Genomic DNA, 461,373 nt, shown 5'->3' on the forward strand with positions numbered 1-461,373 from the left:
CTCGACTTCGAGTCTGGTCAAGCTTGTTGTCGTGGTGCCGGATTGATGCTCCTTGATCGCAGCGTTCGCGCTCGCGATGGCATCCAGATACGGACTGAGCTCGACTACACTTGCTTTCCAGGCCGTGAGTGCGGCTTGCTCCGTAGCAGTAAGGGTCACGGCATGGTTCGGGTCTTGCCGCTTCCGACCGATCGCAGCCAATGCACAAGCCTCGACATCGCTCATCTGGTTGATCAAAGCTTCGGGGTTCGGCGGAGACGTGAGGTCGAACGTCAAGCCACCGGATTCCTTCCACCATGATCGATCAAGGTCGTGTTTCTCGATGCACTGCTTCAGCGTCATACGGGCCACCTCACCAAACCCTTTGCGAATAGTGCCTTCAAGATCAGTCAACTGTTGCTGCTGGTTGCGCAATGCGTCGTTGAACACGCCCGAATAGAGCTTTACCACGTCCGACGCCGACACTGCTTGGGCACAGTAAGGACATTCGGCGTTCTGACCATCATTATAGCCGCGCTTCAGCCAATCCATGTCCACGTTCGGATGGCGCTCAAGGTGTCGCTTCACTTGCTCCAAGGCCTCGGTCGCGGTCCCTTCAAGGGTTGTTGCGAGTGTCGTTTCCAAGGCGGCTGGCACATCAGGAAGGTTAAGAACAGCCAGGGATGCTCGTGACTTGATGGCGCTCTGGTTGAGTGCTGTTGTCTTCGCCCGCTGGTAGCTCTCTTCCTTTTGTCGGATGAGGTCATCGATACCCTCGATAGCGGGCAGCTTCCGCCACGCCTCGAGTGCCCAACCATCTGGGGCCAAATCAGACGCCGTCCGTTCGGCAATCGACTTATTGTTCGTCGCCCGGGTCTGTTCCTCGCCAGCCGCTCTCACCTGTTCTTCTAAAGCAAGTGCATGTGCACCTATAACCAGTCCAAATAGACTTCGTCGTTGACTTGTGTCGACTTGATGGCCGACCAGAACATTGTCCAGCACGAAACGCTCGTCGTAGATCAGAATCCTTGGCCTTTCAACTTCGGGCTGCACACTCCACCCGTGGGGGCTGAATTCGGCTTTGGCATTTGACCCCCTGTTGAACAGGATCTCCACCTTGCTGGTCAATCCCACACCGAATCGCTTTCTCCCAATGACGTAGGACGGATCATTCAGGGTCAACGAGCGAAGCACATCGCAAAGCGTGCTTTTCCCTTCGGCGTTCCTCGCGTAGATGACATTCAGCTTAGAGAACTCTCCTTGGTTTCCGGACTCGGCGCCCAGGCTTGTAAAACGCCCGACATTCTGAATGGAAATGATGCGCTTGATCATGACGTTTCAATGGATTGTCATTCAAAGTCCAACTCGTTGGTTTCAGCTCGCGGCAGCTCCAAGCTCTGCACCGTCGCTATCGCCGCCCCAGCAATGCCCTTGATGGAGCCTTACATCTGCGCCGTGTTGGAGATCACCAGGTCCAAGTTCTTCTCGCGTTCGTTCCAGATGCGTTCGTAGGCGCGGCGCTCCGAGGCGATGTCGCCCTTAAGCTTCCGGAAGCTGCCCACGATGGCTTCGATGTGCATGGCGAACTCCGAGCCGGTGAGGTAGTTGTAGAGCATGGCCATCTTATCGCCCTTGTTCTCCTGCGCGGCCACGGCGGTACCCACCTGCAGGATCATTTCGCGCAGCACGTAGCACAGGCTCTTGAACTCATCGTACGTGCAGATCCAAAGGCCTTCCCGCTGTCCCATGCGGTCCATGCCATCGGGCATGGCCTCGGTAACGATCACGCCGATGTGCGTCTTCGCGGCCTGCATGTCCTGCTTCAGCTTGGCGATCCACGGCGCTTGGAAGTGCTTGGTGCGCTTGCTCTCGTAGTAGATGGCCCCGAGTTCATGCCCTGACCGGTCGCGCACGCGGTGGATGCAGTCGCCGCCACGCACACCCTTGCTGATCTCTTCCACCTCGTCCAAGGGGAAGGCGTTGCGCAGCCACTCCTCGATCGCCAGTTCCTGCACTTCACCTTGCGACTGCATGGAGCCCTGCTCCGCGCGGCGCTTCATCTCTTCCATCTGCGCGCTGAGCGACTTGATCAGTTCGTCCTTCTCCTTGACCACAAGCTCCTGCTTGTCCGCTTCGGCCTTGGCGATCTTGGCCTTCTCCTGCTTCAGCGTTTCGTTCAGCTTCGCCTGCGCTTCCGCGTTGATCTTGTCTGCGAGCTCATCCTTCTCGCGTTGCGCCTGAGCCAGCAGTGCCTTGGTCTGGTTCAGTTCCCGAACCTGAACGCTCTTCTGCTCAAGCTCCTTCTGTAAGGCCTTCACGCCTTCCTCGTGCTCGCTGGCGATGGACTTCCGGATGCTCTCTTCCTGTTCCTTCTTCGCCTTCGCCAGTTGCTGCTCGACGGTGGTCTTCACTTGGTCATCCAACTGGCGCATCTGATCCGCCAGCTTCTTCTGCTCCGTGGCGAGCTTCTCGCGCTCCTGCTCCATGGTGCGTTCGTACTGCTGACCGATCTCAGCCTGTACCTTGTCATACAGCACCTTGTTCACGTCCACGGGGGTGCCGCACTTGGGGCAGTTGATCTGGGCTTGGGCTTGTGTTGGCATGGGCAAGGGGGTCGCAGGTGGCGAAGATATGCAACTATAAAGTGGCACAGATAGGATTCTGGCATATATTTGCTCCATCTTGAAGTGCGATGCCCACACCGGACGAGGTCGAAGCCTTCCTGCGAGAGTTCCACGCCCGGATGAAGGTCTGGGACGTGGTGTTCCGCGACGACCGGGCGAAGAACGTGGAGGCGCTGGTGGTGCTGGGGATCGTACCGAAGGCACGAGAACGAATGCTGGCAGAACTGTCCGTTTCGGACTTCAGTGAAGGACCCATGAAGGACTCGCTGAATAGTGGACCCGACCTGTGGGTCTTCGGCAAGGAGCTGAAGGAACATGAGGTGTACATCAAAGTGACCCTGGGCATGCAGAAGCAAGGCCCGGTGTTCTGCATCTCCTTCCATCCGAGCGAGCACACTATGACGTTCCCTTTCAAAAGCGCCAACCCATGAAAAGCCCGATGACCGGCAAGGAGTTGATCCCGATGCGGGAGCCGCGCAAGCTCACCTTCCGCAAGGAGGAGTTCGAGATCATTTACCACTTCCTGCGGGAGCCTGACGGAAGTGACCAGTACACGACCACTGAGCTGGACGAGATCAACATCAGCCAGATCTACAACCAATATCGCGAGAAGTACAAGCTGCCATTCCCGGACGAGATCAAGGCGATCCGCACCAAGTACGACCTGAGCGCGGCCAAGATGAGCGATGTGCTGGGCTTCGGCGCGAACGTGTGGCGCAACTACGAGGCGGGCGAGGTGCCCAGCGAGAGCAATGCGCGCCTGATCCAGGTGGCCGATGACGAGGTGGAGTTCGCCAAGCTGGTGAAGCTGAGCGCGCACCTGGACGACAAGGCGAAGGCGAAGATCCTGGACCGCATCGAAGTGCTCCGGAAAGCGAACGACGGCTGGCGCACGGTCTTCGGCCGGGAGGATTTCCTGATGGGCAACAAGGCGGGGGCGGACCTGCCGGACAAGTACACCGGCTACCGCAAGCCCAGTTTGGAGCGCACCCTTGAGCTGATCAAGTTCTTCACCGCCCAGCTTGCACCGCACCTGTACAAGACGCGCTTGAACAAGCTGCTCTTCTATGCGGACTTCAGGCACTTCCAGTTGCACGGCGTGTCCATCACCGGCGGCCGCTACCGTGCGATCCAGATGGGACCGGTGCCGGTGCAGTACGCGTCGCTCTACGAGTATGCCCAGCGCGAAGGAAAGATCAAACTGAACGAACAGGAACTGAACGAGGGCGGTATCATGGGTCAATTCCTACCCATGACCACTGCGCCGTTCAATGCCGAACTGTTCGAGGAGTCGGAGCTGGCGGTATTGAACGAGGTGTGCGAGCAGTTCAGGAACACCAAGGCCAAGGAGATCGAGCACATCAGCCACGAGGAGGAGGCCTGGAAGCAGCACGAGAAGGAACACACGGTGATCGACTATACCCTGGCCTTCGGGTTGAAGGCGTTCGATAAGGACTGACCATGTTCAGCCAAGTCATCGATCTGCTCGTGCGGAAGCGACAGCAGCGCACACGTGTCCTGCTGTTGGCTCTTCGTCTTCTGTTCACGCTCGTTCTGACCAGTATGCTGGCCACCCGACTGGGCCATGATGTTGAGAGGTGGGTGTGGGCCGACCCTCAACTAGCGATGGCAAGGCTTTTCGACGGCTCCTATGTCATGGCCTTCGCCCTGTACATCTTGGTGTGGAAGTTGAGCTTTGGACTAGTCCATTACTTTCTGACGTTGTACGGGATCTTCCTATCCGGAAGTATCTACCGGCTCCTGGCCAGAGCAATACAGAAGGAGCCTCGACTGGTCGGCAAGGCTTGGTATGAACCGGCGATGGTGGTCATTGCCTGGATGTTCAACATGGTGGATATTGTCGTCATCGAACCGAGTGGTGTGCGGCCAGGAAGTCAGTTCTACCGTTTCTGTGACTATCTGAAGGCTGTTGACAGCGGGAAGCGCGGTACGAGCGAGTATCAGGCAAGCCTGGTGATCTCGCTGACGATACAATTCTTGGTGATCTACAGCTTGGTCGGTATCCAAGTGCTGCTCCCGTGGTATCTCAAGATGGCCGCAATTTTGGTCCTTGGATCTCTGATCATGTCCAACCTCATCAGCTTCGCGCTCGATACGTTGATCTCCCTGAAGCACCGCCGTTTATTGGAGCTCTTGACACGAATGGATTCGAGGGTTACAACACAGAATGGCACGTCGATGCAAGAAGTGGATAAACATCTTCCATTGGGAGAGGGATAACCGCAGCTACCACGAGTCTGTTTCTTGTTGCCTCGCCCCATGCCCTTCACCAAACAAGACCTCGCCAACACCCCCATCTCGTTCTGCAGGAAGGATGAGGTGAGCGTGATCGTGGGGCCCTGCTCCGCCAAGGCCTGGAAGGAGCGCACCATCCCGCTGGATGGCCGCAAGTACCACACGGGCGGTGTGGTCACCTTCAAGAACGGGCTCTCCTTCCGCGCGAGCTTTTCTGTGGACACCACCACCTTCACCTTCGTCAGCAGCGACAGCATTTACCTAAACATTGGTGAGGATTGGTACCACCTCAACGAGCCCGAGCTGCTGACCAAGCTCGGCATCACCCGGCAGGACATCTTCCCCATCACCTGGCGCACCGACCGGCCGTTGGACCATTCGGAGCGGCTGCCATACACGCTGGAGGACGAGGGCCGGACTGCCTGAGGCGTTTGCCCCACTGCCGGGAGTCATGGGCGAACGGGAATGCCGCGTTCCGCTCAATGCACGAACTGGCGGCTGGTCCATGGGCTTGGCTGCAGATGTCCCACCCCCAGCGATCATGTTACTTTAGCTCCATGGAACGCAAGATCATCCTGCACATCGAGAAGCTACCCGAGGGCTACTACCTGGCCACATCGGATTCCTTGCAGGGTCTTGTCGCGCAGGGGCGCACCATTGCCGAGACCTTGGAGATCGCTCGCGACGTGGCCAAGAAACTGCTGGAGTCGGCCGAACCCAACGCCGGGATCAAGGCCATCGAGTTCGGCGACAGCTTCGACTATCCGTTGGTCGTAGGGTTCTGATGGGCAGGCTCGGCGGTTTCCGCTATCGCGAGATCGTTGCGCGACTGAAGCGGTTCGGATTCGAGTTCCACCGGCAAGCCGCCGGGAGCCACGAGATCTGGTTCTGTGCGCGCACCAACCGCTACACCACCATCCCCAACCATTCCGGCGACATGCCCGAAGGCACCTTGCGCGCGATCCTCAAGCAGGCGGGTGTGGACGTGGAGGAATTCCTGAAGGCGGGGTAGCACATCGGCCGGGAATTGGAGGTCACAGTTTGTGACCTCATGTTCGGATGGCGCACTAAGCGATGAGTGGAGGTTGCAGAATGCGACACCCAATTGAATGGTGCATTCACCGGCCATCCTACTGTCCGCCGTACTTGCCCGGTAGCGCTTGTCATCGCAGGCCACCGGCCGTGGGACCTCATGAGGTAGCGCCTGCCCGTTCATCCACCCTTCGCCGGATGCCCAAGCCCACGAACGTGATACCGGCCACCAGCAGCCCGATGTCCTCGCGCACGCCGAGTTTGAAAGCGGCCATGGTGCCGATCAGGCTCCACAGCAGGGGGATCAGCAGCAACCACCAGCGCGGCGCGGACGTGGTCCACAGCAAGAGGCCGAGCGTGAAGATGGTGGTGGGGCACGGCAGGCCGAAGGTGGGCGCCTGTGGATAGGTGTGACCCAGTGCATTGGGAAGATCGATGCCGCATGACTGCCGCAGATCCGTGACCCATGGTTTCGTCGCGCGCCCAATTCGGCATCTCATCGACCATCGTCACCACCGCCAAGTGTTCAACTTGATGGGCGCCATTGATCCACGGTCCTTCGCAACTTATCCGGAAAGCAGCAACGAGTGGAACACAGGTCATTTGAAATGTCGCTGCGCCACCAGCGCACCATCCGCATCGATGAGCCGATAGCCCACGAAGTCCGCGCTGTCACCAAAAAAGCCTTTCGCCGCAAGCCGTCCGTGAACAAGCATGCCGCCCGGGTACACGGTGCGCATCATCTTGGAGCCATCCTCCAGGATCATGAGGTGAAGGCCTTCGCCATCCTTGTCATCCAGGCCGAGCCCATTGCGGTATTCACCTCCCTTCAGCAAGCGGTTGGCACCAAGGCCCCCCAATTCGAAGCCTTCGTGGTCGTTCCAGACCAGGCCGGTGGGCGAACTGATCCGTTTGCCGGTGTTGGGGTCGGGCAGGTCGTCGCCTACAAGTACCCGGTCGTAGCCTTCGGCATTGAGCACCACCATGCCCACACCATCGTGCCGATAGACCTTATACCACTGCATGTACTGATCGCCTCCGAAACGTCGGGCCCAACGCGTCCGTACTTGCGCCGTGTCGGTCCGAACCCGGTGGGGCGAGGATGGAAAGGGTGCACCGATCAGGATCCGATCGCGGCCCAGGCTGTCCTCCACGATGATACCGCGTGTGCGGATCACCGACATGTGTCGAGCGGAGGGAGATAGGACATGCCACCACAACACCACCATCGACAGCATGCACAGCAGTGTGATAGTCTTCCACACGCGCAATTGCTGTCGGACGTGTTGTAATTCGGAATGAGTTGCCATACCAAGGGGACGGCAGCAGCGACCGATATGTTACAGCCCTTCAAAACCCATCATCCACGTTACGCATTCTCCCGCCCAAACCTTAAAAACGGCTATCAGCACCCACGCCCACCCATGCATACGAACTCCCAAAGGAGATGCCTCGCTTCATGAAGTGCACACGATATGGCCATTCGGGAATAGGTGGTATGTTATCCGTGCCGTGTGAACGGCACTATTTGTGCACGCTCCCAGGCGTGCTCCCCGTCCAGCATCACCTTCTGCCCACGGATCACATGTATCCGGCTCATGACGAACTCATCGGAGTATGCCTTCAGCGCCTTGGACATAAAGCGAACCTAACAACCGGAACTTGAGGTCACAAAATGTGACCTCCAATTGGGAACATAAACCTGTGAGGAATGGAAGTGGCACAATGCGATACCCAATTGAACGGAACATTCACAGCCCGACCTTCTGCCCGCCGCACTTGCCCGGTAGCGCTTGTGATCGTAAGCCACCTGCCGCGATGGACCTCATGAGGTAGCACCAACCCGCTCATCCACCCTTCGCCGGAAGCCCAACCCCACGAATGCGATACCGGCCACCAGCAGCCCGATGTCCTCGCGCACGCCCAGTTTGAAGGCGGCCATGGTGCCGATGAGGCTCCATAGCAGGGGGATCAGCAGCAACCACCAGCGCGGCGCGGACGTGGTCCACAGCAAGAGGCCGAGCGTGAAGATGGTGGTGGGGCACGGCAGGCCGAAGGTGGGCGCCTGCGGATAGGTGTGACCCAGTGAATGACCGAGCAATGGATAGACCAGCAGTCCATAGGTCATCAGCAGGCCACCTGCGATCCCGCGCACGCCGTTGGGCCGCGCGAAGCTGAGCCTGCGCCGCCTGGCCCCATGCACCAGGAACAACAGACCCTGGACCACGAAGAGCGCGCCGAAGCCATAGGCCACTTTGTTGATGCCCGCGAAGAACGCCCAGTGGTAAGCGATGCCCATCCACAGCCAGAGCGCGGCGAGGATCGTGGCGATCACCGGTCCCGTGCCCCTGCGGAACACCAGCGCGATGGCCACCAATGCCAGAAGGTTCCACAGGACCTGCGCGGGCCACACGGCCGTGTTGTACCGGGCGAACACATCGAAGAATTGCTCGGGCGTGAAGGGCAGGTCCATGGCGCTACTTGTGCGTTGGGGTGGAAAAGGGCTGTGCTGATCCGGACCGATATACATCCAGTCTTCGCAGCAATTGGAGAACGAACACCACCACCCACACCATGAATATGGCGATGTTGATGCGCTCCCAGAGACCGATCGTCGGCGTTGGGCCATCGATCGGGATGTTCGGTGCCTGCGAACTGGTGAGCAGACCGAAGACCACGTGCGCGACGATGGCTGCGATGGTGACGATGCGGAAACCGCGCCCTAGTGATAGCGCCCCGAGGATCATCAATGTCCACATGAAGAACATGGTGATCGCCGCCCAGACGATGTGCAGCGTGTCGGTGAGCGAAGGCTCGATCCCGCGCATGTGCATGGGAGGCCAGTAGAAGTTGAATATACCGTAGGCGATGGTCAGGATGCCGACGATGCGCAGGCGGCGATCGCCGACGGTCTGGCGGACCAGGCCCCAACCGAGGGCCGACATCAACAGCGGGTAGGGCAGCACCAGCAGCACCCAAAGCAGGCGCGTGGGTGCGCCGATCGCAGAGAGTTCGCTCGGCGTGACGCTGATGACGCTATAGCCCGGGTAGAACATCGGCACGATGGCGTTGATCACCACGTACCACAAAGAGGAGATCGCGCCGCAGAGGAGCAGGCCGCGTTGCATGGCCGCCGTGTTGTTGCGCGATGCGATCAAGGGGATGGCCACCACCCAGCCCAAGAGCACCGGCAAGCCCCACATGGCATGCAGCCAATGCAACTCGCGAAGGATGATGATCTCCACCACGAACCAGATGCTCAGTCCACCCAGTCCCAGGACCGCCATGGACCAGTCGTTGCGCCTGCGGCGCAGCACGGCCGTGAAGGAGAAGGCGTTCAGGATCCCGAGCCCAAGGAGGATCGCTCCTGGGATGAGGAAGTCCCTGAAGGTACCATGCATGATCCCCACCGGCATGTCCATATGCCGGCCATCGGGTGCAACCACCAGGAGGATCCCGCCGACGATGGCACCCGCCGCTTCATAACCCAGCACGATCAGGAGCACCAGCCGGGTCCAAACCGGCGGTGGAACGCAGAACTCCATCGCCCCAGGCTCGGATTTCCTTGCGCTGCTGATCATGGTCGGATCCATATCACACCCATCCTCCTGCGATGGTCCACCCCAAAGGATCGACAGGATCCATCGGAAGAATCAAGTCCCTGTTCCACAAAGCTTCCCGCCATGCGATCGCGACGCTATGATGGCGGTCATGGACGCTCGATAGTGAAGCCCGCAAATTCACGTTCCCATGCGCCTGATCCAGCACCACCTGCCCCGCCCGCGCCATGTGGAGATCCATCGGATCGCGGTGAACGCGCCACCAGCGGAGGCGTGGGAGGTCGCGCGGCATTTCGACGGCGCGACGATCCCCTGGGTGCGCTTCCTCTTCGACCTGCGCACGCTGCCGGACCGCCTGCGCGGCGTTGACGTGCCCTTGTCCAAGGACAGTGGCCTCGGCGTGGACGACATCGCATCGCACGGACACGGCTTCATGCTGCTGGACGAGCACTCGGGAGAAGAGGTCGTGGTGGGTGCCGTGGGACAATTCTGGCACCTGAACATCCCCTTCAGGGATGTGCCGCCGCATGAGTTCGCACGTTTTGCTGAACCCGGCTGGGGCAAGGTGGCCTGGTGCATCCGCGTGGAGCCGCGCGGGACGGGCAGCTGGGTAACGCTCGAGCTCCGCGTGACCGCCACCGACGACACGAGCTGGCGCAAGCAGACCGCCTACTTCCGCTTGATCGGCCCCTTCTCGCACCTGATCCGTTCATCGGCGATGGCGCACCTGGAAGCACAGCTGGGCAAGGCCATCCAACCAGCGGATGATGACCGGCCGCTGCCCGGTGATGGGATCCTGCCCGATGCGCCCTACGTGCTCACCCACGGCATCGACATCGAGGCTCCGCCATCAATGGTGTGGCCATGGCTGATGCAACTGGGATGCGACCGTGGCGGCTGGTACAGCATCGATGCGCTGGACCATGGCGGTGTACCAAGCGTGCAAGAACTGCGTGCGGAATGGACGGAACGCCGCGTGGGCGATACGGTACATGCGACACCGGCACTCAATGGCGGCTATACCGTGCTTGATGTGGATCGCGAGAGGTGCCTGGTGCTCGGCGCCGAAACGGACCGCATGGGCGGACACATCCGCACCAGCTGGTCCTTCGTGCTGGAGCCGATCGGCGGGGATGCCACCCGGCTTATCACCCGTGTGCGCGGCATGGGCACCCCACCCTGGTCGGCCTGGTTGCAAGGCGCGGTGCTGTTCCCACCCGTGCATGCGCTGATGCAGCGGGCGCAATTGAAGAATCTGAAGGCGCTGGCGGAAGAGGGAGCCCGTGAGCGCGTGATGCAGCATGATGATGTCGCCCATAGGTGATCCGGACCCAGCCTCCATGCACATGAGCACCACACTCCGTCCGCGCTGCGTTCCGCCGCAGTCCCTCAGATCGCACGTCTCCTGCATTCCCTTCCTGATGGTTGTTCGCCGCTCGTGGTCGAATGCCATCACACAGGGAGACTCTCTCAGCCTTTTCAAACCTTCAAACCCCCAATACCATGTTCGACAACATCCTTAGTTCCCTCACGCAGCAAGCGCTGCCCAAGCTCACGCAAGAGCACGGCCTCAGCCCCGATCAAGCGAAGTCGAGCATCAGCGCCGCGGCGAGCGGCCTGCAAGGCGTGCTTTCCGGCGACCATGGCTTTGACATGGGCACCATCACCAACCTGTTCAGCAAGGAGACGAATACCCCCGCCGCCAACGGCCTGATGGAGAAGATCGGACAGTCGGTGCTGAGCAACCTCACCGGCAAGACGGGCCTCAGCGCCGACAAGGCGGGCGCCGTGAAGAACACCCTGATGCCCATGATCATGGACCTGGTGACCAAGCAGGTGGGCGGCAACGCCGATTCGCTCAAAGGCCTGCTCGGCGGCCTCTCCGGCGGCGGCGTGGCCGACAAGGCCAAAGGTCTGCTGGGCAAACTCTTCAAGTAGGACCGGATCCCCTCACACCACAAACACCAGTACCATGGCCATCATCAAAGTGATCGAGATCCTCGCCAGCAGCAAGAACAGCTGGGAGGACGCCGCCGCGAACGCGGTGAAGGAAGCGAGCAAGACCGTGCGGGGCATCCGATCGGTGAACGTGAAGAACCAGAGCGCGATGGTGGAGAAGGGCAGGATCACGGAGTACAGGGTGAACTGCAAGATCTCCTTCGGCATCGAGAAGTGAATGCTGGGAGCCGCACGACCGCGCCAGGGTATTCGCGACGAGCCTTCAGTCGAAGGGCGATCGTGAGCGGCATGACCGTTCTCAGGGCTTGGCCATTTCTTCCACGCTTGGCCACAACGCTACCATCGGTGGCCCTGCAAGCAGTGGCATGGCCGTGCCTTTGAACGCTTCCAGGGGCGGTGTGCTGCCGTGCGGTCCAGGGTGGTGGCCCATGTCCGCCCACTGCTCCACCAGCAGGATACACTCAGGTTGCTGTGCGCTGCACATCAACTGACTGCCCGGGAAGTGCGGCCCCTGCCACACCTCGGCCAGCAGCGGTTCCAAGGCGGTGTGGTCAGCGTTGCCTTGGCCGTGTATCGCCATGTGGTCGACCGTGACCACCACTGCCGGCTTGGGAGTGCGGTGCGGCAAGGTCGGCACAACCCATCAGGAGACAACTGAGACAAGCCAGCTAACAGGCGGTTCTCATCATCGATCGGGTTGGTCGCTCAAAGAGGGCATACAAGGCATAGGCAGGACCATACGGTTACCAATGGACCTGTTCCCGCCAGCTCGGTGTGCTCGGGATCCCGCAACATGGATCCGAGATTCGCGCGATCCATACATTGGCATTTCTCAATGTCGCCACCATGCCAGGTACAACCACCAGGCACAGGACCAAACTGAGGACCAATTCGGGAGACTGGCGCCACGCGACCCTGGAGCGCATGCGCCAGATCATCCACGCCGCAGCGCCCGGCATCACCGAGGAGCGCAAATGGAAGAAGCCCACGAACCCGGATGGCGTACTGGCATGGTCGCTCAACGGCTTGATCTGCACCGGCGAGCTTTACAAGGACAAGGTGAAGCTCACCTTCGCTCATGGTGCCAGCCTGCCCGACCCCAAGGGACTGTTCAGCGCGCCCTTCACGGGCAACACGCGCCGCGCGATCGACATCCACGAGGGTGGGACGGTGAACGCCACGGCCTTCAAGGCGCTGGTGAAGGCGGCCGTGTCGCGCAACAACGGATCCACCACGAAGAAGGCTGGATCTTCGGCCACGAAAGCGACGCCCGTGAAGCTGCTCTCCGGCGGCAACCCGCAGATCGCGAAGGGTGATGGCGATGGTCCGGTGCAAGCCTACATCGCAGCCGCACCCGGTTGGCAACGCGAAGCCTGCCAGCGGATCGATGCGCTGATCGAGCGCGCCGTGCCCAAGGTGAAGAAGGCCGTGAAGTGGAACACGCCGTTCTATGGCGTGGAGGGCCAGGGCTGGTTCGTGGCGTACCACATCTTCACCAAGTACGTCAAGATCACCTTCTTCTACGGCCGCAAGCTGAAGCCCATGCCGCCCGTGGAGAGCAAGGACCCCCATGCGCGCTACGTGCACCTGCACGAGGATGGTGTGCTGGATGAGGCGCAGTTCACGAGCTGGCTGAAGCAGGCGGCGTCCATGCCGGGGTGGAGCGGGCACTGAACGTGAACGATCGCCGCGACAACGTAAGCGACCTTCGCCACCCATGCCCCTTTCCAAGGCCTCTCTCATCGCAACGCTCGCTGACCAGCTCCGCGAGAAACTCAGCACCTGCGAAGCGGCGATCACCTCCACCCGCACCGCCTTCGCCAGCGACACCAAGAGCAGTGCGGGCGACAAGCACGAGGTGGGCCGCGCCATGGTGCAGCAGGAACTGGACAAGCTGGAGGAGCATCGCGCGAAGCTCATCGCCCTGCAACAGGAACTGGCGCGGGTGCCGCTGGATCGGGTGTACGAGCAGGTGGGCTTCGGCAGCCTGGTGATCACCGACCAGGGGCGATACTTCATCGCCATCGGGCTGGGTGCGGTGGAAGTGGAAGGCGAACCGTGCTACGCGATCTCACTGGCCTCACCGATCGGACAGGCGCTGAAGGACAAGCGCGTGGGTGATGCGGTCGACTTCAACGGGAAGCGGATCACGGTGCAGGCGATCGTGTGAGGAGGCGTGGTAGCGCTGTGCGTTCAAGCCGGCACCTGCGGCAAGGCGTGCTTCTTCATCAAGGCCGCATAGCGCGGATCGTCGCGCAGCACATCGTAGCGCACATCGCCCTTCATCCGCTCCACCGTGAAGAAGCCGGGATTGGAGAGGTTGAAGTCCAGTTGCTCGAAGGCTTTGTCAAAGTCGCCAACGAGCGTGTAGGTCACGGCGAGGTCGTAGATGGGGTTGATGCCAAAGGCCATATCCTTGGAATAGGGCAACAGTTCGGTGGCTTTCAAGGCCATGGCGATGGCGCGCTCCTTCTGCCCCGCACCGGCCAGGGACATGCCCAGCGCGCTGTGGTACCGGGCGTCCGCAGGATGTTCCTGCACTTCCTTCTCCAGGACCTTCACCGCTTCCTTGTACTTCTTCCGGGCAAGCTCCGTCCCGCCTTGATGCTGGTGAAGGAAGGCTTCGTACAGGGAGGCGGGCAATACTTCGGTCTTGATCACGAGCATGCCATCAGGGAAGCCGGCCACCACCCGGAAGGCCTCGTCGATCCGCCCTTCGGCCACTTCAAGGATGTACATGGCCCACTTGTACCAACCATACTCCTTGTCCACCGACGCAAAGGCCGTGCGTGCTTCCGGGCAGGGCCCCTTCCAGGTGTAAAAACTGATCCCTCGATAGAGGTAAGGCCAGTTCTGTTCGGGTGCCAGCGCGATGGCCTTGTCGGCCGCTGCGATGGATTCGGGAAAGCGGTGCGCCCACATGTAACCCCAGGCGAGATCCGAAAAGGCATTGACATCCTTGGGGCTGAGCAGTGTTGCCTTCTCCAGCGTCCGGATGTACTCATCCAAATGCCCCTCGATCAGCAGCACACCCGATCGGGCGATGAGGACCTCCGCGTTGTTGGGCAAGCCTTTCTCGGCGATGGCCCAATGTTCCATGGCCTTGGTGCGATCACGGAAGGCCCAGTTGAAATGGTCGCCGATCGCCAGGTGTACCTCCGGGTTCTCCGGCGCGAGCGCGAGCGCACGATCCGCCGCCTGGCTGGCCATTGCTCGACGTGCTTCGCTTTGGTCCATGCGCACATAGTACACCCTTGCATGGGCCCGTGCGAGTTCCGCATAGGCCAGCGCGAAGGTGCTGTCCATTGCCACCGCCCGCTCCAATTCAACGATGGCCTTCATGGTGGTCTCGCCATCCACATGCGCCTGGTGGGTGAGGTGCCTGCCTTTCAGGTAGGCCTGATAGGCCTCCACGTTCTCCGTGGGTACCGAGGCCAGGCTGTTGAAGTCGTCAGGCGTCAGGGTCTGCTTCAGCATGCCGGCGATGGCCGTGGCGATCTCGCGCTGGATGCTGAACAGGTCGGCTACCGGCCGGTCGTAGCTCTCCGCCCACAGGTGCGCATCGGTGGCCACGTCGATCAGCTGCGCGGTGATGCGCAACTGGTCGCCCGCGCGTTGCACGCTGCCCTCGAGGATGGTGCCCACGTTCAGCTGCGCACCGATGGTCTTGATCGACAGCGTGTCGCCCTTGTACTTCATGCACGAGGTGCGCGAGATCACGTGCAGGTCCTTGATCTTGGCCAGCTGGGTGATGATGTCCTCGGTGAGCCCGTCGCTGAAGTACTCCTGCTCGGGGTCGCTGCTCATGTTCACGAAGGGCAGCACCGCCACGGCCAGGGAGCGTGTGTTCTCCGCCATGGCGGCCATCGGGGCCTGCTCCGCCTTCCAGTGCTTGAAGTAGAAGTACTGGCCCACCAACAGCACGGCCAGTGCACCGATGGTGATGGTGCCACCCCAGGAGCGTTTGGGAGCAGGTCTGCTCGCTACTTCTTCATCCGTGACGTCCTCGGTGCGCACCACGCCTTCCGGCCCCCATTCGTAGACCCAGCTGATGATGAGCGCGATTGGGAAGCCGACCAACGTGAGGACGATCACCGCAGTGACCAGCCAGGTGGGCAGGCCCAGGTATGGGAACACCGCCACGGCCACCTGGATGACGATCCATGCCGCCATGGCGTAGACCGTGGCCACGCGCAGGACGTTGCGTCTTTTGAGTTCGGCCCAGAGTTTTTCCATGGTGCTTGTGATACGGCTATCCCGCGTGACTTCGTAAACGTACGCGTTCGGCCCTGATCCGAGCGGCAGTTTCCTGGAGCGACCGAGCATCTTGGGCGGCAGCAACGGCCAAGGCGGGACACCCTGCAAGCGGTGCGTCCAACCCCAGGCAGGACGTACCACACGTATTTCTTTTCGGGAGCTGTAATGATCGAAGGGGGCCGTGCGACCAATGGGGAAAGAACGAACCCATGGAACGGTCCGACACCCCTGCCAAACCCATTCCCGCCAACTGGAACAGGGTCGGGTACATCGTCTTCACCCTCGCCGGCATCCTGTTCACCTTCTGGGGCAGCGACCCCACCCAGGGGCCGATGTTCATGGCCCTGGCGCTGGTCTTCGACCCCTACGACCAGTCCGTGCCGTGGAAGGAACGGCCGCGCTGGGTAAGGCTGCTGCTGATCGGTCACCTGGGCCTGGCGGCCGCGCTGCTCGGCTATGTGATGGCAAGCTGAGCACGACCTTCGGGGGATCATGGCCGATGAACAGCGCTTCCTGGACCTGATGCGCACGTACCAACGCATCGTGCTGCGGCTCGCGGGCCTCTACGCCAACGATGCCGAGGAGCGCAAGGACCTGGAACAGGAGGTGCTGCTGCAGGCCTGGAAGGGCTTCGACAGCTTCCGCGGCGAGGCCAAGTTCAGCACCTGGCTGCACCGTGTGGCGCTGAACACCATCCTCACCCAGAAGCGCCGGCCCCGCGTGGTGGAGCGACGCGACCGGCTGGACCACCTGCCCGACGCCGTCCATGATCCCGGCACGGCAAACGATGACAGCGAACGGTTGCATCGGGCCATGTTCCAGCTGCCCGAGACAGACCGGGCACTGATCGCCCTTCACCTGGAAGGCTTCGACAATGGCGAGGTGGCCGGTATCATGGGTATCACGCCGAACAACGTAGGCGTGAAGCTGCACCGCATCAAACAACGTCTTTCCGAACTACTCACACCCCATTGACCATGGACCTCCAACACGCCTTCGCCAACTGGCAGCCCCAGGACCCCGCCTACGACCAGCGCTTGCAGGCCGCCACCCGGCAGCGCACCCATAGCCACCATCCCATGGAGCGGCTACGTCGTGCCATCCGGATCAATCTCTATTTCGCGGCCATGATCACCGTGGGCTATCTGGCGCTCTTCCCCTTCATGCCCCATCCGATGGTGATGGTCTTCCTGGGGATCTTGCTCCTGTACAACGTGTGGGCGATGGTGAACGCCTGGCAGCACTACATGCGCATCCCGGCATCCGTATCGGCCATGAACGATGTGCTGGCGGAAATGAAAGCCCAGGTGGCCTCCACCACCGCATGGATGCACTTGCATGTGCGCACGGGCCTGCTCGTGTACCCCCTGGCCATCACCGGTGGCTTCCTGTTGGGCGCACTGGTGGGCACGGGCGCCACACCGGCCGAATTGATGTCCAAGGCTCCGCTCTGGTGGATCCTGGGCGTCACCCTGGTGGTGCTGATGCCCATCTGCCACTACACGGTGAAGTGGATGATGCACCTGGTGTTCGGCGTACACGTGGAGGCGCTGCGCAGGTCCATCGCGGAACTGGAGGATTGAGCTACGGCAGCTTCGTCCCCACCGCTCCCCACCACGGGTGGATCTCGTACTTCAGCCGCCCGATCTTCACGAAGGGGTCCTGGAGCAGCCAGCCTTCCACTTCCTCCTTCGTGTCGCAGTCGTAAAGCAGCATGCCGCGCCATCCGGCATCGTTCTTCCCGTAGGGGCCTGCCATGACGATGAGGCCACGCTTGCCCTGCATGTCCTGGTGGGCCAGGTGTTCCTGTTGAAGCGTCGCGGCCGTGAGGCTGTCCAAGGCGGGACCATCACCGGCCGTGTACAGCACGAACCAGTACTGCTTCATGTGGTAGGTGCTGTCGGCGATGGTGATGTCGAAGGTGCGCTGGGCCTTCAAGCCGGTCGCGGCCAACAAGAGGCAGGTCGCGAGGATGGTGATGCGACAGGTCTTCATGGAGTGGTCGCGCGTCAACGCCACTTGCCCCGGTGGGCCTTGGCCAGCACGTCGTTCACGTAGACGGCCTTGTGGGTGGTGTAGGCTTCGCGGTCCTTGGGGAAGCGTTTGGCCAGCTCCTGCTTGAGGGCCTCGTAGCGGGCGGCTTCCTCAGGGAAGGCGCGCAGGTAGTCCCGGAAGACGATACGTTCCATGCTGGCCTTGCCGGAGCCGACCATGTGCACATGTGCCACGCGCTTTCCATCCGCGTCGCGCAGGATGAACCAGGCGTAGTAAGGCGCGTCATCGCCCATGGAAGGCCGCCAGACGAACTCGAAGCCCGCCTCCTGCATCAGGGGCGCCACCTCCTCCCGCACACGCTCCACGTCGCCCACCTCCACCTGGACGTCGATGATGGGTTTGGCGCTCATGCCCGGGATGGCCGTGCTGCCGATGTGCGCGATGCGTTGGATGTGCTGCCGCGGTACGATGCGCTTCACCTCCTTCTCCAGTTCGGCGTAGCGCTCGGGCCAGCTTTCATCGTAGGGCACCAGGGTGATGGTCTCCTTCGAAAGCGCCTTGATGCGCGCCTGCGTCCGTGCGTCCATGGCACGATCCTAAGCATTTCCGGTGGGAGCGTACACATTGGATCGCTCCCCGCGCAGAAATCCCACCAGCGTGAGACCCCTTTGCCGGGCCAGGTCCACCGCCAGGGACGAGGGTGCTCCCACGGCGGCCATCAAGGGGATGCCGGCCACCACGCATTTCTGCACCAGTTCGAAACCGGCGCGACCGCTTACAAGAAGTTGGCAAGAGGCGAGGGGTGAGTTGGCAGCTAGTGCCGCGCCGATGAGCTTGTCCACGGCGTTGTGGCGGCCGATGTCCTCGCGCAGCAGCAACAGTTTCCCAGCACGGTCGAACAACGCCGCCGCGTGGATGCCCCCGGTGTGGCGGAACACGGTCTGGGCCTCACGCATGCGATCGGGCAGGGCGGTGATCACGGCGGGATCCACCTCGCCCCAGGGTGTGATGGGCCTGCGGCATTGCGCGCGAACGGCCTCCAAACTGCTCTTGCCGCACACGCCGCAGCTGCTGGTGGTGTAGAAGTTCCGTTGCCAGCGCGCCGGGTCCACCTCCACATCAGGGTGCAACTCGGCGCGCACCACGTTGCCGCGTTCCTCGGGCTTCACGTCCTCGCAGTACACGGTGCGCAACACTTCCGCGGGGTCGGTGATCAGGCCCTCGGTGAAGAGGAAGCCCAGGGCGAGTTCCTCATCGTGACCCGGTGTGCGCATGGTGACACTGAGGCGCAACTCCCGGCGATCGTCCAGTGGCCCATGGCCCAGGCGGACCTCCAGCGGCTCCTCGGTAACGAGGATATCATCGGCCGGGGTGATGCTGCCTGCATCGTAGCGGATGATGTGGGTGGAGGTGACGGGGAAGGCCATTTTCATCGCTTGGTTGACTGGTCATCACTGCGTAGAAAACGCAAGACCCGCTCTTTGTCGGCGATCGCCTTCCTGTCCACCAAAGCCATTGCACGCGCCAATGCCTTGTCCTCTTGCAAGGTGGACAAGCGTCGAGGTGCTTCCCGTTTCATTATCCAAAGCTACCCCGTCCGCCGCCAACACGTCACCAGGTGATCATCCACCATGCCCACCGCCTGCATGAAGGCGTACACGATGGTACTGCCCACGAAGCTGAAACCGGCCTGCTTCAGGTCCTTGCTCAACGCGTCGGACACCGGTGTGCTTGCAGGCAACTGCTTCATTCCGGTCCAGTGGTTCACGATGGGCTTGTGGCCCACATGCTTCCACAGAAAGCGATCGAAGGAACCCCTGCCACCTTCCATGATACGCAGGTAGGCTTGTGCGTTCTTGATCGTGCTGGTCACTTTGGCGCGGTTGCGGATGATGCCGGGATCGATCATCAAGCGTTCGATGTCCTTCGTGCCATAGCGCGCGATCATCTCGGCGTTCCAATCGTCGAAAGCTTTCGCATAACTCTCCGTGCGGATGAGGATGGTGTACCAGCTCAAGCCGGCCTGCGCACCATCTAGGACGAGCTTCGCGAAGAGGCGCCGATCGTCATGCTCGGGCACGCCCCACACCGTGTCGTGGTAGTGCTTGTAGATGTCGTCCTTCAGGCACCAGGGGCAGCGGACCAGGTCGGGCATGAGCGCATGTGGGCGTGAGCGCTGGTGCGCATGGCCGACCTGAAAGGTAGGCGCTCTACGGATGACGGCTTGATGGACGGCACCACCATCAAGTCGAATCCGCTGGCGATAGTTCGCACGGTCGCGCTATCGGCCCATCACCATCAGCGTCGACGAAGAAAGGCTCCCGCTCGTCATGATCGCACGCACCGAATAGGTGCCAGGTGCCAAGCCGTCCAATGCCAGGGAGAGGCTCATTGAACCGGCTACGCGTTCCAGGATCACACATCGGCCGACGGCATCGAAGAGCGCGACCTCATCAAGGAGTTCGGACCCTCCTGCACCTACCGTCACCTGGTCCCTGGCGGGATTGGGATGCACTGTCAATGCACCTGATGTTCCGTTATCCGGTTGACCGGTGCTACACACGGCCATGAACCAGGGGCAGGCTGTAGGGTCGGTGGAAAAGAAGTCCAGCAGAAGATCCGCGACCTTCTGCCTCCCCGCAGGTGATGGGTGAAGGCCATCGGGCTGGAAGTCTTCCGGGCATTCCCATGTGAGACCATCACTTCTCGGTGTGGTGCCATCGGCCCAGAGGTACACGCCCCAAGCCAACCAAGGCGAGACCGCCTCGGGGCCGGTGTAGGCGAGTTCCGGATCGCCTTCGATCTGGGCTTCGATCAGATGCTTCATCACCCAGCCCTGCCAATGCGCGTACGGCTCGGGATTGGTGCCCGAGGCATAGCCACCATAGATCCTGCTCGCCACATAACAGATCCGCACATGGGGAAATCGACCTTTCAGTTCATGCGTGATCCGCTTGGTCTGGGTCAGCAGGCTGTCATAGTACTCCGGTAGCGGCGTGGTCACGGCCTGGTTGGCCACCTTCAGCCAGATCACCTGCACCTGCGCTGCTGTCACACCAGCGTTGGTCAAACGATCGTCCACCGTGTTCCAATACGAGGCGTAATTCGGGTTCGTCGGCGTGGATTGGATCACCGCGGTCTGGCCGCCAACGCCGCCATTCACCAAGACCAAGGCTGGGTGCTTGCCGGGATACGCGTTCGCCGTTTGAATGAAAGCGCCAGACTCCTGCGATGTGTTGGACATGCCGATGGAAAGCCAGACGGCCTTTCCATTCACCGGATCCGGATCGCCAATTGCGTCCAACGGTTGCACCATGGCGGCCAAGGCCAACCCAGCGTCCAGATGTGCCGCCGGCATCGCATTGGCACCATCGGGGTACAGGCCACCCGCCCAGCCATTGTATGTGCCCGCACCAAGGTCCATGATGGGCACGAGGCCCACGGATGCTTGCGAACAATCGGCTTGTCCCAACAGCATGTGCGGGAGGAGCAGGGCAAGCCATGAAGCGTTTCTGTGGGACATAGGCGAAAGGTAGTCGGGTTGGGTTCGGGTCGTCGATGGCCGGATCATCCCGCGAACTCCTCACCTCTCGATGGCGGTCCGACCGGATCGACTTCCCGCTCCATGAAGACCAATGCGGCAGCGAGTACCGGTTCCGCCGCATGGTAGGCTTGGATCCGCCGAAACCCGAAACGCTCATAGAGCCCAAGGGCTTCGGTCATGAAAAACCCGGTATCGAGCCGCATGATCCGAAAACTTCGTTCACGCGCCGCATTGATGAAGGCGGTCACCAGGGCTTTCCCGATGCCCTTTCCACGCTGGGATCCCGGTACGTAGAGCCGCTTCATTTCGCACGCCTCACCATCCAGCTTGCGCAGACAGACCACCCCGACGGTTTCCTTGTCTTCCAACGCGAGCAACACACATCCTTGCGGTGGGCCATAGTGCGCATGCAGGTCGGCCAATTCGTGCGCATAGGCGGCCTCATCGAAGTAGCGTTCCACGATGTGCAGGTGATCGGCATAGCGGCGGCGTTGATGCGGTGGAAAATCACGCAACAAGTCCGATGCAAGGGAAAGCAGCTCCGGCGTGTCGGCTTCCACGATGCGCAGCATAAGGCAAAGGTCGTTCACACGCCGATGTGGACCTGGGTAGCTTTGCGCCATGTCGCTCACCGACCGTCACGGACGTCAGCACCGCAGCCTGCGCATCAGCATCGTGGACAAGTGCGACCTGCGCTGCACGTACTGCATGCCGGAGGACCAGCACTTCCTGAAGCGGGAGGAACTGATGACCCGCGAGGAGATCGCCACCATCGCCCGGCTATTCGTGGAGCGATACGGGGTGGACAAGATCCGCATCACCGGCGGTGAGCCGCTCGTAAGGCCCGATGCGGTGGACATCGTGCGCGACATGGCCGCACTGCCGGTGAAGCTCGGCCTCACCACCAACGCGCTCAGCCTGCACAAGCACCTCGAAGGATTGGCCGATGCCGGCTTGAAGAGCGTGAACATCAGCCTGGACACCTTCGATGCGGAACGCTTCCGGAAGATCGCACGGCGCGATGGCTTCCAAACCGTGCATGCCAACATCCTGCTCGCTCTCCAGCGCGGTCTGCGTGTGAAAGTGAACATGGTGGTGATGCGCGGCGTGAACGACGATGAACTGTTGCGCTTCGTGGAACTCACCCGGGATCATCCGGTGCATGTACGCTTCATCGAGTTCATGCCTTTCGCTGGCAATCACTGGGGAAGGGAGCGCGTTCACACCTATGCCGAAATGCTCGCACACATCGGCAGCGTGCATTCGTTCGAGAAGCTCAGGGACGATCCGCACAGCACGGCCAAGGCATTCCGCATACCCGGGTGGCCCGGCACCTTCGCGGTGATCAGCACGGTCACCGAACCCTTCTGTGGCAACTGCGATCGCCTGCGCATCACGGCAGAAGGGAAGATGCGCAACTGCCTGTTCTCGCGGGAAGAGACGGACCTGCTTTCAGCGCTGCGGCGGGGGGAGGAGATCGCACCGCTGATCGAAGCGAACGTGCTGGCGAAGCATGCGATGCTCGGTGGGCTGCCACTCTTCAAGCCGGAGAAGCAGGAGGAGGTATTACACGACCTCAGCGCGCGGCCGATGGTGGCGATCGGGGGGTGAGGTGGGTGGAAGGAGACCACAGGGGAACCGGGTTCCACACCGCGATGCTTCTTCGCGCTTCTCAACGGCTCTGTGGTCTTCAGAGTTCCTGCTCGTAGTAGATCTTGTAGTACTTCCGCCCGCGCTCGTCCACCCCGCGCTCGATCTTGTCGCGGTCGCCGTGGATGTAGATGTGGAAGTTCTTGTCCAGCTTCAGCACGCTCTTGAACACGCGGGCCTGCTTCTTCACCGCGTCCGCACTGATGGCGAAACGCTCCTCCAGGTCCACCGCGCGCTCCTCCTGGAAGCGCTCGCCGAAGCGCTGGAAGGAATCGATCACCTCGGCACTGTCGAAGACCTCCTGTGCGAAACGGTCGCAGTCGAACTCGGTGTTCTCCTTGAAGTAGCGTACCGAGCGGTTCAGCAGGTCGATCTGGTCGGCTTTGGGGATCTCGTAGTCCTGCGGCAGTTGCTCGGTGATGAAGTGCCGGGTCATGTCCAGTACGTTGCGGGTGCTGTTCACCTGGTCCTTCCTGGTCTGGAGCCCGATGAAGGCCTGTTGCCAGAAGCCACTTTCGGGCTTGTCGTCGATCACCAGCAGCGTGCTCGAGCCGGGAGTGAAGAGTACGAGCAGCGCCTGGTCGGGCTTGCGGCCGCCGAGCCCGCGCTTGAGCTTCATGCCGATGGTCTCGCCTTTCACCGTGCTCTCCAGGAACACCTCCTTGTCGTCGAACTTGAGGATGCCCACGCCATCGTGGTGCGCACCGCCCAACTCCACCCCGGAGAAGCGCGCCACGAACAGCTCCCCCGTCCGCACCTCATGACCACCGGCCGCCTTCATCAGGTGCTTGGCGATCGCGCGCGACACCGGCATCAATTCCTTGCCTTGCTCCACTTTCCTGCAGAACTCCTGCAGCGGATTCTCCTTCTCCCCTTCAATCCCACTGAACTCATGGGTCACCAACACATTGGAAAAGGGCCGCAGGAACAGCTTGCGCAGGAATTCCTGCTCCTCGGGTCCCTGCAGCACAGCGCTGAAGTCACTGAGGACGCTGGGTGCGCCATCCATGCCGATGCGGTGGAGTACGAACTCGTCCACCTGGGCTTCCTTGCCGTTGATCATGGTCTACGTTGTCGCCCCTGCGCGTGCGGTCGCGGCGGGGGATCGCGAATGTACCGGATGGGGATCGTCGCCGCCCAGGTGGCCTCAGCCCTCCAGCGTGGCCTTGATCCCCTCCCGGTACTCCGTGGGCATCACATCGAAGGCCTTCTCGATCTTGCTGCTGTCAAAGCGGTAGTCGTGCTCGAACTGGTAGAGCATCTCCAGGCTGGCGCGGATCACCGGAACGAACAGGCCGACCAAGGCCACCATGGGCCGGGATATCGACTGCAACTTGTAGGGCTGGCCGGCCAGTTCGCACGCGAGGCGCACGAATCCCTCCGAGGTGAGGGGATCCTTGCTGGTGAGCGCATGCCACACCTGACCGTAGGCCGCCGGTGTATTGCCCAGCAGCGCCACGCTGCGGCCCGCATCGGGCGTGTAGGTGAAGGTGTGCACGGCCTTCACGTTGCCCATCCACTGCGGGGTCTTGCCGGCTTTCAGCCGCTCCATCACGGTCACGTGCGTGAAGCTCAGCACCGCACCGGGGCCGTAGAAATCCGCCGCACGAACGATCTGCGCCTGCAGCTCGCCACGCTTCACCTCGTCCATCAATGTGGTGGCGATCCTGGCGCGCACCTCGCCCTTCCTGCTGCAGGGGTTGTAGGGCGTGTCCTCGGTCATCACGCCGTCCACCTTCCCGTAGGCATAGACGTTGTCGAAGAACACCAGCCTGCTGCCGTGGCGCTTGCAGGCATCGATGGTGTTGCGCATGATCCGCGGCCACTGATCGGCCCACACCTTGGCATCGTATTTCAGCCCGGCCAGCAGGTAGGTCACCTCGCTGCCCTTGACGGCATCGCTCACGGCCTGGGGGTCGAGCAGGTCGGCGCGGAAGGTCTCGTCCGTGGGATTGACCACCTTGGGGTTGCGGCTCACCTGACGGATCTTGTCCGTATACCGGGTCAGGAGCTTGGATAGTTCCTTGCCGATGACGCCATTGGCGCCGAGGATGGTCTGCATGGTGGTGGTATTCTGGCTGGCTAGCTACATCTCCAAGATGTCCTCCACGTTACGGTTAGCGGAACGGGGGCCTTGGGTGAAGAACACCTTCGATCGCAAGTCGTTCACTGCCCGTGCCTGAACGCGTGCTCCTGCACCTTCACCACGTGCAGCACGAAGGGGAAGAGCGCGTCCATCGTTTCCTGCGCACCGCGTGTGGAGCCCGGCAGGGTGATCACCAGCGTGCGGCCGATCATGCCGGCGATGCCCCGGCTCATCATGGCCCAGGGCATGCGCTCCTGGCCGTAGCTGCGTGCGGCCTCCATGATGCCGGGCACCTCCCGGTCGAGCAGTGGAGCGATGGCTTCCGGAGTGCGGTCACGTGGTGAAAGGCCCGTTCCTCCGGTGGTGAGGACAAGATCGATGCCTTCGATCGCCCAGGCCTTCACCTGCTTCACGATCGCATCCGGTTCATCGGGAACCACGGTCGTGCCATGGCATTCAACCTCCAACCTCCTCAACCGATCGACCACCTCAACGCCTCCCCGGTCCTCCTTCTTTCCTGCACTCACCGCATCGCTGATCACCAGCACGGCGGCCTTCACAGGCACCTCGAACCGGTCCTTCCAATCGCTCTTGCCGCCCTTCTTCTCCAGCAGCCGGATGCCGCCGATCACCACGCCCTTATCGATGGGCTTGAGCATGTCGTAGATGGTGAGGGCGGCGACGCTGGCGCCGTGCATGGCCTCCACCTCCACGCCGGTGCGGTAGATGGTGCGCACCCGCATCGTCACGATGATCTCCATCTCACCGATCGCGAAGCTCACCTCGGCATGCTCGATGGGCAGCGGGTGGCAATCGGGGATCAGCTCGTGGGTCTTCTTCACCCCGAACAGTGCCGCCACACGGGCGCTCTCCAGTACATCTCCCTTGGGTACGCGCTTCTCCCGCAAGGCGGCGATCGTGGCCGGGTCGCTCACCGTTACGAGCGCGGTGGCGGTGGCCTCGCGGAGGGTGGTGGGCTTGTGGGTGATGTCGATCATATGTTCGGCGAAAGGTGAATGGACATGGGTGAATTGTATCCGCGCCGGGCCCATGCGCTATTCACCCATGTCCATTCACCTCAGAAGTTGGCCTTCCAAACATAGCCACCACCCTCCATGATCTCCTTCCCGAAGATCGGCAGTTCGGACTTGATGCGGTCCACGGTCCAGGCCACGGCCTGGCGTGCGGCCTGGCGGTGCGGCGCGCTGGCGAAGACCATGAAGCAGAGTTCGCCGGCTTTGATCACACCCAGGCTGTGGTGCACATGCAGGCAGGTCATCTCCGGCCATTTCGCGAAGGCCTCCTCGCGGATGGCGGTCATACGTTCGAGGGCCATGTCGCGGTAGGCGGTGTATTCGATCGCTGCAACAGGCGCAGGCAGACCGTTGTCGGTTGTCAGTTGTCCGTCGCGCAAGTCCGCGCGCACCTGGCCCAGGAAGATCTCGTGTGCACCGATGTCCGGGCGCGTGGCGTGCTTGGCGATGCTGGCGGCGATGAAGGCCGGATCGATCGGCCCCTCCAAGAAGATGTCCTTCACCTTATGCGGCTTCACTTCACTCATCCGCCTGCGAATGGAGGCAAAACGGCGATCTCCTCTCTGCCGGTGAGGGGCATGTCGCCCGGTACGATGCGATGGTCGACGGCGATGGCGTACGTGCCGAGATCGATGCCAGCGATGCTTTCCGCCAAGCGCTCACGCAGTTGCGAAACCGATGCGGCCTCCACATCGATGCGCGCCGCACCGGCCTTCTCCGCGATCGATCCGAACAACAAGACCTCCATGGCTCAAAGATCGCCAGGTGAATTGATGTTGCGGAAGAGGTCCGCAGGCCAGCCACCGCGACCCGGCGACACCTCCACGAAACTGGTGCGCACCTGGCTGAGCGCGTCGCTCATCTTCAGCACATCCAGTTCCACACAGCGCCGAAAAACAGGCTGTGCGTTGCGGTGGTAAACGGCGGCGAGCGGTTCGATCAGCCCTTCGTGCCGCGGCACCACGGCCTCCGTGCTATGCCCAAGCTGCGCTTTCAGCAGGTCGAAAAGCCGGTCGTTGAGGCCCGGCAGGTCGCAGGCGATCACCAGCAGGCGGTCGTTGCTGGCATAGCGCATGGCGGTGGCCAACCCGCCCAATGGCCCCTTGCCCGGCCATTCATCGGCCACGACGAAGGGACCCACATGGCCGTACTTTTCCGGCTCGCCGATCACGAGCAACTCGGCCACGTGCGGGTCCAACTTGTCCAACGCACGATCGAGCAACGAACGGCCGTCCACCTCGATCAAGGCCTTGTCGCGGCCCATGCGCGAACTTCTGCCGCCCGCGAGCACCACACCGGTCCACCCCACCTTGCTCATCGGCGCGGAAGGTGATGCACCAGGATGTCGTTTCCTGGCGCGCGTTCTCCCAGATCCTTCGGCAGCTCCACCAGCACTTCCGCCATGGTCATGCTGTTGAGCATGTGCGACCCTTCATCGGACAGAAGATGGACCTGCCCATCGCGCAGGAAGCCTGCACGGAACTCCGTCCGCCCACCCTTCCACCGCAGCGCCTGCGCGATGGGAAGCCTTTCCGATCGCGGCCATGGATCCGAAGCGCCCTCCATGGCACGCAGGAAGGGCAGCACATACAGGTACCAACCCACCAGCACCGCGCGGGGATTGCCCGGCAGGGCGAACACGGGCTTGCCGCGCAGCGTGGCGAAGAGCATGGGCTTGCCCGGCTTCTGCGATACGCCATGGAAATGGATCGCGGCGCCCATGCCTTCCAGCACAGGGCGAACGAGGTCATGGTCGCCCACCGACACGCCGCCCGTGGTGATCAGCACATCGCCTTCATCCAAAGCCACGGTCAAGGCGTCGCGCAGTTCGAGGCGATCGTCACCGGCGATCAAGGGACCGCTGTCGTTGGCGAAGCCTCCGTCGCGCAAGGCGGCGATGAGCATCACATCGTTGCTGGAATGGATGCGCCCCGCCGGCTCGGCGCCTTCCTCGATGAACTCCTCGCCCGTGCGCACGATGCTCACGGTGGGCACCATGGACACCATGGCATGCGCGAGGCCGGCGGAGGCGAGCAGCCCCACCGATGCCGGATCCAGTCTGGCCCCCTTCGTCAGCAGCATGTCATCCATCCGGAAGGCTTCGGCACGTCGCCTGATGTTCGCCCCTTCAGGGATCACGGTCATGTCCACCGTCAGCAGTTCATCGCGCCACGTGCAGCGCTCCTGCATTACCACCGCATGACAACCCGCGGGCACCTGGGCGCCGGTGAATATCCTTGCGCATTCACCGGCCAGGAGCGGTGAGGACATCACCTGCCCGGCGGCGATGGTGTCCACCTGCTTCCATGGACCCATGGGACCCCCCAGCGCGTAACCATCCACCGCGCTCATGTCGAACTGCGGATGATCGGCGGCGGCCTGCGCATCGGCGGCGAGCACACAGCCCACGGCGTCCTCCAGCTTGCGGAACTCGGCGGGCATCAAGGGCACATGGGCCATCACCATGGTCCGGGCCTCGTCCACCGTGATGAGGTCCCGTGCCTGCTCAGCGGCCATGACGGGTCGGTTCGTCAACTGATGCGTGCGGTTCAATCCACGTAGAATACGTCGAATGAACCGATGATGGTCTTCGGTGGGCCGCCAAAGGCGCCCTGCAGACTGGCGCTGAAGGTGCCTTTGATCCTTTTCAGCACCAGGTCATGCGACTCGATGGTGAGTGTGCCCGGCAGGGCGTCCATGGCCGTGTAGGACATGGCCAGGGTGGTGGTGTGCAGCATGGCGTTGGTGTTCTCCGTGATGGCATGCGTGCCCACGGACATAGAATCGATCTCCAAGGTGAGCGTGGAGCCTTGCGTGCTCATGCCACTTATCGTGATCGTACCGGCCGCATCACTGGCGAAGAGGCTCACGTTGGCGCAGAACGCGGCACCATCGAAGGTGGCCTGCAGACGCGCCCCATCGATACCGCAGCTCGCGGGCGCGGGCCCTGGTGCGATGGGCGGCGTGGGCTCGTCCTTCTGGCAGCCGGCCAAGGCCAGTCCGAAACCGACGACCATGGTGGCCAGCAGCTTGTTCGATGCGGTCATGGGCGGCAAGCTCGGAATACGGCGGAAGATAGACACAGCTCCTCCTCGGGATCTTCGGATCCCCTCTCGAAGTATCACTATCGACGGAAGGCTCAGTGAAGCATAACGCGATGCACGCTCGAACCGACGCCGTCGCGCACACGCAGCAGATACTCGCCGTGCGACAGGCCGCCCACCCCAAGGGTGAGGATGCCCTGCTCCAGCGCCGCACCATCCTGCTCGCGTACCACCACCAGGCGGCCCGTGATGTCCATCAACTCGAGCACGACGCGCCCGGAGACCTGACCGAAGCCGATGTTGAGGATGTCCGAGGCCGGATTGGGCCACACGTGGACCATGCCACTGCCTGCCGCATCGGCGATGCCCACGTTGCCCACCCACACGATCGCTTCAGTGCGCTGGCTTTCGCACGCCAGGCCCGTGGCCTCCACCTCCCAATCGTAGAAGAAGTAGTAGAAGGCCGTGGCGTTGGCGCCGGCCACACTGCTGCTGGTGACGGCACCGAGGGTGCCCAGCGGGTAGGGATAATTCTGTGTGCTGCCAAGGCCATCGCGCCACAGTTGCGGGTTGCCACCGATGGTGCGGAGGCCGTAGTCGCCAGCGGCGGGCACCTGGAAATTCAGAGTGATGCGGCTTTCGCCATCGGGGATGTTGATCACCTGCGAGACCACGATGCTGCCGTCCGTGCGGTCGATCAACGCCACGTTGCGGTTGCCGGCGCCGTTGGCGTAGACCTTCACGCTCACGATGGTGAAGGGTTCGTAGGCGGTGAAGAACTGGTAGTTGTCGGAGTTCGTGTGATACTGGCCCTGGTTGGCCCAATTGGTCTTGGAGCCATAGGCATGCTCGCCCTCATGTTCGATGCTGGCCGTGGCCCAGAAGGAGGTGGTGTTGGCGATGAAGGGGGTCTGGAAGCTGTTGCCTGATCCGATCGCGTTTCCACCAGTGGGCACATCGTACCAGAGGATGTTGTCGCCGACCGCCTGCAGCGTGGCCATGCCCGGCACGGGGATCACCACATCGTCGGCGATGGGCGCGTCAGGCGCATCGAGCACGTCCACCACAACGGCCGCACTGGTGAACTGCCCGCATACGCCATCGATGGTCACGGTGTAGCTGCCGCTCTGTGTCACCACCAGGGATTGACCATTGCCGCCGCCGGTCCAGCTATAGCCCGCGGCCGGGGTGGAGGTCAACTCCAGTGAGCCGCCTTCGCAGAAGCGTGTTTCGCCCGTGTAGCTCACCGTGGGGGTCTCATCGGGGCTCTGCACCACGAAGATGCTGGCGGTGCCGGTGCAGCCCTGTCCATCGTTGATGGTCACCGTGTAGCTGCCGGGCTGGCTCACGGTGATGCTCTGCGTCTGGGCGCCGGTGTTCCACAGGTAATTGAAGCCGGGGTTGGCGGTGAGTGTCACCGTGCTGCCGTTGCCACAAACGATCGGGGCGGTGGGCGTGGTGATCTCCGCCTGCGGGCTGATGCACAGGCCTTCGATGATGGTGATCGTCTGGTTCGCCTCGATGTTGTTGAAGGTCTCCACCAGACCGCTGGGCCAGGTGACGGTCACGGTGGGCACCTCCTCCTGCTGTCCCAGGCCGAAGTGGCAGGCGAAGGTGCATACGATGCCGTAGCTCTCCCCGGCGCGCACCTCGCGGATCTGCGTGCCCCAAGGACCAGTGATGGTGACACGCGCACCGATGGCGTCGCGGTTGCTCTCGGTTCCCTGCAAACGCACCACCAGCCAGTTGTTGTCGTTGCCGTCGTTCAGCCAGATGCGGTCGGGGTTGTTGTTGTCCGGCGTCACATAGCCGCTGCCGTAGTTGGCGAAGACGTCCTGGAAACCGTCGTTGTTCAGGTCGCCTATGGCGAAGCTGTGCATGGCCTTGTTCGCCGGGAACATGTTGGGCACGTTGGTGAAGGTCTTGTTCCCGTTGTTGCGGAACAGGCGCTGGAGTCCACCGGCGATGAGCAGGTCGATGTATCCGTCGTTGTCGAAATCGACGAACTTGCTCTGCAGGAAGAAGCCGGTGATCTCCAGACCACTGCCCGCGGTGATCTCCGTGAAGTGGCCCGTACCGTCGTTCTCGAAGAGCTGGATGGTGGCGTCGTGGTTGGTGAGCATCATGTCCAGGTCGCCGTCGTTGTCGATATCGCCGAAATCGGCCGTCCAGGACTGGTTCTTGATCTGCAGGCCGTGGCTCTCCGCCATGTCGGTGAAGTTGCCGTTGCCGTCATTCACGAAGAGGCGGTTCCAGCGGCGCGGATCATTGGGGTTGTTCACGCCCTGGCGGCACTTGGCGATGTAGAGGTCCAGGTCGCCGTCGTTGTCGAAGTCGGTCCACACACTGCCGTAGTTCCCGCTCATGTCCGTGGCGGGGTTGGTGGTGTAGTCGATGATGTTGGCGTAGGTCAGGTTGCCGCTCCCGTTGTTGAGCCACTGCCGCGGAGCAGCGTCATCGTGACAGGCCCAGAAATCGTTGTGCCCATCGTTGTTGATGTCCACCGCGTTGTTGCACTGCATGAACATGTTGCCATTGTTCAGGTTCGCCAGGGTGGACTGTCCCACGGTGGGGATCCTCATGTAGTGCACGCCGTCGTAGCTGCCGCCACAGACCAGGTCCTTGTGCCCGGTGTTCTGCATGTCCGCGATGGTCATGCCCCATTGCGCGTCGTTGGACACGCTTCCGTAGTCCACCAGGGTGAAGGAGCCGTCGGCGTTCTGGTAGTCCACCATGAAGATCCGGCTGTTGTGCAGGATGCACAGGTCGTCGAGACCGTCGCCATTGATGTCCACCACGCCCATGCATCCACCGCTGTTGGTGGTGTTGCTCTTCAGGGCGGTGGCGTTGGTGAAGGTGAACTGCGCTTGGGCGGCAAGCAGGGGCAGGGATGCGGCGAAGAGGGCGAGGGTACGCGTCACGGACATGGGGTGTGGATTATGGTTCCAGGCAGGTTTCCGAATGCAGGTGCCGAAAGGTACCGGGATCGGCCTTCACCCTGTACGGTGATCCCCGTTCAAGGTTGGAAGGCTTGCTGGGTGAATGGGAGCCCCTTCCAATTGGGCGGCCGTCTGACGGCGTATGCTCTCGCGGTGCACCGCGTCCATGAATTCACGGACAAAGCCCTCGCTCAGGCCCAGGTGGCGGGCCAGCCGCAACTGGCGCAGCATGATAGCCTCCCAGCGCTCGGGTTGCAGGATGGCGACCCTGTGCTCGTGCTTGTACTCCCCGATGCGGGCGGCGATATCCATGCGAGTGCCCAGCTTTTGGGCGATCTCCTCGTCCAGGCCGTCGATCACATCGCGCAGCTCCTGCAACCTGTCTCGCAGCACTTCGGGAGGCGCCGCACGGCGGAAGCGCAGTCCACCGATCAGGTGGGCATGGTCTTCCGGGGCGATCTGCTGGCGGGCATCGCTAAGGGCATTGGCCGGATCGGCATGCACCTCCACCATCAGGCCGCTCATGCCCAGGTCGAGCGCCTCCTGGGCCACCTGGGCCAGTCGGGCGGGCTCCCCGGCGATGTGGCTTGGATCGCACAGCACCTCCAGACCCGGGTGGGCCGCCATCAGGCGAATGGGGAATTCCCACATGGGGCTGTTCCGGTAGGGGGTGTCGTGGAACCAGCTGAAGCCCCGGTGCACGGCCGCATAGCGCCTAAGTCCGGCGCGCTCCAAGCGCTCGAAGGCCCCGATCCATAACTGCAGGTCGGGGTTGATCGGGTTCTTCACGAAGACCGGGATGTCCACCCCGCGCAAGGCATCGGCGATGGCCTGCACACTGAAGGGGTTGGGCGTGGTGCGCGCCCCGATCCACAGCATGTCGATACCGGCTTCCAGGCAGGCTTCCACGTGCTCCGCCGTGGCCACCTCAGTCATCACCAGCAGGCCGGTGCGGGACCTCACCTCCTTCAACCAATCCAGCGCCTTATGCCCGGCACCCTCGAAGCCCCCGGGACGGGTGCGCGGTTTCCACACACCGGCGCGGAACACCTTTGCTTGTCCGGCCGACGCGATGGCTCCGGCAGTGGCCATCACCTGCTCGCGGCTTTCCGCGCTGCATGGACCCGCCACCAACAAGGGCCGGTCCAACTCCAGGCCCCAATCGTGGAAAGCCCTGGGGGACAATGCTGTTGTACCGGGGTCCATTGACGCCAAAGGTAGACCCTTGGTGAACGCCGGTGCCGGTGGGCCGGTTCGCATCAACACTGGTGTACAAGCCTGGCCGGTCGGCTCCAGTCCCGGGCCTTGCCGCTTCAAGCCGGTCAGGCTAGGGCCGGCGCATGGGCGATCAGGTGCAATAGGTCCATGAATTGGTTGCCCACGCACCCTGCTTCAGCATCTCCTTGATGGCCAGGATGTTACATAAAGCTGCTCATGATCCAGGTGGATGGGACCCTTTCACGGTCCCTCCAGCGCCGCTTCGAAGTCCACCACACACTGGCGCGTGTTGTCCAGATCGTCCACCGCGCCGATGCATTGGAAGAGCGGTTCGAACTGACGGTGAGCCTGCCTGAATCGCGCGGCCGCGCCACGGGCATCCCCTTCCGGGAAAATGGCCGGCACCAGTTCCCCTTCGAGGTGCCGGCTGATGTAGGAGCGGTGCCCCAGATCGAAGGTCTCCAGTTCGGTGCCGTCGCGCTGCATGCGCAGATGAGCGAGGCCATTCTCGTAGTAGCACAGCGCGCCATGCGCCATCAGGCGCACAGGCAGATGGCCCTGGGGCTCTATGCGGAACAGGATGCCTTTGTAAGAGAAGCCCCACAGGTCGCGGCACGGGATCCGGCGCCGGCTTCCCTCTTGTTCCACCAGCAACACCGGACGGCCCAGGTGGGGTATCACGTCAAGCAGGTCGCCCACCTGCTCACCGCGCTTGGCATGCATCTCCGCCGGCGAACGATATACGGTGACGGCATGCTGCGCTCCGGTATCGGCCCATGCGAAGAGCGCACACATCCAGATCACCGACCGGCCCATGGGCATGGACGCAAGGTATCGGGCACCCCGGGGCACGCTCGGGGCGTCGGTCACGACTTATCAACGGCGCCGCCCACCACGATCACGAATTCCCCACGCGGCGCATGCTTGGTGAAGTGCGCATACAGCATGGCCAGGTCACCACGCACGGTCTCCTCGAAGAGCTTGCTCAATTCCCGGCTCACGCTCGCCGGGCGGTCGTTGCCAAAGGCTTCGGCCATGTCGCCGAGGGTACGCCCGATCCGATGTGGACTTTCATAGAAGACCATGGTGCGCCGCTCGCGTGAGAGTTCCGTCAAGCGCGTGCGTCGTCCCTTTTTCACAGGCAGGAATCCCTCGAACGTGAAACGGTCGCAGGGCAGACCGCTCACCACCAAGGCGGGCACGAAAGCCGCGGCACCGGGCAGACATTCCACCTCGATACCGGCCAGCAAAGCCGCCCGCACCAGCAGAAAACCGGGGTCGCTGATGCCCGGTGTGCCCGCATCGCTCACCAGCGCAAGACGCTCGCCCTTCAGCAGGCGCTCCACCAGCTGGCCCACCCCGCGATGCTCGTTGTGCGCATGGAAGCTCACCAGCGGTTTGCGCAGGCCCAGATGCTTGAGCAGCTCACCGGCCACGCGCGTATCCTCGGCCACCACGGCATCCACCTCCCCGAGCACTTTCACCGCACGCATGGTGATGTCGTCCAGGTTGCCGATGGGCGTGGGCACCAGTGTCAATGGGGCCTTGGAAGCGGTGCGCGGCGCGTCCATGGATCTCAGCGCTGCGTGGCGATGAACTCCCCGAGCAGCGTGTAGAGCTCGTGGAAGCGTGTGAGCGGCAAGGTCTCCGCGCGATCATGCACGTCGTGGTAGTGGGCCACGCCACCCAGCGTGTAGATGAAAATGGCGGGAACGCCGCGCTTCACGAATGGGCAATGGTCGCTGTTGCAGGCCGGTCCGCGTGACCTTACCTGCGGCAAAAGCGACGCACGCGCATTGATGCCGGACAGCCGGTCGTAGGCGGCCTGCTCGGCGGTGGCGTTCACCACGGTGATCCCATCATCGCCGGTGCCGAGGATGTCGAGGTTCACCATCATGCGGATCCGGCCCAGTGGGATGGGCTTGTCCTGCACGAACCATTCACTGCCCAGCAGGCCCGCCTCCTCACCGGCGAAGGCCACGAAGAGCAGGTTGTGCTTCGGGGGGCGCTTGGCGAAGCGTTCGGCCAGCGCGAGCAGCATGGCCACACCGCTCGCATTGTCGTTGGCGCCAGGGAACAGGGCCGAGGGCCCCATGCGCCCCAGGTGGTCGTAGTGCGCGCCGATCACCACCCAGTCCTTGCTCCTGCCCTTCACCATGCCCAGCACGTTGCGCGCCTGGTGAAGCGAGACCAGATTGTTGCGCACTTGCACGGCGAGGGTCCCCGCACTGTCCGTGACAAGCTCATCGCGTACCTCGATCAAGGGGTGGGGAAGTGCTTCGCGCGCCACGCCCCAGGTGAGTTTGCCCTTCACCGGCCTCACCACCGGCACATGCAGCATCAGTTCACGCTCCATGGCGGCATACATCGCCAGGGTGTCGGCATCCTTGGTCGCCGGGGTCCGGAATACAGCGGCATTCCCCGTCACCACACCCATGGTCATGGCGCGCCGCTCCGGGGTTAGCAGATCGGCCGGCGAAAGATGGACCAGCCGGTGGACGCCCTGGGCGGTGCCGCTGTGCGGTGCCACGAGATAGTCGGTACCAGGCACCAGCACCGCATCATCGATCACCACGCCGATGCTGTCCGGAAAGCTGTTCACCTTGAAGTGGAAGCGCTGGAAATGGTCCTCCTTCAAGGGCCTGAGACCGATGCGCTTGAACTCGCGCGCGATCCATTCGGCGGCGATGGAATCCCCGCCGGAGAAATAACCACGACCGTGCATGGCGGGATCGGTGAGCGCGGCCACATCGCGACGCGCCTTGGAGAGAACGGCATCGCGGTCCTGCGCGCTGACCGCGGGAAGAGCGGCCAACAACAGACCGATGATGAAGGGACGCCTCATCCGAAACGGCGTTCCACCAGGTCGAGGAAGGTGGCGATGGCCTCCGGGTCGGGTTCCTTGGCGAGTTTGGAGAGCACCTCGTTCTGGAGGAATCCCAGTGCGCTCTCCTTGTCGGTCATGGCATTGATGGTGGTGATTGAACGCTCGAATCCGGCGCGGTCGCCGTTGAAGAGCTCGGCAACGAACCAGAATTTGTGCTGCAGGGTGATGGCCTTGCCCAGATCACCGATGGCCGCCCGCTCCAACTTTTCCGCCAATGTGGCGGGGGCTTGTGGCTTGTCCTTGGCGGCTGCGGGAGCCTTCTTGCGCGGGGTATGCCGCTCCTCCTGCGCGGGCGGTGCTTCGGTCGCTTCGATGGCTTCTATCAACGAGGTCTGGCGCGGCGATGCGCCCGGTGGCCGGGTGTCCAGCCGGATGGGTTCGGCCTCCGGACCTTCCTTCTCGGGTGCGGACGCGGTCTCCGTGCGCCGTGCTTCGCGCGCCTTATGGCGCAACACCACCAGGCGTTCGTAAAGCTCACGCGCATCCGCAGTGGCGGCTTCCAGGTCTTCCAGGCCCAGGGTGCCCGCCGCGAGGCCCACCTCGGCGGCCTGCAATGCGGCCACCAGGTCGCCCATTCTCCGGTATCCTTTCGCTTCGGCCATGTATGCCATGCGGGGCCCTGAAGGCCCCCCGCGAAGATCCCTATTTTCGCCGCACCCTGCAAACCGCGCCAACCCTGTCGTCGCGGACAAGGTCCCCTGATGTTCCTGGAGCACACCGGCAACCGATCGCCCCGCAAGGGTTGGATCGAGGTGATCTGCGGCAGCATGTTCTCCGGCAAGACCGAGGAGTTGATCCGCCGCCTGCGCCGCGCCGAGTTCGCCAGGCAAAGCGTGGAGATCTTCAAGCCCAGCGTGGACACGCGCTATGCCGTGACCGAAGTGGTGAGCCACGACGCCAACACCATCCGCAGCACGCCCGTACCCAACAGCAGCAACCTGCCCTTGTTGGCCGCGGGCATCGAAGTGGTGGGGATCGACGAGGCGCAGTTCTTCGACGCGGGACTGCCTGAGGTGTGCGCCGAATTGGCCCGAAGCGGCACGCGCGTGATCGTGGCCGGGCTGGACATGGATTTCCAGGGCCGGCCCTTCGGCCCCATGCCGGCGCTGATGTCGATCGCGGAGTATGTCACCAAGGTCCATGCGATCTGCATGCGCTGCGGCGACCTGGCCAATTTCAGCCATCGCACCACCAAGGGCGACGCGCTGATCATGCTGGGCGAGACCGACCGTTACCAGCCGCTGTGCCGCCGCTGTTTCGAGAACGCACGCGCGCAGCATGCCGGTGCCGAACAGGGCGGAGAAAGCGACCGATGATGGCGCAGCAGGGACACCCATTGCACGTGCTGGCCGGGGTGGTGGGTGCAACGCTCCACGGTGGCGACGGTGCCGCCCGCATCACCCACCTGGCCATCGATTCGCGCAAGCCGATGCCCGTGGAAGGCACGCTGTTCATCTGCCTGCGTGGTGAGCGGCACGACGGCCACCGCTACATCCCGGAATTGATCGCGCGCGGCGTGCGCCATTTTCTGGTGCAGAACGACAGCCCTCTGCCCGCACCAGAGATCCCTTGGAGCGGTCCCTCGGCGGAATTCGTGACCGTGGCGGATACACGCGACGCCCTGCAACGCCTCGCCGCCTGGCACCGGGCGCACTTCCAATTTCCCGTGGTGGGCATCACCGGCAGCAACGGCAAGACGGTGGTGAAGGAATGGCTCTTCCAACTGTTGCGCGGCAGCGAGCACATCGTGCGCAGCCCGGGCAGCTGGAATTCGCAGGTGGGCGTGCCGTTGAGCGTGTGGGAGATGCACGAGGGACACACGCTGGGGCTGATCGAGGCGGGGATCAGTGAACCGGGCGAGATGGAACGCCTGCGCGCGGTGGTCAAACCTTCCATCGGGCTGTTCACCAACATCGGCCCGGCACATGGTGAGAACTTCCACAGTGACCTGGACAAGGCCCTGGAGAAGGTCAAATTGTTCCGCGACGCGGGAACGTTGGTCTACTGCGCGGACCACGGCACCGTGCATGAAGCGGTGACGAAAGCCGGCCTGGGACAACGCGCCACGCTGCGCACCTGGAGCCGCGAGCGCAACGGCTGGCTCCATGTACCGCATGAACGAAGGACCGCGAACGGCACGGCGATCCACGTGATCAACGATGAGGCCGACTTCACTTTCGAGATCCCCTTCACCGATCCGGCCTCCGTGGAGAACGCGATGCATTGTGTGACACTGCTGTTGCATCTGGGCCATCGGCCAGCATGGATCGCGGAGCGCACACCTTTGCTCGCGCCCGTGGCCATGCGCATGGAGGTGCTCGATGGCATGCACGGCATCACGTTGATCAACGACACGTACAGCAACGACGCGGCCTCGCTCGCCATCGCCTTGGAACACCTGGAGGCGATCGCGGCGGGCCGCCCCAAGGCGGTGGTGCTGAGCGACATCCTCGAAAGCGGCGATGCGGCCGAAGTGCTGTATGCCCGTGTGGCCGCGCTGCTGCAACGGGCCGGCGTGGAGAAACTCCTGACGGTGGGGCCTCGCATCGCGGCGGAGAAGCACCGCTTCACCTGTTCCGTGGAAGACCACCCGGACACCGACCATCTCCTCACCTCCACCGATCCCGCCACATTGGCCGGATATGCGGTACTGGTGAAGGGCGCTCGGGCGTTCGCGCTGGAACGCGTGACCCAACGCTGGCAGCGCCAAGTGCATGGCACCGTGCTGGAGATCGATCTGGAGGCCGTGCGCCACAACCTGAACCACTACCGCGCCCTCTTGGGACCACAGGTGCGCATCATGGCCATGGTGAAGGCCTTCGGCTATGGCGGTGGCGCGGTCGAACTCGCCCGCTTGCTGGCGCACGAGCGCGTGCACTACCTCGGCGTGGCCTATGCCGACGAAGGCATCGATCTGCGACAGCATGGCATCGGCACGCCCATCCTGGTGATGAACCCCGAGCCGGTGCCCTTCGAGGTGATGCGCCGATTCCAGCTCGAAGCGGAGGTCTACGACCTGCACGGCCTGCGAGAAGCCGATCAGCATGCTGGCAGCGACCCTGCCATGCCGCCTATCCATCTCAAGCTTGACACGGGCATGCGGCGTTTGGGCTTCGCGCCGGAGGATCTGCCGGCCCTGCTGGAAGCCCTGCGCGATGCCCGGCACCTGCGCGTGGCGTCGATCCTCTCCCACTTTTCCGCGGCCGACGACCCGGCCCAGGACGATCACACCCGCCAGCAGCTGTCCACTTTCCTGCGCATGGCCGACGCGATCGCCGAAACGCTCGGCTACCGGCCGCTGCGGCATATCGCCCACAGCGCCGGCACCACACGCTTCCCAGCTGCGCGGCTGGACATGGTGCGCCTCGGCATCGGCCTGCACGGCATCGGTTTCGACGTGAACGAACAAGACCTTTTGCGGCCCGTGGCCACCTTGCGCACCCCCGTGGCCCAGATCAAACACCTGCGCGCCGGCGACACGGTGGGCTATGGCCGAAGTTGGCGTGCCGAAGGAGCCCGCGTGATCGCCACCCTGCCCATCGGCTATGCGGATGGCATTTCAAGACGGCTCAGCAATGGGGTGGGACGCGTTTGGATCCATGGGAAGGCGGCACCCATCGTGGGCCGGGTATGCATGGACATGTGCATGGTGGACGTGACCGGTATCCCCTGCGATGTGGGCGATGAGGCGATCGTGTTCGGGCCGGAGCACCCTGTGGGCGAGTTGGCCGCGGCATTGGGCACCATTCCCTATGAGGTGCTCACCTCCATTCCGCCCCGTGTGAAGCGCGTGTACCTGCGGGGCTGAGGTCAGCCTTCCAAGCGGCGCCGGGCATCCGCACGGTGCGCACCCCGAACGCCCGGGCGGGTTTCCCTAAGTTTGGGCAAACCTGCGAAGAGACCCTGACCATGAGATATCCAATGTTTGCGGTGGTGCTCGGCACCGCCCTTATGCTGCCGTTCCAGGCGGCCTCACAAGACCCAGGCATCATCCCCGGTGACATTCTGGTGATGATCACCCCCGACGGTGACCCGCACACCATCGCCAACGATCTGCGCCATGTGGACAACTTGTTCACCAACATGCGGGTGGACCACCTGGCCAGCGAACCCATGCGCATCTGGCTGCTGAAGTTCGATCCCGGCACGGTGCCCCAGGAGCGCATGCTCGAAGAAGTGAAACGCCACCCGGACGTGATGATCGCCCAGAACGACCACCCGGTGAGCTTCCGCATCGTGCCCAACGACCCGCAATACAACCAGCAGTGGCACCACCCGAACATCCAGTCGCCCCAAGCCTGGGACTACACCACCGGCGGTCTCACCGCCACGGGCGATACGATCGTGCTGTGCGTGATCGAAGGTGCCAACCTGCTGCACACGGACCTGGTGGGCAATCGCTGGCTCAACTACGGTGAGATCCCCAACAACGGGATCGACGATGATGGCAATGGCTACGTGGACGACCACCGCGGCTGGAACCCCGGCGGCAACAACGACAATGTATACAGCGGCGCTCACGGCACGCAGGTGGCCGGCATGCTCGGCGCCAAAGGCAACAACGGTGTGGGTGTCTCTGGCGCCAATTGGGACGTGAAGATCATGGTGGTGACCGTGGGCAACCTGTCGCAGGCGAACGTGATCGCCAGCTACACCTACCCGCTGGTGATGCGCCGCCGTTACAACAACAGCAACGGTGCGCAAGGCTCCTTCGTGGTGGCCACCAACGCCAGCTGGGGCATCGATGGCGGCAACCCCAACAACTACCCGCTCTGGTGTGCCGTGTATGACACCCTGGGCACCGCGGGCATCCTCAGCTGCGGGGCCACGGCCAACAACAACGTGAACGTGGACGTGGTGGGCGATATGCCCACGGCCTGCCCCAGCCCATTCATGGTGAGCGTGACAGCCACCAACAACCAGAACAACCGCACCTTCAGCGCTTATGGTCTCACCACCATCGATGTGGGCGCGCCGGGCAACAACGTGTACACCACCAGCGGCAGCAACACGTATGGCAGTACGAGTGGAACCTCCTTCGCCAGTCCGCTTACCGCAGGGGTGATCGGTCTGTTGTACAGTGCGCCCTGTCCTTCACTGATGTCGCTCGTGCATGGCGACCCACAAGCCGGAGCCATGTACATACGGCAAATGCTCTTCGATGGCGTGGACGTGGTGGGCAACCTGCCCGGCACCATCGTCACCGGAGGAAGGATCAACGCCTTCAAGAGCATGCAGCTGATCATGAACGCCTGCTCGGCCTGCGCGCCCGCCACCAGCCCGGCAGTTACAGCGCCCACGCCCGGCACGGCCAACTTCACGTGGAACGCCCCCGGTGGCGGTCCCTTCACCGTGCGCTACCGCGTGGTGGGTGCTCCCAACTGGATCGTGGTGAACGGTGTGGATGGCAACATCTATCAGGCCACCGGTCTGGCCCCTTGCAGCCCCTATGAGTTCCAAGTGGATGTGGATTGCGGAGGTGGTGAAAGCAGTGGCTTCACCAACAGCGTGGTGCTCCAACCGCCTGCGGAAGCCGCTCCGCAGATCGGCCAGAGCGGACCCCTCATTTTCTGCCTGGGCGGCAGTGTCACGCTCACCTCCTCCGTGGCCCAAGGCATCCAGTGGAGCACGGGCGCGAACACGCCCTCCATCGTGGTGCAGCAGAGCGGCACATACACCGCCACGCTGAATGGTGTTTGTGGCACCTACGTTTCCGCACCCGTGACGGTGACCGTAGTGGGCGACCAGCCGCCAGAGGCACCGAGCGTCACCATACCAGGACCCGGCGTGGCCTCGCTCAATGCCAGCGGCGACAGCGTGGTGTGGTACGCCACTTCCTCAGGCGGTGCGCCCATCGGCTACGGCAGTCCGTGGAACACACCCTTCGTGAATGAACCCACCAGCTTCTGGGTGGGCAACGTGGTCACCTTCCAACCGGCGCCTGACTTTGGCGGGCGGACCAACTTCTCGCAGCCTGGCATCTACCACACCAACGCCAACAACTGGCTGACCTTCACGGCGAACGAGTCGTTCACGATCAAGAGCGTGAAGGTCTATGCCAACGGCGCGGGCAACCGGCCCATCGGCCTGGTGAACATGCCATCGGGCACGGTGGTGCAACAGGCCACGTTCAATGTTCCCAACGGTGAAAGCCGCGTGGACCTGAACTTCAACGTACCGGGACCCGGCACTTACGGCCTGCGTGTGATGAGCGGCAATCCACAATTGTGGCGTGATGGGATCGGAAGCGGCACATCCTTCCCCTATCCGCTGGGCGGCCTGGGCGCGGTGACCGGTAGCACGGTGACCGGTGCCGATGCGGGAGCCTATTACTACTTCTTCTACGACTGGGAGGTGCAGCGTGCGGCGGTCACCTGCAACACCGGGCTGACCCAGGTGAACGTGGACTTCAGCGTAGGTCTGGAAGAAACGTTGACGACCACCGGTGTGAGCATGTTCCCCAACCCGGCGGACCGGGACATCTTCTTCGACGTCACCGGTGCGCTGGCCAACGAAAGGCTGCAGATCATCCTGCTGGACAACACCGGCCGTGAGGTGGCACGCAAGAGCACCGACAATGGCCGGGCCACCATCACCACGGCATTCCTCGCCAATGGCCTGTACCATTACCGAGTGTTGCACGGTACGGAGGAAGTGGCCTACGGCAAATTCGTGGTGAACCACCTGTGACCCACCGTCACGCCCGAAACGCGAACAGGGGGCTTCGGCCCCCTGTTCCTTTTGCCGCCTGCCACATGGCGGGAATAACTTTGATGTTCCCCGCCCGCATGTTCCGCACCAGCCCATTTCTCGTCCTGGCTTTCCTGATGAACGCCTTGCCCGCCTCCGCCCAGGAAGCGGCCCATATACCCGGACAGTTGCTGGTGATGATGGCCCAGGGCCGCACGCCGGAGCATGTGGTGCGCGATCTGGCCACTGTTGAGGGCGCCCCGACAGGGCTGCATGTGGTGGAGGCATTGAGCGCACCGATGCGTTGTTGGCTGCTTCGGTTCGATCACGCTTCGGTCCCACAGCCGGTGATGTTGCGCGCCATACTGTCGCATCCCGATGTGCTGCTGGCGCAGAACGACCACCTGATCGAGGACCGCAGCGTACCGGACGATCCGCAGTACCCGGACCAATGGCACCATGAGAAGGTCGCCAGCGAAGGCGCCTGGGCTTTCAGCACGGGCGGCCTCACCGCCACGGGCGACACCATCGTGGTGTGCATCATCGAACGCGTGGACCTGCCCCATCCGGACCTTGCCGGCAACGCCTGGATGAACCATGCGGAGATCCCCGGCAATGGGATCGACGATGATGGGAACGGCTATGTGGACGACCACCGCGGCTGGAACCCCGGCGCGAACAACGACGACGTGTATGGTGGATCGCACGGTACGCAGGTGGCCGGCATGGCGGGTGCGAAAGGCGACAACGGGATCGGGGTAACGGGGGCCAACTGGAATGTGAAGCTGATGGTGGTGAACCACGGCGGCGTGAGCGAGTCGCAGGTGGTGGCGGCCTACACCTATCCGCTGGTGATGCGGCGCAGGTACAACGCGTCGGGTGGCACGGAGGGCGGGTTCGTGGTGGCCACCAACGCCAGCTGGGGCATCAACGGCGGGCAGCCGTCCAACTCACCCATCTGGTGCGCCATGTACGACACGCTCGGCACCGCGGGCATCCTCAACTGCGGCGCCACGGCCAACAGCAATGTGGACGTGGACGTGGTGGGCGATCTGCCCACGGCCTGCCCCAGCGACTACATGGTGGGCGTGACGGCCACCAACAGCAACGACATGCGCACCAACAGTGCATACGGCCTGAACAGCATCGATGTGGCGGCACCGGGCAACAGCGTGCTCACCACCAGCATCGGCGGCGGCTATGGCCTGGCCAATGGCACCTCCTTCGCCAGCCCGCTCACCGCAGGGGTCATCGGCTTGTTGTACGGTGCGCCCTGCCCTGCGCTCATGGAACTGGTGCATGCCGACCCACAAGCCGGCGCGCTCTACATCCGGCAGATGTTGTTCGACGGCGTGGATCCGGTGGGCAACCTGCCGGGCACGATCGCCACCGGGGGCCGCATCAACGCGGCCAACAGCATGCAGCTGATCATGGCCGCCTGCGGCAGTTGCGTACCGCCCTTCAATCTGCAGGCGTACAACACGGCCATCGGCACCGCCATCCTCGCCTGGAACGCCATTCCCGCCGATACCTACACCTTGCGCTACCGGCCAGTGGGTTCAGGAACATGGACCGAGGTGGAAGCGATCACCAGCACCAGCCAAACGGTCACCGACCTGCTGGCCTGCACGGTCCACGAATTCCAAGTGGCCTCCATCTGCGGCGGTGAGGAAAGCGCGCCGAGCAGCACCTACGTATGGACCTCCGAGGGCTGCTGCCACCACCCCGGCGCGCCACAACTGCTGGCCCACGATGAGGGCAGTCTGGAGGTGGCCTGGGGCGATGTTCTCGCGGCCACCGCATTCGATCTGCGCTGGCGTGCAAGTGGAACGGAGGATTGGAATGAAGTGTCCGGGATCATGAGCGGCTCCCACACACTCTATGGCCTCGCTGCCTGCACAGGCCATGAGCTTCAGGCGCGCAGCATATGCGGCGGCGAAGTGTCCCCCTGGTCGCCCACGGCCCTGTTCTTCACCACCGACTGTGGCGCTTGCGTGGACCTGATTTATTGCCCTTCAGCATCGGCCAACTCCTTCACCGAGTGGATCGACCGCGTTCGCATCGGCACCATCGACCACACCTCGGGCAATGATGGCGGCTATGGCGATCATACCGGCCTCTCCACCGAGCTCCCCATCGGGGCGCCCATTCCCTTCATACTAACGCCTGGCTATGCCTTCTTCCCCTTCGCACAATGGTTCCGCATCTGGATGGACCTGGACCGTGACGGATCGTTCACCGGTGCTGACGAATTGGTCTTCGATGCGAGCGGAACCGTCAACACGGACCTCGCTGCCGACCTCACCGTTCCCATCGGCACTGAACCCGGACCGGTACGCATCCGCATCGCCATGAAGTACCAGAGCGCGGTGCCCACGGGCTGCACCAACGGTTACGACTTCGGGGAGACCGAGGACTATTGCGCGAACCTATCCCCCTTCGACGCCATCGGCGAACAAGGTGGCGTGACGGGTGGCGGCGCATGGGTGTTTGTGGACCAGGCCGGGCAACTGGCGCACTTCCATTCCCGCCATGCCCATCCCGGAGCCGTGGCGGAAGTGCTCGTCATGGACCATGGCGGGCGCTTGTTGCTGCGTGGGATGATGCGCGATGGCCGGGCCGTGATCCCCGTGCATGACCTTGCCGCCGGTGCCTATGTGTTCCGCATCCGGTCCGCACCAGGGCAATTGGCGCACGGACGTTTCGTCCTCACCCGCTGACCCCGCCCGCGACCCGGATATCTTTGGCCGCGCATGGCAGGTATCTCGGCGGTCATCATCACGCGCGATGAAGCGCATGACATCGGCCGCTGCATCGCATCGGTGCAAGGCGTGGCCGATGAAGTGGTGGTGGTGGATTCCGGCAGCACGGACGACACCTGTGCGATCGCCAGGGCCGCCGGTGCCCGCGTGGTGGAGCATGCTTGGGAAGGTTATGCGGCGCAGAAGAATTTCGCCAATGGCCTCGCGGTGCACGATCACATCCTTTCCCTGGACGCCGATGAAGCCCTTTCACCGGAACTGGCAAGGGTGATCCTGGAAGTGAAGCGTACCGGCCCGCATGGCGCCTATCGCTTCGCACGGCTCACCAACTATTGCGGCACCTGGGTGCGTCATGGCGGCTGGTATCCCGATGTGAAGCTCCGGCTCTTCCCCAAGGGTGCCGCGCGCTGGGAGGGCGAACATGTGCATGAGGAACTCCGTCTGGATGCCGGGACCGAAGTACACGATCTGAAAGGCGACCTGTTGCATTGGTCCTACCGCAGCGTCAAGGAGCATCTGGAGCGCATCGAGCGATACAGTGATCTGCACGCCCTGAAAATGAACGCCGAGGGCAGGCGCGCCACTTGGACCAAACGCCTCTTCGCGCCACCGTTCAAGTTCTTCCAGGGCTATGTGTTGCTGCTCGGCTTCCTCGACGGCCTCGCCGGACTTCGCATCGCCTGGTACTCCGCATACGCCGTGGCGATGAAATACACCAAACTCCAGCGGTTGGGCCTTGCGCGAACCTGAACACATCATCCTGTCACGCCCGGACGGCATCGGCGACGTGATGCTCACCCTGCCGATGGCCGGCGTGCTGCGCGCACGGTGGCCGCAGGTCCGCATCACCTTCCTGGGCCGCATCTACACGGCGCCCGTGCTGCGGCATTGCGCGCATCTGGAACAGGTCGTGACGCTGGAGGAATTGCGGGACGCCGATCCCGTGGCCACTTTCGAACATCTGGGCGCGGACGCGATCGTCCATGTGTTCCCGCAACGGGAGGTGGCGCGTTGGGCGTCGCGCGCGCGGATCCCCATGCGCATCGGCACCTCGCATCGCTGGTGGCATTGGACCACCTGCACGCACCGGGTGGACTTCAGCCGCCGACGCAGCGAGCTGCACGAAGCACGCCTGAACTTGGAACTGTTGCGTCCGCTCGGCTTCACCGATCCGCCCGATGTGGGCGCGTTGTCCGCGCTCAGCGGATTCATGCCCCCGGCGCCTGGCGCCGCGGTGAGGGCCATGCTCAAGCCAGGGCGCTCCACCCTGGTACTCCATCCACGATCGAAGGGCAGCGCGGTGGAATGGGGCCTGGACCGTTTCTCGGAACTGATCCATCGCCTTGACCCGGAGACGTGGCACGTGGTGGTCACCGGCACCAAGGCCGAATCGGAGAGCTATCGCGAAGCCCTTCCACTGCATCTGTCGCATGTGACCGACGCGGGTGGCCGTCTTGACCTGGACCAACTCATCGGCCTGATCGCCGCCAGCGATGCCTTGGTGGCGGCCAGCACGGGTCCGTTGCACATCGCAGCGGCCTGTGGCATCCGCGCCATCGGGCTCTACGCGCCGCAGCATCCCATACACCCCGGCAGATGGGCGCCATTGGGGAAGCATGCGCGTGCATTGGTCGCTGAGGAAGCGCCGAACGGCGACGACCCAGCGGCTTGGATACGCGCGATCGGTGTGGATCAGGTCCTGTCCGCGCTGGAAACGCCATCATCCGAAGCCGGATCACGGACCGGGGAAAAGACCAGCAGCGCATAGTAAAGCGCGAAGAAGGTGGCGCCCGCTTGCGTCTCGATGGTGTCATCCGTGAGGCAGCCCACGGCGAAGATGATGGCCCAGGCGATGAAGCGCGGATCGCGCCAGGCGCCCAGACAACGGGCCGGCCACCACCAGCTGTACAATGACCAGAGCAGGCCGAAGATGCCGAAGCTGATGGCCAGTGTGAGGTACTGGTTGTGCGCACGGTGCCGCCACTGCGGTGCCAGGGAAGTGCCCATGCGCGCGTACTGTTCATCAAAGGCCCTTTGCGTGTCGCCGGTGCCAACGCCCATGGCCCAGTGCCGCTTCACGATGGCGATCCCGGCGCGCCAGTACTCCAGGCGCATGCTGAGTGAATGCCCGTCGGCACGGCCATAGGCGGCATACTCGCCCATTTCGAGCAGCACGGCATCCATGCGTCGTCGCATGCCACGGGATCCCTGCGCATGCGCGTTGGTCACACCGCGCTCGATGGCCCGTACATCCGCTTCGCTCAAGGCCATCACCCCCAAGCTGTCCTTGCGCAGTCCCAGGGAGGTCATGTATCGCACCAGGGTTCCGCGCATGGGGTCGCCCCTGTCACTCGATCCTTCCAGGGACCTGTCACTGCGCAACGGCCAGGTGCGCTCCACCTCGCCCCAGGCGATCCAGGCCCAGACATGCTCGCCGTTCTCGCGCTGTGGATTGGTGGCGTCGAAGGTGTACGCCTCGCCTCCCGCGGTGAACGCGTTGAGACCACTCTGCTCGGGGACCGGTGTGGCGCGCAACCCGGGCATCCGTGCCGCCACCCAGGCGATGGCCATGGCCGGCACCAGCACCATCAGCGATCGCGCCACAAGCCTTGCCGCACGGGGCCACCCGGCCATGTTGCGCCACAGGAACACCATGGTGATGAGCACGAGCAGGAAGATCCCCTGCACACTCTGCAAACGATCCAGCGCATACACCGCGAAGAGTGTCGCAAGCACATGCGCGAGTCGCTGCCACCAGGTGCGCCCCAGGTAGCGCATGAAGATCACCACGGCGAAGCACAACAGCAGCGCGAGCCGGATGTGGCTGATGAACATGGACAGGTCCCGATGATCGGCGGCGGTCGGTGCACGCAGGCCGAAGGACACCGCCACACTGACCACCGCGCTCCAGGCGCCGAGCAGCAGAATGGTGCGCAACTCGCCCTCGCGCGAACCCGGAGAGGAGGACAACACGACAGTGAAGACCAGCACCGGCAGCAGGATGCGGCAAAGGGCCAGGCCCCAAGCCAGGTCGGAGGTCCACAGCAGGCCCAGGGCATGCAGCCCGAAGAAGGAGACGGCCACCAACGCGGGAGGCCAGGTGAAGCCCTTGCGGAAGCGATGCTTGAGATCACCCGCAACCACGCCCCAGGCGATCCAATTGGCCACGAGCACCATCTGCGCGATGCTCAGGTAGGCCGTGCTCCACGGCAGGAAGATGGCACACGCCGCCAAGGCGCCCAGATGCACCCGGCGCATGTGGTCCTGTGCGGTCATGCCCCTTGCGGCGCGTGTGGTCTACTTCCCGGTCCTGCCCGTGCCGGCCAGCACTTCCTGGTAGGCCGGGCCGTTGAGCACTTCCACGGCCTTGCGTACATAGGGGTCGTTCGCCATGGCGGCGATGGCCCTGCCGGTCTGGAAGTGGTAGCGGGATACGATCTCGTTCAACAGCACCTCCTCGATGTCCTTGCGGAAACGCAGGATATCCTCGCCACGGTCGGGCGCCAATTCCTTGCGCAGCGCCTCCACGCGGTCCTTCACATGCTCGTAGTAGCGTTCCTTCCTCGCTTTCTCCACCAGCTCCTCAAGCGCCTCCATGCTCTCGGTCTCGTAATCGAACTCGCGTCCGTTCACGAAATCCAGGAACTCCTGGAAGATGCGGTCGTCCACACGGAAGGATCCGGCCGGACCGATGTCCGCATGCTTCATTCGGTAGCGCGTGGCGAAGTCGAAGAAGACGTCCTCCACGTGGAGGCCACCCACCACCTTGGCCATCTCGTGCTCCTCCACCGGCACGTCGGGCAACACACCGCGGCCATCGAACACCGGCCGGCCATTGCGTGTGCGGAACTCGGCGATGGTCTCCTCCTTCACCTCGCTGGCCTTGCCCGTGCTGTCGCGTTGCGCGTAGTCCAGTTTCTGGATGCAGCGCCCGCTGGGGATGTAGTATTTGGCCACGGTCACCTTCAGCTTGCTGTTGTAATACAGATCGCGCGTCTGCTGCACCAGTCCCTTGCCGAAGGTGCGTTCACCTACGACCACTGCGCGGTCCAGGTCCTGCAGGGCCCCGCTCACGATCTCGCTGGCACTGGCGCTCTGGGCATCCACCAGCACCACCAGGGGTATGGAGGCGTCCAGCGGCTCGCTGAGGGTCTTGTAGCTCTTGTCCCATTCGGCGATGCGCCCCTTGGTCTCCACCACCAACTGGTTCTTCGGCACGAAGAGGTTGACGATGTTCACCGCTTCGCGCAACAGGCCGCCGCCGTTGCCACGCAGGTCGAGCACGAGTTTGGTGGCGCCCTTCTCCTTCAACTCCTTGACGGCGTTGCGCACCTCCTGCCCGGCGGTCTGCGTGAAGCTGTTGAGCTTGATGTAGCCCACGCCGCCCGGTTCATCGATGATGTCCTTGTAGGGCACGTCGGGGATCTTGATCTCCTCACGGTTCAGCACATGGGTCGTTGTTTCCCCGCCGTCGCGCCGCGTGAGCACCCGCACGCTGGATCCCGCCTGGCCCTTGAGCAGCTTGCTCACCTCATCGGTGTTCATGCCCGCCACCTTGCGGCCATCCACTTCCACGATCTCGTCACCGGCCCATATGCCGGCCTTCTGCGCAGGATACCCCTCGTACGGCTCGCTCACGATCACCTTCTCGTCCCGCCTGCGGATGAGCGCGCCGATACCGCCATACTGGCCGGTGGTCATGAAGCGGTAGTCCTCCATGTCGCTCTCCGGGATGTACTGCGTGTAGGGGTCGAGCGAGGAGAGCATCGCGTCGATGCCGGTCTTCATCAGCTTGCCCGGCTCGGTATCATCCACGTAGTAGATGTTGAGCTCCTTGTAGAGCTCGTTGAAGATCTCCAGGTTCTTGCTGATCTCGAAGTAGCTGTCGCCCGCCGCGATGGTGATGGCTCCAACGGCGGCGATGGCCGCTGCTACGATCCATTTCCTCCAGGACGGGCGGCGGCCTTGGTCACGATTCTCCATGACGATGGGGGTGTTCGGGGACGGGGTCATGGCCATGACCGCCCCATGGGTGGCAAGATAGGAAGCGCTTCAGGGTGAGCCAGCCGCCGTGGAAGGCCCCATGTCTTCGCAAGGCGATGACACCATACTCCGAACAGGATGGGGCATAGCGGCAGGCGCCCGGCAGCAATGGCGAGATGGTGTACTGGTACAGCCGCACCAGCGCGATGAGGGGGTATGCCAGCAGCTTAGCCATGCCTCTCCAACCAACGGTCCATGGCCCGGGATATTTTCATCCGCACCTCGGCCAGCGTGAGCTTCACCGCACCCTGGCACACGATCAAACAAGCCACCTGGACACCGCGTTCGCGCAATGGGACATACCACCGTTCCTTGTCCAGCCGCCAGGCTTCGCGCATCAGGCGTTTCACCCTGTTCCTGTGTACGGCCAGTTTGAGGTGTCGGCGTGGCACGGCGAAGGCCACCTGCATGGGGGCGACGGTGGGCAGTGACATGGCCTTGCCGATCAGCTTGAAGGGGGGTTCATGCACGGAGCGTCCGGTGGTGACCAGTTCCTGGATGCGCACACGGCCCCGGAGCCGTTCGTGCTTGCGGAAGGTAGGTCGTGCCACGGCCAGGTTGCGCTGTTGGCCGCCACCGGCCGTTGCCATGGTGACGGTCCGTGACTATTTCTTCTTCGCCAGGCGCTTGATGAAAAGCTCGATGGCGCCGGTCATCGAAGGGGCCTCGGGCAGGGGGGCCTGCAGGTCCAGCCGGTAGCCGTTCTCTTCCACGGCCTTGGCGGTGGCAGGGCCGAAAGCGGCGATGAAGGTGCCGTCCTGCTTGAAATCCGGGAAGTTCTTGCGCAGACTCTCGATGCCGCCGGGGCTGAAGAACACGAGCATGTCGTACTTCTTCAGGTCCTTCACATCGCTCATGTCATTGGCCACCGTGCGGTAGAAAACTGCACTGGAGAACTTCACCCCTGCCTTCTGCAGCTTGTCCGGGATGTCGCCCGTCTGGATGTCCGAGCTCGGCACCAGGTACACCTCGTCCTTGTGCTTCTTGATCACGTCCATCAGGTCCCCGATGGTCTGCTTGCCGATGAAGACCTTGCGCTTGCGGTAGACGATGTACTTCTGGACGTAATAGGCCACGTTCTCCGTGATGCAGAAATACTTCATCGATTCCGGCACGGTGAGGCGCAATTCCTTGCACATCCGGAAGAAGTGGTCCACCGCGTTCTTGCTGGTGAGCACGATGGCGGTGTGGTCCAGGATGTTGATGCGTTCCTGGCGGAATTCCTGCCCATCCACGGCTTTCACCTGGATGAACGGCTTGAAATCGATCTTCAAACTGTACTTCCGGGCGAGGTCGAAGTAAGGCGACTTCTCGTCCGTCGGTGGGGGCTGCGAAACGAGGATGGTCTTGATCTTCAAGGCCGCGCGGCTTAAGGGTGATCGATCGGTGCCCTAAAGCCGTGGATCAAGAGCAGCAGGGGCACCGCTTCGGCGGCGCAAAGGTAGAGAATTATGTACCCCGGGGAGACCCCCTCGCCACGCCCGATCCAGACGCCACGCACCCAGCGGTACAGGAGCAACGCGGCCGCCAGCGCCGAGCCGGCCAACAGGGCCCAGGTGCGCAGGTCGGGACGGAAGGCGATGAACACGGCCAGCGGCAACAGCGCCATGCCCAGCAGGATCAACAGGAGAAGTCCTGTGGTGAGGTACTCGTCCAGGCCGCCATCGCCTTGGAACAGCCAAGCGACCAGCCGCACCTGCACCACCTGCACCACGAGGACCAGTGCCACCAGGCCCAGCAGCAGCGGATAGGAAGGCGGGGGTGCGGGCATGCGCAAGGCCCAGGTCTGCCAGCCGAACAAGGTGAGCACCGCGACCGAGGTGCCCAGCAGGGCGATGAAGGTGCGGTCCTGAAGGTCCACTTCTTCACGCAGGGCCTGCCGCCCCAGCCGCATGCGAAACACGGCCTGGGCCAGCAGCCGCCATTGCTTGGGGGCGCTGATGTTGACCCAGGCCAGCACGGCGACCGCGGCCAGCAGCAACAAGGTCACCCACTCGGCACCCAGCGGATCCACCACGCGCAGGCCTTGCTCGTCAACCATCTGATACTTGGCCAAAGGTAGCCGGGGCCGGGGCTGCGCTAACTTCGCGGCCCCGCCGAACGATCCAGCGAAACCCACATGGACAGCACCACCTCCGCACGCCCGCGCACCTCCACGGACCTCTTTCAAAGCCATGACCATTACCTGGTGGATGAACTCCTTACCGAGGAGCACAAGCTGATCCGCGACACGGCGCGCAAGCACGTGAGCAGGCACCTGAAGCCGATCATCGAGGACGCCTTCGAACGGGCCGAATTCCACCCGGAGATCATTCCCGGCCTGGCGGAGATCGGCGCCTTCGGGCCCATGGTGCCGCAGGAATATGGTGGCATGGGGCTGGACCAGATCGCCTACGGCCTCATCATGCAGGAGATCGAGCGCTGCGACAGCGGCCTGCGCAGCCTTTGCAGTGTGCAGGGTTCATTGGTGATGTATCCGATCTGGAAGTACGGCAGCGAAGAGCAGAAGAAGAAGTGGCTGCCTCTGCTGGCCCAGGGTAAGAACATCGGCTGCTTCGGCCTCACCGAACCGGACCATGGCAGCAACCCCAGCGGCATGGTCACCGTGTTCCAGGACAAAGGCGACCATTACGTGCTGAATGGCGCCAAGATGTGGATCAGCAACAGTCCCATCGCGGACATCGCCGTGGTGTGGGCCAAGGCGGAGAACACGGAGGGGCGGATCCATGGACTGATCGTGGAACGCGGCATGGAGGGCTTCTCCACACCCACCACGCATGGCAAGCTCTCCTTGCGCGCCAGCCCCACAGGGGAGTTGGTGTTCGACAATGTGAAGGTGCCCAAGGCGAACCTGCTGCCCAACAAGAGCGGGCTGGGCGCCCCACTGGGCTGCCTGGACAGCGCGCGCTATGGCATCGCCTGGGGCACATTGGGTGTGGCCATGGAGTGCTACGACACCGCCCTGCGCTATGCCAGGCAACGCATCCAGTTCGGCAAGCCGATCGGCGCTTTCCAGCTGACGCAGAAGAAGCTCGCCGAAATGATCACCGAGATCACCAAGGCGCAGCTGCTCACCTGGCGGCTGGGTGTGCTGCGCAACGAGGGCCGCGCCACCACCGCGCAGATCAGCATGGCCAAGCGCAACAACGTGCATCTCGCACTGACCGTGGCCCGGGAGGCACGCCAGATCCTGGGTGGCATGGGCATCACCAATGAGTACCCCATCATGCGGCACATGATGAACCTGGAAAGCGTGGTGACCTACGAAGGCACGCACGACATCCATCTGCTGATCACCGGCGCGGAAGTGACGGGGATCCCCGCGTTCAAGTAGGCCTGGTCCGTTGTGCCCGGGGAATTACCGGGTGCCGGCGCTCAGCGCAGCAGGTAGGTCCTCGTTTCACGCGAAACGATGCCCCGCGCCCGGCTTTCACGCGTGAATTCAAGCTGCCGTGTCCAGGCACCCTGCAGGTCCATCTCGATGTCCATGGTCTCGTCCACGCGGACACCCTCAATATCGCGTCGCAGCTTTTCGCGCACTTCACCTGCAAGGCCGACGCCGCCGCAGCTGGCGATCAGGTTCTCGATATCCTCGTCCACGGCCTTCGGGTCGATGGACTGCCGCATGCGCATGTGCGCGGTCCTCTTCTCCTTGTCAAATCTGTCCATCACGAAAACCTGCCGCGTGCGGAAAGGGATGCCTCCGAGCGGGTTGGGCACTTCGGCCTCCACGTGTTCCTCCCGCCCGTTGATGTACGCCACGCCGAAGGGGAACAGCAGGTTGCCGATGTCCTCCAAGGCGTCCTGCGCCAGGTTGGCCGCACCGATCACCGGTTCCAGTGCGGCCTCCATGCGCAGGCGCTCGCCGTGGTCCAACGCCATGTCCAGGATCCCGTGCATCACCTGCCGCGCATGTTCATCCACCTCCTGCGGACGCGCCAGCGCAAGTGGAATGCCCGTTTCGTCGGTGGTGACGGTGAAGCGCAGACCGTCCAACGCATACAGCAGTTTGCGGAACACGGCCTGGTCCCGCGGGTCCTCGGGCAGGGCGGCTTCCACGCGCAGCTCGCTGTAGTGGCATTCCAGCAGGTAGGTGCTGTCGGTGGCGTCCACCACCTTCAACGCGATGCGGTAGGACGACCGCGCTGGCTTGGGCCCCTCCACCGAGCGCGTCACATCGTACACGCGGTGGTCGCCGGGTTCCCAATAGGCGATCACCGAGGCGGTGCTGTCGTTCACCACGTTCTGCGCCGTGGCGAATGAGGCCGCTTGGGCAAGTGCGAACAGCGACAACGCGATGGACCGCATCTTGAGCGCCGGCTCAGGGACGCTTCAGCTCGAAATCCTCGAGGAACTTGGTGGTGAAATTCCCCTTGCGGAAACGCTCGTCCTGCAGCAGTTGCAGGTGGAAGGGGATGGTGGTGTGGATGCCCTCGATGACGTACTCGCTGAGGGCGCGCTCCATCTTCGCCAAGGCCTCCTCGCGTGTCTGTGCGCTCACGATGAGCTTGCCGATCATGCTGTCGTAGTTCGGCGGGATGGTGTAGCCGGCGTAGGCATGGGTATCCACCCGCACGCCGTGGCCGCCCGGGCTGTGGTAGCTGGTGATCTTCCCCGGGTTGGGGCGGAATCCGTTGAAGGGGTCCTCCGCGTTGATGCGGCACTGGATGCTGTGGCGCGTGGGTTCGTAATCCAATCCGCTGATGGGGATGCCGGCGGCGATCTTGATCTGTTCGCGGATCAGATCGTAGTCGATCACCTCCTCGGTGATGGTGTGCTCCACCTGGATCCGCGTGTTCATCTCCATGAAGTAGAAGTTGCGGTCCTTGTCCACCAGGAATTCCACGGTGCCCACACCCTCGTAATTCACGGCGGCGGCGGCCTTCTTGGCGGCCTCGCCCATCTTCTTGCGCAGGGCCTTGGTCATGAAAGGGCTTGGGGTCTCCTCCACGAGCTTCTGGTGGCGGCGCTGGATGGAGCAGTCGCGTTCGCTCATGTGGCAAAAGGTGCCGTACTGGTCGCCCGCGATCTGGATCTCGATGTGGCGCGGCTCCAGGATGTACTTCTCCATGTACATGCCGGGGTTGCCGAAGGCGGCGCCGGCTTCCTGGCTGGCCTTTTCAAAGGCCTCGTCGAACTCCTTCTCGTCCCAAACCAGTCGCATGCCCTTGCCGCCACCACCGGCCGTGGCTTTCAGGATCACCGGATAACCGATGCGTTTGGCCTCCTTCTTGGCCACGGCCAGGTCGGTGATCAGCCCCTCGGTGCCGGGCACCACCGGAACACCGGCGGCGATCATGGTGGCTTTGGCCGTGGACTTGTCGCCCATGCCTTCGATCTGCTCGGGCAGCGCGCCTATGAACTTGATGCCGTGCTGCTGGCAGAGCTTGCTGAACTTGGCGTTCTCGCTCAAGAAGCCGTAGCCGGGGTGGATGGCGTCGGCGTTGGTGATCTCCGCCGCGGCGATGATGCGCGACATGTTCAGGTAGCTCTCCTTGCTGGGGGGCGGGCCGATGCACACGGCCTCATCGGCGAAGCGCACAGGCAGACTGTCCTTGTCAGCGGTGGAATAGACGGCCACCGTGCTGATGCCCATTTCACGGCAGGTGCGGATCACACGCAGGGCGATCTCACCACGGTTGGCTATGAGGATCTTCTTGAACATGGGAGGCTTCTGTTCTGGTTCACCACAGAGGCACGGCGGACGCGGAGAAGGACGCGGATCCTACCACTGAGCCATTCGAGTCGAAGAAGCCGCCCGCGTGCCTTTCGGGCTTTCCTCTGTGCTCTCTGTGTCTCTGTGGTGAATGAGCTTATGCGGGATCGACCAGGAACAGCGGCTGGTCGTACTCCACCGGCTTGGCGTCGTCCACCAGCACCTTCACGATCTTGCCGCTCACCTCGCTCTCGATCTCGTTGAAGAGTTTCATGGCTTCGATGATGCACAGGGTCTTGCCCGGCTTGATCTCGTCACCGACGTTCGCGAACACCGGCTTGCCGGGTCCAGAGGAGCGGTAGAAAGTGCCGATCATGGGCGCCTTGATGGTGATGTACTTGCTGTCCTCGGACACCGGGGCGGAGGCTGGTGCCGCGGCGGGTGCGGCAGGTGCCGGCGCGGCGGCCACGGGAGCCGGTGCGGGTGGCGGTGCATAGGACGGCGCTGGTGCCGCGATCATCTGCACTTCCTTCTCCTTGCGGGCCGTCTTGATGGTGATCTTGAAATCCTTCTGCTCGATCTCCACCTCGCTCACGCCGCTCTTGGCCACGAACTTGATCAGGTCCTGGATCTGGTTGATGTTCATCGTTCAGGGTTGTCGTTTGCCGGTGGTACCGGGTGAAAGGTAGTCGCTGTCAGGTTGCGGATCGGAGATGGAAGGTGGATGTAGGTTGGTGTGTCTTCCTTGTGTTTCGATGCTCGGCCAGGTGCTTTCCAGCCTTCAACTTCCATAGGCCCACTTCACCCACACGGCGCCCCAGGTGAAGCCGCCCCCGAAGGCCGAGAGGATGACGTTGTCGCCCTTCTTCAATCTGTTCTCCCACTCCCACAGGCACAGGGGTATGGTGCCGCTGGTGGTGTTGCCGTACTTCTCGATGTTCACCATCACCTTGCTGTCGTCCAGCCCCATGCGCTGGGCGGTGGCGTCGATGATGCGTTTGTTGGCCTGGTGGGGAACGAGCCAGGCGACATCATCCGCTCCGAGACCATTTCTCTCCATGATCTCCGCACTCACATCCGCCATGTTGGTCACGGCGAATTTGAACACGGCCTTGCCTTCCTGGTACACGTAGTGATCCCGCCGCTCCACGGTGCGTTCGGAGGGTGGGCGCATGCTGCCCCCGGCCTTCTGGTGCAGGTACTGGCATCCGCTGCCGTCACTGCGCAGGATGCTGTCCAGGATGCCCACACCCTCGGTGTTCGGCTCCAACAGCACGGCCCCGCATCCATCGCCGAAGATGATGCAGGTGGCGCGGTCCTCATAGTCCACGATGGCGCTCATTTTGTCGCCACCCACCACCACCACTTTCCTGTGCTTGCCACTCTCGATGAATTGCGCGCCGGTGACAAGCCCGAAGAGGAACCCGCTGCATGCGGCGCCCAGATCGAAGCCCCAGGCGTTCTTGGCGCCGATGGCGTCGCAAACGATGTTGGCGGTCGCAGGGAACACGCGGTCGGGCGTCACCGAACAGACGATCATGAGGTCGATCTCCTCCGGACCGATGCCGCGTTTCTTCAGCAGCCCGTTCACGGCCTCGATGGCCATCACGCTCAGGCCCTGGTCCTTGCCCTTCAGGATGCGCCGCTCCTTGATGCCGGTGCGCTCGGTGATCCAGGCGTCACTGGTCTCCACCATGGTCTCCAGCACCGTATTGCTGAGCACCATGTCCGGCACATGTCCGTGCACGGCGGTGATGGCTGCGGTGGTCCTCATCAGGTGAGCGCTTCGCGGATGCGTTCGTTCAGTTTGCTGTCCACCACCTGCCGGGTGAACAGCAGCATGTTCTTGATGGTGATGTCATTGCTGATGCCGTGGCCGATGATCACGTTGCCATTGACACCCAGTACCGGCAGGCCGCCATAACTCTCATAGTTGAAGCGGTCGAAAAAGGGCTCGTGCACACCGCGCTGCTCCAGCAGGTCGTGGAAAGCTTCCACGGCCTTGAGCACCACGTTGCCGGTGAACCCATCGGTGACGTACACGTCGGCCTTGTCGTTGAATAGATCCCGACCCTCCACGTTGCCCACGAAGCGGTACTGCTGCTGATCGCGCATGAGCTCATAGGTGGCCTGGCGCAACAGGTCGCCTTTCTTCTCCTCCTCCCCGATGTTGAGCAACCCCACCTTGGGCTCGGCGATCTGGTAGACGTGCTTGGCCAGCATGGCGCCCAGCAGACCGAACTGCACCAGCACATCGGCCTTGCAGTCGGCATTGGCCCCCACGTCCACCAGTATGCCATAGTGCCCGTTCTCCTTGGGCACCACGCTGGGGATGCAGGGCCGGATCACGCCCGGGATGGGCTTGACGCTGAAGATGCTGCCCACCAGCATGGCGCCGGTGTTGCCCGTGCTGGCGAAGGCATCGATGGCGCCGGTCTTGAGCATGCCGAAACCCTTGGCGATGCTGCTTTCGGGCTTGGTGGTGAGCGCCTTGGTGGGATTGTCGCGCATGGAGATATCGTCCCGGCTGGGTACGACATCGAAGCCGGCGGGATCCGCCCCTTCGGCGGTGAGCGCCTCGAGAATGGCGGCCTCGTCACCGATGAGCACCAGACGCACGTCCGGCGGCAACTCGCGACCGGCCATCACCGCGGCCCTGGTGGGCACGGCGGGGCCATGGTCACTTCCCATGATGTCCAGTCCGATCCTCATGCGGTGAGGTGGCGGTGCGGCTGGGATGAGCGGCGATGTGCTTACTCGGCGGAATCGTTGGCGGAAACCACCAGACGTCCGTTGTAGAACAGGTCGTCACCCACTTGATAGGCACGGTGGCGCAGGTGGGTCTCGCCGGAGTTACGGTCCACGGTGAGGGCCGGCACGGCGGCCTTCTGGTGGGTACGGCGCTTGGCGGTGCGGGTCTTGGAATGACGGCGCTTCGGATTTGGCATGGTCGCGGGGATTACGGCTCAGGGCCGCTGGTTCTTCAATTCTTGGAGGGCGGCCCAACGGGGGTCGGGCACAGGTTCTTTTTCCACGGCCAGCCGGTTCAAGGCGGCCTCCGCCTCGGGGTCGCATTGGCCAGGGGCGTGCACATGCCGGGCGGGAAGGGCCAGGCGCACGCATTCATAGATGTAATGGCCGAGATCGATCGTGTGCGCCTGCGGGGGCAACGCCACCAGTTCATCATCATCCAGGTCCTCGGTGGCGTTGAGCTGGAAGATCTGCCGCTGGTTACCGGAGAGCCTGCACTCCATGGCCCCGTCGCAACGATCGCAATGCACGGTCACCGGGCCTTCCACATGGATCTCCGCCACGATCATCGTGGTGCTCTTGTCCAAGGTGACATCCACGGTCACCTGCCCATCGGTGATCTCGTCTTCCCCAACGCTCATGAGGAATTCCCGGCCGATCTCAAAGCGATAGGCATGGGTGCCGTCCTTGAGACCGGTGAAGGGGATGCTATGTTCCGGATGATGAGCCACGGGTGCCCTGCGAAAAAGCGGACGGCAAATGTAGGGTTTCGCCCGTTCCTGCCGGTGTTCGCGGGGCGGGCGGTCAGCGGCTGGCACTGATGGCCAGATTGGGTCCCAGGCGCAGGTCCCAAGACCGCGCCCTGCCATCGGGCTGGCGACCCACCTGTAGACCGGCCCCTTCACCCCGCACAGCGCGCAGCCCTTTGTCCACGGCGGCCACGGCATCCTGGGTGTCCAGCGGGCGCTGGTCCGCCTCCTCTTCCTTCAGCACACGCTTTCTGAGCTTCCCAGCCAGGAAGCCTCCCAGGGAGATCCCCTCGGTCCCCGCGTCCGCCAGGCCCTCTTCAGGTTGGTCTTCCCAAGGGCTGATGACCACTTCAGGCACCTCCGCCGAACGCGGCCCAACACGGCCAGGCTCATTGCTGCGGATCAGTGGCTCAACCCGGGCCAGAAGTCCCCCCTCCTCACGCTCGACCGGCGGCTGGCGGAACTTTGAAGAAGGGTCCTTGTCGCCGGAAGCTCGTGGCGCATCCTGTGCGGCCCCCGGAGCTTGGTCCACTTGGACCTGGGTGGCCGCAGCATTCCCATTCTGTTGAGGGTCAGGCGTATTCGCGGTGCCCTTGGGGTCCTTTTCAACCACTTCGGCCACTTGGGATGTTTGTTCGGGTCCGCGGTCAAGCAACCAAAGCCCCAAACCGAGCAACACGGCCACCACCGCAGCGGCACGCAGGCGCGGTGCCCAAACGGACCAGGGGGAGGCGCCTCCTCCGGACCCTATGGCGATGACCTTCCCGCTCTTCTTGAGGTCGTACTTGCTCGGGAATGTGACCGCTTCGGCAGCGATACGGGTGTGGCCCATAAGCGCCCAATGCCGGGCTGCTGAAGGCTCCAAGGCCAGATAGGTGAAAAGGGCTTCCTCCTGCTCCGCCGTGAGGTCACCCTCCAAGCGGGCCACCAGAAAGTCATCCAAGGTGTATCGGTCCGGAAGACCTGGAGGTGGCAGCTGCCTTTCCAGACCATGTTTGGCCGTGTAGGCCAGGGCCTCGGGCACCAGCTTGGTGAGCGCATAGAGCCTTTCGGCACGTCGGTGCTCGGGGTGGTCGATCAAAAAGATCCGCAGTGCTTCTGCTTGATCCGGTGAAAGGTCGCCTTCCAAGCGGGCGATGAGAAAGTCATCGATGGCCGTTTCGCCGGGCATGCCCATCGGCGGGAGGCTGCGCTTCAGGGCATCCTTCTCCACCTGGGGCAGCCGGGCCTCCAAGTCGCCCAAGGTGGGCAGTTCATCCAAGCCAAGGTCCAATTCCGGATGGGCCAGTAAAAAGGCATCCAGTTCGCGTTCCCGCTCGGGGTCCAAGTTGCCCTCCAGCCGGTCCAGCAGCCAGGCTTCGTAGTTGCTATGGTCGATGCGGCTCTTCATACCAGCACATCCAATTGGCCGATGTACTCCTTCAATGCGGTGCGCCCGCGGTAGATGTACACTTTCACCTGGGGCAGGTTCAGCCCGGTGAGTTCGGCGATCTCCTCGTAGGTATATCCCTCCAGATCGCGCAGGAGCACCACACTGCGCTGGATCGGTGGCAGGGTGGCCAAGGCGGCATCCAGCACTTCCTTCAGATCGGGTTGCGACTGGCTCACGGTGCGCAGGTTGTCGTGGTGTTCCTCCATCCTTGTACTCCGGCCATCCTTGCGCACCTCGTCCACCATCACATGGTGGGCCGTGGTGAACAGGTAGCTTTTCACCTTGGCGGCCTCCACCTGGTCCACCTTCACCCAAAGGCGGGCGAAGCTCTCCTGCACCACATCCTTCGCCCGGTCCTCGTCGCGCAAGTGTTTCAGCGCGAAGCGATAGATCCCGTCCGCGTGGGCATCCACCGCATGGTTGTATTCCGCGAGGGTCATCGGGTGAGGGGGAGGCCGGTGTCCGAAGATGGGACGGCGCGCCGAAGGGAAAGTTACATCCGCTTTCCCGCTGTTGATAGATCGCCGTGGGGCCGGTGCGGCCCCACCTCGCGATGCAGCGAAATTCGCCCCGCATGGCGGATGGTCCGATCAGCGGTGGGCGGCGCGCACATGGGCATGTGGCACAGGGGGGGGCGGACCGGCCGCTGGTGAGCATCGTCACGGTGGTGTTCAACGGCGCCGCCACCTTGGAGCGGACCATCCAAAGCGTGCTGGAGCAGACGTACCCGCATATCGAGTACATCGTGGTGGATGGCGGCAGCACCGATGGCACCCTGGACCTGTTGCGGAAGTATGAGGGCCGCATCGACCTGTGGACCAGTGCGCGCGACAAGGGCATCTACGACGCCATGAACAAGGGCGTGGCATTGTGCACGGGCGAATGGGTGGCACTGATCAATGCCGACGACTGGTATGAGCCCGACGCGGTGGAACGTGCCATGATGGCCGTTAAGGACCGTCCGGACATCAACATCGCGCATGGCGACATATGGATCCACTACCCCAACGGCCACCGCAAGGTCAAGCAGGCAAGGCGGAGCGGCTTTCTGCTGAAATACTGGGAGATGGTGTTGAACCACCCCTCCTTCTTCGTGCGGCGCAGCTATTACCAAGGACGCCCCTTCGACCCGGAGCTGCGCGTGAGTGGCGACCACAAGTGGACGCTCGCGGCCTGGCTGGAGAACCCGGCCCAATTCCACTATCTGCCGGTAGTGCTGGCCAATTTCACGGCCGGAGGCGCCAGCATGAGCATTCCGCTGAAGCGCGTGCTGCAGGAAGGCCGACGGGTGAGCCAGGACCTGGGACTTGGGCCGGTGGGCATCTGCATCGGGCAGGCCACCCGCACCGTGCTCTACGTGCCACAATACCTCAAACTGCTGTTCAACCAATACATGTCACCTTTGACCGGCAGGCGAAGCTGATGGTTAGCGCAGCGAACATATTCCAGGACTGGCGGGCCAACCGCGGCAACCCGAAGGGGCGGCTGGTGATGGTGCACTTCCGCCTGGCGCACCTGCTGCGGCGCAACATCATCACAGCCATCCTCTTCTTCTGGTACTTCATTCTCTATCGCGTGGGCGTGGAATGGGTCCTGGGGATCGAACTGCCTTGGAAGACGCGCATCGGGCCCGGCTTCCGGGTGGACCATGGGCAGGCGCTGGTGGTGAACGATGGCACCGTTTTCGGGGCCGGTTGCATCGTGCGCAACGGCTGCGTCATCGGCAACAAGCGGTTGAAGGACGGCACCTACAGCAAGGCGCCCATTTTCGGTGACCGGGTGGACATCGGCGCCAATGCGGTGGTCATCGGACCCATCAGTATCGGCAGCGATGTGGTCATCGGCGCGGGTGCCGTGGTGGTGAAGAACGTGCCACCGAACAGTGTGGTGGTGGGGAACCCCGGCCGGGTGATCACCGGGCATTGAGCGTTGCGCTCAGCCACATGGGAAGTGCAACCTGAATGTGGTGCCGGCGCCCTCCTCACTTTCCACAGTGAGCCGCACATCATGCGCGTTGAGGATCGTGCGCGCTGTGGTGAGTCCAAGACCCAGGCCACCACGCCGGGCGGAGAAGAAGGGTTCGAAGAGCCGTTCGCGCACCTCGGCCGTCATGCCCCGGCCATTGTCCAGGACCTCCAGCAGTACCTGCCCATCGGCATGGCCTGTCCTGAGCACGAGTTCGCCACGCTTCGGCTCCATGGCCTCCACCGCGTTCACCAGCAGGTTGGTCACCGCCAGCACCAGCAGATCGGCATCACCATTCACCACACACGGAGCACCATTGGCCTCCAGGTGTCCTTTCATCTCCAAGAGCGCGAGCCGGTCCTCCACCTTTTCCATGGCCTTGCGCATCACCTCCGTCAGATCGCAGGGGCGCAGGTCCACTTCGCGCTTGCGGGTGGATTCGAGCATGTCCTTCACCAGGGTGCCGATGCGCTTCAGGTTGCGGTCGATCACCTCGGTCAGCTCCGCGTGCTGCCCGGCCGCCTCGCCCATATCCTCCTGAAGCTGTTCCAAGGCGAGCTGGATGTTGGTGAGCGGATTCCGCACCTCATGTGCCACCGTGCGTGTGATCTGGCCGATCAACTGGAAACGTTCGCTCTCGAACCGGACGAACTCCGCCTGCTTCTGGTCGCTGATGTCGGCGAACACCACCAGGAAGCCATCATCGAGCTTCACGCTGTGGTTGGAGAACCAATGGTCGAGGCCTTCGCCGCGGTAGTGGAAGACCCGGCGCGCATCCCGGCCCGACTCGACCACCTCCACATAAGTGTCGAAGAGGCCATGTTCGCGATTCTCGGGCATCTCCTCCAGCAGTCTTTTCCCCAACAGGTCCGACCGGCCCACCATGTTGTTGGCGGCCTGATTGGATGAGGTCCAGGTGAAATCCACGATCCGGCCTTGGGCGCCCCGCACGGAGGAGAAGGTCATGATGCCTGCCGGCGAGGTATCGAGCACCTGCTGGAGCAGCTCCTGCACGCTGCGCCGATCGCGCACCTCGCGGTCCAGGGCCTCCACCTTCTCGCGCAACTGGTCCTTGACCTTTTCGGTGTGGAGCAGGGCGCGCGTGAGGCGCCAGAAAAGCAGCGAGGTGGCGAGGATGGCCAGCACCGAGTAACCACCCACCAGCAATGGCGAACCGACACCATCCTCCTGGATCCCATCGAGCATGCGCCTGCGTTCCCGTCTCACCCTGTCGGCGAGTCTTTCATGCAGCACGCGCGTGTGGTCCATGGTGCTCTTGCCCAGCAGCAGGCGTTCGGTATCCGCAGGGCGCATGGCGCGGTTGCGGCGGCCGTTGACCACCAGCAGCTTGTGCATGTCGGTGGCGCGTGCCACCTGGCGCAACAGCGAATCCACCTCCGCTTGGAACGCTGTCCCTTCGGCGTGCTTGCGCAGGGAGTCCTCCAGGGCCGGGCGACGCACCAACGCGGCATGGTAGGGTTCCAGAAAGGTGGAGTCCCCCGAAAGCAGGAATCCCCGAGCGCCGGTCTCCTGGTCACCCAAGGTCACCATCACCGCTTCGATCTCGATGAGCAGCAAATTGGTGAAGCGCACTTCCTTGGTGGTGCGCACATAGCGCTCCATGTTGGAGTACGTGATGTAGGTGAGCATCAGCATCAGCATCATCGTGCCCACATAGAGCAGCTTGATGAGCCTGCGCTCCTCGAACTCCTGGGTGCGTATCCTGTGCGGCATGGGGCGACGGGGTGCGGCGGGGCCGCCTGGCCATCAGGCTTCGATTCCGAAGCTCTTCAGCTTGTTGTAGAGCGTCTTGCGGTCGATGTTGAGTTGCTCGGCCGTGCGCGACTTGTTGTAGCCGTTGCGCTCCAGCGCGGTCAGGATCGCTTCACGCTCGGCCTGCTGGGCCACGCCGCGCAAGCCATCATCGGTGGCAACGGCGGCATGGCCATGCGAGGCGGGAGGGCCGCCGGCCAGCACCACGGCGGGCAGGCAGTCAGATGTGACCGTGTCGCCCGTGCTAAGCAGCACCGCCCGCTTCACCACGTTGCCCAACTCGCGCAGGTTGCCCGTCCAGGCATGGCGCTTCAGGGCCTCACGGGCGGCCTCATCGAAGTGTTCCACGTTGCGGCCCAACCGCGCATTGGCGAGCACCACGAAGTGCATGGCGAAGCGCTCGATGTCCTCTCGCCGTTCGCGCAGCGGTGGCAGGTGGATGGTGAACTCGTTGATGCGGTGGAGCAGGTCCTCACGGAAACGGCCCTCTGACACGGCCTTGTGCAGGTCCTCGTTGGTGGCGGCCAGGATGCGCACGTCCACGGCGATGTCCTTGGTGCCGCCGATGCGGCGTATGGTGCGCTCCTGCAGCACGCGCAACAACTTCACCTGGTTCTCGTAGCTGAGGTTGCCGATCTCGTCCAGGAAGAGCGTGCCGCCATGGGCCATTTCAAAGCTGCCCGCGCGATCGGCGACGGCCCCGGTGAAGGCGCCCTTGGTATGGCCGAAGAGTTCGCTGCCGGCGATCTCCTTGGGCAATGCGCCACAGTCCACGGCCACGAAGGGGGCCTTGGCGCGATCGCTGCCGCGATGCAGACGCCGCGCGACGAATTCCTTGCCAGTGCCGGTCTCGCCGGTGATCAGTACGGTCATGTCCGTGGGCGCCACCAAGGCGATGTGCTTGGCTATGAGCGCGGCCCCGGGGCCACTGCCCTCCACGTAGCCGTCGTCGTTCATGTCCGCCGCGCCACGCGTCTTTTCCGGCCGCTTCGCACCGGCACCGTTGGCGGGCGCATCCCCGGCCGCCAGCACATCCTGCACGCGCATCAACAACTCATCGGGCACCAGCGGCTTGGTGATGTAGTCCAGTGCGCCGCGCCGCATCAGTTCCACGGCGAGCCGCACTTCGGAGAAGCCTGTGATGATGATCACGCGGGTATCCGGCGCCTGTGCGCGAATGTGCTTGAGCATCTCCAGCCCATCGGTGTCCGGCAGGCGGTGGTCGCAAAGCACCAGATGGAACTTCGATGCCGCCAGGAGCGCCTTCGCATCGCTGCCACGTCCGGCGGTCTCCACGTGGTAGCCGGCCTTCTTCAGGTAGCGCGCCAGCAGCATGCGCAGATCGGGGTCGTCATCGAGGATGAGGATGCGGTGGTGTGCCATGGTGTTCAGGCTTTGGCTTGAGGGAATGACGTGGGATCGACACCCAGGCTGCGCCAGATGTCGGACCGGGAGAATGGTTTGGCCACGAAACCGTCCGCGCCATGGGCCATGGCCCTGTCGCGCTCGGCGTCCACGGCGCTGATGGTGACGCAGCGGGCCCGGGGCATGTGGCGCTTGATCTCCGGGATAAGTTCGTAGCCGAGGCCATCGGGCAGGTGGATGTCCACGAAAACGGCGTCGAAATCACCTGTCTTCAAAGCACTGCGGCCCTCGGCCAGCGAATGCGCCATGCGGCAGGACATGCCCGCGCGTGCGAGAAGCCCGCTGAGCAGGGTGCAGATCTCCTGTTCGTCGTCCACGAGTAGAATTCTCTTCATCATCTCCGTTTCCGCCCGGGGATCCGAATTGTCCACAGGCCAGGGCCGCTGGTACCAAATATCCGGCCTGCCGTCGCCGTGTCAAAGCCATTCGGCGAAGCCTTGCCGGGCGCGGGCGATGGCTGCACGAACGCCTGCGCCGCGAACCGCATGCGTGTCCCGCCTTCCCCATCTCCGGGGAGGACCTTCCCCGATCCGGACACCATCGTTGCCGAATGGTCCATTACGCACCGGACCCCGCAGGTAACGATCCGCATCGCGTCCCCTGTGGAAGTGTATCCCGGTCCGAGCAAGGGTCGCCCCAGTTCCCGCCACCCCACCACCGTGATCCTCACTCCTGCGGCTCACCCGGGAAAGCAGGGACCACAACGGTTTCCCCATCACATGCGCACAACCGGCATGACCGCACGGCACACGGGTGGCAACAGGGTGGTCGTCATCGCACCGATCCCAAGGGCATGACGGCAACGAGATCATCAACCCTCTAAAACCCCAAAGTCATGTTACGCTGGTCCGCTACCTTCCTCGTGATCGCGATCATCGCAGCGATCTTCGGCTTCGGCGGCATCGCGGCAGGTGCCGCTTCCATCGCCAAGGTCCTCTTCTTCCTCTTCCTGGTGCTCTTCGTGCTCAGCCTCATTTTCGGCGGGCGGCTCATGAAGCGCATGTGATGGAGGTCCGTCCCACCCATCAAAACCCCTATCGCCATGAGAACGACAAGCATCCCATCCCTTGCCACGGCCATCTTGATCTGCTGTGCCCTGCAGGCGATCGGCCAGGAGGTCCGCCTCGGAGGCGGCTGGTCCGGCAGCAACGTGCGCGAAGCCGGTGACCAAATGTGGACAGGCCAGGCCGGTTACCTGTTGGGCGCGGATGTTCTGCTCGGCGGCCAATGGTTCCTGCGCAGCGGCGCTCATCTCCACGTACGCAACTTGAACTACACGATGGCGGGCACCACACCCGACGGCGAAGTGGTCGGCACCGATGTGGAATACCGCTACACCAGCCGGTCGCTTCGGGTGCCCGCACATGTCGGCCTGCGACTCATTGATCCCGTGTCGGACCCGGCTCTGAACATCTACGTCTTCGGAGGCCCCACCGCGTTGATGGCCTTGAGCGCCGACCTGCGCAATGACGCACTGGAGGTGGAGACCCGGCCCGCCCAATGGCAGCTGGGCTTCGGCGGCGGTGTGGAGTTGGGCTTCCTTTTCGCCGAGGCGGGCTATGATGTGGCCATGACCAACGTGTTCAAGGGTGAAGTATTCAGCACCAACCCGCGCGTGAACAACGCGTACCTTACCGGTGGCATGCGCCTGCGCCTGGCACGCTGACCTGCTGCGAAAAATACCTGACGACCAAACAACCATACCACCATGAAGACCCCACACATACTCGCCGGCGCATTGCTGGCACTGGCCATGCCGAGCATGGCCGCCCATTCCTTCCCGGCGAAGGAGCGGACCGTGACGATCGATGAAGCGCGCTTCCACGCCCTGCCCGTTGAACAGCAAGCCGAGGTGCTGCGCATCGCCGATCGGTTGGAAACGATCATCGCCACCGATGCCTCCAGCCTGACACGTGAGGAACGCGCCGCCATGCGCGGTGAGTGGCGCGAACTGAAGCAGGAAATGAAGGCGCTGAACCGCGGCGGCACGGTGATCTACCTCTCCACCGGCGGCCTGATCCTGCTCATCATCCTGCTCATCATCCTGCTCTGATCCTCCCGGTTCGACCCGCTGGAGTACCCCCGGTCGCGATGTGGTCATCGTGTCCGGGGGTTCTTCTTGGACCTGCGCCTGGCACGAGGCAAGAAGCACTCCAACCAGTGCCGCTCGGTCATGGTGCCCTCATCATGCCGAGCGTGATCGGGCAGACCGGTCCCCGGCACTGTGCCATACCGATCAAAGGCTGTAGCACGAAGTGGATCGCTGGAGCCTTCACCCAAGAACATGGGCATTTCGACCAGCACGTACTGTTGGCGTGATCGACACGCATGTGTCGCACCCCGATGGAATGGGATCGAGCAGTGTCCATGAAAAAGGGCGGGCCACACGCTCCCGCGTATGGCCCGCCGATCCTTGGCCCCCGCGCAAACCGGATCAGGGGGGCCTACAGCACCGCGTTACTTGCCGTCGTGATCATGGTCGGCATCGGTGGCTTCATCCACCTTCTCCGCCTGACGCTCCAGCCATTCCTTGATGTCCCGCGTCACCTCGTTGGTGGTGCGTTTCACATCGCTCCACGTTTCCTGCAGGGCGCTTTCCACCTCGTTGGTCACCGCGTCCACGCGGTCCACCTGGTGCTCCAGCGCATCCTGCTCATCGGCGAGTTCCGCACGCTGCTCATCAGTGAGCGCGGGATCCTCCAGTTCGTTGCCGATCTCATTCAGGCGCGTTTCCATGCGCACGCGCAGATCGCGCAGTTCCTCCAGGGCGGCCTCCTTGTCGCGCGCCATCTCGGCCATGGCCTCGTCCACCTTGCGCTCCATGGTGTCGCCTTCGGTGTTGGCGCCGCCGCAGGCCACCAGGCCGAATGCGGCGATGGCCAAACTGGTCATCAGGATGCTTCGCTTGTTCATCGTATAGTGATTTGGGGGGTTGCTTGTCGTGACGATCGCGTTGCCGCTACACGCCTTGGATAAGATCCGGACCAAGCATGGCCGAACCGGCGCCATGCCACCTGAAAGCCAAGCCCGGCAAGTACTTGCGACACTTTCGCCGGCCATGGCCAGGAGCCCCGATCTCCTTGTTGTGGGGAGCTCAGTGCCCGATCCTGTGCAAACTCCACCACGGTGGCCCTGAGCTTCCTTTCCCATACCACTTCATGAATATGGGAACGCCCGGGTAGCCCCGGGCGCTCCTCGTCCGAACGGACCGGCATACGATCACCTGACAGCTACCACCATGTACCTGCTTGTACGCCAGAACCGATCGGGGTCCTTGATCTCCAGGTAGGCGAGTTCGTCGCCTTCCTCCACCAGCAGATAGCTGTCGTCCGGATGCTCGGTGACCAGCGTGGCCTTCTTCGCGCCGATGGGAATGCGCTCGGTCTCGCGCATATCGGCCACCTGGAATTCGCCATCGTTGACCTGCGCGGCAAGCACCGCCGTACGGCCCAGGCCGATGAAGCCCCCGCTGCGCTTCACCACGCCACGCTCCTCCAGCTCCCTGGTGGTGGCCACGGTGAAGTACACCTTGTTGATCGCGCGCTCCTGCTGGTCGATCACGGCCTCGCGCTTGGCCACTTCCATTTCGCTGTCGCCCAACTGAGCGGTGAGTTGCTCGATGCGGAAATCGCGCGTGAGCAGTTCCTCCTGCAGGTTCGCCAGCGTGGCGTCGCGTTCGGCCAGTTGGTCCTCATACTCCTTCAACCGCTTGCGCAGGCCGGAAGCTTCCACCTTGCGGCCATCGAGCTGCTTGTTCAATTCGGCGATGCGATCGCGGCTTTCCTGTACCAGTCCGTTCATCAGCTGGATGTCGCGCAGTATGCGCTGGCGCTGATCGAGGTTTTTCTCATCCTCACCGCTGGCGATCAGCCGCTCGCGCTCATCGAGCAACTCCAGGTTGCGTTCGATCTCGCCGAAGCCCTGGGTCATGTCATCGATCAGCGCATCGCGGGTCTGGAGTTCGTTGCGCAAGGCTTCCACCTCGGCCTGTGCGGCGAGTTCAGCCTCGGAGGGTCCGCTTTGGCAGGCGGCGAGCAGGCTCACCGCCACCAAAGGGAGGGCCGTGCGGCGCATGAGCCGGACGACCGATCGGGATGTGTGTTTCATGGCTTGTTCGGGGTTTGTCGCCACCGGGGCGTCCGGTGGTCCAGCCTGATGAAGCCGAGATCCTGCCGAACCGTGGGCAGGTCGCATGGTCCTTACGCGGACGCGGAAAAGGAACCAACCATGATCCCGCCATGCCAGGGTGCTGCCGAGGCGTGGTCGCCACGCAGCGTGGCGCAAGCGCCCCGGAAGCGTACAGAGAAGCCGCTCAATCGAGCTTCAGCACCGCCAGGAAAGCCTGCTGGGGCACTTCCACCGAGCCTACCTGCCGCATCCGCTTCTTTCCTTCCTTCTGCTTCTCCAGCAGTTTGCGCTTACGGCTGATGTCGCCACCGTAGCACTTGGCGGTCACGTCCTTGCGCAGGGCCTTCACCGTTTCGCGCGCCACGATCTTGGCGCCGATGGCCGCCTGGATGGGGATGTCGAACATCTGGCGGGGCAGCAATTCCTTCAGCTTGCTGCACATCTTCTTGCCCAGCTCGTGCGCATGGTCGCGGTGGATGAGCGCACTGAGAGCGTCCACCTTTTCGCCGTTGAGCAGGATGTCCAGCTTGATGAGGTCGCTCTCCTTGTGGCCGATGGGGTGGTAGTCGAAGCTGGCATAGCCGCGGGAGATCGACTTCAGCTTGTCGTAGAAATCGAAGACCACTTCGCCCAGCGGCAGTTCGAAGGTGAGTTCCACGCGGTCGGTGGTGAGGTAGTTCTGCCCGGTGAGCATGCCGCGCTTGTCGATGCACAGGGTCATGATCGCGCCGGTGTACTCCGCCTTGGTGATCACCTGGGCCTTGATGTAGGGCTCCTCGATCTTGTCGATGTGCATCACCTCGGGCAGTTCGCTGGGGTTGTGCACCTCCAGCACGTCGCCGTTGGTCTTGGTGACGATGTAGCCCACGTTGGGCACGGTGGTGATCACCGTCATGTTGAACTCGCGCTCCAGCCGCTCCTGGATGATCTCCATGTGCAGCAGGCCCAGGAAGCCGCAGCGGAAGCCGAAGCCGAGGGCGGCGCTGCTCTCGGGCGTCCAGGTGAGGCTGGCGTCGTTGAGTTGGAGCTTTTCCATGGCATCGCGCAACTCCTCATACTCGTCGGTGTCCACCGGGAAGATGCCCGCCCACACCATGGGTTTCACGTCCTCGAAGCCTTTGATGCCTTCGGAACAGGGCCTGTCCTTGTGGGTTATGGTGTCGCCCACCTTCACCTCGCTGGCGGTCTTGATGCCGCTGATGATGTAGCCCACATCGCCGGCGCGCACCTCGGGCCGCGGGCTGATCTCCATTTTGAGGATGCCCACCTCATCCGCGTCGTACACCACGCCGGTGTTGAAGAACTTCACCTTGTCGCCCTTGCGGATGGTGCCGTTCAGCACGCGGAAGTAGGCGATGATGCCCCGGAAGGAGTTGAAGACGCTGTCGAAGATGAGCGCCTGCAACGGTGCATCGGGGTCGCCTTTGGGTGCGGGGATGCGCTCCACCACGGCTTCCAGCACCTTGTCCACGCCCAGGCCGGTCTTGCCACTGGCGCTGAGGATCTCCTCCCGACGGCAGCCCAGCAGGTCCACGATCTGGTCCTTCACCTCCTCGGGGTTGGCCGAAGGGAGGTCCATCTTGTTGAGGATGGGGATGATCTCCAGGTCGTGCTCCAAGGCCAGGTACAGGTTGCTGATGGTCTGCGCCTGGATCCCCTGGGTGGCGTCCACGATCAGCAGGGCGCCCTCACAGGCGGCGATGCTGCGGCTCACCTCGTAGCTGAAGTCCACATGGCCGGGTGTATCGATCAGGTTCAGGATGTACTTCTGCCCATTGAGGGAGTAGTCCATCTGGATCGCCTTGCTCTTGATGGTGATGCCCCGCTCCCGCTCCAGGTCCATGTCGTCCAGGTTCTGGGCCTGCATGTCGCGGTCGGCGATGGTGCCGGTCATCTGCAACAGCCTGTCCGCCAGGGTGCTTTTGCCGTGGTCGATGTGGGCGATGATGCAGAAGTTGCGGATGTGTTCCATGTACGTGGCGCCGGAAAATGGCCCCGGCCGCGCGAAAGCGCGCAAAGGTAGGGGCTGGCGGCAGGCGGGAACATGGAGGCCATGGAACCTGCAGGGTGCTTTGGACAACGCTGATGACGCGGCCACGGGCAACCTTTGGCCATTCCTGCGCATCTTAGGGGTCGATGGCCATGACGACCCGGCCGCTTGCGACCTTTGTGACCAGACCCGCACCGGCACCCCCGACCCCTTCCGCGATGACCATGTTTCCGCGTTCCATTCCTGTCCTGCTCGCACTTGGCCTTTCCCTGCCCATGCTGGCCCAGGTGGACCCCAATGAACCGGGCTACGATACCTGGAAGATCGAACAGGCCCCGCCCGGCCAGCCGATCGTGATCACCCCGGAGATGCTGGAAGAGGCCATGCAGGAGGGTGCGCGCAGCGGATGCGATTGCTGGATACAACCGGATGGCACCTACACGCTGGCCATGGGCCCCAACGATGACGGCTCCTCGGCGCTGCTTCCCCTGCCCTTCACCTTCCAGCTCTACGGCAACAACTACACGAGCTGCCACATCAACAACAACGGCAACCTCACCTTCAACGGCGCTTTCGGAGGCTTCACCGCAGCGGGCTTCCCCAATGGTACCAACGTGATGGTGGCACCTTTCTGGGCCGATGTGGACACGCGTTTCGGGCAGGGACAGGTTTGGCGCAAGGTGACGCCCACCGCCCTGTATGTGAACTGGGTGAACGTGGGCTATTACACGGCCGCAGGCATGCCCGCCAACAACTACCTGGTGAACTCCTTCCAAGTGATCATCACCAATGGCAACGACCCTGTGGTGCCCAACGGCGGCAATGTGTCCTTCTGCTACGGCAATATGGGCTGGAGCACTGGCAATGCCAGCGGTGGCGTCAATGGATTCGGGGGCACCCCCGCCACAGTGGGGGCCAACCGGGGCGATGGGGTGAACTACATGCAGTTCGGTCGTTTCGACCAGCCGGGCATGGCCTACGATGGGCCATTCGGTGCCAATGATGGCGTGGATTGGCTGGAGGACAAGCACTTCATCTTCTCCACCGACATCACCACGTCCAATGTACCGCCCATCGCGGTAAGCCAGTCGGTCTGCGACAGCCTGGTGCTCTGTGTGGGCGAAACGGCCACCCTGGAGGTCACCTTTCTGGCGCCCGAGCCCAACCAGACCACGGTGGCCAACTCCACGGCACCCTCCCTGAGCAACTACCAGATCGTGTCCAATACTTCGGGCGTCTCAGCGGTGATCGTCACGGAGTTCACCCCGCTGCCTGGTGACGTGGGCTTCCATGTGGTCACCTTCACGGCCACCGACAATGGCAACCCGGTGATGACCAGCACCCTGTCGGTGGTGGTTGAGGTCCAGCAGGGCGATGTGCTGCCCCCGGGTGAAGTGACCTTGTGCACCACCTCCGCGCCGGTGGATCTGCTGCCCCTGCTGGTGGGTGCGCCAGCGGGTGGTACTTGGACCGGCCCCAACGGCAACAACCACTCCGGCACCTTCAACCCGGCCACCGACACGCCTGGCGAATACCTCTACGCCTATATCGTGGGCACGGAATGCGCCTCCTATGGCACGGTGACCACCGCCGTGGTGACCCCGGCCAACGCGGGGAACAACGGCAACCACATCTCCTGCACCACGGGTCCGCCAGTGGCGCTCTTCCCCCTGCTTGGCGGCAACCCGGATGGCGGCGGGATCTGGCTGGCGCCCAATGGCCAACCCTTCACCAGCAATTTCTTCGACCCCGCAGTGCATCCGGCGGGCAACTATTCCTACGTGGCCATCGGCGCCTTCCCCTGCCCCAACGACACTTCCACGGTGAGCGTGGTGCTGCAACAGGCCGTGAACGCCGGTGAGGACGCCACCCTTACCGTATGTGTGGACGCGGCGCCGGTGGACATGCTCGCCGCCTTGGCTGGCACTCCCCAGGCAGGCGGTGAATGGACCGGCCCCAACAACACCCCCAGCACGGGCATCTTCAACGCCGCCGCCGACCCGGTGGGTGCCTATACCTACATGGTCAGCGCGGTGGCCCCCTGCCCGGACCAGAGTTCCGTCCTCACCATCGCCACCGACCCGTTGCCTTGGGCCGGCAACGATGGCACCGTGCGGCGCTGTGCCGACGCCGCGCCGGTGAACCTCTTCACGCAATTGGCCGGCGCTCCCAACGACTGGGGCTTCTGGCTGGATCCCGATGGGAACGTCTACGACGGCTGGATGGACCCTGCCACAGAACCCACCGGAACGCACCTCTACATTGTGGTGGGTATCGGCAGCTGCGCGCACCTGATCGACACGGCGGCCGTTGAGGTGGTGATCGATCCCCTGCCGGAGGTGTCCTTTATCGTGGAACCCCTGGCAGGCTGCGACCCCCTGGAAGTGACCATCACCAACACCACACCGGTGGAATATCTCGGCGTGTGCCAGTGGGTCCTGGGCGATGGCAGCGCCACCGGCGGATGCGACGGGACGGTGCATTGGTACCAGGACCCCGGCAGCTACGCGATCAACCTGACGGTGACCACGCCGGAAGGCTGCACCGACAACCTGTTGGTACCCGGCGCCGTGCTGGTGGAGCCCGCTCCGGAAGCGACCTACTTGTTCAGCCCCGACCCCGGCACGGAATTCAACAACACGGTCTACTTCACCGCGGATGACCCCCAGGCGATCCTCTTTGAGTGGACGGTGGATGGTGTGCCCTTCGGTACAGGACCTTCGGTCCAATACAGCTTCCCCAATGTGATGGGGGGTGAATATGAGGTCTGCCTGTTCGTGGAGGACCGCTACGGCTGCACGGACCGCCAGTGCAAGACGATCCCCATCCTGGTGCCCCTGGTGGCCATCCCCAACGCCTTCACCCCCGATGGGGACGGCCTCAATGATGTGTTCCTGCCGGTGACCATCGATGTGGATCCCAAGGAGCACCTCTTCGAGGTGTACGACCGTTGGGGCCAGCTCGTCTTCAGCTCCACCAAGGTGGGCGAGGGCTGGGACGGCCGCCATTCCAGCGGCGGCGAGATCCTGCCCCAGGGCGTGTACGTCTGGCGGCTCACCTACCTGCCGGTGTTCACCTCGGACAAGATCGAGCGCCGGGGCACGGTGACCCTCATCAAATAGGCCCAGCGCCCACCACCAAGGGCCATGGTGCCAGGCAACTTTCCAACCTCGGATCGCATCATCCACCGGATAGAAGATGACCGACGATGAACTGGTGCAAGGATGCCTGAAGGCCGACCCAGCCGCCCAGGAGGCCCTGTACCAGCGATATGCCCGCAAGATGATGAGCATCTGCATGCGATACGCCCACAACCGGGACCAGGCCCAGGACATGCTCCAGGACGGCTTCGTGAAGGTGTTCCACAAGATGGCCCACTACCGCGCCGATGGGCCCTTGGGCGGTTGGATCGCACGCACCATGGTGAACACGGCGTTGGACCACATCCGCCGCAACAAGCCCTACGACCAGAGCCTGGACCTGACGGAAGCCGAGTACCTGCACCAAGAGGACGCCACCGTACTGGGCACCATGACCACCGACGAGCTCATGGCGTTGATACAAGCTCTGCCCACAGGGTATCGCACGGTGTTCAACCTGTTCGCCATCGAAGGTTATCCGCACAAGGAGATCGCCGATATGCTGGGCATCTCGGAGAACACCTCCAAATCGCAATTCATGAAGGCGCGGGCCTACCTGCGCAAGCTGCTGCCCAAGGAGGCGGTGGCCCAATACGGCCACGGACATGAGGACTGACGGCCTGAACGAGCTGATGCGCGCGCGCTTCCATGGGCATGAGTCGCCCGTGGACCCCGGCGTTTGGCAGGCCATCCGATCCAACCTGGCGCCCCAGGGCGTGCCTTTGGAGGATCTGATGCGCGAGCGCTTCGATGGCCACGAGATGGAGGCGCCGCCGAACGCCTGGCAGAATATCCAAGGACAGTTGGGGCAGGGCGCGCCAGCGCCTCCTGCGGCGGGCACCGGCACCTGGGGCGCATGGGGCTGGGCCGCATCCGGTTTGGCCTTGGTGGCCGTGGCCGTGGGCGTATACCTGGCCGTTGACCAGAATGACGCACCACCCGCTGTCGCTGAATTGGTGCAGGAAGGTGGTCAGGGCATCCCCGGGGTGAGTTCGGAAGCGCCGACGGGGGAAGTGCTGGACATGGCCGATCCGGAGCATGAAGTGACCACAGCAGGCGCGGGATCCGAGGCGCGAACAAGGCCTCAGGGAACCGCTCCCACGAACGCGCCCGTTGAGCGTGGCGATGCCGGTGAAGCACTTGGAACACACGCGGAGCCAGCCGCTCCCCGCGATCCAACGATCCAGGCCGGAACCTCCCAAGTGCCTGAAGGCAAGCGCTTGGTGGAGGAAGTGCTGAGCGAAATGACGCGGTCAGCCGAACCGGAAAGTACCGAACGTGCAGAACCGGCCAAAGCCGACAAGATCCCCTCGACCACGCCGCAGGAGCAGACCGCTCAACCGGAGTTGGAGCTCATCGCACCTGCACCCCCGCCGCCCCTGTTCATGCCCAACACCTTCACCCCCAATGGCGACGGCGTGAACGACACCTATGAAGTGGTGGCCGACGGTTTCGCCCAGGTGCGCATCCGGGTGTTCTCCGTGCACAACAACCAGTTGGTCTTCAGCAGTGACCACGGTGCGCCTTGGGATGGCGCGAATTGTTCCACCGGCCATTACGTGGTGGCCGTGGAGGCCATTACCGAGGATGGCCGCTTGGTGACCCAAGGGAAGGTGGTGTATTTGAACGCCGACCCTTGATCCAGGCTGCCGAAGCGATCGATCCGGTCGCTATTTTTCGGGGCTCCGGCGAGGCCACCATCCGATTTACCCAGACCCCACCCCATTCCCCCTCCCTTTACCGATGTTCCGCACCCTCCTGCCTGCCCTGTTCTGCATCGCCTTCATCGGCCTGAACGACACGCTCCACGCCCAGACCATAGCGCTGCCCGAAGCCGAATATGACCGCTTGAAGCTGGCGGGCATGCTCCCCGAGGGCGCCTTCCCCCTGCTGACGACCCCCACACCTGATCAGGTGAAGGGCATGCCCATGGGTGGTGGATCGCCCAAAGGCGGTGGTGGCAGCAACTGCGATTGCTGGATCCCGCCGGACGGGACCTATACGCTGGCCATGGCCCCGAACGACGATGGCTCCTCGGCGCCCATCTTCCTGCCATTCCAGTTCAACCTCTATGGTGATCTGTTCAACTTGGTCTACATCAACAACAACGGCAACCTCTCCTTCAACACCCCCTGGGCCACCTTCACCGCCTCGGGCTTCCCCAGCGCGAACTTCCGCATGGTGGCGCCATTCTGGGGTGATGTGGATACCCGCGGCAATGCCGGCGCCGGCAACAACCAGGTGCGCTACAAGCTGACACCCACCGCGCTGTACGTGAACTGGATCAATGTGGGGTACTACAACTCCAAGGTGGACAAGCTCAACTCCTTCCAGGTGATCATCACCAACGGCCAGGATCCGGTGATCGGCATCGGCAACAACGTGTCGTTCTGCTACAAGGACATGCAGTGGACCACCGGGGAAGCCAGCTGCACAACCAATACGCTCTGCAACTACCAAGGACAGAATTACTCCTGCAACAACACCGGTGGCAATGGCTTTGGTTTCTGCGGATCGCCCGCCACGGTGGGCGCCAACCGCGGCAACGGTGTGGACTACATCCAGTTCGGCCGCTTCAACCTGCCGGGTACCGCCTACGATGGCCCCTTCGGTGCCAACGACGGTGTGGACTGGCTGGACGACAAGAACTTCGTCTTCACCACGGCGGTGAGCACGCAGAACATCCCGCCGATCGCCAGCAGCGCCTTCCTGTGCGACACCATTGAAGTGTGCGTGGGCGAGGTGGTGACGATCCAGATGGACTTCCTGAGTCCGGAGAACAACCAGGTGACCGTGGCCACTTCGTCGGCTCCGGGTCTCGCCAACTACACCGAGACCAGCAACACCTCCGGCATCACGGCCACCATCGTGGCGCAGTTCTCTCCACAACCCGGAGAAGAGGGCTACCAGACGATCACCTTCTCCGGAACGGACAATGGCGTTCCACCGCTGACCAGCACCGTGGAGATCGTTGTTTACGTGATACCGGGCCCACCGCCGCCCACCATCACCGGTCCCACTTTCGTGTGCCAGGGGCAGACGGTGCAACTCACCGCATCGCCGGCCGGGTCGAATTACACCTGGAGCAATGGTGCCAGCGGCCAGACCGTGAACGTGGGCGCCGGCACCTATACCGTGACGGCCACCGACGGCAGTTGCCCGGTCACCTCGGCGCCCTTCATGGTGCAGACCGTGGACTTCCCACCGCTGGAGATCACCGGGCCGGCCATCTATTGCGGCGAGCCGCTGCCCACGCTTGTGGCATCCGCCGGATATGACGGCTACACATGGAGCACCGGAGCCTCGGGTTCTTCGCTGCAGACCGGCGCAGGCACCTACACGGTGACCGGCACGATCCAAGGCTGCACCAACACTTCAGCGCCCTTCACGCTCACCTTGGTGGATCCCGGACCGCCGACGATCACCGGTCCTGCGGAGTACTGCGCAGGCAGCAGCGTGACCCTGAACGTGAACGCCACGCCCTACGATGGCATCCTGTGGAGCACCGGCGAGAGTACTGCCAGCATCTCCGCTACGGCAGGCACCTACACCGTTACGGCCACCTTCCTGAATTGCACCTACCAGTCGGCGCCCTTCACCGTCACGGAGATCGTACTGCCCACGGTGACGATCACCGGTGATGCGCAATACTGCGCGGGGTCGGCCTCCACCCTTACGGCCAGCGGCGGCTTCGACAGCTGGAGCTGGAGCAACGGCGCCAGCGGCCCCAGCACCAGCGTGCAGGCGGGCACCTACACCGTTACGGTGAGCATCGGTGATTGCAGCGCCACCTCGGCGCCCTTCACCGTGACCGAGGCGCCCACGCCGGTGCCGGTGATCACCGGACCGAACTTCACGTGCGGTGGCGGCACGGTTTCGCTCTCCACTACGCAGCCCTTCGACTCCTACCTGTGGAGCACGGGCGCCTCCTCTTCGTCCGTGAATGTGGGCACCGGCAGCTACACGGTGACGGTGACCAACCAGTTCGGTTGCAGCGGCACCTCTGCGGCATTCGGGGTCACCGTGGCCAACGACCCCACGGCTTTCTTCACGCCCGACCCCCTGTCGCCCCAGTTGCCCGGTACCACGGTCTTCTTCCAGGATGGCTCCCAAGGCAACGGTGGCACCATCAACAACTGGTGGTGGGAGTTCGGTACCGGAGGTTCCACCAGCACCATCCCCTCCCCCACGGTGACCTTCGATGAGCCCGGCGCCTACACCATCACCCTGGTGGTGACCACCACGCAGGGATGCACCGATACCATCACCTACGTGTATGTGATCCGGCCGGAGGAGATCTTCATCCCCAACGTGTTCAGCCCGAACAACGACGGCATGAACGATGCCTTCAACATCACCAACATCCAGTACTACCCCAACAACCTCACGATCTTCAACCGATGGGGCAGCGTGGTGTACGAAGCGCGCAACTACACCAACCAGTGGCGTGGCACCGACCTGGCTGATGGCACCTACTTCTACATCCTCAAACTGGATGAAGGCCGGGAGTTCACCGGGCATGTGACCCTGCTGCGGTAGGTACCCGGCGGTGCACCCTACTTTTGGCCGCCCCGTCGCGGGCATCCCATGAAGGTCATCGATCACCTGCGTGCGGCCCAGGGCACGCTGCTTTCTTTCGAGATCCTGCCCCCGCTCAAGGGCAAGGACATACGCTCGATCTACGCGGGCATCGACCCGTTGCTGGAGTTCAAACCCAGCTTCATCAACGTCACCTACCACCGCGAGGAGGTGATCTACAAGGAGCGCGGCCACGGCCTGCTGCAGAAGGTGCGTTTGCGCAAGCGGCCCGGCACCATCGGCATCTGCGCCACCATCAAGACCAAGTACGACATCGACACGGTGCCGCACCTGATCTGCGGGGGCTTCAGCCGGGAGGAGACCGAGGACGCGCTGATCGAGCTGAACTTCCTGGGCATCGACAATGTGCTGGCGCTGCGTGGCGACGCGGTGAAGAACGAGCCGCACTTCATCCCCGAGCGCGACGGCCATGCCCATGCCGTGGAACTCATCCGCCAGATCGCCGGGCTGAACAAGGGGAAGTACCTGCATGATGAGGAACAGGATGCCGCTCCCACCGACCTGTGCATCGGCGCGGCCTGCTACCCGGAGAAGCACCCCGAGGCGTTGAACCTCAACGTGGACATCGCCTACCTGAAGGAGAAGGTGGAGGCCGGCGCGGAATACCTGGTGACCCAGATGTTCTTCGACAACGCCGCCTTCTTCCGCTTCGTGGACCAATGCCGGGCGCAAGGCATCGGCGTGCCGATCATCCCCGGCATCAAGCCCATCACCACACTGCGGCACATCGCCTTCCTGCCCAAGACCTTCCGGGTGGACCTGCCCGACGAGCTGGCGCGCGAGCTGGTGCGCTGCCGAGCGGACGCCGATGTGAAGCAGGTGGGCATCGCATGGACCACCGCCCAATGCCGGGAGTTGATGGCCCGGGGAGCGCCCTGCCTGCACTTTTACACCATGGGGCGCAGCGAGGCCGTGCGCACCGTGGCGGCGGCACTGTTCTGAGCCGGAGGGTGGTCACTTCCCATCACCTCCCCATACCGATCCGCCTCCGGGGCCGTTCTCACCGATCGGAGGCCGCCCGATCGTGGAAAAACCGACCACCCCGGAACGGCACCACCGCCACCGGATCTGTTAACTTCAACCCTGCCTGTGCCGCTCCACAGGCCGTGCAAACCCGGATGTGATGATGGACCAGCGCAGAAAGATGATCGAGTTCAGCAAGGAGGTGCTCCAAAAGGTCAGCTTCGACCGCCTCCTCTTCAAGAAGGAATTGATCAAGGCCCGCAAGTGGGTAGGCCAACAGGACCAGCTCATGCTCAAGGCTTGGGCACTGGCCACCTTCGGACACATGTACAAGGATGTGATCCTGGAGGTGTTCCAGACGACGGTGCGGGCCTGAGGTTGAAGATCTCCGAGTTGAGCGATCGGAAGTTGATGGCGTGGTCAATGGGCCAGCCAACCTCCAACGATCATCAACCTTCCCGCAGGAACTTCAGGTTCCTCATCAGCCCGCCGTACTTGGTGCGTTTCACCGCACTGCCTTCGAACAGCCGATCGAAGACCACTTCGGTCATGCCGTGCCATTCATCGGCCGCCAGGGACATGAGTTCGGGCTTCGGGTCGAACGCCGGCTCTTGATGTGGCGTGGCGAAGCGGTTCCACGGACACACCTGCTGGCAGATGTCGCAGCCGAAGGCCCAGCCCTCCATCCTGCCGGCGAATTCCTGGGGAATGGCCTCCTTCAGCTCGATGGTGAGGTAGCTGATGCACCGGCTGCCGTCCACGCTGTACGGCGTGATGGCCTCCGTGGGGCAGGCATCGATGCAGCGGCGGCACGTGCCGCAATGGTCGGTGGCGGGCGGATCGGGTTCCAACTCGAGGTCGGTGATGAGCTCGCAGAGGAAGAACCAGGAGCCGCCTGTTGAGAGGTTGGAAGTTGAGGGGTTGAGCGCTTGGGGGGCCTGCCTGCCGACAGGCAGGTTGGAGGTCGGCTTGAGGATGACGTTGGTGTGCTTGCCGATCCAGCCCACACCCGCGCGCTGCGCCCAAGCCTTCTCCATCACCGGCGCACTGTCCACGAAAGCACGCAGGGCCACGTCGCCGAATTGCGCCGCGATGAACTCCATCAATGGCTTCAGGCGCTTCTTCAACACCTTGTGGTAGTCGCGCCCATAGGCGTAGGTGCTGAGCTTGGGCGCATCCGGATCATGCTGCCGGGGTGGCGTGTGGTAGTTGTAGGCCAGGCTGATCACGCTCTTCGCGCCGGGCACCAGCTTGGTGGGATCGAGCCGCAGATCGAAGTGGCGCTCCATGTAGCCCATGCCGCCATGCTTCCCTTGCCGCAGCCACTGTTCCAGCCGTGGCGCTTCTTCTTCCAGAAAGCCCGCCCGCGCCACACCACAGGCCAGGAAGCCCAGTTCATGGGCCATCGCTTTGATGCGTTCCGCGGATCCCCGCACACCGGGCATGGCGGCAAGGTAGCTGCGCCGCGCCGGTACCGTCGCCCGCCGCATCCCGCCTACTTTCGGCGTCCATGTCCACGCGCACCTTTCCCATGACCGCCCAGACCATGTTCGGGTTCGAGGACCTCCTCGTGGCCGAATTGCGGGCCCTTGGGGCACAGGACATCGAGAAGCACAACCGGGCCGTCGCCTTCCGCGGGGATGAAGCCTGCATGTACCGGGCGAACCTCCAGTTGCGCACCGCCCTGCGCGTGCTGGTGCCCATCGGCTCCTTCCGCGTGGGCAATGAGGAGGACCTCTACCGGGGCATCAAGGACCTGGCGTGGGAGCGCTTCATGGGCGTGGATGACACACTCGCCGTGCACTGCACCCTGCACTCGGATCGCTTCAACCATTCGCAATTCCTGGCCCTGAAAGCGAAGGATGCCATCGTGGACCGCTTCCGCGACCGTTTCGGACGCCGTCCCTCCGTGGATCTGGAGGAAGCCACCCTGCGCATCCACCTGCATGTGCATGGCGATGAATGCCTCGTGTCGCTGGACAGCAGCGGCGGCTCCCTGCACAAACGCGGCTACCGCGACCACACCAACCTGGCCCCGATGAACGAAGTGCTCGCCGCCGGGCTGGTGCTCCTCACCGGCTGGGATGGGCGCAGCGCCTTCGTGGACCCCATGTGCGGCAGCGGCACCCTCCTCATCGAGGCCGCCTTGATCGCCAGCAGGACCCCCCCCGGCAGCTACCGGAAGCGGTTCGGGTTCGAAGGCTGGAAGGACTTCGATGCGGCCTTGTGGAAAGAGGTGCGCGAGGAGGCCCAGGCGGGGATCGATCGGACCGCACGCCCGCTGATCCTGGGTGGCGAGATCAGCCCGCATGTGGCGCGCAAGGCGGAAAGCAACATCGCCAGCGCGGGCCTGAAGGATCGCATCCGCATCGTGAACAAGCCCTTCCAAGCATTGGAGCCGCCCGAAGGAACCGGTGTGATGGTCCTGAACCCCCCCTACGGCGAGCGCATGGACAAGGAGGAGGACATCAACGCCCTGTACAAGATGATCGGCGACACGCTGAAACAGCGCTGGGCGGGCTGGACGGCCTGGATGATCACCAGCAACCTGGAAGCCGCCAAACAGGTGCGCCTCACCCCCAAGCCGCGCATCAAGGTGTTCAACGGGTCACTCGATTGCCGCTTCATGCGGTACGAGTTGTACAGCGGAACACGGAGGGTCTTCGACCGGACCTGACGCTGCCCAACTCACTCGAAAAGGTCGCCCGGCTTCACGCTGGGCACCCGGCCCAGATGGCGGTAGGCCCGTTCCGTGGCCTGTCGCCCGCGTGGGGTGCGTTGCAGGTAGCCTTCCATGATCAGAAAGGGCTCATACACCTCCTCGATGGTGCCTGCCTCCTCGCCCACGGCCGTGGCCACGGTGTTCAGTCCCACCGGTCCGCCGCCGAACTTGTCGATGATGGCGCCCAGGATGCGGTTGTCCATTTCATCCAGGCCGTGCGCATCCACGTTCAGGGCCTTGAGGGCATGCTGGGCGATGGGCAGCTCGATGGTGCCGTCGCTTTGGATCTGCGCGAAATCACGCACGCGGCGAAGCAGGGCGTTGGCGATGCGCGGTGTGCCACGGCTGCGGCGCGAGATCTCTTCCGCCGCCGTATCGATGATGGGCACGTTCAACAGACCGGCGCTGCGCTTGATGATGCCCTTGAGCGTGGCCGCGTCGTAGTAGTCCAGCCGGCTGTTGATGCCGAAGCGCGCGCGCAGCGGCGCCGTGAGCAGGCCGCTGCGCGTGGTGGCGCCCACCAGCGTGAAGGGGTTCAGCGCGATCTGCACCGTGCGCGCATTGGGGCCCGCATCGATCACCAGATCGATGCGGTAGTCCTCCATGGCGCTGTAGAGGTACTCCTCGATCACCGGCGTCAGGCGGTGGATCTCGTCGATGAAGAGCACATCGTGCGGCTCCAGGTTGGTGAGCAGGCCGGCCAGGTCGGCGGGCTTGTCCAGCACGGGTCCGCTGGTGATGCGGATGCCCACGCCCATTTCCTGGGCGATGATGTTGGCCAGGGTGGTCTTGCCCAGGCCGGGCGGGCCGTGCAGCAGCACGTGGTCCAACGCCTCGCCGCGTTGTTTGGCGGCCTGCACGAATACCTTCAGGTTGTCGGTGACGGCCTTCTGCCCGGCGAATTCATCGAAGCGCCGTGGACGCAGCACCTGTTCCATCTCCTTGTCGGAGGCGGCGCGCTGTTCCACACGCGGATCGAAGTGCTCGGGCATGATGGCCAAAGGTAGCGCCGGGCATGGACCACGGGCAGAGGCACGTGGCTTCGCCCCTTCGCGGCCATTTCACTCCACCACCACCTTCGCCCCCGCGATCCAGCGCGTGTTGTCGTGCAGGTGGAGGTGGTAGGTACCGGTGGAGTGTTGCATGTTGAGAAAGTTGAGGGTTGTGGTCCTCTGACCAACGGGCTGCTCATGCACCAAACGCCCTGCTCCATCGGTCACCGTCATGCGCAAGCCGCCCTGCACCTGAAAACCTTCCGGCAGGCGCACCTCCACTTGCAGGGGCATGCCGCGCGGCACCGGGTTGGGCCATACGTGCAGCGCATCGCGCAGGTTGGTGATCTGCACCTCCATGCCGGTGATGATGTGGCAGCCCGGCTCCAGGCGGCTAGATCCACCCATCGATGAGGCCACGGTGCGACAGCTGTAACATGGCCGCTGCCACGCCTCCTCCGGGCTCGTGGGGTGGCAGTGTCACTGCGGCCTCCGCAGATCGCGCCACAGATCGCCGAAGAAGATGCGCAGGCCGAAGGTGTAGATGGGCGCGTTGAGGCGCTCGCCGAGCTGGTCGCCGGTCTGCCACACCAGCCGGAAGCCCCAGCCTCCGGTGAGGGCGGCGTAGCGGAAAAAGCGGTACTGCACCACCATCACGGGTTCGTAGATCAGCAGGCCGGTGCGTTGCAGACGGCGCTTGCGGCCGCTGGCGTCGCGGTAGATGGTGCTGCCCGCGCCGATGCCCAATTGCACCGGCAGGCGCACCTCCCAGGGACCGCGCTGGTAGAAGGCGTAGTCCACGTAGGGGGTCACATAGCCGATGCGCAGGCGGGTGTTGGTGAGGCCCAGCTCGGGAATGAACCGTTCCCGTTCCACGGGCGTGAAGAGGAAGGCGTAGCCGATGCCGTACTGGAATCGGCCGGCGTGCTCCAGCCCCGCCTTGGCGCCCATCACCCGCACGTTGCGGTTGCTGATGAAGCCTCCGCGCACATCGAGTTTGGCCACGAAGCGCGGCTCCTGTTCCGCGAACAGCGAGATGCTGTCCAGCAGCTGCGCACGGGCGGGCAGGACGACCAGCAGCAGGAGCAGGACCGGCGGAAGGCGCATGCCCCAAAGAACGCAAAGCCCGCGCTGTTCGCGCGGGCTTTGTCCTCCCGAGGGTCGTCGACCCTTGGGACAAGGGATCAGTGCTCCTCCTCGCCCTCTTCAATGGGCACGGTCTGCGGCACGAAGTCCTCCGCCTTGCCGGGCTTGCTGTAGTCGTAGGGCCAGCGGTACACGGTGGGGATGGGTCCGGGCCAGTTGCCGTGGATGTGCTCCACCGGCGTGGTCCACTCCAGCGTGTTGCTGCGCCAGGGGTTCTGCACCGCCTTGGGTCCGCGCCACACGCTGTAGAAGAAGTTGTAGGTGAAGATCACCTGGGCCAGCGCACCGGTGATGGCGAAGAAGGTCACCAGCACGTTCAGGTCGGTGACCCCGTCGAACATGGGGAACTCCGTGTAGCTGTAATAGCGGCGCGGGGCACCGGCCAGGCCGATGAAGTGCATGGGGAAGAAGACCCCGAAGGCGCAGATGAAGGTGATCCAGAAATGGGCATAGCCCAGCTTCGTGTTCATCATCCTCCCGTACATCTTGGGGAACCAGTGGTACACCCCGGCGAACATGCCGAAGATGGCGCTCATGCCCATCACGATGTGGAAGTGGGCCACCACGAAGTAGGTGTCATGCACGTTGATGTCCAGCGCGCTGTCGGCCAGGATGATGCCCGTGAGACCGCCCGCGATGAAGGTGGCCACCAGGCCGATGCTGAACAGCATGGCCGGCGTGAGCACGATGTTGCCCTTCCACAGCGTGGTGATGTAGTTGAACACCTTCACCGCCGATGGTATGGCGATGAGCAATGTGGTGAAGACGAAAACGCTGCCCAGGAAGGGGTTCATGCCGGTGATGAACATGTGGTGGCCCCACACGATGAAGCTGAGGAAGCCGATCGCGAGGATGGAGCCGATCATGGCGCGGTAGCCGAAGATGGGTTTGCGCGCGTTGGTGGAGATGATCTCCGAGGTGATGCCCAGTGCGGGCAGCAGCACGATGTACACCTCCGGGTGGCCGAGGAACCAGAAGAGGTGCTGGAAGAGGATGGGGCTGCCGCCCACCTGGTCCAGCGCTTCGCCGGCCACGTGGATGTCGCTCAGGTAGAAGCTGGTGCCCATGCTGCGGTCCATCAGCAGCAGCAGCGCGGCGCTGAGCAGCACGGGGAAGCTGAGGATGCCCAGCACGGCGGTGATGAAGATGGCCCAGATCGTCAGCGGCAGGCGGGTCATCTTCATGCCCTTGGTGCGCAGGTTCAGGATGGTGACCACGTAGTTGAGGCCGCCCATCAGCGAACTGGCGATGAAGAGCGTCATGCTCACCAGCCACAGCGTCATGCCCGCGCCGGAACCGGGTATCGTCTGGGGCAGCGCGCTCAGCGGCGGGTACACGGTCCATCCGCTGGAGGCCGGTCCGCCTTCCACGAAGAGCGAGGCGAGCATCACCATGCTGCTCATGAAGAAGAACCAGTAGCTGAGCATGTTGATGAAACCGCTGGCCATGTCGCGCGCGCCCACCTGCAAGGGGATGAGCAGGTTGGCGAAGGTGCCGGAGAGGCCGCCTGTGAGCACGAAGAACACCATGATGGTGCCGTGGATCGTGACCAGCGCCAGGTACATGTTGGGATCAAGCACACCGCCCGGTGCCCACTTGTCGCCCAGGAAGAAGTTGGCGAAGGCGAAGCCCTCGCCGGGCCAGGCCAGCTGCAGGCGGAAGAGGATGGACATGATCACCGCCACCCAGGCCATGAAGATGGCCGTGACCAGGAATTGCTTCCCGATCATCTTGTGGTCCTGCGAGAAGATCCACTTCGAGATGAAGCTCTCCTCGTGGTGGTGTGCGTGGTGCGCGTCGTGCGCGGTGGTGCTGGCGCCCATGGCTCGATTATGCTTGCGTTCAGTTCATGCGCAGGGCGGCCTGTGCGCCGTTGCCCGCGTCCCCGCCTTCCCCGGCCTTCGCCTCCTCAGCGGCCTGGAAAGGCTTCTTCATGGCCTCGGTGTACCAGGCCTCGTACTCGGCGGCGGTGGTCACCGTCAATGGCATCTGCATGTTGTAATGGCTGGCCCCGCAGATCTTGTTGCACAGCAAAATGAAGTCGAAGTTCTGGTCCTTCATGATGTGCGTGCGCATGCTGTCCGTGGTGATCGTGGGCACCATCTTCATGCGGGTGGTCATGCCCGGCACGGCGTTCATCTGCGAGCGCAGGTGGGGGATGTAGGCGCTGTGGATCACATCGCGGCTGCGGATCAGCAGCAGGGCCTCCTGGCCCTTGGGCAGGTAGAAGTCCTTGGTCACCACATCATCGCGGCCGGCGAAATAGGGACTGGCCTGACCCTTCTCCTCGATGTCCAGCTCCATGGTGGTGCGCAGGTTCAATAAGCGTGCACGATGGCGGCGGAGTCTTTCGGCCTGATCGTTCATCTCGGCGATGCGCGAGGCGGGCAGCACCTCCTTCATCGCCAGTTCCAATCCGGCGATCTCCTCCTCCATCTCCGCCAGGCGGCCGGCCACGCTCTCTGGCGTGGCGATGCCCAGCGGGTTGGTGCCATTGATCAGGCGGAAATCCGTGGCGCCGAGGATGCCGTCCCCACCGGGGTAGCGCGCGGTCCAGTCGAACTGCTTGGCATAGAGCTCCACCTCCAGGGCATCAGGGCCGGGCGCATCGGTGATGCGGTTCCAGGTGGTGAGGCCGTAGATGATGATCACGGCCAGCACGGCGGCGGGGATCACCGTCCAGATCAGCTCCAGCTTGTTGTTGTGCGGGTACCAGAACGCGCGGCGGTCCTTGCTGTGGATGTACTTGGCGGCGAAGACGAAGAGCAGCACGTTGGTGATGACGAAGGCGATGATCAGGATGATCCAGTTGAAGTTCAGGAGCCAGTCGGTGTCCACCCCGTGCTCGCTGGCGGCCACCGGCAGCATCCGGTCCTTGTAGCGCAGCCACAGCCACAGGAAGAAGCCGAAGTAGGCGATCATGAAGACCCACATCAGACGGGCATTCATGCGGTTGTCCGCCGCGGAGATCTCCTCCTCGCGTTTGCCGCGCAGGCGCGAGGTGAGTTCATAGACCCGCACCAACTGGGCGATCGCCAGGATGCCCAGGAGAATGACGAGCAGTATCAGCAACTTGGTCATCGTTCGTGTACCATTTCAACCCTCGAAGGCGGGCGGTTGTTCTTGCGTTCGTTGGCCTGCGGCACGGGCACCGGCACCGCGCGAGGCTCCCGCTTGGTGAGCAGGGCCGCGAGGTTGCGGAGCAGGTCCTTGGCGCGCATGGCGATCATATCTGGTGGTGCACGCTTTCCTCCAGGAAGGGGTGGTCCACCGGGGTGAGTGGCGCTTCGGCCAGGGTCTTGAGGACGCGCATGATGAAGGCGCCGAGGAAGAGGGTGAACATGCCCACTTCGAGCAGGCCCACGCCGTGGAACTCCTTGCCCAGCGCGCCGGGCATCACCACCAGGATGATGTCCAGCCAATGGCCGATGAAGACCACCGCGCCCACACCGATGAGGAAGCGGGCGTTGCGCTTGGCGTCGCGGCTCATCAGCAACACCATGGGCACGGCGAAATTGATGAAGAACACCGTCCACATCAGACCGGGATGCTCGCCGATGCGCTGCTGGAAGTAGGTGATCTCCTCGGGGATGTTGCTGTACCAGATCAGCATGAACTGGCTGAAGTAGAGATAGGTCCACAGGAAGCTGATGGCGAAGACCCACTTGCCCATGTCGTGGATGTGGCTGCTGTTCACCTGGGGCAGATGGCCCTTGCGCTTCAGGTAGAGCACGATGACCACGGCGGTGATCATGGCGCTGACCCACATGCCGCTGAAAACATACCAGCCGAAGAGGGTGCTGAACCAGTGCGCGTCGATGCTCATGAGCCAATCCCAGGCGAGGGTGCTGCTGAACACGGCGAAGAACACCAGGAAGAGGGCGCCGCGGCGGTACATCAGCTTGTGGGTCTTCACGAGCTGTTCACCGCTCTGCTTGTCCATCTCCAGACTGCGCTGGCGGAACCAACGGGCGAAGAAGACGAATACGCCGAGATAAAGCAGCGTGCGAAGCCAGAAGAAGGGCAGGTTCAGGAAGGCGCTTTTTCCGGCGATGAGGGCATCATAATTCGGGTTGGCCACCGCGCCGGGGTCGCTGGCCTGGGCGGGTTTCGCGTCGGCGCCTTCGCCGATCACGTATTCGTGGTAAAGTGAGCCGTCCATCCAGTGGTAGAGATGGTTCAGGTGCGCGCTGCTGGCGATGAACACGAGCAGCAACACGAAGGCCCCTACCGGGATCCACCCCAGGATGGCCTCATGCACGCGGCGTACCAGCACGTACCAGGCGGTCTCCGTGGCGTTCTGCAACGCGTAGAAGAAGAGTGCGCCCAGGCCGATGCCGAGGAAGAAGAAACCGTTGACGAGCAGATTGGCCCAGGTGCGCTGATGGTGGTCGCTATGGTCGCCGAGCATGCCGACCAGCGTGGCCACCGCGCCCAGGACGATCAGCGCCAAGGCGATGCCGCGGGCCCGTTTGCTGAAGGTGAAGTTCATCGCTGCTGTTGCGTTATCGCGTTCAGTTCGCCGCCATGGCCCCGGGCATCTGGCCACCGGCCTGCAGATATTTCACGTACTGCACCACCAGCCAGCGCTCCTCCTTGTCGAGTTGTGAGGCGTGGCTGCCCATGGCGCCCTTGCCGTGGGTGAGGGTGTGGTACATCTTGCCCTCGGGCAATTCCTTCAACTGCGCACCATCGTAAGCGGGCGGTTGAGGATACTTGTCGTTGGAGCGCTGGACGGCGGGTCCGTCGCCCTGGCCCTTTTCGCCGTGGCAGTGCTGGCAGAACTTGCCGTAGATCACCTTGCCCTTCTCCACGGTGGCCTCGGTCATGGCGACGGGGCTCTTCAACTCGCGGCCGGCCTGCTCATAACCGTCGGGCGTGTTCGGGTAGGGATAGGGCATCATGAACTCCGCCTTGGCGGGATCCGCCGCGAAGGGGATGGTGCCGTCGGCCGGTCTGCGCGCGCTGGGGCGCTCGCGCTGCTCACGCGCCAGGTCCTCGCCGTAGTGGTAGGGGTCCTGGCCGAAGTCCACATAGGCCTCGATGGCGGGGCTGCGGTACATGTCGGGCATGTACTCCACGCCGGGGCTGTTGGGGTCGCGGCCGCAGGAACTCAGCAGCAGCAGCACCGTGGCCGTGGCCAGGGCGCCGAGGGTGATCGTGTGCATGTGCCTGGTCATCGCGCGCTCAGTACTGGCGTTCGTTGATCTCCAACACGGCGGTCTCGCGCAGCAGGCCGGTGATGGCCGTGGCGTCATGGCCGTGGTTGTCGGCCGTGCGGATCTCCATGATGAACTTGTCGTCGGTGCTGCGCGGGTCGGGGTTGCGGGCCGGCATGCCGGGCAGCGTCTTGTTGCGGATCAGGTAGGTGATGGCCATGCCGTGCGCGGCGCAGAGCACCGTGAACTCGAAGGTCACCGGGATGAAGGCCGGCAGGTTCTTGTACATCGCCTGGCTGGGTTTGCCACCGATGTTCATCGGCCAGTCGAAGATGTTGAAGTACCAGATGCCGAGCAGCGCCAGACAGGTGCCGCCGATGCCGAACATGAAGGCCACGATGCCCAGGCGGGTACGCTTGATGCCGATGATCGGGTCGATGCCATGCACCGGGAAAGGTGAGAACACGTCCTTCACCCGGATGCCGTTGGACACCAGTTTCCGGGCCCCGTCCTTCAAAAGCTCGGGATCCTCGTAAACGGCGTAGATGACCTTGTTCGCCATGGGGGATCAGTGATGGTGTTGGTTCTTGGCGGCGTCCAGTTTGTAGCTCTCGCCGCTCACCTTCAGGATGGACTTCACCTCATTGAGCGCCAGCACCGGGAAGAAGCGCGCGAAGAGCAGGTACAGGGTGAAGAAGATGCCGATGGTGCCGATGAACACGCCCACATCCACCCAGGTGGGGTGGAACATGGTCCAGCTGCTGGGCAGGTAGTCGCGGTGCAGGCTGGTGACGATGATCACGAAGCGCTCGAACCACATGCCCACGTTCACCACGATGCTCATGAAGAAGGTGAAGGCCAGGTTGGTGCGCAGCTTCTTGAACCAGAAGAGCTGCGGGCTGATGACGTTGCAGGTCATCATGATCCAGTAGGCCCAGAGATAGGGGCCGGTGGCGCGGTTGATGAAGGCGTAGCTCTCGTACTCCACGCCGCTGTACCAGCTGATGAACAACTCGGTGATGTACGCCACGCCCACGATGGAGCCGGTGACGATGATCACGATGTTCATGTACTCCACGTGCTTCACCGTGATGTAGTTCTCCAGATGCATCACCTTGCGCATCACCAGCAGCAGGGTGAGCACCATGGCGAAGCCGCTGAACACGGCACCACTGACGAAGTAGGGCGGGAAGATGGTGGTGTGCCAGCCGGGGATCACCGAAGTGGCGAAGTCGAAGCTCACCACCGAGTGCACCGAGAACACCAGCGGGGTGGCGATGCCGGCCAGCACCAGGCTCACCTCCTCGAAGCGCGTCCAGGCCTTGGCATTGCCCGTCCAGCCGAAGCTGAGGATGCCATAGACCTTCTTCATGCCGGGCTTCACCACCTTGTCGCGGATGGTGGCGAAGTCGGGGATCAGGCCGATGTACCAGAACACGAGCGATACGCTGAAGTAGGTGCTGATGGCGAACACGTCCCACAGCAGCGGGCTGTTGAAGTTCACCCAGAGGCTGCCGAACTGGTTGGGCAGTGGCAGCACCCAATAGCTCATCCAGATGCGGCCCATGTGGATGCCGGGGAAGGTGGCCGCCATGATCACGGCGAAGATGGTCATGGCCTCCGCGGAGCGGTTGATGGCCATGCGCCATTTCTGGCGGAAGAGCAGCAGCACCGCGCTGATGAGCGTGCCGGCGTGGCCGATGCCCACCCACCACACGAAGTTGGTGATGTCCCAGGCCCAGTCCACCGTCTTGTTCAGGCCCCACACGCCCACGCCCTTGCTGATCAGGTAGAGGATGCAGCCGGTGCCGTAGGCGGCGATCAGGCCGGCGATGGCCGTGAGGATGTACCAGCCGCGCGGCGCCTTGTTCTCGATGGGCCGCACGATGTCCTCCGTGATGTCATGGTAGGTCTTGTGGCCCAGGATGAGCGGTTCTCGGATCGCTGCTTCTGCGTGCATGGGTCTGCTCTTGTTCCTTGTCCGTTCAGGCCGTGGCCTCTTCGTTCACGTTGCGCACCTTCACCAGGTAGTTCACGTTGGGCCGCACCCCGATCTCCTCCAGCATGTGGTAGCTGCGGTCGCTCGTGGCCAGGCCGCGCACCTTGCTCTTCTTGTCGTTGAGGTCGCCGAAGACGATGGCGCCCGTGCCGCAGGCGGCGCTGCACGCGGTCTCAATGTCGCCATCCTTCACCGGCCGGCCCTCCTTCTTCGCCTTCAGCTTGCCGGCCTGGATGCTCTGCACACACATGCTGCACTTCTCGATCACCCCACGGCCGCGCACGGTCACATCGGGGTTGAGCACCATGCGGCCCAGGTCGTCCCAGGCGGGATTCACCTCGCTGAAGTCCTTGGAGACATAGTTGAACCAGTTGAAGCGCCGCACCTTGTAGGGGCAGTTGTTGCTGCAATAGCGCGTGCCGATGCAGCGGTTGTAGGTCATCTGGTTCAGACCCTCATTGCTGTGCGTGGTGGCGGCCACCGGGCACACCGTTTCGCAGGGGGCGTGGTTGCAGTGCTGGCACATCACCGGCATGAACACCACGCTGGGGTTCTCCGCGGGGCGCTCCATGGCCAGGTACATGGGGATCTTGCTCAGCCCATCCTCCTTGGCGCGCTCCTTCGTCATGTCGGAGCTGAAGTAGCGGTCGATGCGCAGCCAATGCATCTCGCGGCTGCGGCGGATCTCGTCCTTGCCCACCACCGGGATGTTGTTCTCGCTGTTGCAGGCGGTGATGCAGACCCCGCAGCCGATGCAGCTGTTCAGGTCGATGCTCAGGCCCCAGCGGTGGCCCACACCCTCCACAGGGTGCTCCTCCCACAGGGTGAACTCCGAGACGGGCTTCTTGTCGCGCGCGTCGATCTTGCCGTCACCGTTCACGTCCTCGTTCACCCACAGTTCGTGCGGCGGATTGAAGGCTTTCTTGTCGCCGGCTTGATACACGCCCAGGCTGGTCTCGCGCACGATGCTGTGGCGGTCCATGTGCGTGAGGTGCGTCTGCGTGATGCCGATGGGCCAGGTGCCACCGGTGGCGGCGATGGAACAGCCGGTCACATAGCGCATGGTGCCATCGGCCATGGCCGCCATGGGGTAGGCGTTGCGGCCTACGGGCTGTCCGTCCACCACGGCCGCCAGGCCCACGGCCTCGCCGTTGGCGCCGCGTCCATAACCCAGGGCGATGGCGACGCTGCCGCGCTTCTGGCCGGGCGTGGCCACGGCGGGCAGTTCGATCGTACGGTCGCCCACGGTCACCTTCACCAGGCTGGCGGGGGCCTTTTCGCCGAGGTAGATGTTCAGGCCCATGGCTTCGGCATCGGCCGGTGCCATGCACACGTAGTTGTCCCAGGTGATCTTGGTCAGCGGGTCGGGCAGTTCCTGCAGCCAGGGGTTGTTGGCATGGCGCCCATCGCCGATGGCTTCGGAAGTGTAGAGCACCAACTCGAACTCCCCTTGGACACTGGCGGCTTTCCGTGCGGCGGTGGCGGCGCCGGCCAGATCGGCGGCGAAGCTTTCGGCAGAAACCGGCTGCGGTGCCACGGCATACACACCATCATGCACGGCCCGGTTCCAAGTGTCGTCGAAAGCCTCGGCCACACCACCCCGGCTGGCCAGATTGTCACGCCAAACACCGCGCACGTAGCTGTGCCAGCTGGCGTAGGAGCCGGTCCAGCGCAGCAGGCTCTCGGGCCATTGGCGCGTGGCGAAGAGTGGCCGGATGGCGGGTTGCGCCAGTGCGTATTGGCCCACCTTCGGCATGAAGTCGTTCCAGCTCTCCAGGTAGTGGTGGTCGGGGCACACCCACTGGCAGAGGCTGGCGGTCTCATCGGCATAGCCGCTGAAACTCACCGTGAGGCCCACCTTCGCGAGACCGGCTTTGAAGGCTTCCGCATCGGGCAGGCTGTAAGCGGGGTTCACACCGGCGATGAGCAGCGCGCCCACCGAGCCGGCGTTCATGTCCTTCACCAGCTGAGCCACACCGGCGTCATCACCCTGGAAGAACCACGAATGGTTCGTCAGGTCGATGGTGCTGCCGTAGTTGCCCAGCATATGGTTGATGGCGCACACGAGTGTCTGCACCCCGGTGTCGTTGCTGTCGCACAGCACAACGCTGCGGCCCCGAGCGCCCAGCAGGGCGTTGGCGGCATCAGCTGTCGCGGCGTCCACATCGGCGTTCGATCCGCCCACGGGGGCTCCACCGGCACGCTTGGCGATGTGGTCATGCAGGGAGATCACCGCCAGCGCGAGTTCGCTCGGTTTCAATGGCACGCGCACATCGGCGTTGGCGCCGGAGAGGCTCATGCGCGCCTCGATCTGGTAGTGGCGGCCCATGCCACCCTCGGCCTCCGGTGAGCGACGGCGTGCGTACTGCCAAACGTTCTCGGTGACGCTGCCCCAGGAGCTGAGGAAGTCGGCGCCCACGGCTACGACCACATCGGCCCGGCCCAGGTCGTAGCTGGGGAATATGCGCTTGCCGAAGGCCGCTGCGTGGGCGTTGACCACGCCGGCATGGCTCACCGTGTCATACTGCACATGCTCCACGGTGGCGTACTTGGCTTTCAGATCGGTCACCGCCGAGCGGATGCTGGGGCTGATGACCGTATCCGTGAGCAGCACGATGCGCTTGCCCGCTGCCGCGGTCGCGCCCAAGCCCTTCATGATCGCATCATCGGCCTGGCCCTGATCGGCCTCTTCCAGACCATCGGCGCCCAGTTTCATGGGACCCTTCAGGCGGGCACCATCATAGAGGGTGAGCACCGAGCTGTTGATGCGCGAATTGATCGTGCCCTTGTCCAGCGCGGGATCGCGGTTGATGCCGAAGCGTGGGTTGCCCTTGATGTGGATGGGGCGGCCTTCGCGGGTCTTCACCAGGATGCTCGCGAAATCGCGACCGTCGTAGTAGGTGCTCGCGTACCAGTTGGCCACGCCGGGGGTGATGTCCTCCGGCTTGTTCACGTAGGGGATGGACTTCACCACCGGGGTCTCGCAGGCGGCCAGGGTGGCTGCGCCCAGGGAGAAGCCCAGGAACTTCAGGAAATCACGGCGTCCCGTGGCGGCGCCCTGGAATGAAGCGTCGCCGAGCACCTGATCGATCGCCAGCTGCTGAGGGAACTCATGCTCCTGGCCTTCGGTGCTCGCGGGATCGCGGTGGAGCTCCCCGAGGTCTTTCCAATATCGCTTCGTGCTCGACATGCGGCGCGTTGTTCGGTCTTAGTAATGGCACTTGGCGCATTCCCAGCCACCAAGTTCCTTCACGGTGATCTTGCCGTCCTCCAGGTACTTCTTCAACTCGTTGTGGCCCATGTCTGTCTCGTGCAGGCGGGCCATCACTTCATCGTAGTAGCCGTTGCCGGCCATGTTCACTTCGCGGTCGCCGTGGCACTGGATGCACCAGCCCATGGTGAGGGGCGCCCAATGCTCGGCCACCTCCATCTCCGTGTCGATGGGGCCGTGGCACTCCTGGCAATCCAGCTTGGCCACGCCCACGTGCTGGGCATGGCTGAAGTAGGCGTGGTCGGGCAGCACATGCACCTTCACCCAACGGATGGGTTCCTCCTCGCCGGTGTAGGTGCGCGACTCGGGGTCCCAGCCCACGGCCTTGTAGATCTTGTGTATATCGGCGGTGCCGGCCGGTGTTCGGCCCTCCTCCACCGACGAGTGGCAGTTCATGCAGATGTTGGCGCTGGGGATGCCGGCATGCTTGCTCTTCTCCGCGCTGCTGTGGCAGTACTGGCAGTTGATGGCCAGGTTGTCCTGCCCGGCGTGCAGGGTATGGTTGAAATGGATCGGTTGCTCGGGACGGTAGTTCTCCACACCATCGCCGCCATAGACACCGATGACCCACAAGGCGTTCCACCCTTGGATCAGCAGCCACACCACCACGAAAAGACCTATGAGGCTGGCGAAGACCTTGTTGTTCCAGGCCCACTGCCCAAGGCGCTTGCCGAAGGACAGCTCGGGAGCGGGTTCGCGACCCTCGGCTTCGCGCACGGCGTTGTCCAAGCTCTTCCTGACCCCACTGAGGGAGATGGCCACGATGAGGAAGAGCAGACCCAATACGATCAGCCAGGGCCAGGCGGACCCGGCATCTGAAGCGGGCTGTGGCGCGCCACCTCCACCACCGCCATCCACCACCGCCACCGGGGGCGCATAGTTGTCCACGTAGTAAAGGATGGCGTCGATCTCCTCGTCGGTCACGGCCGCCGGGGTCATCACGCTCTTGTTCCAGTCGTTGTATATCTTATTGGCGTACGCGTTGCCGGTCTTCAGGTAGGCCTGGCTGTTCTTGATCCACGCGTAGATATCGCCCTGGCCTTCCCAGCGGGCACGAGCGCCCTTCAGGGCCGGACCGGTGAGGTCCTTATCAACCTTGTGGCAGCTGGCGCAATTGCCCTTGAAGAGCTTCTCGCCCTGCGCGTAAAGCGCGGCATCGGCCGGCTGGGCCTGCGTCACAGCGACGCTCAGGAGGAACAGGAATGCGAGTGGGAGATGAAGTGGCCCGGTGAAACGTTCTGGGATCCTTGCTGCAAGCGACATTCCGGACGATTTAGAAGGGACCAGGCACCTTTGATCCGGGCGCAAAAATATAAGGCCATGCGAACCGGGGACGACGCCCGATGGGGTGTGTCATGGCTCCGTCGCTATTTAGAGCGCTTCTAAACAAGTGCGCGGCCTCAAGCACCTCCAAGGCCAGGGCCCCGGCATACTTTTGGCCCGCCGCCGCCCGCCCCCATCCGGATCGTCCAATGCCCCACATCGCACGAACCCTGGTCTTCCTTCTCCCGATCGCGGGCTGCTTTCCAGCGCACGGCCAGGAAGGATCTCCACCGGTGCGCCTGTTCGAGCCCTATGGCAGGGGAACCATGACGGCGGTGGTGGATACCCCTGTGACGGATACCGTGGCCACCAGACCCTTGGGGGCGACAGGCCGGGTCCAGGTTGAAGCCGATCCGCGGATCGCGCGCCTGATGCAGGACTACCGCGACATGCCCGGTCCACAGCAGGGCTATCGCGTGCAGATCTTCCTGGGCGATCGGCGCACTGCCGAGGAGACCAAACGGGCCTTCCTCCAGAAATATCCTGACGTGCCCGCGTACCTCAGCTGGTTGGCACCCAATTTCAGGCTGCGCGTGGGCGACCTGCGCACCCGCTTGGAAGCCGAACGGTTCCTACAGGAATTGAAAGTGTCGCACCCCGGCAGCTATATCGTGCCGGACGAGATCGAACCGCCGCGCGTGCCTTGACTGGGCCGCGAGCGATCAGCCTTCCAGCGTCCGCTTCACCTCCTCCACCACGAAGGCCTCGACCACGTCGCCGACCTTGATGTCGTTGAAATTCTTGATGGAGAGGCCACACTCGTATCCGTGGGTCACCTCCTTCACCTCGTCCTTGAACCGCTTCAACGCATCAAGGTCGCCGGTATAGACCACGATGCCATCGCGGATCAGGCGCACCTTGTTCTTGCGCTCGATCTTGCCGTCGGTGACGAAGCAGCCGGCCACGGTGCCCACCTTGCTGATGCGGAAGGTCTCGCGTACTTCGGCCGAGCCGACGATCCTCTCCTCCTCGCGCGGTGCCAGCATGCCTTCCATGGCCTGCTTGACCTCTTCGATGGCCTTGTAGATGATGGAGTAGAGCCGGATGTCGATCTCCTCGGTCTCGGCCAGCTTGCGTGCACCCACCGTGGGGCGCACCTGGAAGCCGACGATGATGGCATTGGAGGCGCTGGCGAGCAGCACATCGCTTTCGGCGATCGGCCCCACCGCACGGTGGATCACGTTCACCTTGATCTGCTCGGTGCTGAGCTTCAGCAGTGAATCGGTGAGCGCTTCCACGGAGCCGTCCACATCGCCCTTGACGATGATGTTGAGTTCCTTGAAGTCGCCGATCGCCAGGCGCCGGCCGATCTCGTCCAGGGTGATGTGCTTGCGTGTGCGCATGCCCTGTTCGCGCTGCAACTGCTGGCGGCGCGTGGCGATGGCGCGCGCGTCGCGCTCGTCCTCGAAGACCAGGAACTGATCACCCGCGTTGGGCGCGCCATCCAGGCCCAGGATGCTGGCGGGCGTGCTGGGGCCGGCCTCGGCGATGCCCTGGCCCCGCTCATTGAACATGTTGCGAACCCGGCCACTGTACTGGCCCGCCAGGATCACATCCCCGCGCCGGAGCGTGCCCGCGTCCACCAGCAGGGTGGTCACATAGCCGCGGCCCTGTTCCAGGGTGCTTTCGATCACCACCCCATGGGCGCGCTTGCCCGCATCGGCCTTCAGGTCGAGCATCTCGGCTTCCAGCAGCACCTTTTCCAGGAGCTGGTCCACGTTCTTGCCCTGCTTGGCGCTGATCTCCTGGCTTTGGAATTTGCCCCCCCAATCCTCCACCAGGATGTTCATCTGGCTGAGTTCCTCGCGGATCTTGTCCGCGTTGGCGCCTTCCTTGTCGATCTTGTTGAAGGCGAAGACCATGGGCACACCGGCCGCCTGCGCGTGGTTGATGGCCTCGCGGGTCTGCGGCATCACGCTGTCATCGGCGGCGATGACGATGATGGCGATATCGGTGACCTGCGCGCCACGTGCACGCATGGCAGTGAAGGCCTCGTGGCCCGGGGTATCCAGGAAGGTGATCCGCTTGCCGTTCTCCAAGGTGACGCTGTAGGCCCCGATGTGCTGGGTGATGCCACCGGCCTCGCCGGCGATCACGTTGGCTTTGCGGATGTGGTCGAGCAGGGAGGTCTTGCCGTGGTCCACATGGCCCATGACCGTGACGATGGGCGGGCGTGGGGCCACGCGTGCGGGATCGTCGGGTTCCTGCTGGATGTTCTCCTGCACGTCGGCGCCGACGAATTCCACCTTGAAGCCGTATTCCTCGGCGATCACGGAGAGGGTCTCAGCATCCAGACGCTGGTTGATGCTCACCATCATGCCCAGGCTGAAACAGGCCTTGATGATGTCGGTGACCGGCACACCGATCATGGAAGCCAGTTCACTGGCCGTAACGAACTCGGTGACCTGGATGGTGCGGCCGGCGAGTTCGCGTGCGGCTTGTTCCTCCTCCAGGCGCAGGTAGCGCTGGTCGCGTTTGTCGCGACGCATGCGTGAGGACTTGCTCTTGCCACTGCCGGTGAGGCGTGCGAGGGTCTCGCTCACCTTCTTCTTCACGGCGTTCTCGTCCAATTCCCCCGGGCGGCCCGGACCGCCGGTGGTGCGCTGCTCCTGCTGCACGGCACGGTCGATGTTCACCGGACCAGGCTTCACGATGCGCTTGCGGCGGCCCTTGCGATCGTCAATGTCGCCGCGTTCGGCGGGCTTGCGCTCCTTCTCCACCGGCAGCTCGATCTTGCCAAGCTGCTTCACACCGGCGAGCTTCTGCACATTCACGCGGATGGTCTCCGGCTCCGGCGGGGGTTCGGGCGCCGGGGCGGGCGGTGGCACCACCTTGGGCGGCTCGGGCGGTGGCTCGGCGGCGGCTTTCTTCTTCGGTGCGTCGAGATCGATCTTCTTCACCACTTTCACCGAAGCCTTCCCCGCCTTGGCCCGGATCACCTCGGGTTCCGGCGCGCTGGGCGGCGGTGGTTCCTGTGGCATGTTGTGGATGAGCACCTCGGCCTCCTCGGCCGGCTTGGGCTCCTCCTTGGGTTCGGCGCCCGCCAGGGTGATGGTCTCGCGTTCCTGGCGTTGCTGCACCACCGTGCGGCTCTTCTGCTTGATCTCCTTGTCGGATCCGAATTCCTCGAGCAGCAGGTCGTGGAGTTCACCCGGTATCTTGGTGTTCGGGTTGCTCTCCACCCGGTGGCCTTTCGACTCCAGGAACTCCACCACGGTGCTCAGGGCCAGGTTGAATTCCCGGGCCACCTTGCTCAGTCGTGTGCTCTTGTCCTTCGCTTCGCTCATGCGGTGATGTTCGTTCGGTCGTTCGTCACGGACGCGCCATGGCGCGTGGCCGTCATGCCTCCAGTTCGGTGCGCAGGATGCGCAGCACCTCGTTCACGGTCTCCTCCTCCAGGTCGGTGCGTTTCACCAGGTCCTCCGCGGGGATGTCCAGCACGCTGCGGGCGGTGTCACAACCGATCTTCTTCAGTTCCTCGATGATCCACTGCTCGATCTCGTCGCCGAACTCGTCGAGGCTCACGTCGTCGGTCACCTCATCGGTCTCGCGGTACACGTCGATGTCGAAGCCCGTGAGACGGCCGGCCAGCTTGATGTTGTGGCCGCCCTTGCCGATGGCGAGCGCCACCTGGTCGGGCTTCATGTACACCTCGGCGCGCTTGTGCTCGTGGTCCAGCTTGATCTCGCCCACCTTGGCGGGGCTGAGTGCGCGCTGGATGAGGAGCTGGTCATTGGCCGTGTAGTTGATCACATCGATGTTCTCGTTGCGCAACTCGCGCACGATGCCGTGGATGCGGCTGCCCTTCATGCCCACACAGGCGCCCACCGGATCGATGCGGTCGTCGTAGCTCTCCACCGCCACCTTGGCCCGTTCACCGGGTTCGCGCACGATGCGTTTGATGGTGATGAGTCCATCGGCCACTTCGGGCACCTCCTGTTCGAAGAGCTTCTCGAGGAATTCCGGCGCGGTGCGGCTCAGGATCACCACGGGGGTGTTGTTGCGCATCTCCACTTTCCACACCACGGCACGTACGGAATCGCCCTTCTTGAAGAAGTCGCTCTTGATCTGCTGGTCCTTGGGCATGATAAGCTCGTTGCCCTCGTCATCCAGGATCAGCGTCTCGCGCTTCCAGATCTGGTACACCTCGCCGGTGATGATCTCGCCCACCCGCTCCTTGTACTTGTTGTACAGGTGGTCCTTCTCCAGTTCCATGATGCGGCTCTGGAGGTTCTGCTTCAGGCTGAGGATGTTGCGGCGGCCGAAGTCCTCGATCTTCACTTCCTGGCTCACCTCCTCGCCCACCTCGAAGTCGGGCTCGATCTTGCGCGCCTCGCTCAGGGCGATCTGCTTGTTGTCGTCCTCCAGTTCATCATCGTCCACGATCTCGCGGTTGAGCCAGATCTCCAGGTCGCCCTTGTCGGGGTTGATGATGATGTCCACATTGGCCTCCTCGCCGAAGCGGCGTCTTACCACGCCCCGGAAGACATCCTCCAGGATGCCCATCATGGTCACGCGGTCGATGTTCTTGAGGTCCTTGAACTCGCTGAAGGACTCGATGAGATTCACGGTGCTCATGGCACGTTCAATTGAACTTGATGATCGTTTGTGTGGCTCTGATCTCGGTACGGGGGATCAAGGTGATCTCCTCGTCCATCTTGGGCGGCCGGCCCTTCACCTTGCTGGGGTGCAGGATGCGGATGCCGGTATGTTGTTCATCATGGAGGGCCAGCTGGCCCTGCAGGGTACGGCCATCCTGGCGAAGCACCTCCACCATGCGGCCGATGTGCTTGCGGTACTGCCGTTCCACCTTGAAGGGGCGGCCCATGCCGGGGCTGCTGAAGCTCATCTCACAGTCGTCGGCGGCCTCGCCCAGCTCTTCGCGCACAGCGCGGTTCAGCCGGGCCAGTTCCTCAATGGTGATGGCCTTGTCGTTGTCCACCTCCACCAGCACCTTGCCGCCGGGGCGCACGGCCACGTCCACCAGGAAATGCGGGGTGCCCTCCAGGTGTTTCTCCACGATGTCGCGTACCTGCTCCACGGTGACCATGCTGTTCTTCTCCGAAAAGGCGGGGAACAAAAAAGAGGGGCGGTCCCCTCTTCCTCATCTTCCGCCGACTTTCGGGTGCAAATGTAGCGATCCGCAGGGAACTGGGACCATCGACTGGTGGGGTTGACCCGGATGGGCCCGGGCGGTATGCCCACATATACTACAGCCCCAACAGCACCTCCCCGGGATCCTTGCCGCCGAAGACCATCTTGTCCGGGCTCTCGATCATCTGCTTCACGGCCATCAGGAAGCTCACGCTCTCCTTGCCGTCGATGATGCGGTGGTCGTAGCTGAGCGCCACGTACATGATGGGGCGGATGACCACCTGCCCGTTCACGGCCACGGGGCGCTCCACGATGTTGTGCATGCCCAGGATAGCGCTCTGCGGCGGGTTGAGGATGGGGGTGCTGAGCATGCTGCCGAACACGCCGCCGTTGGTGATGGTGAAGGTGCCGCCGCTCATCTCGTCGATGCTCAGCTTGCCGTCGCGCGCCTTCACGGCGAGCTCCTTGATCTTCGCCTCGATCTCCGCGAGCGACATGCGTTCGGCGTTGCGCAGCACAGGCACCATCAGGCCCTTCGGTGAGCTCACGGCGATGCCGATGTCGGCGTAGTCGTGCAGCACCATCTCGTCGCCGTCGATCATGGCGTTCACGGCGGGGAACTGGCGCAGGGCCTCGGTCACCGCCTTGGTGAAGAAGCTCATGAAGCCCAGGTTCACGCCGTGGGCCTCCTTGAACTTGTCCTTGAACCGGTTGCGCAACTCCATCACCGGGCTCATGTCCACCTCATTGAAGGTGGTGAGCATGGCGGTCTGGTTCTTCACGCTCACCAGACGCTCGGCCACCTTCTTGCGCAGGGTGCTCATCTTGTTGCGGCTCTGCTCACGTGAACCGCCCCAGCCGTTCATCATCGTTGGCGCCTCCACACCGCCGGCGATGTAGGCCTCCACGTCGCTCTTGGTGATGCGCCCGTTGGGGCCGCTGCCTTTCACCTTGCCGGCGTCCAGGCCGCGGTCGGTGATCATCGCCTTGGCCACCGGCGTCGCACTGGCGGCCACGGTCACCTTCTCCTCCTTCTTCACCTCCACGGCCTCCTTCACCTTCTCACCGCTCTTCCCGTTCTCACCGCTCTTGGCGGCCTCCTTCTTCACCTCCGTCACCTTCTTCTCCGCCTTCACACTCGTATCGATCCGCGCCACCACGTCGCCCACGTTCACTGTGGCATCGGCCTCCACCAGCAGCTCCACGCGACCTTCCGCTTCGGCGCTCAGCTCCAGGGTGGCCTTGTCGCTGTCGATCTCGGCGATCGCCTGGTCCTTTTCCACGGTGTCGCCGCTCTTCACGAGCCATTGCGCGATGCGGACCTCGCTGATGCTTTCGCCGGGGCTGGGGACTTTGATGTCTACGGTGGACATTGGAGGTTGAGGCGGTTGGAGTTGGTGGTTGCAGGTCGCGATCACGCGCGGGCCTTGGCGGACTTCGTTTTGGCACCATTGGCGGCACGCCCTGAGAAGGCCTGCTCAATGATCGCCTTCTGCTGCAGGGCATGGCGCACACTGCTGCCGGTGGCAGGCGCACCGCTGGCGTCACGGCTCACACGAGTGAGCTTGAAGGCACCCAGCACGGGACGCTCGGTGAAGTGCATCTGCATGTACATCCAGGCGCCCATGTTGGCGGGCTCCTCCTGCACCCACAGCCAGCGCGTGGCGTTGCTGTAACGCTTCAGGATCGAGGCCAGCTGCTTGTCCGGCAGCGGGTGCAACTGTTCCACCCGCACGATGGCGGTGTCCTCCGCGCCGAGTTCCTCCTGTTTCTCCAGCAGCTCATAGTAGATCTTGCCCTGGCAGAGGATCACGCTGGTCACCTTCTTCGGGTCGGCCTGGGCATCGTCGATGGTCTCGCGGAAGCGGCCCTTGGCGAGCTCGTCCAGCGTGCTGGTGCAGCGCGGGTGGCGCAGCAGGCTCTTGGGCGTGAAGACCACCAGCGGCCGCCGGAAGTTGCGTTGCGGGTGCACCTGTCGGCGCAGCACATGGAAGAAGTTGGCCGGCGTGGTGCAGTTCACCAGCTGCATGTTGCCGTCGGCGGCGGTGGCGAGGAAACGTTCCATGCGCGCGCTACTGTGTTCGGCGCCCTGGCCCTCGTAGCCGTGCGGCAGCAGCAGCACCAGGCCGTTCATGGCGTTCCACTTCTCCTCGGCGGCGCACAGGTACTGGTCCAGGATGATCTGCGCCCCGTTGACGAAGTCGCCGAACTGGGCCTCCCACAGTTGCAGCGCGTGCGGCTCGTAGAAGGCGTAGCCGTACTCGAAGCCCATCACGGCGTATTCGCTGAGCAGGCTGTTGTAGATCTCCACCAGCCCCTGGTCCTTGCTCAGGTGCTGCAGGTGCATGTACTCCTCCTCGCTGTCCTCCACCTTCACCACGGCGTGGCGGTGGCTGAAGGTGCCGCGCTCCACGTCCTGCCCGGTGAGGCGCATGGGGTGGCCCTCCATGGCGAGACTTCCGTAGGCGAGCAATTCGCCCATCGCCCAGTCCAGCTTCTCCTCCTCCATCATGCGGGCGCGGTCCTTCAGGATGCGCTCCAGCTTGCCGAAGAACTTCTTGTCCGCCGGGACCTCGCTGAGCTTGGCGCCGATGTGCTTCAGGGTCTTCTTGGCCACGCCGGTCTCGGGGCTCTCGTCGAAGGCGCTGATGTCCGGCCGCTCGAAGCCCTGCCAGCGGTGCGCGAGGAAGGGTGTGATCCGGCTCTTCGCTATCTGCCTGGCATCGTCGAGCCGCGCCTGAAGCATGTCCTGGAACTGCTGCTCCATCTCCTGGGCCAGTTCGCGCGCCTGTGCCACGCCGCTCTCCAGCAGCTTGGTCATGTAGATCTCGCGCGGATCGGGGTGCTTGGCGATGGCCTTGTACAGCACAGGCTGCGTGAACTTGGGCTCATCGCCCTCGTTGTGGCCGTGGCGGCGGTAGCCCAGCAGGTCGATGAACACGTCCTGACCGAACTCCTGCCGGTAGTCCAGCGCCAGTTCGATCGCGAAGGCCACGGCCTCCACGTCGTCGGCGTTCACGTGGAAGATGGGGCACTGGGTCACCTTGGCCACATCGGTGCAGTAGATGCTGGTGCGGCCGTCGATGTAGTTGGTGGTGAAACCCACCTGGTTGTTGGTGACGATGTGCACGGTGCCACCGGTGGTGTAGGCCTTCAACCCGGCCATCTGCACCACTTCGTACACCACGCCCTGTCCCGCGATGGCCGCATCGCCGTGGATGATCACCGGCACGGTCTTCCGCCAGTCGAAGCCATGTTCGCGCTCGATGATGGCGCGCGAAAGACCCTGCACCACCGGGCCCACGCTTTCCAGGTGGCTGGGGTTGGGGCTCAGGGTGAGGGTCACCTGCTTGCCGCTGTCGGTCTTCACACGGCTGTTGTAGCCCATGTGGTACTTCACGTCGCCCTCCACCAGTGCGTCCTCGTAGTCGCGTCCTTCGAATTCGGCGAAGATCTGGTCGTAGGTCTTGTTCAGCGTGTTGGCCAGCACGTTGAGGCGGCCGCGGTGGGCCATGCCGATCACCACGTCCTTCACGTCGTGCGCCTTGGCGCCGTGCTCGATGATCCAGTCCAGCGCGGGGATCAGTGTTTCCACACCTTCAATGCTGAAGCGCTTCTGGCCGATGAACTTCTTGCCGAGAAATTTCTCGAAGACCACGGCCTGGTTGAGCTTGAAGAGGAATTCCTTCTTCTCCTCGATGGTGAAGGACGGGGTGTTGCGCACCTTCTCCATCCGCTCCTGCAGCCACTTCACCTTCTCGGGCTGGCGGATGTACCGGTACTCCACACCAATGCTCACGCAGTAGGTCCGCTTGAGCATCGCCACGATGTCGCGCAGCTTGGCGGGGCCCATGCCCACCTCGTTGCCGGCCTCGAACACGATGTCCAGGTCGGCCTCGCTGAGCCCGAAATTCTCCAGGGCGAGGGTGGGCTCGTACTTGCGCCGGTCGCGCACCGGGTTGGTGGGTGTGAAGAAGTGACCCCGGGTGCGGTAGCCACTGATCAGGTCCAGCACCTTGAACTCCTTGCGCAGGTGCTCGCTGCCCGCGCCTCCGGACGCGCCCTGTGCCCCTGGCAGCAGGTCGTACTCTGTACGGGCCAGTTCGAAACCCTCGAAGAAGCGGGCCCAGCCGGCTTCCACCGAGGAGGGGTCATTGAGGTACTGCTGGTAGAGGGCGTCGAGCGAAGCGCCGTCAGCGTTGCTCAGGTAGGCGTGCTTGTCCATGGGAGCCGTGGCAAAGGTATCCTACGGGTTCGCAGGTTGAAGGTTGAGGAGGTCGGGGATTGTACACGACCGGTCCACAGATCGGTGGCGGCCCCGCCCCACCTCAGAAGCGCCCCGCGAAGCGTTCCCGGGTGAGCACCTTCTGCAGGGCCCGCAGCACGCATTCCCCGGCCAGCGCGTGCAGCCCGCCGGCGGCCATGGTGCGGCGCAGGTGGGCTTCCGGGATGTCCACCCGGTACATGGCCGTTTGGAGGGTGTGTGTCCCGGCGCGGTGCAGTTCCTCCAGGCGCGGCAGCACCGAAGCCCGAAGCCGCTCGAAGGTCTCCTCACCCACCTCCGGCAGGGGAAATTCCTCCGCATCCATGGACAGGTCCTTGCGCAATTGTTCCACGGTGGCACGAAGCACCTCGGCCCTGTCCAGCCATCTGCTGGGCGGCCCATTGCCCGTCCCTCGCAACTCCTGTGTCATGCTGTGGATAAGTCCACCAAAGGTGGCGCGAAGAGGCGGCACTATTTTCGCCCGGCACCAGGAAACCCGCACCCCAGAACCATGCGCACGCTTCACACGCTCCTCGCCACGGCGACCATCCTCACCAGCATCCACGGCCAGTACGGCACCTTCGAACCGGCGGCGGTGAAGAACGCCAAGAACACCACCACGGTGGTGGTGCTCGACGGCGGCGGCACACCTTACGACCGCGCCTTGATGGAAGCGGTGAAAAGCCACTGGACCTTCACGGGCAACACCGAATTCGTCACCACGGCGGAAATGGCCGCACGCCCCATCGTGCCGGAACAGACCTACTTGATGAAGGTCTCACGCACCGATCCCGTGAAGTTCGAGGGCACCTTCCTGATGCTGGTGCAGGGATGGAAGGCGAAGAAGGGCGAGTCGCTCACGTGGACGGCCATGGGCTATACCAATGTGCCTTCGAGCCAGGAACTGGCATCCCTGCTGATCGATGCCAAAGCGCTGAACGAAGGTCCCGCAGGACCGATGACCGGCCTTTATGTGAAGCACCTGCAGGACTACCTGAAGCTGGTGGAAGGCGGCAAGGTCCGGGACAAGGCCACGGCCGACCGAACTTACGCGGGCCGCACCCGGCTGATACGCGAGCACGACCTGCTCCTGGCCAAGGAACATCTGGACAAGAGCCTGCCCGGCACCGACCAGGTGAAGGAGCACTACACCGCCAGAATGAGCGTGAAGACCCTGGCCGATGTGGTGGCCGCTGTGGAACGCCAGGACGCGGCGCTTTGTGTGAGTGATGTGGTGATCACCATGGGCGACCACCGGAACAAGCATTGCTTCAAGCGGGTGTGGAACGCGGGCACCGGCGAGCTGATGTACCAGAACGACGACCAAGCCATCTTCGGAAAGAAGGAGGGCTTCATCGACACCGACCTGAAGAACCTGGAGCGGGCGCGCTGATCCCACATGGAACGCTCCCTGGATCGAGCATTCACCCGGATGGAGCATGAACGGAAGGCGTTCCTGGACAGCGTATCGCACCTTCCGGAAGGCCTGCTGGAGCAGGCTCCTGCAACGGGGAAATGGAGCATCGCCCAGATCGTGGTGCATCTGGTGCAGGCCGAGACCAGCGCTTTGAGCTACCTGCGGAAAAAGCTGCATCATGGCGGCCATGGACCGGTGCGCCTGGCGGGCACCTTTCGCCTGGTCGCGCTCCGTGTGGCGCTTGCCACGCCGGTGCGGTGGAAGGCCCCGCGCATCATCTCCGATGTTCCGCACACCAGTTGGCAGAATGCCATGATACAGTGGCGGTCGGTGCGTGACGACTGGCACAGGAGCCTGGAAGACCTTCCCGCAGGCACAGCGGCCCATGGACTCTTCAAACATCCCGTGGCGGGCAAACTCACACTCGCACAGGGCCTTCGCTTCATGGCCGTGCATGTGCGCCACCATCATGGGCAGGCCATGCGCCATGCGGGCCTGCTGTCAGGTGGCGGTCGGCGGAAGGTCGGATCCGGTCCATCGTAATTTGGACCTCCGTTCCCCCTTGCCCATGCGCCTTCGCTCCTCCCTGCTGGTGGCTTGTCTCGTCGCGGCCATCCAGGTCTCCGCCGACCACCTCGCCGGTGGTTCGGTCACTTACGAATGCCTCGGTGGCAATTTCTACCGCATCACGCTCACCATGTACCGCGATTGCCTAGGTACGGAGGTGGTCCCCCAGAACCTGAGCTTCTCCAACGACTGCGGTGTGAATTTCACCGTGTCCAACATCGTCCACGACGAGGAGGTGTTCGTTGCGCCCGTGTGCGCGGACCAGTCCGGCGATTCCACCTGTGACGACGGCCCGTTGTTCGGCATGAAGAAGTATGTGTTCCACAGGGAGCTGTTCCTGAGCCCCTGCTCCGGCTGGCGCATTTTCTGGTCCGTCTGCTGCCGCCCCACGGTGATCAACGCCAACGGCAATGCCGGCCTGTACATCGTGGCGGGGTTGGACAATACGGAAGGCGCCTGCAACAACTCGCCGTATTTCACGGACCACATGCCACCTCTGGTGTGCGCCGGGCAGGCCATGCACTATGACCCCATGGTGGTGGAGGCCGATGGTGACAGCCTGGTGTTCAGCCTGGTGGATGCCCGCTACGCGGCGCCCGTACCCCAGCCGATCTTCTACCAAATTCCCTGGTTCGGCGCCATTCCTTTCACCGACCTGACCATCGATCCCATCACCGGACGCATCTCCTACCTCCCATCGGTCCAAGGTTCGGTGGTGGTGGTGGTGCAAGTGGATGAATACCAGCCCGGCGGTGCGTGGAAGGGAAGCGTACTGCGGGACTACATCTTCACCACCACGCCCTGCGACAACAACGTGCCTGCGATCAATGCGGGCACGATCACCTCCGTGGTGGGCGACGGTGTGCTTACCGGCAGTCGTTCGGCGGCCCTGTGCTCAGGCGGGACAGGATGCATGCAAATGGTCTTCACCGATGTGAACTCCACCCAGGCCTTGGAAGTCTCCTCGAACGTGGAGATGGTGCTGCCCGGTGCAGGATTCACCCTCAACGGCACCAATCCCGTGGTGGCCACCATCTGCTGGGATGCGCTCGCCGCGCAACCAGGCACCCGGCATTTCGGCATCAAGGTGTTGGACAACGCGTGCCCCTATCGCGGCCTGCAGACCTATACCTACACCATGACCATCCACCCCACCCCGGAGCCGTTCGCGGGTGGGTCGGCGCTGGCTTGTTCCCAGCTGCCTGAATTCTTTCTGGCCGACAGCATGGCCTCCGCGCCGCCACCCGGCGGGGTGTGGACGGACCCCACAGGCACGCCCCATTCCGGGTGGTTCAACCCCGCCACGGATCCTGCCGGCGCGTATTCGTACACCATCACCTCCTTCCCCAACTGCAAGTCTTTCGCGGAGGTTCAGGTGACCATGCTGCCGGATGATGATCCATTGTGCGACCTGCTCGGGTTGGAAACGATCGCGGCCGTAGAACTCCGGGTACGCCCCAACCCCATGGCGGATGGCGCTTGGGTTTCCGGATTGCAGGTTCCCGCCGGATCCGTGGTCCCTTATCTCCTGCTCGACATGCAAGGGGCCGAGCGTTCCCAAGGGACGCTATTGGCCGGCGGAGCCGGTTCCTGGTTCGCACTGCCTCGGGATCTGGCCAATGGCACCTACCTGCTCGTCTTTCCGACTTCGGCCGTCATTCGTCCCCAACGGGTGGTGTTGATCCGTTGATCCTTTGAACCCGGGCGGCCGCCAGATGTTCAACTTTCATGGCACGCACCCTCATCACCGGCGGCACTGGCTTATTGGGCCGCGCCTTGGGCAAGGCCTTGGTGGCCCAGGGACATGACGTGCGCATGCTTGGCCGCCGGGCGGGCGGCGTGGATGGCATCCCCGTGCTGGTTTGGGACCCTTCACGTCGCACGATGGATCCGGGCGCATTGGAAGGTGTGGAGCGCATCGTCCATCTCGCTGGCGCCGGCATCGCGGACAAACGCTGGAGTGGAAGCCGTGTGCGGGAGTTGATCGCGAGCCGGGCGGACAGTGCCGAATTCCTGCTGGAACTAACGCGGACCATGGACGTGCGGCCCGAGGTGATCGTCAGCTCCGCAGGCATCGATCGCTATGGAGCCAGCACATCGGATGCGATACTCACGGAGGACGACCCTCCCGGTAACGACACCATCGGGCGCATCTGCCAGGCTTGGGAGAGCGCCGTGGACCGCTGGGAAGGCACTTGCCGCACCGTAAAGCTGCGCCTGCCCATCGTATTGGCCCGCGAGGGCGGCGCCTTGCCGCGCATGGCCACACCGGTGCGCTGGGGCTTGGGGGCACCTTTGGGCACTGGTCGCCAATGGATGAACTGGGTGCATATCGATGATGCGGTGCGGGCCTTCGTGCATGCCTTGGATGATGGGGGCATGTCGGGTGCGTACCATGTCACCTCATCCGATCCCAAGCGCAACAGGGACTTCATGCGAGAATTGGCCAGGGCGCTGCATAAGCCCTTCATCCTGCCTGCGGTCCCCGGTTTCGCGCTTCGCCTGGTGCTGGGGGGCATGGCCACCGTGCTGCTGAACGGGACGCGCGCCAGCCATGGCAAGCTGCTCGCCACAGGCTTCCAGTTGAAGCACCCCACGCTACGCGAAGCGCTGGGCGACCTGCTCGGCTCCCACGTCCGGAACGCCTGAAAAGCGAAAGGCCGCCACGCTTGCGCGCGGCGGCCTTCCACACAGGAACTGTCGGCCTACTTCTGCACCACGAATCGCTTCTCGTGCGTGCCGAAGCCACCATTGATGCGCATGACGTAGGTGCCCGGGGCAAGCACACCCGAGAGGCTCAGGAGCGCCGGGGCGCCTGGGACCATCACATGCTGGCCTGTGTGCATCAGACGGCCGGTCATGTCATAGACCTCCACCTGCACCCTGCCGGCATCAGCCGTATAGAGCAGGGAGATGTCGCCATTGCCGGGGTTCGGGAACAGCGTCCAGACACCCTCGCCCGCAACATCCGCCACACCCACGCCTTGCTCGATCTTCACCGAGTAGTCCTCCACCTGTCCGTAAGTGGACAGGCCGCAGGGCGTGTTGTTGGGGACGTTGGGATAGCTGCTGCCATCGTGCATGTCCACCAGGCGCACACGCATCTTGGTGACACCCAGGACCGCGTTACCCGGGATGGTGATGTCGCCCGTGTAGGGACCCACACCCATGGCGGATACGAAGGCCAGTTCGGTATCCTCGAAGGTCCCGTTCTGGTTCCAATCGATCCACACATACACCTGGTCCTCGGAGAAGGTGTTGCTGCCGGTGACACTGATCGGATAGGTCACATTCAGCTCCACGTTGGCCTGGAGCTCCGTGAAGTCCTCGTAGCCCGCGTTGGAGTCCGAATCGTTGTTCAGGTCGGAGAAGGTCACGTTGCTGATCTTTTCGAAAAGTTCGGACTCGGCACCCACCGGTTCGCAATCGGTGCTGCCCGGGCAATCGGTCACACCGGCGCAGACGCCACCCGCGTTGGCGTTGTCAATGGCCGCACCGGCGCAGATGCCATCCCATGCGGTATCGCAGCAGAAGGGATCGGCGGCACAGATAACCGCCTGGCAACCGGCATCATCACAGCCTGGGGTTCCATTGGCGGAGCAGCAAGGACCAGTGGGCGTTGAACCGCAAGGCACCGTGCTCACGTTCAATACATAGGGACCACCCGGCTGCGAGATGACCGGCACCCAGTAGGTACCGGGCTGCAGGTTCAGGTACAGGAGGATGATGTTGCCATCCGAGCAGGTGAACGACCAGGACGTGGAGAAGATGAAGTTGCCGGGGAATTCAGCCGGGCAACCCGATGAGATACCGATGAACATCGGATCGAACACGATGGGCGAACCGCACAGATCGATCGTCACATCGGCGCACTCGGTGATGGTGAAGGCCTCCCACACTTGGGGGGCACCGTAGGTCTGGCCAACGGAACTATCCGTACCTCCAAGCGAGTTGCCGGTGAAGGTGTCAGCACCCGGTACCGGGATCAGCACGGGCACCACGTCGTCGCAATCGTTGTTGGCAGGTGGTTCGGTGAACCCTGGGCAGTCGCTCACATCGGCGCAGACCCCGCCTTGGACGGCGTTGTTCAATGCGGCACCAGCGCAGAGGCCATCCCACTGCGTGTTGCAGCAGAAGGGATCGGCAGCGCAGATGAGGGCCTGGCAGGCCGGGTCTTCGCAGCCCGGGGTGCCATTGGCCGTGCAGCAGGGGCCGTCACCCGGAGGAGGCGGGCCGCTGGGGCAATCGCTTGCTCCATTGCATACGCCTCCAACATTGGCGTTGTTGACCGCCGCACCAGCGCAGATGCCATCCCACTGCGTGTTGCAGCAGAAGGGATCATTGGCGCAGATCACGGCTTGGCAGGCGGGATCTTCGCAACCCGGGGTGCCATTGGCCGTGCAGCACGGGCCGTCACCCGGAGGCGGCGGGCCGCTAGGGCAATCGCTTACTCCGTTGCACACGCCACCGATGTTGGCGTTGTTGACCGCCGCACCAGCGCAGATGCCATCCCACTGCGTGCTGCAGCAGAAGGCATCATTGGCACAGATCGCGGCCTGGCAGGCGGCATCCTCACAGCCGATACCCGGGTGTGCCGAGCAGCATGGGCCGCCAGGAGGCGGTTCGCCGCAGACCGCAGTGCTGATATTGAGCACATAGGGACCACCGGGCTGGGAAATGATCGGCACCCAGTACGTACCGGGTTGCAGATTCAGGTAGGTGGCCACGATGTTGGCATTGGGGCAGCTGAAGGCCCAGGAATTGGCGAAGATGAAGTTGCCCGGGAACTCAGCGGGGCATCCCGAGGAGATGCCGATGAACATCGGGTCGAACACGATCGATGAACCGCACAGGTCGAGGGTCACATCAGCACACTCGGTGATGGTGAACGCCTCCCACACTTGGGCGGCGCCATAGGACTGTCCCACGGAAGTGTCGGTACCACCCAGCGAATTGCCCGTAAAGCCCTGCGAACCCGGCACCGGGATCGCCACAGGCGTCACATCCGAGCAGTCGTTGTTGGCAGGTGGTTCGGTGAAGCCGGGGCAATCGCTCACATCGGCACAGACCCCGCCAGCAAGCGCATTGTCCACTGCGGCTCCGGCGCAGATGCCGTCCCATTGCGTGTTGCAGCAGAAGGGGTCGGCCGCGCAGATGAGCGCCTGACAGGCCGCATCACTGCAGCCGGTGCCCGGATGCGCGGTGCAGCAGGTGCCACCCGGGGGGGGCGGGCCGCCTGGGCAGTCGCTCACGCCGTTGCAGACTCCTCCACTGTTGGCATTGGCCACCGCATCACCGGCGCATAGGCCATCCCACTGCGTGTCGCAGCAGAAAGGATCGGCGGCACAAATGGCGGCTTGGCAAGCGGCGTTCTCACAGCCGGTGCCGGTATGGGCAGTGCAGCACGGACCACCCGGAGGGGGTGGGCCACTGGAGCAGCTCAGGGTTAGTGTTCCATCACCAACGGCGCCGTTGTAGCCGGCCACGCGGATCCAGTAGGAGGTGCCGGCTGTGACCGCGAAGGTGACCGTGCTTTGCAGGCCGCAGGCGTCATCGTTGCATGCCAATTCGGCACCATCGCAGGCGCTGAAGGCCCCCAGGGTGGTGTCGAAAGTGGCGCCAGCGCAGGTCGTGGCCGTGGCCGTTCCGTCGCAGGTGGCCACATAGCGGAACCACACGTCCGTGTTGTCATTGAAGGCACAGCTGGTGATGTCCGTGCCGGTGGAGCCCAGGTTGGAGAAGGGCGTGGCACCGTCGCCGATGAGGATGGCGTTGTTGCAATCGTCGTTGCTCGGTGCACCTGCGCAAGCCACCGTGCTGATGTTCAAGGTGTATGGGCCGCCGGGCTGGGCGATCACCGGCACCCAATAGGATCCGGGCTGCAGGTTGTAGAAGAACATGCTGATGTTGCCATCGGCACAGCTGAAGGCCCAGGAGGTGGAGAAGACATAGTTGTCCGGGAAACCGGCCGGGCAACCCGAGGAGATGCCGATGAACATCGGATCGAAGATCTGCGGCGACCCGCAGAGGTCGATGGTCACATCAGCGCACTCGGTGATGGTGAAGGCTTCCCACACCTGGGGGGCGCCGTAGGATGCCCCGATGGAGCTGTCGGTGGCGCCGAAGGAGTCACCACTGAAAGAATCGCTTCCAGGTACAGCGATGGCCGTGGGGGTGACGTTGCTACAGTCGTTGTTGGCGGGGAAGGAACTCTCGTCCTGGCAAAGCATGGTCAGGGTGCCGCTACCAGAGGCGCCATTGTAGCCAGAGACGCGCACCCAATAGGAAGTACCAGCCGTGACATTGAAGGTGATCGTGCTCTGCAGGCCGCAAGCATCATCGTTGCAGGCCAGTTCGGCACCGCCACAGGCGGAAAAGGCAGCCAGGGCCGTGTCATAAGTGGCGGCTCCACAGGTGGTAGCCGTGGCCACGCCCGTGCAGCTGGCCACATAGCGGAACCACACGTCCACGTTGTCACTGAAAGTGCATGAGGTGATGTCCGCGCCGGTGGCGCCCGAGGTGACGAAAGGTGTGGGGCCGTCACCGATCAGGGTGGCGTTGTTGCAGTCATCGTTCGCCGGTGGTTGCGCCATGGCGCTGGAAGCCACAAACAGGAAGAACCCGAGCATGGCGGCCCAGCGACAACATCCGGCCAAGCCGGAGAGGGGCTTAGCGTAAGCGTTTCTCATGTGTATTGGGTTTGTTGGTTTCAAAGTCGGTCGAAGGCTTGTGGCCATTCCTTCACTTCACCGGGCCGCCCACAACAGGGACCGCCCAAGCGGAGGTGTTCCACATGGGCGGTAAAGATGCGCTGGTGCAGGTAGATATGCAAGGCGATCGACGAAGATGCCCGTTCAGGAGGACCCGAACGACTTTCAAGGTCGGCTCAAGAAAGACGAGCCATCAGCGACCTCGCCAGGCCAGCCAAGGCATCCAGCTTTTGCCCCGGGGCACCACAGCGTTCCAAGGCCCCGATGGCCATCTGCTCGTGTCCGGCAACTACTTCCTCGGCGGCCTGGGGTACGCCCAACTCGGACAAGGCATGCCGCATGGCGGGCACATCCCGTTCCGCCGCAGGAAGCGCCAACTGGCTGGCCAACAAGCTCTTTCCCACACGACTTTCCCGGGCCAAGCCCTCGATCAGCAACCAGGTCTTCTTGCCGGCCCGCAGGTCGCCCCCGCTTTGCTTGCCCACCCGGTCCGGGTCTCCGAAGGCATCCAACAGATCATCGCGCAATTGGAAGGCGATGCCCAACTGCTCCCCGAAGTGGCCGATGTGGTCGACGTCCTCCTTGGAAGCCCCGGCCCTGATCGCCCCGATGCGCAGGGCACCGGCCAGCAGAACGGCGGTCTTCAAGCGGATCATCTCCATGTACTCCTCCAGCCCCACATGGGTCCGTGTCTCGAAGGCCATGTCCTGCTGCTGACCCTCGCACACCCAGAGGGCATGGCGGCTGAACTCCTCCGCGATCGCGGGGTCGCGGGCCATCAACTGGTAGGCCTTCACCAGCATCGCATCACCACTGAGAATGGCCGTGTTCACATCCCACTTCATGTGCACGGTGGGCCGGCCGCGCCGCAAGGGGGCCTGGTCCATGATGTCGTCGTGCATCAAAGTGAAGTTGTGGAAGAGTTCGATGCCCAGAGCTTCCTGAAGCGCTTCGGCCGGGGCGCCACCGAAGGCTTCGCAAGCCATCAGGGTGGCCACCGGGCGAACCCGCTTGGCGGGCAGGCGCATGAGGTAGGCCATGGGGCCATAGAGTCCGTCATCCGGCAGAACATCCGCCCAGGCCGCGATCTCGCGGTCCACCAAGGTGCGCAGGTCCTGGAAGGAGGTCATGCCGTTCGGCGGGACAGCATCTTCATCAGGTACTCGCCATAGCCGCTCTTGAGGAGTGGACGTGCCAGGGCCTCCAACTGTTCATCGGTGATGAAACCCCGCTTCCAGGCGATCTCCTCGATGCAGCCGATCCGCAGCCCCTGCCGCTCCTCGATCACCTGCACGAACTGCGCGGCCTGCATCAGGGAGCGGAAGGTGCCCGTGTCCAGCCAGGCCGTGCCACGATCGAGGATCTCCACCTTCAACCGGCCCTGCCGCAGGTATTCCCGGTTCACATCGGTGATCTCGTACTCGCCGCGCGCGCTCGGCTTCAGCCCCGCAGCGATGTCCAGCACGGTGTTGTCATAGAAGTAGAGGCCGGGCACGGCATAGTTGCTCTTGGGCACGGCGGGTTTCTCCTCGATGCTCAACGCCCGGTTCTCCGCATCGAACTCCACCACGCCGTAGCGTTCGGGATCGCTCACGTGGTAGGCGAAGACGAGACCACCCTGCGGATCGGTGTGCTCCGCCAGCATGCGGCCCAGGCCTCGGCCGTAGAAGATGTTGTCGCCCAGGATCAGCGCCACGCTGTCGCTGCCCACGAACTCGCGGCCGATGACGAAGGCCTGCGCCAGCCCGTTCGGCACCGGCTGCTCGGCGTAGCTGAATGAACAACCCAGCTGAGCGCCATCGCCCAACAGCTTGCGGAAGCTGGGCAGATCGTGCGGGGTGCTGATGATGAGGATCTCCCGGATGCCCGATGCCAGCAGGGTGCTGAGCGGGTAATAGATCATGGGCTTGTCGTACACGGGCATCAACTGCTTGCTCACCGCCAGGGTGAGGGGATGCAGCCGCGTGCCCGATCCGCCGGCCAGGATGATGCCTTTCATGTGCCTTGGGGTCGTTGGTCCGATCGTTCGTTGTCCTTGTCTTCCTCCTGCGCTTCGTCCAGCACGGCCGGGTCGGGCGCGCTTTCCTCGTCCATCATGTCCAGCACCGGCTCCTCGAAGGACCGCGTGGTCATCACGCGCTCGAAGCTCAGCAGCATCGAAGGCAGGATCAGCAGGTTGGTGAACATGGCCACCAGCAGGGTGAAACTCACCAGCAGCCCCAAGGCCTGCGTACCGCCGAAATCCGAGAAGACGAAGAGGCTGAAGCCGCAGAAGAGCACGATGCTGGTGTACATCATGCTCACGCCCGCCTCGCGGATGGCCTGGAAGACCGAGGCGCGGATGTCGTGCCCGGTGAGCTTGAGCTCCTGCCGGTACTTGGCCAGGTAGTGGATCGCGTCATCCACCGAGATGCCGAAGGCGATGCTGAAGACCAGGATGGTGCTGGGCTTGATGGGAATACCGAGGTAGCCCATCATGCCGGCCGTCATGATCAGCGGCACCAGATTGGGGATCAGCGAGATCAGCACCATGCGGAAGCTGTTGAAGAGCAGCGCCATGATGCCGGAGATGAGGACCACGGCCAGAATGAGCGAGATCAACAGGTTCTTCACCATGTACTTGCTGCCTTCCAGAAAGACCACGCTGGTGCCGGTGAGCACCACGCGGAATTTCTCCGGATCGAAGAGGCTGTCCACCTGCGCACGGAGATCGGCGAGGAGAACGTCCATGCGCGCGGTGCCCACATCGGCCACCTGCATGGTGAGCCGTGTGGCCTGGCGCTCCTCATCCAGGAAGCCCCGGGCCACGCCGCCCTGCTCCCGGGCGCCTTCCAGATAGGGGGCGATGAACTGGTCCGGCCCGCTGGAGCGGAGCAACTGGTAGCGCTCGGGGTCGCCGCCATAGAAGGCCTGTTTGGTGAACTTCACCGCATCGGCGATGGAGAGCGATCGCGAAAGCTCCGGGTAGAGGGCCAGGGTATCCTGCAGGCGCGAGATCAAACGCAGGTTGGCCTCCTTGAGCGCCTGCCCCTTCTTGCGCGTGTCGATCATCACCTCCAGGGGCATCACGCCGTTGAACTCGCGCTCGAAGAAGCGCAGGTCCTGCATCACGGGGTCGTCCATGGGCAGATCGTCCACCACGCGGCTTTCGTTCTTCAACCGCGTCACACCCAGCAGGCCGATCACCACGAACAGGCCGGTGAAGGCGTAGACCAGCGGACGCCGGTGCTGCACGATGTGGATGAGCTGCGCCGTGCTGCGGTCCACCCACTTGCGCTCCAGGTGCGCCAGGTGGCGGTCCTTCGGTTCGCCCTGCATGCTGAAGAGGATGGGCACCAGCAGGATGCTGAGCGCGAAGACGGCCATGATGTTCAGCGCGGCGATCACACCGAACTGCTTGAGCACATCGCTGTACGTGAGAATGAAGGTGGCGAAGCCCGTGGCCGTGGTGGCGTTGGTGATGAAGCTGGCCTTGCCCACGCGGTAGATCACCCGCGTGAGGGCCTTGATGCGGTTGCGGTGCCGCGCGTACTCGTAGTGGTACTTGTTGATGAGGAAGATGCAATTGGGGATGCCGATGACGATGACCAGCGGGGGGATGATGGCCATGACCGAGGTGAGCTTGTAGCCCAGCAGGCCGATGGATCCCACGGCCCACACCACGCCCACCACCACCACCAGCAGGCACACCAGCATCACGCGCCAGCTCTTGAAGAATAACAGCAGCAGCACCGCCACGGTGAGGATCATCAAGCCCACGAACATGCGCAGCTCGGTCCTGGTCCTTTCGGTGACCACGGTGCGGATGAAGGGCAGGCCGCTGCGGTAGACCTTGAAACGCCCTTGGGCGAACTCGTCCACGCGCCGGGCGATCTGGTCCACCATGTCGCCGCGCCGTTCGCTGTTGAAGCGCTCGGCGTTGACGAAGACCATCATCAAGCTGGTGTTGCTGCTGTCGTTGTAAAGCACCCCCTTGTAGAAGGGCAGATCGCGCACCCGCGCGCGCACCGCATCCACCTCTTCCTGGGTCACCGGCATCGCAGGCACCACGGGCGCGAGTTGGAAACGCATCAGGCTGTCATCGCGCACCAGCTCGAAGAGATGCGCTTCGGAGAAGACCGAGTCCACGCCCTCCTGTGCCTTCAGATCACGGCCCAGCTTCCACCAGCCCTGGAAGTTGTCCAACTCATTGAGCCGCCTGTCCTGCACGGCCAGCACGATCACGTTGCCGTCCTCGGAGAACTTGCTGTGCAGCTCCTCGTACTGGACAAAGGCGCTGTCGGTCTTGGGCAGCAGGCCGCCGAATTTGTAGCTCACCTCCACGTTCTTCATCTCGTAGCCGAGGAAGAGCGTGATCAGCCCGAGCACCACCAGGATGCCCGTTCGGTTGCGTATGATCCTGCTGGAAAGCCAGGCCCACATGGGTCGGGAGGGGCCGCCCGGGATCGGCCGGACAGCGCGGGCAAAGGAACGAGATCCGGGGCGGGCCTGCGGGCTGTTCACCGCCCCAACCCCAGGGTGAGTTTCAGCGCCAGGTTGTCCGCCACATCGGGCAGGGCGTTGGGGCCGAAGCGGTAGAAGGCACCCACGCCGAAGGCGGTGAAGCCGCTGCGCAGCAGGTTGTCCAGTTGCAGGCCACCTTCCAGGTAGCCCTCGCGGGCATCCTTGAAGATGTAACCACGGTGGCGCTCCGGCCTATCCAGTGCGCCCACGCCGCCATTCAGCACCAGCACCGGCACAGGCTTGAACTTCTTCCCCTTGAAGAGGAGGTTGCCGAAGCTGTGGCGCAGGTGCAAGGCGAGGTAGCGGTCCGCGAGGAACTCGTTGGGGCGCATGGTCTCGAAGGTGTTCATGGTGGCCACGGGCAGGCCGCTGGTCCAGGTGCCGCGCAGGTTGAAGAGGAAGGGATAGGGCGCCTGCGGGTCGGCCAGGCCGCCCACGAGGCGGAGCGCGAGATCGCCGGCCATGCGCAGGCGGAAGGTCTTCTCCACCATGGCGTCCACGCGCCAGAGGTCCAACTCCCCCTCCCACAGGCCATCCGCGGCACGCATGGCGTTGAGGTAGAGCACGGGCCACTTGGTGCCCAGGCCGAACTGCCCGGCGGGCACACGCGCCACCTGCTCGCGGTGTGCGTAGCGCAGCGCCACGGTGAGTTCGCCGGTGCGGAAGCGGTCGCTGAGCAGGGTCACGCCCTCGGCCACCTCCTCCGCGTAGTTGTAGCCGATCAGATTGAGGCGTTCCACACGCTGGGCGCCCAGCCACACGCGCAGTGGGCCACCCACCCGGAAGGACAGTTCGCCCCCGATCCGCTCTGTGCGGTCCATGCGATCCACGTAGAACCAGCGGTAGCTCTCGGTGGTGAGGGTGCGCGGCAGCCCCTGATAGGCCACCCCACCGCTCTCCTCCACATCGTAGGCATACAGCGCCCGCAGTACCGGACCCCGGCCCTGCCAGGGCCGGATCGCCAGGTCGCCGCCGTACTTCCACGCTTCATCCTGGAAGCCATAGGCGAACCAGCCGCCCAGCCGCACATGGCGGCTCACCTTGCTGTTGGTCTGCGCGCCCAGCCCCAGCCGGATGCCCTCATAGCCGTTGTACCGCAGCAGCCGTTCCAGCGGCAGGTCGAATGGGCCCGCACGCAGGCGGCCGCTGGCCAGCACCGCCGCCCAGCGCAACTTCCGCTCGATGTTCTCCGCCTCGCTGATGCTGTCGATGGCGACGTAGGTGCGCAGCTCCCTGCCCTCCAACGGCTCCGTGCGCAGGCTGTCCCAGAAGGTCTCGTCCCTGCGTGCGGCAATGCGCTCCATCACGAAGCCCGGTCCGCGCACCTCGCGGCGCTCCACCGGTGCGTCCAGTTGGATGTCCTTCAGATAGGTGCGCCCCACGCCGATCGCTTTCCACTTGTTCACCTGCACCATGTCCAGGTAGAGGAAGGTGTTGAGCTGCGCGGGGAACCAGGCGCGGCCACCGACCTTCTCGAACTTCTGTTGCAGCTTGATGCTGAAGTTGCCCGTGCGCTCCACCGGCTCGGCGATCACGTTCTGTAGCGCGTAGCCGTCGGTGTTCACGTAGAGCACTCCTTGCAGCGCATCGAATTTGCGGCCGCTGCGCGGGCGGTAGCTGATGATATAGACCGTGTCCACGCCTTGGTACAAGGTGTCCTCCAGAATGAAGAGGTAGCGCGCGGTGCTGTTGGGCCCGATGGGGCTCAGGTAGGTCTTCTCGCCAAGTGGTATCTGTGGCTCGTAGATGGAGAAGGTCTTGGTGGAGGCGGCCAGGGCGATGAGCGAGGGATCCTTCAAGCCGCTCACGCGCATGGCGATCACTTCCTCCTTCTCCGAAGCGGGCGGGATGAAGCTGCGCTTGGTGGCGCTCTCGATCAGCAGCAGGTGTTGCTTGTCCAGCCAGTCGATCGCCTGCAGGTCGCTGCTGTCCAACTGCGCCATGCGCTCGGGATCGTTCAACACGGCGCTGTCCAGGGCGGCGGTGAAGATGGTCTTGCTGTAGCTGGTGTAGCGGTGCGCGCGGTTGCGCAAGCCATCGTTCTCCTTGCGGTTCGCATGCACCCGGTCGATGATGCGGTGCGCGGGGTTCTCGCCAGGGAGGATCTCCACCGGCCGCAACTCGTAGGTGGCACGCTCCAGGCGCACGAGCATCGGTGCGCCCGCCTGTCCGACCAGCTCGGTGGGTCTGTAGCCCACGTAACTGAAGCGCAGCAACGTGCTCGCACTTGCGACCTCCACGGAGAAGCGGCCGTCGATGTCGGAGGTGGCGCCTTCCCGTCTGCCTTCCGGCACCACATGCACAAAGGCCAATGCTTCGTTGGTCCGATCATCCACCACACGGCCGGTGATGACATGCTGCGCAGTCATCACCAGCGGATACATGGCGCAGGACAACGAAAGGACTCGGCAGGTGGTGCGCAGCGGGAACATTCGCGGAAAAGGGTCGCGGGCCGAAAGTAGCCGGGGTGCGCACCAGGGCGTCGCCGTCCGTCACAGCAAGTGGGCCGGTCCTACCTTTCCGCCATGCTCGCCCGTGGCCGTGATGCGTTGGAATGGACCCGCAGGTCCACGCCGCGCCGCGTGCGCAACGCGCTCGGTCTGTGGGGCAGCTATCAATGCGCCAAGCGCGGCGGCGATCCGCGCATCGGCGGCATGCCTTTCAGCATCAGCTTCGAGCCCACCACGGCCTGCAACCTGCGCTGCCCGGAATGCCCCAGTGGCTTGCGGTCCTTCACGCGCCCCACCGGCAACCTCAAGCAGGACCTGTTCCGCCGCGTGATCGACGAGCTGGCACCCGACCTCTGGGCCCTCACCTTCTACTTCCAAGGAGAGCCCTACATCAACCCGGGCTTTCTTGACATGGCACGCTACGCCGCCGACCAGGGTATCTACACGGCCACCAGCACCAATGGGCACTTTCTGGATGAGGCCCGCGCCGAGGCCACCGTGCGCAGCGGCTTGTCGCGGCTGATCATCTCGCTCGACGGCACCACGCAGGAGACCTACGCGCAGTATCGCCGCGAAGGCGAACTGGCCAAAGTGATCGAAGGAGCGCGCAACATCATCGCCTGGAAACGGAAATTGAAGAGCCGCACCCCGCATGTGGTGTTCCAGTTCCTGGTGGTGAAGCCCAACGAGCACCAGATACCCGATGCGCGAAAGCTTGCCAAGGAACTCGGTGTTGATGAACTGTGGCTGAAGACCGCGCAGATCTACGACCCGAAGGACGACCATCCCTTGATCCCGGACCAGGACCGCTATGCGCGCTACCGGCGCAACGCGAACGGTGTGTGGGAGGTGAAGAACAGACTCGACGACGACTGCTGGAAGATGTGGCACAGCTGCGTGGTGACCTGGGATGGTCGCGTGGTGCCCTGCTGTTTCGACAAGGACGCGCACCATGTGCTGGGCGATCTGCGCACGCACAGCTTCCGCGAGCTATGGCATGGTGAAGCCTATGCGGCTTTCAGACGATCGCTGTTGCGATCCCGGAGCAGCATCGAGATGTGCAGGAACTGCAGCGAGGGGAGCCCGGTGTGGGCATGACGCTCAGACTCCCATGGTCACTCGGGCTTGACCCGGAGTGACAAAGCGATGTTGGCACGAAGTCGAAGCCGAGGCCTACACCTTCATGATGTCCTTCTCCTTGGCCTCCACCAGGGCGTCCACCTTTTTGTTATAGGTGCCGGTGAGTTTCTCCACCTGCCCTTCCAGGTCCTTGGCGTGGTCCTCCGGCAGGCCGTCCTTCTTGGCGGCCTTGATGGCCTCCATGGCTTTCTGCCTGCTGCTGCGGATGCCCACGCGCGCGTGCTCTCCCTCCTTGTGCGCGGTCTTCACCAGGTCCTTGCGGCGCTCCTCGGTGAGCATGGGCACGTGGATGATGACACTCTCCCCGTTGTTGCTCGGATTGAAGCCGAGATTGGCCCCGATGATCGCCTTCTCGATGGCGTCGATCATCTTCTTCTCCCAGGGCTTGACGAAGATGGTGCGGGCATCACCGGTGTTCACCGCCGCCACCTGTGAGAGGGGCACCATGCTGCCGTAGTAGTCCACCCGCACCGTATCGAGCATGCCGGGGTTGGCCGCCCCCGCGCGGATCTTGGTCAGTTCATGTTCCAAGTGGTCCACGGCCTTGTGCATGTGTTCCTCACATTGCTGGATGGCGGCGTTCGTGTCGGTCATGGCGGTCGGTGGAATGATGGGACGGCAAAAATAGCCGCACCTCGGGCGGGTTCAAAGGAAACGGAAGGACACACCCACGAGCACCTGACCGCTGCGCCAGAAGCGGTCCGCACCATTGCCGGAGACGGTGTTGCCCGCGCCTCCTTCTTCGCTGGACCGTATGCGCTCCAGGCCGGTGGCGCCGTAAGGGATGGCGCCGTCATGCGCGAGGTCGGCGAGCACGCGGTCCTGCCCGTCCGCGCCGGCCAGCAGCGGATAGGCCAGGATGTTGCCGCGCACGCGATCGTACGATCGGCCCGCCTCCGTGAACTTGGAAGCAAGCAGGAAGCGTCCCAGCCCGAAGAAATTCAGGCGGCCCACCTCCAGCCCGCCACCGAAAGTGAACAGCGTGGTCCAGATGTCAGCGCCGCTCTTGGGAAGGTCCGGTCTGCTCAGGGTGAAATGCTGTTGCTCCAAGCTGTAACTGTGGTCGCTGCGGTCCAGTTCGATCCGCGTGGTGGTCACTTCATATCGTGCCCGCACCAGGGTCAGGTCCATGCCGAAACCGAACTCCATGTACAGCTTGGGCACGTTGTCGTAGATGTGGTTCTCGCCCATGTACCAGCGGATGGGGATGTAGAACCCGATGGCGTCCATGCGCACTTCGTGCATCCGGTAGCGGTCATAAACGACGCGTTCCATGCCTTGCGCGTTGGGACCTGTCACCGCCTCGAAGGCCACCGACTCTTCCGCCCTGGGCATGAGGAACAACCGTCCTTGCGGCATGTACACCGAACCGATGCCCACGGTAGGCGTGCCGATATAGCCGTTGGTGGCACGCAGGTCCGTCAGGTGGCCCACGTCAAAGGGCGATCGGTTCCAATACCCGATCCGCGGGAATGCGGTAAGTTGAAGACCGATGCCGGCCCTGCCGGGCACCACGCGGTCGCCACTCATTTCGCGTGAGCGGACACCGATCTCGATCGCCGCGCCGGGCAGCATGCGGTCCCACTGGCGCGCGCCCAAGGCCATGGCGCGCAGCTCCACGATGGAATTGCGCTCGCCGGGTTCATCGCGCCGCATGCGCACGGATCCATTCGAGGGGGCCGGTTTCTCCGCGACAGCACGTCCCGGCTCCTTGCCGCGCGGGAATGTGGTGAAGGTCTCGGCGGTGCCCACCAGCGATCCTGTGCCGGTATCCAGCGCGCGGAGCATCACATGCATGCGTTTGTCCACGGTGAACAAACGCCCGGTGATGATGGCGTCGGCGGCCACGAGCTTGCCGAGCTCGATCGCCTGCCGCTCATCGAAGGGTCCGCTGGCGGTGCGCCGCTGCTCCTCCAGGACCCGCTCCAGGTGGCGTCTTTCCACCACCATGACGCCCTGTGCCTCGCTCAGGCGCATGATCAACACCTCCTCCACGTAGGTGATGGTGGAGGCGGGCAGGGTGCCGGCCGGTTCGGAGATGTCGGTGACCGCCACGCGCGATCTGCCGGCGTCCAGCAGTTGCGTCACCAGCCTGTTGGTGGCGCGGGCCATGCTGTCCTGGAAAGCGTTCTGGGCCCACACCGGGCACGCCAGCACCAAGGCGATGGTGGCGATCGTGCATCCTGGTATCAGCGTGCGAAGGGCCATGGGCGCGTTTCCAGCGATCGGCGTGCCGGTCCCGCTGGCGGATGGTCGGATCAGAACTCCACGAGGGTGCCCACCGGCTCTCCCGCCACGATGCGGCCCAGGTTGCCGGGCTTGTTCATGTCGAAGACGATGATGGGGAGCTTGTTCTCGTTGCACAGGGTGAAGGCCGTCAGGTCCATCACATTCAAGCCCTTCGCATAGACCTCGTTGAAGGTGATGCGGTCGTACTTGACGGCGGTGCTGTCCTTCTCCGGATCGGCGGTGTAGATGCCGTCCACCCGGGTACCTTTCAGGATCACATCGGCCTCGATCTCGATGGCGCGCAGGCTGGCTGCCGTGTCGGTGGTGAAATAGGGGTTGCCGGTGCCGGCGCCGAAGATCACGATGCGGCCCTTTTCCAGGTGGCGCACGGCGCGGCGGCGGATGAAGGGTTCGGCGATCTGCTCCATTTTGATGGCGCTGAGCAGGCGGGTCTTGTGGCCCTTGGCCTCCAGCGCGCTTTGCAGGGCAAGGCTGTTGATCAACGTGGCCAGCATGCCCATGTGGTCGCCCTGCACGCGGTCGATGGTGCCATTGGCCTGCATGCCGCGGTAGATGTTGCCGCCACCGATGACGATGGCCACCTCCACCCCCTGCCCGGCGATGCCGATGATCTCGCTGGCGTACTGGTCCAACCTGCCGCTGTCGATCCCATAGGCTTGGTCGCCCATGAGGCTTTCGCCGGAGAGCTTCAGGAGGATGCGCTTGTACTTCAGGCTCATGCGGCTGGGGGGCTGTTGGAAGGCGGCGAAAAATACGCCCCTCGGAGCGATGTCCATGGAAAAGCGAAGGCCCCTCGCGGGAGGGGCCTTCGATACGTCCGATCAAATGACGCTCAAACGGTGAGCGAGTGCCGTGCGAATCCGGTGGCGGTAAGCTCCTTGTCCTGGGCCTTCAGGTATTGCTCCACGCTCAGCTTGTTGTCCTTGATGAACTCCTGGGCGAGCAGGGTGCTTTCCTTGAAGAACTTGTTCAGGCGGCCGTGGGCGATCTTCTCGGCCATCTCGGCGGGCTTGCCCTCCTGGATCGCGAGCTCCTTGCCGATCTCGATCTCCTTGTCCACCACGCTCTGCGGCACGCTCTCCTTGTCCAGGGCGATGGGCGCCATGGCGGCGATCTGCATGGCCACGTCCTTGGCGGCGTTCTCGTGGCCCGCCTTGTTCAGGCCCACGATGCTGGCCACCTTGTTGCCGGGGTGGTTGTAGGCGTAAACGTAGGGCGCGTGCACACGGGCACAGGCGCTCACGTCGATCTTCTCGCCGATCACGCCGGTCTGCTCGATGAGCTTCTCAGCGATGCTCAGGCCATTGCTGTCGTAGGCGGCGGCTTTGATCGCTTCCACGCCATCGAGGTCCTTCTCCAAGGCGATCTCCGCGATGCGCTGCGCCATGGCGGCGAAGTCGGCGTTCTTGGCCACGAAGTCGGTCTCGCAGTTCACGCACACCAGCGCACCCCTGGTGTTGTCGGCGGTGGTGATGGCGATCACGAGGCCCTCGGTGGCATCGCGGTCCGCGCGCTTGGCGGCCACTTTCTGGCCCTGCTTGCGCAGGATGTCGATGGCGAGGTCGAAATCGCCATTGGCCTCGGTAAGGGCCTTCTTGCAATCCATCATACCCGCGCCGGTGATCTGGCGCAGCTTGTTCACATCGGCAGCGGTAATGGCCATGGTGCTCATGCTTGTTGGTCTATTGGGGCGCGCAGCTGCACGCCGGGGTCAACGGTCCTCCTCCTCGGCATTGTCGCCGGCCACTTCCTCGGCCACATCGGCCGGTGCGGCATCATCCGCAGCGCCCTCCTCGGGCACGGTTTCCTCGGCTACAACCTCCTCTCCTTCGGCTTCGGGCGCATCGCCCGCCACGGACTTGTCGTTCACCCTTTCCTCCAGTCCGTCCTGGATGGCCTTGATCATCACGTCCAGCACCAGCTCGATGCTCTTGGTGGCGTCGTCGTTGGCCGGGATCGGAAAGTCCACCAGGGTGGGGTCACTGTTGGTGTCCACCATGGCGAAAGTGGGGATGTTCAGTTTGCGGGCCTCGGCCACGGCGATGTGCTCCTTGGTGATGTCCACGATGAAGAGCGCGCTCGGCAGGCGGGTGAGTTCGGCGATGGAGCCCAGGTTCTTCTCCATCTTCTCGCGCTGGCGGCTCACCTGCAGGCGCTCACGCTTGCTCATGTTCTCGAAGGTGCCGTCGACCTTCATGCGGTCGATGGTGGACATCTTCTTGATGGTGCGGCGTATGGTGCCGAAGTTGGTGAGCATGCCACCGCTCCAACGCTCGGTGACGTACGGCATGCCGGTGGGTTTCACCTTCTCGGTGACGATGTCCTTGGCCTGCTTCTTCGTGGCCACGAAAAGGACCTTCTTGCCACTGCGCGCCATGTTCTTCATGGCGGCGGCGGCGTCCTCCAGCTTGGCGGCCGTCTTGTTCAGGTCGATGATGTGGATCCCCTTCTTCTCGGCGAAGATGTAGGGGGCCATATTGGGGTTCCACTTCCGCTTGAGGTGGCCGAAGTGTACGCCCGCCTCCAACAGTTTCTCGAATTCGATGCGTGCCATGTCCTAAGGTGTTCTTTCGTTGATCAGTGGTCCACTTTCCTTGTTCCCGTTGTAGCAGGCATCCCGCTGGTAGCGCCGTTTCCGGTCGGTCCTTCGGGATTGGATGCTGGACCCGCCTACCTGGAGCATGGCGGGGCCGCAAGCGCGGGTCTTAACGCTTGCTGAACTGGAAGCGCTTGCGCGCCTTCTTGCGTCCGAATTTCTTACGCTCCACGGCCCTGGGGTCGCGGGTCATGAGGTCCTCGGCCTTGAGCTTGGGTTTGTTCTCGGCGTCCACCTTCACCAGCGCACGGGCGATGCCCAGACGCACGGCTTCCACCTGGCCGGTGATGCCACCGCCGTCCACGCGGACCACGACGTCATACTTGCCCACCGAATCGGTGAGTTTGAAGGGCTGGTGCAGCTTGGCCTGCTGCACGGTGATGGGGAAGTATTCCTTCCCATCGATGCCATTGACGATGATCTCACCGTTGCCCGGCGTGAGGGTCACGCGGGCCACGGAGGTCTTGCGGCGGCCAAGGCTGAGGGTACGCTCCATGGGCATTACTTGATCGTGTTGAGGTCGATCTTGCGGGGTTTCTGTGCTTCGTGCTTGTGCTCGGCCCCCACGACCACATGCAGGTTGTTGAACTGGCTGCGGCCCAGGCGGGTCTTGGGGAGCATACCGCGCACGGCGATCTCCACCATGGCCTCGGGCTTGCGCACCTTCAGGTCCTTGGCGCGTTCCACGCTGCGGCCACCGGGGTAGCCGCTGTAGCGCTGGTACTCCTTGTCCGCCATCTTCGTGCCGGTCAGGCGCACCTTGTCGGCGTTGATCACGACCACATGGTCGCCGCAATCGACATGGGGGGTGAAGGTGGGCTTGTGCTTGCCGCGAACGAGCATCGCCACTTTGCTGGCGAGGCGGCCAAGTACTTCATTCTCAGCGTCCACGATCAGCCATTCGGGCTGAACGGTGGCCGCGTTGGCCATGCTGGTGGTGTGGGTGGTGGATGCCACGGGTCGGTCGGTATTGATGGGGTAGCCCCCGAAAATGGGCTGCGAAGATAGATGCTTTCCGGCGAAACCAACAACGGGGCTCCCATCCCGAGTTTCGGACCTGCCGGGGTTCAGACCACCCCCAGTTCCTTCCCCACCTTGGCGAAGGCGGCCAGCGCCCGATCGATGTGCGCATCGGTATGCGCGGCGCTGAGCTGCACCCGGATGCGTGCCGTGTCCTTGGGCACCACGGGAAAGAAGAAGCCGATCACGTAGATGCCCTCATCCAGCAGCTGGTCGGCCATCACCTGGCTGAGCTTGGCATCGCCGAGCATCACCGGCACAATGGCCGCTCCGGCACCACGCGTCTTGAAGCCGAGCGCTTCGATGCCGCTGCGGAAACGGTCCACGTTCTTTTCCAGGCGGTCACGCAACTCGGTGCTGCTGCTGAGCAGGTCGATGACCCGGATGGAGGCGCCGACAATGGACGGCGCGAGCGAATTGCTGAAGAGGTAGGGTCGCGAACGCTGACGCAGCATCTCGATGATCTCCTTGCGGGCGCAGGTGTAGCCACCCATGGCCCCGCCCAGCGCCTTGCCCAGGGTGCCGGTGATGATGTCCACACGGCCCATCACCCCGCAGTGCTCCACACTGCCGCGCCCGGTCTTGCCGATGAAGCCGGCGGCGTGGCATTCATCCACCATCACCAGGGCCTCATATTTGTCGGCCAGGTCGCAGATGCCCTTCAGGTCGGCCACGATACCGTCCATGCTGAAGACGCCATCGGTGACGATGATGATGTGGCGGGCGCCATCGGCACGGGCCGACCTCAACTGGGTCTCCAGGTCGGCCATGTCGTTGTTGGCGTAGCGGTAGCGCATGGCCTTGCACAGGCGCACCCCGTCGATAATGCTCGCGTGGTTCAGCGCATCGCTGATGATGGCGTCCTCCTGGCCCAGCAGCGGCTCGAAGACCCCGCCGTTGGCATCGAAGCATGCGGCATAGAGGATGGTGTCCTCCAGACCATGGAAATCCGCCAGTTTCGCCTCCAGCTCCTTGTGGATGTCCTGCGTGCCGCAGATGAAGCGCACGCTGCTCATGCCGAATCCGCGGCTGTCCAACGCGGCATGCGCCGCCTTCACCACTTCGGGATGCGAGGAGAGCCCCAGGTAGTTGTTGGCGCAGAAATTCAATACGGTGCGGCCATTCACCGTGATCTCGGCACCCTGCTCGCTGGTGATGATGCGTTCGCGCTTGAAGAGCCCGGCCTCCTCAATGGCCGCGAGTTCTTTCTGGAGGTGTTGTTGAAGCTTGCCGTACATGGGAATTTCTTCAGGAGTGCAAAGGTGCGATGAAGTCCCGCACCACCCCGCCGTGCTTCATGGTCCCGGCTCGGCAAACCCGCCCCAAAGCTCTTCGGTCGCAGGCTGATAGCCACCATGCGAGGGGCCTTCCATGAGGGTGTTCATCGGACCACCACAGGGCACCGATACCGGCCGATCACTGGATCACCACGATGGAACTGTAGCGCTCACCAAGGGAATTCATCACGGAGACCACATAGCTGCCTTTGGCGAGATGGCCCACGTCGAGGTGCAAGGCACCATCCTGGCCGGTCGTCACCCACTGTTGCCGGTGGACCGATCGTCCGTCGATGCCGTGGATCCACAGATCGACCGATCCGAAGATGGACCGATCGCGCAAGGTGAATCGCCCATCGTTCGGATTCGGAAAAATGGTGAACGCCCCATCCGATGGTTCATCGATACCCGTGACCGAACCGACCTGGACGTCATCCAGATACAGGTTGTTCCCGAAGTTGCTTTCCGCCAGGAACATGAGCAACACCTCGGGTTGGCCGATCACGGATGCCAGACCCACCTGTTCCGCCCGCCACTGTGTCGGGTTGGGTGTGAAGGCGCCCGTGCCGGCGGGTGCGGTGGACAACACGGCCCCGGCCTTGTCATAGAGGGTGCTCCAAGAGGCGCCACAGTCGGTCGACGCCTGGACCATCAGCCTGTCATTGGTGCTGCTGTTGTACTGCCGGTATGCGACGGCGAAATCCAGCGTGGTACCCACCGTGGCATTGGAGAGATCAAGTGCGGGCATCATCAAATGGTCACGCTGACCCGTGATGTTCATCGGACCAGCATGATTATCCATCTTCACGCAACCCTGGCTATTGCCAAAACCTCCGACCGTCGGATTCCTGGTCATCCTGTTGTTCGGGTTGAAATGGACATAGTTCCATCCTGCCGGCGGAAAAGTCGATGCTGTGAATCCTTCGAAGAAGGGTAGCGACTGCACGGGGTCGACCACGCGGAAACTGCCTGCGATCCGGTCGTTCATCACGACCGGATCGGTCGCTCCATTGGGCTGGCTGGTCCACACATCGAGCTGATGGGGGCCATTGACCACCGGCATGGACGGAAGCGTGACCTGTGCCATGGCGCCTGGCGCAAGCGACCCGGTCCATGCAAGAACGGTGGGTGGCCCACCATCCAGGCTTGCATGGATATTCACCGAGGTCAATGCATTGCTGCCGCGGTTGGCCAGATCGACGACAGGTGCGACCGAGGGCGCGCAGATGCCGTGGTCGGTGGAGAAAAAATTCGGCGTGGTGGCGATGGTGGAGGGCGACACGATCGCCGCGATGGACGCATCGTTGGCAAGTGGCTGCGGGTCGATGCGCACCACCTTGTTCCCGTTGTAATGGGTGAACCAGATCCGGCCATCGGGACCCACCTTCAAGCCCATGATACTGGGCATTCCTGTCGTGATCGTTCCAAGCAGCGTGGGGGTCGCACTGACGTCATATAGCCTGATGGCACCGGTGGTATGGTCGCTGACGACCAGTCTTCCCGGAATGTGGTCGATCCCGCTCGGCTGTGTTGCCCATGTATCCACCACCTCCACGGTGGCGCCCTGCACCTGATAGTATCCGGCGAGCGGTTCGTTGCTCGTCGGCGGAACCGAAAGGTTCCCGGTGACCGAGCCACTGTTGACATTCATTCGTTTGATCTGCTTGGCGCCGCCATCGATGAAATACAACCAACCGTTCTCCCGGTCGAGCACCATGTGGCTTGGGATATTGGGCACCCTGCTCACGGGCACGTCGGTGTAGCGCCAGATCTTCCCCGCGCCATGATAGTCGTATCCGGGACCATGGTCCTGCACGAAATCGTAGCGGCAGATATTCCCGAAGTGCCCGTCCATGACCCAATACACCTTGGCCGAATCGCTGGCGATGCCCATGGCGAAAGGGCTTTGGTGCAGCATGTCCAGGTGGCTTCCCAGGGGCAGGCCATTCACCCAGTTGTTCTGGAACACCGTGGCGAAGATGTTCGGATCACCGCTCCACAATGCGGGGCCCATGAATGTTGAGGAGGGTGATGAGGTGTTCTGCACCTCACTCACTGCGGCCCATTCCCCATTGGGGGAAAAGGCCATGGCGCTGGCTTGCACCATGAAATGGCCACTATGACTGTCCTTCCGATACTCGCTCGTCTGGCCGGGCAGCCCCGCGTTCCGAACGATCACCATGCTCCCGCCCGTCGCATTGCCCCTGTTCATCACCCACAACTCGTTGGAGTGGGGTTTGAAATCCAGGTCCCGGGGCAGGCTCACCTGGGCGGCGGCGGTGACGATATCGGTGTAGACCAGGGGGTCCGTGAGGTAGCGGTCCAAGACCGGCACCTGCGCTTCGACCTGCACGACGAGCAGGGTGAGCAGAGATAGACAGATCGTTCGTTCCATGTGATGTTCCGTTTTCGTGGGTGACTCAATGGCCCTGTTCCATGGCTTCGGCCAATTGGTCCATGAGCTGCACATTGATCGGTTGGTTTCCTGTTGCGGAAGCGGTGGCAAGAAAGTCGATGCCTTCCAGAAGGATCGCCATGTCCACCACGGCCCAAGCGGTCAAGGGTCCGCTTTCGGGCAGGTCCGCATGCGCCGGTGCCATACCGTTGCGGAGCAAACCGGAACCCATGCTCTTGAAAGTGAATGCGGGGTCTCCGTCATCCAACTCTCCATCCCCGTTGCCATCCACCCGCCCCGATACCACCAGGAAACAATGCCCGTCCGTGGTGTTCCCGCTGTACATCGGTGCCAACCCGCCCAGGGCCGCGGTCGTCGCAGGGTCCGAATGATTCAGTGCGGGGCTCAAGCCGATATTGAACCGAAGTTCATGCAGGTGATGACCATGCAGCTCCCCGAGCAGAAAGAAGTTCTCCGCGGAGGCATCGACCAGCAAGCAGGATTGGGGGAAGTTGGCCACGGTCGCCCCGAAGTCATCCACCCCGTAAGGTGCCGAGAGCACGATCAGCAGCGTATCCAGCCGGAAATCGTGGCCCGCCGCATCGGTGTAGATACTGCCCAATTCATACACATGGGCGTTGTGGATGAACGCCACGCCAAGGGCCAGAGTACCATGATCGCTGGGCGCCACGGGCCCATCGTACCCATCATTGCGACACGCAGGGAGCATGAAAATGCTCGACACAATGAGGATCGCCAAACGCCACGACCACGAAGAGGGCCCAGGAATGATGCTCAGCATAGCCGTTAAGGACCACTTCGCCGGTCCATGTGGAAAGGTAGGTACCGAACGAAGGCTGGAACCGTGCTGTTCGATCCCAAGCGGTCCATTTTGCGTGGATCGGAGGAATTCCAAGGAAGTGCTGGTGATGAAGCATATACCCTTGCAGGGGCCGGTCCGCTCGCTGGCGGAGTGTTCCCTCCGGTCAAGCCTTTGAGGCCTGCCGTACATGGCGCTGGTATGGCATGGCCTTCACGAAGACGGGTGCCAGAGGAGGGGGCAACCCGTTCCGGGAACGCCCGTTGAAGCCGCTAATTTTCGCCCACCATCGGAACCATGCGCGCCTTCATCAAGCGTTTCCCCGTCCTTGCCTTCGTACTGCTCACCCTTGCCTACCAGTTCCTGGTGGTGGGGATCGTGTGGTGGCGACTGCCCGAAGGCGGCCACATGCACGACGACGAGACGGCCCATATGGTGTTCCGTTTCCGGGTCTTCGGTCCACTCGCCTTCGTGGTGCTGCTCACCGCCTACCTGGAGGGCATGGCCGGACTGCGGACACTCTTCGGCGGCTTCGTCAAGTGGCGCGTGCCGGCCAGGTGGTACGCCATAGCCATCTCGTGGAAGTTCCTGTTCACCTGGGTGGGCATCGGTGTGCTGGCGCTGTTGGGCGTCCGCGCCTGGCCCGGCTTCTTCGTGGACAACATCCTGGGGGGCGACCACAGCAACCTGATCAACCTGACGAAGAACCTGCCCTTCATCGTGGGCATCGCTTTCGTGGAGGAGACCGCCTGGATGAAGTTCTCGGTCACCCGCCTGCAGGACCGTTACAGGGCGCTCCCCGCCTGCCTGATCGTGGGGGTGGCCTGGGGCCTGTGGTACCTGCCCATGCTGCTGGTGGGCGAGGGCGTACCCGATGGCTACCCCTGGCCGGTGTTCCTGCTGAGCATGATCTGCCTCACCGTGCTGCTTGGCTGGACCTACAACATGACACGGAGCGGCACCATTCTGCTGATCATGCAGGTGGTGAGCAACTGCGCCTTCTTCCTGATCCCCGTGCTGCCCGGTCTGCATGCCATGGATGCCACCTATGTGAACGCCTTCGTGGGAGCCAATCTGACCAGCGCCATCCTCATTGTGCTGGTCTTCGGCTGGCGTGAAATGGGCCGCCGTGAACGCGCGACCTGGAGCGAGGCGCACGCGGAAACACTGGCGGCCTTGTCCGGCGACGAAGCACGCCCCGTGACCGCCTGAGGGGAGGATCCGCTTCCGCAGTTCAGGTGATATGCGCGGCCTTGGTCGCCAGACCCACACCCACCCCCTCCACACCGGACCGCGCACAAGAGCTGTCCCACGGCCAGCGCTCAATTGGCGCAGGTCATGCCAACCAAGGGGAAGGTGGGCTTGGCAGCCATGCCCCGATCGCCACTCGTACCGGCAGCCTCGACGGACCCATGGTCAAAACTTGATGAACCGACCCCTGGCGACCATGCCCACCTCATCGCGCAGCAGCACGAAACAAGGCCCTGCGGGGAATGCGGTCACATCCAGCAGCCCTCCGCGCGCATCACCCTGGTGCAGCAGGCGCCCCTGCCCGTCGAACACCTCGATCGTGCGCCATTGCTCCGCGGACCATTGGATGCGATCGGTGGCCGGGTCGGGCCAGAAGACCACCGGTCGTTGCTCCTGTTCCGCAATGCCCGTGAAAGGCATGACCCTCGCCATGCGGTAGCGTACCTGGTTGGTGGACATCTCGCTCCAGATGAGGTGGAAGGCGCCATCGGCAAAGGCGATATCCGGTGTCCGCTGGTTGCCGGCGAGCACAACGTTCACCGTATCGGGCACGCTGAGGCCCGCGGGACCCGTAACACTCCAGCTGAAGAGGATCTCACGTGCTCCCAGGGTATTCTGCTCCCACACTACGCCGATGGTGTCGCCATGGCCGGCGATGCGCGGAAAGTTCTGCGCGTATCCGGAGGGCTGCCCGGGATGAACGAGCCTTTGTGCGCCCGCTTCGAGGTCCGTGGCATGTGCGCTGCGCAGGTAGACCTTGAAGCCGTTCTCCGCGCCGGACATCCAGACGTACCGGATGCTATCCCCCACGAAATGGCCTGCCGGTCCGCTCGCCGGACAGGAGTTGATGAACCAGGCGGTGGCATCCACCTCCTTGCCCACGGGAAAGGTGACGCCTCCGTCCGTGGACGCAGCGGCCCAGATGTTCCGCTGGTGGCCCACATCGTTGCGATACAGGGCCACCGCCCGCGCACCATCGGCCACCACCTGCCCGGGGCAACAGTCGCAGGCTTCACCCTCGCTGAAGGGTGTGCCCACTTGCACGGGCTCGAGGAACGCATCACCGGACAGCCGTGTGACCACATGCCGTGGTTCGTTCCAGCCACTGGTGAATTGCATGTACTGCACGATGGGCGTATCCGGGTGGGGCAAAGCGATGGAAGGGAAGCGCGACACCAGGCCGTCGTAGGGGTCCACGCGCAGGGTGTCGCCCCAGGTGAGGCCGCCATCGTCACTGCGGCGCACATACTGTGGCCGGCTCTCCTCGGGCAGGGCGCTCATGGCCACCCACACCGTATTGCCGTGCGCGGCGATGCCACTGCCCATCCAATCGGCCACCGAAGGCGCCCAACCGGGTCCGCTCAGCTGCGTGGCCGGGCCGAATGCGTCCCCCTCCCCCACGGCCACGAGGTTCGCGTTGGGGCCGCTGCGGCCCCAGAGCACCACCGGTCGTCCCTCGCCATTGATGACGATGCGTGGCCGCAAGGCGCCGGTGCCTGTTGCGTTCACATCGATCGGATCGCCCCAGTCGAGCAAGGCTTGCTGGCCCATTGTCCATTGCACAAGGGCCAAGGCAAATAGCAGATGGATGCTTCGAGAAATGTGGGCGGGCATGGTCATCGTTGTTCGTCCGTGATGGTGAAGGTATACTGGACCGATGCGGCCAGCCCATGCACCATCACTGGCACGGCTCGCTCAGGGCTTTCGGCCGAACAGTGCATAGCCCTCATTCCGATACACTTCATGGGGAAACCATCGCCCCAGCGAAGGCGATGCGCCGATATCCTCCGTACGCACCAGGAGATGGGTGACCGCATACGCATCCAACGCTGCGCCGATGTCCGCCGAGGTGTCGCGCAGGCCCTGCAGCATGGCTTCCCTTGCGGCCATGCGTGGCTCCGGCACCACATAAGGGTTGGCCATGGAACTGTTGGTGGCCACTGTCTTGCGGGCCGACGCCATGAGCACGCGCATGCTCAGTTCCTCATCGCATAACACCACGGACGTCCAAGGCAGGGCGACCAGGCGATCACGCATCTCCGCCTCGTGCACCGAAGAGGAGCGATCCAGTCCGCGTTCGCGCACCAGCACCAGGTCGGGGCGATGGGCATAGGCGGGAAACACGGCGATGAAGACCAGAGCGAGCAAGAGAGTTCCCCACCCAGTTGCGGCTTGACCCTTTGGGTCCGGTTTCGAGCGCCACCGCATGGCCAATTCCACCGACCACCAGAAGCCCACGCCAAACCCGATCGCCAACAGCGCCTTCAGGTAGAAGTAGAAGTGGAAGGACGGAACGGCCATGGGCAGACCGATGTCCCATTGCTGGCCCATGACCACGGCGGCATAGGCATAGGCCATGAGCAACAGGCAAAGCGGCACGCACCAGCGTAGCAGGCGAACAGGTGTGGTGGCCTCCATGCGCCAGAGCCTGAAGATGCCCACCAAGGCGACGAGGTTGGCCCAATGCACATTGTGGAAGAGTATCAAGTTGGCGTGGCGGATCGACAACGGACGGTACGTGTAGGCGCTTGGAACGCGATTCTTCTGGTCGAGCAGGTAGTCCCCGATCACGTACCAGGTGAGCGGCAGACTGACGATGATGAACATGCCTCCTGCGACCAGCCCCTTGGCGATCTGGCGCATGGCGGCGCTCCTGTGGCCAGCGCGCAGTTCGCGCCAGGCCGGGCCCAACAACAGCAACATGGTCAGGAGCACCAACAGGATGGCCGGCGCGGCGTGGGACAGGAAGACCAGTCCGGCCATGGCCCCCACCAAAGCCCAGATCCTCGCATCATCCTTGTCGGCCGCCCAGGCCAGCAACATCAAGCCGAAGAAGAACAGGGACTGGCTGAAGATCATGGGCAGCAGCCAGGGCGAATAGGTGGCTACCGCCCAGCCGGGCTCCTGGCCCTGCATCAGGCACAGGTACGCGAGCAACGACGCCACGCCGGCGTAGGCCCCGAAAAAGCGCCGCGCCATGAGCCAGAATGCCAGGGGTGCGAAGATGTTGAGCCAGGCCCCCGCACGTGCCTGGAACACATGGACATCGAGGCCAAGCAGTTTCGCGCCAGCCGCCTCGATGGCGAATAGCAGGGGCGTGAACCACATCTTTTCACCCAGGTACAGGGGGTCCTCGCCATAATGTCCTTCCATGACACTGCGCACGAAGGAGATGTCGCGGTCGCTGTCCACATAATGGCTCCATGTAAGACCGCTGGTGGCCCGCACACCCGTGTAGAGTGCCAGTGCCAACATGAGTGTCGCCAGCAGGTCCGCGGCCCATGCGCCATGGGGGCGGGCTTCAGCAGCGGGATCGGTGCGTATCGCGGCCATGTGCGCTCATTGTTCGCGGCGCATGCGCACCTCTTCCGGATCGCCCATGCGCAACGCACAGCGATACCGGATCCGCGGCCCTGTCCAACCGCGGTAGCCGCGGATCCTCCGGTCCATGTCCGTGATGTCCGATCGCACCCAGCCACCGGCGCCATCCCACCACCAGCGTCCTTCAAGCCGGCCACCGGTCCCTTCATGGACGATCATGCGGCCATCGGTATCCAGTTCCACGCGTTGCGGCGCATCACATCGCCCGCCGATCGCCCAAGGCATCTCCAAGACATACACGCCGGCCACCTCCTTATCGCGGAGTTCCGTTCGGGACATGATGACAAGTGCGCACCCCACGGCCAACGCCAACAGGCCCCAGGCCATGCGGACCAACCACCACCTTGGCAAGTGTCCGGCCGTAGTACCTGTTGGGGTCATGCGTCTTCCCTGCTGGCCAGTGGCCGGAACAGAAGTGCGGGAAATTAGTGGGACCATTCCCACCGGGGCAAGCACGATCAGCCCTTGTCCACCACGCGCGGCACCTTGAAGTAGTCGCTGTCCTTGACCGGACTGTTCTTCAGCGCATCCTGCTTGGTGATGGTGGTCTCCGCCACATCCTCGCGCAACACGTCCGCCTCATCGGTCATGAAGATGAGCGGCTCCACGCCGGAGGTGTCCACCTCGTTGAGTTTCTCCACGAAGGTGATCACCCGCTCCATGTCGGCCAGGATGGCCTGACGTGCCGCGGGGTCGCTGTAGTCCAGTTTGGCGAGCTCCGCGATGCGGTCCAGGGTGGCGTCGTCGATCTTCATTTCCTTTTGCAGGTCGTTGGAGTTCGAAGGCTGGCAAAACGGATCGGGCCAAAGGCAACATCCAACCGTTCAACCTCCACTATCCTTGATCAATGGTCCTTCAATGACATCATAGACCCGCCGACGCAAACTTACCAGATCGGCATCCGTAAGGCCCTTGGTGGGAATGGGTGGATGGAGGACGGCGCGCGCGATGCCGGGCCGTGCGCGGCTGGTGAGGTACTCGGGTTCGCCAAAGAGCCGCCAGTGGTCAATGAACGTGATCGGAACAATGGGTACCTGCTTCTCGATGGCCAGGCGGAAGGCGCCGTCCTTGAAATGCTTCATGCGCGGCGCATGGTCGGGAATGGTGCCTTCCGGGAAGATGGCGATGCTGGTGCCTCGGTCCAGGGCCTGGGCCGCGCGGCGGAACGCCTTGGCGGCCTCGATGTGGCTGCCCCGGTTCACCGCGATATTCATGTCTTGGAAGAAGATGTTGAAGAGCGGCCACTTCAACAGCTCGTACTTGCCCATGAAGAGGAAGTAGCGCGGGATGACGTTGTACATCTGGATGATGTCCAGGTAGCTGCCGTGGTTGCAGCAGACCACATAGGGCGGCTCGGGCAGTGGGGCCAGGCGCTTCACCCGGAGCGGCACCAGGCTGGCCCATTGCAGGTAGTTGGCCCAGGCCCGCTTCAAGCGGAACGCCCTTCGGTAGCGCGCCGGTTTGTGCAGCAGCACGCGGAACGGGATGTAGAGCACCACCAGCGAGGTGAAGAAGACCAGCCCGAAGTAGAGCTTGTATATCCAGCGGAAAGGCAGGAACAGCCAGATGGCCACCGGACTCCGGCGGCTTTCACCATCCCGGACACGCGGGAGGTCCGATATCCGCGCAGCGCTCGACACGGCGGGCGAAGGTAGCGGGGCCCACGGGGAGGAGCCGGGGACGACTGGCCCGCTGCCGACAAGGGGGTCATGCGGTGCGCGGCGATCACACCGGTCAACTTGCTTTCGGGCCACCGGCCACGCGGTACATTCGCCGCCATGCCACGCATCCTCACCGGCATCCAGAGCACCGGCACACCCCACCTGGGCAATGTGCTGGGCGCGATACGCCCGGCCATCCAAGCCGCCAATAGCCCGGGGAACGAGTCGTTCCTCTTCATCGCGGACCTGCATGCCCTCACCCAGATCAAGGACCCCGCCGTACTGCGTGAGAACACCAGTGCCGTGGCGGCGGCTTGGCTCGCCTGCGGACTGGATACGGACCGCACCGTGTTCTACCGCCAGAGCGATGTGCCCGAAGCGACCGAGCTCACCTGGTACCTCAACTGCTTCTTCCCCTACTCTCGCCTTACCCTGGCACACAGCTTCAAGGACAAGGCCGACCGCCTGGAGGACGTCAACGCCGGACTCTTCACCTACCCCATGCTCATGGCGGCCGACATCCTGCTTTACGACGCGGACATCGTTCCGGTGGGAAAGGACCAGAAGCAGCACCTGGAATTCACCCGCGACGTGGCCGACCGCTTCAACCACCAGATGGGCGGGACCTTCGTGCTGCCCGATGCGCGCATCGACGAACAGGTGATGGTGGTACCCGGCACCGACGGTGAGAAGATGAGCAAGAGCCGGGGCAACCTGCTGCGGATCTTCGCCCCGGAGAAGGAGTTGAAGAAGGAGGTGATGGGCATCGTCACCGACAGCGCGCCCATGGAGGACGCCAAGGATCCCGAGGGCAACACGGTGTACAAGCTTTTCAAACTGGTGGCACCGCCCGATGCGGTGGCCGACATGGCCGCTAAGTTCCGCGCGGGAGGCTACGGCTATGGCCACGCCAAGAAGGAGTTGCTTGAAGCCTTGCTCGATGGGTTCCGCGAGGAGCGCGACCTCTTCCATCGCCTGATGACCGACCGCACCACCATTGATGCGGAGTTGGAGAAAGGTGCCGGAAAGGCCCGTGCCGTGGCGCGCGGTGTGCTGGCCCGGGTGCGCAGGACGCTGGGCTACGCCACGCCCTGAGGGCCCGCTGCTTGGTCGCCGAAGGTGATCCGCACCCCTGCCCGCGCCTTGTCCAACAGGCCGGCCAGCACGTTGATGCACAGGATGAGGCCCAGCATCTCCAACGCCTCCTCCAGTGCGGTGACCAGCACGAAGCGCGCATCGCCGTACAGGAAACAGTTGCCGGGCTGATATACGTCGCAGGGCAGCCAGTGGGGCGTGTTACCGGCCGCGCCACCGACCAACAACGCTTCAGCCAGCTTGCCGCTGTAGGCCTCGGCCACCACCGCCCCGGCGATATAGACCGCACCCGCCAGCAACAATCCGAGGCGCGTGCGTCCATCCTGGCGCAGGAACCAGGGCAGCAAGACCGCCACCAATACCATGGCCGCCACCGCGTATGGAATGATCCAGGCGTAGAACAGCCAGCCCATGCTGCCGATCCCCAGGCCGCCATCGTTCATCAGGTGCAAGGTGAAGACCATGAAACGCTCGTGGATCTGCGAGCCCTCATCGACCGCGAGGAAGCCCATCACAGCGGCCATCAGATACCAGCCCCAGCGCCCGCCCGTGGGGGCCACACGGCCCACCACATAGAACAGAAGCGCCGCGATGACGAAGAGCGAGATGTTGAACAGGGTGGGGATGTTCGCTTCGATGTCCACATCGAACAAGGTGGTGAGCGCGCCCAATGGGACCTTGAAGACCAGGTGCCCGGCGATCACCACGCCATGCATGAGAAAGAGCACGATGAGAACCGCCAACAAGACCCCCGTGATGCGCTTGCGGTACAAGGCGAAAGTCATGGCCGATCGACGGAAAACACGGGAATGCCCAAGGATGGTTGCGGCCGGGCAGGGCCACCAGCCATGCAATGTAGCGGAAAGGCGCGGCCAGCGACAACCTCAGTGGCCCGGATGCTGGCGATCCCGATGCTGGCGGTACAGCTGCTTCTGGGCGTCGTCCAGTTCGATCTTTCGGCCTTGGATGAAGGCGTGCGTGATATCGTTGCCGCGGATGTCCAGCGCGTCACCGCGTGAGACGATCAGCGTGGCGTCCTTGCCCACGGCCAGGCTCCCGAGCCGGTGATCGATGCCGAGGGTGGCGGCGGCGTCCAGCGTGATGGCGCGCAATGCATCTTCGGGGGAAAGCCCATAAGCGGCGGCCGTACCGGCGGTGAAGGGCAGGTTGCGCAAGCCCATGGCTTCCATGCTGCCGGCGTAGTCGAAGCAGAAGCGCACGCCCTTCTCCTTGAGCAGCGCCGGCAGCCGGTAGGGCAGGTCGATGTCGTCCTCGGGGCGCAACGGCAGACTGTGCAGGCGACGCAGGACCACGTCCACCTTGTTGTCGCGCAGCAGATCGGCCACCCGCCAGGCATCGTAGCCGCCCACGATCACGGTGCGCTTCACCCCTTCGGCCTTGGCGAACTGCACCGCCTCGGTGATCTCGCGGGCGGCATTCGCGCTCACGTAGAGTGTCTTCGATCCATTGAACACGCCGCGCATGGCCTCCAGGCGCAGGTCCACTTTCTCAGGTGCGGTGGTGGTGGCATAGGCCTTTGCCCGGCGGAAGAAGTCGCGCAACTCCTGGATCTTGCCGGCGCGTTCATCCTTCCTGCCTTGGTCGGTCTCATCGGGTTCCGCCCACCAGCCACGGCGATCATAGGCGGCGGGCCAACTCAGATGCACGCCGTCATCGGCACGCACGGTGGCCTCCTCCCAGTCCCAGGCATCCAGTTGCACCACGCTGCTAGTGCCGCTGATGGTCATGCCGCGCGGCACCACTTGCACCACGAGCACGCCGTTGGCGCGGATGGTGGGCACCACGCGCGAGTCGGCGTTGTAGGCGATGAGTGTGCGCAACTCGGGTTCCAGCCTGCCGATATCCACACGGTCCACGCTGGCACGCACGGCCTCGATCTCGGCCAGGCCCAAAGTGGTGTTGGCGCCGATGAAACCCGGATACACGTGCTGCCCACGCACATCGATCACGGTGTCGTACACCGCCTTCGCGCCGTAGTGGAAGCCCACGTAGTCGATGCGGCCATCGCGGAAGCCCACGGCGCCTTCATCGATCACCCGGCCATCCCCGGTGTGTACCGTGCCATTGGTGACGAGGATGGAGCGTGATTGCGGCGGAGCGGGTGTGGGTCGCTGTGCGTGGGTGGAGATGGCGGTGGCCATGAGCAGCATGGCCACCGCCATGCGGCTGGCGTGCGATGGTCGACGCAGTGTGTCGACGGTACAAGTGCCGAGCTCAAGATCCCGCATAGGCTCACCGGTCATCATCCATATCGTGTTCGTGTCCTTCTTCGCCGATGTCCTCGCAGCACCACAAGTGCTGGTGCTCACGACCCGCCCTGCGCACAGGTGCGCCTTCACCCTTGGCGGCGATCATGGCGCGCACCAGCCGGTCGCGCTCGGCGGCTATCCAGCGTCGCTGCTCGGCATCCCGTTCGGCATCGTAGTAGCGCACGCCATCCACCCAGGTCTGTTCGGCCTTCGCGCGGATGCTCAGCGGATGCTCGCTCCACAGCACCAGATCGGCGTCCTTGCCGGGCTCCACGCTGCCGATGCGGTGATCGAGCTTAAGCATTCGGGCGGGATTCAGCGTGACCATCTTCCACGCCTCCTCTTCGGGCACACCGCCATACTTCACCGCCTTTGCGGCCTCCTGGTTCAGGCGGCGGCTCATCTCGGCATCATCGCTGTTGATGCCCGTGTTCACACCGTGCATGTGCATCAGCGCCGCGTTGTATGGGATCGCGTCGTTCACCTCGAACTTGTAGGCCCACCAGTCGCTGAAGGTGCTGCCGCTCACGCCGTGGCGCTTCATCTTGGCCGCCACCTTGTAACCTTCGAGGATGTGCGTGAAGGTGTTCACCTTGAAGCCCATGCTGTCGGCCACATGCATCAGCATGTCGATCTCGCTCTGTACGTAGCTGTGGCAGCTGATGTGCCGTTGGCCCTGGAGGATCTCCAACAGCGCGTCGAGTTCCAGGTCCCTGCGGGGTGCGGTGGCCCGCTCACGGTCCCTTGGGCGCATCGCGTTCCAGGCGCGCTGTTCGCTGTCATAGTCCCTGGCGCGGTGGAAGGCCTCGTAGTACACCTGCTCCACGCCCATGCGCGTTTGGGGGAAGCGCGCCACCGGTGCGTTCCAATTGCTCTGCTTCACATTCTCGCCCAGCGCGAACTTGATGTGGCCCGGCGCGCCCCGCACCTGCATGCTGTCGGCCGCCTGACCCCAACGCAACTTGGTGATGGCACTCTGCCCGCCGATGGGATTGGCGCTGCCATGCAACTGCTGGATGGTGGTGACACCGCCCGCGAGGTTGCGGTAGATGTTGATGTCGTCCGGATTCACCACGTCACCGATGCGCACCTCCGAGGTGACGGCCTGCGTGCCCTCGTTCACGCCGCGCGAGATGGCGATGTGCGAATGCTCGTCCACGATGCCTGCCGTGAGGTGCTTGCCCGTGGCATGGATCTCCGTCACAGCGGGCTTGGTACGACCGGGGAACAACTGGCCCAATTCCAACCCATGGCCCACCGCCACGATCCTTCCCTGGTGCACCCACACATCGGTGTTGCGCAATATGCCCTGCGGCCCATTGGTCCACACCGTGACATCCCGGAACACAACGGTCTCCTGCTTGGGCATCTCGGTCCATCCGTAGCCCATCAATGGATAGGTGATCGCCCCGGGTGGATCGGGCTTCTTCACCGCTGCACTGTCTCCCGCCGGCCTGCCGCCCGCCAGCTCACCGCTTGCCGCTTTCTTCTCCTTCTCCGAGTTCGCCTTCCGGATGGCGCTCCATGCGAACCATTGTCCGCCGGGCTTCTGGCCTTGACCATCCCACAGTCCACCAGTGGCGTGGATGGTGCCATTCAACCGGATCAGGTCCTGCGGCTTGTCGCGCGGCGCCCAGCTGAGGCCGATCACCGGCCCCTGCCGCTCGAAGCGGGCCTTCACCGCCAGGCTGTCCGCCTCATCAGGGCGCCGCACCCTGGCTTCCAACTTGTCGCCCGCACCACTCATCTCCAGGAGCCAGATCTCGGCGGCGAGGTTCAGTTCGTAGATGCCTTTCAGATCGGGCACATCGGGATCGCTCACCACGAAGCGCTTGCCGCTCACCCAGGTCTCGTGCAGCGTGTTCCTCGCGTCTAGCAGATGCTTGGAAGTGATCAGGAAGTTCGCGTGCATGCCCGGCCGCAGGGCACCGATGCGGTCGTCCACTCCGAAGAGGCGAGCGGGGTCCGTGGTGAGCAGCTCGATGGCCCGCGCGCTGTCCAGCCCGCAGGCCACCAGCTTGCGCAGGTCCTTCCAAAGGTCCTTCAGGTCCTTCCGGCCATGGGCGGTGAGCGCGAATGACACTCCCGCCGTGTCGAGCATCATGGCGTTGAAGGCCGCCAGCTCCCAGTGCTTGAGCCTGGCGAAACTCACTTCCTGCGCATCGTAGGGGTCCTCCACATCGAAGGCCTCTGGCTGTGCGAAGGGCACGATCAACGGCATGCCGGTGGCCTTGATCGCCGCGAGCCGCGCATACTCGTCCCCGGTGCCCTTGATGATCCCCGGCAGTTGGAACTCGTCCAGGATCCGCGCCCATCGAAGTGATTCGTTGCGATCGGCCGCTTCGAGTACCAATCTTCCTTTCAGTTGATCGGCCAGGGCGGCCAGAACGGCGTCTGTCTCCCGGGGTTGTGCTTGGGCGGCATACCAGCGTGCATCCAGGATGGTCTGGCGGATGAGGGCGATCGTCCCCATCTGGGAGCTGGGGTAACTGTCCGGTGAACTGCCTTTGCGCAAACTGAGATGCGCGGCGAGATCGGCCTGTATCACGGACCTGGGCACGGCCTCATCGCTGAGCAGAACGGCGCAGGAAGTGCCGCGCGCGATGCCATCCATGCGGTGTGTGAAAACGGTGCCGAAGCCGGCCTTGCGCCATTCGGCGGCCTGCTTCGGATCGATGCGCAGGTGATCGTGCGCGCGGACGTCAGCGTTGAGCGCGCGGTTCCAATGGCGGGCGGCACGGTCCTCCTTGTCGCGGTCCTCACGCTTCAGCGCAGGAAGGCCCAGGTCGCTGTACGGATCGATCAGCGCCGGCCAGATGTGCAGGCCCTTGAGGTCGCGCACCACGGCGCCGGCCGGTATCGGGGCGCCGGCGCCCGCGGCCAACACCTTGCCGTCCTTCACCACCAAGGTGGCCCTGGCGATGGCCGTGCGCGCATCGGTGTGCAGCGTGCAATTCGTGAAGGCGATCAGTGCGGGGGCTGCGTCCTGCACATGGGCCGCAGGTGCGGTGGTTTGCGCACGCGACAGTAGCGCAAGAGATGCAAGGAGGAGCAGGAGGGTCGGGCGCAGCATGGGGTGGACGAAAGTAGGTGAAGGGGTGTACAATGAAGGATCGGATGTTCGCCGTGGTTCGCAGGGTGGCGAATGGTGCATGCTCCTACCTTTCCCGCATGGCCCTTACCAAGATCCGCACACCCGATGCCCTGATCATCATCTCCGTGATCCTTCTGCTGGCCGTGTTGCTCACGCATGTGGTGCCCGCAGGGGAGTTCGCACGTCAAACGGTGGGCGAGCGCACCGTGGTGGTGCCCGGCACCTATGCCGAGGTGGGCGCATCGCCGGTGCCTTGGTACGGCTTCTTCACCGCCCCGGTGAAGGGCTTCACGGACCACCAGGCGGCGATGATCATCGCCTTCGTATTGCTCATCGGCGGTGCCTTCTCCGTGCTGAACGCCACGTGCGCCGTGGACGCGTTGCTCTTCCGCGTACTGCGCGCGGCGCGGGAGAACCGCACCTACAAGCGTCTGGTGATCCCTGTGTTGATGACCGCCTTCTCGCTCGGTGGCAACACCTTCGGCATGGCCGAGGAGGTGCTCGTGTTCCTGATGATCACCATCCCGCTGGCGCGCAGCATGGGATGGGACCCCATCGTAGGCGTCGCCATTCCCTTCATCGGCTCCGGTGTGGGCTTCGCGGGCGCCGCCTTCAATCCCTTCACCGTGGGCATCGCGCAGGGCATCGGCGAGCTGCCCATCTTCAGCGGCTGGGAGTACCGCCTGCTGGTGTGGGCCGCGCTCACCGCCATCAGCATCTTCTTCGTGATGCGCTATGCGGCACGCGTGGAACGCGATCCCCGCAACAGCCTGATGCACGGCCTGGCGGATACGGGCACCACCTCCGGCGAGCTGCGCGAAACGACGCTCACCGGGCGCCGCATCGCGGTGCTGGTCCTCTTCGCCGCGAGCATCGTGTTGCTCATCGTGGGCGTGAACCGCTGGGACTGGTACATCGAGGAGATCGCCGGACTGTTCCTGGCCATGGGCATCGGGGCCGCGCTGCTGGGCCGGGTGGGCGGCAATGATGCGGCGAAGGCCTTCACCAAGGGCGCATCGGAAATGGTGGGCGCCGCGCTGTTGATCGGCCTCAGCCGCAGTGTGCTGCTGGTGATGCAGGAAGGCCGCATCGTGGACACCGTGCTCTTCCATCTGAGCGAAGGGGTGAGCGGCTTGCCCGCGGCGGCCAGTGTGCAGGTGATGCTCGGCACACAATTCCTCATCAACTTCTTCGTGCCCAGCGGCAGCGGGCAGGCCGCCCTCACCATGCCGCTGATGACCCCCCTGGCCGACCTGCTCCACATCCCCAGGCAAAGCGCCGTGCTGGCCTATCAACTGGGCGATGGACTGTGCAACTTCATCATCCCCACCAGCGGGGTCACCATGGGCATCCTCAGCATCGCGGGCATCCCATTCGGCACCTGGCTGCGCTGGATCGCGCGCATGCTGGCCACACTGGTCCTGGCGGGCATGCTGTTCCTGGGCCTGAGCGTGGCCTTGGAGGTCTGGTAGCGCCGGTGCCGGGACGCCTTGTCCGGCCCCGTTCCCCGTATGCCGTCTTCGGCCTCGCACCACGTGGCCCCACCGTAAATTCGCCCCCCTCCGGCACATCCCTCATGGACAGCTCCTTTCTGGTTTTCGCGCACAGTGTGCTCCGCTACGCCGTGTTGTTCGCCGTGGCCTACGCGGGCATCACCCATCTGCTGGGCCGACTGCTCCAACGCCCCATTCTCACCATCCACCGCACCATGGCCATCGTGGCGGTGGTGGTCTGCCATGTGCAACTGGCGCTGGGTCTGATCCTCTATCTCATGAACAGCACGTACGCGCTTGACAGTTCAAGCCCGGTGGGTCGATTCTGGCGTTTCGAGCACATCGGCACCATGGTCGTCGCCGTCGTGCTCGTCACCCTGGGGCGCTCGCTCTCCAAGCGTGTGAAAGATGAGCGCGCGAAGCAGATGCGGGTCGCGGTCTTCTACCTCATCGCCCTGGTCTTGATGCTGTGGGCCATTCCCTGGCCGGTCACGGAATTCGGTCACCTCACGGGCCGCGGTTGGCTATGAACCGGATCCTTCCCTTGGTCGGGGCCATCATCGCCTTGATGGTGGCCTGTGGCAACGGTGCGTTGGCGACGTCCGAGCCTGAGGGCGCCGCTTCGGCGTCGCCGGGGGAAAAGGTCTATGCCCTGCATTGTGTGCTGTGCCACGGCAAGGACGGCACCCTGGGCATCAGCGGCGCGAAGGACCTCACCACATCCGTTCTTTCCAGGGAAGAGATGGTGGCGTTGGTGACCAAGGGCAGGGGTGCCATGATGGCCTACGAAAAAGTGCTCACCAAGGCGGAGATCGAAGCCGTGGTGGAGCACGTGCGCGCACTGCGAACCGACGAATGATCGACCCGCTGGACAGGAAGACACGCGCCGAAACGGCCGTGCTCATCGGACTGATCACCGACCAGCCGTCGGCCGAGCAGGTCGTGGAGTACCTCGACGAATTGGAGTTCCTGGCGGAAACGGCGGGCATCGCCACCCTGAAGCGCTTCACCCAACGGCTGCACAAACCCGAAGGCCGCACCTACATCGGCAGCGGCAAGCTCGCGGAAGTGAAGGCCTGGATGGAGGAACACGGCGCCGACAGCGTGATCTTCGACGATGAACTCACCCCCGCCCAGCAGCGCAACATCGAGAAGGAACTGGACAAGCCCGTGCTGGACCGGCCGCGACTCATCCTGGACATCTTCGCCCAGCGCGCCCGCACGGCGCACGCCAAGACGCAGGTGGAATTGGCGCAATACGAATACATGCTGCCGCGCCTCACCAAATTGTGGACCCACCTGGAACGGCAGCGCGGTGGGACCGGCACACGCGGTGGCGCCGGCGAAAAGGAGATCGAGACCGACCGCCGGATCGTGCGCGACCGCATTGCCTTGCTCAAGCAGCAGCTCAAGCAGGTGGACAAGCAGATGGCCACCCAGCGTGGCAACCGTGGCAAACTGATCCGCGTGGCGCTCGTGGGCTACACCAACGTGGGCAAAAGCACGCTGATGAACCTGCTCAGCAAGAGCGAGGTCTTCGCCGAGAACAAGCTCTTCGCCACGCTGGACACCACCGTGCGCAAGATCGTGCTGGGCAACCTGCCCTTCCTGCTCAGCGACACGGTGGGATTCATCCGCAAGCTGCCCACACAGCTCATCGAAAGCTTCAAGAGCACGCTGGACGAGACCCGCGAAGCCGACCTGTTGCTGCACGTGGTGGACATCAGCCACCACAACTTCGAGGAGCAGTACCAGACGGTGAAGCAGACCCTGAACGAGATCGGTGCGGGCGACAAACCGGTGATCGTGGTCTTCAACAAGATCGACGCTTACCGCCCCGCTGCGCACGACCCCGACGACCTGGCGCCCAAACGCGAGGACCAGTACACGCTGGAGGAACTGAAGGAGACCTGGATGGCGCGCATGGCCGGGGAGGAGTGCATCTTCATCAGCGCCGTGGAGCGCAGCAACATACCAGTCCTGCGGAAGCTGCTCTATGAAAGGGTGAAGGCGCTTCACGTGGCGCGCTATCCTTACGAGAGCGACCTGTTGTACAAGGACAGTTATGAGGAGGGTTGAAGGTCGTGCCTTCGCTTCGCCCTGGATGACAGGTTCGTGGTCGGAGGCCTGCGTGCCGCAGGCGGGTTGGTACCACGCGCTTGCTGTCCGGCGTTCATCATCCATCATGGTCCATCCTGGCGTGCGACTGAAGCCCTGAGCATTCCATAAGCATGGTGAAGAGCAGCAGAAAACGTCGGTCGGCGCAAGGAGGTCCGGGACGTGGTGCGGTGAAATATGGCCTCATCACCTTGGGGCTTCTCTTCGTCACCTTTCTGCTCCTGCTCCAACTGGTGCGCATGGGCTTCTTCGGTGCGTTGCCCACGGCGGAGGACCTGGCCAACATCCGCCACGAGCAGGCCACGCTTGTGCTGGCAAGCGACGGCGGCGTCATCGGGAAACTCTTCGCCGAGGACCGTACCAACGTGGCCTATGACGACCTGCCCAAGCACCTCATCGACGCCCTGGTGAGCACCGAGGACGCGCGCTTCTTCGAGCATGCCGGCATCGATGGCAAGAGCTACTTCCGGGTCTTCTTCCGCACCCTGCTGGGGCGCGACAAGGGCGGCGGCGGTGGCAGCACCATCGCCCAGCAGATCGTCAAGAACCTCTATGGCCGCAAGCGCCATGGGCCGCTCACCGTGCCAGTGAACAAGATGAAGGAGGCGTTGGTGGCGCAGCGGCTGGAGCGTGTGCTCAGCAAGAACGACGTGCTGGTGCTCTACTTCAACAGCGTGCCTTTCGGCGAGAACACCTACGGCATTGAAAGTGCTACGCAGCGCTTCTTCGGCAAGTCGGCGAAAAAACTGAATGTGCAGGAGGCCGCCGTGCTGGTGGGCATGCTGAAGGCCAACACCTCCTACAACCCGCGCCTGAACCCGGAACGGTCCAAGGGCCGCCGCGATGTGGTGCTGGGACTGATGGCCGAACGCGGGCACCTCACCACCGCGCAGGCCGACAGCCTGAAGTCCCTCCCCTTGGAGCTGAACTACAGTGGAGGTGATGCGCTGGATGTGTACGGCCACTTCAATGCGCAGGTGGCCAGGGAAGCACGCATGATCCTGGGGGACCTGGAAAAGCGGGAGGGCCGGCGCTACGAATTGGAGAAGGATGGCCTGCGCATCCACACCACGCTCGATCCTGTACTGCAACGCATGGCGCACGGGGCCGTGCGGAAGCATCTGGCCACCATGCAGCCCAAACTGGACAAGGAGCTGCAGCAGCGCAAGTCGCGCGCCGCCTGGGAGAAGCAGCGCGGGGCGAAAGCCGATGCCCGATGGAAGGCGGATGAGAAGCAACGCCGCGAGGTGTATGACCATGGCGGCCGCCGTGTGGAGGAAATGAGCTACCGCGACAGTCTTTGGAACTACCACAAACTGCTGAACGGCGCTGTGCTGGTGATGGATCCTTCCAGCGGCGCGGTGCGCGCATGGGTGGGCGGCAACGACCACCGCTACCTGCCCTACGACCTGGTGACCGCGCGGCGGCAGGTTGCGAGTACCATCAAACCGGTGGTCCATGCCGCGGCCGTGGAACAGGGACTGCTGCCTTGCGATTATCTGGACAACGCGAAGAAGACCTACGCGGAGTACGACGATTGGGCGCCCGACAACTTCGACCGCGACACCATCGAAGGCGAAGTGGCACTGTGGTACGCACTGGCCAAGAGTCTGAACCGTCCCACGGTGGACCTCTACTTCCGCACCGGTGCCGAGCCTGTGCGCAAGACCTTTGAAGCCATGGGGCTGCCCACGAAGGACACGGACAAGCCCGCCGTTTCGCTCGGCGCGTCCAGCATCAGCCTGCGTGAATTGGTGGCGGCCTATGGGGCCTTCGCGTTCGGCGGCAAGCGCGTGGTGCCGCAACTCATCGCCAAGATCACCGATGCGGAGGGCACGGTGCTCTTTCAGGCGAAGCCTCCTCCTGCACATCAGGCGATCACTGAGGAGACCGCCGCCACGATCACCGCCATGCTCCGCCGCGCGGTGGACCAGGGCACGGGCGCCGCACTGCGGTCCCGCTTCGGCATCGTCAGCCCCATGGCCGGGAAAACGGGCACTTCGCAGGACCACAGCGATGCCTGGTTCGTGGCCTACACGCCGGCCCTGGTCATCGGCACCTGGGTGGGCGCCTTCGACCCCACGGTACACTTCCAAAGCGCCAATGGGACCGGATCACAGCTCGCCCTGCCCATCGCGGGCACGGTGCTCAAGGAGATCGAACGCAACGGCGACCTGCGCAAGCGGTACCTCAAGGATTTCACCCTTTACAATGCGTATGTGGTGGACCTGGACTGTCCTCCACACCGCGATCCCGAGGACCGCAGCGGATTCCAGAAACTTATCGACGACATCTTCGGGCCGAAGAAGGACCGCAACATGGACGATCCCGATACCGTGAAGAAGGACAAGAACTTCTTCGACCGGCTATTCCGCAAGAAGCGATGAGGCCGATCATCCGAAGGCCTGCATGTCGCACAACCTCCGGTACTGCCCACCGGCGGCGTACAGTTCACTGTGCGTTCCGCGCTCGATGATGCGCCCTTGCTGCATCACGCAGATCTCGTCGCAGTGCTGGATGGTGCTGAGGCGGTGCGCGATCACCAGGCTGGTCCGCCCCTCGAGCATCTTGAAGAGCGCCTCCTGCACCAGACGTTCGCTTTCCGTATCGAGCGCGCTGGTGGCTTCGTCCAGGATCAGGATCGGCGGATTCTTCAGCACCGCGCGCGCGATGCTGAGCCGCTGCTTCTGCCCGCCGCTGAGGCGGTTGCCTCCATCGCCGATGTTGGTCTGGTAGCCCTGGGGCAGTTCGGTGATGAAGCCGTGCGCATTGGCGATCCGTGCGGCACGCTCGATGTCGGCCTGTGAAACACCCGGTGTGCCGAAGGCGATGTTGTTGGCCACCGTGTCGTTGAACAGGATGCTGTCCTGGGTGACGATGCCCATCAACGCGCGCAGGTCCTTGATGCGCAGGCCGCGGATGTCGTGCCCATCGATTTTTACCGCACCGCTGGAGACGTCGAAGAAGCGCGGCAGCAGATTGGCCAGGGTGGTCTTGCCACTGCCACTGGTGCCCACGAGCGCCACACTCCTTCCCTTGGGGATGGTGATGTGGATGCCCTCCAGCACCGGCTTGTCATCGTAGCTGAAGATCACATCATCATACACCACGCTTTGGGCGAAGCCCTGTATGGCTGCGGCGTCCGCCTTCTCCTGCACAGCGTTCTCCACGGCCAGCAGATCGAAGATGCGCTGCCCACTGGCCGAGCCGCGCACGATGGCGCTCCAGCCCTGCGAGAAGCCCTTGATCGGCGCCAGCAGTTGGGAGAAGATGATGATGAAGCCCAGGAAGCTGTCGCCGGTGAGTGTGGGTTCCAGGCCCAGCACGAAGCTGCCGCCGATGTAGGCGATGGCCGCCATCACCGCGGCGCCCATGGTCTCGCTGAGCGGCGAGGCCAGGTCCTGGCGCCGCATCATGGCGATGTGCGCGCGCATCAGCAGTTCGTTCTCCCGGGCGAAGCGCCGTTCCATGTCGGCCTCGCCGTTGAAGGCCTTCACCACGCGGATGCCGCCGAGGGTCTCCTCCACGCGCGCCAGCAGGTCCGCCTCCTTCTCCTGCACCCTGGTGCTGCGCTTCTTCAGGCTGCGGCTCACACGCGCGATCAACAGGCCACTGACCGGCAGCAACAGCAAGGCGATCAGGGTGAGCTGCGGCGAAAGGGTGATCATGGTGGCCAGAAAGAGCAGCACCGCCACGGGCTCGCGGAAGACCATCTCGATGTAGAGCATCACCGAGAACTCCACCACGTGCATGTCGTTGGTGATCAGCGCCAGCAGATCGCCCTTGCGCTCGCCGCTGTGGTAGCGCAGGGGCAGTTCCAGCAGCTTGGTGTAGATGCGCCGCCGGATGTCGCGCACGATGCGGTTGCGGAAGTTGGTGATCGCCAGCAGCGCCAGGTAGCGGAAGAGGTTCTTGAAGAGGAAGAGCACCACCACCGCCACGCAGATGGCCAGCAGGGCGCCCATGTGGCCTTGCGTTTCGATCAGCCGCGTCAGCACCCAGTTGATCGTGCCCTCGAGGCCCTCGCGCGTCCAGGCTTCCACCGGCCGCACTTCCACGGGCTTCACCTGGCCCAGCAACAAGCGCAGGAAGGGGATGAAGAGCAGCAGTGACAACAGGTGGAACACCGTGCCCAGCAGATTGAACGTGGCGTTCAACACCGCATAGTGCCTGTAGGGCGCGCCGAAACGCAGGATGCGGAGGAAGGTGCGCATGGGCCGCGGCGAAGGTAGGGGGCGGGATATCGCACGCCCCTACCTTTGGGATCATGGACATCCGCTTGGAAGGCCGCCACGCCCTGGTCTGCGGCAGCACGCAAGGCATCGGCCGCGCCATCGCTTTGGAACTCGCCCGTTTGGGCGCACGCGTCACCCTCCTGGCCCGCAATGCCGCGGTGGCGAAGACGGTGCTGAAGGAACTTCCCGCCGAGCAGGGCCAGCAGCACGATGCCATCATCGCCGATATGGCGGACACCGATGCGCTCGCCCAAGTGGTGGCCGAGAAACTGAAGAACGAGAAGGTGCACATCCTGGTGAACAACACCGGCGGTCCGCCGCCCGGCCAGGCGCACGAAGCCGATGCGCAGGCCTACCTGGATGCTTTCCGCCAGCACCTGATCGCGTTCCAGACGCTGGTGCGCGCCGTGACCCCCGGCATGAAGAAGGCCCGCCACGGCCGCATCATCAACATCATCAGCACCAGTGTGAAGCAGCCGCTGCCGAACCTGGGTGTGAGCAACACCATCCGTGGCGCGGTGGCCAACTGGTCCAAGACCCTGGCCAACGAACTGGGGCCGCACGGCATCACGGTGAACAACGTGCTGCCCGGCGCCACCGAGACCGACCGCCTGGCCGCGATCGTGCGGGGCAAGGCCGCGCGCGACGCCACCAGTGAGAGCGAGGCCGCCGAGGAGATGATGAGCGAGATCCCCCTGCGGCGCTTCGCCCGCCCCGAAGAGGTGGCCTATGCGGTGGCTTTCCTGGCCGGACCGTCCGGCGCGTACATCAACGGCATCAACCTGCCGGTGGATGGCGGCCGCACTGGCAACCTGTGATCAGCGGCGTTCCACGCGCAGCGGGATGTGGTAGCGCACCTTCACCGGGATGCCGCCCTGCGTGCCCGGAACGAAACGCGGCAAGGCCGCCAATACGCGCGCCACTTCATGCTCGATGGCGGCATCCACACGTGGGCTGCACACCGGCCGTCCGACGCGGCCTTCCGTATCGATCTCGAAGAAGACCATGGTCCGCACAACGCCACGCGGGCCTTCGGGCACCCGGAACTGACGCGTGAAATGCGCCTCGATGCGCGCTTCGGTGCATTCGTCCAGCGCATCCGGCCGACGCTTCAAACAGTCCATGAAGTAGGGCCGTTTGCCCACCAGGTCCCAGGGCAGCGTGGCATTGGCGACACCCTCATCCCCGCGCAACTGGTCGGGCGGCACGATCGTGTCCGCGCCTTCATCGCCTGCCGGTCCGTCAACCGGTGCCGGGTCCGGATCGTTGTCGCGAGCGTCGTCGGGGTCGCCCGGCTGAACATTGCTGCCACGTGGCTTGGGCTTCGGCCGTGCGCGTTCGGGTTCCGCCTTCCGCTCGATGATCACCACGGCCGGCAACTCCAGCAGGTCCTCGTCGGGCAGCTCGGATGGCGGAAAGGCCATCAGGCGCCGCGTAACGCCCCATTCAAAGGCCACCAGGGTGATGGACAGGGCCCCGAGAAGTCCCAGGAAGAATCGGCCGCTGGCGCCCTTGCGACGGCGCTGCCAGGTATGCATCATACGTTCCATGGTCTTGTGCTTTACCATGGAATGCGCCGTGGCGGCCGATCATTGCGGCCCTTCGTCGATCAGGCGGAAGCCTTTGCCATGTACATTGATGATCTGCAAAGCGGGGTCGTCGCGGAGGTACTTCCGCAGCTTGGCGATGTACACGTCCATGCTGCGGCCACTGAAATAGCTGTCGTTCCCCCAGATCTCCTTCAGGGCTTCCGCGCGCTCCATCACATCGTTGCGGTGCAGGCACAGAAGGCGCAATAATTCCGACTCTTTGGTCGTGAGGCGGCGCTCACCCGCAGGGGTCCGCAGCAGCTGTTTGCGCGGCTCGAACCGGCTGGCACCGATATCGTAATGGTCGGGTTCCTCGGTCTGTGGAACGACGCCACGCGCCCGGCGGAGCACGGCGCCAACGCGCAGCAGCAGCTCCTCCATGCTGAAGGGTTTGGTGATGTAGTCGTCCGCGCCGAACTCGAAGCCGCGGATGGTGTCCTGCTTCATGCTCTTGGCGGTGAGGAAGACGATCGGGGTGCGGTCGTCCTCCTTGCGGATCTGGGCGGCCAGTGTGAAGCCGTCCTTGATGGGCATCATCACGTCCAGCACCAGCAGGTCGAATCCGCCCTTCCGATAGGCCAGCCAGCCCTGTTCCCCATCGGTGCGCAGGTCCACGTCGTATCCTTTGGCGCGCAGGTAGTCCGCCAGCAGACCGCCCAGGTTGGGGTCATCTTCCACCAGCAACAGGCGTATCGGCTTTGACATGTTCGAAAGGAAGTGTGATGTGGAATGTACTGCCTTTGCCCGGCGTGCTCTCCACGCGGATGCTTCCGCCATGGCGGCGCACCACGCTGCGCACGTAGCTCAGCCCCAGACCGAAGCCCTTCGCGTTGTGGATGTTGCCCGTGGGCACGCGGTAGAGCCGGTCGAAGATCTTCTCATGCTCGGAGGCCGGTATGCCTATGCCGTTATCGACCACACTGATGGTGATGCCCACATCATCACTGCGCGTGGCGATGCGGATGCGCGGCACCTGTTCGGTGTACTTCACCGCGTTGTCGATGAGGTTGTACAGCAGGTTGGTGAGGTGGATGCGGTCGCCGTGCAGGTGGTGGATCTCCGCGCGCAGGTCAAGGTCGATGGTGCCGCTGCGGCGCTCCACCTGCATGCCGCTGCTGCGTGTCACGTCACGGATCAGGCTGTGCAGGTCCAACTCCACGCGTTTGATCACCATGCTGCCGCTGTCCAGCACGGCGCTCTGCAGCACGTTCTCCACCAGCGCGCCCAGCCGCTTGATCTCGTTGCGTATCATGCCCGTGTAGTTGCGCACCTGTTCCTCGCTCTTGGGCATTGAGGGGTCGGCGAGCGCCTCGCAAGCCAGGCCGATGGTGCTGATGGGCGTCTTCAGCTCGTGGGTGAGGTTGTTCACCAGGTCGTTGCGGATGTCGCCCATGCGTTTCTGGTGCAGGATGGTGCGGATCGTCCAGGCGAATGCGAGCAGGATGGCGGCTATGAGCACCACCGAGACCAACACCATGGGCAGCACCCCGCGCAGGATGGCCCCCGACCGGTCGGCGATGAGCACATGAAGGTCGTGGGGCGCACCGGCGATGTCATGCCGAAAGAGCCGCACGCGGTGGGGCGAGGTGGCCAGCGCCGCACTGTCGACCTCTACCTCGGGCGGCAGGTAGGCCGGGCGGCCCTCCGCGTCGAAAACACCGTACCGCACGCCCTCCGAAACGCCCACCGCATCAAGCTCCTCGCGCAACAGCGAATCGAGCAGCAGCGGATCGATGCGTTCGCGGATGTCGCGGATCATTTCCGCGGCGAGTATGCCGCGCACCATATCGGTGACGAGCGCTTCATGCTCGGCGCGATCCAAAGGGGCCAAAGTCGCGGCGCGATCGTGGAGGGGATGCGGCCGCATTACCATGCCGCCGCCTTGCGCACCCTGCTCATTGCGCCGGAGCGTGTCCAGCCGCAGCAGCAGACGGCGGCCGCTGCCATGGCGGCGCAGGTCCTCCATCTTCTCGATCCGCTCCAGTCTTTCGCTCACGTTCAGGAGCGCGCCTTCCACGCCCTGGGCGAATTGCGCTTCACGCAGCGCGATGGTGCTGCGCAGCCACGCCACCTGGATGGCGATGAGGCCGCCGAGCGCCAACGAAATGGCCGCGAACAGCGCGATCATCCGCCGCTTCTCCATGGTGAGCGAAGCTATCCCCGGCCCATGCCGCGCAGGACCGGTTAACAAAGATCAACGTTCGTTCGCGTGGCCTTAACAGCGCCTGGTGAAGGCTGGCGATAGGTTCGCGGCTGTAACCTCCGCGCCTGCTTCGGCGTCACAGGTACAGGGTTTGGTAAAGAGGCTGGTATACCGGAGAGGTTTCGTCCGGGTACCGCGCAACAAGGGTGACGAAGGGTTCCGCAAGGGGCCCTTCGGCATGTTCAGGCCCCTCGTCTTCCACGTACGATCAGGAATACCAGCGCCAGCACGGCCACGAGCAGGCCGAGGAATTCACGCACCAGCTCGATGTGTGGCTCCTCCGCCTTCATGCTGCCGGTGATGGTGGGGGTGCCCATCCGGACCCATTCGATGAAGCCCGGTACCATGGTGAGCATCCATACGCCCAGCAGCACGGCCCAGGCGATGGGCGGCCAGCGTGGCAGGCGGCCGCGTGCGGCCAGCACGAAGAACAGCGCCACCACACCATAGGCCGGGATCCATATCAGCGGATCGGGGTCGTTGTATTGCAGCGCGGCGAATGCGGCGAAGAGCAATGCGAGAAAGATGTACAGGTTTCTCATGGCCGGGTCGATTCAGAATTCGATGCGGTAGCTCAAGTTCGGTATCAAGCCCAACTGGTACTTGGTGACGATCTCTCCCTTCCTCTGGTCGAAATAAAGGAAAGCCTCGTTGCGCGCGTTGGTGGCGTTCTGCAGGTCCAACGCCCACTGCCCCGTACGACCCGCCCGATCCTTCTTCAAGTACACGCGCAGGTCGGTGCGGAAGAAAGATGCCAGCCCCGCTGAATACGACGGGCCATCCAGCACCGGGAAGGGCGTTTCCGGGTCTTGCACGACAATGGGTGTGTAACGCAGCCCGCCCATGGCATAGAGGCGCGCGCCCAGGCCCCAGGTGCGCACGCGGTCCTCCTTTGGCTTGCGCCATTCGCGGCCACCCAGCAGGTTGGCCGTCCAACTCGCGTTCCAGCGCGTGTCGCGCTCCACACCCCGGTCCTGCCAGGTGCTCTGGAACACGCTGCCATTGGCCTGTGCGTACCAACCCTCCATGAAGGTCCGCTGCGCGGAAAGTTCCACCCCGGTGTTGCGCGCTTCGCCCACGGAAGCCAGTGGCAGCAGCACCGGCTCGTCCCACACATTCACCGTGCTGGAGAACGGGGGCGGTATGCCGAAAAGCCCTGCCGTGACGGGCAGGCGTGTAAGCCGCTGATCATAGATCTCCAGGCGCACGCTCCAACGCTCTCCGAAGTGGTGGTCGTAGCCGATCGTCAGGTCCTCCGAACGCTGCAGGTCCAGATCGCGGGTGCTGGCGTAACTGGCGCCCGATCCGGTGTACAACAGATGGTAAGGTGGCATTTGCCCGCGCACTCCCCAGGAGATCCCCAACGCCCGGCCCTTGGCCATACGCCAACGCAGCCCCGCACGTGGCTCCAGCAGCGCGCTACCGTTGTAGGTGAAATGGCTGAAAGCCACGCCGGCGGTCACCTGCAGATGCTCGGTGGCGTCGAAGCGCGCTTGTGCGAATGGCCGCAACAGCCAGCCGCTCACTTCCTGCCGCCACAGGTTGTACACCTCGCGCAGCATGGTGCTGCCACCCACGGTGTAGCGAACGCGTCCACCAGCCGCGCCTTCCAGGCGCACCACCGTGGAGAGTTTCCGGTCCTCGAGTTCACTGTACTGCGTGGGCCAGGGTTCCAGGTCGTTTCGAAGTGCCGTCTCCTCGCGCTCCTGGGCCAATGCGCTCCAGACCACGGTGGCATGCAGGGCGGCATGCGCACCGGCGGGCAGCATGATCGCCGTGCCCAAGGCGCCCATGCGCGAGCGGTAGGTGATGTCGCGGTTGTCCTTGTTGAACTCCCATTCGGCCGTGTCGCGTACCGCCTCGAACACGTTGCTGCTGAGCCCACCCAGTCCGAACAAGCGCAACTCGCCGTGCTCGCCGATGCCCGTGCCCGCGTGGAAGGCCAGGTCCTGGAAAGCGATCGTCTCATCGCCCAGGTCCACGCCCATGGCGCTGAGCAGGCCGATGGTGGAGTAGCGGTAGTTCACCAGGTGGAAGGAGCGCTCGTCCTTGCCGATCGGTCCTTCGGTGCTCAGGTCGATCCCCAGCAGACCGGCCTGCATGGTCCATTCCCGCTCGCGTACGTTGCCGCGCCGCAGTTCCATGTCCATCAGGCCACCCAGCGCGTTGCCGTACAGCGTGGGAGAGACCCCTGTGCGCAGCCGGGATGGACCGAGCATCTGCGCGCTGAGGATGTTCACACCGCCGCCGCTCAATGTGGGTAGATCGCTGGGCGTTCCCGCGTTGCCGGTGTGGTTGGGGCTGACGATCTCAGCGCCCTCCAGCAGCCAGGCGTTGGTGTTGGGGTTGTTGCCTCGAATGCTCAGGTGGTTGGCCTGGTCGTTGGGCGCCGCCACGCCGGGGGTGCCGGCCACCAGCCGCGCGGGGTCCTGGAACATGGCCGGGTGGCGCAGCCCCTGCTCCACGGTGAAGCTTCGCACGCCCAGCGGCTCTGGCTCCTCGCGCGCGAGGGCGCTCACCGTGAAGGTGGCCAACTCGAAGGCGGCCGGACGCAAGGCCACGCGCAGCACCGTCTCCTTGCCGGCCCGCAACCAGGTCTCGGGCACCAGCAGGGTCTCATGGCCCAACAACCGCACCTCCACCGTGTACAGGCCCACAGGCACTTCCTTCAGCGTGAATCGGCCCAGGCTGTCGGTGACGGCGCCCAAGGGCGGGTCGCTGGGCAAGAGCAGCACGGCCGCATCGCGCAGGGGGCGGCCACCGACGGCTTCCACCACCTGCCCGCTCAAAGTGGCACGGGGCTCCTGCGCGGTGGCGATGGAGAGCAGCAGGCAGGCCGGAAGGAGCCCAAGGAAGCGCGATGCGATCACAGCGCGATGTTACGGAGCATGACCATGGGAACACGTGACGTGCGATGCGGCTCTACCTTCGCCACCATGGACAGCGTGCGACAGAACAAGGTGAACAGCCTGCTGCAACAAGAGCTGGCGGAGATCTTCCGGCAGGAGGCCCGCACTTTCCTGCCCGGCGGTCTCATCACCGTTTCCGGCGTGAAGGTCAGCCCCGACCTTGGGATCGCCAAGGTCTATCTCAGCCTCTTCCCCGCCCAGGACAAGCAAGGCACCATGGACGCCATCCGCGACCAGGGCCATCGGCTTCGCGGCCGGCTCGGCGGGCAGGTGGGCAAACATCTGCGCGTGGTACCCGACCTCATCTTCATCCTCGACGATTCGCTCGACAAGGCCGAGGAGATCGATCAGTTGTTGAAGGGTTGAGTGGTTGGAAGTTGAGGGTTGTCCGCCTGACGCATGCAGTACGATCCGGTCAAACGCCAACTGGGGGTGGTCTTCAACCGATCGCCATGGTTGCGCAAGTCGTTCTACCACCTGCTGGACCTGCTGCTGCTGCGTGCCTGGCACATCCAGCGGGAACTGCGTTCGTGGGCCGCTGGACGCGACGGATCGGGCATGCACCTCTACGATGCCGGCGCGGGCTTCGGGCAGTACAGCTTCTGGCTCAGCGGCCTGTTGCCCGGGGCGCGCATCACGGCGATCGATGTGAAGGAGGAGCAGGTGGCCGATTGCAACGCCTTCTTCCAGCGCATCGGCCGGCCACAGGTGCGGTTCGAGGTCGGTGATGTGACCAGGTTCCAGCAAGCTGACACCTTTGACCTCGTTGTGTGCGTGGATGTGATGGAGCACATCGTGGAGGACGAGGCGGCCCTGCGCCGCTACAGCACATCGCTGAAACCGGGCGGCATGCTCATCATCAGCACCCCCAGCGACCAAGGTGGTAGCGATGTGCATGGCGAGGACGAGCATTCCTTCATCGAAGAGCACGTGCGCGACGGCTACAACATCGACGACCTCCGGGTGAAGTGCCTGCGGAACGGCTTCAGCAAGGTGGAGGCACGCTACAGCTATGGCACACCGGGCAAGATCAGCTGGCGCCTGAGCATGAAGTGGCCCCTGCTGATGCTGAACACAAGCCGCCTCTTCTACCTCATCCTCCCTTTCTACTATCTCATCGCCTACCCCATCGCCTTCGTGCTGAACATGGCGGATGTGCGGATGGCGCACCGGACGGGCACAGGGCTGGTCGTCAAGGCGTGGCGGTGAATAGCTCGCGTGAACGGCGTGGCGGCGCGGCGCATTCGCGGTACGACCTTCGCCCAGCACCCTGTCCATGAAGCGCCCCCTGCGCATCCTCGCCAAGATCGCCCTCGGCCTGCTGGTCCTGGCGGCCATCGTTTTCGGTGCCCTCTGTTACATCCTCTACGCGCACGAGGATGAGATCGCCGACGAGCTGATCGCCGCATTCAACGCAGGGCAGGAAGGCCAGCTCACCTACGAACGTGTGGAGCTCTCGCCCTTCCGGGCGTTCCCTTACATCAGCATCGACATCCAGGGCGTGCGTTTCGATGCCGACAAGCATACCGCCGACGACCACGCCATCTATGCCTTCCGCGACGTGTATGTGGGCTTCGATGTCTTCGACCTGTTGCGCGGCGAGTACACCATCCGCAAGATGGTGCTGAGCAACGGCCATCTCTACCTGGAGAAATACGCCGATGGCAGCTACAACCTCACGCGCGCGAAGACCCGCCTGGCCGACGAGGACGATGGGACCACTTCGCACATGGACCTGAAGAGCATCGTGCTGCAGGATGTGACCCTGCATGAGGTGAACCACGGTGGTGGCGGCAATGAGATGCTCCTCGACATCCTGAAGGCCGAAGCCTATCTCAGCTCCATTGGCGACACCATGCGCATGGGCCTGAAGAGCGAACTCTTCCTGCACCACTACCGCTCGGGCAGCACCACCTGGTTCCGGGAAATGCCCTTCGGCCTGGATTGCGACATGGCCATCCACGGCGGCCTGGTGACGATCCTGCCCAGCAAGTTCGTGGTGGAGGCCGGCACACTGAACCTGGACGGTACCCTGGACCTGGACAATGACCTGATGCTGGACCTGAAGGTGGGCGGCCGCAAGAAGAACTTCGATGTGTTCATCTCCTTCGCGCCGCCCGAGGTCCTGGAAAAATTGAAGGAGTTCCGGAACGAGGGCGACATCATGTTCCGCGGCACCATCCAGGGCCCGATCGATGTCCAGAGCCCGCTGATCGACCTGCGGCTGGGTTGCCAGAACACCATGTTCCACCATGTGCGCCACGAAAAGGCCCTGCGCGATGTGGCCTTCACCGGCCATTTCCGCACCGGCGACGACGGCGGACTGGAGGGCGCGTTCCTGGAACTGGTGAATCTCTATGGCGAACCGGAAAAGGGCCTCCTGCGCGGCACCCTCCGCGTGGACAACTTCCTTGATCCGCGCGTCACCATGGACTTCCACGCGCACTTCCAACTGGAGCACCTGAAGGTCTTCTATGAGCTCGACGCCATCGAGGACGGATCGGGCCTGGTGACGATCGACATCACCCTGGACGAGTACATCGGCCCGGACAGCGTGCTGCACTTCGCCACCAAGATGACCGATGGCGTCACGAGCAACATCCGATTCGAGGACGTGAACATCAAACTCGCCAAGCTGGCCCGGCCCATCGAGGGCCTCAACGGCCGCATCCTGCTGGACGGCGATGATCTGCGCAGCGAGGGCCTGCGGGCGCGCATCGGCCGGAGCGACCTGGCGCTGGACTTCGCCATCAGCAACGTGAGCGCGCTGTTGCACCACCACGACGCCCCCGTGGACCTGAGCCTGCATGGTGAAAGCGGGCGCCTGCACATGGCCGATCTCCTGGCGCTTAACGGCAGACCGGGGGACGGTGCCTGGGCCAGCGACACCATCCACGATCTGAAGTTCGACCTGGACCTGCGCACCACCACGAACGCGCTGGACCAAAGCCGCTACGTGCCAGCCACCAAGCTGGAGCTCCGGCATGTGGAGTTCCGCACCACGAAGTATCCGCACCCCGTGCGAGATGTGAGCGGCCGCATCGCGGTGAACGACAGCGTGCTGCGCATCGACGAGCTCGGCATCACCATCGGCGCCAACAAACTGCACATGAGCGCCGAAGTGTCGGACATCGGTGCACTGCTGGACAGCACCCGCCAGGAGACCGTGCGCCACCGGGTGGCCGTGAAGAGTCCATACTTCAACGCGAAGGAATTGCTGGTCTACGACGGCAAGGCCTACTTGCACGACAGCATCGAGGAGGAAGTGGTGCGCGACCTCGTCTTCCGCGGTTCAGGCACCCTGCGCAGCAACACCTTCACGCAGGACGGCTTCATCAGCGACACGCACATCGACCACCTCACCGTGCGGCTGAACGACCTGCCGCCCTTGCGCGATGTGGACGGCCACATCCGCACCGACACCAGCGGCTGCGTCACTTTGAAGGACCTGAAGCTCGCGATCGGACGAAGCGACCTGCACGCGGACCTATATCTGCGACACTTCCTGGACGATGATCTGGAGCACAAGATCATCGAGGGCGAAGTGCGCATGCGGAACCTGGACCTGGACGAGATCGCCGGTTGGACGCCCAAGCAGGACGCCGACGCCAAGGACCATGCGGCGGCCTTCAACCTCTTCGCACTGTCCTTCCCTGACATGAAGTTGAAGGCGGACATCGGCCGGCTGAAATACCACCGCAGCCTGTTGGAGGACCTGCATGGCGAAGTGCGCACCACCAAGGACCATATGGTGCATGTGGACACCCTGCGATTCCGGGCGGCCGGTGGTGGCGTGGCCATGCGAGGCACCTTCGATGGTTCGCGACAGGACAGCATCACCTTGAAAGCCGACCTGCAAGTGGACGGCGTGGACCTGGACCAGGTGATGTACAAGCTGGACAATTTTGGGCAGGACTTCGTGGTGCATGAGAATCTGCACGGCCGGGTGAGCGGCACCCTGCGCATCGACGCGCACCTCTATCCGGACCTGGTGCCCGACCTGTCCCACAGCACCTTCGTGGCCGATGTCACCATCCACGAGGGCCGGCTCGCCCGCTTCGGGCCGCTGCGCGCCATGGCCGACTTCATGGGCGACAAGGACCTGGACAATGTGCGCTTCGGCGAACTGAGCAACACCTTCACATTCCGCGACGGTGCGCTGCACATCCCCGAAATGAAGATCACCAGTACGCTCGGCTACCTGCACCTGAGCGGCCGCCAGGGCTTGGACCTGGACATGGACTACACGATGCGCGTACCGCTGAGCCTGGTAAAGCAGGCCAGCTGGAACGTGATCAAGGGCAAGCTGCGTGGAACCGGCCGCAACAAGGACGACGAGCAGGAACTGGAGCGCGCCGAGGCCGAGATCATCAGCGGCCAGAAGGGACCCTTCAAAGGCTACCTCACCATGAACGTGACAGGCAACCCGGACGACTACAGGGTGAGGCTGGGCAAGTCGCGCAAGGAGCGATGATCCGCATCACCTGAAAGCGGAACTTCGCCCTGCGCCATGGGCACATGGGCACATGCCCCTATGAACCTCCCGCTCCTCTTCGCCCGCCGCTATTTCCTGGCGCCGCGATCGCGGAACGCGGTGAACGTGATCACCGGCATCAGCATCGGGGTATTCGCCGTGGTGACCGCCGCGATGGTGATCGTGCTCAGCACCTTCAACGGCATCGCGGGCCTGGTGGACAGCATGTACAGCGCGCTGGACCAGGATGTGACCATCACGCCCGCGGAAGGCAAGAGTTTCCCCCGGGAAGCCCTCGATGTGGATGCCATCGCAGCGCTGCCCGGCGTGGAGCGCACCAGTTTCATCATCGAGGAGAACATCCTGCTGCGCCATGGCGACCAGCAGGCCGTGGCCAAACTGAAGGGCGTGGAGCCCGGCTACCTGGCCATGGCGCGCATGGACGAGCACATGGTCTTCGGATCACCACGTTTGACGGGGCGTTCAGGTCCGGCGGCCTTGTTGGGCATCGGCCTGCAGGTGGACCTTGATGTGCCCTTGGACGACGGCGTGATGGAGCCGTTGATCATCAGCGCGCCCATCCGCGGACGGAGGCTGAGCACCTGGCAGCAGCGCGCCTTCGAGCACGTGGAGCTGGCCATGTCCGGCGCCTGGTCCATGAACACCGAATACGACCAGCGCTACGTGCTGCTGGACCTGGATCTCGCGGCGGACCTGTTGCACTACGACAGCCTGGTGGGCGCGCTGGAGATCCAGCTGGCGGATCGCGGCGGCATGGACCGCACGGCGAAGGCGCTGCGCGCGATGCTGGGGCCTGGCTGGGTGGTGAAGACACGGCCGGAGAAGAACGCGCTGATGTACCGCACCAATCGGCTGGAGAAGCTCTTCACTTTCATGGTCCTCGTCTTCATCGCGCTCATCGGCGCCTTCAACGTCATCGCCTCGCTCACCATGATGATGCTGGAGAAACGGCGCGACATGCGCACGCTCACCGCGTTGGGCGCCACACCGCGCATGGTGCGTCATGTGTTCCTGCATGAGGGGCTGCTCATCGTCGGCATAGGCATGGTGATGGGCCTGGTGCTGGGGCTCGGCGTATGCTGGACCCAGCAAAGCTTCGGGCTGGTCACACTGGAAGGCTCCGTGGTGGACCACTATCCTGTGACGGTGTTGCCGCTGGACCTGCTGGCGATCGCGGCCACCATGCTGGGGATCGGCCTGCTGGCGGTGCGCGTGCCGCTGCGCGCGTTGCAGCGCCGCTTCCTTCAGGCCACGGCGGCCAGGCCGTAGGTGGCCACCACCTCATCCAGGATCGCCTCCAGCACCTGTGGATCACGCTCCGTGCAGAGGCGCAGTCGCACCTCCTTCACGTTGGGCAGTCCCTTGAGGTAATTGCCGTAGTGCCGCCGCATCTCCACCACGCCTTCCCAGGCGCCCTTCCAGGCGAGTGACGCCCGCAGGTGCTGGCGGGCGGCTTCCACCTTCTCCACGATGGTGGGCGGCGCCAGGCGCATGCCTGTGGCCATGTAGTGCTTGATCTCGCGGAAGATGAAGGGATGCCCGATGCTGGCCCGGCCGATCATCACACCATCCACACCGTAGCGCGCGCGGTATTCCAGGGCCTTCTCAGGCGAGTCGATGTCGCCGTTGCCGAAGATGGGGATCCCCATTCGCGGGTTGTTCTTCACCTCACCGATGAGTGTCCAATCCGCCGGACCCTTGTAAAGTTGCGCACGGGTGCGGCCGTGGATGCTGAGGGCCGCGATGCCCACATCCTGGAGCCGCTCGGCCACCTCCACGATGTTCCTGCTCCTGTCGTCCCAGCCCAAGCGTGTCTTCACGGTGACAGGCAGCTTCACGGCCTTCACCACCTTTTCGGTGAGGCGCACCATCTTGTCCACGTCCAGCAGCAGGCAGGCGCCCGCGCCCTTGTTCACCACCTTGTGCACGGGGCAGCCGTAGTTGATGTCGATCAGATCGGGGCGCACGGCCTCGGCGATGCGCGCGGCCTCTTCCATGGCGTCCTCGCTGCCACCGAAGAGCTGGATGCCGATGGGCCGCTCGGCCTCGAAGATGTCCAGCTTCTTCATGCCCTTGGCCGCCTTGCGGATGAGCCCCTCACTGCTGATGAACTCGGTGTACATCAGATCGGCGCCGTGCAGCTTGCACAGGGCCCGGAAAGGCGGGTCGCTCACGTCCTCCATAGGAGCGAGGAGGAGCGGGAATTCCGGCAGGGTGACCGGGCCGATGCGGACCATGGTGTCAAAAATACGGAAGCCCCGTGGGACGGGGCTTCCAGCAGGTCATGGGACCGTCATCAGCGGCCGCGCGCGGTGCTGTAGTTGATCTTCAGGGCGTTGCTCTTGCGCAGCTCCTGCTTCACGTCGGTGACGATCTTCATGTTGGTCTCCTTGTCCACCTTCAGCGAGCGGGTGATCTTCGGTTGAAGCACCTCGTCCCGGCGGCCGTTGCCATCCTGCACCCAGCCGTCGATCTCGTCCAGCCGGGCGAACTGGTCGTTGAGCTGGATGAGCGGCTCGGTGCCGAGGGCGGCGCTCACCGGCGGGCCGATGTAGATGTAATCCACCAGCGCCTTGTCCTCCAGTTTGGTGGTCTCGGAGGCCTCGGGCAGGGTGACCTTCACCTTCAGGTCCACCTCACGCATCACGGTGGTGACCATGAAGAAGAACAGCAGCATGAAGATGATATCGGGCAGCGAGGCGGTGCTGATCGCCGGTATGCCCTTGCCTCCTTTGTCCTTGAATCGCGACATGGCTGTTGCGGTTATTGGCGTTTGCCCACTTCCACGGGCTCGGCCTCGGAGATGCGTTGCGGATACACCAGACGAACGGCCTTGATCAGCGCCTGGTCATCCTCCTTCTTGTCGTCCAGCTCAGTGAACTTGCGGCCGAACTTCTCCTTGGAGAATTCATCGCGCAGTTCGCGGATGCCGGCCTCCAGTTCGTTCTGCACCTGCACGTACATGTCGTAGCTGGTCTTCGATCCGGTCTGGAGGGAGATCACCGCCGAACCCGGCAACTCCATGTATTCGGCCGGATGCCCATAGCGCTCGAAGAGTTCCACCGCCGCCTGCTTCTCCTCCCAGCGTTCGAGGGTCTTCTCATAGCTGGCTTTGGCATCCGGGTCGGTGGCGCCGGCCACGTAGCTCTTGTAGTTGCCGATCTCCTGCTGGATGACACCCTTCGTCACGCGCGTCTTTTCCGGCAGGTCCTCCCGGTTCTCGGGGTTGGTCATGAACTCCTTGGCCCCGGCACGCAGGTCCTTGATGTCCATCATCTCACCTTCCACCAGCAGCATGTCCGCATCGTTGATGAGCACCACGTAAACGTTGCGCTCCTTCACCTTGTCGGCCTCCTCGATGTCGTCCACGATGGGCGGCAGCAGGCGCAGGATGCCCACGTCGGTGTCCATGGTGGTGGTCACCAGGAAGAAGATCAGCAGCAGGAAGGCGATGTCCGCCATGCTGCCGGCGTTGATCTCGCCCGGTCCTGACTTCTTGCGTCGCTTGAGCATGGCTTACTTGAACAAACGGGTGATCTCGCCATAAGCGATGGCACCCACCGCACCGGCCATGGCGATGACGAGCATGATGATGCCCGCGCCGATCCACTTGGAGGTGCTGGCGGTGATGTCCCACTCGGGTTTCACGCTGCCGTCGGCCATGGCGTAGGAGATGCCCAGCAGCACGGCGAAGAGGCCGAAACCGATGAGCGATTTCCTGGTGAGGCCGCGCAGGGAGAAGATCAGCGCCACGCCGGCGCTGACGAAGAAGGCCACGTATGTGATGTACAGGCCACCATCGATCCCCGCCTGGCTGTCGGAGAGGATCATGATGAAGAAGATGATGCCCAGGATCGCCACCGCGTACTGGGCGATGCGGCCGATGAGGCCGGAGCCTTGGTGGTTCATGGGCTCAGTGTTTGGCTTGGTTCTCCTTCACGAGCATGTCCACCAGGGCGATGGAGGCCTCCTCCATCTGGCCGGTGATGCTGTCCACCTTGCTCACCAGGTAGTTGTAGAAGATCTGCAGGATGATGGCCACGATGAGACCGAAAACCGTGGTGAGCAGCGCGATCTTGATACCGCCCGCCACGATGGCCGGGCTGATGTTGTTGGCGGCCGCGATCTTGTCGAAGGCGTCGATCATCCCGATCACGGTGCCCATGAAGCCGAGCATGGGGGCCAGGGCGATGAACAGACCGATCCAGGAGAGGCCGCGCTCCAGGCGGCTCACTTCCACGCCACCGTAGGCCACCACGCTCTTCTCCACGATGTCCACGCCCTCGTGCGCGCGGTCCAGGCCCTGGTAGAAGATGCCGGCGATAGGCCCCTTGGTGTTGCGGCACACTTCCTTGGCGGCGTCGGTGCCACCGCTCTTGATGGCGTTCTCCACGCTGTCCAGCAACTTCGTGGTGTTGGTGGTGGCCATGTTCAGGTAGATGATGCGCTCGATGACGATGGCCAGGCCGAGGATGAGACAGATGAGCACCGGTGCCATGAAGGTGGGGTCACCCTCGATGAAGCGCTGTTTGAGCATCTGGTGGCCACCGGAGGAGGCGACCTCGGCGGCGGCTTCGCCGGCCTGGGCCAGTACCGGGGAAACGAGACCGGCGATCATGAGGCCGGCCAGGCAAAGGGTCAATGACTTGCGTACCATGTGCGGGGGTGTCGTTTGCGGGTGGTGTTGGGTTCTGGTTGTCCTTGAGGTCCTTGGCAAGGATGATGGCTATCCGCGGGCGAATGGGATCGCGTGGGCGGAGAAGTGGTTCTGGTGCAGATCGATGGCGAAAGCTGTCCGCGCGCCCAGGCAAGCTTGGCTCGCCGCCATCATCAGAGAGGGATTGGCCTCCCTGCGGTCGGCCCTTCCCAAGGGGGAGGGCTTCATCTCACGGTGGTGGCCGTGCCGGCCACGGAACGCTTGTGCTGTCCGCGCGCCCAAGCAAGCTTGGCTCGCCGCCATCACAAGCGTTGCGGCTGCGCCGCCGACCGTGCGATGGCGGAGAGAGAGGGATTCGAACCCCCGATACCCTTTGAGAGGTATACGCACTTTCCAGGCGCGCGCCTTCGACCACTCGGCCATCTCTCCTGTTCTGAACATGTTGTTCGGGGCGAGGCCCCGCTCCAAGGGCGGCCAAATTACAAAAAGGTCTTCCCCGCCCACGGTATTCCGGCCAGCGGTGGGCCCTGCGGAACGAGCGGCGGGGGCGGTCATGTTAAGCCAACGTCAACTCCCCGGCGATCGGTGCCACCATTCGCCGTGCCACAGCGTCCGGTCCCTGCTCGGCGGCCAGCAGGAACATGAGCTTGGCCAGGGCCGCTTCCACCGTGAGGTCGGCCCCCGGCACCACCCCCATGTCGGCGAAGGCCCGGCTGGTGACGTAGCGGCCCTGTTCCACCCGGCCACCCACACATTGGGTCACGTTCAGCAACAGCAGGCCACGATCGCGCGCCGCACGCAGGGCACCAATGAAGCCTGGGTCGGTGGGGCCGTTGCCGCTGCCGAAGGTGGCCAGCACCACGGCCCGCAGGTCCGCTTGTTCCAGGGCGCGTTCCACCCACGAGGCCCGGATGCCCGGGTACAGCCACAGCAGCGCCACCCGGTCGTCCATGCGGTCATGCACCCTCAAGGGACCGGCGCGCAAGGGCAGGATGGCCTGTTGGTCATAACGCAGGTGTACACCAGCCTCGGCCAGGGGTGGCCAGTTGGGCGAACGGAAGGCCTCGAAGCGTTCAGCATGCACCTTCACCGTGCGGTTGCCGCGCAGCAGGCGGTACTCGAAGTACACGGCCACCTCGGGCACCCTGGGGTTGCCCTGTGCGTCCCGCGCTGCGGCGATCTCGATGGCCGTGATCAGGTTCTCCTTCGCGTCGGTGCGGATGGTGCCGATGGGCAACTGTGACCCGGTGAGGACCACGGGCTTGGCGAGTCCTTCCAACAGGAAGCTGAGCGCACTGGCGGTGTAGGCCATGGTGTCGCTGCCATGCAGCACCACGAAACCGTCGTGCTCGGCGTAGCGTTCGCCAATGATCCCGGCGATGCGGATCCAGTGGTCCGGGCCGATATCGCTGCTGTCCAAGGGCCGCTCAAAGGCCACCGCCCGGAGGTCCACCTGGATGCGTGCCAGCTCGGGCACCTGCGCCTCCAAGTGCGCCAGGTCCATGGGTTGGAGCGCGCCGGTGCGGGGGTCGGCCCACATGCCGATGGTGCCCCCCGTGTAGATCAACAGCACGCGGGGCCTGCTCATGCGCGCTGGGGGGCGGTCTGGCCGAAGAGCCTGTCCGCGTTGGCGGTGGTGATGCGGGCGATCTCCGCCACGCTGAGGCCCGTGGCTTCGGCCAGCGATGCCGCGATCAGCGGGATGTAGGCGCTTTCGTTGCGCCGGCCACGATGGGGCACCGGCGCCAGGTAGGGCGCGTCGGTCTCCAGCACGCAATGTTCGGCGCCCACTTCGGCCATGGTCTCGCGAAGACCCGCCTTGGGATAGGTGATGACCCCGCCGATGCCCAGCATGAAGCCGCCCAAGGCGATGATGCGCCGCGCCTGTTCCGGCGTGCCGGTGAAGCAGTGGAACACACCGCGCAACTCGGGCGCGTTCTCGGCTTCCACGATGGCGATGGTCTCCTCGAAGCTGTCGCGGCAATGGATCACCACGGGCAGATCCAATTCCCTGGCCCATAGCACCTGCAATCGGAAAGCTTCGCGTTGCTGCGGCAGCCAGGTCTTGTCCCAGTACAGGTCGATGCCCGTCTCACCCACCGCATAGTAGCGGCCTGAGTGCAACAGGCGCTCCACCTCGCTCAGGTCCTTGGCGGGGTACTCGCCCACATGGCAGGGATGCAGGCCCATCATGGGAAAGCACTCCGCCGGGAAGGCATCGCACAGGGCGTGCATGGTCTCCACACTGTCCAGGTCGATGTTGGGCAGATAGAGGCGCGTGACGCCCGCGTCGATGGCGCGGCGCACCATGTCCGCGCGGTCGCCATCGAACTGCGCGTGGTACAGGTGGGCATGGGTGTCTACGAATTCCATGAGCGCGATCCCGGTACGTCCCTTTCTGCGGTCGCGCAAGGTAAAGGGGCCGATCGCGCGGTGGGCGGGCGCCGTACCTTTTCCACCATGAAGGCTTGGAGCGCCATCGCGCTGCTGTGCATCGCGGCCGATCTGTTCGCGCAATCCGGCCCATACTTCACGCCCTTCGATGCGCCACCGCCTTGTGCGCATCGCACCCATGTGGTGCCCAAGGGCGGCCCCGTGGCGCATGGCTACGACGTTCGTTACCACCGGATGGCCTGGACGCTCGACCCGGCGGTGAACGCCATCGCGGGCGAGGTCACCACCTGGTTCACGGCCACCAGCGCGATCGATCGCCTGCGTCTGGATGCCGCCGATGAACTGACGATCACCGCCGTCACGCGCAACGGATCACCACTGACCTTCACCCACGGCATGGGCGATTCCTTGGAAGTGCAATGGCCCTTCACCCTGCAGCCCGGCGATCTGGATTCGCTCACCATCGTGTACCACGGCAGTCCGGCGGCCAGCGGCTTCGGCAGTTTTTCCATTGGCGACTTCGAGGGCAGCCCCACGCTGTGGACGCTGAGCCAGCCCTATGGCGCCAAGGATTGGTGGCCCTGCAAGCAGGACCTCCACGACAAGATCGACAGCATCGACATGTTCGTGACCACGCCCCTGCCCTGCCGCGCCGTGGGCAACGGTCTGTTGGTGGGCGCGGAAGAAGCGAACGGTTGGACCACCTGGCACTGGCGGCACCGCTATCCCATCGCGCATTACCTCATCGCCACGGCGGTGGCCGACTACACGGTGTTCGAAACGGAGATCGTGCTGCCGGAGCGCACTTTGCCCATGGTGACCTACTTCTATGGCAGCCCGGCCGATGCGATGATGGCGGAGTTCAACGCCAACGACGTGAAGCAGCAGATGCCGCTGTTCAACACGCTCTTCGGCACCTACCCCTTCATCAACGAGCAATACGGCCACGCGCGCTTCGGCTGGGGCGGCGGCATGGAGCACCAGACCATGAGCTTCATGGGCGGCTGGAACTACGAACTGGCCGCGCACGAACTGGCGCACCAATGGTTCGGCAACAAGGTCACCTGCGGCACCTGGCAGGACATCTGGCTCAACGAGGGCTTCGCCACCTACCTCACCGGCCTGTGCTACGACTTTCTGGTGCCGGATCTCTTCGTGGGTTGGACCAAGGCGCAGATCGCGCATGTGACCGCGCAACCCGATGGCAGTTTGCTGCGGCCGGACACGCTGGACATCCCCAGCCTCTTCGATGTGCGCATCACCTACCGCAAGGGCGCCATGGTGCTGCACATGCTGCGCTGGGTGCTGGGCGATGCGGCCTTCTTCCAGGGCTGCCGCGACTACCTGGATGATCCCGCGCTGGCATACGGCAGTGCGCGCACCACCGACCTGAAGGCCCACCTCGAAGCCGCGAGCGGCATGGACCTCACCTGGTTCTTCCACGATTGGTACACCGGCGAGGGCCACCCCAGCTACACCGTGGAATGGACCCAGGATGCGGGCGGCACCGTGTCGCTGGCCTTGCACCAAAGCACCTCGCACAGCAGTGTGCCCTTCTTCGCCCTGCCCGTGCCCATCCGCTTCAAGAACGCTGCGCAGGACAGCACCGTGGTGCTCGATCACACCTTCAGCGGCCAGGTATTCACTTTCACGCTGCCCTTCCAGGCGGACAGCGCGCTCTTCGATCCGGACGCCAAACTGATCAGCGCGAACAACCTGGTGTTGCGTGTGCCCGTGTCGGCCTTCGGGCGGGAACAGTTGCTGGTCTATCCCAACCCCGCTGCGGATCAAGCGTGGATCCATGTGGGCGACGCCTTGCATGGTACGATCCAGCTCGCGCTCTTCGATGCCACCGGACGGCTGGTGCGCGAGCGGCGGACCACCGTGCAAGGCCAGCGCATCGCGTTGGATCTGCTGGGGCTGCGCGCCGGGGCCTATACGGCGGAGTTGCGCACGCCGCAGGACGTGGTGCGCCTGTGGGTGGTGAAGGAGTGAGGGGTCAACGCCCCGCCATCATCCGCTGCACGTACTTGCCCAGCACATCATACTCCACGTTCACGCGCCGGCCGGGCCGCAGTTGGCGAAAGGTGGTGTGCGCGAAGGTGTAGGGAATGACCGCCACGGAAAAGGTCTGCGCATCCAGCGTGGCGATCGTGAGGCTGACACCATCGAGGCAGATGCTGCCCTTGGGTACCAGCAACCGATCCTGCTCCGGCAGCGCGAAGACGAAGCGCCAGCTGCCATCCTCCTCGCGCACGTTGAGGCAGGGTGTCACCGTATCCACATGGCCTTGTACCATGTGGCCATCCAGCCGATCGCCCATACGGAGGCTCCGTTCCAGGTTCACGCCATCGCCCACTTGCAGATCACCGAGGTTGCAACGCTGAAGCGTTTCCTGAACAGCGGTGACCGTGTACGTGTCGCCTTCCACCGCCACCACGGTGAGGCAGGCGCCGTTGTGCGCCACGCTCTGGTCCACCTTCAGTTCCAGTGCCATGCGCGCGCGCAGCGTGAAATGCCGGTTGCCACCCTCCTCGCGCAGGGCGACCACCTCGCCCACTTCCTCCACGATGCCGGTGAACATCAGTTGAAGCGCTGTTGTCCGCCGCTGCCCAGGATGTGGACGTAGCCTTTCAGCACCATGGGTTCATCGCCCGCGAGCCGCTTGAAGATCACCGTGCAGACGTAGTAGTACACGCCGTCCGGCAAGGGTTCTCCGCTGTCCTTGTGGGTGCCGCGCCAGGTGATGTCCGGGTCCGTGGTGGTGAAGACCAACTGGCCCCACCGGTTGAAGACCTGCAGGTCGATCTCCTTCACGCCGCGGTAGGGGAAGGGCACGAAGAAGTCATTCTGCCCGTCGTTGTTCGGGGTGAAGACGTTGGGCAGTGTGTACTCCGGGCAATTGTCTCCGCAAGCCAAGGGGCTCAACGCGCTTTCGTTGCCCACGGAATCCACGGCGGAGATGGCGTAGCAGCCCGCCACGGAGAAGCCATCGGTGTGGGTGAAGAAGGTGTTCGCCGCGCCCACCACCACGCCGATCAGTTCCGGGGTGCCTTGGAGCGTCGGCGTGAACCACACGTTGTAGTACCAGGTGTCGTCATCGCCACAGACCTCGTTGGGGTTTGTCCAGGTGAGCGTGTTCAGCGGCTCCTCGCAATCGTTGTCCAGCGAAAGCTCCGGCACGCAGGGCGGTGTCAGGTCCACCGGCACCCCGCAAACCTCCTGGCTCCAATTGATCAGCGGTGCTACGATGTCAGGATCGCTGTACGCGCCGGTGCTCACCACATGGTAGCAGTACTCCTCGCCGTTCACCAGGCCGGTGTCCACGTAACTGCCGGTGCTGCTGTTGCCGATCAGCACCCATTCACCGGCGTCCAATCGGAAGACATCGTAGCTGCTGTTCACCCAAGGCGTGTTCAACGACCACACGATCTCCAATTGCTCATCGTTGGGCACGGTGCCGATGAAGACCGAACTCGCCACGTTGCTCGATCCGATCACATCATCGCCTCCATCACCCAGGATCTCCACGCGGTACACATTCGGCTGGTCGCGTGTGTTCAAGCCGTTGTCGATGAAGACCGTGTCCGGGTGGATCAGGAAAGGATGCAAGGGGCTGGTCCAGATGAGTTGCTCCGCCACGTTGAGCCCCGTGCCGCGATACAGGCGGAACTGATAAGGGCCTGGCCGCGCGATGGTGTCCAGGTCATAGGCATTGGTCCAGCGCACCGTGTCGATGCCCGCCAGGCCATCGGTCACGCCCACGCTCACGTGGGTCAGCAGTGGCACCTGCCCGTCGGGGATGGCGCAGAATTCCTCGCTGGCGATGCTCTCCCCGCCATCGGCGAAGGTGGCCGTGACCATGTAGCAGTACTGGTTGCCGAAGATCAGCGGACCCTGATCGGTGAAGTTGCTGTTGGCCACGCCCTGCACGGTGCCGATGAGGCTGTAGCCCGTGTAGGCCGGCACGCCCGTTTCGCAATGGCCGGGCACAAAGCCGAAGAAGCCCGAGCGCCGGTAGATGCGGTAGCCTGTGGCGTTGCCGCACACGCTGGGCGACCAGGTGAGTTGCATGGACGATCCGCTGGGTGTGGCCAGGGGGTCGAGTGGCGGCGGCGCCACGATGCGGATCGTCATGGTCTTCACATCCTGCAGTTGCACGGGCTGGCCATTGTCGATGGCGGTGAAGACCACCTGGTAGGGCTGCACGCGCACATGGCTGCAGTTGGTGTTCCAGGTGAAGAGGCCCGTGACGTTCTGCCCGCCGGTGGGTGGCGGAAAGGTGGCCGGCGAGCTGGGCACCACGAAGGGCTGCCCCAGCGCGGTGAGCGTCACCGTTTGGCCCGCGTTGGGGTCGCTGGCCTGCACGGGGAAGGTGAGCAGCGTTCCCGCCACCACGCAGGTGTCCTGCAGGGGTGTGATCTGCGGCGGTTGGTTGTCGCAGGGGCGCACGGTGATCTGCATGTCGCGCGTCACATAGCCCACCTCCACCCACACGTTGCCCACTTTCCGCCATTCCCGCACGATGAAGGCGATGTTGTACTCGCCCATCTGGGTGGGCGCGATCCAGGTGATGGTGCCCGTAGTGGGGTCGATGTTGTAGTTCGGCCCCGGGAAGGTGTACCCCGCGATCGGCAGGCAATCGTTGCCCAGGCACACCGCAGGCTCGTAGGAAAGGCTGTCGCCGTCCAGGTCGTAGGCCGCCGGGTTGTGGATCCAAGGCTGGTTCACGCAGGCGTCCTGGATCGGCGATTGCTCGAAGCGCACCGAGCAGTTGTGCCCCGTGGCCGGCGAGATCACCAGTTTGGTGCGCACACAGAAGGACACCTGGATGGAGTTGGGCACGTTGATCACACCGCCGTTCCGATTCTGATCATCGAACTGGAGAAAGAAGGTGCCCGGGCCGGCGTAGGTGTGCAGGGACATGTATTCGTTGCGGCGCAGATCGCGCGAGGGGTCGTCCGCGATCAGCGTGCGTGCGATGGTGTCCAGCGGTGTGCCATCGCCCCAGTCGAGCACCAGTTCCGGGCGGTCGGCCGGGGCGCTCAGTTTGGTGTGGGTGATGATGGTGACCTGGTAGGTGAGCCCGTTCACGTGGCACACGATGATCTCGCCCGCGCGGTTGTGCGTGGCCCAAGCGGCCTGACCAAGGGCCAGGGCCAGCAACAGGACGATCGGGCGGAAAGCGCGCATGGGCGAGGATACAAAGTACGGGGATCCCGCGCGGCGAACGGGGCGGGGGCCAGGTGAATTGCGTGGCGGTGGCGATCGCCGGGGGATGGTGCTGGCCCGTGCCGGGAACGGCCGTGGCGCTCCGGCCACCCGGCTATCTTTGGCCGCCGTCGCCCATGGCGGCACCGCCAGCATGGTCACCCTCGTCAAAAGCACACGCACCGCTGCCGCGCGCGACCTGATGGTGGTGCTGGAAGACCCCGCCCAACTGCGCAACCTGGACCTGGAGCGCAACGACCGGCAATACCTCGCCGAGCAGCTCAAGAGCAATCCGGACCTGGCCGTGTGCGACATCAGCGGCCGTCTGGTGATGGTGCACCACAGCAACACCGTGGACCGCGACAAGCAGTTGGAGACCGCCCGCCGCGTCGGCAACGAGATGGCCACGCGCCTCAACAACGCCAAGCGCACCGAGGTCCGTCTGTTGAGTCTGCAGGAAGATGGGGACATCACCCTCGCCCTGGCCGAAGGCGCCGTGCTGGGCAGCTACGCCTTCCGCAAGTACAAGAGCGACAGCAAGGGTGCGCCCACACTGGCCAAGATCGTGGTGCAGGCCAAGGAGGTGGATGTCTCCGACCTGGACGAACTCACCGACATCTGTGAGGCCACCTGGCTGGCCCGCGACCTGGTGAACGAACCCCTGGCCGCGCTCAACGCCACGCAGTTGGCGGCGGAGATCGGTGTCATGGGCAGGAACGCCGGCTTCAAGACGCGCGTGTTCAACAAGGAACAGATCGAGGCCATGGGCATGGGTGGCCTCATGGCGGTGAACCGTGGCAGTCCCGATCCGCCCACCTTCAGCATCCTGGAATGGAAGCCGAAGAACGCGGTGAACAAGAAGCCCGTGCTGCTCGTGGGCAAGGGCGTGGTGTACGACACGGGCGGCCTCAGCCTGAAGCCCACGCCCAACAGCATGGACCAGATGAAATGCGACATGGGCGGTTCGGCCGCAGTGGCCGGCGCCATGTACATCGTGGCCAAACGACAGGTGCCCCTGCACGTGATCGCCCTGGTGCCCGCCACGGACAACCGGCCCGGCGGCAACGCCTACGTGCCGGGCGATGTGATCCGCATGCACAACGGCCTCACCGTGGAGGTGCTGAACACCGACGCCGAAGGCCGCTTGATCCTGGCCGACGCGCTCAGCTACGGCGAGCAATATGAGGCCGAGTTGGCGATCACCGTGGCCACCCTCACCGGGGCGGCCATGCGCGCCATCGGCACCTACGGCAGCGCCGTGATGGGCACCGCGCCAGATGCGGAATTCCAGCGCCTGGATGAGGCCGGACGCGCGTGCTGGGAGCGCGTGGCGCGCCTGCCCTTCTGGGACGATTACGGCGAGGAGATCATCAGTGACGTGGCCGACATCAAGAACCTGGGCAGCGATCTGGGCGGCGCGCAGACCGCCGGCAAATTCCTGGCGCGCTTCACCACACGGCCCTTCATCCATATCGACATCGCCGGAACGGCCTTCAGCACCAAGCGCGACAGCTACCGGCCCAAGGGAGGTACGGGCGTGGGGGTGAGGTTGTTGTATCGGTTCTTGAAAGCGAGGGTTGGAAGTTGAGAAGTCGGAAGTTGGAGGCCTGCCTGCCGCAAGCAGGTTGAAGGTTGAGAGCGACAACAAAATGGAAACACGCCAGCCCATACGTGCCGGGATCTCCTGCGGCGACCTCAATGGCATCGGCATCGAAGTAGTGCTGCGAACCTTCGAGGACACGCGGATGCTGGGGGACATCATCCCCGTGCTCTACTGCTCGGCCAAGGTGGTGAGCCAGCACCGCAAGCTCCTCGGTCTGGAGGAGGTCCAGTTCCACCGTGTGGCCGATGCGCGCGATGCCCTGCCGAAGAAGTTGAACCTGGTGCATCTCTGGGACGACGAGTTGACCGTGGAGCCCGGCAAGCCGGACCCCGCGTTGGCCACCTACGCCATCAAGAGCCTGGAAGCGGCCGCACAAGACCTGGCCAGCGGCAAGGTGGATGTGCTGGTGACGGCGCCCATCGACAAGAACAACATGCGGCAGGCGGGGTTCCAGTTCCCGGGCCACACCGAATTCCTGAGCCACATGGCGGGTGGCGAAGGCGAAGTGTTGATGCTGCTCGTAGGGGAAGGCCTGCGCGTGGGCACCGTCACCGGCCACATCCCCCTGAAGGACGTCTCCGCCGCCATCACCACCGACCTCATCCTGTCCAAGGCGCGCCTGTTGCACCAGAGCCTGCAACGCGACTTCGGCATCCCCAACCCGCGCATCGCCATTCTGGGCCTCAACCCCCATGCGGGCGATGGCGGCACCCTGGGCAGCGAGGACCGCGAACGCATCCTGCCCGCCGTGCGCCGGCTCAATGAGGAGGGTATCCCCGCCATGGGGCCTTACGCCGCCGATGGCTTCTTCGGCAGCGGTGCCTGCAAGCATTTCGATGGCGTGCTGGCCATGTACCACGACCAGGGCCTGGCGCCCTTCAAGGCCTTGAGCTTCGGCCACGGGGTGAATTTCACCGCCGGACTGCCCATTGTGCGCACCAGCCCCGACCATGGCACCGGCTTCGACATCGCCGGCAAGGGTGTGGCCGCACCCGACAGTTTCCGCGCCGCCCTCTGGCTGGCGGCCGACATCACCCGCCACCGTGCCGCGTGGAAGATCATCAACGCCAACCCGCTGCAACCCCAGAAGCGGGAGAAGGAGCGGAAGGAAGGTTGAGGGTCAGTTGGCCAGCCAAGTTCAAGTGGCAATAGCGCGTGGCGTTCCGTGGTGATCGCGGATCATCTGCGGATCCAACCGGCCAACTGGACGATATGCAGCTCGCCACTTCGCCCAATTCCGGCCGTCCATCCCCGTCCTGGAGCCGTTCATCCCGATCCGCCCTGGATCCTGTAACTGCGCGGCGGATGGAGCCGTCCCATGGCCGAACACACCAACAACACGACCGCCATGAAGACCACCCTCATCACCCGTACGGCCCTGACGCTGGCCACCGTGCTCACGCTGGGCTTCACCCAGGCCGCCGAGCCCGTCCGCCTGGACACCGGATCCAAGCGCACCACCCTGGAGCGCAACCTGGACCGCGCCCTGAACCGCTACATGACCTTCCCCGTGGACAAACAAGCCGACCTGACCGGCGAGGTCTTCGTCAGCTTCGTCATCGACAAGGAAGGCCGCGTGGAAGTGATCGACTGCAACAGCACCAACGAGCGCCTGAAGGAGCATGTGCTGAACAAGCTCGCCCGCATCGACATCGGCGAGAACCCCGACGGCATCTGGCGCACCACCCACATGCGCATCAGCTTCCGCCCCGAGCGCAGCGAAGCCTGAAACGCCCGGCATACCTGACGAAAAGCCCCGGCCACCGGGGCTTTTCACATTTCTTCACCTTTCCTGTAACTCGTGGCGAGGTGCTCCGTCCCATGGATACAGACGACGACAGATCATGAAGAAGCTCCTCACCATCGCACTGGCCTGTGGCACCCTGGGCCTTGCCGCCCAACAGGACAGCCTGCCGCCGCCACCACCCGTGCCGGCCGTGCCCCAGGTGCCCGCCATACCCGAGGTACCACAAACGCCCCAGGTCCCTGGGACAAAGGTCATCACCACCCACTCCGCCGTGATCGAGCGCAGCAACGGCACCAAGCGCATCGTGGTGGTGCAGGGCGATACCACCATCATCGTCACCAAGGATGCCGATGGCCGCTCCACCGTGGTGATGAAGATGGGCGACGAGGCGAGCGACCTGGACAGCGCCGTGGTGATCGCCCGCCGTGCTTATGTGACCATGGGCGTGGATAAAAAGGGTGGTCATGTGCGCATCGGCGCCGATGGCGATGACAAGGACCCGGTGACCATCGAGACCAAGCGCAAGGTGTACCGCATCTACACCGACGTGCGCAAGGAGAAGACCGACAGCGCGCGCTACGCCGCCCGCATCAAGGAACTGCGCACCGAGCGCCGCAACCTCTTCACCTACTGGAGCGGCCTGGACCTGGGCGTGAACACCCTGCTGGGCCCCGATGGCGACACCGACCTGGACAAGAACGCCGAGTTCATGGAGATCGACCACGGCCGCTCGCGCTTCTTCAGCATCAACTTCATGGAGCAAAAGCTGGAGTTGTGCGGCCACCACCTGGGCCTGTACACCGGCCTGGGCTGGGAGTTCGCCAACTACCACCTGAAGAACAACGTGCTGCTGGCCTACAACGCCGATTCCATCTACGGCATCCCCGTGGAGACGCCCGACTTCCGCAAGAACAAGCTGCGCCAGATGGGCCTGCGTGTACCCCTGATGCTGGAGTTCAACACCAAGCGCGCGCCGCTGCCCACCCGTGAGGAGATGGCCGCGGGCAAGAAGACCGGTTTCGACCGCAAGGGCAATTTCCACCTCGCCATAGGCGTGGTGGGCAGCTGGTACTTCGACACCATGTACAAGCAGAAATACCGCATGGAGGGCGAGGACCGCAAGGACCGCGACAAGGGCGACTACCTGCTGCTGCCTTACCGCGCCGCCGCCAGCGTGCGTATGGGCTACGGCGGCCTCAACCTCTTCGCCGAATACGCCCTCACCTCCATGTTCCGCGATGGCAAGGGGCCGGAGTTGACGCCCTTCAACGTGGGCCTCACGATCGTCGGGTTCAACTAAGCGATCCAGCCGCCGGACGCGCGTGCTGCGGTCCGGGCGGGCTTTCGGTGAGCGACGAGGGAGTTGGACCTGGCAGGGCCGCCGGCGCGCAAGCGACCGGCGGCTCTTCGCTTGATGGGCCCCCCGGCCGCGCCCCGCCCTATTTTAGCGCCCCTTTCCGCAACACCCCGCTCCCATGGGCCGCATATTCGAGAAGCGCAAGCACAAGATCTTCAAGCGCAACGCCCAGCTCAGCAAGCTCTTCACGCGCATCGGCAAGGAGATCGCCATGGCCGTGAAGGCCGGTGGCCCCAGCCCCGAAGCCAACAGCCGCCTGAAGGTGGCCATCGCCAACGCGCGCGGCATGAACATGCCCAAGGACAACATCGACCGCGCGATCAAGAAGGCGGCCGGTGGCGATGAGGCCGACTACCAGGAGATGACCTACGAGGGCTACGCGCCCGGCGGGGTGGCCATCTTCGTGGAGGCCGCCACCAACAACCCCAACCGCACGGTGGGCAATGTGCGCAGCTTCTTCACCAAGGTGGGCGGTACCCTGGGCACCAGCGGATCACTCAGCCACATGTTCGAGCGCAAGGCCGAATTCACCGTGACCCACGAAGCGGTGGGCCAGCGCGATACCGATGAGTTCGAGATGGAACTGATCGATGGTGGCGCCGACGATGTGCTGCGCGAAGAGGAGGGTTTCATCATCTACGCTTCGTACCAGTCCTTCGGGCAGATGCACAAGAAATTGGAGGAACTCGGCGTGGAGGTGAAGAGCGCCGAACTGAAGCGCTTCCCCCTGGTGACCACCCCGGCCGACATCGTCACGGCCCGCGCCGTGATGAAGCTGGTGGACCTGTTGGAGGACGACGACGACGTGAACGCCGTGTACCACAACATGGACCTCACCGAGGAGGTGGCGGAGGAGCTGGAGAAAGGGTAGTAGGTGGGTCATGCTGGCGCGCAGGGTCAACGCTTGACGCAGGTAGCAGGTCGGGCTGGAGCCGGAGCATACGCCCTCATGTGCATTTGAGCACATGGCCGCATGCGCACATGCTTCCTCACTGGGTCCTGAACCGGATGTGGTAGCGCGTGCCCTGCGGTCCGCCCTCCACGGTCATGCGGCCGTTGAGTTGGTCCACCAGGCTTTCGATCAGTGACATGCCCAGGGTGGTGGAACCGTTCTGCAACTTCTCGAGGGGCAGGCCCACGCCATCGTCACTGTAGAACAGGTCGAAGCCATCATCCTCCACACGGTGCAGGCCCAGATGCACGCGGCCCTCGCTGCGCCCCTGGAAGGCATGCTTGAAGGAGTTGGTGATGAGCTCGTTGAACAGCAGGCCCAAGGGCACCATGGTATTCAGTTCGAAGGCGAGGTCGGGATCGATGTCGGTGTGGTACACGATGCGGTCGCCCACATCATTGAGGCGCACCAGCTCGGCGAACAGTTCCTTGATGTAGAGGGCCACATCCACCGTGGCGAGCTCATCGCCCTTGTACAATTTCTCGTGGATCAGCGCCATGGAGGTCACGCGGCTCTGGCTCTGGTCGAAGGCGGTCTGTAGGCGCTCATCGGTGATGTTGCCGGCCTGCAGGCGCAGCAGGCTGGCGATCACCTGCAGGTTGTTCTTCACCCGGTGGTGCATCTCCTTGATCAGGAGTTGGATCCGCTCGTGCGCATCCTCCAATTTGCGTTTCTCCTCCTGCAGGGCCAGGGCCTGTTCCTGGTCGCGCAGGCGGGCGGCCTTGAGGTTCTCCTTCATCCGCGCCAGGGCGTTGCCCAGCACATCCCGGGGTCCGCGCACCGGCACATTGGTGTCGTAGTTGCCCTTGCCGATCGCGTCCGCGCTGCTGGCCAACGCGCGGATATTGTGGATCATCTCGTTGAAGGAGGAGGCCATCTGGCCCACCTCATCGCGGCTGCCCACGGGCACCTCGGCGCTCACGTCGCCCACGGCCAGGGATCGCGTGGCGTGGGTCACCTCGTTCACCGTGTTGCGCACACCGCGCATGATGAGTATCCCCATCACGGCCACCGCGCCGATGACGCCGAAGAGGGCGGCCAGCGTGATGAGCAGGCGGCGGCGCGCGTCGTGCGCATTGGCCGCCGTGGCCGCCAATATCGCCGCCAGCGAGGTGTCCTCCACCGATTTGAGGCGGTCGATGGCCGTGAGCGAGAGGTCCCACCAAGCTTCCGGGGCCATGGCATCCTGTCCGATGCCGCGCCGCTCCTTCACCGTGCCGATCACCGAGCGCATGAGGTTGATGTCCGGACCTTGGAACACGCTGCGGTAGGAGCTCATCACCTCGGGGGGCGCGTCACGTTCGAACAGGAGCATGTTGGTCTCGTACTGCGCGATGCGCTCACCGAGCGCCGCCATGTCGGCCACGGGCAGTGCATTCTGCGCCAGGGCCATGCTCAGCCGGTCGTGCACGGCGCTGAGCGCCTCCTTGGCGTGGAGCAGCCGCAGATGCGCGTAAAGGCGGTCCTTCGTTTCGGGGTCCAGCGCCAGGCGGCCCACACGCCCCAGTTCATCCAGCACGGCATGCGCCATCACATGGTAGCCGCGTGAGGCGGAGAGGGCATCAATGCGCCTTTCCAGTGTCTGCATCCGAAGTACGCCCAGGCCAGAAAGCGCCTCGGCACCCTCCACACGGCCATCGGTGGCCGCCACTTGCAGGGAGTGCGCGGCGGCGTCCGTCCTGCCTTGTTGCTCCAAGAGCCGTGTCCGCTGTATGGGCAGCCGTTCCAGGTAGGCCACGGCATGGGCGCTCTCCTTCTGCAGTTCATGCGTCACATCACTCAGCAGCCCGATGCGCACGGACTGCTCCCTGATGTAGGTGTACACCTGGCTCCGCTTGGTGCTCGAATCCACCTGCTTGCCGATGAGCAGCACCATGCCCATCACGGGGATGCCCAGCGTCACCAGGAACTTGGTGCGTACGGGAAGGTCGGCGAAGCGCCACGGCATGGCCCTCGAAAGTAAGCCAATGCCCGGCTCCCCGTCCACGCCGACGCATCGCCCGGCCTTACTTTGGCCCCGCACCGCAGCAAGGCCATGAAGGAACATTTCGACGACCTGGAAGCGCGCACCGCCCAAGCGCTGGAAGGAGGCGGCCCCGAGCGCATCGCCGCGCAACACAAGAAAGGCAAGCTCACCGCACGCGAACGCATCGGTCTGTTGCTGGACGAAGGCAGCTTCGAGGAGATCGGCCAGCTGGTGACGCACCGCAGCACGGCCTTCGGGCTGGACAAGCAGACCTTCCTGGGCGATGGCGTGGTGACCGGTTACGGCCGCATCGACGGACGGCTGGTGTACGTCTTTTCGCAGGATTTCACCGTCCTGGGCGGATCGCTCGCCGAAGCGCACGCCCAGAAGATCTGCCGCATCATGGACCTGGCGCTCCAGAACGGCGCCCCGGTGATCGGGCTCAACGACAGTGGTGGCGCCCGCATCCAGGAAGGCGTGGTGAGCCTGGCCGGTTACGCGGACATCTTCTACCGCAACGTGCGGGCGAGTGGCGTGGTGCCACAGATCAGTGCCATCCTCGGGCCCTGTGCGGGCGGCGCCGTGTATAGCCCGGCCCTCACCGACTTCGTCCTCATGACCGAGGGCACCAGCTACATGTTCGTCACCGGCCCCAACGTGGTGAAGACCGTGACGCACGAGGAGGTGAGCAGCGAGGACCTCGGTGGCGCCTCCACGCACGCCAGCAAGAGCGGCGTGGCACATTTCACCGCGCCGAACGAACTGGAGGCCATCCGCGAACTGCGCCGGCTCGCTGGCTACCTGCCCGCCAACTGCGAGGAGGACCCACCCGCATGGCCCTGGACGCCTGGTGATGAGCGGCGCCCGGAACTGGACACCATCATCCCCGACAACCCCAACCAGCCCTATGACATCCGGCAGGTGCTCAACGCGGTGATCGACCCCGACAGCAGCATGGAGGTGCACGCCGACTATGCCCGCAACATGGTCATCGGCTTCGCGCGGGTGGCCGGCCGCACCGTGGGCTGCGTGGCCAACCAGCCCGCCGTGCTCGCTGGGGTGCTGGACATCGACGCCTCCATCAAGGCCGCCCGTTTCGTACGCTTCTGCGACGCCTTCAACATCCCGCTGCTGGTCTTCGTGGACGTGCCCGGCTTCCTGCCCGGCACCGACCAGGAGTGGCGTGGCATCATCAACCACGGCGCCAAGCTGCTGCACGCCTTTTGCGAAGCCACCGTGCCGCGCATCACCGTCATCACCCGCAAGGCCTACGGCGGCGCCTATGACGTGATGAATTCCAAACACATCGGCGCCGACATGAACTACGCCTGGCCCAGCGCGGAGATCGCCGTGATGGGCGCCAAGGGCGCGGCCGAGATCATTTTCAAGAGCGAGATCGCCAAGGCGGAGGACCCCCAGGCCAAGTGGAAGGAGAGGGAATTGGAATACCAGCAGCGCTTCGCCAATCCCTATGAGGCCGCCGCGCGCGGTTTCGTGGACGAGGTGATCCGCCCCAGCGAGACGCGCGTGAAGATCATCGCCGCACTCGACATGCTGCGCGACAAGGTGGACCACCTGCCGAAGAAGAAGCACGGCAACATCCCGCTCTGAGGGGGCCGGCCGTGATCTACGGGGATCCCCGTAGCGGATCACGGCGATCCACCCAGGCCGCAGGCACGTAGGAAGGGGCAAATTCGCCGAAACATGAAAACCATGATGCGTACCCACATCCCCCTCCGCAACATCGCCCTCGTGGCCTTGACCCTGGGCCTGGCCATGTCAGGCTGCAAGAAGGACGACGACCCACCCGCACCCGCACCCCCGGCTGGCGGTGGCGGCGGTGGATCGCAGACCCCCGGCACCACGCCCAACTTCGTCGGCGCCGACGGACTCCTGGCCGCCACGCGCGTGATCACCTCGCAGGACGGCCCCTTCGGCCCGATCGAATTCACCATGGGCGTGGCCAGCGGCGCCTTCTCCAACGACGACTGGAGCACCTTCGTGAGCGTGGGCGCCGTGACCTGCAACAGCGAAACCCTTACCGCACAGAGCAACAACAGCTACGTGTTCATGCCCGGTGCCGCCAACCCCTCGGGCATCGACCTCACCGCCTCCAACAACGTCACCTGGACGGTGGCCGGCGGCAACGGCTTCCCGGACTTCGATCGTACCATCACGGGTCCATTCCCGGGCGCGGGCCCCATCACCAGCAGCGCCACCATCGTGCGCTCGCAGGGTTACACGCTCACCAGCTCCTCGGTGCTCAACGCCGATTCGGTGGTGTTCACCCTGGGCAGTTTGGTGAAGACCCTGCCGGGCAACGCCGCTTCCTGCTCCTTCTCCGTCGCCGAACTTGAAACGCTCGCCGCCGGCGCGTCGCTGGTGCAGATCGCCCCGTACAACAGCACCACGGAGGATATCGGTGGCAAGACCATCTACTTCGTGAAGCAGGCCTCACGCTCACGCTCTGTGACCCTGCAATAGAACAAGTTCCCCCTGCCTGGCGGGCCGCACTTCCGGACACTTCGGAGGTGCGGCCCGCCGCTTTCCACATGCCGCAGGACATCGCACCTTTGCGATGCCCTCATGCGATCCCTTTACAGGTCCTTCATCGGCGCTGCCACGTGGCTGTTCGCCGCGCAGTGCGCGTTCGCGCAGCCCGCCGACCCAGTGGATTCCATGCTGGCCGTACCCTACAACGACCTGGTGCGCGACCTGCGCGCCTCCGAGATCGGTCTGCGCGCGGCCATCCAGCAAGCCAAAGCCAGCGGCCGCCGGGAGGCACAAGGCGACCTGCATCGCCTGATGGGAACCGTCATTGGTTTGACCGGCCAGAGCGACAGTGCCGCTTTCCATGGCTTGGCCGCCGCGGACATTTTCCGCCAATTGGGCCACCGCCGCAAACTGGGCGTGATGCTGTGCGACATGGGCCATGGCACCAAGCGCCGCGACCTGGACAAGGCTTTCGACTACTACCGTGAGGGGATCGCCATACTGGAGGAATTGGATGCGCGCAGCGAGCTCACCCGCGGCTACAACAACTTCTCCATGCTCTTCGAGATGCGCGGCGACGTGGACAGCGCACTGATCATCGCGCGTAAAGGACTGGCATTGAAAGAGGAGTTGAATGACAGCACCGGTCTGCCCTACGGTTTGAACCGCGTGGCGCTCTACCTTTTACACAAGGAACGCTTCGAGGAGTCGCTGGCCTTGATGCGGCGTGCCGAGGAGATCCGCCGGCTGACCAACGATGTGCATGGCCTGGCAGAACAACAGGTGTTCTTCGGTGACCTGCACCAGGCCTGGGGCCGCATACCGGAGGCCATCCACCATTTCCGCGAGGGAGTGCGCCATGCGCAAGCAATGGGCATCCCCTACATGGAGCAATACTGCCAGGAGCGCCTGGCCGAGATCCATGAACGGCGCGGCGAACCTGACCTGGCGCTGATCGCCACCCGCCGCGCCTTCGCCATCAAGGACAGCCTGCTCAACGAGCGCAACAGCCGTGTGATCCTGGAACTGGAACAGCGCTATGAAGTGGCCGAGAAGGACCGCGCCATCGCCGAATTGGGCGCTGCCGCCATGCGACGTCAATTGATGGTCTGGCTGGCGCTGGCCACCTTGGTGGTGGTGGTGGTGAGTGGCCTGCTTTTCTATCAGGTGAAGCGTCGCAGGCAGCGTGCTGAACGCGATGCGGCCATCATCCGCGAGCGCGAATCCGGCTTGAAGGCCGTGTTCGAGGCCACCGAGAACGAACGCCGCAGGCTCGCGGCCGAATTGCACGATGGCGTGGGCCAGCAGCTCGGCGGATTGAAGCACCGCCTGGAGAGCATGCGCGAAAAAATGCCGCCCGGCGATAGCACGGCACCCCTGGCCGATGTGATCCACATCGTGGACGACACCAGCCGCGAAGTGCGCGACCTGGCCCACCAGATGATGCCCAAGGCGCTTGGTCGTCTCGGCCTGGTACCCGCGCTGGAGGAGATGCTGCGCCGCGCCTTCCAAGACACCGGTACCAACTTCTCCTTCGACCACTTCGGCGTGGACGGCGAACTCCGTTCCGAGGTCGCCACCGGTCTTTACCGCATCGCCCAGGAACTGGTGGGCAACATCATCAAGCACGCCCAGGCCAACCAGGTGGATGTACAATTGCTGCGCAACAAGGACCACCTGGTGCTGATGGTACAGGACGATGGCCGGGGCTTCACCGGCAGCAACGGCCAGGGCATCGGCATGAGGAATGTCAGCGATCGTGCACGGGCCATGGGCGGAGCTTTCGAGATCGAAGGACGGCCCGGGCAGGGCACGGAAGCCACCGTGCGCGTACCGTTGCAAGTGGAACAGGAGGCATGAGCGGAGGAACGAACGACATCCGGGTGTTGCTGGTTGACGACCACCGCATCATACTCGACGGTCTCAAGGGACTGCTGGAGGCGGCCGTGGACATCAACTGCGTAGGCACCGCATCGGACGGTGCCGATGCCATCTACCAGTGCGGCCACCTCGGCGCCAATGTGGTGCTCATGGACATCGACATGCCGGTGCTCGATGGCATCGCCGCCACCGAACGCCTCAAGCGCGACCACCCGCAGGTGAAGGTGATCATCCTCAGCATGCACGACGAGGCCGCCTTGGTCCGGCGCGTGATGGAGTTGGGTGCCGATGGCTACCTGGTGAAGAATTGCGGACGCGAAGAACTGCTGCTGGCCATCCGCGATGTGCATGCCGGCCGCAAGCACTTCAGCAGCGCGCTGATGGAAAGTCTGTTGCACCAGAAGATCGAGAGCGATCAACAGCACGATCTGTTGAAAGACCTCAGCGAACGCGAGGTGGAAGTGCTCGCCGCGCTGGCCGAGGGGCTCACCAACAAGGAGATCGGCGAGCGGCTCTTCATCAGCCCCCGCACCGTGGACACCCACCGCACCAACCTGATGAAGAAGCTAGGCACCCACAACGTGGCGGGACTGGTGCGTATCGCGATCAAGGCGGGGCTGGTGAAATAACAAGCACTTCACATCACCCCCAGCAGCAACGCCAGGGCGAAACCCAGCACCAGCAGGCCCACGATCACCTGCACGCTGCGCAGGGTCACCCTGGGGATGAGGCGCCTGCCCCACCAGGACCCGAGAAATGCGGCCAGCACAGAGGCGATGAGCAGCGGCCATTGGGCCTGCAACTGACCCGCCGGCAGATGGGTGGCATAGACCGGCAGCCGGACAAGGTCCACCAATACGGCGATGACCGTGCCCGTAGCGATGAAGGCCTCCTTGCCCATTCCGGTGCGCAACAGGAAGATGCTGCGCAACGCGCCCTGGTGACCGCTGAGGCCGCCGAAAAAGCCGCTGAGCGCACCACCCGGCACCAGCCAGCGCGGCGAGAGCGCCCAAAGTTTCGCCCCGGGCCACAACTCCAGCAGTGCGAACACGGCCATCAGCAGCGCGATCACCAATTGCGGGGCGCTTACCGGCACATGTAAGCCAGGATAGAGATAAGGCACCCCTTCCAACCGCACCAGACAGCTTGCGCCCAGCCATGCTCCTGCGATGCCCGCCAGGCCGAAACGCAGCACCACACCGCGATCGGCCGAGCGCCACAGCAGGCCGGTCTTGAACAGGTTGTTCAGCAGGTGAACCGCCGCCGTCAACGCCACAGCCAGGTCCACCGGAAAGAAGAGCACGAAAGCCGGCAGTAACAGGGTGCCCAGCCCGAAACCGGCGAAAAGCGTGAGCAGCGAAGCGGCCAATGCGGCCAGGGGGATCCAGAGTTCCGCCATCAGGCTTCCAAGGTCGGAACGGAAGTCCTTCAGGCAACGCGGGCGGCTCCGGCGCGGTCATTGTTGCTACCTTCGGGTCCCTTCCTTCAACGCAACCTTCCAACACACCGACATGATGATCAAGATGCTTTCCGTAGCCGCGCTTGGCGTGCTGGCCACCGCCGCGCACGACCCCCTGCCCACCTTGGAACTGGGCGCCAAACTGCCCGCCGCCGGTCAGAAGATGATGGACGTCTCCGGCAAGGAGGTCTCCCTGCAGGAGATCGCCGGCGGCAATGGCCTGCTGGTGGTCTTCACCTGCAACACCTGTCCCTTCGTCATCGGCCGGGGTGCCGAGAACGTGGGCTGGGAGGGCCGCATGCCCGAGCTGGCCGCCATCGCCAAGCGCTTCAGCATCGGTGTGGCGCAGATCAACAGCAACGAGACGAAGCGCGGCGAGGGCGACGGCTTCGAGGACATGAAGACGCGCTACGCGGAGAAGAACCTCGGCGGACATTACCTGCTGGACAAGGGCCATGTGGTGGCCGATGCCTTCGGCGCGCGCACCACGCCGCACGTGTTCCTCTTCAACAAGAACATGGAACTGGTGTACAAGGGCGCCATTGACGACAACCACGCGGACCCCGCGCAGGTGAAGGAGCCCTGGCTGAAGAACGCCATGGTCAACCTGAACAACGGCCAGCCGATCGACCCGGCTACGACGCGCAACATCGGTTGCAGCGTGAAGCGCGCCGAACACAAGCACTGATCCCCTCCACTCCTTTCGAGCGACGCCGTGTCCCGCAGGGGGCGCGGCGTTGTTCATTGGTGGATAAAATGCCCGCCGCCCGCCGGGGCGCGCACCGTTCCTTTGTGGGAAAGCATCCTCAGCGGCATGAACGTATTGCTCATCGGTGGCGGCGGCAGGGAACACGCGCTGGCCTGGAAAATGGCCCAGAGTTCCCTGCTGGACGAATTGTGGGTCTCGCCCGGCAACCCGGGCACCCTGCGCCATGGGCGCAATGTGGACCTGGACCTGAAGGACCAGAAGAAGTTGCGTGCCTTCCTGCTGGAGAAGCGCATCCGGATCGTGGTGGTGGGTCCTGAGGCGCCCCTGGTGGATGGTCTGCACGACCGCATCGCCGACGATCCCGAATTGGCGGGTATCGTCACCGTGGTCGGCCCACGTGCCGAAGCGGCAAGGCTGGAGGGTTCGAAGGATTTCGCCAAGGAGTTCATGTTCCGCCACAACATCCCCACGGCCGCGTACCGCACTTTTCTCAAGGGGCAGCACCAGCAGGCCGTCGACCATCTCGCAAGCATGTCGCCGCCCTATGTGATCAAGGCCGATGGCCTGGCCGCCGGCAAGGGCGTGGTGATCACCGACGACCTGCGCGCTGCCACCACCACCGTTAAGGACATGCTCTCGGGCAAGAGCTTCGGCAGCGCCGGTGAGCGTGTGGTGATCGAGCAATTCCTCAAGGGCGTCGAGCTCAGCGCCTTCCTCATCACCGATGGGGAGTCCTTCAAGATGCTCCCGGCCGCCAAGGACTACAAGCGCATCGGCGTGGGCGATACCGGCCCCAACACCGGCGGCATGGGCGCTGTATCGCCGGTGCCCTTCGCCGACAAGGACTTCATGCAGAAGGTGCACGATCGCGTCGCGGCGCCCACCATCCGCGGCCTGCGCATGGACGGCATCCCTTACAGCGGCTTCCTGTTCATGGGGTTGATGAACGTGGGCGGCGACCCCTACGTGATCGAATACAACGTGCGCATGGGCGATCCCGAGGCCCAGGCCGTGCTGGCCCGCCTGCGCAGCGACCTGCTGGACGTGTTCGAGGGTATCGCCACCGGCACCCTGAGCGAAAGCCACGTGGATGTGGACGACCGCACGGCGGTGAGCGTGGTGCTGGCCTCAGAGGGCTATCCCGGCAGAACGGAGAACGGCCGCCCCATCACCGGACTGGAACTCGTACGCAACGCCTACGTGTTCCAAGGTGGCACAGCCGAAAAGAACGAACGGCTGGTGACGAACGGCGGCCGCGTGATGACGGTGACGGCCCTGGGCAAGGATCTGGAACAGGCCATGCTGAACGCCTACGCGAACGCGGCCTTGATCAGCTATGAGGGGAAAACGATGCGGCCCGATATCGGCAGCGACCTGGTGCGCAACAAGCAGGGTTCTGCGCAGCCCAGTGCCAAAGCCGGGGTGTAGGAAGGCTTCAGGCGATGGTGCCCTGCTCCTTGGCCTTGCGGTTGTACTTGCCCTGCAGGCCCAGCCAGTACACCATGCCCAGAACACCGATGATGGTGAAGAGGATGTTGGGCAACCAGCCCAAGGCGGGCAGGACGGTGAAGGTGGCCTCGAGGAACTTGGCGACGGCGAACGCGATATCCTGCATCGGTGTGGGGCTTGCGTGGGCCAAATATAGCGCTGGCCCGGAGCCCGGCACCCCGCATCCATGATCGCCACGACCTTCCGCAGCAACCGTCCCGCGGTGCTTCTGTTGGCGCCCCCCCTGTGTCTGCTGCTCTTTGGTGGCATGCCCTTCCGGACCTATCACCCCTATGGTGAAGCCATGCCTCTTTATGCGTTGCTGCAGTCGGTGGCGGGGCTGACGCCCTGGTTGCCCGGCATCGTCGGCGTGCTGCTCATCATGGCCATCACCGTGCAGCTGGCCCGGCTCGCCAACGACACCGAACAACTGGACCGGCGCAACCACCTGCCGGCGATGCTCTTCCCCTTGTTCCTGGCCACCTTCGGTCAGGGCCTGGTACTGGACCCCGCGCTGGCGGGCATGCCCCTGGTGCTGTGGGCCATGCGCCGCACGTGGGCCGTGGGCAAGGCAGGCCATGCCTTGCGGCAGGTCTTCGATGCGGGACTGCTGCTCGGGGCCGCATCGCTCTTCTACCTGCCCTATGCCTTTCTGCTGGTGGTGGTATGGTCCTCCGTGGCGGTTATCCGGCCTTTCCAATGGCGCGAGTACCTGCTGCCCGTCATCGGTGTTGGAGTCGTCTTCTTTTTCGCCTGGGCCTGGCTCCATGTCAGTGGCATGGGGCCGTGGCGGCCACTGACCACCATACCGGAATGGGGACGGCCCGTGGTGCCCGCGCCCGCGGGACAACGTGTGCTGGCCTACCTCGTGGCCGGCGGGCTTGCGCTGGTGTCGATCATCAACTACAGCTCCAGCTACCAACGCGCCGTGGTCCGGTTGAAGAACCTGCGGGCTTCGTTCATGGGGTTGGTGGCGGCCCTGGGCGTGGTCGTCCTCGCGCTGCGCCTGTTGAACGGCGCCTTCCCGCCGGTGCTCTTCGCCGCGCCCATGGCCGTCTTCCTCGCGCATCCCTTCCTCGGTGAGCGGCGCGCCTGGCTCCAAGAGACCACTTGTCTGGCGCTGCTCATTCTGGCGCTGTGGGCGCAGTGGGGCGCCTAAGCGGGCACGGGCATGTACCTTCGCCGCGCCGATCGAAAACCGGCGGTATACCATGCGCACAGGCGTCGTCATCTTCCCGGGATCGAATTGCGACGAGGACATGATCCAGGTGTTGTCCAGCGTGACGGGCCGTGAGGTGGAGCGCCTCTGGCACAAGGAGCACGACCTGAAAAAGGTGGACCTGGTGGTGTTGCCCGGTGGTTTCTCCTACGGCGATTATCTGCGCAGCGGGGCCATCGCGCGCTTCTCGCCGATCATGACGGAGGTGGCCTCGCATGCCGCGAAAGGCGGTTTGGTGCTGGGCGTCTGCAACGGATTCCAAGTGCTGTGCGAAGCGGGCCTGCTGCCAGGCGCGCTACTGCACAATGAAGGGCAGCGCTTCATCGCGAAGAACGTGTTCATCCGCCCGGCCACCCGCAAAACAGTGCTCACCGCCGCCGTCCCCGACCGTGCCCTGAAGATCCCCATCGCGCATGGCGAAGGGCGCTACCATGCCGACGGTGCCACGCTGAGGTCTTTGCATGAGGGCGACCAGGTGATCTTCCGGTATTGCGACGCCGAGGGGCGCATCACCGAGACGGCCAACCCGAACGGCAGCAAGGAGAACATCGCGGGCATCTGCAACGCCGCACGCAACGTGTTCGGCATGATGCCCCACCCGGAGCGCGCAGCCGATGAACGCCTGGGCAACACCGACGGCCGCTCGCTCTTCGAGTCGCTGCTGCAGGCCGTGGCCGCCTGATCGGACATCAACGCACCACGTGCCACACCTGGCCAATAGGCCGGAACAGCGGGCGCAGTCTCCTCGTCTTCGCGGGATCGAGGGTGATGCTGGGTGACGTGTCATCCACACCCTTCCATCCGGCGAATTCGTGGCCTGCGGCGGGTATCGCTTCAAAACGCAGCGGCACACCGGTTAGGCAGTGCAACTGCCGGGCCCCGGGCGACAGGGCGAGTCCTTCGATGCGCAACTCGCCCATGGCGACGGGCGGCGCTTCCACCTCCATGCCGCGCTGCTTGTGGCCGGTGTGGTTGGCGAGGTGTCGCATCAAGTGCGCAGGACGCTGATCGATGAAGCCGCGCATGGCCGTGCGTGAAGCATCGGGCGACGGGTGCTCCAACTCCAGGTCCCAGCGGCGGTGGTCGGTCCAGAGTTCGTTGGCGTGCGCGCTGTGGATGCTGTCCACCATCGGGATGGCATGGTCCGGATGGAAGGCCGTGGCTTGCAGCGCAACAAGGCGCGCGAGGAGCTTCGGCGCCACTTGCGGATGCGTCAAAAGCCAGGGCACATAAGGTGTTTCCGGCAGATGAGCACCGGCCATGCGCGCCACGCTGTTCTCTTCCGGTGCGGCCCAAAGGTCCATGTCGAAGAGCACCCAGCGCCATCGGCCTCCGCTCACTGCCGGTCGATGCGCACGCACGTTGAGGTCGTGGTCTCCCCGTCCGGTCCACAGGTCGATACAGGCCAGATCGATCAAGCTGGCCAGATCGATCAACGCCTCCAAGGTGTCGATCGGTGCGCGTGAAACGATGGCCTGCTGCGCGCGGCGGAAATGCTTGGCGCTGCCGGCCACCTTGCGTGCGGCGGGGCCGGCCACCACCTCCACCGCTTCGGCGCCAAGCACCTGCCGGGACCATGCGGGATCCTTGGCGGGCATCCAGCGGTACAGGCCCCAGTAGCGGCCGTTGAGGTAGAGCGGCAAAGGTTCGGAGCATTGCACGTCCACGTCCAATCCGTAGCGCGTCACCATCGTCTCCATCAGGCGGTTCCGCAAAAAAGCGTGCGGGCTGGCGTCCGCGCGCAGGATGCCTTCGCGCAGCTTGATGCCACCGGGCAAGGGCAACGCATCAGGGCCGCCATATCGATCGCGCGCGAAGAGCTTGAACGACCGCTTCGCCAGCCCGCGCGAGCCGCTGCCATGCAGCCGTGCACCAACAGGAGCAGGTGGCTTGCCGGGAATTTCCAGCATGGCCGCTCGCTCCCACGCCCGGCCCTGCCGCGTGTGGTTCGCCGACGTCCCCGGTCCGTAGATGCCCGAGTCGCCGTGCAGGTCCTCCGGCGGCATGCTCAGTGCGATGCAGGGACGACCACCGTTGCCGATGATGTAGGTGGCGTGCAGCTCCTCTCCGGGCAGGCGGTCATTCGCATAGGCCCTGGTGCGCAACACCGCGTTGCGCTCGATCGTGATCGGCGCGGTGTACAACATCGCATGCGGACCATCGGGACCACTGCCATCCAGCGTGTAGCGCGCTTCGCATCCCGGACAAGCATGCAGGACCACTTCCACCGGCGCCGGATGCTGACCGCCTGCCACGGAGGCCACAGGCGCTGGCGTCAAGCCCTTGCGCATATGATCGGTGGCATTGGCCGACCCCGGGGTCGGGGGATCGAAGAGACTCCATCCTCGCGCACCATCGGGCTGGCGGCCCATGGAAACATCGGCCGGCAATGCGGGCCAGGTGAATACATCCAGGATGGCAGTGCCATCGGCGGCCACCAGCAACAGCGTTCCGCCCGAGCGTGGCAGGCGGAAGGCCAGGTGATCCGGCCCCGGCTTCACCTGACCCGAAGCGAAGAGCAATGCGTGGTCCTTCGGCGGCACGATCCGCGATGCCTCGAAGACATGCACCCGGTCGCCCAGCGCCAGCCGCATGCCCCGCAGGTCCACCGGCCGGGCGCCGGCATTGTAGAGTTCCAGCAGGTCGGGACTGCGGCCCTGGCCATCGGTCCAACTGCCGCCGTTGGCGGGCAGCACCTCGTTGATGAGCAACTGCCCCGCGGCCGGAACCAGCCCGGCGCACAGCCATACCAGCAGGGTTGAAGCCGCTCTCACCGGCCGAAATTAGGGCGGACGCGCACCTTGCACCATCTTCGTGGATGACAACTCCCTATTGGAACAGGTGGTCATCAGACTCCCGCATGTGATCGTCGTCTCCGTCCTTTCCTGCGCGGCGTTCGCCCAGGAAGTGGATGTTCTTTGGAGCGCGACCTACGGTGGTACGCATGGCGACTGGCTGGATGACGTGAAGTGGTGTCCGGATGGCGGAGTCATTGCCGTTGGCAGAACGCTGTCCAACAACGGCGATGTGACCGGCAACCACGACCCTACCGAGCACCACATGGACATCTGGCTGGTGAAGCTTGACAGTACCGGAGCATTGGAGTGGCAGGGCTGCTATGGCAGCCCCATGGTGGACTACCCCAGGCGCGTGGCTGTAGCCGCCGACGGCGGCTATTTCGTCGTGGGGACGGCCACGGTGAATGGCGGTGATGTGAGCGGATGCCACGGTGGCAAGGACGGCTGGATCTTCAAGACCGATCAAGCCGGGACGCTGGTCTGGCAGAACTGCATCGGCGGCTCCGCGGATGACGAATTCTGGGATGTGGAAGCGCTGCCGGATGGTGGTGCGTTGATCCTGGGCTACACGTACTCCAACAATGGCGACGTCTCCGGCCATACTGGTACGTCCACGGACGCCTTGCTGGTCCGTGTGGATGTGCACGGCACCATCATCTGGCAGCACTGTTTCGGCAACGACCAGGAATATGGCCGCACCATGACCCGCACGCCGGATGGACACGTCACCATTCTGGGGGAGCGTTTGGGAAATGCCGGTTGTCCGTGGGGCGGTTATGAGCTCTGGGCGGCCAGTTTGAACGCGGCCGGGGTCCCGGTATGGACCACTTGCGCGGGTGGCAGTGGGCATGAATCCGCAAGGGGGATCGCCCGCACTGCGGATCATGGATATGTGTTCGTAGGCGCATCCACTTCCACCGACCACCATGCCACGGGGAACCACGATCCCAGTGGATCCACTTGGGACATGTTCGTCGTACGAACGAACAGCACAGGGGCCATTCTATGGTCCAAAATGCTCGGCGGAACAGGGAATGATGGCGCTGAGGATGTAGCGGTGCTCCCCGATGGGACCATCAGGGTCGTAGGCTGGACCAACTCGAACGATCACGACGTGTCGGGCAACCATGGGTCCAGGGATGTGTGGATCGTGGACCTGGACGATGGAGGTCAGATGCTGTGGTCGCAGAGTTTTGGTGGCTCCCTTTTCGATGAAGGCTGGGCGATGGATGTATCACCCACCGGAGCCACCGTCATTGGAGCACGATCCACCTCAAGCGATGGCGACGTTCCAGGAACTCCCATGAACTGGATCGACTACTGGGTGTTCGCGATAGCGCCGAAGGACTTTACCACACATGGAGGACAACCCCTATCGGCAGGGCCTGATATACAAGTGGCGTACGACCCTACCGCCGGGATACGGATCACCTGCGCCACACCGCTTCGCGGGAGAGTGTCGATCCTGGATGCCACCGGCCGGATGATCCAGGAGACCGGCATGGACGGCACGGACCTGCACATGCCGGTTCCCGGCGTCGCTCCAGGGCTCTACTATCTGAGCATCACACACAGTGTTGGCAGGCGGGTGAAGAAGATGATGCTCTCGCCCTGAATGGATCGCGCGACGCTGTGGCTCCGGCCATGCCCCGCCAGCCATCGGCGATCCGGAATATGCGGCCCTGCGCGATAGTTCGGAACTTCGTCCCCGCGTTCCCATCATCATGACCGAGCAACTCACCCGCAGCCAGGAACTCATCGCCCGCCGCAAGGCCGCCATACCCAATGGCGTGGGCATGTTCAACTACGCCACCGCAGCCAGTGCCAGCGGCGCCGTCATCACCGACCTGGACGGCCGCGAACTGATCGACTTCGCCGGGGGCATCGGCGTGGTGAACGCCGGCCACTGCCCGCCACCCGTGGTAAAGGCCATCCAGGAGCAGGCGGAGAAATTCCTGCACGTCAGCTTCAACGTGGCCAGCTACGAGCCCTACATCGCCCTCTGCGAGAAGCTCAACGCGCTGCTGCCCCACGGCGGGCCCACCAAGACGATGCTGGTGAACACCGGTGCCGAAGCCGTGGAGAACGCCATCAAGATCGCCCGGCAAGCCACCAAGCGCCCCGGGGTGCTCTGCTTCACCGACGCCTTCCATGGCCGCAGCATGATGGCCATGACGCTCACCAGCAAGGTGGGCTACAAGCCGGATTGCGGCCCCTTCGCACCGGAGGTCTACCGTACGCAGTACCCCAATTTCTACCGCTACGGCGCAGGACGCAGCGAGGCGGAATTCGTCAAGGCCGAGCTGCATCGCTTGGAGGAACTCTCCCACAACACGGTGGACCCCAAGCAGCTGGCCTGCGTGATCATCGAACTGGTGCAGGGCGAAGGCGGTTTCAACGTGGCGCCCAAGGGTTATGTGGAGGGTATGCGGAAGTGGTGCGATCAGCACGGCATCCTGCTGATCTTCGACGAGGTGCAGGCGGGCTTCGGCCGCACTGGTGCGTGGAGCGCCTTTGAGCATTTCGGCGTGGTGCCCGACCTGAGCACTTGGGCGAAGAGCTTGGGCAGCGGCATGCCCATTGGCTGTGTGATGGGCAAGGCGGAGATCATGGACAAGGCCGGCCCCAGCAGCATAGGCGGCACCTACATCGGCAACCCGGTGAGCTGTGCAGCGGCGCTGGCCACGATCCAGTACATGGAGGAGATCGACATCAATGCCAAGGGTAGGCACGTGGGCGACGTGATCCGCAAGCGTTTCGAGAAGATGAAGGCCAAACACGCCTGCATCGGCGAGGTGCGCGGCCTGGGCGCCATGATCGCCATGGAGTTCGTGAAGGACCATGACCCCCTGCAGCCCGACGCCGAGACCTGCACCGCGCTGATGAACGCCTGTGCCAAACGCGACCTTATCGTGATCACGGCCGGCACCGACAAGAACGTGATCCGTGTGCTCAGTCCGCTGGTGATCGGCGATGAGCTGCTCAACAAGGGGCTGGACATCATGGAGGAGGAATTGGACAGGATCGCGGGGTAGTAACCGGTCGTTAGTTGTCGGTTGCCAGGCCTCCGTCGCGATCGCGTCACGCTGGCACCACTGACAACGGACAACCGAGGCCTGACAACTGAACGAGCATGAAGCCCTTCTCAATAGCCGGCATCCAGATGCGCGTGAGCGCCTCCTACAGCAACGTGGAGGCCATGAAGCTGAAGCTGGACATCGTGATGAACATCTACCCCTGGGTGGACATGGTGTTGTTCAGCGAGCTGGCACCTTACGGGCCGCTCACGCATCACGCGCTCACACGGATCGAGGACTTCGAGGAGCAGATGCAGGCCATGGCGCGCAAGCACAAGATCTGGCTGTTGCCGGGCAGCGTGTTCGAGAAGGACGCCGAGGGCCGGATCTACAACACCGCCAGCGTGATCGACCCCGAAGGCAACGTGGTGGCGCGCTACCGCAAGATGTTCCCCTTCTACCCTTATGAAGTGGGCGTGACGCCGGGCAGTGGATTCTGCGTGTTCGACATCCCGGACGTGGGGCGCTTCGGGGTGAGCATCTGCTACGACATGTGGTTCCCCGAGACCACACGCACCCTGGCCGTGATGGGCGCCGAGGTGATCCTGCACCCCACGCTCACCGGCACCATCGACCGCGAGATCGAGCTGAGCATCGCACGCGCCAGTGCGGCGATCAACCAGTGCTACTTCTTCGACATCAACGGCCTGGACGCCGGTGGAAGCGGACGCAGCATCGTGTGCGGTCCGGAGGGGCGTGTGTTGTACCAGGCCGACAACAACGAGGAGATCATCCCCATCGAGATCAACATGGAGAAGGTGCGCCGCAGCCGCGAACTGGGCGTGCTGCGCCTGGGCCAGCCGTTGAAGAGCTTCCGCGACAACATCAGCGACTTCGAGATCTACCAGAAAGGCGCGCAACTGCCTTACCTCGACAGCCTCGGTCCGCTGATCAAGCCCAAGCGCGTGAAGGAGTTGGGCGATCTGCAGATCCAGGAGGAGACCGGCACGCCGGGCAAGCCCACCTTCGTACCGAGCATCAGGCCCCACCAGCCGGGACACCCACCGGCAACCACCACCACCGATATCACCGACTAGCAAGACCTACCATGGGATCCACCGCCAAACCCGCATCGCGCAAGGCCGCCGCACCGAAGGAATACGTCAGCTGGTTCGAGATACCCGCCTACGACCTCGGGCGCGCCAAGATCTTCTTCGACCATGTCTTCGGCATCAACATGGACACGCACCATGCGGGCGAATATGCCATGGCCTACTTCCCTCCGAACGGCTCATCGGGCGGTGCGGTGGTGCAGGGTCCGGGTTGCATACCCAGCGACTGCGGCGCGCTGATCTATTTGAACGCAGGTGAAGACCTGGACGGGATGCTTTCCCGGGCGGAAGAGGCCGGAGGCCGCGTGGTGATGGGCCGCACGCTTATCAGCGAGAATGCCGGGTCCTTCGCCCTGATCGTGGACAGCGAAGGCAACCGGCTGGCGCTGCATGAGAAACCGAACGCGGCCACCAGGCCCGTGGCCAGCAAGGCTGGTGCGAAGGCCGGCGCGCCCAGGACGAAGAAAGCCACGGTGAAGAGGAAAGCGGCACCGAAGAAAGTGGCCGGCAAGAAGCGGTAGGCCGGCCTGCTGTGCTGGCGGCCGCGATACGGCGCTTCCTACCTTTCCGCCTCTGCGCATCCGCATGGCCGACCACGCCCAAGCCCATTTCAACGCCTCGCGCCTGCGCACCTACACGTGGGACCGCCTGAAGCTGGCCACCGAGCAGCTCGCCAACGCCTCGGCGAAACCGGCACGCAAGGAAGCCGAACAGCAAGTGGAGCTGCTCCTCCAGGACCTGGAGGTCATCGAGCGCTACTGGGCCTACCCCGGCTGCGAGGCCGTGCGCGAGTTGCGCGGGCTTTTGACCGAAGCGAAGTACAACACGCTGGAACAATCCGTGGCCCAGCGCGTGCGCACCCTGGTCAGCGGCGCCTTCCGCAGCGAACCCGGCCTGCACGCCGATCACGCCGGCGACGAGGAGGAAGGCCGTCCGCGGCCCAAATACTTCGAGGTGCTCTTCGTGGACGAACTGGACGATGCCGAAACGCAGGACCTGAAACGCCGCCTGGCCGAGGCCCGCGACCCGCACGATCCCTTCGTGTACGACGCGATCGTGGTGCCGACGGTGCAGGACGCCTTGATCGCCCTGCTCTTCAACCCCAACATCCAGGCCTGTGTGGCGCGCTATGGCATCCCCTTCCCGTCGCCGAACATCAAGGGTCTGCTCAGCGAATACACCCGCGCCATCCAGGACATGGACCTCAGCGGTGTGCCCAAGGCCGACATGGGCCCCATGCTGGGCCGCATCATGCGCTGGTTCCGACCCGAGGTGGACCGCTACTACGTCACGGACACCCCGGTGATCGACCTGAAGGACAAGACCGTGCAGACCTTCCGCCGGATCTTCTACCGGCAGGAGGACCTCAAGGAACTGCACCTGCACATCCTGCGCGGTATCCAGGAGAAGTACGACACGCCCTTCTTCACCGCGCTCACCGAATACAGCCGCCGGCCCATGGGCGTGTTCCACGCCATGCCGGTGAGCCGCGGCAACAGCGTGTTCAAGAGCCGCTGGATCCAGGACTTCGGCGAGTTCTACGGCCGCAACCTCTTCCTTGCCGAGACCAGCAGCACCACCGGCGGCCTCGACTCGCTGCTGCAGCCCACGGGTCCATTGAAGAAGGCGCAGGAACTGGCCGCACGTGCCTTCGGGGCGCGGCAGACCTTCTTCGCCACCAACGGCACCAGCACCAGCAACAAGGTGGTGCTGCAGGCGCTGATCGAACCCGGCGACCTGGTGCTCATCGACCGCGATTGCCACAAGAGCCACCACTACGGCATGGCCCTCTGCGGCGCCTACCCCGTGTACCTGGACAGCTATCCCCTGCCGGATTTCAGCATGTACGGCGCCGTACCGCTGGAGCACATCCGAGAGAAGCTGTTGGAGCTGAAACGCGCCGGCCGCCTGGACAAGGTGAAGATGCTGCTGCTCACCAACAGCACCTTCGATGGTGTGGTGTACAACGTGCAGCGCGTGATGGAGGAGGTGCTGGCCATCAAGCCGGACATGGTCTTCCTGTGGGACGAGGCCTGGTACGCCTTCGCGGGCTTCAGCTACCTCTTCAAGCAGCGCACCGCCATGTACAGCGCCGCGCGCCTGCACCGCCGCTACCACAGCCCGGAGTACCGCGAGGAGTACGCCGCGCACATCGCCACCCTCAAGCCGGGTGGAACACCTCGCATGCCCGATCCGGACAAGGTGCGCATCCGCACCTACGCCACGCAGAGCACGCACAAGACGCTCACCTCGCTTCGGCAGGGCAGCATGATCCACATCTGGGACGAGGACTACAAGCGCCTGGTGGAGGACGCCTTCCACGAGGCGTACATGACGCACACCAGCACCTCGCCCAACTACCAGATCCTCGCCAGCCTGGACATCGGCAGGCGGCAGGTGGAGTTCGAGGGCTACGAGCTGGTGGAGAAGGCCGCCGAGCTGGGCATGCTGCTGCGCCGCAAGATCAACGACCACCCCAAGCTGCGGAAGTACTTCGACATCGTCACCATCGAGGACCTCATTCCGGAGCAATACCGCCCCAGCGGCTTGAAGGAATACTACACCGCCGGCAAGGGCTGGAACCGGATCGAGGAGGCCTGGGCGAAGGACGAGTTCGTGGTGGACCCCACCAAGATCAACCTCTATGTGGGCAAGACCGGCGTGGACGGCGACACGTTCAAGAACCGGTACCTGATGGACAAGCACGGGATCCAGATCAACAAGACCTCGCGCAACTCGGTGCTGTTCATGACCAACATCGGCACCACGCGCGGCAGCGTGGCCTACCTGATCCGCGTGCTGCTCAGCATCGCCGACGAACTGGAGGAGCGCGTGCAGGCCATGAGCTTCGCGGAGAAGAAGGTGCATCTGGCACGCATCCGCAGCCTTACCCAGGAGGTGCCGCCGTTGCCCGACTTCAGTCGCTTCCACGACAGTTTCCGCGCCGTGCCCAACGTGCCCGGCGGCAACCTGCGCGAGGCCTTCTTCCTGGCCTACAAAGAGGAGCACTGCGAATATGTGAAGCTGCACGACTGTCCTGCCGTATTGCGCGGCGGGCGCCAACTCGTCTCGGCCAACTTCGTCATCCCCTACCCCCCCGGCTTCCCCGTGCTGGTGCCCGGCCAGATCATCAGCGAGGGGATCCTGGACTTCCTCATCGCCCTGGACGTGAAGGAGATCCACGGCTACCGCGCCGAGCTGGGCCTGCGCGTCTTCGCCGATGCGGCGCTGAAGCGCAAGATGACGGGGACGGCACTCGGCGGCGCACGGGCGACAGCGATGGGCAATGGAGGAGGTGCGGCGCGAAGGGGGAAGGTGTAGGGGCCAGGTATCCTTACGCCATCGCCTGCTACCTTGGCCCTGTAGTACCAAGCATTCCCATGGCCAAGAAGAAGTCCTCCTCCCGCCGCCGCGGGAAACCAGCCCCCAAAGCCTCAGCGAAGGCTCCGACGAACAAGCGGAGAACGAAGAGCGCCAGGAAGCCCGCCGCCAGGAAGAAGGCGCCCGGCAAGGATCCGGCCGCACGGAAGAAGGCCTCCACCCGGAAGCCGCGGACCACCCCCAAGATGCTCCGTGGCGTCAGCGATATCCGCCGCTTCTTCTACCGCAACGAGGTGCCCATCTACTTCATCAGCGCCACCAGCTTCAACGTACTGGGCGCCGACGAGTGGATCAAGGGCTTCCGCTTCATCACCTACATCGACTGTTTCGACGGGCTTCACCCCAACAGCTTCACCCCGCAGGAGGAGCTTCCCCACGAGGAGTTCCAGAGCATCGAGGACATCAACAACTACCTGCTGGAGCACAAGGAGGTGCACGACTTCATCGAGAGCAGGATGCAGAAGGGACGCGCGGGCAAGGCCATGTTCCTGATGTTCGATGAGAAGACCGAGAAGCTGGCGCGCAAGCTGGGGCTGGAGGTGATCTTCCCTCCGGCCAAGCTGCGCACCTTCATGGACAACAAGGTGAACACCAACCGCATCGCCGAGAAAGCCGGTGTGGCCTGTGTGCCCTACGTGCTGCACCATGTGAAGAACTATGAGCACCTGCTGAGCTTGGCGCAGAAAGGCAGGCTGGGCACCGACCTGGTGGTGCAGACGCCCTTTGGCGACAGCGGCCACACCACCTTCTTCATCAACAGTGAGACGGACTATGACAAGTACAGCAAGGAGATCGAGGCGGAGAAGGAGTGCAAGATCATGAAGCGGATCAACTGCCGGGGCGCGGCCATGGAGGCCTGCGTCACGCAGCACGGCACCATCGTGGCGCCGCTGATGACCGAGCTGGTGGGCTTCAAGGAGCTGACCCCCTACAAGGGTGGCTGGTGCGGCAACGAGATCTACGCCGATGCCTTCACACCAAGCATCCGCCGCAAGGCGCGCATGTACACCCAGCGCTTCGGCGACCAGCTGCGCAAGGAGGGTTACAAGGGCTACTTCGAGCTGGACTTCCTGATCGACCAGGACAACGGCGAGATCTACCTCGGCGAGCTCAACCCCCGCATCACCGGCGCCAGCAGCATCACCAACCACGCGGTGTTCGCCCTGGCCGATGCACCGCTGCATCTCTTCCACATCCTGGAATGGATGGACCAGCCCTACGCGCTGAACGTGAAGGCGCTGAACAGCCGTTGGGGCCGTGCGGAGAACATCGACGGATGGGGGCAGCTGGTGATCAAGTTCACCGACGACCGCGTTGAGCGCGTGACCGAAGCGCCCCGCAGCGGCATCTGGCGCATGGGCAGGGACGGCCGTATCAACTTCAACCGCATGGACAGCCATCGCCGCGCCGTGGAGGGGGAGAACGAGGCCTTCTTCATGCGCATCACACGCACCGGCGACTGGCTTTACGAGGGCGCCGACATGGGCATTCTGGTGATGCGCGGCCGGATGATGACCGACGACTTCAAGCTGACCGAGCGCGCGAAGAAGTGGATCGCCGCGATCAAAGGGCAGTACAAGAGCGTGGTGCCCGGCGGCATGGGCGCGAATGGCGATCAGGGGGTGTTGGAGATCGGGGGCTTCAAGATGATGTGATGGAAGAGTGGCGAGTGGTGAGTGGCGGCCCACAGGGCCAACCCGCCGAGTGGCGAGTGAATGCCCTGGGCGAACACGTTCCGTGCAGGGCATGCACTCGCCACTCACCACTCGCCACTCACCTCTCTTCCTCCCCCCAACACGACCTTAGGGCTTAGCATGTTCGTCCAACTAAAGCTCATCCACGAACCAAAGCCCAGCGAACGCTGGCAGCGCTTCTGGCACCGGGTGTGGCCCTTGTACAAGCACTGGTTCCTGGGCGAGGGCATCGAGGCACGCGCGGGCTACACCACCAGCCTCAGCATGCTGCAGGAGCACATGCCCGAACTGCTTCCCACCTATGAGCGCCTCTGCGAACTGGCCGGCGGCGGCGATCTGGAAGCACGTTTCCTGAGCATGTGGAACCCGCCGCCATACATGGCCGGTTGCTCGCAGGCCGCCTGGGTGCGCGGCAACCCCACGCTGGTGCGCAACTACGACTACGACCCGCGCTTCTTCGACGGCCGCATGCGCCACACCGAATGGCTGAGGCCCGTGATCGGCATCCAGGACAGCGCCTGGGGCATCCTCGATGGCATGAACGCCGACGGATTGGGCGCCGCGCTGGCCTTCGGGGGCCGCAAGGTGAGCGGCGAGGGCTTCGGCATCCCGCTGGTGGTGCGCTATGTGTTGGAGACCTGCGGCACCGTGGCCGAAGCGGTGGCGGCGATCACACGCATCCCCGTGCACATGAGCTACAACGTGCTGCTGCTGGACAAGAGCGGCCGCTACGCCGTGGTGTATGTGAATCCTGACCGACCCGCACGCGTAGTGGAGCGCCCCGTATGCACCAACCACCAGGACCAGGTGGAGTGGGACGAGTACGCCGCCTTCACACAGACCGTGTACCGCCGCGACTATCTGGAGGAGTGTCTGCTGGACGAGAACATCGACCGGGCACAACTGCTGAAGCGCTTCCTGCGTCCGCCCCTCTACCACCAGCAGTACCTGCGCGGCTTCGGCACACTCTATTCGGTGAGCTACGACCTGGCCCAGGGCCGATTCAAGGTCTTCTGGCCCGGCAAGCAGGTGGAGGGCGGCTTCAAGAAGTTCGAAGAGCAGTTGGTGCAGGTGACGCTGCTGCGGCCCGTGGGGCGGTACATGGCGAAGTGAGGACAGGCACACACGAAACAAGGGGCCTCCAAGGCCCCTTGCTTCATGCGGATGATATGCGGGAAGATCTACCGGATCCGTGCGATCTCGCGTTTGCTCGCGACCATATAGCTCCGGTACTCGTCGCGGACCTCCTTGAACTTCTCCACGGTGCCGAAGTGCGCAATTGCAGCCTGGCGCCCTTTTACATTATCGGGGCGCACCTCCCAGTTCATGTCCTCGATGCCGCCTTCCATCTTCCAAACGATCATCACATCCCATTCGCCGGTGCTCATGCGCAGCCTCAGCACAGGCTGCGGCGTGCCCGCCTTTTCGTTGATCTTGTCCATATCGTCCCAGATCTGCTGGATCCGTGCCATTTTTCCAGCTTGGAATTTGATGTGAACGACACTGTGCCATTGGGGGTTGTCCAGGCGTTTGGCTTCAAGAACATCCTGGGCCAGGACGTTGGTGGACATTGACAGCCCGATGAACAGGGCTACTGCGAGGTAGAGGATCGTGTATTTCATGGTATGGTGTGGTTGGATGTTTCCTGTCGCGGTCCAAACCAACGCACATCACGGGCGCCCATCAAGTACTACAATTAATACCGGCTCTGCTGAAAGCGTGGTATCGTATGCTTGTGGGGCCTTTTGCTGAACAAGCTCTTCCATGCGTCATCTGCTCCTGACCAGCCTGCTCATCCCAACGCACTGGTGCGGTGCACAAGGCATGGTGAAAGACCGCGAACTGGTGGTGTCGGTGCGCGCGTTCGGTGTTCCGGATGGCCTGCTTCATCGTCATGTTTGGCAGGTGGTGGAAGACCGGGATGGGTTCATCTGGATGGCCACATCGGGAGGCGCGCAACGTTTCGATGGGAACGTCTTCACCAGCTGGACCACCGCCGAAGGGCTTACCACCAATGCCATCGCGGCCATCTGGCCCGATGCCAAGGGCAACTTCTGGTTGATCTCCCAGGGGCTCTCGGAGATGGGCACGGTGAACTCGATCGACATTCTGCACCCCCGCACCGGCGCGGTCCGCACTTTCGCGCAGCACTTCGGGGCCGATGTCCAGCTCCAGGCCAATGAGATCTGCGGAAAGGCCATCGTCCTTGATGACAGCACCTTGGTGATGGGCGCAGCGGGGCGCTTGATCTTCTACGACAAGTCCGGTTTCCGCGAGCTGCCCGTCGCGGTGGATGGCATCCTCAGGCCGCTGATGATGGATCGGCAGGGGGCGGTCTGGTGCATGCGCTTCTTGCCCGGTGGACCCTACCTGGACCTGGTGAAGGTGGATCCCACGGGCAGGGTGGAGCGGGATCCGTCATCACCGTTCCGCACGGGCATCATTGGCGATGTGCAGGGCTGCGACATGCGCACCAAGGACCACGGCTTCTACTTCGTGGCCGAGCAAGAGAACAAGAGCATCCATGAGTTCTGGATACCCCCCCAGGGACAGGTACGGCGCATGACCACGCGTCTGCCTGATGAGGCCATCGACCGGTTGTGGAAGCCATTGTTGATGCCACTTGGCAACGACCGCTGGCTGGTGGGTAACAGTGTTCGACAGATGCGGCCCGGTGACGACCCGTTGGCGGCACCGTTGCTACAGGGACTGGGCCCGCAATTGCCACTGGACCATGATGGCCCCATGCGGGCTTGGATGGACCAGCGCGGCAACATCTGGATCTGCGGTCAACTTGGCCTCTGGCAGTTACGCATCCGGGAAACGCGCTTCCAACGATGGCTTCAGAACCATGCCGGCAGGATCTCCGAGAGGAACAGCATCCGGGGAATGGCACTGATCGGCGACAGCTTGTTCGTGAATACGGAGAAGAACGGGCTCTGGCGCTTGGATAGCCGCAGTGGCGATGCCGTATGTCTCGAGGACGGCAGTGGGTCGCTGCGCTATGGGTTGGCTTCCGATGGGCGTGGCGGCCTGTACGGCAGTTCGGGAAATGGACTGTACCACTGGAAGGACGGCAGGCTGCGCGGCACAGTGAGCACACCTTACAACATGGTGTGGAACATCCTGCCTCTGGAGGATGGCCGCCTGCTGTTGGGCACCCTCTTGGGTCTGGCTTGGAGCGATACAACACTCGGGCATTACTCCCCCATCCCTCCTGCGGTACACGGCATGCCCGAAAGTTCACCAGTGAACCATTTGTGCAGGGATCCTCAAGGAAAAATCTGGGCGAGCACCACCACGGGGCTGTTTGAACTCGATGCCGAAGGAGCACCCCTGGCCCGCTGGTGGATCGGCAGCACCACCAACCCGCTTCCAGCCGATATGTTCCACCATGTGTTCACCGACGATGACGGGATCATGTGGCTGGCCACCGCTTCCCACGGTCTGCTCCGATGGGATCGTGTTAGCGGGTCGGTGCGTGCCATCACCATGCGCGATGGCCTGCCCAGCAACGGCATTTATGCCACCTACGCCGACACACGCGGGAACCTCTGGCTGCCCACGGACAACGGCATTGCGCGCTATGTCCCCAACTCCGGACAGGTCGCGATCTTCAATGAGGAAGACGGCATCGCACACCACGAATTCAACAGGCTTGCCCACCTGCAGGGTCCCGATGGCATGCTGTATTTCGGTGGCCTTGATGGGATCACGGTCTTTCATCCGGACAGTCTGTTGGAACGTACGGGCCGTGGCCATGCGCCCTTCGTCATCGCCAGCGTGCAGCAGTTCATCGGCGCACGGGACAAGCTGGAGGACCGCAGTTCCGAAGTGATCGGCAATGGTACCATCACCCTGCTGCCGAACGACCGCTTCTTCACCCTGCGCATGGCACTGCTGAGCTACGAAGAACCCGGGAACATCCTCTACGGTTGGCGCGTCGATGGCATCGATCAGGATTGGAATCTGCAGCGGGAACCCACGATCCGCTTCGCATCGCTGCCCTATGGAGAACATGTGCTCCGCCTGCGAGCCAAGGGTGCCGATGGGGTTTGGAACCCGAAGGAACTGTCACTGCTGGTCCGGATGGTTCGTCCATGGTATTTGCGCTGGTGGGCTTTTGCGTTGATGGCAGTGCTCATTTTTGCTTCGGTCTACGGCCTTTTCCGCTATCGGCTGGCACGCGTGCGGGCCATGGTGCGCATGCGCGACCGCATCGCGCTGGACCTCCACGACGAGGTGGGCAGCACCCTCAGCAGTGTGGCGCTCTTCAGCACCGTGGTGAACCGCAGGGCAGCGGACCGCAGCCCGGAGGAGGGCGCCATGCTCCGCCGCATCGCGGAGAACAGCGCACAGGCCATGGAGAGCATGAACGACATCGTGTGGAGCGTGAACTCGCGCTACGACGACCTGGGCGATGTGCTGGACCGCATGCAGCAATATGCAGGGCCGCTGGCCGAAGCACAGGACTGGGACCTGCACATCACCATGAGCGACGAACTGCGCAGCATGAAGCTGGGCATGAACGAGCGGAAGAACCTCTACCTGGTGTTCAAGGAGGCGGTGAACAACGCCGCCAAATACGCACGCTGCGATCGCATGAACATCTCGGTGGCCCGCAAGGGGGATCTCATCGAGCTTTCGGTGGCGGACAATGGCGTGGGACTGGAGGTGGGGTCCAACGGCGGCAGCGGGTTGGGCGGCAATGGCCTGCGCAGCATGGAACAACGGGCTGCGGACATCCGGGGCATATTGGAGGTACTTAGCGCGCCGGGCCAGGGCACCACCATCACCTTGCGTTTCAGGCCCCAGCGGGGGTAGTAATTGTAGTCATTGGCAAAGGCGCTTCCGGGTGTGTTCCTTTGAAGGGATGATACGCGTGGCCCTTTTTGATGACAACCGCGAGCAGCGTGATGCCCTGTGCGCACTGCTGGACGATGTGGACGCCACCACCTGTGCTGGTGCCTTCGCCGATGCGCGCAACGCCGTGGCCGATGTGGAGGCCTGCCTCCCCGATGTGGTGTTGATGGACATCGACATGCCCGGTATCAACGGCATACAAGCCACCGCCGAGCTACGCCAGAAGTTCACCGACCTGCGCGTCATCATGCTCACGGTGATCGAGGACGACGACCGCATCTTCGCCGCCATCCGCGCCGGTGCCGATGGCTACTTCCTTAAACAGACCGCACCACTGAAGTTGATCGACGGCATCGCCGAGGCCATGGAGGGTGGCGCACCCATGAGCCCCGGTGTGGCGCGTCGCGTACTGGGCATGGTACACGGCCCCGATCGCGAAAAGGAAGCGGAGAAATTCCAACTCACCGAACGCGAACACGAGATACTGGGCTTGCTTGTGAAAGGCTGGACCTACAAGCGCATCGCCGCCGAACTGGGCATCGCTTTCCCTACGGTGAACAAGCATGTGGGCCATGTGTACGTGAAGCTGCGCGTGAAGAGCGTGGGCGAGGCCGTGGCACTGGCCGTGCGTAGGGGGTTGGCCTAAGGGCACATTAGCAGAGATCCCGAACAGCCTCTAAGGGCGCATTCAAGAGGCTTTCGACGATGCCAATACCCGCGCGATGGCGACCCACTCGAACACGTCCGTGGGGTGCCCCGTGGCATGTACCTCCTCACGCTTCATGCCCATGCGCACCAGCACCAATCGCTCATGCGGTACCACCACCACATACTGGCCGTGGAAGCCGCGTGCGTACCAGATGGGTTCGCCGTCCAGTTCGGCCAACCACCAGTAATAGCCATAGCGTCGGTTGGGGCCGTCCTTGTCCATGATCGCTGCCGGGGTGATCGAAGCCTGCCAGTATTCGAGCGGCACGATCTGGCGTCCGTTCCAGCGGCCGCTGTCGAGGTACAACTGGCCCAGCCGGGCGAAGTCGCGCGCCGTGGCATAGAGGCAGCAGAAGTGCTTGAGGTCGCCATCCGGGCGGTCCTTGCCCCAGTAGGCGGTGTGCTCGGCCTGCAGCGGGGCCCAGATCTTCTCGCGAACCAGTCGGTCCAGGTCGCGTCCATAGGCGGCTTCGAGCACTTCGCCCATGATCTGCGTGCTGCCGCTGATGTACTCGAAGCGCTTGCCGGGCGCTTCCGTGCAGGGGAGCGACATGCTCAGCTCGCGCACGTTGCGACCGTAGTAGCCTTTGGCGTTCTCACCGAAAGGGTTGGGCTTCTCGTTCCAGTCCAATCCAGTGCTCATGGTCAGCAGGTGCCACAGGTTGATCTTCGCCCTGCAGCCCTCCTTGAACTCCGGCAGAAAATCACCCACCGGCTGGAATACGCTTTGGATCACCCCTTCGTCCATGGCCATGCCCACCAGGATGCTCACATAGCTTTTCGCGATGCTGAAGGCGTTCATGGTGCTGTCCTCCGCCCAGCCGTCGAAGTAACGCTCAAAGAGCAGGCTGTCGTGATGCACCACCACGAAAGCCGCGCTGTACAACGCTTTCAAGCGATCCTCCTGTGCGGCGTCCAGATCGACCCCCCCATACCGTACGCTCTTCGGCCAGGGCCGTGGCGCATCCGCGGGGATCGTCGCATACGGGAAGAAGCTGCGGTCGTCGATCTCCGGTGCGTCACGGCCGATCAGATAGGTGTACCGCAACCCGCGGAACAGGTGCGCGTTGCCGGTGAGGTGGACCAGCGCGAAGAAGGCCAGCACGATGGCGGCGAGCCAGAGAAATATCCTGCGCATGCGGTGGCGAAGCTATTCGTGCGTCACACCATCTCCACATCGAACAGATCCGCCAGCTCCAGCTTCAACCGCTCCTTCACCGTTTCGATGTCCACCAACCCACCAAGCTCTTTCGCCATGCACGTAACGCCCTTGTCGGCGATGCCGCAGGGTACGATGTGCTCGAAGTAGCGCAGGTCGGTGTTCACGTTGAAGGCGAAGCCGTGCATGGTGACCCAGCGGCTGGCCCGGATGCCGAAGGCGCAGATCTTCCGGGCCTTGAAGGGGTCGGTCCAGTCCAGCCACACGCCGGTGAGGCCCTCGATGCGTCCGGCCTTGATGCCGTAGGCTTCCAGCGTACCGATCACCGCTTCTTCCAAGGTGCGCAGGAAGCGGTGGATGTCCGTGAAGTGGTGGTCCAGGTCGAAGATGGGGTAGCCCACGATCTGCCCAGGCCCATGGTAGGTGATGTCGCCGCCGCGATCGATCGGGAAGAACTGAACGCCCTGTTCGCGCAGGCCCTCTTCGTTCAGCAGCAGGTGGCTCTGCTTGCCGCTCTTGCCCAGGGTGTACACGTGCGGGTGCTCGCAGAAGAGGAGATGGTCGTCAGTGGTCAGTTGTTCGTTGTCAGGCCGCGAGCGGTTGGCGATCTTCCGGTCGATGGTCTCCTTGAAGAGGCGCGTCTGCAGGTCCCACGCGGTGGCGTAGTCGATGAGGCCGAGGTCGTGGAAGTGGACTTGTCTCATTTTCACCGCAGAGACGCGGGGGCGCAAAGTTCGCGGAGGAGCGCAACAGACCTGCGGATCATTCGCTCAAGCCGTTGACCACACGTCGCAGGCCACTCCTCAGCAGAGCCTCATTGAAGTTGATGAGCAACCCCGGCTTGCATCCGGTGAGCTTCAGGTAGGTGAGCAGTTGTGCCATGTGGTTGTCGTGCAGCGCATCGACGGCCTTGACCTCGATGATCACCAAGCCTTCCACGATGATGTCCAAACGCAACGTGACCCCGAGGTCCTTTCCGCGAAAGGAGACCGGCACGGGGACCTGCTGCTCCACGCGCAGGCCCATGTCGAGAAGTACCTGGACGAGACAGAGCTCATAAACACCTTCGAGCAGTCCGGGCCCAAGCTCCCGATGTACCTCGATCGCTGCTTGGATGATAATGGAGCTGAGTTCGTTGTGCGTCATCTCCCTGCGCCCTCAGCGTCTCCGCGACTCTGCGGTGAACACCCCCTCACTTCACCTCCGCCAACTTCCCCTTCAGCATGTTGATCACCGCGATCTCGCTGGGGTCCACGCCCTTTTTCTGTGCCCAATAGAGGCTCACCCAGTCGCCCAGGTTGATCAGGTACAACTGCCGCGCGAAGGCCGTGTCGCCCTTGCTCCACACCTCGTGGATGTGCGGCGTGTACCGCGCGAAGACCTCCTTGTTGATCTCCACGCGCATCTGCGTGCGTTCGTGGTCGGTCTTGTGGCGGAAGATCAGCACGGCGATGTCGTCCCTGCCACCGGCCCAGCCCACCAGTTCGTTGTGGTTCATCTCGGGGATGGCGTGGTGCCAGCAGAGCTCCTTGCTGTTCTCATTCACCTGCTGGCGGAAACGGATGCTCACGGCCTCGGTGTTGGCCTCGCTGTAGATCACCAGCCGCTTGCCCACGAGATTTTCGGTGAGTTCCTGTGCGGCCTTCTTGATGTCCTCCTTGTCGTCGGCCAGCATGCCCGCGGCGGTCTTGATCGCGCCCTCGAAGCCATCGCCTATGATGCCGAAGTGGTGCAGCAGGTAGAACTGTTGCACCAGCGAGTAGGCCAGCATGGTGCGGGGCGGGTTGCCGCCGGGGATCACGATGTGGTCCAGCCCTTTCGCCTTGGCCATCTCCAGCATGGTGCCACCGCTGGTCACCACGCACACCCGGGCGCCTTTGCCGATGGCCTGTTCCATGGCGGCGATGGTCTCTTCCGTATTGCCGCTGTAGCTGCAGGCGATCACCAGGCTCTTGTGGTTCACATAGCCCGGCAGGTAGTAGTTGTTGTACACCTCGATGGGGCACTTGGCCTCCTTGTGCACCAGCTGTGCGGCGATGCGCCCGCCGATGCCGCTTCCGCCCAGGCCGGTGACCACCACGTTGCTGTATGGCCCGCCGGGGGCTTTCAAGGTGGCCTTGCGGCCGATCTCCAGGGCTTCCTTGAGTTGTTTGGGGAAGGCGTCGATGAGGTTGTACATGCGGGCGTTGTGATATGCGGGGACGAAATTAGGGGCCTTCCTACGCGCCCTGTCCTGGCGGTGTTGCCGGTATCTTCGCGGGCCATTTTCTTCATCCCCTATGTCCCACGCCCTTTCCGACCAGGAGATCGTCCGCCGCGAAGCCCTCCAGAAGCTCCGCGACCTCGGTATCGAACCCTTTCCCGCCGCTGAATTCAAGGTGACCGCCACCGCGCAGGAGGTGAAGGGCCTGTTCAAGGAGGAGGGTGAGCCCGCCCGGGTGACCCTCGCCGGCCGCCTGATGAGCGTGCGCCTGATGGGCAAGGCCAGCTTCGCCGTGCTGCGCGACCACGCCGGCGACCAGCAGATCTACATCGCCCGCGACAGCATCTGCCCCGGCGAGGACAAGACCCTGTACGACGAGGTGTGGAAGCACCTGCTGCACCTGGGGGACTTCATCGGCGTGGAGGGCTTCGTGTTCAAGACCCGCACCGGCGAGATCACCGTGCATGTGGAGCAGTTCACTGTGCTGAGCAAGGCCCTGCGCCCGCTGCCCGTGGTGAAGACCGACGATGAGGGCAACGTGCACGATGCCTTCACCGACCCCGAGCAGCGCTACCGCATGCGCTACGTGGACCTGGTGGTGAACCAGCAGGTGAAGGAGACCTTCCTGAAGCGCACCCGGATCTTCGATTCCATGCGCGGCGCCTTCCAAGAGGCTGGCTACTTGGAAGTGGACACGCCCGTGCTGCAGGCCATACCCGGTGGTGCGGCGGCGCGGCCCTTCGTTACGCACCACAACGCGCTGGACGTGCCCTTCTACCTGCGCATCGCCAACGAGCTCTACCTGAAGCGCCTGATCGTGGGCGGCTTCGATGGCGTGTTCGAGTTCAGCCGCAACTTCCGCAACGAGGGCATGGACCGCACCCACAACCCGGAGTTCACCGTGATGGAGCTGTACGTGGCCTACAAGGACTACCGCTGGATGATGGACTTCATCGAAGGCGTGTTCCGGCGGGTGGCCAAGCTGACCAATGGAGACACCAAAGCGACCTTTCAAGGCAAGGAGATCGATTTTGGACAACCTTTCCGGCGTATCACTATGGTGGGCAGCATCGAGGAGAAGATCGGCCTCAACGTGCTGGACATGGAGGAGGAAGACATCCGGGCCTTGTGCCTGAAGCACGGCATTGAAGTGGCGCCCAGCATGGGCAAGGGCAAGCTGATCGACGAGCTGTTCAGTGAACTGGTGCAGCCGGAGTTGATCCAGCCCACCTTCGTCACCGACTTCCCGCTGGAGATGAGCCCGCTGTGCAAGAAGCACCGCGAGGATCCGCGCCTCACCGAGCGCTTCGAGCTCTTCGTGGCCGGCTTCGAGGTGGCCAACGCCTACAGCGAACTGAACGACCCCATCGATCAACGCGAACGTTTCGAGGAGCAACTGAAGCTGATGGAGCGCGGCGACGACGAGGCCATGTTCATCGACCAGGATTTCCTACGCGCGTTGGAGTACGGCATGCCACCGACCAGCGGCATCGGCATTGGCATGGATCGTTTGGTGATGCTGCTGACCGACAACCCTGCCATACAGGAGGTGCTGTTGTTCCCGCAAATGAGGCCGGAGAAATTCGAATAAGGAGACCACAGAGGCACAGGGACACGGAGAACACTGGGATCAGGTATGGCCAGGGCTGAACTGAATATGCTCACCTCCAATGTATTGGCGGCGGCCATAGAGGTGCACAAGGAATTGGGGTCTGGGCTCTTGGAGTCCATTTACGAACACTGCCTTGCACAAGATCTCCAGGACCGTGGGCTGGACATCCAGGGGCAGGTCATTGTACCTGTGCGCTATAAAGGCAAGCCAGTGGGACCATCCATGAAGTTGGACTTGCTCGTGGAGCAAAGGGTCATCATCGAAGTGAAGGCCGTCGAATGCCTCCATGAAGCACATCGCGCCCAACTGCTGACGTATTTGAAGCTCACCGGATGCAAGCCGGGGTTGCTCTTGAACTTCAATGAGGCATTGATGAAAGAGGGCGTCATTCGCGTGGTGAACGGAGATCTTGATGCCCCTTAATGGTCCTTTCCCTCCGTGCCCCTGTGCCTCCGTGGTGTAGCCCTCATTCACTCCACCCGCTCCACCTTCTCCATCACATCTCCCACCTGCAGCCGCCACACCACATCCATGCCCTCCACCACCTCAGCGAAGCGTGTGTAGCGGCCATCGAGGTGCGGAGTGGCGCTGTGGGTGATGAAGAACTGGCAGCTTTCAGTATCCCTTCCTGCTGAGGCAAGACCAACGGAACCAGCGGTGAATGGCTTGCGGCCGATCTCCGTGCGCAGCGTCCAGGGCATGCCGCCGTAGCCATCACCGCGCGGACAGCCACCCTGCACCACGAAGTTGGGCACCATGCGGTGGAAGGCCTTGCCGTCATAGTAGCCAGCGCTGACCAGCGAGTCGAAAGCCAGGCTGCTGCCGGGGCAATCGTTGACATCGGTGGCGAGGATGATGGTGCCCTTTGATGTGGTGATCCGGTAGCGTTGGCCTTGGGGGAGGGCGCGCAGCTTGGCGGGGTCGATGGGGTGGTTGAAGGTTGGTGCCGCATGCTTCGGCGGCGGAAGCCCATCGCGCTTGGCGGCTACTTGATCGAGCAGCAGACGTGCCTCCAGATCGCGGATGGGCAGCAGTGGGGCGCGCGCTTGTTGCTCCGCGGCCGCATCGAGCATCTGGCGGATGGCTTCCGCATCGAATTCCAGCAGCAACTCCGCAGCGGCACTTATCAGGCCCGCATCGCCCGTGGTCATGGCCGTGCGCACCACTTCGCCCAACTGGGCATATTGCGCCTCCACGCTAGCGAATCGGGCGGTGGCCATGAAGTCGCGCACTTCCTGCACCAGGGCTTGGAACACGGCCTGGCGAACAGCGGCATGCTCGTCCGCTTTCAACATCACCCATAGGTCGGGCCGCTCATCCGGCGTACGGTCGTTCACCACCACACGGATCCATTCCGCGTAGGCATAGGGCGCGTTCCGTGCATCGGGAATGGCACCCTTGTATGGATGTTCCGAGCGCAGCCCGTGACGGTTCAGCAACCCATACCACGGAATGAAGAGCATGGCATCCTCCGGATCGACCGCAGTGTTCATGAGCAGTTCGGCAGCGAGCGGCCCATCCAACCTGCCCAATTCTTCCAAGGCCGCATGGCGCACCACAGGATCGGCATCGACCAGGGCCGCCAAAAGCGGTGCCTCCTCACGCGGCCGCCACATGGATGTGAAGGCCCGCATCGCGTTGATCCGCAAGGGCTGCGGCATTTTCACATCCATACAGCGCAGGACAAGACCCTTCGCCTGCTCGCTGCGCATGACCCCCATCCCGCGTACCAGCATCGCCTTCACCTCCACCTCCTGTTCGGCCTCCACCAAGGCGATGTGGTCCGCCTCCATGGCCAGGCGCGCGCTGTCCGGCAAGCGCCGCAACGCATCCGCCGCGCGTACCCGGTCCTGCGCACTGCTGCTTTGCAGAAAGTAGATGATCGCCGCCGGGTCCTTCAGCATCCCGCTGCGCTGCATGGCCAGGAAGGAAGCACTGAGGTAGGCGCGCTGCACGGCGCTGTCCCTTTCGGTCATCGCCTCTTTCGCCATGCGCTCAATGGTGAGACTGTCGGCCACGAAGCCCAACGCATACAAGGCGGTGGAGCGCACGTTCGCGAACTCATCGCGCAGCACCTCCAGCAGGCATGGGATGGCCAGGGTGTCCTGCACACTTGCGAAGGCCAGGGCCGCCGCCTCGCGCACCTCGGCGGCTTCGTGCTTCAGAAGCGCGCACAACGCCCCGGTGTCGCGGTGTTCCTGGGCCTCCAGCACGGGCCACAAGCGTTCATCGGCCCAGCGGTTGGAAGCGGCTTCGGGTGTTCCGTTGGTACAGGACCCGAGGGTGAACAGCAGCGCGATCGGCAGGGTCCTGCGCATGGCGAGGTAGGTGGGGGTGGTAAAGATGGTGAGGGTGGAGGTTGCCTCCCTTACCATCTTCCCCCTTCACCCCGCCTTCCCGAAATCCACCGCCCGGTATCGCGTGAACATGCGCGTGAAGTCCCAACCATGATAGCGCAACGCTCCCAGCAATACCATGGTGGCCGTGGCCTCGTCCAAGTTGCCCAGCAACGGAATGTTGTCCGGCAGGAACTCGAACACGCCGAAGCCAGGGTTGAGCAGGTAGAATAAGGACAGCAGGCCGGCGAAGGTGACGAGCAGGGGCTTCATGGAGCAATGGTCTATGGTCGCTGATGCGGGATGGATGGATAACGGAGGCCAGATGATGAAAGTGCGAGGGTGCCAATGCGGGTTGACCGGTCCCCGCGCATGCTGGCACCATCCACCGAGGGTAACTTCGCCGTCCCATGAAAAATCGCCTCACCATCTTGCTGCTTCCTTTGCTGCCACTGCTGCCGCTGCTGGCACCGGCGCAGTTGATGCCCGACCCGGCGGCCATCGCGCGCATGACCGCCGATGTGCGCTACCTGGCCAGCGAGGAGCTCGAAGGCCGCGAAGCGGGGACCCCCGGCGAACGCCTTGCCGCCGAATACATCGCCGCCGAGTTCGAACGCCTGGGCCTGAAACCCAAGGGCAACATGGGCTCCTACCTGCAGGCCTTCAACTTTCAGGCACCGCCCGTGGCGGGTCCCGCCAGCCGTCTGCAGATCGGCCGCAGCCACCTGGAAGTGGGCGCCGATTTCATCACACCGCTCTACTCGGCCAGCGGCACGGCACGCGGCAAGATCACGAAGGTGGAATTCGGCATCCACGCACCGGAGCTGGGGCATGACGACTACAAGGACGTGGACCTGAAGGACCGCATCGCCGCCATGCTCATCGGTTCGCCGGACGGCATCCACCCCCACAGCAAGTACATCGCGCATCACGACCTGCGGGGCCGCATCGAACAGGCCGTATCTCGCGGGGCGCTCGGCGTGGTGCTCTACAACGAGGACGCCAACGCGGAAACACCGGACGCTGAAAGCCGCCGCCGCACCCAGCCCGTAGCCGTGCCGGTGGTCTTCCTCAATAAGGACGAACACCACGGCCTGCTGATCGACAACAACCCCTGCGTGATCCACGCCGACGTGCAGCGCGAGGAGCGCACGGCGTACAACGTGGTAGGCCTGCTGGACAACAATATCGGCCGCGCCACGGTGACAGGCGCGCATTATGACCACCTGGGCTGGGGCGATGAGGGCAGCCGCCACCGCGGGGAGAAGGCGATCCACTACGGCGCCGACGACAACGCCAGCGGCACCGCCGTGCTGATGCAACTGGCCCGCGACATGAAGGAACTGGAAAGCACGCGCGCCAGCGATCATCTGTTCATCGCCTTCAGTGGCGAGGAGAAGGGCCTCTACGGCTCCAACTTCTGGACAAAGAACCCCACCTACCCGCTGGATGGCATCAACTACATGCTCAACCTGGACATGGTGGGGCGCTTGGACAGCCTGGGCAGCATCGGCATCAACGGTGTGGGCACCTCTCCCGCATGGAGCGCGGTGGACAGTCTGAAGGCCGGTGAGCTCACCATCAAAAGCACCCTCGGCGGCATCGGCAGCAGCGACCACACCAGCTTCTACCTGCAAGGCATCCCCGCCATACACTTCTTCACCGGCACGCATCCTGACTATCACAAACCCAGCGACACCTGGGAGAAGGTCAACTATCCGGGCATGCTGCGCGTCACGCGTTTCATCCAGGAACTGATGGCAAGGCTGGATGGACGTGGCCGGCTGCCGTTCACAAAGACCGAGGAGGAGAACGCCGCCGCCACACCGCGCTTCAAGGTGACCATGGGCGTGGTGCCCGACTACATGTTCAACGGCACCGGCATGCGCATCGATGGCGTCACCGAAGGGAAGCCCGCCGCCAACGCGGGGCTGAAGCAGGGCGATATCGTGCTGCGCATCGGACTGGTGGAAGTGCCTGATATGATGGGTTACATGAAGGCCCTGGGCCAGTTCAACAAAGGCGATACCGCGACGGTCAAGATCCTCCGGGATGGAAAGGAGGTGATGGTGGAGGTTGTTTTCTGAAGTGGCAAGTGGCGAGGTTGGCAGCTGGCAAGTCAAACCCCGCTAATCGCCAACTTGCCAACGTGTAAACTCGCCACTGTTCCATGGAAAGAAAGATCGCGGTAATAGGCGCCGGCAGCTGGGGCACCGCCCTGGTGAAGCTGCTCTCTGCGAACGCCGACAAGGTGGGCTGGTGGGTAAGGCGCGAGAGCACCATTGAGCACATCCGCAAGTACGGCCACAACCCGGACTACATCAGCGCCGCGCAGTTCGAGGTGGATCGCCTGGCCATGAGCAACGATATCCATGCCGTCGTGTCCGCCGCCGACGTGCTGGTGATCGCCGTGCCCAGCGCATTCCTGCAGGCCACCATGGACCTGCTGGACCCCTCCGAGTTGAAGGGGAAGACCGTCTTCAGCGCGGTAAAGGGGATCGTGCCGGCGACCAACCAGATCGTGGGCAGTTATCTCTTCGAGCACAAGGCTGTGGCCGAGAACGACTTCGGGGTGATCTGCGGTCCCTGCCATGCCGAGGAGGTGGCCCTGGAGCGCCTCAGCTACCTCACCATCGCCTGCCAGGACACGGCCAAGGCACAGGCCATGGGCAAAGCCTTGAACGGCCGCTTCATGAAGACCACGCTCAGCGACGACATCTACGGCACCGAGTACGCCGCCATCCTGAAGAACGTGATCGCCGTTTGCGCCGGCATCAGCGTGGGGCTGGGCTACGGCGACAACTTCCGCGCGGTACTGGTGAGCCGCGCCATCCAGGAGATCGCCCGCTTCGTGGAGGCGGTGCATCCCATCCGGCGCGACATCAACGAACCGGCCTACCTGGGCGATCTGTTGGTGACGGCCTACTCCACCTTCAGCCGCAACCGCGAGTTCGGCACCATGGTGGGCAAGGGCTACAGCGTGCGCGCAGCCCAGATGGAGATGAACATGGTGGCCGAGGGTTACCATGCCGTGAAGTGCGTGCATGAGATCAACCAGCAGCTCAAGGTGGACATGCCCATCACAGAGACCACCTACCGCATCCTCTACGAGAAGATGGCGCCCATGATGGAGATGCGTTTGCTGAGCGATCGGCTGGCGTAGGAAGACCACAGAGCCTATGGGAACCACAGAGGTCACAGAGAGATCAGGACCAATGGCCATGGCCCAACCCGTTCTGGCGGGCGGCTTTCCGCGGCAATAACTCCGTGCCCTCCGTGCCTCTGTGGTGAACGAATACACGAGCATGCCCCGCATACGCCTCCACTGGGATTTCTTCGGGCCCGATGCGCCCGTGACCGCAGAGCACTTCCTCAGGCACCTGGACGAGTTCTGCGCACGTGAAGACGTGAGCGGATACGAACACTGGACACGCCATGATGCGGTGCGCACCACGGCCATCATGGAATGCGACGAACGATACTTGAAGATGCTGCGCGAAGCCCTGCGCCCGGTGCGGGGGGAGCGTGTGCTCGGGGAATGACCCCTGGTCAGCGTATGAAGCGCACCACCTTGCGCAACTCGCCTGCCTGCAGTCGCACCAGGTAGGCGCCTGCCGCCAGGTCCTGCACATCCACACGCATGCGCTGGCCACCTGCCGGAATGCGGGCCGACAACAACTGCCGCACCTGCCTGCCACTGCTGTCGAGGAGATCCAGCGCCACCATGCCGCCAACTTCCAGGTCGATGGTGATGTACACCTCGCCACTGCCCGGCACGGCGCTCACGGTCATGATCTCCCGGCTGGTGGCCTCGGCATCATCGAGGCTTGTGGTCACATCCTGCACGAGGAGCACGCGGAACACCCGCGCGGTGGCGTCGCTCTGTGTGCCCGTGTTGACGAAGAAGATGTTGCGCGCACTGCTTTCGATACCGCCCACGATGTGGCCCGCGAGCACCGTATCGCCCACGAGCGCGTCCAGGTCCACGATGGCATCGGAGATCAGGGGGATGTCCGGGTTGTGGATGAACTCCGCACCCGCCCCCATCAATGCGGGCATTTCGCCGATCGCGAATTCCTCCATACTGCCATCCCCCTCGCGCACCACCATGCTGATCGTGTTCACGAAGGGCACGTTCACATCGTCCACCAACTGGCCGTTGGCGTTGAAGTAGTAGCGGCCGATGCCACCGAAGAACACCGTGCCCATGCGGTTCTCGTTCGTGCTGTACACCGGCATGTGGCCACCGTGGTACTGATTGAGCAACTGCTCGAAATCCGGCACGGCCGTGTAGGCGTCCGCGGTGATGTCCACGGTGTTCAGCCAGGGGATGTCGGCCTCATACTGGAACACACCACTGAAGGCCGTGTAGCCGGGCGTGCCATCGGGGAAGATCTGCGCCACCAGGTTGTAGTCCCGGCGGTGCAACTCCAAGGTGTCCACCACTTCGGTGAAGTCCGTGATAGCCAGGTTGGCCCCGTCGTCCGCGATGCGGAAGCGGCGGATCGCGTTGGTGTATTCCTGGATGAAGCCCGGACCGAAGTCGGGGCCCTGCGGGTTGTAACGGCCGATGAAGCGCTGACCGCCCACCAAGTGGAAGAGGTCGCCCACAGTACCCAGATATCCGCCGGTCACCGCCATGCGCTGGTCCGTGATGGAGCGGAAATGCGGAGCGATCTCCTGTCCGTTCTTGATGGCGTTGATGGCTTCGGACACATCCACCGCGGTGAGGCGCGGGTGGGTGATGTGGTCGTTGGCCAGGGCGGCGAACCCATATCCCCCGATGATGTACAGTGTGTTGCCCACCTGCTCGTACTCCATGTTGGTGCTCTGCAACTGCTGGTACACCGCAGCGGGCAGGCTGCTCATGGGCGTGCTCCAAACTTGTTGTAACACGGGATCCACCACGTAGGCCACGGTGTTGTTGTCCTCGGCCAAAAAGGCCGCGAAGGGCTGCCGACGGTGCAATCCATCGGTGCGGCCGCCGATCAGCAGCCACTCGCCATTGTGCTGCCCCCATGCGAAGGATTGCAGGCCCGGCATGTTGGGGATCGTGATCTCCTGCAGCACCACATGGCGATCGCCGAGGTCCTGGGCGAAGAGGCTGGTGGCACAGAGGCCGAAGGTGAGGAGCAGGGGCCGCGAGACAGGGTTCATGGCACAAAGGTCCCGGACGTGAGCACCTACGCTCCGTGACCTGGGTCACGCCGCCAGCACGAAGTCCTCCCCCTCCACCAGACCCCGTCCGGCCAGATACCCTGCGATCCGGTCCCCCGTGCCGCGCTGGCTGATGAAGCTCACGATGAAAGCCTCACCAGCGGGTGGCAGCCGGTCGTGCGGGATCCAGCGATAGCCCGGCACCTTGCGCGTGCGCACATCGGTGTAGGCGTCCACGCGCATGCCTTGTTCGCGCAGCAGCCGCGCACGCTCGCGGCACATGGGGCTGGTGCCCGCGATGACCACCGGTCGCGCGTTGGCATACTTGCGCTGGTACCACCTCGCCAGCCATTTCGCCTTGGTGGTGAAGAAGGCCGCCTTGCCATAGTTGGCGTGCGTGCGGCTCAGGCGGGTGGGATGATCGTGCCACGTGAGCAGTTCTTCGGGCAGCTTCGCGAAGCGCACCCCGGCATGCATCCAGCGCATCCACAGCTCGTGGTCCTCGGGCAGGGGACCGGTGTCGTAGCCGCCATGCCGTTCCATCAACTCGCGCCGGAACATCACGGTGGGGTGTGCGAGTGGCGCATCCACGAAACGCTTCACGTAATGCTCATGCGGAGAAAGGATGGCGTTCTGCCAGCCCACGAACCACTTCATGCCGCTGTTCCTCTCCACGGTGGTGGCGAAGACCGTGCACGTGCCCAGCACACCGATATCCGGGTGCGTGTCGAGGTAGGCCACCTGCTTCGCCAAGCGCTCCGGGTGGCACACGTCGTCGGCATCCATGCGGGCGATGTACGTGCCTCTTGCGTGCTTCAGCCCGGTGTTCAGCGCGTGGGCGATGCCAATGACGGGTTCGTGCAACAGACCGACACGCGGATCCCGATCCGCCCATTCCCGGGCGATCGAAGGACCTGCGCCTGTGGAGGCATTGTCGACGAGCAGCAATTCCCAGTCCTGGAAGGTCTGCGCCACGACGCTGGCGATGGCGGCATCCAACGTGTCGGCCGCATCGCGGTATGGAAGCAGAACCGACACGAGGGGGCGATCGCGCGTCACCATGCCAATTGTGCGAAAGAACGCACATAGGTGATCGACGCGCCCGACCAGGGCCTGTCGTTCAGGCCATGGAACAGGCCCACACGCCACATGCTCCGCGAATCGCCACGCCATTCCAAGGCCCCGCGCAATTCCATCGGGCGGTCCTGCTCATTCAAATAGCCCGCGTACCCGGCCAGCGAAAGCTCGCTCCACCAGCGGCCATGGTCCGCCACGATACCAAGACCGTAGAGCAGGCAGTCGTTCTGGAAATAGTCCACACGGTTGGTCTGGTACACCAGGAAACCGAGCGTGGCATGCGGACGCAGACGTTCCAGCCACGGCTTGTCGATCGTGTACCAGCGCCCGGTGGAGAGGTCGAAGGAATAGCCCGGCGCATCGGTGTGGCGCGCGCCCTCCAGGTTGTTGCCGCTGGCGGTGCGCAGGCGCATGCGCAGCAAAAGGCCCATGCGCCCTTCGCGCTCGGGGACCAGTTGCAGCAGTGTGTTGAGGTTCACGTCGCCGGTGCTGAAGCCCCGGCCATCACGATCGCGCGCGCGGCGCAGGTCGCGGGTCACCGTGTCCATCACGTAGTGCTCCAGCGCCATCCAGTCCAGCCCCACGGCCACACGCCCGCCGGCGAAGGGCAGATGCAGCTTCACCGTGGCGTCCAGCGTCGTTTCTCCAGTGGCGAAATGACCGCGACCGCCCAGCTCGAAACGGCCCAACGTATCGATGCGACCCTGTTCCAGCGGCGGTATCGGCAGGGCGTTCGGTCCGAGCAGCGCGGGGCTGTACACGAGGTAGCGCGTCCAGTGCGTCACATTGTCCCAGTCGTGGGTCTCATTCCACCACGTGAAGTCCTGCGCGGCGGCGGCACGCACCAGCAGTAACAGGGTAATGAACAGAAGCCGCCGCATGGGCACGAAGTTGAGCATCGCGCACGATGGATGACCTAACGCGTTGCCTGGAACACCGCGTCGAGCGGTTCGCCCAAGAGCAGGCTCACGAACAACATGCTCAGGACCACATAGAGTACGAAGGTCACCGGCACCATCACCAGGCCTTCATCACCGTCCATACCCCACGCCGGTGCAGATGCACACAAGCCCATGCGACGATGCCCAGGATGATCACGAAGCTCAACAGGTGGGCCGGTGGCCAGAATTTCACCACAATGAGCAGCGTGCTGGAGATGAACAGATAGGTGCCCGCTGTGAAGGTGTAGTGCACCAGACGCTCCACCCAACGCAGCCCGGTGCGTGGGAAAAGCACGCGATCGAAGGTGGCGAGCAACGCGATCAGGATCGGTTGCAGCAGGTTCACATGGCGACTCATCCAATGGTTCACACGCATGGCGGGCGTATCGGGCGGTGCCATTCCTCCTGCGCTGGCCACTGCGGCGTCCACGGGATCCCATTGCAGCACCCAGCGCACCAGGTAGTAGAAGGCCATGCCGAAGAGAAAGTAGCGCACCGGCGGCGTGAAGGACTTGCGGCGCCCTGCGATGAAGGCCCGCGTGAGCTTCGCCGGACCGGAGAGGAAGGTGCGCAGCGTGTTCAGAAAGGGCCCTTCGATATTGAAGACCGAGGCGAGAGCATCCTCCAGCACCTCCTTCAGCCGGATGCCCGGAACCACGCGCTTCTGGCCGCAGGCGGGACAGAAGGCGCCGTCATGCGCATGGCCGCAGTTGGCGCAGGGTGCCATCGGGAGCAAGGTAGGTGCAGGGTGGCATCGGCGCTTCCTGAACAAGGGTCCGCGGGCAGCTATTGCGAGGAGGCCAATCCCCGCATCACCACTTCCGCCTTCTTGGCCCCCACCGTGGCCACCACATCCTCGGGCAGCGCCTCGCGGATGCCCTTGATGCTGCCAAAGCGGTTGAGGAGCTTCTGCGCGGTGCCGGGCCCGATGCCGGGGATCTCCTCCAGGCCGGTGCGCACGATGCGCTTGCTGCGCTTGCCGCGGTGGTGCGTGATGCCGAAGCGGTGCGCCTCGTTGCGCATGTGCTGGATGACCTTCAGGCTGCTGCTGCGTTTGTCGATGTGCAGCGGGTAGGGGTCGCCGGGGAAGTAGATCTCCTCCAGCTTCTTGGCGATGCCGATGATGGCGATCTTGCCGCGCAGCCCCAGGCGGTCCAGTGCTTCGAGGGCGGCGCTGAGCTGGCCTTTGCCACCGTCGATGACGATGAGCTGCGGCAGCGGTTCGCCTTCGGTGACGAGCCTGCTGTAGCGGCGCTCCACGGCCTCGGTCATGCTGGCGAAATCGTCCGGCCCCTCCACCGTGCGGATGTTGAAGTGGCGGTAGTCCTTCTTGCTGGGCTTGGCGTCCTTGAACACCACGCAGGCGCTCACGGGATCGGTGCCCTGGGTGTTGCTGTTGTCGAAGCACTCGATGTGGCGCGGCAGCTCGTTGAGGCGCAGGTCCTGCTTGAGCTGCTCCAGGGTGCGGGTGGTGGCGCCCTCGGGGTCGGTGAGCTTCTCCTGCTTCTGCTTGTCCAGCATGAAGTAGCGCACGTTGCGTTCGCAGAGCTCCAGCAGCTTCAGCTTGTCGCCGCGCTGGGGCACGGTGAAGGTGAGGCCGGGCACCTCGATCTCGGGGTCGAAGGGCACGATGGCCTCGGGTGAGAGGCTGTGGTAGCGGCTGCGCAGTTCGGCGATGGCGAGCTGGAGCATCTCCACGTCGGTCTCGTCCAGGCGGCGTTTCAGCTCGATGGTGATGCCGTGCACCACGGCGCCATCGATGACGCGCATGTAGTTGACGTAGGTGCTGGCCGTGTCGCTCACCAGGCCGTAGATGTCCACATCGCCGATGTCGGGGTTCACCACGATGCTCTTGGCGCGGTAGCTCTCCAGCCGTTCGATCTTCTGGCGGTACTCCTCGGCGGCCTCGAACTCAAGCTTCTCGGCATGCTCGTGCATCAACGGCTTCATCACCTTCAGCAGCCCGGCCACGCGCCCCTTGACGATCTCGCGCACCTGGCCCATGTGCTCGTTGTACTCGGCCTCGCTCTGCAGGCCTTCGCAGGGGGCCTTGCAGTTGCCGATGTGGTACTCCAGGCAGCGCTTGAACTTCTTCTGCTCGATGTTCTTCGGCGAGAGGTCGTAGTTGCAGGTGCGCAGCTTGTACAGCTTGTGCACCAGGCCGAGCACGGTCTTCATGGTGCGCACGCTGGCGTAGGGGCCGAAGTAGTCGCTGCCGTCGCTCTCCGGGTTGCGCATGCCCTCCACGCGGGGGAAGCGTTCGTTGCGGATGCGGATGAAGGGGAAGCTCTTGTCGTCGCGCAGCAGGATGTTGTAGCGCGGCTGGTGTTCCTTGATCAGGCTGTTCTCCAGCAGCAGCGCCTCGAACTCGGTGGGCACGTGGATCACGCGCAGGTCGGCGATCTTGCGGACGAGCAGGCGGGTCTTGCCGTCGGTGTGCTCCTTGGCGAAGTAGCTGCCCACGCGGTTGCGCAGGTCCTTGGCCTTGCCCACGTAGAGGATGACCCCTTCGGCATCGAAGAACTGGTACACGCCGGGGGTGTGCGGCAGCAGGCGGACCTTCTCGCGGACGTCGAGGGGGTTCATCTGTTGCCAAAGTTCGTTGTTGGGCTTCGCCCGTAGCGATCCGTCGTTGATACAACATGGGTTGAGTAGCCAGTGGCGAGTAGGCGAGTGGCGAGTAAATGCCCCATACCGGCGCTTATCGCCGAGGGCATTTACTCGCCACTCGAAGGTCGCAGGCCGAACTCGCCACTCGCCACTCTCCCCCCTACCTTGGCGGTCCACACTGAACAGCCTCATGCAATTCACCGCCGCGCAGATCGCCCAACTCCTCCAAGGCACCGTGGAAGGCGACCCCAACGCCACCGTCAGCAAGCTCTCCAAGATCGAGGAAGGCGGTCCGGGGTCGCTGAGCTTTCTGGCCAACCCCGCCTACACACAATACGTGTACGACACCACCGCCAGCGTGGTGATCATCGGTGAGACTTTCATGTTGACCGGTCCGGTGAAGACCACCCTGGTGCGCGTGGCCGATGCACAGGGCGCCTTCGCGAAGGTGCTGGCGATGTACAACACCATCAAGCTGGACAAGAAGGGCATCGCACCCCAGGCGGTGATCGAGGAGGGTGCCACCTACGGCAATGACTGCTACATCGGCGCGCTGGCCTACATCGGCGCCAACGCGAAGCTGGGCAACAACGTGAAGGTCTACCCGCATGCGTACATCGGCGACAACGTGACCATCGGTGACAACACCACCGTTTTCGCCAACGTGACGATCTATTCCGACTGTGTGGTTGGCGCCAATTGCATCATCCACAGCGGCACGGTGATCGGCAGCGACGGCTTCCGTTTCGCGACCGGCCCGGATGGTGGCGCCAAGATCCCGCAGATCGGCAACGTGGTGCTGGAGGACGATGTGGAGATCGGCGCCAACTGCGCCATCGACCGCGCCACGCTGGGCAGTACGATCCTGCGCAAGGGCGTCAAATTCGACAACCTCATCCACATCGCGCACAACGTGGAGGTGGGCGAGAACACCTATTACGCCGCAGGCGGTGTGGTGGCGGGCAGCACCAAGATCGGCAGGAACTGCATGTTCAGCGGGCAGGTGGGGATCATCGGCCATTTGAAGATCGCGGACGGCACCATCATCGCGGCACAGAGCGGCATCAGCAAAGACACCAAGGCGGGCGAGACCTACATGGGTTCACCGGCCTTCGAGGTGGGCCGGTACCGCAAGAGCTACATCCACTTCCGCAACCTGGACAGCCTGGTGGAGCGGGTGAAGAAGCTGGAAATGGCCCAGGGTGGCTGATCGCGTCACCACCACGGTGGCCCCCGAAAAGAAAAGCGCCCCCTTGCGGGGGCGCCTTCCTTGTGGGTCTGTCAGAAGTTCCGATCAGCGCGCGATGACGATGCGCTGCACACTGCGCTGGCCGTCGAGTTCCAGGCTCAGCACGTAGGTGCCGTTGGCCAGGCCGCTCACGTCCAGGGTGATGGTGCGCTGCTCGCCGCTGTTCAGCACCACCGTGCTGGTGGGCAGGGCCAGACGGCCTGTGGCGTCCATCAGCAGCACGGCAACTTGACCGGAGATGTTCGCGGTGATGTTCACATTCAGGCGGTCGGAGGCCGGGTTGGGGAAGGCCAGCAGGTCGGCGATGTTCGCCAGCTCCAGCGCCTTGTTGTCTCCCGGCGTTCCCTTGCCAGCGCAATCCACCTTGCCCTTGTTGGTATTGCCGTCCACAAAATTCTCGTTCACAAGGGTCAGGGCCTCGTTCAGCTGACTGGCGGTGTATGGGGAGGCGCAGCCACCGATGAAGTGGTTGGCGGCATCCAGCAGTTCCTGCACGGTCCAACCGGCGAAGCTGCCATGGTTGATCACCGCGTTGGCGAGCAGACCGCCGGTGCCGAAGTTGGGGTCGTAGTTGTCGAAGCCCACGCTGAGGGTGAGGGCCACCAGCTGGCCGGCCAGCACGTTCTTGTAGCTGTTGCCGGGGTTCACCAGGTTGGTGGTGAGCTTCTTGGGCGTGCTGCCGCTGGGCAGGAAGTTCTGCACCGCCTGCGCGCTGTTCAGGGTCAGCGTGTAATTGCAGCCGATGGTGAGGCCGCCGGGGAAGGCCGCCGCGAAGTGGGCGTTGCGGTAAGCGCCGGGGTTGTTGCCATTGGCGGGTGCGCCCCAACCGCCCTGGGTCTGCGTGCGCAACGCGCAGGGTTCCTCCTTGTCGTCCTCATCGTCGTGCTTCTTCTCGCAGTCGATGGTGAAATACTTGATGGTCTGGCAGTCGGCCGCGTCGATCACCGACACGCTGTAGTCGCCATTGGTCAGGCCGGCCACGAAGGCCACCTGGGCACCATTGCTCCACAGGATGTGGTAGGGGGTGATGGCGCTCACGATGTCGGTCACCAGGGCGTAGCCGGTGCCATCGGGGGCACAGCCGGTCTCCACCACGAAGTCCAGGTTGCAGTCGCCGGTGGGCTCATCGCCGGTGCGCATCTCACCGTGGTGCATCATGTTCTTGTCGTCGCCGGGGTGGTCCTTCTTGTCGTCGCAATCCACCTTGCCATTGTTGGTGGTGCCGTCCACGAAGTTGTTGTTCACCATGTCCAGCGCGTCGTTCAGCTGTCCGGCGGTGTAGGGCGAGGCGCAGCCGCCGATGAAGTTGTTGGCGGCGTCCAGCAGTTCCTGCACGGTCTTGCCGGCGAAGGTGCCGTGGTTGATCACCGCATCGGCCAGCAGGCCACCGGTGCCGAAGTCGGGATCGTAGTTGTCAAAGCCCACGCTGAGGGTGAGGGCCACGAGCTGGCCGGCCAGCACGTTCTTGTAGCTGCTGCCGGGGTTCACCAGGTTCTGGGTGAGCTTCTTGGGCGAAGTGCCACTGGGCAGGAAGTTCTTTACCGCCAACGCCGTGGTCAGCGTAAGTGTCTTGTTGCAGCCGATGGAAAGACCTCCGGGGAAGGCAGCGGCGAAGTGGGCGTCGCGGTAAGCCCCCGGGTTGTTGCCGTTGGCCGGGGCACCCCAGCCACCCTGGGTCTGCGTGCGCAGCTGGCAGGGCTCCTCCTTGCCGTCATCACCACCATCGTCCTTCTTGATGCAATCGATCGTGAAGTACTTGATGGCGGTGCAGTTCGCCGCGTCGGTCAGCGTCACACTGTAGTCGTTGTTCACCAGGCCCGCAACGAATTGGTTGCTGCCGCCGAACGACCAGCTGATGCCGTACGATCCGATGTTGTTGACGATGTCCGTCACCAGCGCGTACCCCGTTCCGTCGGGCGCGCATCCCACCTCCACAGTGAAGTCCAAGTTGCAATCCGTGTCCCGGGCATCCACTGTGGTCCCAAGGCCAAAGACCATGATCAGGATGGCCAGGCGGCCGATGATGGTGTTGAAAACTGCCATGTCGAGTTGTGTTGGTTTTTTGAATTTGCGGGGCCAAGGTTTTCGCAAGTCGAAACTATTGTCAAGTTGGTCGATGATAATTACGCGTTCGTCGATAGAATTGAGGTTGGCATTGATCTCATTTTCCCCTGATGGTCAACGACTTGTGTAACATCAACCCCTCCGCAAGAAAAATTCGTCGATATGATCAGGGTGTTTGTCGAAGGGCCTGGGGGTGTCTCCCAAGCGGCCCGGAACGGTCCTCCGCCCACCCGCCGATCACCCCTGGGCAGCCCGAAAAAGCCGATCGGCCGACCCGTGTCCCTATCAGGACCACCGACCGGCCGACCAGCCAACTATGAATCGCATACTGCCAACTGGCAACTTCCCCTACGGCACCTGCCCCTGCCGGATGTTGGTGGGTACGGAACCGCCCACGTTCACCAGAATGGGGTCGCGGTCGTTCTCCGGGCCGGTGTATTTCACCAAGCCGTCCAGGTTGATGTCCTCGGGCCAGTAACCTGGCACTACCGCACTGGGCACTATCCCGCCGATTCGGGCCAGGATCGGGTCGCGATCGTTGCCCGGACCAGTGTACTGGATGTTGCCGTTGCCGGTGACGTCACCCGCCCACAAGGCACGCACCCCGCTGGGCAGGGTCTTCCGCGCATCGGTACCCCAGGTGGCCAGGCCCGCGCTGCCGAAGTCCACAATGGTGATGCCCGTGCCGAAGGTCTGCGGCGCAGCCGTCATGGCCGGCAGGTGGTTGCGGTGGCTTACAAGCACGTGGTAGTTGCCGCGCGCCACGGTGGGGAAACGCAGCGGGTTGGAGCCGTCGGCCATCACCACCTTGCCGTTGGCTTGCACCAGTCCGGCCAGTTCGGCCACCACGGTGGTGGGGCTGTTGGGATCACGCAGCTGCACCAGCACCCAGTCCACCACGGCCTGCGGACCCACCCGCTCCAGCACACTGGGTTTCAGGGAAGTGGTCAGCCCATAGGGGTCGCTGGTGGGGATCAGGCCGTTCAGGCGCAGGTCCGTACGCATCACCGGGCCGATCACCGGGCCTTCCAACCAGGTGGTCAGTTCCATCTCCACGTCGCCGTCGATGAAGTCGTAGACGCCGTCCATGTCGCGGTCGATACCCAGGCGCATGGCGGCGTGCTTGTGGACCACCGTCCAGGTCAGGGTGCTGTTATTCGCCGCGTTCGTGGCATAAGCCACCAGTGCATCATGGGTGATCGTGGGTGCGCCGTTCTCATCCGGTTGGTATACACTGCTTCCTCCGGTGCCCGTTCCCACATAGAGGAACCCGCGCCGTTGTCCGTTCCAAGTGCCCTTCACGATCACCCCCAACTCCGTGGGGAAGTTGTTGGCCAAGCTTCTCAAGAAGTTCACGTTGTTCGGCTGTTGTCCAGTGCCGTTGCCAATGGTGCCACTGAGCGTATGCTGAAGGCCAACGGCAGGCAGGGAGTGGTTGTCATCGTGCCACAAGCCGGGGCCTACGTCGTCGCTCCCGGGGCTGTTCACCAGATCAACGCCCCCGTTCCACCCAAGCAGTTCCGCTTGGTAGTCACCGAAATAGTGCTGAGTACCCGTCTGGTTCAACCACGTTTCGAATGCTCCATCGGACATGTAGCCAAAACCTGCTGTGCTGTTCGCGTTGAAGTAGAAACCCATCTTCTTATGCGCCGTGCGCAGATCGGCCCCGATGTTCTCATTGCCCGCCTGCACATGGTTGCTGCGGCCGGTCTGCATCTGGTGGCAATGGTTGCAGTTCACCTCCATCACCGCGAACAGCTTCACGCCCGCGTTCTGGATCGTTTGGAAGGTCGTACCAGGACCCCGTACGCGGTCATAGGGGATCTGGGTGCTTGAGTTCATCCGCCGAAGCTGATAGCCGCCACCATCGCTGTTCGCGCCGGAGGTATACCAGTTCCGATATGGGCTTGGATGGTAGTAGGTGTTGGCCAGGAAGTCGCTGAACTCCTGCATGCTCTGGGGGTCCATGGGGGCTTCGAGGCCCTGCAAGTGGTGGAAGGCGCCGGCGAAATCGTGGAAGGTCTCCTTGTCGCCGCGCCAGTGCAGGAAGCCGGTGCCCTTGTCGATGATGTCGATGAGCCACTGGGTGGTCTTCAGGCCCTTCATGGGGTGGAAGAGCTTGTTGCCCACGGTGACCTGCTCGCCACTGGGGTCGCCCAGGTCCCAGGCCAGGCGGTCCCAACGGGCATCCACGTGGCAGCTGCCACAGCTGATGTGGCCGGTGCCGCTGCCGGTGTGCGTGTCATACAAGTGGCGGCGGCCGATCTTGATCACTTCGGGCGTGGGGTCGAAGAACTTGGTGCGCGCCACTTCCTTGCCGCTGGCCATGTTCACCGTGCTGATGCTGCCGTCGAACTTGTTCAGCACGAAGAAGCGCTCGTTGGCCTCGTCCAGCTTGATGCCCGTGGGACCTTCGCCCACCACGATCGGCTCGGAGCCGATGCGCGCGCCGTTCTGGTCCACCATGATCACGTTGTTGCTGCCCATGCCGGTGATGTAGGCGGCGGTGCCATCGGCCTTCCACGCGATGCCGCGCGGATCGCCGATGCTCTGCTTGCGCAAGGCCGGCGCCACCGAGGGGGTGCTGTAGTTCAGGTGCGGGTTCAGGTCGGTGATGGCGGTGCTGGCCTGGCTGCCTTGGTTGAATTGGCTGATGTTCACCCGCAGGAATTTGCCGTTGAGGTTGGGCTCGAAACGGATCTCGTTGGTGGCGTCGGTGCCTACCACGCTGATCTTGCCCGTGGCGGGGTTCACGGCCATGGCCATGAGGATGTTGCCCAGATGCTTCTGGTAACTGACGGTGTTGGTCTGCGGGTTGGCCACATCGATCACCGCCACGTCATGGTCCAGCAGGTCCCAGCCATTCACGCGCACACCCTGCCCGCCGCTCACCAGATTGGTCCAGTTGCGGTTGTTGTCGTCCATCCACTGCCCGGCGGCGTTCTTGCGCACCACCATGCTGGCCATGTCGGTCTTGACGGGGTTGGCCGGATTCATCGGCGGGTTGAAACCTGAGGGGCCGCTGTTGGGCACGGGGCGTATGCCCCCATATGGGCCAACGGGCTTGGCCACGTCGTTGGCCACGATGGTCCCGGGGCCATTGCCGTTCTGCGGCGACTTGAAACCCTGGGCCATGAACTCGTTGCCGGGGATCACCGTGGTCTGGTTGCCGCTCTCGAAGAAGGCCGCGTAGACCTTTTGGCCGTTCTGGCTCACGGCCAGTGCGCGCGGTTGTTCGCCCACCAACAGCACCTCGGTGGGCGCGGCGGCCAGGTTGGCGGTGTTGAATACCCACACGGCCTTGCGCTCGCTGCAGCTCACGAAGGCCTTGCCGCTGGCGAAGACCACATCGGCGGGCTCATCCTCCACCTGCAGCGTGCGGAACACGCGGTTGGTGGTGAGGCTCGCCACGCTCACGTTGTCGCTCACACGATTCACCACCCAGAACTCCGTGTTGGTGCGTGCCCTCACCGTCACCGGTTCCACGCCCACGGTGATGGACACGCTGTGGCGGATGCCGTCGGGCAGGATGTCGTAGACCTCCACGCTGTTGTTGCCCGTGTTCACCGCCAGCAACTTGTTGCCGTCGGGGGTGATGTCCATGGGGTGCACGTGGGCGCTCTCGAAATTGGCGAAGGTGCTGGCGGGGACGCCCTTGGGGGTGCCTTCGCTCTCGGCAGGGGGCGGTGCGCCGCTGCGGTCAAAGGCCTCGAAGGCCGAGAAGCCCAGCACGGCCGTGGTGGCCAGCAGGGACAACGCAAGCTTGGGGCGGGTACTCCATATCCTCATGACGGGGCAGGTTTGGTGCGGGTTCCGGAAGCAGGTGCCGGCATTCGCACACCAAGCGGGGCGTCACCACACCCAGCGCAGGAAGTACCGGAGCGCCAGCAAGCTAAAGCAGAGGCCGACAGGATGCAAACAGGTGGTGGGCGGTTCTTGTAGACTTGACGGAAGCTTAACGCGGGGAGGGGAGGTGAAGGCTTGGCCGCGACAGGCGCACGCGGAGGCGCGGAGGAGGCAGGGGCAACTCAGTGCCTCCGCGTCTCTGTGTGGGATGCTCGGCCCACCAGCCTGGACCTTTAGAATACCAAAAGCCGCGGCTCGCTCATCTCCTCGATGGCGTACTTCAGCCCTTCGCGCCCCAGGCCGCTGTCCTTGATGCCGCCGTAAGGCATGTTGTCCACCCGGAAGCCCGGGATGCCGTTGATGATGACGCCACCCACCTCGAGTTCCTCGTGGGCGCGCTTCACGTGCGGGAAGTGGTCGGTGAAGACGCCTGCCTGCAGACCGTAGGCGCTGTCGTTCACCCGCGCGATGGCCTCGCCGAAGTCCTTCACCCGTTCCAGCGTGGCCACCGGACCAAAGGCCTCGGCGCAACCCACCTTCATGTTGTTGTTCGTGCCAGTGAGCAGGGTGGCCGCATGGATGTGGTGCGCGGCATCGGCCACGGTGCCACCGGCCAGCACTTGGGCACCGCCCTGCTTCGCCTCCTCGATCCAGTCGTCGATGCGCTTGAGGTGGCCGCGATCGATGATCGGCCCCACGATGGTCTTCGGGTCGGCGGGGTCGCCGCAGGGGATCTTCTCCACTTCCGCCACCAGCAGCTCGCGGAACGGTTCGAAGATGCTGTCCACCGCGAAGATGCGCTGGGTGCTGATGCAGATCTGCCCGGCGTAGAGGTAGGCACCGGTGGCCACGGCCTTCGCCACGGCGGGCAGGTCGGCGCTTTCATCCACGATCACCGCCGCGTTGCCGCCGAGCTCCAGGGCCACCTTCTTCTTGCCGCAGATGGCCTTCAGGTGCCAGCCCACGGTGTCGCTGCCGGTGAAGCTGAGCATGGCCACGCGGTCGTCCTTCACCAGTTTCTCCGCCACCGGAATGCCGCAGAGCAGGGTGCTGAAGCTGCCCTCGGGATAGCCGAGCCGTTCGATGAGGCCGGCCAGCGCCAGCGCGCTGAGGGGGGCCTGGGGCGCGGGTTTCAGCACCACCGGGCAACCGATCGCCAACGCGGGCGCCACCTTGTGCAGCACCAGGTTCAGGGGGAAGTTGAAGGGCGTGATCGCCGCGATGACGCCGATGGGGAAGCGCTTGGTGAAGGCGGTCTTGCCAGCGCCCGCGCCATGGTCGATGGGCACCACCTCGCCGCCGAAGCGCAGGGCCTCGGCCGCGGCGGTGCGCACGGTGACGATGCAGCGGGCGATCTCCGTGCGCGCATAGGAAATGGGCTTGCCGGCCTCGTGCATGATCAGCTGCGCCAGGGCCTCCTCATGCTCCTTCAGCAGGGCCGCCAGGCGTTCGAGCTTTTCGCTTCGCTCGCCGGCGCTCAACTTCCACAGCGGTCCGCGTGCCGCATGCGCCGCCGCGATCGCCGCCTCCATCCGCTCCGCCGTGGCGTGTGGTATCCGCGCCAGCTCGTAGCCGTGGTACTTCTCCACCACCGTGTTGAAGGTGCCATCGCCCGCATCGCTCCAGCGGCCGGCGATGAAATTGCGGTCGTGAACAAGGGCTTGTATGCTCTTCGGCAGGGTGGCGGTGGCGGTGGACATGGGGCGCGGGAAAAGGTCGAGCACAAAGGTATCCCGGTGGGCAGGGTGCGCGCTCGCAGCCAGGATCCGCCGTGTTGATGCGGCCATTCCCATTCATCCAAGTCCATTCGCGGTTCCTGAACGTCTCGATGCGACATGCCGAAGTTCCTCACGCCCACGGTGCCTCCACGCCTTCGTGGTCCTGCGCGCCATACAACTCCCCTTCCGACCTTTGCCCCATGCGCAAGGACATCCACGAACCCGCTGTGGAAGGCGTTTCCATGGCGGTGGTGCGCGAGACGGACGACGACGGTGGGACGGCCTGGTACGTGTACCTGATCAACCGGCAGGAGGTGAGGCTGGACAATGTGCTGGTGAGTTCACGCGGCTACGGCGAACTGGAAGGTGAACAGCGCCGCACCAGCGAGATGCGCCACTTTCTCGAACACCTCGGTCCGCGCAGTTGGGCACGCCTCGAACGCATCATGGAGGACGTCTTCGGCCTCAGCAACCAATACTGGCTCAGCTACTACATCGGGGGCGTGTTGCACGACAAGAAGTTCATCTTCCTGCCGGACAGCATCCTGGAGGAACACTTCACGGAGTTGCCGTTGATGGGGAAGCGCGGGGTGTTGATCGGGTGAAGGGTGAGGGGTTGGTGCGCGTTACATTCGCTCACACATCTTCTTCGCCGTGCGGCACGACCAGATCCGCGATCTTTCCAAGGTCCTTTTTCTCGACATCGAGACGGTGCCGCAGACCGCGCGTTGGGAGGATGTGGACGAGCGCACCGCGGAACTCTTCGCGCAGAAGACCCGCTACGAACAGGAACGCGGCGACAAGAGCGCCGCGGATCTCTGGCCCGAGCGCGCGGGCATCCTCGCCGAGTTCGGCAGGATCGTCTGCATCGGGGTGGGCGCGCTGATCAAGCGACCGGACGGCCGCCACGGATTGCGCGTGTCCAGCTTCCACGGCGACGACGAGCGCGATCTGCTCCTGCGTTTCAAACAGATGCTGGACGAACACTACGACAGCGACGAGCACTGGCTCTGCGGCCACAACGGCAAGGAGTTCGACTTCCCGTGGATCGCGCGCCGCTGCGTGGTGCACCGCATCCAGTTGCCGCGCCTGCTGGATATCGCAGGCCTGAAGCCCTGGGAGGTGGGCCACCTGGACACCATGCAACTCTGGGGCTTCGGCGACCGCAAGGCCTTCACCTCGCTGAAACTGCTCACGCACATCCTGGGCATCCCCACGCCGAAGGACGACATCAGCGGCGCCGACGTGGCACGCGTGTACTGGGAGGAACGCGACGTGGAACGCATCGCCACCTACTGCAAGAAGGACGTGGTGGCCACTGCGCAACTCTACCTGCGCCTCACCGGCCGCGAACTGGTGCCCGAGGCCAACATCACCCTGGCGTGAATACGGACAAGGCGCTCCTTGATGTGCGCGACCTGAACGTGCGCTTCGGCGACAGCGTCGTGGTGGACGATGTGTCCTTCACGCTGAAGGCCGGGGAGTGCCTGGGCCTGGTGGGCGCCAGCGGCAGCGGAAAAAGTGTCACGGCCCTCGCATTGATGGGTCTGCTGGACCAGCGTCACGCCGCGGTGCGCGGACAAGCGTCGCTCACCACACCCGAAGGCGAAGTGGACCTGCTGGCCCTGCCGCAGGAAGCCCTGCGCCGCTTGTGCGGCCGCCACATCGCCATGGTCTTCCAGGAGCCGATGACCGCACTGGACCCGGTGTACAGCGTGGGCGAGCAGGTGGCCGAGTCGCTGCGCTGGCACCTGCGCATGGACCGCACCGCCGCGCGGCGTCGCGTGGTGGAACTCTTCCGCGAAGTGCTGCTGCCGGATCCCGAAGCGCTCTACGACCGCTATCCGCATCAACTCAGCGGCGGCCAGAAACAGCGCGTGGTCATCGCGCTGGCGCTGGCCTGCGAACCCGCTGTGCTCATCTGCGACGAACCCACCACCGCACTCGATGTGCTGGTGCAACGCGAGATCATCGACCTGCTGAAGCTGCTGCAACGCGACCGCCGGATGGGCATGCTCTTCATCACGCACGACCTCGGCGTGGTGCGCGAACTGGCGCAACGCGCGCTGGTGATGCGGCACGGCCGTGTGGTGGAAAGCGCGGAGGTCGGCACGCTCTTCAGCGCGCCGCGACATCCATACACGCGCGGCCTCATCGCCTGCAGGCCCGACCCCACGCGTCATCCCGAGCGGCTGCCCACCGTGGAGGAATTCCTCGCTCACGAAGGCGCCGCGCCCGCGCATGGCCAGCGCTCCGCGGCCGATCGCGCGGAGCGCTTGGGATCGCTGCGCGCACAGCCACCGCTGTTGGAGGTGGAGGCGCTGAACAAGAGCTATCCCGGTGAGCGCGGCCTCTTCCGCCGACCCAGGCCCGATGCGCACATCCTGCACGACATCTCCTTCCGTGTGCATCCTGGCGAAACGCTCGGCATCGTCGGTGGCAGCGGCAGCGGCAAGACCACCCTGGGCCGCAGCATCCTGCGCCTGATCGAGCCGGGCAGCGGACGTGTGCGTTACGACGGCCGGGAACTGACCACGCTCGCCGCGGACGACATGCGCCGCCTCCGCCGCGAGCTGCAGATCATCTTCCAGGACCCTTACTCCTCGCTCAACCCGCGCATCACCGTGGGGGGCGCCATCGCCGAGGCCATGCGTGTGCACGGCATCGGCCGCGATGACGGGGATCGGCGCGGTCGCATCACCGCGTTGTTGGAACGCGTCGGTCTGGAGGCCGCGCACTACGACCGTTTCCCACACCAGTTCAGCGGCGGGCAACGGCAGCGCATCGTCATCGCGCGCGCCATCGCGCTGGAGCCCCGCTTGATCGTGTGCGACGAAAGCGTGGCGGCACTGGACGTGAGTGTGCAGGCGCAGGTGCTCAACCTGCTGAACGACCTGAAGGAGGAGAAGGGCCTCACCTACCTCTTCATCAGTCACGACCTCAACGTGGTGAAGTATTTCTGCGACCGCATCCTGGTGCTGGAGCAGGGCCGGCTGGTGGAATGGGGCCCGGCGGACGAGGTGTATGGAAACCCGCAGGCGGCGTACACGAAGAAGTTGATCGCCGCGATCCCGGGAGCTTCCCCCGGGCCTTGAAGCGCCCCTGCCCTACTCCTCCTGGAAGGTGCGGACCACCTCGATGGTAAGACCGCGCAACAAGAAGGGCTTCTTGCCGATGTTCCAGATATAAAGTTTGTTGAAGGTACCGGCCGAGCGGGGTGGGATACGGTATCGGTGCTCAAATGCGCCATCGCCAATGGCACTCGACCGGTAGCCCACTGAACCAGCCGGATGGTCCTCTGAAAAGACCAATTGTGCCCCCCCCGCACCATCGGGCCAGGACACTTCGCCACGGATCACCAGGTCGGCGAAGCTCATGCCCACCTCCTCCAGGTCAAGCCCCGTGATCTCGAGGGGATACTCCACCCCGGGAAAACACAACTCCTCTGGCGCACAAGACATCGTATCCGCCCGCACTCCTTCCACACCGCGCTGGACGAGCCCCATCAACAAGGTGTCCAACGTTTTCCAGCGTCTTCCACGTCCATGCTCGAAGATGTTGACCTCCATGGCCCGGCCGTTGAGCCGCACCATATGCTCCTTGGGCACCAGCGTGGCCATAAGCCGCAGGGTACTATCGGACAGCATGTCCTCCAAGGAACGATCGACCTCACTGGGTCCGAAGTGCGCATCCCAAACAAGCCGATCTCCAGGGCCGAACCTTTGGAATCCCGGCCAACACTGCGATACGCGCTCCATGTCGAAGGGGTCGAGACCGCTGCGATAGGCGACGTATGGGTGGAAGACGATGGTCCTGCCCTTGGGCAAAGGCATGGTGGCCAAATGATCGCCGCAGCGGTCCAGAAACTCCAATTCGGCATGCGTCGCCACGGGGATCGCCTGCTCGGCTTGAAAGGCGCGGACGCCATAGAAGGTGTATGGCAGGATGAATGCCCATGAAGCCAGGTGGATCCGCCATCCCGGCCCTGTCCACAAAGCCACTGCGCGAGACACGGTCCACACCGCGAAGAGCGCGAACAATGGCACCGCGGTGGCCAGCACGCGCACCAGGCCCAAGGAACCCTTCAGGCCCTTCCACCAAAGAATGGAATGCAGCAAGGCGATGCACAGCGCAGGCAACAGGGCCACCACGATGAGCAAGCGCAACATCGGCCGCTCTTCCGCCTTGCGCCACCACAACAGGGCTGAGACAGGCATTGCGAGCGCAAGGACCCACAACAGCGGGCCGCCGAGGATCTGTTCGCGGCGTTGCCAGAAGTGGTCCAGATCGCCACTGCCATAGATGTCCGCCGCGCCGACGTATGGGTCCCGGTGGAAATACCACAGCGCATCATTGAAGTGGAACGCGCCCAGGGCGCCATAGACCAAGTGGCCGAGAAGCAGCCAGGGCAGGGCGCGCCATTGGCGGTGCCAGGCCAGCCAAAGCAGCACCGCAGGCACGAAGGCGACATACTCAGGACGCGTAAAGGGCATTAAGGAGGCGATAGCTGAGGCGAGCACAGGGCGCCGATCGGCCAGTGCGCGCACCACCAGCACGGCGAGCAGGCCGAAGAGGATCTCGGTCATGCCCGCGAGTACCATGGTGCCGTAGACCGGCGCCAGCAACAAGGCGGGCGGATAGAGCCAGCTCGCCAGTGCACCCGCGCGACGGAGGATCCCGTCGGCTGCCCAGCAGGTGGCAGCGAAACACAGCGCATTGAAAAGCGCCATGCCCCAATGGCCCAGCTGCGCGAAGGGGGAGGCGAGCAGGGTGAAGAGCGGCTTGCCCCAGTGGTCGAGGTACAACTCCGGATGCTTCCACGAGAAGCGCGCGATCTGGTAGTGCTGGATCCCGTCGCCGGCTTCCAGGATGCCCTCTGAAAGCAGCCGGACGACCACGGCCGCAGCGGCCCACAGCACCCACCAGACGGGGGGTCCAACAGCGTGGCGGCTTTCCATGCTCGGCCAAAGATGGCGTTCTTTGGGCGGCCTGCCAGGCCCTCTCCCATGGTCACATTCCTGCGATCCCTCCAGCGACAGGGCATGCCGAATGCCGAATGGGTGCTGGCCATCCTGCTCTTCGTGGTAACGGCGCGCACCGGCTACCTGGTGAACACGCATCACCTAAGTACCATGCTCACACACGGCAGCGACCCCTGGGGCTACTACCAGTTCCTGCCCGCGCTCTTCGGCACTCACGACTGGTCCATGCTGCCATGGACGCATCATCTGGAGAATGGCAAAGGTCTGAGCATGTTCACCATCGGTGTGGCGTTGATGCAACTGCCCTTCTTTCTGATCGGCGCCTCGTGGGCCGCTCTATCCGGGCAGACCGCGGACGGTTATTCGCATCCCTTCGCCATCATGCACTTCATCGGCGCGGCCTATTACCTGGCAGCCGGATGCCACCTGCTCTTCCATGCCCTGCGCCGCCTGGTGGGCAGGCCGCTCGCGCTGCTCACCCCCATGCTGCTCTACGGTGCAACCAATCTCTTCTTCTACAGCACCTGGCAGCCGGGCATGTCGCATGTGTATGCCTTCTTCCTCTTCGCTGGCCTGCTGTATCTCACCCTGCGCATGCTGGCAAGACCCACGCCGGGTGCGCTGTTCCTGCTGATCGTCTGCGGCGGCATGGTGGTGCTGATCCGGCAGTTGAACATCATCGCCCTGCTGCTGCCCCTGTTCCTGGGCAGCGCACGGCCTTGGGAAGCACTGCGTATCCGGCTCGGCTGGCTGCGCGCCCACCCCATCGCGGCCGGTGCCGGCGTGTTGGTGGTGGCGCTGCTGTTCGTGCCACAGTTCCTCTATTGGAAGCACATCACGGGTGAATGGTTCGTCTTCACCTACGGCAAGAAGGGCGAGGGATTCAACTGGACCGAACCGCACCTGCTCGATGTGCTCCTAAGCCACCAGAATGGTTGGTTCATCTACACCCCGCTCATGGCGATCACCATGGTGGCACTGTTGATCGGCGCCTTGCGCGGCCTGCCCCACATGCGGCTGGTTCTGCTGACCTGGGTCCTGGCTTGGTACATCTACGCCAGTTGGTGGAGTTGGTGGCTTGGGGGCTCTTTCGGCCACCGTGGCTTCATCGAATACTATGCCTTCCTGGCCATTCCCCTGGCCGTGGGCCTGAAGTGGTTATGGTCGCACGGCCCACGGTGGCGCTGGCTTTCGTACCTGCCACTTTACCTGCTGGTGTTCATCAACATCCGGCTCAGCAAGCTCTACATCTGGCCGTGGGAAGGACCTGACTGGAACTGGGACCGGCTCATCGAGGTATGGCTAGAGATCCCCAGTTTCTGAAGAACCATGTTGAACTTCCTCCGAAGCGTCCACCGCCGTGATGTGCTGCTCCTCATGCTGGCCGCGCTGATCGTGCGGCTGGCCATGTTGCCTTGGGCGCGTACCGTGCAGGCCGATGCCGTGAGCCGGATCCATATCGCCTACGAGTGGCTCCTTGACCCCCACTACATCAAGGAGGGCTACTGGGGACCTCTGCACCACTACTTGAACGCACTCTTCATGTTGGTGCTGCCGGGCAAAACGGCCGGACCGTTGGCGCTCAACCTGCTCTGCGTCACCCTCACGGTGATCCCGCTCTACGGCTTCACGCGCAACGTCTTCGGTTCGCGGCGTGGTGCAGTGCTCGCCTCGCTGCTCTACGTCTTCAGCCCCATCGTGCTTTGGACCAGCATGCAGGCCCTCTCTGAAGTGTCCTATGGGTTCTTCCTGGCCATGGCGATCTATGCTTTGTCCTCGCCACCGCAGCATGGCCAGAACTACCGGGGCATGATCCTCGGCGGCCTGCTGATCACCTGTGCCGCCGCGCTGCGCTACGAGGCTTGGGTGATCATCGCCACGTTGACCTTGGTGGTGTTCCTGCTGCGCGGCTGGCGCCATACGGTGGTGTTCTGGCTCTGCGCCATGATCTTCCCGGCCACCTGGATGATCGGCAACTGGGCGGCCTTCGGCGATCCGCTGTACAGCGTGAACCAGAACGATGTGTGGAACATGGTGAAGGAGGGCATCAACGACGATGTGCTGCCGGTGGATCGGTTGAAGCGGACACTCTTCTTCCCGTGGTCCTTCATGCTGAATTTATCCCCCATCGTGGTGGTGATGATGCTGGCCTCCTTGGTGTACGCCATCATACGGCGAAGGCTCGCCCGCGATCAATGGGCATGGCTGATCCCGATCGTGGTGATGGTCGCAGTGTTTCTGATCAAGGCCCGGGATGGGTCGTTGATGATGCAGCACCGGTTCATTATCACCTGGCTGGTGCTGGCCCTGCCCTTCGTGGCGCTCGTGTTCCAGGGCGCGCGATGGCTGCACCTGCGCACCGCAATGGTCATCGCTGGTCTTGTTTCGGTGATCCCCATGACATTGGTATGGGACAAGGTCGATCACACCAGGCATTTCGGCGAGGGGCGCTTCGGTCCTGCGATGGACGACCTGGTGCTGGCCTATTATCGTGAGATGGAAGTAGTGCCACGTCTGCCCGATCCGGAGACCGACGAACTGCTGGCTTTGATCAATGCCGCTGGCAAAGCCAGGCCTGGAAGTGGCTTGATCGTGGATTTCCATGGCTGGGACAAGACCTATTATCTGTTGCTGCACGCGCAGGCCAACACGATCGTTGTCGGCGGCGCCAAGCATGAAGCCTACCCCTTGCAGGAGGTGCAGAACATCACGCGCGTCCACGCCCATGGCATGATCGTTTGCAGCCGCACTGGCATGCTCAACGGTCATCTGCGACTGCGTGGGAACACGATGGAAATGGAGGGCGCGCAAGCCCCTTTGGTGATCGAGGACATGCATACGCTACGCGGTCTTCGGCTATACAGTTACCGCGTGGCCAAGGAAGATGATCCCGAAGTGGTGGCCGCTGCCGATGAAGAACCGCACGCGGTTTTCCCTCCGGGAAAGGACGCTGAATATTTCGACCAGCAGATCCGCAGCGATGAGCGCTGGTTCAACATGGTGAAGCGACAGGCCCACTGGGAGCGCAGACCTTTGGAAGAGGTGCTGCGCGGGCATGTGGACTATCTGGTGGCCATGGAGACCCAGCAGAGGGAAGATTGACCCGGGTCCCCTTCCGGACTACCCGCAATATGGTCCGCTCACTCTCATGCAACCCTCTGGGGGCCGATGAGAATGGCTGACGTTTCGCCATCTCCATCAACGCGACCGCTCGGGCTCGAAAACACGCAGACGGGGACCCTCCACCAATATGGGTAGGGTGTCCCGGGCCCAATAGAACGCGAGAAAAAGGTCCTTGTCGCTGCGGACCACAGGTGGACGATAGTAGGTGACGACCTGGTTCCACACGCCTGGCCGCATGCTATCGACCTCCAAGGGCTTGTCAAAGTATCCATAGCATCCGCCTTTGTGCTCCATCTGGGCCACCGCCGATCCGCGGACCGATCGGCCCAAAGGCATGATGTTCCATGTGAGTTCAATCCAGATGTGGTCCGTTGTGGTCATCGCACCAAAGGGTATCCGCACGGCCGGGGAGAACTCCCATGGGCCGCCGAGCAAATAGGCCTTCCTCAAGCCTGCTCCGTTGGGGTCCAACAGCAGTGTGTCCATTCCGGAAGGCTCGGTCCGCAACAAATCCCAGGACAGGGACTTGGGCAGATAGCCGGCCATTCCCTTAGGCGGCGCATCGGCAGGGCCGGAACGATCCACAAGCAGCAGATCCTTCATCCCTTGCACCGGCTGGAGCTTGCCGAAGCCAGCCCAATATGCCCTGGCCGTCATCCGCGAGCCATGGATGACCCCCCGCATGTACTGCGCATGCTGAAGAAAATTGAAAGCGACGAGCGCGGCCAATAGCACAATGAACCCGGTACCGGGCAGCTTGCGCCACCCGCGAGCGCGGTGCAGCAGACCAGCAAGAGGCAGGACCATGACCGCATAAGACCCCACCATGGCGCGCGATCCAAAACTCTCGGCATACCACCAATTGGTCCAACTCGACACCAGGTAGAGGTTGAGGAGAAAGAACGAAAGGACGGGGATGAAGGCCTCATTCCAAGCATTCCGCAGATACGCGATGCCCAAGACCGCGAATAGCATCAAAGGGGTGTACAACAACCATCCCTTGCGGAAACTGAACAGGAATGACCAAGTATGTGGTGCAAGAAGGTCCAGACCCTCTCCAGGATTGTTGTAAGGGTCGATCAGCGGTTTCCCGGTGGCGGCATACCAATAGATCGGTTGCGGCAGCACCACCAGGAATATGACCACGGCCATGATGGACCATTGTCCCCGAAGCCGCCATATCCGCCGCAGGAAGGATCCCCTTTCATTCTCACCCCGCCAGAACAGGGGGAGCAACAGGCACACCGCCTCGGTAGGCCGGACCAGTATGGCCAGCCCCAGAAGTATTGCCAACTTGACCGCGTTGACCAGGCGGCGGTCGTTGGTCCATACCACCGTGAAATACAGGATGCCTCCGTACAAGGAGAAGAGCAGCACATGTGGCATGCTGATCCCGTTGAGGGTCTGGTCCAACAGGTTCGTGCCCACCATCAGCAGAAACAAGGCGCAGGCTGTCGTACGGTCACAGAAGCGCCTCAGCAACACGCTGCGTAGCGCCAGAATGCCCAGTAGCAGATGGATCAGGATGCCCGCATGTATGGCCCGTTGATAGGGCATGGAATAACCGTCCGCAGGCTGGCCACCGAGCATGGCCATTCCATGCCCCAACAAGAACCACGGGGACCAGATCACCGCCTGCCCCATGGGATAGCGGATCACCCTGCTACCATCCGGGTAATGCGACAACTGATACAGATCCGGCGATGCGGACCACTTCTCCCGGGCCTCCTCGACCCACTGCAGGTCCTTCAGTAAAGGATCGTTCTCGATGAACGCGGCGGGCAGATACAGGTGGTAGCCGAAAACATCCCAAGCGAACAGTTCTCCGTGCTGCCGCCACAAGCTGCCTGCCACTAGGACCAGCCATAGGGATACCACCAAAAGAAAAGAAGGAGAGCGGAGGGGGATCCGCATGGCGATCGCTAAAGCCCGTACTTCATGATGCACCAGATCGCGCGGAAGCCGTCCTTCCAGCCGATCTTCTTGCCCTCGGCGTAGGTGCGCCCGTAGTAGCTGATGCCCACCTCGTAGATCCGTATGCCCGGCACGCGCGCCAGCTTGGCCGTGACCTCGGGCTCGAAACCGAAGCGCTTCTCTTGCAGCTTCAAACCTTTGGCGACGTCGCTCCGGATCAGCTTGTAGCAGGTCTCCATGTCCGTCAGGTTCAAGTTGTTGAACGCGTTGGACAGGAAGGTGAGGAACTTGTTGCCGATGCTGTGCCAGAAGAAGAGGATGCGGTGCGGGTGGTGGCCCATGAAGCGCGATCCGTAGACCACATCGGCGAAACCTTCCAGCACGGGGCGCAGCAGGTCGTTGTATTCGCGCGGGTCGTACTCCAGGTCGGCGTCCTGGACAAGCAGGTATTCGCCAGTGGCCTCCAGAATGCCGCGATGTATGGCCGCGCCCTTGCCCATGTTCCTCGGCTGCTGGAAGAATTTGATCCCCATCTCCGGATGCGCCGCCATGTAGCGCTCCACGGCCTGCACGGTGCCGTCCTTCGATCCGTCGTTGACGATCACCACCTCCTTGGCGATGCCGTTGACCAGTTCCACCGCCCGGACCTTGTCCAGGATCAGGTGGATGGTGCGCTCCTCGTTGTAGGCGGGAATGATGATCGATAGGGTGCGGACGTCCATGGGCGATGGCGACGAAGATATCCGGTGGCGGCAAGCGGCGCATGGTCGTGCGGCGTTGCGCAACTTCGCATCCCCGCCCATGCTCTTCTCCCACATCGTAGGCCATGGCGCCCTGAAGGCCCGCCTCATCGGCAACATCCGCGAGGGCCGTGTACCGCACGCGCAGCTTTTCCTCGGCCCGCGCGGCAGCGGCAACCTGCCCCTGGCGCTGGCCTATGCGCGCTATCTCCTCTGCGAAAAGCCCGATCTGGCCGACGCCTGCGACGTGTGCCCCGCCTGCAAACAGATGAACCGCCTGGAGCACCCGGACCTGCACCTGATGTTCCCCATCGCCCTCAGCGACAAGCAGCGCACCTGCGACAAGCTGCTGCCCGATTGGCGGGCCATGGTGCTGCGTGAGCCCTACGCCGACCTGGACCTCTGGCGCACCGGCATGGAGGAGGAGAACAAACAGCTCATCATCGGCAAGGACATAGCCCTGGAGATACAACGGCTGCTTTCCATGAAGTCCTTCCGGGGCGGTTGGAAGGTGATGCTCCTCTGGCTGCCGGAGACGATGAACATCGAAGCGGCCAACAAGCTGCTGAAGACCCTGGAGGAGCCCGAACCCATGACGGCCATCATGCTTGTGGGCCACGACCCCCAGCGCCTGCTGCCCACCATCCTGAGCCGGACCCAACAGGTGCAGGTGCCTGCCCTGCGACCCTCCGAGGTGGCCGAGGTGCTCCGCGAACGCCACCCGGACCTGGCCGACGATGAGGCCATGGCCATCGCCCTGCGCAGCGAGGGCGACCTGTTGGAGGCGCAGGCCATCGCCGCCAAGGGCGAGGAGGAGCTTTTCGTCTTCTTCCGCGACTGGCTCCGCATGTGCTACGAGGCGCGCATCGCCGTGGTGACCGAATTCGCCGAGGGCTTCCAGAAAATGGGCCGCGAGAAGCAGAAGGCCCTGATGCGCTACGGCCTCTACCTCATCCGCCAGTGCGTGTTCCAATGGCAGCGCGCCGAGGAACTGGTGCGCACCATGGGCCAGGAAAAGGAGTTCGTCACGGGCTTCAGCAAGCTGCTCAACGCGTCCAACGCCGCCGGCATCCGCGCCGAGCTGGAGACCGCCCACCAGCATGTGGAGCGCAACGCCAACCCCAAGGTCCTCTTCATGGACCTGAGCTACGCCATGATGCGCATGCTGCGGAAAGGGCGGTAGGACCCGGCGCTCCCTCACCCTTCGCGCCCCGCCTATCTTCGCACGCGCCGCCCACCAGGGTGGCCACAAGGAAGAACGCATGGCCTGTGCAGGATGCAGCAGTGGGGCGGACGGCAAGCCCGCAGGGTGCAAGAGCAACGGATATTGCAGCACCAGCGGCTGCAACAAGCTGGATGTCTTCGACTGGCTGGCTGGGGTGCCCCTTCCCGCCGGGCAGCAACCCTTCGATGGCGTGGAGGTGCGCTTCAAGAACACGCGCAAGGGCTTCTTCCGCAACACCGCGGGGCTTCAGCTGATGCCCGGCGACCTGGTGACCGTGGACATGGCACCGGGCTTCGATGTGGGCATGGTGAGCCTGGCCGGTGAACTGGTGCGCGCCCAGATGGAGCGCCGCAAGCTGACGGGCGACACCTTCGAGTTGAAGAAGATCCTGCGCAAAAGCCTCCAGGATGACATCGACAAGTGGCACGCCAGCCGCAAGCGCGAGGACGAAACGCTCTTCGAGGCACGCCGCATGGTGCGCGAGACGCGGCTGGACATGAAGGTGACCGACGTGGAATTCCAGGCCGACGGGCGGAAGGCCACCATCTACTACAACGCCGAGGAACGCGTCGATTTCCGGGGCATCGTGCCGAAGATGGCCGAGCGCTTCGGGGTGCGGGTGGAGATGAAGCAGATCGGCGCGCGCCAGGAGGCCGGCCGCATCGGCGGCATCGGCAGCTGCGGCCGCGAGTTGTGCTGCAGCACCTGGCTCACGGACTTCCGCAGCGTCACCACCAGCGCCGCGCGCTACCAGCAGCTCGCCCTCAATCCCCAGAAGCTCGCCGGGCAGTGCGGCAAACTGAAGTGCTGCCTGAACTATGAGCTGGACATGTACATCGAGACGATCAAGGGCTACCCCAGCCAGAACGCCAAGTTGAAGACCCTGCAGGGAACCGGCACCCACATCAAGACGGACATCTTCACCGGCAGGATGTGGTACGGTTTCAAGAAGCCGGGCGAACCCTTCGTGATGGCCGGCTTCCCCGTGGACGTGGTGCGCGACATTCTGACGAAGAACAAGGAAGGGTTGCTGCCCGAGGTGGACCTGGCCATGGCGGACGAACCGGTGGCCGCTGAAAAGACACCCGATTATGAGAACGTGGTGGGGCAGGATGAATTGACGCGCTTCGACGACAAGCTGAAAGGCGGCAAGCGGCGCAAAAAGCGCAAGGCCGGGCCATCGGGCGGCCCGCGTGAGGGCCAGGCCCAGCGCCGCGCGGCTGGACCGGCGGCCCGGCAGCCCGGCGCTCCGGAGCGCAAGCGCGATCGGGGTCGGGGACGCGGACGGGGACGGGGTGGGCGCAGTGGCGAAGGCCCCGCCAAAAACCCTGCGGCGTGAACACTCGTGGTCTTGCGGCCGGCCTCCTCGTACTGCTTCTGGCAAGCTGCGGCGACCGCATCCTCTACCAGGCCGACGTGCCCATCCCCGGCGGGGCCTGGCACCGCGACCTGAAGCCCGAATTCGCGTTCGAGGCGAACGACACGATCGCCAGGCACGACCTGTACATCGATGTGCGCCACACCGGCGAATACCCCTTCAGCAGCCTCTTCCTCTTCGTGGACCTGGACGGCCCCGGCGATCGCCACCTGCGCGACACGGTGGAGTGCCTGCTGGCCGACCACACCGGCCGCTGGTACGGCAAGGGCACGGGCTTCGTCTTCGCGGACCGCTACCGGGCACATGTGCTCTACAAGCTGGGCAACAGATTCCCGGCCGCAGGCCGTTATACCATCAGGTTGGAACAGGCCATGCGCACCGAAAACCTGGACGGCGTGCTCGATGTGGGCATCACCGTGGAGCGGTCGCGCCCATGATCCCGCCCACGACAGCCCCGCTACCGGGCCGGCGGGTGTTGATAGCTCCATGATCCCGGCGCACGAAGGCCCTATCCGCCACCGATAATTTCACCGCCCGATGTCCGGGACCACACCGCCGAAGAAGAAGCGCCGCCGCCTGCTGGTGTGGCTGTGGTGGGCCGTGGTATTGGGCCCGGCGCTGGCGTTGATGACCCTGCTGGCCATGGCCGCCAACAGCGACCTGCCGGGCACCGAGGACCTGGAGAATCCGCGCAGCGACCTGGCCACGGCCATCCTCTTCAGCGACGGCACGCAGATGGGGCAGTATTACCGGGAGAACCGCATCCCGGTGGGCTACGACCGCATCAGCCCGCATGTGGTGGATGCCCTGATCGCCACGGAGGACGAACGCTTCCGCCAGCACAGTGGCATAGACCTGCGGGGCACGGCGCGCGCGGCGGTCTTCCTGGGCAAGCGCGGGGGCGCCAGCACCATCACCCAGCAACTGGCCAAGATGCTCTTCACCGAGCGTTCGCCGAATTTCATCAAGCGCACGTTCCAGAAATTCCAGGAATGGATCATCGCGGCGAAGCTCGAGCGCCAGTACACCAAGGACGAGCTCATCGCCATGTACCTGAACCGCTTCGATTGGATCAACCAGGCGGTAGGGATCAACAGCGCGGCGCGCGTCTACTTCGACACCACGCCCGATTCGCTGCGCATCGAGGAGGCCGCCATGCTCGTGGGCATGTGCAAGAACCCCGCGCTCTTCAATCCGATGCGCCGGCCGGACACCACCCTGCACCGGCGCATGGTGGTGCTGGGGCAGATGATGAAGAACGACATGCTCTCCCAGGCCGAATACGACAGCCTGAAACAACTCCCGCTCGGCCTGCGCTTCCAGCGCATCGACCACACCGAAGGCCCCGCGCCCTATTTCCGTGAAGTGCTGCGCGCCAAGTTGCAGAAGCTGCTTTCAGAGAAGGACGACGAAGGCCGCTACCGCATCGCCAACGCCGAGGGCAGGCCCTACGACATCTACACCGATGGCCTGCGCGTGTACACCACCATCGACCGGCGCATGCAGCAGTATGGCGAGATCGGCATGCGCGAGCATCTGGCCACGGAATTGCAGCCCGACTTCTTCAAGGACCTGGCGCGGAAGAAGAACAAACCCTTCGACCACCGCGTGAGCCAGGACGAGATCCAGGGCATCCTCACCTCGGCGATGAAGCGCAGCGTGCGCTACCGCGTGCTCTCCGGCAAACAGTGCGGCAACTGCGAACGGCCTGCGCGCTACATCGAAAAGGAGACCATCGAGGGGCGACCGCATTACCATTGCCGCCCCGACCTCGGTGGTTGCGACCACCATTGGCCCGTGGTGCCCGAGACCGAGATCCCCGCGGAGTTCGAGAAGCCCGTGGCCATGCGCGTGTTCACCTGGCACGGCGAGGTGGACACGATGATGAGCCCGATGGACTCGATCCGCTACTACAAGAGTTTCCTGCAAAGCGGCCTGCTGAGCCTGGATCCGCGCACGGGCTTCGTCCGGGCCTGGGTGGGCGGCATCGACTTCAAGCACTTCCAGTACGACCACGTGGAGCAGGCGCGCCGCCAGGTGGGTTCCACCTTCAAGCCCTTCGTGTACGCCACCGCCATCCGCGAAGGCATGGACCCCTGCCGCGAACTGCCCAACCAGCGCGTGTGCTTCGACATGCCGCCGCCGCAGCCCGAGTGGTGTCCGCAGAACAGCGACAACGTCTACGGCGGCATGGTGACGCTGGAGTACGCGCTGGCCAATTCCATGAACACGATCACCGCGTGGATCATGAAACAGTACGGGCCGCAGGCGGTGACGGTGCTGGCGCGGCACATGGGCGTGAAGAGTCCGTTGGACCCCGTGCCCTCATTGTGCCTGGGCGTGGCCGACCTGAGCCTGATGGAGATCACCGGCGCCTTCGCCTCCTTCGCCAACCAGGGCGTCTACATCGAACCGATCGTCTTCACGCGCATCGAGGACAAGAACGGCAACGCCATCTATGACATGTCGCCCAAGACCTACGAGGCGCTGGATGAAGTGACGGCCTACACCATGCTGAAGATGCTGAAGGGCGTGACCGACGGCGCATACAACCCCAGCACCGGCAAGGCCGTGGGCACGGGCATGCGGCTGCGCAGCAGCTACGGCACCCGCGCCAAGTACGCCAACATCAAGTTCCCCACGGCGGGCAAGACCGGCACCACACAGAACAACAGCGATGGCTGGTTCATCGGCATCACGCCCGACCTGGTGACCGGTGTGTGGACCGGCGCCGAGGATCGCAGCGTGCGCTTCAGCACCACCGACAAGGGCCAGGGCGCCAACATGGCCCTGCCGATCTACGGCTACTACATGAACAAGGTGTACGCCGACAGCACCATCACCATCAGCAGCGGCGATTTCGAGAAGCCCGCCGGATTCGACCCCTCGGCGATCGACTGCCGTCAACGTGCCAAGGGCGGCGGCACGGGCACCAAGCCGCGCTGGGACTGAGGCGGCCGGGGCGGGCGTCTATCTTCGCCACCCTACATACCGGACCGAGATGAACAAAGTGGTGGCGGGCGCCGATGTGGCCCTGAAGGGGATCGCCGACGGCATGACGCTGATGGTGGGCGGCTTCGGCCTCTGCGGCATTCCCGAGAACCTCATCGCCGCGCTGGTGCGCACGGGCGTGAAGGACCTCACCTGCATCAGCAACAACGCCGGGGTGGACGACTTCGGGCTGGGCCTGTTGCTCCAGACCCGCCAGATCCGCAAGATGATCAGCAGCTACGTGGGCGAGAACGACGAGTTCGAACGCCAGATGTTGAGCGGTGAGCTGGAGGTGGAGCTGATCCCGCAGGGCACCCTGGCCGAACGCTGCCGCGCGGGCGGTGCGGGCATCCCGGCCTTCTTCACGCCTGCGGGCTACGGCACCGAGGTGGCCGAAGGCAAGGAGACGCGTGAGTTCCACGGCAAGATGTACGTGATGGAACAATGGCTCCGCGCCGACTTCGCGCTGGTGAAGGCCTGGAAGGGCGACCGCTTCGGCAACCTGGTCTACAAGGCCACGGCGCGCAATTTCAATCCCATGATGGCCATGGCCGGCAGGGTCACCGTGGCCGAGGTGGAGCACCTGGTGGAGCCTGGCGAACTGCATCCGGACGAGATCCACACCCCGGGCATCTTCGTGCAGCGCATCTTCCAAGGCGACCATTACGAGAAGCGCATCGAGCAGCGCACCGTGCGCCCACGCACCTGATCGGCCATGGAACAACGTGCCGCATGGACCCCATTCCTCCTTGTGGCCGCCGCGGTGTGGGCCTATGTGCTGGCGCGCGCCGCCTTCGTACCCTGGATCAACGATGAGGGCTTCTGGCTGAACGAATACGCTCATCGCCATGTGCTGCCAGGCTGGCCTTCATCATCCGGTGGATGGCTTCCGGCGGCCATCGGTGTCGCATCGCACAAGCTCCTCGGACTCTCACTCTTCTGGTCGCGCATCGGGTCGGTGCTTGCCTTTCCGCTGTTCGCCTGGGCCGCGTTCCATCTGGGTGCGCGGCTGCAGCACAAGACCTTGCGCTGGGCCACCTGGCTCGCGCTGCTCACCTGTCCTTTCCTGCTGGACTTCTTCTCCCTGTTCGGGGGCCACGGACCTGCGACAGCCTTCTGGGCCCTGGCGCTACTGGGTGCATTGAGGTACCGTGACCGTGGCGATACACGCGCGTTGGGCATGTCGCTCGGCGGCTTGCTCCTGGCATCGCTGAGCCTCGGCGCATACGTGATCCCGCATGCCATCGCGCTGTTGGCCCTGGCCGCGATCCTGATCGAACGCTGGCGCGCACAGGACACATCTCTCCCAGCGCGGCAAGCCTTCCTCTGGCTGTCGATCGGACTTGTGCCGCTGGTGCTCTTCGTTTGGAACGCGGCGCAAATGCACAACCCGCCGTTCGGGGACGAGGACACCGGGCTGGTGCGCACCACGCTCGCCTCGCTCAGCGCCGTGGTGCTGGGCAACGACCGACCCTTTGTGCTGTTGCTCGTGGTCGCCATCCTGCTCGGCGCCACGCTGGTGGTGCCGCTGCGCGCGGGCGCTCGTTCACCCCTGGCGCTGCTCGCCGCGCTGCTCTGGGCCGATCTGCTCGTGCGGTCCGCGATGCGATCGCTCTTTGGGATCGATCATCCCGAGGACCATCAAGTTCCGCATCTCGTGCCTTTGGCCATCCTGCTGACGGCCTTCGCTGCGGACGATACGCCGGAAAAGTGGGGCATCGCGCGGCGCATCGCCATCGCCTTCTTGTTCTTCCTGCCGCTGCGTACGCTCTACGTGGCCAACCTGGACCACACCCTGCGCTGGCCGGAGCAGTCGGTGCCCACACGTTTCGTTGAACGCCTCTACACCATGCAGCGCGGCGGCGACCGCCCACTGAGCATCGGCGCCGGGCCGGGACTCGCGCTATCGATCCCCCATGCCGCGAAGCTGCTCGGACTCCCCGTGAATCCGCCCGACACGTATGGCTTTCCCGAGGGTCCCCACGATGTGCGCATCGCGGCGAGAACCGAATTGCGCGAGGCCGCCAAAGGCTTCGTGATCGCGGACAGCGCCGCAGGACCGGGACTCTACCTGTTGCTGCCGAAGCCCTCATTGCGGACCGGGATCTTCGCCCGGCATGTCGCGGAGCAGGGAGCGCCGGCTGCCGAACGCTTCGAGATCCTGCGCGCCGACACCTTGCGACGCTCGGGCGATGTGCTCGTGGAATTGAAGTGCGGCGTGGACCTTTCAATGGGGTCACCGGAGGTGTCCTTGGTGGTGGAGGTGGAACGCGATGGCGAGATGCTTCACCGGCACACCATCGGCCTAAGCATGTTGCGCGACCACTGGCAGGGCGAGGAACTCCACCTGTTGGTGCGCCTCCCCCACTTCCCCCAGGCGACCAGCCGGGTGGTGTACTTCGAGAACAACACACGTGAAGCCGCGACATTCGGCCCCGTGGAGGTGAAGCTGCACCGCATACTCACCCATTTGCCGCACTGATCCTCCAGGAGGCCCGGCTACATTTGACCCACCGCATTGCGCACCGAACATGCCGCTCAACAAGGACCAGATGGCGAAACGCATCGCCCGCGAACTGCAGGATGGCTATTACGTGAACCTCGGCATCGGCATCCCCACGCTGGTGGCCAACCACATACCGGCCGGCATGAACGTGGTGCTGCAAAGCGAGAACGGCATCCTGGGCATGGGGCCCTTCCCTTATGAGGGTGAGGAGGACGCCGACCTGATCAATGCCGGCAAGCAGACCGTGACGCTGTTGCCCGGCAGCAGCATCTTCGACAGCGCCACGAGTTTCGCCATGATCCGCGGGCAGCATGTGCAGCTCACGGTGCTCGGTGCCATGGAAGTGTCGGACAACGGCGATATCGCCAACTGGAAGATCCCGGGCAAGATGGTGAAGGGCATGGGCGGCGCCATGGACCTGGTGGCCAGCGCGGACAACATCATCGTGGTGATGATGCACGCCAACAAGGCCGGGGAAAGCAAGTTGTTGAAGAAGTGCACACTTCCCCTCACCGGCGTGGGCTGTGTGAAGAAGATCGTCACCGATCTCGGCGTGTTCGATGTGACGCCTGATGGCTTCAAGTTGCTGGAGCGCGCACCAGGGGTGGCCGTGGAGGAGATCCGCGCCAGGACCGAAGGGCGGCTCACGGCCACCGGCGACGAGCCTGAAATGACCTTGTGACCCGCATGGCGCAGGGCTCCGCGATACGCGCCGCATTTTCCGGGATCGGCTTCCACCTGCTCGCCGGACTGATCCTGGTGGTGCCCGCGCTGATGAACCATGCGCCGCTGGTGTACAGCGATTCCGGCACCTACATCACCACCTCACGCTCGCTGCTGCCGCCCATCGACCGCCCCATCGGCTATGCGCTGATCATGCGTGCGGTCACCTGGCAGAGCACGTTGTGGACCGTGGTCTTCTTCCAGGGGATGGTGGCGAGCTGGCTCATCCAGCGCACCATCGTCACACTCTTTCCCGGACTTCAGGGCAATTGGCGCGCGCATGTCTCCACGCTCGCCGTGCTGCTCGCCATCAGTTCGCTGCCCTGGTACGCCAGCCAGTTGATGCCGGATGTGTTCAGCGGACTGCTCGCTTTGTGCGTCTTCCTCCTGCTCTTCGGACGAAGACTCGGCCGCGTGGAGTTGGCGCTGTTGTGGACCATGCTCTTCTTCTTCGCCATCACCCACTACAGCCACTTGGTGATGCTGTTGTTGGTGGGCGCGGGATCGCTTGTCGCATTCGGGGGTCGCCTGGCGAAGCGCTGGAAGATGCCAGGGCGCCGTGCCGTATTGACCGGACTCATCCTCGCGCCGGTCCTGGGCATCCTCTTCGCCATGGGCTACAACGCGCGGCATGGTCACGGCTTCAAGTTGTCACCCACCTCCAGCCTCTTCCTGGCGGGCAAGCTCATCGAATCGGGTGTGATGCACACCTACCTGTCGAAGCGTTGCGATGAACGACCCTACTTCCTGTGCACGCATCTGGATGAGTTGAACACCACCGGCATGCGCTACGTGTGGGACGAGAAGGCGCCCACGCGGCAAGGCCTTGGCATGGTGGAGGCCAGCGCCAGGCTCGATCCGCTGGTGCGCGACATCCTCACCGATCCCGCGATGTGGCCCATGCTCGCGTGGACCAGCGCGCTGGCCACCGCGATCCAGTTCACACAGATCGACATCGGTTCGGGCATCCATGCGTACGGGGCGCACAGCGCGCCCTGGTGGCCCATCAGCCATGAGTACAAGCACGAACTGCCCATGTACATGGACAGCATCCAGCAGCGCGATTCCTGGGGGTTCGCTTTCCTGAACGTGGTGCACATGTGGTTGATGCTCGCGGCCTGCCTGATCGTGGTGGTGCTCTGGCCGTCGCGCCGATCGGCGCGCTGGTGGGGCTTCGTGGCGCTGATGACAGCCTTCGCCCTGGCCAATGCCGCGGCCACCGGTGCGCTCGCCAATGTGTACGACCGCCTGCAGAGCCGCGTCACCTGGCTGTTGATCCTCGCCGCGTTGATGCTGTTGGCCCATGCGCACGCACCGGTGCGGCGCATGCTTTCCTTCGCGCCACGCGGCCGTTGATCGACCACCGGACCGGGCCGCACACCACATGGTGAACGATACCTCCACCGCCATGCGCGCCACCTGGTGGTCGCTGCTCGTGCTGCTCGTGGCCGACCGTGCGCTGCTGCTTTTCCACTTCGGTGCGGCATACACGGGCACGGACGATGTGGTGCAGTGGCTCGCCGCGTCGGACCGTCTGCAGGGGGTCTTTCGCGAGCCATACTTCTACGGCCAGAACTACAACTTCATGCTGGAGGCCTTGCTGGCGGCTCCGCTGCTCGTCGCACTGCCGCATCATGTGGCGCTGCCGCTGGCCACTTCCGCGCTGGCGCTGCTGCCCTGGGTCGTCTTCTCCGCGGTCTTCAGCAGGCAGGGGAACCACCTGGGCGCCCTGGTCTTTCTGTTGATGCCACTTTTGTTGCCGGTGGAGCACGGCATGCTCACCAGCATGTCGCGCGGCTTCATCACCGGCATGGCGCCGATGGCGCTTCTGGCGGTGGTGATGTTCCATCCCCTTCGCGCGTCGAACCATCTGTTGCTGGGCATCGCCACCGGGCTGGGTGTGACGCTGAACCCCAACTGCATACCCTTCCTCATTCCAGTGGGGCTGCACCTCTGGCTGTCGCATCGCCCACCGTGGCGATACGCGCTGCCGGTGGCCGCACCAGTGGCGTTGATGCTGTCGCTGGAGCATCTGGCAAAGCGCTTCTACGTGGACCATCCCGACCAACTTACGCATTGGATGGAGCCACTGAGCTATTGGCCGGCGGATGTGGTCGGTGCCTTCTCGCGGCTGGACATGCACTTCGCGCACATCACGCCCCTGTTCTGGTCTTGGGGCTGGGGCGCCCCGGTATTGTTGGCCTTGCTCGCCTGGTGGTCGGCGCGGCACGATCGGCAGTGGTCGCGTGTGTTGTGGATCACCTTGGCGGCGACCGTGCTCATGCTGGGGATCAACAAGGTCTCAGACGGTAGCGCATCACTCTTCCATCATCCGGCCCGGATGTTCCTCGCCCTGCCGCTGGTCCTCGCCCTGGGCCTGGCCTGGTCGCTGCGCGGTGTGGTGATGGATGCCGGACGCTGGCGGCTGGTGATGATCGTGATGGGCATCACGGTGTTCACCGCAAAGGCCGGTGTGCTGGATGTGCTGGTGGAGAAGCATGTGCGGCAGGAGGACCAGGGCCCCGTGGCGGTGCTCCATGTGGAGGCGCTGCGGTGGGAATGCGGAGAACTGGCGCGCCTCGCCGAAGCGTTCGATGCGGAACTGGTGCTGCTGGTGCCTGACTGGAAGCGTACATCGGCGATGATGTCGATCCGTGCCTACGGCTGTCCCGAGATGGAACCGGGACTACCCCCGACGCTGCTGCAGGTGGGGGAGCGTCGCACGTGGCGGTGGCACGAGGCGCAACACATGGTGCCAAGCTCCGTGATCATCCACGGACATGGGTTGGAGGTCCATTGGGCGCGCCGCCTGCTTGGCCAAGACCTGTTGCTGCCCGGCGAGGACCTGGTGGTCGTGCGCAACAACACGCGATCGGTGGCGGAGTTGCTCGCGCTGTTCGGACTTCGCCTCAAGCGGCATCCATACGGCAGGGTGTAGTCACAGGCCTTCCCGGTACTTTCGCGCCGCGAACGAAACTCCCGGCCCGAGAACGACATGCACACGCTTTCATCTTTCGACTTCAGCGGCAAGAAAGCCCTGGTCCGTGTGGACCTGAACGTACCCCAGGACGCCACCGGCCAGATCACCGACGACACCCGCGCAAGGGCCATCCTGCCCACGGTCCGCAAGATCCTCGGCGACGGCGGCAGCGCCATACTGATGAGCCATTGGGGGCGGCCCAAAGGCAAAGTGGACCCCGCCATGAGCCTGAAGCCCGTGGCCGAACATCTCGGTGTACTTCTGGGGAGGCCTGTGGTCTTCGCCATCGACTGCGTGGGCGATGACGCCCGGGCCAAGGCGGCGTCATTGAAGCCTGGCGAAGTGCTGGTGCTGGAGAATCTGCGCTTCCACCCGGAAGAGGAGGCGGGCGAAGAAGGCTTCGCGAAGAAGCTCAGCGAGCTTGGTGAGGTGTACGTGAATGACGCCTTCGGCACGGCGCACCGGGCGCACGCCAGCACCACCATCGTGGCGAAGTTCTTCCCGCAGGCCAAGCTCTTCGGCCACCTGATGCAGGCGGAGATCGACAGTGTGGGCAGGGTGCTCGGTGCGCCGCAGCGCCCCATGACCGCCATCGTGGGCGGCAGCAAGGTGAGCAGCAAGATCGCCGTGCTGGAGAACCTGCTGGGCAAGTGCGACGAGCTGATCATCGGTGGTGGCATGGCCAACACCTTCGTGCGGGCCATGGGCGGGCAGACCGGGGCATCCTTGGTGGAAGAGGATCTGCTGGACACCGCGCGTGGCATCGTGGAGCAGGCCCGGACGAAGGGTGTGAAGTTGCATCTGCCCACGGACGCCGTGGTGGCCGATGCCTTCTTGGCCAACGCCAACACCGACCAATGCCCCGCCGACGCCGTGCCCGATGGCTGGATGGCGCTGGACATCGGCCCCAGAAGCATCGAAGCCTTCCGCCATGCCATCATGGGCAGCAGGACGATCCTCTGGAACGGCCCCATGGGCGTGTTCGAGATGGAGCCGTTCCGCCAGGGTACCGTGGCCATCGCCCAAGCCGTGGCCGAAGCCACCGAAAAGGGAGCCTTCTCCCTGGTGGGTGGCGGCGACAGCGTGGCGGCCGTGAACCAGTTCGGCCTGGCAGACAGGATCAGCTACGTGAGCACCGGCGGCGGCGCCATGCTGGAGTACTTGGAAGGCAGGGTACTTCCGGGGATCGCGGCGATCCAAGGCTGAAGGGCCGGGGAGGGCGCGTGCGTTCCGGGCGCGCGCTTATCTTGCCCATCGCTGAACCCACGACCCATGACCGGAACACTACGCCTCCTCGCACTCCCCCTCACTTTCCTGCTCGCCCAACAAGTGCTCCAGGCGCAATGCCCGGGCTGTGTCATCGACCCGACCTGCACGGTGGATCCCGCCTTCCCGGCGCTTTGTCCGCAGCAACCACCCGACGCCACGGCCGGCGAGCCCTACGAGACCGATGTGACCTTCTGGTTGCCGGCCACCTTTTCCGATCCCGGCTCCGGCACCACCGTCACCTTCGAGCAGATGACGATCACCGGTGTCTCCGGCCTGCCCTTCGGTCTTTCCATCGAGACCAACGCGCCCACCGGCGTCTATTTCCCACAGCAGAACGAGTTCGGTTGCGCACGCATCTGCGGTACCCCGTTCGGCGAGGGTGTCTACAACGTGAACATCAACATCCTCGCCCAGGTGAGCGTGGCGGGCTTCTCGCTCGAAGTGCCCCAGTCATTCGCGCTGCCCTTGACCGTGCTGCCGGGAACGGGCAGCAATACGGGCTTCACCTTCACCCCCACCACGGGCTGCGGCAGTGCGGAGGTCACCTTCCAGGCGCTGATCAACGCGGCCCCGCAACCCACCAGTTGGGACTGGGACTTCGGCAACGGCAACACCAGCACCCTGCAGAACCCGCCCGTGCAGAACTATGATGCGCCGGGCAGCTACGACGTGACACTCACCACCACCATCAGCAACTACGTGCTCAACACCGTGGTGCTCTCCTCGGTCAATGGCAACTGGTGCGGCGACGTGGAAGAGCCGCTCTGCAATTGCGGCACGCCCTTCATCGGCACCTGCCCCGACCTGTACTTCGTGCTCACCGATGCTGGGGGCAACACCTGGACCAGCAGCACGGTGGGCGGCGTCACCAGTGCCACATGGAACAACCTGGGCCTGCTCCTTTCCAACCCGCCCTACAACATCAGCTTCTGGGACGAGGACGTGGTCTCGCAGAACGACCACCTCGGTACCTACAACATCCCATTGACCGGCACGGGCAATTACCCCTTCAACGTGGCCGGTGGCACCAGCGGCAGCCTCAACATCGGCCTGCAACAAGTGCAGCAGTTCGAGGACAGCGACCAGATCGTGGTCTTCCCGGTGCCCGAGGTGGTGGTGGTCGAGAATGGGGTCACGGGCGAACTCTGCGCGGAGGACGATCAACTCGCCGGTTACCAATGGCTGTTGGACGGCGCCCCGGTGGCGGGCGCCAACGGACCTTGCCACACACCCGCCAGCCCGGGCCTGTGGCAGGTGATCGGCACCAATGGCTTCGGCTGCTCGGCCACCAGCGACCCGGTGGTTGTCTGTCCGGCCATCAGCATCACCCTCACCAACAACGTGCTTTCAGTACCCAGCGGCTTCAACAGCTACGCCTGGACCTATAACGGTGTGCCGATCCCTGGTGCCGACCAGGCCTTCATCTTCCTGCAGGGTGATGGCATCTACACCGTGACGGTTGATGCCGCCAACGGCTGTACGGTGACGGCCGATATCGTGGTGAACACCGCCAGCATCGGCGAACTCACGGCCGGCGCCGCACGGATGGCGGCCTACCCCGTGCCCAGCGATGGCCGGTTCACCGTGGTGGCCGAGGGCCTCGCAGGAGCCATGGTGCAACTGGAATTGGTGGATGCGGCAGGCCGGACCGTTTGGTCCCGGCAGGAAAGCCTGGCGCAAGGAAAGCTGATGACCGCCGTGCTCGTGGACCTGGCCGCAGGAGCCTACACCGTGCGCCTGCTGCATCAAGGTGGCACTTTGGTGGCCCGTGTCATCATCGAATGAGGCGGTAGCCCTTGCCTTAGCTTTGTTCCACAACTTGGCCCGATGGCGGCCCTTTGTGTTCCAAGGACATGTCGCACCAGGACTACGACCACCTGATCGCGAAGCTCGACGCGTTCATCCGGAAGTTCTATAAGGACCGGGTGATCCGCGGCGCGCTCTACGCCACCGGCGCGTTGGTGCTCATTTTCCTGGCCGTGGCGCTCCTGGAGCATCTGGGCCGATTCGGCACCGGTGCGCGCACCCTGCTGTTCTGGGGAGCCCTCGCGCTCATGGGCCTGATCGTGGCGCGCCACATCGCCATCCCGCTGCTCAAACTCTTCCGCCTCGGGGAGACCATCTCGCACGAGAAAGCCGCCAGCATCATCGGCGATCATTTCGGCGAGGTGAAGGACAAGCTGCTCAACACCCTGCAGTTGCGCGGCATGGGCGGGGACGATCCGCAGCAGCGCGCCCTCGTTGAAGCGGCCATCGCGCAACGCGGACGCGAGCTCGGTCCCATCCCCTTCACCAACGCCATAGACCTGCGGCGGAACCGGCGCTACCTGCGCTACGCCCTGCCGCCACTCGCCATCCTGTTCATCCTGCTGGTGGCGGCCCCTACCATCATCACCGGCCCCACGCAACGCCTCATCCGCCACGGCAGCGAGTTCGTGCCCGAAGCACCCTTCCGCTTCGTGATCCTGAACGACGAACTGCAAGTGCCCGAGCAACAGGATTTCGAACTGCTGGTGGAATTGCGCGGCGATGTTGTGCCCCAGCAGGTGGACATCGACATCGCCGGCCGGCGCATCCCCCTGGTGAAGAAGGACGCCACACGCTTCATGCACCGCTTCCGCAACGTGCAGCAGGCCATCGATTTCCAACTCGCCGCCGAGGGCTTCCACAGCGCCACGCACACCCTGGGAACCATCCCCCACCCCATGCTGCTCGACCTGCGCATGGAACTGGACTACCCCGCCTACCTGGGCCGCGCCAATGAAACGATCGCCAACACCGGCGACGTGGTGGTGCCCGCCGGCACGCGCATCACCTGGCAAGTGCAGGCCCGCAGCGCGGACAGACTGGAGTTCCAATTCGACGACAGCACGCTCACCCTGCTGCCCGTGGCCAAGGCGCCTGGTGCCGACGTGTTCAGCACCACACGCCGCTTTCTCCAAGGCCACACCTACCGCATGGCGCCGCGCCACGGCGACCGGCCCGGCGATGAACCCATGCGCCACCGTGTGGAAGTGGTACCGGACCTGCATCCTTCCATCCGGGTGGAAACGCGCACGGACAGCACCGCCCTGAAGCGCCTCTTCTACCGCGGCGAGATCGGCGATGACCATGGCTTGAAACGCCTCGTGTTCCACTACCGCTTCGTGGAGGGCGGCGACAGCCTGCCACCCGAAATGCGCCAGTCCAGCAACGAACTGCGGATCGACCCGCGCAGCACGCGGCAGGAGTTCTTCCACAGTTGGGACCTTTACGGGCTCCCGCTGTCGCCCGGCGATCGCATCGAACATTGGTTCGAGGTGTGGGACAACGACGGCGTGAACGGCAGCAAGAGCGCGCGCAGCAGCACGCAGGTCTTCGCCGCGCCCAGCCTCAAGGAGTTGGAAAAGCAATTGGACCAGGACAGCGAGGCTGTCAAGAGCGGCCTGAAGGAGAGCATCCAGGAGGCCCAGACGCTCCAACGCGACCTGGACCGGCTCCGCCGCGAAATGCTCGACAAGAAGGAACTCAACTGGCAGGACCGGCAGAAGCTGGAGAACATCCTGCAACGCCAGGACGACCTGCGCCAAAGCATCGAGCGGAGCAACGAGCAATTGCGCCAAAGCCATCAGCGGCAGCAGGAGTTCCGCCCCATGGATGAGCGCCTGATGGAGAAGCAGCAGCAGTTGCAGGAACTCTTCGAGAACATCCTCACCGAGGAGATGAAGGAGCTCTACCGCCAGGTGCAGGAGCTGATGGAAAAACTGGACAAGGACCAGCTGCAGGAGCAGATGAAGGACCTGAAGCTGAGCCAGGAGGACGTGGAGAAGGAGTTGGACCGCGCGCTGGAGATCTTCAAGCGCATGGAAGTGGAGCAGAAGGCGGAGGACATCGCCCAACAGCTCCGTGATCTTTCCAAGAAGCAGGAGGATTTGAGCGACGAGACCCGCAAAGGCGACACCTCCGCCGAGGAGTTGAAAGAGAAGCAGGAGGCCCTCAACGAAGCTTTCCAGGAATTGCGCGAGAGCATCCAGGACCTGCAAGAGAAGAACCAGGCGCTGGAGAAGCCCATGGACCTGCCCGACACCGGCGCCATGGAGGAGGAGATCGGCAAGGACCAGAAGCAAAGCAGCGACCAGCTGGACAAGAAGCAGAACCAGAAGGCCAGTGGGGCACAGAAGGACGCCGCCGACAAAATGGACCAACTGGCCCACAGCCTGGAGAGCGCGGTGAGCGACAGCGCGCAGGAACAACAGGAGGAGGACATGGACGCGTTGCGCCAGCTGCTGGAGAACATCCTGCACCTGAGCTTCGAGCAGGAGTCCCTCATGGGCCAGGTGGCCACCACCACCGTGCGCGATCCGAGGCTGGTGGAGCAGGGCCGCAAGCAGCGCAAACTGCGCGACGATGCCAAGGTGGTGGAGGACTCCCTCTTCGCGCTCAGCAAGCGCGTGCCGCAGTTGCAGAGCATCGTGAACCGCGAGATGAACGCGGTGAACGACAACATGGACGAGGCCACGCAATTCCTCGGCGAGGCGCGCGCCAACGACCGCTACAAGCCCATGGCCGCGGACCGGCAGCAGCATGCCATGACCAGCCTGAACAACCTGGCGCTGCTGCTGGACGAGGCCCTGCAACAGATGATGCAGGACAACCAGCAGAGCGGCAAGGCCGGCGAGTGCGACAAACCCGGCAACAAGCCCGGCAAGCCGGGCGCTAAACCCGGCATGGGCAAGATGAAGAGCCAGCAGGAGGCGTTGCAGAAGCAATTGGAGGAGATGCGCAAGGCCATGGAGAAGGGACCGAAGCCGGGGCAGCAGAAGCCCGGTGGCATGGGCATGGGGCAGCAGTTGGCGCAACTCGCCGCGCAGCAGGCCGCCATCCGCCAGGAGATGCAGCGCCTGGCGCAGGAAATGAACAAGGACGGCAGCGGCGCGGGCAACGAACTGAACAAGCTCGCCGAAAAGATGGAGCAACAGGAGCGCGACATTGTGAACCGCAACATCACTCCCGAGACCATGCGCCGACAGCAGGACATCATGACACGACTGTTGGAGCACGAGAAGGCCGAACGCGAGCGTGAACTGGACCAGAAGCGCACCAGCAACGAGGGCATCGACCAGCCTCCCGCCGACCCGGCCAGGTACTTCGAGCACATGCGGCGGAAGGCCCGCGAAGCCGAGTTGCTGCGCACCGTGCCCCCGGGGTTGAAGCCCTATTACCGCGACCGCGTCAATGCCTATTTCGGTACATTTGACCGGCCCTGAAGCACATGGCGAACCTCACCGAAGAACTCGAGTTCACCCGCCGCATCGACTTCCCCGCGAAGGCCGAGAACATCGCGCTGGCGGAGAAGCTCATCGATGAAGCCTGCGCGGCCGTGCAGGTGCACGAAAGCCGGTATGGCAACATCCTCATCGCGCTCACCGAGGCGGTGAACAACGCCATCCACCACGGCAACCGGTTGGACCCGAACAGGTCCGTGGGCCTTGGTTACCGCGTGCATGACGGCCAGCTCGTCTTCGTGGTACAGGACCAGGGACCGGGCTTCGACCACGAGCACCTCCCCGACCCCACCGACCCGGAGAACCTGGAGAAGCCGCATGGCCGCGGGGTCTTTCTCATGCGCGCCCTGGCCGATCGGGTGGAGTTCAGCGACAACGGCGCCACGGTGGCCATGTCCTTCCAGTTGACCCCCGCGCAGGAATGATGTCCCGGCCATGGACGTGATCACGTTCAAGGCGATCGATGTACAAGACCCTGTCCGGGACAAGCGGAAGCTGCGCCACTGGTTGCATGCCGTGGCACGCGACCATGGTCATCGCATCCAGGAACTCAACTATGTGCTCATGGACGATGAGGCCCTGCTGGGCTACAATCGCCTCTACCTCGGCCATGATGAGTACACGGATGTGATCACCTTCGACGGCAACGTCGGCGGCGGCATCACCGGCGACGTGCTCATGAGCGTGGACCGCATCCGCGAGAACGCGAAGGGTTTCGGCGTGTCATTGCAGGATGAATTGCGGCGCGTGATGGTGCATGGCCTGTTGCACCTCCTGGGCCATGGTGACCGCACCAGGGCCGACAAGGCGGCGATGCGCGCCACCGAGGATCGCTACCTGGCGCGCCTGCGTTGATCGACGCCATCCATTCGGCCGCCAGGACTTACTTTCATCCTGACGACGGACCCCATGCCATGATCGAAGCCAAGAAGGCCCTGGACCTCATTCGTGACAAGCTCATCGCCTGGATGGAGAGCTTGATCGTGATGCTGCCCAACATCGTGTCAGCGGTGCTGATCGTGCTGATCTCCTGGCTTGCCGCCAGACTGCTTCTGAAGGCCGCTGCACCGCTGGCTTCCCGGGTGGTTACGAGCACCACGCTCCGCCGGCTCATGGGCTATGTCCTCTTCCTCGCCGTGATGTTCGTGGGCGTGTTCGCGGCCCTCAGTGTGTTGCACCTGGACAAGACCGTGACCTCCCTGCTCGCGGGCGCTGGCATCCTGGGTCTCGCCTTCAGCCTGGCCTTCCAGGACCTGGCCAGCAATTTCATCGCCGGCGTGGTGATCGCCACACAGCATCCCATCCGTTTGGGCGATCTGGTGGAGACCGCCGGGCAGTACGGCACGATCGAGCGCATCAATCTGCGCACCACCGAGGTCCGCAGTCTGCAGGGGGTGCAGACCATCGTGCCCAACAAGGAGATCTTCCAGAACGTGCTGATCAACTACACGCGCAACGGCACACGCCGGGTGGATCTGGTGACGCGTGTGCGGCTTGACGCCGACCTGCAACTTGTGGAACGCGTCGTCACTGAAGCCGTGCGGAACCTGGACGGGGTACTGTCCGACCAGGAGGTGGTGGTGTTCTTCCAGGAATTCGCCGAAAGTTCGGTCGTCTTTGAGGTGCGCTTCTGGATCACCTCCACGAGCAACCGGCATTTCCACACTGTTCGAAGCGCCGCGATCAAGGCCATCCAGGCCGCTCTCAACAAGGCTGGCATCGTCATTCCCGCCCCCATTCGAACGCTGGACCTCGGCGGCCGGGGCGGCGAGAAGGCCGACACCGTGTTGGGGGAGCGCACGGTGGGCGGCGCATCCTGACCCCCGCCATGCCCTCCATCCGCACAACGGTGGCCACCCGGCACTTGGCGGTCATCCTGGTCATCGCGTGCCTCGTCACCTGGTGCCGGGCGCAGGACGGTCTGGAAAGGTTGCGCGCACTGGGTGATGTGGGCGACCACCGTGGCGTGATCGTGCTGGCCGATTCCTTGCTTGGCACCCTTCCCCAGGGCGACCACGAACAGCGGCTGGCGATCCAACTGCTACGGTCCATGGGCCATTACCGCACCCAGGACGAGACCGGAGCCATGGCCGCGGCGCAACTCGCGCATGGTCATGCGCGCGCCATCGCCGACACCATGGGCATGGTACGCGCCCTGCGCATCATCTCCGAATTGATGTTCGACGGCAACCGGTTCGAGGATGCGCTGCGTGTGGAGCGCGAGATCTTCGTGTATGCGCGATCGCTGCCCGACGAGTCCTTCCTGATCAAGAGCTACAACAACCTGGCGAACCGTTTCCTCATGCTGGAGCAACGCGACTCGGCGGAATACTATTACCGCGAGGGTCTTCGTCGCGTGAAGGAGGACGACGTCTACGGCAGGGCCATGCTCAGGACGAACATCGCGAAGCTGCTGTCCGAGCGGGGCGACCATGACGCCGCCATCAGCATGATGCGCGAAGCGGCGGAGGCCATGGGGTCGCTCGGCCACGAGAAACTCTACAAGGCGCTCAATCATCTGGCCTATGTGTACCACAACGCCGGCCGGCACCGCGAAGCGATCGCCTCCTTCGAGGAAAGCGAGCGGCTCAACGCGCTGGGTGAGCGCGACATCTTCGTCACCATGGAGAACCTGGGCTTCACGGCGGAGAGCCATGCGGCACTGGGCGAATACAAGGACGCGTACGCCGCGATGATCGAATTGGAGGAGCTGCTCCATGAGTTCTACACGCGTACGGCCAACGAGGAGTTGCTCGAGCTGGAGAAACGGTATGAGGCCAAACTGAAGGAGGAGGAGATCGAGCGGCTGGATGCCGAGAACAGCGAACAGGCCGCGCGTCTGCGTGCCCGCAGCCAGATGCTTTACGGCAGTCTCGGCCTGGTCCTCCTTGTGCTGGTGGCGGCATTCCTGCTCTGGCGCAACCTGCGGCAGAAGCGGCGCCATGCCTCTGTGCTTGAGGGACTCAACACCGAACTGAGGGACCAGAAGGAGCGCATCGAGGAGATCAACCGATTGCTCCAACTGAAGGTGTTGCGCACCCAGATGAACCCGCACTTCATCTACAACTGTCTCAACGCCATCAACAACCTGGTGCGCAAGGGCGACCATGCGGGCGCCTCCAGCTACCTGGATGGTTTCGCGCGCCTGTTGCGCATGGTGCTGGACCACAGCGTGAAGGACCGCGTGCCCATCAGCCAGGAGCTCGACTTCCTGCGCCAGTACCTGAAGCTGGAATCGCTGCGTTTCGAGGAGGGGCTGCGCTATGATGTGGACGCCGACCGCGATCTGCTCGACGATGACGTGGACGTGCCCGCCCTGCTGGTGCAGCCTTTTGTGGAGAACGCGGTATGGCACGGGCTGGCCGCCAAGGAGGGCGAAAAGCGGCTGAGCGTGCGCTTCCAAGAGAATGGCGATGGGCTGCGTTGCATTGTGGAGGACAACGGCGTGGGCCGCCGGGCCGCACCGAAACGAAGCCACAGCGATGGCAGTCCAAGCATGGGCCTGCAACTCACCAACGAAAGACTGCAACTGCTCGCCTACAAGCTGGAGGCCAGCGGACGGCACATCCTGTTCGAGGACCTGCAAGCGCCGGACGGCACCGCCGCCGGCACGCGGGTGGAGTTGTTGCTGGTGTGACCCGGCCAACGGCTTCCGTGTAACTTCCGGCCATGATCGGTGCGCTGGTGGTGGATGACGAGGCCGTGGCCCGGGAGAATCTGATCGCCCGCCTGGCCGAAGTGGCGCCCGAGGTGACGGTGCTGGCCGAAGCGCACAACGCGCCGTCGGCCATGCCGTTGATCGAGGCGTTGCGGCCCGCGCTGGTGTTCCTGGACGTGGAGATGCCCGGCGGAGATGGATTCTCGCTGCTGAAGAACCTGGGGCATTGGGATTTCGACGTGGTTTTCACCACCGGCTTCCAGCGCTACGCCATCCAGGCCATCCGCTTCAGTGCGCTGGACTACCTGCTGAAGCCCGTGCAAGCGGACGAGTTGCGCGCCGCGATCAGCAGGCACAAGGCCCGGCATCCGGACCCCGATCTGGATGGGCGGCACCGGGCGGCCGTTCTGGCCAACCTCAACGAGGACCACGAGAGCCGCATGAAGCTCACGCTTCGCCATGGCAACGGTCTACACTTCATCAGCCCCCAGGATATCGGTTTCTGCCGCGCGGAGGACAACTACACCGAGCTGCACCTCGCCGATGGCCGCCGCTTCTTGGTGGCCCGCACGCTGAAGGAGTACGAGGACATGCTCGGCGACCTGGGCTTCATCCGCGTGCATCGCAGCTACCTGGTGAACCGGCAGGCCATCGACCGCATCACCACCGATGGTTTCCTCGAGGTGCGAGGCGGCCACCGCGTGGAGATCAGCCGCCGCCGCAAGGAGGAGGTGTTGAAGCTGCTGCGGGCCTGACCGCTTGCTCGGTCTCCACTCCGTTCGCTCGATGTTCTCAACACTCCTGGGTCGTGGTGCGGTACTTCGTCCGAACCAAGCCCTTGGCCATGCGAACCCTGCTGCTTCCGACGCTCCTTTTCGCCTCGTTTACGTTACACGCGCAATGGACCGGCGACCCAGCGGCACCATATGCTGTTTGCGACGCGCCCTTCTCCCAGAACATCGTTCAGGCCAGGGCCGATGGTGCTGGCGGCACATACGTCTTCTGGACCGACCAGCGCAATGGCCGCCGCGAGATCTGGGCGCAACGCGTGAACGCTGACGGCATCGCGCTTTGGGAGCCCAATGGGCAGCAACTGCTGGCCCTGCCCGGTGGGCGCCACGTGAGCAACTACTACGCGGCGAGTTCAGCGAACGGTGACATCTTCATCGCATATGTGCAATCGCCCGGGCTGGCCGCAGGTGATACGGTGCGCTTCGCGCGCTTCGATGTGAATGGCGCGAGTCTGATCGAACCTCATCCCTTGGTCGGCGGAAGAACGAACCAGCCCGTCAACTCCGGCTACGCCTGCAACACCACCGCGGTTCTCGTGCGCCCGGACGGTTCGGCATTCGTCTCCTGGGTCGGCGAAGGCCGCAGACTGGGTGTGGTGGCAGCGGATGGTTCGGTACCACAGGCGTACGATGGGGTGCTCGCGTTGCCCACGAATGGCCTGGCGCCGCACAAATTGGTGCCTGACGGATCCGGCGGGGTGATCCTGGCCACGATGTACATGAATGCCAACACCCCGGCAAGCCTGCAGCGCTTCAACTTCCAGCTTGAGGCGCAATGGCCGAACACGCTGGTCCTTCCGCCGCAGCCGGGACACAATGTGAATTCGTTCGGCCTGGAGTCGATGGGCGCCGATGGGTTCTTCGTTTCGTGGATGGCCGCAGCGGGGGAACCGGGCGACCTGTATGTGGCGCGCTTCGGCGTGGATGGCACCCCGGCATGGCCAGAGGTACAGAAACACGTTTGCTCCGGAGCACTGGCGTTGCACGACCATCAAATGACCCTGCGGGGCGATCACCTCTTCGTGGTCTGGAAGAAACAAGCCGTGACCTCACGCCTGTACGCGCAGAAGCTCACCCCGAATGGCGACCTGCTCTGGCCCGCTGAGGGAGCGTTGGTGGAGCCGATCACCACCGGCGTGGGGACCCTGCGCATCGTGGGTATGTCCGATGGTGGCGCCATGGTCACCACCAACGGCAACACCTATGTGGCCCATCGGCTGTCCGCATCGGGCCAGGTGCAATGGGCCCAGGCGGTACACGTGGCACAAGGCTCCTTCAAACCGGAAACGAACTGGTACGACCTGCTGCCCATGGATGACAACGGCGCCGTATCGTTCTGGCACAACTGGGGCAATGATGTATTCGGCGCGCGTGTGTTGCCTTCGGGAGCGTTGGCGGGTCCCGTGGGCGTTGAAGAGCACGGGCGATCGAGGCCCTTGACGGCCTGGCCGGTTCCCGCCGAGGGCGTGTTGTATCTGCGACTTCCGGATGCGCAAAAGCCGACGTCGGTCACCATTCACGGCTCGGATGGAAGGCTGGTCCCGGTGCCTTTCGCCCATGCACAGGATGATCTGCTGCATTTGGACCTGCGGGAGCTTGCTCCCGGCGTCTACCTCGCACAAGTGCTCGTGCATGCGCAGCGCTTCCATGCCCGCTTCGTGAAGGAGTGACGCTTTGCCGGCCGCGAGGCCCATCCTGCTCGCACAAATTCCGATCGCCCATCGCCGCTGTTGTTGCCGCTGGATCGACCGTTCACTCGGAGAACCCGCCGCTTGCTCGGCTTCCCGCTCTCCCCTTTCCGCAGGTCCGAGATTCGTATGGCCATGCGCCACATACACCTCATTCCCCTTCTTCCCGCACTGTTCGCCACTGTTGGCGCCCTGGCGCAGAACGTGGGCATCAGTGTGGATGGTGCCGCGCCACACCCCAGCGCACTGCTGGATGTGGACGCCGCGGCGCTACCCGCCAACGGCAAGCGCGGCCTGTTGATCCCGCGCGTCAGCAATGCCGAAATGAACGCCATCATGTTGCCCGCCACCGGACTGCTCGTGTTCAACACCACGGCCAACGGCTTCTGGTGGTACGACGGTACCGCATGGGTGCCGCTTGCCGCACCCTTGACCGGTTGGAGCATCCTGGGCAATGCCGGCACCGTGGACGGCACCCACTTCCTGGGCACCACCGACAATGTGCCCCTGACCATCCGGACCAATAATGTGGCGCGCACACGCATCACCACACGCGGGCAGATCGAGGTGCTCAACACGGGGCGTTCCGTGTATGTGGGCCAGCATGCGGGTGCCAATGATGATCCGGCCAATGGACGCAACACCTTCGTGGGCGACAGTGCCGGACATGCCAATACCACGGGCTACCGGAATGTGTTCGTGGGCGAGAACGCTGGTCGTGCGACCACCACGGGATGGGTGAATACGGCGTTGGGTGCGGAAGCCGGGCGGAACAACACCACGGGCGCGGGCAACGTGTTCGTGGGCAGAAGCGCCGGGCGCAGCAACACTTCCGGACAGACCAACACGTATGTGGGCTACAACGCGGGCCACAACAGCACGACCCCCTGGTACAACACGTTCCTCGGTTCCTACGCCGGCGAACTCAACACCACGGGCGGGGAGAACACCTACATGGGTACCAGTGCGGGCCGATCGAATATCACAGGCGTGCAGAACACCATGGTCGGTCTCAATGCGGGCTTCAACGCCACCGCCAACTCCAACAGCTTCATGGGCGCCTATGCCGGGGAGAACACCACTTCGGGGGCCGCGAACACCTTCGTGGGCCGCATGGCGGGGCGGGCGAACATCACGGGCCAGGAGAACACCTTGGTGGGCATGAACGCAGGGTTGGTGCTCAACTCCAATTGGAACGTCATGGTGGGTGCCCATGCCGGGGAGAACACCACCACCGGCTCGCAGAACACCTTCGTGGGTACAAGCGCGGGTACCAGCAACACCACTGGTGAGCATAATACGTTCATTGGCATCAGCGCTGGCCGGGACAATACCGCCGGAGCGTGGAACGTCTTCCTCGGTTCCGCATCAGGTCTGAGCAATACCACCGGCGAGGGTAACGTGTTCATTGGCCGCAGGGCTGGCCAGCTGAATTCCACAGGAGGAGTGAACACCTACATCGGATTCGCGGCCGGCACCAACGCCACCACCCCGTTCTACAACACCTTCGTGGGTTCCTATGCCGGAGAGAATACCACCACGGGCGGAAGCAACACCTTCGTGGGCACCAGCGCCGGCCGTGGCAACACCACCGGCTTCGAGAACACCATCGTGGGCTTGAATGCGGGCTTCAACGCCACCACCGCTCAGAATAACACGATCGTGGGCGCATATGCCGGGGAAAACACCACGACCGGGGGCAACAACACATTTTTGGGCCGTATGGCGGGTAGAATGAACACCACGGGCGCGTTCAACACCATGCTGGGCGTCCAGGCCGGCTTCAGCAACACCACCGGGCCCGGCAACGTCTTCGTCGGTCACTTAGCTGGTCTCAGCAATACCACCGGGGCCTTCAACATCTTGATCGGCGCGAACACCGGGCGGAGCAACACCACCGGTTCCTACAACACCATGTTGGGAACTCAGGCGGGATACAACGCCACCACTGCCGGATCGAACACCTTCATCGGTACCAGCAGCGGAGAGAACACCACCACCGGCGGGGAGAACACCTTCGTGGGCAGCAATGCGGGCCGGGCCAACACCACAGGGACGAACAGCACCATGTTGGGGATGAATGCCGGACTCAGCGCCACCACGGCAACCGGCAATGCGTTCTTAGGGCACTCGGCCGGGCAGAACACCACCACCGGTTCGGGCAACACTTACCTGGGGCTGAACGCCGGACGGGCCAACACCACGGGGGGCTCCAACACCATGGTGGGCATCAACACCGGCCTCAATGCCACCACCGCCATCTACAACACCTTCGTGGGCGCCTTCAGCGGGGAGAGTGTCACCTCCGGTGCGGAGAACACCTTCGTCGGCACCAGCGCGGGGCGCAGCAACACCACCGGCGCGATCAACACGATGGTGGGGATCAACGCCGGATTCAACGCCACCACGGCGCTGTACAATGTGATCGTGGGCGGCTATGCCGGCATGGCCACCACCACGGGCTCGGAGAACACCTTTGTGGGCACCAGTGCCGGCCGAACGAACACCACGGGTGTCCGAAACACCTATGTGGGCATGAACGCGGGCTTCTTCAGCACCAACGCGGCCGACAATACCCACTTGGGCGCCTATGCCGGGGAGAACAGCACCACGGGTGCGCAGAACACCTATGTGGGCTCCAGCGCCGGCCGCAACACCACTACGGGTACACGCAACGTGGCCCTGGGTCGTGAGGCCTTGACCACCTGCACCAATGCGGCGGACAACACCGCGATAGGCTACCGTGCGCTGTGGTCCAGTACCACGGCCACGCGCAATACGGCCGTGGGGTCCAACGCATTGGCGGCCGCCACCGCAGGCGAGAATGCCGCAGTGGGCTGGCTGGCGCTTACCGCCAATACCACGGGCGGCTGGAACACCGCTTCCGGGCCGGAAGCCATGGCGCTGAACACGGATGGCTTCGCCAACACGGCCGTGGGGCGACGTGCGCTTTACAACAATGTCACCGGCAGCAGCAATACGGCCGTTGGCAGAGGAGCGGGCACCAACGCGCCGGACCTCATCGGCACCATTGCCCTGGGCAACAACGCCACGGCCACGATCAACAACCGCGCAGTGATCGGCACCGTGGCCAACAACAACCTCACCGGGGGCTTCGGCGCCTGGCAGAACCTGAGCGACGCCAGGTTCAAGCGCGACATCCGGGAGAACGTGCCTGGGCTTGATCTCATCATGCGTCTTCGGCCCGTGACCTATCACCTCGACGCACATGGCATCGACCGTTTCCTGGGTGTTTCGGAGCAGATGACGGAGGTCGATGGTGAAGCTGCCGCGGTGCAATACCGTCGTCGGCTGGAAGAGGTGGCCGCTGAACCGCAGACCGGGTTCATCGCCCAAGAGGTGGAAGCCGCCCTTCAGGCCATTGGCTTTGAATTCGATGGTGTGCATCGGCCGGTGAATGAGCGCGACCACTACACCCTGGGCTACGCCGCATTCGTGGTGCCCCTGGTCAAGGCCGTGCAGGAACAACAGGCCATGATCGAGGAGTTGCGCGCCCGCAACACGGTGCTGGAAGGCGCCCTGGAGGAGCAGCGCACTTCCATCGACCTGCTGTTGCGGCAGCTGGGTGTGCAGGCCGCACGCTGACGGCTTGGCCCGAGGCCCCCTCGCATTGCCCGCTTGCGGCCACTTCATCCCGCTGGATCGCGTCATATCGATAGCCCAGGTGCTATCTTCCATGACGCATGGCTCGTGCGATCACATCCATCCTTCTCGCATTCATCCCCTGGCTGCTCCATGGTCAACTGGTGATCTGGGCCGAGGAATTCGAGAATGGATGCACCCAGGGATGCTACGCCAACACCTACAGCGGTTTGAATGGCGCCTGGACCGTGACCACCCCGACCGCGAACGGCCCCTGCCCCAATCGCTGGTTCATCAGCTGTGCGGAGAATGGCAACCCTGCCGGCACCTGCGGATCGGGTTGTGGCAACAATGAGACGCTGCACATCGCCAACAGCCTGCCAGCTACTTGTGGGTCGCCGAATGCCTGCGCCTTTTGCCCCACCGGCGATTGCGGCGCGGCCTACGATGCCGGCTGCCCGCCCATTATTTGCTCCTTCTGCACGGCCATCTGCGGCAACTGCAACAGCACCCTCACGGACCAACGCGCCGAGAGCCCCGTCATCGATCTGAGCGCACATATGAACGTCACACTCTCCTTCAAGTACATGGAAGGTGGCCAGACCACGCTGGACAACGCCACAGTGTGGTATTATGACGGCGCCATATGGTCCCTCCTGGCGGACATGCCCAAGACCCCGGTGGTGGCCGCTTGCGCTGGCCAGGGACAATGGACCAACTACAGCGTGGCGCTGCCCGCCTCCGCCAATGGCAACCCCGGCGTGCGCGTCGGCTTCCGCTGGGTGAACAACAACGACGGCAGCGGATCGGACCCGAGCGTGGCGATCGATGACGTGCAACTCACCATACCCTATGTGCCCACGGGTACGGGGCTCATCGTGAATGAGCTCAGCAATGGCCCGAGCGGCACAAGGGAATACATCGAACTACTCGTGGTGGGCGACCCCTGCACCACGGTGGATATCCGTGGCGTGATCGTGGATGACAACAACGGCTCCACCCACAATGGATTCGGCACCACCATGGTGAACAGCGGCGTGACCCAGGGACACCTGCGTTTCAGCAACGCCGCGCAATGGGCCGCGGTGCCCACCGGGTCGTTGATCGTGATCTACAACAACGCCGACCCCAACGTACTGTTGCCACCGGACGACCCCGCCGACGCGGCGCCCCAGGACAGCGTTTACATCCTGCCGGCCAATCACGCGTTGCTGCAAGGTTGCTCCTCGCTTCCGAACGCGACCATCACAGGCGGCTATACGCCTTGCGCCTACGGAGCGGGCAACTGGAACCTGATGATGGGATTCAGGAACACCGGGGATGCCGGCCAAACGCGCGATGCCCTGGGCCGCTATTTCCATGGCAGCAGCTATGGCAGCAACGCCAACAACATGAACCCGGGTGGCTTGGACGCCTTGCGCATCAGCACACTGGACCACACCGGCCGGGTGCTCTATTTCAACGCGGGCGATTTCCGCACAGCGGGCAATTTCACCAGTGCCCTGGTGGCGGGGAATGAAACACCCGGCGCCCCGAACAACTTGGCCAACGCCGCCTATCGGCTGGGACTGCTCTGTCCCTTGTTGCCCATGGAGTTGATCTCCTTCGAAGTGCGCAACGATGGTCCTGCGGTGCTATTGGACTGGGCCACGGCCAGCGAGACGAATACCGCCTCATTCGTGGTTGAGCGAAGCGCGGACCTGGAACTATGGACGCCCATACTGCAGCGCCCGGCGGCCGGTACCAGCTTCTCCACCATCCAATACCTCGCCCATGACCCGGCACCCTTAAAGGGTCTCTCCTACTACCGATTGAGGCAGATCGACCTGGATGGTGCCTGGTCCTTCGGACCCGTGCGGAGCATCTGGCGGGAAGGGGAACCGAACCTGATGGTGCTGGCGCAGGAGGGTGGGGTCTGGCTCGTGGAGCATGGTTGTCACAAGGAGGGCGTCTGGTCGTTGCGCGATGTGCTTGGCCGACTGTTGGCGCAAGGTCGCGTGGGGTCGACCCCCTCCCGGGTAGAAGCGCCGGGGAATGGGCACTATCTGCTCTCTGTGCAATGCGGCGGACGGTTGGAGACGATCAGGCTATTCGCCGGGTTCCACTGAACCGATGTACCTGCCGGAAGCGTGCGCCATCCCCTCCCGATCAAAGGGGCGGTCCCCTCCTACCTTTGCCCGACCATGCGGGTATCCATTATATTCAACTCGCTGATGGTCATAATGTTAAAGGATGTCCGGGCTTGGTCGATATGATGTGATCGTGGTGGGTGCGGGCCATGCGGGCTGTGAGGCCGCCATGGCAGCCGGCCAACTCGGCTCCAAGGTGCTCCTGATCACCATGAACATGGGGGTCATCGGCCAGATGAGCTGCAACCCTGCGATGGGTGGTGTAGGCAAGGGTCAGATCGTTCGGGAGATCGATGCGCTGGGCGGCCTGTCAGGCATCGTCAGCGACCGAAGCGCGGTGCAATTCCGCATGTTGAATCGAAGCAAGGGTCCCGCGATGTGGAGTCCTCGCACCCAGAACGACCGCAACCTCTTCGCCTCCACCTGGCGCCACTTCCTGGAGCAGAACCCGAATGTCCATTTCTGGCAGGATGCGGTCACGGGCCTTGTGGTGGAGGCGGGCCGGGCAACAGGGGTGCGCACCGCATCGGGCAAGACCATTGTAGCGCACGCCGTGGTACTGACCAACGGCACCTTCATGAATGGTGTGATGCACATCGGCGAGCGTCAGATCGGCGGTGGGCGGGCCGGTGAAAAAGCCAGTCATGGCATCACGGAACAATTGGTGGACCTGGGATTCGCTGCTGGTCGCATGAAAACGGGCACACCACCGCGCGTGGACGGCCGCAGCATTGACTACGGCCTGCTCGAACAGCAACCTGGCGATGAGGTCCCCGGCACCTTCAGCTATCTGCCCGGTCATTCGCTCATCGCCCAGAAAAAGCGCGAGCAACTACCCTGCTGGATCACTTATACCAGCCCGGAGGTGCATGACATCCTGCGCACGGGCTTCGATCGCAGCCCCATGTTCACGGGCCGCATCCAAGGGGTCGGTCCGCGCTATTGTCCCAGCATCGAAGACAAGATCGACCGCTTCGCCGACAAGGAGCGTCACCAGATCTTCGTGGAGCCCGAGGGCTGGGACACCGTGGAGACCTACATCAATGGTTTCAGCACCAGCCTGCCCGAGGATGTGCAAGTGGCGGCTCTGCAGAGGATCCCCGGCTTTGCCCATGCCCGGATGTTCAGGCCCGGCTATGCCGTGGAGTACGATTATTTCCCGCCGACCCAACTCGAACACACGCTGGAAACCAAACTCGTGGAGAGCCTCTATTTCGCCGGACAGATCAATGGAACCACCGGCTATGAGGAGGCCGCCTGCCAGGGACTCGTGGCCGGCATCAACGCCCACTTGAGCATCCGCGGATCCGCGCCCTTTGTGCTGCGCAGAGATGAGGCCTACATCGGCGTGCTGATCGACGACCTGATCACCAAGGGCACCGAGGAGCCCTACCGCATGTTCACCAGCAGAGCCGAATACCGGATCCTTCTTCGCCAGGACAATGCGGATCTGCGCTTGACCGCGAGAGGGCATACCGTTGGGCTGGCCAGTGACCAACGTCTGCGCCGCATGGAAAAGAAAGCCAATCACACCCAGGAGTTGTCTGCGCTGATCCGTTCCGAAAGCGTGGAGCCTGAGGATGCCGATCGGGTACTCGTTCCACGTGGAACACCCCCCCTCAAACAGAAGGCGAAGCTGTATGATCTGCTACTCCGACCCCAAATGACCTACGCCGATATCGCGGTCCTGAGCCCGGCCGTTAAGGAGCGATCCACAGCTTGTGGCGACCTGCGCGAAGAGGTGGAGGAGCAGGTGGGGATCAACGCCAAATATGAGGGCTACCTGGACAAGGAACGCGAGCTGGCCGAGAAGCTTGGCAGGTTGGAGGGAGTGCCGCTTGATGCCGACATGGACTACAACAAACTGACCTCCCTTTCCTTCGAGGCGCGTCAGAAACTCACCTCCATCCGCCCCCGATCCCTGGGACAAGCCTCACGTATCAGCGGCGTCTCACCGGCCGACCTGGGGGTGCTATTGGTCTATCTCGGACGATGATCGTTCCACGTGGAACCCTGCCTTGGAAACGCTGACCCACTGCCCTCTTTGCAACTCTGCCGGCCTTGCGGAAGCCATGCTCGTGCGTGATCACTTCCTCACCGGTCAGGTCTTTTCCCTGGTCGATTGCTCCAACTGTGGGTTCAGGACCACATCCCCCAGGCCCTCCCAGGATCGAATTGGCGCCTACTACAAGAGCGACGGATACATTTCCCACACCGGACGGAGGTCCAGCTTTCAAGACCGTATCTACCATCAACTACGCCGATGGGCCATCAGCCGCAAGTCGGGTCTTGTCAGGAGATACCAGCCGAACGGACACGTGCTGGACATCGGCTGCGGCACGGGCGAATTTCTCGCTCACTTGCGGGGTAGGGGCTACAACGTCCAAGGCGTGGAACCCGACCCCGGTGCCCGGGCAAAAGCCATGTCCGACCATGCCCTTCCGGTCGTTCCCTCATGGGGTCAACTCACGCACAAAGAGCACTATCAGGTCATCACGCTCTGGCATGTTCTGGAGCACCTGCCCGATCCGCGCGCGACCTTCAAGCAACTTTACGCCCTTATGGCCGACCGTGGTCTGCTTGTGATCGCAGTACCCGACCGTGAGAGCTGGGATGCGAGTCATTATGGCCCTTGGTGGGCCGCTTGGGATGTGCCGAGGCACCTTTCGCATTTTCGACGCCAGGATATCCACAAGCTGATCCGCGAGCACGGGTTCGAGCTGGTCGCCACCAAGCCCATGTGGTTGGATGCATGCTACATCGCACTATTGAGTGAGGGGTACAAGGGGAAGAGGGGACCATGGGCCTGGAGCCTTGCCATGCTCATGGGCGCTTGGTCCAACATCATGTCCGTCGTCACCAATAGGCCCACCTCGAGCATTTTATACATCGCCAGAAAGGCCGAACCCTGAAAAGCCCGCTTTTTCGGCCTCCTTTGCATCCTCCATGGTCTTCTGGTACAATAACCCTCGCGCAGAATTTTGATCGCGTAAACTCGGAGTTCATTCATTTGGCCGGTAATCCGCTCATTATCAAGGGCATACGCTCATCGCCGGGGTCCCGGTGCACCAGGATGGCCCCGACCAACTCCCGATCCGACCCTTCTACATTTGCCCGCCCAACTTCGGACCATTGACCGATCGCCCGACCCCATCCGAAGCCCGAACCAAGTACAACCCATCAAATGAGTACGACCACCGCCACCAGAAACCGCCTCGCAGAAACCTTGCGCGTACTGGGTATCGCCGACAAGAACAGTGGTGTGCTCGTGGGGTCGAATGTGCTACAAGGGGCCGGCGGCGACTTGACCTCTTCGTCACCGGTAGATGGCGCGCAGATCGCCCGGGTGGGCACTGCGACACGCGCCGAATACGACTCCGCCGTGTCGTCCGCAGAGAAGGCCTTCCACGAATGGCGCAGGTGGCCGGCCCCAAAACGTGGTGAGGTCGTGCGTCAAGTGGGCGAGGCGTTGCGCACTTACAAGGCCGAGCTCGGCCGCCTGGTGAGCTACGAGATGGGCAAGAGCTATCAGGAAGGATTGGGCGAAGTGCAGGAAATGATCGACATCTGCGACTTCGCCGTGGGTCTTTCCCGGCAACTTCACGGGCTTACCATGCATAGTGAGCGACCGGACCACCGCATGTATGAACAATGGCATCCACTCGGCGTGGTGGGCGTGATCTCCGCGTTCAATTTTCCGGTGGCCGTATGGAGCTGGAACGCTTCGCTGGCCTGGGTTTGTGGTGATGCGGTCATCTGGAAGCCAAGCGAGAAAACACCGTTGTGTTCCATCGCCTGCCAGCACATCGTGAATGAGGTGTTCACGCGCAACGGGGTTCCGGAAGGTGTGAGTTGTGTGGTGAACGGCGCGCGCGAGGTGGGCGAGTGGATGGCCGGCGATCCCCGCATACCCCTGGTGAGCGCCACGGGCAGCACACGCATGGGCAAGTCGGTGGGTGCCGCGGTGGGTGCGCGGCTAGGGCGTGCCCTGCTCGAACTCGGCGGCAACAACGCGATCATCATCAGCGACAAGGCCGACCTGGACATGTCATTGATCGGCTGTGTATTCGGCGCGGTGGGCACCGCCGGCCAGCGATGCACCAGCACGCGCAGATTGATCATACACGACAAGGTGTACGACACGTTCCGCGACAAGCTTGTGAAGGCCTATGCCCAGCTCCGTATCGGCGATCCGCTGGATGAGAAGAACCACGTGGGACCGTTGATCGACCGCGATGCGGTGGGCCAGTATCTGAAGGCGCTGGAAGCGGCGAATGCGCAGGGAGGAAGCATCCTGGTAGAGGGCGGTGTGCTGGAGGGCGCCGGGTATGAGAGCGGGTGCTACGTGCGACCCGCCATTGTTGAGGCGAACGCTGACATGCCCATTGTGCAGGAAGAGACCTTCGCACCCATCCTGTACTTGTTGCGGTACAGCGGCGACGTCCAACAGGCGATCGACATCCAGAACGGTGTGAAGCAGGGGCTCAGCAGCGCCATCATGACATTGGACCTGCGCGAAGCGGAACGATTCCTGGGCGCCGCGGGCAGTGATTGCGGCATCGCCAATGTGAACATCGGCACCAGTGGCGCAGAGATCGGCGGTGCATTCGGCGGTGAGAAGGAAACCGGGGGTGGGCGCGAAAGTGGCAGTGATGCCTGGAAGATCTACATGCGCCGTCAGACCAACACGATCAACCACGGCACCAAGCTCCCGCTGGCACAAGGCATCAAGTTCGATCTCTGAGGGGTCCGTTGCGATCGCCATTTGCGGGGATCTCTGTCCTGACCACACCTGTCGAGGCGCCTATATTCGCCGCGCCCATGAGGGACCTCTCATTCCCATTCGCCATCCTGTTGTTGTTCTCCAGCGCCTGCGGCGGGGGGGGCTCCCAGGAGGATGAGCGGGTCCCGAAACAAGGACCCTGGCGGCTGGAGCTCGATCTCAATGGCCCCAGATTGCCCTTCCTGCTGGACATCCGGCGCGATGAGGGGACCTGGTCCATGCATGTACTCAACGGCGATGAGTCCATCCCTGTGGATGATGTGGAACTGGATGGGGATTCGATCACCATCCGCATGCCCCTCTTCGATTCCGAGTTCCGCGGAAAAATGCTTTCCGACGACCGGATGGAGGGGTATTGGCACAACCACTTGAAGGGTCCCGACTACCGCATCCCCTTTACCGCCGTGGCCGGGCATCGCGAACGTTTCGAGGGCGGCGGAAGTTCGGGCCCGTCCGTTTCGGGCCAGTGGGAGGTGCGCTTCAATCCCAACGCCCCGGAAGGTTATCCGGCCATCGGTCTTTTCCAGGATGGTCCGGATGGACGCATCACGGGCACCTTCCTGACCGAAACAGGGGACTACCGGTTCCTGGAGGGCGTGGTGTTGGGGGACAGCCTGATGCTTTCCTGCTTCGATGGCACCCATGCCTTCCTGTTCAAGGCCGCCATCCTGGGCGACAGTCTCTCCGGCCGATTCTGGAGCGGCACACATTGGCAGGAGCCGTGGCAGGCGCGCAGGAATCCGGACTTCCGCTTGCGAGACCCGGACTCGCTCACCTTCCTGCGCGAAGGCTACGACATGGTGGATTTCCGCTTTCCCGACCTGGAGGGGAGGCCTGTTTCACCGAACGATGCGAACTACAAGGGGAAGGTCCTGCTGATCCAGATCATGGGCAGTTGGTGTCCGAACTGCGTGGACGAGACCCGCCTGCTGAACGAGTTCTGGGAGCGCTATCACGAAAAGGGCCTGGAGGTCATCTCCGTGGCGTTCGAGAAATATGAGGACACGGAACGCGCCCTGGATGGATTGCGTCGCTTCCGCGAAGTGCTGGATGTGAGGTATCCCATCCTCTATGCGGGCCGATCCTCGAAAGCGATGGCGAGCGAAAAGCTGCCCTTCCTCAACCATGTGATGAGCTATCCCACCTGCATCATGGTGGACCGCCAGGGCAAAGTGCGCCGTATCAGGACCGGCTACTACGGCCCGGGCACCGGACAGCACTTCGTCAACTACAAGCGCAGCCTTTCCGTGTTCGTGGAACGCCTGCTCGAAGAACCCGCCTGAGAGCGACGCCCTCAGGGTCTGTCCACCGCGATGCGCTCCTCGCGATTGGCCAGTTCCCAGGCCGTATGGAAGACCAGCAGTGCGCGCTGCTGAAGCAGGTCGAACTTGATCTTGTCCAACGTATCGCCGGGGCCGTGGTAGTCCTCGTGCACCCCGCTGAAATAGAAGATGGCCGGCACGCCCTTGCGTGCGAAATTGTAATGGTCGCTGCGGTAATAGAAGCGATTCGGGTCGTCTTCCGCATTGAAGGTGTAGTCCAGCACAAGGCCCACATGTGCTTCGTTCGCCGCTTCATTGACGGCATGCAAAGCCGTGCTCAACCGGTCGCTTCCGATGATGTACACGTAGGGCGGTGATGCCGCGTGTGCGCTGTCCACACGCCCGATCATGTCGATGTTGAGGTTGGCCACCGTGTTCGCCAATGGGAACACCGGACGCTCGCTGTAGTACTGGCTGCCCAGCAGGCCCTTCTCTTCGGCGCTTACGGGCATCACCAGTACACTGCGGCGCGGTCCATGTCCTGCGGCTTTGGCGGCCGCGAAGGCCTTGGCGATGGCCATGATGGCCACGGTGCCGCTGCCGTCATCGTCGGCGCCATTGTACACCTCGCCATCCTCCACGCCGATGTGATCATAATGCGCGGTGAGCACGATCAGCTCGTCCTTCTTGTCACTTCCCTCGATATAGCCCAGCACGTTCTCACTCACCACCGTTTCGCGCTGGGAACGATGCTTCAAATCCAGCTCGACCGCCAGACGCTTGCCGGGCTTCCTCGCGAAAGCCTTGTTCACATCGCTGGCACCGATCAGGCTTCCCAGGGCTTGTCGCTCCACCAGTATGGTCTGTGTCCCACCACGCGCGGGCTCTCCACCCGCATCGATGGCCAGTCGCATCCGCTCACCGCCCACATAGTGGCCCATGCGCTCCACCAGCATGTCCATTCTGGATGTGGCGATCAGCAGAACGTCGGCGCCCAAATTGTTCGCCGCTTCCGATCGTCCGCGCATCCATCCCAGAAAAGCCATCAGGTTCTCGGGCCCCTTGTCTTCAATGAGCAGCACGGATCCCTTTGCGACCTTGGCCTTGGCCAATTGCGACCCATCACCATGCACCTGCAGTTCACGCACACGTCGGTCACTTGCCAACGTGGCATTGAAATAGAACAACTCCTTCAAGAACGTGAGTTCATGACCGCGACCTGCCAAGCTGATGGGGCCGGGTCTTTCCACCACCAGATCGAAAGGCTGATAGTAACCTTCCACAATGGATCCCGCATCAGCCGATGGCACCGGTGGGATGCCGACGGCAATGAAATGGTCGCGGATATAGGCCGCCGCCATCTTCTGGCCACGCTTGCCGGTGTCGCGGCCTTCATACTCGTCACTGGCCAACACGCCCAGGTCACGCTCCAGGTCCTCCAGGGTGATCAGCTTGGCGAAGCGCGCCGCTGGGCTCTCCACTTGGGCCTGCACGGTTCCAAGCAGGACCACATGCACCAGTACCGACCGGCGCAGTACGCGTAGCAACTCGGCCATCATGTCCATCATGCTCCCTTGGTTTCGATCTTCTCCACGCGCCGCTGATGGCGGCCTCCTTCAAAGCTGGCCGCAAGAAACGCTTCCACAATGGCTTGGCCTTCCTGCGGGGTGATGAATCGTGCCGGGAGCGCCAGTACGTTGGCATTGTTGTGCTGTCGGGCCAAGGCCGCCACATCAGGCCGCCAAGCCAAGGCCGAACGCACACCGGGCGTCTTGTTCGCCGTGATGTTCACCCCGTTGCCACTGCCACAGACCACGATCCCCAGGTCGGCCCCTCCCGCACTCACCTCCTGCGCCACCAATCGGGCGAAATCCGGATAATCCACACTGTCCTCCGACATGGTCCCCCTGTCGTCCACGGTATGCCCACACCGCCCCAAGTGGTCGATGATGGCCTGTTTCAAGCCGAATCCGGCATGGTCCCCTCCGATGGCGATGCGCATGGTCCTGGTCCTTCGTTGTCCGCGAAGATACCGGTGCCGCTGCAAGGGGGTCGTTTGTGCACGATCGCATGGTCAACAACCCAAAACCATGGTGGACAACTGCTGGTATCATCCCGGCTATCAACAACGGTCATCCTCTGGCGGCTCTTCCTTTCTCCGCCCTGTTCACAACAAGGCCGTTCATCAACAGGCCGTCCATGATCCAGCACCGCTCGTATGGCATCGGATCATTCACCATCCCCTCCATCCCGACTTTTCCATGATCGTTGATCGATCCATTCCACCCATTGACCTTCAACCCCTTGCCATTGCCTGCTGGTCCACCCGATCGTTCATGGCATGCGCGCTACTTTTGATAACCCGTTCCCGCAAGTCTTTATGGCCATAATGGTCCACATGATCAACAGCCCTTATTATATCAGATACATTTTCTTCAAGAGTATCATGATAAGGGTATTGTCCGTGATGGTGATGCCGTGGTGTTCGTTGGTGACAGTCAACGGACAGCCGGGTGATGATGGACTCACACGATTCTATCATCCCAATGGCACAGTGAGCAGTGAAGGGCGAATGGTGGACGGCAAGCCGGATGGTTGGTGGCGCAACTACCATGAAAATGGCCTGCTTCGTTCCCAAGGCAACCGCCGGGAGGGTCTGCTGGACAGTGTGTGGACCTTCTTCAACCCGGAGGGTGTATTGGAAAGTGAGATCAGCTATGCGGCGGGCAAACGTGAAGGGGACACCAGGCGTTATGATGCGGAAGGGGTTCTGCTGAGCAGGGAGACCTATGTGGCCGACCAACGGGATGGCATGGCCTATTACTACCACGCCAATGCGCAGGTGCACAAGGAGATACCTTTTGTGGCGGGGCGTGAAGAGGGGAGGGGCCAGGAGTACGACCAGGATGGGCGCCTCATCGCCTTGTTGTACTACGGCGCGGGCATGCTACGTCGCCGGGAGGACATCAACAGGACCGATCGCATGGGCATGCGCCAGGGACCTTGGAAGGAACTGCACCCCAATGGCAAGGTGAAGTGGGAAGTGAGTTACGTGGACGACAAGCGCCAGGGGGTCTACAAGGAGTTCGACGCGCAAGGCAACCTGAAGGAGATGCTCAAGTTCGATCAAGGACAGCTGGACACGGCGGGCCAGGAGCAACTCACGGTGGAGATCAAGCGCACCTTCCATGCGGGCGGCAAGGTGGCCAGCATCGGCAGCTACTCACGCAGTGGAAAGCGGGAAGGATTGTTCAAGGAGTTCGCCCCTGATGGAGCCCTGGTCGGGGCCAAGATCTACGCGGGGGACCAACTCGTGAGCCAGGGCATGGTGAATGATCTGGGAGCCATGGAAGGGCCATGGGTGGAGTATTTCCCCACAGGGGAGAAGCGTGCGGAAGGCAGCTATACGGCCGGCAGGCGCGAGGGCGACTGGACCTTCTACCACCGCAGCGGCAAAGTGGAGCAGAAGGGCAAGTACGTGAACAGCCTGCCCCATGGTCTTTGGCAGTGGTACTATGAGAACGGCCGTATGCACCGCGAGGAGACCTACCGCCGCGGCAAGGAGGATGGCGCATCCGTAGAGTACGATGAGCAGGGTGCGGTGATCACCAAGGGGGAATACATCGATGGGCGACGCGAAGGCGTATGGACCTATGAACTGGGCGACCACCGCGAGGAAGGGGCCTTCAAGGATGGGCTCCGCGATGGTGTGTGGAACTACACCTACCCCGATGGCAAGCGCAATTTCACGGGAACTTTTGTCAACGGCGAGCGCCATGGCAAGCACCGCTGGTGGTGGCCCGACGGACAGATCAAGCAGGAGGGACGATATGTGATGGGGGTGGAACAAGGGGACCACATCCACTACAACGAATTGGGCCAGCCGTTCCTCACCATCCGCTACCGGGACGGTGTGGCCACCAGGCTGGATGGCGAGCGCGTGCCACCACAGGTGCGCGGATCATCCGATGACAGTCCCTGAGCGGGGCTTTACAGACGTGCTGGATATGACGACCCAGGGCAGCGGAACGGTGGTGGTGGACATGGGCGGGCAGGAGCTCGCCGAGGCCTATCTGCGATTGAAGCACCAGTACGAGGAACTGGTGCTGCGCAGTGTGGCGGGCATCTACCGCAGCACCCTGGATGGCCGGATCCTGGAATGCAATGACGCCATTGCGCGCATGCTGGGCTACAGCGATCGCGACGAGTTCATGCGGCAGCCGGCCGACGCCTTCTACACCGACCCGGCCGACCGCGAAGCACTCATCAACGCATTGCGTGAACATGGCCGCCTGGTGAATCATCCCTTGCGCCTGAAGGACCGCAATGGCAGGCAGGTGGAGGCGCTGCTCAACGTGTATCTGGTGGAATGGAAGGACCGGCCGGCCACCATGCAGGGCACACTCATCGATGTGACCGCCTGGCGGCAAAGCGAGATGGAACAGCGCATGCTGCTGGCCAGTTACCGCGGCCTGGTGGAACACGTCCGCGATGGGCTGCTGGTGATCGCTGGTGGGCGGATCGTCTATGCGAACCCGGCCGCCGAAGCACTCGTCGGCCGACCGCTGACAGGCGAGGCGGTGATGGATGTTTTCCACATGGACGCTCGGAACCAGTTGGAACACCTGATGCATGATGCCACACAGGCAGGACCCATCACCACGCGCCTTGCCAGTGGAAGGGAAGTGGTACTCTTCGCCTCCGCCGTGCAGGATGAGGGTGGGTCCGCCATCCGCGTCACCCTGCAGGACCACAGCGAGCAACAGGTGTTGATGAAGGAACGCATGCGGGTGCAGCTCGCCGAGGAGGTGAACCAGGTCCTTCGGCAGGAGATCTCCGAACACCGCCGCACACAGGAAGCGCTGCGCCGATCTCGCCGGTTCGCGCGCAACCTGATCGACAGCTCGCTGGACATGATCATGGCCGCCGACCCCGAAGGCCGCATCACCGAATACAACCCGGCCGCCAGTCTGCGTTTCGGCTACGAGGCCGAGGAGGTCATGGGCCGCGATACCCGCATGCTCTACGCCGACCTTCAAGAGTATGAGGCCGTGCAACGCGAATTGGATGAGCATGGCGCCTTCACCGGCGAGATCCGCAACCTCTCCAAGGATGGCCAGGTCTTCACCACATTCCTGGCCTCTTCCAGACTGCATGATGAGGATGGACGCATCATCGGCGTCATGGGCGTGTCGCGTGACATCACGCGGCAGAAACAAGACCAGGAAGCCCTGCGCGCCAGTGAAGAGCGATACCGCGACCTGTTCGAGAACGCCACAGACCTCATCCTGAGCGTGGACGCCGATGGCCGGCTGCTTTACGTGAACCAGGCCTGGCACAAGGCCATGGGATGCGCAGGCGGAGACCCCCGAGGCAGGCACATCAGCGAAATGCTCCACCCGGACCATGCCGCGGACCATGCTCCGCTCTTCACCGGCGAGGGTATCACAGGTGGTGATGCCCAGGTGAGCGCGGTTTTCAAGGGTGCCGAAGGCAGGAAGGTGATCGCCGAGGGGTCGATCACCGTACGCCGGGAGAATGGCCGGGTGGTGGCCACGCGTGCCATTCTGCGCGACATCACCCACGTGCTCGCCGCCAAAGAGGAATTGCAACGCAACGAAGCGAAACTCCGCGCCCTGTTCGAGAGCAGTGAGCACATGTTCTGGACCGTGGACCCCGGGATCCGCATCACCAGCTACAACCACGGCTACGCGGGCATGATAGAACGGCTTCACGGGGTGCGGCCGCAGGCGAACGCAGGACCGGTCCAACCGCGCGAGGGTTTCTCCAAGCCGAACTACCGGGCCTTCTGGGACGCCAAGTACGCCAAGGCCTTCAGCGGCCAGCCCGTGCGCTTCGAGACCGATGTGGTGGACATGGCAGGCCAACGTGTCTGCAACGAGATCTTCCTCAGCCCGGTCTTTGGCACTGACGGCCGCGTGAAGGAGGTCTTTGGCATTGGACACGAGATCACCGAACAAAAGGAGGCCGAGGAACTCATCCGCGAACAAGCCGCCCGCCTGCGTGCCATTTTCGAGAGCTCGGCCAACATGATGATCTGGACCCTCGACGAGGGTATGCGCATCACCTCCTGCAACCGTTGGTTCCTGGGTTCGGCCAAAGAGGCCTACGACATCGATTTCTCCATCGGCGACCATTTCGTGGAGCGCCTCGCCCCGCGGGCATCCGGCGATCCGGGGCCTTTCATGCAACGCTTCAAAGCGGCGCTCAAGGGCAAGCCCCAGCAGTTCGAGGTGGAGTTGCTGGATACCAAAGGGGAGCCGCGCTGGGTGGAATGCTTCATCAGCCCCATCGTGGTGGATGGACATGTGCGTGAACTCTCCTGCCTGGCCTATGGGATCACCGACCGTAAGCGCGAACAAATGGAACTGGAGCGCAGCCTGCATGAGAAGGAGGTGCTGCTGAAGGAGGTCCACCACCGGGTGAAGAACAACCTGCAGATCGTCAGCAGCATCTTCAACCTGCAGACCGGCCACGTGGGCGACGACCCCCGCATCCGCGACCTGCTGCGCGAGAGCCGCGACCGCATCCGCAGCATGGCCTTCATCCACGAGAGTCTTTACCAGAACAAGGATTTCAGCTCCATCGACCTGGCGGGCTACATCGAAGGCCTGAGCCGGAACCTGATGCACAGCTATAGCCTGGATGGCCGTGTGGCCCTGGAGACCGCCCTGCGGCCCGTGGAACTGGTGCTGGACCAGGCCATTCCCTGCGGATTGATCCTCAACGAGATCATCAGCAATGCGCTGAAACACGCCTTTCCCGGTGGTCGTGCCGGCAAGGTCCGCATCGAACTCGACCGGGAGGGTGAGTTGGTGATGGTGCGCATCGCCGATGATGGACAGGGCCTGCCCCAGGGCTTCGACCCCAGGCGAGATGGCAACCTCGGCCTGGAGTTGGTCCATACCCTGGTGGAACAGCTGGAGGGCGACATCCGTATGAGCGGCGGCCCGGGGGTGGCCTATTTGCTTACTTTTGAACGTATCAAGCACTGACATGGCAGCGACCAACGTGCTCGTGGTGGAAGACGAGAGCATCGTCAGCAAGGACATCCAGCACAGCCTCAAGAAGCTCGGTTACAACGTGGTGGGCGCGGCGAGCACTGGCGAACAGGCCGTGGGTCTCGCCTTGGAGCACCGGCCCGACATCATCCTCATGGACATCATGCTCAAGGGGGAGATGAACGGCATTGAAGCGGCCGACACCATCCGCAAGGAGACCAACATCCCGGTGATCTTCCTCACGGCCTACGCCGATGAGAGCACCCTGTCAAAAGCCAAGGTCACCCAGCCCTACGGCTACATCATCAAGCCCTTCAAGGAGATCGACATCCACACGTCGATCGAGATGGCCCTTTACAAGCACAAGAAGGAGACCGAGGTGCTGAAGGAACGCGACCTGCTCTATTCCCTGGTGGAGAACAAGGACAGCGGGCGCGACATCATGTTCGTGAAGAGCAACAGCCGTTTGGTGAAGCTCAAGACGAGCGACATCTACTTCATCGAGGCGCTGAAGGACTACGTAGTGATCAATACGCTGAACACGCGCTACACCATCCACAGCACCATGAAGGACATCGAGGCAAAGCTGCCCGAGAACGACTTCATCCGCGTGCACCGCAGCTACATCGTGCGGCTGGACAAGATCACCGCCATCGAGCAGGCCAACCTGATCCTGGAGAACGACAAGAAGGTGATCCCGGTGGGTGGCAGCTACAAGGATGAACTGGCCCGCCGGCTGAACCTGGTGTGACCACTACGGCCTGCCCGATCAGCGCCTTCCCCCCTTCCTGTTGGCAGCCTTCTTCTGTTGCCTGAAGCCCTTTTTCGCAGGCGCCGACCGCGCGCCTTGGGGTGAACGGCGCTCGAATTTTCCGCTGGTGGTGCGCATCGTTTCCCCGGCCAATCCGAAGGCCACGGTGCGGCGGTCCATGTCCACGGCCTTCACCACCACACGCAAATCATCGCCGAGCCGGAATTTGCGCCCCGTGCGGTGGCCCGCCACCACGTAACGCTCCTGGTCGAAGGCGAACACATCGCCCGGCAGCTCGCGCAGGCCGATCATGCCCTCGCACTTGTTGTCCACCAGTTCCACATAGATGCCCCAATTGGTGAGCCCGCTGATGGTGCCGTCGAATTCCTCTCCGATGCGGTCGCGCAGATATTCGGCCTGCTTGTATTTGATGCTCGCGCGCTCGGCATCGGCGGCCTGCTTTTCCATGCGCGAACTGTGCTTGCAACTGAGCTCCAAGGACTCTCGGTCAAGCGCCAGGCCATTGGCCAGATAGTGCGCCAGCGCACGGTGCACCAAGAGGTCCGGGTAGCGGCGGATGGGGCTGGTGAAGTGCGTGTAGTGTTCAAAGGCCAGCCCATAGTGGCCGATGTTCTCCGTGGTGTAGATGGCCTTGGACATGCTGCGGATGGCCACTTGTTTGATGAGGTTCTCTTCCTCGGTGCCCCGCACATCGCGCAGCAATTGGTTGATGGCTTGTGGAAGATCCTCGGCATGTGTCGTATCCAGCTCATGGCCAAAACTCTTCGCCAGAGCGCGCAACTGGGCCACCTTTTCCGGGTCGGGCAGGTCGTGCACACGGTAGACGAAAGGCTTGGGCTTGCCATTTCGCGGTCGGCCCACGTATGCCGCCACGCGCTTGTTGGCCAGGAGCATGAACTCCTCGATCAGCCAATTGGCGGGTCCCATCACCTTCTCATACACGCCCAGCGGCCGGCCTTTCTCATCCAGCCTGAACTTCACTTCGTTGCCGCCGATCTCCAATGCTCCGTTGTCGATCCGCTCTTTGCGCATGATCTCCGACAGCCGATGCAGGGTGAGCACCTCCTCCTTGAAGGGGCCATTCGCGCCATCGATGATGGCCTGTGCCTCGGCATACGCGAAGCGATGGTGCGAGCGCATCACGGTGCGGCCGAACCACTCACCGCGCAGGCTTGCCCGATCATCGAGTTCGAAAATGGCGCTGAAGCTCAGCTTGTCCGTGTGTGGGTTCAGGGAGCACAGGTCGTTGCTGAGCTTCTCGGGCAGCATGGGCACCACGCGGTCCACCAGGTATACGCTGGTGGCGCGGCTGGCGGCCTCCATGTCGATCACGCTGCCGGGCTTCACATAGTGGCTTACGTCCGCGATGTGGATGCCGATCTCCCAGTTGCCGTTGTCCAATTTGCGCACGCTCAGCGCATCGTCCAGGTCCTTCGCATCGTCCGGGTCGATGGTGAGGGTGGGGATGGCGCGCACATCGCGGCGCCTGGCGGTCTCGGCCGGTATGACGCCATCGGGGATCTCCTCGCTCGCCTTCAGTACGCTTTCCGGGAACTCCAGCGGAAGCCCGAATTCGGCCAGGATGGCGTGCATTTCCACCTGGTGCTCCCCGGCCCTGCCCAGTACTCGGGTCACCCTGCCCCGGGGCAGGTCCCGAGCGTCCTTCCATTCGCCCAGTTCGATGATGGCCTTGTCGCCCTCCTTCGCCCCGTTCACATCGGCTGGTCCAATGAAGAAGGGTTGTTGCACCCGCTGGTCGTCGGCCACCAGGATGGTACGCCCATCGTGCCGGTGGATGGTGCCAACGAACTCGGTACGCCGCCGCTTGAGCACCTCCAGCACCTTGCCTTCCGGCCGGGAGCCACGCCCACCGCGCGCCTTGATCAGCACGGTATCACCATGCAGCGCCGTGCCGATGTCGCGTTGCGGGATGTACACATCGTCCGCGCCCGCCTCCAGCGATCGCACGTACCCGGCCCCGCTGGCGATGATGTCGATGGTCCCCTCCGAAGTGTCCTTGCCGCCGGTCGCCGTGTAGCGGCCCTTCTTGCCGCTGTGGATGCGGCCTTCATCCAGCAGCAGGTCGATCGCGTCGAAAAGCTCGTAACGATGCCCCTTGTCCTTCAAGCCCAGCTTCAGGGCCAGTTGTTGGCTGGTGATCCCGGCGCTGCCGGCCCGTCTGATCGCCGCCAGGACATCGTCCTTGATGCGGCCTGGGCGGTGCTGGGGTCGTTCTCGGGGCATGGGTGGAAGGGTGGGGGGCTGACGGGGGCGCAATTTAGCCGGGCGGACGCGGCAGGACCTTTGCGGCGCAGGGCCCTCCTACACGATCCGGCGTCCGTTCCCGCCCCCCATCCACGATCGTGGAAAACCCGGCCGGATCGCTACATTTGCAGCCCTTTTCCGATGCCCCCGACCCCGGAAAGCGCCTTGCCGATACCATGCAACAGGAAAGCTCCAAGATCTTCAGCGGTACCGCCACGCGCTACCTGGCCGAGAAGATCGCCGCGGCCAGCGGCGAGCGCTTGGGGGAGGTCACCGTGGCGCGCTTCAGCGATGGGGAGTTCCAGCCCAGCTATGAGGAGACCGTGCGGGGAGAATTGGTGTTCATCATCCAAAGCACCTTCCCGCCCGCCGACAACCTGTTCGAGCTTTTGATGTTGGTGGACGCGGCCAAACGCGCCAGTGCCAAGCGCATCGTGGCGGTGATCCCTTACTTCGGCTTCGCCAGGCAGGACCGCAAGGACAAGCCGCGGGTGAGCATCGGCGCCAAGCTTGTGGCCAATATGCTCACGGCGGCCGGGGTGGATCGGATCATGACCATGGACCTGCACGCCGACCAGATCCAGGGCTTCTTCGAGGTGCCGGTGGACCACCTCTTCGCCAGCACCATCTTCCTGCCCTACATCAAGGAATTGGGCCTGAAGGAACTGGTGATGGCCGCACCCGACACCGGAGGCACCAAGCGCGCCAACGCCTACGCCAAGCACCTGGGCGTGGACATGGCCATCTGCTACAAGCAGCGCAAGGTGGCCAACCAGGTGGACAGCATGACCGTGATCGGCGACGTGAAGGACAAGAACGTGGTGCTGGTGGACGACATGATCGATACCGCCGGCACCCTCACCAAGGCCGCTGACATGATGATGGATCTGGGCGCCACCAGCGTGCGCGCCGTATGCACCCATGCGGTCCTGAGCGGAGAAGCCTATGAGCGGATCGAACGAAGCGCCCTGGCCGAACTGATCGTCACGGACACCATTCCATTGCGCCCTGCCAAGGATGCGCCCACCACCAAGATCAAGCAGCTTTCCGTGGACCACCTCTTCGCCGATGTGATCCGGCGGGTGCGCAGCCACGAGAGCATCAGCAGCCATTTCATCATCGCATAACTCCGATACCCCACGGCCATGAACAAAGTAGCCCTCAGCGGCGAGGTCCGCAACGAAACCGGCACCAAGGGTGCCGCACAACTGCGTCGCGCCAAGCGCGTGCCCTGCGTGCTCTATGGCGGCGGCACCACCCACCACTTCAGTGTGGAGGAAGCCGCCCTGAACAAGATCGTGTTCACCGCCGAGGTGAACAGTGTGGAACTGGACCTGGGTGGCACCAAGACCCTGGCCCTGGTGAAGGACAAACAGTTCCACCCGGTGACCGACCAAGTGATCCACGTGGATTTCGTGGAGTTGAATGAGAACGCCCCCGCCCGTGCCACGCTGGCCGTGAATCTGCATGGGCAGCCCGTGGGTGTGCGCAAGGGAGGCAAGTTGAAGCAGAGCATGCGCAAACTGCGTGTGAAGGGCCTTCCCGTGCACATCCCGCAGCATTTGGATGTGGACGTATCCGGCTTGGATGTGAACCAGCAGATACGGGTGGCCGATCTGAAGTTCGATGGATTGACCCTGATGGAGCGTCCGGAGGATGTGGTGGTGGCCGTGCGCCTGGTGAAGAAAGTGGAAGCCGCCCCCGTGGCCACCGCTGCGCCAACCGCAGCTGCCGCCCCCGCCAAGGCCGAGGCCAAGCCCGCTGCCAAGAAGTGATCGCGGCGGTCGCCGCCCATTTCCATGCACCTACGCGGACCCGGCGATCGCCGGGTCCGCTTCTTTTGTACCGGACATGAAGTCGCTCATTGTGGGGCTCGGCAACCCCGGACCCGAATACGCGGATACCCGACACAACATCGGCTATCAAGTGCTGGACCTCCTGGCGGCACACAAGGGCGTGCGGTTCCAGCCGGCGCGCTATGGCGACCACGCGGAAGTGCGCCACAAAGGCCGGGTCCTCGTCCTGATGAAGCCCACCACCTTCATGAATCTCAGTGGGAAAGCGGTGCGCTACTGGGTGGAGCAGGAGAAAGTCCCACTTGAGCGCCTGCTGGTGATCACGGACGATCTGGCGCTGCCATTCGGCACGATCCGCATTCGCGCCAAGGGCGGTGCGGGTGGGCACAATGGCCTCACAAGCATCATCGAATTGCTCGGTACGGAAGAATTCGCCCGGCTTCGATTCGGGATCGGGAGCGACTTTCCCCAGGGCCGGCAAAGTGAATATGTCCTCGGACCTTGGGGCGCAACAGAACGCGAGACCCTTCAGGCGCGCACTGAGCTGGCGGCCCAGGCGGTGTTGCATTTCGGACTCATGGGCGTGACAGCGGCCATGAACGAGTTCAACAAACGCTGAGGTCCCGCCCCCTGTGCGGGTGACTAACTTCGCACGCAGAAACACGTCCCATGCTATCCAAGAAGATCGAAGCTGCCCTGAACGTACAAGTGGCCGTGGAGGCCAGCAGCAGCCAGGCCTACCTCGCCATGGCCAGTTGGGCCGAGAACCAGGGCCTCAGCGGCACCGCGGCTTTCCTGTACCGCCACAGCGACGAGGAGCGCCTGCACATGCTCAAGCTCGTGAAGTTCATCAATGAGCGTGGCGGTCGTGCCGTCGTTCCCGCATTGAAGCAGCCGGGTACGAACTACAAGACCATCACCGATGTGTTCCAGGCCCTGTTGGACCATGAGACCAAGGTGACCAACGAGATCAACGGGGTGGTGGACCTGTGCCTGAAGGAGAAGGATTACACCACGCACAACTTCATGCAGTGGTACGTGGGTGAGCAGATCGAAGAAGAGGCGCTTGCCCGCACGCTCATCGACAAGTTGAACCTGATCGGCAACGACAAGGGTGGGTTGTACCTCTTCGATCGTGATCTGGAGACCATGAAGGGCGCCGACGGCGGCAATGCGGCCAGATAGGCCCGCTCAATCCCAAGGCCAGTCCCCGCCAATGCGCAGGGGTTGTTCCAGGCCCTGCTCCACCAACATCGCGCGGAGTTCCTGCTCCGTGTATCTGGCCGGCAGCTTGTCGGCCGCGGCGAGGCCATAGAGCAGCATGCCCACATGGCGTACGTTGTTCACCATGGCCTGCGGGTCCACCAAGTGGATATCGTCGCAGCTGCTGTGGTAGCAGCCATAGACATGTTTGCCCAGGTCGCTGAGGGGATAGATGACAGGAACGCCGGACATGAGGAAGGGCTGGTGGTCGCTGTGCAACCAGACCTGTTCGGAAAGCTCACCACGGAAATGCCCGTCAGTGGCAGCGCGGATGTCCTCGTTCAGGCGCCCCATGAGTTCCGCCCATCCCTGGGGGCCGCCTACGCCGAACCCGTAAGGGTTGCCGCTCATGTCCAGGTTGATCATGCAGCGAATGTTGGCGAGCTCGCCAGCGGCCTCGTAGTGCCGCACCAAAGCGCGTGAGCCCAACAGGCCTTGCTCCTCGCCCATGAAAAGCACGAAACGCACCGTGCGCTCCGGGCGGAATGGCATGGCCTGCATGGCGCGGGCCAGGTCCAGGATGGAATAGGCGCCCAGGCCATTATCGGTGGCGCCGGTGGCCAGGTCCCAGCTGTCCAGGTGGCCACCCACCATGATCACCTCCTGCGGCCATCGGCTGCCGGGTATCTCCGCGATCACGTTGTGCGCCTCCACGACCCGGCTGTCGTTGTTCATGCCCAGCCGTGCGGAGAGAGCTGCGCCTTGGGCCAGCCGCTGGCGCAGGTTTGCGCCATCCTCGGTGGCCACACAGGCCGCGGGCACCGGGATCAATTGGCCATCGATGGAGGCTGTTCCGGTGAGCAGCACGCCACCCTCCACCTGGTTCACGAACACGATGCCGGCCACGCCACGACCCAATGCCAGCGCGGCCTTCTCGCTGCGGTGCAGGTTCCTTGTTCCCTCCGGGGCATCCACCAGGCCGATGTTCACAAGGGCAAGTTTGCCGCGCAAAGCATCGCCCAGGCGATCCAGATCGGCAGGCAGACCGTTCCCGGCATCGATCAGCGGCGCCTCCACATCGGCCTCCAAGGGCGTATTGGCCAGTGCCACGGCGCCCAGGTGCAGAAAACCGTGCCCATCGCCAATGGTGAGTTGCACCCGGCCGCGGGACCAGGCCTGGGCGCTGAATGGGAAACGCTCCACATGCGGCAGTCCGGCGAGGCGGAAGAGACTGTCGGACGAAGCCTCGGCACGGGCACCCTCCGGGCTTCCCGTAAGCCGGTGGCCGATCGCTTCCACACTCCAGCGCAACCAGCGATAACCTTGGGCGTCCTGCTGCGCCGCGCGGTCGAAAGACCTGAGTCGGTCCAGCGGCGCCTGGGCGTCCACAGTTCCCTGTTGACAGATGCCCATGAGCAAAAGCCACAGCGCGCGGGCGATGCGGGTACTTTGCCCGGTGTGGCGACGTTTCGGCATGCGATCGGCTCAGGGCCGCGCCAAAACTAAGCTGGCCCATTCCATGATCGGCCGGGGATACAGGACCCTGTTGGTGCTCCCATTTCTGCTTTGCTCGGCATTGCCCGTGCAGCGCGACGCGGACAAGGACACCACGGCCATCCTGCAGGCCAACTACCTGTACAACATCGCCAAGCTGGTGGAGTGGAAGGACCCGGCCATGCGCAATGGCAACTTCATCATCGGGGTCATCGGCAATGCCAACCTGTATCAGGAATTGATCAAACAATACTCCACACGCACCATCGGCAGGCAGCCCATTGAGGTGCGCAAGCTGCCGCGTACGGCCGAGGTGGAGCAGTGCCACATCCTCTATGTGGGCCGCGATGATCTGGCCCTGTTGCCGGACATCTACAAGCGCAACCAGGGCCAGCCCACCATGGTGGTCACCGAGTACCAGGGCGCGCTGGAGGATGGCGCCGTGGTGAACTTCGTGAAGGTGGACAATCTGCTGAAGTACGAGCTCAGTCTGGCGAACGCCCAGAAGCACGGCTTGGTCGTGGGGGCCACATTGAAGAATCTTGCACACCGGGTGGAAGAATGATCCGCGCACGCCACATCATCATCACCACCGTGCTGTCGTTGATGGCCGGAACGTGGGTGCGCGCGCAGGGCGACCCCTTGGTCGAAGCGCTTCGCAAGTTCCAGGCTGGCGATCTGGTGCGCGCCAAGGAACTGATCGACCAGGCCGTGAAGGACCCCGCCCATGCCCAGGACCCCGAGGCCTGGCTCCTGCGTGGCTTTGTGTACAAGGACGGATTCAAGGACGCCAAACCCGGCCCCGAAGCCGACCTGGTGCGCAACGAAGCCCTCGCGAGCCTGTACACCTGCATGGGCCTTGACGACGAGGGCACGTATCGGGAGAATGCCATGCAGGCCTATGACTTCCTTGCGCGCACTTACTACAACGACGCCGCCAAGGCCATGCAGGAGCTCGACGACAAACGCGCCCTGCAGCTCTACGACAACTACAAGGAAGCCATGTTGCGGGTGGACCCCAGGGCCAACCTGCGCGCCCGTGACATCGAATTCCACAACGCGCTGGGCACCGTGTACACCAAACGTTTCGACCGGGACCGCACCGTGGTGGACTGGTTCAACAAGGCGGTGGACACCTTCCGCAAGGTGCTGACCATAGACCCGGAGAACTATGGGGCGAATTACAACCTGGCCACGCTCTACTACAACAGGGGGGTCTACAACATCCAGCGCATCTCGGCCGACGACGACATTCCCGGCATCCAACGCATCCAGGAGGTGAGCCGGGAGTACTTCATGGACGCCCTCCCCTACATGCTCAAGGCCCATGACATGAACCCGGGCCGGCGCGAAACCTTGCTTGGCCTGGAGATCATCTACTACAGCCTCCAGGACCAGGAACGGTCCGACCTCTACCGCAGGCTGTTCGAGGAACTGCCTCCTGTGGAGCAGGACCGATAGACGGATCCGCCATGGCGATGCGTATGACCATCGGGCGGAAGATCGGGATGGGCTTCGGCCTGTTCATCTTCTTCGCGCTCATCGTGGTGGTGCTCACCAACCGCACCCTGGAACGCAGCCGCGCGATCAACGAACAGATCAACCAGGTCTATTCCCCTTCGGTGGACGCCCTGGTGCGATTGCGCAACCTCACGGTCAGCGCGCACATGCTCATCAAGCACTGGGCGCTGCTGGAAAGCCGGGCCGACGCGCCGGAGAAGACCACCCTGGTGGAACTCACCACGCAGGAATTGCCCCGCCTGCTGGACCGTATCGATACGCTCATGTCCCACTGGGACCGCGAGGAGGTGGCCCTGATGGAGAGCGCCATCGCCGAGATGCATACGCTCTTCGCCCTGCACGACCGCATCAAGGAAATGCTGCCCTCGCTGGAAAGCTACAGCGACCCCTTCATCCACATGGCCCGCAATGACATGGCCGAGGAGGGCGGCGTGCTGGACCAGCAGCACGAGGTGGTGCTCGCGGGCCTGGACCGGCTGCTGGACATGCAGGAGGACAAGCGTCGCCACCTCGGTGGCAGCATGATCCGCAGTTTCGACTCGCTCAAATTCTTCGTGCTATATATGGGCATCGTGCTGGTGCTCATCGGTGCGGTCATCGCCGTGCTCATCGTGCGGGGTATCGTGCGGCCCCTGCGACGCCTGCGCAGCGTGCTGCTCAGCCTGGGGCGTGGCGTGTTTCCCCGCACCCGTATCCGCACCACCAACGATGAGGTCGGCGACATGAGCAAAGCGCTCACCGTGCTGGTGGACGGGCTGCGCCGGACCACCGAGTTCTCCCATGCGGTGGCCGCAGGCGACTTCACCGCGGACTACCACCCCCTGAGCGGGGAGGATGTACTGGGGCACGCCCTGCTGAAGATGCGTGACGAATTGGGCGAACGCGAACGCGTGCTGGAGATGAAGGTGATCGAACGCACAGAGGAGGTCGTACGACAAAAGGAGGAGGTGGAACGCCAGAGCCGCAGGATCGAGGAGCTCTACAACAACGTTACCGACAGCATACGTTACGCCAAGCGCATCCAGGAATCCATTCTGCCACCAGAGCGCCGCATACGGGAACTCCTGCCCGCGTCGTTCGTCCTGTATCGCCCCAAGGACATCGTGAGCGGTGACTTCTATTGGTTCGACCAGGTGGATGACAAGGTGCTGTTCGCGGCGGTGGACTGCACGGGCCACGGCGTGCCGGGCGCCTTCATGAGCCTGGTGGGCCACAACGGCCTCAACATGGCGGTGAAGGAACACGGCCGATCGCGCCCCAGCGAGGTGTTGCGGGAACTGAACCGCATCGCCTATGAGGCCCTGCACAAGGACCGTGAGGAGAGCCTGGTGCGCGACGGCATGGACATGGCCCTGTGCAGCTACGACCCCGCAGGTCGTGTGCTTGAGTACGCCGGCGCCAACTGTCCGCTTTATGTGGTGCGCGGATCGGAACTCCGACAATTCGCACCCGACAAGAACGCCATAGGCAGCCAGCACCTCAATGGCCAGGCTTTCACGGACCACCGGGTGAAGCTCGAACCCGGCGACATGGTCTACATGTTCTCCGACGGCTACGCCGACCAGTTCGGCGGACCACGTGGAAAGAAGTTCCTCTACCGCCGATTCCGCGATCTGCTCCGGGAGATCAGTGTACTGGACCCCGCGCAGCAGAAGGAGCGCTTGGATGAGGCCTTCCGCGAGTGGCGAGCGGGACACGAACAGGTCGATGACATCCTTGTGATCGGGATGCGCGCCTGATAGGTCGGGTGCTATTGGAAGGACCAGCCGCTCGCGGAGGTGCTCGTCTCGCGCGGATTCATCAACATCACGGGGATCTGGGCCTCGTTGGTGATGATCTCCTGCTCGTAGGGCACGCCCAGCACGCCGAAGATGTTGCCCTGCGCCAGATTCATGATGGTGATCAGATCGGCGTCCACGCGCACGGCGTGTTTCACCACGGCCTTCACAAAATCACCACTGTCCTCCTCGGCGATGGTGGCGTCGTGCACGATGCCGCGCTCGTCCAGATATTGATTGGCGAAACGAATATGGTTCTCCAGCTGCTTGTGCAGGAATTCATCCTCCTCTTTGGGCACCAGCAGATGCACCTTGCTGTTGAAGGTCTTGGCCATGGCGGCCACCAACGTGAGCTTTTGCCGGGTCTCCTTGTGCAGGTCCAGGGGCACCACGATGGAGTCGTAGCCACCCTCCTTGATGCCTCGCTCCTGTACCACGATGAAGGGCACCTCCGAATGGGTGATCACCCGGAGCGCACGGCTGCCGGTAATGAATTGCATGCCTTGCATGCCGTGGGTTCCCATCACGATCAGCGAAGCGTCGATCTCCGCGGCGGCATGGCCGATGTCCTCGTATATGGAACCCACGCGCACCAGCTTGTACAGGGGCACGGCCGGGGTCTTGGTACGGGCCTGATCGAGCACCTCGTCCAGCTTGTTGCGCGCCTCATCCACCTCGCCCTGTTTGGCCACCACATGCAGCAGATAGACCTCGGCACCGGTATGGCCGGCGAGGTTCGCAGCGTGTTCCAGGGCGCATTCGGCCACCCGCGAGAAGTCCGTGGGGACCAGGATCCGGTTCTTGTGTTCGCTCATGATGCCTTGCTGGTTTTCAACGCCCCGCAGCCAGGGCGAGGCGGCCAAAAGTAGGCAAGATGCGTGCAAAGGGTAGGGCTTGGCGAAGAGCAGACAGGCGTTTGTCAACGCCTGTTAACGACTACAAACGGATACTGCCCGGATCGGATCCGCATGGTGGGCCTGTTTCGCATCGCCGATGAACGAATGTCGGCCCCAAAACCAACCCGCCATGAGTACCTCGATGAACAACAAAGTGCAACTGATCGGCCACCTGGGCAAGGACCCCGAGTTGAAGGAGACCGGCAATGGCAAGCGCATGCTGCGTTTGAACCTGGCCACCAACGACTATTACAAGGGTGCGGATGGCGAGATGAAGGAGAACACCGAATGGCACACGGTCGTGGCATGGGGCCAGGCGGCTGAGAAGCTCGCCGGTGCCGTACGCAAGGGCAGCGGCCTCATTGTGGAAGGACGTCTCACGCACCGGGCCTACGAGACCAAGGAGGGTGAGAAGCGATACAGCTCCGAGGTGGTGCTGGGTGCCTACCGCCTGCTGGGTGCCCGTACCACAGCGTGATGCGACGGGAAGATCGGGCCAAAGGGCCGGTGCGAGCTCGCATCGGCCCTTTTCTTCTCAAGGGTTCCTCAGCACCCGGACCTGTTGCTCGCCACCCTTCTGCAAGCAGCGGATCACGTAGGCGCCTGGCCGCAAATGACCCAGGTCCAGGGGCATGGGCCCATCGGCATGGCCGCGCACCTCATGCACCACCCGGCCAGTGGCATCCAAGACGCGAAGCGTGGCCGCGCCATGCGCCAAACCAGTGAGCCAGAGCCTGTCCGCAAAGGGCACCGGATGGGCGCCCAGGGCCATCTGGCCGGCCAGCTCCTCCGGTGTGGAGGTGACCGCCACGGTAATGGGCACGCAATGCGTCTTGTAACAGGTGTCGGCCACGAGAGGGCCCCAGAAGCGCACCGTGCTGCAGAGATCATACTGCCCGCCTTGCGCATAAGCGTGAAGGGCGAAACGGCCCGATCCCAGCGGGCTGCCATCGCCGAAATCCCACTCCACCTCATGGTGCATGCCGGAGGTGGAGGAGGTGTCCAGCGCGCCCACCATGTCCAACGCCTGCACCACCAGGAAACCGGGGGAGAAGAGTTGGTCGCAAGCCACGGGCACAGGACCGAGATAGAGCCACTTGCAGATTTTCGCCGTGCAATAAGCGGATCCGGCGCCTGTCACAGAGAGGCAGATCTTGTGTGGGCCGGGACCCTGGAACACATGTGTTGGCGAGGATCCCGACGCGAGGTTGGCATCCCCGAAATCCCACTGCCAGGTGATGATGCCTCCCGGGTAGGAGCTCAGGTCCTGAAAGGTGATCTGCTGCCCGGCCATGGAGCTGATGGTGAAATCCACGACGAGATCAGCGCAGCTCGCGTCCTGCAGAATGGGCACCACCCTGCAGGTGGTGGTGCTGCAAGGCTGCAAGCTCAAGTCCATCGCATTCGCCGTCAGACATACCAGATGTTCGCCGGGAACGGGAAAGGTGTGCTCCAGGGTGTCTTCGAACCACTGGTTGAAGTCGCCGTCGAAAACGCTCCAAACGGTATTGAAGACCGTATGGAAGGGAGTGTCCAGTTCCGGCTCGAAGCGGTAGTGCAGCGGGCCGGTGATCTCGTCGGAGAACTGCACGGTCATGTATGGTCCACAGCCCTCCCAGGTACCCTCGTCCGAGCCATCCTTGGTGTGTCCCCATAGTTTTTGACCCCATGCGGTGGAAGACACCAGCAACAGGGGGATGAAGAGGAACAGTGCGCGTTGGTGATGCATGCTCAAGGTTGGCGCTTGGGAGAGAAGTGATGGGTGATGCCGAAACGGACCCCGAAACGGTCGTTGAGGCTCCGTGCTTCGTTGGAACCTCCGAACGCGCCGAGGGCCACCATGCAGCGGGGTCCGGCGTGGACGCTCCAATGTTCATTGATCTGGCGGCCCAGGCTGATGCTGGCGGACCCCAGCATCGCGGCCGGCTGACGCGCGCGCCATTCCGCCGTGCCCACTTCCCGGGCGATGAGACCGCCATCACCGGCGCTTCGGTCCAGCATGGCGCCTTGCTGGCCGATCGGCAACTCAAGCGCCAGACCGGCACCGACTCCGATGATGGTTCGTCCAAGCGCCTTCTGCCAGGCGGCCTCCGCGGGCAACAGCAGGGTGGCCTGGCTTCCCCTTCCGGCGGCCACGCGTTCATGCCAAGTGGTATGTGTCACCGTATCCACATCACTCCAGATCACCTGGTCGTTCAGGGTCACCATGAAATGGTGGATCTCGTGGGAGACCTCCATGCGGCGGTCTACATGGTGGAAGGACCTTTCGCTGCGCTCCTGCAGCAGACCCAGGCTCAGGCTGAAGCCATTGTGCCAGCGAAGGCCGAAAGCGATGCCCGGTGCGATGGTGCTGGTGCGCGCCTCGCTTTGCTCCAGCGCCTCCACCAGTTGGCCATCATCACCGCGCCACCGTGTGCCCACATCAAAAAGCGCCAACTCGGCGGCGATCCACCATTCTTTGGATGGCAGCACATAGGGGGCTGGTCGCGGTGCGGACCAAGGCACACCTGCGGTCATGCTGCGATCAACGCTTGGCCGAAGCGCGGCCATCCAAGCGATGGCCCCCTGTGGCGGACCCTCTTGGTCGGGCGTGATGGAAGAGCCGCGAGCCGATGGACGCCCAAGGGATGCGACACCTCCCCCCGACCCCGGTCCAGCCAATTCCAGTGTGGGGGTCGGCCAAGTGGCCACAGTGGGTTTGCTGGATGCGGGGATCCCAAGGGGTTCGGACACCTCTTCGTCCGGTCCCATCGCGCCTTCGGCTCCAGGGCCATTGGACGCCCGTTCGGTGTCGGACCCTTCTGGGCCATGGTACGATCGGACCCCGCCCGCCTTGGTCTTCTCCACGGAACCAAGCGTTGCGCCATCCGGCACTTGGTCGGCCTTGACGGGCGATACTGCGGCAGTGTTCCAACCATGGATCCACTCCGCCGGTGCGGCCATGGGGTCGTTAAGGCTGTCGGCCATCCGCAAGATGGCGGCCTCTTCCGAAAGGGCGACACGCCAGGCGCGCAAAGCGAGTACGCCCGAAGTGCCTGCCAGCAGGCACAACAGGCCGGGCAACAACCGGCCGAACCACCATGCGCGGCCCCCCCCATGCGCGGCCCGCGCGGCGTTCACCCCGGCCCATACTGTAGGCGGCGGCGTGGCTTCGGCCCTTTCCAGCCTTTGCCGGAAGAGTTCGTCAATGGGATGTCTTTCCTGCGCTGACATGGATCCTTTGTGATTCTTCGATGCGTTGTTGTAGCATGCGCCGGGCCTTGGCCAGCTGGCTGCGTGAGGTGCTTTCGCCGCAACCCAACATGGCCGCGATCTCCCCGTGGTCGTAACCCTCGATGGCGTGCAGGTTGAACACCAACCTGTAGCCATCGGGCAGCGCCGCCACCATCTCCAGCAGTTCGGCCTCGCCCAAGGACTCCACGGCCAGGCCGCTCACGGGCATTTCCGGCACATGCTCCAATCCGAAACGCTCCTGCTGGAACGCTTTGCGGCGGTAATGGTTGATGGCCGTGTTGACCATGATGCGGCGTATCCAGCCCTCCAGTGAACCCTCCATCCGGAACTCGCCCAACTTCTCGAACACCCGGATGAAGCCTTCTTGAAGCAGGTCCTGGGCCTCCAATTCGTGGCGGGCATAGCGCAGGCAAAGCGCGTACATGCGCCGCGCATGCCGCCTGTACAGCAGTTCCTGGCTGCGGGGGTCGTCCCGCAGGCAGCCCCGCACCAGCAGTTCATCGGTGGGTTCCCTCACCCGGAAAGGCCTTTTCCCACCACAAGACGAGGCGGCCGCGGCAGACGCTGCCCAAGACCTCCATGTGGCGGGCACAACCAAGATACCACCACCAGTCCCCGACCCATACAGCAAACACTTATGAACGATCACAAATGCCGATCGGCCGGATCTCGGAGATCAGCCCCTGGACTTTTGCCCTCGTCATCGGCTTCAGCACCGGTGGCGGAGAACGAAAAGTCGAACCATAAACATTTACGACGATGAGCAAGCTGAACAACACCGTGCGACTGATGGGCAACCTGGGCTTCGATCCCGAAGTGCGCGAGATCGCCAAGGGGCGCAAGGTGGCCCGCATTTCCGTGGCCACCCACGAGAGCTATCGCAATGGCAACGGCGATCTGGTGACCGATACGCAATGGCACACCGTGGTGGCCTGGGGCCAGACGGCGGAGCAGGTGGAACGTGTGCTGCGCAAGGGTTCGGCCGTCTCGTTGGAAGGGCGGCTGGTGCACCGCAGCTACGAGGCCAAGGACGGCACCAAGCGCTACGTGACCGAGGTGGTCATGAGTGGATTCCAACTGCTGCCCGGAAGCAAGCGCGCCGAAAGCGCCGCTGCGGCCTGAACTTCAGGTGACCAATTGCCGAAGCGGCCCCGGGAAACCGGGGCCGCTTCCGTTCTGGTTCCCGGTATCTTCACGCGCCCACTGTCCATGCGCTGGAAACGCATCGCACTTGTCGCCCTGGTCCTTTTGGTCATCGCCCTGGCGGTGGCCACTTGGTTCTTCCCGTTTCTCTTGAAGCGCTACATCGAGCGCAACAGTGAAGCATGGATCGACCGGAAGGTGACCATCGGCAGCATCGTGCTCAACCCATTCTCGGGCGTTTACGCAGTGCATGGTTTCACCTCCTACGAGCCGCGCAGCGAGCAGGTCTTCGTGTCCTTCAGCAAGCTGGGCGTGAAGGGCGATGTGGTCCACGGCCTGCGCACTGGTGAATGGCGCTTCCGGGAAGCGGAACTGCGCGATCCCTACTTCCACGTCGTGCAACAAGGCGATCGCTTCAACTTCAGCGACCTGCTGGAACTTGGTGGCCCGGCGGCGGAAAAGGAGGAGCCGGCCAGCAGCTCCGAAGTCAAGTTCTTCGTGGAAGGCATCGAGATCAGCGGCGGACGCATCGACTATGTGAGCGACCTGCTGCGCGAACCCGTGCGCGTGTTGGACCTCAGCGTCGGATGTACGCGCATCACCAGCGCCAATGCCCGCATGGAGTTCCGCGTCGGTCTGGGTCTGGAGGATGGCACCCGCCTCGACGGCGGCTTCATGATCGACACCGACGTCGAGCGTTACGCCGTGGAGGCCCACCTGCGTCAGTTCGATCTGGCGCGATCACTGCCCTATCTGCAGGACTTCTTTGAAGCCGGCTCCCTTGGCGGCCTGCTGGATGTGGACCTGAACGTGGAGCAGAGCTACACCGACAGCAGTGACCTGGCCCTGAGCGCCAGGATGGACATGCGTGGCCTTGCGTTGCGCGACCGCGATGGGGAGCACCTCCTTGATCTGCGGCAGCTTCGCGCGGAGCTGGACACCTTGGTGGGTTCCAGGATGGAAGTGGGCGTGGTGGACATCGTGGGGCTGGACGCGCGGTTCGCCCTGTTGGCCGATGGCACCGACAACTGGACACGCCTGCTGAAGCTCGTGCCCGACAGCACCGCTGGCGAGGCGGGTGCCATGGTGCTGGACGCCAGCGCCAGCAACTACTACCTGCTCCTGGCCGAATACGTCAGCTACCTGGGCAGCGCGGTCTCCGCCAGTGCGTACAGCGCGGACAGTCTCGTCTTACGCGAGGGTCGTCTGCGCTTCGAGGACCTCACTTTGCCACGGCCATTCCGCTATGACATCACGGACATCGATCTGCGCGCGCAGCGCTTCAGCGACCGAAGTGAGGCTGCGCCCATCTCCGCGCGCGCTGTGCTGGACCAGGCCGGGACGTTGCGCGCCAGTGCGCTCTTCGACCCGAAAGACCCCCGCAATGTGGAGTTGGTGGTGGACGTGGACAGCCTGATGCTGCCCAAGTTGGACCCCTACGTGCGCTGGTATGCCGCGCACCCCATGGCCGATGGGATACTCGCATTCGCCAGCCGTACCACCATTCGCGATGGGATGATCGATTCGCGCAACAACCTCCGGGTGGACCGTCTGCGTTTTGGCAAGAAGATCGACGAGCACGACCCCGGCATCATCGTGCTGCCCCTGCGCCTGGCGGCCGGCCTGTTGAAGGATGTGCGTGGCGTGGTGGAGTTGGACGTTCCGGTGAAGGGCGATCTGCGCGACCCGCAGTTCAGGGTGTGGCCCATCGTATGGCTGGTGCTGAAGAACCTGGTGGTAAAGGCAGCCGCAGCACCGGTGAAGCTTCTCGCACGTGCTTTCGAGGGTGCGGATGAAAAGGACCTGGAGCAGGTGCGATTCGTGGCGTTGCAGGTGTCTCCACAAAGTGCTCAGCGCCGCGCCCTGCACCAGTTGGCCAAGGCCCTGGAGGCCAAACCCGGACTGTCCGTCGATCTGGTCCCGGTGGCGGACAGCCTGGCCGAGGCTGGTGAGCTGGCCGTGTTCAAGGCCAAGGCGCGCCACCTCTTTCCCGGGGTCGAGGCACTGTCGGCCGCCGACACTGTTGCGGTGCGCTCTCTGGCCACGCTGGACAGTGCATTCGTGCGCTGGATGGACGCACAACTTCCAGGTACCGGCGAATTGCCCATGACCGAACGTGGAATTCGTCTGTTGGGCAAGGATGTGGTGACACGAGAGTGGCAGGAACTCGAGCGCGCACGCAGAGCACAGGTGATGGCCGCGCTGCTAGAAGCGGGCGCCGATGCCCAACGGGTGCGTTTCAGGCAGGGCTCCTCATCGGAGGTGGCCGCTTTCCGTGGCGCGCCCGGCTACCGCTTCATCTACGATGTGGCCGATCCGCCTTAACGGACCACCATCAGACGGGACGAGAAGGCCGAAGACCCATCGCCGACACGCAGCAGATAGGCACCCGGGGCAAGGCTTCCGACCGGCATGCGATAGGGCCATTGGGTCACCGTGGTCGCATGTACCAGGCGCCCATCGCTGGCGAGCAATTCCAACACCGTGGACCCCGTGATCGGACCACCCTCCACGACCACCATGTCCGTGGCGGGGTTTGGGTACACGGACATGACAGGCGCATCCGGCGACCCCGGCAGGCCCGCCACGAAGCCCCATTCGCCGATGGCCCCGCAGACCGAGGCCCAACAAGTGTCGCTGCCACTCCAGTACCACGCGCTTACGCACACCTCCAGGCCCAGGTCGGACAGCAGGGACACTTCGATGCTCGGCCCGGTGAGCACAAGTCCGTTGGAGAAGGTCCAGATGAAACCGTCCGCCGGTGGTTGCGCAGTGGCGATCAGCATGAAGCCGGCATTGGTCGGCGCGGAGGTCACCTCGATGGTGAAGTTCGGGTCGCAATCGGTGTTCGTTCCACCCACGGAAATGGTCGTGCAGATGGTCATCGTGCAGACGATCTCGGTGTTCGCCACGATCCAGGTGGCCGTGAGACAAACGGTGTAGTTGCCCGGGGTGTCGTACACATGCGTCACCTCCGCTCCATTGCCCGTATGTCCGTCTCCGAAGTTCCAATGGTAGTTCTGTGCGCCGGGAGACCCGCCCGCCCAGAAGGTCACGCCCCCTGCGGCCGAGGTGGGCTGGTTGTTGATGACCAAGGTGTATCCGGCGCAGGGATCGCCGCTCGGCCAGGAGACCGGCTGGCATGAAGTGGCCACACAGATCGGGATGTTGGCATTGGGCGCATAGACCATCACCGTGAGGCACACCTCGTAGTTGCCTGCGGTGGTGTACACATGGGTGGGGTTCTGCAGGTTGCTGGTGCTGCCATCGCCGAAGTTCCACAGGTAGGTGTAGACCGCTCCGGGCAAGGAGGGTTGGTAGAAGAAGTGGAACACCCCGGCGTCGGAGACCTCATGGAAGAAATTCGCGTTGAGCCCGGCGCAGGCGCTGTCATTGCCCACGACCACCACGGCGCAATGCTGGTCCGTGCAGGTGATGGACGTTCCGTTGTCGTTGGAGTAGACGGAGGTGACCAGCAGACATACCTCGTAGGTGCCCGGACCGGGGAACAGGTGGAAGGGCTGCGCTTCGTTGGAGGTGGAGCCATCGCCGAAGTTCCAGTGCCAGAAGGTGTTCATACCCGTCCCGGAGGTGGTGTTGGCGAAGAGGATCCCGCCCTCGACCCCGCTCCAGGTGAACCCAGCCTGAAGCTGAGCGCAGATATCGCCGCCGCCACCGCCACCCCAGCTCACCGGTTGGCAGGAGGTGATGGTGCAGACCGGCACGTTGGTGTTCGGCGCATAGACCATCACCGTGAGGCACACCTCGTAGTTGCCTGCGGTGGTGTACACATGGGTGGGGTTCTGCAGGTTGCTGGTGCTGCCATCGCCGAAGTTCCACAGGTAGGTGTAGACCGCTCCGGGCAAGGAGGGTTGGTAGAAGAAGTGGAACACCCCGGCGTCGGAGACCTCATGGAAAAAATTCGCGTTGAGCCCGGCGCAGGCGCTGTCATTGCCCACGACCACCACGGCGCAATGCTGGTCCGTGCAGGTGATGGACGTTCCGTTGTCGTTGGAGTAGACGGAGGTGACCAGCAGACATACCTCGTAGGTGCCCGGACCGGGGAACAGGTGGAAGGGCTGCGCTTCGTTGGAGGTGGAGCCATCGCCGAAGTTCCAGTGCCAGAAGGTGTTCATACCCGTCCCGGAGGTGGTGTTGGCGAAGAGGATCCCGCCCTCGACCCCGCTCCAGGTGAACCCAGCCTGAAGCTGAGCGCAGATATCGCCGCCACCACCGCCACCCCAGCTCACCGGTTGGCAGGCCACCGATAGGCAGATGTCCTGGTTGGAGTTCGGGTTGGGGGCGTAGTACGCCGTAAGGCAAACCTCATAAACACCTGCCGCGGCGTATGTGTGGAAGGGGTTCTGCTGGGTGGAGGAATGGCCGTCGCCAAAGTCCCATTCCCAGGCGAAGGGCTGGTTGCCAATGGTGGCGTCCGTGAACTGGATGCCATTCGCCGTGGAAGCGTAGGTGAAATCCGCCTGCATGGCGTTGCACAGCGGCTGTGCCAGGATGCGGGTGGCGATCGACAGGACGAGGAGTAGGGTGGTGGTCCTCATGGTCTTGGTGTGGTGCGGGAATGACGATCGGCAAAGGCCAGCCGGCGCCCGTGATCGAAGATAGTTCGCGCCTGGCCGCATGGGGCCGCCTTGCTTATCGCATGCGGCTTTCTACTTTTGCCGTCCCTTCGCAAGGGGGGAGCCTTCCCTGGTAGCTCAGCTGGTTAGAGCACCTGACTGTTAATCAGGGGGTCGCTGGTTCAAGTCCAGCCCGGGGAGCAGAATGAAGAAAGCCGCGACCAAGCGGCTTTCTTTGTTTGGTCGAACACCCTCCAGCACACCCCCATGCAACTCGTAACCGTTGGCACCGTCGCTTTCGACCGCATCGAAACCCCCTTCGGCACGGCCGAAAAGACCGTGGGCGGCGCCGCCACCTACATCAGCCTGGCCGCTTCCGTGTTCCTGGACAAGATGGGCCTGGTGAGTGTGGTGGGGGATGATTTTCCGGAAGGCACCATGGCCGAGTTGCGCAAGCGTGGCGTGGACCTGCAAGGACTGGAGATCCTCAAGGGCAAGGAGAGTTTCTTCTGGGCCGGGCGCTACCACTACGACATGAACACCCGCGACACACTGGAGACCCGCCTCAACGTGTTGCTTGAGTTGGACCCCAGGCTGCCCGAAGCGTACCGAAGCGCGCCCTACGTGATGCTCGGCAACCTGGACCCCAACGTGCAGGCCAAGGTGCTGGACCAGATGAACGAACGCCCGGCGCTGGTGGTGATGGACACCATGAATTTCTGGATGGACAGCGCCATGCCCAAGCTGCGCGAAACGATCGCTCGTGTGGACATCCTCACCATCAACGATGCGGAAGCGCGGCAACTCAGCGGCCAGCACAGCCTGGTGAAGGCCGCCGGGAAGATCCTGGCCATGGGACCCAAGTACCTGGTGATCAAGAAGGGCGAACACGGCGCGCTGCTTTTCAGCAAGGACCGTGTGTTCTTCGCCCCCGCACTTCCTTTGGAGGATGTGGTGGACCCCACCGGCGCTGGTGACACTTTCGCAGGGGGCTTCATTGGCTTCCTGGCGCGCACCCAGGACCACAGCTTCGACAACATGAAGCGCGCCATTATCGTGGGCAGCGCCCTGGCCAGCTTCTGCTGCGAGAAGTTCGGCATCGAGCGCATGCTGGAGATCACCCGCGAGGACATCGACCGCCGCATCCAGGAGTTCGTGGAGCTGGTGGACTTCGATATAGAGCTGGTGGAGGGCTGATCACCCCATCCGCTTCGCCACTTCCTCCCAGTTCACCACGTTCCACCAGGCCGCCACATACTCGTTGCGCTTGTTCTGGTACTTCAAGTAGTAGGCGTGCTCCCACACGTCCAGGCCCAGCAGGGGCTTGCCTCGCAGGTCGCTGACGTCCATCACGGGGTTGTCCTGGTTGGGCGTGCTGCCGATCTCCAGTTTGCCGTCCTTTTCCACCAGCCACGCCCAGCCGCTGCCGAAGCGCTTCATGGCGGCATCGGTGAAGACCTCTTGGAGCTTCTGGAACGAGCCGAAGGAGGCGTTGATCGCGTCGAGCACCTTCCCCTCAGGAGCACCGCCCTTGCCCGGTCCCATCACCCGCCAGAAAAAGGTGTGGTTCCAGGCGCCGCCGCCATTGTTGCGGGCCTTGGTGCTGAAGGCGGAGATGCGGGCGAGAAAGTCCTCCTCGTTGGCGGCGGTGATGCCCTCTTCGGCCACGGCCTCCATCACATTCTTCACGTATGCCGCGTGGTGCTTGCCATAGTGGATCTCCATGGTGCGGGCATCGATGTGCGGCTCCAAGGCATCATAGGCGTAGGGCAGTGGCTGCTGCGCCATCACCAGGGGCGGATGCGTGGGTGCCCCCTCGCCGAGGTCATCCGGGCTTTCCTTCGGTGCGCCATCCGGCGTGCCGCATCCCCCCGCTTGCAGGATGACTGGTCCGGCCACCAGGGTGCCCAAGGTGGCTTTCAGCGAGCGGGAAAGGAATTGCTTGCGGTCCATGGCCCCGAAGGTAATCCGCACGGGGCGGGGAAGTTGAGGTCCGGACATGTGGTCGTGAACCTCCGACCACTCAAGTTGTCAACCCCCAACAGACATCGTCTCAACCAAAACTCACCAACAACTGTCCCTTCTCCACGGCCTTGCCTTTCTCTGCCGCGATCGCGCTCACGGTCGCTTCACCAGGCGCACGTATCACGTTCTCCATCTTCATCGCTTCCAGCACCAGCAGCGGGGTATCCTTCTGCACGGTGTCGCCGGGCCTTACCAGCACATCCAGCACCAGGCCCGGCATGGGCGCTTTGATCTCGCGCACTTTCACGGCGGCCTTCTCCAAGCCGAGGGTCTTCATCAGCCGGCTCTGTTCGTCCTCCAACTTCACCGTGTAGGTGCGCCCGCCGATGCGCATGCGCACAAGGCCCTGCTCCTTGTCTTCCTTCACCACTTGCACCCGGTGGCTGCGGCCATCCAGCAGCACACTGAATTCGGCCGGACCGGTGCGCACAAGGTCCGCCGCGCCGCCCTTGAGTGTCCATGGGGCATGGGGCGTGGCGCGCTCCAGCACGATCTCCTCCCGGTCGTTGACCTTGGCGTAGAGTTGTTTGGCCATGGCCGGCGAAGTTATTCGAACATGCCGCCTTCGCCCTGCGCCTCGTAGCCCTCGTCCCCATTATTGGGGGCTGATGGGCCACTTGAGCAGCTAAATTTGAGCTATGCGCGGGTTGTACACTTCGCTCGGGTTAGCGTTCGGTGTTTCCGCGGCGGCCCAATGGGTTCCGGTGCCAGTATTTCTTCCACCTTGGTTCACATTCGGCAACTATAACAATGGCCCCGTAGTGTTCACCTCGCCGGGGATCGGCTTCACGGCGCAGAGCACATACGTTTCGCCAAGCATCGGGTACATCTACAGGATCCTTGGCACTGCGGACGAATGGGGTACCCACCCGACCCTGAGCGATGGCGGTGGCGGGCCGGGTAGTCAGGGCATAACCGGTATGTGGCGCTCCAATGACCACGGTTGTTTCTTCAGACGGCTCAGTGGTGGGTCCTTCGAGCTGCGATCCTTCACATGGGTTGATGGGATCTATGAGCAGAAGGGCTATCCTTCATTCGGGTATCCGGGTGATACACTACGTGTTAGTCCCGTGAATGGGACCCGGGCCTATATCCACCTCCACAAGATGGATGGGTCCTTCAGGATGCGTTGGGTGTGGCCTGTGGGATACAGGGAGGTGTACGGGCTTCCCGACACCGTGAACAGGGTGGTGGCGGTCGAGTTCCATGACGAACAGACCGGCGCCGTGGTCTTGGTGTCCGAGGAGGGTGTTGGGGAAGTATGGGTGACAACTGACGCAGGAGAACAATGGTCGCGATCACATTCGGATGAGCAGCCCTGGTACAGGGCCATGGTCTGGTTGAGCGACCAAGTGGCGTGGATAGCAGGTGATGGCGGACGAATCATCATCACCCAAGACGCTGGACAAACCTGGATCGAGCAGGCGTCACCAGCCTCCAACGATTGGTTGTGCGTGAGCGGCTATTCGCCGGAGCATCTCTGGATAGGTGGTCGGCAGGGAATGGTCTTCGCGACCAGGGACGGAGGGGAGAGTTGGTCGGACCTATCCTTGGATGCGGAGGAGGTCATTGAACTGATGACCTACCATAAGTTGGCCTATGCGAGGGCGCGCGTATGGCATTCGAGTGGTCAGTTGACGACTCGCTTTTTCAAAAGAGTGGTCTCCAGCGGTGGGGATTCCGCAGGGAGTGAGCCGTGGTGGAGTATTGCTCCGAATGGCATTTTCCTGGAACTCGTGGAAGAAGACGAGGTGGTCCAGGACTTGAGCATGTACGATGCCGCTGGACGGCAGGTCCGTGTGGTCCGTTACGGGCGATCGGTCCCCTTGGAGCATTTGCCCGCAGGGGTTTATATCGCCCACCTGCGATCCAATTTGCGGAACAGTGCGGCCAAGATCCCTTGGCAGGGCAGGAACTGGTAGCGGCGTGTTATTCGAACATGCCGCCCTCACCCTGCGCCTCGTAGCCCTCATCCACCTCCAGGTCCTGTTGTTGGCTGGCGGCCACGGCCAGTCGGTCGCAGAGTTCGTTCAGCGGGTGGCCGTTGTGCCCGCGGATCCATTGGAAACGCACCTGGTGTTGTCTGTAGACCTTCAGGAAGCGCTTCCACAGGTCGGGGTTCTTCTTCTTGGCGAAGCCCTTCTTCTCCCAATCGAACACCCAGCCCTTGTCCACGGCATCCACCACGTATTTGCTGTCGCTCACCACGGTCGCCTGCATGCCGGGCCGCTTCAATGCTTCCAGCGCCACGATCACCGCCAGCAGTTCCATGCGGTTGTTGGTGGTGCGCCGGAATCCGCCCCACAATTCCTTGCGGTGCCTGCCGCTCTCCAGCACTGCGCCATAACCCCCCGGACCCGGGTTGCCGCTGGCGGCGCCGTCGGTGTGGATGGTCACATGCATGGGGGTGAAATGTATGCAGGGTGCGAGGGTGCAAGAGTGCGAAAGCCGACCCCTCTCGCACCCTTCAACCCGCGCCGATCATCCGGGGGGGAACAGGTACGTGATGTTCCCCGCGAACAGCTTCACCGCGATGGCCAGCAGGATGATGCCGAAAGCCTTGCGCAGCACAATGAGGCCCACACGCCCCAGCAGCCGTTCGATCTGGTTGGTGAGCAGCAGCACCAGGACGACGACCACCATGTTCAGCAGGATGGCGACCAGGATGTTCATCCGCTCGACCTCCGCGCGCAAGGAGAGGATGGTGGTGATGGTACCGGCTCCGGCGATCACCGGGAAGGCCAGCGGTACGATGCTGTAGATCTTGTTGTCGTCCTCGCCGCTCTTCAAACCCGGCGCCGAGGTGTCCTCGCGGAACAGCCGCACGCCCAGGATCATTTCCAGTGCCAGGAAAAAAAGCACGAAGGAGCCCGCCACGGCGAAGGAATTCACATCCAGGCCGAGGAACTTCAGGATGGTCTCGCCCACGAAGAGGAAGGAGACCATGATGGCCAGGCTCACCAGCGTGGCCCGCGCCGGATAGATCTTGCCCGCCCTGCGGCGCACATCAAGTATGATGGGGATGCCTCCCACGATGTCGATCACCGCGAAGAGCACCAGGAATGCTTTGCCGATCTCGGCCAGGTCGAACATGGCGTTGGCGTGGTTGAGGGTTGAATGTTGCTGGTGGCTGGAGCCTGCTTGACGGCGGGCGGGGTTGTGCCATCACCAAGAGGTATTTCGGATGACATGTTCCACGACCTGCGCATAGTGCTCGTGCTCCAGTGCATGGATGCGCTCGGCAAGCCGCTCAGGCGTGTCTTCGGGCAGCACGGTGCATTTCGCCTGGAAGAGGTGCTCGCCTTCGTCGTAGCGCTCGTTCACGAAATGGATGGTGATGCCGCTCTCCCGCTCTCCGGCGTCGATCACCGCGCGGTGCACGTGCGCGCCGTACATGCCCTTGCCGCCAAACTTCGGCAGCAGTGCCGGGTGGATGTTGACGATCCGCTTGGGGTAGGCCTTCACCATTTCCGCGGGGATGAGTCGCATAAAGCCGGCCAGCACCACCAGGCCGATGCCCAGACCCTGGAACTCATGCTGCACGGTGCCGTCCTTCAGCTGTGCGCCATTGAAAAGGAAGACCGGCACACCGTGGTCCCAGGCGCGTTGCAGCACGCCCGCGCCCGGTTGGTCGCAGCCCACCAGCGCCACCTCGGCCGCCGGGTGGTCGGCGAAGTGCTCCATCAGGCGCTGGGCATTGGTGCCCGAGCCGCTGGCGAGGATGGCGATGCGCACCATGGCACGAAGGTGCGATCTTCCGGGCATGGACACCGAGCCCCCCTTTATTCCGCTGGAGTTCGACCGCCTTTCGGCAGGTGAAATGCTAGCTCGCGCGCGGCATTTCCATGCTTTGATGGCCCGCCGCCGTACCGTGCGCCATTTCAGCGAGGACCCCGTTCCATCGGAAGTGATGGAAGCGGTGGTCGCCACGGCCGCCACGGCGCCCAGCGGCGCGCACAAACAGCCTTGGACCTTCTGTCTGGTGGGCGATCCGGGGTTGAAGCGCCGCATTCGGAAAGCCGCCGAAGAGGAGGAGCGGATCAACTATGGTGGGCGCATGAGCGCCGAGTGGCTGGCGGACCTCAAGCCCTTCGCCACCCATTGGGAGAAACCCTTTCTGGAGATCGCCCCCTGGCTGGTGGTGGTGTTCCGACGCACCTACGAGCTGGACCCCGATGGCCACAAGCACCAGAACTACTACGTGAACGAGAGCGTGGGCATCGCCACGGGTATGCTGTTGGCGGCGGCCCACCAGGCCGGGCTGGCCACACTCACCCACACGCCCAGCCCCATGGACTTCCTGGCCAGGGTGCTGGGGCGCCCAGCCAATGAGCGTGCTTACCTCCTGATCCCCATGGGTTTCCCCGCGCCTGACTGCCAAGTGCCGGACCTTGATCGGAAGCCCTTGGAGCAGGTGCTCGTGCGGCACTTTTGAGCCAGCTTGCCCGATGGGAAAATGTCTTTCCTTTGCAGCCTGTTCAACCAACAACGCACGGACATGTCGGACATCAAGTCAAGGGTCATCGCGATCATCGTGGACAAGCTTGGCGTGGACCAGAACGAGGTCACCTTGGAAGCGAGCTTCACGAACGACCTTGGCGCTGACAGCCTCGATACCGTCGAGCTCATCATGGAGTTCGAGAAGGAATTCAACATCGCCATTCCCGACGACCAGGCCGAGAAGATCCAGACTGTGGGCCAGGCGGTGGAGTACGTGGAGAAGACCGTGGCGAAGTGACGCCCCTGTAGGGGCACCCAACCGATGACGCTCAAGCGCGTGGTCGTGACCGGTCTGGGTGCGTTGACTCCGATCGGCAATACCCTACAGGCGTATTGGGACGGTCTGGTCAACGGCCGTAGCGGAGCTGCGCCCATCACCCGCTTCGACGCCAGCAAGTTCAAGACCCGCTTCGCCTGCGAGGTCAAGGGCTTCAACCCGGAAGACTTCATCGACCGCAAGGAGGCGCGGAAGATGGACCCCTACACGCAGTTCGCCGTGGTCTGCGCCGAGGAAGCCATCAAGGATTCCGGCCTGGACCTGGACAAGGTGGACCGCGAGCGCATCGGGGTGATCTGGGGCAGCGGCATCGGCGGCCTGAAGACCTTCCAGGACGAATGCATCGGCTACGGCAGGGGCGATGGCACCCCGCGCTTCAACCCCTTCTTCATCCCGAAGATGATCGCCGACAGCGCGGCGGGTCTCATCAGCATGCGCCATGTGCTGCGCGGCCCCAGTTATGTCACGGCCAGCGCCTGCGCCAGCAGCAACAACGCCATGATAGACGCCTTCAACTGCATCCGCCTGGGCACCTGCGTGGCCGTGGTGACCGGTGGCAGCGAGGCGGCGATCTACGAGGCCGGGGTGGGGGGCTTCAACGCCCTGCATGCCATGAGCACGCGCAACGACGACCCCGCCACCGCCAGTCGGCCCTATGACAAGGACCGCGACGGCTTCGTGCTGGGCGAGGGTGGCGCGGCCCTGATCCTGGAGGATCTGGAACACGCCCTGGCGCGCGGTGCCCGCATCTATGCCGAGGTGATCGCCGGTGGCATGAGCAGCGATGCCTACCACATCACCGCACCGCACCCCGATGGCCTCGGCGCCGAACTCTGCATGAAGTTCGCCCTCCGGGACGCCGGCATCGGCCCCGAGGAGATCGACTACATCAACACCCATGGCACCAGCACCCCCATCGGCGACCCGCAGGAGGTGAAGGCCATCCAGCGCCTCTTCGGGGAGCACGCCTACAAGCTCAACATCAGCGCCACCAAGAGCATGACCGGCCACCTGCTGGGCGGCGCCGGCGCCGTGGAAGGCGTGGCCACCATCATGGCCGTGTACACCGATACGGTGCCCCCCACCATCAACCACTTCACGGACGATCCCGAGATCGACCCCGCGTTGAACTTCACCTTCAACCAGGCGCAGAAGCGCACGGTGCGCGCCGCGCTGAGCAACACCTTCGGCTTCGGCGGGCACAACACCTCGGTGATCTTCCGCAAGCACAGCTGAACGACCCTTGTTCCGCCGCCTTCTCAGCAGAGCCCGAGATCCCGAGGAAAGGAAGGTGCGCGCCTGGTGCCGCCAGACCCTGCGGCTCACCCCGGGCGACCTTGCCCTTTACCGCCAGGCACTGCGCCACAGCAGCGCCGTGACCGAAGACCGGCCCGACCTGCCGGACAACGAAAGGCTGGAATTCCTGGGCGACGCCATACTCGACGCCATCATCGGCGACCTGCTCTTCAGCACCTACCCGGACAGGGGCGAAGGCTTTCTCACGCGCATGCGCAGCAAACTGGTGAGCCGTGCCCAACTGAACAACCTCGCCCAGCGGATCGCCATCGAGCGGGTGATGGAGAGCAACGTGGCGCGCGGGCACGAAAGCAGCGTGCCGGGCAATGCGCTGGAGGCCCTCATCGGCGCGCTTTTCCTGGACAAGGGTTTCGACCGCACACGCAAAGTGGTGGTGAAACTGCTGCTGACCCATGTGGATCTGGAGGAGGTGGCCAAGGAGGACAAGGACGGCAAGAGCAGACTGTTGGAATGGGGCCAGAAGCGCCGCCGCAAAGTGGAGTTCGTCACCGGCGAGGAGGGTGGCGGTCGTGGACGCACCTTCGTGGCCGAGGTTCGGATCGATGGCAAGGTGCGGGGCACCGGGCGCGGCGCCAGCAAGAAGGTGGCCGAGCAGGAAGCCGCCCAGAGCGCCTTTCGCGGCATGCGTTCGCGCCGGCCGCAGGCCGAAACACGCAGCGCGTCGCCCGCAGGGGCTGCCGCCCAGGACAGACCGCACAGGGAGCGATCGTCGCGCAGGCGGGGTCCGCGCAATGCGCACCGCTCCGAAGACTGATCCACCGGCGCTACAGGCGGTGGCTACCTTTGGCCGGACACCATGGCCAAGGTCAAGCTCGATCTGGATCCCGACCCCGAGGTCACCGTCATCGGCATCAGCAGCCACGTGAACGACTACCGGCTGTGCTGGTCATTGAACCGGACCATGGGCCTTTCCCTTACCCGCCGCCGCGAGGACATCAGCGAGGACCTGGGCGGGCGGCTGGCATCCTTCGCCACCTTCGACCACGAGGACCCCGACAACAAGGACCGCCTGACGCTGGTGCACAACCATTGTGAGAACGGCGTGTTGTTGCCGGAGCAGCGCGCGGCCGATTATTTCCTGGTGATGGACAATGCCGCCGCCGGTTCAAGGCCCGACCTGCTGGACCGTTTGCGCCGTGCGGAATTCGTGCTCGCCGCCTTCCCCCTGCCCTTCGAGCGTTTGCGTGCCGGATACAAACTCCTGCGCTAGGAACATGACCGAACCCAAGACCAAGATCGTCGCCACCATCGGCCCCGCCAGCGCCAAGCCCGAAGTGCTGCGCGCCATGCTGCAGGAAGGGGTGGACGTGTGCCGCCTCAACTTCAGCCATGGCGACCATGCCTTCTACGCCGCGCTGATCGCCAACATCCGCAAGCTCAATGATGAACTCGGCCTGCACACGGCGATCCTGGCCGACCTGCAGGGACCCAAGCTCCGGATCGGCGAATTGGAGAACGGCGGCATCCGGTTGAAGGCGGGTGAGAAGCTCACCATCACCACCGAGGCGGTGAAGGGCCGCGAAGGCCTTGTGAGCACCACCTACCAGCAATTCCCGCAGGATGTGAAGCCCGGCGAGCTGGTGCTGCTCGATGACGGCAAGCTGCGCCTGGAAGTGACAGCCACCGATGGGAACAGGACAGTAGATACCCGCGTGCTGCACGGCGGTCAGCTCACCGCGAACAAGGGGATCAACCTGCCCAACACGCGCATCAGCCTGCCCTGCCTCACCCCCAAGGACCTGGCGGACCTGGCCTTCGCACTGGAGCATGGCGTGGATTGGATCGGGCTGAGTTTCGTACGCAGCGCGCGCGACATCATCGAACTCAAGGGCATCATCCGTTCGGCGAAAAGTCCGGCACGCGTCATCGCCAAGATCGAGAAGCCCGAGGCGCTGGAGGAGATCGACGAGATCATCCGGGAGAGCGATGCGCTGATGGTGGCGCGTGGCGACCTGGGCGTGGAGATCCCCATGGAGCGTGTGCCGCTGGTGCAGAAGGACATCATCCGCCGCTGTCTGGAGCGCCACCGCCCGGTGATCGTCGCCACTCAGATGATGGAGAGCATGATCGTGAACATCACGCCAACGCGCGCGGAGGTGAACGACGTGGCCAACGCCGTGCTGGACCATGCCGATGCCGTGATGCTCAGCGCGGAGACCAGCGTGGGCGAACATCCCGTGGAAGTGGTGAAGGCCATGAACCGCATCCTGCTGGAGATGGAGAAGAGCGAGCTGATGTACAACGTGCCCCAGCCCGAACTGCAACCCAGTGCGCGCATGGTGAGTGACGCCATCTGCATGGCCAGCGTGCGCATGGCCGCCGCCATCGACATCAAGGCCATCGTCACCATGACGCACAGCGGCTACACGGCCTTCAAGATCAGCAGCATGCGGCCCAAGGCCTTCATCTTCGCCTTCACCAGCAACCACGCCATCCTCAACATGCTGAACCTGGTGTGGGGCGTGCGTGCCGAATACTATGACAAGACGGTGAGCACCGACCATACCGTCGCGGACATCAAGCACATCCTGCGCAGCAAAGGCTACGTGCGCGAAGGCGACCTGGTGGTGAACATCGCCAGCATGCCCATCAACGAGCAGGGCATGGCCAACATGCTGAAGCTGAGTCCGGCCTGAGCCGCCGTCTTGAACGTGCGATCGTGGAAACACCGCGGAACGCCCATCCGGGCCGTTCCGATGGCGCGGCTACCTTGTTCCCACAGACACGCCGCGCCGCATCCGTTCCAACATCGGGTCCCATCGGACCGCCTTCCCAGATGCGCCGCGGCATGAACGCCAGCGCATGAACGAGCACGATTGGGACCAGGTGGCCGAGACCTTCGAGGAGGAGATCTTCAACGTACCGGCCCATGACAGCAGGGGCTTGATCAACGAACATGTGAAGCGCCTGGCACGCCCCGGCGCGGTGGTCACGGACCTCGGCTGTGGCGTAGGGCGCACCCTGCCGCATTTGGCGTCGCTCTACCACATGGTGCATGCCGTGGATGTGAGCAGCCGTTGTCTCGTTGTGGCCGAGCGTGCGTGCGCCGCGCATGGCAACATCCGCTACGTCCAGTGCGATCTGTCTCGTGGACGGCAGGGTTACCCCGTGGCCGATGTGGTGCTCTGCATCAACACCTGGCTCAACGCCGCACCGGCGATCCGAGCGGGCATCATCGACACCACCTGCCGCAGCATCAAGCGCGGCGGACACCTCATCCTGGTGGTACCCTCGGTAGAATCCGCGCTGCTCACCACCTGCCGCCATGTGCAATGGAACCGCCGCGATGGCATGGATCCGGGCAAGGCACAGCGCGCCGCCGCCATGGACACGCCGGGCGTGGAGCACGGCATCATCCACATCGAAGGTGCGCCGACCAAGCACTACCTGGCCGAGGAACTCACCGCCCTGCTGGAGGAAAGGGGCCTGGCGGCGGAGGTGATGGAGAAGCTGGAGTACCCTTGGCGCACGGAGTTCAAAACGCCGCCGAAATGGATGAAGGCGCCCTATCCCTGGGATTGGTTCGTGGTAGCCAGGAGGCTGCGATGAGCATTCAGGCGCGTGCCGCCCGGCCCAGCACCAGGTCCATGTAGAAGCCCGGCCTTTTCAACTTGGCGCGCAGATCCAGGTCGGTGAACATGGCACTGATCGTATCCGCTAGCGCCGGGCTGGCGTTCGCGCGGTCCACCACGAAGTCGAACAACCATGCGCGGTCGGCCAGGCCTTGCAGCCGCGCGCTGATGGCGAGCTCCTGGCCGAGCCGTTTCCATACGCGGGCGTCATAGCGTTTCGCCGCGCTCGCACTGACCGACCCCTCGGCGATCATTTCGGCCGCCACCTCCGCCGCGTGGATACCGCTGATCAAGGCATGGCTGATGCCCTCCCCGGTGAAGGGGTCGATCAGGTGGGCCGCATCGCCGACCAACAGATAACCCTTGCCGCTGATGGGGTAGCGCTTGCTTGCCATCGGCAGGCCCATGCCTTCGATCGCACCTTCCTGCCGCGCCTCCGCGAAGCGTTCCTTCAGCGCCGGGTGTTCGGCCAGCAAGCGTGGCAGCAACTTCTTCAGATCGGTCTTCCGCTTGCGCACCACATCGCTACGCAACCCCAGTCCCACGTTCGCACGCCCGCCCGGCAGGGGGAACACCCACAAATAGCCGGGCAAGAGATCCTTCAGAAAATGCAATTCGATGAAGCCGTCAGCATCCAGGCCCTGAACACCTGAATAGTAGGCGCGCACACCGGCCGCGTGGTGACGGGGCTCCATCCGCAGGCCGGCCACGCTGCGCGCGAAGGAGGAATTGGCTCCGCTGGCGTCGAGGATGAGCGGTGTGGTGATGGTGGTGTCATGCACCTTCACGGACCAGCCTTCCGGGATCCGTTCAAAGGACCTCGCCACGGATCCTTCGTGCACCTGGATACCCGGCGTGGCCTTCACCCGCTGGAAGAGGATGTCGTCGAACACCACGCGGGGCAGGATGGCGCCTGGCGCTTCATCATCCTGTGCCTTGCGGTCGAAGGGCACCCGCAGCGCGCGTCCGCCGGGAGCCACGAAGACCACACCGCGGCTGGCCATGCGCCGCGGTTCGGCCACCACCTTCGCCGCGAGGTCCGCATCCAGCCGTTCCAGACTGCGCATCACCTTGCCGCTGAGGGCATCGCCGCAGACCTTGTCGCGGGGAAAGTGGCTTTTCTCGATCAGCGTCGCCTGCACGCCGAGTTGTGCCAGCCGCAGCGCGGCAGCACAGCCCCCGGGGCCACCCCCGAGGATCAACACGGGCGTATGGATCCTGCTCGCGCTCATTTCAGGCCATGGTGCAACCCTTGTGGCAATGGCATCGTTGCCTCTGGAGGGCAGGATGGAACGCTACCTGCGCAAGGTGCCAGCCGCGAATTGGTCCAGGAAACGCACATCATTCTCCCAATAGAGACGCAGGTCGGGCACGCGGTAGAGCAGCTGGGCGATGCGCTCGATGCCCATGCCCAAGGCGAACCCGCTGAAGACACTGGCATCGATGCCACAGTTGACCAGGACGGCCGGATCGACCATGCCGCAACCCATGATCTCCACCCAGCCGCTGTGTTTGCACACGGCGCAACCGGCACCAGCGCAGATGGTGCAACTCATATCCACCTCTGCGCTGGGCTCGGTGAAGGGGAAGTAGCTCGGTCGCAGGCGTATGGAGACCTCGGGCCCGAAGAGGCTCTTGGTGAAAAGGTCCAGGGTGCCCTTCAACTCCGCGAAGCTCACCCCGCGGTCCACGTAGAGCGCCTCCACCTGGTGGAACATGCAGTGCGCGCGCGCGCTGATGGCCTCGTTGCGGTAAACACGGCCGGGGCTGATGGTGCGGAAGGGCGGCTTGCCGGACTCCATCACACGCACCTGCACACTGCTGGTGTGGGTGCGCAGTGCAAGATCGCCACCCTGCACGAAGAACGTGTCCTGCATGTCGCGCGCCGGGTGGTCGGGGGGGAAGTTCAGCGCGCTGAAGTTGTGGTGGTCGTCCTCCACCTCCGGACCCTGGCTCACGGTGTAGCCCATGCGCGTGAACACGTCCACGATTCGCTGGCGAACGATGGTGATGGGGTGGAGACCGCCCCCATGCGCGGTCATCGCCGGGGCGCTCAGGTCCGCCGAAGGACCAAGTGCCGCGGCCCCATTCGCGGCTTGGGCCTTCATCTCCTCCACACGTGCCTGGGCGCCCTGCTTCAACTTGTTCAGGCGTTGGCCCAGGGCGCGTTTCTCTTCGGGCGGCAAGCTCTTGAAATCGTCGAACAAGGCGGTGATGCTGCCATTGCGGCCCAGCCAGGCGATCCGGGCCTGTTCGGCGGCATCCGGGCCGGTGGCCTGGACCGCGGCCACCTCCGTCTCCAACAGCGAAATGCGGTCCTGCAGGCTCATTCCAGCACGCGCATGAACATCCGTACGTCGCGTTCGGGCCGGTCCCGGGTGTCGCAGGGCAGCTTGGCGATGGCATCGACAACGTCCATACCGCGGGTCACCTGGCCGAACACGGTGTAACCACCATCCAGGTGGGGTGCGCCGCCTTGTGTGGCGTAGATGGCCTTTTCGGCCTCGCCATAATTCACCGCTTGCTCCATGCGGGCATGTCTGCGTGAGACCAGGTCGAGTTCCACGGGGTTGAAGGCCTTGCCCTGCACGATGTAGAATTGGCTGCCGCTGGACCGGCGCTCGGGGTTCACATCATCGCCCATGCGCGCTGCGGCCAATGCGCCCCGGCGGTGGATGAGACCGGGCACGATCTCGGCCGGGAGGTCGTAGCCGGGGCCGCCTTCGCCGAGCTGGGCTCCTGTACCGGCGTTCCGGCTTGCGGGATCGCCGCCCTGCACCATGAAGGTGGGGATCACCCGGTGGAAGAGCAAGCTGTCGTAAAAGCCTTCGCGCACGAGCTTGAGGAAATTGTCGCGATGCGCAGGGGTCTCGTGGTAGAGTTCCACCTCAATGGTGCCGAGCGCGGTTCGGATCTCCACCACGGGGCGTGGGCCAGGACCCTGCGCCATGGCCACCGAAAGCAACAAGAACGAACCGAGGACCATGGAAAGCGGACGCCGCCAGCTTTGCGGGGTCTGCAGGTGCTGCCTTACATTTGACATCCGCCGGGTGCTTGCTCCGCCTGCCCCATGCGGCGGGGCGAGGCCCCCAAAAGTAACCCAATGACCCTTCGCACCTTCCGCAGCATCCTTGTCATGGCCCTGGCCTTCTTTGTGCTGGTTCCGGCGCTCACCTCGTGCACCAAGGAGAAGCCCACGCGCGTGGTCGTCACCGTGAAGGACGCCGATGGCGCTCCGGTTCCCGGCGCCGTGGTGAAGCTCTACGCCAATCCGGCCTTCCCCTTGGGTGACCCCACCCGTCTGAATAAGGAGAACAGCACCAACGCCTCGGGCAGGGCCGAGTTCGACTACTCGGAATTCTACCAGCAAGGTCAGTCGGGCTTCGCGGTCCTCGACATCTTGTGCACCTTCGAGAACCTCACCGGCCAGGGCATCATCAAGGTGCGCGAGGAGGAGCTCAACGAGGAGACCGTGGTGATCGAATGATCGGTCACGCCTCTTCAAAATAGGCGAGCACGGCCTCCTTCATCAGCCTTTCCTGTTCCGGCGCCCCCAAGGGCGGCAGATCGCGCATCCGCTCGAAATGGGGCCAGCCGTCCGCATCGCGTCCCAACTCGCGGTAATAACCGAAGGGCAGCAGCACCACGCAGATGGCGATGTGCATCAGGTTCACCTTCTCATCCTTTTTGAATTCGCGTGCGCCCTGCCCCAGTTCCTGCACGCCGATGAGGAACAGGATGGCGTTGAGGTCCAGCGCATCCGCGCCGAATCTTTCGGATAGGCGCTTCACCAGGTCGCGCCAGCGTTTTTCGAATGCGAGGTCCAAGGGGATGTGGGCGGCAAAGGTCGTTCGCCGGGAAGGATGATCTTCGCATGGCATGTGTCGCGACCTCCTGTTCCCATGAATTGGCTTGACCTGGTCATCATCGTGCTGCTCGGCTGGGCCGTGGTGCAAGGCTTTCGGCGTGGCTTCATCATTGAGGCCGCCTCGCTGGTGGCGCTGTTGATGGGGATCTGGGCCGGGGCGCATCTGAGCGATCGCGTTGCGGCGGCCATCGGCTTGGGGGCCGACCAAGCGGCCATCGCCTTCCTGATCACCTTTCTCGCCGTGCTGCTGCTGGTGCATCTGCTGGCTCGTGCCCTGACCAAGGCCATCGATCTGGCCATGTTGGGTTTCCCGAACAAGCTCGCGGGCACGGTCTTCGGTGCGCTGCGCTCGGCCTTCGTGCTCAGCATCATGCTGAACCTGCTCATGGGTTGGAGCGATGGCCGGATGCCTTCCCAGGAAACGCGCGATGGGTCCGCTTGGCATGCGCCATTGAGGGCTTTGGCACCGGCCGTGGTGCCGGCGCTTGGCGAAACCAAATGGGTGAAGGAGGCCGTGGAGCGGCTCAGGCGGGAGACCCAGGAGCTGCTCGATCGCTGATCGGTTCTCCCCCATGGGGCTTTCCCGTCACCAGCCGCTGCGCCACCCAGGCCACGCCTACCAGCAGCAGCGGCATCGCGGGGTTCTTGAAGCGCGCGTCGGTGGTGGTGAGCGATCCGGAGACCAGCATGGCCAACGCCAGTAGGAGCGACCACCGCACCGCGCCGAGCCGCCTCGCCCATCGGATCCAGAACGGCAGTGCCAGCACGAGCAGGCCAACGAACAGCGCCGACCAGGCCAGCAATAAACCGGGCACCGGACCACCTGCACGGAAGATCAGCCGCACGTGGCCGCGCCCAGGTGCCAGGTAGATGCGGAGTGCTTTCATGGCCTGCACGCGCAGCCAGGTGATCGGATGTTGCCGGAAGGTGCTCCAGGCCTCGGCGCGCAGGTCATCAAAGAAGGCGTGGAAACCCGGGCGGTCTTCCCAATCGGTGGCGGCGGCCTTGCGGTGCAGCCTTGCCGATCGCCCGCTGGCAGCAGGATCACCAGCGGCACGCAGCACATCGGGCACTTGGTAATAGGCGGCCGCCACCACACCGCCATCGCCGAGGTAGAAGCGGTCCAGTGCGCGCTGGTTGCGCAATGCCCAAGGCAACACCAGCAAGAGCCCGGCTGCGAGGAAGACCAAGGCCCTGCTCCATGACCGATGGATGGCGGACCAGCCCAGGATAGCCGCCGCCGGAATAAGCCAGGCGCCGTTGGGCCTGATCCAGGCCGCCGCGGCGAAGAAGCACGCGGATGCCAGCAACGTCGTCCACCGCGCTCCCCGGGTCAGGAGCAGCACCGCACCGAGCAGAACGGTGGTGAACCAGGTCTCAGTCATCACTTGGGCGCAAAGCAGGATGTCCATCGGTTCCAAGGCCATGAGACTCCCGGCCCCAAGGGCGAAGCGCGATGTGATGCCCACGCGCATGGCCAGCAGCGCCACCATCGGCGCTTTGGCCGCGGATACCAAGGCCTGCAGCAGGAGGACCGGCGTAACGTTCCCGCCGAGCCACCGGATCAACAACGGGTACCCCGGCATTTTGATCGTGTCCGGGATGTCCAGCGGGTGGAACATGGAGAACACGCCGTGGCGCAGGTTCTCAGCCAGGGTCAGGTACATGGTGGGGTCGTTCCGCAGGTCCACGCCCGCATGCAGATGCTGGAACACCGCAAGTAGGCGGGGTGCCAAGGCCAGCAGGAAGACCGCGAGCAGGGCCTTGGGCCCATGACCGGACGACGACCGCACAGGGACATCCATGCTTCACGAAGGTACCCGTGAACAGGGCCCCGTACTTTCGCGCTTCGTCGCAAGGCCCATCACCATGTCCGTCCGCGTCCGTTTCGCACCCAGCCCCACGGGCCCCCTGCACATGGGCGGGGTGCGCACCGCCCTCTACAACTACCTCTTCGCCCGCAAGCACGGCGGAGAATTCCTGCTGCGCATCGAGGACACCGATCAGGCGCGCTTTGTGCCCGGTGCGGAGGACTACATCCGCGAGGCGCTGGACTGGTGCGGGCTCACGCCCGATGCCAGCCCCTGGAACCCCGGCCCCGATGGCCCCTACCGCCAAAGCGAGCGCAAGGAGCTCTACCGCCAGTATGCCGACCAGCTGATCGCGGACGACAAGGCCTACTATGCCTTCGATACGCCCGAGGAACTGGAGGCCATGCGCGAACGACTGAAGGCCGCAGGGTCAGCCGCGCCGGCCTACAATGCGGTGACGCGCGAGCACATGAAGAACAGCCTCTCGCTCAGCGCGGATGACGTGAAGGAGCGACTGGCGCGTGGTGATGACCATGTCATTCGGCTGAAGTTGCCGCGCCACCAGGAGGTGCGCTTCGAGGATGCCATACGCGGGTGGGTGACGGTGCAGAGCAGCAACCTGGATGATAAGGTGCTGTTCAAGAGCGACGGCATGCCCACCTACCACCTGGCCAACATCGTGGACGACCACTTGATGCGCATCACCCATGTGATCCGTGGCGAGGAGTGGTTGCCGAGTGCTCCGCTGCATGTGCTCATCTACGAGGCCTTCGGCTGGGAGCGTCCCGTCTTCGCCCACCTGCCATTGATCCTCAAGCCCGATGGCAACGGCAAGCTCAGCAAGCGCGATGGTGACCGGCTCGGCTTCCCGGTGTTCCCGCTGGACTGGCTGGACCCCACAAGCGGGGAGAGGAGCAGTGGTTACCGGGAGCGCGGCTACTACGCAGAGGCCTTTATCAACATGCTGGCGCTCCTGGGCTGGAACCCCGGCGGCGACATCGAGTTGATGTCCATGGCCGACATGGTGAAATACTTCGACCTGGACCGCGTGCACAAGGGCGGCGCCCGGTTCGATCCGGAGAAGACCAAGTGGTTCAACCAGCAATACCTGCGCATGCGGCCGGATGCCGAGCTGGGCGAACAGTTGCGCGGGAAACTGGCGGAACGCGGGATCACGGCCAGCGCGGATCGCGCCACTGCGGCGGCCGCCCTGCTGAAGGAGCGCGCGACGTTCGTGGACGATATGCTGGAGGGCGTCTACCTGTTCACCAGCGGCTCGCCATTGAAGAACAACGCCGAGGCCGAAGCTGAGCTGCGCAAGCGCTGGAAGCCGGAGGCCGGCGCCGTCATCGAAGCATACATCGCCGAGCTATCCAAGCACCCCGCGAGTCCCGCGAGCTCCGACTTCGAGGCGACCTTCAACCGAGCCCTGGCCACCAGTGGTATGAAGGTGGGCCAGGTGATGCCACTCTACCGCCTCTTCGTGGCCGGTCGCATGCAGGGGCCGGGCATGTTCGATGTGAGCGGACTGCTGGGCCGCGACGAGGTGGTGGATCGCCTTCGGGCAGGGCTGGAACAATGCCGCGCATGGGCCTGATCGAGGTCAACGGCATCCGGGTCTTCGCCTACCATGGCTGCCTGGAGGAGGAAGCGCGCATCGGAGGGCATTTCCAAGTGGACGTGCATGTGGAGGGGGACTTCGCTTCCGCCGAGCGGTCCGACAAGCTGGCCGACACCGTGGACTATGGCCGTGTGACGGCGATCGTGCGGGAGCAAATGGCCCTCCGCGCCGACCTGATCGAGCATGTGGCCCGGCGGATACTCGACGCCTTGAAGGAGGAATGGCCTGCGCCGCATCGATGGCTTGTGCGGGTGGTGAAGGAGCACCCTCCGGTGGCCGGTGCGGTGGAGCAGGTGGCCTATACGGTGGAGGGCTGAAGCCCTTGGACCACTGGCCCGGCGTGGCGGCACAGTCCTATATTCGCGGTCCCTTGAAGAACGCATGCAAGGTCGCGTGGCCGAGGGGTTAGGCACAGCTCTGCAAAAGCTGCTACTGCGGTTCGAATCCGCACGCGACCTCGATCTTCCGACGCCCCGGCCACGGGGCGTCGGCCGTTCAGGGGTTTGTCATACCCAAGAGAATTGCCGGGCGCCTCACAAGGCCCGGCTTATCTTGCCCCATACCGATCCGGCCCCGATCACGTTGTGAGCAGTGCCGTCCGAAGACCCATGCGTGCCCGATCACTTGTTCCGCTCATCACCGCCCTGCACCTTGCCCCGAACCTTCTGGCCCAGGACATGGGTCCCATAGGCACCTGGCGCGACCACTTCCCCTACTTGGAGGCCATCTCCGTGGCGCAGGGCGGCGGCAAGGTGTACAGCGCCACCACCACGGCCCTGTTCAGCTACCATCCGCCAACCGGCGAGATCGAGCGGATCTCCAAGGTGAACCTGCTGAGCGATGTGGGCATCAGCGGGTTGGCTTGGAACGAGACGCTGGGGATGCTGGTGGTGCACTACAGCAACGGCAACCTGGACCTGCTGCGCAGTGGCGGCTCCTTCAACATGGGTGACATCAAGCGCAGCAGCATCCTGGGCGACAAGAGCGTGAACTGCGCCTACATGGAAGGCGTCATCGCCTACCTCGGCTGCGGCTTCGGCATCGTGGTGGTGGATCTGGCCCAGCGCGAAGTCCGCGAGACCTGGTTCATAGGCCCGGAGGGTGGTCAGGTGCGCGTGAATGATATCGTCTTCCACAACGACTCCATCTACGCCGCTACCCAGACCGGCCTGTTCGTGGCCTGGCGCGGTGCGAACAATCTGGCCTCCTTCACCAATTGGAAGAAGCGCACGGACCTGCCGGAGACCATGGCCAACGGTCCCTTCAACACGCTGGCCTCCTTCGGCGGGCGCCTGCTGGTGAACTACCGCTCCAACCTGCCCGAGGGGGACACCCTGCTCCTGGTGCTTAACGAAAGCGTGGAGCGCTTCAGCCCACTCTATGGCCGGCGGAACCTGCGCATGCACGTCTCCGCCGACGGGCAGCGCCTGATCGTGCCGCACAAGAGCGACATCCACACCTACGATCCCGACCTCACAGAGATCGCTTTCCAGTACGGCTATGCGAACACCTTCTGCAACCCCACGCGGGCCCTGGCGGACGGCAATGAACTCTGGGTGTCCGACACGAAACTCGGCCTGGTGCGGGCGCAGGGCTTCAACGTCGGCTACAACGTGGCGCCCAACGGACCTCGGGCACCCAGCGCCTACCGCATGGCTGCGTCGGGTGGGGCCATGTACGTGGCCACCGGTTCGGTGGAGAGCAACTGGACGAACAGCTTCCACAAGGAAGGGGTGCACCACTATCAGATTGGCGTGTGGCGCACCCATGATTGGGAGAACAGCCCCTTCATGCTGGGTGTGAACGACTTCGCCGGCGCGGTGAACGACATCATGGCCGTGGCCGTGGATCCGCGGGACCCCTCCATCGCGTTCGCGGGGAGTTGGGAGGAGGGTCTGCTGGAGTTCCGGGGCCGGGAGCCATACACCATCTACAACGCCACCAACAGCAGCCTTCAAAATGAATCGGGTGGTCCCGCGGGCAAGGTGAACATCGGCGGTCTTTCGTTCGACCGCAACGGCGACCTGTGGATCACCAACCCATACAACCCGGCGTGCGTGGCGGTGAAGACCCGGTCGGGAACCTGGAAGAACTTCTCGCCCGGTGGCGTGCTCAACAGCAACTTCCTTCTGGGCGACATCCTGGCGGCGACCAATGGCTACAAGTGGATCATCCGGCCGCGTGGCAACGGGATCCTGGTCTTCGATGACGGCGGCACGATCGAGAGCACCAGCGATGACCGCTACCGCGTACTCAACAACCAGACCGGCTCGGGCGGCCTGCCCACCAACGACGTGTTCGCCATCGCGGAAGATCTCGAAGGCCAGATCTGGGTGGGCACCAACAAGGGCGTGGCCGTTTTCTACAATCCCGGCAACGTGTTCAACGAGAGCGGCTTCGATGCGCAGCAGATCCTCATCGAGCAGGACGGCAACATCCAGATCCTGCTGGAGACCGAAGAGGTGACGGCCATAGCGGTGGACGGCGCCAACCGCAAGTGGATCGGCACGCAAAGCAGCGGGGTCTTCCTCATCAGCGCCGACGGGCGCCAGCAGGAGGCCCGCTTCAACGAGGTGAACAGTCCGCTGCCCAGCAACAGCATCACCAGCATCGTCATCGATGGCGACAACGGCGAGGTCTTCTTCGGCACGGCGCGCGGCATCATCAGCTACCGCAGCGACGCCATCGCCGGGGGGTTCGAGAACCGCTGCGCCAAGGTCTTCCCCAATCCGGTGCACGAGAATTACACCGGCCCCATCGCCATCACGGACCTGGTGCGCGACAGTGAAGTGAAGATCACCGATGTGGCCGGCAACCTGGTGTACCGCACCACCTCACTGGGCGGCCAGGCCATCTGGAACGGCACCGACATGTCGGGCATGCGCGTGGCCACGGGGGTCTACCTCGTGTTCGTGGCCGACCGTTTCGGCAACACCAAGTGCAACACCAAGTTGCTGGTGGTGCGGTGATGGCGTCGCACCGATGAACGCACAACGGCCAAGGCCTGTCGCCACGCGTGCCGTGGTGCTGCGCACCATCCGGCATGGCGACCGCACCCTGGTGTTGAAGGCGTGGACCACCGGACACGGCGCGCGTTCCTACCTCGTGCGCTCTGGCGGCAAGCGCGGCGTGCCGGAGGCGGCGTTGCAGCCCCTCACACGCATCGAACTGGTGGCCGAAGAGCGTCCCGATCGCGACATCCATCCACTGCTTGAACTGCGCGTGGACCGCCCCTACCTGCACCTTGCGCGCGACCCCCTGCGCGGGGCCATCGCGCTCTTCGTGCAGGAGGTGCTGTACAGGGTGCTCCGCGTGGAATCGCCGGACGCACCGCTGGACACCTTCGTGCATGAGGCCCTGGAAGCCTTGGACTCAGCACCCGAGGTACGCCACTTTCCACTGGTGTTCCTGGTCGGGCTTTCGGGTCATCTGGGCTTCCATCCGGAAGCTCCACAGGCGGGAGAGGACCACTTCGATCTGCGCGAAGGGCACTTCACCCAAGGACCACCGCCGAGCGGCCATGCCCTTGGACCTCCACTGAGCAAAGCCCTGGCCTCCTTGTTGGACGCGGATCTCCAACGGTCGCCCGATCCGCCGCTGCCATCGGCCATGCGCCGTGAACTTCTGGACCACCTGCTGCTCTATTTCCGCCTGCATGTGGAAGGCATGGGTGAACTGCGGTCCCCGGACATGTTGCGGCGCATGCTCCACTGAGGGCCACCGCTTCCAGCTACTTTCGCCCATCCCATTCCGCATGCGCCATTCGCCCATCATCGCAGGCATCGCCTTCGGGGCCATCGCCTGCCATTCCGGAACGAACATGGAAGAGACCATCCTGGCCACACCACCCGTGGCCGTCAAGAAGGATCATGCGATCACCGCGCATGGTCACACGCGTATCGATGAGTACCATTGGATGCGCCTGAGCGAGGAGCAACGGAACGCCGCCGAGCCCGATGCGCATACCCGCGAGGTGGTCGCCCATCTGGAGGCTGAGAACGCCTACACCGAAGCGGTGCTCCATCCTGTGAAGCAGCTGCGCGAGGACCTCTTCCTGGAGATGAAGGGACGCATCAAGGAGACCGACATGAGCGTGCCCTACCGGGAGAACGGGTATTGGTACCACCATCGCTTCGAGGAAGGGAAGGAGTATGCGATCCATGTGCGCCGCAAGGATGAAGTGGGATCGCCGGAGGTGGACATCCTGGACGAGAACAAGCTGGCCGAGGGGTCGAGCTTCTTCGATCTGGGCGACTATGATGTGGCGCCCGGCAACGGCATTGTGGCCTACAGCGTGGACCGGGTGGGCCGGCGCCAGTATGAGGTGCGCTTCCGCGACCTGGCCACCGGCAGGGACCTGCCCGATGTGATCACGAACACCGGGGGTGGTTGCGCGTGGGCCGACGACCGCCATGTGTTCTATCCGCGCAAGGACCACACACTGCGCAGCTACCGGATCTACCGGCATGTGATGGGCACCGACCCCGCCACCGACGAAGTGGTCTACGAGGAGAAGGACCCGGCATTCAGTTGCGATGTGTACCGCAGCCGGACCGACCGCATGGTGATCATCGTGACGGAGAGCACCATGAGCAGCGAGTACCACTATCTGCCCGTGGAGGAGCCGCTGGGCGGATTCCGTGTGTTCCTGCCGCGCGAACCGGAGCATGAGCACACCGCCATGCATGTGCCCGCGCACGATGGGAAGCCGGGCAAGTGGTACATCGTCACCAATTGGAAGGCGCGGAACTTCCGGTTGATGGAATGCGCCGAAAGCGACACACGCGACAAGCGCAAATGGCGGGAGGTACTGCCGCACCGCGAGGATGTGCTGTTGGAGGATGTGGATGTGTTCCGTCATCACCTGGTCTTCAGCGAGCGGAAGGAGGGTTTGACCCATCTGCGCATCCAGGACCTGCGCAATGGCCGAGAACATGAGATCGCCTTCCACGATCCCGCGTACATGGCCTACACGGGCACCAACCCGGAATGGGACACGCACCTGCTGCGCTACGGCTACACCAGCATGACCACGCCCAGCAGCGTGTATGAGCATGACATGGACGCTTCCACGGACATCCTCTTGAAGCAGCAGGAAGTGCTCGGCACCTTCTCGCCGGAGGATTATGTGAGCGAGCGCATCTGGGCACCGGCGCGTGATGGCGCGCGTGTGCCGGTGAGCATCGTGTACCGCAAGGGCACCCGGATCGACGGGTCCTCACCGCTGTTGCTCTATGGATACGGCAGCTATGGCTACAGCATCGATCCCGGATTCAGCAGTGCGCGCCTGAGCCTGATGGACCGCGGCTTCGTGTTCGCCATCGCGCACATCCGCGGTGGCGAAGAGTTGGGGCGCGCCTGGTACGAGAACGGCCGCATGGAACACAAGATGAACACCTTCACGGATCTCATCGATTGTGCCGATCATCTGGTGAAGGAGCGTTATGCGGACCCGAAGCGACTCTTTTGCATGGGTGGCAGCGCGGGCGGGTTGCTCGTGGGCGCCGTGGTGAACATGCGCCCCGAGTTGTGGAAAGGAGCCGTGGCCGAGGTGCCTTTCGTGGACGTGGTCAACACCATGCTCGATGACAGCATACCCCTCACCACCGGCGAGTTCGATGAATGGGGCGACCCGAAGGACAAGGATGCGTACGAGCGCATGTTGTCCTATTCGCCCTACGACAATGTGCGCGACGCCACCTACCCCGCGATGCTCGTCACCACGGGCTTCCACGACAGCCAGGTGCAGTACTGGGAACCCGCCAAATGGGTGCAGCGCCTGCGCCGCCACCAGCAGGGCGATGCGCCGATCCTGTTGCACACCAACATGGACGCGGGCCACGGTGGGGCCTCAGGGCGATTCGAGCGGTTGAAGGAGGTGGCCCTGAATTACGCGTTCCTGCTGTGGCAGGCGGGACTTGCAGGATAGCGGGGTCAGCTCGCGAGGCTCTCGGCCCAGACGATCTCCTCGGGCCGCATGGGGATCACATGCACAGGGGTGCCTTCGCGCTGCAAGCGCTCGTAGTCGCGCACGCTGGCGAAGAACAAGTGCTTGGTGTCCTGGCCCTGGCCATGACGGTCGGTGCTCTCCACCTCCCACACCACGCCGTACACCTCCTTGCCCGAGCGGAGCTTGAAGCGGCAGTGCTTGTGCGCGAACTGGCGGAGGTGGGAGAATTCCATGTTGCCGATCGGATGCACGTGAAAAGTACAGCCATGCATCAAGGCATGTGCGGGGTAAATTTCAACAGATGTGGCGCCGCTGTTGATAACGGAATGCGCCACCCGATCCTTGTCGTTGGCCGTCAAGGAGATGCGTCGCCAGCGAAGCGCAGCGAGAAAACGAGCGCTTCCAGTTCGCGCATGTACTCGCGCTTGTCGAATTGCGGCGCGTAGGCGAACCCCTCCACGACAAGCAGCGTGTTGTCGCGTTCGTCGATCGTGGAGAGGCTCACGAAAGGCCCGCCCATCTTGGCGCCGTGCATGCCGTAGAGGCCGTGCATCACGTAGGCGAAGCGCCCGTCCAGTCTGGTGGCGTGGCCCCCCGGCATCAGGTCGAGACCTTCGAAACCGCGCTGTACGATCATGTAGGACCCCTCTTTCGGGCCCTCGACGAAGGCGCGTGTGGTGGCGTCGCGCAGTTCCACCAGGTACGGAACAGTGAACGTACTGTCACTGGTGTAGGGGTGTCTGTGGATGAGCACGCCTTCTATCACGTTGTGTTCCAGTCCGCCGCCGCTCATCAAGCGATCGCGTTGCAGCCATGCGAAGTCCTTTTCCTGTCTGACGACGCGGTATCCGCCGGGGATGTCGAGGTCGATCCCAAAGGCCGTTTGGATGCTGCTCGCGATCGCGGCATCGCGCTCCTTGCGCAGGCGTGCGGCCACACGCCCGCGCTGGTGCTCGTCGAATTGTTCCGCGGCATCGGGTCCTTCACGTTGCATCAAGGCGATCCAGGTGTCGGGGTCACGCGCGGCGATGCGCACCAGCAATTGTCCGCGCGCATGTCGATCGCGGTACATGCCGGCGCCCGTGCTGTCGGCCTCACCACCAATGGCGGCATACAGCACCGAATGATGCACGCTCAACAGGCCGCTGAAATTCTCGGATGTCGTCTGCGCCACCTTGAAGCGCGCCTCGCGTTGCGGCAGGCCCATGATGGGTTGTTCCAGGATGCTGCGCACCGCGGCGCCCGGTGCGCCCTCCCAGTGTCCTTTGGACATCACCACCAGCACTTCGCCTTGGCCACCCGCGGCTTCCGGCAGGTGGGTGCCGCCACCGCCGCACGCCATCGCCAGCAAGAGGCAGGGCATGACCAACACGACGGATCGCGGCATCATGCTTTGGGACCTTGCTGCACCACGAGCTTCTGTCCTGCGCGGATCATGTCGCTGCGCAGCCCGTTCCATCGCTTCAGGTCGGTCACGCTCACGCCGTACTTCCTGGCGATCACGCCCAGCGATTCGCCACTGCGCACCGTATGTGTGCGGTCCTGGTTCGCGCCCGCTGCCGGCCGGGCCTGTACCGCTGGACCGGCTGGGGCGTGCGTGGACAAGGCAGGGGCCTTGTTGTTGCTCAGGTACTGGTAGCGCAAGCTGTCCTCATGCCCCACGAATTGACCGGCGATTTCGCGTGGCAGGTAGAGTGTCACAGGGTGCTCCACATCGGGCACGATGCCGCGCTTGAAGGTGGGGTTCATCAGCAACATCTCCTCTTCCGATGCGCCCATGAAGCGTGCAGCGTTGGCGAGATCGAGCGGAAAGCACACCTGCACGGTGTCCATCTCGTAACTGCAGTAGGTGGGGCTCACGGGATAGATGTTGTGGTCGGCGTGGTGCGTGAAGAGGTAGTTCACCGCGATGAAGGCGGGCACGTAGCCGCGGGTCTCGCGGGGCAGGTGTTCGTAGATGGTCCAGTAGTTCTTCTGGCCACCGCTGCGCCGGATGGCCTTGTTGACGTTGCCCGGCCCGCAGTTGTATGCGGCCATGGCCATCTCCCAATCGTCATAGAGTTTGTACAGGTACTTCAGGTATCGGCAGGCGGCCTCGGTGCTCTTGTACACATCGTGCCGCTCATCGATGTAGCTGTCCGCATGCAGGCCGAAGAGCTTGCCTGTGGGCAGCATGAACTGCCACAAGCCCACTGCTCCGGCGCGACTGCGCGCGGCGGGGTTGAGCGCGCTCTCCACCACGGCGAGGTATTTCATCTCCAGCGGAATGCCGTGCCGGTCCAGCGCCTCCTCGAATACGGGGAAGTAGAGTTCGGCAAGGCCCAGCATGCGGCCGCTCATTTCGCGCTTGCGCACCACGTACAGGTCGATGTAGCTCTGTACCACCCGGTTGTAGGTGAGGTCGAAGGGCGTGGCGGCATCGAGCACGGCCAGCCGGTGGCGCATGGTCTCCTCCGGCCAGGAGGGCACCTCGTCCGCAGCGAAGCCATGCCGGTTGTGGTGTGCCGTATCGGTGGTGAAGCGCGCGTATTTGATCCAGGGCAGCATGGCCAGTTCATCCAGGCGGGCCACCACGGGGTCGTCGGGCGGCAGGCGCACGGGGCGCGCATCGGGATCGCCATCATCCTGCGCCCGGAGCAGGGCGCAGGGAAGGACCGCGAGCAGGGCGAAGTATCGAAGAGAGGGCATGTTCCGCATCGGTTGTATCGGCAGAGCCGAAGGTACCCTTAGTACGCGCGGCGGCCTGGCTTGTTGTGGCCGTTCCTCGTCCACGATCGCGTGTGGAAGCACGCCTCAAGCGAACAGGTGGTGCGCGGCGGCGAGCAGCTTCGCCTCCTCAAAGGGCGCCGCCATCAACTGGATGCCGAAGGGCAGCCCGTTGCTGTGCGTTCCGGTGGGCATGCTGACCGCGGGCGTGCCGGTGAGGTTGGCCTGCACGGTGAAGATGTCCTGCAGGTACATGGCCACGGGATCCTTTACCGCGCCTTGGGCGAAAGCGGTGCCAGGGCAGGTGGGGCCCATCAGCAGGTCGTAGGTCTTGCAAGCGGCCAGTGTGCGATCGCGCAGGATGCGGCGAACGCGTTGGGCCTGGGCATAGTAGGCATCGTAGTAGCCGGCGCTGAGCACGAAGGTGCCCAGGAGGATCCGGCGCTTTACCTCGGCTCCGAAGCCTTCGGTGCGGCTGAGCCGGTAGGTCTCGTCCACGCCTTGGGCCCTGGTGCTGCGGTGGCCGTAGTGGATGCCATCGAAGCGGGCCAGGTTGCTGCTCGCTTCGGCCGTGGCCAGGATGTAGTAGGTGGGCACCTGGTGGTCCAGCAGTGGCACTTCCACCGGCTCCACGGTGTGGCCTTCCGCCTTCAGCCGGTCGATCCTGTCCTGCAAGTGCGCCACGACCTCGGGGTCCATGCCGGCCCGCTGGAGCCCTTCGCGGAAGTAGCCGATGCGCAGCTTGCCCGGATGTTCCAAAGTCACCCGCTCCACGGGCCTGCGGCTGGTGGTGCTGTCCTTCGGGTCCCGCCCCGCCATGGTCACGTACAAGGCGGCGGCGGTGGGCACATCACGCGTAAAGGGACCGATCTGGTCGAAGCTGCTGGCGAAGGCGATGAGGCCATGGCGGCTGATCCGGCCATAGGTGGGCTTGAAACCCACGGTGCCGGTGAAGGAGGCGGGCTGTCGGATGGAGCCCCCGGTATCGCTGCCGAGGGCGGCATGAGCGATGCCTGCCGCCACGGCCACGGCCGAACCGCCGCTGCTGCCGCCGGGCACCATGCTCTTATCGAGCGGGTTCAACACCGGGCCGTAGGCGCTGTTCTCGTTGCTGCTGCCCATGGCGAACTCGTCGCAATTGGTTCGGCCGATGATCACCGCGTCGGCGGCGAGCAGGCGTTCCACGGCGGTGGCGCTGTACAGGCTGGTGAAGCCTTCCAGGATGCGCGAGGCTGCGCCGACCCGGTGGCCCTTGTAACAGATGTTGTCTTTCAGCGCGATGACAAGACCCGCCAAGGGCCCTGCGGAACCCGCCCGAACCCGAGCGTCAACCTGGGAGGCCTGTTCCATGGCGCTGCCAGCGAAGAGTTCCAGGAATGCGTTCAATTCTCCGGCCTCGCGGGCTTTGGCAAGCGCCTGTTCCGTGGCGGCCACCACGGTGGCGCCCTGCGCCAGCTTGGCGCGGGCATCGCTCAGGGTGTCGGCCATGGGCTTACTTCCCGTCCTCCTTCTTGGGCTCCCCCTTGGCGTCCTTGCTGGCGTCCTTGAACTCCTTCATGCCCTGGCCCAGCCCGCGCATGAGTTCGGGGATCTTCTTGCCGCCGAAAAGGAGCAGCACCACCAGCACGATGAGGATGATCTGCCAGGGGCCCACCCAGCCGAGCAGGATGGAAAGTGGAAGTGAGGTCATGGCCATGGGGCTTGGGGGTACGGAGGCCAAAGGTAGCGCGGGCTTCCGGTCCCGCGCGCCGAATATCGGCAGGGTTCCCGCTCAGCGGAAGAGCCAATGGGCCGGATCCACCTTCACCAGACCATCCGGGGTCACCTTCCAGATCTCCAGGTGGGCCTTGCTTCCATCGTCATCGGTGAGCACCGTGCCGATCACCTGCTTGGTGTCCACCTTCTGGCCCTTGGTCACGCTCACCTCGCGCAGGTTGCTGTACACACTGCGGTACACACCATGGCCGATGATGACCGCCTTGCCGGCGCCGGGCATCACGATCACGCTGGTGACCTCGCCGCGGAACACGGCCCGCACATTCGCGCCCTTCTCGGTGGTGATGTCCACGCCATTGTTCTCGATGATGATGCCGGGGAGCACCGGGTGGTTCTGTTTGCCGAAGCCACTGGTGATCACGCCCTTTTCCACCGGCCAGGGCAACTTGCCCTTGTTCTTCTCGAAATCGGCATTGAGCTCCTTGGCCTCGGGCGTGAGGCTGATATCCAGTTTGCCGCCGGCTGCGGCACCACTGCCCGGCTTGGGTTTCAGTTCGGCCTCTATGGCCTTGCGGATGGCGTCGTTCAGTTCTTTGCGTTGCTGCTCCTGTCGCCGCTGGGTCTCGCGCAGCCGGCCCTCCTCCTTCTGCAACCCGGTCAGCGCGCTCTGCCGCACGTTGCGGTCGCCTGCGAGCCGTTGTTTCTCGCTTTGCTGCTGCCCCAGCAGACGGTCCTTTTCGGCGCGCTGTTCCTTCAACGAGGCCAGCCGTGCTTCGATGGCCTCGCGGGTCTCATCGATCAGGGCGGCCTGGCGCTTCCGCCCTTCGGCGATCTGGTTCAGATAGCGGCTGCGCCGGAAGGCCTGTTGGAAATCCGCGGCGGCGAAGACGTAGCTGAGGCGGTCGTATGCGCTTCGGTTGCGGTAGGCGAAGAGCAGCATGCGCGCATACTCCTCCTTCAGGGCTTCCAGATCGGCGTTGAGTGAGGCGACCATCTGCTCGTCCTCGGCGATGCGCCCATCGATCCGGCGGAGTTCGCCGTTCATGGTGGAGATGAGTTGTTCACGCGCGCGGATCTGGCTTTCCAGCAGGGCCAGTTGTTCCTGTGTCACGCGTTGTTCCTTGCGTGCCTGTTCGATCAGCGCCGTGGTGGTGCGGATCTGCTTGTCGAGCGCTTCGCGCTTCTTCTCCAGTTCCTTGCGGTTCTGCGGGAACGCCAGCGCTGAGAGCACGCAGAACACAAGCACCAATGCGGGGCGCATCAATGGTTGGAGCGTTCGTCGCACGGTGCGCATGGCTCAGGGCATGGGGGTGAATTTCTCGGGGATCCGGAAGTTCATCTGCAGGGGGCCTGTGGCGCTGATACGCGATAGTTCGAAGGTGCCGCTGGCCTGCCTGCCCGGTTCGCTCAGTGTGATGCGTATGCGTGAGGGCAGAAGGCCCTCCTCCGGACCGCCACGCTCTTCATAACGCACATCGGCGGTCTGGTCGCGCACCAGGTCGGCGATCTGCACGCGGGTCACGCGGAAATCCTCCGGCTCGAACCAGTAGCGCATGACGATCGCCTCCTTCTCCTCGGCCTTGCGCAGGGTGCGCTCCAGGCGGCGTTCGGGCATGCCGGGTTCGCGGACCAGCGTATCCACAGGGGTCACCTCTTCCGCGGCGCGGATGAAGCGGCGCTTTTCACGACTGGTGAGCAGGTATTGCCCGTCCTCGCGATCGCTGCGGTATTTCTCCTCGGGATCGAGTCCGATGGCCTTGCCGAGCAGCGCCTGCTGGAGCAGGGCGAGGCTGGGGCGCACACCGAATTTGGTGGCCGCCGCCGCCGTGTCGCCCACGAAGTACTGGTCGGCCAGCTTGTCCATGATGAAAAGGCTGTCCGCGGTAAGCAGTATGCGGGCCACCTCGATGCCCAGCGCCGGCACCACGCTGATCCAGGCCGCGCTGTCCTCCACAGAGCGGATGTGGGCCTTGAAAGAGCGGCCGGAATCGGACAGCTTCACACTCACCGACGCACGTGCGCTGTAGTAGCGGATGGTGTCCCGCTCATGGGTGAGGGCGCGTTCCAGGATGCGTTCCGCCGAGCGGGCGGGGATCTCGCCGCCGATGATGGGCAGGGGCTTGCCACTCTTGCATGCCGCGGTGGCGACCAGCGCCACCAGCAGCACAGACCGGCCGCCCATGTTCATTCCAGCCACCGGCCTTCCTTGATCTTGCGACCCAGGGCATCGCTGGCACCTCCCAGCTCCGCCGCCCGCCGCCACTGTTCCATCGCGCCCTTGGTATCGCCCAATTGGTAGAGAATATCGCCGTAGTGCTCCACGATCACACCTTCGTCATCGCCGCCGGAAGCCATGGCCTTTTCGATCCAGGTGCGGGCCTCGTCGAACTTGCCCTGGCGGAAGAGCACCCAGGCGTAGGTGTCCTGGAAGGAGGTCTGCCCCGGCGCCAGATCGTTGCTGCGCCCGCTCATGCGGGCCGCCTTCTCCAGTTGCTCATTGCGCACGCTCAGGTAGTAGGCGTGGTTGTTCAGTGTGGTGGGGTCGTCCGGGACCAACGCGAGCGCCTTGTCGAAGGCGGCATCACTCTTCGCGAACTGACGCGACTCGTTGTAGGCGTCGCCCAAACTGCTCCAGAACTGGGCCTCCAGCGGCCGGTTGTCCACCACCAGGTCGCGCCCGGCGATCAGGGCTTCGATGGCCTCTTCGTGGCGTCCCAGCCGCGACAGCGCGATGCCGTTGAAGAGATGGGCCTCGGGAAGCAGGGGAAAGAGTTCGGCGGCCTCGCTGGCGTGCTGGTGCAGGGATGCGTGGTCCCCCAGTTGCAGGTCCAGTTGCATCACCTGCATCCAGATGGGGAAACGGTCACGCTCGTGCCGCAGCGCGATGATGAATTGTTCGCGCGCCTCTTCCAGCTTGCCGTCGCGCAGCAAGAAATCGCCGTGGATGGTGTGCGGCTTGCCGCTCTCGGGGTGTGCCAATTCCAGCGCTTCGATCAGCGCGTAGCTGCGGCGGATGAGCGTGGGCCGGTCGGCCGGGTCCTGGCCCTCGAAATTGCTCATCTCGAAGAAGCCGATGAGCACCTGCATCTTGGCGTCGATGTCCATTTCGGGGTCCAGGAAGGCCTGTTCCAGTTGGTCGAAGGCCTCCTGGTGCTTGCCCGTGGCGTAGTAGTGCTCGGCCAGCCCGATGCGCATCATGCTGTTGCCGGGGTCCAGGTCCAGGGCTTTCAGGTATTGTGCCAGGGCCTTGTCGTGTTCGCCGCGCCGGTCGTACAGTTCGCCAAGCAAGCCTTGGTAGCTGGCCTCCTTGGGATGCGCTTCCGCGGCACGCTTCACCAGCTTTTCCGCCTCGTCCAACCTGCCGGCGGCGGCCAGCATGCCGAATTGCCGCATGATGATCTCCTCGGATAGGCCGAATCGCTTCTCCATTTCGGCGTAGACCTTCACGGCCTCGCCCACCTGGCCGGTGTAGGCCAAGGTGTTGGCCAGGTCGAAGTACACCTCGTGGCGTTCGGGCCACTTGTTGATGATGCCGCGGTAGACCGCGATCGCCTCATTATACTGCAGGTTCTGCTGGTGCATATCGGCCAGCAGGAAGCGGTACCAGATAACGTCCTTGCCCTTCAGGGCGGCTTGCTTGGCATGCTCCAGGGCCTCTGTGGGGTTCTGCTTCTGGTGGTAGATCTTGGCCAGTTCGAAGTGCGCGGCGGCGTTGTTCGGATCGGTGCGCAGGCATTGCAGGTAGAGCGGAATGGCCTTGTCCGGTTGACCGGCCAGCCGGGCCTGTGTGGCCTCCATGAATTGCCGCATGGCCTGCGCGCGCTTGTCCTGGCCCATGGCCATGGCGCGCGCATCCCCCTCGGCAGCCGGCTCCTTCACAGTGGCCTGCCGCGCACCGCCGCAGGCCGCTGTGATCAGCATCAAGGGCAGCAGGCAGATGTGCAGGTGGCGTTCGGGGCGCATGTTGGTCGTTGGGGCCGGGATCAACCCAGGGTGCTGTCGTCGCCGAGGCTCAGGTCCAGTGCGCTGCCGTTGACGATGGAGCGCTCGCCGAGCATGCTGTTGTCGATCACGGCATTCCGTACACGCACCCCCGTACGCAGGATCGAATTCCGTACCACGCTATCGCTGATCTCCGCGCCACTCTCGATGGAAACGTTGGGACCCACCACACAGTTGTTCAGCGACACATCGTCGCCGATGAAACACGGTGGTATGACCACACTGTTCACACGCGCCCCTTTGGTGCTCACCAGCTTCGGGTCGGCGCCCAGGAAGCCGAGGACCTTGGTGTTGGTGTCCACCATGGCGTCCTTGTTGCCGCAGTCCATCCACACGTCCACCGCACCGGCTTTGAAGCGCGCGCCCTTGCGCTTCATGTTCTCCATGGCATTGGTCAGCTGGAATTCGCCCTTGTCCTTCACGTCGTTGTCCACCAGCCACTGCATCTCCTTGCGCAGGCGCTCGCCGTCGGCGAAGTAGTAGATGCCGATGATGGCCAGGTCGCTCACGAACTGCTGGGGCTTTTCCACGAACTCGGTGATGATGCCCTGGTCGTCCAGCTTCACCACACCGAAGGGGCGCGGATCCTCCACCTTGTTCACCCAGATCACCCCATCGCAGTCCTTGTCCAGCTTCAACTGTGCGCGGAAGAGCGTGTCGGCGAAGGCCACGATGATGCGGCCGCTGAGGGCGTTTTCAGCGCACAGGATGGCATGGGCCGTGCCGAGGGCCACTTCCTGGTAGTGGATGGTGCCTTTGGCGCCCACGGCCTCGGCGATGTCCACCAGGCCCTGCTCCACCTTGGGGCCGAAGGCCGGGTGTACGACATAGGCCACTTCCTCCACGGGCTCGCCGGCCACCGCGGCCAGGTCCTCCACAAGGCGTTGCACGATGGGTTTGCCCGCGATGGGCAGCAGGGGCTTGGCGGTGGTGTGGGTGTGCGGACGCATCCGCTTGCCCATACCGGCCATGGGAACGATGATCTTCATGCGCTTGGTCGCTCGCTCAGCGGGTGCCGGTGTGGCCGAAACCGCCGGAGCCGCGTTCAGTGCCGCGAAGGTCCGCACTTTCCGCGAAAGCCACCCGCACGTACCGGGACACCACCAATTGGGCCACCCGCTCACCATCCTGCACGGTGAAGGTCTCCTGGCCGTGGTTGATGAGCAGCACACCCAATTCGCCGCGGTAATCGGCGTCTATGGTGCCCGGGCTGTTCAGCACGGTGACCCCGTGCTTGTAGGCCAGTCCACTGCGGGGACGCACCTGGGCCTCGGTGCCTTCGGGCAGTTCCAGGTAGAGGCCGGTGGGGATCAGGGCGCGCTGTCCGGGGGCGAGCACGATCGGCTGGTCCAGGTCGGCCCGGAGGTCCAAGCCGGCGCTGTGTGCCGTGGCATACTCCGGCAGGGGGTGCTTGCCACGGTTGATGATGCGGACGCTCACAACATCCTGGGTCAGGGTGGTCATGCGGACAAAGGTCGTAGCGCCGAGTGCTCCATCCGCCAGATCGCGGCGAGGTAGCCGCCGAGCAGCACCAGGCGCACCCCGTACTTCACCAAGCCATCCAGCGCCACCTGCTCCGCCCCCCACCACAGCACCACGGCCCCCGCCATGTACAGCAGCACACGGCTCACGTTGTAGGGGATCGGGTAGTGCTTCTGCCCCCACACGTAGCTGATGGCCGCCATGCCCGCATAGCAGGCGAGCGTGGCCCAGGCCGCGCCCATGTAGCCGAAGCGTGGCACCAGCGCGAAGAGCAGCAGCAGCGTGATGCCCGCGCCGATCAGGCTGATCGTACTACCCACCTTGGTGCGATCCGTGAGCTTGTACCATACGCTCTGGTTGTAGTAGATGCCGAGGAAGACGTTGGCGAGCATAAGGATCGGCACCACACGCAGGCCCTCGTGGTAGGCCGGGTTGGGAATGAACCACTTGAACATGTCGAGGAAGAGCATCACCACCAGGAAGGCCGCCATGCACACGGCCACGAAGAGGTTCATGATCCGGGCGAAGGTCTGCCTACTGTTCTTCTCCTTCGCGTGGCTGAAGAAGAAGGGCTCGGCGCCCATGCGGAAGGCCTGGATGAAGAGGGTGATGATCACCGCCAGCTTGTAGCAAGCGCCGTAGATGCCGAGCTGTTCATCAGCGATATCGACTGGCAGCAGGAATTTCATCACCGCGCGGTCGGCGGTCTCGTTCGCCATGCCGGCCAGGCCCGCGATGGCCAGCGGCCAGGCGAAGGTGCGCATGGGCCTCAGCAGTTTGCGGTCGAACTGTGCGAAGCGCGGCCACAGCGGCACCAGCAACAGGAACTTCACCCCGCTGGCCACCAGGTTGATCAGGAACACATGGCTGACATCGATGCCCGGATCGAGCGGCATGCGGTAGGCGAAGAAGTAGAGGCTCAGCACCACGGTGAGGCCGATGTTGGTCATGTTCACCGCCACGAAGCGCCAGGGTTTGCCTTCGTGCCGCAGCCGTGCCATGGGGATGGCCGTCATGGCATCCAGGCCCAGCGCGATGGCCAACATCCACACGAGCTTGCCATGTTCGGGGTAGCGCATGGCACCCGCGATGGCATCAGGGAATAGTGCGCTCAGCGACATGAAAGGCAACGCGAGGAAGGCCACGGCGAAGAAGGCGGTGCCGTAGGCGCGCTTCGGGTCCAACTCCTTCCGGTTGGCGAAACGGAAGAAGGTGGTCTCCATGCCGAAGGTGACCAGCACGGCAAGGAAAGCCGCCCAAGCGTAGAAGGCGGTGATCACCCCGTATTCCTCGGGCGGGAACACGCCCTTGCTGGTGTACAGCGGCGTGAGCAGGAAGTTGAGGAAGCGCGCAACGATGCTGCTAAGCCCGTAGATGGCCGTCTGGCCAGCGAGTGTGCGGAGGGCGCTCAATGGGGGAATTTGGGCAGTTGTCGGTTGTCAGTTGTCAGGTGCGGTAGAATGGACCGGTGGCGCTCTTCCCGACAACCGGCAACTGACAACCCATGTAAGCGATGCCATCAGGTGCCCATGAATCCGGCCTTCCGCTTCTCCATGAACGCGCTCGTCCCCTCCTTGAAATCCGCTGTTCCGAAGCACTTGCCGAACTCCTCGATCTCGCGGGCGAGGCCGTTCACCCCGGGCTCGTAACCGGCGTTCACCGCGCGGATGGCGGCGCCCAATGCCGTGGGGCTGTTCTTCGCGATGGCCGCAGAGAGTTCCATGCACTTGGCCATGAGTTGATCTTGCGCAACAACGTGGTTCACCAGTCCCCATTGCAGGGCTTCATCGGCCTTGATCATGCCCGCGCCGCCGAGGAAGATCATCTCCATGGCCTTGCCTTTTCCAACCAATCGAGCCAAGCGCTGCGTGCCGCCATAGCCGGGTATCACGCCCAAGCCTGTTTCGGGCAGGCCCAGTTTGGCGTTCTCGCTGGCCACGCGGAAATGACAGCTCATGGCCAGTTCCAGTCCGCCGCCCAGAGCGAAGCCGTTCACCGCCGCGATCACCGGTTTGTTCAAGCGTTCCACATGGTCGAAGAGCTTGTGGTGCCCATCGGCGCTCAGGGCCTTGCCCTCCTCCACGCTGAAGTGCGCGAACTCCTTGATGTCGGCTCCGGCCACAAAGGCCTTGGGACCGCTGCCGGTGAGGATGAGCACGCGCACGCTCTTGTCGGCCTCGGCATCGTTCAACGCACGGTCCAACTCATCGATGGTCGCGCGGTTCAGCGCGTTGAGCTGGTCGGGGCGATTGATGGTGATGAGACGGATGGGGCCGTCGTCCTGGATGAGGAGGTTGGTGTAAGGCATGCTGTGGAGCGATGCCGGACAACCCCGGGCTTGACCCGGGGCCGGCATGACATGGACAAATGTATCCGCTAAGAGCTGAGGGGTAGCGCCACGAAAAAGGTGCTCCCTTCACCCTCGCAGCTCTCGAACCACACCCTTCCGCCGGCGTTCTCCACCATGCGTTGCACCATGGCCAGGCCCAAGCCCATGCCACTGCTCTTGGTGGTGAAGTTGGGCCGGAAGATCCGCTCTCGGTCCTCCTCCCGGATGCCGATGCCATTGTCGCGCACCTCAGCGACGGCCTCATCCTTGGTGCGGCGCAGCGTGATGGCGATCCGCCCATCGCGCCCATCGGGAATGGATTGAACGGCGTTCTTCAGCAGGTTGTTGAATACCCGCAACAATTGTTCGCGGTCCGCATGCACGGGCAGGGGCGCCGAGCCTGTGCGGCGCAAGTCGCAATGGATCCCCGGCGTGGCGTGGAACACGGTCAATGCGGCCTCCGCCACTTCCGCCAGATCCAGGGCCTGGGCATGGGTGCGAGGCATTTCGGCGAAGTTGCTGAAGGCGCTGGCGATGCCGCTGAGTGTGTCGATCTGCTCCACGAGCCCCCTGCTGAATCGGTCCAGCTTTTCCGAGGCATCCACGGTATCGGGCTTCCAGGTGCGTTGGAAATGCTGGATGCTCAGCTTCATGGGCGTGAGCGGGTTCTTGATCTCATGCGCCACCTGCCGTGCCATCTCGCGCCAGGCGCTTTCACGTTCGCTGCGCGCCAGCAGCTCGGCGCTTTCGCGGAGCTCCTCCACCTTGCGGTTGTACACCTCCACCAGTTGGCCGATCTCGTCATCGCCCCGGTAGCGGATGGGTTCGTTCGCCTGTTGCAGACCCACTCGGGCGAGGGCGTTCTTCAGCAGGTCCAGTGGCCGGGTGGTCCAGTTGCTGATGATCACCGCCACCACCACGCTCAGGGCGAAGAGCAGCGCGAAGAGGTTGACCACGGCCACCAACACGTCCGCGCGCTCCTGTTCACGTTGGGCCTGATCGGCGAAACCCGGCAGCGCCAGGTAGGCGAGTACTTGCCCGCCCCGGTCGCGAAGCGGGAGGTAGGCCGCCCGGTAGTTCGCGTTGCCGATGGATTCCTCGTGCGTGAAGATGCTCGCATCACCGATCACCACCCGGGTGAACGCCACGGGGTCCATGCGTGGGCCCAAGAGGCCCGTGGCGAAGATCTGGGGGCGTGAGGTGGACAGCTTCAACCCCTGCACATCGTAGACGATGATGTCGGTGAAGAACACATTGCTCATGCGCGCGAGCAGGTGGTCGAGGTAGGCGGCATGCGATATGTTCAGGACCGGCTCGCCATCCAGCCGTTGCTGCAATTCCTGGTGCACGGAACGCGCCTTCTCCAGCAGGGTCTTCTCGAAGCGTTGATCGTATTGCCGGGTGAGCAGGCGCTGCGTGCCCACACCGAAGAAGAAGAGGCCTGCGATGGCAAAGAGCACCAAGGCCAGGCGCACCTTGGCGCCGATACCCAGCACGGGAAGACCGCGTGCGCGCCAGAGGCCATGGAGGGCCAGGGCCGTCGCGAGCACAAGGCTATAGAGCGCGAAGAGGTAGCTGAAGGCGGTGGCCCTGTCCAGCGGCCCCGGAATGGGCCGGCTGAGCATGATCAAGGTGCCATTCGGATCGCCCTTGGCCAAGTGCCGATAGCCCTCTCCATCGAACCAGACATGTCCATCATGCATGTCCGTTCGGTGCCATTTGAGTGGATGGGCATATGCCCCGGACCGTTCCACGAGACGCCCGTTCTCGTAGCGTGCGTAGGCGTATCGTTCCGAGCGCCGTGCCAGGGGGTCGTCGCCGGCAAGCAGCAAAGTGGGAAAGCCAAGTCCCTGCGCCGCCGAACGGGGATAGAGTTCCACGATAAGTTGCCCAGGTGGAAGGCTGTCCACCGGCATCACCGCCACCCGGGCATGGTAGAAAGGGCTTCGTCCGGTCTGTTCTTCAATGAAAAGATCGGGCGTATCGGAGATCGCCGCGGGATCGGCGAAGGCATCCCGCGTCCCTTGGAAACTGCGCGGCGGGTCGGCGTCCGTGGCGCATACCAGTCGCCCGTCCTGGCCGAAGGCGAAAAGGCGCACATCGTAGCGCTCCCACCAGCCGCTGAAGAAGCGCTGGCGCACCTGCCGGTCCAGATCGCCGGGTGCGCAGGGCCGTTGTCCGGAAAGCATGGCATACACGCCGCGATCGCGACGCAAGCCGGGTGACATCTCGCGAAAGAGTTGTTCCACCACGGGATCTTCGCGGGTTGCCAGACGTTCGGCGAGCACGAGCCGCTCACGCCCCTCGCGTTCCGTGGTGCGGCGATCCAACAGGTAGGCCGAAACCGCCGCCAGCAAGGCCAGCCCGGCCACCACTTGGGTAAAGCGTGGGCCGCGCGTGCGCACGAGGACCATCAGGACCAACAGGGGGATGGGCCAAAGGCCGCCCAGCAGGTCGCTCGGGACGATCCGTTGCCAGAGCAGCAGATGACATGCGATCCCCACAGCCACCCCGGGGATCCAGTTTCCGATACGCTTGCCTGCCAGCACGCTTGCCGCCCAAGCCGACGCGGCGAAAAGCCAAGCTGCCAAGGCGGCCATCATGCCGGTCAAGGCCAGCAGACTGAAGACATCCAGGCCCTGCACGTGGTAGGGGTCCAGTTCTATGCTGCTGTCATCCACCAGGCCTGTCACAAGCCAGGTGGTCAACGCGGCTTGGAGCAACAGGGCGAACGTGACGAGGAAGACCGCCAGATGCCCCTTGGACAACACCGCCGTGTGCCGGGTGATGCGGTGCAGGAAAGCCATGCACAGCAGCAGCGTCAGGGTGTTCATCAGCATGTCGCCTAGGGAGGGCAGCAGGGCCGATGTGGCGTACACCGCCGGATCGAACAAGGGCAGGCGGTCCAATGGCCCCCAATGCACGATGGCCCAAGCGGATAGGCGCAGCACGAGGGTCGCCGCCAGGAAAAGCAAGAACCCCGGGAGCGGTCTGCCGGTGCGCACCACGCGCATGGACCAAACCCAGAGGCCGGTCATCAACAGGGCCAGGCCAGCGAACAACAGACCGAGGCGGAGATGGAGCCATCGGCCCATTTCAAGAGCGCCATCGCGCCATGCCAGGTGGAGCATGACGCGGCCATGACGGTCCACCAGCGCAGGGCCGGACGATGGGCTGTCATTGGCCACCAGACCAGCGGCGACCTCCAGGGAGGGATGGAAACCGCGTTGCAGATAGCGGTTCTCGATGGGGGGCGTTCGCCATACCGGCCTGAGCGCGTGCATGGTATAGTCTCCGGAGGAAGCCATGGCGTGGGACCAGATGCCGTCCGGGGCGATCACCTGCCCGGTGCCCACAGGTCCCGGAGCATCCCGGAGGGAGGGCCCGCTCCAGCAGACGAGACCGCCGCCCCGAAACCCCAAGTAGACCGTACCTGTCCGCCGCCGTTCGGACTCCAGCTCCAGCACGTGGCGTTCCAGCCAGGCCTTAGGGCCGATCGCCTCCAGGTCGGCGCAGAGTTGGGCCGCCGACGTTTCAAGATGGGCGTAGCTCCGATCTATCGTCCGTTGCAGGCGTTGGGCCTCATGGGCCAACGCCCCCTCCGCATCGGGCTCCTCGACAAGCGCGGAAGCGCCCACCAACAGGGCGCCAGCGACCAGGAGCGGGAAGGGACGGGACATCTATGGGCGGCGGGGCAAGGGCCAAGCCAAAACTAGGTGACGCGCACGGCTTCGCCGGAGCTGGGAACCCAAGGAGCAGGCGGGGCGTAGAACGGACCCGCGCCCACCACTCATGGGCGCATTGACCTGGGACCCATGAAGAAATTCGCGACCCTCCTGGCCCTTGCTCTTTTCGGCGGTGCCCTTTCGGCACAGACCGGAACGGAGTTCTGGATGGCTCCGCCAGACGTGACCTACTACCACAACACGCCGGGAGACGAACCCATTTTCCTGAACGTGACCACCGGCGACCAGGCCGCAGTGGTCACCGTGCGGCAGCCGGCCAACGCGGCCTTCAATGGCGGCAACCCCATCGTGCTCAACGTGGCGGCCAATTCGGCCGTGCGGCACAACCTCACGGCGCTGAAGGCCCAACTGGAGACGCGCCCGACCAACCTGGTGCGCAACACCGGCCTGTTGATCGAATCCACGGCGAACATCACCTGCTACTACGAGCTGAGCAACACGAACAACCCGGATATCATGGCCCTGAAAGGGGCCAATGGCCTGGGCACCGAGTTCTACATCCCGTTGCACAAGCACGCCCCTTACTTCAACCACAACTACTCTCCCAACAACGCGGACCTGGCCTTCGCCTCTTTCGACATCGTGGCCACGGAGAACAACACCACGGTGATGATCTATTCGCCCGTGGCGGTGGATGGTCATCCGGCATTGGTGCCCTTCACCATCACGCTGAACAGGGGACAGACCTATTCCTGCGGCAACACCAATCCGCTCACGCACTTCGATCCGCTCACCCACCCATCGGGCGCCGTGGTCCTGAGCGACAAGCCTGTGGCGGTTTCGCTCAAGGACGACTCCAACCACAACCCATCGGGCGGCTGCTATGATCTGATGCTGGACCAGATCGTGCCGGTGAACATCCTGGGCACGGACTACGTGGCGATCAAGGGTGGCCTGAACCAGACAGGTGACGAGTCGATGTTCATCATGGCCGTGCAGAACAACACGCAGGTGTTCATCGACGGCTCGGCCACGCCGGTGGCCACGCTCTTCGCGGGGCAGTACTACCGGCACGACATGGACTATCTCTTCGGCGGTCCGGTCAATTCCACATACATCCACACCAGCAAGCCCGCTTACGCCATCCACGTCACAGGCTTCGGATGCGAGCAGGGCATGGCCATCATGCCGCCACTGAACTGCGCGGGCAGCCAGGTGCTCAGTTTCACGCGTTCAACCGCGGAATCCTTCTTCCTGCACCTGCTGGTGCGCAATGGATCGCAGAATGATTTCGTGGTGACCGGCCCCGGCACGGCCACCATCCCCGGCAGCGCTTTCCAGCCCGTGCCGGGCACCGGAGGCGAATGGATGGCCGCACGCATCGGATACAACCCCACGGAGGTGCCGGTGAACCAGGCATTCATCGTCACCAATACCAGTGATGTCTTCTCGCTGGCGATCATCAACGGCGGCGCCACCAGTGGGTGCCGTTACGGCTTCTTCTCGGAGTTCAGCGGCAGGATCGTGGTGGATGCTGGCCCTGACCAGACCCGCTGCGCGAGCGATCTGGTGCAGCTCAATGGCCATGTTTCGGGCGGAAGCACCACCGGCATCTGGACCACCACCGGCAGCGGCACATTCGATCCGTCGGCCACTGCGCTCAACGCCACCTACATTCCAAGTATTGGTGACCTCGCGTTGGGCACGGTCACCTTGACGCTCACCTCCACCGGCCCCTGTACGCCCGAGTACGATTCCATGGTGGTGGATTTCAGCGCGCTGCCCATCCCCGATGCGGGCGCCGCGATCGAAGCGTGCAAGAACAATCCTGCTGTGCAGTTGCAAGGCAGCATCCTCAATGCGGTGGGTGGCGTGTGGACCGGCGGCAGCGGCACTTTCCTGCCATCGAACGCGAACCTCAACGCCACCTACAATGCCACGGCCGCCGAGATCGACAACGGCTTGGTGATGCTCTACCTCACCACCACGGGCAACGGGGTGTGCCCTGCTGTGACGGACAGTGTGCTGGTCTCCTTCTCGTCGCCCCCCGTGGTGAACGCCGGTGCCGACCAGACCCTTTGCGCCAACAACGCCGCGGCCACATTGAACGGGTCTTTCACGGTGGCGACAGGGGCCATTTGGAGCGGTGGAGCGGGCAGCTTCGACCCGAGCACCACCAACGTCAACGCGATCTACACACCCACCGCCGCGGAGATCGCGAGCGGATCGGTGACGCTGACCCTGACCACCACGGGCAATGGAAGTTGTCTGGCGGTCACCGATCAGGTGATGCTTTCGTTCACGTCGGCTCCCACGGCCAACGCGGGCGGCAACGTGTCTGTTTGTGCCAACAACGCGGCGGTGACCTTGAATGGCGTGGTCACCGTGGCCTCCGGCGGCGTTTGGAGTGGTGGCACGGGTTCCTTCAGCCCCTCCAATACATCGCTGAATGCGACCTATACCCCCACGCTGGCGGAGATCGCCGCAGGTACGCTGACCCTGACGCTTGCCACTACGGGCAATGGCAACTGTTTGCCTGCCGTCTCGAACAAGACCATCGCCTTCACTCCGGCACCGATCGTCAATGCGGGCAGCGGAGGTAGCGTCTGCGCCAACAGCCCGGCCATCGCCCTCAACGGCAGTGTGATCGGTGCCACGGGTGGTGTTTGGACCGGTGGCGGCGGATCGTTCAGCCCCAATAACACGGTGCTGAACGCCACGTACACACCCACGGCGGCCGAGATCACCAGTGGCAGTGTGACCCTGAACCTGACCAGCGCGGGCAACGGCAACTGCAACCCCGAGAGCAGCACGGTGGTCTGGTCGATCACCCCTTCGCCAACGGCCAATGCCGGTCCCGACCAGACACTTTGCGCGAACAATCCTTCGGCCCAGCTCAACGGATCGTTCACCGTGGCCACCGGGGGCATCTGGACCGGCGGGGGCGGCAGCTACAGCCCGGCCAACACCAACATGGGGGCGGTGTACACGCCCACGCCCGCCGAGATCGCCAATGGCAGCGTGACACTCACGCTCAGCACCACCGGCAATGGTGCATGCAGCGGAGCTTCCGACCAGGTGACGCTGAACTTCACGCCCGCCCCGGTGGCGAACGCCGGGCCGGATGTTTCCGCCTGCGCAAACAACGCGAGCGTTGCACTGAGCGGAAGTGTGAGCGGTGCCACGGGCGGGATCTGGAGTGGTGGCGGGGGCAGCTTCACGCCGAACAACACCACACTGAACGCCACTTATTCGCCGACGCCTGCGGAGATCGCGGCGGGGATACTGACATTGACACTGACCAGCACGGGCAATGGGAACTGCAACGCGGTGACCGATCAGGTGGCGATCACCTTCACGCCTGCGCCGATCGTGAACGCGGGCACCAATGGGAGCGTATGCGCGAACAATGCGACGATCGCGCTCAACGGCACCGTGATCGGTGCCACGGGCGGTATCTGGAGCGGCGGTGGAGGCACGTTCACGCCGAACAACACCACCCTCAATGCCACCTACTCGCCTACAGCGGCCGAGATCACCACTGGCAGTGTGACCCTTACCCTGACCAGCGTGGGCCATGGCAATTGCAACGCGGTGAGCAGCCAGGTGATCTATGACATCACGCCTGCACCGACGGTGAACGCCGGTGCGGACCTGATCCTGTGTTCCAACAATCCTGCGGCCACATTGAATGGTTCATTCACAGTGGCCACTGGCGCTATCTGGAGCGGGGGCAACGGCAGCTACAACCCAGGAAATACCAACATGGGCGCGGTGTACACGCCGACGCCCGCGGAGATCGCCAACGGCAATGTGACTTTGACATTGACCACCACGGGCAATGGGCTCTGCAATGCCGTGAGCGACCAGGTGGTGTTGAGCTTCACTCCCGCACCCGTGGTGAACGCAGGACCGGATGCAACGGCGTGCGCCAACAACGCGAGCATTGCACTGGGCGGAAGTGTGAGCGGTGCCGCGGGTGGGATCTGGAGCGGTGGCGGTGGCAGCTTCACGCCGAACAACACCACCCTCAACGCGACCTATACCCCCACGCCTGCTGAGGTCGCGGCGGGGATACTGACATTGACACTGACCAGCACCGGCAACGGGAACTGCAACGCGGTGACCGATCAGGTGGCGATCACTTTCACGCCTGCGCCGATCGTGAACGCAGGCACCAATGGAAGCGTGTGCGCGAACAACTCGGCGATCGCACTCAACGGCAGCGTGATCGGTGCCACGGGCGGTATCTGGAGCGGCGGCGGTGGTACGTTCTCGCCGAACAACACCACGCTCAATGCCACCTACACGCCTACTGCGGCGCAGATCGCCAATGGAAGCGTGACGCTGACATTGACCAGCGTGGGCCATGGCAACTGCAACGCGGTGAGCAGCCAGGTGACCTTCAGCATCACACCTGCACCGACCGTGAACGCGGGTCCCGATCAAACGCTGTGCGCCAACAACGCCACGGCCTCCTTGTCTGGCGCCTTCTCCATCGCCACGGGTGCCGTATGGAGCGGTGGTAGCGGCACCTTCTCGCCGAGCACCACCAACATGAACCCGATCTATACGCCGAGCCCGGCCGATCTCGCAGCGGGCAGCGTTACGATCACGTTGACCACGACCGGCAACGGTCTCTGCAACCCGGCCATTGACCAGATGACGCTCACCTTCACCGACCCTCCGTCGGCCAATGCCGGTCCCGATGTGACGGTATGCGCCAACAATGCGGCGGTAGCGCTTGGCGGCAGCGTGCTGGTGGCCTCGGGAGGTGTGTGGAGCGGTGGCGCGGGCACCTTCGCGCCCAACGCCAACACGCTCAACGCCACCTACACGCCCGGCGCTGCCGATATCGCCGCAGGACAGGTGACACTTACACTGACCACCACGGGCAACGGGAATTGCCTGCCCGCCACCGACACGCGTACCATCTTCTATACGCCTGCGCCGATCGTGAATGCCGGCGCCAATGGCACGGTATGCGCCAACGCGCCACAGATCGCCCTCAACGGCTCGGTGACCGGTGCGGTGGGGGGCGTGTGGAGCGGCGGCACCGGCAACTTCACGCCGAACAACATCACCCTCAACGCCACCTACATGCCAAGCGCGGCGGAGATCGCGGCGGGCAGTGTGACGCTGACTCTCACCAGCGCTGGCAACGGCAATTGCAACCCGGTGACCAGCCAGGTGACCTGGACCATCACCCCGGCACCCACGGTGAACGCCGGTGCCGACCAGACGCTTTGCGGCAACAATGCCAACGCGGTGCTCAATGCCGCGATCACCGGAGCCACCGGTGTGCAGTGGAGTGGCGGCATGGGACTTTACACCCCCGGCAACCTCGCACAGAACATCACCTATTCGCCTTCACCGACCGAGATAGCCAACGGCAGCGTGACACTGACGGCCACCACCACGGGCAATGGTCTATGCAATGCGGTGAGCGACCAGGTGACGGTCTCCTTCACCCCGGCGCCCACGGCGAATGCCGGCCCTGACCAATCCGTGAGCGCGAACAACGCCAACACTACGCTGGCGGGCAGCTTCACGGTAGCCACGGGCATCCTGTGGAGCGGTGGGGCGGGCAGTTATTCCCCCAACAACACGACCCCCAATGCGGTGTACACGCCAACGGCATCCGAGATCGCCGCGGGCAGTGTGACCCTGACGATGACCACCACGGGCAACGGCTCCTGCGCAGCGACCAGTGATCAGATGACGATCACCTTCACAGAGGCGCCCACGGCCAACGCCGGCCCCGATCAGACCATTTGTGCGAACAACGCCAGCGTTCAACTGAACGGGTCCGTGACCATCGCCACGGGCGGTATCTGGAGTGGTGGCGCGGGCACCTTCATCCCGAACAACGCCACGCTCAACGCCACCTATATCCCCAGTGCTGCCGAGATCGCCGCGGGAAGCGTGACGCTGACCCTGACCACGGTGGGCAACGGGAACAGCAACCCGGTGAGCGACCAGGTGGTCATCACCATCACGCCCGCTCCGGTGGTGATCCCTGGCAGCACGATCACCGTGTGCGCCAATTCGGCCACGGCGCAATTGGCCGGTGTGGTGAACAATGCCGCAGGCGGCATCTGGACCGGTGGAGCGGGAGCCTTTGACCCCGGCAACACCAACCTCAATGCCACCTATACACCCTCGTTGGGGGAGATCGCCGCCGGGCAGGTGACGCTCACGCTGACCAGCACCGGCAACGGTCTGTGCAACGCCGTGTCGGCCAACCTGCTGATCCAGATCGCACCGGCGCCTGTGGTGAATGCCGGAGCCGACCAACTGGTCTGCGCCAACAACGCTACTGTGCAGCTCAATGGCAGCGTGGCCAACGCCACTGGCGGCATCTGGAGCGGTGGTACGGGCGGCTTCTCGCCAAGCATCACCGCACTGGGCGCCACCTACACGCCCTCCACCACGGAGTTGAACAATGGCAGTGTGACCCTGACCCTCACCAGTACCGGCAACGGAAGCTGTGCACCGGTGAGCGACCAGGTCTTCATCGTCTTCTCCACCAGTCCCACGGCGAACGCCGGGCCGGATGTGACGGTGTGCGCCAACGATCCCACCGTGCAACTCAATGGCGTGGTGACGGTATCGGGCGGCGGCATCTGGAGCGGCGGCACGGGCACCTTCAGCCCGGGCCCCAACTCCTTGAACGCGACCTACGTGCCGAGCCCTGCGGAAGTGGCCCTGGGTGGCGTGACGCTGACGCTGACCACAACGCAGAATGGACTGTGCAGCGCGGTGAGCGACCAGATGGTCATCACCATCATCGCCGCCCCGGTGGCCAATGCGGGCAACGACATCTTCGTGTGCAGCAACAATCCGCTCACGCAGCTTGGTGGTTCGGTCACCGGCGCAGGTGGCGGCCAGTGGAGCGGTGGTGCGGGTGTCTACAGCCCCTCGATCGCCTCGTTGAATGCCACCTACATGCCCACGCCGGCGGAAGTGGCAGCGGGCAGCATCATACTCACGCTTACCACCATCGGTACAGGCAACTGCGTGCCCGTGAGCGACCAGGTGCTGATCACCTTCACCCCGGCGCCTACGGCCAACGCTGGGCCTGATGAGGTCTTCTGCGCCAACAATGCGGCGATCCAGCTCAATGGCGCGGTCACCGTGGCCAACGGTGGATCATGGAGTGGCGCGCAGGGCAACTTCAGCCCCAATGCCAACACGCTGAACGCCATTTACACGCCTTCAGCCGGTGAACTCGCCGCGGGCAACGTGACGCTGACCCTGACCACCACGGGGAACAATGGCTGCTCGCCGGTCAGCGATCAGGTGACCTTCACCTTCACGCCCGCACCCACGGCCAACGCCGGTGTCGATCTGGTGAGTTGCGCCAACAATGCCGGTGTGCAACTGAACGGTTCGGTGACGGTGGCGTCCGGCGGTCTATGGAGTGGCGGCACCGGCACGTACAGCCCGGGCAGCGCCTCGCTGAACGCGATCTACACGCCTTCGCCAGCGGAGATCTCCGCAGGAAGTGTGACGCTGACCCTGACCACGGTGGGCAATGGCACCTGCAACGCCGCGAGCGACCAAGTGGTGGTGACGATCAACCCGGCGCCCATCGTGCAGGCCAACACGCCGCTGCAGACCTGTGCCAACAATGCCAGCGTGCAGCTCTCCGGATCGGTGCAACATGCGAGCGGTGGCGTATGGAGCGGCGCGGGCGTTTTCACGCCTTCGCCCAACAACCTCAACGCCGTGTATCAACCCACCTCAGGAGAGATCGCTGCGGGCAGTGCCACGGTCATCCTTACCAGCACCGGCAATGGTCTGTGCAGCGCGGTAAGCACCCAGGTGACGATCGACATCAGCCCGGCACCGATCGCGAACGCAGGTGCCGATCAGGTACTGTGCGCCAACAACGCCACAGTGCAGCTCGGCGGCTCGGTGGTCGGTGCCAACAGCGGCGCCTGGACCGGTGGCTCGGGCACCTTCAGCCCCAATGCCGGAACCCTCAATGCCAGCTACGCGCCCAGCGCATCGGAGATCGCCAACGGCGGGGTGTGGCTCTACCTCAACACCACCGGCAATGGCGGCTGCCTCAGTGTGCAGGATTCGCTGTGGTTGACCTTCACCCCGGCGCCCACGGTGAATGCCGGTGCCGATGTGACGGTGTGCGCCAACGATGCGGCGGTGACCTTGCAGGGCGCGATCACCGTGGCGAATGGTGCGCTGTGGAGCGGTGGTAATGGCACATTCAGCCCAACGGCACAGGCACTCAACGCCACCTATACGCCAACGGCTCTCGAGATCGCCAGTGGCCAGGTGGTCCTCACGCTCACCACCACGGGCAATGGCAATTGCAATGCGGTGAGCGACGCGATGACGATCCACTTCGACCCCACCCCTGTGGTGAACGCCGGTCCTGACCAGGCGGTGTGCGCCAACAACCCCGGGGTCACGCTCAACGGCTTCGTGGGCAATGCACCGGGCGGCATTTGGACCGGCGGTGCGGGCACCTTCTTCCCCTCCAACGTGGCGCTGGCCACCCAGTATCAACCCACGGCGGAAGAGATCGCCAGCGGTTCGGTCACGTTCACCCTGACCAGCACGGGCACCACCATCTGCGCCGCCATGAGCGACCAGATGACCGTGACCTTCACCGGTGCGCCGATCGTGGACGCCGGCCCGGACCAGACCGTTTGCGTGAACAACCCGGCGGTGCAGCTCAACGGCGATGTGACCAATGCCAACGGCGGCGCCTGGAGTGGTGGTGGTGGCACCTTCAGCCCCAGCGCAAACGTACTGGGCCCTGTCTACACGCCCACCGCTTCCGAGCTGGCGGCGGGCCAGGTGACGCTGACCCTCACCAGCACCGGCAATGGCAACTGCTTCGCCACGAATGATGCGGTGACCGTCGTGTTCACGCCGGCTCCGGTGGTGAACGCCGGCCTGGATGCCAGCATCTGTGTGAACAACCCCGTGACCACATTGGACGGTTCCGTGACCGTGGCCGCTGGTGCCACATGGAGCGGCGGCCTGGGCACCTTCAGCCCGAACGCCTGGACGCTTGACGCGCAGTACATCCCCACGCCTTTCGAGTTGCAGCAGGGCGGCGTGACCCTGACCCTGACCAGCACCGGCAACGGCAACTGCCTTGCCGTGAGCGACCAGGTGACACTGACCATGACCCCTGCACCCTTGGTGAACGCCGGCAACGACATCACCATCTGCAGCAACGCCTTGCAGGTGCCGCTGAACGGCACGGTGCAGGGTGGCGCGAGCACCGGCATGTGGAGCACCTCCGGCACAGGCACCTTCTTCCCCGGCGCCAACGTGCTCAATGCCACCTATCTGGCCAGCAGCCTGGATTCGCTGAACGGCGGCGTGGACCTGACGCTGATCAGCACCAACAATGGTCTCTGCAATGCGGTGAGCGATGTGATCACCGTGACGATACTGCCGAACGCCAATGCTTTCGCCGGCCCGGACCAGGCGATATGTGCTTCGCAGAGCACCGTTCAACTCAACGGCACCATCACCGGCAACGCTTCGGAAGGCACCTGGTCCACCACGGGCGGAGGCGCTTTCCTGCCCAACGCCAATGCGGCCAATGCCATCTACCAGGTGGTGCCTGGCGACGCGGCACTGGGCACGCTCACCTTCACCTGGAGCGTGAACAGCTGCGACAACGCCATGGACCAGATGGCCGTGACCATAACCCCGGTGAGCACGGTGAACGCGGGTCCTGATGTGACGACCTGTGTGAGCGAGCTGAATGTGCTGATCAACGGTACGGTGGGAGGCGCCAGCAGCACGGGCGTGTGGAGCACCATGGGCACGGGCACCTTCGTGAACCCGGCCAGCGCGCTCTCCAACATCTACCAGGCCAGCGCCCAGGATTCTTTGCTGACCCAGGTGTCATTGGTGCTGACGGCGACCAATACGGGCGCCTGTGCACCGGCCTCCGACACGCTGCACATCAGCATCCTGCCCTTTGGCACGGTGAACGCCGGCCCCGACCTGAGCTTCTGTGCCAACAATGCGGTGGTGCAACTCAATGGCTCACTGAGCGGTGACGCCACGCAGATCCAGTGGACCACCTCGGGTACCGGTTCCTTCTTCCCGAGCAACACGGTGCTCACGCCCACCTACATCCCCAGCGCGGTGGACACGGCGATCGGCGAACTGACGCTGACCCTGAGCGCAGTCAACAGCTGCAACAGCGCAAGCGATGCGATGCAACTGACGCTTACCCCCGCGCCTTACGTGAACGCCGGTCCGGACCAGACCTATTGCGAGTTGATCGACCAGTTCAGCTTGTCGGGCGTGATCAGCGGCGTGACCAACGTGGGCCAGTGGACCACCTCCGGCACGGGATCCATCGCCAACGCGGGCGCCTTGAACACCACCTACACGGCCAGCGCGGCGGATATCGCCAATGGACAGGTGACGCTGACGCTGACCTCGCTGAACAATGGCAACTGCAACGCCGTGAGCGATGCGATGACGATCCACATCACCGATGCGGTCATCGCCAACGCGGGACCTGACCAGAGTGTGTGCGTGCTGAGCGATCACGCGCAGATGCAGGGCACCATCATCAATGGCTCACCCGCGGGCACCTGGAGCACCACTGGAAGCGGCACCTTCTTCCCCAGCGCAGATGTACTGAACGCGGCCTACTATTTCAGCCCGGCCGATGTGGCCAATGGTTCCGTGGTGTTGACCTTGACGGCGACCAATACCGGCACATGCCCGGCCACGCAGGACCAGATGGTCTTGACCTTCGGTGCGAGCAGCTTCGCCTATGCGGGCCTGGACCAGACGGTCTGTGCCAACTCGCCCATCGTGCAATTGGCGGGCAACTTCAGCGGAGGCGCGACCGGCATGGTCTGGAGCAGCAGCGGCTCGGGAAGCTTCAGCAACACCACGAACCCGAACGCCACTTACACGCTCAGTGCGGCCGACCTCGCCAATGGTGGCGTGACACTGACCCTGACCACGATCACCAACGGCAGCTGCGCGCCGGCCACCGATGCCATGGTGGTGAGCGTACAGCAGCTGCCCACGATCAACGCGGGCAATGACATCATCGCTTGCAGCGCCGCCGCCGTGCAACTTGTCGCCAATGCCGTGAACGCTCCTGGTGGCCTGTGGACCACTTCAGGCACCGGCACCTTCCTCAACCCCAATGCCCTGGTGACCCTTTACTACCCGAGCGCGGCCGACAGCATCGCCGGTTCGGTGACGCTGACCGTGACCACCATGGGAGTCGCACCATGCAGCGCCGTGAGCGACCAGCTGGTGTTGAGCTTCGGCGGCGGTCTTTCGGCGAATGCGGGCCCGGATGTGGTCGCTTGCAGCGACGACCCGCAGATCGCCCTGAGCGGCAGTGTATCGGGCACCAGCACCGGCCAATGGAGCACCACGGGAACAGGCTCCTTCCTGCCTTCGGCCACGACCCTCAACGCCACCTACGTTCCCGGCCCGGCCGACTTCGTGATCGGCACCGTGGCGCTGATACTCACCACCACCAACAATCTGGGTTGCCCCGCCGGGGTGGACACCATGCTGGTGAGCTACCATGTGCCACCCGTGGTGAGCGCCGGCCCGGACCAGATCCTCTGCAGCGGCATGCAACCAGTGGCATTGAACGGTGTGGTCCAGAATGCGGGCTCCGTGCTGTGGAGCACCATGGGCAGCGGCGCCTTTGCGGACGCGGCCGCGCTGGCCACCACCTACACGCCCTCGGTTAACGACAGCATCGCGGGCGGGGTCTGGATCACCATCACGGGCTTCGGAACCGGCCTCTGCGGCAACGAGCATGACTCGCTCTTCGTGGACATCGTGCCCGCCCGCATCGCCAGCGCAGGGCCCGACCAGTTCCTCTGCGCCGACGGCACCACCATCCAACTGGGCGGCGCGGTGATCGGCGCCGGCGGAGGCGTGTGGAGCACCACGGGCACGGGCATCTTCCTGCCGGACAACGCTTCGCTGAACGCCCAATACCTGCCCAGCGCCACCGACCTCGTATTCCCTGAGCTGCATTTCGTTCTGGGCACCACGGGCAACATGGGCTGCCCGGCCGCCACAGACACGATGGTGGTGCATCTGCAACCACCGCCGACAGCGAATGCCGGCAATGACGTCAGCACCTGCGACCCCTTGGCACCTGTGCAACTCGGCGCTTCTTTCAGCGGCGCTGCGGGGGTACAGTGGAGCACCACCGGTACGGGCACCTTCCTGCCGAGCCTGAACGATCCCTCGGCCAGCTACCAACCCGGTGCCGGTGATGAGGCGATGGGATCCATCCAACTGGTGCTCACCACCACCGGCAACCAGTTCTGTCCGGCCGCCAGCGACACGCTTGTGGTCTCCTTCACGAACCCGTTGGTGGCCGCCTTCAACCTGGCGAACGCTTGCGCGGGTTCGCAGACGGTGTTCACCGATGCCAGTACCACCGCTGGTCCGGCCATCATCGGCTGGAACTGGAGCTTCAGCAACGGCGCTTCGGCCAACGGTCCGCAGGTGAACACCTCGTTCGCCGAGCCGGGCCAGTATCTGGTGACGCTCACGGTCTTCGCGGCGAACGGCTGCCAGGCCACGGTAAGCCAGGTGATCGAGATCCTCGCCGCGCCAGTGGCCGGCTTCAGCTACGAAGGCGAACCCTTCACCGGCGAGGAGATCGTCTTCACCGACCACAGCACCGGTGCCACGGGCTGGTACTACAACTTCGGCGATGGCCAGGGCACCATCCTGCAGAACCCGGTACATGTGTTCCAGCAGGCCGGGCAGTACATCGTGGTGCAGACGGTGACCAACGCCGCAGGCTGCACCGATCAGGATTCGCTGCTGATCGTCATCGAAACGAAGGACATCCTGCCCCCGAAACTGCCCAACGCCTTCAGCCCGAACGGCGACGGCACCAACGATGTGTTCATCGTGCGCGGCGGGCCTTTCGAGACGATCGAGTTGAAGATCTACAACGGCTGGGGCCAGCTCATCTTCGAAACGAACGACCCCGAGTTCGGCTGGGACGGCACCCACAAGGGCCATCCATCCATCAACGGTGTGTACGTGTACTCGGTGGTGGCCACCACGGTGGATGGCGAACTGCATGACCGCACCGGCAAAGTGACCCTTGTACGATGAACCGCGTAGAAAGCAAGCAGATGAGGACGAGCAAGAACATCCATGCGGCGCTGTTCATCGCCCTGTTGGGCATGGGCCGGGCCTATGCGCAGGACGCGCACTTCTCCCAGTACGACGCGGCGCCCATCCTGCTGAACCCCGCGCTCACCGGGCAATACGAGAACGCGGACTTCCGCATGCACACCAACGTGCGCAGCCAGTGGAACAGCCTGGCGAGCGCCTTCTTCACCACGGCCTTCGCCTACGATGTGCAGTTGCAGAACCGCTATGGCTTCGGCACCTACATGAGCAACTACAACATGGCCGGCATCATGAACACCTTCCAATTCGGGGTGACGGCCGCCTACAACGTGTCCAACGGCAAGGCGAACCACACACTGTCCGTGGGCACCAACCTGGGCCTGATCTACAAGAAGGTGAACGACAACGACCTGATCTGGGACGCCCAGTACAGCGATGGCTACTTCAATTCGGACCTGCCCACGGGCGAATTCTTCGAACGTGGCGGCCGCTTCATGCCCGATGTGGGCATCGGTGTGGCGTACCGTGGCACCAACCGCCACAAGCGTTTGAATCCCTTCGGGAACTTCGCGCTGTTCCATGTGACCACGCCGGACGAGTCCATCTTCCGCGCCCAGCGCAGTGATATGCCGATCCGTTGGTCCGTGAATGGCGGTGCGCGCATCGAGGTATTGGATGAGACGCTCTTTCTGGTGCCCATGGGCCTCTACATGCGGCAGGGCAACGACGAGCAGATCAACGTGGGACTGCTGGGCGAAATGGCCATCATGGGCTCCATGTACAGCGCCATCGCCGGCTGCTCACACCGCGTGAAGGACGCCATCATCGCGCACGTGGGCCTCAAGCACCGCAACGCGATCTACCGCTTCAGCTACGATGTGAACTCCTCGCCGCTGCGCACCTACACGCGTGGGAATGGGGCCTTCGAGTTCTCGGTGATCTACCTCGGCACGCACTCGGGACGGGAGCAGCGCCGTGTGACCAGCAGCGCCTTCTGAGCGTATCAGCCCTTCAGCGCCTCCGCGCCTCCCACGATCTCCAGGATCTCGCCGGTGATGGCCGCCTGACGCGCCTTGTTGTAGGACAGCTTCAGGTCCTTCAGCAGGGCGTCGGCGTTGTCGGTGGCCTTGTGCATGGCGGTCATACGCGCACCGTGCTCCGCGGCGAAGCTGTCCAGCAGCGCCTTGTAGAGCTGGATCTTCAGGCTCTTGGGAATGATCTGCTCCACGATGGTGGCGCGATCGGGCTCCATGATGTGATCGGTCCTGCCGGCACCTTTCTCGGCCTTAGCGGCGGGTGCGATGGGGAGGTACTGCTCCTCCGTGGTGATCTGCACGGCGGCGTTCTTGAACTTGTTGTAGAACAGCACAACGCGGTCGTACTCGCCCTCGGCGTAGGCGTCCATGATCAATTGGGCCACGGGCGCCACCTTGTCGAAATTGAGCCCGTCATAGAGATGGGCCAGGTCGGTGGGCATGCCCGCTGCCAGCATGCCACTGCGGCGGTACATGTCGGCGGCCTTCTTGCCAATGGGCATCACGGAGATCTCGTGGCCTTGTTCCCTGGCATCGATAATGGCCTTGCGCACGAGACGGAATACCTGTGTGTTGAAAGCGCCGGCCAGGCCGCGGTTGGATACGATGGGCACGAAGAGCACCTTCTTCACCTCGCGCTGTGTGCTGAACCTGCCCTCGTTGCTGTCCAGGCTGGCGCTCACGTTGCCCAGGATGGTCCGCAGCTTTTCGGCATAGGGGCGCATTCGGACAATGGCGTCCTGGGCACGACGCAGCTTCGCGGCACTCACCATTTTCATGGCGGCCGTGATCTGCTTGGTGCTGTTCACCGAGACGATCCGGTTGCGTACCTCCTTCAGACTGGGCATTGTCTATCGGTTGTCCGTTGTCAATTGTCAGTTCGCTGCACTGACAACCGGCAACTGTGCACTAATTGTCAAGGCTCTTCACCAGGTCCGCGGCCACCTTTTCCAGCGTGTCCGTGATCTGGTCGTTGTACTCTCCTTTCTTCAAAGCCGCCAGGGTGTCCGCATGCTTGTTGCGCAGCATGGTGATGTACTCGTCCTGGAACTGCTTCACGTTCTTCACGGGGATCTTGGTCAGCAGGCCCTTCACGCCGCAGTAGATGATGGCGATCTGCTCTTCCACCCGCATGGGGCTGTTCTCGGCCTGCTTGAGGATCTCCACGTTGCGGGCACCCTTGTCCAGCACGGCCTTGGTGGCGGCATCGAGGTCGGAGCCGAACTTCGAGAAGGCCTCCAGTTCGCGGTACTGGGCCTGGTCGAGCTTCAGCGTACCGGCCACCTTCTTCATGGACTTGATCTGCGCGTTGCCACCCACGCGGCTCACGCTGATGCCCACGTTGATGGCGGGGCGAACGCCGCTGAGGAAGAGGTTGCTCTCCAGGAAGATCTGCCCGTCGGTGATGGAGATCACGTTGGTGGGGATGTAGGCGGAAACGTCACCGGCCTGCGTTTCGATGATGGGCAACGCGGTGAGCGATCCACCACCTTTCACCTTGCCCCTCAAACTCTCGGGCAGGTCGTTCATTTCGCTGGCCACCTTGTTGTCTCCGGTGATCTTGGCGGCGCGCTCCAGCAGGCGGCTGTGCAGGTAGAACACGTCACCAGGGTAGGCTTCGCGTCCGGGTGGGCGGCGCAAAAGCAGCGACACCTCGCGGTAGGCCACGGCCTGCTTGGACAGGTCATCGAACACGATCAACGCAGGACGGCCCGTGTCGCGGAAATACTCGCCGATGGCTGCCCCGGTGAAGGGGGCGTAGAACTGCATCGGGGCGGGGTCGCTGGCGTTGGCGGCCACCACCGTGGTGTATGCCATGGCGCCGTTCTCCTCCAACACCTTCACGGTGCCGGCCACGGTGCTGCCCTTCTGCCCGATGGCCACATAGATGCAGTACACAGGCTTGCCGGCCTCGTAGAATTCCTTCTGGTTGATGATCGTGTCGATGGCCACCGTGCTCTTGCCCGTCTGGCGGTCACCGATGATCAGTTCGCGCTGGCCACGGCCGATGGGGATCATGGCGTCCACGGCCTTGATGCCCGTCTGCAGCGGCTCCTTCACGGGCTCGCGGTAGATCACGCCGGGTGCCTTGCGCTCGATGGGCATCTCGAACAGCTCCCCGCCGATGGGGCCTTTGCCGTCGATGGGTTCGCCCAGGGTGTTCACCACGCGGCCCACCATCTCCTCGCCCACATTGATGCTGGCGATGCGCTTGGTGCGCTTCACCGTGTCGCCTTCCTTGATGCCCACGCTGGAGCCCAGGAGCACGGCGCCCACGTTGTCCTCCTCCAGGTTCAGCACGATGCCGCGCAGACCGCTGGGGAATTCGATGAGCTCGCCGCTCTGCACACCGCGCAGGCCATAGATGCGCGCGATGCCGTCACCGACCTGCAGCACGGTACCGACCTCTTCGAGCTCGGCCTCGCTACGGAAGCCGGCAAGTTCTTGTTTGAGGATCGCCGATACTTCGGCGGGTTTCACTTCGGCCATGTCGTTTCGCTTTAGATAGCGGGGATGTATGGGTTCTTGGAGAATTCGCGGCGCAGATCGGCGAGGCGGCGGCTCACGGTGCCGTCGTACTGCTCATCGCCGATGCGGATGCTCAGACCACCGATCAGGGTGGGATCGACCTTCTCCTGCAGGTCGATCGTCTTGCCCGGGTGTTGCTTCTTGGCCAGGCCGATCACCTGGGCACGGGTGTCGGCGTTCAGTGCAACGGCGCTGGACACCACGGCGGTGACGATGTTCTGGTCCATCTTGAAAAGTTCGGTGAAAGCGGAGGCCACATCGGCCAGCAGCGCCTCCCGGCCCTTGCGCACCAGGATCCCCATGTAGGAGCGGGTGATCGCGCCCACCTTGTCACCGAAGATGCCGTCGAGGATCCGTCCTTTCGCATCGGACTTCACCACCGGGCTTTTCAGGATCACCACCAAGTCGCGGTTCCCGGCACAGGTGTCGGCCACCAGGCGCATGTCCGCCTGCATCGCCTCCAACTGGCCCTGCTCCCGGGCCATGTCCATCAGCGAGCGGGCGTAGCGATATGCGACCGGTGCCAGGTTCCTCATGACTTGCGCAACTCGGCTTCGGTCATCACCTTGTCCACGAGCGACTGTTGTGCGGCGCGGTCGGCCAGCTTCTCCTTCAGGACCACCTCGGCCACCTGGATGCTGAGCTCGGCCAACTGGTTCTTCATCTCCACGATGGCCGCCTTCTTCTCGTTCTGGATGTCGGAGCGGGCGCGAGCCAGCATGGCGTCGGCCTCGGCCTTGGCGCGCTCCTTGGCCTGGGCGATCTCCTTGTCGCGGATGTCGCGGGCCTCCTTCAGCAGCACCTCACGTTCTTCACGTGCCCCCCGCTCCAGGTCGGCGTGGCGGGCGTTCATGGCGGCGATCTCCTCGCGCGCCTTTTTCGCCTCGTTCAACGCGTCGGCGATGGAGGCCTCACGCTCCTTCAGTCCATGGAGGATGGGCTTCCAGGCGAATTTGGCCAGGATGAAGAGCACTGCCAGGAAGGACAGCGTCATCCAGAAGATGAGCCCGAAGGAGGGCTCCACGAGACTCGCGAGCAGCATGGGCGTGATGGTTCAGGGTTGTACGGGGACGCTTGCCGAGCGCCAGGATCACATGGCGGCCGCGGCGGGCTCCACGTAGTCCTTCAGCACCACCAGCAGACCCACCACCATGGCGAAGAAGGCGGCACCTTCGACCAGCGCGGCGGTGAGGATCATGTTGGCGCGCAGGTCGTTCATGGCTTCCGGCTGGCGGGCCATGGCTTGAACGGCGTCGCCACCGATGCGGCCGATGCCAACACCGGCACCAAGGGCGGCCAAGCCGGCGCCGAGGGCGGCGATACCGTAACCCATGCCGAGGTCGAGAAGAACAGTGAGGAACATGTTTGCGTGGTTTTAGAGGATGTGCGTTGTCAGTGGTGGTGTGGTTCCTCCACGGCGGCACCGATGTACATGGCGCTCAGGAAGGTGAACACGTAGGCTTGGATGAAGGCCACGAGCAGCTCCAGCATGCTCATGAAGATGGTGAAGGCCAGCGAGCCGATGGCCACGCCATAGCCCGCTCCAGTGCTGGTCTCGCCGAAAACGAAGATCAGACTGAAGAAGCTCAGCACGATGATGTGCCCCGCGGTGATGTTCGCGAAGAGACGGATCATCAGCACGAAGGGCTTGAGGAACATGCCCAGGATCTCCACCGGGGTGAGGATCGCGAGCACCCAGCCGGGCACACCGGGCATGGCGAAGATGTGGTGCCAGTAGTGCTTGTTGCCGCTGAAGCTCACGATCAGGAAGGTGATCATGGCCAGCACGAGCGTGACGGCGATGTTGCCGGTGAGGTTGGCACCACCGGGGAAGAAGGGCACCAGGCCCATGAGGTTGTTGAGGAAGATGAAGAAGAAGGCCGTGAGGAGATAGGGCATGTAGCGCTCGAAGCGCGGGCCGATGGCGCTCCTGGCCACATCGTCACGCACGAACAGGATGATGGGTTCCACCAGGTTCTGCAGCCCCTTGGGCGCCTGCCCGGCGCGGCGGGTGTAGGCCTTGGCCACGCTGATGAAGATCCACAGCAGCAGGGCCAGGCTGATGAACATGCTCAGCACGTTCTTGGTGATGCTGATGTCCCAGATGTTCGCCGTGGCGGCCTCGTCCGTGTGGCCTGCCGCATCCACGGCCACCACCTGGCCATCGTGCAGCATGTAGCCGTTGTAGGCCGCATGGCCATGATCGAAGCGTGCGCTGCTGAACACCTGCAGCCCGCGCTCGGTATCGAAGAGGATCACCGGCAGGGGAAGCGTGGTGTGCCCCCAAAGATGCCAGCCATGCTCATCCCCGATGTGGTCCATGATGAGCTTGCCGGCGTTGAACTTGCCATCATCCTGACCGCCACCGGCCATCGCGGGGCACATTCCCGCCAGGGTCATCAACATCAGGAAAGCTGCGCGTACCAAGGCTTTGCGGCGTTTTCTGCAGGAAGGGCACCCCCCTCATTGCGGCCGCAAAGGTAGACATACCGGGCAATTGCCCAAGGCGTACGGATCACCGTCTTCCAGTCTCTTTGAACAGGTACAGCATGGCGCTGGCCACGCCGAGCAGGCTGAGCACGATGGTGAAGACCGGCATCTTCCAGTCGACCTTCCCATCCAGCCATTGCCCTAGCAGGGTGAAGGCGAGGATGATACCGGCCATGACAAGGCCCAGGTGCAGATACCGCAGGTAGCCCTCATACCCTTGCCGGGTGCGGCGCAGGCGGTCGCTGCCCTCGTTGTTGGTCATGGCTTGGGTGCTTTTCGCACGGCGGACATGAGCAGCAGGGAGCTGAACACGAGAAAGGCCAGGTATAACGAGGCGAAGAGCAGGCCGGTCGTGAAGAAGCCATCCGATGGTGCGCGGATGAGGATGGGAATGAGCAGGGCGATGGAGACCACCAGCTTGATGACCAAGGCGGCCATGTAGCGCCTGATGAAGCCCTTGGGGTCGGTAGAAAGTCCCTGTTCCTGCCAGTGGTGCAACACGGCGGTGATCACCAGGAAGTAGGCGAGGATCGCGAAATGCACGGGGTCGGCCCCACCACCCTGGAATAGCGCCAGGAACCAGATGGCCAAGGCGCAGCATGCGCCGAAGAGAAGCAGAGGCAAGAGGAAGGACCAGCCTTGCTGGGCCATGGCCAGGATGCGAATGGAAGCCGGGTCAGCGCGCGGCCTGGTTGGGCTGCTCGCTGCGAACGGGTTCCGCCGGGCGTGCGGGGGACATTTCCTTCACCACGCCACCACCCATGGAGCAATTGCCGGTAAATACCGCGCCCGGTTCGATCGCCAGCTTCTTGGTGTTGATGTCGCCCTGCAGCTTGGCGGTGGCCTTCAGGCTGAGCAGGTCCTGGCAATTGATCTTGCCGATCACCATGCCTTCGATGTCCGAACTGTGGCAGATCACCTCGCCCTCGATGGTGCCGGTCTGGCCCACGATCACCCGGCCCTTGGCGTTCACCAGTCCCTTCACCCGGCCGTCGATCCGGATGTTGCTGTCACTGCGGATCTCCCCTTCTATGGAGGTGCCCTCCATGATGCTGTTGATCTTCCCTGAGCTGATGGGTTCTGCGGGCTTGTTCATGGCAGGTGTCGCGGGTTTGTCGCTTCGGAACATGGTCCGTGGCTTTGTGGGTGAACAGGTCGTGGCAAAGATAGACCCACGGGGATCATATCCTACTGGCGGTCAAGACCATGACTAAAGCCCGTCGGGCAGGATGACCAAAGGCGTCATCCAAACGCCGGGTCCTGAGGCGATACGGAGCAGGTAACGCCCGCCCCGGAAAGCACCCAACGGCACAGGCTCCGAGCAGGGGTGGTCATCCCTGGCGAACACCACCCGGCCGGCACCGTCCATGATCAGGATGTCCATACGATCCTGGTCGGAGCCACAGCGGATGCGCACTTCGTCCCGGGTCGGATTGGGCAACACACCTGGCCGCCAGACCGGAGCTTCCTCCATGCCGATGGTGGAGGCGATCTCAAATGGGAAGGTCGCCATGCACTGGTTGGCATCCGTCACATCCACGTGGTACATGCCCGGGGCAAGCCCACTGATGTAGGGTGTGTTCTCTTCTCCGGTGCTCCAGATCCATTGATATGGGGGAGTACCTCCGTTGGGGGCGATCCCCGCCGCGCCGTCGTTGCCGGCCGAGGGGGTCGCCGAGATGGTGGCTCCCAGCGCCTGGGGTTGATCGATGTTGTAGGGTTCGCTGAACAGACATCCGTTCGCGTCGCTGAGCAGCAGCGTGTAGGATCCGGCCGGGGCCGCTTGTGGATCGGGCACCCCCCAGTCGTAGTCGTAAGGTGGTGTTCCGCCGAAGGGCATGGCCGCCACCGTGCCCGAGGCTTCACCGTGGCAAAGGGCGTCCGAGGTGGATACGAATGCGAACAAGGGCTGCGGTTCGTTGAGGAACACCCCGCCGAAAACCGCACAACCGAAAGCATCCTCGCCACTGAACGAATAGGCCCCCATTTCCAGGCCGGTGAGTTGGGTACCTGTGGCGCCATTGTTCCACAGTATGGCAAGTGGCGGACCGGTGGAAAGCTCCACGGCTATGGCGCCGTCAGAGTAGCCGAAGCAGGAAGGACCACCGGAGGTGATCAGCACCTGTGTGGCCGGTGCGGCATCCACCTGCAGGGGCGGCGAAACGAGTTGCAGGCCAAAGGAGGTGGTGACCATCACCTGGTAGCTGCCCGGCTGGTCCACCAGGATGGTCTGGCTCGACGCACCGGTGTTCCAGAGGTAATTGGCGAAGCCCGGACCAGCATCCAACTCCAAAGTGCCCCCTGCGCAGAGGAATGGCAGCGCGGCGTTGTAGCCGATCTCCACGGCGGTGGGTCCCTGGTTGGCCCCTTCGATGAACAGCAGCCGTTGGTCCACGGGCAGGTTGTAGTACACATCGCGCGTGCCGCTGTTCCAATCCAAGATCAGCGAATCGACAAGGGTGTGCTGCCCCAGTCCGAACATCAGCCGCTGCGTGTTCTGGTTCATCAGGTCCGATCCGCAAAGCGAGTACCGCACAAAACGTTGCCCGCCGGCATAGCACTTCACCCAGGTGCCCACACCATCGCGGTTGGCGATCACCCCCTGCAGTGCCACGGTGAACCAGTGGTTCTCTCCGGGGGTGTTCCGGTAGAGCTTGACCGGGTGCGGCGCCCGGTTGCTGGTGATGAAGTCCGGCCAGCCGTCCCGGTCCAGGTCGCCCAGGGCACAGACGTAGGTTTCTGTGAGATCGCCTCCAAGGCCCACTTCGGGGTTGATGGCCGAGAAGCCCGAGCCTTGATGATTGCGGTATAACTGGTTGCCGATCGGCGGCAGTATCGGGCTGGTGACGCTGACGAAGAGGTCCTCCCAGCCGTCGTTGTCCTGGTCCAGCCAAAGGCAGCCCCATCCCACCTGGACAAGATTGACCCCCAGCGGCTGGGCCATATCGGTGAAGGTGCCGTTGCTGTTGTTCACCATGAGGGCGTGGCCTTCGGGCGGGTCGGCAGTGATGAACACGTCCAGGTCGCCGTCCAGATCGAAATCGCCCACTGTTCCGGTCATGGCGTCGATCATGAGGTCCATGCCGGAAGCTTCGGAGACGTTGGTGAAGGTGCCGTCGCCGTTGTTGCGGAACAGTTCGTTGCGGTGGAAGACCCGGTCGATCACCAGGAAGAGGTCTTCCCAGCCATCGTTGTCATAATCCAGGAAGACCGGTTGGAATATGGGCGCCGAACCGATGAGCACACCGGCCTCCGCCGTCACCTCCGTGAAGGTGCCGTCGCAGTTGCTGCGGTAGAGCATGCCCCGGTATTCCAGCCCCGGCGTGTTGTTGGTGTAGAACTTCGAGATGTATAGGTCCAGGCAACCGTCGTGGTCGTAGTCGCCGAAGGCCGCGCCTTTGTACTGGTAGTTTCCCTGCTCCAGACCGGCCATGGCGGCCACGTTGGTGAACTGCCAGTTCCCGTCGTTGCGCCAGAGTTGGATGGGCCTGTTCCACTTCAGGATCAGCAGGTCCGCGTCGCCGTCGTTGTCATGGTCGGCCCAGAGCAACATGGTGATCTCCCCTGGCGGCTCGTTCGTGATATGGAAGGGCGCCGCTTGGAACTGCCCGCCCGTGTTGATAAGGAACTTGGGGTCCGCCAGGCCCATGCTGATGGACAGGTCGTCCCATCCATCGCGGTCGATGTCGTGGAAGCTCAGCCCCTTCCCGATCTCTGACCCGGGCAGCACGATGGTGGTGCCCAGCAGGCTTGAAACATCCATGAATTGTGCACAGGTCCTCCCGGCCGCAAGACCCATCGCCAACAGCAGCGCGGTGGCAATTCGCATGAAAAACCGGCAGGGCGATAGGGGTGCCCTGCATGAAAGACGTGGCTTGGCGGCCGGGTTGCCTTGTGGCACAAGGCCTGGCATGGCCCCCTCAGCCGGTCATTTCCCGCCCAGATAATTGCTGGCGAAAAAGGCGGAATAGGCGTCCACGTCCTTGTGCTTGTACAACTGGGAGTAGTTGCCCGGACTGATGGCGAAGGCGGGGAAGCCCATGTCGTTGATGCCGCGCAGGATGTCCCGGTTGCCTTTGTACAGGTTGTAGAACTCCATCGCCTTGGCCTTGGTGTCGAAGAAGCTCACCAGCACCACCTGGGTCTCGGGGTCCAGGAAATTGTTGGTGATCTCGATCCCCGCCTGGCGGAAGAAGGTGCTGTTGAAATCGGCGAGTTTGTTCTTGATGGCCACCATGTCGTTGCCGGCGTTGGGCACGATGATGGCGAAATAGTGCTTGCCCTGCTCCGGCTTGTAGTTGCCACCGGCCTTTTTGGGCGCGGGCATGCTCACCCCCTGGTCCAGTATGGCCAGCAGGTTCTCGGCGGCTGTGGCCTCGTCGGTGCCGGGGAACAAGGCCTTGATCTCGGCCAACGCCAGGCGGAAGCCCTCCGCATCCCGCATCCCGCCGATGGCCATGGCGCGCAGCATGTAGTACTTCACGCGGTAGTGGTTGTGCGGTTCGCCCTCGATCACACGCACACATTCCGCGATCACCTTGCCGTAGGCGTACTCGCGGTAGTCCTGGTAGGAGGCCTTGTAGGCGGCTTCCTCGGCCACGCGGCGGGCCTCATCGGCCTGCAGGATGTTGGGGTCGCGCACCAGGCGGGCGAATTCGGAATCCGGGTAGCGGTCCAGGATGATGTTGGCGAAGAGTTGCGAGCCGGAACCGTCGGGCGAGAAGTAGTTGGCGGCCTGCTCCTTCTCCAGGTAGATGCGGTAGAGCTGGTAGTAGCTCTCGGGCGTATAGCGGCAGTAGTCGAAGCGGTTGTAGAGCATCTCGAAGCTTTCGATCGCGTTGTCCACGTCCTTCAGCTGCTCCTTGTAGATCATGCCGCTGGCGTACATCGAAGCGCAGATGCGCTCGTTGGAGGCGGAGAGGGCCTCCTCATCGCGGGGCAGGTCCTTGGTGTAGAAGGCGGGGTCGCGCCAGGCCTCCTGGCCCTTGTCGGCGCCTTTCCCGCCGTCCGCCAACTCCTCGGGGTCTTCCTTGCGGTCGGCCATGGCGCTGCCACTCCGGTCCTTGCGGCGCCAGTCATCCTCCAGCTTGCGGTTGCCCCAGGTCTTGCGGAACTGGCTGGCGCCCCGGCCGATCTGCTGCGGGTCGTAGAAGTACCACACGCCGCGGCCCGTGCCGCCGCCGGCCGGTGGTGCCGCCCGGCCCGCCGGGGTGTCCTGGGGGCGTTCGCGGGCTTCGGCCTCCAGCCTTTCCTTCTCCTCCTCGGCGCGCTCGCGCTCGCGGATCATCACGCGGATGCGCTTCTCCAACTCCTTCTCATCCAAGGCGGCCAGGGCCTGCAAGCTGTCTTCCAACGCGATGATGGCCAGGTGCTCCACCAATTCGCCCAACACTTCGGCGCGGGTGTCCACCTCGCGGAAGCGCGGGTGCTGCTCATCCATCAGCGTGCGCGTGCTGTCGTAGTACACCTGCGCGCTGGCGTAGATGCGGTCGTCGAAGTAGAGGTCGGCCAGCTTCAGCCAGGTCTTGGCTTTCTGCTTGGTGTCCGTGGTGCTCACGCGGGCGCTGGTCTCCAAGTGTTCGATGGCGCCCGGTTTGTTCCGCTCCTTCAGGTCCAGGTCGGCCAGCGCGTAGTGGATCATGTCGTAGTGGTCCACGTGCTTCTCGTCGCGCAGCATCTTGTGCAGCTTCTGCCGCAGCAGTTTGCTGTTGCCCCGGCTGAAGGCGAAGGCCTGGAAGATCTGCGCGTGGAAGGCCAGCTCGTAGGGCGGGCTCATGCGTGTGACGGCGGCGTACTGGCGGATGGCCTTTTCCTCATCGCCTTTCTGCTCATAGAGTTGGGCCAGGATGAAGGACCAGCGCACACGCTCCCGTTTGCGCCGCGCGTTGGGGATCGCCGCCTCCAGGTTCATGATCGCGTCCTCCAGCTTGTTGCGCTTCAGGTCCAGGTCCGCCTGCACCGCCGCCAGTTCGCCGTGGTCGAAGCGCTTGGGCAGCTTCTTCTCGGCCTTCACCTTGTCCAGCGCGCTCTGGGCCTTGGCGTACTGCTCCAGCTGGATGGCCGTGCGCGCCTGCCAGACCTGGCTTTCCCATTGGCGGTTCTCGCCCTTGTAGCGCCGCGCCACGAAGCCGAACACGCGGTCCGCCTCGTAGTAGTTCTTCTTGTAGAACTGGCTCTTGCCGATGACGAACCAGGCATCGTCGATCCAGGTGTTCCGCTCGTCCCCGCCGATGTCCATGCTGTGCCGCTCGATCACCAGCGAGCATTTCTCGATGCACTTCTCCAGGTCGGGGATGGCGCTCTTGGCCTGCTCGTCCGTGCCGTAGATGAAGAGCGGCAGCACGTGGTCGAAGTCGTCCACGTAGGCGTCCTCCATGGAGGCCACCACTTCGTTGAGCTTCTCGTTGGCGTTGAACCAGCCGTTGTCGCGGGCCGTGAGCCGGTGGAAGGTGCGGTTCAGGAAGGCGTCCTTCTGCTGGGAACAGCCCGTGCCCACCAACACCAGGGCGAGGAGCGCCCAAGGAGGGAGGATAAAGGGCCGGCGGGACATGGCTACGGGTGGCGGTGTGGATAACCGCGAACGGGCGAAGTTATTTCATCGGACCGGCACAGGGGCAAGGCGGGGAGGGGCTATCACTTCTCAACACCCGGTGCATCAAGGGGGATGTCACGGAACAGGGGGGCAGGCGTGCGGAGGTTGGGCCCCCATCCTTCCCAGCCCTACTCCACCACCACCCGTTCATGCCTCACCCCCTCCGGGTCTGTTACCCGCAGCACATAGGTGCCCCTACCGAAGCGCGTTAGATCGATCTCTTCCAAGTTGGTGCCCGCAGGTAGGGGGCGCTGGTAGAGCAAGCGGCCGGTGGCATCGTACACGCTGTAGAAGCTGTCCTTCAGCAAGGGGTCTTGCACCTCCAGGGTGAAGCGGCCGCGGGTGGGGTTGGGGCGCACGAATATGGGGCGGCGGGTCGCCATGGTGGAAGGAAAACCCGTAGTGAACGAGCAGCCATCATAGGTGGTAAAAATGCTCGAATCCAAAATGCTGTCCGTGAAGTCCATCGGATCGGCCGTGGCAACCCCGCTGATGATGTTCAGTATTACCGTGCTGTCCACTGGGAACAGATCCATCACCTCTATGGATGGCACTCGCTCCCAACACTCGAAGTGGCCAAGTGAATCGGCTTTGTAGATGTACATCAGCCCGCTTTGGTTACCAGGCATGCTACCATAAATTATTCCACTTATCATGTAGCCCCCATCGGAACTGGCCTGTAGATCTTGGGCCAAGTAGGTATAGTTGTGCCGACCCACGGACCGGGTCCAGAGGGTATCGCCGTTCAGGTCCGTTTTCATCAGGTAGGGCCTGAACCAATCATGCTGGGCCGGTGGTCCCAGGGTGGCGAGCACGGCGTACTGGCCGTCCAAGGTGCGCCTGATCACCGCATCGCGGCGGGTGTACCAGAGGTTGGTGGTGCTTCTGTAGCCCTTGCACCAGAGCACATCGCCCTCGCCATTGAGCTTCATCATAAAGAGCTTCGGGTTGTATCCCGGCGGCAGCGGTGTGAAGATCGGGTCCGTGGTACCGGTGCTATCGGTATAGCCCACCAGCACGAAGGAGCCATCCGGTTCGATGAGGGCATCGCTCACTACCCCCCGTGGCCGTATGTAGCTCCTGCTCCAGAGCACCTCCCCAGCGGCGTTCATGCGGGCCACCACCACACCGGCCGTTTGCCTGTTGATGCCGGCCAACAGATCGCCGTTCGGAAACTCCTTGAAGAAGCTGAAGGCACCTGCATCCATGAGGCGTTTGGACCATACTGGCTCCAACGAACCATCCACACGCAACGCGAAAGGACCATAATCCCTCCCCCATACGATCGCACCGCTATCCGCAGTGGGCAGCAATCCTTTGGTTAGGCCACCGCAAACGCCAGAATTCAGCGCATACTGCTTCATGCTGGTGACCGCCCCCAGCGTGTCCATGAGTCCGATGACCGGCTCCATATATGCGCCAGACCCGAAAGAGCAAGGAGCAGTCCACGTTGATGAGGCACACAGGACACGATCTCCACCCACGTACCTCATGTTCTGCGAAGAGAATACCACATTGGTCTGGAAATAGGTGCTGGAATTGAGGATGTATCCATTCCCATCGATGACATGCGCGGACCCCATATTGATCAAGCTGTTGCCGCTGGGCAGCTCGTTGAGTTCGAACCCAAAACTGGGACCAGCTTGGTACATGCGCATGAAGGTGGTTTGGGCGTTGGCTGTGAACGCAACGAAACAACACGACCCGAATAGCATCCGGCGTTCCATGGCTCAGTAGATGATGAGTTGTTTGGCCTTGGCCCGCTGGCCATCCGATGCACGCACCCAATAAGCGCCCTGTGATAGGTGCAAATGTGGGAACTGCACGAAGGCGCCCGTTACGCTCGCATACCGTGCGACCAGCCGTCCTGTGAGGTCCATGATGGCGATATCCTTGGCACCATCATCCGGGAAGCGGAGAGTGAATTCGCCCCGCGTGGGGTTGGGGTGGATCAGGAAATCCCAACTGGTGCCGATGGGCAAATCCTCTGGCTCATCGGCCTGCATCAGGCTCTTCACAAAGGGCAGCGGGGTGATGATGAAGGCGTAGTCCGACCGCAGCGTATCCAGGAAGTTGTTGAAGATGCCTCCGAAGTGACCGGTGAGGTCCAGCTCGATCGCGCCGCTGATGGAGGTGGCCACCTCGCCGTCCGGCGGATGCACGGTGCTGTTGAGGCGTGTGGGGAACCAGCTGATGTGATAGGTGCCCGGCTCGAAACCGGAGAGCCATGTGGTGCTGCCCTCGCCCCCAGCGGGTGGAGTGCATTCGAAGAAGCGCTGCCGTCCGCTGTGCAGGTAGTAGTTGTTGTAGAGTGACGCGTTCCTGTTCTGCACCCAGCCGATGGCCACATTGGCCAGGTCGTAAGGAGGAACCTTGTTCTGTAAATAGTAAACATCGAGCCCGCTGAAATCCTCATTCCGGCGCACCCGGAAGTCCTGTCCGAAGAAGTCGTAGGCCAGCCAGCTCGGGTGGTTGAGCAGGTCGGCCAGGGGCTTGAAGTGATGATGGGTCCGTTTGTTCACGACATGATAGTCCGCATTGCTCACCCACAAATGGTTGGGTTGTCCCAACTCATTCGTGAACAGCGATGAGAATGGGTTCTGAGGATCCGGTGGCGGCGTTTCCAACGCATCGGGCCACCAGAACACGCGCTCCCAATGCCAGGTGGTGCCAGCGGCGAACTTGCCGCTGAAGGCGGAAGACCAAAGCTCGGTATGGAAGGCGATGTCATAGTTGTGGAAATACTTGAGAAGGTCGTGGTGCTTCCCACTGTAGTTGAAACTGGTGTAGTGCTGGCTTTCACCATGGTTTATCGGCTTGCGGGCGGCTTGCGGAGCATTGGGCTGGGGATAGTTGCTCCAGAATCGCTCAGCATGCTCTGTCATATGTCGGATGAATTGGCTGGCTGCCCATTCTGTGGTTTGCTCCGTCATGAAAGCACCCTTATGCACATCAATCAGGTCAATTTTGGGATTCGTAAAAGGCAGATAGTGCGGTACATTCAAATTTCCATTATGGGTCGCATCCCTGGCGTCAGTATAGCTGATCATGAACAGCTTCTTCCCTTCACCAAGAGGAGATGAAACCGGGTCTTGGAAGTTCGCCTCACCCCTGGTGTAGTCCGCGATGTCCGAGAGCCATTGATCGAGCACCAGCGGTAAACCATCATCCCTCAACCACTGTCCACGATTCTCCCGGCAGATGTCACGATGCGCTATAGCAGTATCGTCCACTTGGCTACAGTCGGAAACGCCATCTCCGCTTCCCAATGAATCGTTCGGCAACTCTCTGTACGATAACATTTGATCGATCTCATTGAATGGTTCTATGATAGGTAAGTTCACTGACCAACCCCATCTGCTCATGATGTACTTGTAGCGGCGCATCCAGTAATAGAAGATCGTGCCTGCTCCCTTGTTGGCAGGGTCCCCATCCTCATAGAAGAACTCTCGCATGTTATAAGCGTTGAGTGGAGGATTCTGGCGGTTCTTATCCAAGAAGTGTAGCTTGTAAGGGTGTGCGCCCCAGCCCATCTTCTCATATGCTATGACCGGTGGATAGGGATCTATGCACAACTGCAGGTAGATGTTATGCGTGCGTGCTTGATCGAGCATTCCATCGAATGCCCAGCACTGGTTCTGGCAGTTGCCAAGAAGTCCATTGATCCATCCCCTGTCACAATCTTGCTGTGGATCGGTGGATTCGGAGAGTGCACATAGGACCGGGACCTTGAAGTGATCATAAACACCGAGGTTGACGTATTCGGGTGAGAAGATCTTGTCCATGAGGAACATCCTCATGAAGTTCCCGCCGACATCACCGAGCAACTCCATCGTCTTCAACATTTCTTCATGATCTCGCCTCCGATAGGTACTGCCATATCCAGCTGCATTCCTCCGCCAATCGGCCATATTCACCCCCAAACCGAAGAACGGCTCGCCATTCTCAAATTTGAGAACCCGACGGTTGACCTCATGCACGCTTAGGTGTCCCTTGTTGTCAGGTAGCGGAGCGTCACAGTGGAAGCTGTAGCCCGTATGGTAGAGGTCGGGCAGAGGCTGGTCGGGAGGGGTGCGTGTATGTGGGGCTTTGATGGACAAGGAAAACTGCCAGGGCCCTTGCTCGTCCGGCGCGAAACGAAAGCGGATGTGGTACGGAAACATGGGGCTCGCCGAGTCCGTGACCAGGAACGCCGTGTTCCCTGTGCCATTCCATTTCGCCTCCTTCATGTAGAAACCCCATTTCATGCGAAGCTGGCCGCCTGGCCCATGAAGGGTCCAGACCAACTGCAAGGAATCGTCCGCATAGGGGTTGAGATCATACAGGTGCTGGACATGGCCAGGGGTGGCGGCACTATCAGGGCCGCCTGAGTAGTAGTGGGTGAAGAAGCTGTCTACTGCGGCTTGGTATGCCTGCGGCAACCGCAATCCCACCTCGAACTTCTCCCATTTCGGCACGTGCACGATGTTGTCCACCAAGGCCCCTTGCGGGTCCGGGGCGATAATGATCAGGTCCGCAGGCTGACCAAGGCTTTCGTCGATATAGGCCCTGAAGCGGCCTCCGGTGGCGAAGCCGCCCGCGTGGAAACCCGGGGCAAGACGAACCCGTGAGCCGGAAACGAAATCGGCATCCGCCGTGCCTGTGATCAGGACCGGCAAGATGGGGGTGCCCGGTGCTATGATGTGCTGGGTGACCACGGCGAAATGGTGCGTGCCGCTGTTCCAAGATACATCCTGGATGGTGTGGTCCGGGTAGGGGGTCTGGGCCTTCGCTTTTGCCATGACCAGCAGCGCGGCGATGGCAGCCGTATATGCCAAGGCGCGCATCACTTGGACGTTTCAAGATCACCGATCCGCTGCTCCAATCCTTGGTACTTCTCTTCCAATTGCAGGATGTACAGCGCCTGCTGCTCGATGACCTCCAGCATGCGGCGCTGCAAGTCGCCAACCTCCACGCCTCCCTTGGCCTCCACTTCGACAGCCGACGGTATGCCCGGCAAATGCCGGTGCCGCTTCAAGAACGCCCTGAGATCCTTTATCGGCATCAAGTGGTAGTACTCCCCGAATACATGGTCCGGCCATTCACCCAGTTTCACCAGCACATCGCGCGTGGCGATACCATCCTCCACAAAGAGCCGGTAGCCATCCACCGCACCAGCCGGTGGGTTGGTGCCGATCCCCACCCGGCCTTCGCTGGTGATGACCATGCGTTGCTGGTTGTTGGTGCGGAAAGGCAGTGGAGCGTTGTTCACCGTGCCGATGAAGAAGATACCATTCGGGTTGTCGATGACATTCCCGCACGTGTACCAAGGGGCCACCGTGGTATCCCCGGCAGGCCAGCACCAAGGCTTGGTGAGGAAAGCGCGCAGCTCGCCGTCATCGTCCAGACCGAGGATCCCCGATGGCAGGCCCAGTTTGATACCCCCTCCTGCAAGCAGACGGACGAGTTCCGTTCCGTTGCTCTTCAGCACGAAGTCCGTGGGATCCGAGGTGCCCAGATAATCCACCTCCGGGTCCGTGCCCGCATTGCCGCCCTTGTCCCAATTGTTGTCGGCGGGTTCCGAGAGGAACAGCGCCCCGGGCTGGTTCTGGCAGCCATTGTGGTCCGTGACCACCAGTTGGTAGTTGCCCGCGCCGATGGCCGTGCGGTGCTGCGTGGTGACGGCATCCTGCCACAGGTAGATGTAGGGTGGCACGCCATACTGCACACTGGTCTGTATGCTGCCGTTGTAGCACTGGTGGCAACTGACGTTGTAGCCGTTGGGCCAGGTGTAGGGCGTCAAGCCCACAATGAGGGCCCTGGGCTGCGAGAGGGTGATCTCCGCATAGCGCGAGGTGCTGTCCGCATCCGTCACCGTTACGCGGTAGTAACCCGCTGCCAGGCCGCTGATGGCGGCGGTGGTGTCCTGGTTGGACCACAAATAGGAATAGGGCGCTGTTCCCCCGGTGACGATGGCCTCTATGCTACCATTGGTGCCCCCGAAACAACTGACGCCATAGCCGTTGTAGTTGCTGCGGACGAGCGTGATGTTGAGCGGTTGGGCGAAGGCGCTTTCAGCGCAAAGACCTGCGGCCGCGCAGGCGATCAGCAGGAAAGGGATCTTGCGGGGGGGGGATAAAAGCGCATGATCGATCGGATAGGGTGGAACGAACATAAAGCGTGAATTCGCCGAAAACAAATGATCGTGGATAATATGTATTTGACGGCGAACCGTCTGGCCTGATGAGCGCCCAGCGTATGCGTCCGGCAACCGTTTGTTTGGGTCAGAGCCATACATGGGGATGACTTTCCAACCTGCGGCCGAGTATCTCAAGGCAGGGTTCCGAAGACGGAGACTGCGGAGTTTGGGAAATGCATCCATAGCTGTCTCAGATGACGCGGAAAGTGCAAGCCCTGCACGGACCTTGGGGTGATCGCAGGACCCATCTGCGTCATCGGCGAGATCTGCGGACCCTCACCCTCTGAAGCGAAGCGAGGATCCGTCCGTTCGCTCCGTCCACTGATGAGCGGGAGAGGATCAAGTCCGCACGCCCGCCACGCCCGCCATTCCCCACCTTTGCGCCATGGCCCTCGAAGGCGGCACCCCGGTAGCGGACAAGCGTCCCCGCAAGCGCTCGCTGCGCCGTGCCCTCCGGAGCACCTACCGGCTGGTGCTGATCGACGACCGCACCTTCGCCGAGCGCTTCAGCATGCGCATGAACCGGCTGAACGTGCTGCTGCTGACCATCGCGGCGGTGCTGGCCTATGGGGCCGCCATCACAGCGCTGATCGTCTTCACCCCGCTGAAGAAGTACATCCCCGGCTACGCCGACCAGGACATCCGCAGCGCCGCCTTCCAAAGCGCCTTGAAGGCCGACTCGCTGGAAACGGAACTCGGCGTGCGGGACCTCTTCATCAACAACTTGCGGCATGTGCTCAGTGGTGAGCTGCCGGTGGACAGCGCCGCGCTGTTCCGGCCCGTGGAGCACAAGCCTGGCGAGGCCGACCTGGCGCCCGGCAAGGCAGACAGCCTGCTGCGCGCCCGCGTGGCCCGCGAAGAGGCCTATGCCTTGTCCGACGGCCGCCCCGCCGGTGATCGCCGCGACCTGGCCGGGGTGTTCTTCTTCCCGCCCATCCGCGGGGTGGTCACCAGCACCTTCGACCGCAGCGAGGGGCACTTTGGCATCGACATCGTAGCGCCCGCCGATGCCGCCGTGAAAGCCTGCCTGGACGGCACGGTGACGCTGGCGAGTTGGACCACCGACGGCGGGCACGTGCTGCAGGTGCAGCACCGCAACGACCTGGTGAGCGTGTACAAGCACAACAGCGTGCTGCTGCGCAAGGTGGGCGACCGGGTGCGCGGCGGCGAGGTCATCGCCATCGTGGGCAACAGCGGCGAACTCACCACTGGCCCGCATCTTCACTTCGAACTCTGGCAGGCCGGCGAGCCGATCGATCCACAGGCCTTCATGGTGTTCCAATGAAGTTGTGGCGTTGGAGGTTGAAGGTTGGGCCGCGCACGGGCCACGCTGGTTGAGAGCGACTCGTAGCGTCAACCACCCCTCTCCTCCGACCTTCAGCCCCTCAACTTGCCAACCCTGCCTGCGGCGGACAGGCTCCAACGGCTCAACTTGCCGACCTTCAACGCCCCGTGAGCCTCAAAAGCACCATCGCCAGACCCCTGGCCCGCTGGACCACCCGCGCGGTGCTGCGTCGTGCCATGGACCCGGTGGCGACGCAACTGGGTGTTCTGAGGAAGTTGGTGCGGCAGGGTGGCAGCACGGTCTTCGGCAAGGAGCACCAGCTGCATGAGGTGCATGACCACGCATCGTTGGTCCAAGCGGTTCCGCTGCGCGATTACGAGGGATTCCGTTCGTACATCGATCGAATCATCGCCGGAGAGCAGGATGTGTTGTGGCCTGGACGGCCGCTCTATTTGAGCAAGACCAGCGGCACCACCAGCGGGGCGAAGTACATCCCCATCACGCGGCACTCGCTGCCCAACCACATCGGCAGCGCGCGGCGGGCGCTGCTGGCCTACATCGCCCACAGCGGCCGTGCCGACTTCGTGGACGGCAAGATGATCTTCCTCCAGGGCAGCCCGGTGCTTGACAAGAAGGGCGTGATCCCCTTGGGGCGCCTCAGCGGCATCGTGGCCAACCACGTGCCCCGCTACCTGCTGAAGAACCGCCTGCCCAGCTTCGCCACCAACAGCATCCCCGACTGGGAGACGAAGGTGGAAGCGATCGTCACCGAAACGATGGGCGAGGACTTGCGGCTCATCAGCGGCATCCCCGCCTGGGTGCAGATGTACTTCGAGCGGTTGCTGGCACGCACCGGCAAGGCCACGGTGAAGGAGGTCTTCCCCAACTTCTCGCTCTTCGTGTACGGCGGGGTGAACTACGGGCCCTACCGCAGCCGCATGGAGGCGCTCATCGGCGGCCACGTGCCCAGCGTGGAGCTCTTTCCCGCCAGCGAGGGCTTCATCGCCTACCAGGACCGGGACAATGACGATGGGCTACTTCTGGTGCTGGACAATGGGATCTACTTCGGCTTCTTGCCCATGCAGGGCGATGATCGCCGCCCCCTGTCCATCGCCGAGGTGGAATTGAACACCCAGTACGCCCTGGTACTTTACACCAACGCCGGCCTGTGGGGCTACGAGATCGGCGACACCATCAAGTTCGTCTCGCTCTCTCCGCCACGCATCAAGGTCACCGGCCGCACCAAGCACTTCACCAGTGCGTTTGGGGAGCATGTGATCGCCGAGGAGGTGGAAGGGGCCTTGAAGGACGCCATGGCCCAAGTGCCTTGCGAAGTGGCCGAGTTCACCGTGGCACCACAGACCGCACCGGCCGAAAGCCTGCCGCACCACGAGTGGTTCATCGAATTCGCCGTGCCGCCATCGGATATGGCCCGCTTCGCCGCCGCGATCGATGGGTCATTGCAGCAACGCAACCCTTATTACCGCGACCTGATCACCGGCAAGGTGCTGCGTCCGCTGGTGATCACCCCTGTGCCGCGCGGAGGTTTCGCCGCCTGGATGAAGGGCCGCGGCATGAACGATGCGCAGAGCAAGGTGCCCAGGCTGGCGAACGATCGGCGGTATGTGGAGGGCTTGGGTGCTGCTGAATAGGCTTGGCGTGCAGCAAGCCGCGCATGTACCTTTGGGTTCATGGAAGTGGCGCCGCGCATCACGATCGAACCCGGCAAGATGGGAGGCCGCCCGTGCATCCGTGGCATGCGTATCACCGTGGGCACCATCATCGGCCTGCTTGCCTCCAAGCGCAGCCGGGAGGAGATCCTTGCGCTGTACCCCTACTTGGAGGACGAGGACATCACGGCAGCCCTGCACTACGTGACCCTACTGGCCAACGACCAGGACGTTCCCATCGAGCGGGCATGAAGCTCGTGGTGGATATGAGCTTGTCGCCTGCACTGGCGATGATGCTTACTTCCGGCGGTCATGATGCGGTCCATTGGAGTGCTGTGGGTCCGGCCAGTGCACCGGACGACGATATCATGGCGTGGGCCGCAGCGAACGATCGCATCATCATCACGCATGACCTCGACTTCGGTGATCTGCTCCACGCTTCCGGATCGACCAAGCCGAGCGTGATCATCGTTCGTGAGCATGACCCACACCCGGAGCGCATCACCGGATCTCTGCTCCTTGCCTTGGAGCGCTTCAATGCCGACTTGACCGCGGGTGCGCTGATCGCGATGACACGGAACATGGCTCGGGTTCGTTCGCTTCCCCTTGGATGAAGGTGCGGGGTATGAACGATGTGCAGAGCAAGGTGCCGCGCCTGGCGAACGACCGGCGGTACGTGGAGGGGCTGATGACCTGAGTTCACTCCCCGGCGGCGAACCGCATCAGCGGCGCCATGCGCGCCTTGTTCAACGACAACCGGCCATCCTCGCCGATGCTGTAGTTGTCCACCTGTGCGAGGGCCTTGAGGAAGGCGTCCTCCACGCTCATGTCGGGGCAGGCCATCATGGTGCTGCCCGCTTTGCTGAAGCGCAGACGACCGGCGGCCTCGTCCAGCTCGTAGCCCGCGAAGAAGCGGTTGCAGCCCGCATGGCCGAAGGCGCGCTTCTCCTGGGCATCGAACACGATGTGCGCCTGCTGGCGCGGCTCGGCCGGTGGCGGCACGGGCTTGCCCATCAGCTCCACCAGGTTCCAGTGGGTGCCTTCCAGCGCGGGCTTCACGGGCTCGGTGCTCATGCGGGCGGCCATCGCGGCCATCGGCATGGCCTTGCGCAGCACGTAGTTGTCGGCCAGCTCCCCGGTGATTGGATTGCCGCTCATGTCACGCTGGCGCAGGTGGTTCTCGCCCACTTGGTAGATGCTGGGGCCGTTCTCGATGCCCTGCAGCACGATGTGGTTCCCGTCCTCCTTCCAGTCGAAGGCGCCTTCCTTCACGAACAGCTCATCGCTCTTGCCGAGGTATTGCGTCTGCAGTACGTAGGTGCCATCGCTGTGGATGGTGAGCCGCGTGGCGATGCCTTCGCAGTCGGCGCAGGGCACCGTGCCGCTGTAGGTGCCGGCCCAGTCCAGGCTGGTGCGGCTGTTGTCCGCCGGGGTGGGATCCTCCGGGGCGGGTTCGGGAGCGGGGGCTTGCTGGCCGCCGCAGGCGGCGAGTATCGCGATCGCGGTGATCGGAAGCAATATGCGCATGGCCGGGAAGGGTTGGTGTCACGAATAAACACCAACCGCTCCCGGATCGTTCCGGCTCATCCGATGACCATCGCGTTCGGATAGCGCTGCTTCCAGAACTCCAGCGCCTTCATGTTGCTGAGGGTGATCACCGTGCGGTGGTCCAGCTTCACCTTGATGGCCTTCAGGCCCTGCTTGATGGGTTGGCTCAGGACGAGCGCTTTCTTCTTGCGTGGCATGGCGCGTTCGGTTTGGGCTTGCATCTGCCGAACGCTGTGCCGGGTCCTTGGGTTCGGCCTGAGGCCCTTGATGGGTGCGGACTTCGTGCACCGTTGGCCGGCCACGCCCCGCCGTCCCGCTGTGGCATCGTTTCCCCGATCGGTGTGGAACAGCAGCACCGCCTCACCGCCATTCCAACGCCGGCGCACCGATGGCCTTCAAGCGTTCCTCCAAGGCGGGTAGTCCCTGTATGAGACCGTTCATGCGTAGCTCCAGATCGCCCAGCATGCGCTCGGCAATGTCCGCGTTCGCCCTGTGGGTGGGCGTGGGCCCATAGCTGATGGACCATGCGCCGCTGGCGGCCCCCAGGCGATCGCCCGCCGAGAGCATCGCGTTCTTCTCACCCACCTGTGCGCGGGCTTTGCTGCCGTTCAACTCCAGGTCCAGTTCCTGCACGGTGCGGTGCAGCTTCAGCAGATCGTCCTGGAGGGCGGCATCGCTGCGGGTGGCACGCGTGTATGCGGTGCGCATCACCTCGCTGCGGGTGCTGGCCTCCTTCAGGCGTTGCTGCAGGGCTTCCTGCTTGCCGCGCAGGGCTTCCACGCGCTGCTGGTAGGCCACTGCGTCATCCGGTGTCGCACCGGGCAGGTGGCCCTTGCGCAGCGGTTCCACCCGCACAGGCACCGTGGCGCTCATCGCCGTGAAGGCACCGTTCTGCTGCTTGTACAATTGCGCGGTATAGGTGCCCGGCGCCACCAAAGGGCCGCGTGGTGAGCCGCCCATGTTGTCGCGTGTCACGGGCCGTGCCGCCGATGCGCGCAGGTCCCAGGTGACCCGCTGGAAACCCGCGCTGTTGGTGGCCTTCACGCGGTCCACCACCTTGCCCTGCGCATCGCTGATCACCAGCCACACGCCCGGTTCCAGTGCGCGTTCCTCGGCCTCCACCGCGTCCCAGCCGGGGAATGCCAGCGGCTTGCTCTCCTCTTTCAGCTTCTTCTCGGCCTCCTGCCGTTGCTTCCTCGGGCCGGTGTAAGCCTCCTTCAGGAAGTAGTTGAACGTGGCCCCGAATTCCGGATTGGCACCCACGTAGTAGTTGTCGCCCAGCATGCCCTTAGGGCCGTAGCCCAGCAGCTGGCGCGGGCTGTACCACGCGGCGGTGCGCGGCGCGAAGAGCGTGGCTTCGGCTTTCGGGGTGTCCTCGGTGTATTCGCGCAAGGCAGCGTAGTCGTCCAGGATATAGATGCCACGCCCGAAGGTGCCGAGCACCAGGTCGTTCGCTTTGCGCTGGATGGCGATGTCGCGCACGGCGATCGGGGGCAGCCCGCCCTTCAGCGCCTGCCATTCACGACCGCCATTGAAGCTCACATACACGCCGAACTCCGTGCCCAGGAAGAGCAGCCCGGGTTTCACATGGTCCTGCACCACGCGCCAGAGCAGGGTGCGCTCGGGCAAGCCTGAAGCGATGCTGGTCCACGTGCGGCCGCGGTCGGTGCTGCGGTAGATGTAGGGCTTGAAGTCGCCGTACTTGTGGTTGTCGAACACGGCGAACACGGTGTTGGCATCGTGGAGGTCGGCCTTGATGTCGTTGCAGAAGGCGGTGGCGGGCAGGCCCGGCAGACGACCCACTTCGATGCGTCGCCAGGTGCGGCCTTCGTCCTCGGTCACCTGCAGCAGGCCATCGTCGGTGCCGGCGTAGATCAGCCCCTGCACCACGGGCGAAACGCCCAGCGAGGTGATGCTGCTGTAGTCGCTCATGGCGTAGATGTCCCAGGGGTTGTCCCAGCCTTGCGTGGTGCCGAAGTAGGGCGTGCGGATGCGCTCGGTGTTGGTGGTGAGGTCGCCGCTGAGGGCCGTCCATGTATCGCCGCGGTCGGCGCTCTTCCACACGCGCTGGGTGCCGAAGTAGAGTGTGGCGGGGTCGTGCGGGCTCACCACGATCGGCGCGTCCCAGTTGCTGCGTTCGGTGGGTTCGCCTTCGGCGGGCTGCGGGCGGATGTAGGTGTTCTCGCCGGTCGTCCGGTCGTGGCGCACGATGTTGCCCTGCTGCCATTGCGCGTACACGATGTTCGGGTTGCCCGGCTCGGTGGCGGGCTGGTGGCCATCACCGCCCAGCACCACGTACCAGTCGTCGTTGCGGATGCCGTGGATGTTGTCCGTTCGCGAGGGACCGCCCTGCGTACAGTTGTCCTGTGTGCCGCCGTACACGTTGTAGAAGGGCTCGGCGTCGTCCACGGCGATCTTGTAGAACTGCGTCACGGGCAGGTTGGCGATGTACCGCCACGTTCTGGCGCGGTCGAAGCTTTCGTACAGGCCGCCGTCGGTGCCCACGAGCAGGTGGTCGGGATCATCGGCGCTGAAGGCGATGGCGTGGTCGTCCACGTGCTTCTGTTCCACGTTCACGCGGCGGAAGTTCTTGCCGCCGTCATCGGAGGTGAGCAGGTAGTTGCTCACCAGGTAGAGCCGGTCGAACTGGTGCGGGCAGGCGTAGAGCTCCTGGTAGTAGTGCGGACCAGTGCCGCCGCTGACGGCATCGCTCATCTTGGTCCAGCTCATGCCGCGGTCGCTGCTGCGGTACACGCCGCCTGTACGACGGTCCTCCTCGATGGCCGCGTAGACCACATCGGGCCGTTGCGGCGAAAGCGCCAGGCCGATCTTGCCCAGGTTTCCCGCAGGCAGGCCGCTGCTGAGTTTGGTCCAGGTCTCGCCGCCGTCGGAACTGCGGTGGATCGCGGAGCCCGGCCCGCCACCCATGTAGCCGGCCACGGTGCGGTGGCGCTGCCAGGTGGCGGCATAGAGCAGGTTGGGTTCGCGCGGATCGATCAGCAGGTCGGTGGCACCCACCCATTCGGCATCGCCCAGGGTGCGCCGCCAGGTCTTGCCGCCATCGGTGGTCTTGTACACGCCGCGCTCGCCACCCTTGCTCCACAGGGGGCCTTGCGCGGCCACCCAAACGGTGTTGGGGTCGGCGGGGTGCACGATGATCTTCGAGAGGTGCTCGCTGTTCTTCAGGCCCAGGTTCGTCCAGCTCTTGCCGCCGTCCATGCTGCGGTAGATGCCGTCACCGTAGGCTACGTGCCGGCCTCCCACGTTCTCGCCGGTGCCCACCCACAGCACTTCGGGGTTCTGCGGGTCGAGGGTGATGCAGCCGATGGAGTAGCTGGTCTGCCCGTCGAAGATGGGCGTCCACGTAGTGCCGGCGTTCTCGGTTTTCCATACGCCACCGGAGCCCACGGCCACGTACCAGGTGCTGGCTTTCTGCGGATGGATGGCGATGTCGGCGATGCGCCCGGACATGAAGGCCGGTCCGATGGAGCGGAACTTCAGGCCGCTGAAGTGATCGGTCTTGGGCGCTTCTGGTTTGGCCTTGCTGCGGTTGGCCTGTGCGTGCAGGGCGATGGGCGCAATGGCGATGAGGAAGGAGAGCAGAAGATGTTTCATGGGTTGCTGTGAACGCGTTGAAGATCGACATTGTGCGGGAAGAACGACGGCAACGCGGATGGTGAAGGCACTCACCCTGCGGGCTCGTGAAATACGTTCAGCCGCAGATGACGCGGATGACGCAGATGCCAGCTTGCCGCACTCGCCCTGCGGGCTCGTGAAATACATTCAGCCGCAGATGACGTGGAAGGGTGCGATGGGTATCATTCAGCACCGATACCGCGCGCTCATCGGAACGACGGCATTCATCTGCGCCATCTGCGTCATCTGCGGCTCGCATTTCTGCTCTGCGGCTTGCCGCGATCACTCCACCCGCCGGAACACCAGGTCGGTGCCATCCGGGTGCGAGAGCACCAACTCGTTGCCGCGGAACGCATAGCGCAACCAGCCGAGTGACATGGCCTTCATCATCTCCTGCTCCACCTCGCCAGCGTGTTCGTGGCACAGCACCTTGGTCTGTGCCAAAGGCCCGAAACGCAGGGTCTTGTCATGGACCTCGAAAGGCCCCCTGAGGCTGTTGCAGCCGGTGCCGCCCAGCAAGTGCCCTTCCGCTGCGAAGAACTCCAGACGCGCCCCTTCGCGCAGTTCGCCGGGACGCACCGGCAATTCGCCCACGCGCACCAGCATCCACACATCGTGCAGGCGCGCCGGTGGCAGGTACTGGCCGCAGCCGTTCACGTGCTGCTTCATCTTGTTGTCCATGGCATCGATGCGCACAGTGTAGGGGAAGGCATCGCCACTCATGCTGTCCGTGCAGGGCTGCTCCTGGATGGTGACGCGCAGTTCGCCGCGCTCGGTCTTGGCCTGGTACAGCACCACGTTGGCATCGGCAGCGCGGGCGGGCTGCACCGGCGGCGTGAACCAACCCTGCGCATCGCCCAGCATGCGGAAGCCCATGGCGCCTTCGTGGTTGATCTGCAGCATCCACTCCGCTTCGTGGCCCGTGCCGTGGAAGTGGATGCCGTCGGTGATCAGTCGCTGGCGGTGCGTGATCCGTGGGTCCTGTGCGGGCGGAGCTTCGGTGTAGTGCGGATCCGGCGTCCACCGCTCCAGCAGGTAGAGGTAGGGGTCCAGCATGTGGTTCACGAAGGGCGTCTCCTTGTGCTGCGGGAAGCGCGCGAGGTAGCCGCTGTCGGGCAGCAGCGCCACGATGGCCCCGGTGCGCACGTAGAGGTTGCTCTCCACGTAGGCGGGCGTCTCCAGCTCGGGCAGTTCGCGGCGCACGAAGTTGCCGGCCGAGGTGCCCAGGAAGCGCGTGTAGTTGCGTTGGGCCTTGCGCGTGGGCTTGTCCAGTTTGTTGTATACGTACCGCCCTGCCACGCGCTGCTTCAAGGGCAACTGCCCCATGGCCTTCTTCGCATCGCTGAAGGGGTTCACCACATTGAAGTCGTCCACCGTCTGGAGGCTCATGGGCACTTCGGGCACCCAGTCCAGCGCGTTCACCGTGTTGAAGGCCCAGCCGCGCGTATGGTATTCATAGTGGTGTGCGAAGGCGGTGTTGCCCGGCTTGGGTGCGGCGCTGGCGTAGGTCTTGAAGCGGATGTCGGCCGGGAGTCGACCTTCGCGCTGCAACTGCCGCACATGCGCGGTGAGCAGGTAGCTCAGCGCGCCGCCCTGGCTATGCCCGGCGATGAGGATGTCGCGGGTGCCAGCGGCGTACAGCGAATCGATCTTGGGCATGATGTCGCGTTGCAGGAAGGCCATGCCCACGGTCCAGCCCACGTGCACGGCCGCGCGCGGGTCGTCAGCCAGGTGGTACCGGAAGATGCTGCCGTTCTCCAGGCGGATCTCACCCTGGGCGGGGATCATCGCCGCATAGCCGTTCTCCAGCCAGCTCACCAGCTCGGCCGTGGTGCCGCGCAGGGCGATCACCGCAGTGCCGCGGTCATCGGTATGCAGTTCCCACATGTTCTTCAGCCCCATCACCGGCGAGCGGTACACGCGGCGGAAACGCTCGCTGGGCGCGATGGTCATGCCCGTCATGGGGCTGTCCACGAAGCTCATGTTCACGCGCAGCAGCTCCATGGCTTCGTCGCGGTCGTAGCCGGGTTGGAGCTGGGCGTGGAGGGTGAAGGGGAGGAGGAGCGCAAGAAGTATGGCTGGGCGCATGTGGAGGGCTTGGCGCACAAAGGAACAAGCCGCAGAGTGTCAGGTTCGTGCCTTGCGGTCCGGAAGGCACCGGGTTGCGGCCGCTCGGGTATCCGCGATCGATGCCTGGGTCAGTTGTGACGCCCCCCCCCCGCCGATGCTGGTACAGGGTCCGTGTCGCTATGGGTGACCTGCGCCCGGAATTGGGGCGAGCCGAGCGCCGCGGGATCCTTTCCACAGATTAGCTTCGGTCCCTGGAATGTGGGATCCTTGCGCTCATGTTATTCCAGATAGGAGCACAGCCCATGCACGAGCCGGCCAGGTGTTCCAACCATAGCCCATCGAACTCGCCACCTGATGCGATGACGATGGCCGGGAGCCATTGCTTCTGAAAGCCGTGCATACATCCAGTTACTGATCCGCCCCCCATCATGTGTGGCATAGCCGGGATCCTGTCCTTCCGTCCAGGCATCGTATCCAAGGAAGTGTTGAAACGGATGACCGATGCGATCATGCACCGGGGGCCCGATGGCGAGGGGCAGTGGATCGATGCTTCCGCGCGTGTGGGTCTCGGCCACCGCCGATTGTCCATCATCGACCTGTCCGCGGCGGGCGCGCAGCCCATGCGTTACATGGACCGGTACAGCATCACCTTCAATGGCGAGATCTACAACTACCTGGAGCTGCGGGAGGAACTGGAGCGCAAGGGCGTCGCGTTCGTAAGCCAGACCGATACGGAGGTCTTGCTCGCACTCTATCACCTGGAAGGCGAGGCCTGCCTGCGACGCTTGGACGGCATGTGGGCGTTCGCCATCTGGGACGACCTGCGCCAGGAATTGTTCTGTGCCCGGGACCGGTTCGGCGAAAAACCGTTCCACTACTACAAGGACGCGAACGCGTTCTACTTCGCCTCCGAGATGAAAGCCCTTTGGGTGGCGGGGGTCCCCAAGGAGGTCGGTGAGGATGCGATGAGCGCATACGAACGGGCGCGCCGGGTGCATGTCCCGGCCCGCTTGGGCGACACCTTCTACAAGAACATCTTCAAACTGGAGCACAGCCACTGGATGCGCGTCCATGCCGATGGCCGGACCAGCATCACCCGCTACTACGATATCGACTGGCGGAAGCAGGATTTTCCCGGAACGATGCAGGAGGCGGTGGAGGAGTTCCGAAGGCTGTTCATCGGATCGTTGCGGTACCGCTGCAGGTCGGATGTCCCGGTGGGTACAAGCCTCAGTGGCGGGCTGGACAGCTCCTCGATCGTCTGCAATGTGGCGCGTTGGAAAGGACAGGGGCAGGTGAGCCCGCATACGTTCTCCGCACGCTTCGAAGGATACAAGAAGGATGAAGGGTATTTCATCGAGAAGGTCATCGAAAGAACGGGCGTGATCCCCCATTTCGTCCGGCCCACGGGTGAGGAGATGTTCCGCGACCTGGACACACTCTGCTATCATCAGGAAGAGCCCTTTGCCAGTGCCAGCATCTATGCGCAGTACCGCGTGCAGCAACTGGCGAAGGAGCACGGGATCTCGGTGCTCATCGATGGGCAGGGGGCCGATGAGCTGTTGGCGGGATACACCTATTACTATCCCATCTACCTGCAGTCCATGCACGGGCTGAACGTCCCGTGGCGGACCAGGCTCAAGGAGCACAGGGCCTATCAGGAACACGACACCACTGGAAATGCGCGGAAGCCATGGGTCGGTCTGACCGATATCCGGCAAAGCATGACCTATCTGAGGCGTGGGAGAACGATATCCCTGAATGAAGTGCTGCATCGGAATTTCACCAAAGGCCCCCTTCAGGAATTGCTTCGGTATGCCGACAGGAATTCCATGGCGCATGGCCGGGAGGTCCGCCTTCCATTCCTGGGCCACGAGCTGGTGGAATTCTGCTTCTCCCTGCCCGACGACCGCAAGCTGCAGCTGGGATGGACCAAGTATGTGATGAGGAAAGCGTTCGAGGATGTCTTGCCGCCAGAGGTGGCTTGGCGCAGGGACAAGTTGGGTTTTGAAGTGCCGGAGGAGGATTGGTTGCGACGATACGCGCCTGGCCGGACCTGGTACCGGATCATGCGGGAGAAGTTCGACCCCGACCACGCGTTCAAGGAACCGAAAGGCTCCTGAACGACCCCCACCGGCCAGATGCGTTGCTCCAGATAGCGCCCCCGGAAGCGGGGCACTTTCGGCCCTTCGTCGAGGTTCTTGACCTTTGCGCCATGGCCACCATCGGCACCGACCTCGCCCATGCCGCTCAGCTCCTGCGCCTTGGGGAGATCGTGGCCATCCCCACCGAAACGGTCTATGGACTGGCCGCCAACGCGCTCGACGAGACCGCCGTCCTTCGGGTATTCCAAGTCAAGGACCGGCCGTCCTTCGATCCGCTGATCGTCCACATCGCCCGGCGCGAAGAGGTGGCCCGCCTGGTGCGCGAGGTCCCTCCAGGCGCCGAAGCCCTCATGGACGCCTTCTGGCCCGGGCCGCTCACGTTGGTGCTGCCCAAACAGCCCGCCGTACCAGATCTGGTCACCAGCGGCCTGGACACTGTTGGCTTGCGTTTGCCCGCCCACCCCCTTACCCGCGAGCTGCTGGGCCTGCTGGACTTCCCCCTCGCGGCACCCAGCGCCAATCCATTCGGCTATGTGAGCCCCACCACCGCACAGCACGTGGCCGACCAGCTCGGCGACAAGGTGCCCTACATCCTCGATGGCGGTCCCTGTTCGGTGGGAGTGGAGTCCACCATTGTGGGTTGGGAAAGCGGTCGATGGCAGCTCTATCGCACGGGGGGCATCACGCAGGAGGCCCTCGAACGGGTCGTCGGTCGTGTGGAGCCCGCCATGAAGCAGGTGCTGCCTGTGGCGCCCGGCATGTTGGAGAGCCACTATGCTCCGCGCAAGCCGCTTTACGTGGGCGATGTGCCCGCCCTGTTGCGCCGTTTTGCCGGGCAGCCCGTGGGCGTGATCGCCTTCCGAAGCGAATACCCGGGTCACCGCTGTGAGGTGCTTTCCGAGCGCGGCGACCTGGCCGAAGCCGCACGTCACCTCTTCGCCGTGCTGCGCGATATGGATGCCAGCGACTGTGCGGTGATCCTGGCGGAGCATTTCCCGGAGGAAGGCCTGGGCCGGGCTATCAATGATCGATTGCGAAGGGCTGCGGCCCGGTGAACCACACTTTCCCGGCACCGGTGCCCGGACCATGGCCGGGCCGATGTCGTATCTTTTGGCTCCAACCAAGCCGGTCGGCCATGAGCACCACACTCAACCATAAGGAACTGACGCTGGTCTATGACAGCACCACCACCGAGGGCCGCAAGGCCTTGGCCTATGCTTACAGCATGGCACCCAAGGTGAACAAGCAGGACGTGAGCGAGGTGAAGCTCAGCACCACTTTCATCCGGCAGGTGCTCAAGCAGTTGAACCTGCGGCCCAAGGACCTGCTGAACCGCGCGCACCCTTATTACCAGGAGAATCTCCGCGGACGCGACCTCGATGCCGAGGGCTGGCTGCAGGTGCTCACGCACAACCCGGCCCTGCTCAAGGCCCCCATCGCCCTGCAAGGCGACAAGGCGGTGGTCTGCGAGCCCGCTTCGCTCATTTGCACCCTGACCGAGGCGCAGCGCAAAGCCTCGTAAGGCTTACCGGCTGAAGCGCGATCTTTGCCCGCTTTCCGGCCGATCCGACATGTGTTTCCCGTCCCATGGGCACATGCGCACATGGGCGAATGAGCACATGACCAGACACATCGCCATCCTCGGCAGCACCGGCTCCATCGGCACACAGGCCCTGGAGGTGGTGCGCGAACATCCGGACCGCTTCCAGGCGGAGTTGCTCACCTGTGGCAGCAACACGGACCTGCTGGTCGAGCAGGCACTGGAGTTCAAGCCCAATGCCGTGGTCATCGGCGATAACGCCAAGCTGGAGGCGGTGAAGGAGGTGCTTTTCCCGCAGGGTATCAAGGTCTACGCGGGTGCCGAAGCGCTGGAACAGGCCGTGACCATGGAGGGCATAGACCTGGTGCTCACCGCGCTGGTGGGCTACGCCGGGCTGCGCCCTACGCTGGCCGCCATCGGAGCGGGGAAACCCATCGCCCTGGCCAACAAGGAGACGCTGGTGGTGGCCGGCGACCTGGTCACCGCCGCGGCGCGCGACAAGGGCGTGGACCTCTATCCGGTGGACAGCGAACACAGCGCCATCTTCCAATGCATGGCCGGCGAGTGGCACAACCCCATCGAAAAGATCGTGCTCACCGCCAGTGGGGGGCCCTTCCGGGGGAAGACCCGCGCCGAACTGGCGGGTGTCACCAAGGTCCAGGCGTTGAAGCACCCCAACTGGACCATGGGCGCCAAGATCACCATCGACAGCGCCACGCTGATGAACAAAGGGCTGGAGGCGATCGAGGCCAGGTGGCTCTTCAACCTGAAGCGCAAGCAGATCGAGATCGTCACGCATCCGCAAAGCATCATCCACAGCATCGTGCAGTTCCGCGATGGCAGCATGAAGGCGCAGATGGGCCTGCCGGACATGAAGCTCCCCATCCTCTACGCCATGGCCTATCCGGACCGCCCCGCAACGGCTTGGCCGCGCTTCGACTTCACACGCCACCCCACGCTCACCTTCGAACAGCCGGACCTGGACACATTCCGCAACCTGGCGCTGGCCCTGGAGGCCATGGACCAGGGCGGCAACGCCCCCTGCGTGCTCAACGCCGCCAATGAGGTGGCCGTTGAACTTTTCCTGCGGGACGCCATCGGCTTCCTGGAAATGAGCGACCTGGTGGAACATACCCTGACCAGGGTGCCACACATCGCCAGGCCCACACTGGCCGACCTGGAGGCCACGGACGCCGAAGCACGCCGAATCGCACGCGCACGCAACACCCACGCATGGAATTCCTGACCAAAGCCGCCCAGCTCATCCTGAGTCTCTCCATCCTCGTGGTGCTCCATGAGTTGGGCCACTTCCTGCCGGCACGCTGGTTCAGAACGCGCGTGGAGAAGTTCTATCTCTTCTTCGATTGGAAGTTCTCGCTGTGGAAGAAGAAGGTCGGCGATACCGAGTTCGGCATCGGCTGGATCCCCCTGGGCGGCTATGTGAAGATCGCCGGCATGGTGGACGAGAGCATGGACACCGAGCAGATGAAACGCCCGCCCCAGCCTTGGGAGTTCCGCAGCAAACCCGCCTGGCAGCGCCTCATCATCATGGTGGGCGGGGTCACCGTGAACCTGTTGCTGGGCATGGCCATCTACATCGCCATCCTCTTCGTGTGGGGCCGAGACTATCTGCCCTTGGCCGAGGTGCGCTACGGCGTGCATCCCAGCCAAACGATGAAGGAGGAAGGGCTGCTCGATGGCGACCGCATTCTTGGTCTTGGAACACGCGAGCCGAAGACCCTGGAAGAGACCACGCGCGCCATCCTCATCGAGGGCGAACGCATCGTGCGTGTGGAGCGTGACGGCATGCCCATGGAAGTGGTGCTTTCGCCGGACGTGGAGCAGCGCATCCTGGACCGCAATGAACGCGTCCTCTTCGCGCCGCGCGTGCCCTTTGTGGTGGACACCGTGATGGCCGGCGGCACCGCATCGGGCACCGGCATCCGCAAGGGCGACCGCGTGATCGCCGTGGATGGCGAGGACACGCGCTACTTCAACGATTTCCGCGAGCGCATGCAGGAGCGCAAGGGCATGAAGGCCACGGTGACCGTGGAGCGTGAAGGCGAACGGCTGGACTTCGCCATGGCAGTGAACGAGCAGGGTCTCGTGGGTCTCGGCAACCGGCCACCTTCGGCCTGGTTCACCCTGGAGCATGAGCGCTTCGGCCTGATGGCCTCCATCCCCGCGGGGATCCGCTTCGGTTGGGAGACCCTGGGCAGCTATGTCAGCTCCATGCGCCTGCTCTTCAGCAGCGCGGGCGCCAAGCAAGTGGGCGGTTTCGGCACGCTGGGCAGCCTCTTCAGCCCCACCTGGGACTGGCAGCGTTTCTGGGAAATGACCGCCTTCCTCAGCATCATCCTCGCCTTCATGAACATCCTGCCCATCCCGGCGCTCGATGGCGGGCACGTGGTCTTCCTGCTCTATGAGATGGTCACCGGCCGCACACCCAACCAGCGCGTGCTGGAGGTGGCGCAGATGATCGGCATTTTCCTGCTGCTGGGTCTGCTGCTCTACGCCAACGGCAACGACCTCTTCAAGGCCCTCACGGGCGGATTCTGATAGAACCCGGCCGGGATCGCCGGAGTACAAAGGGCCCGCATGCGAAGACTGGACCCCAGATACCTGCCCGAGAGCAACAAGCAGCTGGTGAAGTTCGGCTTCATCGGTGTGCTGGCCGTGCTCACGGATTTGTCCGCCTATTGGGTCTTCCTCAACACACTGCCGGAGAACGCCATGCCCGGCGCCCTGGGCAATGAGGCCCTCGCCAAGACCATGTCGTTCCTATGCGGGTTGATGGTGACCTACCACCTCAACAAGCGCTGGACCTGGCGCCGTCGCGACCGCAACGACCGCCGCCTGGTGAAGTTCATGCTCACCTACGGCTTCTCCCTGCTGCTGAACGTGGGCATCAATTCCGGCCTGTTGCACGCCCTCCACAATTGGGACCTGCTCGCCGAAGTGCCCAACAAGTACCTGGTGGCCTTCATCGGCGCCACAGGCTTCTGTTCGGCCTTCAATTTCATGGGCCAGAAGTTCTGGATCTTCCGGTCGCGGGAAGTGCCCGAAGCGGCCTGAGAACCTCGCCCCGACGGCTCTCGTAGGAGGCCCCCAAGCCCCTGAGCCATGCCGCATGTGATCCTGGTGGAGGACGACGCCCTGGTGCGCAAACTGCTCGAGAAGCGCCTTATCGAGGCCGGTTGGAACGTTTCCGCGCTGCGCGATGGCCGTGGGCTGGTCCCGCTCCTCGCCGAACATCCTGCGGACCTGATCCTGCTGGACCTGGGCCTGCCCTACTTGGACGGACTGGCGCTGGTGGAGGAGATCCGCGCACAAGGCATCGAGGTCCCCGTGCTCGTGCTCACCGCGTACGAACTGCCGCATTTGCACGCCACCGTGCGCGGCACCGGCGCCAACGACCTGATGACCAAGCCCTACGACCAGGAGGAGCTTCTGCTGCGCATGCGGCGCCTGCTCGCCGCTTGATCGCGCCCCGGCCGATCTTCGCGGAGTGTCCTACCATCCGGATGTGATCCTGCTGGGCCATGGCATCGCCGGTGCGGTGCTGGCAGAAACGCTGCTGGCGCGTGGACTTCGCGTGCATGTGTACGATCGCAAGCTGCCAGGCAACGCCTCCATGGCCGCCGCGGGTGTGGTGAATCCCTTGGTGCTGAAGCGCGAAACGCCGAGCTGGCGCGCACAGGAGCTGCTGCCGATGGCCGAAGCATGCTACAGGAAGATGGAGCAACGACTGGGGGCGCATCTCTGGCACCCCATGGAATTGGTGCGCCTGTTCCCTGACGAAGCGACAGCGCAACGATGGGACCTTGCGATGCGCGATCCGATCACCTCGTCCTTCATCGATCGTCGTGAGCAGCCGGCGGTGGAAGCGGCGCCGTTGCGGCCATGCCATGGATACGGCACCGCTCACCGCGCGGCCTGGCTGGACGTGCCGGCCATGCTGGAGTTGCAACGCCGCGACCTGCTGAAGCGCGGAGCGTTCACTGAAAGCGAGATCTCCGACGCGGACATCGAAGTCCATGGGACCGGGATAAGGGTCGCAGGGATGGACGCCCAGTGGTTGGTGCGCTGCACAGGGGCTTTCAAAGCGATGCCGGGCATGGTGCCCGTGAAGGGGGAGGGACTCACTGTGAGGCTGTCCGGATTGCGCATGGATCGCATGCTGCACAGGGGCGTATTCCTGCTGCCCCAGGGCGGGGAGGTCTATCGCGCGGGGGCCACCTTCCAATGGGACGATGTCTGGAGCGGCCCTACTGATGCGGCACGTGAAGGACTCCTTCGGAAGATCGACACCATGACACCCGCTCCGGCCCAGGTGCTCGACCATTGGAGCGGTGTCCGGCCCACCTCGCGCGATCGTCGTCCGATCATGGGCCGGACCTCGGCCCACGAAGCGGTGCTGAACGGGCTGGGTTCGCGCGGCGTGTTGCTGGCACCATGGTGCGCGGATCACCTCGCGGGACATCTGCTGGATGGAGCGCCCCTCGATCCCGAGGTTGACGTGGTGCGCTTCACAGCTTGATCGGGATCCGACTTCTTTCGCTCGCCGCCCATGCGCGAGCTTTGTGCATTCCCCGACCCCACCCATGCGCAGCTCGTCCTTGGCGGTCCGCTTGATCGCGCTGTTCGCGGTCGCGCTGTCGGGCTCCTGCGTTTCGCACAAGGAGGTCATCACCGCGGATCGTCCTGCGGACCCACGTTGGACGCGCATGGACAGCTTGGTGGGGAAGGGCCTCTACGCTTCCGCGCGCGAACTGGCCGACAGCCTTCGCACGGAGGCACAGCGGAGCGGCGACTGGCGCACGGAGTTCCGCGCGTGGATGTCGGCGGCGCGGTCGCGGCTGGCCACCGGCGATGGGATGGGCGCCGTGCTCGCGGACATGGAAGGGCGGTTGCGGGAATTGAGCGACAGCACACGGCCGCCGTTGCGCGAAAGCGAGTTGGCGGAAGGCATTTGGCGTGAGGAGGACCGCGGTCATGTGCCCCTGCGTCAATTGTTGCACAGCGCGCTGGGCCAGGCCTATTGGGAGCACTATCAGCAATGGCGATGGCAGGTACTGGAGCGCACCCCCACCGATCAAGTGGGCGAGCCCGCCGAGATCGACACCTGGGACCAGCGCATGTACATGCGGCGCATCACGGCGCACTACCGAGCATCGCTCATCCCCGCGGATACGCTGGCGTGGATCCCGGCGGCGGAATTGCGCGAGCTGCTGATCGAGGAGGTTTCGGCTCCCAGCCCCCTGTTCCCGAAGGACCCATGGACGCGCAGTGGATCCATGGACGAACCAAGCCTGTTGGACCTGCTCGCGCGGCGTGCTTTGGCGGTGCTGCGCAACACCGAAACGCGCATCACCTCGCCGCTCGATCCCTTCCGCATCACGGACCCCAGGGCCTTCGACCTCTTCGAGTACTTCGCCGACCGCATCATCCTCCATCAGGATACGCTCGCTTGGGAACTGCAGGCCATGCGTGCCATGCAGGTGATGGAGCAGGGCCACTTGCGCGATGATGACCCCGAGGCGCTCACCTATGCCACGTTGGATCGCCTGGCTTTCGTGCATGAGCGTGCCGCCATCGAAGGCCATGACAGCCTCTACGCCGATGCCTTGGAACGTCTTCGCCAGCGTGTACGTCGTGTTCCGGCGTTCAGCGAGGCCACCGTGCACCTGGCCCGCTGGCGTGCCCAGCGTGGAACGCTGTACGACCCGCTCATCGGCGATGCATGGAAGGAGGAACGTCGCAAGGCGGTGACCCTCTGCGATGAAGCGATCGCCGCCTGGCCGAACTCCTTCGGCGCGCGCAACGCGGAAGCACTCAAGGCCAGGTTGCTGGCGCCGGACCTCCAGCTTCGCACGGAGCAGGCCGTATCGCCCGGCGCTCCTTTCCGTGCGCTGCTCGGCTACACCAACCTGGAACGGGTGCATCTGCGCGTGGTGAAGGACCCTGCCGGGCCATTGGATGAAGCACGCCATGGCCCGGTGCTGGAGCAGCAGTTGTTGCTGGCCAGGCCTGTGGCGGCGTGGCATGTGGATCCGCCCGATGATGGCGACCTGAGCCCGCACCACGTGGAGTTGCCGATCGCGGGCCTCCCCTTGGGCCGCTATGTGTTGATCGCTTGCGATGCGGACGGCTTCCGGCATGGTGTGGACCGCATCGCGCATGCGGCCTTCCAAGTGACCGGGCTGGCCATGGCGGATCGTGCGCACGGCACGTCGGCGGAAGTGGTGGTGGTGGACCGCATCACCGGTTCGCCCAAGCAGGGCGCACGCGTCACAGCTTGGATGCGCACACGCGAACAGGGCGCGCAGCGCTGGCGGATGGCAGGCACCTGGAACACCGATGCGGATGGCATCGTGCGCGCCACATTGGGCGACGACCAGGGGAACATGCGATGGTCCGTCGTGGATGGCGCGGACGAATGCTACAGTGGCCATCGCTGGGTCTTTCCCTGGTCATCCGGTCCGGACGCGGACAGCCTGCGCACTTTCCTTTTCACCGATCGCGCCATCTACAGGCCGGGTCAGGACATCCACTTCAAGGGCATCGTTACCGTGGCGCGCGGCGGCACCACCGTTACGAAAGCGGGGCATGCCACCGCGCTTGTCGTTTACGATGCGAACGGACAGCAGGTGGATTCGATACCCGTGACCACGGATGCCCATGGCGCTTTCCATGGCCGAACGCGCGCACCGGCTGGACTGGCCGGCACCATGCGCTTGGAGGAACGCACCGGCAGCCAGTGGGTGCGCGTGGAGGAGTACAAGCGCCCTTCCTTCGAGGTGCGATTCGATACCGCCGCCGTGGAAGCGCGGCTGGATGCACCGGTGCGACTCAGCGGTTCGGCGGCCACCTATGCGGGCGTCCCTTTGGATGACGCGCACGTGCGCTTTACCGTGCGGCGCAGCACCCGCATGCCTTGGTGGAGCAGAGGTTGGTTCCCGGGCTCCGGCCGGCCGGAGGAAGTGGCCACAGGCACCACGCGAACGGATGCGCAGGGCATGTTCGCGTGGGTGTTCACGCCACGATCCGATCCCCGCTTCACCGGCCCGTACGCACCGATACACAGCTACACGATCACCGCCGAGGTCACGGCGCAGGGAGGAGAAACGCGGCAGGGCGAGACCGTTGTCCATGCGGGCAAGTGGGGATCCGAGATCGACCTGGACAACCTGGAAGCATTGGACCGCAGCACCGTGGACAGTCTGCCGATCGCTGTACGGGATCTCGCTGGGCGCGTACTGGATCGATCGATCGACGTGCGCATCGAGCGCTTGGTGCCACCACGCGGAGCACCTCGTCCACCCAGACCCTGGCCACGTCCGGATCGCCTCTTGCCGGGGCAGGAGCCCGATCCGCGCGACATCGATCCCGTGGATGCCGAGGCGGATTCGACACTCCTGGATCTCCGCGGCTGGCGCAGTGGCCGGGGCGCCATTCCTTTGCCCGGGATACGCGACTGGTATGTAGGCGGCTACCGCATCACCATTCGCACAGCGGATGGATCGGGCGATACGCTGGAGGTCCGGCAGCACTTCACCGTGTTCGATCCGGGCGTGGAGCGAAGCGGGTTCGCGCAGGAAGCCATCAGCATCCGTCCGATGAGGACGCGCGCAGGACCCGGCGACCATGCGGAATGGCTCATCGGCACCACGACGCCCTACGCGCGTGTGCTCATGCAGGTGGAGCGCGAGGGGCACATCGCGGTCACGCGGTGGTTCATGCTGCGCAACGAGCAACAGCTGGTACGCATCCCGGTGCAGGAGGATGACCTCGGGGGTTTCGCGGTGCACTTCCTGGCGATGCACCAAGGCCATGCGGTGAACAGCACACAGGTGGTGGAAGTGCCTTGGGACAACAAGGAGCTCCAGGTGGAGTGGATGCGCTTCCGCGACAGGACCATGCCGGGCGCCGAGGAAGAATGGCGCTTGCGCATCACCGGACCGGCGCGTGAGCAGGTCGCCGCCCAGGTGCTGGCCGCGATGTACGACGCTTCGCTGGACCAGTTCGTGCCGCATGCCTTCCACATGTTCCAATGGCCGGCCTACCAGGTGCGCAAGGGTTGGCAGCGAGTGGAACCGATCGGTGTGCGTCATGCGATACGCATGCACCGGCCGGACGACCTGCCGCGCGATACGCTGCGCACATGGCCGGAGATCGACATCCGATGGTCATGGTGGAGTGATGAAGGATCCGTGTTCGACCGGATCTTCGGTGGAAACATGCGGGGCGCAGGCGGACCAGGCGATGAAGGCCAGCCCATGGAGGGCGATAGCGGTTCGCTCGAGATGGCACAGGCTGGAACGCCTGTGGAGCAGGACAAGCCTGTGGCCGGGAGTGAACCTTTGCCGGCACCATGGCGCAGCGACTTCCGCGAAACGGGCTTCTTCTTCCCCGACCTCCTCACGGACGCGGATGGTGAGGTGGTCCTGCGCTTCACCATGCCCGAGGCGCTCACCCGCTGGCGGATCCTTGGACTGGCGCATACCCCGGACCTGAAGCTCGCCGCCTTTGAGCGCGAGGTGGTGACCAGCAAACCCATGATGGTGATGCCCAACCTGCCGCGATCCCTGCGCGAGAGCGACCGCATCACACTCACCGCGCGCATCGATGTGCTGGAGGGGGATACGCTGGAAGGCAAGGCGCGTTTGCGTCTGATCGATCCGCAAAGCGGAAAGAGCATCGAAGGGCTGGTCGGCCTCGCCATCCAGGAGCAGCCGTTCACGGCGGCGCCCGGTGCCAGCGCGGTGGTGGCATGGAACGTGGCCGTCATGCCCGGCCTGGAGGCCGTTTCCATTCGGATGGAAGCGCGCGCGGATGGACATGCCGATGGCGAGGAGCATATGCTGCCGGTGCTCTCCGATCGTGTGCTGGTCACCAACAGTCTGCCGATGTCCTGGCCTGGCAAAGGCGTCCGCATCTTCGAGTCGCCCGCGTTGCTCGCATCCGGATCGTCGCCCACGCTGCGCCACGAGGGGTTGATGCTGGAGGTGACACCGAACCCCGCGTGGCAGGCGGTGCAGGCGCTGCCCTATATGATGGAGTTCCCCCATGCCTGTGCGGAGCAGATCTTCAGCAGGTTCTACGCCAACGCGCTCGCGGCGCATGTCACGCGCGAAAGACCCGCCATCCGCAAGGTCTTCGATGCATGGCGCGAAACGGCGATCACGGGCGGCCCCGACGCTTTCCTGGCGGCTTTGGAGAAGAACCCCATGTTGAAAGGGATCGTGCTGGAGGAAACGCCCTGGGTGGCGCAGGCGAAGGATGATGGCGAACGCAGGAAGCGCATCGCCCTGCTCTTCGATCTGGAACGCATGGCCGCCGAACAGGACAGGGCGGCTAGGGAGTTGCGCGACATGCAACTGGCCGATGGTTCCTGGCCGTGGTTCAGCGGGATGGGCGCCTCGCGCTGGGTCACACAGCACATCGTGGCGGGTTTCGGCCATCTGCAGCGCACCAGCGCCGCCGACCTGCGGCATCGCGGGGAGATCGATCGCATGGTGGACCGGGCGCGTGATTGGTTGGGCAAGGAACTCGTACGCGACCATCGCCGCCGCGAAAGAGAACTGGACCGGGCGGAGCGGGAGACGTACCTGCCACGTTACGATGAACTGCATCTGCTCTATGCGCGCGGCTTCTTGGAGGGTGGCTTCGATCTCCCGGAGATCGCCGCCGCGGCGCGCTATCTGCGGGAACGCGCCGCCGCCCAATGGACGCGCTACGGCTTGCAGGAACAGGCGATGCTGGCCTTGATCCTGCACCGTGCGGGAGACCACACCACCGCGCGCGATATTCTGGCCTCGCTGAAGGAGCGATCCACCCGGAACGACGAGTTCGGCATGTATTGGAAGAGCTTCAAGCCTGGCATGGACCGGCAGCAGTTCCCCACCGAGACCTTCGCCCTCCTGATCGAAGCATTCCACGAAGCGGGCCGCGACAGTGCGGCCGTGGATGGCCTGCGCCACCACCTGCTTACCCTGAAGCGAAGCACGGATTGGGGCACCACCACGGCCACCGCGGCAGCGGTGCACGCCCTGCTGCTCACGGGCCCCGATCTTTTGGAGGAAAGCACCCTGCCCCTGGTGGATGTTGGTGGTGAACGGGTGAAGTTCGATGCGGCCCAAGCGGGCACCGGCCACCTGGAGAAACACTGGGATGGGGACCGCGTGAAGCCCGGGATGGGGCGCATAAGGATCGAAAAGTTGGAGGAGGGGCCGATGTGGGCCGCCTTGCATTGGCGATACCTGGAAAAGATGGACGCGCTATCCCCGGCAGGTGGGCCTTTCAGCGTGGAACGGTCGCTGCACCTGCGGGAAGGCGGTGCTGGTGGTACCCGGCTGGTGCCCCTGGCCGAAGCACGGCCGCTTGTGCCGGGAGACCGTCTTACAGTGCGCGTGGTGCTCGTGACAGATCGCTGGTTGGACCACGTGCATCTGAAGGACCTGCGCGCCGCCGGCCTGGAACCTGTGGAGGTGTTGAGCGGTGCGCATGGGCAGGGCGGAACGACCCACTACCGCAGCATCCGCGATGCGGCCATGCACTTCTTCTTCGACCGCCTGCCACCGGGGCGCCATGTGCTGGAGTACGACCTGCGCGTGACCCATGCCGGCGACATGCACCATGGCGTGGCCACGGTGCGGTGCATGTACGCGCCGGAATTCGGGGCCAACAGCGCGGGCATGCGTTTGAAGGTGCTGCCTGGCAGGCCCTGACCCACCTAACTTCGCAGGCCATGCGTGCCTTGATCATCATCCCCTTGCTGCTGCTCGCCGCCTGTGGCGATGGCAAACGCGAAGCGGCCCAGCGCCTCGCCGAGATGGAGGCGGAGAACGCGAAGCAGGAGTACCTGCTGGACCTCCAGGCTTTCGACCTGCCTCTGGTGGTATCCCTGCCCGAGGTCATCGATCCCGGCGCGGACTCCACCTATGCCAAGGCGAAATGGAACGAGGAGTTCGGCCATCTGCGGGTAACGGCCGGGCCCCGTTTCGCGATCACCATCACCGAGGATGATGGCGACGTCGCACGACTCAAGGCCGACCTGGAACGCGACATGCTCCGCAAGCACAGCATCCTGGAGGAAGGTCCCGATCTGCTGGTCTACCGGCAGGAGTATCCGGATGATGCCCTGGTCTTCGTCCACTTCTACCAAGTGGTCGAAGCCGATGGCCGCCGCTTCGTGGTGGAAAGCGCCGGAGATGGCCGCTTCAACGAGGCCGATGTGGCGTTCATGGTGCGATCGGTCCGTCCCAACATTCCGCTTTGATCCCATGGTGCGCCTTGCCATCGTAGCGTTCCTGGCCTTGTGCTGCCACCCGGGATGGTCCCAGCAGGATCCGGCCTGGGCCAGGCGTGTGAATGATTTCTGGGCCTCCCAGGACGCCCGCTTCAAGGACCCGCGCAGCACGCCGCTTCCCGCGGAAGACCTCAAGACCTTCAAGACCATCGACCGATATGCGCCGGATGCGCGCTACCGTGTCACGGCCCGATTCACCTCCCGCCAGGGGCCTGACTTCGTCATGCCCACCACCGGCCCCAAGCAACCGATCTACCGCAGCATCGGCTACCTCTCCTTCACCGTGGATGGCAGGACCTGCCGGCTGAATGTCTACCAGAACCAGGATGCGTTGAAGGACCCGCGCTATGCCGACCACCTCTTCGTCCCCTTCACCGACCTGTCCAACGGGGAGAGCACCTATGGCGGCGGTCGTTACATCGACCTCAGTGGTCCCTTGGGCGCTTCGGTGGAGTTGGACTTCAACGTGGCCTACAACCCTTTGTGCGCCTACGGCACCGGCTACAGTTGCCCAATTCCGCCCAAGGAGAACCACCTGAAGGTGCCGATCCATGCTGGAGCGCGGTACAAGGGCCATTGACAAGGACGAGCGTTCGTCGATAGATTTGTGGCGTTGGTCGATGATATTGCCACTCGATCTCTCTTGTACCGCTCGCGCCCCACACACCGCTGGGAAAAGCCGCCCCGAGGCCTTATCCTTGCCCTTCATTTTTCCGTAGAGCAGCCATGCGTTCGCCGATCCTCCTCCTCGCCGCGCTCCTCACCTTGGTGACCCATGCTGGCACCATCGTGATCGAAGGCAACTACCAGGGCCGCAACATCTTCATCCAGAACCCCTTCTCCGAAGCGGGGGTGGGTTTCTGCGTGTTCGAGGTGACGGTGAACGACCAGATCGCCACCGATGAGATCAATTCGAGCGCCTTTGAGATCGACATGAACAACTTCGGTCTGAAGATGGGCGACCCGGTGGTGGTGAAGATCCGCCACAAGGACGGCTGCACGCCCGTGGTGCTCAATCCCGAAGTGCTGCGCCCGCGCAGCACCTTCGACATCGTGAAGCAATCCATCTCCAGCGATGGCGTCTATTCCTGGACGGCGACCAACGAGACCGGCGAGCTGCCCTACATCGTGGAGCAGAAGCGTTGGAACAAATGGGTGAAGGCCGGTGAAGTGATCGGCAAGGGCCGGCCCGGCGAGCACACCTACACGTTCCAGGTGACGCCGCACAGCGGGGAGAACATCTTCCGCGTGAAGCAGGTGGACCTCACCCGTCGCGCGCGCATCAGCGAGAGCGTCACCTACACCGACCCGAGCGTGGCCACCGTGACCTGGGGACCGCAGAAGCCCAAGGAGGAGATCGTCTTCAGCGGAAACACCATGTTCGAGATCTACGACGAGTATGGCAACATCGTGAAGCGCGGCACCGCCACACGCGTGGAGGTGGCCAGCCTGAAGCGCGGCACCTATTACCTCAACTACGACAACAAGACCGGCGAGACCTTCATCAAGCGTTGATGGTCCCGCCAGCGAACAAGGAAGCCCTCCATTCACGGAGGGCTTTTCTTTTTGATGAGGGCCTCTTGACGACCTTCGCACCATGATGATCCGCGTGGAACACATCGGCATCGCCGTGAAGGACCTGGAGGCCGCCGAGGAACTCTACACCAGGCTGTTGGGTGAAGGACCCTACAAGCGCGAGGAGGTCGCAAGTGAGGGGGTGGTCACCTCCTTCTTCCGCACCGGACCCAACAAGATCGAGTTGCTGGAAAGCACCCGACCCGACGGACCCATCGCCAAGGCCATCGAGAAGCGCGGCGAAGGCATCCACCACATCGCTTTCGAGGTGGCCGACATCCGGGCCGAAATGGCGCGGTTGAAGGCCGAAGGCTTTGTGCTCCTCAACGAGGAACCCAAGCCCGGTGCCGACAACAAGCTCGTGTGTTTCGTGCACCCGAAGAGCGCGGGCGGGGTGCTGGTGGAGCTTTGCCAGCAGCGCGTAGCAACGGAGATCGACGGCTGACCGGGTCCCGGTCCAGTTCTTCAGGCGATCAGACCAAGCCTGCGGGAAAGGCCGATGACATCTTCCTGTGCAAGCACGAGATGTTCGGCGTTCAGTCCCGCTTTGCGGGCGCCCTCCACATGCTGGATGGAGTCGTCGATGAACAAGGTGCGGCCGGGATCGGCATCATGCGCCGTGATCACATGGTGGAAGATCTCCGCATCAGGCTTGCGCATGCCCAGCTCACAGCTGTAATAGGCGCCATGGAAGCGGCCTTTGAAGTCCCTGATGCCGAGATCGCGCCGGATGATGGCCTCGAAAGCGGGCACGTGGATGGCGTTGGTGTTGCTCAGCAGCAGCAGCCGGTAACGACCCCTCAGGGCCTCCACCAGTGCCATGCGCTCCGGCGGGATGGTGCCGAGCATGGCGTTCCAGCAAAGGTCGATCGCGTCATCATCCAGTCCGGCCCCGATGAGTTCCCTGACCTCATCGCGGAAGCCTGCCGGTGAAAGGAAACCCTTCTCGAAGCGATCGAAGAGGTCGGTCTGTTTCGCCTTGGAATAGGAGCGCTCGAAGTCCGGTGCTCCGTATCGTGTGAACGCGCGTGAGGTGGCGGCATAGTCCACGTCGATGAGCACGCCACCGAGGTCGAGGATCAGCGTGTCGATGCCGTGGTACACGATGCGATCAGGGCAGTTTCAAGTGATACGTGCGTCCACTGGCGTCCGTGGCACGCAGCAGGAGCAGGTTGTTGGTGCCAGGCAGCCAGGGCGCTTCATCATTGAGCGTCGCGCGTTCCACCAGACGCCCCGTGGCATCGAATGCTTCAAGTGTCGCCAAGCCTTCACCCGCCCATTCCACCAGGCGGCCGCGTGTGCGCAGTGGTGATGTCCATCCCGCATCCGGGATATCCGTGCTCAAGCAAGCTGGCCGGGCATGGGTGCCCAGCGCGGCGAACACTTCCTCCTCCACCCGGTAGAAGGCGCTGTTGACGCCGAACGTGTAGTTGTTGCCCGGGGTGTAGCCGTTGGTGATGAACACCAGGCCGAAGCCTGTGGCGGGCTCCAGGTACAGGTCGCTGATCAGGCCGTAAGCCTCACCGGCATGGCCCAGCATGAGGATGCCCGGCAGCACCACATCGCCCCCCGGGGTGGCCGTGATGCGATGCGCGCCCAGGCCCCACGAGCGGAACAGGCCGTAGTAGTTGTCGCCGTTGGTCCCGTTCCACTGCCATTCATTGGCCACCATGGTGGCGTAGGTGCCGGGTTGCAGAATGGTCACACCGTCCACGGTGCCCTCGCCGTGCATGAGCCGAAGCACCTGCGCCAATTCCAGCGCACTGCAACGCAGACCGCCCTGTGGCGCGAAGTACAGGCCATTGCTGCCGATGATGTATCCGCTGAGGTTCGGGGCGGGTGGCATCACACCGCCGAAGTTGTCGGCCTGCGCGATGTTGTTGCGGTAGAGCGTGGCCAATTGGCCGATGTCGTCCAGGTCCTGGATGTTGAAGGAACCCTCGATGCCCATGGGAAGCAGGATGTGCTGCCGCATATACGCGTCGAACCGCTGGCCACTGTGGGCCTCGATCAGGGTGCCGACGATGCCGTAGGTGGCGTTGCTGTAGGTGAAATAGCTGCCGGGGGCCTCGGTGCGCCACATATTGGCCGTGTACCAGCTGCCGCCAGGCACCACCAGCTGGCTGATGGGCGGCGGTGGCGCATTGTTGTATGTGGCGGTGAGGAAGTTGGCATAGCCGGTGCCGTCCTGCAGGCTGGCCCGGTGGCTCAACAGCATGCGGTAGGTGATCGGCGTGTTCGGGTGGGAGGGATTGCGGAAGGTGAAGCCCAGCGCGGGTGACACGTCGTCGTCCAAGCTGAAGGCGCCCTGCTCGTGCAGTTTCATCAACCCCATGGCCGTCACCAATTTGCTGATGGAGGCGATGCGGAAGCGTGTATCGTCGGTGACCGGCAGGGCCGGTGAAAGGCGGCGCGATCCGTGGTGCACCACATCGGTCACCTGGTCGCCGCAGGTGGCCACCACGCTCATGCCGATGAGGCCGCGTTGCGTGGCGATGGCCATGAGATCCATGGGCAGGGTCTGCCCTTGGGCAAGCCATGTGGCCAGCGAAAGCAGGGCGGCAAGCAGGTGCTTGATCATGCGGCCAAATTACGCGCGTGGCTCAGGGGCAAGGACGAACGGCGCGTATCGTGAGTTCGATATCGTCCAAATGGACCTCGCCATCATGTGGCATCCACACATACCACGAGAGTTGCTCCCCGGGCCATGCCGCAGGCATGCGGAACGCATGACGCCAGGTGCGCCAACGCGTGGCATGGGGCTGGTCGTTCAATCTGAAACGGTAGTACACCCGCACGTCACCCGGAACACCAAGCGTGGCCACCACCAGCGCCTCGTGGCTGCTTCCGCGGTACGGTTCACCCCGGCGTACACGGCCCTGCACTTGAAAGGCCCGGCCTGTGGGAAGCCCCTCCGGGCCGATGCGCAAGGTGGGTCCATAGGGCGATCCAACATCCAGGTGGAAATAGTCGCGCCCATCGACGGTCGATCTCCTGACGCCCTGCTCCCAGGGCGGCGCCAATGATGCGGGTGTGACCGAGGTGTACAGGATGGTGTCCATGCCGCAGGGGGCATAGGGTGGCGGCTCGAAGTTGCCTCCGAGGGCTCCGCGCCAGACATCGCCGGTGCGCAGGCGGATGGCACGCCACTTTTCGCGGTCCATATTGTAAGGATGAATGATGCCCACCGTGTATTGCCAGGACTGGAAAAGGGTGAGCGCGATGAAGGGGGACATGATCCAACGCAGCCGCCATGCGGAGGTCCGCCACCAGGAGTCGAACAGGGCCGATATCGCAACGGCCGCCACAGCGAGATGGTCCAGATAGGGACGCGGCCCGTAGCTGTCACCGTAATCCCAACTCCACCATGCGCTGGTGACATACACCAGGATGATGGCGTGCGATGCCACGCCACCAACCGCCCACGCCGATCGCCGCCACAATGGCCACAGGCCCACGATGCCCATCAACAGCAGCGGCCAATGGAGGAAGAGCCCCTTTTGCGCGCCGAAAAGGCTCTTCCACACCTTCGGTTCGGCCCATAGGAAGCCTTCGCCAGCATATGGTCGAACGACCCATGCGCCAGCCTGCCACCACCAGGCCAGCGGCTGCAACAGGAGCAACAACGACATCACCAACACCGCAGGGACGAGCGCTCGCCTTCCGGCACCCGCCCACCAGGCGCCCAGCATCGGACCTGGCGACAGGAGAAGCAGGGGCAACGTGAGCAGCACTGCGCCATTCACCGGACGGATGAGCGACACCAAGGCCCACAGCGCCGCCGCCGCCACGGTCCATATCGCACTGTTGCGATGCCAAGCCCGCCAGGCGGCGAGCAGGAAACAGGCGATGGCGGCGAAGGCATAGGGGTGCGACATGGCGGGCGACATCACCGAGTGCTGTGCGAGTCCGGTACCTGCCAGGATGACCACCAGGGTCCAGGCCACGGGGATGTCACCGAAGCCCATGTCCAGCAGCAAGCGACGCAAGGCCGCCAGGCCGAGGAGGCACCATGCGAGCGCGGCCAGGCTGATGGCGAGGGCATAGCGGCGTGCCAGGGGTTTGTCATCGCCGCCGAACAAGCGGCCGGCCCAATGCGCGGCGCCCACGAAGGGTGCCTGCATCAACGGTGCCCCCGCCATGTATTTGATCACTTCGCCCTGGCCCGCGGGGACCAGGTGGTCGGCGCGCATGGGATACACCTCGCGATCGCCCTGCCAGAGGAAGAGCGCATGGTAGGCGAAGTATCCGGCGCCATCACTCCCGAGGGTCCCGCGCCAGGCCTGTCCATCATCGCCGGTGACACGCCAGCGCCAGGATGCCGCCACCAACAGTATGGCCGCCGCGATCAGGACCATGCGCGATCGGCGGATGGAGCTGTCCATGCCAGGCAAGTTATCCGTGCGATGATGAATGATGGCACCCCGTTACCTTCGCCCGCCACCGGGGCCTGTAGCTCAGCGGTCAGAGCAGGGGACTCATAATCCCTTGGTCGCAGGTTCAAATCCTGCCAGGCCCACTGGATCCGGACCGGAGAAGCCGGCGAACGGACGAAAAGCAAGTTGGGCATGCGGGGCAAGGTCATCGTCACGGGCGGTGCGGGGTTCATCGGTTCGCACACGGTGGTGGAACTGGCGCAGGCGGGTTTCCTGCCGGTGATCGTGGACGATCTGCGCAACAGTGAGGAACGCGCCCTGGACGGCATCGCGGCCATCATCGGCCGGCGGCCACCCCTTTACCGGGTGGATTGTGTGGATGCGGACGCCATGGAAGGTGTGTTCGCGGAGGAGGGCGCCGTGCATGGTGTGGTGCACTTCGCGGCCGACAAGGCCGTGGGCGAGAGCGTCCGCGAACCGCTGAAGTACTACCGCAACAACATCGGCTCGTTGGTGACGCTGTTGGAGGTGATGCGCGCGCACGCGGTGGACCGCATCGTCTTCAGCAGCAGCTGCACGGTCTACGGCCAGCCGGAACGATTGCCCGTGGACGAATCCGCACCCGACCGCGCCGCCAATTCACCCTATGGCTTCACCAAGATGGCATGCGAGCAAATGCTCCGCGACCAATGTGTGGCCGATCCGGCGCTGCGCGCGGTGCTCCTGCGCTACTTCAACCCCATCGGCGCGCATCCGTCGGCACATATCGGGGAGCTGCCATTGGGTGTGCCCAACAACCTGGTGCCCTTCGTCACGCAAACGGCCGCCGGGCTGCGCGACCGGCTCACGGTCTTCGGCGACGATTACGACACGCCCGATGGCAGTTGCGTGCGCGACTACATCCACGTGGTGGACCTGGCGCGTGCGCATGTGCGTGCGCTGACCTGGATGGACGGGCGCGGAGAAGCGGGTTGCGAAGTGTTCAATGTGGGCACCGGCCGCGGGCATAGCGTACTGGAGGTGGTGCGCCGCTTCCAGGAGGTGAACGGCGTGGAAATGCCCTGGTCGATGGGTCCGCGCAGGCCGGGCGATGTGGCCAGCGTCTATGCCGACACCACCAGATGCCGCACGGTGCTCGGCTGGGAAGCGGAGCTTGGTTTGGACGACGCGTTGCGCGACGCCTGGCGCTGGCAGTGCCGCCTGGGCGGGGTCAGACCATGAAGCCGGCCTGCACGCAGAGATGCGTGCAAAGGAAGCCCAGCGCCGTGCCCGCGTGGATCTGTGTGTGCGAGTGGCCGCCATCCACGATGCGCGCTGTGCCGAGCGCGCCGGCCAGCAGGATGACGCCCGCGATCAACGGCAGGATGGGAAGCGCGTGCATCACCATCAGGGCGGAGAGCGTGCCCAGCAGACCGCCGATGCCCACCATGTGCGCGCTTATCCGCCAGCGCAGGGAGATCGCCGCGGTCAGGGCCAGGGCCACGATGGCGCCGGCCAATAGCGGCAGCAAGCCCAGGTGGATCGAAGAACGCCGCAGCAGCCAATAGGCCATGGCGAAGTAGAGCAGCGTCATCACGAAGGGCGCCACACGCTGGCGGTGGTCCGGCATGCGCAGGTCGTCGATCACACCACCGCGCAACAGGAGCAGCGTGCTGATCAGGGGGAACACGATGGTCATCACGCCCACCATGCCCAGGGTGATCCATAGCATGCGGCCGTCCAGGAAGTAGCCCAGGTGCGGGTCCACCGCGATCGCCAGCCACAGCGTGAGCAGCGGCATGAACAGCGGGTGCAACGCGATCGATATCCAGTTGGCGGCTCTGCTCATGGCCTACATCCGACCCCTCAGCCTCCGACACGCTTCAAGCCCCTCACAATTCCTTCCGCAACCGCGCCACCGGCAGCCCCAATTGTTCGCGGTACTTGGCCACGGTGCGGCGCGCGATGTTGTAGCCTTTCTCCTGCAGCAACGCGGTGAGTTGGTCGTCGGTCAGCGGCTTTCGCTTGTCCTCGGCCTCGATGGCGTCCTTCAGGATCTTCTTCACCTCGCGCGTGCTCACCTCTTCGCCGCTGTCGGTGCTGAGGCTTTCGCTGAAGAAGAATTTCAGCAGGTAGGTGCCGTGGTTGGTCTGCACGTACTTGCTGTTGGCCACCCGGCTGATGGTGCTGATGTCGAGCCCAACGCGTTCGGCGATGTCCTTCAGGATCATCGGCTTCATCTTGGTCTCGTCGCCGGTGAGGAAGAAGTCGCGCTGGTGTTCCATGATGGCCTCCATGGTCACCAGCAGGGTGTGCTGCCTTTGCTTGATGGCGTCGATGAACCACTTGGCGCTGTCGAGCTTCTGCTTGATGAACATGAGCGCCTCACGCTGCGACTTGTCCTTCTTGTTGCGCTGGTACTCCTTGATCATGTCGCGGTACTGGCGGCTCACCCGCAGTTCCGGCGCGTTGCGTCCGTTGAGGGACAACTCCAGCACCCCATCGGTGGCCATCACCATGAAGTCGGGGATGATCTCCTGCACGGGCTTGGCGGTGTCGCGCGCGGTGTTGCCCGGCTTGGGGTTGAGGCGCACCACCAGCTCGATGGCGCCCTTGAGGGCCTCCTCGTCGATCTCCAGCCGGTCCATGATGCGCTCGTAGTGCTTCTTGCTGAAGGCCTCGAAGTGCTTGTCGAGCATCTCCTCCGCGATCCGGCGCTCCAGGCTGCCGGGCAGTTGGCGCACCTGCAACAGCAGGCACTCTCGCAGGTCGCGCGCGCCCACACCGGGCGGGTCCAGGCTTTGCACCTCGGCCAGCGCCTTCTCCAATTCCTCCCGGTCGCACATCACGTTCTGCGTGAAGGCCAGGTCGTTCACGATGGCGTCCAGCTCGCGGCGCAGGTAGCCGTCCTCGTCCAGATTGCCGATGAGGTGTTCGGCCAGCAGGCGCGTGCGGTCGTCGCAGTGCCGCAGCGAGAGCTGGCTGCGCAGGCTGTCCTGGAAGGTGGTGCCGCCGGCCAGGGGGATCTCGCGCTCCTCCTCGTCCGGCCCGCTGTTCTTCACGCTCAGCTTGTAGTCCGGTGTGTCGTCGTCCTGGAAGTAGTCGCTCAGGTCGAAGTCCTCGCGCTCGTTCTCCTCGTTGGCGTCGCTGTCCAGTTCGTCGCTCTCGCTCAGGGCCTGCTCCTCGGTGGGCACCTCCTCTTCGTCGTGGTCGTCGCCCTCCTCCAGGGCGGGGTTCTCCTCGATCTCCTGCTTGATGCGCTGCTCCAACTCCACGGTGGGCACCTGCAGCAGCTTCATGAGCTGGATCTGCTGCGGGCTCAGCTTCTGCTGCAGCTTCTGGTAAAGGCCTTGCTTGAGCATGTCGGGACAAAAATACCGGTGGCGTGCCACGCGGCGCCATGGCTCTCCCCGATAAGGCGTCGCCAGTCAGCGCACCGCCGCGCACGCCTCCATCATCGCCTTCACCGTCTTCGGCGCGTTGCCGATGAAGATCCGATCACCGATCACCACCACGGGCCGCTTCAGGAAGGTGTACTCCTCCAGGATGTACTTGCGGTAGTCCTTCTCCGTCAACTTCATCTCATTCAGCCCCATGCTGCGGTACTTCATGGCGATCTTGCTGAAGAGCGCCTCGTAGCTGCCGGCCATCTTCTTCAGCTCGTCCAGCTGCTTGCTGGTGATGGGCTGTGTCTTGATGTCCTGCAGCTCGAAGCGCTTCAGTTTGGGGATCTCCTTGAGGATGCGCTGGCAGGTGGAGCAGGTGGCGAGGTGGTAGATCTTCATGGGGGAGGCGAGAGTGGTGTATATGGTACGAAAGGAACAGCTTGGACCTCGAAAGGTTGTCGACGATGCCGCTAACGGGCCATTGCGCACTGGCTACCTTGGTGGCATGGATCAGCTCTTCCGGATGTTCCGCGTGGATGCCGCCGAGGCGCAACGCATCGCGCAGGCGCCGGACGAGCCGCACCAGCACGACTTCGAGGAGCTCATCATCGGCGTGGAAGGGCAGCTGGAGCACTTTATCGACTTCCGTTCCGCCACCATCGCCGCGCCCTTCGTCAGCTTCGTCACCAAGGGCAAGGTGCACCGCGTGCGCCCCGCCTTGAAGGACGGGAAATGCGACATGCGCGTGCTGCGCTTCCGCAGCGAGTTCATCCCGGAGACGGTCTTCCAACTCTACGCCTTCTTCCACGCCAACGCCGACATCGCCCTGCCCGACAACTACTGCTTCAAGCGCCTGCTCACCGTGTGCGACCTCATCGAGGGCGAGATGCAGCAGCCCGAGCCCGACCTGGCCGTGGTGCGCCAGCTGCTCAGCGCGCTGTTCACGCTGATCCGCAGTGAGCATCGCCGCCTGCACCCGGACGAAGAGGCGCCCCCGGCCACGCAAAGCGAGACCTTCCGCCACTTCCTGCAGATCCTGGAGGAGAACTTCCGCCAGCCGCACGATGTGGAGTTCTACGCCTCGCAGCTCTTCATGAGCCCGCGCAACCTCAACCTCATCACGCAGCATATCCTGCAGCAGAGCGTTTCACGCATCATCGAGACGCGCAAGCTGATCGAGGCGAAGAACCTGCTGATCGCCACCGACAAGCCCGTGAGCGAGATCGGCTTCGAGCTGGGCTACAACGAGAAGGCCTACTTCACCCGCGTGTTCAAGAAGAACACTGGGCAGACGCCCACCGAGTTCCGCGAGGAGATGCGGAGGCTGGTGGCGTGAGGTACGGTTCCGCCACCCCGGTTCGTTCGACGGCTTATGACCCCACTCGGGGGTCTACGGCAGCACCACCAAGGGGATGTGCCCTTCGTACACCAGTTCGTTGATCAGGAATTTCCTGAAGAGCTGGTCCGTCAACAGGCGTGTTCCACGCTGCACCACCAGCACCTCCTCGGCCCTGTTCGTCACGATCCTCTTGATGTCCTGAAAGGGGTTCGCTCCTTCATACACGGCGAAGTCCGTTTCAACGCGATGGGAGAACAGGTCGGAAAGCTCCTTCAAGTACTTCTTGATCCCCGAGGTGCGCTCGTAGGGCCCGGCCAGATGGAAGAATGTGATCCTTACGTTCCGACCTTCCAGGAAATCGAGATAATTGTTCAGCCCCAGAATATTCAAGGGGTACTTCTCCGTGACGGACACATGGATGGTGGACTGAGAGAAGGCGTGGATGTCCTTGGGCACGGCGACGACGCAATTCCCGGTATTGTCGATCAGCTCCAGCGCCACGCTGCCGACCATCAGTTTCTTCACGAGGCCGGTCCCTTTCACACCAACAAGGACCAGGTCTTGGAATGGTTGTGCCAACAGATGCGCTAGCGTTGGTCGCAAATGTTCCTCCGACACCGAGTAGGATACCTTGAGGTCGTTGGGCAGGATCTCCCTTGCGAGCGACCTTAGTTCGCCGAGGGCTTCCATATTGGCGTGGTGCGCTATCTGCCGCCTGCTTTCAATGTCGGCGAGTCCCGGGGCGCGTACGGTGGTCCGATGGACCAGCAGTATTTCGACATCGGCCTTGATGGCCCAATCACCAGCATACCTGATCAGGTTCGCCGAACTCTCGGAGAAGTCGATGAGCAGTATGAATCGTTTCCTCATTGCGCTATACGGTGGGCCCGCCCCCGGGCTTGTGCAGCCTGTTGTGCACGTTGATGAAATCCTCCTCCCGGTCCGCCAGCACCATCAGCACATCATTGGGAAGGATCACGGTGGAACCACCCGGCCGGATGTACACATCGTCGCGCTTGATCATCACGATGAAGGCCGAGCGCGGGAACTGGAGGTCCACCACCCGTTTGTTCACGGCCGTGAAATGGGGCAGGATCTCGATCTCCTGCAGGTTCGCCTTGGGCAGGTCGATGATGAGCTTCTCGCTCTCGGAGATCGGCTTGATCCGCTCCGGTAGCGCCATGTGCAGCCACTTGGCCACCACCCCCAGGGTGGTGCCTTGGATCAGCACGGAGGTCACCGACACGAAGAACACGATGTTGAAGATCATCGGCGCCTTGTCGATGCCCGCCAGCAGCGGGTAGGTGGCGAACACGATGGGCACAGCACCTCGCAGGCCCACCCACGAGATGTAGAAACGCTTGCGCAGCTGCATCCGGAAGAACACCAGGCTCAGGAACACGCTCACGGGCCGCGCCACGATGATCAGGAACAGGGAGATCAACAGCCCGATGCCCATCACCGGGAACACCTGCGTGGGGAACACCAGCAGGCCCAGGGTGAGGAACAGTACGATCTGCATCAGCCACGCCATACCATCATAGAACTTCAGGATGGCCTTCTTGTGGATCAGTTCCTGGTTGCCCAGGTAGACGGCGCAGATGTAGATGGCCAGGAAGCCGTTGCCCCCCACGAAGTCCGTGGCGGAGAAGGTGACGAACATCAGCGCCAGCACCAGGATCGGGTACAGGCCCTCGAAATCCAGCTGGATGCGGTTGATGATCCGCTTGCTCAGCATGCCGAAGCCAAGGCCCGCCAGGCCGCCCACCAGCATCTGTTGGATGAAGAGGGGGATCACCGATGCCAGGCCCTGTGCCGGGTTCAGCACCAGCGACAGGAAGGCGATGGTGAGCACATAGGCCATGGGGTCGTTGCTGCCGCTCTCCAGCTCCAGGGTGGGCCGCAGGTTGCTCTTCAGCGCAAGGCTCTTGGAACGCAGGATGGAGAACACCGCCGCCGCATCCGTGGACGACACGATGGAGCCCAGCAGCAGGCTCTCGTAGATGGTGAAGTCCGTCACGTACCACACGAACAGGCCCAGCGACAGCGCCGTGAGCAGCACCCCCACCGTGGACAGCACCACACCCTGCCACAGAATGGGCCGCACGGAGCTCCAGTTGGTGTCGAGGCCGCCCGAGAAAAGGATGAAGTTGAGGGCCACCACCCCGATGAACTGCGCCGCCTTGGGGTCCGCGAACTGGATGCCGCCGATGCCATCGGAACCGGCCAGCATGCCGATGGACAGGAACAACAACAGCGTGGGCACGCCGAACTTGTAGGAGGTCTTGCCCACGATGATGCTCACGAAGAGCAGCAGGGAGCCGACCAACAGGATGTTCTCGATCGTCAGGTTCATGCCGCTTCCAAGGTACAGGCTTCTGAAAACGCGTGACGTGGTGCCCGTGGCCAGGCCATGCGATGGTCGCGGTGCGATGGTCGGAAAGCCCTTCGCTTGGGCGACTGTACCACCCTTCTGCCGGAATGTGTTACCGCTGCACCTGCTCGTGCCGGGATCTTTGTGCCGTCACGAACAAAGAACCTCAACATCCACGATCATGGAACTGAAAGGACAAGCCATCATCATCACCGGCGGTGCCAGCGGCATCGGCCACCAAGCCGCCATCGCCCTCGCCAACAAGGGCGCTAACCTCATCATCGCCGACTACAACCTGGACGGCGCGGAGAAAGTCGCGAAGGAGATCAGCGCGAAAGGCGTGAAAGCCTTCGCTTACAAAGTGGACGTGTCGAAGGCCGCCGAAGTGGAAGCCCTCGTGGACTTCGCCGTGGAGAAGCTGGGCACGCTCAACGGCATCTTCAACAATGCGGGCATCGGCTTGGTGAAGCCCTTTTTGGAGATGGACCCCGCCAGCTACCACAAGGTGATCGAGGTGGACCAGCACAGCGTGTACTACGGCATGTACTACGCCGCCAGGAAGATGGTGCAGCTCGGCGCGACCGGCACCTTCGTGAACACGGCCTCCATCTACGGCTTCCAGGCCGCGCTGGGCAGCTTCAACTACAACGCCGCCAAGGCCGCCGTGGTGATGATGAGCAAGAGCGGCGCGCTGGAACTGGCCCCGCACGGCATCCGCGTGGTGGGCGTGGCCCCCGGCTTCATAAACACGCCCATCCTGGGCACCGATGCCGCAATGAAGAAGATGCTCGGCGACCAGCACCTGCACAAGCAGCTCATCGAGCCCGAAAAGGTGGCCGCCGTGGTGGCCTTCCTCTTCACCGATGCCGCCAGCGCGATCAACGGCAGCACCATCCCGGTGGATGATGGGTTCCTGATCCATAAGAACGGGTGAGCACGTGATCGAACACCACGAGCGAGCCCCGGCGGATGCTGGGGCTCGCTCGTTCATGCAAGGGGATGATGGATGTGGGCGTGCCCCCGGCCTGCGCACACGGCCAACGCACGGGTCGGGTCATCCGCTGTAGCGCCCTTGGCTCTTCGGGCGTGGCTCCGGCTCCGGGGTCTGCTCGTTCCTCGCAGCCTCCTCGCGCGGGCCACACCAGCGCATCGCCATCGGCCGCCTGCCGCTGCTGCCCCTCACGCGTGATGCGCCTCGATCATGTGCACCTGCTTTCGATTCACTCGGGCTTCGGCGCTTTCTTCACCGCCTTCTGCTTGAACAGGTCCGTGATGTCCACCGCTGGCAGAACGAAGCTGCCCAACGCCGAAGTGGCCGTGATCACACCGATGTGTGCCCGGATCCTGTTCAGCATCATGTTCACCGTGGAGTAGTGCGCCAGATTCTTGCGGATCTCCTCCTTCATATCGGCCTCTCCTTCGATGCTGAACAGCCCCACGGCTTCGATGAAGAGCTTGTAGCCGGCTGGTCCTTCTTCTGGCCAGTTCACCAGCACTTTGGTGAATACCTGGCGCTTGTCGTCCACCGGCTTCTTGATCACGAAGTCGATGTCGATGGCGTAGCTCTCGAAGAGGCTCTGGACGTCCACCTCTCCGTTGTTCTTGTCGGGTGGAACGAACCTGAAGTAGCTCTGGAGCAGGGCGAACTCGTGCCACTTGAGGGGGGAGCGCTTGGCCAGCATCAGGCAGCGATGTTCTCGTTGTAATCGGGCCTGCCTGCCTGCCCGGCGGCATAGTCCGGTTCGAAGTCCCGGACCACGCGCAGGATGGCCATGCGGTCGATCCGAGGGAATTTGAATTCGGGCTCCTCGCTGTAGGCGGCATCTTCCTGCGCATGGATCGTGAAGCGGATGCCCAGCGCGCGCTGGAACATGGCTTTGTGCTTATCGCTCAGCGGCTTTTCACCGGTGAACAATTGCGTGAGGAAGCTTCCGGAGATGCCCATGGCCTTCGCCAGTTCCTTGCGGGTCATCCGGCGGGCGTCCATGGCATGCTCCACCTCGCTCAGGAAGGCGAAGCCGATCATGCGGCCTTCGTGTTCCAACTGTTCCTCAGGGCTGAGGCCGTTGAACAGCTTATCGAAAGCGGCCTGGATCTCAGCGGGGGCTTTTCGGCGGTCTGCGCTCATGGATCTTGTGGTCAGGGTAGGTGTAAGTGCCCACGTTGCGGATGGTGGCGAGCTCGCGTTTCGAATTCTCCGTGGTCTTCTTCCGTTCGAGCAATGCGCCCATGATCACGATCATGGTCTTGTCGCCCCGGCGGATCTCCTTGCAATAGATGCGATCGTTCTCTTGTCCTTTGAAGAATTTCATCGCGGTCACGTCCTTGCAACTGGCATCGATGTTCTCCTTGTCGTACAGGTCCCTGTTCTTCAGTCCGGCCAGGATCACGTTCACTATGTCGATGAACTTGTTCTTGTGCCGCGCATCTTGGCCGATGTATGCCAGCACCTCATCGAACACTTCATTGTCCACCGCGATGCAGCGCTTGCCATCCGAGCTTGTCCGCAATATGGTGGCGCTCCTTTCCAACGCAAGATTAAGCTATAGGTTAAACCTTGGATGTGTGGAAATTGTAAAATATCACTAAATAGTTGATAATCAAGGTTATATGGTTCTCTGTTTACGCATGGAAAGGTGCTTGGTCCATGAAGAGGGCAGGAAACAAGTGTACACACCGTTCCCCAGTTAAGGGGTGGATGTGGAACCTACACCCCCCTGTACCGCGCCCCCTTCTTCTCGCCCTGCCGCTCCGCCTGACCGGCCTCCAGCAGTTCCTTGATCGCCGCGTTCCAGGCCGAGGCCTCCACGCCGGTGGCTTCCAGCACCGCGCCCTTGCCGTGCCAGCCGGGGTGGCCGTGCAGGTAGGTCCTGATCGCTTCGGCAGCCTGGCCATTGCCGCCCTCGCCCTTGCGCGGACGACCCGGTCCGATGCGACCTGGCCCACGCCGCTCCATTTCCGGCGAAGGCTCGGCCGCCATGGGCACTTCCTCATCCGCATCCGAGTAAGGGGTGCTGACCGGCTTCGGCTCGGATCCGTTCTGCAGATCATCTGATCTTCTGATCGTCCGATCATCAGCGGGTGTGTCAGGCCGAGCAATACCGAAGGAGTGGGCCGAAGGGCGCGCAGCGACCGAGGACCCCGAGGACCACACCCGCGCCACCCGCTCCCGCACCTTGGCCTCCATGCGCGCCACCAGCGCCGTGTTGGCCGCCACCAGGCGCCGCTCTTCCTCCAGCTCCGCTACAATGCGCTGCTGCTCGGCGAGCGGGGGAAGGGGGATCTGGAGATTCTTCAGGACGCTGACAGAAGCCACGTTCTGAATGGCAGCACCCATAGTCAAGCGACCGAGAGTTTCCTGAAAGTTGTCGCTGTCCATCCAATGCTTGAGATACTCCTTCAGCAAAGTCGCTCGTGGAACGAGCTTGAGTAGCGCCTGATTGATGATCCCGGGTCGAACGTGTTCAGGAACGATGGCCACTTTGCCCATTGTGCCCGAACAACTCATGATCACATCACCTGGCCGAACTTCAAACCGCTTCATCTCTCCGAACTTCTCAGCAGTGATGAAGTACCGCACATCATCGAACTGGTCATAGATCGCATGCCCTTGCTCGTAAACGGCGTAACCAGACGGAACGAAGATTTCCTTCTTCAAGCTGCCACCGAAAGGCCCACGTGTGAAGTCACACACCTCCCCCAACTCCACCATCTCCCACTGTGGGTCGATGGTGATGCGGGGTTTGTAGTGGGCCAGCACCTGCCGCGCCCCGTCGATCACCCGCTGGTAGCCCTCCACCTCCGCCACCAAGGCCTCCTGCTCGGCGAGCGGGGGAAGGGGGATCTGGATCTCACGAACAGCTTCGGGGTTGGCCCGGGTCAACGATCCACCGACACCTGTGATCGTGCGCATGAACTGTTCATGGAACGGATCAGAGACAAGGATCCGTTTCAGGTAGTGCGGGTTCGCATCCTCGCTTCGGAAGATGATCCACTCACCAGACCCAATCTGGCGCTGCTTCATCGCGCTGGGTTCCACAACCCAAGCTCTGCGTATGTGGGGTACTATCCGTGAAAGAAGAACATCACCAGGCAGCACAACCTTCTTCGCGGAACCGATATCCGCGCCCTTCGTTCTTTCTGGCGAACCGGTATCGAATGCTGGAATGCTCCACAACTCGAACGTTTCATCCGGTGACTTACGCGGATCAAGGCTCTCCGTACCTCTCGGCATCAGTTCGCCGAGCGCGACCATGTTCAACCGTTCATCTCTCGCTGCAACATTCTTGTAACGGTCACCGCTCAGGCTGCAATCTGCCGTGCTGGACACACGCGATCGTTCGACTTCAAACGCTTGCACAGCAGAATCAGTCGGCGCCTCCCACTTCACGCCTTCCGCCAGCGCCCGCTTGTAGTCCTGCAGCAGCGCGAAGGCCTCGGGCAGGTCGTTCTGCGCGATGGGCCTGCGCTGCGCGCCCAGGTCGAAGCCATCGGCCTCCACTTTCACGAAGAGCAGCTTGTCCGTCTTGCGTGCCAGCGCGCGATCGAACCAGAGCAAGCTGGTCTTCACCCCGCTGTAGGGGTTGAACACGCCGCCGGGGATGCTCACCACGCCCACCAGGTAGTGCTCGTCCACCAGCTTCCTGCGCAGGGCCTTGTAGGCCTTGCCGCTCTGGAAGATGATGCCCTCGGGCACCACCACCAGCGCGCGGCCGTTGGGGTTGAGGTGCTCGGCGATGTAGTCCACGAAGAGCACCTCGCTGCGCGTGCTGGGGATGCCGAATTTGCCGTGGGGCTGGATGCCGCCCTTGGGGCTCATGAAGGGCGGGTTGGCCAGGATCACATCGTAGCGCTCCTCCCAGCGGTCGGTGCTGGTGAGGGTGTCGTACTCGTGGATGTGCGGTTCGGGGAAGCCGTGCAGGTAGAGGTTCACCAGCGAGAGCTTCACCATGCCGGGGTCGATGTCGTAGCCCACGATGTTGCGCACCAGCTTCTTGCGCTGGTCGGGCGTGAGGCGGTCGCCGGTGTAGCGCTTGGCGCTCACGGTGAGGTCCTCCTGCTTTACGCCGTGCAGCTGGAAGGCCAGCGGGTCATCGGCCGCGTGGTTGCTGCTGGTGTGCCGCAGGATGTGCTTGTAGGCGCTGATGAGGAAGCCGGCGGTGCCGCAGGCGGGGTCCAGGATGGTCTCGTGCTTCTGCGGGTCGATCACCGCGGTCATGAAGTCGATGAGGTGCCTCGGCGTGCGGAACTGCCCGGCATCGCCCTGGCTGCCCATGATGCTGAGCAGGTACTCGAAGGCATCGCCGAGCTTCTCGCTGTGGTCGTAGGTGAATTCGTTGATGCGCTTAAGGAACTCACGCAAGGTGGCCGGGTCGCGGTAGGGCAGGTAGGTGTTCTTGAAGATGTCGCGGAAGAGGGGCGGCAGGCCGGGGTTCTCCGGCATCTTCTCCAGGGCTTCGGCGTAGAGCTTCACACGGTCCTCACCGCTCAGCGCTGTGGCCATCAGGAAGGGCCAGGCGTACTGGGCAAAGTCTTTCACTTCGTCCTTCCCGTTCACCTGCACGGTGTGCTTCGCGAAGAAGGTGGGGGTGCCGCCAAGCTCCACGGCCTGCTGGTCCATGTCGTGCATGAACTTGTAGATGAGGGCCACGGTGATCTGGTCGATCTGGCTCTTGGGGTCGGGCACCTTGCCCACGAGGATGTCGCGGCAGTCGTCGATGCGGCGTTTGGTGGTGCTGTCGAGCATAGGCTATTCGGAAGGCGAACCGGAGTTCTGGATCAGGGTGATGAGCCGGTGGTTGATGAAGTAGTTCTCGCGGCCGCGCCGCACCTCGTTGAGCATGCCGTGCTTCACCAGGGTGCGCAGGTAGGCGGTCACCGTGGGGCGGCTGCCCAGTTGGTGGTCCATCAGGGTGCCCACCTTCACGTAGGGGAAACTGAAGAGCAGGCCGGCGAGGTCGGTGGCGGGCAGCTTGTTGTCCAGGGCGCGTGCCTCGGCGGCGAATTCCTGTTTCAGCCGTGCGATGCCGGTGACCAGGCCCAGGGTGGCGCGGGCCGTTTCCTCCACGGCGCCGAGCATGAAGAGCAGCCAATCCTCCCATGCATCCTCCTCGGTGACGCGGCGCAGGCAGCGGTAGTACGCCGGTTTGTGGCGCAGGATGTGGGAGCTGAGGTAGAGCACGGGATGCAACAGGAGTCCGGCATGGATGAGGAAGAGCACGTTGAGGATGCGCCCCGTGCGCCCGTTGCCGTCGGCGAAGGGGTGGATGGCCTCGAACCAGTAGTGCATGGCGGCCATGCGCACCAATGGGTCCATGCCTTCGGCCTCATTGGTGAAGCGCTCCCAGCGGGCCATGAGCCCGGGCAGCATGGTGGGGGCGGGCGGTGTGTAGATCACCTGGCCGCTGGCCGGATTGCCCAGCTGGGTGCCGGGCAGGGTGCGGATGCCCACGCCGGTGTGCTTGATCCGCTGCATCACCTGCACCGCTGTGTTCACGCTGATGCCCCCGGCGCGCTGCATGGCGGCGATGCCTTCGTGCATGGCCTCCCGGTAGCGCAGCACCTCCTTCACGCTGGGCGGGGCCGCATCCAGGGGGTTCAGGATGGCTTGGTAGAGCTGGTCGCGGGTGGTGACGATGTTCTCGATGGCCGAGCTGTCCTGGCTCTCTTGCAGCATCACGGTGTTCAGCAGCAGGGCCGGTTCGGGCAATTGTTGGCAGGCCCCCTTCAGTTCGGCCAAGGTGGCACGTGCGGCAATGGTGCGGCGTAGCACCGCTGGGGTTTCCAAGCGTTCGGCCCCCGGCGGGTCGGGCAGCTCGTTGTAGGGCTGGAGCGGCTGGTTGCGGATGGCCATGGCACGTGTAAAGATTTTTGCAAGCTTGCCTCGATGTGTAAAGAAAATCCATAATTCTTTTCATGTGAGGGTCGAGATGGTCCTTGCAGAATAAGCATATCGCGATATGCTTATTCTGACAATTGCTCGTAATATACTGGTGTACAATGTGTTGCGATTGCAGATTAGTGGGCAACTACTTCCTATTGGCCCCGTCGGGCACCTGTAAACGATCTTGACACATGGCCGGGACGTGTAAAGATCCTGGCGAAATCTTTACATGTCAGGCGGCGAATAGGTCCAGCTTCACGTAGGTGTCCACGTACTGCGGCACGCGCGCGCGGTTGGCCGGGGTGATGGCCTTGTACTCCTCCATGCTCATGGCCGGGTGGCTGGCCAGGCGCTGGAAGGCTTTCTGCCGGATGATCTCGCGCACGTCCTGGTCCACGATGTAGGCCTTGAAGAAGTGGCGCAGGGCGGTGATGTTCTCCTCCTCGCCGGGCGGATGGATGCTGACGAACTGCTGGAACTCCTCCTCCAGCAGCTCGTCCTTCATCTTGAAGTCGGCGATGATGCCGAAGATCTTCTCCACCACTTCGCGCAGGGTGAGCGTGCGGTCCACGGTGTAGGCCCTGCGCAGCTTCTCCAGGGTGAAGTAGTCCTCGGGCTTGTCCAGCACCTCGGTGCGGATGTAGTGCAGCACCTGGTCCCAGTTGCCGGCCTGCACATCGCGCCGGATGCGCTCATCGTTGTGGATGCGCTCCTCGAAGCGGCCGCGGAACATCTCGCGGTCCACCTTCATGCCCTCGGTGCCCACGTTCTTCACCTCGAAGCTCTTCAGCGGATCGGCCGCGAGGTTCTGGTGGTACTTGCCAGTTCCGCCGATATAGTCCCGGCCGGGCCCTTGCTCATCCTTGGGCACCACCACGGTGAGCTTGGCATCGTAGTCGAAGGTGTCCTCGAAGTATTCGCAGTTGGCGAAGAAGTCGAAGAGCTTGAAGGCTTCCTTGGGGCGGCTGGTGGTCTCGGTGTTGCCTTGGTCGTCGCGCTCGCTGTGGCTGAAGGTCCATTTGCGGGTGCCGCGCCCCTTCATCTGCACGAAATCGCTGGGGCTGAAGATGGGCCGCATCAGCACCACGTTCAGCAGGTCCTCGCAGTCGTAGCCGGTGGTCATCATGCCCACGGTCACACACACGCGGGCCTTGCTGGTGCGGTAGCCGGGCAGCACCGGACTGGCGCCCAGCAGCAGGTTGTTCGCGAAGTTGATGGTCATCTGCTGCGCGCCCATCACCAACGAGGTCACCTGCACGGCGAAGTCGCTCTGGTAGCGGCCGGGCCAGCGCGCGTGGGCCAGCTCATTGAGGATCTCGGTCACCTTGCGCGCGTGGGCCTGGCTCACGCAGAACACGATGCTCTTGCCCAACTCACCGCTGATGGGGTCCGCCAGCGCATGGTCCAGGAAGGTGCGGCAGAAGGCCAGGTTGGTCTCCGGGCTGAAGAACTTCTTTTCGAAGTCGCGGTTGAGGAAGGTCTCCTCGTGCTCTTCGCCCTCGTCGTCCTTCGTCACCACGGCGTAGCCATCATCGCTCAGCAGTTTGGTGGTGATCTCCGTGCGCGCATCGATGGTGATCGGGTTGATCAGGTAGCCATCCTTCACGCCGTGCAGCAGGCTGTACTGGAAGGTGGGCCTGCCATCGCCGCAACCGAAGGTGGTGTAGGTGTCCTTCAGCAGGCGGAGCTCGAAGGCGCGCGGGTCGTCGGCGATGTCCTGCTCATCCACGCCCTTCAGGTAATCGCGCGGCGTGGCGGTGAGGCCCAGCTTGTAGCCGTGGAAGTACTCGAACACCGCGCGGCTGTTGCCGCCGATGCTGCGGTGCGCCTCGTCACTGATGATCAGGTCGAAGTCGGTGGGCTCGAAGCGGTCGCGGTACTTATTGCTGGCAAGCAGGGTCTGCACGGTGCTCACCACCACTTCGGCCTTCCGCCAATTCTCGGGATCCTCCTTGTACACGCACACCGAATAGTCGTTCTGCAAGTAGAGCAGGAAGGCGCGCTTGGCCTGGTTCTCCAATTCCAGGCGGTCCACCAGGAAGAGCACGCGGCGGGCGTTGCCGGTGCGCAGGAAGAGCTTGATGAGCGCGCCGCTGGTGAGCGTCTTGCCCGTGCCGGTGGCCATCTCGAAGAGGAAGCGGTCCTTGCCGTCGGACACCGCTTGCTGGATGGCCTTCACGGCGTCCATCTGGTAGGGCCGCAGGAAGCGCAGCTTGTTCCGGTCGATGAACTCCTGCTTCAACTCCGGGTCGTTCCACTCCGGCCGACGGGCGTAGTTCGGAAGCTGGCTCAGCGCGATGTAGTCCTCGCCGATCGCTTCATTGATCAGCCGTTCGCGATCGGGTTGGAACTGCTTCAGAGCGCCCAAGGACTCCGGTGAAGGGAAGCGGCTGATGACTTGCGGGTTGCCGCGTTCCAGCTCCCACAGGTAGTGCAGGTTGCCGTTGCTGAGGATGATGTACTTGACCTTTGCGGCCTTGGCATATTCCCGCGCCTGCTCCTTGGCGTTCAGCGGGTGGATGCTCTCGCGCTTGGCCTCCAGCAAGGCGATGGGGTAGCCATCGCTGTCCACCAGCAGGTAGTCGATGAAGCCCTTCTTCGTCTTCTCGAAATCGTCGCCGAACTTCTCGGCCATGTACTCCGGCGTGATGCTGACACCGGTCTCCAGTGTGATGTTCGCCGGGCCATTCTCGTCAGCCAGGAAGCGCCAGCCCGCATCTTCCAGCAGCTTGTTGATCTTGATGCGGGCGCGGGCTTCTTTGGACATGGAACGGCAAAATAGGAAGCACGCACCGGATCTGCGTGAGGGATGGCAGCGGCAGCTTGCCGCAGTCGGGCCGCTGGCACCGCGCGAGCGAGAACGCGACCAACGGAAGCGACCGCAGCCGCAGCGGTGACCCCGGACCGACAAGGCAACTAAAGCGGACAGCCCGACCCCTGGGTGAGGCTGCGCGAGGGGCAAGGGGCACGCCCTGTGCAACCACTCTTCCGGAATGTGTTACCCCCGCCCTGGGGGGCTGCGGGACCTTTGCATCGTCAACCAACAACAACCGCAAACACCCAAGACCATGAGCACCGCGACCGCCACCACCAGCAGCACCAGCACCAAGACCCTGTGGGCCATCGACCCCGCGCACAGCGAGATCACCTTCAAGGTGAAGCACCTGATGATCGCCAACGTGAAGGGCGCCTTCAAGACCTTCAGCGCGCAGATCGAAACGCCGGGCACCGACTTCACAAAAGCCGGCATCGCCGTGGAGATCGACGCCGCGAGCATCTTTACCAACGAGGAGAACCGCGACAACCACCTGCGCAGCGCCGACTTCTTCGACGTGGAGAAGCACCCTACCCTCGGCTTCGTGGGCAAGGAGATGCGCGCGAAGGGCGACGACCACACGCTCACGGGCGAGCTCACGATTAAGGGCATCACGCACCCGGTGACGCTGGACGTGGAGTTCGGCGGCATCAGCAAGGACCCCTGGGGCAACGAGAAGGCCGGCTTCACCGTGAGCGGCAGGATCAACCGCAAGGACTGGGGCCTGAACTGGAACGCCGCGCTGGAGACCGGTGGCGTGCTGGTGAGTGACGAGGTGCGCCTGAGCGCCGACATCCAACTCGTGAAACAGTCCTGATCTTCGGACGATGGACCGCAAGAAGTTCCTTCTCTCACTAGCCACACTGCCGCTGGCAGGAGCCGCCATGAAACTCACCGACCTCAACCGCATCACCGAACCCTTCAAGCCGAGCGCGCGCATGCCCGTGCTCTTCCTGGGCCACGGCAGCCCCATGAACGCGATCGAGGAGAACGAGTTCGTGCAGGGCTTCCGCAAGGCGGCCACCGAGCTGCCGCGTCCGCAGGCGATCCTGGTGGTGAGCGCGCATTGGGAAACGCGCGGCACGCAGGTGACGGCGATGGAACATCCGCGCACCATCCATGATTTCGGCGGCTTCCCCAAGGCGCTGTTCGAGGTGCAGTACCCTGCGCCGGGTAGTCCGGAACTGGCGGCCGAGGTGAAGCAGAGCATCACCAGCGCTACGGTGGGTCTTGACCATAGCTGGGGCCTGGACCACGGCGCGTGGAGCGTGGTGAAGCACCTGTACCCGAACGCCGATGTACCGGTGATCCAGATGAGCATCGACTACTCGCTGAAACCCGAGCAGCACTATGCGCTGGCGAAGGAGCTGGCCAAGTTGCGCGACAAGGGCGTGCTGATCATCGGCAGCGGCAACATGGTGCACAACCTAGGCATGGTGGCCTGGGACAAGCTGAACGAGAGCTATGCCTTCGACTGGGCGGTGGAAGCACGCGCCAAGATGAACCGGGCCATCATCAGCGGCGACCATACCCCGCTGGTGAACTTCCATGCGCAGGGCAAAGCCTACGACCTGGCGATCAACAGCGGCGAGCACTTTCTGCCCTTGCTCTACACGCTGGCCTTGCAGAACAAGGACGAGCAGGCCACGCTCTTCAATGACAAGCCGCTGGCGGGATCGCTCACGATGACGAGCGTGCGCATTGGCAAAGCCTGAAGCATGCAACGCCTCGCCGTCGCCGCACTCTTCCTTTCCACACTCACCTTCCAGGGCTGCGCACAGCCCACCATTGACATGACCAATTCCACGAATCCCCTCTTCTGCGACCCCGATACCGGCGTGTGCGCGGTCCCTGGCATGGACCCTGAAGCGGTCGCGCTGGAGCAGCAACCGCAAGCCAAGGCCACGAAGCCGATCACATTGCTCTACTTCACCGACCCCATCTGCAGCAGCTGCTGGGGCGCGGAGCCGCAGTTGCGCCGCTTGAAGGCCGAGTACGGCGATGCGATCGACATCCAATACCACATGGGCGGTCTGTTGCCTTCGTGGGACGTGTACAACAGCGGCGGCATCGGCAAGCCCAGCGATGTGGCCGGCCACTGGGACGAGGTGAGCCCGCACTACCGCATGCCCATCATCGGCGATGTGTGGCTGGAGGATCCGTTGCCCAGCAGCTATCCGCCGAGCATCGCCTTCAAAGCCGCCCAGCTGCAGGACCAAGGCAAGGCGCTCGTCTTCCTGCGTCGTCTGCGCGAGCAGGTGCTGGTGGAGAAGAAGAACATCACCAAGTGGCCGGTGATCGCCGAAGCGGCCTCTTTCGCGGGGCTCGATGCCGCACGTCTGCAGAACGACTACAACGGAGCCGCCAACGCGCTCTTCCAGGCGGACCTCACCCTGGCGCGCTCGCTCGGCGTGCGCGGCTTCCCCACCTTCATCTTCAGCAACGAGGCCGGTGAACGGCAACTGGTGTACGGCGCGCGGCCCTATGTGCAGTTCGAGGCGGCGTTGAAGGCGCTGAAGCCGGATGCGAAGCCAGCGGCCGTGCCTGCTTCGCTCCACGACCTGTTCAAGGTGCATCCTTCATGGTGCGCCGAGGAGGTGGCCGTGATGCTGGGCACCACGCACGATGCCGCCGAAGGGATGCTGAAAGCCGCTGAGACCAAGGGCGAACTGCGCGCCGTGCATACACGGAACGGGAGCGTGTGGCATGCCCGATAGGCAAGTGCTGCTCAGCCCCTACCGGTTGAAGTACTCGATGAAGTACCTGCTCTTGAACAATAGCAGTAGGATCACCACATAGGTCACGAACTCCGATCCCATCGCGATGTACTTCGTCTTGTTGGTCATGTAGCCGAAGGTCTCGATCACGCAGAGCAGCATCATGAAGCTGTAGCCGATCAGCATGAAGGGTGGCGTCTTGCTCCAATGCGTGAAGTAGCCATAGAGGAAGCCGGCCGAGGCGTACAGCACCACCGACCAGTGCGGGATCAGGATGTAGGTGGGGAAGTCGGGATTGGAGAAGCGCTTCCAGGGAACGTTCGGTAGGAGCATCTCCATGAAACCGCCGCTCGCCCACAAGAGCAGCGCTGCGTGGATGAGGGCGAGCAAGTAGCCGAGGTACTGCATGTGCGTTGGGTTTGTTGAAGTTGCTCTGAACTCCGCGCCCTTTGCGCCTCCGCGTCTTAGCGGTGCGCCCTCCTCAGAACTCCGCGCTCTTCGGTGTCCTTGGGAAGGGGATCACGTCCCGGATGTTCCCCATGCCCGTCACGAACAGCACGAACCTCTCCAGGCCCAGCCCGAAGCCCGCGTGCGGCACGGTGCCGAAGCGGCGCGTATCCAGGTACCACCAGAGCTCTTCCGCAGGAACACCCATCTCCTTCATGCGAGCTTCAAGCACATCCAGTCGCTCCTCGCGCTGGCTGCCGCCGATGATCTCGCCGATGCCGGGGAAGAGCACGTCCATGGCGGCCACGGTGGTGCCTTTGTCAGTATAGCCGAAGTCGCCGGGGCCGTTGGTGCGCATGTAGAAGGCCTTGATCTTGCCGGGATAGCCCGTTACGATCACCGGCTTCTTGAAGTGCTTCTCCACGAGGTAGCGCTCGTGCTCGCTCTGCAGGTCGATGCCCCATTCAACGGGGAACTGGAACTGCTTCTTCTGGTGCGGCTTGCTGCGCAGCAAGATCTCGATCGCGTCGGTGTAGGTGATGCGCTCGAAGGGATTGTCGAGCACGAACTTCAGGCGATCGATCAGGCCCATCTCGGCGCGTTGTGCCTGTGGCTTCGTCGCTTCCTCTTCCTTCAGGCGCGCATCGAGGAACTGCAGGTCGTCCATGCTGTTGCGCAGCACGCGCGCGATCAGGTGCTTGCACAAGCCCTCGGCCAGGTCCATGTCGCCCTTCAGGTCCATGAAGGCGGCCTCGGGCTCGATCATCCAGAACTCGGCGAGGTGGCGTGCGGTGTTGCTGTTCTCGGCGCGGAAGGTGGGGCCGAAAGTGTACACCTTGCCCAAGGCCAGCGCAGCGAGCTCGGCTTGCAATTGGCCGCTCACCGTGAGTCGTGATTCACGGCCGAAGAAGTCCTCCTTGAAGTCAACGCTGCCGTCGTCGGTGAGCGGTGGGTTCTTCGCATCGAGCACACTCACGCGGAACATCTCCCCCGCGCCTTCCGCATCGCTGGCCGTGATGATCGGCGCGTGGAAGTAGTTGTAGCCCTGCTGGTCGAAATACTCATGGATACCGAAGCTCACCTGGTGGCGGATGCGGAAGATGGCGCTGTAGGTGTTCGTGCGGAAGCGCAGGTGCGCGTTCTCGCGCAGGAACTCCAGGCTGTGCTTCTTGGGCTGGATCGGGTACTTCTCTGCATCGCTATCGCCCAGCACTTCCACGGCCGTCACCTGCATCTCCACGCGCTGGCCGCTGCCCTTGCTCTCCACGATCACGCCCGTGCATTTCACGGCGGCGCTGGTGGTGAAGCGGGCACGCGTTTCCGGCCCCACCTGCTCCTGGTCGATCACGCACTGCAGGTTGCGGATGGTACTGCCGTCATTCAGCGCGATGAAGCGGTCGTTGCGGAAGGTGCGCACCCAGCCGGCCACGGTGAGGGTGGTGCCGGTGAGGGCGGTGTCGTCGAGGACTTGTTTGATGGGGTGCATGGAGGGCGTGAGGGCGAAAGTGTGCAAAAGTGCGAGGGTGTGAGGGAAGGGCCAACTCTTGCACCCCCGCACCCTCTCACCCCCCAACGCTTCCTCCGCAAAGGAAAGGCGCCGCCGCCATGCCGGCTACGGCAACTGCTCCACACGAGAGGCCGAGGGCACCACCCCGCCGATGTTGCTCAGGATGGGGTCGCGGTCATTGCCACCCCCGGTGTAGCGCACCACGCCATCAAGGTTCACGTCCTCCTTCCGGTATTGACCGCTCAATTCATTGCTGGGTATGGTCCCGCCGATGGCCTGCAGGATGGGGTCCCGGTCATTGCCGGCACCGGTGTAAAGCAGGGTGCCATTGAAGGTGACATCACCGGCCCACAAGGCCCGCGCGGGGCCCATGGCCTTCCGGGCATTGGTGCCGAAGGTGGCCGTGGCCGGGTCGGTGAAGTCCACCAGGATGGCGAATTCGTTGAGGAGCTGGGTTTCGCCGGTCATCACACCCAAGTGGTTGCGGTGGCGAACCGCCACATGGTAACTGCCCTCCGCTACCGGGAAGGTGATGTTGGAGAGGCCGTCCATGTCGTACACGTAGCCGTTGCGCTTCAGCAAGGCGGGCTTGCTGGCCACCACTTGCGCTGGGCTCACGGCGTTGCGCAATTCCACCACCACCCAGTCCACCACGGCGTTGTTGCCGGTAACGGCCAATACGGCCGGCGTGGTGGTGGCCTGGTAGGGGCCGGTGAACGTATAGCCCAGCGCGGTATAGGGCTCGTTCAGGGGCACCAGGCCCTGGCTTCTCAACGCGTCGCCCATCAGGGTGCCGCTCTCGTTCAGTGGGCCCTCGAGGAACACCCTCGGCTGCATCGCGATCGGGGGTATGTTCAGTGCTGGGATCAGGCACCAGCTGTTCAATGTACCCTGGTCCTGCGTGGCCACGTCCTGCACGCGCAAGGTCCAGGTGCCCTGGAAGATCTGGCCGTTGAAGGCGGCCAGAGCATTGTCCGGGATGGCGAAGAGGTTGATCAAAGGGCAGGTGCCTCCCACCGGGCCATTCAACCCGGTGTCATCGAACTCCACGCGGATGTCATCGGCATTGCCGCACTTGGCCGTGGCGATCAACTGCACGATGGTGCCCTGCGGACTCTCCAGCGAGATGCGCAGGTCGGCCACCCAGGTGTGGGTGATGTCCACATACACATTCAGGTCGGTGATGGTGGCGCCGTTCTGGGCCGGCACCACGATCGTGTTGGATACGGTGGTGTTGTCCAGGATCACCGTGGTGGTGGTGGACGCGAACGAGGAGCAGGCCTCGCCCGGGTCCACACAGCTGCCGCCAACATCGGCCAGGGCCACGTTGCAACTGGGGAATGCATCATGCACGAGCAGCACATCCACCAAGGTGCCCGAGGGGTAAGGGCCGAAGGGGCCGTACATGCCGATGGCGCCGGCCGCGCCCACTGTGGCAGGTGGCTGCGGCCCCATGCCGTCCGGGTCGATCAGGATGGCGATCGTACCGGCCGTGCCCATGGAGGAAATGTCCACGTACACCTGGTATTGCGTGGGGTCCTGGCAGGTGAATGAGGCCGTGGCCTCTGGCGGGAAGCACTCGGGCGCTGCGAGCGAGAAATTGAAGATCCTCGTACTCCACTGTGTGCTCGTATTGAACATCGCCGTGCCCCAGAAGTCACCGGTGGCGGGGTCCACATCCAGCGAGTTGTAATCGCCATAGCGGTTGCTGCTGTTGTGGCTGGTGCCCGCCACGATGCTCGTTTCCGCGAAGGTCATCTGCCCCAGGGGGTCCCCCGCCAGCCTGCCGGTGTAGCGTATGGAAGGGTTGACCGAACCGCTGGCCACGTTGTAGGCCAGCGCGATGTCGCCTGCCGCATTGATGGCGATGCCAGCCATCCAGCGGTTGGTGGCATTGGGCGAGTACGTGCCTTGCTGGTGGATGGCCCAGGGGTTGGCCACGGCCGTGCGGCGCAGTTCGTACCAACGCACCCCATGCCGGTCGGTGTTGTTCACGTCCGTCACGTGGTTGGCCACGATGGTCTCGTGTGTGCCGAAGTTGCGGTAGATCACCCGGTTCATCAGCACTTCGCGCAGGGGGTCCAGGCGCGTGGACGTGTTCGGCTGGGGCACACAGGCGAATGCGAGGTAGCCGCACAGCTCGGTATCGAAGGGCTGGGTGAGCAGGAAGGTGGGTCCGGCCATCACCGAATTGGCGGGTGTGGTGAAATTCACCGTGAGTGTCCACATCTCCAGGCGGTCGGCGGGAATGGACGCGCTCCAGGCATCGTCGGCCATGCGCATGAACATGGCGGGCGCGTTGGCGGGTGGGGCGGGTCCGCCATCATGTGTCACCGGGGTGCAGGCCTGGAAGCCGATGATGGGGTAGCTGGGTACGGAAAAGCGCTGGGCCGTGGCGCTGAGCCCCTGTAACATGCGGGTGCGGTCCAGGGCGTAGGTGGCCGGTCCCCCCGATTCATTGGTGGTGATCAGGTACAGGTTGTTCCACACGGCGTATTTGGGGTAGTCCGGGAAACTGGGTGCCTGGAAGCTGTAGGCGTACCAGCTGCCAGTGGGGTCGGGCGTGGTGCTCACGGCCACGATCATGCGATTGCCGCTGGTGGCGAACTCGCTCATCAACCAGCGGTCGGCGAGGGCGTCGTAGAGCACGATCGGGTCGCCCAACCCGTTGTAATTGAAGCCCGCGCCGATGGCGTTGACGAAGTTGTCCATGTACGTCTGCGCCCCCAAGGGGGTCCCATTCTTGTCGTAGATGCGGAAGTAGGCGCCAGAACCGCCGTTGATCATCTGGATCACGTGGTTGGGCCCCACGTCCAGGCAGGGGTCGGCCGGGTTCACGCTGGTGAAGCCCTGTCCGTTGATGGACAGTTTCATCGCCTCGCCCTCCTGGCGGAAGCCGTCCTTGTTCTGCCACACGGGATCGTTCCCGGCAGGCAGGGCCTTGTCCACCACGGCCTGGTGCAGCCGCACGGGCTTCACACCTCCCGGATAGCCCTTGTCGATGAGCACACCTTTTTCGTCCCGGCTGGGGATGTTCTCGAACACCTGGGTGCTGTCCCAGTCCCGGTAGGGCATGGTCTCGCCGAGGAAGAGCATTTGTTGCACTTCAGCGTTGCGGATCTCGGTGTATTCCTGTGCCTGGAGCAGGAGAACTGACATGAGCAGAGGCGGAGCGACAAGGCGACGGAGCATGATGCGGGAAAACTGCTGGCGGGATGGATGGTTCGCGAAAGTCGTGTATCGTCCTCGTTCAGCGCCAGCCCCGGGCCGGCGGCAAACGGCCCAATGCTGGGAAAGCCACCGGGGACAGGAAGCCACGGAGGCCAGGCGGCCAGATCATTCAAAGGCCAACGCGATCGCCGACAACGGAACGAAGGCGAAGGCTGCACCCGTTGGAGTATGAAGCGGACCGTTAGCGCAACAGCGGCACGCGGAAGGTCGCCTGCCGTCCGTCATGTGCGAGCCGCACCAGCCATACGCCAGGCGCGATGCCGCCCGCGGGCACGATGATCCGGCCCGACACGGCCGGATGACCTTGGGCATACCACACACGACCCGTGGCATCGATCACCTCGATATCGAGCAGGCCGCCCTCGAAGCCGTGCTCCACGACGAAGCTCTCCTGCGCGCCCCAGACCCGTATGGCCACATCTCCCAACGAACCCACGTCCGTGGTGAAGGTCACATCCACTGTGGTGCTGATGCTGGTGCTGCAATCACCCAACGTAGCGGTCAGTGTCACGGTGTAGATGCCCGGCAGGGTGTAGGTGTGTTCGGGTTCCGCTTCGGTGCTGGTGGTGCCATCGCCGAAGTCCCACAGGAAGGTGGCGTTCGCCGTGGCGGTGCCGGTGAATTGCACGGCTTCATTGACCAGCACCGTACCGGGTGCCATGATCGCCGCCTCCACGGCTTCTCCGTTGTTCTGGATCGTGAAGTCTTGGGACACCTCGGCGCAGATCGAGGCGGGGGAGGTCACACGTACGGTGTATCCACCTTCGGCGATGCCGTTGCATACCACCGTGCCGCTCACCCCCGGTTGCTCCAGAAGCACCATGCCCTCCAGCGTGGTCCAGGTCACATCCACCGGCCCGGCGCCCACATCCACGGAGGCGCTGCCGCTCATGGGGCCGCAAGTGCCGTCCTCCGCCAGGAGCGCCAGGGGTGCCGTAGCGTGCAGCATAAAGCGCGTCTGGAAGGTCTGTGAAGGCGTATGCGTGAAACTGTATTGCGCGCCATCGGTCACCACGGTGAGGCTGCCAGTGACGAGATCTTCCAGCCACATGCAGCTCAACACGGTGTTGGCCACCTGCATGGTGACCACCGAGTTACCGTTCACTTTCGTCCGCACGGCCACCGGTATCGAAATGTCCGCATCGTAACTGCCATAACGGTTCACCATCAGCGCTTCACCGGTGGTGGCCAGGGTGGCGATGCTTGGCGCCTGCTGGTGTGCGAAGTCCATTTTCAGCACATCGTCGGTTTCGAAGGATGGGCCGCCTGGGCCGAAATACACCAGCGTCTGGTCGGAGAAGTTGTTGGCGGACCCTGTGATCCCGAGCCGCACCAAGGGGATGGATGAGAAGCTGCTGCCGCCGAACACGCCGCCCTCGTTGCCGGCCACCTTCGCGCTCTCGTCCACCGTGGCGCTGGCGCCGGGTGCCGTGGCCTTCAGCCAGAAGCCCTGAGAGCTGGCGATGGTGCCGTTGAGCACGTCCTCTGGTACACTGGCGCTGCCATCCCAGTGGGCCATGTTGCCCGAGGCGGGATCGTACACGTAGTATTCATTGTTCACGTCCACGCGTGTGATGGCGCTGAACGCGATCGGACTGGGCAGCGGGTTGCTCACCAGGTTCCAGCCGTCGAGGGTCGGTTCGCCCCGGTCGGTGTAGCTCACCTGCAAGGGGATGGGTGCCACCGCGATGGTGGGTGGGCCTTTCAGATCGATCGTGAAAGCCGCTGTGCCGGTGAGCGCATCGCCACACCACACCGCGAAGCCTTTGCCGGGGGTGAGTGGGTCGGTACTCGTGACGCCGCTGGTGCCCTGCGCCAAACTGGTGCCCTGCACGGTGGGCTCATCGTGCTGGCGGATGCTCGGCCACAGGTCGCCGCTGCCCACGGGGTTGTCGAAGTTGGGATAGTGCGATCCCGGATAACCCGCCGTGATGAAGTCATCGTGCCAATGCACCACCTGCCTTCCTTGCACCGCACTGCCCAACAGCCGCCAATTGGTGGCACCCGCAGGGATGTACCGCTCCATGGTCAGGTCGCCGGTGAAGGTGGCTGTGGACGGCACCGCGTCCAATCGACCGGTACCGGTGATGTTGCTCAGCAGGGTGAGGAGTCCGGCGCCAGCATGTATGACCGCGTTCTCCTCCAGCCGCAGGGTGCCTTGGATGCGCAGGGGGGAATTCAACGTGGTACCGCCCGGCGTGCCGATGTGCAGGTCCCACAGGGTCTGCGCCGCGAGCCCGTGCATGTTCGCCGCGGCACCGATCAATGCCAATCGGCTATCCGCTTCAGCGGTCACGGATCCGTCCAGTTGCACCTGGTCGCCATGCACCGTGAATGTGCTGTTCACCTCCAGTTCCAGTGTACCGCCGGGGTTCACGGCAAGGTCATCCACGTCCACACCGCCGTCGAGCATCACTGCATGGCCGGCCTGCACCACCATGGTGGCGGTAGGCGTGAAGGTGGCCGGACCCGGAGAACCGGCGGGCACCACGTCCCAGATCGGATCGGACACAAAGCCGCTCGCCTGGCTGTAATAGGTCACCTGGTCCACCTTGCTCACACAAATGGTGAAGCCGCCATGCGTCGTCATGCTGTATACCTGCAGCCAATAGGTCGTGTTCGTTGAAGTGGCGAAGGTGTGCAACAGGCCGTCGGCGCAATACACCACGTTGCCGCCGCAACCATCCCAGACCTGTAGTCCGAGGTCCACCGCACCCGCCTCGCCGAGCCACACGCTCACCAGGGTCGCATCGCCGGAGTCCACGCGGTACCAGACGTCGGGATGGTTCTGACCGGTGCAGCCGATCGTGGCGCTGGATGTGGCGCCTGATGTTGTGCCCGTGGTGGACAGCATGGGGCAATCGCCCGGAGCGCGCAGTTGCAAAACCACCGCGTTCACACATTCGTCGTGCGTGATCACCGTGAAGGGACGCGACTCGGCGATGCCCCATGGACCATCGCCGGACTTGAAGCGGATCGACAGCACGTGCGGCCCAAGGGCCAGGGCCGACGCATCGGCCAGGAAGCTGATGTCCACGGTATCACCCGGCAGAAGCGCGATGGGAGTGCCATTGCCCACGCCGGGATCCGCGTTGAAGAAGTACTCGGCCGACACGATCGGACCGGCGGGATCGTTCACCACGGCGCTATACACGAACACCGTCCGCGAGTCGGCGATGCCCCACTTGCCATCAATGTCCTTGAAGCGGACACTGACGATGTGGAACCCTGACGAAAGCGATGAGGCATCGATGTCGAGCAGGATGTTGGCCACATTGCCGGGCCCGGGGACCAAAGCGGTGGCCGTGCCATTGCCCACGCCGGGGTCGGTATCGATGAAGTATTCCGCTGCGACGAGCTGCCCGGCGGGATCGTTGACCACCGTGCTGAACACATACACGGGTCGCGACTCGGCGATGCCCCACTTGCCCGCTACGTCCTTGAAGCGCACGCTGAGGGTGTGGAATCCTGCCGAAAGCGAGGAAGCGTCAACGTCGAGCAGGATGTTGGCCACATTGCCGGGCCCGGGGACCAGCGCGGTGGCCGTGCCGTTGCCCACACCGGGGTCGGTATCAATGAAGTATTCCGCTGCGACGAGCTGCCCGGCGGGATCGTTGACCACCGTACTGTACACGTACACGGGTCGCGACTCTGAGATGCCCCACTTGCCCGCTACGTCCTTGAAGCGCACGCTGAGGGTGTGGAATCCTGCCGAAAGCGAGGAAGCGTCAACGTCGAGCAGGATGTTGGCCACATTGCCGGGCCCGGGGACAAGCGCGGTGGCCGTGCCGTTGCCCACGCCGGGGTCGGAATCGATGAAGTATTCCGCTGCGACGAGTTGACCGGCGGGGTCGTTCGTCACCGCACTGTACACGAATACAGGGCGGGATCCTGCGATGCCCCACTTGCCATCGGCATCCTTGAAGCGAACGCTGAGCGTGTGGAAGCCGACCGACAAGGCGGAGGCATCAATGTCGAGCAGGATGTTGGCCACGTCGCCCGGGCCAGGGATCAAGGTGGCCGCCGTGCCATTGCCCACGCCGGGGTCGTTGTCCACGAAGTACTCGGCGGCCGCGAGTGGGCTGGCGGGATCATTGGCCACGGAACCATACACGAATGCCGGCCGCGACTCGGCTATGCCCCATACGCCCGCGTTGTCCTTGAAGCGCAGGCTGATGGTGTGGAAGCCCGTGGCCACCGAAGTGGAGAGGGCGGTGGTGACCACGTCGCCAGGCCCCGAGGTCAGGCCGATCGCGGTGCCATTGCCCACGCCCGGGTCACTGTCCACGAAGAACTCCGCAGCGGTCAGCTGGGCGCGGACGTCAGCAATGGCCAGCAGGCCAAAGGAAAGACAAGCCAGGAGCGCTCGCATCATCACACGGTCAGCGGATGGGAGCTTTCCTCAATCGTGCTTGGTGCCTTCGGCATCACCGTCCACGGTGCCGCTCTGGCCCACCACGGGGCTGGCCAGATTGAAGCTGGTGACGTGTGGCAAACGGGGCAGACCATCCAGGGGCACCAGCAGCGGCGTTGATCCGCCATAGAGGCCCATGTCCGTGCCGCCCGAACCCGAACCGATCGCCGGTGAACCGACCTGCAGGTTGTAGTCGTACGTGACCATCACCGCAGGCGCAGGGTTGAAGGTGGGCACGTTCACGAAGAGCGGGTTCTGGTTCACCACATTGCCGGCCCCGGTGTTGCCGGCGGGCGGCAGGTCGTTGGCGATGGTGGAGAAGCTGAGGTTGTTGCTGAAGACGCAATCCGTCACGCCTGTCGTGGCGACCGGCGCGCGGCCATAGAAGATGTTGTTCACCACCAAGCCGTTGGTGAAGGTGCCAAGCGCCCGATAGCTGGTGTTGTTGCTCAGCCCGAGGAAGATGTTGTTGGCTACCAGGACGGAAGTGGCGCTGGATCCGGAGATGGATAGGGCGGTGGAGTTGCCCGCGAACACGTTGTTGACGATCTCCACATTGGTGGCCTGGCCTCCCGTGGAGGCCAAGCTGATGCTGCCGATGGCGCAGTGACGGATCACCAGTCCGTTGATCGTATATGACGTGAGGCCTTTCACCAATGAAGAGAATCGGACCCTGTCGATCGTGATATCGGAGAGGCCGGTAACATTCAATGTGATGGTACCGACATCCAAGCCGATCATGCGGGTGCCGCTGGAGCCTGCATTGAGGGTGATCGAAGCCAAGGTCACGGGATAGGCCGCGCCAGCGTAGCCTCCACCGATGACCGTGATGCCCTTGGTGATGGTCGCGGCTCCATAAGTATTGGGACTCGGAGTGAGATACAGCGTATCTCCAGCGGATGCTGCCGTGTGCGCGGTGGCGAAGGTGGCGTACTGCGCGGGGTAGCCCGGGCGGTTGCTCACGGTGAGTACGGTGGCCTGCGCAAAGAAGGGAATGACTAAGGCGAGGAGGGCGAGGGTCGGGGTCTTCATGATGTGGACGGATGTCGGATCGGGTCGTGCGTGGTCGGCGGCTGCACCGGACCTGGGGAATGGGCCGGAGCAAGGGTGACGAAGGAAAGGAAGATCCCCCGGGCAGACAAGGTTAGAAGCGCGTGGGCCGTCCAGGATGTGTTCCCGCGCGATCTGCCGGCCACCATCGCGTCAAGGCTGTTGCCCATCCACAGCAGTGGGCAACGGCCCCTCCACCTCCACCACGCATCCTATGCCCGGTGCGCTGATGATGCCAAGTTCGGCTCCGATGGCCTCCGCTCGTGCGCGCATGTTGCTCAAGCCGTTGCCACTTGGTTTGTCGGCCGGGTCGAAGCCCTTGCCGTCGTCCGCGATCCGCAGCTTGAAGCTGTCTTGCTCGGTGGCGAATTCCAGGGCGATGCTCTTCGCACCGGCATACTTCACGGCGTTGTTCAAGGCTTCTTTCACGATACGAAGCACGTGCGCGCGCCAAGCGGGGTCCACCGGCAGGTCATTGCCGGCATGGTGGACCCGGATATCCGTTTCCGTTCCCCCTGGTTCCAGTTGCCGGTGGGCGATCTCCCGCAGGTGCTCCACCAGGCCATGCATCGTATCGCGCTTCGGATCGGTGGCCCACACGATGTCGCGCAACGCACCATTGGCCTCGCGCGCCGAGCGCCCCATCCGGTCCAGCATCGCTCCGGCCGCGGTCTGGTCATGGGTCATCAGATGCCGTACTTCCTGTCCGAACATGCGGATGCGTGTGAGTTCACCCCCGATCTCGTCATGGATGTCGCGCGCGATGCGTGTGCGCACCTGTTCCGCTTCACGCTGTTTCTCGCTGGCCAGCAACTGCTCCTGCGTACGGAGAATGGTGTCCCGCGCGCGACGCATGTACCGCAACCGTGACCACAGCGCTCCGGCCACCACCAGCACCAGCAGGGCGCCCAGGGTGATGAGGGTCCTGCGGTTGCGTTCGGCCGCCAGTTGCAGGGCGTGGTCGCGACTTGCCAGTTCGGTAGCCTCAGCGGTCGCCAAGCTGTCGAGCAGACGTTGCCGTTGGAACTCGTGCTCCATGCGGATACGGGTCACGGACCGCATCTTCTCACGGTCGTGGATGGAATCGTTCAGTGCTTCATACCGCAGGCGGTCAGCGTAGGCCTCCCTGTGCCGGCCGATGCGTGCCAGGATCTCCGATGAACCCCTCAGCGCGATGATAAGCTGCTCCATCGCACCCACTTCTTCGGCCAGAGCGGAGGCCTTGCGAATGTGCTCCAGGGCGCGCTCATCCTTCCCCTGGTCCGCATGCACGCGCCCGATGTTGATGTGGGCGATGCTCATGCCCCGCCGATCCCCGAGGCCGGAGTAGATGGACAGCGCGCTATCCATGTGCGCCAAGGCCGCACGAAACCCTCCTTCCTTGATGAACACCTTGCCGATGTTGGTGTGGTTGGAGGCCACCCTGCGGTTATGGCCCAGTTCGCGCGCGAGGGCCAGGGACCTGCCGAAGTAGTACAGGGCACTGTCCTGGTGACCCATTTCCGAAAGAACGACACCCATGTGCCCGTAGGTCTCCGACAGGCCGACACCATCCCCAATGGACTCGCGGATCGCCCTGGCCTTGCGATACTCCTCCAACGCGGCAGGCTTGTCATCCATCCTGCTGAACAAACCGCCGATCACGTTGTACGCGGACGCCATGCGCTGCCGATCGTCCGAAGACTGGAACAACTTCAGCGCCTCCACATAGTGCCGCATGGCCTCCTGGTGGTCCCCCATCTCATCGTACACCAGGCCGATGTTATGATGGACCCGGGCGATGTTCTGCGGTCTGGCGGCCTGTATGGCAGCTTCCAGGGCCCGCTCATGATGGGCCAGCGCCTCGAAGTAGTTGTTCCGGTACCACTGGCAGACACCCAGGCTGCCATAGCCAATGCTGATGCCCGCCGGGTAGCCGATCTTTTCGCTGAGCGCGATGAGCCGCCGCGCAACGGCCTCGGAGGAATCAAGGTCCACCTGCCAATAGCTCGCGGACAGCTCTTGCAGTGTGAGGACCGTGGCCGTATCCTCCTGGTATGATCGACCAAGCAACGCTCTGAGACTGTCGATCTCGTGTGTTTGTCCGTGCACGGCAGCAGCTTCGGCCAGCAGGAAACCCGCCATCAGCGCCCAGCTGATGGTACGGATGTGCCAGAACGACTCCCCGCCAGAATGACCGATGATGTCCGCTGCCATGCGTCCGAAGCTGAAGGTTGAAGATAGACCCTTCGCCATTGCCCCCTATCCGCTTGTCATTGATCCGGTTCAATAGGCTTCCGTGCCAATACACTGGTGCCCATAGTGGGGAAGGTCGCCGAGGGCCATGGTGGTCCACTTCGCCATGCGCAGGGCCGTCACCGGAAGTGTGGCGGCAGTGTGATGGACAGGGATGAAATGTGATAAACGGTGGAAACAATATGCCAACCGGAATGTTTCCAATGTATCCGGACGCTCTACTTTTGCGCCCACCTGCCGGAAGGCAAGACCGACACGGATATGGAGGACCGCGAACAACACATCATCGCAGAGGCCGGCAAGGTCTTCATGCGTCTGGGCATCCGCAGTGTGAACATGGACGACATCGCCCAGCACCTGCGCATCAGCAAGAAGACGCTGTACCAGTATGTGAAGGACAAGAATGAACTGGTGCTGAAGGCCGTCAAGGGCATCACGGACCATCACCGGGAGTGCATCCTGGGCATCTGCGCGCAGGAGCGCAATGCCATCGATGAGAGCTTCGAGATCACGCGCTTCGTGGCCTCGCAGGTGGGCCAGTTGCATCCCTCGGTCCACTTCGACCTGCAGAAGTATCACCCCGAATCGTGGGATGTGCTGCAGAGCGCCGAGCGTGCCGACATCTACAAGTGCATCACCGACAACCTGCGGAAAGGCATCGAGGAGGGACTCTACCGCGAGGACCTGGACATCGACGTGATCGCGCGCATCTACATCTCGCGCTTCGACGTGACCTTCGATGGGGAGCTTTTCCCGTCGGACAAGTACCGCTTCGAGGACGTGATCTGGGAGCTCTTCCGCTACCACATCCGGGGTATCGCCAGCGACAAGGGCCGCAAGTATCTGGTGAAGAAGGTGAAGAAGGAAAGGGATGGCGGCTCCGTGGCGAAAGGAGCACACGCGGCCTTGCGCGGGCTGGCCGTGGCGGCCGCTGCCGGCCTGGGTCTGACGCTGATGGCACAAGGCCCCATGGACCTGTCCGTCCGGCAGGCCATGGACCTGGCGGCGAAGCAGAGCTACGCGGTCCGGTCCAGTGCGTTGGAGGCGGAGAAAGCACGCCACCGCGTGAAGGAGATCACCGCCATCGGGTTCCCGCAGATCAACGGCGAGCTGGCCCTGAACAACTTCATCGACGTGCCCACGCAGCTGGTGCCGAATTTCTTCGACCCCGGCTCGAGCGTGGAGTATTTCCCCGCGCAGTTCTCATTGCCATGGAACGCGGTGGCAGGGCTGTCCCTGAACCAGTTGATCTTCGACGGCAGCTACATCATCGGCCTGCAGGCCACCAAGGCGGTGGCGCAGCAAAGCCGCGAGGAACTGGAGTTGACCCAGGCGGAGGCGCGCGTTCAGGCGGCCCGGGCCTACTATGGTGTGCTCGCCGCGGAGGAGGGCGTTCGGCTGGCCGCCGAGGGCATCCCCCTCATCGAACAGAGCCAGCGTGAAGCACAGGCCATGCTGGATGCCGGTTTCATGGAGAGCACCGATGTGGACCGCATCACCATCCAGCTGGAGCAGGTGCGTTCGCAGCAGCGCGCCTTCCAGCAGCAGGCCGATGTGGCCCGCATGCTGCTGGCGCTCACCCTCGGTGTTCCACAGGGCACGCCATTGCGGCTCACCAGCGACCTGCCCTCCATCCTCGCCGATCCGGACGAGACGGCCCTGAGCGAGCAGACCTTCTCCCCGGAAGCGCATGTGGAGCAGCGCGCCGCCGAGACCCTCGTGCGCCTGCAAACGCTGAACATGCGCAACGAACGCGCGAAGGCATTGCCCAGCCTGGCCGGCTTCATCAGCCACCGCCAGGAATGGAACGGTCCGGCCTTCGACCCCGGCGGCACATATCCCTTCTACCCCGCCACGGTGTGGGGCCTGCGCATGGAGGTGCCCATCATCAGCAGCGGATCGCGCTACCACAAGGTGCGGCAGGCCGAACACCAGCTGCAGCAGGTGGAGGTGAACCGCACGGCCACCGAGCAGCGCCTCATCACCGAGGTGGAGCGGGCCAGGGCACAGGCGAGGACCGCGCGCGACAACTACGCGGACGCCGAACGCAACATGCGGCTGGCGCGCAGCATCATGGAACGCACCACCATCAAGTTCACCAACGGCGCCGCCACCAGTTTCGAACTCACGCAGGAACGGGCCAACGACCTGGCCGTGCAACAGACCTATGTGCAGCGCCTCGTGGACCTGCTCATCGCCCGCGCCGAACTGCGCCGGGCCCTGGACCGATACTAAGACCGCACCATTTCGCCATGAAGACGAACCTGTTCATCCTGATCACCATCGCGCTACTGGCAAGCTGCGGTGGCGGAGCCGATATCGACGCTGAACTGCGCGCCAAGCGGTCCGAGCGCGATTCGCTGAAGACCGAACGCGAGAAACTCAACAAGGCCATCGCTGCGGTGGAGGACTGGCTCGTGCGGCATGACCCCGACCAGAAGCGCGCCCTGCCCGTGGTGACGACCTACCGGTTGGAGCCGCGTGCCTTCGCCCACTGGACGGAGGCCCACGGCAGCGTGCGCGCGGACCAGAACGCCCTGGTCTACACCACCAGCGGTGGCGAGATCCGCCGGATACTGGTGCAACAGGGCCAGGCGGTGCGCAAGGGCCAGGCGATCGTGGAGATCGACGTGGACGCGCTGCGCCAGCAGGTGCAACAGGCCGAGGTGAGCGTGGAGCTGGCGCGCACCGTCTTCGAACGCCAGAAGAGCCTATGGGAACAGAAGGTGGGCAGCGAGGTGCAATACCTGGAGGCCAAGAGCCGCAAAGAGGCCGGCGAAGCCCAGTTGCAGGCGCTGCGCGAGCAGTTGCGCAACGCCCAGGTGCTCGCGCCCTTCGACGGCGTGGTGGACGAGATCTTCCCCAACCTGGGCGACATGGCCAACCCCATGCAACCCGTGGCGCGTGTGGTGGCACTGGGCAAGGCCAGCATCGAAGTGGATCTCGCCGAGGACCTGCTGACCAAGGTGAAGGCGGGTGATCCCGTGGAAGTGATCCTGCCCGAATTGCGCGACACCCTCATGGCCACCATCGACCAATGCGGCCAGTACATCAATCCGAACAACCGCACCTTCAAGGTGACGCTGCGCGTGGCCAACGGCGCACAACTGCGACCCAACCAGCTCGCCAACGTGCGCATCCGCGACCTGGACGTTCAGGACGCGCTGGTGGTGCCCAGCCGCCTGGTGATGGAGAACAGCGTCGGCGACAGCTACGTGTACGTGCTGGAGGAGGTGGACGGCATCGCGCGCAGCCGCAAGGTCTTCGTGCGGGTGCTCAGCGCGCAGGGCGGTGAGCTCCTCATAGAGCGTGCGGCGACCGGACTCAAGGGTGGTGAAGCCCTCATCGACCAGGGTTCGCGCCTGGTGGTGGACAAGCAGGAGGTGCAGGTGCTGCGGGGGGCGTGAGGGGGAAGACCACAACGGCACAGCGCTACAGAGGACACAGGGAACTCCATGAGCAACAGAACGACCCGGGCAGAGATCAATGGTAGCGCGGCTCCGTGCGCTCCGTACCTCAGCGCCTTTGTGGTCTGATCGACAAACCCATGTCACAGGACAACGGCAAGAACTACCAGGACAAGCGCTTCGCGATCAGTTCGTGGGCGGTGGACAACCGCGCCACGGTGATCGTGCTGTCCATCCTCATCGCCTTGATCGGTCTCAGCGCATACAACAGCATGCCGCGCGAGGCCTTCCCGGAGGTGGTGACACCCGAGATCTATGTGAGCACCATGTACCCCGGCAACGCGCCGGACGACATGGAGAAGCTCATCACCCGCCCGCTGGAGAAGGAGATCAAGACGATCACCGGCATTGACGAGATCAACTCCACCAGCGTGCAGGGCTTCAGCACCATCCAGGTGAAGTTCGATTTCAACGTCACGCCCAGCGAGGCCCTGCGGAAGGTGAAGGACGCCGTGGACAAGGCCAAGTCCGACCCCGACTTCCCGACGGACCTGCCCGCAGAGCCCAACGTGATGGAGATGAACTTCTCCGAGATGATGCCAGTGATGAACATCAACCTCAGCGGCGACTACAGCGTGGACCAGTTGAACAAATGGGCCGAACTGCTGGAGGACAAACTGGAGGACCTCCCCGAGGTGAACAAGGTGGAGATCCGCGGTGTGCCCAAGAAGGAGGTGCGCATCAGCCTCGATCTGCGGAAGATGGAGGCGCGCGAGATCTCCTTCGATGACGTGGCCAACGCCGTGCGCAGCGAGAACGTGAGCATCAGTGGTGGCGAGGTGCTGGTGGATGGCCTGCGCCGCACGGTGAGTGTGAGCGGCGAGTTCACGGACATGGAGCAGGTGCGCCGGATCGTGGTGAAGCAGGAGAACCTGGACATCGTTAGGCTGGGCGAGATCGCCGACGTGGCCTTCACTTATGTGGAGCCCACCAGCTACGCCCGCGAGTACGGCCAGCCCGTGGTGATGGTGGATGTGATGAAACGCAGCGGACGCAACCTGCTCGTGGCCAGCGACAGCATCAACAACGTGCTGGACCGGTTCAAGGGCAGCGTATTCCCCGCCGACCTGCACATCACCATCACCGGTGACATGAGCGACCAGACACGTACGCAGGTGGACGAACTGGAGAACAGCATCCTCTTCGGCATCATGCTCGTGGTGGGCGTGCTCATGTTCTTCCTCGGCCTGCGCAACGCCATCTTCGTGGGCATCGCCATCCCCATGAGCATGATGCTGAGCTTCATCGTGCTCAACACCATGGGCTACACGCTGAACATGATGGTGCTCTTCAGCCTGGTGCTCGCATTGGGCATGCTGGTGGACAACGGCATCGTGGTGATCGAGAACACCCACCGCCTGATGGGCGAGGGGCAGGGTGCGTTGCGCGCGGCCAAGAACGGCATCGGCGAAGTGGCCATGCCCATCATCGCCAGCACGGCCACCACCGTGGCGGTATTCATCCCGCTGCTCCTGTGGCCGGGCATCATGGGCGAGTTCATGAAGTTCCTGCCCATCACCCTCATGGTGGTGCTGGCCTCATCGCTTTTCGTGGGCCTCATCATCAACCCGGTGCTCGCCTCGCGCTACATGCGCGTCACGCAGGACGGTCCGCCGCGCTGGCTCACCTTCAAGGTGGGCGGCTGGATGACCGGCCTCGGTCTGGTGTTCAGCCTGCTGGGCCACTTCGGCGGCAGCACCTTCCTCTTCACACTGGGCAACCTCGCCGTGGCCTTCGGCCTGTTCGGCTATTTGAACCACTACTTCCTCTACCCGGCGTCGGTGCGTTTCCAAACACGCACCATGCCCCGCTTGGAGGAGCGCTACCGCAACTTTCTGGTATGGGCGCTGGAAGGCCGCCGCCCGCGCTGGTTGTTCCTGGGCACCATCGGCCTGCTCGTATTCTCCTTCGTGCTCACGGGCATCTTCCCGCCCAACACGCTCTTCTTCCCGGTGAACCAGCCGCTCTATGTGAACGTGTTCCTGGAGAAGCCCATCGGCACGGACATCGACGAGACCGACGCCACCATGCGCGTCATCGAGGAGCGTGTGTTCCAGGTGCTTTCCGATCCGAAGTACAACGACACCGTGACGGATACGCTGCCCGATGGCAGCACACGCGAACGTCTCCAGAACTACCTGGTGAGCGCGGTGATCGCGCAAGTGGGCGAGGGCACCAGCGACCCCATGAGCGGCCCCAGTTTCGATGCCACTCCGCACAAGGGCCGCCTGCAGGTGAGCTTCGTGAAGTACGCCGAACGCCGGGGTGTGAACACGCTGGACGTGATGGAGGAGATCCGCGAGGCCATGCGCGGCGTGCCCGGTGTGACCGTGGTGGTGGACAAGGATCCCGCCGGGCCGCCGGTGCCCAAGCCGATCAACATCGAGATCAAAGGCGATGACGTCAACGCGTTGATCGCCGAGGGCGAACGCCTGCGGGATTTCCTCAAGGACCAGCACATCGCCTACGTGGAGGAGCTGAAACTCGATGTGGAGACCGGCAAGCCCGAGATGCTCATCGACATCGACCGGGCCAAGGCACGGCGGTACAACGTGAGCACCTGGGCCATCGGCGACGCCATCCGCACCGCGCTCTATGGCCGGGAGGTGAGCACTTACAAACAGGGCGAGGACGACTACCCCGTGAACCTGCGCCTGATGGACCAGTACCGCTACGATCCGGAGCAGCTGTTGGGCATGCGCATCACCTTCCGTGACCAGACCGATGGCAAGATCCGCCAGGTGCCCATCAGCGCATTGGCCACGGCCCATTACGCCAGCACCTTCAGCGCGGTGAAACGCAAGGACCTCAAGCGCATGGTGCAGGTGCACAGCAACGTCACCGATGAGTTCCAGAAGCAGCCCACGGTGGAAAAGGTGCAGGCCGCCTTCGCCGGATACGAGCAGGATCCGCGCTTCACCTATGAGTTCACCGGCGAACTGAAGGAACAGGAGAAGGAGATGGCCTTCCTCAGCACCGCGTTGATGATCGCCGTCTTCCTCATTTTCCTCATCATCGTGGCCCAGTTCAACAGTGCCGCCATACCGGCGATCATCGTCAGTTCGGTGGTCTTCAGCCTCATCGGGGTCTTCCTCGGCCTGGTCATCTTCCGCATGGAGTTCGTGATCATGATGACCATGGTGGGCATCATCTCCCTGGCGGGCATCGTGGTGAACAACTCCATCGTGCTCATCGACTTCATGATGCTGATGCAGAAGCGCCGCAAGGCCGAACTGGGCCTGCGCGAGGACCAGCGCCTGCCCATGCCCGAGGTGCTCCGGGCCATCGAGGACGCCGGTGCGCGCCGCCTGCGCCCCGTGCTGCTCACGGCCATCACCACCGTGCTGGGCCTCATTCCCCTGGCCATCGGCATCAACATCAACTTCTTCACCTTCTTCAGCGCGCTCGATCCGCAGTTCACCCTGGGCGGCGACAACACCGTGTTCTGGGGGCCCATGAGCTGGACGGTGATCTTCGGCCTCGTCTTCGCCACCTTCCTCACCCTGGTGATCGTGCCGGTGATGTTCCTGTTGCTGACGAAACTGATGTACCGCTTCGTGCCGGTGCCGCAGTTGACCACTGGTGACAACGGCGGCGTGGTGAAGGCTTTGGAGGTGGGGGTGTAATTTCACTCGACCAGGGAAGGACCCCATGCGGGACATCGTTCCGTAGGCGAACGTCCCGCTATGTATGACCACTTCACTGTTGGCGAGTCCATGTACGGCCCATCCCCCCTCACGCGCCATCCCCTCTCCGGGCATGAGCGCCTTTGTTTCCTGAAGCACATCATCACGCGCCCTTCCATAGAGGTGGGTGAATACACCTATTACGACGACTTCGAAGACGTGGCGAACTTCGAGCGCAACGTGAAGTACCACTTCGACTTCATCGGCGACCGGTTGGTGATCGGGAAGTTCTGCATGATCGCCTCGGACGTCACCTTCCTCATGAATGGCGGCAATCACCTGGTGGAGGGCATCAGCAGCTATCCCTTCGAGATCTTCGGCCACGGCTGGGAGGGTGCCATGGAGGGGCTGGACTACCCGCACAAGGGCGACACCATCGTGGGCAATGATGTCTGGATCGGCTACCGGGCCACCATCATGCCCGGAGTTCGCATCGGCGATGGCGCCATCATCGCGGCCTGTGCGGTGGTCACGAAGGACGTGGAACCATACAGCATCGTGGCGGGCAACCCGGCGCGCGAGGTGCGGAAGCGTTTCGCCGAGGTGGACATCGCGCGGCTGCTGGCATTGCGCTGGTGGGACCGCGATGCGGCATGGATCACACGGAATGTCCGCTTGCTGCACGGCACGGACATCGGGGCCTTGGAGGCGACGCACTGAAGGCGCCCAGGCCCATGGCGTGGATCGGCGCGTCAGCCACACGAGTGGCTCCGTAGCAGGTCGACCATGCCAAAGGGGCTTCTGCTGCGGAGGCATTGCTCGTCAAGCACCTCCACGAAAAGTTCCGACGCGCCATACACCGCGGTGTACAAAGCGCTCCACCCTGGTGTGATGCCTTGAACGGCATGCATATGGCGAATCCGCCGGACCGCGACATGTCGGATCCATGCAATTCCGATGCGGGTGTGCCGGTGGACTTTTGCCCTGTCAACATCAAACACCAACGATCATGACCATTGTGAACATCGATCATCTGGACCTGACGGAATTCACCGCCAGCCAAGATGCGAAGCAACGGTGCCGCGCCACCTTCCCCATGTTGGGGGCGCATGGCACGCGGGAATGCGCCACCGTCTACTTCGAGCTCGATCCGGGCGAACACCTGGGCCGACATACCGACAGCGCCGAGGAGTTGCTGCTTGTGCTCGAGGGCGAAGTGGAGGCGGAGGTGGATGGCCAGCGGGGCATCCTGCTGAAAGGCGACCTGGCGCATGTGCCGAAGATGGCGCCGCACGACCTGCGCAACATCGGCCATGGGACCGCCAGGGTGCTGGGCTTCTTCGGCGGGGCGAATCATATCCAGGCCACCTTCGAGCAGCAATGGAATGGCATGCCGGGCCATACAGTGGACACCTCCGCGATGGCCGCTGGCCAGGAAGCCCGATAGGGGATGGAACATGACGGGTGGCGGAATTCGCCGCCCGTCACATTCAGGAAGAACCGCAACGCTCCAAACCCCAAATTCGCGAGACGATGCCCATCCACTTGGAGGAATTCAGGCCACATGCCGCGGTGGCACCGCATGTGGAGCTCTACTGGCGGGGCGCCTTCGACCCGGCCCAGGAGGCGATGCTGACCCAGCGTGTGGTACCGAATGGCTATGTGGAGCTCATCGTCCACTTGGGCGATGCGCACTGCATGCTTTGGAAGGATGGCGCGTGGGGACGATCGCCCATGCACACACTCATCGGCTTGTACAGCGAACCATACGAGGTGCGATTCACGCGGCGGGTGGACGTGTTCGGCATCCGGTTCAAGCCCGAAGGCTGGCAGCCCATGATCGGTTTGGCCGCCAGCGACCTGATCGCCGGTCATGGGGACATCGCCGACGTGATGGGTGCGGCGCACGCCGACCTGTGCGAACGTATCCGAGAGGCCCGTGATACCATGGCGATGATCGATGCGGCCGATGGCTGGTTCCTTCGTCGCATCGCCGGTCTGCCTGCTCAGCGGGACTACGTGCACCAGGCCGCCGAGCTCATTCGCAGGGCTCCCTCCAATGTGCGCATCGAAGACCTGCCCGGGCTGGTGTGCATCGGACAACGGCAATTGGAGCGTGCATTCAAGCAGCGTGTGGGTGTAACGCCGAAGCAGTACCAACGGATGCAGCGCCTCAACCGGGTGAACCGCTTGCTGTTGCAAGGACGACGCATGGACCTTACACAGGTGGCCCTGGCATGCGGCTACTTCGACCAGGCCCACTTCATCCGCGAGTTCCGCACCTTCATCGGGGAGCGACCAGGCCGATTCCTGCGCGAACGCGACAACTACATCGTGATCCCCAACGCGGCATACGAAAGGGACCTGCCGCACGAACCCCTCTGAGCATCATGACGATCGAAGCTCGCCTGGCGAAGATGTTCGCCTTGGATGACCGCACCTGGTTGCGACACGCCAACCCGTGGAGCGTATGGACACGGAACACTGTGATGCCACTGCTCATCCTTGCGGTCTGGAGCCGCCTCTGGATGGGCTGGTGGTGCCTGCTGCCGGTGGCCTTGGTGCTTCTCTGGAATTGGGCCAACCCTCTGCTCTTTCCGCAGCCGAAGCATATGGGGCACTGGGCATCACAGGCCGTGCTCGGCGAACGTGTGTGGATGGCCAGGAAGCAGGTGCCCGTGCCCGAGCATCACCGCATGGCGCCCAATGTGCTGAGCACGGTGGCCGCGGTGGGGGCCATGTTCGTGATCTATGGGGTGTGGCACTATCACATGTGGGCCACCATGTTCGGTGCCGCGCTGGTGTATGCGGGCAAGCTCTGGTTCCTGGACCGCATGGCCTGGTTGTTCCGGGAAATGTCAGCGGCACATCCGGCATATGCTGCGTGGTTGAGGTGATCTGCGCCGCTTCTACCTTTCCGGCATGCACACCGGTCACCGCTACACCATCCAGCAGGTCCTGAACTGGACCCGCCGCGGTCTCTTCGTCTTCCTGCTGATCGCCGCGCTTCCCACGGTGGCTTACGAGTTGCTCGGTTGGCATCATCTTGTGCTGCCTTGGCTGCCCATCGCGCTCATCGGCACGGCGGTGGCCTTCCTGGTGGGCTTCAAGAACAACGCCACTTACGATCGCCTGTGGGAGGCGCGCAAGATCTGGGGCGCCATCGTGAACGTGAGCCGCACCTGGGCCATCCAGGCGCGCGATCTGCCCATGTGCCCGAAAGCCGATGAGGGCGAACTGCGCGCGGTGCAGCGCCGCTTGGTGCTGCGGCACATGGCCTGGCTCACGGCGCTGCGCTACCAATTGCGGCAGCCGCGTGGCTGGGAAAGCATGCACCTGGCCCGCAACCGTGAGTTCTCCCGCTTCTATACCGTGCCCGAGTATGCCGGCGACCTGCCTGAACGTCTCGCTCCATACCTCGATCCCGATGAGCGTGATGCCGTGCTCTCCGCCGCGAATCCCGCCACCCAGCTGCTGGCCGCGCAGAGTGCGGACATCCGTGCCCTGCATGCGAAGGGCTGGCTGAGCGATTACCGCCATGTGCAACTGGCACGCGTGCTCGGTCAGCTCTACGATGAACAGGGCAAGTGCGAGCGCATCAAGAATTTCCCGTACCCGCGCCAGTTCGCCACACTCAATCTCTATTTCGTGTGGATCTTCATCGCCTTGCTGCCCTTCGGCATGGTGAAGGAATTCGCCGACCTGGGTGCCGGCTACGTGTGGCTCACGATCCCCTTCAGCACGCTGGTGGCTTGGGTGTTCCACACCATGGACGCCATCGGCGAAGCCTCGGCCAACCCCTTCGAAGGCGGTGCCAACGACATCCCCATGGCCGCGCTGAGCCGCACCATCGAGATCGATCTTTTGCAGATGATCGGAGAACCCCGGGTGCCCGAGCCGCTCAAGCCGGTGAACGACATCCTGATGTAGGGGCACGGGTAACTTCGCCCGGCCCGCATGAAGCGCCTCCTCTTCCAACTCGCCGGTCCTATCCTGGCCCTGCTGGTGTTCGCCCTCATGCGGCACCACGGAGACCAACCCGCGATCATGGCGGGCCTGGTGGCCTGGATGGCCCTGTGGTGGATCACCGAGGCGGTACCGATCCCGATAACGTCCATCCTGCCGCTGCTGCTGTACCCCTTGCTCGGCATCGACACGGTGGCGAATACCGCATCCCAATACGGCAAGGAGATCATCTTCCTCTTCCTCGGCGGCTTCATCCTTGCGTTGGGGATCGAGCGTACAGGGCTGCACAGGCGCATCGCGCTGCACATCGTATCGCGGTTGGGTGGATCGCCCTCGCGGCTGGTGCTGGGCATCATGGTCGCCTGCGCGCTGCTGAGCATGTGGATCAACAGTACGGCCACCACGCTGGTGATGCTGCCCATCGCACTGAGCCTTATAGACGATGACGATGCCCCGTTGGCGGTGCGGCGACGCATGACGGTGCCCCTGCTGCTGGGCGTGGCCTACGGTGCCACCATCGGCGGCATGGCCACGCCGGTGGGCACCCCGCCCAACCT

At 63.6% G+C, this 461,373-nt stretch carries 372 protein-coding genes, 4 tRNA genes and 4 pseudogenes (2 of these 380 only partly in view); 176 read left to right on the forward strand and 204 right to left on the reverse strand.

Features of this window, described 5'->3' with window-relative positions:
* Window positions 1-1,311 carry the 5' portion of an AAA family ATPase gene (locus KIT10_09625; protein MCW5899515.1) on the reverse strand. 1,008 nt of this gene lie to the left of the window's left edge, so only the first 1,311 of its 2,319 coding nucleotides appear in the window; its start codon is at window positions 1,309-1,311; its stop codon lies beyond the left edge, outside the window.
* 110 nt (window positions 1,312-1,421) lie between these two features.
* Complete coding sequence (locus tag KIT10_09630) at window positions 1,422-2,582, reverse strand: DUF2130 domain-containing protein (GenBank protein ID MCW5899516.1); 1,161 nt, start codon at window positions 2,580-2,582, stop codon at window positions 1,422-1,424.
* Window positions 2,583-2,671: 89 nt separating this feature from the next.
* On the opposite strand from KIT10_09630, the gene KIT10_09635 reads away from it, so the two are divergent.
* From KIT10_09635 to KIT10_09660, 6 genes are all read left to right on the forward strand, one after another.
* Window positions 2,672-3,034, forward strand: coding sequence for a type II toxin-antitoxin system MqsR family toxin (locus KIT10_09635; protein ID MCW5899517.1), 363 nt, complete (start codon window positions 2,672-2,674; stop codon window positions 3,032-3,034).
* Complete coding sequence (locus KIT10_09640) at window positions 3,031-4,062, forward strand: DUF4065 domain-containing protein (protein ID MCW5899518.1); 1,032 nt, start codon at window positions 3,031-3,033, stop codon at window positions 4,060-4,062. Before KIT10_09635 ends, KIT10_09640 begins: the two co-directional genes overlap by 4 nt.
* A gap of 2 nt (window positions 4,063-4,064) precedes the next feature.
* Window positions 4,065-4,844 (forward strand): hypothetical protein, encoded by a 780-nt coding sequence (locus tag KIT10_09645; GenBank protein MCW5899519.1) that lies wholly within the window; start codon window positions 4,065-4,067, stop codon window positions 4,842-4,844.
* Between the two features lie 39 nt (window positions 4,845-4,883).
* The gene (locus tag KIT10_09650; protein ID MCW5899520.1) at window positions 4,884-5,285 is read left to right on the forward strand and encodes a hypothetical protein; all 402 of its coding nucleotides are present in this window, start codon (window positions 4,884-4,886) and stop codon (window positions 5,283-5,285) included.
* A gap of 131 nt (window positions 5,286-5,416) precedes the next feature.
* On the forward strand, window positions 5,417-5,644 hold the full coding sequence (locus tag KIT10_09655; GenBank protein ID MCW5899521.1) for a hypothetical protein: 228 nt from the start codon (window positions 5,417-5,419) through the stop codon (window positions 5,642-5,644).
* Complete coding sequence (locus tag KIT10_09660) at window positions 5,644-5,871, forward strand: type II toxin-antitoxin system HicA family toxin (protein MCW5899522.1); 228 nt, start codon at window positions 5,644-5,646, stop codon at window positions 5,869-5,871. The genes KIT10_09655 and KIT10_09660 overlap by 1 nt, the downstream gene beginning before the upstream one ends.
* 178 nt (window positions 5,872-6,049) lie before the next feature.
* On the opposite strand, the gene KIT10_09665 is transcribed toward KIT10_09660, so the two are convergent.
* The 5 genes from KIT10_09665 to KIT10_09685 all read right to left on the reverse strand — a co-directional run bounded on the left by KIT10_09665 (window position 6,050) and on the right by KIT10_09685 (window position 9,436).
* Window positions 6,050-6,238, reverse strand: coding sequence for a hypothetical protein (locus KIT10_09665; protein MCW5899523.1), 189 nt, complete (start codon window positions 6,236-6,238; stop codon window positions 6,050-6,052).
* 252 nt (window positions 6,239-6,490) lie between these two features.
* Window positions 6,491-6,916, reverse strand: a complete 426-nt coding sequence (locus KIT10_09670; protein ID MCW5899524.1) for a hypothetical protein — start codon at window positions 6,914-6,916, stop codon at window positions 6,491-6,493.
* A gap of 476 nt (window positions 6,917-7,392) precedes the next feature.
* Complete coding sequence (locus tag KIT10_09675) at window positions 7,393-7,530, reverse strand: hypothetical protein (GenBank protein MCW5899525.1); 138 nt, start codon at window positions 7,528-7,530, stop codon at window positions 7,393-7,395.
* A 186-nt stretch (window positions 7,531-7,716) separates the two neighbouring features.
* Entirely contained in the window at window positions 7,717-8,364 is a 648-nt protein-coding gene (locus KIT10_09680; GenBank protein ID MCW5899526.1) for a hypothetical protein, read from the reverse strand.
* 4 nt (window positions 8,365-8,368) lie between these two features.
* Window positions 8,369-9,436 carry a DUF998 domain-containing protein gene (locus KIT10_09685; GenBank protein MCW5899527.1) on the reverse strand — a complete coding sequence of 356 codons (1,068 nt, stop codon included), beginning with the start codon at window positions 9,434-9,436 and terminating at the stop codon, window positions 8,369-8,371.
* 205 nt (window positions 9,437-9,641) lie between these two features.
* Between KIT10_09685 and KIT10_09690 the strand changes: the two genes are divergently transcribed.
* The 3 genes from KIT10_09690 to KIT10_09700 all read left to right on the forward strand — a co-directional run bounded on the left by KIT10_09690 (window position 9,642) and on the right by KIT10_09700 (window position 11,627).
* The gene (locus KIT10_09690) at window positions 9,642-10,775 is read left to right on the forward strand and encodes an SRPBCC family protein (protein ID MCW5899528.1); all 1,134 of its coding nucleotides are present in this window, start codon (window positions 9,642-9,644) and stop codon (window positions 10,773-10,775) included.
* A 179-nt stretch (window positions 10,776-10,954) separates the two neighbouring features.
* Window positions 10,955-11,389 carry a hypothetical protein gene (locus KIT10_09695; GenBank protein MCW5899529.1) on the forward strand — a complete coding sequence of 145 codons (435 nt, stop codon included), beginning with the start codon at window positions 10,955-10,957 and terminating at the stop codon, window positions 11,387-11,389.
* A gap of 34 nt (window positions 11,390-11,423) precedes the next feature.
* Window positions 11,424-11,627: a dodecin domain-containing protein gene (locus KIT10_09700; protein ID MCW5899530.1), complete on the forward strand. Its 204-nt coding sequence runs from the start codon at window positions 11,424-11,426 to the stop codon at window positions 11,625-11,627.
* 81 nt (window positions 11,628-11,708) lie between these two features.
* Here the strand turns inward: KIT10_09700 and KIT10_09705 are convergent, their stop codons facing one another.
* Window positions 11,709-11,990, reverse strand: a complete 282-nt coding sequence (locus tag KIT10_09705) for a hypothetical protein (protein MCW5899531.1) — start codon at window positions 11,988-11,990, stop codon at window positions 11,709-11,711.
* A gap of 344 nt (window positions 11,991-12,334) precedes the next feature.
* Here KIT10_09705 and KIT10_09710 point away from each other — a divergent pair, with 344 nt between their 5' ends.
* A complete protein-coding gene (locus tag KIT10_09710; protein ID MCW5899532.1) occupies window positions 12,335-13,084 on the forward strand; it encodes a DUF1801 domain-containing protein in 750 nt (249 codons plus the stop codon).
* 43 nt (window positions 13,085-13,127) lie between these two features.
* Window positions 13,128-13,580 (forward strand): 3-oxoacyl-ACP synthase, encoded by a 453-nt coding sequence (locus KIT10_09715; protein ID MCW5899533.1) that lies wholly within the window; start codon window positions 13,128-13,130, stop codon window positions 13,578-13,580.
* Window positions 13,581-13,603: 23 nt separating this feature from the next.
* Here the strand turns inward: KIT10_09715 and KIT10_09720 are convergent, their stop codons facing one another.
* On the reverse strand, window positions 13,604-15,646 hold the full coding sequence (locus KIT10_09720) for a hypothetical protein (GenBank protein MCW5899534.1): 2,043 nt from the start codon (window positions 15,644-15,646) through the stop codon (window positions 13,604-13,606).
* A 230-nt stretch (window positions 15,647-15,876) separates the two neighbouring features.
* Here KIT10_09720 and KIT10_09725 point away from each other — a divergent pair, with 230 nt between their 5' ends.
* From KIT10_09725 to KIT10_09735, 3 genes are read left to right on the forward strand one after another with little or no spacing between them, the layout of a single operon-like run.
* Window positions 15,877-16,140 (forward strand): hypothetical protein, encoded by a 264-nt coding sequence (locus tag KIT10_09725; protein MCW5899535.1) that lies wholly within the window; start codon window positions 15,877-15,879, stop codon window positions 16,138-16,140.
* A gap of 19 nt (window positions 16,141-16,159) precedes the next feature.
* Complete coding sequence (locus KIT10_09730) at window positions 16,160-16,642, forward strand: sigma-70 family RNA polymerase sigma factor (protein ID MCW5899536.1); 483 nt, start codon at window positions 16,160-16,162, stop codon at window positions 16,640-16,642.
* Between the two features lie 2 nt (window positions 16,643-16,644).
* A complete protein-coding gene (locus KIT10_09735; protein ID MCW5899537.1) occupies window positions 16,645-17,250 on the forward strand; it encodes a hypothetical protein in 606 nt (201 codons plus the stop codon).
* A 1-nt stretch (window position 17,251) separates the two neighbouring features.
* On the opposite strand, the gene KIT10_09740 is transcribed toward KIT10_09735, so the two are convergent.
* The 6 genes from KIT10_09740 to KIT10_09765 form a co-directional block, all read right to left on the reverse strand.
* A complete protein-coding gene (locus KIT10_09740) occupies window positions 17,252-17,662 on the reverse strand; it encodes a hypothetical protein (protein MCW5899538.1) in 411 nt (136 codons plus the stop codon).
* Window positions 17,663-17,676: 14 nt separating this feature from the next.
* A complete protein-coding gene (locus tag KIT10_09745) occupies window positions 17,677-18,249 on the reverse strand; it encodes a GrpB family protein (GenBank protein MCW5899539.1) in 573 nt (190 codons plus the stop codon).
* A gap of 9 nt (window positions 18,250-18,258) precedes the next feature.
* Window positions 18,259-19,089, reverse strand: coding sequence for a formate dehydrogenase accessory sulfurtransferase FdhD (fdhD, locus tag KIT10_09750; GenBank protein MCW5899540.1), 831 nt, complete (start codon window positions 19,087-19,089; stop codon window positions 18,259-18,261).
* Window positions 19,090-19,250: 161 nt separating this feature from the next.
* Complete coding sequence (locus KIT10_09755) at window positions 19,251-19,817, reverse strand: DNA-3-methyladenine glycosylase I (protein MCW5899541.1); 567 nt, start codon at window positions 19,815-19,817, stop codon at window positions 19,251-19,253.
* Window positions 19,818-19,943: 126 nt separating this feature from the next.
* Window positions 19,944-20,987, reverse strand: a complete 1,044-nt coding sequence (locus KIT10_09760; protein MCW5899542.1) for a hypothetical protein — start codon at window positions 20,985-20,987, stop codon at window positions 19,944-19,946.
* Window positions 20,988-21,229: 242 nt separating this feature from the next.
* A complete protein-coding gene (locus tag KIT10_09765; protein ID MCW5899543.1) occupies window positions 21,230-21,778 on the reverse strand; it encodes a GNAT family N-acetyltransferase in 549 nt (182 codons plus the stop codon).
* A 49-nt stretch (window positions 21,779-21,827) separates the two neighbouring features.
* Here KIT10_09765 and moaA point away from each other — a divergent pair, with 49 nt between their 5' ends.
* Entirely contained in the window at window positions 21,828-22,817 is a 990-nt protein-coding gene (gene moaA, locus KIT10_09770) for a GTP 3',8-cyclase MoaA (protein ID MCW5899544.1), read from the forward strand.
* A gap of 79 nt (window positions 22,818-22,896) precedes the next feature.
* On the opposite strand, the gene KIT10_09775 is transcribed toward moaA, so the two are convergent.
* From KIT10_09775 to KIT10_09840, 14 genes are all read right to left on the reverse strand, one after another.
* Window positions 22,897-23,919, reverse strand: a complete 1,023-nt coding sequence (locus tag KIT10_09775) for a nucleoid-associated protein (protein ID MCW5899545.1) — start codon at window positions 23,917-23,919, stop codon at window positions 22,897-22,899.
* An 84-nt stretch (window positions 23,920-24,003) separates the two neighbouring features.
* Window positions 24,004-24,918: an NAD-dependent epimerase/dehydratase family protein gene (locus KIT10_09780; protein ID MCW5899546.1), complete on the reverse strand. Its 915-nt coding sequence runs from the start codon at window positions 24,916-24,918 to the stop codon at window positions 24,004-24,006.
* Window positions 24,919-25,022: 104 nt separating this feature from the next.
* Entirely contained in the window at window positions 25,023-25,994 is a 972-nt protein-coding gene (moaCB, locus tag KIT10_09785; protein MCW5899547.1) for a bifunctional molybdenum cofactor biosynthesis protein MoaC/MoaB, read from the reverse strand.
* Between the two features lie 26 nt (window positions 25,995-26,020).
* Complete coding sequence (locus KIT10_09790; protein MCW5899548.1) at window positions 26,021-26,503, reverse strand: molybdenum cofactor biosynthesis protein MoaE; 483 nt, start codon at window positions 26,501-26,503, stop codon at window positions 26,021-26,023.
* A complete protein-coding gene (locus KIT10_09795; protein ID MCW5899549.1) occupies window positions 26,500-26,724 on the reverse strand; it encodes a MoaD/ThiS family protein in 225 nt (74 codons plus the stop codon). Before KIT10_09795 ends, KIT10_09790 begins: the two co-directional genes overlap by 4 nt.
* A gap of 3 nt (window positions 26,725-26,727) precedes the next feature.
* Window positions 26,728-27,294: a molybdenum cofactor guanylyltransferase gene (locus KIT10_09800; GenBank protein ID MCW5899550.1), complete on the reverse strand. Its 567-nt coding sequence runs from the start codon at window positions 27,292-27,294 to the stop codon at window positions 26,728-26,730.
* The gene (locus KIT10_09805; GenBank protein ID MCW5899551.1) at window positions 27,291-28,493 is read right to left on the reverse strand and encodes a molybdopterin molybdotransferase MoeA; all 1,203 of its coding nucleotides are present in this window, start codon (window positions 28,491-28,493) and stop codon (window positions 27,291-27,293) included. The genes KIT10_09800 and KIT10_09805 overlap by 4 nt, the downstream gene beginning before the upstream one ends.
* 32 nt (window positions 28,494-28,525) lie before the next feature.
* Window positions 28,526-29,023 (reverse strand): hypothetical protein, encoded by a 498-nt coding sequence (locus tag KIT10_09810; protein MCW5899552.1) that lies wholly within the window; start codon window positions 29,021-29,023, stop codon window positions 28,526-28,528.
* A gap of 92 nt (window positions 29,024-29,115) precedes the next feature.
* On the reverse strand, window positions 29,116-31,947 hold the full coding sequence (locus KIT10_09815; GenBank protein ID MCW5899553.1) for a VCBS repeat-containing protein: 2,832 nt from the start codon (window positions 31,945-31,947) through the stop codon (window positions 29,116-29,118).
* 66 nt (window positions 31,948-32,013) lie between these two features.
* Window positions 32,014-33,165, reverse strand: coding sequence for a bifunctional 3-deoxy-7-phosphoheptulonate synthase/chorismate mutase type II (locus KIT10_09820; GenBank protein MCW5899554.1), 1,152 nt, complete (start codon window positions 33,163-33,165; stop codon window positions 32,014-32,016).
* Window positions 33,166-33,417: 252 nt separating this feature from the next.
* Window positions 33,418-33,999 (reverse strand): hypothetical protein, encoded by a 582-nt coding sequence (locus KIT10_09825; protein MCW5899555.1) that lies wholly within the window; start codon window positions 33,997-33,999, stop codon window positions 33,418-33,420.
* Between the two features lie 44 nt (window positions 34,000-34,043).
* The gene (gene rsmI, locus KIT10_09830; GenBank protein ID MCW5899556.1) at window positions 34,044-34,748 is read right to left on the reverse strand and encodes a 16S rRNA (cytidine(1402)-2'-O)-methyltransferase; all 705 of its coding nucleotides are present in this window, start codon (window positions 34,746-34,748) and stop codon (window positions 34,044-34,046) included.
* A gap of 5 nt (window positions 34,749-34,753) precedes the next feature.
* Window positions 34,754-36,022: a M28 family peptidase gene (locus KIT10_09835; GenBank protein MCW5899557.1), complete on the reverse strand. Its 1,269-nt coding sequence runs from the start codon at window positions 36,020-36,022 to the stop codon at window positions 34,754-34,756.
* Window positions 36,019-36,666 carry a hypothetical protein gene (locus tag KIT10_09840; protein MCW5899558.1) on the reverse strand — a complete coding sequence of 216 codons (648 nt, stop codon included), beginning with the start codon at window positions 36,664-36,666 and terminating at the stop codon, window positions 36,019-36,021. The genes KIT10_09835 and KIT10_09840 overlap by 4 nt, the downstream gene beginning before the upstream one ends.
* A 99-nt stretch (window positions 36,667-36,765) precedes the next feature.
* Between KIT10_09840 and KIT10_09845 the strand changes: the two genes are divergently transcribed.
* The 6 genes from KIT10_09845 to KIT10_09870 all read left to right on the forward strand — a co-directional run bounded on the left by KIT10_09845 (window position 36,766) and on the right by KIT10_09870 (window position 47,284).
* Window positions 36,766-37,380 carry a thymidine kinase gene (locus KIT10_09845; GenBank protein ID MCW5899559.1) on the forward strand — a complete coding sequence of 205 codons (615 nt, stop codon included), beginning with the start codon at window positions 36,766-36,768 and terminating at the stop codon, window positions 37,378-37,380.
* On the forward strand, window positions 37,377-39,872 hold the full coding sequence (locus KIT10_09850; protein ID MCW5899560.1) for a bifunctional UDP-N-acetylmuramoyl-tripeptide:D-alanyl-D-alanine ligase/alanine racemase: 2,496 nt from the start codon (window positions 37,377-37,379) through the stop codon (window positions 39,870-39,872). The genes KIT10_09845 and KIT10_09850 overlap by 4 nt, the downstream gene beginning before the upstream one ends.
* A gap of 101 nt (window positions 39,873-39,973) precedes the next feature.
* Entirely contained in the window at window positions 39,974-42,754 is a 2,781-nt protein-coding gene (locus KIT10_09855) for a S8 family serine peptidase (GenBank protein ID MCW5899561.1), read from the forward strand.
* A gap of 98 nt (window positions 42,755-42,852) precedes the next feature.
* Window positions 42,853-45,474 carry a S8 family serine peptidase gene (locus KIT10_09860; GenBank protein MCW5899562.1) on the forward strand — a complete coding sequence of 874 codons (2,622 nt, stop codon included), beginning with the start codon at window positions 42,853-42,855 and terminating at the stop codon, window positions 45,472-45,474.
* A 33-nt stretch (window positions 45,475-45,507) separates the two neighbouring features.
* Window positions 45,508-46,266 carry a glycosyltransferase family 2 protein gene (locus KIT10_09865; protein ID MCW5899563.1) on the forward strand — a complete coding sequence of 253 codons (759 nt, stop codon included), beginning with the start codon at window positions 45,508-45,510 and terminating at the stop codon, window positions 46,264-46,266.
* Window positions 46,253-47,284 (forward strand): glycosyltransferase family 9 protein, encoded by a 1,032-nt coding sequence (locus tag KIT10_09870; GenBank protein ID MCW5899564.1) that lies wholly within the window; start codon window positions 46,253-46,255, stop codon window positions 47,282-47,284. Before KIT10_09865 ends, KIT10_09870 begins: the two co-directional genes overlap by 14 nt.
* Here KIT10_09870 and KIT10_09875 read toward each other — a convergent pair.
* From KIT10_09875 to KIT10_09900, 6 genes are read right to left on the reverse strand one after another with little or no spacing between them, the layout of a single operon-like run.
* Complete coding sequence (locus KIT10_09875; GenBank protein ID MCW5899565.1) at window positions 47,209-48,792, reverse strand: O-antigen ligase family protein; 1,584 nt, start codon at window positions 48,790-48,792, stop codon at window positions 47,209-47,211. The two genes, KIT10_09870 and KIT10_09875, sit on opposite strands and share 76 nt — an antisense overlap.
* A gap of 21 nt (window positions 48,793-48,813) precedes the next feature.
* On the reverse strand, window positions 48,814-50,499 hold the full coding sequence (locus tag KIT10_09880; GenBank protein ID MCW5899566.1) for a S41 family peptidase: 1,686 nt from the start codon (window positions 50,497-50,499) through the stop codon (window positions 48,814-48,816).
* Complete coding sequence (gene yidD, locus KIT10_09885; GenBank protein MCW5899567.1) at window positions 50,486-50,734, reverse strand: membrane protein insertion efficiency factor YidD; 249 nt, start codon at window positions 50,732-50,734, stop codon at window positions 50,486-50,488. Before yidD ends, KIT10_09880 begins: the two co-directional genes overlap by 14 nt.
* Complete coding sequence (locus KIT10_09890) at window positions 50,727-51,149, reverse strand: ribonuclease P protein component (protein ID MCW5899568.1); 423 nt, start codon at window positions 51,147-51,149, stop codon at window positions 50,727-50,729. Before KIT10_09890 ends, yidD begins: the two co-directional genes overlap by 8 nt.
* Window positions 51,150-51,164: 15 nt before the next feature.
* Window positions 51,165-51,917: a uroporphyrinogen-III synthase gene (locus KIT10_09895; protein ID MCW5899569.1), complete on the reverse strand. Its 753-nt coding sequence runs from the start codon at window positions 51,915-51,917 to the stop codon at window positions 51,165-51,167.
* An 11-nt stretch (window positions 51,918-51,928) separates the two neighbouring features.
* Entirely contained in the window at window positions 51,929-52,600 is a 672-nt protein-coding gene (locus KIT10_09900; GenBank protein MCW5899570.1) for a DUF4271 domain-containing protein, read from the reverse strand.
* A 78-nt stretch (window positions 52,601-52,678) separates the two neighbouring features.
* On the opposite strand from KIT10_09900, the gene KIT10_09905 reads away from it, so the two are divergent.
* The gene (locus KIT10_09905) at window positions 52,679-53,893 is read left to right on the forward strand and encodes an acyl-CoA dehydrogenase family protein (protein ID MCW5899571.1); all 1,215 of its coding nucleotides are present in this window, start codon (window positions 52,679-52,681) and stop codon (window positions 53,891-53,893) included.
* Window positions 53,894-53,934: 41 nt separating this feature from the next.
* On the opposite strand, the gene KIT10_09910 is transcribed toward KIT10_09905, so the two are convergent.
* The 9 genes from KIT10_09910 to KIT10_09950 form a co-directional block, all read right to left on the reverse strand.
* Window positions 53,935-54,867: a hypothetical protein gene (locus tag KIT10_09910; protein MCW5899572.1), complete on the reverse strand. Its 933-nt coding sequence runs from the start codon at window positions 54,865-54,867 to the stop codon at window positions 53,935-53,937.
* 13 nt (window positions 54,868-54,880) lie between these two features.
* Window positions 54,881-56,224, reverse strand: a complete 1,344-nt coding sequence (accC, locus tag KIT10_09915; protein MCW5899573.1) for an acetyl-CoA carboxylase biotin carboxylase subunit — start codon at window positions 56,222-56,224, stop codon at window positions 54,881-54,883.
* Between the two features lie 148 nt (window positions 56,225-56,372).
* The gene (accB, locus tag KIT10_09920; protein ID MCW5899574.1) at window positions 56,373-56,861 is read right to left on the reverse strand and encodes an acetyl-CoA carboxylase biotin carboxyl carrier protein; all 489 of its coding nucleotides are present in this window, start codon (window positions 56,859-56,861) and stop codon (window positions 56,373-56,375) included.
* Window positions 56,862-56,996: 135 nt separating this feature from the next.
* The gene (locus KIT10_09925; protein ID MCW5899575.1) at window positions 56,997-57,992 is read right to left on the reverse strand and encodes a ketoacyl-ACP synthase III; all 996 of its coding nucleotides are present in this window, start codon (window positions 57,990-57,992) and stop codon (window positions 56,997-56,999) included.
* Window positions 57,989-58,927 (reverse strand): phosphate acyltransferase PlsX, encoded by a 939-nt coding sequence (plsX, locus tag KIT10_09930; GenBank protein MCW5899576.1) that lies wholly within the window; start codon window positions 58,925-58,927, stop codon window positions 57,989-57,991. The genes KIT10_09925 and plsX overlap by 4 nt, the downstream gene beginning before the upstream one ends.
* Window positions 58,928-58,968: 41 nt before the next feature.
* A complete protein-coding gene (gene rpmF, locus KIT10_09935) occupies window positions 58,969-59,163 on the reverse strand; it encodes a 50S ribosomal protein L32 (GenBank protein MCW5899577.1) in 195 nt (64 codons plus the stop codon).
* A gap of 18 nt (window positions 59,164-59,181) precedes the next feature.
* Window positions 59,182-59,697 carry a DUF177 domain-containing protein gene (locus tag KIT10_09940; GenBank protein ID MCW5899578.1) on the reverse strand — a complete coding sequence of 172 codons (516 nt, stop codon included), beginning with the start codon at window positions 59,695-59,697 and terminating at the stop codon, window positions 59,182-59,184.
* Window positions 59,698-59,770: 73 nt separating this feature from the next.
* The gene (locus KIT10_09945; GenBank protein MCW5899579.1) at window positions 59,771-61,105 is read right to left on the reverse strand and encodes a hypothetical protein; all 1,335 of its coding nucleotides are present in this window, start codon (window positions 61,103-61,105) and stop codon (window positions 59,771-59,773) included.
* Complete coding sequence (locus KIT10_09950; protein MCW5899580.1) at window positions 61,102-61,587, reverse strand: RNA polymerase sigma factor; 486 nt, start codon at window positions 61,585-61,587, stop codon at window positions 61,102-61,104. The genes KIT10_09945 and KIT10_09950 overlap by 4 nt, the downstream gene beginning before the upstream one ends.
* Window positions 61,588-61,721: 134 nt before the next feature.
* Here KIT10_09950 and KIT10_09955 point away from each other — a divergent pair, with 134 nt between their 5' ends.
* Together KIT10_09955 and KIT10_09960 are read left to right on the forward strand one after the other, a co-directional pair.
* A complete protein-coding gene (locus KIT10_09955; GenBank protein ID MCW5899581.1) occupies window positions 61,722-62,570 on the forward strand; it encodes a glycosyltransferase in 849 nt (282 codons plus the stop codon).
* Window positions 62,570-63,073 carry a serine acetyltransferase gene (locus KIT10_09960; protein MCW5899582.1) on the forward strand — a complete coding sequence of 168 codons (504 nt, stop codon included), beginning with the start codon at window positions 62,570-62,572 and terminating at the stop codon, window positions 63,071-63,073. The genes KIT10_09955 and KIT10_09960 overlap by 1 nt, the downstream gene beginning before the upstream one ends.
* 9 nt (window positions 63,074-63,082) lie before the next feature.
* Here KIT10_09960 and KIT10_09965 read toward each other — a convergent pair whose 3' ends face one another.
* Genes KIT10_09965 through KIT10_09975 form a run of 3 tightly spaced genes read right to left on the reverse strand, consistent with a single transcriptional unit; the run spans window position 63,083 to window position 66,645 of the window.
* Window positions 63,083-64,846 (reverse strand): CHASE3 domain-containing protein, encoded by a 1,764-nt coding sequence (locus KIT10_09965; protein ID MCW5899583.1) that lies wholly within the window; start codon window positions 64,844-64,846, stop codon window positions 63,083-63,085.
* Window positions 64,847-64,879: 33 nt separating this feature from the next.
* Window positions 64,880-66,268: a sigma-54-dependent Fis family transcriptional regulator gene (locus tag KIT10_09970; GenBank protein ID MCW5899584.1), complete on the reverse strand. Its 1,389-nt coding sequence runs from the start codon at window positions 66,266-66,268 to the stop codon at window positions 64,880-64,882.
* Window positions 66,269-66,273: 5 nt separating this feature from the next.
* The gene (locus tag KIT10_09975) at window positions 66,274-66,645 is read right to left on the reverse strand and encodes a response regulator (GenBank protein MCW5899585.1); all 372 of its coding nucleotides are present in this window, start codon (window positions 66,643-66,645) and stop codon (window positions 66,274-66,276) included.
* Window positions 66,646-67,145: 500 nt separating this feature from the next.
* On the opposite strand from KIT10_09975, the gene KIT10_09980 reads away from it, so the two are divergent.
* Genes KIT10_09980 through KIT10_09990 form a run of 3 tightly spaced genes read left to right on the forward strand, consistent with a single transcriptional unit; the run spans window position 67,146 to window position 68,363 of the window.
* On the forward strand, window positions 67,146-67,316 hold the full coding sequence (locus KIT10_09980; protein ID MCW5899586.1) for a DUF1328 domain-containing protein: 171 nt from the start codon (window positions 67,146-67,148) through the stop codon (window positions 67,314-67,316).
* 36 nt (window positions 67,317-67,352) lie between these two features.
* Window positions 67,353-67,976, forward strand: a complete 624-nt coding sequence (locus tag KIT10_09985; GenBank protein ID MCW5899587.1) for an outer membrane beta-barrel protein — start codon at window positions 67,353-67,355, stop codon at window positions 67,974-67,976.
* A gap of 42 nt (window positions 67,977-68,018) precedes the next feature.
* Window positions 68,019-68,363 (forward strand): hypothetical protein, encoded by a 345-nt coding sequence (locus KIT10_09990; protein MCW5899588.1) that lies wholly within the window; start codon window positions 68,019-68,021, stop codon window positions 68,361-68,363.
* Between the two features lie 404 nt (window positions 68,364-68,767).
* On the opposite strand, the gene KIT10_09995 is transcribed toward KIT10_09990, so the two are convergent.
* The 3 genes from KIT10_09995 to lepA form a co-directional block, all read right to left on the reverse strand.
* Window positions 68,768-69,223, reverse strand: a complete 456-nt coding sequence (locus KIT10_09995) for a hypothetical protein (GenBank protein ID MCW5899589.1) — start codon at window positions 69,221-69,223, stop codon at window positions 68,768-68,770.
* A 306-nt stretch (window positions 69,224-69,529) separates the two neighbouring features.
* Complete coding sequence (locus KIT10_10000) at window positions 69,530-70,417, reverse strand: hypothetical protein (GenBank protein MCW5899590.1); 888 nt, start codon at window positions 70,415-70,417, stop codon at window positions 69,530-69,532.
* 205 nt (window positions 70,418-70,622) lie between these two features.
* Window positions 70,623-72,410, reverse strand: coding sequence for a translation elongation factor 4 (gene lepA / locus KIT10_10005; protein ID MCW5899591.1), 1,788 nt, complete (start codon window positions 72,408-72,410; stop codon window positions 70,623-70,625).
* Between the two features lie 236 nt (window positions 72,411-72,646).
* On the opposite strand from lepA, the gene KIT10_10010 reads away from it, so the two are divergent.
* The 6 genes from KIT10_10010 to KIT10_10035 all read left to right on the forward strand — a co-directional run bounded on the left by KIT10_10010 (window position 72,647) and on the right by KIT10_10035 (window position 81,506).
* Window positions 72,647-75,550, forward strand: a complete 2,904-nt coding sequence (locus KIT10_10010) for a gliding motility-associated C-terminal domain-containing protein (GenBank protein MCW5899592.1) — start codon at window positions 72,647-72,649, stop codon at window positions 75,548-75,550.
* 76 nt (window positions 75,551-75,626) lie between these two features.
* Window positions 75,627-76,184, forward strand: a complete 558-nt coding sequence (locus tag KIT10_10015) for a sigma-70 family RNA polymerase sigma factor (GenBank protein ID MCW5899593.1) — start codon at window positions 75,627-75,629, stop codon at window positions 76,182-76,184.
* On the forward strand, window positions 76,174-77,208 hold the full coding sequence (locus KIT10_10020; GenBank protein ID MCW5899594.1) for a gliding motility-associated C-terminal domain-containing protein: 1,035 nt from the start codon (window positions 76,174-76,176) through the stop codon (window positions 77,206-77,208). Before KIT10_10015 ends, KIT10_10020 begins: the two co-directional genes overlap by 11 nt.
* 103 nt (window positions 77,209-77,311) lie before the next feature.
* Window positions 77,312-80,107: a gliding motility-associated C-terminal domain-containing protein gene (locus tag KIT10_10025; protein MCW5899595.1), complete on the forward strand. Its 2,796-nt coding sequence runs from the start codon at window positions 77,312-77,314 to the stop codon at window positions 80,105-80,107.
* A 48-nt stretch (window positions 80,108-80,155) separates the two neighbouring features.
* The gene (gene metF, locus KIT10_10030; protein MCW5899596.1) at window positions 80,156-81,109 is read left to right on the forward strand and encodes a methylenetetrahydrofolate reductase [NAD(P)H]; all 954 of its coding nucleotides are present in this window, start codon (window positions 80,156-80,158) and stop codon (window positions 81,107-81,109) included.
* Between the two features lie 184 nt (window positions 81,110-81,293).
* Entirely contained in the window at window positions 81,294-81,506 is a 213-nt protein-coding gene (locus KIT10_10035; GenBank protein ID MCW5899597.1) for a hypothetical protein, read from the forward strand.
* Window positions 81,507-81,579: 73 nt separating this feature from the next.
* On the opposite strand, the gene KIT10_10040 is transcribed toward KIT10_10035, so the two are convergent.
* Window positions 81,580-82,575: a DUF1730 domain-containing protein gene (locus tag KIT10_10040; GenBank protein ID MCW5899598.1), complete on the reverse strand. Its 996-nt coding sequence runs from the start codon at window positions 82,573-82,575 to the stop codon at window positions 81,580-81,582.
* An 86-nt stretch (window positions 82,576-82,661) separates the two neighbouring features.
* On the opposite strand from KIT10_10040, the gene KIT10_10045 reads away from it, so the two are divergent.
* The gene (locus KIT10_10045; GenBank protein ID MCW5899599.1) at window positions 82,662-83,807 is read left to right on the forward strand and encodes a class I SAM-dependent RNA methyltransferase; all 1,146 of its coding nucleotides are present in this window, start codon (window positions 82,662-82,664) and stop codon (window positions 83,805-83,807) included.
* 11 nt (window positions 83,808-83,818) lie between these two features.
* On the opposite strand, the gene ruvB is transcribed toward KIT10_10045, so the two are convergent.
* The 12 genes from ruvB to KIT10_10105 all read right to left on the reverse strand — a co-directional run bounded on the left by ruvB (window position 83,819) and on the right by KIT10_10105 (window position 97,598).
* Complete coding sequence (gene ruvB, locus KIT10_10050; GenBank protein ID MCW5899600.1) at window positions 83,819-84,844, reverse strand: Holliday junction branch migration DNA helicase RuvB; 1,026 nt, start codon at window positions 84,842-84,844, stop codon at window positions 83,819-83,821.
* Between the two features lie 69 nt (window positions 84,845-84,913).
* Complete coding sequence (locus KIT10_10055; GenBank protein ID MCW5899601.1) at window positions 84,914-85,252, reverse strand: hypothetical protein; 339 nt, start codon at window positions 85,250-85,252, stop codon at window positions 84,914-84,916.
* Window positions 85,253-85,324: 72 nt separating this feature from the next.
* A complete protein-coding gene (locus tag KIT10_10060; protein ID MCW5899602.1) occupies window positions 85,325-85,951 on the reverse strand; it encodes a hypothetical protein in 627 nt (208 codons plus the stop codon).
* 77 nt (window positions 85,952-86,028) lie between these two features.
* Window positions 86,029-87,813, reverse strand: coding sequence for a cbb3-type cytochrome c oxidase subunit I (locus tag KIT10_10065; GenBank protein ID MCW5899603.1), 1,785 nt, complete (start codon window positions 87,811-87,813; stop codon window positions 86,029-86,031).
* Window positions 87,814-87,832: 19 nt separating this feature from the next.
* Window positions 87,833-89,071 (reverse strand): cytochrome c oxidase subunit II, encoded by a 1,239-nt coding sequence (locus tag KIT10_10070; GenBank protein MCW5899604.1) that lies wholly within the window; start codon window positions 89,069-89,071, stop codon window positions 87,833-87,835.
* Entirely contained in the window at window positions 89,068-89,211 is a 144-nt protein-coding gene (locus KIT10_10075; GenBank protein ID MCW5899605.1) for a hypothetical protein, read from the reverse strand. The genes KIT10_10070 and KIT10_10075 overlap by 4 nt, the downstream gene beginning before the upstream one ends.
* 5 nt (window positions 89,212-89,216) lie before the next feature.
* The gene (locus tag KIT10_10080; GenBank protein ID MCW5899606.1) at window positions 89,217-90,434 is read right to left on the reverse strand and encodes a quinol:cytochrome C oxidoreductase; all 1,218 of its coding nucleotides are present in this window, start codon (window positions 90,432-90,434) and stop codon (window positions 89,217-89,219) included.
* A gap of 70 nt (window positions 90,435-90,504) precedes the next feature.
* Entirely contained in the window at window positions 90,505-91,158 is a 654-nt protein-coding gene (locus KIT10_10085) for a c-type cytochrome (GenBank protein ID MCW5899607.1), read from the reverse strand.
* A 19-nt stretch (window positions 91,159-91,177) separates the two neighbouring features.
* A complete protein-coding gene (locus KIT10_10090; protein MCW5899608.1) occupies window positions 91,178-91,711 on the reverse strand; it encodes a DUF3341 domain-containing protein in 534 nt (177 codons plus the stop codon).
* Between the two features lie 6 nt (window positions 91,712-91,717).
* A complete protein-coding gene (nrfD, locus tag KIT10_10095) occupies window positions 91,718-93,109 on the reverse strand; it encodes a polysulfide reductase NrfD (GenBank protein ID MCW5899609.1) in 1,392 nt (463 codons plus the stop codon).
* 25 nt (window positions 93,110-93,134) lie between these two features.
* Complete coding sequence (locus KIT10_10100) at window positions 93,135-96,338, reverse strand: TAT-variant-translocated molybdopterin oxidoreductase (protein MCW5899610.1); 3,204 nt, start codon at window positions 96,336-96,338, stop codon at window positions 93,135-93,137.
* An 18-nt stretch (window positions 96,339-96,356) separates the two neighbouring features.
* Window positions 96,357-97,598 carry a c-type cytochrome gene (locus KIT10_10105; GenBank protein MCW5899611.1) on the reverse strand — a complete coding sequence of 414 codons (1,242 nt, stop codon included), beginning with the start codon at window positions 97,596-97,598 and terminating at the stop codon, window positions 96,357-96,359.
* A gap of 377 nt (window positions 97,599-97,975) precedes the next feature.
* Between KIT10_10105 and KIT10_10110 the strand changes: the two genes are divergently transcribed.
* On the forward strand, window positions 97,976-98,389 hold the full coding sequence (locus KIT10_10110) for an SPOR domain-containing protein (GenBank protein ID MCW5899612.1): 414 nt from the start codon (window positions 97,976-97,978) through the stop codon (window positions 98,387-98,389).
* 15 nt (window positions 98,390-98,404) lie between these two features.
* Here KIT10_10110 and infB read toward each other — a convergent pair whose 3' ends face one another.
* The 6 genes from infB to KIT10_10140 form a co-directional block, all read right to left on the reverse strand.
* A complete protein-coding gene (gene infB / locus KIT10_10115; GenBank protein ID MCW5899613.1) occupies window positions 98,405-101,029 on the reverse strand; it encodes a translation initiation factor IF-2 in 2,625 nt (874 codons plus the stop codon).
* A 52-nt stretch (window positions 101,030-101,081) separates the two neighbouring features.
* Complete coding sequence (gene nusA, locus KIT10_10120; GenBank protein MCW5899614.1) at window positions 101,082-102,320, reverse strand: transcription termination/antitermination protein NusA; 1,239 nt, start codon at window positions 102,318-102,320, stop codon at window positions 101,082-101,084.
* Between the two features lie 7 nt (window positions 102,321-102,327).
* A complete protein-coding gene (locus KIT10_10125) occupies window positions 102,328-102,822 on the reverse strand; it encodes a hypothetical protein (protein MCW5899615.1) in 495 nt (164 codons plus the stop codon).
* A gap of 130 nt (window positions 102,823-102,952) precedes the next feature.
* A complete protein-coding gene (odhB, locus tag KIT10_10130; GenBank protein MCW5899616.1) occupies window positions 102,953-104,209 on the reverse strand; it encodes a 2-oxoglutarate dehydrogenase complex dihydrolipoyllysine-residue succinyltransferase in 1,257 nt (418 codons plus the stop codon).
* 41 nt (window positions 104,210-104,250) lie between these two features.
* On the reverse strand, window positions 104,251-107,061 hold the full coding sequence (locus KIT10_10135; protein MCW5899617.1) for a 2-oxoglutarate dehydrogenase E1 component: 2,811 nt from the start codon (window positions 107,059-107,061) through the stop codon (window positions 104,251-104,253).
* A gap of 103 nt (window positions 107,062-107,164) precedes the next feature.
* Entirely contained in the window at window positions 107,165-107,530 is a 366-nt protein-coding gene (locus KIT10_10140) for a hypothetical protein (GenBank protein ID MCW5899618.1), read from the reverse strand.
* 81 nt (window positions 107,531-107,611) lie between these two features.
* Between KIT10_10140 and KIT10_10145 the strand changes: the two genes are divergently transcribed.
* The 4 genes from KIT10_10145 to KIT10_10160 are packed head-to-tail and all read left to right on the forward strand — an operon-like array spanning window position 107,612 to window position 111,733.
* On the forward strand, window positions 107,612-108,493 hold the full coding sequence (locus KIT10_10145) for a hypothetical protein (protein ID MCW5899619.1): 882 nt from the start codon (window positions 107,612-107,614) through the stop codon (window positions 108,491-108,493).
* Window positions 108,494-108,499: 6 nt separating this feature from the next.
* On the forward strand, window positions 108,500-109,060 hold the full coding sequence (locus KIT10_10150; protein MCW5899620.1) for a DinB family protein: 561 nt from the start codon (window positions 108,500-108,502) through the stop codon (window positions 109,058-109,060).
* Between the two features lie 25 nt (window positions 109,061-109,085).
* Window positions 109,086-110,774, forward strand: coding sequence for a hypothetical protein (locus KIT10_10155; GenBank protein ID MCW5899621.1), 1,689 nt, complete (start codon window positions 109,086-109,088; stop codon window positions 110,772-110,774).
* Window positions 110,775-110,812: 38 nt separating this feature from the next.
* A complete protein-coding gene (locus KIT10_10160; GenBank protein MCW5899622.1) occupies window positions 110,813-111,733 on the forward strand; it encodes a TIGR01777 family oxidoreductase in 921 nt (306 codons plus the stop codon).
* Window positions 111,734-111,789: 56 nt separating this feature from the next.
* Here the strand turns inward: KIT10_10160 and KIT10_10165 are convergent, their stop codons facing one another.
* The 5 genes from KIT10_10165 to KIT10_10185 form a co-directional block, all read right to left on the reverse strand.
* Window positions 111,790-115,713 carry a T9SS type A sorting domain-containing protein gene (locus KIT10_10165; GenBank protein ID MCW5899623.1) on the reverse strand — a complete coding sequence of 1,308 codons (3,924 nt, stop codon included), beginning with the start codon at window positions 115,711-115,713 and terminating at the stop codon, window positions 111,790-111,792.
* Between the two features lie 257 nt (window positions 115,714-115,970).
* Window positions 115,971-116,924: a polyprenyl synthetase family protein gene (locus KIT10_10170; protein ID MCW5899624.1), complete on the reverse strand. Its 954-nt coding sequence runs from the start codon at window positions 116,922-116,924 to the stop codon at window positions 115,971-115,973.
* Complete coding sequence (gene rfbA / locus KIT10_10175) at window positions 116,921-117,793, reverse strand: glucose-1-phosphate thymidylyltransferase RfbA (protein MCW5899625.1); 873 nt, start codon at window positions 117,791-117,793, stop codon at window positions 116,921-116,923. Before rfbA ends, KIT10_10170 begins: the two co-directional genes overlap by 4 nt.
* Complete coding sequence (locus tag KIT10_10180; GenBank protein ID MCW5899626.1) at window positions 117,790-120,216, reverse strand: MMPL family transporter; 2,427 nt, start codon at window positions 120,214-120,216, stop codon at window positions 117,790-117,792. The genes rfbA and KIT10_10180 overlap by 4 nt, the downstream gene beginning before the upstream one ends.
* A gap of 77 nt (window positions 120,217-120,293) precedes the next feature.
* Entirely contained in the window at window positions 120,294-122,681 is a 2,388-nt protein-coding gene (locus KIT10_10185) for a carboxypeptidase-like regulatory domain-containing protein (GenBank protein MCW5899627.1), read from the reverse strand.
* A 141-nt stretch (window positions 122,682-122,822) separates the two neighbouring features.
* Between KIT10_10185 and KIT10_10190 the strand changes: the two genes are divergently transcribed.
* Window positions 122,823-123,845, forward strand: a complete 1,023-nt coding sequence (locus KIT10_10190) for an SPASM domain-containing protein (GenBank protein MCW5899628.1) — start codon at window positions 122,823-122,825, stop codon at window positions 123,843-123,845.
* 75 nt (window positions 123,846-123,920) lie between these two features.
* Here the strand turns inward: KIT10_10190 and frr are convergent, their stop codons facing one another.
* The 10 genes from frr to KIT10_10240 form a co-directional block, all read right to left on the reverse strand.
* Window positions 123,921-124,481, reverse strand: coding sequence for a ribosome recycling factor (gene frr, locus KIT10_10195; GenBank protein MCW5899629.1), 561 nt, complete (start codon window positions 124,479-124,481; stop codon window positions 123,921-123,923).
* Window positions 124,482-124,532: 51 nt separating this feature from the next.
* Entirely contained in the window at window positions 124,533-126,095 is a 1,563-nt protein-coding gene (locus KIT10_10200; protein MCW5899630.1) for a hypothetical protein, read from the reverse strand.
* 50 nt (window positions 126,096-126,145) lie between these two features.
* Window positions 126,146-126,850: a UMP kinase gene (gene pyrH, locus KIT10_10205; protein MCW5899631.1), complete on the reverse strand. Its 705-nt coding sequence runs from the start codon at window positions 126,848-126,850 to the stop codon at window positions 126,146-126,148.
* A 119-nt stretch (window positions 126,851-126,969) separates the two neighbouring features.
* Window positions 126,970-127,800, reverse strand: coding sequence for an elongation factor Ts (locus KIT10_10210; protein ID MCW5899632.1), 831 nt, complete (start codon window positions 127,798-127,800; stop codon window positions 126,970-126,972).
* 48 nt (window positions 127,801-127,848) lie between these two features.
* Window positions 127,849-128,691, reverse strand: a complete 843-nt coding sequence (gene rpsB / locus KIT10_10215; GenBank protein ID MCW5899633.1) for a 30S ribosomal protein S2 — start codon at window positions 128,689-128,691, stop codon at window positions 127,849-127,851.
* Window positions 128,692-128,842: 151 nt separating this feature from the next.
* Window positions 128,843-129,229, reverse strand: coding sequence for a 30S ribosomal protein S9 (gene rpsI / locus KIT10_10220; protein ID MCW5899634.1), 387 nt, complete (start codon window positions 129,227-129,229; stop codon window positions 128,843-128,845).
* Window positions 129,230-129,234: 5 nt separating this feature from the next.
* Window positions 129,235-129,690: a 50S ribosomal protein L13 gene (gene rplM, locus KIT10_10225; GenBank protein MCW5899635.1), complete on the reverse strand. Its 456-nt coding sequence runs from the start codon at window positions 129,688-129,690 to the stop codon at window positions 129,235-129,237.
* Between the two features lie 110 nt (window positions 129,691-129,800).
* Window positions 129,801-130,991 carry a glycine C-acetyltransferase gene (kbl, locus tag KIT10_10230; GenBank protein ID MCW5899636.1) on the reverse strand — a complete coding sequence of 397 codons (1,191 nt, stop codon included), beginning with the start codon at window positions 130,989-130,991 and terminating at the stop codon, window positions 129,801-129,803.
* A 178-nt stretch (window positions 130,992-131,169) separates the two neighbouring features.
* Complete coding sequence (locus KIT10_10235) at window positions 131,170-133,425, reverse strand: choice-of-anchor J domain-containing protein (GenBank protein ID MCW5899637.1); 2,256 nt, start codon at window positions 133,423-133,425, stop codon at window positions 131,170-131,172.
* Window positions 133,426-133,450: 25 nt separating this feature from the next.
* Window positions 133,451-134,155, reverse strand: a complete 705-nt coding sequence (locus tag KIT10_10240) for a hypothetical protein (protein MCW5899638.1) — start codon at window positions 134,153-134,155, stop codon at window positions 133,451-133,453.
* A gap of 387 nt (window positions 134,156-134,542) precedes the next feature.
* On the opposite strand from KIT10_10240, the gene KIT10_10245 reads away from it, so the two are divergent.
* Entirely contained in the window at window positions 134,543-135,457 is a 915-nt protein-coding gene (locus KIT10_10245; GenBank protein ID MCW5899639.1) for a hypothetical protein, read from the forward strand.
* 204 nt (window positions 135,458-135,661) lie between these two features.
* Here KIT10_10245 and KIT10_10250 read toward each other — a convergent pair whose 3' ends face one another.
* From KIT10_10250 to KIT10_10270, 5 genes are all read right to left on the reverse strand, one after another.
* On the reverse strand, window positions 135,662-137,047 hold the full coding sequence (locus tag KIT10_10250) for a hypothetical protein (protein MCW5899640.1): 1,386 nt from the start codon (window positions 137,045-137,047) through the stop codon (window positions 135,662-135,664).
* Between the two features lie 144 nt (window positions 137,048-137,191).
* Entirely contained in the window at window positions 137,192-138,829 is a 1,638-nt protein-coding gene (locus KIT10_10255; GenBank protein ID MCW5899641.1) for a hypothetical protein, read from the reverse strand.
* A 6-nt stretch (window positions 138,830-138,835) separates the two neighbouring features.
* A complete protein-coding gene (locus KIT10_10260) occupies window positions 138,836-139,156 on the reverse strand; it encodes a hypothetical protein (protein ID MCW5899642.1) in 321 nt (106 codons plus the stop codon).
* 179 nt (window positions 139,157-139,335) lie between these two features.
* The gene (gene gatC / locus KIT10_10265) at window positions 139,336-139,632 is read right to left on the reverse strand and encodes an Asp-tRNA(Asn)/Glu-tRNA(Gln) amidotransferase subunit GatC (GenBank protein ID MCW5899643.1); all 297 of its coding nucleotides are present in this window, start codon (window positions 139,630-139,632) and stop codon (window positions 139,336-139,338) included.
* Between the two features lie 69 nt (window positions 139,633-139,701).
* Complete coding sequence (locus KIT10_10270; GenBank protein ID MCW5899644.1) at window positions 139,702-140,517, reverse strand: 1-acyl-sn-glycerol-3-phosphate acyltransferase; 816 nt, start codon at window positions 140,515-140,517, stop codon at window positions 139,702-139,704.
* A gap of 138 nt (window positions 140,518-140,655) precedes the next feature.
* Between KIT10_10270 and trpS the strand changes: the two genes are divergently transcribed.
* Window positions 140,656-141,633, forward strand: coding sequence for a tryptophan--tRNA ligase (gene trpS / locus KIT10_10275; GenBank protein ID MCW5899645.1), 978 nt, complete (start codon window positions 140,656-140,658; stop codon window positions 141,631-141,633).
* On the opposite strand, the gene KIT10_10280 is transcribed toward trpS, so the two are convergent.
* The 3 genes from KIT10_10280 to KIT10_10290 form a co-directional block, all read right to left on the reverse strand.
* Window positions 141,618-142,418 (reverse strand): hypothetical protein, encoded by an 801-nt coding sequence (locus KIT10_10280; protein ID MCW5899646.1) that lies wholly within the window; start codon window positions 142,416-142,418, stop codon window positions 141,618-141,620. The genes trpS and KIT10_10280 overlap by 16 nt on opposite strands.
* A gap of 99 nt (window positions 142,419-142,517) precedes the next feature.
* Complete coding sequence (locus KIT10_10285) at window positions 142,518-143,816, reverse strand: amidohydrolase family protein (protein MCW5899647.1); 1,299 nt, start codon at window positions 143,814-143,816, stop codon at window positions 142,518-142,520.
* A gap of 70 nt (window positions 143,817-143,886) precedes the next feature.
* The gene (locus KIT10_10290; protein MCW5899648.1) at window positions 143,887-146,976 is read right to left on the reverse strand and encodes an amidohydrolase family protein; all 3,090 of its coding nucleotides are present in this window, start codon (window positions 146,974-146,976) and stop codon (window positions 143,887-143,889) included.
* A 98-nt stretch (window positions 146,977-147,074) separates the two neighbouring features.
* Between KIT10_10290 and KIT10_10295 the strand changes: the two genes are divergently transcribed.
* The 5 genes from KIT10_10295 to KIT10_10315 all read left to right on the forward strand — a co-directional run bounded on the left by KIT10_10295 (window position 147,075) and on the right by KIT10_10315 (window position 152,995).
* Window positions 147,075-148,469 (forward strand): YfcC family protein, encoded by a 1,395-nt coding sequence (locus KIT10_10295; GenBank protein ID MCW5899649.1) that lies wholly within the window; start codon window positions 147,075-147,077, stop codon window positions 148,467-148,469.
* A 104-nt stretch (window positions 148,470-148,573) separates the two neighbouring features.
* Window positions 148,574-149,020: a hypothetical protein gene (locus tag KIT10_10300; GenBank protein MCW5899650.1), complete on the forward strand. Its 447-nt coding sequence runs from the start codon at window positions 148,574-148,576 to the stop codon at window positions 149,018-149,020.
* Window positions 149,021-149,034: 14 nt separating this feature from the next.
* Entirely contained in the window at window positions 149,035-149,349 is a 315-nt protein-coding gene (locus KIT10_10305; protein MCW5899651.1) for a cytochrome c, read from the forward strand.
* Window positions 149,346-150,569 carry a GTPase HflX gene (gene hflX / locus KIT10_10310; protein ID MCW5899652.1) on the forward strand — a complete coding sequence of 408 codons (1,224 nt, stop codon included), beginning with the start codon at window positions 149,346-149,348 and terminating at the stop codon, window positions 150,567-150,569. Before KIT10_10305 ends, hflX begins: the two co-directional genes overlap by 4 nt.
* A 152-nt stretch (window positions 150,570-150,721) precedes the next feature.
* Window positions 150,722-152,995: a transglycosylase domain-containing protein gene (locus KIT10_10315; protein MCW5899653.1), complete on the forward strand. Its 2,274-nt coding sequence runs from the start codon at window positions 150,722-150,724 to the stop codon at window positions 152,993-152,995.
* Between the two features lie 6 nt (window positions 152,996-153,001).
* Here the strand turns inward: KIT10_10315 and KIT10_10320 are convergent, their stop codons facing one another.
* Window positions 153,002-154,822, reverse strand: coding sequence for an ABC transporter ATP-binding protein (locus KIT10_10320; GenBank protein MCW5899654.1), 1,821 nt, complete (start codon window positions 154,820-154,822; stop codon window positions 153,002-153,004).
* A 53-nt stretch (window positions 154,823-154,875) separates the two neighbouring features.
* Here KIT10_10320 and KIT10_10325 point away from each other — a divergent pair, with 53 nt between their 5' ends.
* Window positions 154,876-155,661, forward strand: coding sequence for an SDR family oxidoreductase (locus KIT10_10325; protein MCW5899655.1), 786 nt, complete (start codon window positions 154,876-154,878; stop codon window positions 155,659-155,661).
* On the opposite strand, the gene KIT10_10330 is transcribed toward KIT10_10325, so the two are convergent.
* From KIT10_10330 to KIT10_10350, 5 genes are all read right to left on the reverse strand, one after another.
* On the reverse strand, window positions 155,662-156,393 hold the full coding sequence (locus KIT10_10330; protein ID MCW5899656.1) for a hypothetical protein: 732 nt from the start codon (window positions 156,391-156,393) through the stop codon (window positions 155,662-155,664).
* A 39-nt stretch (window positions 156,394-156,432) separates the two neighbouring features.
* Window positions 156,433-157,137, reverse strand: a complete 705-nt coding sequence (locus tag KIT10_10335; protein MCW5899657.1) for a response regulator transcription factor — start codon at window positions 157,135-157,137, stop codon at window positions 156,433-156,435.
* On the reverse strand, window positions 157,100-158,575 hold the full coding sequence (locus KIT10_10340) for a HAMP domain-containing histidine kinase (protein ID MCW5899658.1): 1,476 nt from the start codon (window positions 158,573-158,575) through the stop codon (window positions 157,100-157,102). The genes KIT10_10335 and KIT10_10340 overlap by 38 nt, the downstream gene beginning before the upstream one ends.
* A gap of 242 nt (window positions 158,576-158,817) precedes the next feature.
* Window positions 158,818-159,177, reverse strand: a complete 360-nt coding sequence (locus KIT10_10345; protein ID MCW5899659.1) for a transmembrane 220 family protein — start codon at window positions 159,175-159,177, stop codon at window positions 158,818-158,820.
* A gap of 12 nt (window positions 159,178-159,189) precedes the next feature.
* Window positions 159,190-161,505, reverse strand: coding sequence for a TonB-dependent receptor (locus KIT10_10350; protein ID MCW5899660.1), 2,316 nt, complete (start codon window positions 161,503-161,505; stop codon window positions 159,190-159,192).
* A 66-nt stretch (window positions 161,506-161,571) separates the two neighbouring features.
* Here KIT10_10350 and rbfA point away from each other — a divergent pair, with 66 nt between their 5' ends.
* The 4 genes from rbfA to KIT10_10370 all read left to right on the forward strand — a co-directional run bounded on the left by rbfA (window position 161,572) and on the right by KIT10_10370 (window position 167,308).
* On the forward strand, window positions 161,572-161,910 hold the full coding sequence (rbfA, locus tag KIT10_10355) for a 30S ribosome-binding factor RbfA (protein MCW5899661.1): 339 nt from the start codon (window positions 161,572-161,574) through the stop codon (window positions 161,908-161,910).
* A gap of 33 nt (window positions 161,911-161,943) precedes the next feature.
* Entirely contained in the window at window positions 161,944-162,753 is an 810-nt protein-coding gene (locus KIT10_10360; protein ID MCW5899662.1) for a class I SAM-dependent methyltransferase, read from the forward strand.
* 67 nt (window positions 162,754-162,820) lie between these two features.
* Window positions 162,821-166,018 (forward strand): hypothetical protein, encoded by a 3,198-nt coding sequence (locus KIT10_10365; GenBank protein ID MCW5899663.1) that lies wholly within the window; start codon window positions 162,821-162,823, stop codon window positions 166,016-166,018.
* 60 nt (window positions 166,019-166,078) lie between these two features.
* The gene (locus KIT10_10370) at window positions 166,079-167,308 is read left to right on the forward strand and encodes an ABC transporter permease (GenBank protein MCW5899664.1); all 1,230 of its coding nucleotides are present in this window, start codon (window positions 166,079-166,081) and stop codon (window positions 167,306-167,308) included.
* Here KIT10_10370 and dusB read toward each other — a convergent pair.
* The 8 genes from dusB to KIT10_10410 all read right to left on the reverse strand — a co-directional run bounded on the left by dusB (window position 167,284) and on the right by KIT10_10410 (window position 173,069).
* A complete protein-coding gene (dusB, locus tag KIT10_10375; protein ID MCW5899665.1) occupies window positions 167,284-168,276 on the reverse strand; it encodes a tRNA dihydrouridine synthase DusB in 993 nt (330 codons plus the stop codon). The genes KIT10_10370 and dusB overlap by 25 nt on opposite strands.
* 59 nt (window positions 168,277-168,335) lie before the next feature.
* Entirely contained in the window at window positions 168,336-168,791 is a 456-nt protein-coding gene (locus KIT10_10380; GenBank protein MCW5899666.1) for a biopolymer transporter ExbD, read from the reverse strand.
* Between the two features lie 11 nt (window positions 168,792-168,802).
* Window positions 168,803-169,552, reverse strand: a complete 750-nt coding sequence (locus KIT10_10385; GenBank protein ID MCW5899667.1) for a biopolymer transporter ExbD — start codon at window positions 169,550-169,552, stop codon at window positions 168,803-168,805.
* A gap of 3 nt (window positions 169,553-169,555) precedes the next feature.
* Window positions 169,556-169,948 (reverse strand): hypothetical protein, encoded by a 393-nt coding sequence (locus KIT10_10390; GenBank protein ID MCW5899668.1) that lies wholly within the window; start codon window positions 169,946-169,948, stop codon window positions 169,556-169,558.
* 4 nt (window positions 169,949-169,952) lie between these two features.
* Entirely contained in the window at window positions 169,953-170,696 is a 744-nt protein-coding gene (locus tag KIT10_10395; GenBank protein ID MCW5899669.1) for a MotA/TolQ/ExbB proton channel family protein, read from the reverse strand.
* Window positions 170,697-171,033: 337 nt separating this feature from the next.
* Window positions 171,034-171,125: transfer RNA gene (locus KIT10_10400), tRNA-Ser, on the reverse strand.
* A 127-nt stretch (window positions 171,126-171,252) separates the two neighbouring features.
* Entirely contained in the window at window positions 171,253-172,284 is a 1,032-nt protein-coding gene (locus KIT10_10405; protein ID MCW5899670.1) for a type I asparaginase, read from the reverse strand.
* Window positions 172,281-173,069, reverse strand: a complete 789-nt coding sequence (locus tag KIT10_10410) for a TatD family hydrolase (GenBank protein MCW5899671.1) — start codon at window positions 173,067-173,069, stop codon at window positions 172,281-172,283. Before KIT10_10410 ends, KIT10_10405 begins: the two co-directional genes overlap by 4 nt.
* Before the next feature lie 87 nt (window positions 173,070-173,156).
* Here KIT10_10410 and KIT10_10415 point away from each other — a divergent pair, with 87 nt between their 5' ends.
* Window positions 173,157-175,085, forward strand: a complete 1,929-nt coding sequence (locus KIT10_10415; GenBank protein ID MCW5899672.1) for a T9SS type A sorting domain-containing protein — start codon at window positions 173,157-173,159, stop codon at window positions 175,083-175,085.
* Window positions 175,086-175,089: 4 nt separating this feature from the next.
* Here KIT10_10415 and KIT10_10420 read toward each other — a convergent pair whose 3' ends face one another.
* Window positions 175,090-175,674: a riboflavin synthase gene (locus tag KIT10_10420; protein ID MCW5899673.1), complete on the reverse strand. Its 585-nt coding sequence runs from the start codon at window positions 175,672-175,674 to the stop codon at window positions 175,090-175,092.
* Window positions 175,674-178,283 (reverse strand): gliding motility-associated C-terminal domain-containing protein, encoded by a 2,610-nt coding sequence (locus tag KIT10_10425; GenBank protein ID MCW5899674.1) that lies wholly within the window; start codon window positions 178,281-178,283, stop codon window positions 175,674-175,676. Before KIT10_10425 ends, KIT10_10420 begins: the two co-directional genes overlap by 1 nt.
* Window positions 178,284-178,455: 172 nt before the next feature.
* Between KIT10_10425 and KIT10_10430 the strand changes: the two genes are divergently transcribed.
* The 5 genes from KIT10_10430 (at window position 178,456) to KIT10_10450 (ending at window position 183,879) form a co-directional block, all read left to right on the forward strand.
* Complete coding sequence (locus KIT10_10430) at window positions 178,456-179,889, forward strand: leucyl aminopeptidase family protein (protein MCW5899675.1); 1,434 nt, start codon at window positions 178,456-178,458, stop codon at window positions 179,887-179,889.
* A 61-nt stretch (window positions 179,890-179,950) separates the two neighbouring features.
* Window positions 179,951-181,021 (forward strand): 4-hydroxythreonine-4-phosphate dehydrogenase PdxA, encoded by a 1,071-nt coding sequence (pdxA, locus tag KIT10_10435; protein MCW5899676.1) that lies wholly within the window; start codon window positions 179,951-179,953, stop codon window positions 181,019-181,021.
* 231 nt (window positions 181,022-181,252) lie between these two features.
* Window positions 181,253-181,633 (forward strand): hypothetical protein, encoded by a 381-nt coding sequence (locus KIT10_10440; GenBank protein ID MCW5899677.1) that lies wholly within the window; start codon window positions 181,253-181,255, stop codon window positions 181,631-181,633.
* Window positions 181,634-181,748: 115 nt separating this feature from the next.
* Window positions 181,749-182,951, forward strand: coding sequence for a hypothetical protein (locus KIT10_10445; GenBank protein ID MCW5899678.1), 1,203 nt, complete (start codon window positions 181,749-181,751; stop codon window positions 182,949-182,951).
* A gap of 175 nt (window positions 182,952-183,126) precedes the next feature.
* A complete protein-coding gene (locus KIT10_10450; protein ID MCW5899679.1) occupies window positions 183,127-183,879 on the forward strand; it encodes a YebC/PmpR family DNA-binding transcriptional regulator in 753 nt (250 codons plus the stop codon).
* A 118-nt stretch (window positions 183,880-183,997) separates the two neighbouring features.
* Here KIT10_10450 and KIT10_10455 read toward each other — a convergent pair whose 3' ends face one another.
* Window positions 183,998-185,908, reverse strand: coding sequence for a nitrate- and nitrite sensing domain-containing protein (locus KIT10_10455; protein MCW5899680.1), 1,911 nt, complete (start codon window positions 185,906-185,908; stop codon window positions 183,998-184,000).
* An 87-nt stretch (window positions 185,909-185,995) separates the two neighbouring features.
* Here KIT10_10455 and KIT10_10460 point away from each other — a divergent pair, with 87 nt between their 5' ends.
* From KIT10_10460 to KIT10_10475, 4 genes are all read left to right on the forward strand, one after another.
* A complete protein-coding gene (locus KIT10_10460) occupies window positions 185,996-187,537 on the forward strand; it encodes an acyl-CoA carboxylase subunit beta (protein MCW5899681.1) in 1,542 nt (513 codons plus the stop codon).
* A gap of 102 nt (window positions 187,538-187,639) precedes the next feature.
* Window positions 187,640-188,410, forward strand: coding sequence for a hypothetical protein (locus KIT10_10465; protein ID MCW5899682.1), 771 nt, complete (start codon window positions 187,640-187,642; stop codon window positions 188,408-188,410).
* Window positions 188,411-188,512: 102 nt separating this feature from the next.
* The gene (locus KIT10_10470; protein ID MCW5899683.1) at window positions 188,513-190,279 is read left to right on the forward strand and encodes a sensor histidine kinase; all 1,767 of its coding nucleotides are present in this window, start codon (window positions 188,513-188,515) and stop codon (window positions 190,277-190,279) included.
* Window positions 190,276-190,929, forward strand: a complete 654-nt coding sequence (locus KIT10_10475; GenBank protein MCW5899684.1) for a response regulator transcription factor — start codon at window positions 190,276-190,278, stop codon at window positions 190,927-190,929. Before KIT10_10470 ends, KIT10_10475 begins: the two co-directional genes overlap by 4 nt.
* An 8-nt stretch (window positions 190,930-190,937) precedes the next feature.
* Here the strand turns inward: KIT10_10475 and KIT10_10480 are convergent, their stop codons facing one another.
* Window positions 190,938-191,699 carry a sulfite exporter TauE/SafE family protein gene (locus tag KIT10_10480; protein MCW5899685.1) on the reverse strand — a complete coding sequence of 254 codons (762 nt, stop codon included), beginning with the start codon at window positions 191,697-191,699 and terminating at the stop codon, window positions 190,938-190,940.
* 112 nt (window positions 191,700-191,811) lie between these two features.
* On the opposite strand from KIT10_10480, the gene KIT10_10485 reads away from it, so the two are divergent.
* Together KIT10_10485 and purD are read left to right on the forward strand one after the other, a co-directional pair.
* Entirely contained in the window at window positions 191,812-192,447 is a 636-nt protein-coding gene (locus KIT10_10485) for a redoxin family protein (protein ID MCW5899686.1), read from the forward strand.
* A gap of 126 nt (window positions 192,448-192,573) precedes the next feature.
* Window positions 192,574-193,896, forward strand: coding sequence for a phosphoribosylamine--glycine ligase (gene purD / locus KIT10_10490; protein MCW5899687.1), 1,323 nt, complete (start codon window positions 192,574-192,576; stop codon window positions 193,894-193,896).
* Window positions 193,897-193,903: 7 nt separating this feature from the next.
* Here the strand turns inward: purD and KIT10_10495 are convergent, their stop codons facing one another.
* Window positions 193,904-194,083 carry a hypothetical protein gene (locus KIT10_10495; protein MCW5899688.1) on the reverse strand — a complete coding sequence of 60 codons (180 nt, stop codon included), beginning with the start codon at window positions 194,081-194,083 and terminating at the stop codon, window positions 193,904-193,906.
* Window positions 194,084-194,143: 60 nt separating this feature from the next.
* On the opposite strand from KIT10_10495, the gene KIT10_10500 reads away from it, so the two are divergent.
* Both KIT10_10500 and purQ read left to right on the forward strand, forming a co-directional pair.
* A complete protein-coding gene (locus KIT10_10500) occupies window positions 194,144-195,115 on the forward strand; it encodes a hypothetical protein (GenBank protein MCW5899689.1) in 972 nt (323 codons plus the stop codon).
* Window positions 195,116-195,167: 52 nt separating this feature from the next.
* Window positions 195,168-195,857, forward strand: coding sequence for a phosphoribosylformylglycinamidine synthase subunit PurQ (gene purQ / locus KIT10_10505; GenBank protein MCW5899690.1), 690 nt, complete (start codon window positions 195,168-195,170; stop codon window positions 195,855-195,857).
* A gap of 7 nt (window positions 195,858-195,864) precedes the next feature.
* On the opposite strand, the gene KIT10_10510 is transcribed toward purQ, so the two are convergent.
* Complete coding sequence (locus KIT10_10510; protein ID MCW5899691.1) at window positions 195,865-197,949, reverse strand: CotH kinase family protein; 2,085 nt, start codon at window positions 197,947-197,949, stop codon at window positions 195,865-195,867.
* 40 nt (window positions 197,950-197,989) lie between these two features.
* Between KIT10_10510 and KIT10_10515 the strand changes: the two genes are divergently transcribed.
* The 7 genes from KIT10_10515 to KIT10_10545 all read left to right on the forward strand — a co-directional run bounded on the left by KIT10_10515 (window position 197,990) and on the right by KIT10_10545 (window position 208,290).
* Entirely contained in the window at window positions 197,990-199,588 is a 1,599-nt protein-coding gene (locus KIT10_10515) for a hypothetical protein (GenBank protein MCW5899692.1), read from the forward strand.
* A gap of 109 nt (window positions 199,589-199,697) precedes the next feature.
* The gene (locus KIT10_10520) at window positions 199,698-201,008 is read left to right on the forward strand and encodes an aspartate aminotransferase family protein (protein MCW5899693.1); all 1,311 of its coding nucleotides are present in this window, start codon (window positions 199,698-199,700) and stop codon (window positions 201,006-201,008) included.
* Between the two features lie 98 nt (window positions 201,009-201,106).
* Window positions 201,107-202,087 (forward strand): carbon-nitrogen hydrolase family protein, encoded by a 981-nt coding sequence (locus KIT10_10525; GenBank protein ID MCW5899694.1) that lies wholly within the window; start codon window positions 201,107-201,109, stop codon window positions 202,085-202,087.
* 11 nt (window positions 202,088-202,098) lie between these two features.
* Window positions 202,099-202,623 carry a VOC family protein gene (locus KIT10_10530; GenBank protein MCW5899695.1) on the forward strand — a complete coding sequence of 175 codons (525 nt, stop codon included), beginning with the start codon at window positions 202,099-202,101 and terminating at the stop codon, window positions 202,621-202,623.
* 64 nt (window positions 202,624-202,687) lie between these two features.
* Window positions 202,688-205,423 carry an aminotransferase class I/II-fold pyridoxal phosphate-dependent enzyme gene (locus tag KIT10_10535; protein ID MCW5899696.1) on the forward strand — a complete coding sequence of 912 codons (2,736 nt, stop codon included), beginning with the start codon at window positions 202,688-202,690 and terminating at the stop codon, window positions 205,421-205,423.
* A gap of 59 nt (window positions 205,424-205,482) precedes the next feature.
* Complete coding sequence (locus tag KIT10_10540) at window positions 205,483-207,138, forward strand: biotin carboxylase (protein MCW5899697.1); 1,656 nt, start codon at window positions 205,483-205,485, stop codon at window positions 207,136-207,138.
* A gap of 159 nt (window positions 207,139-207,297) precedes the next feature.
* The gene (locus tag KIT10_10545) at window positions 207,298-208,290 is read left to right on the forward strand and encodes an acyl-CoA--6-aminopenicillanic acid acyltransferase (protein MCW5899698.1); all 993 of its coding nucleotides are present in this window, start codon (window positions 207,298-207,300) and stop codon (window positions 208,288-208,290) included.
* Between the two features lie 68 nt (window positions 208,291-208,358).
* Here the strand turns inward: KIT10_10545 and KIT10_10550 are convergent, their stop codons facing one another.
* Window positions 208,359-208,799, reverse strand: coding sequence for a hypothetical protein (locus tag KIT10_10550; GenBank protein MCW5899699.1), 441 nt, complete (start codon window positions 208,797-208,799; stop codon window positions 208,359-208,361).
* Between the two features lie 142 nt (window positions 208,800-208,941).
* Here KIT10_10550 and KIT10_10555 point away from each other — a divergent pair, with 142 nt between their 5' ends.
* Window positions 208,942-212,001 carry a hypothetical protein gene (locus KIT10_10555; protein MCW5899700.1) on the forward strand — a complete coding sequence of 1,020 codons (3,060 nt, stop codon included), beginning with the start codon at window positions 208,942-208,944 and terminating at the stop codon, window positions 211,999-212,001.
* A 49-nt stretch (window positions 212,002-212,050) separates the two neighbouring features.
* A complete protein-coding gene (locus KIT10_10560) occupies window positions 212,051-212,686 on the forward strand; it encodes a response regulator transcription factor (protein ID MCW5899701.1) in 636 nt (211 codons plus the stop codon).
* 42 nt (window positions 212,687-212,728) lie between these two features.
* Here the strand turns inward: KIT10_10560 and KIT10_10565 are convergent, their stop codons facing one another.
* Genes KIT10_10565 through KIT10_10580 form a run of 4 tightly spaced genes read right to left on the reverse strand, consistent with a single transcriptional unit; the run spans window position 212,729 to window position 216,086 of the window.
* Window positions 212,729-213,886, reverse strand: coding sequence for a serine hydrolase (locus KIT10_10565; GenBank protein ID MCW5899702.1), 1,158 nt, complete (start codon window positions 213,884-213,886; stop codon window positions 212,729-212,731).
* A gap of 23 nt (window positions 213,887-213,909) precedes the next feature.
* The gene (gene lipB, locus KIT10_10570; protein MCW5899703.1) at window positions 213,910-214,611 is read right to left on the reverse strand and encodes a lipoyl(octanoyl) transferase LipB; all 702 of its coding nucleotides are present in this window, start codon (window positions 214,609-214,611) and stop codon (window positions 213,910-213,912) included.
* Window positions 214,612-214,669: 58 nt separating this feature from the next.
* A complete protein-coding gene (locus KIT10_10575) occupies window positions 214,670-215,053 on the reverse strand; it encodes a GxxExxY protein (protein MCW5899704.1) in 384 nt (127 codons plus the stop codon).
* A 46-nt stretch (window positions 215,054-215,099) separates the two neighbouring features.
* A complete protein-coding gene (locus tag KIT10_10580) occupies window positions 215,100-216,086 on the reverse strand; it encodes a bifunctional phosphoglucose/phosphomannose isomerase (GenBank protein MCW5899705.1) in 987 nt (328 codons plus the stop codon).
* Window positions 216,087-216,186: 100 nt separating this feature from the next.
* Here KIT10_10580 and lysS point away from each other — a divergent pair, with 100 nt between their 5' ends.
* Both lysS and KIT10_10590 read left to right on the forward strand, forming a co-directional pair.
* On the forward strand, window positions 216,187-217,701 hold the full coding sequence (lysS, locus tag KIT10_10585; GenBank protein MCW5899706.1) for a lysine--tRNA ligase: 1,515 nt from the start codon (window positions 216,187-216,189) through the stop codon (window positions 217,699-217,701).
* A 45-nt stretch (window positions 217,702-217,746) separates the two neighbouring features.
* Window positions 217,747-218,145 (forward strand): GxxExxY protein, encoded by a 399-nt coding sequence (locus KIT10_10590; GenBank protein MCW5899707.1) that lies wholly within the window; start codon window positions 217,747-217,749, stop codon window positions 218,143-218,145.
* A gap of 47 nt (window positions 218,146-218,192) precedes the next feature.
* On the opposite strand, the gene KIT10_10595 is transcribed toward KIT10_10590, so the two are convergent.
* Both KIT10_10595 and KIT10_10600 read right to left on the reverse strand, forming a co-directional pair.
* Complete coding sequence (locus tag KIT10_10595; protein MCW5899708.1) at window positions 218,193-220,040, reverse strand: peptidylprolyl isomerase; 1,848 nt, start codon at window positions 220,038-220,040, stop codon at window positions 218,193-218,195.
* A gap of 66 nt (window positions 220,041-220,106) precedes the next feature.
* Window positions 220,107-220,331: a DUF1232 domain-containing protein gene (locus KIT10_10600; GenBank protein MCW5899709.1), complete on the reverse strand. Its 225-nt coding sequence runs from the start codon at window positions 220,329-220,331 to the stop codon at window positions 220,107-220,109.
* A 137-nt stretch (window positions 220,332-220,468) separates the two neighbouring features.
* Here KIT10_10600 and KIT10_10605 point away from each other — a divergent pair, with 137 nt between their 5' ends.
* The 3 genes from KIT10_10605 to KIT10_10615 all read left to right on the forward strand — a co-directional run bounded on the left by KIT10_10605 (window position 220,469) and on the right by KIT10_10615 (window position 223,600).
* Complete coding sequence (locus KIT10_10605; GenBank protein MCW5899710.1) at window positions 220,469-222,145, forward strand: M28 family peptidase; 1,677 nt, start codon at window positions 220,469-220,471, stop codon at window positions 222,143-222,145.
* A gap of 83 nt (window positions 222,146-222,228) precedes the next feature.
* Window positions 222,229-223,221 carry an NAD(P)H-dependent glycerol-3-phosphate dehydrogenase gene (locus KIT10_10610; protein ID MCW5899711.1) on the forward strand — a complete coding sequence of 331 codons (993 nt, stop codon included), beginning with the start codon at window positions 222,229-222,231 and terminating at the stop codon, window positions 223,219-223,221.
* Window positions 223,222-223,363: 142 nt separating this feature from the next.
* A complete protein-coding gene (locus KIT10_10615) occupies window positions 223,364-223,600 on the forward strand; it encodes a hypothetical protein (GenBank protein MCW5899712.1) in 237 nt (78 codons plus the stop codon).
* Window positions 223,601-223,607: 7 nt separating this feature from the next.
* Here KIT10_10615 and KIT10_10620 read toward each other — a convergent pair whose 3' ends face one another.
* The 5 genes from KIT10_10620 to uvrC all read right to left on the reverse strand — a co-directional run bounded on the left by KIT10_10620 (window position 223,608) and on the right by uvrC (window position 229,819).
* Window positions 223,608-225,215 (reverse strand): T9SS type A sorting domain-containing protein, encoded by a 1,608-nt coding sequence (locus KIT10_10620; protein ID MCW5899713.1) that lies wholly within the window; start codon window positions 225,213-225,215, stop codon window positions 223,608-223,610.
* Window positions 225,216-225,260: 45 nt separating this feature from the next.
* Complete coding sequence (locus tag KIT10_10625) at window positions 225,261-226,277, reverse strand: glycosyltransferase (GenBank protein MCW5899714.1); 1,017 nt, start codon at window positions 226,275-226,277, stop codon at window positions 225,261-225,263.
* Window positions 226,271-227,173: a hypothetical protein gene (locus KIT10_10630; protein ID MCW5899715.1), complete on the reverse strand. Its 903-nt coding sequence runs from the start codon at window positions 227,171-227,173 to the stop codon at window positions 226,271-226,273. Before KIT10_10630 ends, KIT10_10625 begins: the two co-directional genes overlap by 7 nt.
* 136 nt (window positions 227,174-227,309) lie before the next feature.
* Window positions 227,310-227,960, reverse strand: coding sequence for a DUF3667 domain-containing protein (locus KIT10_10635; GenBank protein ID MCW5899716.1), 651 nt, complete (start codon window positions 227,958-227,960; stop codon window positions 227,310-227,312).
* Between the two features lie 59 nt (window positions 227,961-228,019).
* Window positions 228,020-229,819 carry an excinuclease ABC subunit UvrC gene (gene uvrC / locus KIT10_10640; GenBank protein ID MCW5899717.1) on the reverse strand — a complete coding sequence of 600 codons (1,800 nt, stop codon included), beginning with the start codon at window positions 229,817-229,819 and terminating at the stop codon, window positions 228,020-228,022.
* Window positions 229,820-230,033: 214 nt separating this feature from the next.
* On the opposite strand from uvrC, the gene lpxD reads away from it, so the two are divergent.
* A complete protein-coding gene (lpxD, locus tag KIT10_10645; protein ID MCW5899718.1) occupies window positions 230,034-231,053 on the forward strand; it encodes a UDP-3-O-(3-hydroxymyristoyl)glucosamine N-acyltransferase in 1,020 nt (339 codons plus the stop codon).
* 84 nt (window positions 231,054-231,137) lie between these two features.
* Here the strand turns inward: lpxD and KIT10_10650 are convergent, their stop codons facing one another.
* The 3 genes from KIT10_10650 to KIT10_10660 form a co-directional block, all read right to left on the reverse strand.
* The gene (locus tag KIT10_10650) at window positions 231,138-233,135 is read right to left on the reverse strand and encodes a T9SS type A sorting domain-containing protein (protein MCW5899719.1); all 1,998 of its coding nucleotides are present in this window, start codon (window positions 233,133-233,135) and stop codon (window positions 231,138-231,140) included.
* Window positions 233,136-233,504: 369 nt separating this feature from the next.
* The gene (locus tag KIT10_10655) at window positions 233,505-236,945 is read right to left on the reverse strand and encodes a beta-propeller fold lactonase family protein (protein MCW5899720.1); all 3,441 of its coding nucleotides are present in this window, start codon (window positions 236,943-236,945) and stop codon (window positions 233,505-233,507) included.
* A 290-nt stretch (window positions 236,946-237,235) separates the two neighbouring features.
* Window positions 237,236-238,702 carry an aldehyde dehydrogenase family protein gene (locus KIT10_10660; protein ID MCW5899721.1) on the reverse strand — a complete coding sequence of 489 codons (1,467 nt, stop codon included), beginning with the start codon at window positions 238,700-238,702 and terminating at the stop codon, window positions 237,236-237,238.
* 218 nt (window positions 238,703-238,920) lie between these two features.
* Between KIT10_10660 and KIT10_10665 the strand changes: the two genes are divergently transcribed.
* Genes KIT10_10665 through KIT10_10675 form a run of 3 tightly spaced genes read left to right on the forward strand, consistent with a single transcriptional unit; the run spans window position 238,921 to window position 241,815 of the window.
* Window positions 238,921-239,325 carry a hypothetical protein gene (locus KIT10_10665; GenBank protein MCW5899722.1) on the forward strand — a complete coding sequence of 135 codons (405 nt, stop codon included), beginning with the start codon at window positions 238,921-238,923 and terminating at the stop codon, window positions 239,323-239,325.
* 49 nt (window positions 239,326-239,374) lie between these two features.
* On the forward strand, window positions 239,375-240,106 hold the full coding sequence (locus KIT10_10670; protein MCW5899723.1) for a 3'-5' exonuclease: 732 nt from the start codon (window positions 239,375-239,377) through the stop codon (window positions 240,104-240,106).
* Window positions 240,103-241,815, forward strand: coding sequence for an ABC transporter ATP-binding protein (locus KIT10_10675; protein MCW5899724.1), 1,713 nt, complete (start codon window positions 240,103-240,105; stop codon window positions 241,813-241,815). Before KIT10_10670 ends, KIT10_10675 begins: the two co-directional genes overlap by 4 nt.
* Before the next feature lie 12 nt (window positions 241,816-241,827).
* On the opposite strand, the gene KIT10_10680 is transcribed toward KIT10_10675, so the two are convergent.
* On the reverse strand, window positions 241,828-243,678 hold the full coding sequence (locus KIT10_10680; protein ID MCW5899725.1) for a DUF2029 domain-containing protein: 1,851 nt from the start codon (window positions 243,676-243,678) through the stop codon (window positions 241,828-241,830).
* 48 nt (window positions 243,679-243,726) lie between these two features.
* Between KIT10_10680 and KIT10_10685 the strand changes: the two genes are divergently transcribed.
* Window positions 243,727-245,025, forward strand: coding sequence for a hypothetical protein (locus tag KIT10_10685; protein MCW5899726.1), 1,299 nt, complete (start codon window positions 243,727-243,729; stop codon window positions 245,023-245,025).
* A gap of 6 nt (window positions 245,026-245,031) precedes the next feature.
* Window positions 245,032-246,804 (forward strand): glycosyltransferase family 39 protein, encoded by a 1,773-nt coding sequence (locus KIT10_10690; GenBank protein ID MCW5899727.1) that lies wholly within the window; start codon window positions 245,032-245,034, stop codon window positions 246,802-246,804.
* Between the two features lie 96 nt (window positions 246,805-246,900).
* Here the strand turns inward: KIT10_10690 and KIT10_10695 are convergent, their stop codons facing one another.
* Both KIT10_10695 and KIT10_10700 read right to left on the reverse strand, forming a co-directional pair.
* A complete protein-coding gene (locus tag KIT10_10695; protein MCW5899728.1) occupies window positions 246,901-248,667 on the reverse strand; it encodes a hypothetical protein in 1,767 nt (588 codons plus the stop codon).
* A gap of 80 nt (window positions 248,668-248,747) precedes the next feature.
* Window positions 248,748-249,461, reverse strand: a complete 714-nt coding sequence (locus KIT10_10700; protein ID MCW5899729.1) for a glycosyltransferase family 2 protein — start codon at window positions 249,459-249,461, stop codon at window positions 248,748-248,750.
* Window positions 249,462-249,540: 79 nt separating this feature from the next.
* Between KIT10_10700 and KIT10_10705 the strand changes: the two genes are divergently transcribed.
* The 24 genes from KIT10_10705 (at window position 249,541) to KIT10_10820 (ending at window position 285,750) form a co-directional block, all read left to right on the forward strand.
* Window positions 249,541-250,662, forward strand: coding sequence for a hypothetical protein (locus KIT10_10705; GenBank protein ID MCW5899730.1), 1,122 nt, complete (start codon window positions 249,541-249,543; stop codon window positions 250,660-250,662).
* A gap of 79 nt (window positions 250,663-250,741) precedes the next feature.
* Complete coding sequence (locus KIT10_10710) at window positions 250,742-252,043, forward strand: hypothetical protein (GenBank protein MCW5899731.1); 1,302 nt, start codon at window positions 250,742-250,744, stop codon at window positions 252,041-252,043.
* Entirely contained in the window at window positions 252,040-252,519 is a 480-nt protein-coding gene (locus KIT10_10715; protein ID MCW5899732.1) for a gliding motility lipoprotein GldH, read from the forward strand. Before KIT10_10710 ends, KIT10_10715 begins: the two co-directional genes overlap by 4 nt.
* 100 nt (window positions 252,520-252,619) lie before the next feature.
* Window positions 252,620-255,034 (forward strand): transglycosylase domain-containing protein, encoded by a 2,415-nt coding sequence (locus tag KIT10_10720; GenBank protein MCW5899733.1) that lies wholly within the window; start codon window positions 252,620-252,622, stop codon window positions 255,032-255,034.
* A gap of 49 nt (window positions 255,035-255,083) precedes the next feature.
* Window positions 255,084-255,782, forward strand: coding sequence for a CoA transferase subunit A (locus KIT10_10725; protein ID MCW5899734.1), 699 nt, complete (start codon window positions 255,084-255,086; stop codon window positions 255,780-255,782).
* Between the two features lie 6 nt (window positions 255,783-255,788).
* Window positions 255,789-257,555: a hypothetical protein gene (locus KIT10_10730; GenBank protein ID MCW5899735.1), complete on the forward strand. Its 1,767-nt coding sequence runs from the start codon at window positions 255,789-255,791 to the stop codon at window positions 257,553-257,555.
* Window positions 257,556-257,604: 49 nt separating this feature from the next.
* A complete protein-coding gene (locus tag KIT10_10735; protein MCW5899736.1) occupies window positions 257,605-258,261 on the forward strand; it encodes a CoA transferase subunit B in 657 nt (218 codons plus the stop codon).
* 5 nt (window positions 258,262-258,266) lie between these two features.
* Window positions 258,267-259,658 (forward strand): hypothetical protein, encoded by a 1,392-nt coding sequence (locus tag KIT10_10740; GenBank protein ID MCW5899737.1) that lies wholly within the window; start codon window positions 258,267-258,269, stop codon window positions 259,656-259,658.
* A gap of 52 nt (window positions 259,659-259,710) precedes the next feature.
* Entirely contained in the window at window positions 259,711-261,240 is a 1,530-nt protein-coding gene (locus KIT10_10745) for a hypothetical protein (protein ID MCW5899738.1), read from the forward strand.
* Window positions 261,241-261,297: 57 nt separating this feature from the next.
* Window positions 261,298-262,488, forward strand: coding sequence for a phosphoglycerate kinase (locus KIT10_10750; GenBank protein MCW5899739.1), 1,191 nt, complete (start codon window positions 261,298-261,300; stop codon window positions 262,486-262,488).
* Between the two features lie 66 nt (window positions 262,489-262,554).
* A complete protein-coding gene (locus KIT10_10755; protein ID MCW5899740.1) occupies window positions 262,555-264,336 on the forward strand; it encodes a T9SS type A sorting domain-containing protein in 1,782 nt (593 codons plus the stop codon).
* Between the two features lie 68 nt (window positions 264,337-264,404).
* Window positions 264,405-267,797, forward strand: coding sequence for a hypothetical protein (locus tag KIT10_10760; protein MCW5899741.1), 3,393 nt, complete (start codon window positions 264,405-264,407; stop codon window positions 267,795-267,797).
* Window positions 267,798-267,802: 5 nt separating this feature from the next.
* On the forward strand, window positions 267,803-268,240 hold the full coding sequence (locus KIT10_10765; GenBank protein MCW5899742.1) for an ATP-binding protein: 438 nt from the start codon (window positions 267,803-267,805) through the stop codon (window positions 268,238-268,240).
* Between the two features lie 10 nt (window positions 268,241-268,250).
* Complete coding sequence (gene ybeY / locus KIT10_10770) at window positions 268,251-268,670, forward strand: rRNA maturation RNase YbeY (GenBank protein MCW5899743.1); 420 nt, start codon at window positions 268,251-268,253, stop codon at window positions 268,668-268,670.
* A 59-nt stretch (window positions 268,671-268,729) separates the two neighbouring features.
* Window positions 268,730-269,635: a mechanosensitive ion channel family protein gene (locus KIT10_10775; protein ID MCW5899744.1), complete on the forward strand. Its 906-nt coding sequence runs from the start codon at window positions 268,730-268,732 to the stop codon at window positions 269,633-269,635.
* Between the two features lie 8 nt (window positions 269,636-269,643).
* The gene (locus KIT10_10780; GenBank protein MCW5899745.1) at window positions 269,644-271,452 is read left to right on the forward strand and encodes a histidine kinase; all 1,809 of its coding nucleotides are present in this window, start codon (window positions 269,644-269,646) and stop codon (window positions 271,450-271,452) included.
* 32 nt (window positions 271,453-271,484) lie between these two features.
* Window positions 271,485-272,228, forward strand: coding sequence for a response regulator transcription factor (locus KIT10_10785; GenBank protein MCW5899746.1), 744 nt, complete (start codon window positions 271,485-271,487; stop codon window positions 272,226-272,228).
* An 89-nt stretch (window positions 272,229-272,317) separates the two neighbouring features.
* A complete protein-coding gene (locus KIT10_10790) occupies window positions 272,318-273,934 on the forward strand; it encodes a T9SS type A sorting domain-containing protein (GenBank protein MCW5899747.1) in 1,617 nt (538 codons plus the stop codon).
* Window positions 273,935-274,087: 153 nt separating this feature from the next.
* Entirely contained in the window at window positions 274,088-277,558 is a 3,471-nt protein-coding gene (locus KIT10_10795) for a tail fiber domain-containing protein (protein MCW5899748.1), read from the forward strand.
* A 98-nt stretch (window positions 277,559-277,656) separates the two neighbouring features.
* Window positions 277,657-279,663: an IBR domain-containing protein gene (locus tag KIT10_10800; protein MCW5899749.1), complete on the forward strand. Its 2,007-nt coding sequence runs from the start codon at window positions 277,657-277,659 to the stop codon at window positions 279,661-279,663.
* A gap of 124 nt (window positions 279,664-279,787) precedes the next feature.
* Window positions 279,788-281,680, forward strand: coding sequence for a tRNA uridine-5-carboxymethylaminomethyl(34) synthesis enzyme MnmG (mnmG, locus tag KIT10_10805; GenBank protein ID MCW5899750.1), 1,893 nt, complete (start codon window positions 279,788-279,790; stop codon window positions 281,678-281,680).
* 22 nt (window positions 281,681-281,702) lie between these two features.
* Window positions 281,703-282,596 (forward strand): class I SAM-dependent methyltransferase, encoded by an 894-nt coding sequence (locus tag KIT10_10810; protein MCW5899751.1) that lies wholly within the window; start codon window positions 281,703-281,705, stop codon window positions 282,594-282,596.
* 272 nt (window positions 282,597-282,868) lie between these two features.
* A complete protein-coding gene (locus tag KIT10_10815) occupies window positions 282,869-284,428 on the forward strand; it encodes an aldehyde dehydrogenase family protein (GenBank protein MCW5899752.1) in 1,560 nt (519 codons plus the stop codon).
* Between the two features lie 77 nt (window positions 284,429-284,505).
* The gene (locus tag KIT10_10820; protein ID MCW5899753.1) at window positions 284,506-285,750 is read left to right on the forward strand and encodes a TlpA family protein disulfide reductase; all 1,245 of its coding nucleotides are present in this window, start codon (window positions 284,506-284,508) and stop codon (window positions 285,748-285,750) included.
* Between the two features lie 11 nt (window positions 285,751-285,761).
* On the opposite strand, the gene KIT10_10825 is transcribed toward KIT10_10820, so the two are convergent.
* Together KIT10_10825 and rpiB are read right to left on the reverse strand one after the other, a co-directional pair.
* A complete protein-coding gene (locus KIT10_10825) occupies window positions 285,762-286,775 on the reverse strand; it encodes a M28 family peptidase (protein ID MCW5899754.1) in 1,014 nt (337 codons plus the stop codon).
* 518 nt (window positions 286,776-287,293) lie between these two features.
* A complete protein-coding gene (gene rpiB, locus KIT10_10830) occupies window positions 287,294-287,731 on the reverse strand; it encodes a ribose 5-phosphate isomerase B (protein MCW5899755.1) in 438 nt (145 codons plus the stop codon).
* A 444-nt stretch (window positions 287,732-288,175) separates the two neighbouring features.
* Here rpiB and KIT10_10835 point away from each other — a divergent pair, with 444 nt between their 5' ends.
* Genes KIT10_10835 through KIT10_10845 form a run of 3 tightly spaced genes read left to right on the forward strand, consistent with a single transcriptional unit; the run spans window position 288,176 to window position 293,502 of the window.
* Window positions 288,176-289,711, forward strand: coding sequence for a hypothetical protein (locus KIT10_10835; GenBank protein MCW5899756.1), 1,536 nt, complete (start codon window positions 288,176-288,178; stop codon window positions 289,709-289,711).
* Window positions 289,698-292,745 (forward strand): PAS domain S-box protein, encoded by a 3,048-nt coding sequence (locus KIT10_10840; GenBank protein ID MCW5899757.1) that lies wholly within the window; start codon window positions 289,698-289,700, stop codon window positions 292,743-292,745. Before KIT10_10835 ends, KIT10_10840 begins: the two co-directional genes overlap by 14 nt.
* 1 nt (window position 292,746) lies before the next feature.
* The gene (locus tag KIT10_10845; GenBank protein MCW5899758.1) at window positions 292,747-293,502 is read left to right on the forward strand and encodes a response regulator; all 756 of its coding nucleotides are present in this window, start codon (window positions 292,747-292,749) and stop codon (window positions 293,500-293,502) included.
* Window positions 293,503-293,520: 18 nt separating this feature from the next.
* Here KIT10_10845 and rnr read toward each other — a convergent pair whose 3' ends face one another.
* Window positions 293,521-295,767: a ribonuclease R gene (gene rnr / locus KIT10_10850; protein MCW5899759.1), complete on the reverse strand. Its 2,247-nt coding sequence runs from the start codon at window positions 295,765-295,767 to the stop codon at window positions 293,521-293,523.
* 197 nt (window positions 295,768-295,964) lie between these two features.
* Here rnr and KIT10_10855 point away from each other — a divergent pair, with 197 nt between their 5' ends.
* The 4 genes from KIT10_10855 (at window position 295,965) to KIT10_10870 (ending at window position 298,769) form a co-directional block, all read left to right on the forward strand.
* The gene (locus KIT10_10855) at window positions 295,965-296,915 is read left to right on the forward strand and encodes a ribose-phosphate pyrophosphokinase (protein MCW5899760.1); all 951 of its coding nucleotides are present in this window, start codon (window positions 295,965-295,967) and stop codon (window positions 296,913-296,915) included.
* A gap of 18 nt (window positions 296,916-296,933) precedes the next feature.
* Window positions 296,934-297,563 (forward strand): 50S ribosomal protein L25, encoded by a 630-nt coding sequence (locus KIT10_10860; GenBank protein ID MCW5899761.1) that lies wholly within the window; start codon window positions 296,934-296,936, stop codon window positions 297,561-297,563.
* Between the two features lie 76 nt (window positions 297,564-297,639).
* Window positions 297,640-298,203 carry an aminoacyl-tRNA hydrolase gene (gene pth / locus KIT10_10865; protein ID MCW5899762.1) on the forward strand — a complete coding sequence of 188 codons (564 nt, stop codon included), beginning with the start codon at window positions 297,640-297,642 and terminating at the stop codon, window positions 298,201-298,203.
* Between the two features lie 50 nt (window positions 298,204-298,253).
* Entirely contained in the window at window positions 298,254-298,769 is a 516-nt protein-coding gene (locus KIT10_10870; GenBank protein ID MCW5899763.1) for a ferritin, read from the forward strand.
* 6 nt (window positions 298,770-298,775) lie between these two features.
* Here the strand turns inward: KIT10_10870 and KIT10_10875 are convergent, their stop codons facing one another.
* The gene (locus KIT10_10875) at window positions 298,776-300,263 is read right to left on the reverse strand and encodes a M20/M25/M40 family metallo-hydrolase (GenBank protein ID MCW5899764.1); all 1,488 of its coding nucleotides are present in this window, start codon (window positions 300,261-300,263) and stop codon (window positions 298,776-298,778) included.
* Between KIT10_10875 and KIT10_10880 the strand changes: the two genes are divergently transcribed.
* From KIT10_10880 to KIT10_10890, 3 genes are read left to right on the forward strand one after another with little or no spacing between them, the layout of a single operon-like run.
* Window positions 300,262-300,846 (forward strand): YfiR family protein, encoded by a 585-nt coding sequence (locus tag KIT10_10880; GenBank protein ID MCW5899765.1) that lies wholly within the window; start codon window positions 300,262-300,264, stop codon window positions 300,844-300,846. The two genes, KIT10_10875 and KIT10_10880, sit on opposite strands and share 2 nt — an antisense overlap.
* Entirely contained in the window at window positions 300,843-301,742 is a 900-nt protein-coding gene (locus KIT10_10885; GenBank protein ID MCW5899766.1) for a hypothetical protein, read from the forward strand. The genes KIT10_10880 and KIT10_10885 overlap by 4 nt, the downstream gene beginning before the upstream one ends.
* Window positions 301,743-301,759: 17 nt before the next feature.
* Window positions 301,760-303,541, forward strand: a complete 1,782-nt coding sequence (locus tag KIT10_10890; GenBank protein MCW5899767.1) for a SpoIIE family protein phosphatase — start codon at window positions 301,760-301,762, stop codon at window positions 303,539-303,541.
* Window positions 303,542-303,552: 11 nt separating this feature from the next.
* Here the strand turns inward: KIT10_10890 and KIT10_10895 are convergent, their stop codons facing one another.
* Complete coding sequence (locus tag KIT10_10895; protein ID MCW5899768.1) at window positions 303,553-304,395, reverse strand: universal stress protein; 843 nt, start codon at window positions 304,393-304,395, stop codon at window positions 303,553-303,555.
* Between the two features lie 211 nt (window positions 304,396-304,606).
* Here KIT10_10895 and KIT10_10900 point away from each other — a divergent pair, with 211 nt between their 5' ends.
* Window positions 304,607-304,954, forward strand: a complete 348-nt coding sequence (locus tag KIT10_10900; protein ID MCW5899769.1) for a single-stranded DNA-binding protein — start codon at window positions 304,607-304,609, stop codon at window positions 304,952-304,954.
* A 57-nt stretch (window positions 304,955-305,011) separates the two neighbouring features.
* Here KIT10_10900 and KIT10_10905 read toward each other — a convergent pair whose 3' ends face one another.
* From KIT10_10905 to KIT10_10915, 3 genes are all read right to left on the reverse strand, one after another.
* A complete protein-coding gene (locus tag KIT10_10905; GenBank protein MCW5899770.1) occupies window positions 305,012-306,205 on the reverse strand; it encodes a PKD domain-containing protein in 1,194 nt (397 codons plus the stop codon).
* 2 nt (window positions 306,206-306,207) lie between these two features.
* A complete protein-coding gene (locus tag KIT10_10910) occupies window positions 306,208-306,948 on the reverse strand; it encodes a hypothetical protein (GenBank protein ID MCW5899771.1) in 741 nt (246 codons plus the stop codon).
* Between the two features lie 712 nt (window positions 306,949-307,660).
* Complete coding sequence (locus KIT10_10915) at window positions 307,661-308,227, reverse strand: RNA polymerase sigma factor (GenBank protein MCW5899772.1); 567 nt, start codon at window positions 308,225-308,227, stop codon at window positions 307,661-307,663.
* A gap of 242 nt (window positions 308,228-308,469) precedes the next feature.
* Between KIT10_10915 and KIT10_10920 the strand changes: the two genes are divergently transcribed.
* Window positions 308,470-308,832: a single-stranded DNA-binding protein gene (locus tag KIT10_10920; protein ID MCW5899773.1), complete on the forward strand. Its 363-nt coding sequence runs from the start codon at window positions 308,470-308,472 to the stop codon at window positions 308,830-308,832.
* Window positions 308,833-308,919: 87 nt separating this feature from the next.
* Window positions 308,920-311,178, forward strand: coding sequence for a DUF748 domain-containing protein (locus KIT10_10925; GenBank protein MCW5899774.1), 2,259 nt, complete (start codon window positions 308,920-308,922; stop codon window positions 311,176-311,178).
* Here the strand turns inward: KIT10_10925 and KIT10_10930 are convergent.
* The 5 genes and pseudogenes from KIT10_10930 to KIT10_10950 all read right to left on the reverse strand — a co-directional run bounded on the left by KIT10_10930 (window position 311,175) and on the right by KIT10_10950 (window position 313,493).
* Window positions 311,175-311,738, reverse strand: a complete 564-nt coding sequence (locus KIT10_10930) for a T9SS type A sorting domain-containing protein (GenBank protein MCW5899775.1) — start codon at window positions 311,736-311,738, stop codon at window positions 311,175-311,177. The genes KIT10_10925 and KIT10_10930 overlap by 4 nt on opposite strands.
* A 33-nt stretch (window positions 311,739-311,771) precedes the next feature.
* Window positions 311,772-312,044 (reverse strand): annotated as a pseudogene (locus tag KIT10_10935) (PKD domain-containing protein).
* Window positions 312,045-312,602, reverse strand: a pseudogene (locus tag KIT10_10940) (PKD domain-containing protein).
* Window positions 312,603-312,989 (reverse strand): annotated as a pseudogene (locus tag KIT10_10945) (PKD domain-containing protein).
* Between the two features lie 174 nt (window positions 312,990-313,163).
* Window positions 313,164-313,493 (reverse strand): annotated as a pseudogene (locus KIT10_10950) (PKD domain-containing protein).
* A 64-nt stretch (window positions 313,494-313,557) separates the two neighbouring features.
* Between KIT10_10950 and KIT10_10955 the strand changes: the two are divergent.
* Window positions 313,558-313,631 (forward strand) — tRNA-Asn (locus KIT10_10955).
* A 66-nt stretch (window positions 313,632-313,697) separates the two neighbouring features.
* Window positions 313,698-314,627 (forward strand): bifunctional hydroxymethylpyrimidine kinase/phosphomethylpyrimidine kinase, encoded by a 930-nt coding sequence (locus KIT10_10960; protein MCW5899776.1) that lies wholly within the window; start codon window positions 313,698-313,700, stop codon window positions 314,625-314,627.
* Here the strand turns inward: KIT10_10960 and KIT10_10965 are convergent, their stop codons facing one another.
* Complete coding sequence (locus KIT10_10965; protein ID MCW5899777.1) at window positions 314,628-315,218, reverse strand: superoxide dismutase; 591 nt, start codon at window positions 315,216-315,218, stop codon at window positions 314,628-314,630.
* Between the two features lie 265 nt (window positions 315,219-315,483).
* Entirely contained in the window at window positions 315,484-315,990 is a 507-nt protein-coding gene (locus tag KIT10_10970) for an acetyl-CoA carboxylase biotin carboxyl carrier protein subunit (protein MCW5899778.1), read from the reverse strand.
* Between the two features lie 103 nt (window positions 315,991-316,093).
* Between KIT10_10970 and KIT10_10975 the strand changes: the two genes are divergently transcribed.
* Window positions 316,094-317,377: a hypothetical protein gene (locus KIT10_10975; GenBank protein ID MCW5899779.1), complete on the forward strand. Its 1,284-nt coding sequence runs from the start codon at window positions 316,094-316,096 to the stop codon at window positions 317,375-317,377.
* 7 nt (window positions 317,378-317,384) lie between these two features.
* Here KIT10_10975 and rnhA read toward each other — a convergent pair whose 3' ends face one another.
* The 3 genes from rnhA to purN all read right to left on the reverse strand — a co-directional run bounded on the left by rnhA (window position 317,385) and on the right by purN (window position 319,193).
* Window positions 317,385-317,858, reverse strand: coding sequence for a ribonuclease HI (gene rnhA / locus KIT10_10980; protein MCW5899780.1), 474 nt, complete (start codon window positions 317,856-317,858; stop codon window positions 317,385-317,387).
* Window positions 317,859-317,936: 78 nt separating this feature from the next.
* Entirely contained in the window at window positions 317,937-318,548 is a 612-nt protein-coding gene (locus KIT10_10985) for a MarC family protein (protein MCW5899781.1), read from the reverse strand.
* A gap of 72 nt (window positions 318,549-318,620) precedes the next feature.
* Window positions 318,621-319,193: a phosphoribosylglycinamide formyltransferase gene (gene purN / locus KIT10_10990; GenBank protein ID MCW5899782.1), complete on the reverse strand. Its 573-nt coding sequence runs from the start codon at window positions 319,191-319,193 to the stop codon at window positions 318,621-318,623.
* Between the two features lie 25 nt (window positions 319,194-319,218).
* On the opposite strand from purN, the gene KIT10_10995 reads away from it, so the two are divergent.
* The 7 genes from KIT10_10995 to KIT10_11025 all read left to right on the forward strand — a co-directional run bounded on the left by KIT10_10995 (window position 319,219) and on the right by KIT10_11025 (window position 325,098).
* The gene (locus tag KIT10_10995) at window positions 319,219-319,890 is read left to right on the forward strand and encodes a nitroreductase family protein (protein ID MCW5899783.1); all 672 of its coding nucleotides are present in this window, start codon (window positions 319,219-319,221) and stop codon (window positions 319,888-319,890) included.
* A gap of 63 nt (window positions 319,891-319,953) precedes the next feature.
* A complete protein-coding gene (locus KIT10_11000; GenBank protein MCW5899784.1) occupies window positions 319,954-320,193 on the forward strand; it encodes an acyl carrier protein in 240 nt (79 codons plus the stop codon).
* Between the two features lie 24 nt (window positions 320,194-320,217).
* Window positions 320,218-321,468 carry a beta-ketoacyl-ACP synthase II gene (gene fabF, locus KIT10_11005; GenBank protein ID MCW5899785.1) on the forward strand — a complete coding sequence of 417 codons (1,251 nt, stop codon included), beginning with the start codon at window positions 320,218-320,220 and terminating at the stop codon, window positions 321,466-321,468.
* 7 nt (window positions 321,469-321,475) lie between these two features.
* On the forward strand, window positions 321,476-322,303 hold the full coding sequence (gene rnc / locus KIT10_11010; protein MCW5899786.1) for a ribonuclease III: 828 nt from the start codon (window positions 321,476-321,478) through the stop codon (window positions 322,301-322,303).
* Between the two features lie 42 nt (window positions 322,304-322,345).
* Entirely contained in the window at window positions 322,346-322,759 is a 414-nt protein-coding gene (locus KIT10_11015; GenBank protein ID MCW5899787.1) for an IPExxxVDY family protein, read from the forward strand.
* Between the two features lie 4 nt (window positions 322,760-322,763).
* The gene (pyk, locus tag KIT10_11020) at window positions 322,764-324,185 is read left to right on the forward strand and encodes a pyruvate kinase (protein ID MCW5899788.1); all 1,422 of its coding nucleotides are present in this window, start codon (window positions 322,764-322,766) and stop codon (window positions 324,183-324,185) included.
* Window positions 324,186-324,351: 166 nt separating this feature from the next.
* Window positions 324,352-325,098: a class I SAM-dependent methyltransferase gene (locus KIT10_11025; protein ID MCW5899789.1), complete on the forward strand. Its 747-nt coding sequence runs from the start codon at window positions 324,352-324,354 to the stop codon at window positions 325,096-325,098.
* 4 nt (window positions 325,099-325,102) lie between these two features.
* Here KIT10_11025 and KIT10_11030 read toward each other — a convergent pair whose 3' ends face one another.
* The 3 genes from KIT10_11030 to KIT10_11040 form a co-directional block, all read right to left on the reverse strand.
* On the reverse strand, window positions 325,103-326,353 hold the full coding sequence (locus KIT10_11030; protein MCW5899790.1) for a geranylgeranyl reductase family protein: 1,251 nt from the start codon (window positions 326,351-326,353) through the stop codon (window positions 325,103-325,105).
* 63 nt (window positions 326,354-326,416) lie between these two features.
* Window positions 326,417-327,451 carry a phenylalanine--tRNA ligase subunit alpha gene (pheS, locus tag KIT10_11035; GenBank protein ID MCW5899791.1) on the reverse strand — a complete coding sequence of 345 codons (1,035 nt, stop codon included), beginning with the start codon at window positions 327,449-327,451 and terminating at the stop codon, window positions 326,417-326,419.
* Window positions 327,448-328,071: a peptidylprolyl isomerase gene (locus KIT10_11040; GenBank protein ID MCW5899792.1), complete on the reverse strand. Its 624-nt coding sequence runs from the start codon at window positions 328,069-328,071 to the stop codon at window positions 327,448-327,450. The genes pheS and KIT10_11040 overlap by 4 nt, the downstream gene beginning before the upstream one ends.
* Before the next feature lie 153 nt (window positions 328,072-328,224).
* On the opposite strand from KIT10_11040, the gene KIT10_11045 reads away from it, so the two are divergent.
* A complete protein-coding gene (locus KIT10_11045; protein MCW5899793.1) occupies window positions 328,225-328,608 on the forward strand; it encodes an Ig-like domain-containing protein in 384 nt (127 codons plus the stop codon).
* Window positions 328,609-328,612: 4 nt separating this feature from the next.
* Here KIT10_11045 and KIT10_11050 read toward each other — a convergent pair whose 3' ends face one another.
* A complete protein-coding gene (locus KIT10_11050) occupies window positions 328,613-328,954 on the reverse strand; it encodes a hypothetical protein (GenBank protein ID MCW5899794.1) in 342 nt (113 codons plus the stop codon).
* A gap of 69 nt (window positions 328,955-329,023) precedes the next feature.
* On the opposite strand from KIT10_11050, the gene KIT10_11055 reads away from it, so the two are divergent.
* Window positions 329,024-329,548 carry a CvpA family protein gene (locus KIT10_11055; GenBank protein MCW5899795.1) on the forward strand — a complete coding sequence of 175 codons (525 nt, stop codon included), beginning with the start codon at window positions 329,024-329,026 and terminating at the stop codon, window positions 329,546-329,548.
* Here KIT10_11055 and KIT10_11060 read toward each other — a convergent pair.
* Window positions 329,514-330,794 carry a hypothetical protein gene (locus tag KIT10_11060; protein ID MCW5899796.1) on the reverse strand — a complete coding sequence of 427 codons (1,281 nt, stop codon included), beginning with the start codon at window positions 330,792-330,794 and terminating at the stop codon, window positions 329,514-329,516. The genes KIT10_11055 and KIT10_11060 overlap by 35 nt on opposite strands.
* A 64-nt stretch (window positions 330,795-330,858) precedes the next feature.
* Here KIT10_11060 and KIT10_11065 point away from each other — a divergent pair, with 64 nt between their 5' ends.
* From KIT10_11065 to KIT10_11090, 6 genes are all read left to right on the forward strand, one after another.
* The gene (locus KIT10_11065) at window positions 330,859-332,397 is read left to right on the forward strand and encodes a glutamate--tRNA ligase (GenBank protein ID MCW5899797.1); all 1,539 of its coding nucleotides are present in this window, start codon (window positions 330,859-330,861) and stop codon (window positions 332,395-332,397) included.
* On the forward strand, window positions 332,388-332,738 hold the full coding sequence (gene folB / locus KIT10_11070; protein ID MCW5899798.1) for a dihydroneopterin aldolase: 351 nt from the start codon (window positions 332,388-332,390) through the stop codon (window positions 332,736-332,738). The genes KIT10_11065 and folB overlap by 10 nt, the downstream gene beginning before the upstream one ends.
* A gap of 70 nt (window positions 332,739-332,808) precedes the next feature.
* Window positions 332,809-332,879: transfer RNA gene (locus KIT10_11075), tRNA-Cys, on the forward strand.
* Between the two features lie 219 nt (window positions 332,880-333,098).
* Window positions 333,099-335,390: a hypothetical protein gene (locus KIT10_11080; GenBank protein MCW5899799.1), complete on the forward strand. Its 2,292-nt coding sequence runs from the start codon at window positions 333,099-333,101 to the stop codon at window positions 335,388-335,390.
* A 13-nt stretch (window positions 335,391-335,403) separates the two neighbouring features.
* The gene (locus KIT10_11085; GenBank protein MCW5899800.1) at window positions 335,404-336,135 is read left to right on the forward strand and encodes a DNA repair protein RecO C-terminal domain-containing protein; all 732 of its coding nucleotides are present in this window, start codon (window positions 335,404-335,406) and stop codon (window positions 336,133-336,135) included.
* A 106-nt stretch (window positions 336,136-336,241) separates the two neighbouring features.
* Complete coding sequence (locus KIT10_11090; protein MCW5899801.1) at window positions 336,242-338,350, forward strand: S9 family peptidase; 2,109 nt, start codon at window positions 336,242-336,244, stop codon at window positions 338,348-338,350.
* 5 nt (window positions 338,351-338,355) lie between these two features.
* Here the strand turns inward: KIT10_11090 and KIT10_11095 are convergent, their stop codons facing one another.
* The 13 genes from KIT10_11095 to KIT10_11155 form a co-directional block, all read right to left on the reverse strand.
* Window positions 338,356-338,604, reverse strand: a complete 249-nt coding sequence (locus KIT10_11095) for a hypothetical protein (GenBank protein MCW5899802.1) — start codon at window positions 338,602-338,604, stop codon at window positions 338,356-338,358.
* 122 nt (window positions 338,605-338,726) lie between these two features.
* Window positions 338,727-339,734: a DUF4837 family protein gene (locus tag KIT10_11100; GenBank protein MCW5899803.1), complete on the reverse strand. Its 1,008-nt coding sequence runs from the start codon at window positions 339,732-339,734 to the stop codon at window positions 338,727-338,729.
* Between the two features lie 23 nt (window positions 339,735-339,757).
* Window positions 339,758-341,059, reverse strand: coding sequence for a transglycosylase SLT domain-containing protein (locus KIT10_11105; GenBank protein ID MCW5899804.1), 1,302 nt, complete (start codon window positions 341,057-341,059; stop codon window positions 339,758-339,760).
* 105 nt (window positions 341,060-341,164) lie between these two features.
* Complete coding sequence (gene gatA / locus KIT10_11110; protein MCW5899805.1) at window positions 341,165-342,565, reverse strand: Asp-tRNA(Asn)/Glu-tRNA(Gln) amidotransferase subunit GatA; 1,401 nt, start codon at window positions 342,563-342,565, stop codon at window positions 341,165-341,167.
* Window positions 342,566-342,569: 4 nt separating this feature from the next.
* Window positions 342,570-342,767, reverse strand: a complete 198-nt coding sequence (locus tag KIT10_11115) for a twin-arginine translocase TatA/TatE family subunit (GenBank protein MCW5899806.1) — start codon at window positions 342,765-342,767, stop codon at window positions 342,570-342,572.
* Window positions 342,768-342,848: 81 nt separating this feature from the next.
* Window positions 342,849-344,054 carry a peptidoglycan DD-metalloendopeptidase family protein gene (locus tag KIT10_11120; protein ID MCW5899807.1) on the reverse strand — a complete coding sequence of 402 codons (1,206 nt, stop codon included), beginning with the start codon at window positions 344,052-344,054 and terminating at the stop codon, window positions 342,849-342,851.
* 36 nt (window positions 344,055-344,090) lie between these two features.
* Window positions 344,091-344,975 (reverse strand): DUF4292 domain-containing protein, encoded by an 885-nt coding sequence (locus tag KIT10_11125; GenBank protein MCW5899808.1) that lies wholly within the window; start codon window positions 344,973-344,975, stop codon window positions 344,091-344,093.
* 2 nt (window positions 344,976-344,977) lie between these two features.
* Complete coding sequence (locus tag KIT10_11130; GenBank protein MCW5899809.1) at window positions 344,978-346,756, reverse strand: tetratricopeptide repeat protein; 1,779 nt, start codon at window positions 346,754-346,756, stop codon at window positions 344,978-344,980.
* Window positions 346,757-346,776: 20 nt separating this feature from the next.
* Window positions 346,777-347,784 carry an NTP transferase domain-containing protein gene (locus tag KIT10_11135; GenBank protein MCW5899810.1) on the reverse strand — a complete coding sequence of 336 codons (1,008 nt, stop codon included), beginning with the start codon at window positions 347,782-347,784 and terminating at the stop codon, window positions 346,777-346,779.
* Between the two features lie 16 nt (window positions 347,785-347,800).
* Window positions 347,801-348,235, reverse strand: coding sequence for a dUTP diphosphatase (dut, locus tag KIT10_11140; protein MCW5899811.1), 435 nt, complete (start codon window positions 348,233-348,235; stop codon window positions 347,801-347,803).
* 20 nt (window positions 348,236-348,255) lie between these two features.
* Window positions 348,256-349,689 (reverse strand): oligosaccharide flippase family protein, encoded by a 1,434-nt coding sequence (locus KIT10_11145; GenBank protein ID MCW5899812.1) that lies wholly within the window; start codon window positions 349,687-349,689, stop codon window positions 348,256-348,258.
* Window positions 349,690-349,796: 107 nt separating this feature from the next.
* Window positions 349,797-350,585, reverse strand: coding sequence for an enoyl-CoA hydratase/isomerase family protein (locus KIT10_11150; protein MCW5899813.1), 789 nt, complete (start codon window positions 350,583-350,585; stop codon window positions 349,797-349,799).
* 68 nt (window positions 350,586-350,653) lie between these two features.
* Entirely contained in the window at window positions 350,654-354,286 is a 3,633-nt protein-coding gene (locus KIT10_11155) for a HAMP domain-containing histidine kinase (protein ID MCW5899814.1), read from the reverse strand.
* A gap of 135 nt (window positions 354,287-354,421) precedes the next feature.
* Between KIT10_11155 and KIT10_11160 the strand changes: the two genes are divergently transcribed.
* Window positions 354,422-367,420, forward strand: coding sequence for a gliding motility-associated C-terminal domain-containing protein (locus tag KIT10_11160; protein MCW5899815.1), 12,999 nt, complete (start codon window positions 354,422-354,424; stop codon window positions 367,418-367,420).
* Complete coding sequence (locus KIT10_11165; GenBank protein ID MCW5899816.1) at window positions 367,417-368,439, forward strand: PorP/SprF family type IX secretion system membrane protein; 1,023 nt, start codon at window positions 367,417-367,419, stop codon at window positions 368,437-368,439. Before KIT10_11160 ends, KIT10_11165 begins: the two co-directional genes overlap by 4 nt.
* A gap of 5 nt (window positions 368,440-368,444) precedes the next feature.
* Here KIT10_11165 and atpG read toward each other — a convergent pair whose 3' ends face one another.
* From atpG to KIT10_11235, 14 genes are all read right to left on the reverse strand, one after another.
* Window positions 368,445-369,323: an ATP synthase F1 subunit gamma gene (gene atpG / locus KIT10_11170; GenBank protein MCW5899817.1), complete on the reverse strand. Its 879-nt coding sequence runs from the start codon at window positions 369,321-369,323 to the stop codon at window positions 368,445-368,447.
* Between the two features lie 61 nt (window positions 369,324-369,384).
* Window positions 369,385-370,965 (reverse strand): F0F1 ATP synthase subunit alpha, encoded by a 1,581-nt coding sequence (atpA, locus tag KIT10_11175; GenBank protein ID MCW5899818.1) that lies wholly within the window; start codon window positions 370,963-370,965, stop codon window positions 369,385-369,387.
* A gap of 11 nt (window positions 370,966-370,976) precedes the next feature.
* Window positions 370,977-371,540, reverse strand: a complete 564-nt coding sequence (gene atpH / locus KIT10_11180) for an ATP synthase F1 subunit delta (protein MCW5899819.1) — start codon at window positions 371,538-371,540, stop codon at window positions 370,977-370,979.
* On the reverse strand, window positions 371,537-372,046 hold the full coding sequence (atpF, locus tag KIT10_11185; protein ID MCW5899820.1) for a F0F1 ATP synthase subunit B: 510 nt from the start codon (window positions 372,044-372,046) through the stop codon (window positions 371,537-371,539). The genes atpH and atpF overlap by 4 nt, the downstream gene beginning before the upstream one ends.
* Before the next feature lie 48 nt (window positions 372,047-372,094).
* The gene (gene atpE / locus KIT10_11190; GenBank protein ID MCW5899821.1) at window positions 372,095-372,367 is read right to left on the reverse strand and encodes an ATP synthase F0 subunit C; all 273 of its coding nucleotides are present in this window, start codon (window positions 372,365-372,367) and stop codon (window positions 372,095-372,097) included.
* Between the two features lie 29 nt (window positions 372,368-372,396).
* Window positions 372,397-373,410, reverse strand: coding sequence for a F0F1 ATP synthase subunit A (gene atpB / locus KIT10_11195; GenBank protein MCW5899822.1), 1,014 nt, complete (start codon window positions 373,408-373,410; stop codon window positions 372,397-372,399).
* Between the two features lie 109 nt (window positions 373,411-373,519).
* Window positions 373,520-373,756, reverse strand: coding sequence for an AtpZ/AtpI family protein (locus KIT10_11200; GenBank protein ID MCW5899823.1), 237 nt, complete (start codon window positions 373,754-373,756; stop codon window positions 373,520-373,522).
* Window positions 373,753-374,145 (reverse strand): hypothetical protein, encoded by a 393-nt coding sequence (locus KIT10_11205; protein ID MCW5899824.1) that lies wholly within the window; start codon window positions 374,143-374,145, stop codon window positions 373,753-373,755. Before KIT10_11205 ends, KIT10_11200 begins: the two co-directional genes overlap by 4 nt.
* A gap of 25 nt (window positions 374,146-374,170) precedes the next feature.
* The gene (locus KIT10_11210) at window positions 374,171-374,623 is read right to left on the reverse strand and encodes a polymer-forming cytoskeletal protein (protein ID MCW5899825.1); all 453 of its coding nucleotides are present in this window, start codon (window positions 374,621-374,623) and stop codon (window positions 374,171-374,173) included.
* 81 nt (window positions 374,624-374,704) lie between these two features.
* Window positions 374,705-377,257, reverse strand: a complete 2,553-nt coding sequence (locus tag KIT10_11215; GenBank protein ID MCW5899826.1) for a VCBS repeat-containing protein — start codon at window positions 377,255-377,257, stop codon at window positions 374,705-374,707.
* Window positions 377,258-377,422: 165 nt separating this feature from the next.
* Window positions 377,423-380,044, reverse strand: coding sequence for a hypothetical protein (locus tag KIT10_11220; protein MCW5899827.1), 2,622 nt, complete (start codon window positions 380,042-380,044; stop codon window positions 377,423-377,425).
* 170 nt (window positions 380,045-380,214) lie between these two features.
* Window positions 380,215-381,738, reverse strand: a complete 1,524-nt coding sequence (locus KIT10_11225) for a T9SS type A sorting domain-containing protein (GenBank protein MCW5899828.1) — start codon at window positions 381,736-381,738, stop codon at window positions 380,215-380,217.
* 78 nt (window positions 381,739-381,816) lie between these two features.
* Window positions 381,817-384,912, reverse strand: coding sequence for a T9SS type A sorting domain-containing protein (locus KIT10_11230; protein ID MCW5899829.1), 3,096 nt, complete (start codon window positions 384,910-384,912; stop codon window positions 381,817-381,819).
* Window positions 384,912-386,240: a SprB repeat-containing protein gene (locus KIT10_11235; GenBank protein ID MCW5899830.1), complete on the reverse strand. Its 1,329-nt coding sequence runs from the start codon at window positions 386,238-386,240 to the stop codon at window positions 384,912-384,914. The genes KIT10_11230 and KIT10_11235 overlap by 1 nt, the downstream gene beginning before the upstream one ends.
* A gap of 409 nt (window positions 386,241-386,649) precedes the next feature.
* Between KIT10_11235 and KIT10_11240 the strand changes: the two genes are divergently transcribed.
* The 4 genes from KIT10_11240 (at window position 386,650) to KIT10_11255 (ending at window position 389,833) form a co-directional block, all read left to right on the forward strand.
* A complete protein-coding gene (locus KIT10_11240; protein ID MCW5899831.1) occupies window positions 386,650-387,549 on the forward strand; it encodes a M23 family metallopeptidase in 900 nt (299 codons plus the stop codon).
* A gap of 167 nt (window positions 387,550-387,716) precedes the next feature.
* A complete protein-coding gene (locus tag KIT10_11245) occupies window positions 387,717-389,201 on the forward strand; it encodes a GH3 auxin-responsive promoter family protein (GenBank protein ID MCW5899832.1) in 1,485 nt (494 codons plus the stop codon).
* Between the two features lie 39 nt (window positions 389,202-389,240).
* A complete protein-coding gene (locus KIT10_11250; GenBank protein ID MCW5899833.1) occupies window positions 389,241-389,471 on the forward strand; it encodes a DUF433 domain-containing protein in 231 nt (76 codons plus the stop codon).
* Window positions 389,468-389,833: a DUF5615 family PIN-like protein gene (locus KIT10_11255; protein ID MCW5899834.1), complete on the forward strand. Its 366-nt coding sequence runs from the start codon at window positions 389,468-389,470 to the stop codon at window positions 389,831-389,833. The genes KIT10_11250 and KIT10_11255 overlap by 4 nt, the downstream gene beginning before the upstream one ends.
* Before the next feature lie 85 nt (window positions 389,834-389,918).
* On the opposite strand, the gene KIT10_11260 is transcribed toward KIT10_11255, so the two are convergent.
* The 4 genes from KIT10_11260 to KIT10_11275 form a co-directional block, all read right to left on the reverse strand.
* Window positions 389,919-390,746 (reverse strand): copper resistance protein NlpE N-terminal domain-containing protein, encoded by an 828-nt coding sequence (locus KIT10_11260; protein MCW5899835.1) that lies wholly within the window; start codon window positions 390,744-390,746, stop codon window positions 389,919-389,921.
* A 56-nt stretch (window positions 390,747-390,802) separates the two neighbouring features.
* Window positions 390,803-390,964, reverse strand: a complete 162-nt coding sequence (locus tag KIT10_11265; GenBank protein ID MCW5899836.1) for a hypothetical protein — start codon at window positions 390,962-390,964, stop codon at window positions 390,803-390,805.
* A gap of 163 nt (window positions 390,965-391,127) precedes the next feature.
* The gene (locus KIT10_11270; protein ID MCW5899837.1) at window positions 391,128-394,382 is read right to left on the reverse strand and encodes a glycosyl hydrolase; all 3,255 of its coding nucleotides are present in this window, start codon (window positions 394,380-394,382) and stop codon (window positions 391,128-391,130) included.
* Window positions 394,383-394,685: 303 nt separating this feature from the next.
* Window positions 394,686-396,491 carry an META domain-containing protein gene (locus KIT10_11275; GenBank protein ID MCW5899838.1) on the reverse strand — a complete coding sequence of 602 codons (1,806 nt, stop codon included), beginning with the start codon at window positions 396,489-396,491 and terminating at the stop codon, window positions 394,686-394,688.
* Between the two features lie 410 nt (window positions 396,492-396,901).
* Here KIT10_11275 and asnB point away from each other — a divergent pair, with 410 nt between their 5' ends.
* The 13 genes from asnB (at window position 396,902) to mce (ending at window position 413,449) form a co-directional block, all read left to right on the forward strand.
* Complete coding sequence (gene asnB, locus KIT10_11280) at window positions 396,902-398,596, forward strand: asparagine synthase (glutamine-hydrolyzing) (protein MCW5899839.1); 1,695 nt, start codon at window positions 396,902-396,904, stop codon at window positions 398,594-398,596.
* A gap of 92 nt (window positions 398,597-398,688) precedes the next feature.
* Window positions 398,689-399,633 carry a threonylcarbamoyl-AMP synthase gene (locus tag KIT10_11285; GenBank protein ID MCW5899840.1) on the forward strand — a complete coding sequence of 315 codons (945 nt, stop codon included), beginning with the start codon at window positions 398,689-398,691 and terminating at the stop codon, window positions 399,631-399,633.
* 80 nt (window positions 399,634-399,713) lie between these two features.
* Window positions 399,714-400,100, forward strand: coding sequence for a hypothetical protein (locus KIT10_11290; GenBank protein MCW5899841.1), 387 nt, complete (start codon window positions 399,714-399,716; stop codon window positions 400,098-400,100).
* 73 nt (window positions 400,101-400,173) lie between these two features.
* Entirely contained in the window at window positions 400,174-401,364 is a 1,191-nt protein-coding gene (locus KIT10_11295; GenBank protein ID MCW5899842.1) for a 1-deoxy-D-xylulose-5-phosphate reductoisomerase, read from the forward strand.
* A complete protein-coding gene (gene rseP / locus KIT10_11300) occupies window positions 401,352-402,677 on the forward strand; it encodes an RIP metalloprotease RseP (protein MCW5899843.1) in 1,326 nt (441 codons plus the stop codon). The genes KIT10_11295 and rseP overlap by 13 nt, the downstream gene beginning before the upstream one ends.
* Before the next feature lie 39 nt (window positions 402,678-402,716).
* A complete protein-coding gene (locus KIT10_11305; protein MCW5899844.1) occupies window positions 402,717-403,193 on the forward strand; it encodes a GtrA family protein in 477 nt (158 codons plus the stop codon).
* 48 nt (window positions 403,194-403,241) lie between these two features.
* On the forward strand, window positions 403,242-403,601 hold the full coding sequence (locus tag KIT10_11310; protein MCW5899845.1) for a response regulator: 360 nt from the start codon (window positions 403,242-403,244) through the stop codon (window positions 403,599-403,601).
* A 25-nt stretch (window positions 403,602-403,626) separates the two neighbouring features.
* On the forward strand, window positions 403,627-404,658 hold the full coding sequence (locus KIT10_11315; GenBank protein MCW5899846.1) for an FAD-binding oxidoreductase: 1,032 nt from the start codon (window positions 403,627-403,629) through the stop codon (window positions 404,656-404,658).
* Window positions 404,659-404,749: 91 nt separating this feature from the next.
* Window positions 404,750-410,848 carry a hypothetical protein gene (locus KIT10_11320; protein MCW5899847.1) on the forward strand — a complete coding sequence of 2,033 codons (6,099 nt, stop codon included), beginning with the start codon at window positions 404,750-404,752 and terminating at the stop codon, window positions 410,846-410,848.
* A 20-nt stretch (window positions 410,849-410,868) separates the two neighbouring features.
* The gene (locus tag KIT10_11325; protein MCW5899848.1) at window positions 410,869-411,399 is read left to right on the forward strand and encodes a hypothetical protein; all 531 of its coding nucleotides are present in this window, start codon (window positions 410,869-410,871) and stop codon (window positions 411,397-411,399) included.
* 4 nt (window positions 411,400-411,403) lie between these two features.
* Window positions 411,404-412,009, forward strand: a complete 606-nt coding sequence (locus KIT10_11330; GenBank protein ID MCW5899849.1) for a DUF1684 domain-containing protein — start codon at window positions 411,404-411,406, stop codon at window positions 412,007-412,009.
* Between the two features lie 146 nt (window positions 412,010-412,155).
* A complete protein-coding gene (locus KIT10_11335; protein MCW5899850.1) occupies window positions 412,156-412,944 on the forward strand; it encodes a hypothetical protein in 789 nt (262 codons plus the stop codon).
* A gap of 85 nt (window positions 412,945-413,029) precedes the next feature.
* Entirely contained in the window at window positions 413,030-413,449 is a 420-nt protein-coding gene (gene mce / locus KIT10_11340) for a methylmalonyl-CoA epimerase (GenBank protein MCW5899851.1), read from the forward strand.
* A 20-nt stretch (window positions 413,450-413,469) separates the two neighbouring features.
* On the opposite strand, the gene KIT10_11345 is transcribed toward mce, so the two are convergent.
* The 3 genes from KIT10_11345 to KIT10_11355 are packed head-to-tail and all read right to left on the reverse strand — an operon-like array spanning window position 413,470 to window position 417,389.
* Window positions 413,470-414,108: an HAD family phosphatase gene (locus KIT10_11345; GenBank protein MCW5899852.1), complete on the reverse strand. Its 639-nt coding sequence runs from the start codon at window positions 414,106-414,108 to the stop codon at window positions 413,470-413,472.
* A 7-nt stretch (window positions 414,109-414,115) separates the two neighbouring features.
* Complete coding sequence (locus KIT10_11350) at window positions 414,116-415,585, reverse strand: beta-lactamase family protein (GenBank protein MCW5899853.1); 1,470 nt, start codon at window positions 415,583-415,585, stop codon at window positions 414,116-414,118.
* 22 nt (window positions 415,586-415,607) lie between these two features.
* Window positions 415,608-417,389: a hypothetical protein gene (locus tag KIT10_11355; GenBank protein ID MCW5899854.1), complete on the reverse strand. Its 1,782-nt coding sequence runs from the start codon at window positions 417,387-417,389 to the stop codon at window positions 415,608-415,610.
* Between the two features lie 61 nt (window positions 417,390-417,450).
* On the opposite strand from KIT10_11355, the gene KIT10_11360 reads away from it, so the two are divergent.
* Together KIT10_11360 and galE are read left to right on the forward strand one after the other, a co-directional pair.
* A tRNA-Ile gene (locus tag KIT10_11360) sits at window positions 417,451-417,523 on the forward strand.
* Between the two features lie 49 nt (window positions 417,524-417,572).
* Window positions 417,573-418,601 carry a UDP-glucose 4-epimerase GalE gene (galE, locus tag KIT10_11365; GenBank protein MCW5899855.1) on the forward strand — a complete coding sequence of 343 codons (1,029 nt, stop codon included), beginning with the start codon at window positions 417,573-417,575 and terminating at the stop codon, window positions 418,599-418,601.
* Here the strand turns inward: galE and KIT10_11370 are convergent.
* The 3 genes from KIT10_11370 to KIT10_11380 all read right to left on the reverse strand — a co-directional run bounded on the left by KIT10_11370 (window position 418,591) and on the right by KIT10_11380 (window position 421,144).
* On the reverse strand, window positions 418,591-419,208 hold the full coding sequence (locus KIT10_11370) for a hypothetical protein (protein MCW5899856.1): 618 nt from the start codon (window positions 419,206-419,208) through the stop codon (window positions 418,591-418,593). The genes galE and KIT10_11370 overlap by 11 nt on opposite strands.
* A gap of 43 nt (window positions 419,209-419,251) precedes the next feature.
* Window positions 419,252-420,721, reverse strand: coding sequence for an RNA polymerase factor sigma-54 (gene rpoN, locus KIT10_11375; protein ID MCW5899857.1), 1,470 nt, complete (start codon window positions 420,719-420,721; stop codon window positions 419,252-419,254).
* A 66-nt stretch (window positions 420,722-420,787) separates the two neighbouring features.
* On the reverse strand, window positions 420,788-421,144 hold the full coding sequence (locus tag KIT10_11380) for a hypothetical protein (GenBank protein MCW5899858.1): 357 nt from the start codon (window positions 421,142-421,144) through the stop codon (window positions 420,788-420,790).
* Window positions 421,145-421,250: 106 nt separating this feature from the next.
* Here KIT10_11380 and KIT10_11385 point away from each other — a divergent pair, with 106 nt between their 5' ends.
* The gene (locus KIT10_11385; GenBank protein ID MCW5899859.1) at window positions 421,251-422,081 is read left to right on the forward strand and encodes a helix-turn-helix domain-containing protein; all 831 of its coding nucleotides are present in this window, start codon (window positions 421,251-421,253) and stop codon (window positions 422,079-422,081) included.
* 54 nt (window positions 422,082-422,135) lie between these two features.
* Here the strand turns inward: KIT10_11385 and KIT10_11390 are convergent, their stop codons facing one another.
* Window positions 422,136-422,954, reverse strand: a complete 819-nt coding sequence (locus KIT10_11390) for a universal stress protein (GenBank protein MCW5899860.1) — start codon at window positions 422,952-422,954, stop codon at window positions 422,136-422,138.
* A gap of 4 nt (window positions 422,955-422,958) precedes the next feature.
* A complete protein-coding gene (locus KIT10_11395) occupies window positions 422,959-424,440 on the reverse strand; it encodes a potassium/proton antiporter (protein MCW5899861.1) in 1,482 nt (493 codons plus the stop codon).
* A 199-nt stretch (window positions 424,441-424,639) separates the two neighbouring features.
* On the opposite strand from KIT10_11395, the gene KIT10_11400 reads away from it, so the two are divergent.
* Window positions 424,640-425,392, forward strand: coding sequence for an SDR family oxidoreductase (locus KIT10_11400; protein ID MCW5899862.1), 753 nt, complete (start codon window positions 424,640-424,642; stop codon window positions 425,390-425,392).
* 286 nt (window positions 425,393-425,678) lie between these two features.
* Here KIT10_11400 and KIT10_11405 read toward each other — a convergent pair whose 3' ends face one another.
* From KIT10_11405 to KIT10_11430, 6 genes are all read right to left on the reverse strand, one after another.
* Entirely contained in the window at window positions 425,679-426,140 is a 462-nt protein-coding gene (locus KIT10_11405; protein ID MCW5899863.1) for a hypothetical protein, read from the reverse strand.
* Entirely contained in the window at window positions 426,140-426,586 is a 447-nt protein-coding gene (locus KIT10_11410) for a helix-turn-helix transcriptional regulator (protein ID MCW5899864.1), read from the reverse strand. The genes KIT10_11405 and KIT10_11410 overlap by 1 nt, the downstream gene beginning before the upstream one ends.
* Entirely contained in the window at window positions 426,555-426,989 is a 435-nt protein-coding gene (locus KIT10_11415) for a hypothetical protein (GenBank protein ID MCW5899865.1), read from the reverse strand. Before KIT10_11415 ends, KIT10_11410 begins: the two co-directional genes overlap by 32 nt.
* A gap of 176 nt (window positions 426,990-427,165) precedes the next feature.
* On the reverse strand, window positions 427,166-430,204 hold the full coding sequence (locus KIT10_11420; GenBank protein ID MCW5899866.1) for an N-6 DNA methylase: 3,039 nt from the start codon (window positions 430,202-430,204) through the stop codon (window positions 427,166-427,168).
* 3 nt (window positions 430,205-430,207) lie between these two features.
* Entirely contained in the window at window positions 430,208-431,311 is a 1,104-nt protein-coding gene (locus KIT10_11425) for a Fic family protein (GenBank protein ID MCW5899867.1), read from the reverse strand.
* A 262-nt stretch (window positions 431,312-431,573) separates the two neighbouring features.
* A complete protein-coding gene (locus tag KIT10_11430; GenBank protein MCW5899868.1) occupies window positions 431,574-434,108 on the reverse strand; it encodes a DEAD/DEAH box helicase family protein in 2,535 nt (844 codons plus the stop codon).
* Between the two features lie 301 nt (window positions 434,109-434,409).
* Here KIT10_11430 and KIT10_11435 point away from each other — a divergent pair, with 301 nt between their 5' ends.
* The 3 genes from KIT10_11435 (at window position 434,410) to KIT10_11445 (ending at window position 436,873) form a co-directional block, all read left to right on the forward strand.
* Window positions 434,410-434,973, forward strand: coding sequence for a YceI family protein (locus tag KIT10_11435; GenBank protein MCW5899869.1), 564 nt, complete (start codon window positions 434,410-434,412; stop codon window positions 434,971-434,973).
* A 10-nt stretch (window positions 434,974-434,983) separates the two neighbouring features.
* Window positions 434,984-435,871, forward strand: a complete 888-nt coding sequence (gene ygiD, locus KIT10_11440) for a 4,5-DOPA dioxygenase extradiol (GenBank protein ID MCW5899870.1) — start codon at window positions 434,984-434,986, stop codon at window positions 435,869-435,871.
* 78 nt (window positions 435,872-435,949) lie between these two features.
* Window positions 435,950-436,873: a DsbA family protein gene (locus KIT10_11445; protein MCW5899871.1), complete on the forward strand. Its 924-nt coding sequence runs from the start codon at window positions 435,950-435,952 to the stop codon at window positions 436,871-436,873.
* An 18-nt stretch (window positions 436,874-436,891) separates the two neighbouring features.
* On the opposite strand, the gene KIT10_11450 is transcribed toward KIT10_11445, so the two are convergent.
* From KIT10_11450 to KIT10_11475, 6 genes are all read right to left on the reverse strand, one after another.
* Window positions 436,892-437,281, reverse strand: a complete 390-nt coding sequence (locus KIT10_11450) for a hypothetical protein (GenBank protein ID MCW5899872.1) — start codon at window positions 437,279-437,281, stop codon at window positions 436,892-436,894.
* Window positions 437,282-437,354: 73 nt separating this feature from the next.
* Window positions 437,355-438,806 carry an asparagine--tRNA ligase gene (asnS, locus tag KIT10_11455; protein MCW5899873.1) on the reverse strand — a complete coding sequence of 484 codons (1,452 nt, stop codon included), beginning with the start codon at window positions 438,804-438,806 and terminating at the stop codon, window positions 437,355-437,357.
* Between the two features lie 126 nt (window positions 438,807-438,932).
* Window positions 438,933-442,019: a proprotein convertase P-domain-containing protein gene (locus KIT10_11460; protein MCW5899874.1), complete on the reverse strand. Its 3,087-nt coding sequence runs from the start codon at window positions 442,017-442,019 to the stop codon at window positions 438,933-438,935.
* A 220-nt stretch (window positions 442,020-442,239) separates the two neighbouring features.
* A complete protein-coding gene (locus tag KIT10_11465; GenBank protein MCW5899875.1) occupies window positions 442,240-444,912 on the reverse strand; it encodes a PKD domain-containing protein in 2,673 nt (890 codons plus the stop codon).
* 1,548 nt (window positions 444,913-446,460) lie between these two features.
* A complete protein-coding gene (locus KIT10_11470; protein ID MCW5899876.1) occupies window positions 446,461-447,504 on the reverse strand; it encodes a hypothetical protein in 1,044 nt (347 codons plus the stop codon).
* Between the two features lie 171 nt (window positions 447,505-447,675).
* Window positions 447,676-449,718 (reverse strand): sensor histidine kinase, encoded by a 2,043-nt coding sequence (locus KIT10_11475; protein MCW5899877.1) that lies wholly within the window; start codon window positions 449,716-449,718, stop codon window positions 447,676-447,678.
* Window positions 449,719-450,018: 300 nt separating this feature from the next.
* Between KIT10_11475 and KIT10_11480 the strand changes: the two genes are divergently transcribed.
* From KIT10_11480 to KIT10_11520, 9 genes are all read left to right on the forward strand, one after another.
* Window positions 450,019-451,992 carry a TolC family protein gene (locus KIT10_11480; protein MCW5899878.1) on the forward strand — a complete coding sequence of 658 codons (1,974 nt, stop codon included), beginning with the start codon at window positions 450,019-450,021 and terminating at the stop codon, window positions 451,990-451,992.
* A 17-nt stretch (window positions 451,993-452,009) separates the two neighbouring features.
* Complete coding sequence (locus KIT10_11485; protein MCW5899879.1) at window positions 452,010-453,164, forward strand: efflux RND transporter periplasmic adaptor subunit; 1,155 nt, start codon at window positions 452,010-452,012, stop codon at window positions 453,162-453,164.
* A gap of 140 nt (window positions 453,165-453,304) precedes the next feature.
* Entirely contained in the window at window positions 453,305-456,850 is a 3,546-nt protein-coding gene (locus tag KIT10_11490; protein ID MCW5899880.1) for an efflux RND transporter permease subunit, read from the forward strand.
* Window positions 456,851-456,940: 90 nt separating this feature from the next.
* Window positions 456,941-457,570 (forward strand): CatB-related O-acetyltransferase, encoded by a 630-nt coding sequence (locus tag KIT10_11495; GenBank protein MCW5899881.1) that lies wholly within the window; start codon window positions 456,941-456,943, stop codon window positions 457,568-457,570.
* A gap of 289 nt (window positions 457,571-457,859) precedes the next feature.
* Complete coding sequence (locus tag KIT10_11500; GenBank protein MCW5899882.1) at window positions 457,860-458,297, forward strand: cupin domain-containing protein; 438 nt, start codon at window positions 457,860-457,862, stop codon at window positions 458,295-458,297.
* A gap of 86 nt (window positions 458,298-458,383) precedes the next feature.
* The gene (locus KIT10_11505) at window positions 458,384-459,235 is read left to right on the forward strand and encodes an AraC family transcriptional regulator (GenBank protein ID MCW5899883.1); all 852 of its coding nucleotides are present in this window, start codon (window positions 458,384-458,386) and stop codon (window positions 459,233-459,235) included.
* Between the two features lie 5 nt (window positions 459,236-459,240).
* Window positions 459,241-459,747: a hypothetical protein gene (locus KIT10_11510; protein MCW5899884.1), complete on the forward strand. Its 507-nt coding sequence runs from the start codon at window positions 459,241-459,243 to the stop codon at window positions 459,745-459,747.
* A gap of 25 nt (window positions 459,748-459,772) precedes the next feature.
* Window positions 459,773-460,780 carry a multidrug transporter gene (locus KIT10_11515; GenBank protein MCW5899885.1) on the forward strand — a complete coding sequence of 336 codons (1,008 nt, stop codon included), beginning with the start codon at window positions 459,773-459,775 and terminating at the stop codon, window positions 460,778-460,780.
* 27 nt (window positions 460,781-460,807) lie between these two features.
* Window positions 460,808-461,373 carry the start of an SLC13/DASS family transporter gene (locus tag KIT10_11520; GenBank protein MCW5899886.1) on the forward strand. The gene runs 886 nt beyond the window's last position, so 566 of the gene's 1,452 nt are visible here — the first part of the coding sequence; its start codon is at window positions 460,808-460,810; its stop codon lies beyond the right edge, outside the window.

Source organism: Flavobacteriales bacterium (genome assembly GCA_026129465.1).
Classification (GTDB): Bacteria; Bacteroidota; Bacteroidia; order Flavobacteriales_F; family PHOS-HE28; genus PHOS-HE28.

Coding starts and splice junctions, on each gene's coding strand:
- KIT10_09630 (MCW5899516.1), bottom strand. CDS start 2,582: ATGCCAACACAAGCCCAAGCCCAGATCAACTGCCCCAAGTGCGGCACC.
- KIT10_09635 (MCW5899517.1), top strand. CDS start 2,672: ATGCCCACACCGGACGAGGTCGAAGCCTTCCTGCGAGAGTTCCACGCC.
- KIT10_09640 (MCW5899518.1), top strand. CDS start 3,031: ATGAAAAGCCCGATGACCGGCAAGGAGTTGATCCCGATGCGGGAGCCG.
- KIT10_09645 (MCW5899519.1), top strand. CDS start 4,065: ATGTTCAGCCAAGTCATCGATCTGCTCGTGCGGAAGCGACAGCAGCGC.
- KIT10_09650 (MCW5899520.1), top strand. CDS start 4,884: ATGCCCTTCACCAAACAAGACCTCGCCAACACCCCCATCTCGTTCTGC.
- KIT10_09655 (MCW5899521.1), top strand. CDS start 5,417: ATGGAACGCAAGATCATCCTGCACATCGAGAAGCTACCCGAGGGCTAC.
- KIT10_09660 (MCW5899522.1), top strand. CDS start 5,644: ATGGGCAGGCTCGGCGGTTTCCGCTATCGCGAGATCGTTGCGCGACTG.
- KIT10_09670 (MCW5899524.1), bottom strand. CDS start 6,916: ATGCAGTGGTATAAGGTCTATCGGCACGATGGTGTGGGCATGGTGGTG.
- KIT10_09675 (MCW5899525.1), bottom strand. CDS start 7,530: ATGTCCAAGGCGCTGAAGGCATACTCCGATGAGTTCGTCATGAGCCGG.
- KIT10_09680 (MCW5899526.1), bottom strand. CDS start 8,364: ATGGACCTGCCCTTCACGCCCGAGCAATTCTTCGATGTGTTCGCCCGG.
- KIT10_09685 (MCW5899527.1), bottom strand. CDS start 9,436: ATGGAGTTCTGCGTTCCACCGCCGGTTTGGACCCGGCTGGTGCTCCTG.
- KIT10_09690 (MCW5899528.1), top strand. CDS start 9,642: ATGCGCCTGATCCAGCACCACCTGCCCCGCCCGCGCCATGTGGAGATC.
- KIT10_09695 (MCW5899529.1), top strand. CDS start 10,955: ATGTTCGACAACATCCTTAGTTCCCTCACGCAGCAAGCGCTGCCCAAG.
- KIT10_09700 (MCW5899530.1), top strand. CDS start 11,424: ATGGCCATCATCAAAGTGATCGAGATCCTCGCCAGCAGCAAGAACAGC.
- KIT10_09705 (MCW5899531.1), bottom strand. CDS start 11,990: ATGGCGATACACGGCCAAGGCAACGCTGACCACACCGCCTTGGAACCG.
- KIT10_09710 (MCW5899532.1), top strand. CDS start 12,335: ATGCGCCAGATCATCCACGCCGCAGCGCCCGGCATCACCGAGGAGCGC.
- KIT10_09715 (MCW5899533.1), top strand. CDS start 13,128: ATGCCCCTTTCCAAGGCCTCTCTCATCGCAACGCTCGCTGACCAGCTC.
- KIT10_09720 (MCW5899534.1), bottom strand. CDS start 15,646: ATGGAAAAACTCTGGGCCGAACTCAAAAGACGCAACGTCCTGCGCGTG.
- KIT10_09725 (MCW5899535.1), top strand. CDS start 15,877: ATGGAACGGTCCGACACCCCTGCCAAACCCATTCCCGCCAACTGGAAC.
- KIT10_09730 (MCW5899536.1), top strand. CDS start 16,160: ATGGCCGATGAACAGCGCTTCCTGGACCTGATGCGCACGTACCAACGC.
- KIT10_09735 (MCW5899537.1), top strand. CDS start 16,645: ATGGACCTCCAACACGCCTTCGCCAACTGGCAGCCCCAGGACCCCGCC.
- KIT10_09740 (MCW5899538.1), bottom strand. CDS start 17,662: ATGAAGACCTGTCGCATCACCATCCTCGCGACCTGCCTCTTGTTGGCC.
- KIT10_09745 (MCW5899539.1), bottom strand. CDS start 18,249: ATGGACGCACGGACGCAGGCGCGCATCAAGGCGCTTTCGAAGGAGACC.
- fdhD (MCW5899540.1), bottom strand. CDS start 19,089: ATGGCCTTCCCCGTCACCTCCACCCACATCATCCGCTACGATGCAGGC.
- KIT10_09755 (MCW5899541.1), bottom strand. CDS start 19,817: ATGCCCGACCTGGTCCGCTGCCCCTGGTGCCTGAAGGACGACATCTAC.
- KIT10_09765 (MCW5899543.1), bottom strand. CDS start 21,778: ATGCTGCGCATCGTGGAAGCCGACACGCCGGAGCTGCTTTCCCTTGCA.
- moaA (MCW5899544.1), top strand. CDS start 21,828: ATGTCGCTCACCGACCGTCACGGACGTCAGCACCGCAGCCTGCGCATC.
- KIT10_09775 (MCW5899545.1), bottom strand. CDS start 23,919: ATGATCAACGGCAAGGAAGCCCAGGTGGACGAGTTCGTACTCCACCGC.
- KIT10_09780 (MCW5899546.1), bottom strand. CDS start 24,918: ATGCAGACCATCCTCGGCGCCAATGGCGTCATCGGCAAGGAACTATCC.
- moaCB (MCW5899547.1), bottom strand. CDS start 25,994: ATGGGCCCGGCGCGGATACAATTCACCCATGTCCATTCACCTTTCGCC.
- KIT10_09790 (MCW5899548.1), bottom strand. CDS start 26,503: ATGAGTGAAGTGAAGCCGCATAAGGTGAAGGACATCTTCTTGGAGGGG.
- KIT10_09795 (MCW5899549.1), bottom strand. CDS start 26,724: ATGGAGGTCTTGTTGTTCGGATCGATCGCGGAGAAGGCCGGTGCGGCG.
- KIT10_09800 (MCW5899550.1), bottom strand. CDS start 27,294: ATGAGCAAGGTGGGGTGGACCGGTGTGGTGCTCGCGGGCGGCAGAAGT.
- KIT10_09805 (MCW5899551.1), bottom strand. CDS start 28,493: ATGGCCGCTGAGCAGGCACGGGACCTCATCACGGTGGACGAGGCCCGG.
- KIT10_09810 (MCW5899552.1), bottom strand. CDS start 29,023: ATGACCGCATCGAACAAGCTGCTGGCCACCATGGTCGTCGGTTTCGGA.
- KIT10_09815 (MCW5899553.1), bottom strand. CDS start 31,947: ATGTCCGTGACGCGTACCCTCGCCCTCTTCGCCGCATCCCTGCCCCTG.
- KIT10_09820 (MCW5899554.1), bottom strand. CDS start 33,165: ATGGACCCCGGTACAACAGCATTGTCCCCCAGGGCTTTCCACGATTGG.
- KIT10_09825 (MCW5899555.1), bottom strand. CDS start 33,999: ATGCCCATGGGCCGGTCGGTGATCTGGATGTGTGCGCTCTTCGCATGG.
- rsmI (MCW5899556.1), bottom strand. CDS start 34,748: ATGGACGCGCCGCGCACCGCTTCCAAGGCCCCATTGACACTGGTGCCC.
- KIT10_09835 (MCW5899557.1), bottom strand. CDS start 36,022: ATGAGGCGTCCCTTCATCATCGGTCTGTTGTTGGCCGCTCTTCCCGCG.
- KIT10_09840 (MCW5899558.1), bottom strand. CDS start 36,666: ATGGCCGAAGCGAAAGGATACCGGAGAATGGGCGACCTGGTGGCCGCA.
- KIT10_09845 (MCW5899559.1), top strand. CDS start 36,766: ATGTTCCTGGAGCACACCGGCAACCGATCGCCCCGCAAGGGTTGGATC.
- KIT10_09850 (MCW5899560.1), top strand. CDS start 37,377: ATGATGGCGCAGCAGGGACACCCATTGCACGTGCTGGCCGGGGTGGTG.
- KIT10_09855 (MCW5899561.1), top strand. CDS start 39,974: ATGAGATATCCAATGTTTGCGGTGGTGCTCGGCACCGCCCTTATGCTG.
- KIT10_09860 (MCW5899562.1), top strand. CDS start 42,853: ATGTTCCGCACCAGCCCATTTCTCGTCCTGGCTTTCCTGATGAACGCC.
- KIT10_09865 (MCW5899563.1), top strand. CDS start 45,508: ATGGCAGGTATCTCGGCGGTCATCATCACGCGCGATGAAGCGCATGAC.
- KIT10_09875 (MCW5899565.1), bottom strand. CDS start 48,792: ATGACCGCACAGGACCACATGCGCCGGGTGCATCTGGGCGCCTTGGCG.
- KIT10_09880 (MCW5899566.1), bottom strand. CDS start 50,499: ATGGAGAATCGTGACCAAGGCCGCCGCCCGTCCTGGAGGAAATGGATC.
- yidD (MCW5899567.1), bottom strand. CDS start 50,734: ATGGCTAAGCTGCTGGCATACCCCCTCATCGCGCTGGTGCGGCTGTAC.
- KIT10_09890 (MCW5899568.1), bottom strand. CDS start 51,149: ATGGCAACGGCCGGTGGCGGCCAACAGCGCAACCTGGCCGTGGCACGA.
- KIT10_09900 (MCW5899570.1), bottom strand. CDS start 52,600: ATGGTTGACGAGCAAGGCCTGCGCGTGGTGGATCCGCTGGGTGCCGAG.
- KIT10_09905 (MCW5899571.1), top strand. CDS start 52,679: ATGGACAGCACCACCTCCGCACGCCCGCGCACCTCCACGGACCTCTTT.
- KIT10_09910 (MCW5899572.1), bottom strand. CDS start 54,867: ATGCGGTCCATCGCGTTGTCGCTGTTCGCACTTGCCCAAGCGGCCTCA.
- accC (MCW5899573.1), bottom strand. CDS start 56,224: ATGTTCAAGAAGATCCTCATAGCCAACCGTGGTGAGATCGCCCTGCGT.
- accB (MCW5899574.1), bottom strand. CDS start 56,861: ATGAACATCAACCAGATCCAGGACCTGATCAAGTTCGTGGCCAAGAGC.
- plsX (MCW5899576.1), bottom strand. CDS start 58,927: ATGAGGATCGGACTGGACATCATGGGAAGTGACCATGGCCCCGCCGTG.
- rpmF (MCW5899577.1), bottom strand. CDS start 59,163: ATGCCAAATCCGAAGCGCCGTCATTCCAAGACCCGCACCGCCAAGCGC.
- KIT10_09945 (MCW5899579.1), bottom strand. CDS start 61,105: ATGAAGAGCCGCATCGACCATAGCAACTACGAAGCCTGGCTGCTGGAC.
- KIT10_09950 (MCW5899580.1), bottom strand. CDS start 61,587: ATGACCCTCGCGGAATACAACCATGCGGTGGATGCCCACGCGGACGGG.
- KIT10_09955 (MCW5899581.1), top strand. CDS start 61,722: ATGGCGGATGGTCCGATCAGCGGTGGGCGGCGCGCACATGGGCATGTG.
- KIT10_09960 (MCW5899582.1), top strand. CDS start 62,570: ATGGTTAGCGCAGCGAACATATTCCAGGACTGGCGGGCCAACCGCGGC.
- KIT10_09965 (MCW5899583.1), bottom strand. CDS start 64,846: ATGCCGCACAGGATACGCACCCAGGAGTTCGAGGAGCGCAGGCTCATC.
- KIT10_09970 (MCW5899584.1), bottom strand. CDS start 66,268: ATGGCACACCACCGCATCCTCATCCTCGATGACGACCCCGATCTGCGC.
- KIT10_09975 (MCW5899585.1), bottom strand. CDS start 66,645: ATGAAGAGAATTCTACTCGTGGACGACGAACAGGAGATCTGCACCCTG.
- KIT10_09980 (MCW5899586.1), top strand. CDS start 67,146: ATGTTACGCTGGTCCGCTACCTTCCTCGTGATCGCGATCATCGCAGCG.
- KIT10_09985 (MCW5899587.1), top strand. CDS start 67,353: ATGAGAACGACAAGCATCCCATCCCTTGCCACGGCCATCTTGATCTGC.
- KIT10_09990 (MCW5899588.1), top strand. CDS start 68,019: ATGAAGACCCCACACATACTCGCCGGCGCATTGCTGGCACTGGCCATG.
- KIT10_09995 (MCW5899589.1), bottom strand. CDS start 69,223: ATGAACAAGCGAAGCATCCTGATGACCAGTTTGGCCATCGCCGCATTC.
- KIT10_10000 (MCW5899590.1), bottom strand. CDS start 70,417: ATGAAACACACATCCCGATCGGTCGTCCGGCTCATGCGCCGCACGGCC.
- lepA (MCW5899591.1), bottom strand. CDS start 72,410: ATGGAACACATCCGCAACTTCTGCATCATCGCCCACATCGACCACGGC.
- KIT10_10010 (MCW5899592.1), top strand. CDS start 72,647: ATGACCATGTTTCCGCGTTCCATTCCTGTCCTGCTCGCACTTGGCCTT.
- KIT10_10015 (MCW5899593.1), top strand. CDS start 75,627: ATGACCGACGATGAACTGGTGCAAGGATGCCTGAAGGCCGACCCAGCC.
- KIT10_10020 (MCW5899594.1), top strand. CDS start 76,174: ATGAGGACTGACGGCCTGAACGAGCTGATGCGCGCGCGCTTCCATGGG.
- KIT10_10025 (MCW5899595.1), top strand. CDS start 77,312: ATGTTCCGCACCCTCCTGCCTGCCCTGTTCTGCATCGCCTTCATCGGC.
- metF (MCW5899596.1), top strand. CDS start 80,156: ATGAAGGTCATCGATCACCTGCGTGCGGCCCAGGGCACGCTGCTTTCT.
- KIT10_10035 (MCW5899597.1), top strand. CDS start 81,294: ATGGACCAGCGCAGAAAGATGATCGAGTTCAGCAAGGAGGTGCTCCAA.
- KIT10_10040 (MCW5899598.1), bottom strand. CDS start 82,575: ATGCCCGGTGTGCGGGGATCCGCGGAACGCATCAAAGCGATGGCCCAT.
- KIT10_10045 (MCW5899599.1), top strand. CDS start 82,662: ATGACCGCCCAGACCATGTTCGGGTTCGAGGACCTCCTCGTGGCCGAA.
- ruvB (MCW5899600.1), bottom strand. CDS start 84,844: ATGCCCGAGCACTTCGATCCGCGTGTGGAACAGCGCGCCGCCTCCGAC.
- KIT10_10055 (MCW5899601.1), bottom strand. CDS start 85,252: ATGGGTGGATCTAGCCGCCTGGAGCCGGGCTGCCACATCATCACCGGC.
- KIT10_10060 (MCW5899602.1), bottom strand. CDS start 85,951: ATGCGCCTTCCGCCGGTCCTGCTCCTGCTGCTGGTCGTCCTGCCCGCC.
- KIT10_10065 (MCW5899603.1), bottom strand. CDS start 87,813: ATGGGCGCCAGCACCACCGCGCACGACGCGCACCACGCACACCACCAC.
- KIT10_10070 (MCW5899604.1), bottom strand. CDS start 89,071: ATGACCAAGTTGCTGATACTGCTCGTCATTCTCCTGGGCATCCTGGCG.
- KIT10_10075 (MCW5899605.1), bottom strand. CDS start 89,211: ATGCGCGCCAAGGACCTGCTCCGCAACCTCGCGGCCCTGCTCACCAAG.
- KIT10_10085 (MCW5899607.1), bottom strand. CDS start 91,158: ATGCACACGATCACCCTCGGCGCCCTGGCCACGGCCACGGTGCTGCTG.
- KIT10_10090 (MCW5899608.1), bottom strand. CDS start 91,711: ATGGCGAACAAGGTCATCTACGCCGTTTACGAGGATCCCGAGCTTTTG.
- nrfD (MCW5899609.1), bottom strand. CDS start 93,109: ATGCACGCAGAAGCAGCGATCCGAGAACCGCTCATCCTGGGCCACAAG.
- KIT10_10100 (MCW5899610.1), bottom strand. CDS start 96,338: ATGTCGAGCACGAAGCGATATTGGAAAGACCTCGGGGAGCTCCACCGC.
- infB (MCW5899613.1), bottom strand. CDS start 101,029: ATGAGCGAAGCGAAGGACAAGAGCACACGACTGAGCAAGGTGGCCCGG.
- nusA (MCW5899614.1), bottom strand. CDS start 102,320: ATGAGCACCGTGAATCTCATCGAGTCCTTCAGCGAGTTCAAGGACCTC.
- odhB (MCW5899616.1), bottom strand. CDS start 104,209: ATGTCCACCGTAGACATCAAAGTCCCCAGCCCCGGCGAAAGCATCAGC.
- KIT10_10135 (MCW5899617.1), bottom strand. CDS start 107,061: ATGGACAAGCACGCCTACCTGAGCAACGCTGACGGCGCTTCGCTCGAC.
- KIT10_10140 (MCW5899618.1), bottom strand. CDS start 107,530: ATGACACAGGAGTTGCGAGGGACGGGCAATGGGCCGCCCAGCAGATGG.
- KIT10_10145 (MCW5899619.1), top strand. CDS start 107,612: ATGCGCACGCTTCACACGCTCCTCGCCACGGCGACCATCCTCACCAGC.
- KIT10_10150 (MCW5899620.1), top strand. CDS start 108,500: ATGGAACGCTCCCTGGATCGAGCATTCACCCGGATGGAGCATGAACGG.
- KIT10_10155 (MCW5899621.1), top strand. CDS start 109,086: ATGCGCCTTCGCTCCTCCCTGCTGGTGGCTTGTCTCGTCGCGGCCATC.
- KIT10_10160 (MCW5899622.1), top strand. CDS start 110,813: ATGGCACGCACCCTCATCACCGGCGGCACTGGCTTATTGGGCCGCGCC.
- KIT10_10165 (MCW5899623.1), bottom strand. CDS start 115,713: ATGCTCGGGTTCTTCCTGTTTGTGGCTTCCAGCGCCATGGCGCAACCA.
- KIT10_10170 (MCW5899624.1), bottom strand. CDS start 116,924: ATGACCTCCTTCCAGGACCTGCGCACCTTGGTGGACCGCGAGATCGCG.
- rfbA (MCW5899625.1), bottom strand. CDS start 117,793: ATGAAAGGCATCATCCTGGCCGGCGGATCGGGCACGCGGCTGCATCCC.
- KIT10_10180 (MCW5899626.1), bottom strand. CDS start 120,216: ATGTGGGCCTGGCTTTCCAGCAGGATCATACGCAACCGAACGGGCATC.
- KIT10_10185 (MCW5899627.1), bottom strand. CDS start 122,681: ATGTATCCGCTGGTGATGACTGCGCAGCATGTCATCACCGGCCGTGTG.
- KIT10_10190 (MCW5899628.1), top strand. CDS start 122,823: ATGCTCGCCCGTGGCCGTGATGCGTTGGAATGGACCCGCAGGTCCACG.
- frr (MCW5899629.1), bottom strand. CDS start 124,481: ATGACCGACACGAACGCCGCCATCCAGCAATGTGAGGAACACATGCAC.
- KIT10_10200 (MCW5899630.1), bottom strand. CDS start 126,095: ATGGCCCTTCGCACGCTGATACCAGGATGCACGATCGCCACCATCGCC.
- KIT10_10210 (MCW5899632.1), bottom strand. CDS start 127,800: ATGGCCATTACCGCTGCCGATGTGAACAAGCTGCGCCAGATCACCGGC.
- rpsB (MCW5899633.1), bottom strand. CDS start 128,691: ATGGCACGCATCGAATTCGAGAAACTGTTGGAGGCGGGCGTACACTTC.
- rpsI (MCW5899634.1), bottom strand. CDS start 129,229: ATGGAGCGTACCCTCAGCCTTGGCCGCCGCAAGACCTCCGTGGCCCGC.
- kbl (MCW5899636.1), bottom strand. CDS start 130,991: ATGTACGGCAAGCTTCAACAACACCTCCAGAAAGAACTCGCGGCCATT.
- KIT10_10235 (MCW5899637.1), bottom strand. CDS start 133,425: ATGGAACGAACGATCTGTCTATCTCTGCTCACCCTGCTCGTCGTGCAG.
- KIT10_10240 (MCW5899638.1), bottom strand. CDS start 134,155: ATGCTCCCTGCGTGTCGCAATGATGGGTACGATGGGCCCGTGGCGCCC.
- KIT10_10245 (MCW5899639.1), top strand. CDS start 134,543: ATGCGCGCCTTCATCAAGCGTTTCCCCGTCCTTGCCTTCGTACTGCTC.
- KIT10_10250 (MCW5899640.1), bottom strand. CDS start 137,047: ATGGGCCAGCAAGCCTTGCTCGACTGGGGCGATCCGATCGATGTGAAC.
- KIT10_10255 (MCW5899641.1), bottom strand. CDS start 138,829: ATGGCCGCGATACGCACCGATCCCGCTGCTGAAGCCCGCCCCCATGGC.
- KIT10_10260 (MCW5899642.1), bottom strand. CDS start 139,156: ATGTCCCGAACGGAACTCCGCGATAAGGAGGTGGCCGGCGTGTATGTC.
- gatC (MCW5899643.1), bottom strand. CDS start 139,632: ATGAAGATCGACGACGCCACCCTGGACCGCATCGCGGAGCTCGCCAAA.
- trpS (MCW5899645.1), top strand. CDS start 140,656: ATGCCACGCATCCTCACCGGCATCCAGAGCACCGGCACACCCCACCTG.
- KIT10_10280 (MCW5899646.1), bottom strand. CDS start 142,418: ATGACTTTCGCCTTGTACCGCAAGCGCATCACGGGGGTCTTGTTGGCG.
- KIT10_10285 (MCW5899647.1), bottom strand. CDS start 143,816: ATGGCGGTGGCCATGCTGCTCATGGCCACCGCCATCTCCACCCACGCA.
- KIT10_10290 (MCW5899648.1), bottom strand. CDS start 146,976: ATGCTGCGCCCGACCCTCCTGCTCCTCCTTGCATCTCTTGCGCTACTG.
- KIT10_10295 (MCW5899649.1), top strand. CDS start 147,075: ATGGCCCTTACCAAGATCCGCACACCCGATGCCCTGATCATCATCTCC.
- KIT10_10300 (MCW5899650.1), top strand. CDS start 148,574: ATGGACAGCTCCTTTCTGGTTTTCGCGCACAGTGTGCTCCGCTACGCC.
- hflX (MCW5899652.1), top strand. CDS start 149,346: ATGATCGACCCGCTGGACAGGAAGACACGCGCCGAAACGGCCGTGCTC.
- KIT10_10315 (MCW5899653.1), top strand. CDS start 150,722: ATGGTGAAGAGCAGCAGAAAACGTCGGTCGGCGCAAGGAGGTCCGGGA.
- KIT10_10320 (MCW5899654.1), bottom strand. CDS start 154,822: ATGCGCACCTTCCTCCGCATCCTGCGTTTCGGCGCGCCCTACAGGCAC.
- KIT10_10325 (MCW5899655.1), top strand. CDS start 154,876: ATGGACATCCGCTTGGAAGGCCGCCACGCCCTGGTCTGCGGCAGCACG.
- KIT10_10330 (MCW5899656.1), bottom strand. CDS start 156,393: ATGGAACGTATGATGCATACCTGGCAGCGCCGTCGCAAGGGCGCCAGC.
- KIT10_10335 (MCW5899657.1), bottom strand. CDS start 157,137: ATGTCAAAGCCGATACGCCTGTTGCTGGTGGAAGATGACCCCAACCTG.
- KIT10_10340 (MCW5899658.1), bottom strand. CDS start 158,575: ATGGAGAAGCGGCGGATGATCGCGCTGTTCGCGGCCATTTCGTTGGCG.
- KIT10_10345 (MCW5899659.1), bottom strand. CDS start 159,177: ATGAGAAACCTGTACATCTTTCTCGCATTGCTCTTCGCCGCATTCGCC.
- rbfA (MCW5899661.1), top strand. CDS start 161,572: ATGGACAGCGTGCGACAGAACAAGGTGAACAGCCTGCTGCAACAAGAG.
- KIT10_10360 (MCW5899662.1), top strand. CDS start 161,944: ATGCAGTACGATCCGGTCAAACGCCAACTGGGGGTGGTCTTCAACCGA.
- KIT10_10365 (MCW5899663.1), top strand. CDS start 162,821: ATGAAGCGCCCCCTGCGCATCCTCGCCAAGATCGCCCTCGGCCTGCTG.
- KIT10_10370 (MCW5899664.1), top strand. CDS start 166,079: ATGAACCTCCCGCTCCTCTTCGCCCGCCGCTATTTCCTGGCGCCGCGA.
- dusB (MCW5899665.1), bottom strand. CDS start 168,276: ATGGTCCGCATCGGCCCGGTCACCCTGCCGGAATTCCCGCTCCTCCTC.
- KIT10_10380 (MCW5899666.1), bottom strand. CDS start 168,791: ATGTCGCGATTCAAGGACAAAGGAGGCAAGGGCATACCGGCGATCAGC.
- KIT10_10385 (MCW5899667.1), bottom strand. CDS start 169,552: ATGCTCAAGCGACGCAAGAAGTCAGGACCGGGCGAGATCAACGCCGGC.
- KIT10_10390 (MCW5899668.1), bottom strand. CDS start 169,948: ATGAACCACCAAGGCTCCGGCCTCATCGGCCGCATCGCCCAGTACGCG.
- KIT10_10395 (MCW5899669.1), bottom strand. CDS start 170,696: ATGGTACGCAAGTCATTGACCCTTTGCCTGGCCGGCCTCATGATCGCC.
- KIT10_10405 (MCW5899670.1), bottom strand. CDS start 172,284: ATGAGCAGGCCCCGCGTGCTGTTGATCTACACGGGGGGCACCATCGGC.
- KIT10_10410 (MCW5899671.1), bottom strand. CDS start 173,069: ATGGAATTCGTAGACACCCATGCCCACCTGTACCACGCGCAGTTCGAT.
- KIT10_10415 (MCW5899672.1), top strand. CDS start 173,157: ATGAAGGCTTGGAGCGCCATCGCGCTGCTGTGCATCGCGGCCGATCTG.
- KIT10_10420 (MCW5899673.1), bottom strand. CDS start 175,674: ATGTTCACCGGCATCGTGGAGGAAGTGGGCGAGGTGGTCGCCCTGCGC.
- KIT10_10425 (MCW5899674.1), bottom strand. CDS start 178,283: ATGCGCGCTTTCCGCCCGATCGTCCTGTTGCTGGCCCTGGCCCTTGGT.
- KIT10_10430 (MCW5899675.1), top strand. CDS start 178,456: ATGGTCACCCTCGTCAAAAGCACACGCACCGCTGCCGCGCGCGACCTG.
- pdxA (MCW5899676.1), top strand. CDS start 179,951: ATGGAAACACGCCAGCCCATACGTGCCGGGATCTCCTGCGGCGACCTC.
- KIT10_10440 (MCW5899677.1), top strand. CDS start 181,253: ATGAAGACCACCCTCATCACCCGTACGGCCCTGACGCTGGCCACCGTG.
- KIT10_10445 (MCW5899678.1), top strand. CDS start 181,749: ATGAAGAAGCTCCTCACCATCGCACTGGCCTGTGGCACCCTGGGCCTT.
- KIT10_10450 (MCW5899679.1), top strand. CDS start 183,127: ATGGGCCGCATATTCGAGAAGCGCAAGCACAAGATCTTCAAGCGCAAC.
- KIT10_10455 (MCW5899680.1), bottom strand. CDS start 185,908: ATGCCGTGGCGCTTCGCCGACCTTCCCGTACGCACCAAGTTCCTGGTG.
- KIT10_10460 (MCW5899681.1), top strand. CDS start 185,996: ATGAAGGAACATTTCGACGACCTGGAAGCGCGCACCGCCCAAGCGCTG.
- KIT10_10465 (MCW5899682.1), top strand. CDS start 187,640: ATGATGCGTACCCACATCCCCCTCCGCAACATCGCCCTCGTGGCCTTG.
- KIT10_10470 (MCW5899683.1), top strand. CDS start 188,513: ATGCGATCCCTTTACAGGTCCTTCATCGGCGCTGCCACGTGGCTGTTC.
- KIT10_10475 (MCW5899684.1), top strand. CDS start 190,276: ATGAGCGGAGGAACGAACGACATCCGGGTGTTGCTGGTTGACGACCAC.
- KIT10_10480 (MCW5899685.1), bottom strand. CDS start 191,699: ATGGCGGAACTCTGGATCCCCCTGGCCGCATTGGCCGCTTCGCTGCTC.
- KIT10_10485 (MCW5899686.1), top strand. CDS start 191,812: ATGATGATCAAGATGCTTTCCGTAGCCGCGCTTGGCGTGCTGGCCACC.
- purD (MCW5899687.1), top strand. CDS start 192,574: ATGAACGTATTGCTCATCGGTGGCGGCGGCAGGGAACACGCGCTGGCC.
- KIT10_10495 (MCW5899688.1), bottom strand. CDS start 194,083: ATGCAGGATATCGCGTTCGCCGTCGCCAAGTTCCTCGAGGCCACCTTC.
- KIT10_10500 (MCW5899689.1), top strand. CDS start 194,144: ATGATCGCCACGACCTTCCGCAGCAACCGTCCCGCGGTGCTTCTGTTG.
- purQ (MCW5899690.1), top strand. CDS start 195,168: ATGCGCACAGGCGTCGTCATCTTCCCGGGATCGAATTGCGACGAGGAC.
- KIT10_10520 (MCW5899693.1), top strand. CDS start 199,698: ATGACCGAGCAACTCACCCGCAGCCAGGAACTCATCGCCCGCCGCAAG.
- KIT10_10525 (MCW5899694.1), top strand. CDS start 201,107: ATGAAGCCCTTCTCAATAGCCGGCATCCAGATGCGCGTGAGCGCCTCC.
- KIT10_10530 (MCW5899695.1), top strand. CDS start 202,099: ATGGGATCCACCGCCAAACCCGCATCGCGCAAGGCCGCCGCACCGAAG.
- KIT10_10535 (MCW5899696.1), top strand. CDS start 202,688: ATGGCCGACCACGCCCAAGCCCATTTCAACGCCTCGCGCCTGCGCACC.
- KIT10_10540 (MCW5899697.1), top strand. CDS start 205,483: ATGGCCAAGAAGAAGTCCTCCTCCCGCCGCCGCGGGAAACCAGCCCCC.
- KIT10_10545 (MCW5899698.1), top strand. CDS start 207,298: ATGTTCGTCCAACTAAAGCTCATCCACGAACCAAAGCCCAGCGAACGC.
- KIT10_10550 (MCW5899699.1), bottom strand. CDS start 208,799: ATGAAATACACGATCCTCTACCTCGCAGTAGCCCTGTTCATCGGGCTG.
- KIT10_10555 (MCW5899700.1), top strand. CDS start 208,942: ATGCGTCATCTGCTCCTGACCAGCCTGCTCATCCCAACGCACTGGTGC.
- KIT10_10560 (MCW5899701.1), top strand. CDS start 212,051: ATGATACGCGTGGCCCTTTTTGATGACAACCGCGAGCAGCGTGATGCC.
- KIT10_10565 (MCW5899702.1), bottom strand. CDS start 213,886: ATGCGCAGGATATTTCTCTGGCTCGCCGCCATCGTGCTGGCCTTCTTC.
- lipB (MCW5899703.1), bottom strand. CDS start 214,611: ATGAGACAAGTCCACTTCCACGACCTCGGCCTCATCGACTACGCCACC.
- KIT10_10575 (MCW5899704.1), bottom strand. CDS start 215,053: ATGACGCACAACGAACTCAGCTCCATTATCATCCAAGCAGCGATCGAG.
- KIT10_10580 (MCW5899705.1), bottom strand. CDS start 216,086: ATGTACAACCTCATCGACGCCTTCCCCAAACAACTCAAGGAAGCCCTG.
- lysS (MCW5899706.1), top strand. CDS start 216,187: ATGTCCCACGCCCTTTCCGACCAGGAGATCGTCCGCCGCGAAGCCCTC.
- KIT10_10590 (MCW5899707.1), top strand. CDS start 217,747: ATGGCCAGGGCTGAACTGAATATGCTCACCTCCAATGTATTGGCGGCG.
- KIT10_10595 (MCW5899708.1), bottom strand. CDS start 220,040: ATGCGCAGGACCCTGCCGATCGCGCTGCTGTTCACCCTCGGGTCCTGT.
- KIT10_10600 (MCW5899709.1), bottom strand. CDS start 220,331: ATGAAGCCCCTGCTCGTCACCTTCGCCGGCCTGCTGTCCTTATTCTAC.
- KIT10_10605 (MCW5899710.1), top strand. CDS start 220,469: ATGAAAAATCGCCTCACCATCTTGCTGCTTCCTTTGCTGCCACTGCTG.
- KIT10_10610 (MCW5899711.1), top strand. CDS start 222,229: ATGGAAAGAAAGATCGCGGTAATAGGCGCCGGCAGCTGGGGCACCGCC.
- KIT10_10615 (MCW5899712.1), top strand. CDS start 223,364: ATGCCCCGCATACGCCTCCACTGGGATTTCTTCGGGCCCGATGCGCCC.
- KIT10_10620 (MCW5899713.1), bottom strand. CDS start 225,215: ATGAACCCTGTCTCGCGGCCCCTGCTCCTCACCTTCGGCCTCTGTGCC.
- KIT10_10625 (MCW5899714.1), bottom strand. CDS start 226,277: ATGGTGACGCGCGATCGCCCCCTCGTGTCGGTTCTGCTTCCATACCGC.
- KIT10_10630 (MCW5899715.1), bottom strand. CDS start 227,173: ATGCGGCGGCTTCTGTTCATTACCCTGTTACTGCTGGTGCGTGCCGCC.
- KIT10_10635 (MCW5899716.1), bottom strand. CDS start 227,960: ATGGCACCCTGCGCCAACTGCGGCCATGCGCATGACGGCGCCTTCTGT.
- uvrC (MCW5899717.1), bottom strand. CDS start 229,819: ATGAACCCCCTCGACGTCCGCGAGAAGGTCCGCCTGCTGCCGCACACC.
- lpxD (MCW5899718.1), top strand. CDS start 230,034: ATGCAATTCACCGCCGCGCAGATCGCCCAACTCCTCCAAGGCACCGTG.
- KIT10_10650 (MCW5899719.1), bottom strand. CDS start 233,135: ATGGCAGTTTTCAACACCATCATCGGCCGCCTGGCCATCCTGATCATG.
- KIT10_10655 (MCW5899720.1), bottom strand. CDS start 236,945: ATGAGGATATGGAGTACCCGCCCCAAGCTTGCGTTGTCCCTGCTGGCC.
- KIT10_10660 (MCW5899721.1), bottom strand. CDS start 238,702: ATGTCCACCGCCACCGCCACCCTGCCGAAGAGCATACAAGCCCTTGTT.
- KIT10_10665 (MCW5899722.1), top strand. CDS start 238,921: ATGCGCAAGGACATCCACGAACCCGCTGTGGAAGGCGTTTCCATGGCG.
- KIT10_10680 (MCW5899725.1), bottom strand. CDS start 243,678: ATGGAAAGCCGCCACGCTGTTGGACCCCCCGTCTGGTGGGTGCTGTGG.
- KIT10_10685 (MCW5899726.1), top strand. CDS start 243,727: ATGGTCACATTCCTGCGATCCCTCCAGCGACAGGGCATGCCGAATGCC.
- KIT10_10690 (MCW5899727.1), top strand. CDS start 245,032: ATGTTGAACTTCCTCCGAAGCGTCCACCGCCGTGATGTGCTGCTCCTC.
- KIT10_10700 (MCW5899729.1), bottom strand. CDS start 249,461: ATGGACGTCCGCACCCTATCGATCATCATTCCCGCCTACAACGAGGAG.
- KIT10_10705 (MCW5899730.1), top strand. CDS start 249,541: ATGCTCTTCTCCCACATCGTAGGCCATGGCGCCCTGAAGGCCCGCCTC.
- KIT10_10710 (MCW5899731.1), top strand. CDS start 250,742: ATGGCCTGTGCAGGATGCAGCAGTGGGGCGGACGGCAAGCCCGCAGGG.
- KIT10_10720 (MCW5899733.1), top strand. CDS start 252,620: ATGTCCGGGACCACACCGCCGAAGAAGAAGCGCCGCCGCCTGCTGGTG.
- KIT10_10725 (MCW5899734.1), top strand. CDS start 255,084: ATGAACAAAGTGGTGGCGGGCGCCGATGTGGCCCTGAAGGGGATCGCC.
- KIT10_10730 (MCW5899735.1), top strand. CDS start 255,789: ATGGAACAACGTGCCGCATGGACCCCATTCCTCCTTGTGGCCGCCGCG.
- KIT10_10735 (MCW5899736.1), top strand. CDS start 257,605: ATGCCGCTCAACAAGGACCAGATGGCGAAACGCATCGCCCGCGAACTG.
- KIT10_10740 (MCW5899737.1), top strand. CDS start 258,267: ATGGCGCAGGGCTCCGCGATACGCGCCGCATTTTCCGGGATCGGCTTC.
- KIT10_10745 (MCW5899738.1), top strand. CDS start 259,711: ATGCGCGCCACCTGGTGGTCGCTGCTCGTGCTGCTCGTGGCCGACCGT.
- KIT10_10750 (MCW5899739.1), top strand. CDS start 261,298: ATGCACACGCTTTCATCTTTCGACTTCAGCGGCAAGAAAGCCCTGGTC.
- KIT10_10755 (MCW5899740.1), top strand. CDS start 262,555: ATGACCGGAACACTACGCCTCCTCGCACTCCCCCTCACTTTCCTGCTC.
- KIT10_10760 (MCW5899741.1), top strand. CDS start 264,405: ATGTCGCACCAGGACTACGACCACCTGATCGCGAAGCTCGACGCGTTC.
- KIT10_10765 (MCW5899742.1), top strand. CDS start 267,803: ATGGCGAACCTCACCGAAGAACTCGAGTTCACCCGCCGCATCGACTTC.
- ybeY (MCW5899743.1), top strand. CDS start 268,251: ATGGACGTGATCACGTTCAAGGCGATCGATGTACAAGACCCTGTCCGG.
- KIT10_10775 (MCW5899744.1), top strand. CDS start 268,730: ATGATCGAAGCCAAGAAGGCCCTGGACCTCATTCGTGACAAGCTCATC.
- KIT10_10780 (MCW5899745.1), top strand. CDS start 269,644: ATGCCCTCCATCCGCACAACGGTGGCCACCCGGCACTTGGCGGTCATC.
- KIT10_10785 (MCW5899746.1), top strand. CDS start 271,485: ATGATCGGTGCGCTGGTGGTGGATGACGAGGCCGTGGCCCGGGAGAAT.
- KIT10_10790 (MCW5899747.1), top strand. CDS start 272,318: ATGCGAACCCTGCTGCTTCCGACGCTCCTTTTCGCCTCGTTTACGTTA.
- KIT10_10795 (MCW5899748.1), top strand. CDS start 274,088: ATGCGCCACATACACCTCATTCCCCTTCTTCCCGCACTGTTCGCCACT.
- KIT10_10800 (MCW5899749.1), top strand. CDS start 277,657: ATGGCTCGTGCGATCACATCCATCCTTCTCGCATTCATCCCCTGGCTG.
- mnmG (MCW5899750.1), top strand. CDS start 279,788: ATGTCCGGGCTTGGTCGATATGATGTGATCGTGGTGGGTGCGGGCCAT.
- KIT10_10815 (MCW5899752.1), top strand. CDS start 282,869: ATGAGTACGACCACCGCCACCAGAAACCGCCTCGCAGAAACCTTGCGC.
- KIT10_10820 (MCW5899753.1), top strand. CDS start 284,506: ATGAGGGACCTCTCATTCCCATTCGCCATCCTGTTGTTGTTCTCCAGC.
- KIT10_10825 (MCW5899754.1), bottom strand. CDS start 286,775: ATGGCTTTTCTGGGATGGATGCGCGGACGATCGGAAGCGGCGAACAAT.
- rpiB (MCW5899755.1), bottom strand. CDS start 287,731: ATGCGCATCGCCATCGGAGGGGACCATGCCGGATTCGGCTTGAAACAG.
- KIT10_10835 (MCW5899756.1), top strand. CDS start 288,176: ATGATAAGGGTATTGTCCGTGATGGTGATGCCGTGGTGTTCGTTGGTG.
- KIT10_10840 (MCW5899757.1), top strand. CDS start 289,698: ATGACAGTCCCTGAGCGGGGCTTTACAGACGTGCTGGATATGACGACC.
- KIT10_10845 (MCW5899758.1), top strand. CDS start 292,747: ATGGCAGCGACCAACGTGCTCGTGGTGGAAGACGAGAGCATCGTCAGC.
- rnr (MCW5899759.1), bottom strand. CDS start 295,767: ATGCCCCGAGAACGACCCCAGCACCGCCCAGGCCGCATCAAGGACGAT.
- KIT10_10855 (MCW5899760.1), top strand. CDS start 295,965: ATGCAACAGGAAAGCTCCAAGATCTTCAGCGGTACCGCCACGCGCTAC.
- KIT10_10860 (MCW5899761.1), top strand. CDS start 296,934: ATGAACAAAGTAGCCCTCAGCGGCGAGGTCCGCAACGAAACCGGCACC.
- pth (MCW5899762.1), top strand. CDS start 297,640: ATGAAGTCGCTCATTGTGGGGCTCGGCAACCCCGGACCCGAATACGCG.
- KIT10_10870 (MCW5899763.1), top strand. CDS start 298,254: ATGCTATCCAAGAAGATCGAAGCTGCCCTGAACGTACAAGTGGCCGTG.
- KIT10_10880 (MCW5899765.1), top strand. CDS start 300,262: ATGCGATCGGCTCAGGGCCGCGCCAAAACTAAGCTGGCCCATTCCATG.
- KIT10_10875 (MCW5899764.1), bottom strand. CDS start 300,263: ATGCCGAAACGTCGCCACACCGGGCAAAGTACCCGCATCGCCCGCGCG.
- KIT10_10885 (MCW5899766.1), top strand. CDS start 300,843: ATGATCCGCGCACGCCACATCATCATCACCACCGTGCTGTCGTTGATG.
- KIT10_10890 (MCW5899767.1), top strand. CDS start 301,760: ATGCGTATGACCATCGGGCGGAAGATCGGGATGGGCTTCGGCCTGTTC.
- KIT10_10895 (MCW5899768.1), bottom strand. CDS start 304,395: ATGAGCGAACACAAGAACCGGATCCTGGTCCCCACGGACTTCTCGCGG.
- KIT10_10900 (MCW5899769.1), top strand. CDS start 304,607: ATGAGTACCTCGATGAACAACAAAGTGCAACTGATCGGCCACCTGGGC.
- KIT10_10905 (MCW5899770.1), bottom strand. CDS start 306,205: ATGCATCACCAACGCGCACTGTTCCTCTTCATCCCCCTGTTGCTGGTG.
- KIT10_10920 (MCW5899773.1), top strand. CDS start 308,470: ATGAGCAAGCTGAACAACACCGTGCGACTGATGGGCAACCTGGGCTTC.
- KIT10_10925 (MCW5899774.1), top strand. CDS start 308,920: ATGCGCTGGAAACGCATCGCACTTGTCGCCCTGGTCCTTTTGGTCATC.
- KIT10_10930 (MCW5899775.1), bottom strand. CDS start 311,738: ATGACCATCTGCACGACCATTTCCGTGGGTGGAACGAACACCGATTGC.
- KIT10_10960 (MCW5899776.1), top strand. CDS start 313,698: ATGCAACTCGTAACCGTTGGCACCGTCGCTTTCGACCGCATCGAAACC.
- KIT10_10965 (MCW5899777.1), bottom strand. CDS start 315,218: ATGGCGCAGCAGCCACTGCCCTACGCCTATGATGCCTTGGAGCCGCAC.
- KIT10_10970 (MCW5899778.1), bottom strand. CDS start 315,990: ATGGCCAAACAACTCTACGCCAAGGTCAACGACCGGGAGGAGATCGTG.
- KIT10_10975 (MCW5899779.1), top strand. CDS start 316,094: ATGCGCGGGTTGTACACTTCGCTCGGGTTAGCGTTCGGTGTTTCCGCG.
- rnhA (MCW5899780.1), bottom strand. CDS start 317,858: ATGCATGTGACCATCCACACCGACGGCGCCGCCAGCGGCAACCCGGGT.
- KIT10_10985 (MCW5899781.1), bottom strand. CDS start 318,548: ATGTTCGACCTGGCCGAGATCGGCAAAGCATTCCTGGTGCTCTTCGCG.
- purN (MCW5899782.1), bottom strand. CDS start 319,193: ATGGTGCGCATCGCCATCCTCGCCAGCGGCTCGGGCACCAATGCCCAG.
- KIT10_10995 (MCW5899783.1), top strand. CDS start 319,219: ATGGACACCGAGCCCCCCTTTATTCCGCTGGAGTTCGACCGCCTTTCG.
- KIT10_11000 (MCW5899784.1), top strand. CDS start 319,954: ATGTCGGACATCAAGTCAAGGGTCATCGCGATCATCGTGGACAAGCTT.
- fabF (MCW5899785.1), top strand. CDS start 320,218: ATGACGCTCAAGCGCGTGGTCGTGACCGGTCTGGGTGCGTTGACTCCG.
- KIT10_11015 (MCW5899787.1), top strand. CDS start 322,346: ATGGCCAAGGTCAAGCTCGATCTGGATCCCGACCCCGAGGTCACCGTC.
- pyk (MCW5899788.1), top strand. CDS start 322,764: ATGACCGAACCCAAGACCAAGATCGTCGCCACCATCGGCCCCGCCAGC.
- KIT10_11025 (MCW5899789.1), top strand. CDS start 324,352: ATGAACGAGCACGATTGGGACCAGGTGGCCGAGACCTTCGAGGAGGAG.
- KIT10_11030 (MCW5899790.1), bottom strand. CDS start 326,353: ATGAGCGCGAGCAGGATCCATACGCCCGTGTTGATCCTCGGGGGTGGC.
- pheS (MCW5899791.1), bottom strand. CDS start 327,451: ATGAGCCTGCAGGACCGCATTTCGCTGTTGGAGACGGAGGTGGCCGCG.
- KIT10_11040 (MCW5899792.1), bottom strand. CDS start 328,071: ATGGCGCAGGGTCCTGGCCCACGCCCCGTGGTGGAGATCCGAACCGCG.
- KIT10_11045 (MCW5899793.1), top strand. CDS start 328,225: ATGACCCTTCGCACCTTCCGCAGCATCCTTGTCATGGCCCTGGCCTTC.
- KIT10_11055 (MCW5899795.1), top strand. CDS start 329,024: ATGAATTGGCTTGACCTGGTCATCATCGTGCTGCTCGGCTGGGCCGTG.
- KIT10_11060 (MCW5899796.1), bottom strand. CDS start 330,794: ATGGATGTCCCTGTGCGGTCGTCGTCCGGTCATGGGCCCAAGGCCCTG.
- KIT10_11065 (MCW5899797.1), top strand. CDS start 330,859: ATGTCCGTCCGCGTCCGTTTCGCACCCAGCCCCACGGGCCCCCTGCAC.
- folB (MCW5899798.1), top strand. CDS start 332,388: ATGGGCCTGATCGAGGTCAACGGCATCCGGGTCTTCGCCTACCATGGC.
- KIT10_11080 (MCW5899799.1), top strand. CDS start 333,099: ATGGGTCCCATAGGCACCTGGCGCGACCACTTCCCCTACTTGGAGGCC.
- KIT10_11085 (MCW5899800.1), top strand. CDS start 335,404: ATGAACGCACAACGGCCAAGGCCTGTCGCCACGCGTGCCGTGGTGCTG.
- KIT10_11090 (MCW5899801.1), top strand. CDS start 336,242: ATGGAAGAGACCATCCTGGCCACACCACCCGTGGCCGTCAAGAAGGAT.
- KIT10_11095 (MCW5899802.1), bottom strand. CDS start 338,604: ATGGAATTCTCCCACCTCCGCCAGTTCGCGCACAAGCACTGCCGCTTC.
- KIT10_11100 (MCW5899803.1), bottom strand. CDS start 339,734: ATGCCCTGCCTCTTGCTGGCGATGGCGTGCGGCGGTGGCGGCACCCAC.
- KIT10_11105 (MCW5899804.1), bottom strand. CDS start 341,059: ATGCCCTCTCTTCGATACTTCGCCCTGCTCGCGGTCCTTCCCTGCGCC.
- gatA (MCW5899805.1), bottom strand. CDS start 342,565: ATGGCCGACACCCTGAGCGATGCCCGCGCCAAGCTGGCGCAGGGCGCC.
- KIT10_11115 (MCW5899806.1), bottom strand. CDS start 342,767: ATGACCTCACTTCCACTTTCCATCCTGCTCGGCTGGGTGGGCCCCTGG.
- KIT10_11120 (MCW5899807.1), bottom strand. CDS start 344,054: ATGCGCCCCGCATTGGTGCTTGTGTTCTGCGTGCTCTCAGCGCTGGCG.
- KIT10_11125 (MCW5899808.1), bottom strand. CDS start 344,975: ATGGGCGGCCGGTCTGTGCTGCTGGTGGCGCTGGTCGCCACCGCGGCA.
- KIT10_11130 (MCW5899809.1), bottom strand. CDS start 346,756: ATGCGCCCCGAACGCCACCTGCACATCTGCCTGCTGCCCTTGATGCTG.
- KIT10_11135 (MCW5899810.1), bottom strand. CDS start 347,784: ATGAAGATCATCGTTCCCATGGCCGGTATGGGCAAGCGGATGCGTCCG.
- KIT10_11150 (MCW5899813.1), bottom strand. CDS start 350,585: ATGCCTTACACCAACCTCCTCATCCAGGACGACGGCCCCATCCGTCTC.
- KIT10_11155 (MCW5899814.1), bottom strand. CDS start 354,286: ATGTCCCGTCCCTTCCCGCTCCTGGTCGCTGGCGCCCTGTTGGTGGGC.
- KIT10_11160 (MCW5899815.1), top strand. CDS start 354,422: ATGAAGAAATTCGCGACCCTCCTGGCCCTTGCTCTTTTCGGCGGTGCC.
- KIT10_11165 (MCW5899816.1), top strand. CDS start 367,417: ATGAACCGCGTAGAAAGCAAGCAGATGAGGACGAGCAAGAACATCCAT.
- atpG (MCW5899817.1), bottom strand. CDS start 369,323: ATGCCCAGTCTGAAGGAGGTACGCAACCGGATCGTCTCGGTGAACAGC.
- atpA (MCW5899818.1), bottom strand. CDS start 370,965: ATGGCCGAAGTGAAACCCGCCGAAGTATCGGCGATCCTCAAACAAGAA.
- atpH (MCW5899819.1), bottom strand. CDS start 371,540: ATGAGGAACCTGGCACCGGTCGCATATCGCTACGCCCGCTCGCTGATG.
- atpF (MCW5899820.1), bottom strand. CDS start 372,046: ATGCTGCTCGCGAGTCTCGTGGAGCCCTCCTTCGGGCTCATCTTCTGG.
- atpE (MCW5899821.1), bottom strand. CDS start 372,367: ATGTTCCTCACTGTTCTTCTCGACCTCGGCATGGGTTACGGTATCGCC.
- atpB (MCW5899822.1), bottom strand. CDS start 373,410: ATGTTGATGACCCTGGCGGGAATGTGCCCCGCGATGGCCGGTGGCGGT.
- KIT10_11200 (MCW5899823.1), bottom strand. CDS start 373,756: ATGACCAACAACGAGGGCAGCGACCGCCTGCGCCGCACCCGGCAAGGG.
- KIT10_11205 (MCW5899824.1), bottom strand. CDS start 374,145: ATGGCCCAGCAAGGCTGGTCCTTCCTCTTGCCTCTGCTTCTCTTCGGC.
- KIT10_11210 (MCW5899825.1), bottom strand. CDS start 374,623: ATGTTCCGAAGCGACAAACCCGCGACACCTGCCATGAACAAGCCCGCA.
- KIT10_11215 (MCW5899826.1), bottom strand. CDS start 377,257: ATGGATGTTTCAAGCCTGCTGGGCACCACCATCGTGCTGCCCGGGTCA.
- KIT10_11220 (MCW5899827.1), bottom strand. CDS start 380,044: ATGTCCCGCCGGCCCTTTATCCTCCCTCCTTGGGCGCTCCTCGCCCTG.
- KIT10_11225 (MCW5899828.1), bottom strand. CDS start 381,738: ATGTACCAAGCTGGTCCCAGTTTTGGGTTCGAACTCAACGAGCTGCCC.
- KIT10_11230 (MCW5899829.1), bottom strand. CDS start 384,912: ATGCGCGCCTTGGCATATACGGCTGCCATCGCCGCGCTGCTGGTCATG.
- KIT10_11235 (MCW5899830.1), bottom strand. CDS start 386,240: ATGTTCGTTCCACCCTATCCGATCGATCATGCGCTTTTATCCCCCCCC.
- KIT10_11240 (MCW5899831.1), top strand. CDS start 386,650: ATGGCCCTCGAAGGCGGCACCCCGGTAGCGGACAAGCGTCCCCGCAAG.
- KIT10_11250 (MCW5899833.1), top strand. CDS start 389,241: ATGGAAGTGGCGCCGCGCATCACGATCGAACCCGGCAAGATGGGAGGC.
- KIT10_11255 (MCW5899834.1), top strand. CDS start 389,468: ATGAAGCTCGTGGTGGATATGAGCTTGTCGCCTGCACTGGCGATGATG.
- KIT10_11260 (MCW5899835.1), bottom strand. CDS start 390,746: ATGCGCATATTGCTTCCGATCACCGCGATCGCGATACTCGCCGCCTGC.
- KIT10_11265 (MCW5899836.1), bottom strand. CDS start 390,964: ATGCCACGCAAGAAGAAAGCGCTCGTCCTGAGCCAACCCATCAAGCAG.
- KIT10_11270 (MCW5899837.1), bottom strand. CDS start 394,382: ATGAAACATCTTCTGCTCTCCTTCCTCATCGCCATTGCGCCCATCGCC.
- KIT10_11275 (MCW5899838.1), bottom strand. CDS start 396,491: ATGCGCCCAGCCATACTTCTTGCGCTCCTCCTCCCCTTCACCCTCCAC.
- asnB (MCW5899839.1), top strand. CDS start 396,902: ATGTGTGGCATAGCCGGGATCCTGTCCTTCCGTCCAGGCATCGTATCC.
- KIT10_11285 (MCW5899840.1), top strand. CDS start 398,689: ATGGCCACCATCGGCACCGACCTCGCCCATGCCGCTCAGCTCCTGCGC.
- KIT10_11290 (MCW5899841.1), top strand. CDS start 399,714: ATGAGCACCACACTCAACCATAAGGAACTGACGCTGGTCTATGACAGC.
- KIT10_11295 (MCW5899842.1), top strand. CDS start 400,174: ATGCGCACATGGGCGAATGAGCACATGACCAGACACATCGCCATCCTC.
- rseP (MCW5899843.1), top strand. CDS start 401,352: ATGGAATTCCTGACCAAAGCCGCCCAGCTCATCCTGAGTCTCTCCATC.
- KIT10_11305 (MCW5899844.1), top strand. CDS start 402,717: ATGCGAAGACTGGACCCCAGATACCTGCCCGAGAGCAACAAGCAGCTG.
- KIT10_11310 (MCW5899845.1), top strand. CDS start 403,242: ATGCCGCATGTGATCCTGGTGGAGGACGACGCCCTGGTGCGCAAACTG.
- KIT10_11325 (MCW5899848.1), top strand. CDS start 410,869: ATGCGTGCCTTGATCATCATCCCCTTGCTGCTGCTCGCCGCCTGTGGC.
- KIT10_11330 (MCW5899849.1), top strand. CDS start 411,404: ATGGTGCGCCTTGCCATCGTAGCGTTCCTGGCCTTGTGCTGCCACCCG.
- KIT10_11335 (MCW5899850.1), top strand. CDS start 412,156: ATGCGTTCGCCGATCCTCCTCCTCGCCGCGCTCCTCACCTTGGTGACC.
- mce (MCW5899851.1), top strand. CDS start 413,030: ATGATCCGCGTGGAACACATCGGCATCGCCGTGAAGGACCTGGAGGCC.
- KIT10_11350 (MCW5899853.1), bottom strand. CDS start 415,585: ATGATCAAGCACCTGCTTGCCGCCCTGCTTTCGCTGGCCACATGGCTT.
- KIT10_11355 (MCW5899854.1), bottom strand. CDS start 417,389: ATGGACAGCTCCATCCGCCGATCGCGCATGGTCCTGATCGCGGCGGCC.
- galE (MCW5899855.1), top strand. CDS start 417,573: ATGCGGGGCAAGGTCATCGTCACGGGCGGTGCGGGGTTCATCGGTTCG.
- KIT10_11370 (MCW5899856.1), bottom strand. CDS start 419,208: ATGAGCAGAGCCGCCAACTGGATATCGATCGCGTTGCACCCGCTGTTC.
- rpoN (MCW5899857.1), bottom strand. CDS start 420,721: ATGCTCAAGCAAGGCCTTTACCAGAAGCTGCAGCAGAAGCTGAGCCCG.
- KIT10_11380 (MCW5899858.1), bottom strand. CDS start 421,144: ATGAAGATCTACCACCTCGCCACCTGCTCCACCTGCCAGCGCATCCTC.
- KIT10_11385 (MCW5899859.1), top strand. CDS start 421,251: ATGGATCAGCTCTTCCGGATGTTCCGCGTGGATGCCGCCGAGGCGCAA.
- KIT10_11390 (MCW5899860.1), bottom strand. CDS start 422,954: ATGAGGAAACGATTCATACTGCTCATCGACTTCTCCGAGAGTTCGGCG.
- KIT10_11395 (MCW5899861.1), bottom strand. CDS start 424,440: ATGAACCTGACGATCGAGAACATCCTGTTGGTCGGCTCCCTGCTGCTC.
- KIT10_11400 (MCW5899862.1), top strand. CDS start 424,640: ATGGAACTGAAAGGACAAGCCATCATCATCACCGGCGGTGCCAGCGGC.
- KIT10_11405 (MCW5899863.1), bottom strand. CDS start 426,140: ATGCTGGCCAAGCGCTCCCCCCTCAAGTGGCACGAGTTCGCCCTGCTC.
- KIT10_11410 (MCW5899864.1), bottom strand. CDS start 426,586: ATGAGCGCAGACCGCCGAAAAGCCCCCGCTGAGATCCAGGCCGCTTTC.
- KIT10_11420 (MCW5899866.1), bottom strand. CDS start 430,204: ATGCTCGACAGCACCACCAAACGCCGCATCGACGACTGCCGCGACATC.
- KIT10_11425 (MCW5899867.1), bottom strand. CDS start 431,311: ATGGCCATCCGCAACCAGCCGCTCCAGCCCTACAACGAGCTGCCCGAC.
- KIT10_11430 (MCW5899868.1), bottom strand. CDS start 434,108: ATGTCCAAAGAAGCCCGCGCCCGCATCAAGATCAACAAGCTGCTGGAA.
- KIT10_11435 (MCW5899869.1), top strand. CDS start 434,410: ATGAGCACCGCGACCGCCACCACCAGCAGCACCAGCACCAAGACCCTG.
- ygiD (MCW5899870.1), top strand. CDS start 434,984: ATGGACCGCAAGAAGTTCCTTCTCTCACTAGCCACACTGCCGCTGGCA.
- KIT10_11445 (MCW5899871.1), top strand. CDS start 435,950: ATGACCAATTCCACGAATCCCCTCTTCTGCGACCCCGATACCGGCGTG.
- KIT10_11450 (MCW5899872.1), bottom strand. CDS start 437,281: ATGCAGTACCTCGGCTACTTGCTCGCCCTCATCCACGCAGCGCTGCTC.
- asnS (MCW5899873.1), bottom strand. CDS start 438,806: ATGCACCCCATCAAACAAGTCCTCGACGACACCGCCCTCACCGGCACC.
- KIT10_11460 (MCW5899874.1), bottom strand. CDS start 442,019: ATGCTCCGTCGCCTTGTCGCTCCGCCTCTGCTCATGTCAGTTCTCCTG.
- KIT10_11465 (MCW5899875.1), bottom strand. CDS start 444,912: ATGCTGTCCACCACGGGCACAACATCAGGCGCCACATCCAGCGCCACG.
- KIT10_11470 (MCW5899876.1), bottom strand. CDS start 447,504: ATGAAGACCCCGACCCTCGCCCTCCTCGCCTTAGTCATTCCCTTCTTT.
- KIT10_11475 (MCW5899877.1), bottom strand. CDS start 449,718: ATGGCAGCGGACATCATCGGTCATTCTGGCGGGGAGTCGTTCTGGCAC.
- KIT10_11480 (MCW5899878.1), top strand. CDS start 450,019: ATGGAGGACCGCGAACAACACATCATCGCAGAGGCCGGCAAGGTCTTC.
- KIT10_11485 (MCW5899879.1), top strand. CDS start 452,010: ATGAAGACGAACCTGTTCATCCTGATCACCATCGCGCTACTGGCAAGC.
- KIT10_11490 (MCW5899880.1), top strand. CDS start 453,305: ATGTCACAGGACAACGGCAAGAACTACCAGGACAAGCGCTTCGCGATC.
- KIT10_11495 (MCW5899881.1), top strand. CDS start 456,941: ATGTACGGCCCATCCCCCCTCACGCGCCATCCCCTCTCCGGGCATGAG.
- KIT10_11500 (MCW5899882.1), top strand. CDS start 457,860: ATGACCATTGTGAACATCGATCATCTGGACCTGACGGAATTCACCGCC.
- KIT10_11505 (MCW5899883.1), top strand. CDS start 458,384: ATGCCCATCCACTTGGAGGAATTCAGGCCACATGCCGCGGTGGCACCG.
- KIT10_11510 (MCW5899884.1), top strand. CDS start 459,241: ATGACGATCGAAGCTCGCCTGGCGAAGATGTTCGCCTTGGATGACCGC.
- KIT10_11515 (MCW5899885.1), top strand. CDS start 459,773: ATGCACACCGGTCACCGCTACACCATCCAGCAGGTCCTGAACTGGACC.